Below are 453805 nucleotides of genomic sequence, written 5' to 3' on the forward strand. Positions count from 1 at the left end.
CGTAGCTTGCTACGGATACCGTCCCGTAGGTGTCAACCTATGCCAGGACGGGTCACGAACTCAAGAGAAGAAACGCTGGCTTCGACGACTGGACTGCATCGACAGCGAAGAGATGTTCCAGGCGTTCTTTGGCGCGCTACTTATGCAGAAAGTCACTCCGTAAATGGACCTGGACGCCAGGGAAGCGCCGCCAATGATCTCAACCTTGTCTGAGCCCCCGGTTGGCTATCTGTAGTACGCATAATGTGTATTATGTAAAGTACGATATTGGAGTTTTTCTTACACGACTCCCCTCGGCCGCCATGCCGCGCGCCCCATTGGTAGCCGCCACCGGCTCTTCTCCAATGATCTGAACATCCCCGCGCAACGATCCACTTGGTTAGTGCTCGTGCATTCGCGATGCCGTATTCAGTTCGGCCGTCGGATATCGCGAGCGACGCATAAAGCCAGGACACCGCAATCGAATCGCGTTGCCCTGGCACTGCCGCCGAGCGCGCCGCTCACGCTTTCGGCTCGCTCAGCATATCGATTCGCCGTTGATGGCGTCCGCCTTCGAATGCGGTATCCATGAATGCACGGACGCAGTCGCAGGCAACCTTGAAGCCGGTAACCCTGCTGCCCAGCGCCAAGACGTTCGCATCGTTGTGTTGACGGCTCAGGCGAGCCATGGCGGCGTCCGTGCACAGGCCTGCTCTGACGGCCGGGAAGCGATTTGCGGCAATTGAGATGCCAATGCCCGACCCGCAAATGACGATTCCTCGATGAGCCAGACCACTCGTAATTGCCTGACCCATGGAAAAGCCAAACTCCGGGTAGTCCACCGAATTTTCACCATCAGTGCCCAGATCGAGCCAATCGACAGCGGAAAACGCCTTTTTCAGCCGTTCCTTCAGGGCGTATCCCGCGTGGTCGGATGCAATAGCAATTCGCACGTTTCTTCCTTGCCGGTTCAGGGGGACTAAAGACTACCAGGCTGAAGCACCAGTCGGATCAAAGCGTGTCGATTGGAAGCCTTGAGCCGCCCTCCACTGCTAACCCGGTCATCTTTGCGACGGTCGCATATCCAAATGGAACTATTTTTCGGTAAATGTTACCGACACGTCGACATCCTGGCGGACATCCCGTCTGCCTCACAAGAGGTTGATATGCCCATTCTTTGCAACGCTCGTCGGGACTCTGCATTCTGCCAAGGCGCGCTTCCCTCGCTACGTCCTGTCGCTGCGGCGCTGGCTGCCTTGTTCGCATGCGCCGGCGCGCCCGCCCTGGCGGAAAACGCGGGCGGCGCGCCCAGCGGCGATGCTGGCCAAGGCGGCGCTGGCAGCTACATGTCGGGCAATGGGCAGAGTGGAGCGGCAGGCACCGCTGGCACCCCAGTCTCTGGCGGGATGTGGGGACGCGAGACCAGGCCGTTCGCATCTGGAGACCTGGGCGTCATTTCGATCAGCGGAGGAATCGGCGTCGATGGCAGTACAGGGGAATTGGGAGCGCGGGGCGCTGGCGGCGGCGGTGGTGGCGGTACGGGGTTGCGGGTCAGCGTTGACATCGACGGGTTGGAAAACTTCATCTCCCCGGCGGGCGGGAGCATCGTAGGCGGCCGTGGCGGAAATGGCGGCAGTAGTGATCCGAGCGCCATCGAGGCGACGACATTGGGAGCGGGCTCTGGCGGCGGCGGTGGCGGCGGGGATGCGATAGAACTTTTCTCCACCAGGAACTTCCTGTTTACGAACCATAGCGTTGTTGCCGGAGGACTGGGCGGCAACGGCGGCGGCTCTTCCGTGAACTTCAGTCGGGCGGGCGGCGGCGGTGCTGGCGGCATCGGGATCAACGCCCTTCTCGCGGCGCAGACCACGATCGAGAACCGAGGCTTCATCTACGGCGGCAAGGGCGGCGACAGCACGACGGGCGGTCCCCCCGTGTCCTCCGAGGCGCCGGCGGGGGCCGGGGGCGCAGGTGTGCTCCTGGGCGGCGGGACATTGAACAACCGGCCGGGCAGTGTCATTACGGGTGGGAATAGCGGCGTCTCAGGAAGGCTTGCCATCGACGCTATCATGAACGCCTCCGGCGGCGTCGGCGTCTCCATGACTGACGGGACCCTGACGAACGAAGGTCTCATTCGCGGCGGCGACGGCAAGTCGGCCGGTGCAGGCGTTTCCATGACTGGCGGAACACTGGTGAACACCGGGACCATCCGCGGAGGTGATAGCGCGGCCTACTCCGGTAGTTTGTTCGACGGTGTCGCCGTTGTGATGACCGGCCCTGGCTCCGTGATCACTTCCGGCGCGATCGCAGGCGGTACCACCGGCTATGGCTTGCCAGCGGATGCCGTGCTCATGTCCGGCGATGGCGGGCGTCTGGAGCTGCGGGACGGCTACAGCTTCCAGGGCACTGTTCGTAGTACCGGAAATGGCAATGTCCTTGCCCTGGGCGGGAATGCCGGCGGCAGCTTCGACGTGTCGCAATTGGGCATGCTGTACAGCGGCTTTTCCAATCTCGAAAAGACGGGAACCGGCGCCTGGGAACTTACGGGTGTGTCGGTTACGCAATCGAACTGGGCAGTGAAATCCGGTACGTTGAACTTTACGGATGGCATCCAGTTCGGCGGCGCGACAACCACGATCAAGCTGGGCGATGCCAAGCTTGCCTATACGACGCCCAATAGGTTGGCATCGATTAACGCGATCCTCTCGCTGACAGGCGCAGTCGGCACGATCGATGTCGCCAGCGGCAGCGAACTGTCGGTCGCCGCGGGCGTGGACGGTTCGACGCTCAGGAAAGAGGGTTCGGGCACCCTGCTTCTTAATGGCCCCTCCAACTTCAATACGCTGGAAGCGGCGGACGGCTGGGTCTTCCTGGGCTCTGCCGTGTGGCCGCAGACCATCAAGAGCAAGGCCAACGTGTTGATCCAGATATATAACGACATGACTCATGGTGGCAACTACCTGGCCCTGGAGAACCAGTACGGAGTTATGGCCAAAGACGGGAACGGCGTGTTGACCCTGACCGGCCGCAACGAACTGGCTTGGCAAATCCGTATGGGCGGGCTTGTCGCCTCGGCCGACCGCTTCCAGGGCGACGTGGAGACAACTACGCCCGTTTCTCGGTTTTTCCTTGACGCCTCGCAGCCCGGTCGCTACCTGGGAAAGATCAGCGGCGTGGGGTCGTTCACCAAGCGCGGCTCGGCCACGCTCGAACTCACGGGAGACAGCAGCGCATTCAGCGGTTCGACGTTCGTGCAGCAAGGCACCCTGAACCTGGCGTCCACCGCGAGTCTGGGCGGGAAAGTCACTGTAAATCCCGACGCGACGTTGGCCGGCAGCGGCACGGTAGGCGCGATGGAGGTGCAGCAGGGAGGCACTCTTGCATTAAGCGGCGGCATTTTCAAGGTAAGCGGCGACGCCAACCTCCAGTCGGGCTCCACCGTTGCGGTGCGCGCCGATCCGAACGGGACGCCCGGACGCCTGGTGGTGAACGGCACGGCATCCCTGCAAGGGGCCAATCTGCTCCACGTTGGCGTGGGCGATGGTTTCGCGCTCAACACCAAATACACGATCTTGTCGTCCGACAACCCCGTGCAGGGCCAGTTCACCAGCATCAGCTCCGAATACGCGTACTTGACCGCCAAGCTTGATTACAGCGACCCGAAGGCGGTGGATCTTGAACTGGTGCGGCGCGACATCACCCCGCCAGTGGTCAATCCGCCCGTAAATCCTCCGGTCAACCCCCCTGTCGATCCTCCGGTCACCCCTCCGCTCACGCCGCCGGGTGGAACCTCGCCTATCGTTGTCGCCCCTCCGTCCATTTCGCGGCCCATCCGCTTTGAAGATCTGGCCGAGACGCCGAATCAGCACGCTGTTGGCGTGGCGCTGGAGTCGCTGCCGGAAAACCATCCGATTTCCAAGATCGTGATCGGCCTGCCGGTTGGCGCTCCGCCGCAGGCGCTGACCATCCTGTCCGGCGAAGCGCATGCCAGCACGGCGGGCGCCCTGTCCGGTCTCGGGGCGAATGCCCGCGTGATTCCGCTTGCACAACTTCGGCGCGGCCTGGGCGGGACGCTCCAGCCTGGCGCGCCCACCGCCAGCGCGGGTATGAGCGATGCGCCCCTGTCCGCGTCCACCCTGCCCGGCTCCGACGCCCCTCCCGCCTGGGCCCAGGTCGTGGGCCAGTGGCAGCGCAGCGGCGGTGATGACGGCATCGCCCGCGTGCGCCAGCACACCGGCGGCGTCTACGCCGGCGCGGATCGCGCCGTTGGCAACGGCTGGCGCCTGGGCGGCGCGGTTGGCGTCACGAACAGCAAGCTCAAGGCGGACGACCTGAACAGCCAGAGCGACATCGACAGCTACAGCGCCACCGTGTACGGCGGGCGCCGCTTTGACGCCGGCCCGGGTCACATCAACCTGTTGCTGGGCGCCGCCTATACCTGGCACGACATTTCCAGCAAACGCACCGTGGCCTTTTCCGGCATCAACGAGAAGCTCACGGCCGATTACGGCGCCAGCACCGGCCAACTGTTCGGTGAAATCGGCTACGGGGTGCCGATGAGCGATCGCATTCTGCTGGAACCGTACGCCGGCGTGGCGTTCAACGACCAGCGCGTGCGCGGCTTCAGCGAGTCCGGCGGCGACGCGGCCCTGTCGGGGGACAGCCAGCACGACCAGACCACGACGACGACCCTGGGCCTGCGCGGCACGATGCAGTGGGACACCCTGGCGCTCACGGCGGGCGCCGGCTGGCGTCATGCCTTTGGCGACATCAATCCGGCGTCGACCCTGGCGTTCGCAGGCAGCGACGCATTTACGGTGGCAGGTGCGCCGATTGCCCGCAACGCCCTCGCCACGGAACTGGCGGGGCAATGGCGCGCGTCGCGCAAAGTCGCCTTCACCCTGTCGTACGACGGCGAATATGGCGGCGGCAATCAGCAGCACGCCGGGACGCTGCGGATGAACTGGCGGTTCTGAACGAGGGCCGGGCGGGAGCCTGGCAAAGCGCCACTCGCCATCCCGCCGAGCGCTCGTCTACGTCGTCTGCGACGATACGGTCGCCAAGCGCCTAAAGCGCGCCGAAGGCCATCCACGCAACATTCTGCAGATGATGGACGAGCATCGTTCCTGCCGTGAACTGGCCCAGCAGATCCAACCCGTCGAAATGGCGATCTCGCAGGCCAAGAAGATGTTGATCCAGGACCACATCGACTACTGCCTGCAAGACGCCGTGGGCGAGCTGGACGCGGACAGCCAGCGCACCATCGATGAGTTCAAATAAATCACCAAGTACCTGTAGGGTCCGTACCGATGCTGTCGTTTTCCGAGTTGCGCGCCCTGGGCGCTTCCCACGCCTGGCTGTTCATTCCCAGCACGCACCACCACCCCATGCACCCGTGCCATCACTGGTGATGCCCTGGCTCTGGGCCGCCGTGCGAGCCAGTGCCCGAGGTGGTGATCGCGGTGCTCGCCGGCAGGTCAATGGACACCGAGCCGCCGCTGCCCCAGACGGAGGTCCCGCCCGCGCAACTTAGCCCGATCCGGGAATAGTCGAACGCCACGCCCTGGCTGGCGCCGACCATACTGCCGCCTCCGCCTATGCTTTGCGCAAGAATTCCAAAAGCGCTATTGCCCAGGGTCGTGTTCCGTCCGGTAATGCCGCGCTGGAAGCCGGGTAGTGCCCCCATGGAAGCCTGCCGCGAGCCGGTCCAGGAAACCGGCGTTGCGGGCGCGGCTTTTCTCCCGATGCGTTGACGGTCTAGATTCTTTCCGGCACCCTAATCCGGCGTCTTATTCGATCGGACGTCTTTTTCGACGCGACGTCCTATTGGTTCCTGCGAAAGGCCCGGCCTTCTCCCTCCAGCGTGCCGCGCCCGTCTCCGCGCACCATTCGCGTTCCAGCACTTCGTTCCGCACATAAGTTGGATAACAGCAATTCTGGTGATCAGGCCGTAACCCTCGGCTGGTTTTTCATGTTTTTGCCTGGAGTCGACAGCATGATGCAAGTCGTTCGAGCCGTACCCTCCATCGCCAGTTTCTCGTTTCCCCGCCGGCGGCTGGCGCCCGTCTTGACGACGTTGGCCCTGGCCCTCGCGACGGCGCTGCCCGCGGGGGCGGCAGATGCTCCCAAACCCGCGGAGCCCGCCACGAAAGAGGCGAATGCGGCGCTGCTCAAGGCGTTGCCTTTCGCGGACAAGACATCGTTCGAACTTGCGCACAAGGGATTCATCGCCCCCCTGCCCTCCGAAATGATCAAGGGCGACCAGGGCAATCTGGTCTGGGATCCGACCAAGTACGACTTCATCAAGGAAGGGGCGCCCGCGCCCGACACCGTCAACCCCAGCCTGTGGCGTCAGTCGCAGCTGCTGAACATCTCCGGACTGTTTCAGGTTACGGACGGCATCTACCAAGTCCGCAACTACGACCTGTCCAACATGACGATCGTCGAAGGCAAGGAAGGCCTGACGATCATGGACCCGCTCATTTCGACGGAAACGGCCAAGGCCGCGCTGGATCTCTACTACCAGCACCGGCCGAAGAAGCCGGTGGTCGCCGTGATCTACACGCACAGCCACGTGGACCATTACGGCGGCGTGCGCGGCGTGGTGGACGAGGTGAACGTCAAGGCGGGCACGGTGAAGATCTACGCCCCGCTGGGTTTCCTGGAGCACGCCGTGGCGGAAAACGTCATGGCGGGCACCGCGATGAGCCGTCGCGCCAGCTACATGTACGGCAACCTGCTGCCGCCCAGCGCCACCGGACAGGTAGGCGCCGGCCTGGGCACGACCACGTCTGCCGGCACGGTCACGCTGATCCCGCCCACGGACATCATCGAAAAGACGGGCGAAACGCGTACGATCGACGGCCTGACCTATGAATTCCTTTACGCGCCGGGCAGCGAGGCGCCCGCCGAGATGCTGTACTACATCAAGGAGAAAAAGGCGCTGAACACGGCCGAGGACTCCACCCACACCCTGCACAACACCTATTCGCTGCGCGGCGCCAAGATCCGTGATCCCCTGGCCTGGTCCAAATACCTGAACGAAGCCCTGGCGCTGTGGGGCGACGACGTGGAAGTCATGTACGCGATGCACCATTGGCCGGTGTGGGGCAAGCAGCAGGTCCAGGAACAGCTGGGCCTGCAGCGGGACATGTACCGCTACATCAACGACGAGACCCTCCGGCTGGCCAACATGGGCTACAACAAGGAAGAGATCGCCGAACAGGTCAAGCTGCCCGAGGCCATCGCCACCAAGTTTTCGAACCGCGGCTACTACGGCTCCCTGAACCACAACGTGCGCGCGACGTATGTGCTTTATCTGGGATGGTTCAACGGCAATCCGGCGACGCTGCATACGCTGCCGATTCAAGAGGCGTCCAAGCGGTACGTGGACATGATGGGCGGGGTCGACGCCATTCTGGCCAAGGCCCGCGACTACTACAAGAAAGGCGACTACCGCTGGGTGGCTGAAGTCGTGAACTATGCGGTCTTTGCCGATCCCGACAACCTCGAGGCTCGGAATCTGCAGGCCGACGCGCTGGAACAGATGGGCTACCAGGCCGAAAGCGGACCATGGCGCAACTTCTACCTGACGGGCGCCAAGGAACTGCGCGAAGGCGTGCAGAAGCTGCCGGTGCCCGACACGGCCAGCCCCGACACCGTGCGCGCGATGACGCTCGACATGCTGTTCGATTACTTCGCGGTGCGCCTGAACCGCGAAAAGGCGGCTGGCAAGCACGTCGTGCTGAACCTGGACTTCACCGACACCGACCAGAAGTACACGCTGGAGATGGTGAACAGCGTCCTGAACCACACGGAGGGCAAACAGGCCAAGGAGCCCACGGCCAGCATGTCGCTCAGCCGCGAGACGCTCAACCGCATGATGCTCAAGGAACTCACCTTGAAAGACGCGCTCGCCCAGGGCGACGTCAAAGTCAGCGGAGACCAGCAAAAGATCACGGACATGTTCGCGTCGCTGGACAACTTCGAGTTCTGGTTCAACATCGTCACGCCGTAGCGAAACGGGGCCGGCTCAGGCCGGCCCCGTCGCGTCGCGGCTGCCAGATGGTATCGGCGTGGCCGCCAGGCGAAGACGCTACAGGGCCGCGGCGCGCGAAGCCAGTTGGCGGTTGCCCTCGCTGGTGGGCTTCAGGACCATGCGCTCGGCGGTAAGCACCTTGGCCAGGGCGCGGGCGCCGTCGCGCAGGGCCGCTTCCACCAGCGTCAACGCCAGCACGTCGCGCTGGGCATGGCTGCCGCCGAAGCGATGCGCAATCAGGCGCACATCGCGCAGCAGGCTGACGGCAAGCGCATAGTCTTCGCGGGCGAACGCCACCAGGGCGCGCGCCACTGGCAGCCCCACGTCTCGCGTCATCATGGCGTTGGTGCCGCCTTCCTGCGCGGCGTTTTCCATGTCGTCGATCAGTTGCTGCGCAGCGGCGTCGTCGCCGGCGCCCAGGTACGCCATCAGGGCGTGCACATCGTTGAAGGCGTAGTAGCCCTTGCCGCCGCGTTCCCGCCAGACATCAGCAAGCTGGCGCCAACGCGCACCGACGTCCACGCCGCGCAGCAGCAGGCGCCAGAGCATGGCCGACGCGTCGATCAGGTCCAGCACCTGGCCGGTGGAGGTTTCACGCAGCCGATCGTCGTACAGCGCCAGGACCTTGGCGATCTCGTCCCTGTCCAGGTGGAAAAGAGCCAGGTGCCACCAATTGTGGATTGACAGCATGTTGTCGGTGGACCAATCGCCCCGCCGGCCGTCGAGCCACGCGATGCCCTCCTCGACTCTTCCCTGCATTTCCAGCACGTGGGCCACCGCATGCACGGCCCAGGGGTCGCGGGGGTTCAGTTCCAGCGCGCGCCGCCCCTGGGCCTCGGCTTGCGCATACAGATTGGTTTCTTCCAGCCCAAAGGCATGCATGCCAAGCACATAGCCGAAGTGCGGCATCTGGCTGTTCCAGGCGGGCAGGACGCCGGCCACGCGGTCGCGCAGCATCGTCGAGCGGCCAAGCAGGAAGTCGCCGATGTGTCCAACCTGCAGGGCCAGCGTGTCGTGCGGGTAGTCGATCAGGATGTCGGCGTAGCGTCGCAAGGCAACGGAGAATTCGCCGTGCAGCCAGGCATGCGCGGCGGCGATATGGCGCCGTTCGCGCTCGTTGGCGATGTCGTACAGGCCCTCGGCCGCTTCGACGCTTTCGCGCAGCATCGGTTCTACGCACTTGTCGCTGGCCGTGATCAGCATCCCGGCGCGCAGGACGTGGCCCATCACGAAGACCGGGTCGTCGGCAAGCGCCCCATCGATGATCCCCAAGGGATCGCCGTAATAGCCGTGGAACAGGGTCTGGGCACGCTCGTAGGCGTCCAGCGAGCCCTGCTCATCCGTGGAAACGGGGTTGCCCCGCACATCGCTCAGCGCCATGGTTGCCTCCCTGGGTGCCGCCCCGCGACGGGCTTCGATGATATTAAGCACGGAAGTGGAACGGCGGCAAAGCGCAGTTGCGCTAGTACAGGCGCACCGGTGTCAGGCCCGCAAGGGCGTCACGGTTTGCCTGTCGGCCGGGCAGGGTCGGTCATCGATTCACGCTGAGATACCAGCAACGCATCGGTCTGGTCGATCCGGATCACGCCGATCCGGGGAAATTCAAAGTCGATGATGATGTACAAGGCCGCGGTCATCACCACCGCGTAGATGACCTGGTGCAGCAGGGTGTGCTGCTGCCGGGACGCGGCCAGGTTCACGCCCACCAGGCAGGCGCACACCAAGGCCAGGAAGCCCAGGAAGACGTAGGTCACGATGGGTGGATGCACCTTCTGGGCGGCGGATAGCGATGTGGCGGAGTCGAGCATGTCGTTGACGGCGCCGATGTACGAGGCGGCAAGCGCCGGCGGCACCCGGTTGCGCGCCGCCACGACAGATGCCTTCCAGATATCCTGCTGCATCTTTCCCGCCGTGGCCGCGATGCCCACGCGCGCGTCCAGGTCGGCCACGTGGCGCTCATACAGGATCCGCTGGTCCACATACCCGCGAAATTGATCCCGCAGCCGCGGCTGGTCCTCGGGTTCCAGCAGATCGATGCGCAGCCAGGCGGTGCCGATTGCATTGACCTCCTGGATCACAAGGTCGCGCCTTTCGGCCATGCGCTGCGCGGCGCCCGAAAAGGTAAAGGCCACCAGCAGGCCCAGCAGCGCAAACACCGAGGCCTCGATGGCGGCGACGCCTGCCCCGCCCTTCTCGTCCAGGCTTCTGCCCAACACCTTGCCGATCGCGATGGCCACAAACAATCCGACGAAGAAGACCAGCGCCAGACCCGCCAGGAGATACGAATAGTTCATGAGGACCTCGGATGTCCGCTCATCGAGAGGTTGAGCGTCCCGGTCTGGCCGCTCGGCGCCGCGAGCCGATGCAATGTCGCGCGGGCTGACGCAACGATACGTGCAACCTGCGGATGCTGGCAATGCGGGAGACATCGCGATATTCAGGCATTCGGGGCGGCGCCTGTCCGGCAGCCGCCCCGCCCTTTATCTACTGCAGGGCGCGCACCGCGTTCGCAATCCGTTCCATCGCCGTCTTCAATTGCGCCAGCGAGGTCGCATAGCTGATGCGGAAGTACGGCGCCAGGCCGAAGATGCTGCCGGGCACCACGGCCACGTCATGATGGTCGAGCAGATAGGCGCAGAAGTCGGCGTCCGTTTCCAGGCGCTTGCCTTGCGGCGTCTGCTTGCCCAGCACGCCCGCGCAATTGGCGAACGTGTAGAAGGCGCCTTCGGGACGACGGCAGCGGATGCCTTCAATGGCGTTCAAGGCGTCGACCACCAGGTCGCGCCGCTGCAGGAACGACGCGCGCCTGTCGGCCAGGACCTCTTGCGGGCCGTTCAAGGCCTCGATGGCGGCGGCCTGCGTCACGGAGCAGGGATTGGACGTGCTCTGGCTCTGCACCACGGCCATCGCCGCGATCAGTTCCCGGGGACCGCCCGCGTAGCCCAGGCGCCAGCCGGTCATGGCGTAGGCCTTGGACAGCCCGTTGACCGTCAGCGTGCGGTCGGCCAGGCGCGGTTCGACCTGCGCCATGGTCTTGAAGGCGAACCCGTCATAGACCAGGTGCTCGTAGATGTCGTCGGCCAGCAGCCACACGTGCGGATGGCGCAGCAGCACCTGGCCGATCGCCCGGAGCCGCGCCTCGTCGTAGGCGGCGCCCGACGGATTGGACGGCGAATTGAGCATCAGCCAGCGGGTGCGCGAGGTGATCGCGGCCTCCAGGTCGGCCGGATCCAGCAGAAAGCCGTTTTCCTCGCGGCCGGGCACCTGCACCGTCTTGCCGCCGGCGATGGTGATCATGTCGGCGTACGACGTCCAGTACGGCGTGACGACGATCACCTCGTCGCCCTCGTCTAGCGTGGCCATCAGCGCATTGTGGATCACCTGCTTGGCGCCGGCGCCGGCCGTGATCTGGTCCACGCCGTAGGTCAGGCCGTTCTCGCGCTGGAATTTGGCCGCGATGGCCTGTTTCAGGGCGATCGTGCCATCCAGCAGCGTGTACTTGGTTTCGCCGGCCTCGATGGCTCGCACGGCGGCGGCCTTGACGTTGTCTGGGGTGTCAAAGTCGGGCTCGCCCGCGCCCAGCACGATGACGTCGCGCCCTTCCCGCTTGAGCTGGGCCGCGCGCGCGCCGATGCGCAGGATCTCGGACACTTCGATGGCGGAGATGCGCCGGGCCCGGCGCAACGGCGCGGCGGGTTGAATTGCTTCGGTTTGGGACATGGGAACTGTTTCCTGCTGATGGGGGCGCTCAACGCGCCGCGGTGACCATGATCTCGACGAGGATGTCCGGCGCGGCCAGTTCCAGCGCGCCGCAACAGCGCGCGGGGGCCTGGCCCGGGACGATCCACGCATCATAGACCGCATTCATGCCCGCGAAATGCGCCATGTTGCTGAGCCAGATCGTCACGTTGAGCAGCTTGGACTTGTCCGTGCCCGACTCTGCCAGCATCTGGTCGATCGCGGCCAGCACCTGGCGGGTCTGGCCGCCGATGTCCTGGCTGCGGTCGGCCGCCGTATGGCCGGCCAGATAGACGGTATCCCCGTGGATCACCGCGCGCGAACGGCGCGCATTCTGGTCAAGCCGGGTGATGGGCTGGCTCATTGCTGCTTCCCCTGCCCCGACACGCGGCGGCAATGGTTCAGGGCGGCCTGGACCAGGTTGTCGCTGGCTTCCGGCGTGCGGAAGGCGGAATGGGCCGACAGCGTCACGTTGTCCAGTTCGTACAGCGGGTGCTGGGCCGGCATGGGTTCGACGTCGAACACGTCCAGGCCGGCATGGCCGAGCTTGCCGCTGCGCAGCGCGGCGATCATCGCGGCTTCGTCGACCAGGGCGCCGCGGGCGGTGTTGACGAGAATGGCGCCGTCACGCATGCCGGCGATGCGATCCGCCGAGATCATCCCGCGGGTGTCGTCATTCAGCAGCAGGTGCAGCGAAACGACGTGGCTCTGCGCCAGCAGCTCGTCCAGTTCGACGAACGTCACGCCCGCGTGCGATTTGGGGCTGCGATTCCAGGCCAGCACGTTCATGCCGGCGCCTTGCGCCAGCCGCGCCATCTCGGCGGCGATGCCGCCAAAGCCGACCAGGCCCAGCGTCTTGCCGGTAAGTTGCACGGCGTCGGTGCGCAGCCAATTGCCGCCGCGCATTCCGCGGTCCATCTTGGCGAAGCCCTTGGCCGCCGCCCACATCAGCGCGAACGCGCATTCGGCCACGGCGGTGTCGCCATAGCCCTTGATGATGTGGACCTCGATACCCAGTCCGGCAAGTTCCTCGGGGTTCATGTACGAGCGCGCGCCGGTGCCCAGGAAGACCACGTGCTTGAGCGCCGGGCATTGGCGGGCGATAGCCGTGGGCAGGTGGGTATGGTCGACGATGATGATTTCGGCATCGCCCAGCGCTGCCGGAATCTGCTCGGAGGTGATATCCGGCTGGCGGTTGATGCGCAGCGCGGGGTCGTCGTTCTGGTGGAGCCGTTCGGCGACGGCGGCGAGCGTGGGGTTGGCATCGATGAAGACAGCTTTCATGCGGATTTCCTGTTCATTTGGGTCGTCGGGGTCGCTGGCCACCTTCGGGAAAAGGCGCCGGCCTGAAAGGTTTTGGGGGTTCCGGCGGCGCCAAAACCCCAAGGTCGATTCACTGTATTGCTTGCTGTATACAGATGATGATGATTGTTGTGAATGCAGTCAAGTGTTATGCTTTTTTCGCCCGGTTCCTCCAATCGGACTTCCCAAAAAAATGTTTGCGGACGCATCGCCATCCGCGCCAACCACGAGACGCATATCCATGACCACCGCCCCCACCTCCTGGCCCGAACGCACCGGCGGCCAGGTGCTTATCGACCAGTTGCGCGCGCAAGGCGTCGAGCGCCTGACCTGCGTGCCGGGTGAAAGCTACCTGGCCGCGCTTGATGCGCTGTACGACAGCGGCGTCGAAGTCATCTCGTGCCGCAACGAGGGCGGCGCGGCGATCATGGCCGAGGCCTACGGCAAGCTCACCGGCCGCCCCGGCGTCTGCTTCGTCACGCGCGGCCCCGGCGCCACCAACGCGAGCCATGGCGTGCACATCGCCATGCAGGACTCCACGCCGATGATCCTCTTCATCGGCCAGGTGGACCGCGCCATGCGCGAGCGCGAAGCCTTCCAGGAGATCGACTACCGCTCCCTGTTTGGCGGCATCGCCAAATGGGTGGTTGAAATCGACAGCGCGGCCCGCGTGCCTGAACTGGTGGCGCGTGCCTTCCGCGTCGCCATGCAGGGCCGCCCCGGTCCGGTGGTGATCGCCCTGCCCGAGGACATGCTGGTCGAAACCTGCCGCGTCCCTGACGCGCCGCGCGTGGAACCCGCCGTCGCGTGGCCTGCCCCGGCAGACATGGACCGGCTGTCCGCGCTGCTGGCGGACGCCAAGCGGCCGCTGGCCATCCTGGGCGGATCGGGCTGGGACGAAGCCGCCTGCGCGGCGTTCGCACGCTTTGCCGAGCGCGCCCAACTGCCTGTCGCCACCTCGTTCCGCCGCGCGTCGCTGTTCGACGCCGACCACCCCAATTACGCGGGCGACGTGGGCATCGGCCCGGACGCCAAGCTCAAGGCCAGGGTTGAACAGGCGGACCTGATCCTGCTTGTGGGCGGCCGCCTGTCCGAAATGCCCTCGTCGTCCTATACCCTGCTGGACGTGCCCGTCCCGCGCCAGCGCCTTGTCCACGTGCATCCGGGCGCGGAAGAGCTGGGCCGCGTCTACCAGCCGGAACTCGCCATCCAGGCCAGCCCCAAGGCTTTCGCCGAAGCCCTGCAATCGCTGGCCGTGCCGGCTCGCCCCGCCTGGGAAGGCGAAGCCGCCGCCGCGCATGCCGACTACCGGGCCTGGACCGACGTCCCGCGCACCCTGCCGGGCGACTTCCAATACGGCCAGGCCGTAACCTGGCTGCGCGACCGCCTCCCGGCCGATGCCGTCATCTGCAATGGCGCCGGCAACTATGCCGGGTGGCTGCACCGCCACCACCGCTTCCATCGCTTCGGCACGCAATTGGCGCCCACCAGCGGCTCCATGGGATACGGCGTGCCGGCGGCGGTCATGGCCAAGCGCCAACTCCCCGACCGCGTGGTCGTGGCCTTCGCGGGTGACGGTTGCTTCCTCATGAACGGCCAGGAATTCGCCACCGCCGTGCAGTACGACGCGCCCATCATCGTGGTGGTGGTGGACAACGGCCAGTACGGCACGATCCGCATGCACCAGGAACGCGATTACCCCGGCCGGCAGGTCGCCACGCGCCTGGCCAATCCGGACTTCGCCGCGATGGCCGTGGCCTTCGGCGGTCATGGCGAACGCGTGGACACGACCGAGCAGTTCAGCGCCGCGTTCGAGCGCGCCCTGGCCAGCGGCACGCCGGCCATCCTGCACTGCCGCCTGGATCCACGCGCGCAATCCCACGCGCGCGACTACACCGGCCCGCTGCGTTAAGCCGTCATGGGGGTCTGGAATGTACTAACATGCGCCCCAACCCGGGCCCTTGCCCGGCCGCCTTGCAGGCGGCCACTGGGCAACCGGCGCATGACATTCCATGACCCCCTGGTTCCTCGCAGGCCTGCGCCTGCGAAAACTCGAATAGCGTTGGGGGCGGTCCGCCCCTCTTGCTTGCCCTTCGTTCCGGAGACCCCTTGAGCGCCGTCAGCGACAGCATTGTCGAAAAAGTCTATTTGCGCATTCGCGATATGGCGATCGACTTCGACTTCAAGCCCGGAGAGCGCCTGAACGAAGTGGCGCTGGCCAAAGAGCTTGGCGTTTCGCGCACCCCGCTGCGCGAGGCCCTCAACCGCCTCAGCATCGAGGGCCTGCTGCGCTTTCTTCCCGGCAAGGGGTTTTTCTGCCGTGATCTCGACGTCCAGGAGATCTTCGCGCTGTACGAATTGCGCAAGTCACTGGAGGTGGCGGCGCTGCGCCTGGCGATCCAGCGCGCCGCCGACACGGATATCGCGGACGCGCTGGCGTTTCTGGATACCACGGGCCCCGAGGCCGGCGAACGCACGGTGGCGGAACTGGTCGAACTCGACGAGGCCTTCCACGAACGCCTGGTGGCCATGTCGGGCAACGCCGAAATGCTGCGCGTGCTGAAGAACGTCAATGCCCGCATCCGGTTCGTGCGCTGGATAGACATGAATCGCGGCGATCGCCCCGCCAGCCAGCGCGAACACCATCGCCTGCTGGAAGCGCTGCAAGCGCGCAACGAGGCCGACTGCGTCGCCATCCTGGAACAGCACATCGACCGCCGCATGGACCAGATCACGTCGGCCATCCGCGAGGGCTACGCCCACATCTACATGCCCGAGGCCTCGCGGCGGGCTTGACCGCCCGGGGCCCCGCGCTACCGGCCGTGGCGTCCCGGCCGCCCTCCTGCATCACCCCAGTCAAGACCGCTCCATGCCTCATGCGCGATTCAGCTTCCAATTGATCACGATTCCCGCATTCGTGTGCCTGTACGGGGTCGCGTGGGCCAAATGGGCGGCGCCGGGTTTTGTGGGGCTGGCCTATCTGGCGCTCAGCGCCCTGACGCTTGGCGTCTACGCCGTCGATAAGTCAGCGGCCAAGGCCGGGCGGATGCGGATACGGGAAAGGACGTTGCACCTGCTGTCCATCGCCGGCGGATGGCCCGGCGCGCTGATCGGCCAGCAGTGGCTGCGGCACAAATCGGTGAAGGCGAGCTTTCGAAGGGTCTACTGGGTGACCGTGGTGCTGAATGTCGTCGCCTTTGCGCTGCTCTGCACCCCCGCCGCAACGACGCTCGCGGAGTTATAAGGAATCACCGGGGCAAAAAGGCGTCGTGCGGCCGACGGATGGACGAGGCCAAAGTCGTCCCTCAAGCTGGGCCATGCACGCGTGCCCAGCGGACGCGCACATCGCCGCCACAGGAGGTCCCATGTGGGAACCCAGCGACACCTATCCCGATCCTTCCATCGAAGTGCTGGATTCGCGATTCCAGAAATACCGCCTCAACAACGCCGGCATAGAGCTCCTAGCTACGGGTATCCGCTATGGCGAAGGGCCGGTCTGGTTCGGCGACGGCCGCTACCTGCTCTGGAGCGACATCCCGAACAACCGCATCATGCGCTGGGACGAGGAAACGGGCGCCGTGTCGGTCTTTCGCAAGCCGTCGGGATACGCCAACGGCAACACGCGAGACCGCCAGGGGCGCCTGGTCAGTTGCGAACACGGCGGGCGGCGGGTTGTGCGGACCGAGTACGGGGGAACGCTAACCGTGCTGGCGGACCGCTACGACGGCAAACGTCTGAATTCGCCGAACGACGTCATCGTGCGTCGCGACGGATCGGTCTGGTTCAGCGATCCTGATTTCGGCATCCAGAATGACTACGAGGGTTTCAAGTCCGAACCAGAATTGCCCACCCATGTGTACCGACTGGATCCCGCCACCGGCAGGCTGGACGCGGTTATCAAGGACATCCAGAACCCGAATGGCCTGTGCTTTTCCCCTGACGAGGCGCTGCTGTATGTCGTCGACAACGGGTCCAGGCCCAATCGCATCCTGGTGTACGAGGTCAACCGGGATGCAAGCCTGGGCCAGGGGCGCACGTTCGTCGATGCGGGCGACCTTGGCCTACCGGACGGCATCCGTTGCGACATGGACGGCAATGTCTGGGCCGGCTGGGGCAGCGGACCGGGCTTGAGCGGCGTCATGGTCTTTGCTCCGGACGGCGCGGCCATCGGTCGCATCGCGCTGCCGGACCGATGCGCCAACCTGTGTTTCGGCGGCCTGCGGCGCAACCGGCTGTTCATGGTGACGGGCCAATGCCTTTTCGGGCTGTTCGTGAACACCCAGGGTGTGGGCTGCCCTTGATGCCGCGCCCGCCGCTGCGCGGCCCCGCGGCCGCCTGCGGGCGGCCTACAGGAAACCGATCCAGCGCCCCGCGACCAGACAACCCAGCCATAGCAGCAGCGATGCACCGGCCTGCAGGCGAAGCCCGCCGGTCGGAAGGTCCCCGGCCACCACGCCGGCCCATGCCCTGCCCCGATGCACCCCCCACGCATTGAGCGCCCCCGCCAAGAGCAAGCCCATCTTCACGACAAACGCGGGATTTTGCAGGTATTCCAGCGGCCGCACCGAGAACAGCATGGCGCCGGTCAGCACCGCCAGCGCCAGTCCGACGGCGGCGGTGCGCGCCAGCACCGGCGCCAGAACCGCCAACGGCCCGGATTTGATGACGCCAAGCAGGCGCAGATCGAGCGGGACAATGGATCCGATCAGCAGCCCGATGGCTCCGATGTGCGCGGCGTTGACAAGCAGGTACAGCGTGCCGGACCGGCGCAACCATATTGCTGGCGGCAGGGCCTCAAGCTGTTCGAGAGCGAGCCGCAGCAGTTCGGGCATCGGGTAAGACGCCCTTGGCTCAAGGCTTCTTGATGCGGCTGGGGTAAATATTGTAGGTCTTGCCGCCCACCGTGACCTGGACAGCCTTCATCCGTTTGTTGGCAGCGTCCTGATCGCGGTTGCCTACGGCTGTGATGGCGTCACCGGGCTTGGCCGAACCTTCGATAAAGCCCGCTTCCTTCGTCTGGCTGGGATTGCCCAGTTCCACGGTCCACACGCCATCCTTGGCGCGAACCTTCAACGTCGGGTGTGGGGGCGCAATCTGCACCTGTTCGACCGTGCCCTGCAAAGTCATCTGCTCGGATTCGGCCCATGACCAACCATGGTGCGCCAGCGCCGGCGCGGCGCCCGCGGCCAACACAGAAAACGCCAATCCGGCGAGTACGCGTTTGGAAAGCTTCATGTCGATGCTCCTCGGGTGGCGGGCACATGTGGGCGAAGCGTGCGATGCCCGTTGAAGGAGCATAGCAGCGGACAAACCCCTGCTGCTATGTACGAGTTCGCAGCCAGCGGGGTCCTGGGTGGATGTCGCTTCATGGCGGAGCGGCCATGGTTGACGGCCAGCCGCTCTACCGGAAGTTCATCTTTTTGGGTCGATCCATACTTAATTTTTTACTTTAAGTTTGGGGCTGGTTTCTGAATTAAAGATGCCTATTATCAATAGGATGGGACACTATTCAATAAACAACATTAAGACTGGACTGCCAGCGTTCAGTCCGCGCCGCCTCCCACAAGATCGCCAGCCCCCAGGAAAACCCTGCGGAACTTTCCCGCTTTGGTAACGGTCGCTTTATGTTCAGGCAATTGTCAGCATATGCCGACATTTGCGCCTGAGCCTGCATCCGCGCGTCCAATCGGGAGACCTGCATGTCATTGCTCAGTTCGCGTCCCTTCGGGATCGTGCCCCCAGTCCACGCCGCGCGTCCCCCTCAACAGAAAACCTACCACGCTAGTCCCGCGCACAACCCGCAATGCCCCCGGCGCGCACGTCCATGAGCAGCGTTCCCGACACTTTGAACGAGCCCGCCGCCGCTGGCCTTTCCGTCATGGATGCGACCGTCGTGCTGGTCGGCGTGGTCATCGGCATCGGGATTTTCGGCTTCCCGCCCCTGGTGGCGCAGCACGCCGGTTCAGAGGCCGTATACATCGGCCTGTGGTGCGCCGGTGGGCTGGTCATGCTGGTCGGCGCGCTTTGCTATGCGGAGCTGGGCTCCGCATATCCGGGCGCCGGCGGCGAGTATCTGTACCTGACCCGCGCCTGGGGGGCGCGCGTCGGCCTGATGTTCGCCTGGGCCCGATGCTCCGTCATCCAGACAGGGGCCATCGCGGTGGTCGCGTTCATCTACGGCGACTATGCCCAACGATTGCTGCCCTTGGGCTCGCAAGGTCCAGCGGTGCATGCAGCCATCTCGGTCGTCGTCCTGACCGGGCTGAACATGATCGGCACCCGGTACTCCAAGCGCCTGCAATGGGTCTTTACCGTGCTGACTCTCGTTGCCCTGGGCGCGGTGCTGATCGCCTGCCTGTCCGCTTCCGGCGGCGAACCGATCAGCACGGTATCGGCGGCGCCGCTGTCGGGTAACACGGCAGGCCTGCTGGGGATGGGCATGGTGTTTGTGCTGCTGACCTATGGCGGCTGGAACGAAGCAGCCTACCTCAGCGGTGAATTGCGCGACCCCGGGCGCAACATGAGCCGGGTGCTGCTTATCGGCACCGCAGTGGTGACCGGCGCGTATGTGCTGACGAACCTGGCGCTGCTGGAAATATTTGGCCTGCAGGGCCTGCGCGACACGCCCGCGCTCGGCGCCGAGGTCATGCAGCTGGCCGCCGGTCCGTATGCGGCGGCCCTGCTCAGCCTGACGATTTGCGCCACCGCCCTCAGCACCATCAATGGAACCATCATCACCGGGGCACGCGTGTATTACGCGCTGGGACGCGACGTGCCGCGTCTGCACGCGCTGGCGGGATGGAGCCCGCGCAACGAGACGCCGGTCAGCGCCCTGCTCGTCCAGGGAGTGATCACGCTTGCGCTGGTGGGTCTGGGCGCGTTCAGCCAGAACAGCGTGCAGACCATGGTCGCCTATACCGCGCCCGTCTTCTGGATCTTCATGCTTCTGGTGGCGGCCTCCGTATGGCGCCTGCGCCGCCTTGATCCCGACCGCCCCCGTCCTTTCCGCGTTCCGCTCTTCCCCCTGCCGCCTTTGCTTCTTGCGCTGACCTGCGCCGGCCTGGTGGTCTCCAGCGCGATGTACGCCGGGGCGGGCGCCTTGATCGGCCTGGTGGTCCTGGCGGCCGGCATCCCGTTGATGCGCCTGCTGAAGCCGGCCCAGGCGTCCGGTTAGCGCTGGTTCTTCCCTCCTCCCCGTCCAAGGAACCCTCACCATGCAACGCTCCACCCTGTTTTCGAAGACTGCCCCGCTGGTGTCCGCCCCCCGCATCCGAACCGCGATGCTTGCGTCGGCGCTTGCGATCGCCCTGCTTCACGCGACTGACGCCATTGCCCAGACCGCCGCCGCAAAGCCTGCCCAGTCGGCTGAAAAAGGCGGCTACGTGCCCGACGTCGGCCAGGACGGTAAAGACGTGATCTGGGTGCCGACGCCTCAGTCGCTGGTCGACAAGATGCTCGACATGGCCAAGGTGACGCCCAAGGACCGGCTGATGGACCTGGGCTCGGGCGACGGCCGCACCGTCATCACGGCAGCCCAGCGCGGCCTGAAGGCCAAGGGCATCGAATACAACCCCGACCTCGTCGAACTGTCGCGCCAGAACGCCAAGCGCGCAGGCGTGGCGGACCGGGCGACGTTCGTTGCCGAAGACCTGTTCTCCACGGATCTGTCACAGGCGGACGTCATCACGATGTTCCTGCTGTCGACCATCAATGAAAAGCTGCGTCCGAAGATCCTGGAATTGCCGGCGGGCACACGCGTCGTGTCGAATACCTTCCGCATGGGCGATTGGGAGCCCGACGCGTCCGAGACGGTGACGGACAACTGCCAGACCTATTGCACGGCCCTGTTGTGGATCGTGCCGGCCAAGGTCCAGGGCAAGTGGGATCTGGGCGGCCAGACTTTGCAGCTGGACCAGCACTACCAGATGCTGTCGGGCAAGCTGGGCTCCAAGCCGATCTCCGATGCTCGCCTGGATGGATCGGCCATTGCATTCACCGCTGACGGCGTGCGCTACGCGGGTGTGGTGAATGGCCGCAGCATGAGCGGCAGCGCGGCTGGCCAGGGGGCGTGGCAGGCCAAGCGCAATTGATCATGCAGGGTTGCGGCATGCTCCGGGCTACACGCCCGGTTGCCGCCACGCCGACAGTGACGCTTCGACGTGCGAGATCTCGTCTTCGGTGATTCCCGCGACGTCGTAGTAGCGCCTTCGGTCGCGCACCACGTCCAGCACACGCTCCAGGACGGACTGGGCTGCCGCTTCGGACCGCAGTCCGAAACGCCGGTATTCCGTCAGGCAGTTGGCAAAGGTGCTGTCGCGCCCGGCAGCGCCGATGTGCAGGTAATGCCGGGCCGATCCTTCCTGCGTGACCACGTCAAACAGCGGCGCCAGCCGGTAGGTTTCCGACCCTTCGTCCTTGAGGAAACCCACGTTCTTCAAGTGATCGTCCGTGTTGTGGACGGCGACATTCAGGATCATGCGGGCATACAGCTCCAACAGATCCTTCACAGGGTTCGACGATATGCGGCGGGTGATGTCCGCCAGACGGGCATAGGAATACGTCGCCTTGCCGCGGGGACCGTCCAGTTCGCGCTTGCCGATCTGCACGGACGGACTGATCAGCGACGCGCCGCTAAGGAAATGGCGGCGCGCGATAACGGGATCGCTTCCCTCCGTCGTGCGCAACAGGTGGCGGTCGAAACGGTGCGTCAGCAGGACGGCGCCCAGATGCGTCTGCACCAAGTGGATTTCCGGGACGTTCAAGCCGATCGCCTTCGCCATCTGCAGGTTGGCGTATTCCACGCGTTGGCGGTCGTAGGACTCACCCGCGCGCGGAAACTTCGCGATCCACATCTCGCCTTTCGCGTCGCGCACGATCGTCTTGGGGCGCGCGCCGCCGATATCCCACGAACTGCCCAAAATGTCGCGGTACAGCCCCTTGGGCTTGATGCCCCGGTCGATGTCGGCCAGCAGGTCGGCCAGGGATTCCAGCTCGCTGACTTCCGGCAACCGGTAGGTCTTGCGCATGTTGGGCGTAAGTTGGCGGGCGCTGAAGAACAGCGCTCCGACACCCATCCCCCTGCCCTTCAGTAGCACTTCGTTTTCCGTCACGCGAGCCCCGGCGTTGTCGACGCGCATTACGTTGCGCCCCCAGGCGTCCGGCGCAGCGTCAAAGATCGCGCCCAGGGTTTCGTAGCGACTTTCGGTTCGGAATGTCGTCCTGGCGTCCGTCAACGGGAGGTTGATCGGGTCCAGCGAGAACGCCCGCCGGTCGTTCACGTACGACTGCACGTAGGTGAATTCGGCGTAAAAGTGGCTTTCGTCCGTGTCGTCCAGGGTCAGGAGGCCGGCCAGCACGGCCTCGCCCTGGATGTCCACGTAAACAAAAAGCTCGCTTTCGACGGTCTTGTGTTTTCTGGCAGGCACAATGGCTGGCTCCGGGCGCTACAGGCTGGAGGGATCGGTGCGATGCGAGTGCTGCGGTTTGGCGCTGCCCCGTGCGGGCCGGCGCATGGCGTCCAGCCGCTTGCCCACGCCATCCAGATCCGGATCCCCCAGGGCGAAGACCTGCTCGCCAAAGCCGTAAGCCAGCAGCGCTTCAAGGGCCAGCGCCAGCGAAACGCCGCCACCCCCGCGCTCCAGCCGGGTAACGGTGGCTCGCGAGACGCCCAGGCGGCTGGCCAGAATGGATTCGGTTTCGTTACGGCGCAACCGCGCGGTACGAATGTTGGCGCCGAGGCGGACCAGGGCTTCGGAGGCCTCGAAACTGGGCTCGATCTTTTTCTTCATGACTCAATAATAGCGCTGTAGATACGGAATTGCGCTATTAATGAGGCATCAATGGTTTACGAAGAGTGCGATTAATGATTCATAGCCTTGTTTTGTGCATCATTAATGAGGCAAGGAGGCTCCGCTGCGAGCGCGAGCTTGATCAACCTGCGCGCGTTGTGACCGGCTGATCCAGCCTCAATGCGGCCCGGCTGGTGTCCAGCGTGACCCTCGCCCCCAGCGGCAGGGTCAGGTTGGGATCGCCGTGCCCGCTGGGCCAACCGGCCAGAACCGGAATGCCGCGGGCGCCCAGGCGTTCCAGAACCAGGGGATACAGCAGGCTCTGAGCCTGCACGTCGTCCATGCGGGTGCCCAGAATCCGGGTGAAGCTGCCAACGACCACACCCTTCACGCCATCGAACTTGCCGGCCGCGGCCAACTGGCTCAACAGGCGGTCCACTCTGGGCAGCGCCTCGTTCACGTCTTCGAAAAACAGGATGCTGTCGCGCGTGTCGATGTCGTGCCGGGATCCGATCAGCGCGGCGATCAGCGCCAGATTGCCCCCCACCAGGCGCCCGCTGGCTGTTCCCGCCACCAGTTCCACTGGAAACGTGTCCGGCGGCGGCTGGATCCATGCCCCCTGCCCGATCTGACCGCTCATCATCGCCAGCGCATGCGACTCTGTCGGTTCGCGTTTGCCCGCCAGAAGATCCTGCGCCAGCATCGGGCCGTGAAACGTCACGAAGCCGGCATGGCGCTGCATGGCCAGGTGCAAGGCCGTGATGTCGCTATAGCCGATGAAGGGTTTGGGGTTTTGGCGCAGCAGCCCGAAATCCAGGCCGTCCAGCAGGCGCCAGGAGCCAAAGCCGCCTTGCAGGCACCACACTGCGCCCACGTCCGGCGCCGCGAATGCCGCGTGCAAGTCGTCCAGCCGCTGCGCGTCGGTGCCCGCCAGGTATTCGTAGGGGGCGTCCAGCCGGCTGCGCGAGGCCGGCATGACGACCGGCTGGAATCCGCGGTCTTCCAGCCATTGCGCGGCCTGGTCGCTGGCGTCAGGAGCCGCCGACGCAGGCGCCACAATGGCGATCTTGGCGCCCGGCCGAAGCGCCGGCACAGGCGCTGCCGCCGCGCCAGCATGGGAAGGCGGAGGCGCCGGCTTCGGAGAAGGCGCGGCCCCGCGCACGTGTTGTCGCCCGCCGGCGCAACCCGCGAGGGCCAGTCCTGACAGGCATAGCGCACCCGCGTTCAGCAGCTGGCGACGGCGTGCGTCGGCCGGATTCGCGGCGCGGCGGGCGGCGAACGTTGGCATTGATGACTCGGTTTCAGGGGCGTTGGCCAAGTAAGGGTTCCGTCCTGGCATCAGAATCGCTCATATTCCAGCCGATAGCGCCATTGCCCCTCGGCCAGGCCAGCCATCGGAAGCCGTCCGATACGCAGGCGACGCAGAGCCAGCAGCCGCAGCCCGACGGCATCGCACACCGTTTCGATAAATCCGGGCGCCGGTGTCTTCAGCGCAAAACGCAAGTGGGTTTCGTTTTGCCAGCTTACTTTCATGGGTGTGGCCGGGCGTCCTTCGTAGGCCATGCCACGTTGCAAACGCGCCAGGTCGCCTTCGCGCAACTGGCCTTCGACCCGGGCAACGTACTCCTGCTCGACATGGCGGCCTTCCTCGATCAGCTTTCGCGTCACCGGATACTCCTGCGTATAAACGACCAGCCCGCTCGCCGCGCGCTCCAACGGGGTGACCAGTTTCAGGCCGTTGAACATGCGCTTCAGATAACGCTGCCCCGACCGATCGCCCGGCATGAGATTTTCGGGAAGGATGAGATCGCGGGCAGAGCCCGGCTGATCGTCCGCATACATGCCGGCGGGCTTGTGGACCAGCACGGTCACAGGACGCCCATCTTCCAGGCGCGCGCCCGGTAGCAAGGTCACCGCCTGCGCTGGCGCGACGCGGAGCCCGGGTTCTTCCTGCACCGTGCCGTCCACGGCAACCCATCCGCCCTCTATGTAGCGTTCGGCGTCGCCCCGCGAGCACGAATGCTCGGCGGCCACGCGCTTGGCCAGTCGCACGGTGTCGCTCATCGCGCCACCTCGGTGCGGAACTGCATGAAAGCAAGGAAGAAAAGGTCGAAAGCGCCTCGCGGGCGCATAAGGAGATGCGTCATCTTGGTGTTGCCGGTGGTGCTGAAAGCGGGCCGCATGGCCCGCGCCTTGACACGGATGTTACGCCCTTTTCGCGGGCGGCCCACCCAGGCGGCCTCAGTCGGAAGCCGGCCTTTGCGGCTTCGCGTCCACGGGCGCAGGCACCTCGTCTATCCACGCTTTCAGCAAGGTGGACGTCACCGCCAGAATCACCGGACCGATGAAGAGACCCACGATGCCAAAGGCGAACATGCCGCCCAGGACACCGGACAGGATGAGCAGCATCGACAAGTTCACGCCGCGCTTGATCAGGAGCGGACGCAGCAGGTTGTCCATCGCGCCGACCAGGATTGCCCATACCAGGAGGACACCCGCGGCCAGCTTCATGTCGTTCTGGAACAGCCACGCCACGCCGCCCAACATGGGCAAAAACGGCCCGAGCTGGGCCAGGCAGAGCATCACCATCAGCGCGGTCAGGATGCCGGCCGCGGGCACGCCCGCGATCCAGAGGCCGATTCCCCCCAGCGCGGACTGCACCACCGCCGTCACCACGATCCCCAGCGCCACCGCCCGAATCGCAGACTGCGCCAGCATGATGGCGGCGACGCCGCGCGGTCCGGCAAGCCGGTTCGAAAACCGCCGCACAAAATCCGCGGCCGACTCCCCCTTGCTGTAAAGGATGCCGGCAATGATGAACGTCACCAGCATGTGGGCCACGAACACGCCAACGATGGCGGCATGGCTCAGCAGCCAGTGTGCGGCGGTGGTCAGGTACGGCTCAACCCGCGCCAGCAACCCGCCGGCGCCGGCGTCGGACAGCGTCTGCCACTCCTGGGCGATGCGGGGGCCAGCCAATGGAATATTGGCAATCCACGCCGGAGGGGCGAACAAGGCATAGTCCGGCAGGCTCTTCACCGCCGAAATGATGGCGCCGCCGTGTGTCGCCAGCGTGGAAATCGCCTGGTACAGCGGCAACACGATGACAAAGAGCAGGATGAGCAGCATGACGACGGTGGCGATCCACCGGCGGCCGCCGCAATGCCTTTGGATCCTCAGCAGCACCGGCCAGGTGGCCACGACGATCGTCGTCGCCCAGATGAGCCCGGGCAGAAATGGCTGAAGGATGTACAGACTGCCTATCATCAACGCCAGAAGCATGACGATGACAAGCATGACTCGGGCTATGTCGACTGATTGGCGTGGAATCACCCGCTGCTCCTGGCAGGGCTGCCGCCCCGGTTGCGGGGGGAAGAGGATCGACGGCGCCCGCCGCGCATGCCCCCGCGCTCTGTGGAATGTATCCGAAAACCGGTACTTCCAGAACGGGAACATGACTTGCTCCGCGATTTGGCTGCAGCTCGCCGGGTTTTCCGGCGTTCGCCCTGCATCTTTGGAGGTGTGCCATGAAAACCCTGACCGCTGCCGGCCTGCTGCTGGCTTTCTTGTTGGGCGGATGCGCCCCGATGGGTTCTTCGCGGTCCGAAAAGCCGCAGCAAAGCAGCTCGATGCATCCGGACCCGGCCAATTACCATCACACCAATTTCGGTGAACCGAACAACGAGCCGTTCCAGGGCAACTCCCCGGGGCACTAGACCGAACCGGCGCTGGCAGGCACGGGGCCTAGGCGCCTCGCACCAGGGCGTGGATCCGGCCCCGTATAGCCCCCGAGTAAGCCCAGCACCACACCGCAAGGGCCAGCATGGCCACCGTGAAATAGGCTCGTGCGCTCTCCGGGATGGGGTTCAGGGCGGACAGGGTCACGAACGGCTCGAAGGACAGAAAATCGGTCGCGGCCAGCGTACTGAACACCAAGGCCAATACCGGCCCGGTAAATCGCGGGCGTTCGCCCCGGGACGCCCGTTCTGCCAGAAAGCACCAATGCAGCCAACGCAACAGCTGTATGACCACGGCGAACAACGGAATGGCAAGCGCCAGCTGCAACACCAGCAGCGCCAAAATGACTTGAGTAGGAAGCATGCGCGGATTTTAATCGGATCCGCGCCCCGCTCACTTCCCCAATTGAAAGGCGCGCCAGTCAGCGCCAGCGACCATCAGCCAATCATGCATGTATTCCAGGCTCAGCGCGATGGACAGGACCTCGCTCTGGAACAGGACGTCGGGCTGCGCCCGAAGCCAGTCGAAGTCCTCGATGCTGCGGATGTCACAGGCCAGGACACGAAGCCCATGGCGTGATGCCTGCCCCAAGAGGCTGAAGAATCGCTCCTGCACCCCTCGCAGCCGATAGATGCCTTCCGGGATGGCCACCCGAATGCCGGTGGCGCGCAGGGTGCCGAATGGCATGGATTCCCCGCCCCGCGTGCAAGGCAGCAGGCGGACTCGCAGCGCCGGTCGGAACTCATGGTAAAGATGAAACAGGCTGGTGCCCTCGGCGAGCCGGTCGCTCAGCGGAACGTTGTAGGTGACCTTGGCGCACGGATAAATCGGCAGACTTTTGTCTTGTTCCTGCATGGTGTCGCGCAGCAGGTCGCCTGCGACCTCGCCAATGCCCAGATCCTGGCACAGCTGCTCCGGCAAATGGAGGTCGGAGTAGACGTTGAGCTGGTGGTCCATTGTTAATGGGGCCACGCACCGGGCAGCCCTCAAGACGCGCCCTGCCCTTCGCAAGGCATCGGCCGACGCCTGGTGGGTAAGGTGCGTTGGCGTACGGTTCATCCATCCGCCCACCAGCGCCAGTTCGCGCACAGCCCCCTTGGCGTCCAGCACTGGTTGAATTCTGAGCGGCTCGCTCAGGAGCGAGGCTGATTCGACCAAATTGAAAGCGTTCATATGACTTGTGTTGTGGGCTCGCGCAGGAAGACGAAGACCGGGGAGATGAAAGGGGGCGCGGCGCAGCGCAACGGTGCGTCTAGAAGCCTGGCGTGCGGGTTTTTTTCAGTTTATGAACAGCGATTTGGCCGTCCAATAATAAAAATCTGATTCGCGCGCCCGTCTGCGAGGGCCGCCGCGAGGTCCTCGCGGGGGCGCATCCTGGGCTTCGGATGATCGGATCTGCTTCCAGGCCAAAGCCTGCGCGGCGTTTGGGCCGGTGATCCGTCCACATTTCCGTGGCGTTATGCGCAGTGCGGGGGCCGCTTTTTCAAAATCTTCTTATATCCAGTGTTTGGGGCGCTCCCTACGATGAGCCCATGCCCGCCAAGGAATTCAAACCTCTCGTTCAAGACGTTCAGCCAGTCCCCCGGGCCCCGTCGGTACTCTTGCACCTGTTCGCTGCGGCACTCCTGGCGTGCATTGCCGCAGCCGCCGTTTTCTTCCTGTACTGGTCGTTCAGCAATACCGTTTCCGCCTACCGCCGGCAAATGAACGCGGCGGCCTACAACGCGCAGATCTTCTTTGACCAGCGCGAAAGCCTGTTGCGTTCCCTGGCGTCCTCGTCCGTTCAAAACACCGACGGCGCGCCCACGTCCGAGACCCCCCGCTATTTCGGCAACACCCAGCAAATCGAAGTATTCCCCCTGCTCGAAGGCAATGACGCGTACGACTGGGCCTTGATCCTCACTCCCCGCGACCTCAACGATATCGCTCTGGCGCGCACCCGGCTGCTGTTTAGTTCCGTCCGTCATGGCCAGACGTCATACATCGACCCTGGCGCCTCGGATGCTCCGGCCATCATGGCCCCGGCCCAGCAAGCCTGGATCACCCACACGCTCGCCTCCACTGATTCCATTCGTGCGCAGGCCGGGCACAGCCCGATCGTGTGGCTTAAGCCCCCCATGGATCCGGGCAATCCGCTGTACCTGCACACTCCCATTGACTCGGCCTCACCTCGCGCCGGATGGATCGGCCTGGAATTGGGCAATATCGATGCCGCCATCGACCTGTCCTCGCTGGCGGGCGGCAACTATGTTCTGTATGACCAGAACGACGTGCCCGTCCTTCACAGCCCCGCCGCGGCAGACTTGTTATCCGGCCTGGGGCGGTACGCCGGCCGCGAAGACTCCTTTGGTTGGTGGGGGCCGGGCCTATTGCCTCGCTACGTGGTGTTGAACAAATCGGTGGGCGAGGCAGGCTGGCGCCTGGTGTATTACACGCCGATAACCCGCATCCTCGGCGAAACCGCCTACGCGCTCCATGCGACGCTCGTAGCAACCGCACTGCTGTTCGCGGCGGTGCTGCTCGGCATTCGGCACATCAAAAGAAAGCTCGTCGCTCCGGCCTTGCGCCAATACGAAGCTTTGGCCGACAGCGTCGCGCTGAACCGCAAGCTCGTCGAAGTCGCGCCGGTGGGCCTGTGTCTGCTTCGCCGTGCAGACGGCATGCCGCTGCTTTCCAACGAACTGGCCAGGGAATGGCTGCTTGGCGATTCCGAACTCCTGTCGAGACTGCTCGCCGAGCAGGACTTTGCCGCTGGCCGCGAATACGTCCTGGCCGATGGGCGTTGCGTCTACCTTACCTTCGCGCCCGTTACCTACCACGCGGAAGAGGTCGTGCTTTGCGGCATCAATGACATCACCGCCTTCAAACGGGTCGAGCAATCCATCACCCAGGCCAAGCTGCACGCCGATGCCGCAAATCACGCCAAGACGGTATTTCTGACGACGATGAGCCACGAGATCCGGACGCCGTTGTTCGGCATCCTGGGTACGCTGGAAATGCTCAGCCTCACGTCCATGGACAGCCAGCAGCAGCAATACCTCGAGACCATGCAGCAGTCTTCCGCCACTCTGCTGCGCACCATCAACGACACCCTCGACTTGTCCCGAATCGAAGCCGGATACCTGACGCTTGAATCCTCGGTGTTTTCTCCCGCCGAAATGCTGGACGCCGTCGTGGGCAGCTACGCTGCGCGCGCCGAGGCCAAGGGTCTGCACATCTATGCGTTGGCAGACGTTTCGTCGCCGTCGGTCGTGTCGGGCGACGTTACGCGCGTGCGTCAGATTTTGAACAACCTGGTCAGCAACGCCATCAAGTTCACCAGTTCGGGCCAGGTGGTGCTGCGTCTGCGAACGCTGCACCAAGGGCCCCACTCTGCCACGCTGAAGTTCCAGGTCGCGGATACTGGCATGGGCATCTCCTCCGAATATCACGCCCAGCTGTTCGAACCTTACTTCCGCGCCGAAAGCGGCCAGTCGCGGATGGTTCCCGGGACGGGGCTCGGGCTGGCGATATGCCGACGGCTGTCCGAGATGATGGGCGGCACGCTCTCCGCCGTCAGCGAACCCGGCTTGGGCACCAGCATGGCGCTCGAACTGACCTTGCCGCTGGCAACCGCTGCACATCCTGAAATGGAAATACGGCTGGATCCGAAGCCGGTGTTCGTCCGCGGAGCCGTCAATGACGTGGTCAACAACCTGTGCCAATGGCTGCGCCGCTACGGCGCCATCGCGGTGCCCTACAAGGCGTCGCACGCGCGCCTCGACGGCGGCGTGCTGATCGAGGCATGGCCGCCTGATGCTGCGCCGGCAGCCTGGACCGGCGCCCGCGTCATTGCGCAACCGGCGGGGGGCAAACCCCGGGCTGACGGCGGGCGAAACAGCTGGATGGCCAATGCCAACAGCATGGCTAGCATCGTGGCCGCCGTGCGGTTGGCCCAAGATGGCGTGGCCGCCAAGATCACGCTGGAACACAAGTCGTCGCGGGACGCACTGGATCTGCATGTCCTGGTTGCGGAGGACAACCCGATCAGCCGCCAGATCCTTCGCGAACAGCTGGAACATCTGGGTTGCACGGTGGTGGCCGTCTCAAACGGCAAAGAGGCGCTGGATCAGCAGGATATCCCCGGCTTCGACGTCATCCTGACCGACCTCCAGATGCCAGAGATCGACGGCTGCGCGCTCGCACGCGCACTGCGCAATCGGGGGTACAAGCGACCGATCGTCGGAATTACCGCCAGCGCATTCACGGACGACGTGCGGCGCAGCACCAACGCCGGCATGACTAGCGTGCTGCTCAAACCGTTGCCCATTGCCGCGTTGCGCCAGGCACTACTTGCCCTTAAGGAAGTCATATTATGAAGAAGTTGTCCGACTACAGAATCCTGATCGTGGACGATCATCCATTCCAATGCGTCCACTTGGCGGATTTGCTCGAGTCGGCAGGTTTCGGATCGGCGGACGTTGCCTCGAGCGCGGAAGTCGCCCTGGACAAGATCGGGCTGCTGGCTTATCACCTGGTACTGATGGACCTCAATATGGCGGGCATGGACGGTGTGCAGTTCATCGACCGGCTGGCCAAACTGCATCACAACCCCATGCTGGCAATCGTGTCGGCCTGCCCGCGGCGCATCATGAACAGTGTCGCGTTGATGGCCAAGGAAAAGGGGCTGGCAGTGCTGGGCACTTTCTCAAAGCCCCTAACCATCGATAACGCGCGTCAACTCGCCAGCCAGCTGCGTGAAAGCCGCGCCGAACTCGCGAAGCCCCAACTCCGAACCGATGTCGGGACGGTATTTGATCGAGCATCCCTTGAACTCGCGCTTGACCAGGGGCATTTGCGGGCCTGGTTCCAGCCGAAAAAGGCGCTGGCAAGTGGTCGGATCGTCAGCGCCGAAGCGCTGGTCCGCTGGCAACACCCGGAATTTGGCTTCATGCTGCCCGGGTCATTTCTTTCCGCGGTGCATCGCCACGGACTGGACAAAGCGCTGCTACTTCGCATGCTCCAAGACGCGCTCCGCGCCCATCTGCATTGGCGCCAGCAGGGATACCGCATGCCCGTCTCGGTAAACCTTCCAACTCAGCTTCTGGATGACCCTGATCTCCCCGACGAACTGGAGCAGATGGTTGTTTCCAAGGGCGTGGCCGCCCAGGAAATATCCTTTGAATTACTGGAAGACGAGACAACGACCATACAAGGCCAATACTATATGGGGGCCAGCAGACTGCGATTGAAGGGTTTTGGGCTGGCGCAGGATGACTTTGGCAGAGGTTACAGCTCCATGTACAGCCTGATTTCCACGCCATTTACCGAACTGAAGATCGATCGCGCTTTCGTCAGCGGCGCATCCTGCGACGAGGGCCGCGCTGCAGCGCTGGTGTCATCCGTGCAACTCGGCCGCCAATTGGGCTTGCAAGTCACGGCTGAGGGCGTCGAAACCATCAAGGACCTCGAATTCCTGCGCCGAATCGGTTGCGACTGCGCCCAAGGGTTCCTCATTTCGGCCGCCGTGGACATTGACGGCTTCAGCCAGTTGCTTGCCTTGGAAAGGCTGGCCATGGATTCCTTGCCGTCCTAAATGTCCGCCATGCGCAAGCAGGACACTCCCTTCGCCCGGATCACCCGCACCTCGCGGTGGCTGAATTTCGCCCTGTTCGGCGCCCTGCCTTTTGCGCTGGTGCTGATCGGAGCCCTCTACTGGGGATTGAATCGCATTGTGGAGCAGGAGCGCGAGCGCCTGAACCTCGACTTCTCCATCCTTGCCGGGTACATCCACGCGCAGGAGCAGTTCCTAAGCAAGTGGCGCTCGCAGAGTGCTTCCCTGCCGGTGGAAAGCATGCATTCTCCGATCACCCTGCATTCTGCCGATGTGTCCGAACGCATCGGGATGCAGTTGTTCGAAGGGCGGCACACGGATGCGGAGATGGCGTTCTCGCTGGCTTGCGAGGATGCCGCGGACTGCCCGACCGGCGGGCGGCGCCTGGCGGACCTGGGTGGTTACCTGGCCGATTTTTATTCCAGCTTCTGGGCCGCTTCGTACTTTCCGGCTTCGACGGTCTTCCTGGTCAACCAGACCGACAGCATCAGTCTTAGCGTGCCTGCCGTGGGCGCGGCATCCGGCTACGAACGCCTGAGTTCCCGAGCCTTCCTCTCGGTTACCGATTCCGTGCGCACGGAATTGCGCCGTTTGCGGGCGGTGAAAGAACGCCTGATCGAGCTGGACGTTCCCGGCCGTTCAGAGCCCGGTAAATCCGGCCGTGTCCATTGGTTCAGGTCGGAAGCCTTGCCCGGCAGCATGCTGGGCCTGGTCTACGCGGACATGCCGCAGGCTGTCTGGACGACGCCGCTGGGCACGCCGTCCTCGGTTTACGCGGTCACTCAGTTCAACCACCAGCGGATCAACATCTTTGAAAAAACCATGCGCCGGCCACTCCATGGGGGATTCTGGTTGTTGCATCGTGACGAAGGCCTGCTGCTCGGCGACGGCCCCGTCCCGCTCGCGCGTCAAGACGGGCTGCACTATACCGCCGACGGCATCGTGCTTCGCATTACGGACACCTCGGGCGCGTGGACCGGCACTTATCGGGTCAGCTACGGAGCCTTTTTCCAGGACAATCTCTGGCTTCCCAGCATCGCGGGGATCCTGCTCCTGCTCAGCCTCGGAACCGGCATCGTCTCTACCCGTTGGTATAGCCGGCGCGTCATCGCGCCAGCGTTGGAAGCGCAGCGCGACATCATCGACAAAGAGGAATTCAGCCGGACGCTGATCGAAACCGCGCCTGTCGCCCTATGCGTTCTTGCAAGGCCGGCCGGCACGGTTGTCTTCGGCAATGGCTTGGCCCTGCAATGGCTGGACGCCGAAGCCGGCCGGGAACTGGATAACTCGCCGCAAACCAATCTGTTTCTCAGGCAGGTGCTGAGTGCGACTGGGCCCGGCACCATAGACAGTTTTCATGCCGCCGATGGCCGGCCGCTGTATGTGGCCTTTGCGCCCACCCGCTACAACCACCAGGACGTCGTGTTGTGCGCATTCGCCGATATCAGCGCCAGGGCCGTGGTCGAACAGACGCTGGCCGACGCCAAGCGAGAGGCCGACAAGGCCAGCGAGGCCAAGTCCACGTTCCTGGCCACGATGAGCCACGAGATCCGCACGCCGCTTTACGGGGTGCTGGGAACCCTGGAATTGATGAGCCTGACCAAGCTCGACACGGAACAGCGGCAACATGTCGAGCGCATGCAAAGCTCGTCGGCCATCCTGTTGCAGCTCATCAGCGACATCCTCGATATCACCAAGATCGAAACCGGGCAGCTGGTTCTGGAATTCACACGGTTCAACCCCCGCGAACTTGTGCAAAGCTGCACCAACTCGTATGCCGCCATGGCCGCACAGAAGGGGTTGCTCCTATTCTGTTGCGTCGACGTCGCCGTGCCGGAATGGACCACCGGCGATGCTGTGCGGATCCGCCAGATACTGAACAACCTCTTGAGCAACGCGATCAAGTTCAGCGAGTCCGGCCATGTGATCGTGCGCCTGACCGTAGCAAGCGAGATGGCGGAAAAGACGCACTTGATGCTTCAAGTGGTGGACACCGGTATTGGCATCGGCAAGGCCGAGCAGACTCAGCTGTTTGTTCCCTTCTACCAGATCAACAGCGGCTCTCATACCGTGCGCGGCACCGGCATCGGCTTGTCGATCTGCGCAAGGCTTGCCAAGTTGATGGGCAGCGACATTCGCGTCACCAGCGAACTGGGCCTGGGCAGCAGCTTCTCCCTGGAACTGCCGTTGCAGGTGACTTCAGGGCAGCGGGCCAGTCCGCCGGATCTAAGCAATATCTGCGTCTATGTCCGAAGCCCGCACCATGAACTGACCGAGAATATCTGCCTGTGGCTCAAGCGCTGGGGCGCGCAGGCCGAGGCGGCCCCCCATCCCCTGCCCTTGGGAATGCCGAATGATGTGCTGCTGGATGTGCTGTACAACGGAAACTTCGACGTCCTGGACTGGGCGGGCCACCACGTCCTTGCCAGCGCTGCGGACAAGGCGCCTTCCGCACGGACGCTTCAGGTCATCAACAGCGTCGAACACATTGCGGCGGGCATCCTGGCCGCCGTTCGCGGAGAGCGCGAGGTGGTGCCGGTGATCGACATCGGCGCATTGGCGCCGCTGGGATTGTCGATACTCGTCGCAGAAGACAACCCGATCAATCAGATCACCTTGCAGCAGCAACTTGAGCAACTTGGCTGCGAGGTCACCTTGTCCTCGGACGGCGCCGAGGCGCTGACGCTGTGGGGACTGTCGCAGTACGACGCGGTCCTGACAGACGTCAACATGCCGCGCATGAACGGCTACGACCTGGCGCGCGAGCTACGGGCCCGTGGTGAAACCGTTCCGATCATCGGGGTTACCGCCAACGCGATGCGCGAGGAAGAAGAGCGCTGCGTGGCCGCCGGTATGACATCGTGGCTTGTCAAACCTATCGGCCTGAGCACGTTGCGCCTTCATCTTCAGGGCAGCGGAAAACTTCGTGCCGGGGTGGCGACATCCGGGTCGGATTCAACGGCGCTGCCGGAATCTGCGCCGGAACAGACGCCGACACTGCACCCAGCTCCCGACTCGGCGCTGGAGCAAGTGCCTAATGTGCCCGCCAAATACCGAGCTTTGTTCGTCAGCACCATGGAGGCCGATGTGGCGGACATGGAACGCGCCCTCGAGGGGAATGATCAGCGGGCGCTCGGGCGCACGCTGCACCGAATGCGCGGGGCGCTGAGTGTCATGCAGATGACCGTTCTGACAGGACGGCTTGAAGCCCTGGAAGCCCGATTGCGCAGCGACGGCCTGGATGTTGGGACGATGTCAGAGGGACAAGCGGTTGTAAGGCTGCTTCGAGACACCCTGGCCGCCATTTGATCGGAAGCAATCCATTGCCAGAATCTGCGACTTTTGTTGCAGGACTTCGTCGGTTAACCCGCCCGCGTGACGTGCTTTCGAATTTTTTCTATTCCGCGGTGTGTGGAGCGGATTTAGATTCTGGCCGGTTCCCCTGCCCTGGCGGCCTCGTCGCGCCGGCACCCGCCCGGCCCGGCGCGTCTCCTTCTAGCCTAATCCGTAGAGTTTGGACATAAAATGGTCAACGCAGGAAGTATCGAGAACTCTGGCCTTCCCAACCCGGAAGCAGCAACCACGAACTTACTTCCCACCGCACCGGTAGTCCAGCAGCAAGATCCCGCAGGCCCGATTGAGTGCACAGGGGATGACCCGTCCATGAGCAAACCTTCGTCTGACCAAGATGTACGGATTATCGTGGCAGATGACCATCCGGTCATATCCTTGGCACTGGCAGATTCACTCAACGAAATTCCGGGGTTCACCGTAGTTGCCACGGCGCGCTCGGGGCTGGAACTGGTGGCTGCAGTGCAAGAGCACCCTTGCCATCTGATCGTCACCGATTTTTCCATGCGGTCCAGATCTGCCGACGAGGACGGGTTGCGCCTTATCGAGCGCTTGCAGCGCATGTTTCCCGACATACCCATCGTGGTGTTCACGATGCTGTCGAATAGCGGAATTCTTAGTCAGCTACGTCAGGTGGGCGTTGCCGGCATCGTAAGCAAAGAAGAGCCTCTTGACGAATTGGTTGCCATCTGCGTGCGTGCGCTGACGGAAAAAGGTCCGATTTTGTCGGAAACCGTCAGCCAGCGGCTTTGCCACAACGATGTGACAATGGGAAACGCCAGCAAGACTAAAGGTCTTTCTCCTAAAGAACTTGAAGTGGTGCGGATGTTCGCATCGGGCCTTTCCGTGACGGAAATCGCCCGCCGCCTTCACCGTTCTGTGGCCACCATTGGGACCCAGAAGCAGTCCGCGATGCGCAAATTGAACATTGAAACCAATGCCGAGTTGCTGCGATACGCGGACGAGCAAGGATTTTCCTGATCCGGCATTACCAGCGATAACTCAAGTTCAGCATGCCGCCGTAGCCATGCCGGTCGCCGCTGCCCGATTGGCCGACTACATAACCCGTGAGGTACGTGGATTTACCCAGCCTGCCCTCGGCTCCCAGCTTCAGTTCACCTGCATTTCGGGATGGCTCGGCGCCGATTTTCTCGGCGCCGGTGTCCGCCGTGGGATTGCCTGTGGCATGGAGCCAGTTGGCTTCGAGGAAGGGACGCACCGTGGCCGTCGCCAACGGCATGCCAAGCGGATAGATGCGCACGCCGGCGCGGGTGTTGACTTGGCCATCGTTGCCGCCCTTGTACGTGACGCCCGGCAAGGCGGCGTCTTTCGTGCTGAGTCGGGTGTACGCCACTTGGGCCTGCGGGATCACGACCATCGAGCCCAGCGCGGACTCGGGCGCAAATGGCGAAAATGCATAGCCGGTCTCGACAGACACCGTCCAGCTATGGGACCGGTAATTGGCGGCGCCCAGTTCGCTGCGGATCTGGTTGGAATAGCGTCCGTATTGCACCCAGGTATCGGCGTAGGCGCCCATGCGGGTATCACCGTTGGCGTACGCGGTGGCATACGCGCCTGCCGAGTACCCCTGGACCTTGCCGCGGGCGGTGGCGTCAACCGCCCTGTCCGCGCCGGGCAGCATCAGCCGGGACGTGGACCGCGCGCGGGCGTCGCCATAGCCTGCCATTACGCCGGCGACGACAAGCCCTTCGTTGCCCAGCGGCGCATGCAGCAGGTCTCCCCCGATCTGGACGACGCTGATGTCGGTATCGATGTCAACATCGCCTTGAGCCAGGCGTAAACCGTCCAGATGCGCGCCCTGCGCCCGGACCCAGACCTTGTCGCGTGGCTTGCTGTTGGCCTCATTGCTGGAAGACACATAAGTGACGTCACGATCGTGCAGACCGTGCATGAACATACGCGCCGCCGCAAGCTGGTTACCTAGGTAGGCGCCGCTTTCCGGCGAGACGTTCACAAACTGCGCGGAGTCGGGCGGCACGATGACCGGCGGCTTGACGGCATTTTCGGAATCCGGCGGCATGGTGGGCGGGGCTGGATCCGGGGTTGGGACGGTGCCGGGAATGTCCGGATCGACCGGCTGGACGGGGGCGACGGGGGTGTAGAGGGAAGTCAGGTACCAATCGTATGGAACTCCTTGGTTGCCCCCCCGCACCAGGCTGTAATCGTAGCCATTGAGGGCCAGCGTACCCGTGCTGGATCGAAAGCCCGTTGATCCCTCGTCGAGGCGGAAGGCATCCGGCGTCGTGGTGCCGCCGTTTATGGTTTCCACCAGTTTGATCCCCTCTTGTGTCTGTGCGCCAGCGCCGTCGGTATTCAGAATGCGCATGCCTGTGACGCCGGACGTTGTACCGCCGTCGATCACGAGCTTGTCGGTGGGCGAGTCATCGCCGCCCAGGCGCGTGTTCATGACCAGCGTGCCGCCTCCGGCGTAGTCGCGCACGGTGAGCGTTTTGAAAGCGGAAGCCCCGGTGGGCGGGGCGAACGCGACGGCGCCGGCATTGCTGAGCGTGCCCAGTGCCGAACTGGCGCGGATGTTCCATACGCTGGTGCCGTCGAGGGACAGGCTGTCGATGCGTCCGGAGCGCGGGAGCAATGCGCCTGTCAGCGTGCTGTTGTCGGATAACGCGATGTTGATGGCGCCGCTATTGGCTACGACGTCGCCGGCAAGGTCCGACCTGGCGGCGTCAAGATTCACCTGGCCAGTCTGGACCGCCGTGGTGACGCCGCCGCTCGTGACGTTGAGCGCGACGCTTTGCAAAAGCAAGCCGGTGCTGGCGTCGCCGGCCTTGCGGGCGGTGATGGAGGTGTCGCGAAGCGTGAGGTTGTGATCGCCGCCGGATACTATGAGCCCGACGCCATCCTGGGTGTCCACGAGGGCGCCGTTGGTCAGCAACAGATTGTTGGCGAAGTTTTCGGCGGTGACGTAGCTCCAGATGCCGTGGGCGTTTTCCCCGGAGGTGGACAAGCGGGAGCCATCGAGCGCGACCGACGCGAGGTTGCTCATGACTAGCCCAGAGGCGTCGGCGCCTCGGGTGGTGACGCGGGTGTCGGTGGCGATGAGCTCGGAGCCGTTTCCGCTGGCGTACAGGCCGTAGGCGGAGGCGCCCTGGGTGTCCACCGTGACGTTGGTGAGCCGGATGCTGGCCCCGGAGGCTCGCGCCAGGGCTCCTGCCGCGCCCGCGCCCGATGTGCTGATTCGGGTGCCTGTCGCGGTGATCGATGCCGTGGCGCCGTATTCTCGCGAGACATACAGGGCATGCGCGTTGTCTCCGTGGGTTTGGACCGATCCGTCCTGCAGCGTGACGCGCCCTGCCCGGTTGTCGATGCCGACCATCCAGGCGTCGATGTCGACGTTGCGGGCTACGAGCGACGTGTCGATGGACGGCAGCCAGACGCCGGTGCCGCGACTTCCCAGTGCGAAAATGGATACGTTGTCGAGAACGGCCGACGAGCGCTGGGCATTGATGTTGACGCCATAGCCGTTGGCGGCGCGCAGGGATGCATTGCGAATCGTGGCGGCGCCGCCGGCGCCGGCGCCGGACGCGGTCGTCAGCATGATGGCGTCGCCCGAGGACGCGACGGAGCCGCCCTGCATGAGCAGCGTTCCGTTGCGGACGTAGATGCCGGTTCCCGCCCTTGCCGTGACCGTGGTGTTGGTGAGGTCCACAAAAGAACCGGCGCCGTCGGCGGAGATTCCAGTGCCGTTGGTGGCATCCGCGTTGACGTCGACGAGTTGGACTCGTGCGCCGTTGTAGGCGCCGGCCGCGGCGCTGTTGACGCCCGTAGCGAGGATATCGAGCGATGTGGCGCTGATCTGCGAGCCGCTGCCTTCGGCGTATAGACCGTGGCTGACGTTGCCTGCGATGGAGACGGAGCCGCCGTCCAGGGTGATCTTGCCGCCGGATTGCGCGTAGGCCCCATGGGAATTGGGACCTGCCGTGCTGACCTGCAGGCCGCTTCCTGAAATGGCGCTGCCGGCGCCGGTGGCGTACAGGGCATGGGACTGCTGCTGGGTGCCGACGTTGTCGACGCTGCCGTTCGACAGTTCGACCGTGCCGCCGAGTTCGGCCATTACCCCGATGGCGCGCGTCGTGCCTACGCCGCCGGCGGTGACGCGGATGTCGTCGGCTGCCACTCGGTTGCCCGCCGTGGACACTTTGAGGGCGACGCCGGTGCCGGCATAGGTAACGGTGGAGCCGGTTTCCAGGGTGAGTTGGGTGTTGCCCAGGCGATCCGAGACGTCGACCTGACCGAGTTCGGCTGCGGCAGAGACCACGGGAACGGCGATGGGCAGAGCCGCGGCCAATACGCCGATCATGATCGGGCTGAGAGGGAAATGCATGACGAATTCCTAGGTGCATGCCAAGGTTCGCCCATGCACATCGCAATGCGGTGGCAATCAGATATTGCCTTGCGATAAACCAGCTACCCGGCACGAAGAATGAGACGATGAGCGGTCATTTTCGGCAGGGTGGAGTGCCCGGAAAATCATAGAATTTCTAATAAGCAGATGGGCGTCGGGTGGCGCTGGTAGTCCCCGGCGTGCGCGCCGGTCGCCCGTCTGCGGGACCGCTTAGGGGGTTGCGTCGTGATGCCGCGGTGGTGCCTGGTCGGCAAGCAGACGTTGCGCGAGGTCGTTGAACTGGGCGTCCTTTGACTTCAACTGCGCGAGGAGTTCATCGCATTGCGCCGACGACGCCGCCAGCCTGGCAGCCAGATCGGCTTCGCGCGACTGCGCGGCCTGGAGGGCCTGACCGTGGGCAGCGGCTTCGGTCTGGTGCTGGCGCGCGTCGGACAGGGCCTGCGCCCGAAGCAGCCGAGCGTCCTGCTCTGCCGCGCGCTGCTGTTCCTGCGCTGCGGCCAGGGCTAGTCGTTGCTGATCGGCTTGCTGCAGGCTGGTCGCCTGCAGGTCATCCAACCGCGCCTGTAGGCGCTTGACCGCGCTGCGTTCGGCATCAAGCTCGTTCAGCCAACGGCGTTCGTGCGCGGCGTGGCGAGCGTCCTGTGCGGTCAAGGCGTGCGTGTGCTTGTCCCGCGCCAGATCGGCTTCCGCGAGCAGCGCCTGGTTCGCGGCGCGCGCATCCGCAAGAGTGTCCTGGGCGGCTGCCAATGTCTTGTCGCGCTGGCGCAATTGTGCTTCGGCCGCCTGCAACCGCTCTTCAGCGGCTTGAAGCCGATCTTCGGCGGCGGCGAGTTGTGCGGTAGCGACCTTCAACCCCTCTTGCAGGTCCCGTTCGCGGTTGAGCAATTGCGCTTCGCGTTGCTCGAGCTGTTCGGCTTGAGAGGCAAAGCTCTCCCCTTCCTTGGCCAGTTCTTCCCAGCGTTGCTGGTATGCCTGCACCTGTTCCGACCGCGCCGCCGCCAGGGCGGCTTCCCAGAAGTGCGATGCAGCCTGGGCGATGGGATCCGGAATTTCCGGTGCGGCGGAAAAGGCGCCCGGATCCTTGATGCGGGCCCCCAGCGCGCGGAACCAGGTTTCCAGATGAGGGCTCACCGTATTGGGCGAACCCCGGCCGATTTTCTGGCGTACGCGTTCGATGGTGGGCCGCGCCCCTTCCAGCAGCAAGGCGTCGGCGGCGGCCCAGACGTCGGTTTCGGTGATGCCAGTGGCCATCGGGATTTTCCTTGCGAGAGTGGTGCTAATTAGTCACGATAATGGAACCTTATCGCGATCTAAATAAGCTTACTGTCCTACATCATACAGAATATGTATTAAATATAACACTCGGCGGGTTAGGCGCGATGGAATCGGGCGTTGAGCAAAATCCAATGCTTCGGCAAGGAGTCAGGCCGTGGCAGTCCAGGAATTGTCCGTGCGAAAACGCGGTCTCACGCTTAGGTGAGGCCCGCATGAGAGTCCGTTTACGTGCTTCGAGATCGCGAGGGAGCAAAAATGGGCGGTGAGAATTGCGACCGGAGCGCCAGTTGGGTCAGGTACGGACATCGGCGGTGTGGTCAAGAATGTGTACCTCGTCCACATGCACCGAAGGCGACCAGAACCAGGCCCAGAACCCGGCCCAGGCCCAGGCCCCAGCCCAGGCCCAACCCCAAGCGCATCTCCCCCGCCAAACAAACCTCACAACCGCAGATTCGTCCTGGCGAGTTCCACGACTTCGTCGCCTCGGCCGTTCAGAATGACCTTCAACATGTACAGGCCGAATCCTTTTGCCTGTTCAAGTCTGATCGTTGGCGGCACGATCAATTCCTGTGTCGCCGTGACGACGTCGACCAGTGCGGGGCCGGGATGCTGGAACGCTTCTTTGAGCGCGGCTTCGACGGATTCCGACGCTTCGACGCGGATTCCCTTTATTCCGATGGCTTCGGCCATGGCCGCGAAATTGGGGTTTTGCAGGTCGGTGCCCGTATCCAGGAATCCCCCGGCTTTCATCTCCATGGCCACAAAGCCGAGCACGCCATTGTTGAAGACGATGACCTTGACCGGCAATTTCAGTTGGGCCAGCGTCAGGAAGTCGCCCATCATCATCGTGAAGCCGCCGTCGCCGGACAACGAAATCACCTGCCTTCCCGGGGCGGCGGCCTGTGCGCCGATCGCCTGCAACATCGCGTTGGCCATGGACCCGTGGTTGAAGGATCCCAGCAGTCGACGCTTGCCGTTCATGGAGAGGTATCGCGCGGCCCAGACGGTGGGCGTTCCGACGTCCGCCGCGATGATCGCGTCTTCCGCGGCCTGTTCGTTGACGAGGCGGGCAAGGTACTGAGGATGGATGGGACGGCCCGCGGGGGTCGGCACTGCCAGGTTGTCCAGATCTTTTCGGGCGTGGCGATAGTGTTGCAGCGCTGCGTCCAGGAACGCGCGGTCATCGCGCTGGGTCAATTGCGGAAGCAGTGCCGAGATGGCGTCGCCTACGTCCGCGACGATCCCCAATGTGAGCGCCGTCCGACGGCCCAGCGCTGCGGGGTCGCGATCAATCTGCGCGATCTTTGCCTGCCTAGGATAAAACGCCCGATAAGGGAAGTCGGTGCCCAGCATGAGCAGGATGTCGGCGTTTTCCATGGCTTGGTAGCCGGATGAAAAGCCGATCAGGCCCGTCATTCCCACATCAAACGGGTTATCCCATTCCACATGCTCTTTTCCTCGCAGGGCATGAATGATGGGCGCCTTGAGCCGTTCCGCCAGCGCAATTACCGCGTCGCGGTGACCGGCGCAGCCGCTGCCGGCCAGTATGGACACCGATCCTCCGCCGTTCAGCAGGTCGGCCAGTTTTTTGACCTCTTCCGCCTGGGGGTGGATGTGCGGGAGCGCGGGAGGCGGCGCCCACACGTCGGGCGCGTCTTTGGGGGCCGCAGCCAGCGCGATATCGCCCGGAATCACGAGCACCGACACGCCGCGTCTGCCGACGGCCGTGTTGATGGCCCGGGTCAGCACTTGGGGCAGTTGTGCGGGGTTTGATACCAGCTCGGCGTATTCCGAGCATTCTTTGAAAAGGTCTTGGGGATGCGTTTCCTGGAAGTACCCCAGGCCGATCTCGGAAGACGGAATGTGGGCCGCTATGGCCAGGACGGGAACGTGATTGCGCTGGCAGTCGAACAGTCCGTTGATGAGGTGCAGGTTACCCGGACCGCAGCTTCCGGCGCAGACTGCCAGATTTCCCGTGATTGCCGCTTCCGCGCCGGCGGCGAAGGCCGCGGTCTCTTCATGGCGTGTATGCATCCAGTCGATCTGGCCCGACCTGCGGAGACTGTCGTTGATTCCGTTCAGGCTATCGCCCGTCACACCCCAGATTCGTCTTACACCCACTTGCGCAAGCACATGAACAAGATAGTCCGCGACGGTTTTGGCCATGAGATGCCCCTGGTTTGGAGTTCCGCGAGAAATATCCGGAGCCGTCTGGAGCATCCCGCGCATGGGAAGTTCACTGCCTCGCGGAATCGTAGCACCGGAAATTCCCCGCAGGCGCCGGTTTTGGCGGGCTGCGATCCCGCGGCGCATGTGGGCGATTCACCTTGCCCGGTACGTCATGCCTAGCGGCTAACATGACGGACTTGATGGAATCCACATGGAAGGGTGTTGGTTGTGAGGGCGCGGAAAGAAATGAGCGATTGGCCCGGCGTGCCGTTGGAAGTGTTGGCCGCCCTTCCCCCGCTGAATCCCGAGACACTCGACGCGCAGGCCGATGCCGCGGTGCGGGGGCTGCTGCGCGAAGGCAGTTCAGCGAACACGGCCGCCAGCTATCGCGCCGCCATCCGGTATTGGAGCGCGTGGTTCGAGCTGCGCTATGGCCGCCCTTTCGCCCTGCCGCTGCCCGAGGCCGCGGTAATCCAGTTCGTGGTGGATCATGCCCAGCGGTCCACGGATAGCGGCCTGAAATGGGAGCTGCCTTTGGCGCTTGACCAGGAACTGGTTCGCCTGAAGGCGAAAGGCCGGCTTGGCGCGCCCAGCCTGAACACACTGCTGCAGCGCCTGTCGGTGCTGTCGAAGGCGCACGAATTGCTGGGGCATCCCAATCCTTGTCACGGCGCCGCCGTCAGGGAGTTGGTGTCGCGGACCCGGCGCGCGTATGCACGGCGCGGTGTTTCGCCCGGCCGGAAAGAGGCGCTGACCCGTGAGCCTCTGCAGGCCATGCTGGACACTTGCGACGATACGCTGCGCGGCAAGCGCGACCGCGCCCTGCTGATGTTCGCCTGGGCCAGCGGCGGGCGCCGGCGGTCCGAGGTGGTGCGCGCCACGGTGGAAAACACGCAGCGCACGGCCGACGGCTATCTATATACGTTGGCGCACTCTAAGACCAACCAGTCGGGCGCCATCCGGGCCCAGGACCAAAAGCCGATTCTCGGCGCCGCGGCACAGGCCCTTGACGACTGGCTGGCCGCCAGCGGCATACGGCAAGGGCCGATTTTTCGCCGGGTGCGACGTGGGGATGTGATTGGCGAGCCGCTCGCGGCCGCCGCGGTGCGGGACATTGTGCTGGAACGCAGCCGTCTGGCGGGGCTGGAGGGCAATTTTTCGGCGCATAGCCTGAGGTCCGGTTTTGTAACAGAAGCGGGCCGGCGCAATGTCCCGCTGGGGGACACGATGGCGATGACGGGCCACGCCAGTGTCGCGACGGTGATGGGTTACTTCCGTGCGGGGGCTGCGGCGCAGTCGCCGGCTGCCCGCCTGCTGGACGATCCGCCCGAGGCGGGCCTACAGGATTCGCCGCCGCTGCCGTAATGATGGCGGTGACATTACAATCACCGCGCCCCGGCCGTTGCGCAGTCCACCCTAGCCCGAACTGCGCTGCCAGCCTCACGCGCCGGCTCGTCCCCTGCCCGTTCGAATCCCATGCAAATCAATCTTCGCGGGCTCGTGCTTGCGCTCACCGTCTTCAGCGCCATCGCCGCCACGGCCAACGCCCTGTATGCCAGCTATCGCGTGCAGCGCGAGCAATTGATTGCGAACACGCTCGAATCGAATCGCGTCTATGCCGTGAAGCTGGCCGAAAGCGCGGGCAGCTTCCTGCGGTCCGCGCAGCAGCAGCTGGGTTACAGCGCCCGGCACATGCCTGACCTGATTGGATCCCCGGAACGCATGGCCGCCGAGGTCATGCGGGTGCAGCAACAGACGGACAGCTTCAACTCGGTGGGCGTCATCGACGCCAACGGCACCATCGTGGCGGCCACGCAGACCTTCCGCAACTTCCTGGGCGCGCAGGTGGACAGCCCCGCCAGCCGTGCCGCGCGGCAGGCCCGGCAACCCATGATCAGCAAGCCCTACGTGTCGATCGCAGGCAATCTGCTGATCAATCTGTCGCATCCCATATTTTCGAATGACGGCGCCTACCTGGGCTATGTCGCCGGCACGATCTACCTGCGCAACGAGAGCGCGCTGAACGAGTTGCTGGGCAAGCACCATTACCACGACGGCTCTTATCTTTATGTCGTGGACAGCGACGGCCGGCTGATCTACCACACCGATGCCAAGCGCGTCGGTGAAACGGTGCTGTCCAACCCGGTGGTGACTTCTGTGATTGCCGGCAATGCGGGCGCCATGCGTGTGATCAACACCAAGGGCGTGGACATGCTGGCGGGCTATGCGCCGGTGTCGACAAGCGGTTGGGGCGTAGTGGCGCAGCGGCCGGCAAACGTGACGCTGGAACCCATCCATGACCTGATCTGGGCGCTGCTGGGTTACGCCGCCCCACTGGCGGCGGCGTTTCTGTTGGCGATCTGGTGGTGTGCCCGCATGATTTCGCTGCCCTTGTCGCAACTGGCCACCAACGTGGAGAACCAGGACGTCGGCGTGGCCATGCAGCGGGTGCAATCCGTGAAGGCGTGGTATTTCGAGGCCGAACGGCTGAAGCGCGCGGTGATCTCAAGCTTCACGAGTCTGCAGGAGAAGATCGGCAAGCTGAACCTGGCCAGCATCACGGACCCGTTGACCGGCCTGCGCAACCGGCGCGGCACCCAGGACGCGGTGGACCAGATGCAGGCAGGCAATACCCCGTTCTCGGTCGTGGCCCTGGACATTGATCACTTCAAGGTGATCAACGATACCTACGGGCACAACGTGGGTGACGAGGTGATTCGCGACATGGCGCAGATCATGCGGGAATGTTCGCGTCCGTCCGACGTCCTGTGCCGCAGCGGCGGCGAGGAATTCCTGATTCTCTTGCCCGGTGTCGGCGCCCGCGAGGCGACCAACGTGGCCGAGCGGCTGCGCAGGCACGTCGCCCAGTGGAAATCCCAGGGGGCCAGCCCCGTTACGGTGTCGGCCGGCGTCGCCCAGTGGCCGACTGGCGGACGTAACGTGGACGAAGTCTTCCGCGCCGCCGATGCGGCCCTTTACGCGGCCAAGGAGCGCGGACGCAACCGCGTGGTGATGCACGAAGCCTGAGCGTCGAACAGCTCGCACACGCAAGCTTTCGCAGAGAATTGCAATTAAGCGAATTGCTGCGACATAGTATTTCGGCAAAGCGTTGATATAAGCCCAATACTTCTAAAACGCCGTTTTTGGGCGCTGCAATTGCAGTATCCTGCGCAGCCTGGACTTCGCATGGACCTGCTTGCCGAGTATGTTGCGCCCCGCCGTCGCGCCGAAATCCCTGGAGCTTCATTTCATCGCGCTGGCTGCAGGAGTGCTGTTGCTGGTGGCGGTGCTGTCCGGCATTCTGCTCTTTCAGAGCTGGCGATCGTACGGTGCGGCATCGGAAGCCCGGCAGGCATTTGGTTCGGTCCGCGCCACGATCCGGGTGATGGAACTGGCATCCGCGGAACGCGGCCCCATGAATGCCGCCCTGGGGTCTGCCCTTCCCGTTCCCGAACCGGTGCTTGCGTCCTTGGACATCGCTCGGGCCCGCACTGACCGCATGATCGACGCGCTTTTGGCGCAGCATCCGCCGTCGTCGGATGCCGAAAACGACGCCAGGCACAACGAAATCCAGCGCATACGGCAGGCTTTGATCGCCGCGCGACGGGAAGTCGACGAGCGCGTTGCCACACCGCGCGAGCAGTTGTCCGGGCAGATGCTGTGGGACGCCGTCAGCGGTATGGTGCGCATCATTCCGCAGTGGCAAGCCAGCATGGCCGCCAACGCCGGCCTGGTGATGCGCAGCGAGGCGAATGCGCCGAGCCTGCTGTCGCTTGCGCTGCTGGCCAGCGAGCTGCGTGAACAGGCCGGCCTGCTGGGATCCACCTACACGCCCGCGCTGACGCGGCAACGCAAGCTGACGGCCGAAGAGCAGTTCCGCATCGAGCGTGTGCTGGGGCGGATTGACGAACTGCGCGCGCTGATCGAAGCGCGCATGAACACCCAGCCGGATGTGCGGGCCTCCGACGAATATGCGCGGATGGAGCGGCGCTATTTCGGAGACGGCCTGGCATACCTGGCTTGGGTGCGCGAACAGGCGTCCCGGCAGTCCGACGAGGCGTCCGTGTCCACCCGCGCGTTGGCTGCCGCATATGTGCCGCTGATGGGTTCGATCACCCAGTTCCGGGACGTGCTGCTGGACGAAATGGAGCGGCACATCACGGAGCACCGAGTGATCGCGGCGCGGCTGCTGTCCATCACGCTGGGCGCGACTGCCCTGCTGGTCGCGGCCTTGGCGGTCGCGCTGGTGCAGTTCCGTTCGCGGGTGATCCAACCGTTTGCCGTCGCCACGCGCATTATCGGGTCGATCGCCAACGGCGCGGCGCCGGCGCGCATCCCGGCCGGAAGACACCATGGCGAAGTGGAAGAGGTTTTCAATGCCCTGCGGGTGCTCAAGGAAAATTCCGCGGCGCAAAAGCGGCTGGAGGCGGAGCGAGACCGGCTGATCGCCGACCTGGCGCACACGGCTGAAACCGACTACCTGACCGGCCTTTTGAACCGGCGCGCATTCGAGAAACGGTTTGACGCGGCGCGGGCGGAATGGGACGAACACCAGCCGATGCTGGCGTTCATCCTGTTCGACATCGACCATTTCAAGAGCATCAACGACACGCACGGCCACGCCAGCGGCGACCTTGCCTTGAAGGCCGTGGCCGACCTGTGCCGCACGACATGGCGGCACGCGGATGTGGTGGCGCGTGTGGGGGGCGAGGAATTTGCCGTGCTATGCCGGACGCGCAACGCGCGCCAGGCGATCGACATGGCCGAACGCATGCGCGCGTGCATCTGCGCCTGTACGGTGACGGCGGAGACCGGAGCAACGTTCAGCCTGACCGCGAGTTTCGGCGTGGCTTGTGTGTCCTGGAGCCACGCAGAAGCCGCCAGCGTCCTGTTCAGGGCCGCTGACGAACTGCTTTATCTGGCGAAACTGAACGGTCGCAACCAGGTGCAGCAACGCACCCTGGGGTGACCGTTCAGGGGTTGCTTCAGGCTTCTTCGCGGGAGGCTTCCGCCTTCTTGGATGGCTCGGAGTCGGCGACGGCGGAGTCGCGGCGATCAGACTGCTTGTTGGTGTCGGGCGCCTTCCAGTTCAGAGGGGGGATCTCGAAGCTACCCTTCTTGGCGGTCAATTGATGAGACATATGCATGCTCCTGTGCAGGCGCATTGCTTCCCCCGCACGAGCGCAGCGCACACGATTCAAGCGTGCCATGAATGCCGTGGGGCGCGGGGAAGCATTCAAGAAAGGCAACGCCAGGAAGAAGGCTGTCAGCGTGTTTTTATAGTTTTGCTGATAGATGTCAGATTTTAGCACGATTTTGCCTGAAATAGCCAGCATGCGGCTTTTTGGGCCAGGGAGCGGCCTGTGAATCGTGTGCGTAAGGGGACTTTCGAGGCCCGCAAAATGGCTGCAAAAACGCACATGTCGCACTTATAATTAATATCCATTCTCATTATCCACACGCCTGCCATCGCCGACGCGCCATGATCGAATCCCCTCCTCCCCGTTCCGCGGATTCGATGACGGCCATGTATGCAAGCCACCACGGGTGGCTGCTGGGGTGGCTGCGCAAGCGTCTGGGCAGCGCCGCGGACGCCGCGGACCTGGCGCACGACACTTTCCTTCGCGTGTTGACGCAGGCGCGACCGGACATCCGGGAACCGCGCGCGTTCCTGTCGACGGTGGCTGGCGGCATCCTGGCCAACTTCTACCGCCGCCGTGATATCGAGCAGGCGTATCTGCGCAGCCTTGCGGAATTGCCCGAAGCGTCGGTGCCTTCGCCGGAGGTGCGGGCGATCGTGCTGGAAACCCTGGTGGAGATCGATCGGCGGCTTGGCGGGCTGCCCGCTCCGGTTCGGCGCGCCTTCCTGCTGGCGCAGGTGGACGGGATGAAGCAGTCCGACATCGCCGTGACGCTGGGCGTCTCGTTGCCTACGGTGCAGCGCTACGTTGCGCGGGCGCTGTTGCAGTGCTTCTTCTGAGCCCACCTTTGGAGTCCTTGCCGTGAGTGCCGCCGATCTTTCGCGTTTTGCCCCCGCCACGCCGATTGCCGATACGGTGGCGCGTCAGGCCGTCGACTGGTTCGTCCGGCTGCGGGCGGATTCGGTGGGTCCGGAGGTGCATCGGGCATGGAGCGCCTGGATGGCGGCGGACCCGGAGCACGCCCGCGCGTGGGGACACCTGCAGCATTGCGCCGGCGACGTGGCGGGACTGCCTTCGAGGCTGACGCACGCGACGCTTGCCTTGCCGGCTGGCGCCGGGCGGCGCCGGTTCATGAAGTCCGCCGCCGTGCTGGCGGCCAGCGCGGGCGCCGCCTGGTGGGGCGTGCGCACGGAACCCTGGCAACCGCTGCTGGCAGACGCCAGCACCCGGGTGGGCGAGCAGCGCCGCCTTGCGCTGCCCGACGGTTCCAGCGTCCTGCTCAACACCGATAGCGCCATCGATATTGGCGTGGGCGGCGCGCGCCGGATCCGCCTGGCGCGGGGAGAAATCCTGGTGGATGCGGCGCCCGCTCCCCTGCCGTTCATCGTGCAGACGCGGCATGGCGAAATCGAGACGCCGGGATCGCGGCTGGCCTTGCGGCTGGAGGCCTTGCGCAGCGTCGCCCATGCCGTGACCGGTTCCCTTTTGATTACGCCCGCGGACGCGCCGCAACGCCGCCGGGAACTGTTCGCTGGACAGCAGGCCGCCTTCACGGCCGACGCCGTGGACGCGCCGACGGCGGCCAGCCCCGGCGACCTGAGCTGGAGCGATGGCGTGCTGGCGGCGCACAACATGCGCCTGGACGAGTTCCTGGCGCAACTGGCGCGCTATCGCTCCGGGGTGATCCGGTGCGATTCGCGCGTGGCGGACCTGCGCGTGTCGGGCATTTATCCGTTGGCCAACACCGACAAGGTGCTGGACACGCTGGCCCTGACCTTGCCTGTGAACGTGCACTCGATGACCCGTTATTGGGTCTCTTTTGGCCCGCGGGAGCGCTCGGCTTGAGCGGGCCACGGGTATCTTCAAAAAATTTTCCAGAAAGTGTGATGGGTTTTCCGATCTCGCGGGGCATAGGAGCTGAAGTCCTATCGTCACTCACAACGAAATCGAGAACCCAATGAGTCATCCCGCTTTCACGAACCGACGCAACCCGCGTCCGGCGTTGCGCGCCCTGGCCCTGGCCCTGGCGCTGAGCATCGCCGGCGCCCTGCCCGCCACCCTGGTGTTCCCGGGCGCTGCGCACGCGCAATCGGCCACTGCCACCTATCGGATACCGGCGGGGCCGCTGACCGACGCCTTGCTGCGATTCGGCCGCGAGTCCGGCCTGATGCTGTCCTACACGGCGGCTGACGTCGAGGGCAGGCAAAGCCCGGGCGTCAACGGTTCCTATCGGGCCGAGGAAGCGCTTGCGGTGCTGCTGTCGGGCACGGGCCTGGCCGCGCAACGCCTGTCCAATGGAAGCTATGCGTTGCGTCCGGCCGGGCCGGCCGCGGTATCCACGCTTGCGCCTATCGAGGTCGCCGGCAATGCGCTGTCGCAGCGGGCCTGGGGCCCGGTGGACGGGTTTGTCGCGCGCTACAGCATGACCGGCACGAAGACGGACACGCCGTTGATCGAGACGCCGCAGTCGATTTCGGTGGTGACCCGCGACCAGATGACGTGGCAGGCCATCCAGAAGACCGAGCAGGCGTTGCGATACGAGGCCGGGGTGCGCGCGGAGACCGCCGACGACCTGCGCCACCAGAACATTTCCATTCGGGGGTTCAGCGTGGCCGCGTCCAACCAGGGCATCTACCTGGACGGCCTGGCGCTGGCGACGCGTTATTACGGATCGTATGACGTCAACCCGTATGCGCTGGAACGCGTGGAAGTGCTGCGCGGCCCCGCGTCGCTGCTCTATGGACAGAACCAGCCGGGCGGCGTGGTCAACCAGGTGAGCAAGCGGCCCACCGAAACGCCGCTGCGCGAAGTGGAGTTCACGACCGGCGACCCCGGCCGCGTGCAGCTTGGGTTTGACTTCAGCGGGCCGGTGACGGAAGACGGGCAATGGTTGTATCGCCTGACGGGCCAGGGCCGCAATGCCGACACGGAAGTGGACACGGTGCGCGACAAGCGCGCCTTCATCGCGCCGTCGTTTACGTGGCAGCCCAGCGCGGCGACGCATTTCACCGTGCTGACGAACTTCCAGCGCATCCGTGCGGGATCCACCGACCAGTGGCTGCCTTCGGTGGGCACGCTGACGCCCACGCCTTATGGCCGGATTTCCCGCAGCTTCTTTTCGGGCGAGCCGGATTTCGATCGCTACGACAAAGACCAGGCGATGCTGGGCTATCTGTTCGAGCACAAGTTCAACGATAGCTGGACGCTGCGGCAGAATGCCCGCTACAACCAGAACCGCACGCACTATCGCGCGCTGATCTCGGAACTGGGCTGGGGCACCCTGCCCGACGGAGAACCCGACTACCAATCCCTTCAACGCTACTCGTTCAGTTCGGACGAAAAGGCGCGCACCGCGGCGGTGGACACGCAGCTGCAGTATCAGGGCCGCACCGGCGAGTTCGCTCACACCGTGCTCCTGGGGCTGGACTACCAGCAGTCGTCCTTCGACACGCAGCTGGGATTCGGCATGGATGGCGTGCCGCCCATCAATCCGTTCGATCCGGTGTACGGCTACAAGATCGACGCCCCGCCCATCTACAACGACACCTTCCAGCGCATGCGCCAACTGGGCTTGTATGCCCAGGATCAGGTGAAGATCATGGACAAGGTCGTCGTGACGGCGGGCGGCCGCATGGACTGGACCGAGGCCAGCACACGCAACAACCTGACGGGCACCCGCACGCAGCAGAACGACAACGCCTTCACCGGCCGCATCGGCATGGTGTATCTGTCGGACACCGGACTGGCGCCGTACGTCAGCTACGCCACGTCGTTCCGGCCGCAGGCGGGCACGACGTTCGCGGGCACGCCATTCAAGCCGACCAAGGGCGAGCAGTACGAAGCGGGCGTCAAGTTCCAGCCGAAGGGTTACGACAGTTTCATCACCGCTTCCGTATTCCAGATCGAACAACGCAACGTGCTGACGCGGGATCCGGAACACGCGAATTCGCAGGTGCAGACGGGCAAGGTGCGTTCCGAAGGCTTCGAGCTGCAAGGCAAGGCGTCGCTGGACCGAAACCTGGACATCACTGCCGCCTATACGTACACCGACATCAAGACCGTTTCCAGCAACTATCCGGAACAGATCGGCAAGGTGCCCTTTGCCGGCGTGCCCAAGCACATGGCGTCGATGTGGGTGGATTACACCATCGACACCGGACCGCTGGCGGGCCTGGGCTTCGGCGCGGGCGCCCGGTACCTGGGCACCACGTTCAGCGACCTGGACAATGCGGTGAAAGTGCCGGCGGTGACGCTGGCCGATGCGGCGATCCGCTATGACCTGGGCCGCGCCAGTCCGGCGATGAAGGGCGCCACGCTTAGCCTGAATGCGTCGAACCTGTTCGACAAGGAATACGTGGCTTCTTGCAACAACGTCAATCTTTGCTTCTACGGACCCGGCCGAGTGGTGCTGGCCACGTTGCGCTATAACTGGTGATTGACGGCGGAGAATGATCGTTCTAGCATCTGCGCATTGCAGATAGAACGATCATTCTTCATGCCCGATTCAACACCTGAAACTTCTTTCGACGCGCAGGAAAAGCTGCTGCGCGCGACCGAACATCTAATCTACAGCGGCGGCATCAACGCCACCGGCATGGATCTGATCGTCAAGACGTCGGGCGTGGCGCGCAAGAGCATCTACAAACACTACGGCACGAAGGAAGGATTGGTGGCCGCGGCCTTGCAGGCGCGCGACGAGCGCTGGATGCAATGGTTTGTGGAAGCCACGTCGAACGCTCCGACGCCGCTTGCCCGCCTGATGTCGATGTTCGACGCGCTGCGCGATTGGTTCGCGTCGGACGGCTTTCGTGGCTGCGCATTCATCAACGCCGCCGGCGAGATCGGTGACTCGAACAGTCCCATCCGGGCCGTTTCAAGGCTGCACAAGGAACGGCTGCTTGCGCATGTGGAGTCACTGGTGCGCGCCGCCGGACTGCCCCAACCCGAGGAGCGCGCCCGCCAGCTGCTGGTGCTGATCGATGGCGCGATCGCCGTGGCCATGGTGACGGGCGACCTGTCCATCACGGACAGCGCCGAGCGCGCGGCCGCCATGCTGATCGCGGCTGACGCGGCCCCCGACGCCTGAGCTCATCGACCGATTTCGCTGCTTTCTTCCCCCCTGCCATGAGGTGCATGCCATGACGTCAGCCAATGAAACCCGCCCGCCCCTGCCCCCCTTCACGCACAAGAGCGCGGTCCAGAAAGTGCGTCTGGCCGAAGACGGCTGGAACACCCGCGACCCCGACAAGGTGGCGCTGGCCTACAGCCTGGATACCCGCTGGCGCAACCGCGCGGAGTTCATCCAGAGCCGTGACGAGGCCCGCGATTTCCTGGCCCGCAAATGGGCGCGGGAACTGGACTATCGGCTGATCAAGGAGCTGTGGGCGTTCACCGACAACCGCATCGCCGTGCGGTATGCGTACGAATGCCATGACGATTCCGGCAACTGGTTCCGTTCCTATGGCAACGAAAACTGGGAGTTCGGAGAAGACGGACTGATGGTCAGGCGTCATGCCAGCATCAACGACCTGCCCATCAAGGAAGCTGACCGCAAGTTCCGGTGGCCGCTGGGCCGTCGTCCGGACGATCATCCCGGCCTGTCCGAACTGGGTCTGTAGGACGCGTCGTCATGCATTGATCACGTGTGTGCGGCTGGCGTGCCCAACTGCACACTCGATCAAAATCGCCCTAGGGATTTCCCGCGATTTCCCGCCCAAACCTGTGCGCTCGCGCAACTTTCGCTTGCCTTGAAAGGTGAACGGAAGTTTGGATTTTTAGACTCCCGCATTCATTGCAATGTCAGCTTTTGTTCAGACGCAAGTCAGACAGGGGCACAACAACGGGAGGAAAAGACCATGCAATCGAAACGCAGCGCCGTCAGGCGCGAGGCGTGGGCCGCGGGCACGATGATCGTGCTGGGCCTGGGCGCCATCGCGCAGGCGTCCACATACACCTTGGGCAGCCTGGACCGCATGGGACCGGGCATGTTTCCCGCGATCCTGGGCGTGCTGCTGGTTCTGCTGGGGCTGATGATCGCGAAGATGGCGACATCGCCCGTCGTCGCCGAGGAAGACGCCGAAGAAGTGGCGCCGCCCGAATGGCGCGGCTGGGGCTGCATCATCGGCGGCCTGCTGTCCTTCATCCTGATCGGCAAGTTCGGCGGCCTGATACCCGCGACGTTCGTGCTGGTGTTCATTTCGGCCATGGGCGATCGCCAACACACCTGGCGCAGCGCCGCCCTGCTCGCGGCTGGCGTGACGGTGTTGGGCGTGGCCGTGTTCTCCTGGGCGCTGCAGCTGCAGTTTCCGCTGTTCCGCTGGGGCTGATCCATGGAAATCTTCAATAACCTGATGCATGGGTTTTCCGTCGCATTCGCGCTGGACAACCTGATGTGGGCCGTTTTCGGCGTCTTCATGGGCAACCTGATCGGCGTGCTGCCGGGCATGGGCGTGCTGGCCGCCATTTCCATCCTGCTTCCGCTGACCTACACCATGACGCCGACGGCGGCGCTGGTGATGCTGTCCGGCATCTACTACGGATCGCAGTACGGCGGCGGCATCACGTCGATCATGCTGAACCTGCCCGGCACGGCGTCGCACGCGGTGGCCTGCCTGGACGGCAACCCGCTGGCGCGCAACGGCAAGGCCGGTTCCGCGCTGTTCATGCTGATGTTCTCGTCGTTCTGCGGCGCGTCGGTGGGCATCCTGGCGATGATCCTGTTCTCGCCGATGCTGGTGGACGTGGCCTTCAAGTTCGGTCCCGCGGAGTACTTCTCCATGATGATGCTGGGCCTGCTTGCCGGCGCGACGCTGGCCAAGGGATCGGCCATCAAGGGCGTGGCGATGGTGGTGGTCGGCCTGCTGCTGGGCGTGGTGGGCACCGACGTCAACACGGGCACGATGCGCTTTCACTTCGGCATCCTGGAGCTGTCCGATGGCCTGCAGATCGTGGCGCTGGCCATGGGCCTGTTCGGCGTGGCGGACTTCCTGAAGAACATCAATCGAATTGGCGGCGACAGCAAGGTCACATCGTCGAAGGTCAGCATGAAGTCGATGCGTCCGGAGGCCGGCGACATCAAGCAATCGCGCGGCGCACTGGTGCGCGGCACGGCGATCGGCGCGGCGTTCGGCATTCTGCCGGGCACGGGCCCGACCATCGCGTCGTTCATTTCCTATGCGACGGAAAAGAAGGTTGCGCGCGAGCCGCGCCGTTTTGGACGCGGGGCCATCGAAGGCATCGCCGGGCCGGAAGCCGCGACCAGCGCATCCACGCAGACCAGCTTCATTCCGACCATGAGCCTGGGCATTCCCGGCGATCCGGTGATGGCGCTGATGTTGGGCGCGCTGATCATCCACGGCATCCAGCCGGGTCCGCAGATGATGGTGGAGCACGCCGACATGTTCTGGGGGCTGATCGCCAGCTTCTGGGTGGGCAACGTGCTGCTGCTGTTGTTGAACCTGCCGCTGATCGGCATGTGGGTTCGCCTTTTGAGCGTGCCGTTCCGCTACCTGTTCCCGGCCGCGCTGTTCTTTGTGTGCGTGGGCGTGTACAGCACGAACAACAACCTGTTCGACGTCGGTATGGTGACCTTGTTCGGCGCCGCGGGCTATGCGCTGATCCGCCTGCGGTTCGAACCGGCGCCATTGCTGTTGGGCTTCGTGCTGGGCCCCATGGTGGAAGAGAACTTCCGTCGCGCCCTGCTGCTGTCGCGTGGTGAGCTGTCGATCTTCGTTTCGCGGCCCATCAGCCTGGGCTTCATCCTCGCGTGCGTGGCGCTGATCGCGTTGCTGGTGGCGTCGGCCCTGCGCCAGCGCAAAGCGCGGGAGGCGCTCGCGCAGGCGGAGTCCGCCGCGTAGCGGCAAGAAAGAAATCGGGGTAGTGCTGCTTTGGCCGGTCTTGCAAGACCGGCCTTTTTTTTGCCTGCGCGGACGGTCAACGATCAGGCGCTGCGGCCGGACCCGCGCCGTGCGCATCGATGTGGCCCAGTGATCGTCCCGGGTCGAGCCGGTCTCGCACGCGCTGTTTCAGGACCTTGGCGTCGGGAAAGCCGCCGTCGCTTTTGCGGTCCCAGATGAGATCGCCGTTGTAGGTGATCTGGAAGATGCCGCCGGTGCCGGGCTGCAGCACCACTTCGCCCAGGTCGGTCGAAAACGTGGACAGCAGTTCCTGCGCCATCCAGGCGGCGCGCAGCAGCCACTGGCATTGGGTGCAATAAAGGATGACGATGCGAGGGCGCAGGGCGGGCGAGTTCATGGGAAAGGCATTCTACGTGAGCCCGGGCCGGCGATCATGGATAATGTCGGGTTTTCCCGGGTTCGCATGAGCCCAGAGCCTGCAATGAAGTCTGCCTTGACGCCCCGAGGCCAGCGCTGGCTGATCGGTCTTTTGATGGGACTGGTCACGCTCACGCCGATGGCCATCGACATCTACCTGCCCTCTTTGCCTGCCATGGCGCAGGTTTTCGGCGAGCCCATGGGCGCGCTGCAGGCCAGCATTACGCTGTTCATTTTTGCCGTGGGCCTGGGCCAGGTCCTGATCGGTCCGCTGGCCGACCGTTATGGCCGCCGGCCCGTGGCGCTGTGCGGCGCGCTGGCGTATCTGCTGGGGTCCGCGCTGGGCGCGGCCGCGACGTCGCTGGAGGTGTTTTATGTGGCGCGCGTGATCCAGGGGCTGGGCGCATGTTCCGCGTCGCTGGTGGCGTTTGCCGCGGTGCGCGACTGCTTCAGCCCGGCGGTGGGCGCCCGGGTGTACAGCTACCTGAACGGCGCCTTGTGCTCGGTGCCGGCGTTGGCGCCGATGCTGGGCGGCGTGCTTGCGCTGCATGCGGGATGGCGCAGCACCTTCGTCTTCATGGCCCTGTTTGCGCTGGCGTTGGCCGCGCTGCTGGCCGTGCGCTTCGAGGAAACGCGGGTGGCGCCCTCGCACCGCTCGGGCGCGCTCTACAGCCTGCCCCGATACGCGCCCGTCATCGCCAGCGGCCGGTTCCTCTACTTCACAATGTTCGGCATGGCCGGCATGGCGATGATCCTGGTGTTCGTGTCGGCCGCGCCGGTGGTCCTGGTGCAGCAACTGGGCTATTCGGAGCTGGGCTTTTCCGCCTGGTTCGGCGGCAACGCGGCGATCAACATCGCGGCGTTTTTCCTGGCGCCCGCCTTCATCGCCCGGTTTGGCCGCCACACCATGGTGCGCGTGGGCATGTGCGCGCTGCTATTGGCCTCGGCCATGCATTTTGGCGCGTGGTTGTGGGCGCCGATGTCGGCCTGGATCTTCATGCTGCCGGTGGCGGTGCTGACGGTGGGATTTTCGCTGGCGCTGGGCTCGGGCCTGAGCCTGGCGTTGGAACCCTTCGCCGACCGCGCGGGCACGGCTGCAGCGGTGTACGGGCTGTTCCAGATGAGCGGTTCGGCCGTCATCGCGACCGTGCTGCTGGACAGCGGCATGGCGCCGCAGGTTGCCATGGCGCTGATCGGCGCCGCGATCGTCGGCCCGCTGCTGCTGCTTTCGCGCGCGATGGGCAAACGCCTGGCGTCCGCATCCTGAACATCGTGCGCTAGTATCCAGGGACACCTTTTCCCTGGAGCCGACATGTCACTGGAACAACCGGCGGTCGAACCGCTGCTGTTGCGCAGCGCCCAAGGCGGCGTCGTCACGCTGCGGCTGAACCGGCCATCGCAGTTCAATGCGCTTTCGGAAGCGCTGCTGGCCGCCCTGCAACAAGACATCGACGCGCTGGCGCGCGATCCGGACGTGCGCTGCATCATTCTGGAGTCGGCGGGACGCGCGTTCTGCGCGGGGCACGACCTGCGCGAGATGCGCAGCCAGCCGGATCTGGACTACTACCGCCAGTTGTTCCGCAAATGCGCCGGCGTGATGCAGGGGCTGCAGGCGCTGCCCGTGCCCGTCATCGCCAAAGTCCAAGGCATCGCCACGGCGGCGGGCTGCCAGCTTGTGGCCAGCTGCGACCTGGCGGTGGCCGCGGATACCGCCAAGTTCGCCGTATCCGGCATCAACGTCGGCCTCTTCTGCGCCACGCCCGCCGTGGCGCTGACGCGCAACGTGTCAGCCAAGCGCGCGTTCGAAATGCTGATGACGGCGCGCTTCATCGACGCCGCGCAAGCAGCCGATTGGGGGCTGATCAACGACGCCGTGCCCGAAGCGGCGCTGGATGCACGCGTGCAAAGCCTGGCGGACGACATTCTGGCCAAGAGCCCGACCGCGGTGCGCTACGGCAAGCGCATGTTCTACAAGCAGCGGCAAATGGCGCTGGCCGACGCCTATGACTACGCCGGCGACGTGATGGCCAGGAACATGATGGAAGCGGACGCCTGCGAGGGCATCGACGCCTTTCTGCAAAAGCGCCCTGCCCGCTGGGGATCCTGATGCGTCGGGATGGCGGCGCGACTTACACCAGCCATCCCAACGTCCAGCCGCCCGCGGCGGCCAGGAGCACCACCCACAGCGGCGACCAGCGCGCATAGACCAGCAGCGCGAACAGCAGCAAGGCCAGGCCGAAGTCCGCCTGGCCTTTGATGGCGCTGGTCCAGACGGGGTCGTACAGGGCGCCCAGCAGGATGCCGACGACGCTGGCGTTCACGCCCGCAACCATATTGCGCACGCCGGGGCGCCGCCGCAGGCTTTCCCAAAACGGCAGCGCGGCGGCCAACAGCAACGCGCCGGGCAAAAAGATGACGCAAAGCAGCAGCATTCCGCCGGCCCAGCCGGACAAGGGGCCGGACGACAACGCGCCCAGGAACGCGGCAAAGGTGAATAGCGGCCCGGGCATGGCCTGCGCCGCCCCGTAGCCCGCCAGGAAATCCGCGCTGGACACCATGCCCGTGGAGACCGACGCCGTTTCCAGCAAGGGCAGCACCACATGGCCGCCGCCGAACACCAGGGCGCCCGCGCGGTAAAAGCCTGCAATCTGACTGGCCAGCGTGCCGTCCGTGAGCAAGGCCCAGAGCGGCAGTCCGACCATCAGGGCGACGAAGACGCCCAGCGACACCAGGCCCGCGACGCGCGGCACGCCGGGCGAGTTGGACGACAGAACGGGACGCGGCGGCAATTGCAGGAACGCCGCGCCTATGACGGCGCCCAGCACAACGGCGGCCATCTGGGCCAGCGCTGTCGGAAGCACGACCGTGATCAAGGCGGCGGCGACTGCCAGCGCGGCCCGGGATCGGTCCGGGCACAGCGAGCGCCCCATTCCCCAGACGGCCTGGGCGACGATTGCCACCGCCGCCACCTTCAGGCCATGGATAGCCGCGGAGCTGGATAGCCAGCCGTAATGGGCAAGCCCCAGCGCGAAACCGATCAGCGCAAGGGCGGACGGCAGCGTGAAGGCCACCCATGCCGCCAGCATGCCCGGCCAGCCGGCCCGCTGAAGCCCGATCGCCATGCCGACCTGGCTGCTGGCCGGACCGGGCAGGAATTGGCACAAGGCGACCAGGTCGGAAAACGCGTAGTCGTCCAGCCAGCGGCGGCGGTCGACGAATTCATTGCGGAAATAGCCCAGGTGCGCCACCGGGCCGCCGAAAGAAGTGAAGCCCAGCCGCAGGAACACCAGGAAGACTTCAAGACAGGAGCCTCGTCCGCCGTGGGCGAGTGTGCCGGTGGCCGGCTTGCTGTCGACGTGTTCGTCATGCGGGGATGGGTGCGGCATCGGCTTGGGCTTAATGGACAGGCGGGCGCTGATTTTCTGGCCCCAGCTCCAAGCTTATAGCCGGGCCACGCCGGGCTTTCAATCGGATTAATGACAAAAAGCGGCACGTCTGGCAGAGGCCTCTGCGTACATCATGGTCTATATGGAAATCGGATTTATGGCACTTCCAGCCTGGACCAACCGGCTGCACCATAGGTGGGTCGTTCTTCCAACCGCAACACAACTGAAAGGAATGCGCATGACGCAGCGATTGAACTACTTCCAGGTTTCGGAAGACCTGTCCAAGAAGTATCTGGATTTCAGCATGGCGCTGAAGAAAGTGCCCGTGATCCAGGAACTGGGCCAACTGGTCGACATTCGCGCGTCACAGATCAACGGCTGCGGATTCTGCCTGGACATGCACGTGAAAGAGGCCACGATCCGCGGCGAACGCGCCCTGCGATTGCACCACGTGGCCATCTGGCGCGAATCCCCCCTGTTTTCGGCGCGCGAACGCGCCGCGCTGGAGTGGACCGAGGCCCTGACCACCCTGCCCCCGCACGGCGTGCCCGACGGGATCTATGAATCGGTACGCGCACATCTGTCCGAAAGCGAGCTCTCCGACCTGACCTTCCTGGTCGTCGGCATCAACGGCTGGAACCGGCTGAACGTGGCCTTTCGCACGGCGCCCGGATCGGCGGACAAGGCTTATGGGCTGGACAAGGCCGGGCTGAGCTGAAGGCGGTTGGCGAGTGGCGACCGCCATTTGGCGCTCGCCACTCGTGCAGAACCTACATCAACTGAAGGATCCGCCCGGCGAGCTGTTCGGCCTGTTCGGCCGAGGCGATGTTCGTGAAGCTCATCAACAGGCCGGAACGGGCATCCGGCGCCGCGGACCAATGGGACAAGGCGTGGGCGTACAGGCCGTTTTCGACCATGCGCGCCGCCAGCGCGCGATCCGTCTGGTGTCCATCCAGGCGGGCGACCAGATGCATCCCGCCCGGTTGCGGGTCGATGTGCAGGCGCGTTCCCAGCACGGCGGACAAGCCCGCCGCGGTGGCGTGGCGACGTTCGCTGTACAAGCGCCGCATCCGCTGGATGTGGCGCCCGAAATGTCCTTCGTTGATGAACGAGGCCAGTATTCCCTGCGTGAGCGCCGGTGAGCCGCCCGCCAGCAGCAGGCAAAGGCGTTCGAAGCGCGGCGCCTGCTCTTCGGGCACGACCAGGTACGCCAGGCGCAGGCCGGGAAACAGCACCTTGCTGAACGTGCCGCAATACAGCACCCTTCCCTGGCGGTCCAGGCTTTTCAAGGCTGGCAGCGGACGGCCGACATAGCGGTATTCCCCGTCATAGTCGTCTTCGACGATCCATGCGCTGTTGCGCTCGGCCCAGTCCAGCAGCGCCTGTCGCCTAGGCAGGGACAGCGACAGGCAAAGCGGGCTTTGGTGCGCCGGCGTCACCACGGCGCCGCGGGCCCGCGGCTCGGCCGCGACGCCGGCATCCACCACCAGACCCTCGCCGTCGACCGCCACCGGCACGGATTGCATGCCGGCCTGCGCCAGCAGCGCCCGCGTGGGCGGATAACCCGGATCTTCCACCCAGACGGAGTCGCCCGGCTTGAACAGCGCCTGGAGGATGAGCTGCATCGTGTTGTTGTACCCGGAGGTGATGAACACCTGCGACGGCGTGCACTGGATACCGCGCGCCACCTGCAGGTAGGCAGCCGTGGCGGTCCGAAGCGACAGCAGCCCCGACGGGTCGGGATAGGCCAGCTCGGACGCGTGCGTGCCGCGCAAATGGCGCGCGCCCAGCCGCGCCCAGAGTTTGCGCGGGAACGCATCCAGCGCGGGCAATCCCATCTGGAAAGGCATGGGCGCGTCCGAACGCGGCCATTCGATGTCAGCCTTGCCCGCAGGCCGGGGCGCGGATGCCCGCGTGGCGCGTCCCGGCGCCTGGAGGTTCGGCGTGACGACAGTTCCGGCCTGGCCCCGCGCCTGGATGTATCCCTCGGCCGCAAGGATCGAATAAGCGACTTCGATGGTGCCGCGCGCCACGCCGATTTCCTTGGCGAGCGCGCGTGCCGAAGGGATGCGATCGCCGGGCTTGAGGGTGCCTTCAGCGATGGCGCTGCGAAAGCGCTCGTACACCTGCCGGTACAAGGGCGTGTCGGAGGATTGGGCGACAGTGGGCGGGATGCTGTGGGGGGCAATCATGGCATAGTCCAGAAGCGCATTTATGGCCCTTCAAATTATGGCATGTGTTTTCTAAGATGCGTACGCAACGAGGTTGAACTTCAACATCCTCGATTTTCAGGTACTGAGCCATGAACACATCCACCACGGAAGCCGCCATCCGGCACCTTGAGACGCCGGAAGAACTGACGGCCTGCCTGCCGCTGATGCGCGAGCTGCGGCCCCATTTGGGCGATGCGGACGACTTCCTTCAGCGCATCGGCCGCATGCGGCAGCAAAGCTATCGCCTTCTGGCGGCGATTCACGAGCGGCAAGCGGTGGCGCTGGCCGGTTACCGTTTCCAGGAAAACCTCATCTACGGCCGCTTCATGTATGTGGACGACCTGGTCGTCCAGGAATCGCAACGCGGCAGCCGCTGGGGAGCCAGGCTGATCAGCGCCCTGGATGACCTGGCGCGCGGCGCGGACTGCGACAAGTTTGTGCTGGACACGGGGCTGGGCAACGCCCTGGCGCAGCGCTTCTATTTCCGGCAGGGCCTTCTGACCAGCGCCATCCGATTCAGCAAGTTCTTGAAAGGTAGTCCCGCATGAGCATCCTGCGTATCTGCTGCAGCCCGCAAGGCCTGGCATCCGAAAGCTACCGCCTGTCGCAACGCATCGTCGAGAGGTTGGCGACTGCCGGTCCTTCCGACCGCATGGACATCGTGGAGTTCGACGCCACCACCCTCGCCCACGCGGACGGCCAGTATGCGGTTGCGCTGGCATCCCCTGTCGATCCCGAGGGCGGCGCAGGCGGGCGCGGTTCGTTGGGCATGTCCGACCAGCTCATCCGCATGCTGGAAGACGCCAGCCACATCGTGGTGGCCACGCCCATGCACAACTTCACCGTGCCGTCGTCGCTGAAAGCATGGCTGGATCATGTGGTGCGCGTGCGCAATACGTTCCACATCACCCCGCAGGGCAAGGTGGGGCTGCTCAAGGACCGTCCTGTGTATGTCGCAATCTCTTCCGGCGGCGCGTTCAGCGGTCCGGAAGCCCGCCAGCCTGACTTTCTGACGCCCTATCTTCGGCACGTGCTGGGGACGATCGGACTGACGCAGGTGACGTTCATTTCGGTAGAGAGCACGGCCCGGGGGCCCGAACTGCTGGAAGAGGCCCGGCAGCAGGCGGAGATTGCGCTGGACCGCATCGCGTTTGATCTTTTGCCTGAGGAAATGATCGGCTGATTGCGCGTTTTGCGCTTGCTGCGCAGTGTTGCTCGCGGGTCAGGCTATGCTTCGCTCGCCCGCGGACGCCGTCCGGCTGGTATCCGGATGGCGTCCGCATGTCGCCCTTTGTGGGGCGGCGCAGTGAATTCTGGCCATCCGATAGTGCCGCATTGACACTCACGATTTAGCCGCTCTACGCTAGGCCGCAAGTTGCGGTCCAACCCGGGCGACGTCCTGCCCCCCTTGTGCGGGAGCCGTGTCATGACCTTACGCAGGCCTGGTTTCGGTATATATGCATGCATGCTGCTGGTGGCGGGCCTTCTCTCGACAGGCTCGGCGCAGGCGGCATGCACCGACAAGGCCTTGCGCGGCATGGCGGACGCCGGCCGCAGCGTGTCGACGATATCCAAACGCTGTGGCATGACGGTCGCTGCGGTAAAGGAACGCCTGGACGCCGGCGCCCCGAAGCCTGGCGATGTCAAGTCCGGCGACGCAAAAAAATCCACCGAAACCCAAGAGGCTGACGACCTGGTCCCGGATGCCCGGACCGTCGACGGCAAAGCCGGCACCCCCAAGGGAACTCGCGCGCCCTCCGCATCCGCCGCGTCGTCGCCTTCCGCGGTCGACCCCGCGTCCAAGACGGGGGCAAAGGCCGCGGCCGAACCCCAGAAGCATCCGCCGGGCACCATCCTGGAGCTTTGCGGCTGCTATGGCAGCATGCCGTATGGCTTTACCGAACCGAACGCCGAATGTCTCAGCGGCAAGGCCGTCGCCACGCGGTGCCCGGGCTACTGCCCGGTGAACCGCTCGCCGTGGCGGCGCATCTGCAGTTGATGCCGGCGTCTTCCACCCTACTCGCGATCGCCGGCGTTTTAATCAGCGGCGGTAACTTCCGGCTGGCGGGGCCGCGCATGCACCTGGTCGATGCGCAAGCCGTCGCGTCGCGTTACTTCGAAGCCCCAGTCGCGCAGCAACACCGTGTCGCCGGGTTCGGGGATGCGCCCGCCGGCGCGCAACAGGCAGCCGGCCAGCGTCGCGTCGGGATAGTCATCCGCCAGGGCCGGCGCGTCCAGCAGGCGCGCAGCTTCATCCACCGACAGGCGGCCGCCGAGCAGCCACGATCCGTCGGACAACTGCAAGGCCTCGGGTTGGTCTTCGCGGTGTTCCGGCAGGTCGCCGGCCACCGCCATCAGCACGTCCATCGGCGTGACCAGGCCTTCGCAGACGCCATGCTCGTCCACGACGATCAGCATGTGATCGCGCGAGGCGCGCAGTTCGTCCAGCACCTTCAGCACGGGCGTGGTTTCCATGACATAGCGCGGCTCGCGCGCCAGTTCCACCAGGTCGATCGGGCCGGGAGTCTGCAGCCGCGCAAGCACGTCCTTGAAGTGCAGCACGCCCAGCACGTTGGCGGGGTCGCCGGCGCACAGCGGCAGGCGCGAATGGCCGGTGGCGAATTTGCGCACGATGACATCGGGCGTGTCCGATACGTCCAGCCAGGTCATGTCGCCACGCGGAACCATGATGGAACGCACGTCACGGCCGCCGATGGACAGCACGCGCTCGATCATCGAGCTTTCCTCGGGCGCGAAGGCGGGTTCGTCGCCCGCGCCGTCCACCAACGCCACGACATCGTCGACCTGCGTGCCGGGCTGGCCGGCACGCCCGCCGCGAAGCAGGCGCAGCACGGCCTGCGCCGTGCGCTGTCGGCGACCCAATGCGTGGGTGCCGCGGGCGCGGTTGCGGCGGGCAAGCTGGTTGCACAGCTCGATCAGGATCGAAAAGCCGATGGCGGCGTACAGATAACCCTTGGGCACGTGGAAGCCCAAGCCTTCGGCCACGAGGCTGAAACCGATCATCAGCAGCAGGCCCAGGCACAGGATCACCACGGTCGGGTGGCGGCCAACGAAAGCCATCAGCGGACGGCTGGCCAGCATCATGACGGCCATCGCCAACACCACCGCGATCATCATGATGCTCAGGTCCTGCACCATGCCGACGGCGGTAATGACCGAGTCCAGCGAAAACACGGCGTCCAGCACCACGATCTGCAGGATCACCTGCCAGAACACGGCGTGCTGCGGCTTTTGCCCCTGGTCATGGCTGACGCTGCCTTCGACGCGTTCGTGCAGCTCCATCGTGCCCTTGAAGAGCAGGAAGAGGCCGCCCAGGATCAGGATCAGGTCTCGTCCGGAAATCTCGGCGCCCAGCACGGTAAAGAGCGGCGCGGTCAACGTCACGACCCACGCAATGCTGGCCAGCAGGCCCAGGCGCATCACCAACGCCAGCGTCAGGCCGATCAGGCGCGCGCGGTTGCGCTGTTCGGGGGGCAGCTTGTCCGCCAGGATCGCGATGAACACCAGGTTGTCGATACCCAGCACAATCTCAAGCACGACCAGCGTCGCCAGGCCTAGCCAGGCGGTGGGGTCGGACATCCAATCGAAAATCATCAGGCTTCCAGGTAAAACGTGGCCGCGCGCGCAACATGCGCGCTTCGGCGGGAATGGGTGGGATCAAGAAGGCGCAACGGACGTTGCGCAGGCGCGCGGGCGCAGCCGGCGGCGCCAGGCGGAGCGCGGCCGCCAAGACGCGGCGTGGCCGCAATGGCGCTGGGGGTGGCGGCACGCAGGGAGACTTCCCTTGCCGCGGCAACAGGGGGAGATGGCATCGGGCGCCGGCGTATTTGCGGCGCCCTGCTAGAAGGAGGGTCTTCGGTCATAGGTGGCGGATGGCTCCGGCTGCCAAGGCAGCAAGGGTCGGAATATCCGCCGCGCTCTCTGTCTGACGGGAACCTGAATAATACCTGAACTCGCGATTCGTACCGGCGATCCCCGATCCCGTCTTGCCTATTGGCCGCGAGGATCAGCCGTGCCTCCGGACCCCGACGAGGCGCCCGACCCCGGCATGCCGCCATGGCCCGTCGATCCGGTGTTGCTGCCGGGTGTGCCCTTCGCGCCGCGCGTATCGGCGCCCGCATCGTCCTGGCGTGGACTGGATCCCGAGCGGGGTTCCTGCTGCTTGTCCTGCGCGTCCTTTTTTGCCGGCGCGGGCGCTTTCTGCTCGCCGGACTTGTGCGTCGGCGTCTGAGCGGGGGTGCGCGCATCCGAGCCGGACCCCGGCGTCTGCGCTTGCGCTACGAGCGTCTTGCCGACTGTCTGCGCGGAAACGTTGGCGGCAAGCGAACCGGCCAGCACGGTAGCGCAAAGATACAGAATTCGGTTTTTCATGGTTGCTCCCTGAAAGACAACGGTGACACACTGAGCCCCAGGCCAACGAGTTAGCGCGGGATCTCTTTTCACCCAGGGGCAAGTCGCGTGCCTGCCCCCCGATGGGAGCGATGCATGAACGACGAACCTGTAGCAGGCCGGCGCGGGCTGCTCAAAGCCCTGGCGGTCGGCGTCCCGGGCGCGGCCTGGGCGCCCCACGCGCTTGGCGCACCGAAGGACGCGGCCCCTCCCCCCCAACCCTCCGCCTCGGCGGCGAACGCTTCGGGCAACCGGACGCTGAAATTCTTCAACGCCCAGGAAGCGCGGACCATGGACGCGATCGCCGCGCGCCTGATCCCCGCCGACGAACTGGGCCCCGGCGCCAAGGAAGCGGGCGTGACCAACTTCCTGGATGGCCAATTGGCCGGCGCGTGGGGCGCGGGCAGCCAGCTTTACCGACAAGGCCCATTCGAGAAAGGCACTCCGGAACAGGGCTATCAGCTGTCGTTCACGCCGGCCGAGATGATCCGGCGCGGGCTGGCGTCGTTGGACGCCGCCGTGCGCAAGCAGGACGGCAAGCCTTTTGCGGAACTCGACGAAGCGCGCCAGGACGCCTGGCTGCGCGATCTGCAGGCTGGCAAGCCGGATTTTTCGCCGTTGCCCTCGGACGTGTTCTTCCAGGCATTGCTGGAAGCGACCATCGAAGGATTCTTTTCGGACCCGTTATACGGCGGCAACGCCGACATGGTGGGCTGGAAACTGGTGGGATTTCCCGGTGCGTTCGCGTCGTTCTCCAACGACATCGAACGCCATGGCGTGATCTGGGTGGGCCAGCCGGTGTCCATCGCCAACGCCGCCAGCCACAAGATGACGCCGGGAGGCAAACATGGCTAAAACCCTGCCTGCCGTGGACGTCGCCATCATTGGCGGCGGCTGGACCGGTTCGATCATCGGCAAGGAGCTGGCGGCCGCCAAGCAGCGCGTGGTCGTGCTGGAGCGCGGCGAAGCGCGCTGGCCGTCGCCCGACTTCCAGGGGCCGAACGTCCACGACGAACTCAAGTACACGCGCCGCCACGAATTGCACCAGGACGCCGCGACGGAGACCTTCACGTTCCGCAGCAACACGGACCAGAAGGCGCTGCCCATGCGGCGCTGGCAATTCGCCTATCCGGGCACGCACCTGGGCGGCGCCGGCAATCACTGGTCGGGCGCCTACTACCGGTTCGACCCCACCGACTTCGTCATGCGCAGCCACTACAACGAGCGCTATGGCAAGGACATCTTCGACAAAGAACTGACCTGTCAGGACTGGGGCGTCACGTATGACGAACTGGAGCCCTACTTCGATCGCTTCGACTACCTGATCGGCGCGTCCGGGCAGGCGGGCAACCTCAAGGGCGAAAAGCAGGAAGGCGGCAATCCTTTCGAGCCCTGGCGTTCGCGGCCCTACCCCAACCCGCCCATGAAGGTGCCGTATGCGCCGGCGCTGTTTGGCGAGGCCGCGCGCAAGCTGGGCTATCACCCTTACGTGCAACCGTCGGCGCTCTGTACGCGGCCCTACGTGAATTCCGAAGGCCTGCACATGAGCGCCTGCGTGTACTGCGGGTTCTGTTCCAACTTCGGGTGCGAGCACTTCGCCAAGGCATCGCCGCAGGTCTGCATCCTGCCCGTCGCCATGAAGATGGAGAACTTCGAGATCCGCACGGGCGCCCACGTGCTGCGCGTGGAGCTGACACCCGACAAGAAGCGCGCCCGGGGCGTCACCTACGTGGACGCGGCCGGCGAAGAAGTGTTCCAGCCGGCGGAGATCGTCTTCCTGTGCGCGTTCGGCATCAACAACGTGCGCCTGCTGCTGCTGTCCGGCATCGGCAAGCCCTATGACCCCGCGACGGACACCGGCGTCGTCGGCCGCAACTACACGCACCAGACCACCTCCGGCGTGAATCTGTTCTTCGACGAGTCCGTCAACATCAACCCATTCATGGGCGCCGGCGCGGTCGCGGTCACCATGGATGACTTCAGCGCCGACAACTTCGATCACGGGCCCGTGGGCTTCGTGGGCGGAGGCTACCTGCAGATCCAGGTGGTAAGCGGCGCGCCGATCGGCTTTCATCCCACGCCCAAAGGCACGCCCTCGTGGGGAGCGGAATGGAAAAAGGCCGTCAAGCGCTACTACAACCATGCCGCGAACATCACCATCACCGGCGCGGCGCAACCCTGGCGGGGCGGCTACCTGAGCCTGGACCCCACGTACAAGGACGCATGGGGCCTGCCCTTGCTGCGCGTCACTTACGACTTTCCCGACAACGACATCCGCATGTCGGCCTTTTTGACCGAAAAAGGCGACGAAATCGGGCGCGCGATGCGAGGCATCACCCGCACCGAGCCCGGCCCGCGGAAGCGGCCGTTTTCCGCAACGGCCTACCAATCCACCCATCTGACGGGTGGCGCGGCGATGGGCGCGGATCCGACGACCAGCGTCGTCAACCGCTATGGACAGGTGTGGGACGTGCCAAACGTGTTCGTTACCGGCGCGGCGCTGTTTCCGCAGAACTCGGGCTACAACCCGACTGGCACCGTGGGCGCCACCGCCTATTGGATCGTAGAGAAAATCAAGGCGGACTATCTGGGTTCGCCGGGCCCGCTGGTGTGATCATGATCGAACATCGCAAAGGCATCATCTTTACCGTCGCGTTGATGATCGCCGTGCCGGCCATCACGCTGATCGCCACGGTCCACCAGATGCTGGGCGCCGGCGGCGACGAGGCCATCCGGGCTTCCGCGGTGCCGCAGCCGCCCGCCCCGGCGGCGCCGCAAGCCGCCCCGGCAGCGGCTCCCGCAGCCCCCGCTGCCCCAGCTGCCGCTGGTGGCGCACCAGCCCCCGCCCCGGCCGCCGGCGCGAAACCGGCCGCCGCCGCGCTACAACCCGTGCCGGGACGCAGCGCCACGGATTTCAACGCCTCTCGGCCGGATTGGGAAAAATGGCTCCGGGATGCCGATCCCGAGGCCGGCAAGGCGCTGGCCGCGAACGGCAAGCCGGGCGCTGGCGTGCAGGCCTGTGTCGCATGCCACGGCCCTGCCGGCATCACGCCAACGGGTGGAATATTCCCCAATCTTGCGGGACTGCGCAGCGAATACCTGGCCAAGCAGCTTGCCGATTTCCGCGCCGGCACGCGTGTGCAGCCGCTGATGAACACCGTCGCGCGCGCCCTCACCGAAGAGGAGATCGGCCAGGTCGCCGCCTACTACGGCACGCTGGCCGGACCGCCCTTGCATGTGGGCGAATTCGGTGGCGAGGCGGCGCGCAAGCTGGACATCGAAGGCGACGGCACGCGCGCGCTGCCGGCTTGCGCCAATTGCCATGGACTGCGGGGAATGGGCGAAGGCGCCCTGCTGCCCAGGCTGGCCGGGCAGTCGCGGGAATACTTCACCGACCAGATAAACGCCTTTCGCACCGGCTCGCGCACCAACGACGACGTGGGCGTCATGCGGGCGTTCTCGCAACGCCTGACCGACAGCGAGATCGAGGCGTTGGCCCAGTACTACGCGGGCCCCGCGCCCGCGGCCCGCTGAAGCACGCTTCCAGAGGTACAATCGCGTCCGCCGCACCTGCAAGGGGTGCGCAGGCGCGACGCTGTCGCGCTCTTGGTGGACCCGGCTTGCCGGGTGGCTCGGCCGGGCGCCTATCCCTCGGACAACTTCAAGCTCAACGGGCGTTTCGCCCCGATCTGCCACGACACGCCGGCAGCGCGAGACACGCCCCGCTTGTTCAATTCAGCTTAGCCAATCAATGTCAGTTCTTTCCAAGCTTCGCCGCGACTGGATGTCGAATCCGCGCGCCGACATCCTTGCGGGCGTGCTCGTCGCGCTAGCCTTGATTCCGGAAGCCATCGGCTTTTCGATCATCGCCGGCGTGGACCCCAGCGTGGGCCTGTACGCCTCTTTCTCGATCGCTCTGATCATCGCGTTCACGGGCGGCCGGCCCGGCATGATTTCCGCGGCGACGGCGGCCGTGGCCGTCCTGGTCGCGCCGCTGGTGCGCGATCATGGCATCGCCTACCTGTTCGCCGCGTCCATTCTGATGGGCCTCATCCAGATCGTGGCCGGATTCTTGCGGCTGGACTTGCTGATGCAGTACGTGTCCCGCTCCGTCGTGACCGGCTTCGTCAATGCGCTCGCCATCCTTATCTTCATGGCGCAGCTTCCGCAGCTGATCGGCGTGACGTGGGTCACCTACGCGATGGTCGCCGCTGCGCTTGGCGTCATCTACCTGCTGCCTCGACTGACCACCGCCGTGCCGTCGCCGCTGGTGGCCATCATCGTGATGACGGCGGTGTCGATTTATGGCGGCCTGGACGTCAACACGGTGGGCGACATGGGCGCGCTGCCTTCCGCCCTGCCCTCGTTCATGATCCCCGACGTGCCCTTCACGCTGGAAACGCTGCGCATCATCCTTCCGTATTCGCTGACCATGGCGGCGGTCGGACTGCTGGAATCGATGATGACGGCGCAGATCGTGGACGACATGACCGACACGCCCAGCGACAAGCGCCGCGAATGCAAGGGCCAGGGCATCGCCAATATCGTCACGGGCTTTCTGGGCGGCATGGGCGGATGCGCCATGATCGGCCAATCCGTCATCAACGTCCGGTCCGGCGGCCGCACCCGGCTGTCGACGTGCGTGGCGGGGGTGTTCCTGCTGTTCCTGATCGTGGCGCTTGGTCCGCTGGTGGCGCGGATCCCCATGCCAGCGCTGGTGGCCGTGATGATCATGGTGTCGATCGGCACCTTCAGCTGGCGGTCCGTCCGGAACCTGGGTTCGCACCCGTGGCAGTCGTCAGTCGTCATGTTGTCGACCGTGGCCGTCGTGGTCTGGACGCACGATCTGGCGCGCGGCGTGCTGGTCGGCGTGGTGCTCAGCGGCCTGTTCTTTGCAGGCAAGGTGAAGCGCCTGCTCGATGTCAGCACGTCCCTGTCCGAAGACGGCCGCACGCGGACGTACCGCTACGCAGGCCAGATCTTCTTCGCGTCGGCGTCGCGTTTTTCGTCCGCCATCGACTTCCGCGAAGCCGTCGATCACGTGGTCATCGACCTGTTCGCCGCGCATTTCTGGGATATTTCGGCCGTCGGCGAGCTGGACAAAGTAATCGTCAAACTGCGCCGGGCCGGGCGCCAGGTCGAGATCGTGGGGCTGAACGAAGCCAGCGCGACGCTGGTCGGCCGTTATGCGCAGCCCGGCGCGCAGGCGGGCCACTAGGCCACGCCGGACCTACGGGGCGACGAAGGCGAGGATCAGTCCGCCGGTTTCGGCCGGCGGTACCACCACGCGCGACTTGTGGACCAGGTGCGCCACGCCCGCCCCTTCCAGCACGTTTTGAACGCGCGCCAACGCATCGGTGCGCAGCGTCAAGGCCGCGGCGCGTTCGCCTTTGGCCAGCAGCGGCGAGGCGTCCACGCCAAAGCGCGCCTGGATGCCGGCCGGCGTCAGGTACAGGATGGTGGATCGGCCGGCGGTCACCGCCACGCCGTCCTGCACCGCCTGCACCGCTTCCGGACCAAACGCCTGCTCAAGCAGCGCCGCCGACGCCTGCGGATCGGTGGTCACGTAGGCATACTCGGCGATGCCCAGCGCGCCGTTCGGATGCCGCTGCCACTCGGGGCGCCACACCAGTTCGGGCGTTTCGTGCTGGCAGAAGAAAACGCGGCCGTTGGGTATCAGGTCCGCCCGGATGCGCAGCGTGCGAAAGCGCGCATCACCCAGCGTCTGTCCGGCCGCCGACACGGGCCGGTGAAAGTCGCGCGGGCCGTCTCCTTCCAGCGGCACCTCGCGCCGCGCCAAGTCTGCCCAGGTCGCATCGGCGTTGCCGGTCTTGAAGACCAGGCCGGCCAGCCCCAGCGGATGTTCCCAGCGCGCGCCGGGAATGTCGGCCTTGGCGGGCTCGACGCCGATGAGCTCCAGATAATCGTCGCCGAAAACCGCCAGGTGATTGCTCGATCCGAGCGAATGATGGCCGCGATCGGTCAGTTGGAAGCCCAGGCGGCGGTAGCGCGCTTGGGCCTGGTCCAGATCCAGACCGGCCTGGATGACGACGTGGTCGATGCGTAGGGTCACACGAACTCCTTCAATTCAGTTGGCACTGGCAGGCGCGCCAGTCAGGCCGCCAGCCGCGTTGCAACGGCGGCCGGATCCCACCGCCGCCCGGGCACGGCGGCCAGCAAGGCCTGCGTATAGGGATGGGCCGGATTGCCGAACACCTCGGCGCATACGCCCTCTTCCACCACGCGTCCCGACTTCATGACCGCGATGTGGTCGCACACCTGCGCCGCAACGCGCAAATCGTGCGTGATGAAGACGATGGACAGGCCAAGCTGTTCGCGCAGGCGGGCCAGCAGCGCCAGCACCTGGGCCTGCACCGATACGTCCAGCGCGGACACGGGCTCGTCGGCAATCAGGACTTGCGGGCGCATCGCCAGGGCACGCGCCAGCCCAACGCGCTGGCGCTGGCCACCCGAAAATTCATGCGGATAGCGACGCACCGCGTCGGGCGACAGTCCCACCAGCTCGAACAGTTCCTGGGCGCGGGCCAGCGCCTCGCGCCGGGGCGTGCCGTGCACGATCGGACCCTGGGCCACGATCTCGCCCACGCGTTGGCGGGGATTGAGCGACCCGTACGGATCCTGGAACACCATCTGCACGCGTCGGGCGTGGGCGCGCCGTGCGGCCGCGCCTTTGAACGCCAGCGGCTGGCCGGCCAGCGTGATGTCGCCGCCATCCGGCGGCAACAGGCCCAGCAGCGTGCGCGCCAGGGTGGACTTGCCGGATCCGCTTTCGCCCACGATGCCCAGCGTTTCTCCTTCGCGCAAGGTCAGCGTCACGCCGTCCACCGCGTGAGTCACCCTGCCCGGGCGTCCAAACCAGCCACGCTTGCGATAGGTCTTGGACAGTTCCTGCGTCGTCAGGATGGCCGGAGCAAAGTCATCCTGGCCGGCTCGCGCCGGCGCGGGAGTCAGCGGCGGCACCGCGGCGATCAACGCTCGGGTGTACGGATGGCGCGGATGCTCCAGCACCTGATCCGCCGCGCCGCTTTCCACCAGCTCGCCGCGTTGCATGACGGCGACGCGATCGGCGATCTCCGCCACCACGCCGAAATCATGCGTGATGAAAAGCACGGCCGTGCCCTTGCGGCGCTGCAGGTCGTGGATCAGGTGCAGAATCTGCGCCTGCGTCGTGACGTCCAGCGCCGTGGTGGGTTCGTCGGCAATCAGCAGCGCGGGTTCCAGCGCCAGCGCCATGGCGATCATCGCGCGCTGGCGCTGGCCCCCCGACAATTCATGCGGATAGGCGCCCAACGCCTGGACCGGATCGGGGATGCGGACCGAATCCAGCAGGTCCAGCGTGCGCCGCCGGATCTCGGCGCGCGAAAGGCGTGTATGCGTGCGGAACACTTCCGCGATCTGGTCGCCGATGGTGCGCAAGGGATTCAGCGCGGTCATCGGCTCCTGGAAGATCATGCCGATCCGCTTTCCGCGAAGGCGCCGCAGTGCGTCGGGCGCCAGCTTCAGCAGGTCCTGCCCCTCCCACAGCACGCGCCCGGCGCTGGCGTGAACGCCCTGCGGCAGAAGGCCCAGGATCGTGCCGGCGGTCAGGGACTTGCCCGACCCGCTTTCGCCGACCACGCAGACGATCTCTCCGGGATTCACGGCCAGCGACAGGTCCTTCAGCGCATGGGGCCGGTCCGCGCCAGCCGGCAGGTCCACGGTAAGGTTTTCGATGCGTAGCAGTTCGGTCATGATCGTTTCAGCCTGGGATTGAGAGCGTCGTTCACCCCCTGCCCGACCAGCGATATCGCCAGGACGGTCAGCAGGATGGCAATGCCGGGTATGGCGGACACGTACCACTGCACCCGGATCACCCCGCGGCCGCCGCCGATGAGGTTGCCCCAGGACGGCACGTTCGGGTCCGATAGGTTCAGGAAGGCCAACGCGCTTTCAAGCAGGATGGCGGTGGCCATGATGACGCTGGCGTAGACGATCACGGGCGGCAAGGCGTTGGGCAGGATCTCGCGGAATATCAGCCGCAGGTCGCCCATGCCAAGCGCCTTGCCCGCCTGGACGAACTCGCGTGTCTTGAGCGTCAGGAATTCGGAGCGTGTCAGACGCGCGACCGGCGGCCAGGACACCAGGCCGATCGCCAGCACCACGGTGCGCAGGTCAGAGCCGAACACCGCCACCAGCACCAGCAGCAACAGGAAGTTGGGCAGGATCTGGAAGGCTTCGGTCACGCGCATCAGCAGGTCGTCGGCCAGGCCGCCGTAATAGCCGGCCACCGCGCCCAGCGATACGCCGATCAGCACCGACACCACCGTGGCGGCCAGCCCGATGGCAAGCGTCACCCGGGCTCCATGAAGAATCTGCGCGGCGATGTCGCGCCCGACCTGGTCGGTGCCCAGCAGGAAGCGGGCGTTGTCGCCCGGCCATTGCAGCGGCCGGCCCGCCAGGCTGAGCGGATTCTTGGGATACCAGAGCCCCGCGCCCAGCGCCGCTGCGCACACCGCTGCCAGAAGCACCAGGCCCAGCACGGCGACCGGACTGCGGAAGTATCGACGTAGCGTTTCCAAGGCCTAGCTCCGGACGATGCGCGGGTCGAGCCGCGCATACAGCAGGTCGACCACGAAGTTGATGACGATGACCAGCAGCGCCGACACGAACACGATGCCCAGCAAGGTGTTCAGGTCGCGCTGCACCACCGATTCGTAGGCCAGGCGCCCCAGGCCGGGCAAGGCGAAAACGCTTTCCACCACGACCGATCCGCCCAGCATGGTGCCGGCCTGCAGCCCCAGCAAGGTGACCATCGGCAGCAGCGCGTTGCGCAACATGTGCCGGGCCACCACCGCCGTCTCGCGCAGCCCCTTGGCGCGCGCGGTGCGAATGAAGTCGTGCGAGGCCACCTCCAGCATCGACGCCCGCATGATGCGCAGGTAGATCGCCAGGAAAATCAGCGCCAATGTCGCCGTGGGCAGCACCAGGTGCCACGCGATGTCCAGGACGCGAGCCAGGCCGGTGTAGCCGGACGCGATGGTCTCGAAGCCGCCGGCCGGCACCCAGTCCAGCCATACGGCGAAGACGAAAATGCCCATCAGGCCGAACCAGAATGACGGCGTGGCGCAGAAGACCAATCCCAACGTCGAAATGAGCCCATCGGCCCAGCCATTCACGCGGCGCGCCGCGATGACGCCCAGCGCCATCCCGCCTGCAAAGGCGAACGACAGCGCCGACCCCATCAGCAGCAACGTCGCCGGCAGCCGTTCCAGGATCACGGCGGCCACGGGCTTGCCGTAGATGGCGGAGTGGCCAAGGTCCAGGTGGGCCAGCCGCCACAGGTAGCTGCCCAGGCGCGAAGCGGCGGATTCGTCCAGTTGGTAATGCGAGCGCATCGCAGCGATGGTGGCGGGGTCGGCCCCGCCGATCTGCGCCACCAGCGCGTCCACGGTGTCGCCCGGCGCCAGTTGCAGCAGCAGGAACAGGCCTGCCAGGATGATCAGCAGCGCGGGCGCCGCGGCCATCAGCCGGCGCGCCGCGAGGTTCAGGAAACCCATCGCCAGGACCTACGCCGCCAGCCAGGCGTCATGCCAGTCGCTGGACGGCCAGCGCGCGTTGTTGTGGCCGTTCTGCAGCTTGCGGCTGGCGACGGAATAGAACTGCCTTTCCGTCGCCATCCAGATCGGCAGTTCTTCGTTGACGGCCTGCACCCAATCCGCGTACAGGGCGCGGCGCCGGGCCGGGTCGATCTCGGAGGCCGCATCGTCGATCAGCTTGTCCACCTTCTCGGACGTCCAGCCGTACTGGTTGGTCCAGGGCGCGCCTGCCGGGCTGCCCGACCGATACCAGACGGTCGTCGACACGGCGGGATCGCCGCGGTACTGGTGCCATCCGGTCGCGATATCGAAGCTGTGATCCTTGTAGACCGATGCCAGCGCGCCGGCGATGTCGTACTGCACGATCTCGACCTTGATGCCGACCGCCTCGAGCGACTGCTGAATGAAGGTCGCCAGGAGCGGCACGTCTTCGCCGTTCTGGATGGGCACCAGCTTCAGCGCAAAGCGCACGCCGCCGGCGCCGCGCTTGTAGCCGGCCTCATCCAGCAGCGCCTCCGAACGCTTGACGTCGAAGGGGTACGGCGGCTTGCTGCCGGCCGGGAAGAACGCCTGCGACGAAGAAGGAATGGGACCGGTGGCGGGCTTGCCCAGTCCGTACAGGAAGTTCTCGATGAAGAAGTCGATGTCGATGGCGTGCACGATGGCGCGGCGCACGCGCACGTCGGCCAGTTCCTTGCGGCGGAAATTGAACTCCAGCGTGTTGTTGAACACGTTCGCTTCCAGGCCCTTGCTGCGCACCTCGAATTGCGGGTTCTGCTTCAGCCGGTCCAGATCGGCCAGCGTAAGCTGGGAATACGCGCTGAGCTGGAGCTGTCCGGTCTCCAGCGCCGCCGTTGCCGCCGACTTGTCGGTGATGATGCGCCAGACGACTCGGTCCAGGTAGGGCTCGCCCTTGCGCCAGTAGTTCGGGTTGCGCTCCGCAATGATGAACTGCCCGCGCTCATACTGCACGAACTTGAACGGCCCCGTGCCCACCGGCGCCGTGTTGGCCGGGTTCTCGAGCACATTGGTGCCTTCGTAAAGGTGACGCGGCACCACGTATCCCAGGTCGGCCAGGGCGCGCAGCAGCAGGTCCAGAGGCATCGGCCGGCTGTAGCGGAACACCGCCGTGTGCGCGTCGGGCGTGTCGACGGCCTCCAGGTAGAGTTGCAGGGCCGTCCCGAAGTTCAGGTGCTTTTTCCAGAGTTCCAGCGCGTTGTATTGCACGTCCGCCGAAGTGAAGGGCTTGCCATCATGCCAGGCGACGCCTTCGCGCAGCTTGAACGTGATGGTCTTGCCGTCGGGATCCGCGGTCCAGGATGTGGCGAGTTGCCCCACGGGCTTGCCGCCGGCGTCCAGGTCCACCAGCGATTCGATGATCTTGCTGGTGACGATGTACACGCCCGTCGAGGCGCGCAGGGCCGGATTCAGGATCCGCTGTTCCGAGCCCAGATGCACGTTGAGCACGCCGCCATGGCGCGGCGCAACGGTCTGCGCGAAAAGCGACGTGGGAAAAGCCATCGAGGCGGCGAGCGCCCCGGAAGACAACAGGAATTCGCGGCGGCTGGTGCGCATCTTCGACTCGGATTCTGCAGGGTTGGAAGCAGCGGATGTTAGGCCTGCGCAGATGCGTTGAGAAATGCAGATTTCTCATTTGCTCATGCGTCCCCCTGCCCCTGCTCGCGGCCGGCAAGCGTTGCGCGGCGCCCGTACTGACATTTCGTAACGCGCTGGGCACGCCACTTGCTCGGACCGTCGGATCGTATCTGCCGGAGTTTTCATGCCAGCCTCGCATTACATCGACGCCACCCCGCTTACGGTGCTGACGGTGAATACCCACAAGGGCTTCACAAGCTTCAATCGCCGCTTCATGCTGCACGACCTGCGCGAAGCCTTGCGTACGGCGGCTCCCGACGTGGTCTTCCTGCAAGAGGTTCTGGGCGAGCACCAGTCCCATGCGGGACGGCATGAGTCCTGGCCTGCCCAATCGCAGTATGAGTTCCTGGCCGACACGCTGTGGACCGACTTTGCCTATGGCCGCAACGCCGTCTATCCCGAGGGCCACCATGGCAACGCCATCCTGTCCCGGTACCCGATCGAAAGCCACGAGAACCACGACGTGAGCGTCGACGGCCACGAGCGCCGCGGCATCCTGCACTGCGTGCTGCGCCCGCCGTCCCTGCCCGTCCCGGTGCATGCGGTGTGCGTCCACCTGGGGCTGTTGGAGCGCCATCGGGGCCAGCAGCTGCGCCGCCTGTGCGAACTGGTGACTCACGGCGTGCCTGCCAACGAGCCGCTGCTCATCGCGGGGGATTTCAACGACTGGCGCATGCGCGCGGACACCCTGATGCGTGACTGCGGAACCCAGGAGGTGTTCACGTCGCGGCTGGGGCGCCCCGCGCGCACCTTTCCCGCTCGATGGCCGCTGCTGCGGCTGGACCGCATCTATGTGCGCAGCGTGCGGGACTGGCAGCCCGTGCCGCTGGCGTCCCGCGTATGGTCGCGTCTGTCCGACCATGTGCCGATCTGCGCGGAGATTGCACTATGAACGTGGGCTGGCGAGAACATAACCGCTACACCTTGCTTGAGAACGGCACGGAATACTTTCCCGCCGTGGTCAAGGCCATCGACGCCGCCAGCAGCGAGGTCCTGGTGGAGACCTTCATCCTGTTTGACGACGTGGTCGGTCAGGACATCCAGCAAGCGCTGATCCGGGCGGCGCGCCGCGGCGTCAGCGTCGACCTGATGGTCGACGGCTACGGCTCCGACGAGCTCAGCGATGCCTTTATCGGCGCCATGACAGAAAGCGGCGTGCGCTTTCACGTGTTCGATCCGCGCCCGCGCTTTCTGGGCGTGCGCACGAACGTGTTCCGGCGCATGCATCGCAAGATCGTCGCCGTGGACCGCGAGCGCGCGTTCATTGGCGGCATCAATTTTTCGGCGGACCACCTCCCCGATTACGGCCCCGAGGCGAAGCAGGACTATGCCGTGCTGGTCGAAGGACCACTGGCGGCGGACCTCGCGGACTATGCGCGATCGGCGCTGGGCGGCGGCAAGCGGCGGCTGCGGCGGCGTCCCGCCAGGCTGGATCCCCTGCCGGCGGGAGATGGCGGCGGGCGCCTGGTGGTGCGGGACAACGTCAACCATCAAAGCGACATCGAACGCTACTACCGGGCAGGCGTGCGGTCGGCGCGTTCGGACGTGCTGATTGCGAACGCCTACTTCTTCCCGGGCTACCACCTGCTGCGCGACCTGGCCAACGCCGCCCGGCGCGGCGTGCGCGTGCGCTTGCTGTTGCAGGGAGAGCCCGACGTGCTGGTCGCCCGGCTGGCGGCCTCGATGCTGTACGACTATCTCATCGACGCCGGCGTGCAGATCCACGAATACTGCAAGCAGCCGCTGCACGGCAAGGTGGCGTGCGTGGACGACGACTGGTCGACGATCGGCTCGAGCAACCTCGATCCCTTGAGCCTGGCCCTGAACCTTGAAGCCAACGTGGTGGTGCGGGATGCGTCGCTGAACGCCGCGCTGCGCAAAAGCCTGGACCGGCTGATCGAAGAAGACTGCCGTCCGGTGGCCATGGCGAAGAACTCCAGCCGTCGTCTGCGGCGCCTGTGGCTGGGCGTCGTGGTGTTTCACTTCCTGCGCCGCTTTCCCGCCTGGGCGGGCAGTCTGCCCGCGCACAAGCCGCGCCTGCAATCGGTGACGCCGGAGACCGGCCGGGAGACCGCATGAACTTCCTGCATACCTCGCCGATGCGGGCGTTGCGCCGCCGCTGGCCCCGGATCAAGCGCGTGCTGCCCGTCCTGATCCTGATCGTCGTCGCCGGCCTGTTGTATTACTTCGGGCGTACCGTGGACTGGCCCAAGGTGTGGGTCGCCATGCGCGAGATTCCAGGCCGGAATATTGCGATCGCGGGTGGGCTGGTCGTGGTGGGTTACCTGGCGTACGGCAGCCTGGACCTGTTGGGCAAGAAGTACACGCGGCACAATCTGCCCGCACCCAAGGCCCTGGGTGTCGCGATGCTGAGCTACGCGCTGAACCTGAACCTGGGCGTGCTGGTGGGCGGGCTTGGCGCGCGGTTGCGCCTGTACACGCGGCTGGGCTGTCGCAAGTCTGTCGCAACCCGCGTGGCGCTGTTCGCCGCGGCGTCGAACTGGATCGGCTATGCCTGGCTTGCGGGCGTGCTGTTCGCCTTGGGCGTCGTGCCGGTGCCGGCTGGCTGGGAGATCGGATCGGGCATGCTGAGGCTGCTGGGCCTGGGATTGCTGGCGCTGGGTGTCGCCTATGTGACGACCTGCGCCCGGGCCAAGCGCCGCAGCGCCACCTGGATGGGGCATCACATCACCCTGCCGAGTGCGCGCATGGCGGTGGCGCAGTGCTGCGTCGCCGCGTTGTCGTGGTCGATCATGGGCGCCATTGCCTACGTGCTGTTGCAGGGCAAGGCCAGCTACCCGGCGGTGCTGGGCATTCTGTTGTGCACGAGCTTTGCGTCGGTCATCACCCGCGTCCCGGGCGGCCTGGGCACGACCGAGGCCATTTTCGTGGCCGCGCTGGGGTCGCAGATCCCCCCGACCGAAGTGCTCGGCGCGGCGCTGGCCTATCGCGCGGTCTATGCGTTGGCGCCATTGTGCCTGGCGCTGGCGGCCTATCCCCTGATCGAGTTGCGGCTTGGAATGCGGCGCGGCAAGGCGTCGGACGCTCCCCCAGGCCAGGCACGTCGCTTGCTATGAGGCCCCTATGACCCGTCCCCAACACAAGACATCCGACACTGTCGCCGCCTATCCCCGTCGCACCGGCGCATCCGAGCACGAAATCGCCTCGCAGGAAGCGCTGGCCCTGCGGCTGGCTGCCCTGCTGGGCCGACGCTTCGTCCCGGACTTCCGGCCGACCCGCAATCGCGGCGAGCCGCCGCCCTATTACGTTCCCGATCGCAGCATCACCAGCCTGGCCCGCGCCGAAAAGCTGGGCATCACCCGCGCGGCCGATCTGTTCGGCGGCGTGACGCCGCATGCTTTCGTCGCCACCAAGTCCGTCACCCACGGGGTCGTCGACGCCCAGGCCAAGGCGCCCCAGGGCTGGGTCCGGACATTGGCCGACGACCTGCGGGAGGTCGTGCTGCGTGGGTTTACCGCCTTCACGCTGGACGACGCCCATCGCGCCGGCGAGCGGCTGCTCAAGGACGGCGCGCTGCGCATCAAGCCAGCCGACGCCACGGCGGGGCGCGGCCAGATCGTTGCGCGCACACTGCAGGAGCTGCGCGCCGGCCTGGCGGAACAGGACGCCGGGGCCGTGCGGCGCCTGGGCCTGGTGCTGGAAGAAGACCTGGCCGAGATCGAGACCTACAGCGTGGGCTGGGTGCGGGTGGGCAAGCACGAAGCCTCCTATGTGGGCACTCAATGCCTGACCCCGGACAACAATGGCGTGCCGGTATATGGAGGGTCCGAACTCAGCTTTGCCCGCGGGGGCTTCGACCAGTTGCGCTCGCTGGATCTTTCCGACGACGAACGGCAGGCGGTGGACCTGGCGTGCCGCTACGACGCCGCCGTGTCCACGGCCTATCCCGACTTCTTCGCGTCGCGCCGCAACTACGACGTGGCGATCGGCCGCAACGCGCAGGGGGAGCCCCGCGCCGGCGTGCTGGAACAATCGTGGCGGGCGGGCGGCGCCAGCATCGCGGAACTGTCGGCGTTGCAGGCCTTCATGCTGTCGCCGTCGTTGAAGGAGGTGGCGGCTTTCACGCGCGAGCGCTACGGCAAGGACGAGCCGGCGCCCACCTCGCAACGCTATGTGTACCGCGGCGAAGACTCCACCGTGGGCATGATCACCAAATCGGGGGGAATCCTGGAGGAAGACGATGGCCGCATTTAGCGACCCCATTGAAATCGACGTAGCGGACCAGCAACTGGCCGGCACGTTCCTGACGCCGGAGAGCAAGGTCCCCGGCGTGCTTTTCATACACGGCTGGGGCGGCGACCAGCGCTTCGACCTGGCCCGCGCCAAGGGCATCGCCGCCCTGGGCTGCGTGTGCCTGACGTTTGACCTTCGCGGCCATGCCGCCACCCAGGCCCAGCAGATGCAGGTGTCGCGCGACGACAATCTGCGGGACGTGATGGCGGCTTACGACCGGCTGGCGGCCCACCCTTCGCTGGACAGCGGTTCCGTCGCGGTGGTGGGCAGCAGTTACGGCGGTTATCTGGCGGCGATTCTGACCGGCCTGCGGCGGGTGCGATGGCTGGGCCTGCACGTGCCCGCCCTGTACCGCGACGACGAATGGATGCTGCCCAAGAACCAGCTCAACCGCGAGACCTTGCGCGCCTATCGCAACAGCCACATCGAACCGGAAAGCAACCGCGCCCTGACGGCCTGCGCCGGCTTCTGCGGCGACGTGCTCATCGTCGAGGCCGAGCACGATGTCTACATCCCGCACTCGACGATCATGAACTACCGGTCGGCCTTCCGGCGCTCGCATTCGCTGACGCACCGGATCCTGGACGGAGCGGACCACGCGCTGACCGACAAAGCTTCGCAGCAGGCCTACACGTCCATCCTGGTGAACTGGGTGACGGAGATGGTCATGGGCGCGCGCGTCGGACGCCCGCGGCCAGCGCCCTGAACCCACGACATCCCATCAAGGTTTGGGACTGAGCAGATCCGACAGCGCGTTGCCCAGTTCCTTGACCGCGCCGGTGACGCCCTCGGCGGCGCCTTCCGCGCCCACGCCAATGGCATGCCCGAAGCCCTGCGCCACCTGGGCCGAGAAGCCTCGCGTGACGGAAAACTTCGGGTTGTCCAGCCGTCCCGCCAGCGCGAAATCGAACCGCACGGTGCCGCTTTTATCCTTCAGCGCCGCAAGGACCGCCTTGCGCGGCAGCGAAAAGAGGCTGCCGTCGCCGCCGAACTTGAGGTTATGCAGCGCCACGGCGCCCGAGGCCTTCAGTTCGCGCTTGACGATGACGGTCTTCATGTCCAGGTCCATCGAGCCGCCCGTCAGCGAGCCCGCGCCGTTTTCCGCAAGATACGGCGCGGCGTAGCGAACATCCATGTTGCGCGCGACGACCGTCATGTCGGCGTCCGTGCCGCCCACGACCACCTTGCCGTTCGCGCGCACCGTCGACTCGCCGTTGCGGTTGTCTTCGATCTTGCCGGTGAATTCCATGTCGCTGGGCGATCCGTCGCCGGGGATCGTGACCGGATGAAGACGCGCCGCCACCGCCGTGAACGGGATGCGGTGCGGCGGCTTGGACACCGCACCGTCCAGGTAGTCCAGCCGGCCATCGCGCAGGATCAGATCGGCGACGCGGATGGGGCCGGCGCGGCGCGCCTTGCTGTCGGCGCCCTCGCCTGCGCGCAACGCGGCCTGCAAGGCGGGGGAAATCTGCAGGCCGCCATCGGGGCTGCGCACCACCGCGAAGTCAAAGCCCTCGATCGTGATCCGCTTGAATACGGCCTCGTGCCGCAGGAAGGTCCACCATTCCGGTTCGAGCTCGACGCGGCGCGCTCGCGCGCCCGATTGCCCGGACGCGCCGGCGACGGACACATCCGTCAACACCACCTGCCTGATGCCAACCTGCACGTTGCCTACCTGGCCGCGCGGACCCAGCATGCTGGCGATGCGCTGTTCGGCCACGCGTGTGGCCGCCAGCGCCAACACGGCGAGCAGCGCTCCGATGAGAAGCAGGATGGCGACGACCGTGCCCCAGCGTGACCGGCCACGGGTAGCGGCGGCTTTCGAACTCATTGTGGTTTCCGTGGTTGTGCAAGACGGCGGCCAGGTCCGCGCCTTTTGCCGTTCACCATAGCGAGGCTCGGCGTCCGGCGCAACCCAAGCATCGTCCAGGATGAGCATTCATTCATCAATGGTCGAAAAGGATGAGGCGGGATGGGTCGATCATTTCCAGCGCGGCCCGTCAGGGGGATACGGCGTCCTGGCACGGGTGTCACGGATTTCGTTCCCGCCGCCACGACAGGCGCCAATAGCGTTCTGGCGGAGCATCGGGCTGAGTAGCGCGGACCCGCTCATCCAGCGTCGCCAGGCTGGAGCGTGCCTGGATCGCCCGTTGGCGGCTCAAGCCAGCGTCGGTCTCCGGCGGAATGCTCACAGGCGTGGCCAGGATCCGCCGGCGCAGCAATGCCGCCAGCCGCGTCTGGACGATCCCGGGCTCGTCCTCGCACATCTCTTCATAGGCCACCCAGTCCACCCGCTGAAACAGCGCGCGTATCGTGAGGCACGCGTCCGACACCCGGGTGCCGCCCGATATGCACAGGCCCAGCGGCATCAGGATGACGCGCGGACGCAGGGCGGAAAGCGCGGCGGCAAGCGCGCCGGTCAGGCGCCCTTCCTCGCCGCTCTGCAGGTACTGACCGTCCAGCAGATCCATCTGCGCGGCGCCGGCTCTCAGCAAGGCAAGCGCCCGCTCGCTGCCGGACTGGCGGGCGCGCACCGCGTCCCGCCCGTTATTGAAACCGGCGAGTCTGTCGCTCTCCGACAGGTCGCCGGCCCCAAGCGGCATGCCCGAAAAGACCGTCAATACGGTGCAGTCCGGGCGCGCCGCAAGCACACCCGCACAACTGACGACAGCGTCGTTGAAGTAAGGAGATACCGCGATCAATCTTCCTTCGCGTAGCATGCCGCGTCCGCTTGCGCGGCCTACCAATACGGAGGCTGGTTGTAGTACTGGTGGATGCCCCGCGCCCAAGTCTCATCCGCCATGCCCGGCCAGTTGTCCTTGTCAAAGCCCTCGGCGTTTTCGAGCACCTCCTTGTCCACGTTCAACACGAAACACTTGCGGTCGGTATCCAGCGTCAATGCACTCCACGGAATGGCGTACAACTTGTCGCCAATGCCCAGGATGCCGCCGCGCGACAGCACGGCGTATGCGATCCGGCCGTGAGGCACGTCCAGCATGATCTCCTGGATGCTTCCAAGCTCTTCACCAGCGGGGTTGTACACATCATTGCCTTCCAGCGTGCTGGCCGCCATGACCTGCGGGCCGGGCCCGCTGGGGTCTGCCTTCGGCCCGCCAACGATGTTGGTCTGGCCTTGCGCCTGCCCGGCGCCCGTCAATGGTTGGTTCATAGTGAGTCTCCATGGTTGTCATGTCGCGCGCGGCGATCCCGTCGCCCCGCTGCTAGTGACTCCGCAAGCCATGTGCCACAGGTCGCCGCAAGGGCCCGAAGCCGCCGCATGCGCCTGCGCGCGGCATTTTTTACATTCAGCTGCCAGAAAGCACGCGGGGCCGGTCCCGCAACTGCGGCCCGGCCCCGGTTGGCATGAACGGCTACAGCCGCGTCAACGCCGCCTTCCGTGGTCCGACATGATGCAGATGCCGGCAAGCAGTCCGATCAGCACGGCGCCCGCCACGCTTTTCCAGGCGTTCTCGTGCACGTATTCGTCGGTAGCCTGCGATACCTCGCGGGCGCGGCCCCACGCTGCACGTTCCCAGCCTACGGCCTGATCGCGGGCGGCGTTGAGTTGGCCCTTGAGCTTGTCCCGGGCCGCTTCGATTTCGGATCCGCCGTAGCTGGCGGTGCTTCGAAGCAGGTCTTCAGTGCCCGAAATCAGATCACGCAGAGTGCGTGACGACGAATCGGACGAATGAAACATATCGCGCAGCCTATCTCGCTTGTTCATGTGTTCTCCTTTAGAAAAACGTTGCGCCGTGCCCCGCGGCTTGGCGCCCGTGGGGACGGGTCCGCAAGGCGCGTGCCGGACTCCCGTTGTCCAGGCGGTCGATGCCCGGTGTTTGCTGAGGGTCCACGCCCGGCATGGGGTTGGGAATGCTGTCGGGCGGCCAGCGCTTTTGGTCCTTGCCCTTATGGGGCGGGTCCGGCTGGGGCTGTTCGGCCGGCGACTGATCCGGCACAGGCTTCCCACCCTGACCGGGTTGGGGCGAACTCGTCGTTCCTGCGTTTGCCATGATGTGCTCCTGACATAGAAAGACCCTGGGGCTCGCGGCTCAGCCAGCCCACCATTGCTTGAGCGTTGCGCGCAGCGCGGCGCCGCCGGCTGCTGCGTCTTCCTTGCGCATCGCTTTGAAGTATGCGCCGATCTGTTTGGCGGGAATATGGGGCGGCAGCGGCGGCACTTCCGGGTCGGTCACCATCTCCAGCACCACCGGCCGCCCGGCGGACAACGCGCGATCCCACGCGGGGCCGACGTCCTCCGGCCTGTCCACGCGGATGCCCTCCAGCCCCAGCAGCCGGCCATAGTCGGCGTACGAAAATTTAGGCAGCCACTGCGAATCCGCAAAGCGGGGGTCTCCACCCATCACGCGTTGTTCCCAGGTCACCAGGTTCAGATCGCCATTGTTCAGCACCATGACCACGAGCGTGGGATCGCTCCAATCTTTCCAGCGGTGCGCGATGGTGATGAGCTCGTTGATGCCCAGCATCTGCATGGCGCCGTCGCCCACCAGCGCGATCACCGGACGGTCCGGATACGCCAGCTTGGCCGCCACCGCGTAGGGCACGGCGCAGCCCATCGTGGCCAGCCCGCCCGACACCGAGCCCATCATGCCCTGCTGGATGTCGATGTCCCGCGCGTACCAGTTCGCGGCGGAACCGGAGTCGCAGGCAAGGATTGCGCGGGCCGGCAAGCGTTTGGAAAGCTCCAGGAAGGGGCGCTGCGGATTGACCGGGTTCGCATCCACCATGGCGCGTGCATGCACCGTGTCGCGCCAACCGACCACCTGCTTTTCAATGCGTTCGCGCCAGCGGCGCGCCTTCTTGTGTTCCAGCAACGGGATCAGCGCCTGCAGCGTCAATCGGCTATCGCCCACCAGCCCAAGTTCAACCGAGTAGCGCAGGCTGAGCTTGCGCCCGTCGCGGTCGATCTGCACCGCCCGCGCCTGCCCTTCCGCCGGCAGGAATTCCGCATACGGAAAAGACGTGCCCACCATCAGCAGCGTGTCGCACGCGTTCATCATGTCCCAGCTTGGCTGCGTGCCAAGCAGCCCGATCGTGCCGGTCACGTAAGGCAGGCTGTCCGGCAGCACGGCCTTGCCCAGCAGCGCTTTGGCGACGCCGGCGCCCAGCAGTTCGGCCACCTGGGCAAGTTCGTCGCCTGCTTCCAGCGCGCCGGCGCCCGCCAGGATGGCGACGCGCTCGCCGCGGTTGAGGATGTCGGCGGCGTTGCGCAGCGCGTCCGCGCCCGGCACGCCGGCATGCGACGTCACCCCGATTCCGGTGTGGACGGTTCCATGCTCGCGCGGCGGCGTCTCCACCGCGGGCAAGTCCTGCACGTCGTTGGGAAAGATGACGCAGGTGACGCTGCGACGCTCCATGGCGATCCGCATCGCGCGATCCACCATGTGGCGCGCCTGCTCCGCCGTGGTGGCCATCTGCACGTAGTCGTGCGCCACGTCCTTGAACAGGCTGATCAGATCGACCTCTTGCTGGTAATCGCCGCCGAGCGCGCTGCGCGCCTGCTGTCCGACCAGCGCCACCACCGGCTGGTGGTCCAGTTTCGCGTCGTACAGACCATTCAGCAGGTGGATGGCGCCGGGGCCGGACGTTGCAAGGCACACGCCAACCTGTCCGGTAAATTTGGCATGCGCGCACGCCATGAACGCCGCGCTTTCCTCGTGCCGGGCCTGTATGAACGTAAGGGGTTCGGTCGTTCTTCCGAAAGCGCCGACCAGTCCGTTGATGCCGTCGCCGGGATAACCGAACACGGTTCTGACGCCCCATTGCGATAGCCGCTTCAGTACGAAGTCCGACACTGTTTCCATATATATCTCCATGCGGTCGCCGTTGAAAGCGACTGGGGCCAGCAACCGCCGTTCCTGCCCTCGCCGGAAAATTGGACGCACGAGAGCGGATAAAAATTACAAACCGCCGCGACGGACACGCGTGGCAAGGCGCCGCATCGGCCATTTGGTTGACGGCGTGCCGTCATATTTCTGCTGCAACGCAAAATTTTTACGCTGCGCCAAGGTTTGGGCACACGGCTTGCGTATGGGGAGGCCTCGGCGCAGTCGCGATCGAAACGCACTATCGCGACTGACCTATCACCTGGAGCAAGCATGGGAAAGACGAGAACCCTGATCGTGGCGGGAGAAGCCTTCCCCCTGGCCAAAACGGGCGGGCTGGGGGATGCCATTACAGGCATGGCGCGCGCGTTGGCCGAGGCGCGAATGCCGCTGAATGTGTTGTTGCCTGCGTATCGGGGCGTGAGGGCCAAGCTCGGTCACGTTCGCACCGTCGCAACCCTGTCTGACTTGCCGGGTGGTCCCGCCACGTTGCTGGAGGGCAAATGCCCGCAGTCCGGCCTGGACTTCCTGGTGCTGGAGAACGACGCGCTGTACGACCGCGCCGGCATCTATTCCGATGAGGAAGGCCGGGAGCATCCCGACAGCGGTGTGCGCTATGCCGCATTGGCGCATGCTGCGGTTCGCATTGCGGCGGGTCTGCCCGGCCTGGCCCGCCCCAACCTGGTGCATGCACACGACTGGCACGCTGGACTGGTGCCGCTACTGTTGCGAGCCGCCGGGCTGGCGACGGTAAAAAGCGTCATGACGATCCATAACCTTGCGTTCCAGGGTTTGTTCCCCATGGCATGCGCGGATCAATTCGGCGTGCCGGAATGGGCCCGCAACGACGACGGCGCCCAGGCGTGGGGGCAGCTCAACTTCCTGAAGGCCGGCATCCGCTACGCCGACCGCGTCACGACGGTGAGCCACACCTACGCCCGCGAAATCATGACCCCGGCGTTCGGGTGCGGCTTGGATGAATTGCTCAGAAGCCGCGCCGGCGACCTGCTGCCGATTCCGAACGGCATCGACGATGTCCTGTGGAACCCCGCGCACGATCCGTACCTGCGCAGCCACCGCTACTCGGTCCGGGACTTGACCAACAAGATCCATTGCAAGCTGGCCCTGCAGCGTGAATTCGGATTGCGCCCGGACCCGAACGCCACCGTGCTCGGCATGGGCAACCGCCTGACCGAGCAGAAGATGGCGGACGTGGCTGTCCAGTCGCTCCCGCTGGCCCTTGAACGGCATCCGGGCCTGCAAATCGCGATCCTGGGCCAAGGCGACCACCGCCTGGAACAGGCCTTGCGCGACATGACAAGCCGCTATCCCGACCGCTGCGGCATCCACATCGGCTATGACGAAGGAATTGCCCATCGCCTGCATGCCGGCTCCGACGTGCTGCTGCATGCCAGCCGTTTCGAACCCTTCGGGCTGACTCCGCTTTACGCCATGCGCTACGGCACCCTGCCGATCGGCTCGCGGGTGGGCGGGATGGCCGACACGATCCAGGACCCGGGCTCCCACGCGCCGCTGTCCGCGATGGCTTCCGCGAACGGCCTGCTGTTTGAGGGCGACTCGCCACAGGCCATGACCGCCGCGATCGATCGCGCGATCGACTTGCGGGCGCACGGCATCCTCTGGCGATTGATGCAGCGCAACGCGATGAACTCCGATTACGGATGGCGCTCCGCAGTCAGCCTGTACGCCAGCCTGTATCGGTCGCTCGTGGAACCCGAATACCGCGACGCCGCGCCCGCCCCGGCCGTGCAGCCGGCCCTGCAACCGGCCAACGCCCCAGCGATCGGCAGGCGCCAGCGCAACGGCGGCGGCGCGCTGCCGGCGGCTATCTAAGGAGAACGTCCGGTGTCCAACCCCGCCGCCCCAGATCACACATTCAGTCCCCTGCGCCTATACCACGCCCGCGCCGGCCTGGAGGGCGGCGGCGCCGCCATCGAAGAACTTGCGAAGCGCCTGGCGCAGCGCGGATTCAACGCCGTGCTGGTGCCCGCGCCGTGGCTGAGGGGCCCAGAACCAGGTTCGCAAGCGCCGTTGGACGCGGATACCGCAATCCTTGACGGCATGCAGGTGCCCATCAGCCACTGGATCACGCAAACGGCTGAGCAACTGTCCGCGCACGGACTGCGCCTGCTGATCGACGTGGTGCTTGACCGCAGCGCGCGCAACGCGGTGGAGACGACCGCGGCGGCAGGCTGGTACCGCTCGCTGCACGAAGATCCGGCGCGCGATCCGCGTTTGTCCGCGGAGGAGCGCGGCGTGCTGCACCTGCCCGACGGCCCGCCGCCGCCCGGCTTTCTGCGCGCCTGGACCGAGCGCCTGCGGGAATGGGTGCGCTGCGGTGTGAAAGGCCTGGTCTTCCAGGCGCCGCACCGCCTGCCGGCGCCGGCCTGGCGTGAACTGGGCGCCGCGCTGCGCGCGCAAAGCCCGGATGTGCAGCTTTTGGCGTGGACGCCCGGCCTGCCCGCGCAGAGCCTGGCAGGCCTGCGCGACGCCGGCTTCGACGCCACGTTCTCTTCCCTGCCCTGGTGGGATTTCAAGTCAACGTGGCTGGCCGACGAAGACGCCCGTCTGCGAGCCATCGGCGCAGTGATCGCCGCGCCGCCGCAGTCTGGCGCCGCCAGGCCGGCCCAGGACGGCAAACGCGCTTTATGGTCCGCCGCCTTCACGGGCGACGGCCTGATGCTCAACGACGAGGATGAACGCCGGCTGCGCGACGTCGACGTGGTCAATCGTTGGTTTGCCGCGTCCCGGCTACATGGTCCGCTGTGCCTGTTGGGCGGGCGTGACGACGGCTGCACGGCGCTATTGCGCGACGCTCGCCAAGGCGCTACGGCGGCCCTGGCGATCAACCCGTCGGATACCCGCGACGCCGTGCTGGATTGGGATGCCCTGGCATCCCTGCTGCCGCCCGCCGACGTGGCGCCGTTCACGCCGCCTGACGGCTTGCAGGCGCGGGCCGATGCGCTGGCGCCTGGCGACTGCGCCATGCTGATGCTGGAGCCCACGCATCCGGTGCGCGATGCCGTGCGGCACCACCGCACGCGGGCGGACGACCTGGCGAACCAGCGCATCGTGTTGGAGAACATCGGTCCCGCCGTCGACGGCGGCGCCTATCCGGTCAAGACGATTCCGCACGCGCGGCTTGTCGTGCAGGCGGACATTTTCATGGACGGCCATGATCAGCTTGCCGCGGAACTGCGCTGGCGCGCCAAGGACGAGACGCGGTGGCACACGGCGCCCATGACGCGCGGCTTGAACGACCGCTGGGAGGCTGCCTTCCGGCCCCGCCGCGTCGGCGCGCACGAATTCGTCGTGGCGGCGTGGTTCGACGCGTGGCACACTTTCCGCCATGACATCGAAGTGAAGCACCAGGCCGGCCGCGACCTGAGCCTGGAAGTGCACGAAGGCCTTGCGCTGCTGCGCGACGCCCTTGCCCGCGCGCAGGCCGGCCCGGCCGACAGCGCCGACATCGAAGCCGTGCGGAACGCTCTGTCGGCCTTCGCCAACGCCGATCTCGCCGCCCCTGTTCCCCCCACGCTGGAGCAAGTGGCCACCTTGCTGGAAACCGCGCTGGCCGAGGCGATGCACAGGCTGGACGACCATCCCTTCGAGGCCGTGAGCGCGGTCGCCTATCCCGTCTGGGTGGACCGCAGCCAGGCCTGCCATTCAAGCTGGTACGAACTGTTCCCCCGCTCGCAGGCCGTCGAACCCGGCCGGCACGGCACCTTTGATGATGTCATCGCTCGGCTGCCGGACGTGCGCGAGATGGGCTTTGATGTGCTGTACCTGCCGCCCATCCATCCGATCGGGCAGCGCAACCGCAAAGGCCGCAACAACAGCCTGCGCGCCGAGCCGGGCGACGTGGGCAGCCCGTATGCGATCGGCGCGGCGAGCGGCGGGCATGACGCCATCGAGCCGCAACTGGGTTCCCTGGACGATTTCCTCAGGCTGGTCGACGCGGCCGCCGCGCACGGCATGGAGCTCGCGCTGGATTTCGCGATCCAGTGCTCGCCCGACCATCCCTGGCTGGCGCAACATCCGGACTGGTTCTCGTGGCGGCCCGACGGGTCGCTGCGCTATGCCGAGAACCCGCCCAAGAAATACGAAGACATCGTGAACGTCGCCTTCTACGGGGGGCCTAGTCGCCGTGGCCGCAAGCTGGGCTTGTGGCGCGCCCTGCGCGACATCGTGTTGTTCTGGGTCAGCAAGGGCGTGCGCATCTTCCGGGTGGACAATCCGCACACCAAGCCCTTGCCCTTCTGGCAATGGATGATCGGCGAAGTGCACGCGCAGCATCCGGACGTCATCTTTTTGTCCGAGGCCTTTACGCGCCCCAAGATGATGTATCGGCTGGCCAAGATCGGCTTCACGCAGTCGTACACCTACTTCACGTGGCGCAACGAAAAGGCGGAGCTGGAAGCCTACCTGGAAGAAGTCTCGTCGCCGCCGGCGGCCGACTTCTTCCGGCCGCATTTCTTCGTCAACACCCCCGACATCAATCCTTTCTTCCTGCAGACATCGGGGCGGCCGGGCTTTCTGATTCGCGCTGCATTGGCTGCGCTGGGCTCCGGGCTGTGGGGCGTATACAGCGGCTTCGAACTGTGCGAAGGCGCGCCCCTGCCGGGCAAGGAAGAGTACCTGGATTCCGAGAAGTACGAACTGCGCCAGCGCGACTGGCACGCGCCCGGCAACATCCGCGCCGAGATCACCCGCCTGAACCAGATCCGGCGCGCCAACCCCGCCCTGCAGACCCATCGGGGCCTGACGCTCGCCGCCAGCGGCAACGACCGCGTGCTGGCCTTCTACAAGTCCACGCCCGGGCATGGCAACGTGGTGCTCACCGCGATCAGCCTTGACCCCTTTCAGCCTCAGACCATCCGGCTGGAGGCGCCGTTCTGGTTGTTCGGCCAGGCCGACGCGGGGCAACTGGCGGCCGAAGACCTTCTGACGGAAAGCCGCGAAACGTGGCATGACAAGTATCGCGTGCTGACGCTGTCGCCCGATCAACCCTATCGCGTATGGCGGCTTTCGCTGCATGGATGACGCCCGCGCCCAAGGCCATGATGAGTAAAACCCAACCTACGCAGGATGATCCGCTCTGGTACAAGGATGCCGTCATTTACCAGTTGCACGTAAAGTCCTTCTTCGACTCGAACGGCGATGGCGTCGGCGACTTGCCGGGGTTGATTTCCAAGCTGGACTACATCGCCAGCCTGGGCGTCAACACCATCTGGCTGCTGCCCTTCTACCCGTCGCCAAGACGCGACGACGGCTATGACATCGCGGACTACCGCGGCGTGCATCCCGACTACGGCACCATCGCAGACGTACGCAAGCTGATCCGCGCCGCGCACGCCCGCGGGTTGCGCATCATCACCGAGCTGGTGGTCAACCATACGTCCGACCAGCACCCCTGGTTCCTGCGTGCCCGCGCCGCCAAACCCGGATCCGCCGCGCGCAATTTCTACGTCTGGTCGGACAACGACAAGGCCTATGCCGGCACACGCATCATCTTCTGCGACACGGAAAAGTCGAACTGGACCTGGGACCCGGTGGCCAATGCCTATTTCTGGCACCGCTTCTATTCGCACCAGCCCGACCTGAACTACGACAATCCCCAGGTGCTGAAGGAAGTGCTGTCCGTGATGCGCTACTGGCTGGACATGGGCGTGGACGGGCTGCGGCTGGATGCCGTGCCTTACCTGGTGGAACGCGAGGGCACCAACAACGAGAACCTGCCCGAGACGCACCAGGTGTTGAAGCAGATTCGCGCCGTGATCGAATCGGAATATCCGGGCCGCCTGCTGCTGGCCGAGGCCAACCAGTGGCCCGAGGACGCGCAGGAATACTTCGGCGCGGGCGACGAATGCCACATGTCCTTCCATTTTCCGCTGATGCCGCGCATGTACATGGCCATCGCGCAGGAGGACCGTTTCCCCATCACCGACATCATCCGCCAGACGCCCGACATCCCGCCCACCTGCCAGTGGGCCATTTTCCTGCGCAATCACGACGAACTGACGCTGGAAATGGTGACCAGCCGCGAACGCGACTACCTGTGGAACGTCTATGCGGCCGAGCCGCGCGCCCGCATCAACCTGGGCATCCGCCGTCGCCTGGCGCCGCTGCTTGAGCGCGACCGCCGACGGGTCGAATTGATGAACAGCCTGCTGCTGTCGATGCCGGGCACCCCGGTGCTGTACTACGGCGACGAGCTGGGCATGGGCGACAACGTACATCTGGGCGACCGCGACGGCGTGCGTACGCCCATGCAGTGGTCGCCCGACCGCAACGGCGGCTTTTCGCGCGCCGACCCGGAGCGGCTGCCGCTGCCCGTCCTGATGGGACCGCTGTACGGCTACGAGGCGGTCAACGTCGAGGCTCAGCAGCGCGACCCCCATTCTCTGATGAACTGGACGCGCCGCCTGCTGGCCCAGCGCGGGCAGAGCCACGCCTTCGGCCGCGGCGCGCTGCGCTTCATCTTTGCCGGCAACCGCAAGATCCTGGCTTACCTGCGCCAATGGGAAGACACCACGATCCTGTGCGTCGCAAATCTCTCCAACGCCGCTCAGCCCGTGGAACTGCACATGCAGGAATTCGCCGGCCGCGTTCCGGTCGAAATGCTGGGCGGGACGCCATTTCCAGCCATCGGCGAACTGCCCTATCTGCTGACGCTGCCGCCGTATGCCTTCTACTGGATGGACCTGAGCCAGGATGCCGCTCCGCCCGGGTGGCACGCCACTGCGCCTGAACAGATGCCTGAACTGATCACCTTGGTGTTGAAGAACCGCGGGGGGGCCGCGTTGACCGATGCGTCGCGCGCCACCCTGGAGCGGGAAATCCTGCCGCAGTACCTGGCGCGCCAACGGTGGTATCCGGGTTCGCAGCCGCCGCAGCGTGCGAGGCTGGCGTATGCCACACCCTTCTCGTCCGCGGATGGTGAATTTTATTGGGCCGAGATCGAGCCCCAAGATGGCGTCGCCGGCATGCGGGCGCAGGCGCCCTTCGTGCTGGTCTGGGACGAAACCGCGACCATCCAGTATGCGATCGCGCGGGTGCGGCGCGGCGCGGAAGTCGGCGTTCTGGCGGACGCGTTCCTTCAGGCGGGCTTCGTGCGCAGCACGCTGAAGGCGATGCAGGCCGGCGCGGAGCTGGACGGGCGCACGGCCGGCAAGCCGGGCGACAAACCCGGCGTCATCCGCTTCCTGCCCGAGGCCGGGCTGAAGGAATTGGACCTGGACGGCGATATCGCGATGCAGTGGCTCACGGGCGAACAGTCCAACAGTTCCGTGATCGTCGGCAACGAGGTCATCCTCAAGCTGATACGCAGCGTGCAACCCGGCGTATCGCCCGAGGCGGAGATGACGCGCTACCTGACACGCGCGGGCTACGGAAACATCCCGCCCCTGCTTGGCGAAGTGCAGCGCGTGGACGCCGATGGCGTCGTGCATACCCTGGCCGTCGCGCATGGCTATGTGCCAAACGAAGGCGACGCCTGGAGCTGGACGCTGGATTACCTGAAGCGCACCTTGGCCAATGCGCTGCTGGTGGGCAGCACACCCGAGGAATTCGAAGAAAGCCTGCAAGGCTATGCGGTCATGGCCGCCACCATCGGCGAACGCCTGGGTCAGATGCACGCAGTACTGGCGGCGCCCACCGAGGACTCCGACTTCCAGTCCCGACCCGCCAGCGACGCGGACGCCAAGGCCCGCGCCGAGCAGATCGGCGCCCTGCTGGACCGCGCAGAGGCGAACCTGCGCGCCAATCTGGACAAGCTGGAAGAGCCCTCGCACGCATGCGCAGAATGGCTCTTCGAGCATCACGGGCGTCTGGTCGAACGGGTCGCGGCGATGGCGCAGGCCGAGGCGGGATCGCCCTGGCTCCGTATCCACGGCGACTTCCACCTGGGGCAGGTGCTGGTCGCGCAGACCGACGCCTACCTCATCGACTTCGAAGGCGAGCCCATCAGGAGCCTCGAAGCGCGGCGGTCGCTGGCCTCTCCCTACAAGGACGTGGCGGGCATGCTGCGGTCGTTCGACTATGCCGCTGCCTCCATCGCGCGCACCGATCTGATCGGCGGCGCCCATCTGGATGCGAACGCGGGCGCGGACGAGTCGCCGACCGCGTCCGTCGCGCCCGCCGAGCAGCGTGACGCGTTGCTGGCGCGCTTCCGCCAGCAGGCGTCGGCCGCCTTCCTGCAGGGCTACCGCAGCGCCCGCCAGGGTGAACCCGCCGCGGCCAACAGCCAGGAATCCACCCTGCTTGCGCTGGCCCAACTGGAAAAGGCGGCCTATGAAGTCAGCTACGAGGCCGCACACCGGCCCGACTGGATTTCGATTCCGCTATGCGCCCTGACTGAACTGGCACGCAGCGTCCTGCTGTCGGCCGCCATCGACGCCGAAGGAAAAACGCCATGAGCGGAGCCATCGCCAGTCCCGCAACCGCCGCCGCGCAAGGGGGGCACATCGACCCCCAGGCGTTGACGGCCCTGGCCCACGGGCTGCACGACAACCCCTTCGCGGTGCTGGGGCCGCACGACGGCTGGGTCCGCGTCTTCGTTCCCGGGGCCGATGCCGTGGAAGTGCTGGACCAGCAAGGCGACCGCACGCCGCTGCACGAACAGGCGCAGGGCCTGTACGTCGGCCAGGTTCCCTACGCCCAGCCCGGCGATGGCGCCTCGTACCGCCTGGCGATCCGCTGGCCCGCCGCCGAACAGGTCACCGCCGACCCCTACGCGTTCGGGGCCCTGCTCGACGAGCACACCTTGCAGCATCTGGCGCAGGGGTCGTGGCGCGAGGCCGGCGAAGCGCTGGGCGCCCACCTGACGGAGGTGGACGGCGTAGCCGGGCTGCGATGCGCCGTCTGGGCGCCCAACGCCCGACGCGTCGCCGTAGCGGGCGACTTCAATGGCTGGGACGCGCGCCGCCACGGCATGCGTCTGCGCCATGCGGCGGGCGTGTGGGAAATCTTCATACCGGGCATCCGCCCTGGCGACCGCTACAAGTTCGCGATCACGGACGGGTCCGGCCGCCAGTTCATGAAGGCCGATCCCATGGCGCGCCGCAGCGAAGCGGCCCCGGCGACGGCGTCGGTCGTGGACGATCCCGCGCCGTATGCGTGGACCGACGACGCCTGGATGACGGAGCGCGGGCCGCGCCAGTCCCCCGCCGCGCCGCTGTCGATCTACGAGGTCCATGCCGGATCCTGGGCGGCGCCCGAGTCGCAAGCCTGCCTTTGGGACCAACTGGCCGACAAGCTGCCGGCCTATGCGCTTTCCATGGGATTCACCCATCTGGAACTCATGCCCATCATGGAGCATCCGTTTGGGGGCTCCTGGGGATACCAGCCGCTGGGCATGTTCGCGCCGACCGCCCGTTACGGCCCGCCCGCCGCCTTCGCGCGCTTCATCGACCGCTGCCACGCCGCGGGCATCGGCGTGATCCTGGACTGGGTGCCCGCGCACTTTCCCGACGACCCGCACGGCCTTGCCGCGTTCGACGGCACATCGCTGTATGAGTATGAGGATCCTCGCGAAGGCTATCACCCGGACTGGCACACCATGGTCTACAACCTGGGCCGCAACGAGGTGAAGGCGTTCATGATCGCCAGCGCGATCCACTGGCTGCGCAGGTTCCACATCGACGGCCTGCGCGTGGACGCAGTGGCCTCGATGCTGTATCGCGACTACAGCCGCGCGCCTGGAGAATGGATTCCCAACCGTTATGGCGGTCGCGAAAACCTGGAGGCCGTGCAGTTCCTTCAGGATCTGAACAACACCGTGCGCGCCGAAGTGCCGGACGCCATCATGGTGGCCGAGGAGTCCACCGCGTGGCCTGGCGTCACGGCGCCGGTGTCCGAGGGCGGGCTGGGGTTTCACTACAAATGGAACATGGGGTGGATGCACGACACGCTGCGCTACCTGGAGCAGGACCCCATCCACCGCCGCTACCACCATCACGACATCACCTTCGGCATGGTGTACGCCTATAGCGAACGCTTCATCCTGCCGCTTTCGCACGACGAGGTCGTGCACGGCAAGGGCTCGCTGCTGGGCAAGATGCCGGGCGATTCGCAAGCCAGGCTGGCGAATTTGCGCGCGTATTTCGGGTTCATGTGGGCGCACCCGGGCAAGAAGCTGCTGTTCATGGGCGGCGAACTGGCCCAACCCACGGAATGGAACCACGACGCCACCCTGAACTGGGGCCTGCTGGATCAGCCGGGCCATCTGGGCATGCAGCGTCTGGTCGCGGACCTGAACCGGCTGTATCGCCAGACGCCGGCCCTGCACGCGCGGGACGCGGATCCGTCCGGCTTCGCCTGGACGATCCTGGACGACCAGGACAACAGCGTCGTCGCGTTCATCCGGACCGACGGCGAACGGCATCTGCTGGCCGTATCGAACTTCACGCCCGTCGCGCGCCACGGCTACCGCATCGGCGTCCCCAGAGGCGGGCGCTGGGCGGAACTGCTGAACACCGACGCGTCCCATTACGGTGGCTCCGGCCAGGGGAACCAGGGCGGAGCCAACACCGGCGACATGGCTGCCCATGGGCAGCCCCAGGCCCTGTCGCTGACCTTGCCGCCGCTATCGACCCTATTCCTGATCCACGAAGGCTGACTCCATGGACCCGTCCCAACTGACCCGAATCACCGGCGGCCAGCCCCATCCGCTGGGCGCCACCAGCGATGGCCTGGGCGTGAACTTCGCCGTGTTCTCCGCCAACGCCACGCGTATCGAGCTATGCCTGTTCGATCCCAAGGGGCGCAAGGAACTGCGCCGTTTTGACATGCCCGAATGCACGGACGAGATCTGGCATGGGTATCTGCCCGACGCGCAACCCGGCCTTGTCTATGGCTACCGCGCGCACGGCCCCTACGATCCGCAGAACGGGCATCGCTTCAATCCCCACAAGCTTCTTCTGGACCCCTACGCGCGCCAATTGAACGGCCCCCTGCACTGGAGCCCCGCGCTGTTCGGCTATCGGATGAACCATTCGCGGCTGGACCTGAGCTTCGACCGCCGCGACAGCGCTCCGGCCATGCCCAAGGCCATCGTCGCCGACGAGATTCCGTTCAATTGGGGCAACAGCGAGCCGCCGGGGACGAGCTGGAACGACACCACGATCTACGAAGTGCACGTGCGCGGCGCCTCGATGCAGCGCGAAGACCTGCGCCAGCCGTTGCGCGGCACCTGCGCCGCGCTGGCCGATCCGCGCTTCATCGAGCATCTGCAGCGGCTGGGCGTCACGGCGGTGGAACTGCTGCCGGTGTACGCGTACCTGCAGGACCACTTCCTGACCGAACGCGGACTGCGAAATTACTGGGGCTACAGCACGCTGTCGTATTTCGCGCCCGAGCCTTCTTACCTGATGCAGCACCCGAACGAGCTGCGCCTGGCCATCCGCCGCCTGCACGCGGCGGGCATCGAGGTCATCCTGGACGTGGTCTACAACCACACCTGCGAAGGCAACGAAATGGGGCCGACGCTGTCCTGGCGGGGGCTGGACAACGCCAGCTACTACCGCCTGATGCCGGGCGAGGAGCGCTACTACATCAACGACACCGGCTGCGGCAACACGGTCAACATGTCGCACCCGCGCGTGCTGCAGATGGTGACCGATTCCTTGCGCTACTGGGCCACGTCGTACGGCGTCGACGGCTTCCGCTTCGATCTGGGCGTGACGCTGGGACGCGAAGGCAACGGCTACGACCCGGGCTCGGGCTTTTTCGACGTCATCCTGCAGGACCCCGTGCTTTCCCGGCTGAAGCTCATTTCCGAACCCTGGGACATCGGCCCGGACGGCTACCAGCTGGGCAACCATCCACCCGGGTTCGCGGAATGGAACGACAAATACCGCGACACCACCCGCCGCTTCTGGCGCGGCGATGAAGGCATGCGCGGCGACATGGCGGCGCGGCTTTGCGGGTCGCGCGACATCTTCGACCGCCGTCATCGCCGACCGTGGTCCAGCATCAACTACGTCGCTTCGCATGACGGCTTCACGCTGGCCGACATCGTCAGCTACGACGGTAGCCACAACGAGGCCAACGGCGAAGGCGGCAACGACGGCCACTCCGAGAACTACAGCCACAACTGGGGCGAAGAAGGTCCGACCGAAGATCCGCAGATCCTGGAGACCCGAGGACGCATGCAGCGCGCGCTGCTCGGATCCGTGCTGCTGTCGGACGGCACGCCGATGGTGCTTGCCGGCGACGAGTTCGGCAACAGCCAGGACGGCAACAACAACGCCTACTGCCAGGACAACCCGATCTCCTGGCTGGACTGGACGCAGGCGCAAAGCGACGAGGGCCGAGCGCTGAGCCGCTATGTAGGCCGCGTGACTGCCCTGCGCCGCGCCCATCCCAGCGTGCGCACGGCGCGATATGGAGACGCGGGCCAGGAGATCCTGCCGGGCATCCCCGCCATCTCGTGGTTCGACGCCTCGGGCGCCCCGCTCGAAGGGGCCGCGTGGGAAGCGGAACAGGAACGCGTGATGGGCCTGCGGCGGGCCGCCGCCGGGCTGGATGGCCGCGTCGACGTGACCCTGCTCCTGATGAATCCCACCCCCGAGCCGGTGTCATTCACCCTGCCCGAACCGGCGATTTCCTGGAGCCTGGAATTGGACTCCGACAAGCCCGCGGCGCCTGCGCCGTGGGACGAGCCGGCAGTGACGATTGCGCCGCACAGCCTGGTCCTGATGGCCCAGCGCCAGGATTCCGGAGACGCGCCATGACGCACGCCTATTCCTATGGCGCGGTGCCGCTGGACAGCGGCGTCACGCGGTTCCGCCTTTGGGCGCCCAGCGCGCCTTCGGGTCTGGCGCTGGAGGTCGAGGGCCATCCGCCCATCCCCCTGCGCCCCGGTGCGGACGGCTACACCCAGGTGGACGTGGACTGCCCGCCGGGCTCGCGCTACCACTACCGGCTGGACGCGAACACCGTGATCCCGGATCCCGCTTCGCGTTTGCAGGAGGGCGACGTCCACGGCGACAGCATCGTCGTCGCGCCGGGCGCCTACCGCTGGCGCCACCCGGACTGGACGGGCCGCCCGTGGGAAGAAACCGTGATCTACGAAGTCCATGCCGGCTTGGCGGGCGGCTATGCGGGCTTGATCGGCCGGCTGCCGGAACTGGCGGCGACGGGCATCACCATGCTGGAATTGATGCCCATCGCCGACTTTCCGGGCGAACGCAACTGGGGCTACGACGGGGTGCTGCCTTATGCCCCCGATACCGCCTACGGCAAGCCCGAAGATCTGAAGCGTTTGATCGACACCGCGCACGGGCTGGGCATGGGGGTCATGCTGGACGTGGTTTACAACCACTTCGGGCCCGACGGTAATTTTCTGTCGCAATACGCCGCGCCGTTCTTTCGCGACGATATCGACACGCCGTGGGGCGCGGCGATCGACTTCCGGGAGCCGGCAGTCAGCGCATTCTTCAAGGAGAACGCGCTGTACTGGTTGACTGAGTACCGCTTCGACGGCCTGCGCCTGGACGCGGTCCACGCGATCGCCGGCCACGAATGGCTGCACGAACTGGCGCATTTCGTGCGGGACGGCGTGTCGGCCGAACGCAACGTGCACCTGGTGGTGGAAAACGACGACAACCGCGCCAGCCTGCTGCGTGGTGATTTCGAAGCGCAATGGAACGACGACGCCCATCACGTGCTGCACCATCTGCTGACCGGCGAGGATCGCGGCTATTACGCGGACTATTCCGTAGAACCCGCGCAGGCGCTGGCGCGCTGCCTGTCCGAAGGCTGGCTCTACCAGGGGCAGCCGTCGGCCTACCGGGGCGGCCAGCCTCGGGGCGAACCCAGCGCGGACCTGCCGCCCACGGCCTTCGTGCTGTTCCTGCAGAACCACGACCAGACCGGCAACCGCGCTCGCGGCGAGCGCCTGACCGCCCTGGTGGACAGCCCCCAACGGCTGCGCGCCGCCGTGGCGCTGCAACTCCTTTCGCCGCAGATCCCGTTGATCTTCATGGGCGAGGAACGCGGCGCCCGCGCGCCCTTCCTGTACTTCACCAGCCACACCAACGCGGCGCTGGCCCAGGCCGTGCGCGACGGCAGGCAACGCGAGTTCGCGGCATTCCCGGAGTTCTCGGGAGATACGCCCGCAACGCAGGTGCCGGATCCGAACGACCCCGCCACGTATCAAGCCAGCGCCCCGTGGCGCGACGATCCGGACTCGGCCGAATGGCTGCGCGACTACACCGCACTGTTGCAGTTGCGCGCACGGCTGATCGCGCCCAGGCTGGCGGGCGCCGTCAGCCTGGGCGCCGCGGCCGTCGGCGACCGCAGCGTGTTTGCGCGGTGGGAATTGGCTGACGGCGCGCGCCTCACTGTCTATACCAATCTGGGGCCCAGGCTCCAGACGGTGCCCGAATCGCTGAAGCCCGGTCCGGACGTCTACGCGACGCTGCTGTACGAATCGCCGGCTGGCGGCCGCGATCGGCTGGAACACGGCGAGCTGTGTCCCGACTGCACCGTGTGGCTGCTTGAGGAGCCCGCATGACTCGCGCCAGCACCCAAGAAGATGGCTTATCCGCGCTGGCGGCGGACGCCGGCATCGCGGAGCATTGGACGGACGCCCGCCAGCGCCCGCAGCGCGTCGAGGCGGACACCCTGCGCGCGCTGCTGAAGGCGATGGAGTTGCCCGCCGATTCCGCGCACGACATTGCCGATAGCCGCCGCCGTCTTGCGGCCCAGTCCGCCGACGCGCTGCCGCCGATGATCGTCACGCGTTGCAATGCCAAAACCCCCTTGCCGCGAACCGCGCGCGGCTCCTATCGCATCCTCTGCGAGTCCGGCCGTATCGTGGACGGGCAGATCCAGGCGGGCACTACGCCGTACCTGGTGGCGCCTGACGAGCCCGGCTACCACCGGCTGCTGCTGGTGTCAGCCGAATCGACGCTGGCGGTCGCTCCGGAACGTGCGCCCAGCCTTGCCGACCTGACCGGCGCCAGCCGGCCGCGCTGCTGGGGTCTGGCGGCGCAGGTTTACAGCCTGCGCCAGGATGCGCGCGCGGACGTGCCGCGCACGCATGGTTTCGGCGACTTCGGCGCGCTGCGCGAGCTTGCCGTCGCCGCGGGCGAGCAAGGCGCGGACATGCTGGCAATCAGCCCCGTCCATGCGATGTACGCCGCCCAGCCCGAGCGCAGCAGCCCCTATTCCCCTTCCAACCGACTGTTCCTGAATGTGCTGTACGCCTCGCCCGAGTCGGTGTTGGGCCGGGATGCGATGATGCGCGCGCTGTCGGGCATCACGCCCGCCGATCTCAGCGCGCTGGACGGGCTGGACCTCGTCGACTGGCCCGCGGCCGGCGCGGTTCGGATGCAGGCGCTGCGTGCGCTGCATGCGCAGTTCGCCGGCAACGGCCCCGCCGGACTGCGCGCGCGCTACACGCAGTTCTGCTCCGCGCGGGGACAGGCGCTGCGCGACCATGCGGTGTTCGAATCGCTGCACGCGACGCGTCGGGCGCCGGACGGAACCGTGCCGCCTTGGCAGGCATGGCCAGCCGCGTTGCGCGATCCGGCTTCGGCGGAAGTCCGACGCTTTGCGCAAGACCATCCGCTGGAGGTCGACTTCCATCAATTCGCCCAGTGGCTGGCCGCCGAAAACCTGGCGGCTGCCCACAAAGCCGGTCGCGAGGCCGGGATGCGGCTGGGCTTGCTGGCTGACTTGGCGGTGGGCGGCAGCCCCGATGGCAGCCATGCCTGGAGCCGGCAGGCCGACCTGATGGGAGGAATGTCCATCGGCGCGCCGCCCGACATCTACAACCCGCTGGGCCAGAACTGGGGGCTGACCGCCCTCTCGCCACGCGCGCTGCAGTCCAACGGCTATTCCGCCTTCATCGAGATGCTGCGCGCCGTGCTGGCCCATACCGGCGGCGTGCGCATCGACCACATACTGGGCATGGCGCGGCTGTGGCTGGTGCCGGAAGGCTCCGCGCCCTCGGGCGGCGCCTATCTGCGCTACCCGCTGGACGCCCTGCTCGCGCTGATTGCCCTGGAGGCGTGGCGTCACCGCGCCTGCGCCGTCGGCGAAAACCTGGGCACCGTGCCCGAGGGCTTTGACGACCGTCTGAAGGACAACGGCCTGCTGGGCATGAACGTGCTGTGGTTCATGCGCCAGGCGCCAGACGCCCAGCCCACCGCGGACACCCCGGCCGGCTTCACGGCCCCTGCGGAATGGCCGCCGGATGCGGCCGCCATGACCACGACGCACGACTTGCCCACGCTGCGCGGCTGGTGGGAAGAGCGCGATATCGACTGGCGCGTCAAGCTGGATCTATTGGGCGCGGACGACGACGAGGAAAGCCTGCGCGCGGGCCGCGCGCTGGACCGCGAACTGCTGGCGCGCGCCTTGGATCCCGATGCGAAGGCTCCGCCCGCCCAGGCGCCGATCCCGGAACTGCTGCGCTTCGTGTCGTCCTGCCGCTGTCCGTTGCTGCTGGTGCCTATGGAAGACATAGCCGGCGTGCTGGACCAGCCGAACCTGCCCGGCACCATCGACACCCATCCCAATTGGCGCCAACGGTTGCCGCTGAGCATACGCGCCACCTTTGCAGACCCCGCCGCGCAGGAACGCCTGGATGCCGCGCGCGCCGGAAGGAGACAGTCTTGACCACTCCGCAAGCCACCGCCCGGTTGCAGCTTCATGCAGGCTACACGCTGGACGACGCGTGCGCCCAGGTGGACTACTACGCGGACCTGGGCGTCAGCCATCTTTACCTGTCGCCCATCACGCGCGCCCGGGCCGGGTCCACGCACGGCTACGACGTCATTGATCACGCCATCGTGAATCCGGAACTGGGCGGCGAGTCCGCCCTGCTCCGGCTGGCCGCCGCCGCGCGGGCGCGCGGGCTGGGCCTGATCGCCGACATCGTGCCCAACCACATGGCGGCGCACCCGTCCAACGCGTGGTGGCGCGACGTCCTTGCCAACGGCGAGGCAAGCGCCTGGTCCAACTGCTTCGACATCGACTGGAACCCGCCGTCGCCGGCGCTGCACGGCAAGGTGCTGCTGCCCGTGCTGGGCGACCCCTACGGCGTGTCGCTCGAGCGCGGCGCCTTGACGCTGCAATGGGACGACGGCGCGGCCGAGCCCGAACTGGACGTGACGGGGCAGCGCTACCCGATCGCGCCGTCAACCGTACCGGCCGGCGTCGATCCGCAGGAATGGCTGCGCGACCACGATCCCGCGCAGCCCGAAGGACGTAAGCGCCTGCACGCGCTGCTGGAACGCCAGCACTACCGCCTGGCCTGGTGGCGCACGGCGCCGGACATCATCAACTGGCGGCGATTCTTCGAAATCAGCGAGCTGGTCGGTGTCCGGGTGGAAGACGAATCCGTGTTCGATGCCGTGCACACGCTGGTCCTGCGCCTTTATGCGCAGGGCGTTCTGGAGGGGCTTCGCATCGACCACATCGACGGCCTGGCCTCGCCCGGCGGTTACCTGCGCCGTCTATCGGCGCGCCTGGCCCAGGCCGGCGCTGACCGCCCCGCCCCGCTGCGCCAGGCGCAACCGTATCTGGTGGTGGAAAAGATCCTGGCGCACGGCGAAGTGCTCGATCCGCGTTGGCAAACGGACGGCACGACGGGCTATGACTTCATGGACCAGGTCGGCGCGCTGCTGCACGCCCCGCAAGCCGAACGTGCGCTGCGCGCCTTCTGGATCGCGCTGACCGAAGACGACCGCGAGCCCGGAGAGCAGCTGCGCGCCGCGCGCGTCCGGATGCTTGCCCGTCACTTTCCCGCCGAGCGCCAGGCGCTGGTGCGGGAGCTTGAACGCATTGCAGCTCAGGATGCAAGGACGCGCGACTGGACCTCGACGGCCATCGATCGGGCGCTGAGCGCCCTGCTGGCCGCCTTTCCGGTCTATCGCACCTATGCTGAAGACGAAGGCAGCAACCCCGCGGACGCCCGCTGGCTCGCGACCGCGCTGGCAGGCGCCGACACGGCCCTGGCCGCGCGCGAAGGTTCCGCCGACGCCACGCTGCTCGCCCAGATCGCGCAGTGGCTGGACGGCGATCCGCAACACCAGACGGCGCTGCGCCGCTTCCAGCAACTGACGCCGCCGCTGGCGGCCAAGGCGCTGGAAGACACGCTCTTCTATCGCCACGGGCCGCTGCTGTCCCGCAACGAAGTGGGAGCCTCTCCGAATCAGTTCAGCCTGTCCGCGGATGACTTCTACGACGTGTGCGCCACCCGCGCCCGCACGCATCCTAACGCCATGCTGGCCACCGCCACGCATGACCACAAGCGCGGCGAAGACACCCGGGCCCGCCTTGCCGTGCTGAGCGAAATGCCGGACCGCTGGCGGCAGCTGGCCAGCGCCTGGATCAACGCGTTGCCGGCCGGCATGGCGCCCGCCGATCGCTACATGCTGCTCCAGACGTTGGTCGGCGCCTGGTCGCCCGATTGGGACGCGGACCCCTCGGCGCACGATGCCGACGCGCTGAATGGTTGGCTGGAGCGCATCGGTCAATGGCAGACCAAGGCGCTTCGCGAAGCCAAACTGCACACAAGCTGGACCGATCCGGACCCTGCATATGAAGCGGCCGCGCAGGAATGCCTGGACTATCTGGGCAACGACGCGCGCGGCCGCGAGCTGCTGGGCGAGATCGCGGCGTTCGCGTTGGAGCTGGCCCCGGCAGGCATGATCAACAGCTTCACGCAGACGGTGCTGCGCAACACCTTGCCGGGTGTGCCGGACCTGTATCAGGGAACCGATCTGTGGGATTTCAGCCTGGTGGATCCGGACAACCGGCGCCCGGTCGATTACGCGTCGCGCGCCGCCCTGCTGGCGGAAGCCTCTCGCGAAGTGGCCATGGATCTGTCCGTCTCGGCGTGGCGTTCGGGTTCGGTCAAGCAGGCGCTGATCCACCGGCTGTTGCTTGCGCGCCAACGGGTGAACGCCCCTTTCCAGGGCGGCGATTTTTACCGGGTGCGGGTGGACGGAAGCCAGGCCGGTCACGTGGTGGCATTCTTGCGCCAGCACGAAGGTCAGACCGCATTGATCGTCGGCGCGCACCTCTGCGCGCTGGAGCTGGCATGTTATGCCCGGGGCGATGCCGAGCAGGCGCGCGCGTTCTGGGGGGACACTGAACTGCGCCTTCCTAGTGGCACGCCGCGCGTTTCGCTGCACGACGCCTTGACGGGCCGCCGCTTGCGGGCAGGCGCGATCGACCGGCTGCTGGTGGCCGACATACTGCGCGACGGCCCTGCGGCGCTATGCCTGGCGGCCTAGGGCCCCTTGGAACTCAGAGTAAAAGCAAAAGGCCCCGGCCGCGCCACGGAGAAGGCGCGGCCGGGGCCGTCACGGCTGCGCAGAATCTCGCAAACTGCACGCGAGTTCCGCGCAGGCAGCTCGCTTAGCGCTGCGTCCGATTTTGGTCCGACGACTGGCCCTGCTGATTGCGATCCTTCTCCATTTGCTGGCCAGATTGTCCGGGTTGCTGGCCCGGCGACTGGTTACGGTCCTTCGGGTTCTCCTGGGACTGTTGCTTTTGCGGCTGCTTCTGCTGGTCGGGTTGGTTCTGGTTGGCCATTACACGTCTCCTAGTAAGCGGAGATATTCCGCGCCTACAAGGGAGCAACTGCCGTGCCTGCAAGATTTTCAGCCAGGGCGTGTTGACGGGCACGCAGAAGTCGCGCGCCCGGGGTGCGGGCGGGCAAGTACTACCGGGATCGTGTTTGTGGGGACGGACCGCACGGATGCAAATTGCGGTCAGTCGGTAAAAACTGCCCTGGCGCTATAGCGTGGCCGGGTGACGCAGCGGGCGGCCGGGTTCGACGTCCTGCCCGGGGCCGTCAAAGGCTTCCAGCCATGACGACGCATAGGTGGCCGGCGCCGCCAGGGGTTCGCCGCCGTCGCGCTGCGTGCGCAGGCGCAGGATCAGTTCATCCAGCGGCATCGGACGACCCAGCGAAAAGCCCTGTCCATAACGGCAGCCCGCAGCCCGCAACGCAGGAATATCCGCCACGTTTTCAACGCCTTCCGCCACCACGCGCCAGCCCAGTCGCGTCGCCAGCTCGGCGGCGGCGCGCAGGACTTCGAAGGCCACGGCGCTGCGCCGCATACGCGTGACGAAGTACTGGTCGATCTTGACCTCGGAAAGAGGGATCGCCGACAACAGCTTCAACGAGGCATGTCCGGTGCCGAAATCGTCCAGACTGACCTCGCAGCCGGCCTCTTCCAGCCGCAGCAGCGACGCCCGCAGCACGTCCAGGTCGCGGATGGGCTGGTCTTCGGTAAGTTCCACGCGCACCAGCGACGGCGGCAGTTCCGCCACGCGGATGCGGTCCAGCAGGAATTCCACCGACCGCGCCTCCGACAGCGTCGTGGCCGGTGCGTTGATTGCCAAGGGAACGGCAACGCCCGCGCGTCGCAGGGTTTTCAGCGCGTCGATCACCCGCACGCATACGCGCTCGAAAAGAACGGGATCCAGTCCAAGCCGGTTCACCGCGGGAATGAAATCCGCCGGCATCACGATACCGAGCTCGGGATGCTGCCATCGGGCCAGGGCTTCGGCGGAGACGATGCGGCCGGTCAGCAGGTCGACCTGCGGCTGCAAGAGCACGCGCAGACCGTCCCGGCCGTTGATCATGGCGGCGATTTCCGCGTCGCTCACCACGGGGTTTTGGCAAGACTCTGTGTTCATCATGGCTTGCTCCAGGCGCGCGTCGATGTCGGTTCCGCACTGTCCGGGCACGGGTCGACGCGCATTCAATCCGTGCATTCTGCGCCCAGTCGTCGGCAAAGTCACACAGATGTAACCATCGGTGTTAAGGTGCGCAAATTCATGTTTGGCGCGGCTCTCCGGCGATTCATGCCGCACGTCCACTGACGTCTTGTCGACATGGTAGGGTTTGCGTCTTCCGGCCTTGCCGGCCTTGACCTCGCTGCAATTTCTCCGCGTGACAAAACTGCTCTCCCGTTGGCGCGCATCCCTGCGCAATGTGCTGTGGCTCGATGCCCTGCAAGCCGCCGCCATCAGCGCGGCACCCGTCATCCTCGCCGTGCTGGCGCACGAACCCCGCCTGGGCTGGACCGCCATCGCGGCGTTCTGGGCCTGCTTCGGCGACCCCGGCGGGCCTTTGCGCAGACGGGCGGGCTCCATGCTGGCGCTGGGCCTCATTGGCGCCCTCTTCTGCCTCCTGGCCAGCGTCAGCGCGCCCCATCTATGGCTGTTGCTGCCGCTGACTTTCGTCTGCTGCACTTTCGGCGGGTTGCTGCGCGTGCTGGGTCCTGCAGCCGCCATCGTCGGCACGTTGCTGTCGGCCGGCTTCGTGGTGGCGGCGGAACTGCCGGCGCCCACGCTGGCCGAGAGCCTGTCCTACACGATGTTCTTCCTGGCCGGCGCGGTGTGGGCGATCCTCATGACGGCGCTGGTCTGGCGCCGCCGCCCCTGGAAGGACGCCACCCATGCCGTCGCCCATTGCTACCGCGGGCTGGCGGACTTCGCCGACGCGTTGGCCCGCATGTATTCCGGATTGGCTCCCGCCGGCGGGCCGCAGGCCTGGAGCGCCGTCACCCGGCCGCAGCGCAGCGCCCAGCGCGCGGCACTGGAAGCCGCTCGCGTCCGCATCCGTGAAGTGCTGGACGCCCGCCCGTCACGCCGCACCCGCGCGCATCAATTGCTGTACCTGCTGGACAGCGCGGAAGACAGCTTCATCGCCCTGGTCGCCGCCGCCGACCTGCTCGAAACCCATGCGCCCCGCTGGCTGGGCCGAAGCGCCGGCGCGCATCTGTCGCATGCGCTGCATCGTTACGCCAGTGTCTGCAACGCCATCGCCAGCACGTCCGACGTCAGCGACGCCAAGCAGGCCGAATGCCTGCGCGAGCGCCTGGCGCACTACAACGCCGGCCTGCGCGACCTGCGCGGCGGCGCCATGGCCTACGCCCCGGATCTTTCCATGGTGGTGCCCGTGCTGGATCGGTTGCTGCACAACGCCCAGGCGGTCTCGCAATCCCTCTTCGACCAGGGCGCGACGCCGGCGGCGCCGGCGCGCAGCGCGCAGGATGCGAGCGGCGCGCGCCAGGCGTGGCGCACCCTGCGCCAGAACCTGCGGTTCGAATCCGATGCCTTCCGCCATGCCTTCCGGGTGGGCGTGGGCGCCACCATCGCGGTCGCGCTCTCGAAGACATTCGCGGTCAATCACGGCTACTGGATGTCGCTGACGCTCGTCTTCATCCTGCAACCGTACTTCGCCACCACCTGGCAGCGCACGGTCGAACGCGTCATCGGCAGTGTGGCGGGCGCCATCGGCGCATCGCTGCTGGGCCTGCTGCTGAGCACGCCTCTGTCGGTGGCCCTGGCCGTGCTGCCGATCGCACTGGGCACCTTCGCGGCCCGCACCGTTCATTACGCCCTCTTCACCTTCTTCCTGACCTCGCAATTCGTATTGGTCAGCCACATTCAGCAGCCCGAGATCTACGAGCCGATGCTGGCGGCCCTGCGCGCCTTCAACAGTGTGCTGGGCGGCATCCTGGCGCTGCTTGTCGGCTTTCTGGTCTGGCCGGAAAAGGAGCCTCGGCAATTGGCGGGCGCCCTGACGCTGGCACTGCAGCGCCATGCCGATTACGCGCTGGCGCTGACGCAGGATAAAGGCGGCGACGACACGGCGCGCGATATCGTCGGATTGCGCAGGCTAGCGTGCCTGTCCGCGGACAACGCCGAAGCCGCTTTGCAGCGGCTGCAGCAAAACCCGGTGCATCGCGACCGGAACGTGGATACCGCCGTGAACCTGCTCAATGCCATGCGCCGCATCACCGCGGCGGGCACCGTGCTGGAAATCCAGCCGTCCCTGGCCGCCGACTCGTCCGCGGCGTCGGCCCTGCGTGACTACGGACCGGCGCTGGCGCACGTGCTGCATCCGGTTGGTCCCGCGCCCACGCCCGGCGCCCGGACGCTCGCGGTGCCGGGCGCCATCGCCGCGGCCGACCCCGCGCTGGCCGCCCCGCTGGAACGCATCGCTCAGCAGGCGCGGCAGATCAGGCAGGTGCGCGACCGCGTGCAGCGCGAACAGCCACAAGCTTGAGCGCCGGCTCGCAACGCGGCTATCCGACGCATTGCGGCCTGCCCTTGGGCCGCCTTGCGCCGCCTTCGTGAAACGCCAGCACGCTTGACGCGCATCAATGGGCCGCCCTTGGTTAACGGCAACCATACGGACATGGAACGCTTTTAACCAAGGAGGCCCTCCATGTATCGCCGCATTTCCGTCCACCTGGACCACGGATTCGACTGCGCACGACGCACTGCATTGGCGCTTGGGCTGGCCAAGCGCCACAAAGCCGAACTGTTGGGCGTATACGCCAGTTCCGCGCCACCCCAGTACTACTACGGCGAGTCCGTCATGATGTCCCGCACGCTGAATGTCATAAAGGACATGCAGGCGCAAAATCGCGGTGCGGTGCAGAACGCTTTTCTCGATGCCGCGGCGGCCGCTGACGTGCCGGCAATCGTCCGGGCCGGCGACTCCTCGCCCAGCGCCACCGTCGCCCGGCTCGGCCGCGCCAGCGACCTGATCATCGTCAGCCAGCAGAATCGCGACGACGTCGAGGCCGCACACGAAAACGAATTTGTCGAGCAGACCCTGCTGTCGGCGGGCCGCCCCGTCCTGGTGCTGCCTTCCAGCGGCCAGTTTCCCGTCGTCGGAGACCGGGTCATGCTGTGCTGGGATGGCAGCCGCGAAGCCGCGCGCGCGCTTGCCGACGCCGCGCCTCTCTTGCGTGGAGCTGCGCACGTGGTCGTGCTGACCATGGACGAAGGCGTCTCAACCCGCAACATCGACGCCATTCCCTTCGAAGACCTGGCCACGTACTGCGTCGCGCACGGCATTCCCGCGCCGGACCACGTGCGCCGCGACATCAAGGGTGTCGGCGTCGGTAGCACCATCCTCAATGCCGCCGCCGACTACAGCGCCGACCTGATCGTCATGGGCGCATACGGCCACAGCAAGTTCCGTGAATGGGCAATGGGCGGCGCCACGGCTTCCATCCTGAAAAGCATGACCGTCCCCATCATGTTCTCGCACTGACGCGCGGCGCTTGACCGGGCAGCGCGCCCGCTTGGCGCGCCCGGGTCGAGCGCTACGCGGCCTATCGCGGCCCGGCCTGTTGCGGCCCGGCCGATCGCGGCCCGGCCGATCGCGGCCCGGCCCAAACACTTCACGCCGCTTCGGGCTGCGCGTCGCGGACCGGCGTCAACACAGGCTTGCCCGCGAAATGCGCCGAGGCGTTGTCCAGGAACAGTGCGACCGTGGCAGCCACTGCCTCGGGTGAGCGGCCGGCGCTGTGCGGGGTGAGCACCACGTTGTCCAATTCCTTCAGTGCATCCGGCACCGACGGCTCGCCTTCCACCACATCCAGTCCCGCGCCCGCAATGCGTCGTTCGGCCAGCGCCGAGATCAGGGCCTGCGTATCCACGACGCTGCCGCGCGCGATATTGATCAGGTAGCCGTCCGGACCCAGCGCGTCCAGCACTTCCGCGTCAACCAGGTTGCGCGTCGCCGGGCCGCCAGGAGTGGCCACCACCAGGAAATCGGACGCGGCGGCCAGCGCGCGCGGGGTGTCGAAATACGCATAGCCCGATTCGGGGCGCGCCCGCCGGTTGTAGTACCCGACGCTCATCCCGAAACCGTTCGCGCCGCGTCGCGCGATTTCCATGCCGATCGTGCCCAGTCCCATGATGCCCAGGCGCTTGCCGCTGACCTGCGGACCCATGTAGCCGCTCCAATGGCCCTTGCGCACCCAGGCATCGGCCTGCGGCAGGCGGCGCGCGGCGCCCAGCAAAAGCGCCATTGCGTGGTCCGCGACGGAGACGGCGTTCGCGCCGGGCCCGTTGGTCACGACGATGCCGCGGTCCTGCGCGGCGGCAAGATCGATGTTTTCATAGCCCACGCCCAGCGAGCACACAATGCTCAAGCGGGGCATTGCAGCCATTTCATCCGCGTGCAATCCCGTCGCGCCGCGCGTCAGGACGGCGCGGATGTCGGCGCCGTACTCGGCGATGGCCTGGGCGCGGGATGCGTCGGTGGGAGCAAGAATCGGGCGAAAGCCCCGGGCTTCGATGGCGGGCAGGTAGTCCTGAACGCTGTCGATCAGGATCAGTAAGGGAATGCTCATGACAGGCTGCGGGTAAGAGTGAGGGCTACGAAAAAACCCGCAGATATTACGCCTCGCGGCCAGCACGCGCCATCGTTGCGGCCACGGCCCGGTCAACAGGTCGACGCCTCGCTGCGCCGGACCCGCCAAGTTTGAATGCAATAAGGGCCGCCCTGACACGGGCAGCCCTGTAGAGGCATCCCGCGCCAGGGCGGGCCTGACGAAGACGCCGATCGCCGCACGGACCACCACGCGACTTGCGCAAGGCGGCCCGCGCAAGGCCGACTCGCGCACTGCGGCAGTCAGGTCGCTATATGCGTCCCATGAGAAGCAGCACGATCAGCACGATCACGACGATGCCCAGCAGGCCGCTCGGGTAATAGCCCCAGCTGCGGCTGTGCGGCCACGCGGGCACGGCGCCGATGAGCAACAGGATCAGGATGATAAGCAGGATGGTCGACATGGTGACTCCTCGTCGTTATTGATTCGAATTGTTCGGCGGCATGCATCCGTCAGGTTTCTTTCGGCGGCACGATTTCCTTGACCGGCGGCGACAAGGGCGGCAGGTCCACGTCCGGCTCATCCGTATCCGGGTCGACGGGAAGGTCTCCCGGCGGCGAGCCGGGTGGTATCGGATCCGGCTTGGGCGGCACATGTAATTGCAGGACGGTTTGCATTGCACTCTCCTCAGAGGATTCTTCGAGGGCGGCGCCGCCAGCACGGCGGGCGTCTGGGCGGCACTGTTGCCGACCACGTCATCAGCAAGCTGCGTGCCCAGACCGGAATCTCGCCCGGGAATCCGTGGGCGGGAACGCGGCATGCTGTACGCCCGCGCCGCCCGCGCACACGGAGATCGAATGAGCACCCGCACGCACCCCGAAACGGCGCCGACTGCCCGCGACGAGGTCTCGCTGACTTATGTGGACGACACGCAAGCCGGTTACACCCGCGTTCGCGTCAATGGACACACTTTCCATTACCTGGACCTGCAGGGCAGACGTATCTCGGACGAAGCGGAGATCCTGCGTATCAACGCCCTTGCGATTCCGCCCGCGTACCAGGAGGTGTGGATATGCCCTTCCCCGAACGGCCATCTGCAAGCCACGGGCCGTGATGCGCGGGGCCGCAAGCAGTACCGCTACCACGCCGCGTGGACGGCGGTACGGGACGCCACGAAATACCAGAACCTGCTGTCCTTCGGCCTGGCGCTGCCGCGCATCCGGCGCCAGGTGGCGCGCGACATGAAGATCCCGGGCCTGACGCAGGACAAGGTGATCGCCGTACTGGTGCGTCTGCTGGAGATCACCCTCATCCGCATCGGCGGTCGTGAATATGCCCGCGCCAACAAATCGTATGGACTGACGACGCTAAAGCGTCGTCACACGACGGTTGCCGGCAGCCGCTTCCGCTTTCAGTTCCAGGGAAAAAGCGGCGTTCCCCATGACGTCACGGTCAACGACCGGCGCGTGGCCAGGGTCATCCGTCGGTGCCTGGACATTCCCGGTCAGCAGCTTTTCCAGTATCTGGATGCGGATGGCGAACGGCATCCGGTCGACTCCGGCGCCGTGAACGCCTATCTGCGGCAAGCCGGTGGCGGCGAATACACGGCCAAGCATTACCGAACCTGGTCGGGGTCGGTGTTGGCGTACGCCGCGTTGCAGGCGCGCCCCTTCGTGGATGAACGCCAGGCCAGGCAGGAAGCCGTGGACGTCATCAAGCAGGTGTCCAAACGCCTGGCCAACACGCCAGCGGTTTGCCGCGCGTGCTATGTGCATCCCGCCATCCTGGAGTCCTATCTGTCTGGGACGCTGCCTGCGCGCACGGCAGCCCCTGCCGGACCGCGCGGGCTGGACGCCGACGAGCGGCGCCTGCTGGCCTTTCTGCAACAACGGAGCGCGGATGATGCGTGATCACAAAATCGAAGAGCGCGCGTTCTTTGCCCGCGGTTGCGGCGCGGAGCCGTCGGCCCAGTTCGATTCGGTCTTGTTGTCCACCACCGCCCGCTTGTCGCGGCCCGCTTCGTCGGGCGTGCGGGCGTCGGGTTTCTCCGGTTGTTTCGGCACATCGACGGGACCGCTCGGCGGCAGTATCTTAGCGTTGTCCTCCGCCGGTTTTTCCGAGCGCGCGGACGTTGCGGACTTGGTTGCGGATGTGGGTTTCATCGGTATCTCCTGCCAGATTCGAACCTTCATCCTACGGCTGCAAGCCTGCGCGGAACACTGTCAAGACCTTCAAATTGCAAGCGGATGTGCCGACCGGCCCGCCACGGCTGTCGGGCCGGGTGGCTGCGGCCGTTCACAAGGAGATGCAATGCGAGACTCAAACTTCGAGCAATGTGTGCAAGCCTGCTATGAATGCGCCGTGGCGTGTGACCAGTGCGCCGCCGCTTGCCTGGAGGAAAACGCGACGCGCATGAAGCACTGCATCAGCCTGTGCACCGACTGCGCCGACGTGTGCCGCCTTTGCGCAGCGATGCTCGCCAGGGATGGCGAATTCGCCACCGCGTCATGCACGTTGTGCGCGTTGGTATGCGATGCCTGCGCGAGGTTGTGCTCCACGCACGAGGCCGAGCATTGCCAGGTCTGCGCGGGCGCTTGCCTGGCATGCACGCTGGCTTGCAGGGACATGGTCGAGGCGTGAAACCTCGTCCCGCCGCGCGGCCGCCCGGGCCGGTCGCGATGGCGCATTTTCCGCCCGACAGTCAGGAGCTTTCGATGGCCACGACGAATACCCCCATGCCTTCCGACTTCCCCGAGAACGGCCCCGACGATCGTGGCGCCTACAGGCGCTCGCGGCATCCCGAAAGCTGGATCGATGAACTGGAAGCCACGCTAAGCGACAGCTCCACCGACCTGGAGGCTTTGAAAGCGCGATTGTCCGATCAGCTTCAAGCCACGCGCAGGAGCCTGCGGGATGCCTCGGACAATGCTCACGACCTGATGCGTGAAACCCTGGACTGCACCGAAGAGTACATCCATGCCCGTCCCTGGCAGGCAATTGGCCTGGCGGCCGGCGCGGCTTTTCTCCTGGGTGTCATCGTGGGTCGCCAATAGGCTCCGGCGGGCCGCCGGGAACGGCGTTTGCTCGACTCCCAGGCTCAAGGCGCATCCCGCGCCTCCCCATGGGAGATACGCATGAGCAAACCCAAGAGCGCCCAAACCGGCGACCGCCCGCACCCCACCCCGCCCATGCCGGGCCAGCATCTGGATGAAAATCCGGGCGTCGAAGCCGACATGGTGCTCAAGCCCCAGTACAAAGCGCCAGGCTACAAGGGCAGCGGCAAACTCAAGGACAGGGTCGCCATTGTCACGGGCGGCGATTCCGGCATTGGGCGCGCGGTTAGCGTATTGTTCGCTCGCGAAGGCGCGGACGTGGCCGTGGTGTACCTGGACGAACACGAAGACGCCAAGGAAACCAGCCGCGCCGTTCAGGCCGAGGGCCGGCAGTGCCTGCTGATCCCCGGCGACGTGCAGGACGCTGCCTTCTGCAAGGAAGCCGTGGCGCAGGTGGTCAAACATTTTGGCAAGCTGAATGTGCTGGTGAACAATGCGGCCTATCAGCAGCACACCGACACCTTGCCGGAAATCAGCGATGAAAAGTGGGACAAGACGCTGCGCACCAACATCACCGCCTATTTCTACATGGCGCGCGCGGCGCTGGAGCACCTCAAGGAAGGCGACTCCATCATCAACACTGGCTCGGTGACGGGGCTGAGGGGCAGCGCCAAGCTTCTGGACTACTCGTCGACGAAGGGCGCCATCCACGCCTTCACCCGATCGCTGGCAGGCAACCTGGCCAAACAGGGCATACGGGTCAATGCCGTGGCGCCTGGCCCGGTGTGGACGCCGCTGAATCCGGCTGACCAGAGCGCCGAGGCAATCAAGGCCTTCGGTGAAAAGACCGATCTGGGCCGACCGGCGCAGCCCGAGGAAATATCGCCGGCCTACGTATTCCTGGCTTCGCCGGAATGCTCGAGCTACATCACGGGCATTGTGTTGCCCATTACAGGCGACGCCGGCGACTGACGCCGTCCGACATCCTGGGCGCCCTCGCGTCGGTGACCTTACTTTTCCGGCACGACGGATGCGGGCGCCTTGCGCGACGCCGGCGATACGGGTGGGGCCTCGCCCTTGGTGGCGGGCTGTATCTTGTCGCCGTTCATCACAGGCTCCTGTTTGAGGGCGCGGCTCATCGAGTAATGGTCCGCCAGCATCGGCAGTGTGCGCACGGCGAAGTCCCGGACCTGCGCGTCTTCCGACTCCTTGGCCGCCGTCTCGAACAAGCGGTTCGCCGTTGCGTGCGCATCCACCGCCGCCTTTTCGATATAGAGCTGGTCAAACGCTGCGCCCGTCTTCGATTGCAGCTGCTCCAGCGTGGCGCGGTCCGGTTCGCTTGGCTGACCAGGCAGCGACACATTCCTGGCGGTGGCCAGCGCCTTCAGTTCCTTGTTGACGGCGCCGTGCTGGCTCAGCATCTTGGCCGCAAACGCCTTCACCTGCGCGTCCTGCGCCCGCTTGGCCGCCAGTTCCGCGGCCTGCACTTCGAACATGCCCGCGCCCGATGCAGCCTGCAGGAAGCGCGCGTCCGACGCGGCCAGCTCAGCGGCATGCGACAAGCTCGCTGCGCCCGCCATCAAGGCTGCCGCGGCCCACCGCGCCAGCAGGGTTCCTGGTTTCTTTTTCATTGTTCTTCACTCCTGGTGTCGCCCGGACTCGACCGGGTCAGCATTGATCGCTCAGTTGGCGGTCGACGGCGCTTCGACGCGGCGCGGCGGCTCCAGCGGATCGAAGTCCTGCCACTTGCCGTCCTGCCAACGCCCGTTTGCCCGCTCGATGTCGGTGCCTCCGGCAGCGCGCAGGATCTGCCTTGCCTGCCCTTCCCTTGCCGCATCCACGTGCAGGGCCAGCATCACGCCGGCCTGGCGCACGGGCGGATGCGTCTTAACGGGCTCGCCTGCCGCGACCTGCGCCCGTTTTTTGCGTCCGATCACCCTCAATGCGCCCACCAGCGCGCCGATGTAAGCGCCGACGCCCGCCGCCGCGATGGTGATGAATATGGAAGATGACAGGCGCGACGCAATCAGGCCGCCCAGCAGGGCAAAGACCAGCCCCAGCAAGGCGGCGCCCGCCACGGCGCCAAAGTGTCCGCCTTTGGAGTCCGGGTCGGCCAGGCGGTCGCCTCCCAGCGGAAAGTGGCCGTGCTCGCCCGCGATGCTGACGTAGAAAGTATGGATGTCGTCCTCGGTGTAGCCCTCGGAAAACAGCCTTTGGGCCGCCAGCGAGGCTTCGTCGAACGTCTGGAACCGTGCAGCGACAATCAAGGACATGGCAGTCTCCGGGTTGAGATTGGGCTGCTCACAGCAACTTCCATACCCGGGTGATCGCGGCACGGCGCTTGCTGTGAAAGCATCGCAACGCAACGTCGCGTTGCAAAACTTCACTGCCCCAGGCTTCGGAGACCACCATGCCCCGCCTACCCGATCCAGACATCTCCCCGCCCGACGAAAGCGGCCGCCCGGACCTCGGCCCCAGCGATTCCTCGGATTCCGCCAGCGACCTGCCGCCCGGCCGCGCCCACACCGACAGCGACTCTCAGGCAACGGGAGAACGCGAAAGCGTGGAGCCGGACGCTCCTGAAGACGACGGCGCCGATGTCGCGCCTGACCGCATCACCGATGCCGACGAAGCCGGCATCTCGCGCGATGCCCCCGATCCCGTACGCAATGGCGGCTGACGGGCAGTGATTGCGCCGCCACGGCCGGCCACGGGCGCAGCGCGCCCGCCACCAAGGACACACCATGGATATATCGCGCGATGAGGCTCCCTACGAGACGAGCGCCGTCCCGGACGACGACGAACCCGCATCCGTGCTGGATGCCGGCAGACGGCCGCTGTCCGTCCTGGACTGGGCGGCGTTGATCGCCGTCGTCGCGGGCGGCCTGAACTGCGGCCTGATCGCCGCGGTCGACCTGGACGTCTTTGCCAAGATCCTTCCCTACGCGGCGTCACGCGCCATTTACGGACTGATCGGTCTGGCCGCGCTGTATTGCGTGGTGCTGCTGTTCCGCCTGGGCGAAGAAGGCGCCGACGTGCCCCAGTAGCGCAGACTGCGCCGCCCATGTGGATACACGCGCCGGGCGCACGCCTGCGTTGCTCGACACTGCCGTCTATTCAGTTCCCGGGCGCTTGCCGGGATACTGCCCGCCTTCTTCGAACTCCGGCCCTTGGCTATTCGGCTTTTTGTCCGAATGCCGCTTGGCGGCCGGCTTGTCATCCCCGGGCTTGTCCGCGCCGAATTGCCCGCTCTGGCGAGCTGCCTCGGTGTCGTCCTTGGGCGTGTTGGCCTTGGACTCCGCAGGTTTCTGTTCGCTTTTGCTCGTCATTTGCACTCTCCTTGTTGCTCGACCGGTCCGCCGTCGAGACCGGTCCGCCACACCTTGCGCAAGCGCCATGCCTGAAAAATCCAGGCACGGCGCTTGCTCTGGTGAACGTGGGTCCGAACCAATCCGGACCGTTTACGAAAAGGAGTCTGTCATGAAGCTGTCCAAAACGATTTGCCCCATCATTGCCCTGGGTCTGTCCGCCCTGGCGTTCCAGGCTTCCGCGCAAACCGGCGCCGCCGGCATGCGCACCGACGACCAGATCGACAATCAGTACAAGATGGACAAGAAGCAGTGCGACGGGATGAAGGGCAACGCCAAGGATGTGTGCCAACAGCAGGCCGAAGCCACGCGCGACAAGGCCAAGGCGGACTCCAAGGCCGCCAAGGAGAAGGCCGAAAGCTCGCATGACGCGGCGAAGACGCGCAACGAAGCCGACTACAAGGTCGGCAAGGAAAAATGCGATGCGCTGTCGGGCAATGCCAAGGATACGTGCATGGCCGAGCTCAAGACCCGCTACGGCAAGTAAGCCAGGCGGCTATACCGAACCCCGGGTCGACGTGCCGGCCTGGGGGTTCTCGCCAGGTAGCACGTACCCCGCCGCGGCATATTCTTCAAGACGGTTGTAAAGCGTCTTGGGGCTGATGCCCAAGACCGCCGCCGTCTGCTTCTTCACGCCGTTGCACCGCTCCAGCGTGGCCAGGATCAGACGGCGATCCGCTTCCGCCAGCGTTTCGCCCACGGGCACGCTGACTTGCCCGCCTGTCGCCTCGCCTGCGGGCGAGACGTGCGGCGCCAGCATTTCCAGATCCAGCACGTCGCCGTCCGCCATGATGAAAGCGCGCCGGACAAAGTTCTTGAGTTCGCGCACGTTGCCCGGCCACTCGTACTGGTCGAGCGCCGCGGCTGCTTCCGGAGAGAAATCCTTCTTCTTGCCAGATTCTTCGTTCAACGTCTGCAGGAAGCGCTGAGCCAGGAACAGAATGTCGCTGCCGCGGTCGCGCAACGCCGGCAGCTCGATGGGAAACACGCTCAACCGGTAATACAGGTCTTCGCGCAGCCTGCCCTCTTGCACCGCCTGCTCGGGATTGCGGTTGGTGGCCGCCACCACGCGAATGTCGCAGGCGATCTCGCGGTTGGTGCCCACGCGCATGAACTGTCCGGTCTCCAGCACCCGCAGCAGTTTCACCTGCAGGTCCAGCGGCATTTCCGTGACTTCATCCAGAAACAGCGTTCCGCCATCGGCGCGCTCGAAGTAACCCTTGTGCTGGCGGTCGGCGCCGGTGAAGCTGCCGCGCTCGTGGCCGAACATCTCGCTTTCGATCAGGTTGGGCGAAATGGCGCCGCAGTTCACGGCAATGAATGGCCGCTGCCGGCGCGGGCTGAGTTCATGGATGGCGTGCGCAGCCAGTTCCTTGCCCGTGCCGCTTTCGCCGATCAGCAACGTCGTGACGTTGGTAGGCGCCACCCGGCCGATCTGGCGATACAGCTCGAGCATACGTTCGGACTTTCCGTACAGCTTGCCGAAGCGCCCAGGTTCTTCAAAAGGCGTGCCGGGCATTTCGCCGCCGGCGTTCGTCATGATGCGCTTCAGGATCTCGGCCAGGCGCTCCATGCAGATGGGCTTGACCAGGTAGTCGGTGGCGCCAAGGCGCAGCGCCTCTACCGCGTTGTCGACCGTGCCATGGCCGGTCATCACCACGACCTCGGCGCTGCTGACAGCGACGTTCTTGAAAATGTCCATGCCGCTGCCCCCGGGCAGGCGGACGTCCGTCAGCACCAGGTCCGGCGCCTGTCGTTCAAGCTGGATCAGGGCGTCCTTGACGCTTGCCGCCAGAGCCACCGAAAACCCGCTGTCGCGGCCGATTTCGGCCAATGTCTCTCGAATCGCATCGTCGTCATCGACGATTAGCAGGTGAGGCATGCTATCTCCGTATCTCCGTATGCCGTCTTGACCATCAGGTTAATCACTATGGAGGCGGTCGGCGCAAATATTTGATAACTTCCATCAAAGTTTTCCATTGCTTGCAACTCGTCGCATTCAGACAGCTGGCGGCCTTCTACGATTACCCCATTACAGTCCAGTTCGGAGGCAGGAACCCGCATGGCCACTCGCAATACCGGGACGCGCGCCAGCGCACCGCCGCCCGCCTCCGTCTTCGCTGACACAAGCGGCTTGTCACCGCAAATGCGCAAGCTGGGCAACCAGATCGCCTTGGCTGCGGCCACCGACGCAAGCGTGTTCATTATCGGCGAAAGCGGCGCAGGCAAGGAGATCGTTGCCCGCGCCATCCACGATGCCAGCGAACGCCGCAATCAGCCGTTCGTCGCCGTCAACTGCGGCGCGATCAGCGGCACGCTAGCGCATGCCGAACTCTTTGGCCATGAAAAAGGCAGCTTTACCGGGGCCGTATCGCAGAACGCCGGCTATTTCGAATACGCCAGCGGCGGCACCCTGTTCCTGGACGAAGTGACCGAAATGCCGCCGGACATGCAGGTGCATTTTCTGCGTGTGCTCGAAGTCGGCACCTACCAGCGCGTCGGCGGCACCGATCTCCTGCGCGCCAATGTCCGGGTTATCTGTGCCAGCAACCGCGACCCGGCCGCGTCGGTCGCCGACGGGCGGCTTCGGCAGGACTTCCTGCACCGGCTGCTCGTCATCCCGTTGCGTGTTCCGCCCCTGCGCGAGCGCGGCGACGACGTCCTGGTGCTGGCTAACCAGTTCCTGGATACGCTCAATGCCCAGCACGGCACCCAGAAGACGTTCTCGCCGCACATGCTCGAAGCGATCCAGCATCATGACTGGCCTGGCAACGTGCGCGAATTGCGCAACGTCGTCCAGCGCGCCTACATCATGGCCGACACGCAGCTTGACACCGATCTGCTGACGCGCACCCGCAGCGCCAACCAGGCCCAACTGCGGGACGGCGCGCTGAACTTTCCGGTGGGCATGCCGCTGGGCCGGGCGCAACGTGAATTCATCCTTGCCACCCTGGCCCATCATGCCGGCGACAAGCGCCTGGCGGCCGATACGCTGGGCGTCAGCCTGAAGACTCTGTACAACCGGTTGGACGTTTACGAAAAAGACGAACCGGAACCCGACGCGTAAGCCAGGGCAGTTCTTACCTGACCTTGTAATACTGGCTTCGCGCACCGCCCGCCCAGCGCCTTCCCAGCCCGCAATCGCAGTTGGCATGAATCTTGCATCTATGAAGGGATGAGCCGCCTTCTTTTCTTTTTATGGCGGCCGCCCTCCAGGAGACTTCGATTGGGCCACCCGATGCAAGAACTTCGTCTGCGCCAGCAAATGACGCTGGCGCCGCGCCTGCAGCAATCCGTCAAGCTGCTTCAGATGTCGGCGTTGGAGTTCACCACTGCGGTGCAACACGCGCTAGCCAACAATCCTTTTCTTGAGGACCCGGAAGAAGCCGATGCCGAGACCGTGGCGGCCGCGCCCGGCTTGCGCGGCGAGGCCGGCGGAGTTCTGGAAACTGAACCCCTGCCCGAGCCGACCGCCGCAAGCGAGAGCGCGGAACCCGAAGAGTCTCCGCCCGATGCTCCCGCGTATTCGGGCGACTATCCCACGCACTCAACAAGCGGCGGTGACAACGATCTGGGTCAGTGGGCCTGCGCCAGCGTGTCGATGCGCGAGCGCCTGTCGTCGGAACTGGGCAACTATCATCTTGAGCCGCGCGACCGCCTGCTGGCCGAGTTCATCATCGACGCGTTGGATGACGACGGATACCTGCGGGTGCCTTTGACCAACCTGTGCAATACCGTGGACGCGGACATCAGCCCTACTCCAGAAGAAGGCGAATGGCTCGCGGCGCTGCGACTGGTGCAGCAGCTCGACGTCCCGGGCCTGGCGGCGCGCGACCTTCGCGAATGCCTGTCCCTCCAGCTTGCCGCCTTGCACGACGAGGACGAAGGCACGCGAGCGCTTGCCCTGCGCATCGTGCAGGAACACCTGGATCGCCTGGCCAAGAACGACTGCGTCGGTTTACGCCGCTTGCTGAACTGTTCCGACGACGCGGTGCGCGACGCTTGCGCGCTGATCCGGCACCTGGATCCCAAACCGGGCAGTCGCTACAGCGGCGAGGCGCCCGTGTACGTGGTGCCTGACGTCTTCGTCGACAAATGGCAGGGGCGCTGGCGCGTGCTGCCCAACCGCAGCGCCATGCCCCGCGCGCGGCTGCATAGCGCCTACGCTGACTTGTTCCGCCGCGCCCGGCTGGACGACCGCAGCCCCATGGCGCAGGAGCTGCAGGAAGCGCGCTGGCTGGTGCGCAATGTTGAGCAGCGCTACACCACCATCCAGCGCGTCGCCGAGGCGATCGTCAAGCGCCAGCAGATGTTCTTCGAGTATGGCGAGGTTGCGCTGCGGCCCCTGATGCTGCGTGAAGTGGCGGACGACTTGAACATGCACGAATCCACGGTCTCGCGTGCGACGGTCAGCAAGTACATGACCACCCCGCGCGGCGTCTTCGAATTCCGTCATTTCTTCTCGCGCGAACTGGCGACCGAGTCCGGCGGTTCATGCTCGGCGGCTGCGGTGCGCGCGCTGATCAAGGAAATGGTCGAGGCCGAAGATCCGGCCATGCCGCTGTCCGACGTGGCGCTGACGCAGCAGCTTGCTTCCAATGGCATTCTTCTCGCTCGACGCACGGTGTCGAAGTATCGCGGCCAATTGCGGGTGCCGCCGGCCGAACTGCGGCGGCAGCACTAGCGCCGCCCTGGCTGCGAACAGAAAAAAGGCTTCCCGCGGGAAGCCTTTTCAGTGGACGGCTGACTGCTTACTTGCTGCCGCCCGTGTTGGGATACCCCGGAGGAGGCGCAGCGCCAGCTGCCGGCGTCTTGGGCACGTTGTCGTTCGCCTCGCGCTTACGATTGGGCATCTCGGACTGGTGCGTTCCCGATTTCATATGACCGCTCTTGTCGACGTTGGGAGGCGTGGTGGCCGTATTGGGTGCAGCATTCGGAGCGGGCGGAATCTGGCCCGGGGGCACCTTCGTGTTCGGCGGCACCGCCGTACCTTCGTTCGGCGTGTTCGAAGGGGAAGTGGGAGGCGAGCTGCGCCCCGTCGACTGGGCCAAAGCCCCGCCGGCGGACGCCAGGCCGGCAATCAGTACGAACGCGCAAGTCATGGCACGATGTTTCATATCGAAGCTCCTAGGTTGAAATGCATCAGCCTTATCGCAAGCCTCGTGCCTGACGCAGCCAGCCCCCTGCCCGGGGGGCCGCATGTGCCAGCGCGGAATTTTTTACCGCCCTTTGCAACAGTTGAACCTACTGCGCTGGCTGCGGCCGGATGTTGGCCTGCAGCATGAGTTTCACCCGCGCGTCCAGCGCATCCAGGGAGAAAGGCTTAACGATCAACTCCATGCCCTCTTCCAGGAACCCGCCCGCGCTCGCCGCGCTTTCGGCATAGCCCGTCATCAGCAGCACGCGCAGGCCCGGATGCGACGCACGCGCTGCATCCGCCAACTGTCGCCCGTTCAGGTTGGGCAGGCCCACATCCGTCACCAGCAGGCTCATGTTGCGCGTGGACGTGACCAGTTCAAGTCCGGCCTCGCCATCCGCCGCGGTGAGCACGTGCAATCCCATTTCCATCAGGCATTCGCGCACCATCTCGCGCACATTCGTGTCGTCTTCCACGACGATGACGACAGACTGATCGGGCGCCGCGATCTGCAACCCCGCCTCGGGACCGGGCACGGCGGCGGGCTCGGGCGCGCCTTCGTGCCGCGGCAGGTACAGCTTGACCGAGGTCCCCACGCCGACCGCGCTTTCCAGCGTCGCGCTGCCGCCCGCCTGCTTGGCGAAACCGTAGGTCATGGACAACCCCAGACCCGTGCCTTCGCCCAAGGGCTTGGTCGTATAGAACGGATCGAACGCATGCGCCAGCACGTCCGGCGACATGCCGCAGCCCATGTCCGAGACCGTCACTTCCACGAAGGAGCCGGGATTGATGCCGGGATTCTGCCGAAGCGACGCGGCGTCCACCCGCGTGTTTGCCGCCGCAATGGTCAGGACGCCGCCATTGGGCATCGAATCGCACGCGTTGATCACCAGGTTGAGCATGGCGTTTTCAAACTGGTTCTTGTCGCAATTCACCGGCCACAGACCGGCCTCCAGGTCGAAGACCAGCGTGACGCGCTCGCCCGTATACCGATGGAACAAGTCGGTCATGGACTGCAGCGCAGCCTGGACCCCAAACGGCTTGGGGTCGATTGGCTGGCGCCGCGAAAACGTCAGCAGGCGCTGCGTCAGGTGCGCCGCGCGGTTTGCCGAGTCCATGGCCACGGTGATGAAACGCTGCGCCTGCTCGGGCACGCCCGCGGCCAGTTTGCGCTGGACCAGGTAAAGGGCGCCGGTGATCCCCTGCAGCATGTTGTTGAAGTCATGCGCGATGCCGCCGGTCAGGCGCCCCACGGCTTCCATCTTCTGCGCCTGGCGCAACGCGTTTTCCGTGTCCGCAAGCGCCTCGGCCTGCGTTTTCAGGTCGGAGTCGTCACGGCCCGCAAGGTACAGGTTGTCCTGCGACCACGACATGCTCCATGTGATCCAGCTATAGCCGCCTTCGCGCTTCTGCACGCGGTTTTCAAGGTGCCGTACTCCGTGCACGGCCCCCGGCTGCACGCCGGCGGACCACGCCGCGCGGGTCTTTTCAAGATCTTCGGGATGGATAAGTTCGGCCAGCCCCATGGACAGGAATTGATCGAGGCTCCAGCCCAGGATGGGCTGCACGGCCGGGTTCACGCTGACAAACCGTCCGTTGGCGTCAATCACGGCCAGCAGCTCCGGCGACATGCGCCAGATGCGGTCGCGCTCGGCGATCGCCTGCTCGACGCGCTGCTCCAGCATGCGCGAATACTGCGAGCGTTCGACGGCGTCGCACATCCGTTCGGCGACTTCCTCGATGAACGCCAGATCACCGGGCCGCAGCCGGCTGTCGGATAGCGGCCGGACCACCAGCGCACCGCCCTGCCGGGCCCACCGGCGCATCGGCACGACGATGGCCGACGGGCGGACGTCGCCGCCCTCTTGCGCAAGCAAGGGCTGCAAATAGGCCGTCCGCCCTTTGCGCAGCGCCTCGTAAAAATCCTCGCCAAAACGGTCGGACGCCAGCCCGTATGCATCCGCCAGGTCCGCCTCGGACCGCCAGCACGTCGAGACCGTGGGCTTCGCGCCCTCTCCGGCCCAATCCAGCACGGCCACCAATCCCAACGACAGATGCTGCCCCAACCCTTCGCAAGCCGTATGCTCGATGGCCGACTGCAGATGCAGTTCACGCAAGCGATCGCCAAGCGCAAGCAGGAAGTTCTTGCGATGCTGGCCTTCCCACAGCTCGGTCTCGGCCGCCTTGCGCGCGGTGACATCCAGGAATAGCGCCATGATGCGGTCGTCGCCTTCCTTGCGAGCACGCGCCTCGAACCACGCATCGTTCGGCGCCGGCACGGCAAACTCGAATTGCGCCGGCTCACCCGTTTGCGCCACCTGCGCGAATGTCTCCATGATCTGGCTCGGAACGCCAGGGATCATTTCGCGCAGCGTGTGGCCCAGCGTGTCGCCTTCCTTCATGCCGCTTTGCCGCTCGAAGGCCGGATTGACCTCCAGGAAGCGGAAGTCGACGATGCGCCCGTCGGCGTCGCGCAGGGCCTCGGCCAGGAAGAACGCTTCCTGCATGCCATCGAACATGGCGCGCCAGCGGTCGCCGCTGCGTCGCAGCGCGGCGTCCAGCAGGTGCCGTTCAATCGCCAGCGCAGCGCTGCGCGTGACCAGCGCGATGGCATCGATATCGTGCGCGCTAGGCAGCCGAGCGGACTCGTAGTAATTGGAAAAGACCCCCAGCAACCGCCCGTCCGGCGCCTTGATCGGGGTGGACCAACAGGCGCGCAGGCCCTCGGCCAGAGCCAGGTCGCGCCATGCCTCCCAGCGGGGATCCGTCGCGATGTCCTTCACATATACCGGGCTGCCCGAGTGGGCGGCCGCGCCCCACGAAGCGGTGTGCGGGCTGATCGGCACCCGATTCACGGCGGCATTGAAGGCATCCGGGAGGCTGGGCGCCGCGCCATGCCGTAAAACGGTTCCGGTTTCGTCCACCAGGGCGATGGCCGCGCGCAGCTTGACGCTGGACTGCGCCTCGATCGCATGCAGGACGTGTTCCAACACCTCCGGCAACGGCACGCCGGCGGCGATCCGTTCCAGCATGATGCGTTCGTCTTCCAGACGGGCAAGCGTGTCAGTCCATGGGAGGGACACGCGGTCTTGCTTGGTGAGCATGGTTTCCCCTATCGCAATACGGAATGTATCGCGAAGGCGCAACGGATGCCGAAACCCTCCGTAACGCGACGCTCCCTGCGCCGCGTCGACCTGGCCTTGGGACAATCGCGCCGAACAAGCGCTTTACGCGCTGCCGGCCGCTCCGGCCGCATGGTGTCGTCGCCCGGTGCGCCACGCCAGGCCCGCGCTGACCGACAACGCAACCACCAACAGGCCGCCAGCCAGGGCTGCCACCCCGTGCCAGCCCGACGCGGTCCAGAAGTGGCCGCCCAGCGCGCCAAGCACGCTGGACCCCACGTAATAGACCAGCAGATAGAACGACGCAGCCAACGCCTTGTAGCCGCGAGCCATCTGCCCTACCCAACCGCTGGCCACGGCGTGCGCAGCGAAGAAGCCGAACGTGAACACCACGATGCCCGCGATCAGGACCGGCAGCGAATCCGACAGGGTCAACAGCAGGCCCGCAAGGGCGAGGCCCGTGGCCGCCGACAACATTGCCCCGCGCCCGTGCCGATCTGCAAGCCGGCCGAAGAATGTCGACGCAAAAATGCCGACCAGATACACGACAAAAATGAAGCCGATGAAGGTCTGGCTAAGGGAAAACGGCGGCAGCAGCAGCCGGAACCCCACGTAGTTGTAGACGGCGACAAACGCGCCCATGAGCAGGCCTGCCATCGCAAACAATCCGCAAAGAGGCCCGTTCTTCAGATGCGCTGCAGCGCCGGCGCGCACGTCGCCCCAAACGCCTGCCCAGCCCTGGCCCCGGCGCGGCTTGAAGCGGCGCGAGGCCGGCAACAGCCACATGAACAAAACGGCGGCCACGATGCCCAGAATGCCCAGCGTGCCCATCGCGGCACGCCACCCGAAGTGATCGGACACCAGTCCCGTAATGACACGTCCGGACAACCCGCCGAAGGCGCTTCCGCTGATATACAACCCCATCGCAAGGCCCAGCGTGCCGGGCTCCACCTCTTCGGCAAGGTAGGCCATCGCGACGGCGGGCACCCCGCCCATCGCAACGCCCTGCAAGGCCCGCAAGGCGAGCAGGCTTTGCCAGTCAGGCGCGACGGCCGCAATGGTGCCAAGAATGGCCGATGCGAACAGCGACGCGGCCATGATGCGCTTGCGCGGCAGCGCTTGCGAGAACAGGCCGACGAAAAAGATGGCGACAGCCAGCAGTCCGGTGCACAGCGACAGCACCAGGCTGCTTTGCGCCGGCGACACGTTGAACGCGTGAGTGAACAGCGGCATCAGCGGCTGCACGCAATACAGCAGGGAAAAGGTGGAAAAGCCGGCGGCGAACAGGGCCCACTGGGCGCGGCGCAGACCAGGCGTGCCGCGTTCCAGATAGTCGGACGGCGCGGCAGGCGCGGCGTCGCGGTCTGTGGCGGGGCTTGCAGAATGGGTGGACATCAGGATTCTCGAAAAACAACGGGCGCTGAGCCCGTAGCCACAAAGTAGACTTTTCCCCTGCATATGTCCAATATATGCAACTGCACCCAGTCATATGTAAAACCGATGGAACTGCGCCACCTGCGTTACTTCACCGCCGTTGCCGAAGAACTTCACTTCACCCGGGCGGCCGCCCGCCTGGGCATCGGCCAGCCGCCGCTAAGCCAACAGATCCAGCAGCTGGAGCGCGAAATCGGCACGCCGCTGTTTCTGCGCCTGCCCCGCGGCATCGCCTTGACGGAGGCCGGCGCGCAGTTCCTTGACGACGCGCGCGCCATCCTGGCCAGCGCCGACCGCGCGGTCGATCTTGCCCGGCGCCTGGGCCGCGGCGAACGGGGCGCGATCACCGTGGGCTTTACGGCGTCGGCCGTGTTTCATCCCTACCTGCCCAGCGCCATCCGCGCCTACCGCGATCGCTATCCGCACGTGCGCATCACCCTGACCGAAAGCAACACCGTATCGCTGCTGCGCGGCTTGCGCGCGGGCGAGGTGGATGTGGCGTTCGTCCGTCCGCCGTACGTGCTGGACGCGGAATTCGAGGCGGAACGCGTCCTGGACGAACCGATGCTGGTCGCCCTGCCCCCGGACCACCCGCTCAGCCGCAGGCGCGCCGTCCCCATCGTGGCGCTGGCGGACGAGGACTTCGTGCTGTACCCGCGCCCCATCGGGGCGGGCCTGTACGATGCGATCCAGTCCGCCTGCCAGCGCGCGGGCTTTGCGCCCCGGGTCATCCAGGAGGCGCCCCAGATGGCCTCGATCGTGAGCCTGGTGGCGGCCGGCGTAGGCATTTCCATCGTGCCCGCCGCCATGCGGCACATGGGCGCGCAGGGTATCGAATACCGTCCCATCAAGGGCGATGCGCCGCATGCCCTGCTGGATATCGCCTATCGCCGGCACGACCGGTCGGCCGCGGCGGAAAATGCCGTCGACATGTTCCGACGGCTGGCCCATCCGGAAAACGGCTGACGACGAAATCCTCCGTGGCGGTATCCCACTGTCGCGTTTGTCATCTTCTGTAAACCGTCGGCTTTCGGCGGGGGCTAGACTCTCGCGCTTCCGGCGATGCGTCCCCCCAACAGGGATCCCACCCCGGCGCTCTCAACCCTTTACGAGGTGCTCCCCTTGAGACGTACTCTCCTGGCCCTGGCTCTTGCAACGCTTCCCGGTCTTGGCGCCGCCGCCGGACTTAATTCCTCAATTGGCGCCGTGACGGTCTACCAGGACCGCGCCGTCGTCACCCGCAACGCGGGCAGCGACCTTGCCGCGGGCGAGCACGAACTGGTGCTGGAGAATCTACCCGCCACGCTGCAAGAGAATTCCTTGCAGGTGTCCGCCAAAAGCACCGGACAAGCCACGCTGCTGGACGTGAGGGTCCGGGATTCCGTGCGCGCGGACATCGCCAATGATCGCGTGCGCCAGATCGAAGCGCAGATCGACACGCTGCAGGCCCGGCAGGCCGCGCTGGACGATGAAGCGGCCGTGCTCGACAACCAGCGCGAGCTGGTGCTCATGATGCAGCGGGGCGCAACGGAACCCTCCAAGGACGGCGCGCGCATCACGCTCGACGAATTGAAGGCGATCCAGGCCGTCAGCGCCGACAGCCTGGCCAGGACGCTGGCGGGCCTGCGCCGCGTGGCCGAACAGAAAACCGCGCTGGACCGTGAGATCGGCGTGCTGCAGGGTCAGCTCGGCCAGGTGCGGGGCGAACAGGGGCGGCGCGGCAAGACCATCACGTTGCGCGTCAACCTGGCCCGGGCGGGCAAGCTGGATCTGGCCGTTTCCTACGCGGTCGCGGGCGCCCGCTGGACGCCTTCATACGACGCGCGCCTGCGCCCGGCGGACCGCAACGTCGACCTGGGCTACTTCGGCGTCATCCGCCAGAACACCGGCGAAGACTGGAAGAACGTGAAGCTGACGCTGTCCACGGCCAGGCCGTCGCTGGGCGGGGCGGCGCCCACGCTGCAACCGTGGATCGTCGACGTGGCGGCACCGCCGCCGCCTCCGCACGCCCTCCCCGCGCCTGCTCCGGCCGTCCGGGCCGAAATGCAGGCCAAGCGCGCGCCGCGCGCCGCCGCCATGGAGGACGCAGGCGCGCCCGAACCGGCGCTGGAAGCTGTGGACGTGGCCACCACTCAGATCCAGAATGCCGCCACGAGCGCGTCCTTCCAGATTTCGAGCCCGGCGACCCTGCTGTCCGACAACACTGCCCAGCGCGTCGCCATCGCCACCGCCAAGCTGCCGGCCACGCTGCAATACCAGGCCACGCCGGCCTTGCGGGAAGCCGTGTTCCTGACCGCCGAGGCCAGCAACAACACGGACTTTCCGTTCCTGGCCGGCCCGCTGAACACCTTCCTGGATGATGCCTTCGTCGCCTCCAGCGCCATGAAGGCGGTGATGCCCGGCGAAAAGCTGGAGCTTGCGCTGGGCGCCGACGACGGGATTTCGATCAAGCGCCAACTGGTGAACCGCTACACCGAAAGCACCGGCTTTTCGGGCAGCGGCAAGCGCGTCACCTACGAATACAAGATCACGGTCAAGAACAACAAGGCCACCAAGGAACAGGTGACGTTCAAGGATCGCTTGCCGGTGTCGCGCAACGAAAAGATCGTGGTCAAACTGTTGTCTCCCTCGGACCGCGACATCAAGCGGGAAGAAGACGGCAAGCTGGCCTGGGAATGGCAGATGGAACCGGGCAAGTCGCGCGAGACCGTCCTGAAGTTCTCGGTCGACTATCCCGGCGATATCGACGTAGCCGGCCTGTAAGGCGGCTAGCGCATCTGGAAGGCCTCTTGATGAAACAGATGGCGCACCGGCATGCCGAGCCGGTGCAAGCCGTCTTTCAGCGCGTCGGCAAAGCCTGTCGGGCCGCAGAACCACACGCTGGGCCACGGTTGATTCTCCCGCCCTTGCTGCACCAGGTCGGCGGCGGTCAGCGGCCGTTGCCTGTCGCTATAGCGCACCTGCAGCGTGACGTTTGGCACTTGCGCGCATAGTTCCTGCAGCCGATCGGCGAAAGGCGCGTCTTCCGCGTTGCGCGCGCAGTAGTACAGCGTCGCCCGCGGCGCGATGCCGGGCTGAGCCTGCAAGGATTCCAGCCACGATATGAACGGCGTGACGCCGATGCCGGCGCCCACCCAAACTTGAGGCCGGCCATCGTCCCGCTGAAAGTCGAAACAACCGTAGGGTCCTTCAACAGTCACGGCCTGTCCGGCCGTCAGCGACTTTTGCAGGCGGCGCGTGTAATCCCCGAGCGCCTTGATGGAAAACTGGACTCTGCCGGCGCCGTCGTCCGCGCCCGAGACCGTGAACGGATGGGCTCCTTCCCGACGATCTACGGTCAGGAAGGCGAACTGACCGGCGCGATGACTCCAGTTCCCTTCCACCTTGCAGGTCACGGACAAGATGTCTTCGGAGAGGCGCCGCACGACCAGCACCCTGCCACGGTAGCGGCGAGCTCGTCCGATATTGCCCGTCAGCGCCAGCACGGCGCAGATTGTGCCGACCGCGGTCGCCACACCCACCAGCCACCCGGCGGGCTGCCACCACCATGCGGCGGGCGTCAGGACCACGCCGTGGAACGCCACCACCAGGAAGATGACCGCGGCAATGCGATGCACCTGCCGCCACACGTGATAGGGAAACCGCCGCCAGAGCGTGAGCGCCATCATGGCCAGCAGGATCCATACGGCCCATTCCCCCAAATCCTTGGCCGAGCCCCGGAACAAGTCCAACATGGCGGCTGCGCGGGGCGTCTTGGCCACCGGGTCGAACACAACCAACAGGAGGGGTTTGGCCAGCTTGACAAGGTAGTGCGCCGCCGCCAGCGCGGTGGCCAGAATGCCGCTCCACTTGTGCAGCCGGTACATCTTGTCCAGGCCGCCCAGCCTGCTCTCCAGCCACTTGGGCCTGACCGAAAGCAGCATGATCAAAGCCATCAGGACATACGCGGACAGCCCGGTCAGCAGGATAAGCTGGTCGCGCGCCGTCCAGATGTTCAGCGCCGCGGGAGGCTCCAGCCAACAAGCGCCCGCCCACGCCAGAACCGAGGCAAGAAGAACAGCGGTGAGTAGTCGTCGCATCGGCATTCGCTCCATTGAAGATCGCGAGCTGCGATGCGCTTTTGCGGCCCGCCTGTTGCAATGGTAGTCCCGCCGCGAGACGACATTTTCCGGCGCGCCGGCGCCGCTTGATCCGAGTCAAGCGTGGCCGGGCAAAAAATAAGGGTTCAATGCGCGCGGCAGAACGTGATGAAGGCGTCCGCCTCGAGCGGCACCGAAATCCCGTAGCCCTGCGCGACGTCGCAGCCCAGCTCGCGCAGCAGTTGCACGTCGCGCTCCTGTTCGACGCCCTCGGCCACCACTCGACGCCCCAGCACCCGGCCCATTTCAATCGCGGCGGCCACGACGGCGCGTGAGGCGGGCTCGCGGTGCATATGGACGATGAAGTCGCGGTCGATCTTCAATTCGGTGAACGGCATGGCGGAGAACAAACGCATCGACGCAATGCCCGCGCCGAAGTCGTCCATCGCCAGCTCGAAGCCCCTGACGCGTAGAAGATTCAACGTCGACGACAGCGCCAGCCAGTCGGTGACCGGTTCGTCCTCGGTGAGCTCCACCTTGATCAGACGGGCCGGCAACCCTGCCTGCCCGACGCGTTGTTCCAGCAGGCCCGGCAGGTCGCGCGAACACAAGGTGGATGCGGACGCATTGATGGCCACGGGCACGGCGATGTCCTCGTCCTGCATGCGGCGCAATACTTCCAGCACCCTGTCCGTGACGCGGCTGAACAGCATGCGGTCCATGCCCAGGCGATGCGCCGCCGGCACGAAGTCGGCCGCGGATATCGCGCCCAGGTCGGGATGCACCCAGCGCGACAACGCCTCGGCCGCCACCACTCGGCCCGTCGACAGGCTGATCTGCGGCTGCAGCACCACGCTCATTCCCTTTCCCGACGTCAGCGCCTGGCCCAGCGCCGCTTCCATGACTTCGCGCCGTACCGACTTGGGCTGGTGGGGCGAAGCCGATTCGTCGTCGATGCTGTGCAGGGCATTCTTGATGGCCTGATGCATGGCGGATCGCGACACCGGCTTGGACAGGGCCTGCGCGGACGGACAGCCCGCCTGCAAGGCCAGCCGCACGTGCGACTGCAGCAACTCGTCGCTCAGGCTGCTTATCCAGATGATGGGCGGCATGCTCTTCAGGCGTCCCGAATCCACCAGGCGGCGCAGATCATTGGGCAGGCGCGTGCCATCGCCCTCGCCCATCACGATGTCGCTAATCAGCACGTCATGGTATTGGCGCGTCATGGCGCCCACGGCCTCGATGCTGCTTCCCAGGCCGGCGACACGGTGATAACCCAACGCCAGCAGCATGTTCTGCAGGTAGGCCCGCTCGACGGGATGGTCTTCCACGAGAAGGATCCGTCGGACCGCACCGGCATCGGATTTAGGCATTGCTGACCATCCTCGGACCTGTTCACTGTGGAGAAGGCTGGGCGATAGGCCCCGCTTTTTGCATAGGGCGCGCCTTCGAGGGCGGCCGGCCGGATAACCTGGATCAATGCTACGGCATCCGCGCGCGGCATGTCTTTATCGATAACGGGTTAATTCACCGCGTCGCCGATAGACGTAGGCGTCGACGTATCCGCCATATGTCCGCAATCCTCGGGCCCGGCATGGGCGGCAAAGGGTGGCGCCTGCGCTGCGCATTGCGGCGCGATGGCAGCCTCATGCGGCGCTCCAGCGGCCGTTTTCCCGCATCGCCGGACCGCGGGCCGCGCCGAAATGCCGCGGGTGCGATAATGGCGGTCTTTCCGCATTTACGGCACGGAGCCTCCCTTGACCCGCATTGATGATCCCCTGCACGACCGCGAGGTCGGCGCGGCCGACGCCACCCAGGACAACACGCGCACCGACGACACGCGCATCAGCGCGGTGCGTCCGCTGATTTCCCCCGCCCTGCTGCAGGACGAACTGCCCGTATCGGCCGACATCCAGAATCTGGTCGAGACCAGCCGCGCCCAGATCGCCGACGTGCTCCATGGCCGCAACGACCGGCTGGTGCTGGTTGTGGGCCCGTGCTCCATCCACGACCACGGCCAGGCGATGGAATACGCGCGCAAACTGCGCGTCGCCGCCGACCAGCACAAGAACGATCTGCTGATCGTCATGCGCGTGTACTTCGAGAAGCCGCGCACCACGGTCGGCTGGAAGGGCTACATCAATGACCCGCGCCTGGATGGCAGCTTCCGCATCAACGAAGGACTGCGCCGCGCCCGCGAACTGCTGCTGGACATCGGCGGCCTTGGCCTGCCCATCGCCACCGAATTCCTGGATCTGCTCAGCCCGCAATACATCGCAGACCTGATCGCCTGGGGCGCAATCGGCGCGCGCACCACCGAAAGCCCGTCCCACCGCCAGCTCAGCTCTGGCCTGAGCTGCCCGCTGGGCTTCAAGAACGGCACCGACGGCGGCGTGCAGATCGCGGCCGACGCCATGGTCGCGGCCAGCGCCAAGCACGCCTTCATGGGCATGACCAAGATGGGCATGGCGGCCATTTTCGAAACGCGCGGCAACCAGGACACGCATGTGATCCTGCGCGGCGGCAAGCAAGGCCCCAACTACGACGCCGCCAGCGTCGACGCCTGTTGCGCCGCGCTGCGCGCCGCGGGCCAGCGTGAACAGGTCATGATCGACTGCTCTCACGCCAACTCGAACAAGTCGCACCTGCGCCAGGTCGACGTGGCCAATGACATCGCCGCGCAGCTCGCCCAGGGCGACAGCCGCATCACGGGCGTCATGATCGAGAGCCATCTCGAGGAAGGCCGGCAAGACCTGAAGCCGGGTCAGCCGCTGCGCCACGGCGTGTCCATCACGGACGCCTGCCTGGGCTGGACGCAGACCGAACCGGTGCTGGCCGCCCTGGCCCTGGCCGTGCGCCAGCGTCGCGAAAAACTGGCTGCCCGCGGCTGATTCCGGTCAGCGCCCCAGGCGGTACGGCGTCGGATCGAATTCCGGCGCCTGGCCGGTGATCATCGCGGCCAGGAGCTTGCCGGTCACCGGCCCCAGCGTGAAGCCATGATGCGCATGGCCGAACGCCATCCATAGCCCTCGATGACGCGGCGCCGGTCCGATGACCGGCCGCATGTCCGGCATGCAGGGCCGGCATCCCATCCAGGGTTCGCGCTCCACGGCGGCCCCCAGCGGCAGCAACTCGCCGGCCAGCTTGCGGGTCCGCGCGATCTGCACGGGGGACGGCGGGGCGTCGCGCGGCGCGAATTCCGCGCCCGTCGTCAACCGCACGCCCAGCGTCATCGGCGTCACCACGAAACCACTTTCGATGTCGGCGACGGGATGCGACAGGCTTGCGCCGTTCTCCAGCGCGAAGTGCTGGTGATAGCCGCGTTTGACGGCCATCGGGATGCGGTAGCCCAGTGGCCGCAGCACGTCCGGGGACCACGGCCCCAAAGCCACCACCACGTCGGCCGCGTCGACGGGACCGTCTTCGGCCTGCACGCGCCAGCCGCCGCCCGAAGCCTGAAGGCTGCGCGCGTCGCCCCGCGCCATTCTTCCGCCCCGCCGCTCGAACAGCGCGGCATAGCCCCGCGTCACGGCGCCCGGGTCGGACACGTTCACCGGATCCAGCCAATGCACCGCGCCGGCCAGGCGTGGCGATAGCGAAGGCTCCAGCGCCGCCAGCGCGGCGCGGTCCAGTACTCGGTAGGCCAGGTCGTAAGGCGCCAGCGCTTCGGCATCGGCAACCGCCTGGGCAAGCCCCGCCTGTGTGCGCACTCCGTCGATCCAGCCGTTGCGACGAAAGAAACCCGATATTCCGGCTTCTTCCTGCAAGGCGTCATGCTCGGCCACGCTGCGCTCGATAAGCGGCAGCATCGCCTGCGCGGCGCGCTCCAGCCGTTGGGGGGCCGAATGCCACCAGTAGCGCATCAGCCACGGAGCGATGCGCGGCAGGAAGCGCGTGTGGTAGCTGACGTCGGGCGTGTTGTTGCGCGCATAGCGCCAGAGGCTGCGCCAGTCGCGCGGAAAGGCATACGGGATGACGCTGGCGCGCTCGATCAGGCCGGCATTGCCGTAGCTCGTTTCTTCGCCCGGCCCGCGCCGGTCAAGCAGAACCACCGAGCGGCCACGGGCCGCCAGATGCAACGCTACGCTGACGCCGACGATGCCCGCGCCAAGGACCACCACGTCTGTTTTCATGGGCCGCATTCTGCGCCCGCGGCAGGTGTTCGGCAAGAAGGCCGCGGCGTAGAATCCCAGCCAACCGCCGATCAAGGATCCCGCCATGGTTCAGCCCGCTCTGCAGCCCGTCATCCTTGTCGGCGACATCATTCGCCTGAAGCCCTTGACCTCCGATCATGCCGGCGAGTTAGCGCGCATCGGGCTGCACCCGGATCTGTGGCGCCTGCAGCCCGAGCCCGTCGCCACCGCCGAGGACATGCGTCGCTACGTCGATCGCGCCCTGGAGAGCCAGCGCGAAGGCACGTGCCTGCCCTTTGTCATCGTGTTGCAAAGCACGGGCCAGATCATCGGGTCCACGCGTTATATGGACATTGCGCTTGCGCATCGGCGGCTCGAGATCGGCGCTACGTGGCTCACCCCGGCCAGTCAACGGTCGGGCGCCAATACCGAAGCCAAATTCCTGTTGTTACAGCACGCCTTTGAAACAATTGGTATCATGCGCGTCGTGTTCAAGACGGAGTTGAGCAACACGCAGTCGCGTCAGGCCATACTCCGCATCGGCGGCGTCGAAGAAGGTGTGTTTCGCAAGCATCTGATCGCGCAGTCGGGACGCGCACGCGACATGGTCTATTTCGCCATCCTCGACGAGGACTGGCCCAAGGTGAAAGCGCGCCTCCAGGCGCGTTTGCATCCCGCCGGATAGGCCCCGCCGCTTCGCTCTTTCCGCAGTCCCCGGGCCTTGCGCCCCTTCCGCAATTTTCCAGTCAGGTATGGATCGTTCTCGCCTCGTACCGGCCGCGCCGGCCCAATCGGCCCGCGTGCGCCACAGCATTTTCATTTACACCGAAGAACAACGCGGCAACCAGTTGGTCGAATCGCGCGTGCTCGGCATGCTGTCCGATATTTCCGGTTCGGATAAGCTCATCGTCATCCAGGACCCTTTCAGCGGCTTCAAGTTCGTCTACCGCGTCGACCATGAAAGCAGCAACCTGGACGCCGCGGCGATCACCGAACAGGACGAGTCCGTGTTCAATGGCAAAAGCTCGATCGAGATCAACGCCATGTCCTACCGCCTGGGCACGCCTGAGAACGCCATGAAGCTCCTGCGCGGCAAGACGCACTGGATCCAGGACAAGGGGTCGGTGCTGTCAGTGCTGCTGCAGAATGCTGCTGCGCGCAAGACGCGCTTTGCGCCGGGACGGATCGAACGCGATCGGATGCGCAAAGTGCCCGATGGCGTGCCGGTTGAACTGCTTCCTACATAAAACGGACGGTATCCACCGTCGTTTTTCTTATCCACAGAAATTGTGGATAAGAAAAACCCAAACGCCCGGCTGATGTCCTTTCGGGCGATGCAGAACGGCCTGCTCAATTTTTGACCAGCACTTTTTTGTGCCGGATCCGGATGCCATCCGGGTTCCCTGCCGCGCCGCCGCAACGGGCGATGATGATATTCTGCGCAGGAAACCGGGATACGAAACGTATCGCATCCGGCCGACCGCGCGCCCGCGCCGTCGTGCTCCCCTAAAAGTAGAACCCGTAGCATGACAACAGCAGACATGTACGCCCAAGGCGCGCGGGAGCGCGCAGCGCCGTGACGATCATCGTCGTCGACGACCACGGAGACTGGCGCGATTCCATCGCCGAGTACATCCAGGACCTCGGACTGGACAAGGCCATCCTCACCGCTGGCTCGCTGGCCGAGCTGGATAAACTGCTGCTGACCGTCACGCCGGCCATCCTCGTTCTGGACGCCATGCTTCCAGACGGCGACGGGCTGGCGCGCGTGTCGCATCTGCGCACGACCTACCCTTCCATGGGCATCATCATGCTCACGGGGCGCCTGCTCAGCGAAGACAAGGTGTCCGGACTCAGCCTGGGTGCGGACCACTACCTCACCAAGCCCGTCAACCTGGCGGAACTGGGCGCCACCCTGGTCGCGCTGTCGCGCCGCCTGCGAGTTGTGCCGGCGTTGGACGTGGGCGATGCCGACTCCGATGCATGGCGATTCGACCCGGCGCGCCGCACCCTGACCTCGCCCGGCCAGGTCTGCGTGGACATCACGGATACCGAGAGCCGCCTGATCGGCGCGCTGATCCAGGCCGCGCCGCTGCCGCTGTCGCGCGCGCGGCTGGTCGAAGCCCTGGGCGCCAGCGCCGAGGCCTACGACACGCATCGCCTGGACGCCCACATGCACCGGCTGCGCCGGAAGCTGCGCGCGCAGGCGGGCGGCGACCTCGGCATCCGCACGGTTTATGGCGTGGGCTACGTCTGCACCACGCCCGTCACCGTCATCGGCAGCCTTCCCAAACTTTGAAACTGCAACCATGAACGCCGTCATCCGCCCTCGCCGTTCCGTCCTGTACATGCCCGGCGCCAATGCGCGCGCGCTCGCCAAGGCGCGCACCTTGGATGCCGACGCGCTGATCCTGGACCTTGAAGACGCCGTCGCTCCCGACGCCAAGGGCCTCGCCCGCGAACAGGTAGCCGCCGCCTTGCGCGACGGCGGCTATGGACGGCGCGAGTGCATTGTGCGCGTCAACGCGCTGGACACGCCGTGGGGGCTGGACGACGTGCGCGCCGTGGCCCAGGCAGGCGCCCATGCGGTGCTGTTGCCCAAGGTCGAATCGCCTGCCCAACTGGCCGCGCTGGCCCAGGCGCTGGATGCGGCGGGCGCCCCGGCGGACCTGCCGCTGTGGGCCATGGCCGAAACGCCCCTGGGGTTCCTGCGCCTGGACGCCATTGCGGGAGGCCACCCGCGGCTGGCGGCCATCGTCGTCGGCACCTCCGACCTGGTCAAGGACCTGCACGCCCGCCATACGCCCTCGCGCGACGAAACCCTGCTGGCCCGATCGCTGGCCGTCATGGCGGCGCGCGCGCACGGACTTGCCGTGCTGGACGGCGTGCATCTGGATTTGAACGACGACGCCGGCCTGGCGGACGCCTGCCGTCAGGGACGCGATCAGGGCTTTGACGGCAAGACCCTGATCCACCCCGGCCAGATCGCGGCCGCCAACGCCGCGTTTGCGCCCACCGCCGACGAACTTGCCAGTGCGCGCAAGCGCCTGGACGCCTGGCAGGCCGCGCAGGCCGCGGGCATGGGCGTGGCCGTGGTCGATGGCGCGTTGGTGGAAAACCTGCACGCGCAAGAGGCCGAACGCGTGCTGGCGTTGGCAGCCGCCATCGCCGCGGAGTAAGCCGCGTGGCCTGAAGTAAGCCGCGTGGCCTGAACAAGACCGAGGGCCGATACGGCGGTTGGCTCACGGGCCAGCGCAGCCCGCCGGAAGACGTATTTGCCCGTCTCGAACCGACCCGCCGCGTCGCCCGGTACAATGTCGGCCGCATCAGCTTTGGCCCAACCCTCCTCTCGCTCCGTCTTTCGCGCCCCGCGCTTGCCGCGCGTGCGATACAACCCCGGTTCCCTTTTCTGCGCCGCGCCTTGTGGCGGGAACCTTGCCGCGCCTGCGCGCCTTCCTGCCCCTAGATTCATGATCCGCTTCCAACAAGTTTCCCTCATGCGCGGCGTCAAGCCCTTGCTCGACAAGGTCGACCTGCTTCTGAACCCCGGCGACAAGATCGGCCTCATTGGCGCGAACGGCGCAGGCAAGTCCAGCCTGTTCGGTCTGCTGCGCGGCACGCTGCACGCCGACCAGGGCGACCTCGACTACCCGTCGTCGTGGCGCGTTGCCCACGTGGCGCAAGAGACGCCGGCCCTGGACCGGCCCGCCATCGAATACGCCATCGACGGCGACGTCGCGTTGCGCAAACTGGAAGCCGAGCTCGCCGCGCTGGAAGCGGAACCGGAAAGCCCCGAGAACGGCCTGCGGATGGGCGACATCTACGCGGCGCTGGCCGATGCCGACGCCTACACGGTCCATTCCCGCGCCGAACAGCTCTTGACCGGCCTGGGTTTCACGCAGGCCCAGATGCAGTTGCCGCTTACCAGTTTTTCGGGCGGCTGGCGCATGCGCCTGAACCTGGCGCAGGCGCTGATGTGCCCGTCCGACCTGCTGCTGCTGGACGAGCCCACCAACCACCTGGACCTCGACGCGATCATCTGGCTGGAAGACTGGCTCAAGCGCTACCCCGGCACGCTGATCGTCATCTCGCATGACCGCGACTTCCTGGACGGCGTGGTGAACGTGATCGTCCACATCGACGATCGCAAGCTCAAGCGCTATTCCGGACATTACTCGTCGTTCGAGCGTCAGCGCGCCGCACAGCTGGAACTGGCGCAGGGCATGATGGAAAAGCAGATGCGCCAGCGCTCGCACCTGCAATCGTTCATCGACCGCTTCAAGGCGCAGGCCAGCAAGGCGCGCCAGGCGCAAAGCCGGATCAAGGCGCTGGCCCGCATGGAAGAGGTGGCCCCGCTGCGCGCGGCCGCCGAATTCTCGTTCGAGTTCCGCGAGCCGCTGCGCGCGCCCAATCCGCTTCTGACCATGGACAAGGTCAGCGCGGGCTATCGCATCGAGGACGAAGCCACCGAAGCCGTGTCCGACAAGATCATCGTGTCCGGCGTCAACTTTTCGCTGCAGGCGGGTCAGCGCATCGGCCTGCTGGGTATCAACGGCGCAGGCAAATCGACCTTCATCAAGACCATCGCGGGGGAACTCGGCTCGCTGGCCGGCGAGACCCAGTTCAACAAGGGCCTGTCGATCGGCTACTTCGCGCAGCATCAGGTCGAAATGCTGCGCCACGACGAGTCGCCGCTGTGGCACATGACCAAGATTGCGCCCACGGTCCGCGAGCAAGAGCTGCGCAACTTCCTTGGCAGCTTCAATTTCAACGGCAACATGGCGACGAGCTCCATCGCGCCATTCTCGGGCGGTGAAAAGGCCCGTCTGGCGCTGGCGCTGATCGTGTGGCAACGCCCCAACCTGCTGTTGCTGGACGAACCCACCAACCACCTGGACCTGGAAACTCGGGAAGCGCTGACGACCGCCCTGGCGCAGTTCGAGGGCACGCTGGTGCTGGTGTCGCATGACCGCCATCTGCTGCGCGCCACCACCGACCAGTTCATCATCGTGGCCGACGGCAAGGTCAGCCCGTTCGACGGCGACCTGGACGACTACAAGGATTGGCTCTACAAGACCAAGCTGTCGGCCAAGGCCGCCTGAGCGCTACGATCTGCCCGCACGGCGCGGGACGCGTTACAATCCCGCGAATTGCCCGCGTCCGGTTTCATCCGGGCGCCTGCGGCAACCTTCAACCACGTCCCGCTGCATGCGGGACGCGTTTTTTAGCGCTCGTAGATGCCGATCAAAGACCAACTATTTCTTGCCAGCCAGTATCTTGCGCCCCACCACCTGGTGTCGCGATTCTTCGGATACGCGTCCGACTGCCGCGAGCCCGCGGTCAAGAACTGGATGATCTCGCGCTTCGTCCGCAAGTATGGCGTCGACATGCGCGAGGCCCTGCAGGAAGATCCGCTGTCCTACGACTGCTTCAACGACTTCTTCACGCGCGCCTTGAAGCCCGATGCGCGTCCGCTGGATGACGAACCCGGCTCGGTGCTGTGCCCCGCGGACGGCGCCATCAGCCAGATGGGCGCGATCGAACAGGGCCGCATCTTCCAGGCGAAGGGCCACAGCTACGGCCTGGCGGATCTGCTGGGAGGCGACTCTGAGCGCGCCGCACCCTTTCAGGGCGGGCAGTTCGCCACCATCTACCTGTCGCCCAAGGACTACCACCGCGTCCACATGCCCGTCGCGGGCACACTGCGCGAAATGATCCACGTGCCCGGCCGCCTGTTCTCGGTCAATCCGCTCACCGCGCGCAACGTGCCGCGCTTGTTCGCCCGCAACGAGCGTGTCGTCTGCATTTTCGATACGGAACACGGTCCCATGGCGGTCGTGCTGGTCGGCGCGATGATCGTGGCGTCCATCGAGACCGTGTGGGCCGGCCTGGTCACGCCCCACAAGCGCCGCGTCAAGTCGGTGCGCTACGACCCCGCCGCTCGCGCGCCCATCCACCTTGAGAAAGGCGCGGAAATGGGCCGCTTCAAGCTGGGCTCCACCGCCATCGTCCTGTTCGGACCGAACAAGATCCGTTGGGCCGACACGCCATCGGTGCTGGGTCCGGTGCGCATGGGCGAACTGCTGGCGCTGCCCGTTACGGCTTAAGCATCGCGGGGAGCCGCGTGGCAAGACGCTGCGCGGCATTCTGGATCGGCCTTGGGCAGCCGCCCTTGTCATGCGCCCGACGGTCCGTCCCATTGCCCCTTCTTTACTGAAATCGAAGAAGCGCTTCCGCATTTATTCGCTTTATGCGATGGAACGGCGTTGCTAGATTACGGGCTTTTGCCGGCCCGCCATGACTTCCACCGCCCTACCCGCCGCAAACGTCCGCGCGGCCGTCCGCCCCCTGCCTCGCGCGCTGGGACGCATGCTATCGCTGGACGACTTCGAACTCGCCGCAAAACGGCGCCTGCCACGCCCTATCTTCGGCTACATCGCCGGCGCTGCAGAGGACAACCAGTCCTTGCGCAACAACCGCGACGCCTTCGCCCGGTATGCGTTCACGCCCCGCGTTCTCGTCGACGTGTCGGCGCGCACGCAGCAGACCGAACTCTTCGGCCGCACCTATGCATCGCCCTTCGGCATCGCGCCGATGGGCATCAGCGCCCTGTCGGCCTACCGCGGCGATATCGTGCTGGCCCGCGCCGCGCGCGAACAGAACGTCCCGGCAATTCTCAGCGGCACGTCGCTGATCCCGCTCGAAGCCGTCATTGAAGAGGCTCCCGGCACGTGGTTCCAGGCCTATCTTCCCGGCGATCCCGCAAAGATCGACGCGCTCATCGAACGGGCGCGGCGCGCCGGCTACGAGACGCTGGTGCTGACCGTCGACATCCCCGTGTCCGCCAATCGCGAAAACAATGTGCGCACCGGCTTTTCCACGCCGCTCAAGCCCAGCCTGCGGCTGGCCCTGGACGGCATCACCCGGCCGCGCTGGCTGGCCGGCACGTTCCTGCGCACGCTGCTCGCCCACGGCATGCCCCACTTCGAGAATTCCTTCGCCACGCGCGGCGCGCCCATCGTGTCGTCGACGGTGCTGCGCGACTTCACGGCGCGCGACCATCTGAATTGGGAGCACGTGGCGCGCATCCGCCGCCAGTGGCCCGGCGCCCTCATCATCAAGGGGATCCTGCATCCGCGCGACGCGGCAATGGCGCGCCAGCATGGCGCCGACGGCATCATCGTTTCCAACCACGGGGCGCGCCAGCTCGACGGCGCCATCTCGCCGCTGCTCGCCCTGCCCGGCGTCGTCGCCCAGGCCGGCGCGATGACGGTGATGATGGACAGCGGCGTGCGGCGCGGCGGCGATGTGCTGAAGGCGCTGGCGCTGGGCGCGCGCTGTGTCTTCGTGGGGCGGCCCTTCAATTACGCCGCGACCGTGGGCGGCCAGGCGGGCGTGGAGCACGCCATCGGGCTGCTGCGCGCCGAAGTGGACCGCAACATGGCGATGCTGGGCATCAACCGGCTGCGCGAGATGGATGCCAGCCTCATCTGCCGCGAAGGCGAGCTGCCGTCCTGACGTGGGGGGGGCTCCGACCCCGCGCAGCGGGCGCGGCGGGCATAGAATGGCGATTCCCTTGCTACCCGCGCGCCGGCCCGATTGGCTGGCGCGTCCCGTACCTCCGTGTCCTTACGCCAATCCTCATTCTTCCTGCGCTTCCTGACCCTGGGCGCATTGGCCCACGTCTACGTCGGCGCCCGACTCATTCCCGACCTGCTGCTTGGCGGCGAAGGCGCCGCCGCCGCGATTCTTTTCCTGGTGGCTTCCTGCGTGCTCATCCCCCTGGGCATGCTGGCGCGATCGTCCATCCACCCGCCCTGGGGAGACCGCATCGCCTGGGTCGGCCTGCTGGCGATGGGCCTGTTTTCTTCCCTGTTCGTGCTGACCGTGTTGCGCGATGCCTTGCTGCTGGCGCTGTGGCTGGCGAACGTGGCCATTAACGCCGACCTGCCCTGGGTAACGCTGCGAAGAGCAAGCGCGTGGGCGGTTGCCGGGCTTGCCATGGCGGGCACGCTGGCCGGGCTCTACAACGCCAGGCGCCGAGCGCGCGTCATCGACGTGGATGTGCCGATTTCGGGCCTGCCGCAGGACCTGGACGGCTTCACCATTGTGCAGATCAGCGACATCCACGTCGGTCCCACGATCAAACGGCGCTACGTGCAAGCCATCGTCGATGCGGTCAACGCGCAGTTGCCGGACGTGGTCGCCATCACCGGCGACGTGGTCGACGGCAGCGTCGAGCAACTGGCCGCACAGGCCAGCCCGCTGGGCCAGTTGCGCGCGACCTACGGCGTGTATCTGGTCACCGGCAACCATGAATACTATTCGGGCGCCGGGCCGTGGATCGCCGAGTTCCGGCGCATGGGGCTGCGCGTGTTGATGAACGAGCATGTCGTCATCCACCCGTCGGGCCTGCCGATGGTGGTGGCTGGCGTGACGGACTACAGCGCAGGCGCGTTCGACCCCCAACATCGCAGCAATCCGCGGGCGGCGCTGGCGAGCGCTCCTGCCGACGCGTTTCCCCGCATCCTGCTTGCGCACCAACCCCGCAGCGCGGCCGCCGCGGAGCCGGTGGGCTACACCCTGCAGCTCTCCGGCCACACGCATGGCGGGCAGTTCTTTCCGTGGGGGTTTTTCGTGCGCTTCCAGCAGCCCTTCACCGCGGGCTTGCACCGTTTGGGGCGCATGTGGGTCTATACCAGCCGCGGCACCGGATACTGGGGCCCCCCGAAGCGGCTATGGGCCCCTTCGGAAATCACGCGTCTGCGGCTTCGATCCGCGCCAGCGCGCTGACCGCGCAGCAGGCGGGTCAGCTGTCTTCGGGCAGCGGACCGCGTTCCAGGTAGCTCGTCAGGGCGATGTCACTGGTGGTGTTGGTGATGCCCTCGATTTTGTGGATGCGCGCCAGCAGCAGCTCCAGCGCCTGCGTGTCGCGCACGCGCACCTTGAGCAGCATGGCGCTCTTGCCCGTGATGGTGTGGATTTCCTCGACCTCGGTCAGCTCGGCAAGCCCAAGCACCTGCTGGGTGATGCTCCAGTTGTTCGTGTCCACGTGCACGAAGGCCAACAGCGGCCGCCCCATCTTCGCGCCGTCGAGTTTGGCGGCGATGGCCTTGATCTGGCCATCGCGCTTGAGGCGTTTGACCCGTTCGTGCACCGCCGGCGCCGACAGGTTCAGGAGTTTCCCCAGTTCCGCGTAGCTGGGCGAGGCATCGTCAGCCAGCAGGGTCAGTAATTTACGGTCGCGGTCGTCTAGGTCTGACATTGGAATCGCGTTCCGCCAAGTGGCGGAGGCACTTTGATGAAATAAGGGTTTATCGGTGTAAACCCTTATTTTATTCCAATGTCCGGGCGCGCGGCGCCGCAGGCCGTCCTACCAGGGGAAAGAAATGAGGTCGCCGTACAGCCGCTTCAGCGTGCTCTTCACCTCGGGCGAATTCTGGTAGATGGAGATGAACTTGAGCAGACGGGGATCCTGCGCCTTTTCCGGCGTGGCCACCCAGCGGATGGCGTAGCGCCGGATGCTGTCCGGATCGGTATTGTCGAACGCCAGGCCATCCTTTTCGTTCAGGCCCGCCTGCTTGGCGAAGGTCGTGTAAGTGACAGACGCCGTCACGTCGTCGAACGTGCGCGCCGATTGCGAACCCTCGATCTGCACGAACTTGAGCTTCTTCGGGTTGGACACCACGTCCTGCAGGGTGGCCTGATGCGCCACGCCCGGCTTGAGCGTGATAAGCCCCATCGACTGCAGAAGCAGCAAGGCGCGGCCGGTGTTGACCGGATCATTCGGCACTGCGATGGTTGCGCCATCCGGCACTGCGTCGCCCTTTTTCAGCTTTTTGGAGAACAAGCCGATCGTGGTCGAATAGCCGTAGGCGATCGGTTGCAGGTTCGCGCCGCGCCGCTGGTTGAAGAGTTCCAGGAAAGGCGCGTGCTGGAAGAAGTTGGCGTCCACCGAGCCATCAGCCACCGCGATGTTGGGCAGCACCCAGTCATTGAATTCCACGAGCTTGACGTCCAGCCCTTCCTTTTTGGCCTGGGCGATCGCCAGCTCGGTGGCCTCGTTGGCCACGCTGGCGATCACGCCGATCCGCAGCGGCTGCTCTTGTGCCGTCGCGGGCGCGCAGATCGCCAGCCCCAACGCGGCCACGGCCGCGCCGCGCGTCAGTTTCAAAAGCAATTGGTGCACAAGCATGTAGGCCATCCAGGTAGTCCGAACGCCGAACGACGGTCCGGCACAGGCGCTATTGTGCAGCACCGGGCGCCGGCGGCCTCCAAAGGCCTTTGTCACGCAATGGCAATGTCAGGCCGGCCCGGCGGCGCTAACATGGCTTTCAGTACGCCCTTGGGAGATGCTCATGAGCGCGGTTCCGACCCCCCAGCCCGGCCAGCAGTCCGCTGCCAGCCGTCGTGACCTCATCGAAGACCAGCTAGGCGCGCACAACTATCATCCGCTCGACGTGGTCATCGCGCGGGGCAGCGGCGTCTGGCTCTATGACGTGGACGGACGCCGCTACCTTGATTGTCTGTCCGCATACTCCGCGGTCAACCAGGGCCACTGCCACCCGCGCATCCTGGCCGCCATGACCGAACAGGCCCAGAAGCTGACCCTCACGTCGCGCGCGTTCCGCCATGACCAGATGGCGGGCTTTTACGAAGACCTGGCGCGCCTTACGGGCGCCCACAAGATCCTGCCCATGAACAGCGGCGCCGAGGCCGTGGAAACCGCCATCAAGGCGGTGCGCAAATGGGGCTACGAGGTGCGCGGCGTGCCTGAAGACCAGGCCGAGATCATCGTCTGCGCCAACAATTTCCATGGGCGCACGCTGGGTATCGTCGGGTTTTCGACGGACCCCGACGCCTACGGCCACTACGGACCGTTCGCGCCGGGATTCAAGATCGTGCCCTTTGGCGACTACGACGCCTTCGACGCGGCCATCACCGACCGCACGGTCGCGTTTCTGGTCGAACCGATCCAGGGCGAGGCCGGCGTCGTCATTCCCCCGCCGGGGTACTTCACCCGGGTGCGCCAGCGCTGCACGGAACGGAACATCACCCTGATCCTGGATGAAATCCAGACAGGCCTGGGGCGCACGGGCAAGCTGCTTGCCGAAGAACACGAAGGCATCGAAGCCGACGTCACCCTCATTGGCAAGGCGCTGTCTGGCGGCTTCTACCCCGTGTCCGCAGTCCTGTCGAATGCCGACGTGCTGGGCGTGTTCCAGCCCGGGCAGCACGGCAGCACCTTCGGCGGCAACCCGCTGGCGTGCGCCATCGCCCGCGCCGCGCTGCGCGTCCTGATCGACGAAGGCATGATCGAAAACGCGGCAACGCTCGGCGCGCACTGTCTTGACCGCCTGCGCGCGCTGCCCGGTCCTGTGCGCCAGGTGCGAGGCCGTGGGCTGATGCTGGCCGTCGAGCTTGAGCCGGACGCGGGCGGCGCCCGGCGCTGGTGCGAACGTCTCCAGGCGCGGGGCTTGCTGGTCAAGGACACCCACGTCCATACCCTTCGGCTGTCGCCGCCCCTGGTCATCACGCGCGACGAGGTCGATTGGGCCTGCGATCAATTGGCGGCGGTGCTGTCCGAAGCTTGACCGCGGGCCGCATGATCGGCCCCGCGACACACTGAACCGCCACAACGGAGCACTTCAATTGCAGAACACGCCCACCCTGCCCGAGCACGTCACCCTGATCGGCGCCCCCACGGATATCGGCGCCGGCGCGCGCGGCGCGTCGATGGGGCCGGAAGCCCTGCGCGTCGCGAATCTGGGGCCCGTCATTCAAGCACAGGGGTTCCAGGTCGAAGACCGCGGCAACCTGTATGGCCCGGCCAACCCCTGGCTGCCGCCGGTGGACGGCTACCGCCATCTGCAGGAAGTGACGTCGTGGAACCAGGCGGTGCACGACGCGGTGCACGCGGAACTGGCCCGGGGCCGACTGCCGGTGCTGCTGGGTGGCGACCATAGCCTGGGCATCGGATCCGTCAGCGCCGTCGCCCGCCATTGCCGCAGCGCCGGCAAGAAGCTGCGCGTGCTCTGGCTGGACGCCCATGCCGACTTCAATACCAACACGCTGACGCCGACGGGAAACATCCACGGGATGCCGGTCGCCTGCCTGTGCGGCAACGGCCCGGCGCCCCTGATCGGCATGTCGGGCGCATGCCCCGACATCGAGCCGCCGTGCATGCGGCAGATCGGCATCCGCAGCGTGGATCCCGGCGAAAAGCGCCTGCTCCACGACGCGGGGCTCGACGTCTTCGACATGCGCTACCTGGACGAGATGGGGATGCGGGCCACCATGCAGGCCGCCCTGGCCGATCTGGACGCCGACACCCATCTGCACGTGAGCTTCGACGTCGACTTCCTGGATCCCGAGATCGCGCCGGGCGTCGGCACCACGGTGCGAGGCGGCCCCACGTATCGAGAGGCCCAGCTTTGCATGGAGATGATCGCCGACACCGGCCTCATGCGCTCGCTCGACGTGGTCGAGCTGAATCCCGCCCTGGATGTGCGCAACCGCACGGCCGAACTCGCCGTGGATCTGATCGAAAGCCTGTTCGGCAAGTCGACGCTGGTGCGTCGCGGCGCGTAGCCGCCGCCCCGTTCTATCCCTCGCGGTCGCGCCGGATCGCGTCGGCCGCGTCGCGCAGGTGAACCAGGTTCGCGTCGCGCTGATCCCACACACGGGGCGTCGGCCCCGCCAGGCATAGCGCATACCATTCGCCGCCCAGGTCCAGCGCCACGGCCAGGCCCGTCAGATCGATGACGCTTTCCCCCACGTTCGACGCCCATCCGCGCTCGGCGGCAAGATCGACGTCGGCCAGCAGCGATTCGCGCGTCGTCAACGTGTGGTCCGTGTAGCGCGTGTATTGCGCGGCCGCAAGGACGTTTTCGCGTTCGGTGGCAGGCAGCCGCGCGAGGATCGCCTTGGCCACCGAGCTGGTATGCAGGGGCCGGCGCTCGCCCGGCCGGGCGGCGTAATGCACGGGCTGCAGCGCCTCAACCACGTCCAGGAACAGCACGGCTCCGTCCTGGATCTTGCCCAGCATCACGGTCTCGTCCACCGCATCACGCAGCGCCTGCAGGCGCGGCCGAACCAGTTCGAGCCAGGGGTCGCCGGCAAGGATCTGCCCGCTAAGGCTGTACAGCCGCGCCGTCGGGTAGTAGCCGCCGCGCCGCCTTACCTCATACAGATAGCCCCGGGCCACCAATGTGCGCACCAGCGCCAGGCAACTGGACATGGGCGCGCCCAGGCCTTGGGCCAGCTCGGTCAGCGGCATGGGCCGCCGCGCCTCTGCAAACAGTTCGATCAGATCCAGCGTGCGAGCGACCAACTTCACTTCCACGGCGATCCTCCTTTTTGTCGTTCCGCGCCTGGCCTAGGTAGTCCACCCGGTTGACTTTTCATAGGCGGGTACATAAATTCTTGCACAGGAATTTACATTCACCAATAAGAAATAAATTTCAGCCGGCTGGAGCACCGGCGCCGCCTTCCCGAGTTACCGCGTCATCAATAACGTTCAATAATCGGCCCGCCCACGGGCCGGGGAGACAGAAAGATGCGTATCAAACCCGTGTTGGCGGCCCTGGCCGCCGCCTTGGCCGCCAGTACTGCCCATGCCCAGTCCGACGTCGTCCGGCTGGGCGTGTCCAATGACCGATCCGGCATCTATTCCGACCTGGGCGGCCTGGGCTCGGAAATGTCCGTGCGCATGGCCGTGGAGGACTTCGGCGGCAAAGTGGCAGGCAAGACGGTCGAAGTCATTGGAGCGGACAACCAGAACAAGGCCGACGTGGCGTCTGCGCTGGTCCGGCGGTGGTTCGACACCCAGAATCTGGTCGCAGTGGTGGATGGCGGCGCCAGTTCGGCGGGCCTGGCCGCGCAGGGCGTCGCGCGCGAAAAAGGCGGCACCGCCCTTATCAGCGGCGGCTTCGCGGGCGATTTCAGCGGCAAGCAATGCAGCAACCTCAGCACGCAATGGGCGCCGGATACCTATGCGCTGGCCAACGCGGTCGTGAAGAGCGTCGTGGAAGGCGGCGGCAAGACCTGGTACTTCATCACCACCGACTACGTGTTCGGCAAATCCCTGGAAAGCAACGCGACGCGCTTCGTCCAGGGCGCCGGCGGCAAGGTGGTGGGCAGCACCCGCCACCCGCTGGGCGCGCTGGACTTCGCGTCGTTCCTGGTCCAGGCGCAATCGTCCAAGTCCGACGTGGTGGGCCTTGCCAGCGCCGGCGGAGACCTGGTCAACCTGATCAAGCAGGCGCAGGAGTTCGGCCTGGCGGGCGGCAAGCAACGCATGCTGACCTTCCTGACCTTCATCAACGACGTGCAGGCGATGGGCCTGCCCGTGGCCCAGGGCCTGACCTTCCCCACGGGCTTTTACTGGGACGCCGACGAAGACACGCGCGCCTGGACGCAGCGCTGGCAAAAGAAGATGGGCGTCACGCGCGCGCCATCGATCGTGCAGGCATTGAGCTACGTGGCCACCACGCATTACCTGCAGGCGGCGCAGGCGGCCGGCACGTTCGAGGCGGCCGCGGTCAACCAGAAGATGCGCGAATTGCCCATCACGACCAAGTTGATCAAGAATGCCCGGGTGCGCCCTGAAGACGGACGCGTCATCATGGACCTGTATCTGGTGGAAGTGAAAAAGCCCGCTGAATCCAAGTACGCCGGGGACTTCTACCGCATCCTGTCCACGGTGCCGGGCGATAAGGTCTTCGTGTCGCTGGCCGACAGCGAATGCCCTCTCGTCAAAAAGTAGATGCCGCCTGCGGCGCCGGCGTCACGTCCGGCGGCAAGGTGAAGCGAAACATAAAGGAGACAACCCATGAAGTGCTTTTGCGTCGTCAATTTCCGCGAACCCCTGCAGGAAATGGACCAGCCCACGCCCACTCCCCAAGGGTCGCAGGTGCTGCTGAAAGTTCGCGCGGCCGGCGTCTGCCACAGCGATATCCACTTGTGGGAGGGGGGCTACGATCTGGGCCAGGGCCGAACGCTGTCCCTGAAGGATCGCGGCGTCTCGCTGCCGCTGACCATGGGCCATGAAACGGTGGGCGCCGTGGTCGCGGCCGGGCCCGATGCGCAAGGGCTGGCCACCGACCGCAACTATCTGGTCTACCCATGGATCGGCTGCGGCAAGTGCCCGTCGTGCGTCGCCGGGATGGAAAACCATTGCACGGCGCCCGCCTGCCTGGGCGTGCATCGCGCGGGCGGCTACGCCGATCACATTTTGGTGCCGCACCCGCGCTACCTCATCGACATCGGCGACCTGGACCCGGCGCAGATCGCGCCCTATGCGTGCTCGGGCCTGACCACCTACTCCGCGCTCAAGAAGATCGGCGCGGATATCTACCGCGATCATCCGGTGGTGATCTTCGGCGCCGGCGGCCTGGGCCTCATGAGCCTGACCCTGATCAAGGCGCTGGGCGGCGCGGGCGCCATCGTCGTCGACATCGACCCCGCCAAGCGCCAGGCCGCCCTGGACGCCGGCGCCATCGCCGCGATCGACGGCGCCGCGCCCGACGCCGCGCAGCAGATCATCAAGGCAGCCGGCGGCAAGCCGGTGCAGGCAGCCATCGACCTGGTCGGCGCCCCGGCCACCACGTCCCTGGCGTTCGACTTCCTGACCAAGGGCGGCAAGCTGATCATCGTCGGCCTGTTCGGCGGCGGATCGTCGTGGCCGATCGCGCTGATCCCGATGAAGGCGCTGTCCATCATCGGCAGCTATGTGGGCAACCTTGCCGAACTGAAGGAACTGATGGAACTGGTGCGGGCCGGCAAGGTGCCGCCGATGCCTGTGCATCGCCACGCGCTGGCGGAAGCCGACAGCGTGCTGGCGGCGCTGCGCGCCGGCAAGGTGGTCGGACGGGCCGTGCTCACGGTGGACTGACGTAAACTGGCCGGCGGCGGGCTGCGCCCCGCTTCCGGCCGGGCGCCCGGCGCACCACTTTCGGATCCGCATGTTCCAGTTACGGCACTTGAAGACCTTTCTCGCGGCTGCCGAGACCTTGAGCTTCACCAAGGCCGCCGCGCAGGTGCATCTGTCCCAGCCCACCGTCACCGAACAAGTGCAGGCGCTTGAACACAGCCTCGGACAAGCGCTGTTCGTGCGCAGCAATAACCGGCTTGCGCTGACCGCCGCGGGCGAGCGGCTGGCGGTGCGGGCCCGTGAACTCCTCACGCTGGCCGACGATGCCCTACGCGCGATCCGCGACAACGTCGGCGAATCTCCGGGTTCGATCCGCGTCGCGGCGCCGCAGACGCTTTGCGCCTGCCTCCTTACACCGATGCTGCTGCAATTTGCGCAGCGATATCCTTCGGCCCAGGTCGCCATCCAGGAAAGAAACTCCGCCGACACGGTGCAAGCCGTGCTCGACGGCACGGCTGACGTGGGCCTGATTCACGGCTGGCCGGCCAGCGACGCCAAGCTACGGGCGAGTCTCATCGCGCGCGACATGCCGGTCGTCGTGATGCCCGCCGGCCATGAGCTTGCCGCCGCAGAAGCCGTGGCCCCCGACGCGCTGGCGGCCTTCCCCCTTATCGCGACCATGCCCGGTTGCCGCTACCGGCAGTACCTGGACGTGCTGGTGCAGCAAGCGCCCGTGCGTCCCCGCATCAGGGCCGAAGCCGACAGCGTACCGGCCCTGATGCAGATGGTGTCGGCAGGCATGGGCGTGGCGGTGCTGCCTCGCCTGGCCGTGGACACCGCGCCGCTTTCGGCGCGCGTCGAAACCCGGCCCCTGTCCAGCGCTGGCGAAGGTCTTCCGATCTGCCTGCTGTCGCCAGAGCGCACGCCCGCACCGCACGTGTCGGCGTTCATCAAGCTGCTGGAGGCGGCCGTGGCGTATTCAGACGAGCCGGTGTCCGCCCTCGACATGGAGCACCGTGCCGGTCGTATAGCCGTTACCTAGCAGGAACAGGATGGCGTCGGCAACGTCGTCGGGCGTGCCGACCCGTCCCACCGGCAACTGCTCCGCCATCGACGCCAGCAGCCTTTCGCTATCGGCCCCCGCGACATCGTTCCAGATGGGGGTGCGCACCCAACCGGGCGACACCGCATTGACCCGCAGCGGCGCCAGCTCGACGGCCATGGCGCGCACGACGCCTTCCAACGCGGCGTTGATCGCCGCCACCGCAACGCCCTTGGGACGGGGCCGATACGCCGCGATGCCGGACGTCAGCGTGATCGAGCCGCGCGCCGTCATGCGCGCCGCGCCATGCTTGGCCAGCAGGATCGGCGCGACGACCTTGGAACGGATTGCACGGTCCAACGCGTCCAGCGCAAGATCCGGCAGCAGCTCATAGGCGCCGCGGATGTCGGCGGCGGTACAGACCAGGTGGTCCACGCGACCCGTTTCCTCGAACAGCCGGCGCACCTCGTCTTCACGCGTCACATCGGCCGGGTGCAGCTGCGGCTCGCCGGACGCGCGCAGCGACTCCCGCGCGGCTTCCAGCTTTTCCCGCGAACGCCCCACGATCACGACCTCGGCCCCCAAACGCATCAGCCGTCCGCAGAAGGCGAGCCCCATGCCCGACCCGCCCCCGACCACCACGATCCGCTGCCCATCCATACGATTGTTCATACTCACCTCTTCTTTGAAGTGAGGGCATGGTGGCGCGGGCCGCCCACACGCGCCAGAAGGAAGGTTCGATCGCCGCATCGGGATTTCCGATGCGCAGGGTGTGGCGCTGGATCGCGTGCCAGCGATCAAGACCGCTTGCGCACTACGCCGGCCGCAGCCGCGGATCGTAGATAAAGCGCTCCCGCCGCACGACGACGATGTGCTCGGCGTCGGGATGCGCGGGATTGATCAGGAAGTTGCAGTCCGGCACGCCGCGATACGGCACGATGGCGCTGGGCAGCGCCAGCAGCGCCGACACGCCCGACGCCACCCAGTTGTCGCCGACCGCCTGCGATGCTTCGGCAAAGGGCACGGCTTCCCAGAACGGGTAGTCTTCCTGCAACTGCCTCAAGGACAAGGTCTGGCGCGCTTCGAAGATGGCATTGGGCACGGCCAGTTCGATCAGATAGCGGTTGGCTTGCTCGGACGCGCGGGCAGCAAAGTGCACCACCGTTTCGAGCACGGCGAGCGCCACGCTGGAAGAGGCATAGACCACCGGCGTGCCGGGGCTGTTGTAGCGTCCGCCCACGGCCGCCGCCCCGGCGCCGCTGAGATCGTCCGCCCGGTACTTGCCCGCCGTGGTGCCGATGCGCCACAGGGAAACGAAGTCCGCCATGTCCGTCATGCGTAGACGCCGGCGGCGGCCCGCGCCAGTGTGTCTTCCACGATGCGGCTGCTGGCGTCGGAGGTAAGCAGGGACAAAGGCTTGACGTTGCCCAGCGCGGGGACGGGCGTATTAAGCCACAGCACCGCTTCCTCGTCGCTGCCCAGCACTTGCCGCGCCACGCGCGCCACGCGGGCGACGCGCGCCAGGCGGTCCGATTCGCCCAACGGCAGCGCCTGGCCCTCCCGCGTCCAACGCGACAGCGAGGCCGCCTTGACCTCGGTGATGGCCATGATCTCGGCCTTGGGCACTTGCAGGAAGTCGGCAGCGTCATCCACCATCTGGGCGGGCAGGCCCCGCCGCACGTCGCGGGCGATGTCCGTCAACGGGCTGTCCACCAGCCCGCGGAACAGCTGCTTGGCGTGGGACGCGGCGTGGCGCGGCGGACGCTTGGCGCTTGCGCCGCGCTTTGCGGGGGACTTGTCGGCAAGGGCGATGGTCATGGCTGGCTCCGGGCGCCGTGGCAGTGGCGCTGCAATCAGGGCGTTGCATTCACGATGTTGCAATACGGCCGCTGCGCTCGGTGTATTGCAACCCCTTTCGCGCGCGGCTGGAAGTACCAAATTGAATTTATAATATCCCAAATGGAAACCGCGGGGCAAGGCACCCTGCCCAAGCTCGCACCGCCGCCTTTCCCCCATCGGGCAGATATCATAGGCGGCGGCAATTTCCCCAAGGCTCATACAAGGACTAGCAATGACGGACAGGCAGCTCACGATACTCGCGGCGTTGAACCTCATGGTGGCGGTGGGCGCAGGCGCGTTCGGCGCGCACGGCCTGAAGCGCATGCTGACGCCCGAACTCCTGGCCGTCTGGCAGACCGGCGTGATGTATCACCTGGTCCACGCGCTGGGTATTTTCATCATCGCCCTGCTGGGCGCCCGTTTCGGCTCGCCGTTGCTGTCCGCGGCCGGCGTCGTCATGTTCGTGGGCATCGTGCTGTTTTCCGGCAGCCTGTACGTCCTGTCGCTCACTGGCACCCACTGGCTGGGCGCCGTCACGCCCTTTGGCGGCACTGCCTTCCTGGCCGCGTGGGCGATGGTCGCGCTCGCCGCCTGGCGCGCCCAAGGCTGAACGCAATATTTCCCCCCACCCCACGGCGGATGGAACCGCCGCCCTTGCAGGCTTCAGATGTCCCCCTCGACAGTATTACCGGCCGCTCGTGAACACTCCGCCGCCGCAGGCATCGCCTGCGTGGCGGGCGGCATTTTCTTTTTGACGCTCAGCGACGCCAACGCCAAATGGCTCGGCGCAAACTACAACCCGCTGCAGATCCTCTTCCTGCGCGCGCTGATCGCGCTGCCATTCGTCACGGCGCTGGCGCTGTGGCTGGGCGGACGCCGCGTATTGCGCACGACGCACCCAGGCCTGCACCTGACTCGCGGCGCCATCAATGTGGTGTCCGCCTGTTGCTTCTACCTGGGATTGCGGGCGCTGCCGCTGGCCGAAGCTACCGCCATCGCCTTCGCCGCGCCGCTCTTCGTCACGGCCCTGTCGGTCCTGATCCTGAAGGAACGCGTGGATGCCAAGCGCTGGCTGGCGGTGCTGGCGGGGTTTGCCGGCGTGCTCATCGTGGTTCGTCCCGGAACGCAGGCTTTCCAGATGGCCACCCTGTTGCCGCTGACGACCGCCCTGCTCTACGCGGTCATGATGATCACCGCGCGCGGCATCAACCGCGCCGAAGGCATGCTGACCACCACGTTCTACATCGTGTTCGGCCAACTGGTTTGCAGCGCCGTGGGCCTGCCGTGGGTGTGGCGCGCGCCAGCCATCGAAGACCTGCCGTATTTCGGCGCGGTGGCCTTGTTCAGCACGCTGGGTCTGGCGTTGATCACCCAGGGCTTTCGCATCGGGCCCGCTTCCGTCGTGGCGCCTTTCGACTACACGGGGCTGGTCTGGGCGACCATCCTGGGCTGGATATTCTGGCGCGAAGCGCCGGATGCGTACGCCTACCTGGGCGCGGTCTTCATCGCCGGCAGCGGCGTCTACATCGCCGTGCGCGAAGCGCGGGGCAAGTCGCGGCGCCGCGCGGCGACCTAGCGCAGCCGCTTTACCCGGCAGCGTTACCTGGCCGCGTTACCCCGCCGCGTCACTCGGTAGGCGGCGGGAAATGCCGCTGCAGCACGCGCGCCACGTTCGGCTCCAGCGCCGCCTCGCGAGCCACCGCAGTCAGCGCCGGGCACATCGCGCTGAACCAGGACGGCCCCGGCCGCCAATGCGTCATGACAGTCACATACAGGTCCAACGCCGAAAAGCGCCGGCCCAGCATGTGCGGCGCGCCGGCCTGACGGTCGAGTTCCTGCCAGAGCTCGGCGCGACGCGTATGCACGCGTTCGCGCAGCAGGTCGGCGGCGGGACCGGGCATCGTCCACTGGGGCGGATCGTCGCCATAGGTGAAGGTCGGATACACCGCCGCCACCACGCGCACCAGCAAATTGAGAAAACGCGCCCGTTCCGGCTTGTCCGCTGCCGGCGCCAGGCCCGCCTGGGGCGCGACGTCGTTCAGGTGCAGGATCATCGCGGCGCTTTCCGTCATGACCTCGCCGTCAGGCATGACCAGGGTGGGCACCTGCCCCAGCGGGTTCAGGTGCAGCAGCCGGTCGCGTGCCGGACCGGGCTTCAGGTAAGGCACGTCGGTCAGCGTATGCGGCACATTGGCCAGCACCAGGGCCATCTCGATGATGGCGGATCCGCAACCCGCGGACCCGATGAGTTCGTAGGATTTCATGGCGATCACCCTCCCGATTCAGCCGGCGCCAGCCGCAGCAGTTCGCCCGGCGAGGCATCCGTCAGCACATACACATAGCCGTCCGGCCCTTGACGCACATCGCGTATCCGGCGGTTGCGATCAACGAGCAGCCTTTCCTGTTCCACCACACGATGGCCGTCCACGGTCAGGCGGATCAGATTCTCGTTGCGCAACGCCCCGATAAACAGCGAATTTTTCCAGGCGGGGAAACGGTCCGCGTCGTAGAACGCCATGCCGCTGATGGCCGGCGATTTCGGCCACCAGTACAGCGGTGGCTCCATGCCCGGCAAGGTTTCGCCCTTGGCCTCGGGTATCGCCAGGCCCGAATAGTTGATGCCATACGTCGCCAGCGGCCAGCCGTAGTTCTTGCCGGGCTGGACCAGATTGATTTCATCGCCGCCGCGCGGTCCGTGCTCGTTTTCCCAGAGTTCGCCCGACCAGGGATTGAGCGCCATGCCTTGCGGATTGCGATGGCCATACGACCAGATCTCGGGCCGCGCGCCCTGCTTGCCCACGAAAGGATTGTCGTCGGGCACGGAGCCGTCGGTCTTCAGCCGCACCACCTTGCCCTGCAGCTTGTCCAGGTCCTGCGCCGTGGGGCGCTGATTGTTCTCGCCAAGGCCGATGAACAGATACCCCATGCCGTCGAACACCAGTCGCACGCCGAAGTGCTGGCCGGAAGACAGTTTGGGCTGCTGGCGGAACAGCACGCGGAAGTCCTCGAGCCCGCTGGCGTCCTCCGACAGGCGTCCGCGACCCACTGCCGTACCGCTCTTGGATCCGTCGGACTCGGCGTAGGCCAGGTATACGTAGCGGTCTTTCGCGAAGTCCGGCGACAGCGCCACATCGAGCAGGCCGCCCTGGCCCCGCGCCTCGACCTTGGGCACCCCGGCGAGCGGCTTGGACAGTCCGCCCGGCGTGCGCAGCAGCCGCAGATTGCCGGGACGTTCAGTGATCAGGATTCCGCCGTCAGGCAGGAAAGCCATCGACCACGGATGATCCAGCCCGCCGACGACGGGCGTGACCCGCGCGGCGACCGAAGGGGGCTCCTGCGATGCGCGCGCAATGTCGGGCGCGACGGCGCAGGCCAGGGTCAGGGACAACAGCAAGGGAATCGCGCGCATGCTCGCGGCGGTGCGTGACTGCATGGACATCTCCGGCGGCGACGAGTTGGTATGCGGGCGCTGAAGGCATGATAGGGACACGCAGTGCGTGCCGCGGATGGCGTACCCGATTGGCGTACCATAGCGCCCAGGGACGGGAGGGTCTCCCGTCCTACCTCTCGGGAGTCTCCATCACATGAAACTGTACTACATGCCCGGCGCGTGCTCGCTCGCTTCACACATCGTTCTGGAGTGGATCGGCAAGCCCTACGAAACGCACAAGCTCAGCCGCGAAGCCCTCAAGGGGCCTGAGTTTCTGCAGATCAATCCGCTGGGCGCGGTGCCTGCCCTGACCGATGGCGACTGGACCCTGACGCAGAATGTGTCCATCCTGGAACACCTGGCCGAACAGGCGCCGCAACTCCCCCTGCTGGGCGACGGCACCGCGCGTTCGCGTGCCGAAGTGCGTCGCTGGGTCGGCTTCATCAACTCCGACATCCACAAGACGTTCTCGATGATCTTCGGCGCGCAGCGATTCCTGAAGGACGAAGGCGCGCAACAGGAATTGGCCGCGTCCGCCTCCGGGTTGCTGACGAAGCTGTTCGCGCAGCTCGACGCGCAACTGGACGGCAAGTCCTACCTGGCGGGCAGCGCCCCGTCGATCGCCGACGCCTACCTTTACGTGGTGCTGCGCTGGGCGCGCGCCAAGGAAGTCAACCTGGCAGGCCTCGACAACCTGTCCGCCTTCTTCCAGCGCATGGAAGCTGACGCTGGCGTGCAATCGGCCCTGAAGGCCGAAGGCCTGTAACGACGAGAAAACGGCGCGCCTCCTGTCAGCCGCGCCCGCGGGGCCTCAGGCGCCCCGCCCCATCGCGCCGCCCGGATTCATGCCGCAGGCATGACGCCTGCCAGGGTCTCCCCCTCCAGCGTCTTCTTCACCGCCGCCAGAAAACGCCGCGCCAGCAAGGGCGGCGCGCTCAGATTGGAATGCGTGGCCCAGATTTCCACGCTGGCTTCGGGCTCGATCGGGCGCACCGCCATGTGCGCCGCCTGGTCCGGCGTGACGCACCACGCGTCCACCAATGCCGGACCCAGCCCCTGCTGCACGAACGAACAGGCCGTCACCGGGGAATGCACCTCCACCGCCGCCGCGCAGCGCGGCCCTTCGCCGAAGAACGCTTTCAGCGACCGCCCGAGCGGCGTATCGCGCGGGTAGCCGATCCACGCCGCCGACGAAAAATCGTCGGGCAGCACCACCTCATGGCTGGCCAGCGGATGCTCGGGCGGCAGCACGCAGATCACCGGCACCCGCGCCAGCCGGACCGACGTCAGGTTGGGATGATCGGGCGGCTGCATGGAAATGCCGATGTCGGCCTGCCCCGACAGGAAGTACGCCGCCAGTTCATCGAACGTCACGCTCCGGTAATCGACGCGCGCGTCCGCGTTGCGGCTGCGAAAGCGCTCGAGCGCCTTGGGAATCAGGCGCTGGCCAAAGCTGGCGCTGGCCACGATCTTCAGCATCCCGGCGCCCGACTGGCCCAGGCTGGCGGCCAGGTCGTTCACGCGCTGGATCCCGCCATAGACCTGCTCGACTTCAGCGTACAGGCGCCGGGCTTCGTCCGTGGGGGACAGCCGGCTCTTGACGCGATCGAACAGGCGATATCCCAGCCGGCTTTCCGTCAGGGCCAGCACCCGGCTGACCGCGGGCTGCGACACGTGCAGCATGCGCCCGGCGGAGCTGATCGAGCCGGCCACCATGATGGCCCGGAATACTTCGATCTGACGCAGGTTCAACGGCCGCCCGGCGCTCGGCCCGACCTCGTCCTCATAAGCATCCGCTTCCATTTTTTTCCCCTTTCCAATAACGGGGGATTATAGGTTTGACATATTTTTCGATGACGCAGTGCCGCAAAACCGGGTGTAACCTGCCCGCTCGATACAAAAAATCCAGGGGAAATCCACCATGCGCAGCAAATTCATCCGCAGCTTTTCCGTGGCGGCGCTCAGCGTCGCCCTGCTCGGCACGGCTTCGGCCGCCGGCTATCCCGACAAGCCCGTCACCTTCGTGGTGCCGTCCGCCGCGGGCGGCTCGCCCGACGTGCTGTCGCGCCTGATCACGACGCAGATCGCGCGCGACACCGGCGCCACGATGGTCATCGAAAACCGCCCGGGCGCAGCCGGCAACATCGGCATCGCGCTGATCAAGCGCGCGGCCCCCGACGGCTACACCGTGGGCTACGGCAACATCAACACGCTGGCCGTGAACCGCTCGCTGTTCAAGCGCCTGCCCTACGACGTGGACAAGGACCTGACGCCGGTCGCCCACATGTTCGACCTGTACAACGCCCTGATCGTGCCGGCCGACTCCCCCGTCAAGAGCGTGCAGGAACTGATCGACCGCGCCCGCAAAGAGCCCGGCCGCCTGTCGTATGGCGCATCCGGCGTGGGCACCACGGGCCACATGGGCGGCGAGCTCTTCAAGAGCATGGCCAAGCTGGACGTGATGTTCATTCCCTACAACGGCGGCCCCGCCGCCATCCAGGACCTGCTGGGCGGCCGCCTGGACTACCTGTTCGTCAACACGTCCGAAGCCGCTCCGCTGGTCAAAAGCGGCAAGGTCCGCGCCATCGGCGTCAGCAGCCTGAAGCGCCTGCCGATGATGCCCGACGTGCCGACGCTGGACGAAGCCGGCCTGAAGGGCTACGAAACGGTGGCCTGGGGCGGCGTCGTCGCGCCCAAGGGCACGCCGGATGACGTTGTCGCCACCCTGAATGCCGCGATCCAGAAGGCATTGCAGGCGCCCGAGGTGCGGCAGGGCCTGGCCACTCTGGGCGCCGAGCCCGCCAGCGGCTCGCCGGCCGAATTCAAGCAGCTGATCGATCGTGAAACCGCCAAGTGGCAGCAGATCATCGACAACGCCGGCATCGAGAAACTGGACTGAGCGCCCCATGACCGCAGACACCTTGCAGGCGGACTTCATCGTCGCGGGCGCCACGCTCATCGACGGGTCGGGCGGGCCGGCCCGCCAGGGCGACCTGGCGGTGCTGGGCGAACGCATCATGGCGGTGGGCGATTTCGCGCATCCCGCCGGGGTGCCCGTCATCGATGGCCGGGGCCAGGTGCTTGCGCCCGGCTTCATCGATTCGCACACGCACGACGACGGCTACCTGCTGGCGCATCCGGACATGCTGCCCAAGGTGTCTCAAGGCATCACCACGGTCGTTACCGGCAACTGCGGGATCAGCCTGGCGCCTCTTTCGCGCACGCAGATCCCGCAACCGCTGGACCTGCTGGGACCGGCCGAGCTGTTCCGCTTCGACACATTCCGCGCCTGGATGGACGCCCTGCGTTCCACGCCCGCCGCCGTCAACGTGATTCCGCTGGTGGGCCACACCACGCTGCGCGTGGCCGTGATGGACGACACGTCGCGCGCGGCCGACGAACCGGAACGCGCCGCCATGCGCGAACTGATGCAGGAAGCGCTGGATGCCGGCGCCTTCGGCGTGTCCACCGGCACCTTCTACCCGCCCGCCAGCGCGGCGCCCACCGACGAGATCATCGACGTCTGCCAGCCGCTGCGCGGCCGGTCCGGCATCTACGCCACCCATCTGCGCGACGAGGCCGACCACATCGTGCCGGCCATGGAAGAAGCGCTGCTGATCGGCCGGGAGCTCGATTGCCGTGTGGTGTTCTCGCACCACAAGCTGGCCGGTGAACGCAACCACGGCCGCACCCGCGAGACGCTGGACATGATCAGCCGCGCCGCCGCCACGCAGCCCGTCTGCCTGGATTGCCACCCCTACCCCGCGACCTCGACCATGCTGCGGCTGGACCGCGCGCGCCTCGCCAGCCGCACGATGATTACCTGGTCCAAGGGCTATCCCGACGCCACGGGCCGCGACTTCAGCGATGTCATGGCCGAACTGGGCCTGGACGACGAGGCCGCCGTGGCGCGCCTGGCGCCGGCGGGCGCCATCTATTTCCTGATGGATCCCGAGGACGTCAAACGCATCTTCGCGCATCCGTTGACCATGGTCGGTTCGGACGGCCTGCCCTTCGATCCCCATCCGCACCCCCGCCAGTGGGGCACGTTCACGAACGTGTTGCGCACGATGGTGCGCGAACAGAATCTGCTGTCGCTGGAGACCGCCATCCACAAAATGACCGGTCTGGCGGCCGACCAGTACGGCGTCTCAGGGCGGGGACTGCTTCGCGAGGGGTATCATGCTGACCTGGTGCTGTTCGATCCCGCCACCGTCACCGACGCGGCCACTTTTTCAGCTCCCATTCAGGCAAGCCAGGGCATCCACGCGGTGTGGGTCAATGGCAGGCAGGTCTGGGACGGGGAACGAACCGGCTCCGAACGCCCGGGCCACGTCCTGACGCCCGGTGATGCATGACCATGGAGTTCATAAAGTGAAGACGTTTTCCCAGGGATGCTACCTGGGTGTATTGGGCGGAATGGGGCCCATGGCCGGCGCGGCCTTTGCCCTCCGCCTGGCGGCGCTGACGCCCGCCTCGATCGACCAGCAGCACATCCCCACGCTGCTGCGCAATGATCCCCGCATCCCCGACCGCTCCAGCGCCTACATGGCCGGCGGCGAGAATCCCCTGCCCCACATGGTCGACGGTGTGCGCTTCCTGGAACAGGCCGGCGCCGAGCTCATCGCCATCCCCTGCAACACGGCCCACCTGTGGTTCGACGAGATCGCAGCGTCCACGCGCCTGCCGGTCCTGCACATCATTCAGGCCGTGATCGAAGACCTGCGCCGCCTGGGTCTGCCCAGCGGCCGCATTGGCCTGATGGGCACTGCCGCCACGCTCAAGCTGGGCCTCTATAAGCGGCATCTCGAAGCCCAGGGCTACGAGTGCATCGTGCCCGACGACGACGAAGTCGAACGCTACTGCATGGGCTCGATCCGCGCCGTCAAGGGCAACCAGCTGGAAGACGCCTTCGCGCCTGCCGCCGAGTGCATCGCCCGCCTGAAGGCCCGCGGCGCCGACGCCGTCGTGCTGGGCTGCACGGAACTGCCCTTGGCCGTGCCGCATGCTTTGCGCCCCAGCCTGGGCGTGACCCTCACGGATTCGATCGACGCGCTGGCCCGCGCGGCGATTGCGCACTACCAAGCCGACCAGCCGGAACAGTTGATCGCGGCGTAAGGTTGCCCCCCACGCCGCACTCGCTACGCTCGCTTGCTGCCCCCGAGGGGGCTGCCCCGCCTTGGGGCGGCCCGGCGGCGGGGCGGCCCCTCACCGCACGTAAGGTTGGCCCCCACGCTGCACTCGCTTCGCTCGCTTGCTGCCCCCCGAGGGGGCTGCCCCGCCTTGGGGCGGCCCGGCGGCGGGGCGGCTCCCTCGCTGCACTCGAATGAACAAAAAAAGGCGCATCCCCGGATGCGCCTTCTTCTTTCCCGGGAAGGAAATCACCCTCCCAGGTACGCCTTGCGGACCTTGTCGTTGACCAGCAGGTTGGCGCCCGTATCCTGCAGCACCACGCGGCCGTTTTCCAGCACGTAGCCGCGGTCGGCGACGCCCAGCGCCTTGTTCGCGTTCTGCTCGACCAGGAACACGGTCACGCCCTGTTCGCGGATCTCACGGATGATGTCGAAGATCTGCGCAATGACCAGCGGGGCAAGGCCCAGTGTGGGTTCGTCCAGCAGCAACAGGCGCGGACGCGTCATCAATGCGCGGCCGATCGCCAGCATCTGCTGCTCGCCGCCCGACATCAAGCCCGCGCGCTGGCTTGCGCGTTCCTTCAGGCGCGGAAACAGGCCATAGACGTGGTCGATGCCGGCCTGGATCTCTTCGCGCTTGGAAAAGAAGCCGCCCATCATCAAGTTCTCGGCGACCGTCAGGTCCTTGAACACACGCCGACCTTCCGGCGAAATGGCGATGCCATTGCGCATGATGTGGTGCGTGTCCTTGTGCGTGATGTCCTCGCCCTCGAACGTGATCTTGCCTGCGCGCGCCCGGGGATTGCCGCAGACCGTCATCAGCAGCGTCGTCTTGCCGGCGCCGTTGGCGCCAATCAGCGTGACGATCTCGCCCTTGTTGACTTCGACCGACACGCCGTTCAACGCCTGGATGGCGCCGTAGTAGGTGTGTATGTTTTCCAGCTTCAGCATCATTCCTCCCCCAGGTACGCCTTGATGACGCGCTCGTCGTTGCGCACCTGCTCGGGGGTGCCCGTCGTGATGGGCTTGCCGTGCTCCATGACGAGAATGCGGTCCGAAATGCCCATGATCAGGCTCATGTCGTGCTCGATCAGCAGCACCGCGACGCCGAATTCGCGCCGCAGCTGGTCGATCAGCGATTGCAGGTCCCGCTTTTCCTGGGGATTCAGGCCCGCCGCCGGTTCGTCCAGCATCAGCAGGCGCGGCTTGGTGATCATGCAGCGCGCGATCTCCAGGCGGCGCTGGTGGCCATAGGCCAGGTTGCCGGCTTCACGGTTGGCGAACTCACGCAGACCCATGAAATCCAGCCATTGCGCGGCGCGCGACAGCGCGTCGGCCTCGGACTGGCGATAGCTCTTCAGCTTGAGCAGGCCCGGCAGCAACCGCGCCTCGACCTGCGTATGCTGCGCCACCAGCAGGTTTTCCAGCACGGTCAGCTGCTTGAACAGACGCACGTTCTGGAACGTGCGCACCAGGCCGTGGCGCGCCACCTTGTGGCTCGGCAGGCCGGTGATCGACTTGCCGTCCATGACGATGTCGCCTGCGGTGGGCGCATAGAAGCCGCCCACGCAGTTGAACACGGTGGTCTTGCCCGCGCCGTTGGGGCCGATGATGGCGAACACTTCGTCGGACTTGACCTCAAAGGCCACGCTGTCGACGGCCAGCAGGCCGCCAAAGCGCATGGTCAGTCCGGATACCTTCAGCAATGCCTCGCTCATTTAGACAGCTCCACGTGGGGACGCTTCATGGGCAACAACCCCTGCGGACGCCACATCATCATCAACACCATCACCAGACCAAACATCAGCATCCGGTATTCGGCGAATTCGCGCGCCAGCTCGGGCAGGACGGTCAGCAGGATGGCGGCGAGAATAACGCCCACCTGCGAGCCCATGCCGCCCAGCACCACGATCGCCAGGATCAGTGCGGATTCGATGAAGGTGAAGGATTCCGGGTTCACCATGCCCTGCCGCGCGGCAAAGAACGCGCCGCCGAAGCCGGCGAACATGGCGCCCAGCGTGAAGGCGGAAAGCTTGATGCGGGTGGGGTTCAAGCCCAGGGACCGGCACGCGATTTCGTCTTCGCGCAGCGCTTCCCACGCGCGGCCGACCGGCATGCGGATCAGGCGCGTGGACACGAACAGCGTCACCAGAGCCAGCAGCAGCGCCATCATGTACAGGTAGATGACCATGTCCTGGTTCTGGAACGTCAGCCCGAAGAACTCATGGAACGTCGTGCCGCCTTCCGTGCTGGGACGGCGCGTCATTTCCAGGCCAAAGAACGTAGGCTTGGGGATGCCCGAAATGCCATCCGGACCGCCCGTCAGCGTATTCAGGTTGATCAGCAGCAGGCGGATCATTTCGCCGAAGCCCAGCGTCACGATGGCCAGGTAGTCGCCCCGCAGCCGCAACACCGGGAAACCCAGGACGAACCCGAACAGCGCGGCCATTGCGCCCGAGAACGGCAAGGCTTCCCAGAAGCTCCAGCCGCCCCAGTGGTACAGCAAGGCGTAGGTATAGGCGCCCACCGCGTAAAAGCCCACGAAGCCCAGGTCCAGCAGCCCCGCAAAGCCCACCACGATGTTCAGGCCGAGGCCCAGCATCACGTAGATCAGCACCAGCGTCGCGATGTCCACCGAACTGCGGCCCGCGAAAAATGGCCAGACCACCGCGATGGCCAGTACCAGCAGCATCAGCGCCTTGTTGTTCTTGGCCGGCGCGGACGGCAAGGTGGGCAGGCTGGTCTTGAGCTTCTTGAACGGGATCGCGATCCAGGGCCGCAGCAGCTGGAAGAAGAACACCACCGCGGCGGCGATAGCCACCAGCGACCAGTTCGACTCCATCGACGTGCGGGCGCCCTGGCGGATCAGCTGCAGGCCGAAGACCGGGGTGACGATGACCGCCGTCAGCACGGCCGCCATGGTGGCGTTTTTAAGGTTGTTGTTCGACATCAGACTTTTTCCACCTCAGGTTTGCCCAGCAGCCCGGTGGGACGGAACAGCAGAATCAGGACCAGCAGCGAGAAAGCCACGATGTCCTTGTACTGTGACGATATATAGGCGGCCGCGAAGGTCTCGGCCAGCCCCAGCAGCACGCCGCCCAGCATGGCGCCGGGAATGCTGCCGATACCGCCCAGCACCGCCGCCGTGAAGGCCTTGATGCCGGCCAGGAAGCCGATGAAGGGATTGAGCTTGCCGATGGTGATGGCGATCAGCACACCGCCCACCGCCGCCAGGATCGCGCCCATCACGAACGTGAACGAGATCACGCGGTTGGTGTCGATGCCCAGCAGGTTGGCCATGTGCATGTCTTGCGAGCACGCCCGCGACGCGCGGCCCATGCGCGAATATTTGATGAACAGCGTCAGCGCCACCATCAGCACCACGGTCACCACGATGATCATGATGCGCGAGTACGGCACGGTCACGTCGAAGTCGGAGCCCATGTGGAACTGAACGGCGCCCGACACCAAAGACGGCACGGCCATGTCGCGCGCGCCCTGCCCGAGCGCGACCCAGTTCTGCAGGAAGATGGACATCCCGATGGCGGAAATCAGCGCAACCAGGCGGGGACTGCCTCGCACGGGGCGGTAGGCGACGCGTTCGACGGAAAAACCGTAGATGCCGGTAACGGCGATGGCCACGAGCAGCATGGTGGCGATGATGAACGGCATGGGCAATCCGCTGCCGGTGCCGATGGCCGTCAAGGTGACCAGGCCCACGTAGGCGCCGATCATATAGATTTCGCCGTGGGCGAAGTTGATCATACCGATGATGCCGTAGACCATTGTGTAGCCGATGGCGATCAGCGCATAGATCGCTCCCAGGGACAATCCGTTGAAGAATTGCTGGGTAAGTTGGGGTATGAGGTCAGACATGATTCTCTTGCTCCAAATGGTTCCGGCCCCGGTGGTAAGACCCGGAGCCGGAAACCTGGGCGTATTTCATAAGGGCCTGTGATCACCGCCTGCCGGCCGCACAGCGCTTTTGGCGCATCGCTACGCGGATTACGGCAGAACAGAGACGACAGGCCCTACACGCCGGCGGCATGCCGGCGGGATCGCGAGTTTACAGCTGGGTCTTCTTTCCGTCCTTGTCCCACTTATAAACGGCGAACTCGAAGTCCTTCAGATCGCCCTTGGCATCGTATTCGACCTTGCCGATGCCGGTGTTGAACGTGGTCTTGTGCATGTAGTCGGCGACCTTGGCGGGGTCTTCGCCCACCGCGTTGATGCTATCCGCCAGGATCTGCACCGCGGCGTAGGCCGGCATCTGGAAGGCGCCGTCCGGATCGCGCTTGGCGTCCTTGAACGCCTTGACGATGCTTTCGTTGCCCGGCAGCTTGGTGAAGTCGGCCGGCAGCGTGACCAGCAGGCCGTCGATGGCCGGACCGGCAATGGCGACCAGATCCTGGTTGGCGGTGCCTTCCGGACCCATGAACTGAACCTTCAGGCCCTGTTCACGCGATTGGCGCAGCAGCAGGCCCAGTTCGGGGTGGTAGCCTCCGAAGTAAACCAGGTCCACGCCCGCGGACTTCAGCTTGGTGATGATGGCCGAGTAGTCGCTGTCGCCGACGTTGATGCCTTCGAACAGCGCGACGTTGACGTTTTTCTTGGCCAGGGCATCCTTGACCTGCGTGGCCACGCCCGAGCCGTAGGTCTGCTTGTCATGCAGGACCGCAACCTTCTTGGGCTTCAGGGTCTTGGCGATGTAGCCAGCGGCGTACGGACCTTGCTGGTCGTCGCGGCCGATGGTGCGGAAGAAGAAATGCGGCTTGATCGTGTCGGTGACCAGCGGCGACGTGGCGCCGGGAGTGATGCCCACGATGCCCTCTTCTTCGTAGACCTTCACGGCAGCGACCGTCACGCCCGAGCAAGCGTGGGCCACGGCGAACTTGGCGCCGGAATTGACCACGCGGTTGGCGGCGGGAACGGCCTGCTTGGGTTCGCAGCCGTCGTCGATCAGGATCGGTTCGAGCTTCTTGCCCTTGACGCCGCCCTTGGCGTTGATGGTTTCGATGGCGGTCAGCGCGCCGGCCTGGATTTGGTCGCCATATTGCGTGTTGGGACCGGTCATGGGCTGGGGAATGCCGATCTTGATCGTGTCGGCGGCGTGCGCGGCGCCAGCCAAAGCAAGTGCCCCAAGCGCCATGGCTACCGGGGTAAGGCGATTCAGAAACTTCATGCGGAGTTCTCCAGCGAGGTTTTGAGCGGCTCTGTCCAACGCGGGTTATCGGGAGAGTACCCCTTGGTCCGCATTGCCCGTCGCCGGCTTCTTGGGCAAAAACACGGTGTGGGCGGTATTCTGAAAGCAAGCCGTCATACTGTCACTGCGTGTAATCCCCAATATTTTGAAATCGCCTTTTAATCGTGACGGATAGCCGCTGCAAGTCCGCGAAATCGTTGGATAAAACTCAAAAATAACTCGATGGAAAGCTGGCGCTCCGTTCGTATTTATGCTGAGTCATTTATATGAAAACGGATTAATACGGCGTTTTAACTCGCATTTAAATACAGTACTTACGCCGGACTTACTGGACGCCTTTCGATAATGCCTGGCGCATTAACAAAAACGCGCGCCGCGGCATCAATGATGGCCGGGGCGCGCGGGTTATCGCGCAATGATGGATCGCAGGTCAGGCGTTCGCGGGCCGCGCCAGATTCCACATCAGCGCACGGAATGGCGCCAGCATGCTGACGTTGACCACCAGCTTGATCGCCAGGTCACCCAGCATCCACGTCACCCAGGGCGCGCCACTGGCGGCAAAAGCCACGCTGAAGAACACCGCCGTGTCCAGGATCGCGCCCAGGACGCCGGACGCGAGCGGCGCACGCCACCAGCGCTGATCCCGCAGACGATCGAACACCTGGATGTCGACGAGCTGCGCACATATATAGGCCAGCCCCGAGGCCAGCGCGATGCGCGGCGACGCCACCCAGACCGAAACGGCCAGCGCGGCGGCAAAACCGAACCACACGACGCGGCGGGCGGCGGCCGGACCAAACCGGCGGTTCAGCACGTCGGTGACCAGGAACGCCACGGGGTACGACAGCCCGCCCCAGGTCAACCAATCGTTCAGCGGCACCTGGACCAGAATATTCGAACCCACCACTACAGCCAGCATGCACAGCACGGCAATGCCGAACTGCATGCGAGTCATGATGGGAAAGCGTGCGGCGGACGACGTCATTCGTGAAACTCCCAGGCCAATCCGCGCGAAAAGCCAACGCCCGCCCCCATGGCGTCATGCAGCCATTGACGTGTCGATGCCGCAACACCCTCGATGTTCCGTGGCGCGCCCGCGAACACCCCTGCGCCGCAACGTTCCAGGACCGCGCCGGGGGTCGCGGCCGTCGTCATTCCGGGGGCCATCCAGCGGGCTCGGGCATCCTGGTTTATGTCAATGACATGTATGTGCCGGGCGGCGCATACTTTGCCGGCCAGGCCCGACGCCAGCGCAGCCGCCCTATTGCAGCCACCGATGAACGCAATCGAAAGTTCGTTTTTCATAGGCGGTGATTGTAAACGGTCGGAGTTCCCCCGGAAGGAAGCAGCAAATGTTCGTTCGCGCCTGAAACGCGCAATTTGACAGGCGTTTGCAGTGATGTGAAAGTCACGGTTTTGTCACAAACAATTCATAAGGTGTCGTGTTTCATGCGACCGGACAACCCGGCGCAACACGCCCAACTGGAGAACCTTTATGCGATCCCACCGTATTGCTCTGACCTTTGCCGCCATCATGACGGCTTTCGCCGGCGCTTCCGCGCAAGCAGCCACCGAAATCCAGTTCTGGCATTCGATGGAAGGCGCCCTGGGCGACCGCGTCAACGGCCTGGTCGAGGAATTCAACAAGAAGAACCCCGACTACCAGGTCAAGGCCGTCTACAAGGGCAACTACGGTGAATCCATGAACGCCGGCATCGCCGCGTTCCGCGCCGGCAACGCGCCGGACATTCTCCAGGTATTTGAAGTCGGCACCGCCACCATGATGTACGCCAAGGGCGCCATCAAGCCGGTGCAGCAGATGTCCGAAGAAGCCGGCAACCCGATCGATCCCAAGGAATTCATCGGCGCCGTCGCTGGCTACTACTCATCGCCGGACGGCAAGCTGGTGTCGATGCCCTTCAACAGCTCGACCGTGGTGTTCTACTACAACAAGGACGCCTTCAAGAAGGCCGGCCTGGACGCCGACAATCCCCCCAAGACGTGGGAAGAACTGGCCGCCGCCGGCCAGAAGCTGAAGGCCGCCGGCCAGGAATGCGGCTACACCACGTCGTGGCCGTCCTGGACGCAGCTTGAGACCTTCTCGGCCTGGCACAACGTGCCGTACGCCACCAAGGACAACGGTTTCGGCGGCCTGGATGCGCGCATCGCCATCAACACCCCGCTGCACGTGCGCCACCTCGAGAACCTGGCCAAGCTCGGCAAGGAAGGCATCTTCATGTACGGCGGCCGCGGCGACGAGCCCAACTCGCTGTTCATCAGCGGCAAGTGCGCCATGATCACCGGCTCGTCCGGCCTGCGCGCCAACATCGCCAAGAACGCCAAGTTCGAATTCGGCACCTCCACGCTGCCCTACTACGCTGACGTCAAGGGCGCGCCGCAGAACACCATCATCGGCGGCGCCTCGCTGTGGGTCTTCGCCAACAAGAAGCCCGAAACCTACAAGGGCGTGACCGAGTTCTTCAAGTTCCTGGCCAGCCCGGAAATCGCCGCCCGCTGGCACCAGCAGACCGGCTACGTGCCCGTCACCAAGGCTGCGTACGAGCTCACCAAGAAGGAAGGTTTCTACGACAAGAACCCGGGCACGGAAGTCGGCGTGAAGCAGCTCAACGTCGAGACCACCGCGCAATCGCGCGGCCTGCGCCTGGGCTTCCTGCCGCAGATCCGTGAAATCGAGGACGCCGAAATCGAACGCATCGTTTCGGGCAAGGTGTCGGCCAAGGACGGCGCCGAGAACATCGTCAAGCGCGGCAACGAGCTGCTGGAAAAATTCGAGAAGAGTGTAAAGTAACGCCCTTTCCGGCGACTGACCGCCACCTTGTCAATTGGCATTTTCCATGTCGCGACAAGGACTTATGAGGCTTAAAGCCCTGGTTTTTTTAGGGCTTTAAGCCTATCGTCTTTTTATGAGTACCGGTGCTTTCGGGCTCCGGGCGCCGCGCGCGGCATGCGCGACGGCGGTTTCAAGCGGCGGTTATTCCAACCGCCGCTTTTCTGTACCTTGGGTTCCCCCTATGGAAAAACGCGTTGTATTCGGGCACAAGACCTTGCCCTATCTGCTGCTACTGCCGCAGCTGATCATTACCGTGGTGTTCTTCTTCCTGCCCGCCGGACAAGCCATGTGGCAGTCCATGCGCCTCGAAGATCCCTTCGGACTGTCCTCCCAGTTCGTCGGCCTGGACAACTTCGTCGAACTGTTTTCACAACAGGCCTACCTGGATTCCTTCCGCGTCACCGCCGTCTTTTCGGTGCTGGTGGCCGGCGTTGGTCTTGGCGTTTCTCTGGTGCTGGCCGTCATGGCCGACCGCGTCATCCGCGGCGCCGGGCTGTACAAGACGCTCCTCATCTGGCCGTACGCCGTGGCGCCCGCCGTGGTCGGCGTGCTGTGGCTCTTCCTGTTCTCGCCTTCGGTCGGCATCCTGGCCGTGGCCCTGCGCAAATCCGGCGTCGACTGGAACCCGCGCCTTGACGGCAACCAGGCCATGATCCTCGTGATCGTCGCCGCCGTCTGGAAGCAGGTCTCGTACAACTTCCTGTTCTTCCTGGCTGGCCTGCAATCGATTCCGCGCTCGCTGATCGAAGCCGCCGCCATCGACGGCGCCAGCCCCGCTCGCCGCTTCTGGACCATCGTCTTCCCGCTGCTGTCGCCCACCACGTTCTTCCTGCTGGTGGTCAACATCATCTACGCGTTCTTCGACACCTTCGCGGTGATCGACACGACGACCCAGGGCGGTCCTGGCACGGCGACGTCGATCCTGGTCTACAAGGTGTACAGCGACGGCTTCCGCGGCCTGGACCTCGGTTCGTCCGCCGCCCAGTCCGTCGTTTTGATGTTCATTGTGGTTGCCTTGACGGTCGCGCAGTTCCGCTATGTCGACCGCAAAGTGCAGTACTGATTTTGTTCGAGGCTGATAACAATGGTTGAACGCCGTCCCTGGCTGGATATTCTGGCCCACGTCATTCTGCTCTGCGGCGTGGCGATGGTGGCATTTCCGCTCTACGTCACTTTCGTCGCGTCTACCCAGACCGCGCAGGAAGTGGCGCAGGCGCCGATGTCGCTGATTCCCGGTCCGCACTTCGTGGACAACTACATGCAAGCCCTGTTCGGCGGATCGTCCGGTGGCTCCTCGGGCGCGCCCGTGGGCCGCATGATGTACGTGAGCCTGATCATGGCGCTGGCGATCTCGATCGGCAAGATCTCGATCTCGCTGCTGTCCGCGTTCGCGGTCGTGTACTTCCGCTTCCCCGGCCGCATGTTCTTTTTCTGGATGATCTTCGTCACGCTCATGCTGCCCGTCGAAGTCCGGATCGCGCCCACCTACAAGGTCGTGGCCGATCTCGGGCTGCTCAACAGCTACGCCGGCCTGACGTTGCCGCTGATCGCGTCCGCCACGGCGACCTTCCTGTTCCGGCAGTTCTTCCTGACCGTCCCTGACGAACTCATCGAAGCCGCGCGGATCGACGGCGCCGGTCCGGTGCGGTTCTTCCGCGACGTGCTGCTGCCCCTGTCCAAGACCAGCATCGCCGCCCTGTTCGTGATCCAGTTCATCTACGGCTGGAACCAATACCTGTGGCCCCTGCTGGTCACCACGAAGGAAGACATGTACCCCGTCGTCATCGGCATCAAGCGGATGATCAGCGGCGGCGACAGCGTGACCGAATGGAACATCACCATGGCCACCGCCATGCTCGCCATGATCCCGCCGGCGCTGGTCGTCATCCTGATGCAGAAATGGTTCGTCAAGGGCCTGGTCGACGCTGAAAAATGACACTTACGCGGCGCCTTTGGCTTGGAGCCCCCCAGGGGGGCGCTTTCATCTTGAGACGGCTCGACGCTGCAAAGTGATCGCGATCCGCCCTCGCCCACCAGAACCCGTCTCCGAATACGAATAACTCATGGCTACTCTCAGCTTCCGCAACGTCAAGAAAACCTACGCCGGCAACGTGCCGGTCATCCATGGCATCGACATGGACGTCAAGGACGGTGAATTCATCGTCATCGTCGGCCCGTCGGGCTGCGGCAAGTCCACGCTGATGCGCATGGTCGCCGGCCTGGAAACCGTCACCAGCGGCGACATCGTGATCGACGACAAGGTCGTCAACACCCTGGAACCCGCCGAGCGCGATATCGCGATGGTGTTCCAGAACTACGCGCTCTACCCGCACATGACCGTGTTCGAAAACATGGCCTACGGCTTGAAGATCCGCAAGTTCTCCAAGGAAGAAATCAGGAAGCGCGTCGACGCCGCCGCGCAGATCCTCGAACTGGGCCACCTGCTGGAGCGCCGCCCGCGCGCCCTGTCGGGCGGCCAGCGCCAGCGCGTCGCCATGGGCCGCGCCATCGTGCGTGAGCCCAAGGTGTTCCTGTTCGACGAACCCCTGTCGAACCTGGACGCCAAGCTGCGCGTGGCGATGCGCCTGGAAATCATGAAGCTGCACCGCCGCCTGGGCACGACCAGCCTGTACGTGACGCACGACCAGGTCGAAGCCATGACGCTGGCCCACCGCATGATCGTCATGTACCAGGGCGTTCCCGAGCAGATCGGCACCCCGATGGAAGTCTTCGAAAAGCCCGCATCCACCTTCGTGGCCGGCTTCATCGGCTCGCCCCCGATGAACCTGATGGAAGTCGAAGTGGCCGGCGACGGCACGGTCCAGACCGCCGACGGCAATCAGCTCGACATCTCGCCGCTGCAGGTGCCCTCGCAAGTGCGCGGCCGCAAGGTCATCATGGGCATGCGCCCCGAGCACATGCTGCTCAATACTCAAGGCATTCCGGCCGAAGTGGAAATGGTCGAAACCCTGGGCTCCGAGCAACTGGTTCACTGCCGCTGCGGCAAGAGCACGCTGGTCGTGCGTTGCACGACGCGCCAGTTGTCCGAGTCGTCCGCCAAGGTCGGCGCGCGCGTCAACGTGGGCCCGGACGGCCGCCATGCCCTGCACTGGTTCGAGGCCGACACGGGCCGCCGCGTCCAGGGTCTGTAATCCGCTGATTCGACGCTGCAAGAACAATCGGGCCGCAAGCATTACGCTTGCGGCCCGATTTTTTTGGGGCGGCGGGTGTGCCGGCCCTGCATGGATCGGGCCAAAGGCCCGCCCCGCGCCTTACTTGTAGACGGTCTTGGAGCCGTCCTTGTGCCAGGTGAACACGTCGAACTGGAAGTTCGTCAGGTCGCCCTGCTTGTTCCATGCCACCTTGCCGATGGGAGTATCGAAGGAGTTGGCGTGCAGGTACTTCGCGACCTTGGTGGGATCGTCGCTGCCGGCGCCCTTGATGCCGTCGGCGATGACCTGGGTTGCCGCGTAGGCCGTCATCTGGAACGCGCCGCTGGGGTTGCGCTTCTTGGCTTCGAAGGCCTTCACGATATCGGCGTTGGCGGCGTTCTGGGTGAAGTCGGCCGGCAGCGTCAGCAGCATGCCTTCGACCGCGTCGCCCGCGATCGCGTTAATGTCAGGGTTGCCCGTGCCTTCCGGACCCATCCACTTGGCCTTCACGCCCTGTTCGGCCGCCTGGCGCAGCAACAGGCCCATTTCGGGGTGGTAGCCGCCGTAATAGACGAAGTCCACGCCCTGGCTCTTGAGCTTGGTGATCACCGCGGAGTAGTCGCTGTCGCCGGCGTTGATGCCTTCAAAGATGGCGACGGTGACGCCGCCCTTTTCCAGGTCGTTCTTGACGGCGGTGGCGATGCCCTGGCCGTACGACTGCTTGTCGTGCAGCACGGCGACCTTCTTGGGCTTGATCTTTTCAAGGATGAACCTGGCGGCCGCAGGGCCTTGCTGATCGTCGCGGCCGATCGTGCGGAAGATGAACTCGTAGTTCTTGCCGTCGGTCAGGGCCGGCGACGTCGCCGACGGCGTGACCATGACCACGCCTTCGTTGTTGTAGACGTCGGCGGCGGCGATGGTGGCGCCCGAGCATACGTGGCCCACCACAAAACCGATCTTGCTGTTGACCACGCGGTTGGCCGCGACGGGACCTTGCTTGGGTTCGCAGCCGTCGTCGATCACGACGGTTTCCAACTTCTTGCCGTTGATGCCGCCGGCTGCGTTGATGCGCTCGACTGCGGTATCGACGCCTTCGCGGACCATATCGCCATACTGCGTGACCGCGCCGGTGGTGGGGCCTACGACGCCGATCTTGATGGTCTGGGCGTGCGCAGACGCGCCAAACGCCAGACCAGCGGCGACGCCCAGGGCTGCGATGACCGGGGTCAGACGGAATACTGGCTTCATGAGTGGACTCCTCGAATGACTTCTAATCGTTGATTCGTCAACCGGGCGGACGGCCGGATATGTTGAGTGTCCCGCCCCGTTGCGGTGCATTTGCACGGCAAGCATACACTGAAATATCTCGAATTTTGGGCGGTTTGCGGCCGGTTTTGGCGCGGTTTCGTATTGCACTGCGGCATGCTCGAAAGGGCCCGGCTTTATTCCAAACGCCGTATATGCAAAAGACGATTAATTCGTTTGAGTTACTAGAGCCCGGCGGCATCATGTGCCGCATGAGACTCCAACCGATAATCGTCCCGGGCTGGAAAAACTCCGGCCCCGATCACTGGCAATCCCGCTGGCAAGCCATGCTGCCCAATGCCCGGCGCATCGAGCAGCACGACTGGGAGAACCCGAGTTCGACCGACTGGGTCGCCCGGCTGGCTGCGGACGTCGATGAAGCCCGCAGCCCTGTCCTGCTGATCGCGCACAGCCTGGGATGCCTGATCAGCGCCGCCCTGCCCGTGCCGTTGCGGGCCAAGGTCGCCGGCGCACTGTTGGTGGCGCCCGCCGACGTCGAACGACCCGACGTACCCGAATGCCTGCGCGGCTTTGCGCCGATCGCGCGCCATCCACTGCCCTTTCAAAGCGTGGTGGTGGCGAGCGACGACGATCCCTATTGCGCGCTGGAACGCGCCCGCGCGTTCGCGGCGGACTGGGGCAGCCGCATCGTGGTCCTATCCGGCGCGGGCCATATCAACGCCGACAGCGGGCTCGCCGACTGGCCGCAGGGCCTGAAACTGCTGGGCGCCCTGCGCCGCCGGGCCTCCTGGCGCATCCCCACGCCCGCCAAGCGCATCCCGCCCATCCCGCTGTACGACGTGTCGTAGCACCGCACTCGCGCCACAAGCCCTATCAATTGCGGACGAGGCACGCTTTCGGCGGCCACGTTCGGAACCCAAAAAAAAGGCCGTCGACCCAGGGGGTGGACGGCCTTCTATCGCACGCACGATGCGAATCGCGATTACTGCAGCAGACTGCGCAGCATCCACGCGTTCTTTTCGTGCACGTCCAGGCGCTGCGTCAGCAGGTCAGCCGTGGGCTGGTCGTTGGCGGCATCGGCCTTCTCGAAAGCAGCGCGCGCGGTCTTGGCGACGGATTCATTGCCGTCCACCAACAGGCGCACCATTTCCAGCGCGTCCGGCACCGAATCCGGCTCGGCGATGGACGACAGCTTGGCGTATTCGCGGTAGGTGCCCGGCGCGTAGTGGCCCAGGGCGCGGATGCGCTCGGCAACGCTGTCCAGCGCGTTCCATTCTTCGGTGTACTGCGTCATGAACATCTGATGCAGCGTGTTGAACATGGGCCCCGTGACGTTCCAGTGGAAGTTGTGCGTCATCAGGTACAGCGTGTACGAATCGGCCAGCAGCTTGGACAGTTCGCCGGCGACCGCAGCGCGGTCCTTGTCCGAAATACCGATGTTGATGCGCGGAACGCTCGAGGTCTTCTTGGTGGACTTGGCCATTGCTAGCTCCTATGGAAAAAGGGACGAAATAAGAATACCACTGCAAACCTGACAAACATGGTGGCCCGGCGTGGCCGTTTCAATATGGCCTGCGACCTTTTTTGACGCGGCTCAAGCCCCGTCGAGCGAGCCATGTCGAGGACGGCGAAGTCAATCCTGGACAGCCGCGACTTCACCCGCGAGCATCTTCACGCCCGGCAGTTCGCACTCGTACACCGCCTGGGCAAGCGCCTCGATGGCGGCAAGGCGCGGAAAACTGCGGCGCCACGCCAGCACGACGCGACGTTCCGGCACATATCCATCGAAAGGCAGATAGCGCAGCAGGCTGTTGGCCGGCGGATGCTCGGGCACAGCAGTGACGGGCAGCACCGTGACGCCAATGCCCGCCGCCACCATGTGCCGAATGGTTTCCAGCGACGAGCCTTCGAAGGTGCGCTGGATGCCGTCGCTGGCGGCCGAAAACCGCGACAGCTCGGGACAGACTTCCAGCACCTGGTCGCGGAAACAATGGCCGCTGCCCAACAGCAGCATGGTCTGCTGCTTGAGGTCCTGCGCGTCGATGGCCTTGCGCTGCGCAAGCTCGTGATCGTTCGGCACCGCCACTACGAACGGCTCGTCGTACAGCGGCTGCATGACCAGGCCGGCCTCGGGCAGGGGCAAAGCCATGATGGCGCAGTCGATCTCGCCCTGGCGCAGCAGCTCCACCAGGCGGACCGTGAAGTTTTCCTGCAGCAGCAGCGGCATCTGCGGCGTGCGCCCGATCTGCACGGGCACCAGCTTCGGCAACAGGTACGGGCCGATAGTGTGGATGACGCCCACGCGCAAGGGTCCGGCAAGCGGGTCGTGCCCCTGCCTGGCAATTTCCTTGATGCTGGCGCTTTCTTCCAAGACCTTTTGCGCCTGCGCGACGATGCGCTGGCCGATGGGCGTCACGCCCACCTCGGCGCCGCCGCGTTCGAACAGCGTCACGCCCAGTTCGTCTTCGAGCTTGCGTATGGCGACCGACAGAGTCGGCTGGCTCACGAAACAGGCCTCGGCCGCGCGGCCGAAGTGCCGCTCTCGCGCAACCGCGACGATGTATTTCAGTTCAGTGAGAGTCATGGTGGACTAAGCCCCCGGGGTTATGCGCAAGGCCGCGTGGCCCGCGCTGAGAGAATTGAGGTTCGCGCCGGACCGCATGGTCAAGTCCGCAGGAAGTCTTCACGGCCGCGCATCCAGCGCGCCAGATGCGCATCGACGGCAGCCGGATGTTCGGCGCGCAGCCACACGGCGGCGTCGCGCGCGTCCTCGGCAATCGCCGCGTCGGTTTCCAGGTCGGCGAAGCGCAGCAGCGCCATGCCCGACTGGCGCGTGCCCAGGAATTCGCCCGGGCCGCGCTGTTCCAGGTCGCGCCGGGCGATCTCAAAGCCATCCGACGTTTCGAACATGGCGCGCAGGCGTTCCCGCGCCACCTGCGACAGCGGCGTCTGGTACAGCAACACGCAAACGGATTCGGCGGTGCCCCGCCCTACCCGCCCGCGCAGCTGATGCAGCTGGGCCAGGCCGAAGCGTTCCGCGTGCTCGATCACCATGAGCGAAGCGTTCGGCACGTCCACGCCGACTTCGATGACCGTCGTGGCCACCAGCAGATCGACCTCGCCATCGCGAAAGGCCTGCATCACCGCCGCTTTCTCGGCCTGAGGCAGGCGACCGTGCACCAGCCCGATGCGCAGGTCAGGCAAGTCGACCCGCATGCCCTCGTAGGTGTCTACGGCGGTCTGCAATTCCAGCGCCTCGCTTTCCTCGACCAACGGACAGACCCAGTACGCTTGCTGCCCGCCGCGGGCGGCCTGGGCGATATGCGCGATCACTTCCTCGCGCCGCGCATCCGACACCAGCTTGGTCACCACGGGGCTGCGCCCGGGCGGCAGTTCATCGATGACCGATACGTCCAGATCGGCAAAAAAGGTCATGGCCAACGTGCGGGGGATGGGCGTGGCGCTCATGTTGAGCTGATGCGGCACGATGCGGCCGCGCACGGTTTCGCCCTTGCGCGTCAGCGCCAGGCGTTGCCCCACGCCAAAGCGATGCTGCTCGTCAACGATGGACAGGCCAAGCCGATGGAATTCAACGTGGTCCTGGATAATCGCCTGCGTGCCCACCACCAATTGAACGCTGCCGTCCGCGGCCGCGGCGGCGGCTTCGCGCCTGGCCTTGGCGGTCAGGCTGCCGCTGAGCCACGCGACGTTGACGCCCAGCGGCTGCAGCCACGACACCAGTTTGCGGAAGTGCTGCTCCGCCAGGATTTCGGTGGGCGCCATCAACGCGACCTGCGCTCCCCCGGCAATGGCCTGCGCGGCGGCGATCGCCGCCACGACGGTCTTGCCGCTGCCCACGTCGCCCTGCAGCAGGCGATGCATGGGATATGGCTTGGCCAGGTCGGCGGAGATTTCCTGGACGACCCGCTCTTGCGCGGCGGTCAGCTTGAACGGCAGCCCTTCGTACAGCTTGGCGACAAGCCCGCCAGGGCGTGTCTGGACAGGCAGGGACTCTGCTTCCTTGATGCGGCGGGCGGCGCGGGCCGCCGCCAGCGACAGCTGCTGCGCCAGCAGCTCATCGAATTTGATGCGGCGCCATGCCGGGTGCACGCGATCCAGCAAGGCCTGCTCGGATTCGCCTTGCGCAGGCGTGTGCAACGCACGGATGGCAGGTTCAAACGGCGGCAGGCCGTAGCGCGCACGCGCCTCGTCGGGCAGTGTGTCGGACAGGTCCGCGCGATCGAGCGCCTGCGCAATCGCGCGGCGCAGCGTCAGCTGCGGCAGACCTTCGGTGGTTGGATAGACGGGTGTCAGCGCGGTTGGCAAGGGAGCGTCGGCGTTGGTCAGGCGCGGATGCACCATCTCGCGGCCGAAGAGGCCGCCGCGCACTTCCCCGCGGGCGCGCAACCGCTTGCCCACGGTGACCTGTTTCTGTTGGCTGGGATAGAAATTCAGCCAGCGCAGCTGCAATTCGCCGCTTTCGTCGGCCAACGTGGCGGTGAGCTGGCGCCGAGGCCTGTACAGGACCTCGGACTTGGTGATTTCGCCCTCGACCTGGCCGGCAAAGCCGGGCCGCAGCGAACTGATCGGGATGACGCGGGTTTCGTCCTCGTAGCGCAGCGGCAGGTGCAGCACGAAGTCCTCGGGCAGCACCAAGCCCAGGTTACGAAGCTTGCGCTCCGTATCCGTCATCGGTTTGCCGGCGCCGTTCTTGTCGGCGCCGGTTCGCTTGGAGGCCACGGCTGCGGCCGGCATGAAGGAACGAACCCCTGGAATGAAACGTCCGGGCGTGCGTTACAGGACCAGGATGGCTTCGACTTCGAACTGCGCGCCCTTGGGCAGGCTGGCCACGCCGATGGTGGAGCGCGCCGGGAACGGCTGGGGAATGATCTCGGCCATGATCGCGTTGGCCGCCGTGAACTTGCCCAGGTCGGTCAGGAACAGCGTGAGCTTGACCACGTTGTCCAGCGTGCCGCCGGCCGCCTTGATGACTTCCTGCATGTTGGCGAAAGCCTGACGCACCTGTGCGTCGAAGTTCTCGGATACCAGGTCGCCGGTGCCCGGCTCCAGGCCGATCTGGCCCGAGAGATAGACAGTCTTGGTGCCGCTGACGGCAACCGCTTGCGAGTAAGGGCCGACGGCGGCGGGCGCGGCGTCGGTATGAATGATTTGCTTGCTCATGGGCGGAATCCTTCTGGTGACGGATAGAAGCTACAACTATCGAAGTTTAAACAGCAATAGACATTTGCGAAAGTGGCGGTTTGCCGTAAAGATGGCCTAGGGCCGTTCCTCGTCTTCCGCCTGATGGCCTGCGCCGCCGATGTCGCCACGATGCGCGATCAGCAATTCGACCAGTGCCTGCGCGGCCACCGACAGGCCGCGGCCCTTGCGCCGGACCAGGTACAAGGGCCGTGTCAGGGCGCGCCCCGCAAGCGGCACGACCCGCAGGTCGTCGCTGCGGAAATGAAATAGCGTCATGGCGGGCACCACGGATACGCCAAGGCCGGCGCGCACCAGTCCCGTTACGGTCGCCAGATGCTCGACCTCGAAGACGGGCGGCGGCGCCTCGGCGCCCAAGGCCTCGTCCAGATGTTTGCGCACACTGCTGCCGCGCGCAAGCTGAATGATGGGATGCCGCAGGACATCGCGCAGCCGCACCCGCGACTGGCTGGCCAGGGGATGATCGGGCCGGCACACCAGGAAGTAGCGGTCTGCATGCAGGAAATCGCTATCCAGGTCGGTCATGTCCGGCCGGCGCGAGGCGACCGCAAAGTCAACCACCCCGCTTTGCACCATGTCCAGGCACGGATCAAGCAAGGCATCCCGCAGATCCAGCACGATGCCGGGATGATCCTGGCGAAAGCGCGCCAGCAGCCCGGGCAGCCAGCCCGCGGCCAACGACGGCAGCGCGGCCAGCGTCACCCTGCCCCGGCGCCGCGCCGCAAGGTCCCGCAGGTCGCCCATGGCCAGGTCCATGTCCGCCAGCAGCCGCCGTGCGGACGCGTCCAGCACTTTTCCTTCCGCGGTGAGTTCGACGTGGCGCGTGTTGCGGTTGAAAAGGCGAAGTCCCGCGCTGTCTTCCAGCGACCGGATCAACGCGCTGAACGCCGGCTGCGTCAGGTGGCAGCGCTGCGCGGCGCGCGTAAAGTGCTTTTCGTCGGCGAGCGCCACGAAGGCGCGCAATTGGCGTGAGGAAAGATTCATGGCTTTCTTGGATTAATCGATCCGATCTTTCTATTTTACGGATGACGGCCGCTTCCCTATAGTCATTGGCATCCTTGAACGCGCCTGGACCGCTCATGCCTCAAACTCCCCTGCTCATCGGTTGCGCATCCGGATTCTCCGGCGACCGCACGGACGGCGCCGCGGCCGTCGTGCGCACCCTTGCCGCCCGGGGCGGCGGCACATTGATATTTGAAACGCTGGCCGAACGCACGCTGGCGCTGGCGCAACTGGCCCGCAATGACGACCCAACCCGCGGCTATGAACCGCTGCTGGACGAGCTGGTCAGCCCGATACTGGCCGACTGCCTGCGACACGGCATCAACATCGTCAGCAATTTCGGCGCGGCCAACCCGCCCGCCGCTGCGCGACGCATCGCCGAACTCGCGCGCCAACAAGGCCTGCCCACGCCGCGTATCGCCGTCGTGCATGGGGATGCCCTGAACACGCCTGCCCATCGCAGCCTGTTGACGCAGCGTCTGGGCGCCGCGCTCGAAGGCCTGGACATCGTCAGCGCTACCGCCTATCTCGGCGCCACCGAGATCGCCCAGGCGCTTGCCGCTGGCGCGCAGATCGTGGTGGCCGGGCGCGTCGCGGATCCTTCGCTGACCCTGGGCCCGGCCTTGGCGCATTTTGGCTGGGACGCGTCGGACTGGCCGCGACTGGGACGCGCCACCATGGCAGGCCACATGCTGGAATGCGGCCTGCAGGTCACCGGCGGCTATTTCTGCGTGCCCGGGCTGAAGGAAGTGCCGGACGTGCATGCCGCGGGCTTTCCCATCGCCGAGATCCAGGCGGATGGCGAGTTCGTGATCGGCAAGGCCGACGGCACGGGCGGCGCCGTCGACGCGCGCACGGTGAAGGAACAGTTGCTGTACGAGGTCCATGACCCGGCGCGCTACCTTACGCCGGACGTGGTGGCCGACCTGAGCCAGGCCCGCGTCGTCGAACTGGGCGCCAACCGGGTCGCGGTCCAGGGCATCACCGGCCATGCGCGTCCCGACGAACTGAAGGTAAACGTCTGCTATCGCGGCGGCTGGCTGGCAGAAGCCGAAATCTCCTATGCCGGCGTTCAGGCCGAGGCGCGCGCGCGACTGGCCGCGGACATCGTGCAAAAGCGCCTGGGCGACGCATTCAAGCTGCGCGCGGACCTGATCGGAGCCATCAGCATCCTGGGCGATGACGCCGGCCGGATGCGAGGCGCCTTGCCCGACGGGCACGCGCGCGACGTCCGGCTGCGGCTGGCCACGGAGAACGCGGATCGCGCCCAGGCCGAACGTGTGCTGCGCGAAGTGACTGCGCTATACACCTGCGGACCCGCGGGTGGCGGCGGTGTGCGCACGGCCCTGCGTCCCCGCCTGAACATGATGTCCTGCACCATCCCCCGCGACGCCGTAGACAGCGGCTGGAACTTCCTGGAGGAAATCTCGCCATGACCCAGACTCCCGCCCTGCTTGCCGTGCCGCTGTATCGGCTGGCCCACAGCCGCTCCGGGGACAAGGGCGACATCTCGAACCTGAGTCTCATCGCCTGGGACCCGGAATGCTATGACGTCCTGGCCTCGCAGGTCACCGAAACTCGCGTTGCAGAGTGGTTCGCCTACCGCCATCCCAAACGTGTCACGCGTTACGCGCTACCCATGCTCAATGCCATGAACTTCGTGCTCGAAGGCGTGCTGGATGGCGGCGTCAACGATGCGCTCAACCTGGACACGCACGGCAAGAGCCTGTCCTTCCGATTGCTGGACATGACGGTGGAGGTCAGCCCCGAGCTGGCGCGCCGGCTGCCAGACATACCTGGCGACCGTCCCCCGGCCGCCTGACTTCCGTTCCCATAAGAAAACACCACAGGAGACACATATGCGCATCGCTACCAAAGGCCGGCTGGCCCTGCTGCTGGCCGCAGCCCTGCCGCTGACGGCCATGGCCCAATTTCCCACCAAGCCCATCACCTTCATCGTGCCGTTTGCGGCCGGCAGCGCCACCGACCAGATCGGCCGGGCCATCGGCCAGGGCGTATCGGAACAGACCGGTCAGGCCGTCGTCATCGAAAACAAGCCGGGCGCCAGCGCGATGATCGGCGCCGCAGCCGGCGCGCGAGCCGCCCCGGACGGCTACACCGTGCTGATCACCACCAACACCACGCACGCCGCCAACGAACATCTGTACAAGTCCTTGACCTACGATCCGGTCAAGGACTACGCGCCGCTGACGCTGCTGGGCAAGGGCGGGCAAATCATGGTGGTGAATCCCAACTCGCCGGCCAAGACGGTGGGCGACTTCCTGGCGCAGGCCAAGCAGTCGCCCGGCAAGCTGAGCTTTGGCAGCGGCAGCTCCAGCAGCCGCATCGCGGGCGAGTTGCTGCAGCAGATGGCGAACGTGCAGCTGCTGCACGTGCCCTACAAGAGCAACCCGCTGGCGGTCACCGACCTGCTCGGTGGACAGATCGACATGATGATCACGGACACCGCTACCGGCCTGCCGCAGGTCAAGTCGGGCAAGCTGCGCGCACTGGGTGTCACGGGCCAGGCGCGCTCACCGTTGGCGCCTGACGTGCCCACCATTTCGGAAGCCGGCGTGCCCGGCTACGAGATGGGCTATTGGTTCGCGGCCTATGCTCCGGCCGGTACGCCCGCCGACGTGGTCAAGCGCCTGAACGAGTTGCTGGTCAATGCCACCAAGGCCAAGGCCGCCCAGCAGTTCTACGCGCAGACCGGCACCGACGTGGCCACGTCCACGCCCGATGAACTGGCCAAATTCCAGCAGGCCGAATCCAAGAAGTGGGGCGACATCATCAAGAAGGCCGGCATCCAGCCCGAGTAACGCCACTGCTCCACGCGTTCCAAAGCAAAAAACCCATCGCAGCTGCGATGGGTTTTTTATTGGCCTGAAGATGCCAGCGGGATTATTTGTCGACGAACGCGCGTTCGACCACGTAGTCGCCCGGCTGACCCACGCCCGGCGACACCGCGAAGCCGCGGCTGTCGAGCATGGCGCTGATGTCGGCCAGCATATGCGGGCTGCCGCAAATCATGGCGCGGTCGGTTTCGGGGTTGATCTGCGGAATACCGATATCCGCGCACAGCTTGCCGTTTTCAAGCAGTTCGGTGATGCGGCCTTGGTTGCGGAAAGGCTCGCGCGTCACCGTGGGGTAGTACACGAGCTTGTCGCGCACGATGTCGCCGAAGAATTCGTTGTTCGGCAACTCGTTTTCGATGAAGTCGGCGTAGGCCAGTTCACTGACCCAGCGCACACCGTGCACCAGGATGACCTTGTCGAAGCGTTCGTAGACGTCGGGGTCTTTGATGATGCTCATGAAGGGAGCCAGGCCCGTGCCCGTTCCGAACAGGAACAGGTGCTTGCCGGGTTTCAGGTCGTCGACGACCAGCGTGCCCACCGGCTTGCGGCTGACAAGGATGGTGTCGCCTTCTTTCAAATGCTGCAGGCGCGACGTGAGCGGCCCGTTCTGCACCTTGATGCTGAGGAATTCGAGGTTTTCTTCGTAGTTGGCGCTGGCGATGCTGTAGGCCCGCAGCAGCGGCTTGCCTTCAACCTCGAGGCCGATCATCACGAAGTGGCCGTTGTGGAACCGCAAGGCCGCGTCACGCGTCGTGGTGAAGGAAAACAGGGTGTCGTTCCAGTGGTGCACGCTTAGTACGCGCTCAGTGTTGAAAGCAGCCATGTCGTATTGAGTAAGGGCGGGCAGTGATCGGGCGAGGCCCGGCTTAGCCGCGGGAGCGTTCCCGGCCGCATAAAGGGCGCAGCCGGCATTAGGGTTGACCCTATTCTACAGGGTCTTGATGATAACTGCTCTCATTATTCCGTAATACCCTTATGCCTTCTTGATAGGGATCAAGGACTTGAACCCCTGGCTTACGAGTAGTTGAACGGTGATGTGCTTCCTGTTATTGTCGCATTCTCACTTGATAATCATTTTCGTTAGCAGACCGGTTTTAGCGGCGTGACACCCTGCGCGCCGCAGCTTCGTTCGTCTCAGACCTAGCTGGAGTTCCTTCATGACCAAGCGTCCCCAACTGAATTCGCTGCTGCGCGCCCTGGCGCTGGCCGGCGCCGCCGCCTTCACCGTGTCGGCCAATGCCGCAGAGGAAGTCAGCCTCTACACCACCCGGGAACCCAAGCTTATCCAGCCGCTGCTGGATGCGTTCACCAAGGAAAGCGGCATCAAGGTCAACACGGTGTTCGTCAAGGACGGCCTGCTCGAGCGCGTCAAGGCCGAAGGCGCCAAGTCGCCCGCCGACGTGCTGATGACCGTCGACATCGGCAACCTGCTGGACCTGGTGGACGGCGGCGTGACGCAGTCCGTCAAGTCTGAAACGCTGGAATCGGTCATCCCCGCCAACCTGCGCGGCGCCGACGGCAAGTGGTATGCGCTTTCGCTGCGCGACCGCGTGCTGTACGTGGAAAAAGACCTGAAGCTGGAATCCTTCCGCTACGAAGATTTGGCCGATCCCAAGTGGAAGGGCAAGGTCTGCATCCGTTCCGGCCAGCACCCGTACAACACCGCCTTGGTCGCGTCGATGATCGCGCACGACGGCGCCGAAGCCACCGAAAAATGGCTGCGTGGCGTCAAGGCCAACCTGGCCCGCAAGGCCGCCGGCGGCGACCGCGACGTGGCGCGTGACATCCTGGGCGGCATCTGCGACATCGGTCTGGCCAACGCCTATTACGTCGGCCACATGAAGAACGCCGAAGCCGGCACCGACGCCCGCAAGTGGGGCGACGCCATCAAGGTCATCCGCCCGACCTTCGCCAACGCCAAGAGCGGCGGCACGCACGTGAACGTCAGCGGCGCCGCCGTTGCCGCGCATGCGCCGAACAAGGCCAATGCAGTCAAGCTGCTGGACTTCCTGGTTTCCGAGCCCGCCCAGGCGCTGTACGCCCAGGCCAACTACGAATACCCCGTCCGCAAGGGCGTGAAGCTGGACCCGGTGATTGCCAGCTTTGGCGAGCTGAAGGTCGATCCCCTGCCCCTCACCGAGATCGCCAAGCATCGCAAACAAGCCAGCGAACTGGTGGACAAGGTCGGCTTCGACAACTGATAAACCGCGGGAAGGCCATGCCCACGGGCGTGGCGCGACCTTCGCGGCACTGACACGCGCGTCCCGCCACCGGCGCCGCGCGTAGGGCCTGTTCCCCCTTTTTGGGGGGAACAGGCCTTGCCTTTGATGCCATCGACTTTGAAGCATGCATATAGATTCCTTGCCCCGGCCGCTGCGTCTGCGCTGGGCTGAACGCGGCACCGGCTGGCTGGCCGGCGCCGTCCTGATCGCGCTGGCCGTGCTGGCGCCGATATTGACGCTGGGCTGGTGGGCGCTGGGCGGCAGCCTGGCGCACTGGCAGCACCTGGCCAGCTACGTGCTGCCGCAAGCACTGACGAACACCGCCATCCTGCTGGCTGGCGTCGGCGTCCTGGTGACGCTGCTCGGCACCGGCGCCGCATGGCTGGTGACGGCGTACGAATTTCCCTCGCGGCGCATCCTGACCTGGGCCCTGCTGCTGCCCCTGGCCGTTCCCACCTACATCATTGCCTTCGCGTACCTGGACCTGCTGCATCCCATCGGACCCATCCAGTCGGCCATCCGGACGCTGCTGGGCTATGACAGCCCTCGGCAGTTTCGCCTGCCCGACCTGCGCTCGATCTACGGCGCGATCTTCGTGCTGGGCTTCGTGCTGTATCCGTATGTCTACCTGAGCACGCGCGTCATGTTCATGACGCAGGCCGCCAGCCTCCTCGAAGCCGCCCGCACCCTGGGCGCGGGACGCGTGGCGGTGTTCTGTCGGGTCGCCCTGCCCCTGGCTCGACCTGCCATCGTCGTCGGCGTGAGCCTGGCCCTGCTGGAAACGCTGAATGACATCGGGGCATCCGAGTTCCTGGGTGTGCAGACGTTGACCGTCTCCGTGTACACCACCTGGGTCACGCGTTCCGATCTGGCGGGCGCGGCGCAGATCGCGCTGACCATGCTGGCTATCGTCATCGGACTTATCCTGCTGGAACGTCATGGCCGCAAGCGCCAACGGTATGCCAACACCCAACGTATGCGCCCGATGCAGCCGCGCCGGCTGCGCGGGGCAGCAGCCGCCGCCGCGGTCGCGCTCGGCTGGATTCCCGTTCTGATCGGCTTTGCGGCGCCCGCGCTGTATCTGGTCGTGGAAACCTACAAGCGCCTGCATCTGGTGGGCGGCGTATCGGACCAGTTGATCCACGGCCTCAGCAATACCGTGATCGTGGCCTCGTGCGCCACCGTCGTCACGCTGCTTTGCGGTCTGGTCGTCGCCTGGGCCGGCCGCAGCCTGCGCGAGAGCGCCAGCTTCAACCCGGGGCGCGCGTGCGCGCGAATCGCCAGCCTGGGCTACGCCGTGCCCGGAACCGTGCTGGCCATCGGGCTGCTGACGCCCTTCGTCTGGATCGACACCGCCGTCGCGCGGGTGTTCGGTGGCGCCGGCCTGTTCATGATGGGATCGATGGGCGCGCTGGTGTGCGCCTACGCCATCCGCTTCATGGCAATTTCGACCGGCGCGCTGGAGGCCGGCCTGGCGCGGATTCCTCCGTCGCTGGAACAGGCCTCGCGCCTGCTGGGCGAAACGTCTGCCGGCACGCTGCGCCGCGTCCACCTGCCCCTGCTGCGCCCGGCGCTGGCCGCCAGCGCGTTGCTCGTGTTCGTGGATGCCATGAAAGAACTGCCCGCGACGCTGCTGCTGCGACCCATGAACTTCGACACCCTGGCCACGTGGCTCTACGCGGAGGCCGCGCGCGGCACGTACGAGGAAGGGGCCGTGGCCGCGCTGGCCATCGTGCTGGCCGGCCTGCTGCCCGTTATCCTGCTGGCGCGCACCAATCTGAAAATGGGACATTGATCATCGTGCCCGATCTGCTTGAAATCGACCATATCTCTCTCGCCTACGACACCCCTGCCGGCCTGAAGCCGATCGTGCAGGATCTGTCGCTGGGCTTGCCCACGGGCCACATCGGCTGCCTGCTGGGCGAGTCCGGCTGCGGCAAGACCACGGTGCTGCGCGCCATCGCCGGCTTCGAGCCGGTGCGCGCGGGCCGCATTTTGCTGGACGGCGCCGTCATCTCTTCGCCAACCGAACAGGTTGCGCCAGAGTTGCGGCGCGTCGGCATGATGTTCCAGGACTATGCGCTGTTTCCGCATCTGACGGTCGCGCTGAACGTGGCCTTCGGCCTGCGCAAGATGCCGCGTCCCGAACGCGCGCGCCGGGTTGAGGAAATGCTGGAACTGGTTGGCCTGGCGCATGCGGCCAACAGCTACCCGCACGAAATTTCCGGCGGCCAGCAACAGCGAGTGGCGCTGGCGCGCGCGCTCGCGCCGTCGCCCGATCTGCTGCTGCTGGACGAACCATTCTCGAACCTGGACGTGGACACGCGCGAACGGCTTGCCTTCGAGGTGCGCGAAATCCTGAAGACCACGGGGCATACCGCCATCCTGGTCACGCACAATCAAGCAGAAGCGTTCGCCATTGCCGACCGCATCGGCGTGATGTCCAAGGGCAGGATCGCGCAGTGGGACAGTCCGTACAACCTGCACCACAATCCGGCCGATGCCTTCGTGCGGGATTTCATCCGCCGCGAGGCGCTTGAAGAGCAGCGCGAGCAGGCGCTGGCGCGCGGCCGCTAGCTGCGATGATCGAAGGGCCGCCAGCCAGGCTGCTGGCGGAACCCCGCCGCGCGGATCAGTCTGCCGACAGCTTGACCTTCTGGGACAGCGCCTTGAAGGCCTCGTGCTGGCTTTGGGTCAGACGTTCGACTTCCTGCGGCGTGGACCCATAAGGCATGAAGCCGGCCTTTTCCAGCTTGTCCTTCACGTCAGGCATGGCCAACGCGGACTGAAAGGCTTCGCTCAGGATGCGAGTCACCTCGGGCGACATCCCGGCCGGCCCATACACCGCGAACCAGGGATCCACGACGGCGCCCGCGTAGCCCAATTCAGCCAGCGTGGGCACATCCGGCAGGGCCGGCGCGCGCTTGCTGCCCGTGACCGCAAGGGCGCGGACCTTGCCCGCATTGATGTGCGGCAACGAGGCGGGTAGATTGTCGAACATCACCGGCAGGTGTCCGCCCAGGAGGTCGTTCAGGCCCTGAGCGCTCCCCTTGTAGGGCACGTGTTGCATGCCGGCTCCGGTCAACTGGTCGAACATCACCCCCGCGAGGTGCATCGACGTGCCCGCGCCGGGCGTCCCGAATGAAGTGCCGGGATGCGTCTTGGCGTATGCGACCAGATCCTTGACGCTGTCCACCTTCAGAGCCGGTCCAACCTCGAGGACCACGGAAGACGCCCCCAGCATGCTCACGCCGGTGAAATCCTTGGTCGGGTCGAATGGCATCTTCGGATACACGAAGGGATTAAGCGCATTCGTGGATATCGCACCAAATCCGATGACGTAGCCGTCCGGCGCCGCTTTGGCGACGGCGTCCATGCCGATGTTGCCGCCTGCGCCAGGACGGTTCTCGACAATGACGGCCTGTCCCAGCTTCTCTGCCACTTTCTGGCCCGCCGTGCGCGCCACCAGATCGGTGGTTCCGCCGGCGGTGTACGGCACGATAAAGGTGATAGGTTTGGTTGGGTAATCTGCGGCGTGCGCGAGTGCGGCGCTTTGGACCAACGCCAGAGCGGCCAGGCCGCGCAGCGAACGCGAAGTGTGGCGATGCATAGTGTCTCCATCCCGTTTGTTGTTAGGCACGGGTAGCGCATCTTATCGCTGCGCAGGCTCACCGCCCAGTGCTGGCCGCCGCTTGTTCCTCCACGTATCAATTCATGTTCCTCCGCGGGCGTTTATCGCCCGCGGGCCAGCTCCTATAGTTCTCCTCACTGTCTGAGCGCGCAGGCACCCTCAAATGCCAGAACCGGAGAATTGAAAATGTCCAACAAGACTGTAGTGATCACGGGCGCGTCCAGCGGTATCGGATTCGCCCTGGCGCAGGCCTACCTGCGCCGCGGTGACAACGTGGTGGGCAATGCCCGCAGCAAGGAAGGCCTGGAGGCCGCGGCGCAACGCCTTGGTGACCTTGCCGCGGGCCGGCCCGCGACCTTTCTTCCTGTCGCCGGCGACATTGCGCTGGCCAGCACGGCGCGAGACATCGTGCGCCAGGCCATCGAGCGCTTCGGCAAGATCGACGTGCTGGTCAACAACGCCGGCATCTTCATCCCCAAACCGCTGGGCGAATACACCGACGAAGACCTGGACCGCATCATCGACACCAACCTGAAAGGCTTCTTCCACATCACCCAGCAGGCCGTCGCCCACATGGCGGAAAACCGCGATGGCCATATCGTCAACATCACGGCCAGCATCGCCATGCAACCCAGCACCCGGGTGCCGGCGCTGTTGCCCGTGCTGATCAAGGGTGGCTTGAATCACGCCACCCGCGGGCTGGCGATTGAACTTGCCGACAAGAACATCCGCGTGAACGCGGTGGCGCCGGGCATCATCGAAACACCGATGCACGACCCGGGCAGTTTCCACTTCCTGAAGTCGCTGCAGCCCGCGGGCCATCTCGGCAAGGTGGACGACATTGTCGGCGCGGTCACGTATCTGACCGACTCCGCCTTCACCACCGGCGCCATTCTCCCTGTCGATGGCGGCGCTGCCGCTGGCCATTGGTAGCATTCACCCGTGCCGCCCTCGGGAATCCCGCGGGCGGCACACCTACAGCGAGCCTTGCCATGTCCGTTGAATCCAGATTGGCCGAACTTGGCCTCAGCCTCCCCCCTGCCCCGCAGCCGCTGGGCCAATACACCGCCGTCAGCCAGGCCGGCGACCTGCTGTTCATCTCCGGCCAATTGCCGCTGCGCGACGGCCGCGTCGTATGGCAGGGACGGGTCGGCGCGGAACTGACGCTTGAAGAGGGGCGACGAGCCGCGGAACTGGCGGCCTTGAATGTGCTGGCGCAGATCCGCGAGCACGCCGGCAGCTTCGACGCGCTGGACCACATTGTCCGCGTCGAAGGCTACGTCGCCAGCGCGCCGGGCTTCCTGGACCAGCCCAAGGTAATAGACGGCGCATCGGGTCTTTTCGCGCGAGTGCTGGGCGACAAGGCGGGCCATGCTCGCACGGCGAATTCCGTCTCGCAGCAGCCGGGCAACGTCGCCGTGATCCTGGTGGTGATCGCCCAGCTTGCCCGCGCCGAAAACCGCGCTTAACGCGCCAGCCGGTCGACCAGGAAATCGACGAATGCGCGCACCCGGCGCGGCACATGCCTCGCGTGGGGATACAGCAATACGAAAGGCCGGGTGCTGCCGCCATACTGGCCAAGCACCTCGACCAGCCTGCCCTGCCGCAGGTCTTCTTCCACCACGAACCGATAGGTCTGGAACAGACCTGCCCCGGCTCTGGCCAGCGTCACGCCGCCCAAGACGTCTTCGGCCGTGCCATAGGGGCCGTCCGTCTGGACGTCGTCGTGCTCTTCGTCCCGCAGAAATGTCCAAGGAATCCGTCGGCCGCTGCTGGGTCGATCGAACTGAATGCAGTCATGCGCGCCAAGGTCGTCGAGCTCCTTCGGGGTGCCGCGCCGGCGCAGGTAGTCCGGAGATCCCACCACGACCAGTTCGGCGTCCTCCAGCTTGCGTGCGATCAACGCGGAATCGTCCGGCGCCCGCCCGCGCACGGACAAGTCATAGCCGTCGTCAGCAAAATCGACATTGCGGTTGCTGATATGGATGTGCACATCGACATTGGGGTGTAGCTCGCGGAATGCAGGCAATAGCGGCAGGACCCGGTAGTGGGCATACGGGGTCGGCAGGCTGATGCGCAATCTGCCCGCCGCCTCCTGGCCGCCCACCTGCCGCTCTGCGTCGACGAGCTGCGCGATCGCGGGGCGCACCTGCTCGAAGTACGCCCGCCCTTCGTCGCTCAGGCGGATGTGCCGGGTGCTGCGCACGAACAGGCGTATGCCCAGCCGCGCCTCCAGCCGCGACACGCTGCGGCTGACGGCGGCCGGCGTCACGCCGGCGGCGTTCGCCGCGGCGGTGAAGCTGCTGAGTTCCGCGGCCAGGCAGAAGATTTCGATACTGCCCAGCTGCAGGTCGTCAAAGTGGCGGGTCATGGAGGCTCCAGCGAAACGGATGGCGCGGCGGCCGTAAACCGCCCCCCGCACCCCTAGCGGCCGAGCACGTCGATGATGCGCTGGCCGATGTACTGGCCGTGAGTTTCCAGCGCGAAGTGACCGGTGTCCAGCAACTCAACGACCGCATCCGGATTGTCGCGCCGGTAGGCTTCGGCGCCGGGCGGAATGAAGAACGGGTCGTTGCGCCCCCAGATCGCCAGCGTCGGCAGCCGCGACTGACGGAAAAACTGCTGGAACGCCGGGTACAGCGTCAAGTTGTTCGCATAGTCCAGGAACAGGTCGAGCTGGATGTCCTTGTTGCCCGGACGTTCAAGCAGGGCCGCATCGAGCGTGTAGCCTTCCGGCGCGACGCTGTCGGGGTCGGCGACGCCATGCACGTACTGCCATTTCGTGCCTTCGAAATTTAGGATCGCATCATGGATGGTCTGCCGGTTCTGCGGCGAAGGATCCGCCCAATAGGCGCGGATCGGAGCCCAGGCGTCGCCCAGCCCGTCGAGATAGGCGTTGCCGTTCTGGGACACCAGGCCCGTAACGCGCTCCGGATGGGCCAAAGCCAGGCGCAGCCCGGTCGGGGCGCCATAGTCGAAAAAGAACAGGGCGTAGCGATCCAGGCGCAGCTCATCCACGAACGCTTCGAGCGACTTGGCCAGGTTGTCGAACGTGTAGCGATAGCCCCGCTCGGCCGGGACTTCCGTGAAGCCGAAACCGGGCAGATCGGGCGCGATGACCCGGAAATGGCTGGCAAGCTGCGGAATCAGATTGCGGAACTGGTGTGATGAGGTGGGAAAGCCGTGCAGCAGCAAGAGCACGGGCGCCTGCGGATTTCCGGCTTCACGGTAGAAGAAGCGCAGGCCGTCGGCCTTTGCGTGACGGTAGCGGACGGTGTTATCGGCTTGGGCGTTCATTTGGGTCTCCGGGCATGAGAAGGGAATACGGCGGATCGGGAAGCTTCACGACACAGTCTACGCACTTCGAGTAACCTGTCAATAGAATTTATACCGGTTACCGTACAGACCCGTTTATCTTTCCTGCTCACCTCGCTCCCGCCGGCCCGGGCTTGGCGCCCATAAAAAAGCCCGGCAGGCGCCGGGCGAAATATGGGTCTTGCGGATCACCGCGTCCTGGTGGCGGCGTCGTCGGATTCCCGCTTGCGAAAGGCCGCCACCTTATGGCGGTTGCCGCACAGCGCCATGCTGCACCAACGCCGCTTGTGGGATCGTGTGCGGTCGTAGAACCAAAGCGAGCAGGCGTCGCTTTCGCACTTGCGAACCAGGTCGAAATCGCCATGCACCAGCAGATCAGCGGCTGCCTCGGCAACGGGCAGGAGCCATTCCGCAGCTGTCCGCGAAGGATAGCGGCGCGCCAGCGACAAGCTGCTTCCGTCCTGCACGGCCAGCTCAAGATGGCTTCCGCCAGCCGCCAAGGCCCGATTCAGGGCGGAAAGCTCCAGGGGCGCGCCCGCCTTGCGCTGCGACACCAACAGACGGACGGCCTCACGCAGTTTGCGCGCGCCGTCCAGCAGCCCCGTCGGGGCCGCCTTCTGATCTGGCGCCATGCCCACCGACGCCAGCCAGGCGTTGACGTCCGAGTCGGACTGCCAGCGGTCCAACGGACCTGCGGCGCTTTGTTCGACGGTGTTGATCATGTCCAGGGCAACGTGGTCGCCCAATTCCCTGAAGTCAGGTGCTTGCGTCATGTTCATGGTGGCCTCCGGCGCCAGTGTAACCCTCAAAAATTAACAATAAAAGTTACACAAGCACTGGCCGACCACGCGTGATGATCATGCGCGCGGTTCGGGCAGCGGAATGTATTCCGTTTCGTCCCCGGGCACGATCTGATCGAAGCGGGTACGTTGCCACTCCTCTTTGGCCTGCTCGATGCGATCCTTGCTGCTGGAAACGAAGTTCCACCAGACAAAGCGCGGGCCATCCAGCGGCTCTCCGCCCAGCACGGCAAAGCGCGCCGCGGTCTTGGCGCGGACCTGGACGGGCTTGCCCGGGGCAAACACGACCAGGCGTCCGCTTTCGTAGGTCTGGCCGTCGATCTCAACGGTGCCTTGGGCCAGGTAGGCTGCGCGCTCCTCGTGCTCGGCCGGAAGCACCGTCACGGCGCCAGCCTGCAATTGAAGATCGCCGTAAAACAGCGGCGACAGCGTCTTGACCGACGAGGTCTTGCCGAACAGCGAACCCGCAACCACCTGGGCGCGCACGCCCTCGCCTTCGACGACGGGCTGGGCATCCAGACCGTAATGCGTGAAACCGGGGTCGGTTTCCTCGTGCGCCTTCGGGAGGCCAACCCAGATCTGCAGGCCACAGAGGCGTTGTGCAGCCAGCCGGCTTTCCGGCGACGAGCGTTCGGAGTGAACGATCCCGCGGCCGGCGGTCATCCAGTTCACTTCGCCAGGCAGAATCGTCTGGGTATGACCCGCGCCGTCGCGGTGAACCATGGAGCCTTCGTACAGATACGTGACTGTCGACAGCCCGATATGCGGATGTGGCCGCACGTCGATGCCGCTGCCCACGTCGAAGTCAGCCGGGCCCATGTGGTCCAGGAAGACGAACGGGCCCACGGTGCGGCGCTGCGCCGACGGGATGGCTCGGCGAACGGAAAATCCGCCCAGGTCGCTGGTGCGCGGCACCACAACGGTTTCGATCTGGCTTTCGCCTGCTTGGGACAAGGTCGACATGATGCAACGCTCCGCGTGAATAGGCCTCTGGCCATCTTAATGGCCTTGCGGCCGATAAAGTGTGAAACCGGGCGGATATCCAGATCCGCCCGGCGGTTGGCCTCAGGCCAGGTCGAACACCAGCACTTCGGCGTTCTTGCCGCCCGACAGCTCGACACGGTCGGCGTCCGTGATGGCCACCGCGTCACCCGCAGACAGCTCGACGCCGTTCACGATCACGCTGCCGCGAGCCACATGGACCCAGGAGCGCCGGCCGGCAGCCAGCGCCAGCGAAGCCGATTCATCGCCGTCGAACAAGCCGGCGTACAGGCGGGCGTCCTGATGGATCTTCATCGATCCGTCGGCGCCGTCCGCAGTGACCAGGGCTTGCAGGCGGCCACGCTTTTGCTCATCGCTGAACGCGCGTTCTTCGTACTCGGGCGCAATACCGGTCACGTCGGGCTCGATCCAGATCTGCAGCATGTGCGTTTCCGTATCGGGCAGCGGGTTGAACTCGGAGTGCATCACGCCGCGGCCCGCGCTCATGCGCTGCACGTTGCCGGGCTGGATGGTCGAGCCGCTGCCCATGCTGTCCTTGTGTGCAATGGCGCCATCAAGCACGTAGGTGATGATTTCCATGTCCCGGTGGCCGTGGGTGCCGAAGCCGCGTCCGGCGCCGATGCGGTCGTCGTTGATCACACGCAGCGAGCCGAAGCCCATGTGAGCCGGGTCGTAGTAGTTGGCGAAGGAGAAGGTGTGGAACGAATCGAGCCAGCCATGGTTGGCGTGACCCCGTTCGGCAGCGCGGCGGATCGTAAGCATCTTGAACTCCTGTTTCAATAATATGAATGATTGGGGCTGCATCGTGGCTGGGCTTCCTGCCTTGCCGTTTGTCTGCAACCCCGGCATGAGTGGTATTCTGCGCGTGCCGAAGCGCCGTTTTGGCGCGATATTTTGATGACTTCGTTCAAATTATTTGAATGCCCTTCCTACGCCCCATTTCCACGCAGCCCATCACCCCGGAACTCCTGGTTCTGGTCGACGCCATCGCACGCCACGGCAGCTTCGCCAAGGCGGCGCGGGAACTGGGCAAAGTCCCGTCTGCGGTGACCTACTCCATCCGCAAGCTGGAAGACGGGTTGGATGTGCTGCTGTTTGACCGCTCCGGACATCGGGCGCTGCTGACGCCTGCCGGCGAGGCCCTGCTCAAGGATGGGCGCCATCTGCTGCAATCGCTGGACGACCTGGCCAGTCGGGTCAAGCGCATCGCCACAGGATGGGAAGTGCAATTGCGCATCGCCGTCAGCGCGGTGCTGCCGTGGCGGCCTATCTACGATCTGATCGACGAGTTCCACGCCGTGGGCAGCGCTACGACGCTGCGCTTTTCCAGCGAGGTGCTGAGCGGAAACTGGGATGCGCTGACGTCGGGCCGCGCGGATCTGGTCATCGGTGCAGGAGCGACAGGCGAACCCACGGGACCCTACCGATCGCAGGCCATCGGCGTGATGCAGTTCGGCTTCTGCGTGGCGGCGAACCACCCGTTGGCGCTGCTGCCGCAGCCGTTGAGCCGCGCTGACGTCACACGTTATTGCGCCGTCGTCGTCGCGGACACCTCACGCAACCTGCCCGCCCAATCGCGGGGCATCCTGTCCGAGCAGCCCACGCTGGTCATGCCCACGATGCAGGCCAAGATCGAGGCCCAGGTGCGCGGTTTGGGCTGCGGCTACCTGCCGCTGACCCTGGCCGCGCCCTATCTGGCCGACGGGTCGCTGGTGGTGTGCGAAACGGATGAAGGAATGTCCCTGACGGAACACGTGGCTTACGCCTGGCGGGCCGAGCCGCCGGGCGAAGCGATGAAGTGGTGGTTGCAGAAGCTGAAGTCGCCGCGGCTGTGCGAGAGCCTGCTGGGGCTGTGACGCGGCGCGATGGCAAGGCCGGACACGCGCCCGGCCCGCCGTCACTCGTCTTCGATGCCCAGTTCACGCAACTTGCGCGTGATGGTGTTGCGGCCAATACCCAAACGCGAAGCCGCTTCCACGCGGCGGCCGCGGCTGGCGTCCAGCGCGCTTTGCAGCAGGATCTTTTCGAACTGGCGCGTAAGCGTCGCCATCACCGCGGGCTCGCCGCGTTCCAATCGGTACTGCGCGTCTCGCAGCAGCGAATCCTGCCAGTTACGGGGATCCGAATCGTCAACGGACACGGCGGCCGATGCCGCGGCCTGCACGACGGTGCCCATGCCGGCCATCGGCGCGGCGGGACGTAGCGACGCGCTGCCTGCCGGCGGCTGATGCTCCATGGCGCGGATTTCGGGCGGCAGATCGGCTCGCTCCACCGTCTGGCCTGGCGCCATCACCGTCAGCCAGTGGCAGAAGTTCTCCAACTGGCGAACGTTCCCGGGGAAGTCGAACTTGGTCAGCACGGCCAGCGCCTCGGGCGTCAGCCGTTTGACCGGCACGCCCAGCGTGCGCGCGCTGGCAGTCAGGAAGTGCTGGGCCAGCGCCGGGATGTCCTCGACCCGTTCCCGCAGCGGAGGCAGGCGCAGGCGGATCACGTTCAGGCGATGGAACAGGTCTTCGCGGAACAGGCCCTGTTCCACGCGCTGCTCCAGCGGCTGGTGGGTGGCCGCCACGATGCGCACATCCACGCGCACCGGCTGCGCGCCGCCGACCCGGTAGAAGCTGCCTTCGGCCAGCACACGCAACAGGCGGGTCTGCAGCTCGATCGGCATATCGCCGATTTCGTCCAGGAACAAGGTGCCGCCATGAGCTTCCTCGAAGCGGCCGCGGCGCAGGTTGTTCGCGCCGGTGAAGGCGCCTCGTTCGTGGCCGAAGAGTTCCGCTTCCAGCAGGTCGCGCGGAATGGCCGCGGCGTTCAACGCCACGAAGGGACCGCTTGCGCGCACCCCATGGCCGTGCAGCGCACGGGCCACCAATTCCTTGCCCGTGCCCGATTCGCCCGTGATCAGGACGGTGACCTTGGATTGCGCCAGCCGGCCGATGGCGCGAAAGACTTCCTGCATGGCGGTGGATGACGATTGGGTCATCATCCAGCGCTCGTTGTTCTGCGCGGCGTCGCCCTGCCCTTCGGGCGTCTCGGGCTGCGTGGACTCCTGCATGGCGCGCTGGATCAGCGCAACCGCTTCGTTCACGTCGAACGGCTTGGCAAGGTAATCGAACGCGCCGCCCTGGAAGGCGGACACGGTGCTGTCCAGGTCGGCGAAGGCGGTCATCACGATGACCGGCAGGCCAGGATGCCGCTCCTTGAGCTGGCGCAGCAGCTCAAGGCCGTTGCCGCCCGGCATGCGGATATCGGACACCAGCGCCACCGGCGCTTCGCGTGTCAATGCTTCCAGCACGTCGGCCGATTGCGAGAAGCTGCGGGTTGGGACGCCAGCGCGCGCCAGGGCTTTTTCGAGGACCCAGCGGATGGCCTGGTCGTCGTCGACGATCCATACGGGTTTCATCAGTTTGCGGGCTCCATCGGGAGGACCAGGCGAAACTCGGTGCGCCCTGGCCGGGATTCAAATTCGATGATGCCGCCGTGCTGCTGCACGAAGTCCTGCGCCAGGCTCAGGCCCAGGCCGGTCCCGCCAGCCCGCGCTGTGACCAGCGGGTGGAAGATGCGGTCACGGATGTGGTCCGGCACGCCCGGACCGTTGTCGATGATGGATAGCACCAGCGCCAGCCGGTGTTGCCGGTGCGCAAGCATGACCTGACGCGCGACGCGGGTGCGCAAGGTGACGACGCCAGGCTCGGTCTGCGGACCCTGAGGCCGGGCCACCAGCTCCTGCGCGGCGTTGCGCGCCACGTTCAAGACGGCCTGCATCAGGCGGGCGGCGTCGCCCTTCAGGTCAGGCACCGACGCGTCATAGTCCCGCTGGATGGTGACGTCGTTGCGGAATTCGGCCTGGATCAACGCGCAGACGCGCTCGCAGATTTCGTGGATGTTCACCGGACGCGCGTTCAGCGGCACACGTTGCGGACCGCTCAGGCGGTCCACCAGCGCCTGCAGGCGGTCGGCTTCGGAAATGATGACCTGGGTGTACTCGGCCAGCGCCGCGCTGGGCAGCTCGGCCTCCAGCAATTGGGCCGCACCGCGCAGCCCGCCCAGGGGATTCTTCACTTCATGCGCAAGGTTGCGCAGCAATTCGCGATGGGCTTCGATCTCGTCGACCAGCCGATGGTTGCGGTCGGCGAGGACGCGCTGCTCGATCTCGCGCGTTTCGATCAGCACCGGCCAGCGCTGGCCGGTCAGCCCTACGGTAGTCACGGCGACCTCGACGGATTCGGCGGCGCGGCGCAGCGAGGCCAACTGCCTCACATCGGCGTACCGTCCACCGGCGGCGCGGTCGATCGATGACTGGATATTCTCGGGATTGTCGAACAGAGTGGCGGCGGATTGCCCCCCCAGTTGCTTGCGCGAGCGGCCGAACAGGTCCTCGGCGGCTGCGTTGGCGTATTCGATGTGGCCGCGCTCGTTGACCAGGAAAACGGACGTGGCTAGCAGATCGAGAGCTTCTACATTCATTTTTCAACGTACCCGAATGAACTGGGGGAAAGCGGAACGCGTCCGCATACGCCGCGCCGGCCCGGCGCCCTGCGCGCCGGGCTTTTCGGCCCGGCGGCAATTCGTGGGACAGCGACCTGGCGGTGCGCGTGGTGTGGGCCCTGGTTTCTGCCTACCTCATCGCGCTCCCCCAGCTACGGCCTCAAACCATCAGAGGCTGTAGTACATGTCGAATTCGACCGGGTGCGTCGTCATGCGCAGGCGCGTCACGTCGGCCATCTTCAGGTCGATGTAGGCGTTGAGCATGTCGTTGCTGAACACGCCGCCACGGGTCAGGAATTCGCGATCCTTGTCCAGGTGCTCCAGCGCTTCTTCGAGCGAGGCGCAGACGGTCGGGATCTTCGCGTCTTCTTCCGGCGGCAGGTCGTACAGGTTCTTGTCGGCCGGATCGCCGGGGTGGATCTTGTTCTGGACGCCGTCCAGGCCGGCCATCATCAGCGCCGAGAAAGCCAGGTACGGGTTGGCCAGGGGGTCCGGGAAGCGCGCTTCGACGCGGCGGCCCTTCGGGTTGCCCACGTAGGGGATGCGGATCGAGGCCGAGCGGTTGCGGGCCGAGTAAGCCAGCTTCACGGGCGCTTCGAAGTGCGGGACCAGGCGCTTGTACGAGTTCGTGCCCGGGTTGGTGATGGCGTTCAGGGCACGCGCGTGCTTGATGATGCCGCCGATGTAATACAGGGCGAACTCGGACAGGCCGGCGTAGCCGTTGCCTGCGAACAGGTTCTGGCCGTCCTTCCAGATGGACTGGTGGACGTGCATGCCGGAACCGTTGTCGCCGACGATGGGCTTGGGCATGAACGTGGCGGTCTTGCCGTAGGCGTGGGCCACGTTGTGCACGATGTACTTGACGATCTGCGTCCAGTCGGCGCGCTGGACCAGCGTGCTGAACTTGGTGCCGATTTCGAGCTGGCCGGGAGCAGCCACTTCGTGGTGGTGCACTTCAACCGGCACGCCCATCTGTTCCATCAGCAGGCACATTTCCGAACGCATGTCCTGGAAGGAATCGACCGGCGGAACGGGGAAGTAGCCGCCCTTCACGCCCGGACGATGACCGGTGTTGCCGCCTTCGAATTCCAGGCCGGTGGACCAGGGAGCTTCTTCGGACTTGATCTTGACGAACGTGCCCGACATGTCGGTGTTCCAGGTCACGCCGTCGAACACGAAGAATTCAGGTTCCGGACCGAAGTAGGCGGTGTCGCCCAGGCCGGAGGACTTCAGGTAGGCTTCAGCGCGCTTGGCCAGCGAACGCGGGTCACGGTCGTAACCCTTCAGGTCCGACGGTTCGACCACGTCGCACGAAAGGATCAGGGTCGGCTCTTCGCGGAACGGGTCCAGGTTGGCCGTGGAGCAGTCGGGGATGAGCAGCATGTCGGACGCTTCAATACCCTTCCAGCCCGGGATCGACGAACCGTCGAAAGCCTGCCCGCTTTCCAGCTTGTCTTCATCGATAGCGGTGGTGGGCACGGAAACGTGGTGCTCACGGCCAACCGTATCGGTAAAGCGGAAATCCACGAATTTCACTTCGTTATCGGCGATCTGTTTCAGGACGTCTTTCGGGCTTGCCATGTCATCTCCATTAGATAAAAGGGTCGAGGGCTTTGCCCGTCGACTGGCACAGGGATAAAAGCAATAAGCGTGCCAGGTTATTCCCCGGGGATTCCCCGGGGAAGGCTGCACGGTCATGGTAAAATGTAGCACCAATATGGTGCAAAAGATGGAGCATGATTGCCCCATCTTGGTGCCCGAACGCTACAGGAACATTTCCTGCAGGTCGTTGAGGAATCTCCATCCCAGGGGCGTCGCCCGCAGGCGGGTGGGATCGGCATCCAGGAGGCCCCGTTTTGAGGCTGCCTCCAGTTGGTGCGCAATGGCGGCCAGCGACAGGCCGGTGCGTTCATTGAAGCTTGCCGCGGACACGCCGTCTTTCAGGCGCAGCGCATTGAGCATGAATTCGAACGGCAGTTCGTCCGGGCCAACCTGGCGGCTTTCGGCCAGATGGCTGCCGTCACGCGCCATGGCGGCCTGCATCCAGGAATCCGGGCTGCGCAGACGGGCCTCGCGCACGATTTTGTCGTGGAACGACAGCTTGCCGTGCGCCCCCGGCCCGATGCCCAGGTAGTCGCCGAATTCCCAATAATTCATGTTGTGGCGGGAGCGGGCGCCCGCCTTGGCGTACGCCGACACTTCGTAGCGCGACAGCCCCGCCGCGGCCAGTTCGGATTCCACGGCATCCTGCATCGCCGCGCTGGTGTCGTCGTCCGGCAGGTCTTCGGGCGGAAACTTCGCGAAGACTGTGTTCGGCTCCATGGTCAGGTGATACAGCGACAGGTGTTCGGTGCCAAACGACACCGCCTGCCGCAAATCGGCCATACAGGCTTCCAGCGTCTGCCCCGGCAATGCGAACATCATGTCCAGGTTGACGCGCGTCACGGCGCGCTGCGCCATGTCGATGGCGGCGCGCGCCTGCGCGGCGTCATGGATGCGGCCCAGCTTCTTCAACTGGGCGTCGTCAAAGCTTTGGATGCCCAGCGAAAATCGCGTGACCCCGCTTGCAGCGTAGTCGCGGAACCGGCTGGCCTCGGCGGTGCCGGGGTTTGCCTCCATGGTGATTTCGGCGTCCGGCCAGACATTCAGGTAAGCCCGCAGCATGGCCAGCATTTCGTCCAGGCCTGCGGCAGACAGCAGGCTCGGGGTGCCTCCGCCAATGAAAACGGAGATAACCTGCCGGCCCCAGATGGAGGGCAGCGCCTGTTCAAGGTCGCTGCGCAACGCGTCAAGGTACGCGCGCTCCGGGATCTCGCCGGGCGCGGCGTGCGAATTGAAGTCGCAATATGGACACTTGCGCACGCACCAGGGCACGTGGACATAGACGGACAGCGGCGGCAGGCTGGTGAGCGTGGCGCCCGCCGGCGTGACCAGGCGCGATGGCTTCGCGCCCATCTCGTTGCGTATGGGTATGGTGATGGACATGCGGAATTCCTGGCGCCGCGCGGGCGCCCTCTTCAAGCCTGGCCGAGCTTGCTCAGCAGTTCGCGCAGCGCGCGGGCCCGATGGCTGACCCGATTCTTTTCGTCGGGATCCAGCGAGGCTGCGGTCAGCGCCATGTCGGGCAGGTAGAAATGCGGATCGTAGCCAAAGCCGTTGGCGCCTTCGGGCGCATCGATGATCTCGCCATGCCACAGGCCTTCGCCGATGAGCGGACGCGGATCGTTTTCTGAGCGCACCAGCGCCAGCACGGCCACGTACCAGGCGCTGCGGTCAGCCATCGCGGCCAGGTTGCGCACCAGCAGCGCATTGTTGGCGGCGTCGGATTTTTCGCCCCCATGCATCTTTGCGTAGCGGGCCGAATACACGCCGGGCGCACCGTCCAGGGCAGCAACGCACAGTCCGGAGTCGTCCGCCAGGGCCGGCAGGCCGGTCAGGCGGCTGGCGTGGCGCGCCTTGGCCAGCGCATTTTCGACGAAAGTGACATGCGGCTCTTCGGCTTCGGGCACGCCCAGTTCGCCCTGGGGCACGAGTTCGATGCCCAACGGCGCGAACAACGCGGAAAACTCGCGCAGCTTGCCGGCGTTGTTGGACGCGAGGACGACGCGGCGCAGGGAGTCGGGAATTTTGGGGGAAGTCATAGCGCGAATTGTATAGGGCGAGGGCCTATCCGGGCCTCCAAGCCACATTGTTGGCGCGGGTACCACGAACGCATTAAATGCTTGTTGACACTTTTGTAACAGCGACTGAAGATTGCAAATCACGATTCGGCGCAACACCGCAGACATATTTTGTTGTCAATATGACCTATCTTGTCACTGATCGTATCTGAATGCCCTGGCGATGAACTTAATTCACGCTTTGCCCCGGCAGGCTGCGGCCCGCGCTCCCCACATATCCATGGACGGGGCGCCGGCCCATGCCAGCTTGGCTGGCATCCTGCGCGAAAGACTGCTGCGGCCTCGTTTCCAGCCGGTAGTCGACTTGTCCCACAGCCGCATCTTTGGCCATGAAAGCCTGATTCGCGGCCCCGCCGACACTCCCCTGCACTACCCCGACGCGCTGTTCGCTGAAGCCCGTCGCCAGGGGCTGCACCCACAACTTGAACTGGCCAGTTTCCGCGCCGGCGCCCGCGGCTTTGAACAGAACGACGCTGCCGGCAAGCTGTTCCTGAACCTCTCGGGATCCGCCCTGCTCCACTACTGGACTTTGTGGGGCGACGAAATGCCGGTGCGCCTGCTCAAGGATTGCGCCCTCGAACCTGCGAACATCGTGGTGGAGCTCACCGAGCAGGATCCCCTGTCGGACCGCATGACCGAACTGCACGACGCTTTCGCCTGTCTGCGCGAAGCGGGCATGCGCATCGCGCTGGACGACTACGGCGTCGGCAATTCGAATCTTCAGCTTTGGGCCGAAACGCAGCCTGAACTCGTCAAGATCGACCGCTATTTCTTCGACGGCATCGGCCACGACGAGCGCAAGCAAAACATGGTGCGAGCCATCCTGAAGGTGGCGCAGCATCTCGGCACGTCCGTCGTGGCAGAGGGCATCGAAACCGCGGAAGACCTGGCCGTGGTGCGCGAACTGGATATCCGCTATGCCCAGGGCTGGTTCCTGGGCATGCCCGACGAAACCTTGCTTACGGAACTGACGCCGCCCCTGCGCGATTCGCTGCGGATACGCACGTCCGCCCCCCTGTCGCAACGGTCGGCGGGCGGCACGGCAGCCAGCCTGAGGGTCGAAGCCCCGGCGGCCTTGTTGACCAAGCACACGAACGACGACGTCCACCGGCTGTTCCTGGAACACAAGAGCCTGCATGCCATGGCGGTGGTCGACGGCGACAACCGCCCGGTCGGCATCATCAACCGCCGGGACTTTTCCGAGCACTACGCCCAACGCTACACGCGCGAACTTTTCGGCCGCGACGCCTGCTCTACCTTCATGAACGCCGAACCGGTGCTGGTGGACCTGAACGTCTCCATCGACCAGTTGAGCCATGTGCTGATTTCCGAAGATCAGCGCTACCTGATGGACGGCCTGATCATCACTCGCGACGGCCGCTACGACGGCCTGGCCACCGGCGAAACCCTGGTGCGCTCCGTGACCGAAATGCGGATCGAGGCCGCGCGCTACGCCAATCCGCTGACCTCGCTGCCGGGCAATATCCCCATCAGCCGCCACATCGCCACCCTGCTCGAAGACGCCGCGGACTTCACCATCTGCTATGGGGACTTGAACAACTTCAAGCCCTTCAACGACGTCTACGGTTATTGGCGCGGCGACGACATGATCATGCTCACCGCCGACGTCATCAAGCGCCACTGCGATCCGCAACGCGACTTCGTGGGGCACGTGGGCGGCGACGATTTCGTGGTGCTGCTTCGCAGCCCGGACTGGAAGGCCCGCATCGAGCGCGTCATCGCCGAGTTCAACGAAGCCGCCGTGGCCCTGTACGACGAACAGGGCCGCCGCAACGGCGGTATCGAGGCCGAGGACCGTTACGGCGTGCCGCGCTTCTTCCCTTTCGTGACGCTGGGCGTGGGCGCGGTGACTGTCACGCCGTCGTTATGCGAGCGCATCCGCCCCGAGGACATCGCGTCGGCGGCTGCCCATGTCAAGCACAAGGTCAAGCACGGGAACCTGTCGCTCGTGACCGAGCGCTATAGCGGCGCCGTCCTGCCGCAGCTCGCTGGCTGAAGCCTGCGCGCCCTTCGATATCTGGAACACTGAAACGGCCCGGCGCAGTCCTTGGGCCTGCGTCTCCAGCGCGGCCGCCGCTGCCGCGGTCTGCTCGACCATGGCGGCGGTTTCCTGCGTGGAGCGCTCGATATCCGCCACCGCATCGTTCACCGACGCGATGCCCGCCGCCTGCTCGGCCGTGGCGCTGGAGATCTCGGCCACGATCTGGGTTACGCGGTCGACGGAGTCCACCATATCGCGCATGGTGTCGCCCGCCAGGTTGACGTGACGCACGCCGGCGTCCACGCGTTGGGCGGAGTCTTCAATCAACCCCTTGATCTCCCGGGCCGCCTGGGCGCTGCGCTGGGCGAGCGAACGCACCTCGCCCGCCACCACCGCAAAACCCTTGCCTTGTTCCCCGGCGCGTGCAGCTTCCACCGCCGCGTTCAGCGCAAGAATGTTGGTCTGGAACGCAATGCTGTCCACGACCCCCACGATCTCGCCGATTCGGCGCGCGCTGTCCGCGATGCCCTGCATGCTGTGCACCACTTCCTCGACGGCCTGGCCGCCCCGCTGCGCCAGTTGCGTCGCGCTCAGGGCCTGGCGGCTGGCCAGATCGGCGTTTCCTGCGGTCAGCTGCACGGTATGCGCCAGCTGCGTCATGTTGGCCGCGGCCTCCTGCAGCGAACCGGCCTGCCGGGCCGTGCGGTCGGACATGTCCGCGCCGCCCGCCGCGATCTCGCCAGCGCCCGTGTGGATTTCCTCGACGCCATGGCGTACCGACGCCACGGCAGCCGACAGCCCCGTCTGCATGCGGCGCATGGCTGAATACAGGACGCCGATTTCGTTGTCGCCGCGCAGGGCGATTGCGCCCGTCAGGTCGCCGTCGGCGATGCGGTCGAAGTGCGCGCCCGCCTCGATCAGCGGCCGCAGGATGCCGCGACGGAACGCCAGCCGGATCACGACGGCCACGAGCAGGACGAATCCCAACACGCCCGCCGCCACCATGATGACCCATTCAAGCGTTCGGCTGGCCCCCGTGACGGCGGTCTGGCCGTGTTCACGGGCATAGGCCTGGTAGGCGTCCACCTGCTTGACGTACGCCGCGCCGCTGGCGGGCAACGCCTTGTCCGCCAGCTTGTTCACCTCGATGCCGTTCCAGCCCTGTATTGCCTTGCTCATGGGCAACAGGGTCTGGTCGGCGAATGCCGTGTATGCCGTCAGCACCTGGCCAAACAAGGGTCCGCCCTGTTCGCTCTCGTCCGGGTTCGCGAGCAGCCGGGCCTGGCTGGCGGCGGCCTGCTTGAGCAGCGCATCCGCCTGGCCAAGCGATTCATTGCGCGCTTCTTCGAGCCCGCCTTCCATGGCGGTCTTGGCGTCCGTCAGCGCGGCACGCGCCTGGAACAGCCGGCTGGTCATGTCGGCAAGGTCGCTGGCCCGTTCGATGCTGCCTCGCCCCAGGGCTTCGATGTCTGCGCGGTTGTCGCGCAGCACGGTGATACCCGCCGCCGCGGCGACGGCGAACAGCACCACAAACAAAGAGAGAATGGCCGACAACGCTGTCGTGACCCTCAGATTTTTCCGCATATCCGTCCGTGTGTAGCTTCGCCGCCTGTGCGGCAGTGACCCGGATTATGGACACCCAGTTTGGCAATTTCTTGACACAACCTCGGATGCGCCTGACGCACTGCCGTCATGAAACCGCGCTTTTGCGAACAGGAACCCCGTATTAATCATTTGTGAATTGGCACGTGCGCGGCCTTGCGGCACATTCGACCCTGTACCGAACCATTTCCCTCAATCAGAACAGTAGCCTTATGCCCCACGCCTCCCACGCCTACCAGGACATCCGCGAAGCCGTGCGCGACCTCTGCGCCCAGTTCCCCTCCGAATATTTCCGCAAGGTCGACGAAGAACGCGGCTATCCCGAGGACTTCGTCCGCGCGCTTACCGAAGCCGGCTGGCTGGCCGCGCTGATCCCGCAGGAATATGGCGGCTCGGGCCTGGGCCTGACCGAAGCCTCGGTCATCATGGAAGAGATCAACCGCAGCGGCGGCAATTCCGGCGCCTGCCACGGCCAGATGTACAACATGGGCACGCTGCTGCGCCACGGTTCCGAGGCCCAGAAGCGCGAATACCTGCCGCGCATCGCCGCCGGCGAACTGCGCCTGCAATCCATGGGCGTGACCGAACCCACCACCGGCACCGACACCACCAAGATCAAGACCACCGCCGTCAAGCGCGGCGACCGCTACGTCATCAACGGCCAGAAGGTCTGGATTTCGCGGGTGCAGCATTCGGACCTGATGATCCTGCTGGCGCGCACCACGCCGCTGGACCAGGTCACGCGCAAGTCCGAAGGGATGTCCATCTTCCTGGTGGACCTGCACCACGCGGTCAAGCATGGCATGTCCATCCGTCCGATTCCCAACATGGTCAACCACGAGACCAACGAGCTGTTCTTCGACAACCTGGAAATCCCCGAAGAGAACCTCATCGGCGAAGAAGGCAAAGGCTTCAAGTACATCCTGGACGGCCTGAACGCCGAGCGCACGCTGATTGCCGCCGAGTGCATCGGCGACGGCTACTGGTTCGTGGACAAGGTCACGGCCTACGCCAAGGAACGCATGGTGTTCGGCCGCCCGATCGGCCAGAACCAGGGCGTGCAGTTCCCCATTGCCCGCGCCCACATCAACGTGGAAGCGGCCAGCCTGATGCGCTACGAGGCCTGCCGCCTGTTCGACGCCCACGAGCCCTGCGGCGCCCAGGCCAACATGGCCAAGCTGCTGGCCGCGGATGCCTCCTGGGAGGCCGCCAACGCCTGCCTGCAGTTCCATGGCGGGTTCGGCTTCGCCACCGAATACGACGTCGAACGCAAGTTCCGTGAAACCCGCCTGTACCAGGTGGCGCCCATTTCCACCAACCTGATCCTGTCGTACGTCGCCGAACACATCCTGGGCCTGCCCCGTTCCTTCTGAACCGCCACCATCCGACATGACCGCACAACACGACACCCCGCATCTGAGCGCCGAACTGGCGGCCTTTGCCGCCAATCTGCGCTACGAAGACATCCCCGCCCCGGTGCTGCGCCGCGCCGAAGATCTGCTCCTCGACTGCCTGGCCTCCATCCTGGCCGGCGCATCGGCGCGCGCGGTGCAGGCCATCGACCGCTATGCCGCCGCGATGGGCCCCACCGACGGCCCCAGCGAAGTCCTGATCAATCGCCGCCGCACCACCCCGCTGTTTGCCGCGATGGTCAACGCGGCCGCCGCGCACGTGGTCGAACAGGACGACGTGCACAACGGTTCCGTCTTCCATCCCGCCGCCGTCGTGTTTCCGCCGGCCCTGGCCGTCGCGCAGGCGCTGGGCAGCTCGGGCCGCGACCTGCTGACCGCCGCCGTGGCGGGCTACGAAGTCGGCATTCGCGTAGGCGAATTCCTCGGCCGCTCGCACTACAAGATTTTCCATACGACGGGCACGGCAGGCACGCTGGCGGCCGCCGTCACCACGGGCCGGCTTCTGGGCCTGTCGCCCGAACAGATGCTGCATGCGCTGGGTTCGGCCGGCACCCAGGCAGCCGGCCTGTGGGAATTCCTGCGCGATGCCGCCGATTCCAAGCAGTTGCACACCGCGAAGGCGGCTGCCGACGGCATCACCGCCGCCTACCTCGCGCGCGAGGGCTTCACCGGCGCCCGCCATATCCTGGAAGGCCCGCAAGGCATGGCCGCGGGCATGTCGACGGACGCCGATCCCAGCCGCCTGTGCGACCGCCTGGGCCAGCGCTGGGCATTGGCCGAGACTTCGTTCAAGTTCCATGCCTCCTGCCGCCACACGCATCCCGCAGCCGACGCGCTGCAACAGGCGCTGCGCGCCAACAACCTGACTGAAGCCGACGTGGAGCGCGTCGTGGCGCATGTCCATCAAGGCGCCATCGACGTGCTGGGACCCGTCGTCAATCCGCAGACCGTGCATCAGTCCAAGTTCTCGATGGGAACGGTGCTGGCGCTGATTGCACGCCAGGGCCGCGCCGGCCTGGCCGAATTCGACGCCGGCCTGGACGACCCGGGCGTCGCGGCTTTCCGTGGCAAGGTGGAAATGCAGCTGGACCCCGAAGTCGACGGCGCCTACCCGCAGCGCTGGATCGGCAAGGTCACGGTGCATACCCGCGACGGGCGCACCCTGCACGGCCGTGTCGACGAGCCCAAGGGCGACCCCGGCAACACCCTGAGCCGCCCCGAGATCGAAGACAAGACGCTCATCCTGGGCCGCTACGCCGATGCCGCGTCGGAACAGGAACTGCGCGGGTTGATCGCCACGATCTGGGGTCTGGAAAGCGTGGGCAAAGTGCAGACGCTCCTGCCGCGATAACTTGGCGATCTGGCACGAAAGCCGCACGTGAAAAAGGCCGCGGACTCAGTGCGGGCATACAGCGCCGCCACGGCCGGCATCAGGCCAGCGCGGCCCGCTGCTCGCGCACCAGGTTGGCGATGCCGCCTTCGGCCAGCATCAGCATGGTGTCCAGCTCCGCACGGGTGAAGGTCGCGCCCTCGCCTGTGCCCTGCACTTCCACGAACGCGCCGCTGCCGGTCATGATCACGTTCACGTCCGCGTCGCAGGCCGAATCCTCCTGGTAGTCCAGGTCCAGCACAGCCCGTCCCTGCACCAGCCCCACGGAGACCGCGGCCACGGCATCGCGAATCGGATTGGACGTCAGGTCGCCGCGCTTCATCAGCAGCGCGACCGCATCCGCAGCAGCGACCCAGGCGCCGGTGATGCTTGCGCAGCGGGTGCCGCCGTCGGCCTGCAGCACGTCGCAGTCCAGATGCAGCGTGCGTTCGCCCAGCACTTTCATGTCGAACACGGCGCGCAGGCTGCGGCCGATCAGGCGCTGGATCTCCTGCGTGCGGCCGCTCTGCTTGCCGCGCGCGGCCTCGCGGTCACCGCGCGTATGCGTGGCCCGCGGCAACATGCCGTATTCAGCGGTTACCCAGCCTTCGCCCTTGCCCTTGAGAAAAGGCGGTACCTTTTCCAGGACGCTGGCCGTGCACAGCACGTGGGTATCGCCGGCCTTCACCAGCACCGAACCTTCGGCGTAACGCGTGTAGCCGCGTTCCAGGCTGAACGGACGCAGTTGGTCGGTGGATCGGCCCGACGGGCGGGCAATGGCGGGGGTAGTGGTCACGACGGGCTCCAGACTTGGCTTCGAATCGCGGCATTGTACGGTCAGCAGCCCCGGGAAAATCGCGCTTGGAGTATCCTGCCGCGATGTATCCGGTTGAAAACACAGACCCGCGCTCCGTTCACCCGGCGCCGCGGGCCCCGGCGCAACCGGCTCCAATTCCAAGAATCACCAGGACATCGACATCATGATCCGCAGCATGACCGCCTTCGGCAACGCCCGAGCAGACTTAGAACAAGGCACGCTTGCCATAGAACTGCGCAGCGTCAACAGCCGTTTCCTTGACCTGTATTTCCGCCTGCCCGATGAATTGCGGCATGTCGAGACGCCGCTGCGCGAACTGCTGACCGCCAACCTGGCGCGCGGCAAGGTCGAGATCCGCGTTTCCTTTACGCGCGCCGCCAGCACCGAACTGTCCAAGCTGGACCCCGCGTGGCTTGAAGGCCTGGCCGAGCAGCTTCAGGCGGCCCGCCGCATCATTCCCGACATCGCGTCCCCGCGGCTGGCGGAGTTGTTTAACTGGCCCGGCCAGCGCGGCAACGACGCGCTCGATCCGCAGATCTGGGGCGCCGCCTGCCTGCAGGCCGCCCAGCAGGCGCTCACGCAATTGCAGGAAGGCCGCGGGCGAGAAGGCGAACGCCTGGCCGGCATGATGCGCGAATGCGCGGACGGCGTTGCGCGCGTGGTCGATATTGTCCAGGCGCATCTGCCCCAACTGCTGGCGGACCACCGCGACAAGCAGGCCGCCAAGCTGCGCGAAAGCGTGGAATCCGCGTTCCCCGGCGGCTTCGCTCATATCTCCGGCGCCGAACTGTCCGAGCGCCTGTCGCAGGAAGCCAACCTGTTTGCGCTGCGCATCGACGTCGCGGAAGAACTGTCGCGCCTGCGCTCGCACCTGGAAGAACTGCGCCACCTGCTGACCGACGGCGGCGGCAAGTCGTCAGGCGGCAAGAAGAACGCCGGCAGCGCCGGCAAGCGCCTGGACTTCCTGTTCCAGGAAATGAACCGAGAAGCCAACACGCTGGGCTCCAAGGCTGGCAGCATGGAAGTCACGCGTGCCGCGATGGACCTGAAGCTCCTGATCGAACAGATGCGCGAACAGGCTCAGAACATCGAGTAAGAACAAGGGGCCTCGCGGCCCCTTTTCTTTGCCTACCGGATTTCGCCGATGGCCGGTTCGCCCCGCAGGGCCGAGTCCAGGTACTGGCTGCGGGCTCGAGCGTCCGGGAAACGCATGTCGCGGTAATTGACGAAGCGCGAGCCGCGCGCCAGCCGATAACCCGCCCAGATCAGCAGGAACAGCGGAATGCCGATATAAGTGGCGACGACGCCGCCCCAGTCGATCTTGTCCTGCAGGAACGCCTGGTAATTCTGGCCCAACGTGATGATCAGGCACAGGACGAACGCGAAGATCGGACCGAACGGAAAGAACGGGGACACATACGGCAGATCGGCCAGGTTGTTGCCCTGCTTCACATAGCCCCGGCGGAATCGGTAATGGCTGATGGCGATGCCCAGCCACGCGATGAAGCCGGTCATCCCTGACGTATTCAGCAGCCAGATATAGACCGCGTTCGGGCTGAAGATGAACGTAAAGAAGCACAACGCCGCCACGACGGTGGTGGCCAGCAGCGCCCACAGCGGCACGCCGTTACGTGAAATCCGCCCGAACACGCGCGGCGCCTTGCCTTCGCGCGCCAGGCTGTACAGCATCCGCGTGGCCGCATACATGCCGGAATTGCCGGCCGACAGCACGGATGTCAGCACCACGGCATTCATGACCGAGGCGGCTCCCAGCAGCCCTGCCCGCTCGAAGATCAGCGCGAAGGGGCTGACGCTGATGTCCTCGACGTCGTTGCGCAGCAGGTGGGGGTCGGTATAGGGAATCAACAGGCCGATGACCAGGATGGCGGCCACGTAGAACAGCAGGATGCGCCAGAAGACCTGGCGCACGGCGCGCGGCAGATTGCGGGCAGGATCCTTGGATTCGCCCGCGGCGATGCCGATCAGTTCGGTTCCCTGGAACGAAAAGCCCACCACCATCGCCACGCCGATCAGCGCCGCAAAGCCGCCCGCGAAAGGCGCGTCGCCGACAGTCCAGTTGGCCACGCCGCCGGTTTCACCACCGCGAATGATGCCCAGCAGCATCAGCACGCCCATGGTCACGAATCCCAGCACGGCCAGGACCTTGATCAACGCGAACCAGAATTCCGCCTCGCCGAATCCCCGGGCGGACATGGCGTTCAAGCCGAAGGTGATGGCCAGGAACAATGCGCTCCAGTAAAAGCCGGGCACGTCGGGGAACCAGTACGCCATGACGAGCTGCGCGGCCACCAGGTCGACCGCGACGGTGACGGCCCAGTTGTACCAATAGTTCCAGCCGAGCGCGAAGCCGAAGCCGTCCTCGACATAGCGGGCGCCATAGGTCGAGAACGAACCGGACACCGGCATGGCGGCCGCCAGTTCACCCAGGCTGGTCATCAGGAAATAAACCATGATGCCGATGAGCACGTAGCCCAGCAGCGCGCCGCCGGGGCCGGCCTTGGCGATGGTCGCGCCCGAAGCCACGAACAGCCCCGTGCCGATCGACCCGCCCACCGCAATCATGGTCAGGTGGCGCGCGGACAGCGTGCGTCGCAATTCAGAGGGCTTTTCCGCCTCTGAATTGCGCGTGCCGCCTGAGCGGCGGTCATCGTGTTCCGATGGTGCCAAAATGCATTCCTTCACGTCGTGAAGGCACCCGCGCGATGCGCCCCGGGTGCCCTGAGATTTCCGAGCAACGGGCGAGAATAGCGCAATCGGCCCCGACATGAAAAATGACGGGAAGCGAGGGACGGATCATGCGATCCGGGCGCCCCGCCGCCGCCAAATTATTGAAACGCTGTTTCCATGAAGGTGCGCAGCTTGCGCGAATGCAGGCGTTCCGGCGGCATGTCGCGCAGGCGCTCCAATGCACGGATGCCGATTTCCAGATGCTGGTTCACCTGGCGGCGGTAGAACGCACTGGCCATGCCCGGCAGCTTCAGTTCGCCGTGCAGCGGCTTGTCCGACACGCACAGCAAGGTGCCGTACGGCACCCTGAAACGGAAGCCGTTCGCCGCGATGGTGGCCGACTCCATATCCAGGGCGATCGCCCGCGACTGCGCAAAGCGCTCCACCAGATCGACATGGTCCCGCAACTCCCAGTTGCGGTTGTCGATCGTCGCCACGGTGCCGGTGCGCATGATGCGCTTCAAGTCCCAGCCGGACAGCCCGGCCACCTCTTCCACCGCCTGTTCCAGCGCCACCTGCACTTCGGCCAGCGCCGGTACGGGCACCCACGTGGGCAGGTCATCGTCCAGCACGTGATCCTCGCGCACGTAGCCATGCGCCAGGACATAGTCGCCCAGGCGCTGCGAATCCCGCAGGCCGGCGCAATGGCCCAGCATCAGCCACGCGTGCGGGCGCAGGACGGCGATGTGGTCGGTAATGGTCTTGGCGTTTGACGGCCCCACGCCAATGTTCACCAAGGTGATGCCGGAATGATCGCCGCGCACCAGGTGGTACGCCGGCATCTGCGGCAGGCGCACGGCCTGCGCCTCGTCGCCCGGCCCGCTTTCGCCGCGGCGAGTGATGCGGTTGCCCGGCTCGACCAGCATCTCGTAGTCTTCATTGCCGCTGGCCATGAGCGCGCGCGCCCGCGCGCAGAACTCGTCCACGTAGAACTGGTAGTTGGTGAACAGCACGAAATTCTGGAAATGCGTCGGCGCGGTGGAAGTGTAGTGCTGCAGGCGATGCAGCGAATAGTCCACGCGCTGCGCCGTGAACGGCGCCAGCGGCCGAGGCTCGCCTTCCTTGCCGCGCCAGGACCCATTGACGATGGCATCGTCGGTCACCGCCAGATCGGGCACGTCGAACAGGTCGCGCAACGGCCGCTTCAGCGCCTCCAGGTGTTCGCCTTCGACATAGGCGCCCTCGGGAAAGGCAAAATGCAACGGGATCGGCGAATCGGACTCTCCGACTTCGACCGCTACCCGGTGGTTCTGCAACAACTGCCCGACCTGCTCGATCAGGTAGTCGCGGAACAGCGCCGGCTGCGTGACAGTCGTCTGGTAAATGCCGGGCTCGGCCACGTGGCCATAGGAAAGCCGGGTATCGATGGGATCGTAGGTTTCCACGACGATGCGAATGGCCGGGTAGTAAGCCCTCGCCCGTCCGACGCCGGTGTCGGCGCCCTTCAGGACCTCGCGGAAGACGGTCCGCAGAAAGGCCGTGTTGCGCGCATAGATCTCGGCCAGCCGGTCCACCGCGGACACCGCGTCCTGGAAGGGTTCGAAGGGCAAAGCTTCGGGCCGGGTCATGGACGACAAGGGGTGTACTGCGTTCATCATTGAGCTTCACTCCGCCTTCTTATCTGTCTTCTCTTGCATCGTCAGCCGCGAATGTCGCCAACGTCGCAAGCCGATGCAGTCGATTATGCCCGAGGCAATGGAACATGAAGTGTCATATGGGAAGTGCTCGCTCGCGCCGCCGTGTCGAGCGCGAATTGGCCGCTGCGGCGCAAGAAGCGGTAATCCAGTTACGCCCCTTCCCCGTAAAGCCGTAACAGGCGTCTGGAGATAATGCTGCATTGCACTACAAATGTAATGAAACTTTATTACACTATAATCGTGAAGCATTCCAGGTGTTCCGCCTGCGAACCGCCCCCCTTTCCGCCGGCTTGCCTGTCCAGGCAAAGCCATGCCGCCCACTCCGATTTTTGAAGTGACGTAATGACTCCGCCCACGCGAAAAGTTCGCTTTGCCCGTTTCCGCACGCCCGCATTTCTGACTGCCCCCCTGCTAGCCCTGACCCTCTCCTGGATTCCCGGCGCCGCACACGCCACCCGGGCCTCCGAACAAGCCCGTCCGTCCCTGAGCGGCCTGCGCCTGGCGCAAGAGCCCACCGTTCCCACGCTGCGCGACCGCGTCGTCCAGGCCGGCCTTGAGGCCATCGGCACTCCCTACAGCTGGGGCGGCGATGACGCCGAAGGGTTCGATTGCAGCGGGCTTGTCCTGTATGTATTCCGCGAAATCGCCGGACTCGAATTGCCCCGTACCGCGCGCGCACAGCGCAGCGAGGGACAGACTGTGTCCGCCAAGAAGGAACTCCGTCCCGGCGATCTGGTGTTCTTCGCCACGCGCGGACGCGGCGTGACCTCGCACGTCGGCATCTACATTGGCCAGAACAAATTCGTCCATGCACCGCGCCGAGGCACCAAAGTGCGGGTGGACGACATGAAGACCGCCTATTGGTCCAAGCGCTTCGTCGGCGCGCGCGCTTACCTGGATACGCCCCCCAAACAGATGCTTGCCCAGGCTACGCGCTGAGCGCAACGCCGGCGGACGGCGCCCGGCGGGCGCCATGGGGTGTGATTGCAGGGATGCCGGCACGTCTGTGCCGGCCGTTTTGCGTCCAGCCGGAATGATTCAGCCCCGGCCGACAAACGGCATATTGGTCGCCATGATGGTCATGAACTGCACGTTGGCGTCCAGCGGCAGGCGCGCCATGGCGGCCACGGCCTGGGCCACGTGGGCGACATCCATGCGGGGTTCGACCTTGGTGCTGCCATCGGCTTGCAGGATGCCCGCGGCCATGCGTTCGGTCATGTCCGTCGCCGCGTTGCCAATGTCGATCTGGCCGCAGGCGATGTTGTAAGGCCGGCAATCCAGCGAAATCGATTTGGTCAGACCTGTCACCGCATGCTTGGTGGCGGTATAGGCAATGGAAAACGGCCGCGGCGCATGCGACGAGATCGAGCCGTTGTTGATGATGCGTCCGCCGCGCGGGGTCTGCGCCTTCATGACGCGGATGGCTGCCTGGGCGCACAGGAACATGCCGGTTAGATTCGTGTCGACGACTTCGCGCCAGACCGAAACGGGCAGTTCCTCGATGGGCACGGCCGGCGCTCCGCGCCCGGCGTTATTGAAAAGCACGTCCAGCCGGCCATATTCGCGCTGGGTGGTATCGAAGAGATCCCGCACCGCCTGTTCATCGGAGACGTCCGTGGGGACGACCAGCGCCCGCAAGCCGTCCTCACCCGCCGCCGTGCGTGTTGCTTCCAGGGGTTCGCGCCGGCGTCCGGCCAGCACCACCCGGTATCCCTGCGCCAGGAATTCCAGGGCAACGGCGCGGCCTATGCCGGTGCCGGCGCCGGTTACCAGCGCGACGCGCGGCGGATCGATCTCGTTCGTGTTCATCGAATTCTCCTTCTTATGGATGCGCGAAATGCTACCCGAATCATTCTGCGGATGCTGCAAGCGAAGGTTCCAAGCGAAACACAGTTTCAGCGCGGCCGACCGCGCGATTTGCTATTCTTCGAGTCTCAGCATTACACGCCGGTCACATTCATTCATGCACGCCACTCCCGGAAACGTCTTCATGGTCGTCGCACCCAGCGGCGCCGGCAAGTCCAGCCTCGTCAAGGCGCTGCTTGCCCAAGACCCCTCCATCCTGCTTTCCATTTCTTGCACGACGCGCGCGCCCCGGCCCGGCGAAGAAGATGGCCGCGAATATCGTTTCGTATCCGTCGACGAATTCAAGCGCATGCGGGAAGCGCAGAACCTGTTGGAATGGGCGGAAGTGCATGGCAATTTCTACGGCACTCCGCGCGACCGCATCGACGAGGCCACCAGCCAGGGGCACGACGTGCTGCTGGAGATCGACTGGCAAGGCGCGCGGCAGGTGAAGCAGCGCTTCCCCCGCGCCATCGGGATTTTCGTGCTGCCGCCGTCCATCGATGAACTCGAAAGCCGGCTCAAGGCGCGCGGCCAGGACGAGCCGCAAGTCATCGCCCGCAGGCTGATGGCCGCAGGCGGCGAAATCGCCCACGCGCCGGAATGCGAATATGTTATTATTAATCAAGAATTTAGCGTGGCCCTGTCGGAACTGACCCAAATTGTCAGCGCCGCTCGGCTGCGTTTTTCGTCTCAGGCCGCCCGCCACGCCGAGTTGTTTGCGCAACTTGGCATCCCGGCCGAACACTGAGCCGAACGCATTCTCCCCATCATCCATCAGCACCAGGTGTCCTAATGGCTCGCATTACCGTCGAAGACTGTCTGAACCAAATCCCCAATCGTTTCAAGCTCACGCTGGCCGCGACGTATCGCGCCCGTGAATTGGCGCAAGGCCACGCCCCGCGCCTGGACAGCAAAGACAAGCCCACGGTCACGGCACTGCGCGAAATCGCGGGCGGACTCACCGGCGTGGAAATGCTGCGCAAAGTTCCCACCTGATACTCTCCGGGGGGCTGCAAGCATGGCTTTTCCCGGGCTGAAGTACGCTTCATCTGGTCTTCTTGCCGCACTGCGTGCCGGTTCCCGTCTTGGGCGCCGCACGGGCAAGAAAGACAAAAACTCCCCTACGCCGCCGTCCGTCGCCGCACAAGAAGCGGCGGACGCGACCGCATCTCCGGTCGCTTCCCTGGCGCCGCTGACCGAAATCATCGGCAGCTATCTCGACAAGAAAGACGTGGAACGCGTGCGCGAAGCCTACCGCTTCGCGGACCAGGCGCACCTGGGCCAGTTCCGCGCCAGCGGTTCGCCCTACATCTCGCACCCCATCGCCGTCACGGAAATCTGCGCGGGCTGGAAACTCGACGTCAACGCGCTGTCCGCCGCGCTGCTGCACGACGTGATGGAAGACCAGGGCATCGCCAAGCACGAGCTCGCCGAAAAATTCGGCCCTGAAGTCGCGGAACTGGTGGATGGCCTGTCCAAGCTGGACCGCCTGGATTTCGCCACCAAGGCCGAGCAGCAGGCCGAGAGCTTTCGCAAGATGCTCCTGGCGATGGCGCGCGACGTACGCGTCATCCTCATCAAGCTGGCCGACCGCCTGCACAACATGCGCACGCTGGACGCGGTCAATCCTGAAAAGCGCCGCCGCATCGCCCGCGAGACTCTGGAAATCTATGCGCCCATCGCGCATCGGCTGGGTCTGAACCTGCTGTTCCGGGAATTGCAGGATCTCTGTTTCGCGGCAATGCACCCAAACCGCTATCAGGTGCTGTACAAGGCGGTTCTGGCCGCCCGCGGCAACCGCCGCGAAGTCATCACCAAGATCGCCGATTCCGTGCGCGCGGCGTTGCCCGCAGCCGGCATCGAGGCCGAAGTCAGCGGCCGCGAAAAAACCCTGTTCGGCATCTATCGCAAGATGGTCGACCAGAAGAAGTCGTTCTCGGACGTGCTGGACATCTACGGCTTTCGCGTCGTGGTGCATACGCTGCCCGAGTGCTATCTGGCGCTGGGCACCCTGCACCAGCTCTACCGGCCGGTCCCGGGCAAGTTCAAGGACTACATCGCCATCCCCAAGGTGAACGGCTACCAGTCCCTGCACACGACGTTGGTCGGCCCGTACGGCACGCCCGTGGAGTTCCAGTTCCGCACGCGCGACATGCACCACGTCGCCGAAGAAGGCGTGGCCTCGCACTGGTTGTACAAGGGCGCCGACCTTACGCTCAACGATCTGCAAAAGCGCACGCACCAATGGCTGCAGTCGCTGCTGGACATCCAGAGCCAGACCGGCGATTCCGGCGAGTTCCTCGAACACGTCAAGGTCGACCTGTTCCCCGATGCGGTCTATGTGTTCACGCCGCGCGGCAAGATCATTTCGCTGCCCCGAGGCGCCACGCCAGTCGATTTCGCCTATGCCATCCACACGGATATCGGCAACCAGGCGGTGGCCGCCAAGGTCAACGGCGAATTCGTGCCGCTTCGCACCGAGCTGAACAGCGGCGACACGGTCGAGATCGTTACCTCGCCCGCGTCGAGGCCCAACGCGCAATGGCTCAACTACGTGCGCACGGGCCGGGCCCGCTCTGAAATCCGCCACTACCTGCGCACGGTCAAGTACGAAGAATCGGTCGCCTTTGGCGAACGGCTGCTGGGTCAGGCCATGCAAGAGCTGCACATGCCCTTGCCCGCCACCGACGACCCCGCCTGGCAGAAACTGGCGCGCAGCACCGGCGCCAGTTCGCGCGAGGAAATCCTGGCCGACATCGGCCTGGGCAAGCGCCTGGCCGCGGTGGTCGCGCGCCGCTTCGCGCCAGAACATCAGCTTGTCGCCACCACGGCCGCCGCGGTGGACGAGCTGACCTCGGCCCGCAGCGCGCCCATCCTGATCCAGGGCAATGAAGGCCAGGCGGTGCAGCTGGCGCCGTGCTGCGGCCCGTTGCCGGGCGACCCCATCGTTGCAGGCATGCGCATGGGCCATGGGCTGGTGGTGCATACCGCGGATTGCCCGGTGGCCTTGCGCCAGCGCCTGCGCGAACCCGAACGCTGGATCAACGTAGGCTGGGACGCGCACACCGCCAAGCACCTGGCTACACGGCTGGACATCGTCACGCGCAACGAACGTGGCGTGCTGGGCCGGCTGGCTGCGGAAGTCACGGCGGCGGACGCCAACATCGTGCATGTCACGATGCACGACGACGCCGTGTCCACCGTTTCGCTGCACCTAACCATCCAGGTCGATAGCCGCAAGCACCTGGCGCAGGTCATCCGCGCCATCCGCCACGTGCCGCAGGTGCAGAAGATCGTCCGCGTGAAGGGCTAGCGCCTTTCCAGCGTGAAAGACCAGGCGTCCGGCAACTTGCCGGACGCTTTTTTTTCAGGCCACGTGCTGCAGGAAATCCTTCAGGCGCTGGCTGGGCGGATTGCTGAGTAGTTCCTCGGGCGGTCCGTCATGCGCGATCTTGCCCGCGTCGATGAAGATCAGGCGGCTGCCGACCTTGCGCGCGAATTCCATCTCGTGCGTGACGACCACCATCGTCATGCCCTCCTCGGCCAGGTCGCGCATCACCTTGAGCACTTCGTGCCGCAGTTCGGGATCCAGGGCGGACGTGGGCTCGTCGAACAGCATCAGCTTGGGCTTGATCGCCAGCGCGCGGGCAATCGCCACGCGTTGCTGCTGGCCCCCGGACAGCTCCGACGGATAGTGCTTCATGCGCTCGGCCAGGCCAACCTTGGCCAGCAGCGCCTCGGCCACTTCGCGGGCCTCGGCGCGCGTCTGGCCACGCGTATGCACGGGTCCGAACATGACGTTTTCAAGCGCGGTCATCTGCGGAAACAGATTGAACTGCTGGAAGACCATACCGGCCTCCCGCCGGATCTCGCGCACTTGCGCCGGATCGCCCTTGACGCTCAGGCCATCGACCAGCAGATCGCCATCGTTGATGGTCTCGAGCACATTGATGCAGCGCAGGAACGTGGATTTGCCCGACCCCGACGGGCCGACCACCACCACGACCTCGCCCGCGTCGATGTTGAGCGATATCCCGTTGAGCACCATGGATTCGCCGAAGCTCTTCGTGACGTTGTGAAATTCGACCATGCTCATATGATGCGCATCCTCTTTTCCACCAGGTGCAGGCTCAACGCCATCAAACCGGTGAGGATCAGGTAGATGATCGCAACCGCCGACCAGATTTCGACGGCGCGGAAGTTGCTTGCCATGATTTCCTGCCCCTGCCGCGTCAGTTCGGCCACGCCGATCACGATGAAAAGCGAGGAATCCTTCAGGCTGATGATGCACTGGTTCCCCAGCGGGGGAATCATCCGCCTGAATGCGACAGGCCCGATGATGTGGAAAAGGATCTTGTGAAAAGGCAGGCCCATCGCCTGCCCCGCTTCCTTGAGCCCCTTGTGCACCGACAGCAGCGCCCCGCGCACGATCTCCGAGATGTACGCCCCGGAATTGATGATGAGCGTGGCGATGGCCGCCCATTCCGCATCAACCCGGATATCCGCCAGCAAAGGCAAGGCGAAATAGATGAACATGACCTGCACGACGATGGGCGTGCCGCGGATGACCGCGACATAGACCTGCGCAATGCCCGAAAGAATCACGTTGCCGTAGGCACGCGTCACACCCGAGAGCGCGCCCAGCAGGAAACCGCCCGCCAGGCCCCAGAATGTGATCTTGATGGTCATGAGCGTGCCCTCGAGCAGATTGGGCAACGCGCCTTCGATTACCGACCAGTCAAACTCCACGATCTTCCCCCTTCGGCGCGCTGGCGCGCCGCATCATGGCGGACGCGCCGCGGGTGGGTTGCGGTCATGGCTGCCGCCGCCGCTGAAGTCCGGCGCCGCCGCCGGACCCTGCCCTTACCGCTGCCTAGCCGGCGCGCCCCTGAAAAGTGCCGCCCGCCCGAATGATCAGGGCTTCTTGCCGAACCACTTGGTGTAGATCGCGTCGTATTCGCCGCTGGCCTTGAGCGCTGCGAGCGCCTTGTTCACCTGCGGAACGAGATCGCTGCCCTTGGGGAAGGCGATGCCGTAGAAGTCGCCGCTCTTGACCGAGCCGACCACTTTCACGCGGCCTTTGCCCGCCGTGTTGGCGTAATACTGCACATTGGGCGTGTCATGCACGGCCGCGTCGACACGGCCGGTGGCCAGTTCGAGGTAGGCGTTATCGATGTTGGGGAACAGCTTGAGCTTGGCGTCCGGCACCTGAGCCTTCAGGAAGTCCACGGTGGCGGTGCCGGTCTTGACAGCCACGGTTTTGCCGGCCAGCGACTTGGCGTCGGTGATGTCAGTGTTCTTTTCGCCCACCAGGATGGCCAGGCCGCTTTCATAGTACGGGTCGGAGAAATCGATGACCTTCTTGCGGTCGTCCCGGATGGTGATGCCCGCCAGCGCGGCGTCGATGTTCTTGGTCTGCAGGCCGGGGATGATGCCTGCGAAATCCATGGGCTGGAGCTTGTACTTGAGGTTGAGTTGCTTGGCGATGGCTGCCCACAGATCCACGTCGAAGCCCGTATAGGTATTACCCTGCTTGAACTCGAACGGCACGAAAGCGGTATCGGTGGCGACCACCAATTCCTTGCCCTGGGCCTGCGCGGCCGAGACGGCGCCAAACATCGCCACGGACAGGCCGACCAGTGCGGCGGCAACTTTACGTTTGATCATGAAACTCTCCTCGTGGGGAGCGCCAGGCACCCCGGGGTTGTTGTAAGGGCATGATTCCTGGGCCACGCCGGATTTCCCCGCCGCAACTTATCGATGATCTTAACGCATCCGTCCCCACCCGGCGGAGCCCGAAAAATTTACAATCCGCGAGACACGCGGAGGATTCCCATGGCCTACAAATACGTACGCATCGCCGGAAACCGCCGTCAGGTCGGCGTGGCGCTGGGCAAGCTGGCGCGCCCGATCATGACGGGCTATCTCGATCAAAGCGACACATGGGACGCCTTGCGGCCGTGGCGCGGCCATGCGTACGTCGATGAACTGGCGCAGCAGGCAGAGGCCGCCCTGCCCCAGATCTGGGAAGAATTGGAAGGAATGGCCGAAGGGCTGCGCATGCCGGTCAAGGACGTGCTGCTATGGCACTGCCGCGGCGATCTGCTGCACAGCACCACCGACGGGTGCACATCCGTCGCCCTGAAGGCCGCGGACGGCTCGCGCTGGATCGGCCATAACGAAGACGGCGATCCCTATCTTTATGGCCGATGCCACCTGGTGGATGTCGCCCTGGACGATGCCCCGGGCTACTTGAGCTTCTACTATCCGGGCTCGCTGCCGGGCCATACTTTTGGCGCCAACCGCGCCGGGCTGGTGCAAACCATCAACAATCTGCGCACCCGGCAGCGCCACGCCGGCGTGCCCCGCATGTTCCTGGCGCGCGCGGTGCTTGACTGCGCCACACTGGACGACGCGCTGCAACTGCTGAAGGGCCTGCTGCATTCCGGCGGTTTCCACCACACCCTGGCGGCCGCCTCCGACCCGCGCATCATCAGCGCGGAAGTGATACCGGGCTCGGTTTCCTTCCTGGAAATCGGCAAGCGTTACGGGCATGCCAACCACATGGTGCATGCCGACACCCGCGGACAGATGCAGATCATCACCGATTCGTCGCGCGCGCGTCAGAACCGGATCGAAGGATTGGTGGATGGATGGTCCGCGGACTCGGGCAGCGCCGACATGCTTGCCGCCCTGCTGGACGCCCACGGCAAGCTGCCGATCCTGCGCACCGCCCGGGACGACCCCGATGGAGAAAATACCCTGGCCACCGCGATCTTCGAGATACGCGACAGCGAGGTCGTCCTGCGCGTGCACGACCGCAAGACGCGGGCGGACATCGCGCTGGACGTGATGTCCGATCCCGACTGAGCGGAACCGGACACCCCTCGCGCCGATCAGGCTGCGCCGTAGCCGCCGCCTCCGGGCGTTTCCACCACGAAGACGTCGCCAGGGCGCAGTTGCGCGCTGTCTTGCGGCCCAAGCTCCTGGATGGTGCCGTCCACGCGCTCGACCGTGTTGCGGCCCATCGCGCCCGGCTGCCCGCCCGCCAAGCCGAACGGCGCAAAGCGGCGGTTGTTCGACAGGATGGCCGCGGTCATGTCTTCCAGGAAGCGGATACGCCGCACGCCGCCGTCGCCGCCCGGATAACGGCCCGCGCCGCCCGAGCCCTTGCGGATCTCGTACGATTCCAGCCGGACCGGGAAGCGGAACTCCAGCACTTCGGGATCCGTTAGACGCGAGTTGGTCATGTGCGCCTGCACGACGGACGTGCCCGCGAAGCCTTCGTCCTGCGGACCGGCCGCGTCGATGCGCACCGGGCCCGCGCCCGTGCCGCCCGAGATGGTCTCGTAGTACTGGTGGCGCGCGTTGCCGAACGTGAAGTTGTTCATCGTGCCCTGGCTGGCCGCCAGCACGCCCAGCGCGCCGTACAGCGCGTTGACGATGCACATGGACGTTTCCACGTTGCCCGCCACCACCGACGCCGGCGGGTTGGGACGCAGCATCGAGCCTTCCGGCACGATGATGGACAGCGGCACCAGACAACCGTCGTTCAGCGGGATGTCGTCATTGACCATCGTGCGGAACACGTACAGCACCGCCGCCACGGCGATTGCGCCCGGCGCGTTGAAGTTGTTGTCCAACTGGGCCGACGTGCCCGTGAAATCGACCACTGCGGTGCGCTCTTCGGTGTCCACGCGTACGGCCACGCGAATCACCGCGCCGTTATCCAGCGGGTATTCGTAGCTGCCGTCCTTGAGCACCGAAATCACACGGCGCACCGCCTCTTCGGCGTTGTCCTGCACGTGGCCCATGTAGGCGCGAACCACATCCAGGCCGAAGTGATCGCACATGCGCAGCAGTTCCTGCACGCCCTTTTCGTTGGCGGCGATCTGTGCATGCATGTCGGCGATGTTCTGGTCGGGATTGCGCGCCGGCCAGCGGCCCGAACCCAGGATCTCGCGCGCGGCCTCTTCCCGGAACTCGCCGTTCTTGACGAGCTGGAAGTTCGTGAACAACACGCCTTCGTCCTCGACCGTCTTGGAATCCGGCGGCATCGAACCCGGCGTGGTGCCGCCGATATCCGCATGGTGCCCGCGCGAGCCCACATAGAACAGGATCTCGCGGCCGGCCTTGTCGAACACGGGGGTGATGACCGTCACGTCAGGCAAGTGCGTGCCGCCATGGTAGGGATCGTTCACGACATACGCATCGCCCGGCATCATGCGGCCGGCGTTCGCGTTCATCACGGTGCGAACCGATTCGCCCATCGAGCCCAGGTGCACGGGCATGTGGGGCGCGTTGGCGATCAGGCGCGCCTGCGCATCGAAGATCGCGCAGGAGAAGTCCAGGCGCTCCTTGATGTTGACCGAATACGCCGTGTTCTGCAGGCGGTAGCCCATCTGCTCGGCGATCGACATGAAGAGGTTGTTGAAGACCTCGAGCATGACCGGATCGGCCTGCGTGCCGACCTTGCGGCGTTCAGGGCGCGCTTCCACGCGGCGGATCACGAAGTGGTCCTGCGCGGTCAGTTCGGCCTGCCAGCCGGGCTCGACGACGGTGGTCTGGTTCGGTTCGGAAATGATGGCGGGACCCGGCACCACGTCGCCGCCGGCCATGTCTTCGCGCACGTACAAGGGCGTGTCGCGCCAGGCGCCCGCGCTGTACATGCTGACCACGCGGCGGGAGGCCAACTCGCCGTCACGGCTGCGCGCGGTCGCGGCTTCGCCGACGCGCTCGCCGCCGCCCGTGGCTTCGACCGAAATGGTCTCGACAACGAGTTCGCGATTGGGCATCAGGAAGGAATAACGCTGACGGTAGGCGGCCTCGAAATCGCGGCGGGCCTGCTCCAGGTCGGAAAAAGCCACTTCCAGCGCGGTGTCGGTGCCGCGGTACTTCAGGTGCAGGCGGCGCTGCACGTTGATGTCCGTTTCGGCCACGTGCTGGCGGCGCAGTTCGCCAACCGCCTGGCCGGCCAGGACGTCGAGTTCGTCCTTCAGCTCGCCCATCAGCGCGGCGTCCAGCACCTTTTCGACCGTCTTCTGGCGCATATCCGTCTGGTCCGCCAGGCCCATGCCGTAAGCCGACAGCACGCCGCCCAGCGGATGGGCGAATACCGTGGTCATGCCCAGCGCGTCGGCCACCAGGCACGCGTGCTGGCCGCCGGCGCCGCCGAATACGGTCAAAGCGTACTCGGTCACGTCATGGCCGCGCTGGACCGAAATGCGCTTGATCGCCTCGGCCATGTTGCCCACGGCGATTTCAAGAAAGCCCTCGGCCAGCTGTTCCGGCGACATCTCGCGGCCCGTCGCGGCGCGAACTTCGTCGGCCATGGCGGCAAAGCGTTCGACCACGGCTTCCCGGTCCAGGGCTTCGTTGGCGTCCGGGCCGAATACCTTGGGAAAGAAGTCCGGCTGGATCTTGCCGAGCAGCACGTTGCAGTCCGTGACCGCCAGCGGGCCGCCGCGGCGGTAGCACGCCGGTCCCGGATTCGCGCCGGCGGAATCCGGTCCGACCCGCAGGCGCGCGCCGTCGAAATGCAGGATGGAGCCGCCGCCGGCCGCGACCGTATGGATGCTCATCATGGGCGCGCGCATGCGCACGCCCGCCACCTGGGTTTCGAACTCGCGTTCGAACTCGCCCGCATAGTGCGAAACATCCGTCGACGTTCCGCCCATGTCGAAACCGATGACCTTTGGAAAGCCGGCGATTTCGCTGGTCCGCACCATGCCGACGATCCCGCCGGCCGGCCCCGACAGGATCGCGTCCTTGCCGCGGAATCGGTGCGCATCGGTCAGGCCGCCGCTGGACTGCATGAACATCAGGCGGATGCCGGGCAGTTCGCCGGCGACCTGGTCCACGTAGCGCTTCAGGATGGGCGACAGGTAGGCATCCACCACGGTGGTGTCGCCGCGCGACACGAACTTGATCAGCGGGCTGACCTCGTGCGACACGGACACCTGGGTGAAGCCGATCTCGGCGGCGATCCGGGCGGCGGCGCTTTCGTGATCGGGCGCATGCCAGGCGTGCATGAAAACGATGGCGACTGCGCGGATGCCGCTGTCGTAGGCGGCCTGCATGTCCTTGCGCAGGCCGGCTTCGTCCAGTGCGCGGATCACTTCGCCGTCGGTCGCCACTCGCTCGTCCGCCTCGACGACGGATTCGTACAGCATTTCCGGCAGCAGCACGTTGCGATCGAAGAGCCGCGGACGATTCTGATAAGCAATGCGCAGCGCATCGCGGAACCCGCGCGTCGTCACGAGCAAGGTGCGCTCGCCCTTGCGCTCGAGCAGCGCATTGGTGGCCACCGTGGTGCCCATCTTCACGCACTCGACCTGATCGGCCGGCACCGGTTGCCCGGGCGCGATGCCCAGCAGCTTGCGGATTCCGGCCACCGCCGCATCGCGATACTGCTCGGGGTTTTCGGACAGCATCTTCGCCGTGGTGGTGCTGCCATCGGGACGGCGCGCCACGATGTCGGTAAAGGTGCCCCCACGGTCGATCCAGAATTGCCACTTCATACTAGGTATCCTCGAGAACAAGAGGTCGCCGCGGCGCGTATGGCCGCGGTCGGGTTGCTGGTGTCGGGGCTTGCCCCGCGTGTTTGGTTCAAAGAGAGGTGGCGGCCCGGGCCGCCTGGTCGTACAGGCCGGACAGCGCGCGCAGCGTGTGCGCCAATTGCCGGCTGAATTCAAGGCCGCCTCCGCCAGGCGCATCCAGGCCGGCGGTCAGGCATTGTTCGCGGATTTCGCCATAGCGCTTCAGGATTGCCGTCCCTTCGGGCGTGACGCTGTAGAAAACTTCCTTGCTGCTGCGCTCTCCGCGCACGACGCCAAGGCGATCGAGCTTCTTGAGCGCATAACTGACGATGTGGGTGTCTTCGACGTTCAGCGTGAAGCAGATGTCGGCCAGCTTCTTGGGACGCTGGCGGTGATAGACATGGTGAAACACCATCACATCGGTGGGTGTCAGGTCCGGAAGGCCCGCAGCCGCCATGCAACGCACCGTCCAACGGTCGAAGGCGTGGCTGGCGATCATCAGGCCGAATTCCACTTCGGAAAGATCGGGCGCGCTGCCGCCCGCCAGATGGGCCGACGATGCAATCAAAGTGGGGGTCATAAGAGCCGGAGGCGGAATTTATCTGGATGAAATACTAATAATTTATCTATATTTCATCAATAAAAAACCACTAGCGACACGCAGAATTCCCTCGATTCGAGGGAATACCCCTACGCTTGTTCTTCAGTGACGGTTCAGGGCGCTTCCCAGCCCATGGGCAGGTTGGCGCGGATCAGCCACCCGGCGATCGAAATGCGGGCGGCGATGACAGGCATGGGATCGCCCGGGCCGAACCAGCGTGCGTCGGCGATTTCGTCTTCCTGGATGCGGATGTCGCCGGACACGTAGTCCGCCGTGAACGCCACCATTAGCGAATGTGGAAACGGCCAGGGCTGGCTGCCGAAGTACTGCAGATTGCCGACCTTCAGCCCCACCTCTTCGTAGATCTCGCGGTGGACGGTCTGCTCGATGCTTTCGCCCGGCTCGACGAAACCGGCCAACGCCGTGTAGCGGGCCGCGGCCCCATTGTTGTGACGCGCCAGCAGGATGCTGTCCCCTTTGCGGATCAACACCATCATGGCCGGTGAAATGCGTGGATACGCCGATAGCCCGCAGGCGGGGCAACGCAGGCAGAATTCGTGCGTCAAGCGTTCGGCCGGCGTGCCACAGGCGCCGCAGAACCGGTGCGTGCGGGCCCACTCGGCGATCTGATACGCGCGGCCGGCCAGCGCCATGCCCTCGTCGTCGAACACGCCGAACAACGAACGCAGCTTCTTGAAGGCGTAGCCCTCCGGGGCTTCGATGGCCGGTTCGACGCACACGGTGCGATACGGCGAGCCTGCCTGCATCCAGACCGGCTGCAACACCGCGGCGGACAGCCCGATGCGTTCGCACAACGCCGTATCCGGCAACACGCTGGACGAGACTTCGACCAGCAATTCATCACGGCGAAAAACGAAATTCACACGACCCTCGGCGCAGCGTATCCAATTGCGCAATCTTAGAAGAAAAACCTGACAACTGAGCGTATCCCGGCATCGCTGACGGCAAACATTGAACCTTCAACCAATGAGCAACAGCGAACCCTAGGAATAACCCGTAAAACGTCGAATTCCCGCGCTTTGTTACCGCACAGCAACATAGAATGGCACGGCGCTCAGGCGGCGCGAAGCCGCGCCGCGCAATCTTTTTTCGCAATGCCTATCGGGCCAGACCCGTCATCACCATTCGCAAAGAAGGACCATTCATGTACAAGAAAATCTCGCTGCTGACCGGCAGCATCGTCCTGGCTTTCAGCGCGGGCGCACAGGCCCAGACCAAGTGGGACCTCCCCAGCGCCTATCCGGCAAGCAACTTCCACGTCGAGAACCTGACGACCTTCATCAAGGACGTCGACTCGCTGTCGCAAGGCAAGCTGAAGATCACGCTGCACAACAATGCATCGCTGTACAAGGCGCCTGAAATCAAGCGCGCGGTGCAAGGCAACCAGGCACAGATCGGCGAGATCCTGCTGACCAACTTCGCCAATGAAGACCCGATTTACGAACTGGACGGCCTGCCCTTCCTGGCCACCGGGTACGACGCGTCGTTCAAGCTGTATCAGGCGCAGAAGCCGTTCCTGGAAAAGAAGCTGGCCGCGCAAGGCATGACGCTGCTGTATGCGGTGGCATGGCCGCCCCAGGGCATTTTCGCCAACCGCGACATCAAGCAGATCAATGACATGAAGGGCCTGAAGTGGCGCGCCTATAGCCCGGTCACGGCGAAGATCGCCGAACTGGTCGGCGCCCAACCCGTGACGGTGCAGCAGGCCGAACTGGCCCAGGCGCTGGCCACCGGCGTGATCGACTCGTACATGTCGTCCGCATCCACCGGCTACGACACCAAGACCTACGAGTACATCAAGAAGTTCTACGACACCCAGGCCTGGCTGCCCAAGAACGCCATCATCGTCAACAAGAAGGCGTTCGACGCGCTGGACCCCGCCACGCAGGAAGCCCTGAAGAAGGCCGGCGCGCAGGCCGAGGAACGCGGCTGGAAGCTGTCGCAGGAAAAGAACAAGTGGTACCAGGCAGAACTGGCCAAGAACGGCATGGAAACCATCCAGCCCACGGTTGAGCTCAAGGAAGGCCTGAGCGTCATCGGCAAGCGGATGCTGGACGACTGGCTGAAAAAGGCCGGCGCGGACGGCCAGGCCATGATCGACGCCTACAGGAAGCAGTGATATTCCTATGCGCCGCTTTCTGGATGGTCTTTACGGCGCGGCCGGCCTGCTGGCCGGCCTGTGCACGATAGGCGTACTCGTGTCGGTGCTGGCGGCGATCATCGCCCGCCAGCTCAGCTTCAACATCCCCGGCACTGACGCCTACGCGGGGTACTTCATGGCTGCGGCCGGGTTCCTGGCGCTTGCCAGCACGTTCAAGCATGGCGAGCACATCCGCGTGACGCTGCTGCTGAATTCGCTGGCTCCCGCAGGAAGCCGCCGGCTGGACATTTTCGCCCTGGCCGTCGGCTGCCTGCTGGCCGCCGCCTTCGCGTTCTTCAGTGTCAAGCTGACCTACGACTCGTGGACGTTCAACGACATATCAACGTCCAACGACGCCACGCCGCTCTGGATTCCGCAGACAACCATGGCCGTGGGCACGATCCTGTTCTTCGTCGCTCTCGTTGACGAACTGATCCGCCGTTCGCGCGGCCTCGCCGCCGCCACCTCGCAGCAAACCCATGAATGAACTCCTCGTCATTACCTTATTGGTCGTCTCGATCTTCGTCCTGCTCGGCTGCGGCGTCTGGGTCGGCCTGACGCTGGCGGGCACGGCCTGGATCGGCATGGAGATCTTCTCCAGCCGCCCGGCCGGCGACGCCATGGCCGTCACGATCTGGGGCGCATCGTCAAGCTGGACGCTGACCGCCCTGCCCCTCTTCCTGTGGATGGGCGAGATACTGTTCCGCACCCGGCTGTCGGAAGACCTGTTCAAAGGTCTTGCGCCCTGGCTCAACCGGCTGCCAGGACGGCTGCTGCACACGAACGTGATTGGCTGCGCGATCTTCGCTGCCGTGTCGGGCTCGTCGGCGGCCACCTGCGCCACGGTCGGCAAGATGACCATTCCCGAGCTGACACGCCGCGGCTACCCCGAGGAAAAGATCCTGGGCACGCTGTCCGGCGCCGGCACCCTGGGCCTGCTCATCCCGCCCTCGATCATCATGATCGTGTACGGGGTGGCGGCGGACGTATCCATCGCCAAGCTGTTCATTGCGGGCATCGTGCCGGGTATTTTGCTGGCGCTGCTGTTCAGCGGGTACATCGCGTGGTGGGCCATACGAAACCCCGACCAGGTTCCGGCCGCGGATCCCGGCTTGTCGTTCATGCAAAAGCTGTCGCGTTCGCGTCACCTGATTCCCGTGATGTTGCTGATCGGCGCCGTGCTCGGGTCCATCTACACCGGCATCGCCACGGCAACCGAAGCGGCGGCCGTGGGCGTGGTGGGCGCGCTGATCCTGTCGGCGCTGCAAGGATCCCTGACCCGGTCCACCTTCATGCAATCCTTGCTGGGCGCTACCCGGCTTTACTGCATGATCGCGCTCATCCTGGCAGGTGCGCAGTTCCTTACCCTGGCGATGGGGTACATCGGTCTGCCGCGCGCGCTGGCGGAATGGATCGGGGGCCTTGGGCTTTCGCAGTTTGGCCTGATCATGGCGCTGATGGTGTTTTTCATCGTCCTGGGCTGCTTCCTGGACGGCATTTCGATCGTGGTCCTGACCATGGGCGTGCTGCTTCCGACGGTACAGGCGGCAGGCATCGACCTGATCTGGTTCGGCATTTTCATCGTGTTCGTGGTGGAAATGGCACAGATCACGCCGCCAGTCGGCTTCAACCTGTTCGTGCTGTCGGGCATGAGCGGGCGGGAACTGCCCTACATCGCGCGGGCGTCGCTGCCGATGTTCTTCCTGATGATCCTTGCCGTGCTGCTTCTCTATGCCCTTCCCGGCATCGCGACCTGGCTGCCGCTGCACATGACGCTGTAGGCCGACGCCATGCAGCCCGAAAGACCCCGTTCCATGAACGGGGTTTTTTTTCGCCTCATGCGATTCTTGGCCGTTTGGAGGGTTTACCGCGCTGTAAACCCGGGAAAACGCCGAACGATTTTGGTTTTCCACCCTCTTCAACTTTCTTAGAATCCCCTGGCGTCCGTGCGCAGCACTGCGACGGAGCACTCTTGCAGGATGGCCTATGTTCCGGAACCGCGCTTATCCGAAGCGTCGGTGCAAAGGCCAGGCGCCCGACGAACCGCCGGGCGACGCAGAACCGCGCCACAAGCGCGGCGCAACCATAAATCAGCTACACCAGGAGGAGTTCAAAGTGAAACGCATCACCCTAACGCTGGCCGCGGCCGGCATTGGCCTGGCCGCCGGCGCGGCAAGCGCCGAAACCAGCGTCACCCTGTACGGCATCGCCGACGTCAGCATCCGGTACCTCAGCACCAGCTCCGGCAGCGTCGGAGAAGATGGCAGCCGCATCTCGATGGAAAACGGCGCCATCTCCAACAGCCGCTGGGGCCTGCGCGGGTCCGAAGACCTGGGCAACGGCAACCGCGCCTTCTTCCGACTCGAGAACGGCATCAACCTGCAGAACGGCAAGGGGTCGGACACCACCAAGGCATTCAGCCGGCTCGCCTACGTGGGCCTGGACGGCGGCGGCATCGGCGCCCTGACGCTGGGCCTGCAGAACACGCCGATGTTCGACCTGCTGGCCGACTACTTCGACCCCCTGACGGTTGGGAACTACGAGCAGAACTCCTGGCTGCCCGCCGCCATGTCGCGCGTGCGCACCAACAACATGACCAAGTACGCCAACACGTTCGGCAACCTGTCGGTCGTGGCGTCCTGGGCCAATGGCGACGACTGGGACGACCGCAAGGCCGGCGAGCAGTACGGCGCCAGCCTGCGCTACACGATCGGCCAACTGGGCCTGGGCGCCGCCTGGCAGAAGACCTACGCCGCCACCGATTCGGACCAGCGCCAGCAGGCATGGAACCTGAACGCGTCCTACCAGTTCGATTCGGCCAAGGTGTTCGCGGGCTACTACAACGGCCGCGACGAAACCGGCTGGGTCAATGGCGTCATGGGCGGCACCACCACCGCCAGCCTGGACCGCAAGGACAACGGCTACTTCGCCGGCGTGACCTGGCAGGCCACGCCGCGCTGGGCCATCACGGGCGCTGCGTACTATGACCGCAGCGAGAACGTGGTCGAGGAAGGCGACAAGGGCAAGCGCTATGCGCTCGTGGCCGTAGCCGAATACTCGCTGTCCAAGCGCTCGCAACTGTATGGCACGGTGGACTGGAACAAGGTCAGCGACGCCGCCAGCGGCGAAATCGCGGGCAAGAGCAGCCAGCTCGGCGCCGCCGTGGGTTTCCGCCACATTTTCTGACCCTGCCGGCGTGTCGGACACCTTGGGTGTCTGACACTTGATCCCCGCCGGGACCACGGCGACAATCCACGCGTGCCTAGTTGTTTTCCCAAACACGAACCCGGCCCGTCGCATGTTTTTTTTCGATGCCTGCGTGCTTGCCTCGTCCGCCCGCCTGCTGCGCGCGGCACGGGCGGCCCTGGCGGCGGCGTCCGTGGCACTTTTGGCTGCATGCTCGTCGCCCGTGCAACTGATGCCCACGCCGGTCAAGTTCACGACGGGCTACGTCGATCCTTTCGAGCACAAGCAAGCCCTGGGCGCCAGCACGTCGATCCCCCTTTTGTACGCCACCAACCGCGCCGTCTTCATCGAATCGCGCCAGCCCTTCTATTCCATATTTCCCAGCGACACGCTGCGCATGGGCGCGGCGCAGGTGCAGATCGGCGATGGCTCGCTCGACTGGGAGCAGTTGCGCAGGCTGTCCACGTCGGTCAGCGAACGCGGACGCCCGGTGCTCAGCCTGGAACGCATGGAAGAGTTCGTCGCGCTTACGCCGCAAAGCGACGCGGAGACCTCGCCCGAGGCCCAAGCCTACTTTGCCCTTATCAATGACGCGCTGGCCGCCAGCCGGCACCGGGACCTGATCGTCTACGTGCACGGCTTCAACAACGCGGTATGGCGCGGCACCGCGCAAGCCGCGCAATTCCACCACTTCACGGGCCGCCAGGCCGTCGTCCTGGTCTTTCTGTGGCCCTCGGCCGGAAGCCTGCTGTCCTATGCGACGGACGTCCGCGCGGCGCGCGCGTCAGTGCCTGCGTTTGCCCGTCTGATCGAGCTGCTGTCGCGCAATACGAATGCGGAGCACATCAACATACTTGCCTTCAGCGCGGGCGCGCGAATCGCCAGCGAAGGGCTCGCGACGCTGGCCCGGCCCAACGAGGGCGAGACGCGCGAGGCGCTGCGCGCTCGCCTGCGGCTGGGCCAGGTCTATTTCGCGGCGCCCGACGAAGACACGTACCGCTTCGTGACGGACCTGCGCCAGTACATCGACCTGACCGAACGAGTGAGCCTGGGCGCCAACCTGGGCGACCGGGCCCTGCGCTTCGCGGCGCGCCACCAGCGCGCCTCCCGCGCGGGCCGTCCGAGTGCGGACGACCTCACGGACGAACAGATCGCGTTCGTGAATGCTGCCTCGCAGCAGTTGAACTTCGACATGATCCGTGTGGATCCCCGCGACATTCCCGGGCTGGGACGCCGCGCGCACAGTTTCTGGTTCAGCAACGCCTGGGTGAGCAGCGACGTGCTGATGCAATTTCTGTGGCACAAGGCTCCAGCCGATCGTGGATTGCAGGAGTCCCACACCCCGAATGGCTTGCGCTTCTGGACATTTCCCCCGGACTACGATCAGCGCGTCGAGGGCCTGATGCGCGGCCGCAACCCCGCCGAGCTCTGAATGACCTGGCCGGGTGTGCGCGTCGACCGCTTTGCCACCCGACCGGCGCAACACCCTGCAGACAGACCCTACAGCACCGCCATGCGGCTGTTGATCAAGTCGGTGACGAGCATGTGGCCCGGCGCATGCGTGATGCAGAAATCGGGACGCACGGCCGCCACCACGGACTGCGGCGTGACGCCGCAAGCCCAGAACACCGGCATCTCGCCCGGGCGGATCTCCACGGCGTCGCCGTAATCGGGACGGTCGATGTCGGCGATGCCGATGAGGGCCGGGTCTCCGATGTGCACGGGCGCGCCATGCACCGACGGAAAGCGCGAGGTGACCTGGATGGCCCGGATGGCGTCCGCGGCTTTCAACGGCCGCATGGACACGACCAGCGGCCCGCCGAACACGCCCGCGGGCTGCGTCGGGATGCTTGTCCGATACATCGGCACATTCCGGCCCTGTTCGATGTGGCGCACCGGCAGGCCATTGTCCAGCATCGCCTCTTCGAATGAAAAAGAACATCCGATCAGGAAAGACACGAGATCGTCGCGCCAGATGTCGCGCACGTCGGTGGGCTCGGCCACCAGCTCGCCTTTCTCCCAGACCCGGTAGCGCGGGATGTCGGTGCGGATGTCGATATCCACCCCCAGTTCCGGCAACGACGGGTCGCCCGGTTCGGACATGGCCAGCAACGGACAAGGTTTGGGATTGCGCTGGCAGAAGTGCAGGAAATCCGCCGCCAGCGCGCGCGGCAGGATCGCCAGGTTGGCCTGCACATGCCCGGGGGCCAGGTTGGCCGTGGGTCCGGTCAGGCGCCCTGCTCGCGCATCGAGCCGCGCCTGGCGGGCCAATGCGACGCTGCTTCCAGCTTTATCGGCGTGAACCATGAGAATTCTCTTGTTGCGGGTGTCTCGAAACGCGATCAGCGGCCGGCGAACAGATCTTCGACGGCCAGGCCAATGCCCAGGATGCGGCGGTCCGTGCCGTTGCTGCCCGCGATCATCAGGCCGACAGGCGCCGAGCCGTCCGCATGGCAGGGCAGCGAAAGTGCGCAGCCATCCAGGAAGTTGATCAGCGTGGGATTGCGCAGGATCAGCCCGTTGGCGGCGTAGTAGGCCTCGTCGGAAGCCTGCAGGTCGGCCACCGCGGGCGCCACGATGGGCGTGGTGGGCATGATCAGGGCGTCGTAGCCCGCGATACGGTGATCCACCGCAGCGACCCATGCTTCGCGGGCGTCCAGCAGGTCCAGGTAATCCGCAGCGGACATATCCTGGCCGCGCATGATGCGCGACACGACCCGAGGATCGTAGCGTTTGCCCGCGCGCGCGATCAGGTCGCGGTGCCAGGCCCAGGCCTCGGCGGCGGTGAATCCGCCCTTGCTGTTGATGGCGGCCAGTTCGGCGAATTCGGGAATCTCGATCCTGTCGACCAGCGCGCCCGCGTCCTGCAGGCGCTGCACGGCCGCCGAGAAGGTGTCGGAAACGTGCTTGTCCATGGCGTCAAGCGCAAGCGTGGTGGGGATTGCCAGACGCAGGCCGCGCACGGGCAGCGCCTGCGGCACCGGACCGCCGTCGCCCGACAGAATCGCGTCCAGCTCCGCGCAGCAGCGCACGCTGGCCGCGATGGGGCCGATGGAATCCAGGTTGGCCGACAGCGGCAACACGCCCTTCATGGACACGCGCCAGGCGCTGGGCTTGAAGCCGGTGAGGCCGCACAACGCGGCCGGGATACGGACGGAGCCGCCCGTGTCGGAACCGATGCCGGCAACCGCCATGCCGTCCGCGACCGACACCGCGGCGCCCGACGACGAACCGCCCGGGATGCGGCCGGTGGCGCGGTCATAGGGGTTCAAGGGAGTGCCGTAATGCGGGTTGATGCCCAGGCCCGAATAGGCGAATTCGGTCATGTTGGTGCGGCCGATGATGACGGCGCCCGCGGCGATCAGACGCTGCACGACCTCGGCGTTCTCCTCGGCCACGGGTTCGCCTTCGCGCGCCACCGATCCGCCCATCGTGGTTTCGCCCTCGATGTCGAACAGGTCCTTGATGCTGATCGGCAGGCCTTCCACGGCGGAACGGACGATGCCCGCCGCGCGCAGCGTATCGGAGGCGCGCGCCTGGGCGAGCGCCGATTCGGCATACAGTTTGGTGAACACCCGGGCGCCCTCGCCCGCCTCGTCCTGGGCGCGCGCCAGGGCGGATTCGGTCAACTCGACGGAGGTGCTGCGGCCCTCGCTCAGGGCCAGGGTCAGATCATTCAAGGTCGAAACCATCATTGTCCTAGTGCCGCCTGGCGGCATGGGTATGCGAACAGGCGCTCCCGCAGGGGATGCGCCCGGGGGATCAATACAGGGCGTGGCCGCGGTCAGGCCACCACGGGCAGCGACTCGACATGATAGCTGTGGCGCAGGGTGCGCTGCAGGCGCGGATCGAACAGCTCCATCGTGAAATCCGCCGCGGCGCGGATGCCGCCGATGGCGCCCACGGTGCCGCAGGTCATGCCCGCGCCCTGCGGCAGCAGGGCTGCTCCGCCGGTGTAGCCGGCGATCAGGTCCTGCGGGGTGCGCAGCGTGGACAACGGGCCCTCCTGATACAACACCTTTTCGCCGTTCTCGACGATGTAGGAACGGATGATCAGTTCATCCCAATGGGCCGCCACGTCGGCCAGTCGCCAGGCCTCGGTCGCAACGGGCTTGACGCACACCTGCTTGGACATGGCCACGCTGACCGTCTCCAGCTTGCGGTCGGTATGGTCCGACGCGATGCTCACGTACATCTCGCCGTCCACGGCGAAGACGAATGTCTCGACCTCGCCGGAAGACTCCACGCCCAGCGCCTGCACGTTGGTTGCCTGGGTAAGCTGGTTTTCGGCGATGCGGTAATAGAGCGGCACGCTGCTCGGACGCGGCACGCCGATGGCGGCCAATTCCTCGATGTGGTGCTCGATGGCGGCCATGTCGCGACCGGCCCAGCCAGCCACGATCACGGAGTTGAAGTCCACTTCCACCTGGCGGGGATTGGCGTCGTCGATCTTGAATACGGCTTTCATATCAGTCCTGCGGAAAGTTGGGTGAGGAGCGGCGCGGCTTGGCGCCGCGCCGGAATCGGAAGAAGGAATGGATCAGCCGAAGACGCGCGGCAGCCACAGAGCGAAGTCGGGCCAGAACGCCAGCAGCGCCAGCATCACGAACATGGCTGCCACGAACGGCAGGCTGCCGACGATGACTGCGCTCATGGATCCGCTCTTGCGCAGGCTCTGCACCACGAAGAGATTCAATCCGACAGGCGGCGTGATCAGCGCGGCCTCGACCAGCACGATGATGACGATGCCCAGCCAGATGGGGTCATAGCCCAGGCCGATCATGATGGGAGCCACGATGGGGATGGTCGTGATCATCATGGACAGGGTCTCCATGAAGCAGCCCAGCACCAGGTAGAAGATCACCACGATCAGCAGCATCCAGCCGGGAGACAGGCCCAGGCCCGTGATCGACTGCGTCAGCGCATCGGTCAGGCCGGTCGCGGACATGACGAAGTTGAGGAAACTCGCCGCGATGACGATCAGCATGATCATGGCGGTGGAGCGCATCGTGCCTTCCATCACCTCACGCAGCATCGACCACGTCAGGCGGCGGAACCAGGCCGCCAGGATGAATGCGCCCAGCACGCCCAGCGCCGCGGCTTCCGTCGGCGTCGCCAGACCCGCGTAGATCGAACCCACCACCAGGAAGAAAATGCCCAGCGGCGGCGCCAGGTGCACCAGGCTTGCGAAGCGCTGGCCCCAGGTCGCGGTGATCTTCTTGCCGCCCCACGAAGGCTTGGCCACGCAGGCGACAACCACGGTCAGCATGAACAGCGCCGCCATTGCGAAGCCGGGGATGATGCCCGCCAGATACAGCTTGGGCACCGACGAATTCGTCAGCACGCCGTAGATGACCAGGTTGATCGACGGCGGAATCAGGATGCCGAGGGTTCCGCCGGCCGCCAGGCTGCCCAGGAACAGCGGTTCGTTGTAGCCATACTTGCGGATCTGCGGAATGGCGACGGTGCCGACGGTCGCGGCCGTGGCAACGCTGGAGCCCGATGTCGCGGAGAACAGCGTCGACGCTCCGATGTTGGCGTGCATCAGCCCGCCCGGAAGCCACGACAGCCACAGGCTCATTGCGCTGTACATGCGCTCGGCAAAGCCGGCGCGAAGCAACACCTCGCCCAGCATGATGAACAGCGGAATTGCAACCAGCAGGAACTCGTTGTTGGAGCTCCAGGAAATCTCGCCAATGGCGCGAGAAAGCGGCAGCATCGAGAACATCGGATCCAGGATCAGGCCCAACACGCCCAGCGCCGCGCCCACGGGTATCGACAGCCCGATGAGCACCAACAACAGTGTCAAAGCAGTGGCGATCATGCGGATTCTCCCTTTACCATGCGCTCGCCCGCGGCGGCTTCTTCGTCAGCCTCTTCCTGGGCGGAGCGCACGCCGCAGATCTGCTTGACCAGTTCGATGTCGCCCGTCACCAGCGCCGCGGAAGCGCGCGCCAGCATCAGTGCGACGGTGATGCACATCCATCCCAGTCCCAGCATCCAGAGCCCTTGAGGAATCCACAGGGGCGTGGCCAGCGGCGTGTTCGCGGCCGACTTCTGAGTCCAGGAGGTCACCACCACGTCGTAGGCGTAGTAGGTCAGGAACACCATGAAGACGGCCATCGCCACCATGGAAACCCAGTCCAGCACGGCCGACAGGCGCACCGGAAGATATTGGTAGAGCACGTCAACGCGCACGTTGGCGCGCTGCAGCGTGGCAAAGGCCAACGCCCAGGACGTGCTGATCGCAAAAGCGTAGCTGGACAGTTCGTCCGCGCCGCCCGTCGTGAATCCCAGGAATTTGCGCGCCAGCACATCGAAGGAGATGAGCAGCACGCTGGCCACGGTCAGGGCGCCCCCGGCCCATACGGCCGCGCGGGAAAAGCTCTCCGCCCGCCGCAACAGGCCGCCAAGCAGGCGAAAATGTTCAGTTTGAGTCATGAATGAAACCTCTGGTGGCACCGCCGGGCAACGCAGGCCGGTGTCGCGGGCCCGCGTCGCGGCGCCCGCAAGACTGGCCGACGCCGCCGACCGAAACATGCGCCGGCGTGCAAGACCGGCGCATCCTGTCGCTTACTTGCTGGCGGTGAGGTTCAGCGTCTTGCCAACGGTGGCGTTCCAGTCCTTGACGCACTGAGCCGAGCAGCGGGCGGCCCACTTGGGCAGCACAGCCTCTTGCGCGACCTTTTTCAGCAAAGCCTTGTCGGCATCGCTAGGCTGCACGAGGACCATCTTGCCCTTGACGGGGAACGGGCACGAGGCCGCGCCCGTGTTGCAGTCGTAGCCTTCCTGCGTCTGGCGCGCAGCGGCATCCCAGATGTTGTCGACGAGTGTCTTGACGTTGGTCTGAAGGAAATCGCGCACCTTCGGATCCAGCTTGTCCCAGGCCTTCTGGTTGACGGCGTGGATCTGCTGGTTCCAGTTGATCGGCAGCGCGACCAGGTGGGTGGAGACCTCATACCACTTGGCCGAATAGCCGGACAACGAACCCGTGATGGCGCAATCGACCACCTTGTTCTGCAACGCCGGCACCACTTCGCCAAACGCCATCGTCACGCTCGAACCACCAAGCGCCTCGACGAATTCGGCCGTGGTGCGGCTGCTGGTACGGACCTTCTTGCCCTTGATGTCGGCCAGGCCTTTGATATCGGCGTTGCAGAACAGCACCTGCGCCGGATAGGTCGAAATGCCCAGCAGCTTGACGTTGTTGCCCTCGCCGTAGAGCTTGGCGTAGACGGGCTCGAACGCCTGGGTGACTGCGCGCGCGGTCTTGACGTCCGGCGCCAGGCCGGCCAGGTCGATCGCTTCGTTGATCGGGTTGTCGCTGGCGAAGTACGACAACGTGGCGGTGCCGAATTCAATGACCCCCTGGGACATCAGTCGCAGAAGCTCCGGCCCCTTCAACCCCATTTCGTTGAAGCCTTTGATTTCCGCCGTGACCTGGCCCTTGGACAGCTCAGGAATGGTCTTGGTCCAGAACGGCTTTTCGTAGTCGTTGTAAGCAGTCAGGTTGGACAGGCCGCCCACGACCTTCAACTGAGTCTTGGGCAGGTCTTGGGCCTGGACCGCGCCTGCCAACAGGCTGGCGGCGACGGCGGCGAATGCAAGAGACTTCTTCATGGACAAAACTCCTGGCTGGCGGGATGGTCTGTCGCGCGCGGGATCCCGTTATCCTGATCGCGCGCCGTTGGAGATCGAAAGATCAGGGACGAAGCGCAAAAACAGGGAAAGCGCCCACGGCGCTGGCTCGACTGCCGCCGCGACGAGACACGGCACGCTGCCGCATCGGCGCCCTTCTCGGACTGACCCGCAATGGATGCCTATTCATGATTTTCCCCCGCGCCGTGTATCCAGGCGCTACCTTTTTCTGTAGCGCCATTGCATCGCCCGGCGCCATGACCGTCCAATCGTAAGTTGCGATGTGGGGGTATAAATAATTTTTGGGTCTCGCCGGCGTCACCCGGCTCCATTTCCGCAAACCCAGGAATGGCGCGGCTCTGCGGGCGATTCGCACCGGCCCCGAGCTTGCGCGCCGGCACGCCGGGCGAGCATGGCCCGGGCCGATTGCTGGGGAAAACACCTAGGGAAAATTACCGCCTCAAGCCTTTGCGGCAACCTTCTGCGCCATCTGCGCGATGGTGCGCACGGCGTGGCTGTCGGGGCCCTGCACCCAGGTTGCGGTAAAGCTCAGTTCGGGCAACGGATCGGCCTCGACCTGCAGAATCCGCAGTTCGCCGCGGGCAAGCTCTTTCCCCAGGAAGACCGGCGCGATCACGCTCGTGCCGATGGCGTCCTGCGTCATCCGCACGACCATGGACATCGAAGCGCTGCCATACATGCGAGGAGACGTGACGCCGGCCCGGGTGAGCATGTCGCGCACCACGCGATATGGAGAGCTGTTCGAGGGATACGTGATGATCGGCAGCCTGCCTATCGTCGCCAGCGTAAGGGGCTCCGGCCCAAGGTCCAGCATCGGGCTCGCCACCCACGCCAGTGGGTAAGTGCACAAAGGCAGGTTCTCGACGCGCGCCTCCAGCACCGGTCCCATCAGGAACGCCAGGTCGATCTGCCGCGACATCAGGTGCGAGCGCAGGACATGCGTGGTGTCCACTTCAATTTCGAGCACCAGCGCCGGATACGTCGCGTGTATCAGTTCGATAAGCGCGGGCAACCAGGTCTGTACGATGGTTTCGGCCACGCCGATCCGCACCGTGCCGGACATGACGTTCTGCTCGCGCGCGGCCTCGAACATGTCGCGTCGCACTTGCAGCATGCGCTCCGCGTGCGAAAGCAGTTCGTGCCCTTTGGCCGTCAGCTTGACGCCACGCGCATCGCGCTCGAACAGCTTGACGCCCAGGTCTGACTCCAGCGAGGCGATGCGCTGCGAGACGGCTGGCTGTGTAGTGTTGAGCTTGTCCGACGCTGCGCGGAAGCTGCCCAGCGTGGCGACCCAGAAAAAAGTTTCGACGTTGCGTAGTTCTATCATTGGCCTGTTCCCCCGGCGGGATGAGCGTATTATGTCAGCCGCCCATCGCCTTGAACGGCGCCATGGCCAATTCATGCTGAAAGGAGCCCCGTCCATGACCCCGGCCGATAACGGTCGCTTGCGCGCCAGCGCACCTGCCGCGCGCGGCCCGATGATCGGCGTGCTGCTGCTGGTGCTATCGATGTGGACGTTGTCCTGTCTGGACGCCAGCGGCAAGTGGGTGATGAACGCGGGGGTGCCGCTGCTGGTGCTGTCCTGGTTCCGCTATACCGTGCATCTGGTGCTGGTGCTGGCCTTGGTGCTGCCCGCGCGCGGCTTGCGCGTGCTGCGCAGCAACAAGCCGCGCGAACAGCTCATCCGCGGCGGCTCGATGTTCCTGGCCACGCTCATGTTCTTCACCACCCTGAGCTACATCCCGCAGGCCGAGGCCACGGCAATCAATTTCCTGGCCCCACTGCTGGTGCTGTCGCTGGCGCCCTGGATCCTCAAGGAACCCGCCCGCCTGTCGCGCTTCGTCGCGGCCGGCATCGCATTCATCGGCGTGGTCATCGTCATCCGTCCGGGCGGCGGGCTGCACCCCGTCGGCACGATCTTCGGCCTGTTGACGGCATGCTGCTTCGCGGCACAGTTCATCGCCACCCGCCGCGTGGCGGGCGACGACCCTTTCACCTCGCTGATCTGGAGCGGCGCCGTCGGCACGGCCTGCCTCACGCTCACCCTTCCCTTCATCCTGCCGCCCGCCCTGCCGGTTCTGCAGAGCCTGTCGGCACTGGACTGGACCCTGCTGATATCCACCGGCATCACGGGCGGCGTGGGCCATCTGTTCCAGATCGCCGCCTACCGCCGCGCGCCCGCCTCCACGCTGGCGCCGTTCATCTACCTGCAGATCATCAGCGCCACGTCGGTGGGCTGGCTTGTCTGGGGCCACTTCCCGGACCCGCTGACCTGGCTGGGCATTGCGATCATCTGCGCCAGCGGCGTGGGCATCGGCCTCGTCGAATGGCGCCGGGGCGGCCCCAAGCCAGGGGTTGCTTCCGGACCTGCCTCTGGCGGGGCCACCCGCGGCTAGGCGCAGGCCTTCCGCCCGACGCCACGGGCTTGCGGCCTCCCGTACAATGCGGATCGCCTTTTGCCCTTTCCCGCAATGGGCCTGTGGCGATTTCCGAATAAGAGGCCTTCATGATCATCAAGCCCCGCGTGCGCGGTTTCATCTGCGTCACCACCCATCCCGCCGGCTGCGAGGCCAACGTCAAAAACCAGATCGACTACGTCAAGGCGCAAGGCCCCATGACGGGCGGCCCCAAGCGCGTGCTGGTGCTGGGCGCCTCCACTGGATATGGCCTGGCCGCGCGTATCAGCGCCGCGTTCGCCTGTGGCGCGCAGACCCTGGGCGTGTTCTTCGAACGTTCCGGCGAGCCGGGCAAGGCGGGCACGCCCGGCTGGTACAACAGCGCCGCATTCCACAAGTTTGCCGAGGCCGAAGGCCTCTACGCGAAGAGCATTAACGGCGACGCGTTCTCTGACGAAATCAAGCAGAAGACCATCGCCGCCATCAAGGAAGACCTGGGCCAGGTCGACCAGGTCATCTACAGCCTGGCCGCCCCTCGCCGCACGCATCCGAAGACCGGACAGGTGTTCAACTCCACCCTCAAGCCCATCGGCAAGGCGGTGACCCTGCGCGGCCTGGACACCGACAAGGAAGTCATCAAGGACGGCGTGCTGGAACCCGCCACGCAGGCCGAGATCGACGCCACCGTTGCCGTGATGGGCGGCGAAGACTGGCAGATGTGGATCGACGCGTTGCTGGAGGCCGGCGTGCTGGCGGAAGGCGCCACCACCACGGCCTTCACCTACCTGGGCGAAAAGATCACGCACGACATCTACTGGAACGGGTCCATCGGCGCGGCCAAGAAAGACCTGGACCAGAAGGTGCTGGACATCCGCGCCAAGCTTGCGTCTCGTGGCGGAGACGCCCGCGTCTCGGTTCTCAAGGCCGTGGTGACGCAGGCAAGTTCGGCCATTCCAATGATGCCGCTGTACCTGTCGCTGCTGTTCAAGGTCATGAAAGAAGATGGAACCCACGAAGGCTGCATCGAACAGGTGTATGGCCTGTATCGGGACAGCCTGTGCGGCGACACGCCGATCATGGACGAAGATGGCAGGCTGCGCGCCGACTACAAGGAACTCGACCCTGCCGTGCAGGCGCGGGTCCAGGCGTTGTGGAATCAGGTCGACACCGCCAGCATCGACACGCTGACCGATTTCGCCGGCTACAAACGTGAATTCCTGCGCCTCTTCGGCTTCGAGATCGAGGGGGTGGACTACGAAGCGGACGTCGATCCGGTGGTGGAATTCCGCGGCTTGATCTGACTGCGCGGCGGGAGGCCCGCCGCGCGCTGCTGCGTGCCCCGGCTTGCCGGGGCCGCTTTGTTCAGTGGTAATCCAGCATGACCAGATAGCGCTTGGGACCTGAAGCCGCGGCTTGGCCGGCGTCGGGCGCAATCAGTCGCACACTGGTCTGGACGCGGGAAGCCGGGTCATATGTCTGCTTGCCAGCGACCGGAGCGCAAGAAACCTGCGGAAGCGCCTGGGGTCCGGCCTGCGTCACGCGGGGCATGCACTGGCCGGGTTCAACGATGGATCCAACGAATCGGATGACTCCGCCATCCGCGCTGGCCATCGCGGGGGCCAGCAAAGCGACAAACAAGGAAGCACGCACTGACGAGCGGATAGACATGGCAACTCCTTGACGTAGGCATGAACAAGAACGGCACTGCATTCTTCATTCCTATTACGGCACTTCGGCGCAAAAGCTAAGGCCTCGCCACGTCCACCGTCCCACCGCATGGTTGCCTTTGCATCCGCGCTGGTAATCTTCGCCAACTTCGCTTTGCCAACTTCGTCGTTCGATCAGCCTACTCGGGTTGTTTTTCCGCAGCAATCTTATTTTTAGTGTTTTGTCGATTGACTACGACACCAGCTCGAGAAGTCGATCCAGACCGCCATCGTCGATTGCAATCCTGGCTACTTCCCGCACTGCTGGCTTGGCGCGATAGCCCACTGACAGACCCGCGGCGCGCATCATGGGCAAGTCGTTCGCGCCATCACCCACCGCAATGGCGCGGTCCAGTCCCACACCCAACCGCGCGCACACCTCGGCCAGCTTGCCGCGCTTGGCGTCACCGTCGCAGATATCGCCCCAGGCTTGCGGCAGCAGGCGCCCCGTCAGTTTTCCGTCCCGCACTTCCAGCACGTTGGCGCGCACATCGTCCAGTCCAAGGCGCACGCGCAGCCGATCGGTAAAGTGCGTGAAACCGCCGGTGACCAGCACACATGTCAGTCCAGCCGCCTTGCACGCCGCGATGAGCGTCTGGGCGCCGGGAGTAATCCGCAGGCGTTGTTCGTAGACCTCGTCGAGCGCCGCTTCCGGCATGCCGGCAAGCAGCGCCACGCGGTCCCGCAGGCTCTTCTTGTAGTCCGTGATTTCGCCGCGCATGGCGGCCTCGGTCAGCGCCGCCACCTCGGCCTTCTTGCCCATCAGATCCGCCATCTCGTCCAGCGTCTCGATGGAGATCAGCGTGGAGTCCATATCGAAGCCGATGACTTTGTAGTCGCGTAAGGCCAGCGGAGGAACGATGCCGCGCCAGTGCAGGCCCGGGGAAGTGGATTCGTCAACCATGGAATGTCCTTGTCTATTCGGGGTGGGAAAGCCCGTGTTGTTGCGTGCACAGCCACTGGATGAACAACTGCGCCTGGGCCGCGGCCGGCCCGTCCTGGCGATACAGCGCATGGACGCCGTCATTGGGCAGCCGGCGCCCGGCAAACAGCGGACGCAGGCGGTCGGCGCGAATGTCGTCTTCCAGCAGGCACCAGGGCGCAAGCGCGATGCCCAGGTCGTTCATCGCGGCCTGCATGCACAGGAACTGGTGGTCGAAGACCGGGCCGGGAAGCTGCGCCGGCACGTCGACCTTCGCCAACGCGAACCAACGGGGCCAGTGGTCCATGCCGCCCGAGATCTTCAAAAGTGGATGGCCCAGGCAGTCCGCGGGCGCGGACAGGCGATTGCGCTCGATGAACCTGGGCGACGCGACGGGCACATGGAAGTCGTCCAGGCAATGCACGCAGGCCAGGTCGGATTGCGCCATGTAGCCATGCCGGATCAGCACGTCGCTGCCGGCGTCGCCGCCGCGGTCCAGGAATGGACGGCCTTGCGTGCTGAGCTGCACATCGATGCCCGGGTGCAGCGCCTGGAAGGTGGACAGGCGCGGGATCAGCCACTTCATGGTCAATGACGGCGTGGCGCAGACGCGCAGTGCGCCGGCATAGGCCGGCGAGCGAAGCTTGGCCGTCGCGGCGGCGATGCGTTCCAGACTGGCCTGGACCTCGGGGAAATACGCCTGAGCGCAGGGCAGCAACGCAACGCCGCGCGCCTCGCGGGCAAAGAGGGGTTGGCCCGCATACTCTTCAAGGATGCGGATCTGCTGGCTGACGGCACTGTGCGTGATGCTCAATTCTTCGGCGGCCGCGGTGAAACTGCGCAGTCGCGCCGCCGCCTCGAACACCCGCAATGCCTTCAACGGCGGCAGGCTGTGGCCCGCCATCTCAAGCGACGCCCGCCCGGGCGCCGTCCAGGCGCCGTGTTGTGCTGCTCTTTCCCACTATTGCCCTTGTCGTCTATTTATTGTCGGCTGGCGGTCTTTGATCGCCGCGCGCCCTATCCTGCCGCATTCTAGGGGATAGCGGCCCCGCCGACCTCTTAGAAAATCTAACGGCATGCCTTAAAAAACACTGCTGGTCGCAGAGCCGCCCGGTTCCTATGATGCGGTCAATCTCAGGCAGGAACCCACATGGCATCGATCACGGTAGACGGCATCGTCAAGACTTTCGGCGGACAGCAGGTGTTGCGCGATCTGTCTCTGCACATACCCGACGGGGCGTTCTACACGCTGCTGGGGCCCAGCGGCTGCGGCAAGACGACATTGCTGCGCTGCATCGCCGGCTTCTATGCGCCGGACGGCGGACGGCTGCTGTTCGACCAGGACGACGTGACCCATGTGTCGGCCCACCGCCGCGACATCGGCATGGTGTTCCAGGATTACGCGCTGTTTCCCGACAAGACCGCCTTCGACAACGTGGCCTACGGCCTGCGCGCCCGCGGCGTAGCGCGCGCCGAGATCACGCGGCGCGCCAACGAGGCGCTGGACAAGGTCGGCCTGCTTGCCCTGGCCAGCCGTTACCCGGCCCAGATGAGCGGCGGACAGCGCCAGCGCGTGGCCCTGGCGCGCGCGCTCGTCATCCGCCCGCGCGTGCTGCTGATGGACGAACCGCTGTCCAACCTGGATGCCAAGATGCGCTTGCAGATGCGCGACGTGATCCTGGACCTGGTGCGCGAGGCCGGCATCACCACGGTGTTCGTCACGCACGACCAGGAAGAGGCGCTGGCGATGTCGGATCGCATCGCCATCATGGACCACGGCAACATCGCGCAACTGGGCACGCCCGAAGAGCTGTACGGCACGCCGGTCAACGCCTACGTCGCCGACTTCATCGGGTCGGCCAACGTGATTGCCGTGCCCGCCCGCAGCGGACTGCAAGGCGCGCCGGACGGGCATGTGCGCTATGAGTTGTGTGGCCTGGAGTTCGATGGCATGCAGGGCAGCGCCGGCCTGGACGCCCAGGGCGTGCTGATCGCGCGACCGGAGGAACTAGCCTTGATGGCCCCTGCCCCTTACGTGCCGAACACCTTGCCGGGCAAGGTCCTGCGGCGGCAGTACCTGGGGTTCAAGACGGCCTATCGCATTGCCCTGGAGAACGGGTCGGAAATCCGGGTCGAACTTCACGCCGGCAACATGGTGGCGCAGTTCCAGCCGGGGGAATCCGTGCAGGTGCTGATCCCGGCCGACAGCCGCGTCGTGAACGCCTGAGGACGCACCCGCCATGAAAATCAAATGGTGGCCCTGGGGCATCCTGACCGCAATCAGCCTCGTCCTGCTGCTGTTCTTCGTGCTGTACCCGCTGGGCGTCCTTTTCGGAAACAGCATTACGGGCCAGGACGGCGGCTTTTCGCTGGAAGGATTCAAGGCGCTGGTGGCCGACAGCCAGTACCTGGAGGCCTTTCGCAACACGCTGATCCTTGGCCTGGCCGTCACCACGTGCACGGTGCTGGTGGGCGTGCCCTTTGCGTACATGGTGGCCCGCTACGACTTTCCGCTGAAAAACCTGGTGGCCATCCTGCCGGTGCTGACCATCGTGATTCCGGAAATCATCGTGGGCCAGTCCTGGCTGCTGATCCTGGGCAACAACGGCATCCTGACCAACCTGCTGGGTGACGCGGGCATATCGCTGCCCTCGTTCTATGGCTGGACGGGCATGGTCTTTTCCATGACGCTCGTCTACTACACCTACATCTATCTGGGCGTACTGGCCGCGCTGCGCGGTTTCGACGGGCAACTCGAAGAGGCGGGCCTCAGCCTGGGCACGCCGCCGTTCCTGACCAAGCTGCGCGTGCTGGTGCCGGTGCTGCTGCCCGCCGTGCTCGTGAATGCGCTGGTGGTGTTCACGCTGGTGGTGGGCAATTTCGCGCTGGCGATGCTGCTGGGCAGCCGCGTGCCGCTCCTGTCCGTCATGACGTACAACACCTTCGTCAGCGAAATGGGCGGCAGCCCCACGCTGCAAAGCGCGATGTCGGTGGTGTCCATCGCCATCGTGGCCATCGTGCTGTTCTTCCAGAAGCGGGTGGTGGAACGCAAGGTCTACACCATGACCCAGGGCCGCGCGCCCGCCGCCGTGCGCGTGCGGTCGTGGACGGCGCTGCTCTACACCAGCGGCGTGGGCCTCATCATCCTGGTTTCCCTGTTGCCGCTCGTCATCGTCTTCATCGCGGCGTTCACCAAGACCAGCGGGCCGGTCATGCAATGGGGACAATGGTCGCTCGCCAGCATCCAGCGCGCCCTGCACGGCGCGCCCGAGCCTATCCTGAATTCCCTGAAATTCGCGTCGCTGGCGACGCTGCTGGGCGTCGCCTTCGCGGTCCTGGTCAGTTACCTGACGATCAAGAAGCGCACCGCCTTTACCCAGGTGCTGGACTACATCGTCGTGCTGCCACTGACGATCTCGGGCACCGTACTGGGCATTGCGCTGGTGCAGACCTTCAATACCGGCTGGCTGGTGCTGGCGGGCACGTCGGGAATCATGGTGCTGTGCTACACCGTGCGCCGCCTGCCGTTCGCCGTGCGCAATGCGTCGTCCGTGCTGTTCAACATCCCCGAGTCGATCGAGGAAGCCTCGATCAGCCTGGGCGTGTCGCCGCTCATGACGTTCTTCAAGGTGATCCTGCCGGCGATGAAGGCGTCGATCATTTCGGCCGCGATCCTGATGTGGCTCACCACGATTTCCGAACTGTCGGCGTCCATCGTGGCCTACAGCGGCGGCCTGGAAACCATGCCCATCGCCATCTTCCGGCAGGTCGACGGCGGCAGGCTGGGCATGGCGTCCGCGTACGGCGCGGCGCTGGTCACGGTCATCGTCCTGCCCATCATCGTGTCCGTCAAGGCTTTCCGCATCAAGCTGTTCTCCGGCAAATAACCCACCCGCACAGAGGCTACCCATGCAACTCAAGCACTTTCTCAAGTACAGCGTCCTGGCCGCGGCCCTGGCAACGGGCGCCGCGCACGCGCAGAACGTCGTGCTCTACTCGTCCAACAACACCGAGACCATCGAGACCGCGCTGGATGCGGTGAAGAAGAAGTCGCCCAAGCTCAATGTGCAGCCCGTCACCGGCGGCACGGGCACCATGATGAAACGCATCGAGGCCGAATCCCAGAATCCGCGCGGCGACCTCTTCTGGAGCGGCGGCTTCGGCACGCTGGGCGCCTATCGCCAGCACCTGCAGCCCTACCGCCCGGCCGACCTGGACCAGATTCCGGCGGAATTCCGCGGCCCGGACGACCTGTGGGTGGGCACCAATGTGCACGTCATGGTCATGATGGTGAACGAGCGCCAGCTCAAGGGCCTGCCGGCGCCGGCGACCTGGTCCGACCTGATGCAGCCGCAATGGAAGGGCAAGTTCGCCATCACGGATCCGTCCAAGAGCGGCACGGCCTACATGCTGGTGTATGGGCTGTTCAAGCAGTTTGGCCAGGAGGGCCTGGACAAGATCGCGGCCAACGCAGTCGTCACGGCGTCGTCGGGCACTACCTACAAGGGCGTGGCTGCGGGCGAATATGCCGTGGGCATGACGCTGGAATACGCCGCGCAGGAATACGTGGCCGGCGGCCAGAAGGAAATCAAGCTGGTGTATCCGTCCGAGGGCAGCTACCTGGCGCCCGAGGGCATGTTCATCATCAAGGGCGCCAAGAACCTGGACGCCGCCAAGGCGCTGTACGACGGCCTGCTGAGCAAGGAGTCGCAGGAGGCGCAGCTGGTGAAGAACTTCCGCCGTCCCACCCGCACGGACGTTGCGGTCGCCAGCCTGACCACGCTGCCCGACCTGAAGACCGTCAAGATCTTCCCGGTCAGCCAGGAAGCCGCTGCATCCGACTATGAGGCCGTGGTGGCCGCCTGGAACCAGGCCGTCGCGAAGTCGAAGTAAAGGGGATGTGTCCGACGGCGCCTTCAGGCGCCGTCGACCATGCGGCCCGCGGCCAGCACCAGTTGCCGCCCGCAGCGGGCCGCCAATTGCGGATTATGGGTCACCAGCACCAGCGTGGTGCCGTGTTCCCGATGCAGGTCGAACATCAGGTCGATGACCGTCACGCCCGTGGCGGCATCCAGGCTGCCGGTGGGTTCGTCGGCAAACAGCAGGTCTGGCTGCACGACGAAGGCCCGGGCCAGCGAAACGCGTTGCTGCTCACCGCCGGACAGGGTGCGCGGATAGTGATGCAGGCGCGCCCCCAGCCCCACCCTTTCCAGCATGGCCTGCGCCGCGTCGCGCGCCGACTGGCCCGCCAGTTCCAGCGGCAGCATCACGTTTTCCAGCGCGGTAAGGTTGGGCAGAAGCTGGAAGGACTGGAACACGAATCCCACGTGATTGGCCCGCAGGCGCGCCCGGCCGTCCTCGTCCAGGGCAAACAGGTCCTGTCCCGCCAGGTGTACGCTACCCACGCTGGGAACATCCAGCCCCGCCAGGAGTCCCAGCAAGGTGGACTTGCCGGAACCCGAACTGCCCGTGATGGCGACGGCGCTGCCGGCAGCGACCGTAAAATCTATGCCTTCCAGGATAGACAGCGTCCCGCCGGCATCGGCCACCCGCTTGCCCAGCCCTTTCACCACGATCGAATTATTGCTATCCATGCGCCTCTTTTCCCGTCTGCTACTTGTGTCCGCCCTGGCGACCGCCCTGGTGGCGCCCGCCTCCGCTCAGACCGCCGCGGCGGCCCAGGGTTCCGCCCCCCGCACCGTGCTGGTGGTTGGCGACAGCCTGTCCGCCGAATACGGCATCAAGCGCGGCACGGGCTGGGTGCCCCTGCTGTCCGCCAGAATCTCCGAACAATACCCGAAGTTCCAGGTCGTCAACGCCAGCATCAGCGGCGACACGACCAGCGGCGGCGTCGCCCGACTGCCCGCTTTGCTGCGCCAGCATGCGCCCGCCGTGGTGGTCCTGGAACTGGGCGCCAATGACGCGTTGCGCGGCCTGCCTCTGAACATGACCGAACAGAACCTGCGCGTCATGGCGCAGGCGGCCCGCAAGGCCGATGCTGACGTCCTGATCGTGGGCATGCAGATACCGCCCAACTATGGCCGGGACTACGCCCAGCGCTTCGCGGCGGTGTTTCCCAAGGTGGCCAAAGACGAAAACGCCCGGCTCGTGCCCTTCCTGATGGAAGGTATTGCAACGAACCGGGCGATGTTCCAGGCTGACGGCATCCATCCGAACGAGGATGCCCAGCCGCAACTGCTGGACAACGTGTGGCCGACGCTGCGGCCACTGCTGAACTAAGGCTTGTTTACCACCAGGCTCAGCCGGCGGCTTGAGCCTGGTCTCCACGAATGACGTCGGCCGCGGCCGGCAGCACGTTGACCTTGTACTCTTCGCGCAGCATGCGGATCATTGCTTCGTTTTCGGCCTGACCCCAAGCGCCAGACAGCTGCTGTGCAAGGCGTTCCTTGTCGGCCGCTTCGGTCTTGCCGGCTTCGACCTTCTCGAGGCGCACCAGGGTGTAATCCACGCCCGACTGCACGCCGACATAGGCGGGCAGCGCGGACGACGGCAGGCGCATCACGGCATCCAGTTCGGCGCGCGACAGTTCCTTGGGGTCCTGGCGCGAAACCGTCATGGCGGGACCAAAGCCTTCGGACGCAGCGCCCGGATTGGCCTTGTCGGCCGCCAGGGCCGCTTCGCCGGCCTTCTTGGCGGCTTCGGCGGAACGTTCGTCCAGCAGCTTGCCGCGGATGAGTTCGCTGACCTTGTCGAGCGGCGGCACATGGGCGGGCTCGACGGCGGCCACGCGTACGGCCAGCATGGTGTCGGGCGCCAGTTCGATCACGCCGGAATTCTGCTTTTCACGCAGCACGTCTGACGAGAACAGCACCTGGCGCACGCGCGGGTTGTCCAGCAACGCGGCATCGGGGCTGTCGGCGGCCGAACCCGGACCAGCCTTGTCGGCGGGCAGCAGGCCCTCGCGGGTCACGCCCGAGGCGGTGCGCAGCTTGAGGCCAACGGCGTCGGCGGCGGGCTGCAGGCTGTCGCGCTGGTCGTAGACCTGCTTGTTCAGCTGGCTGGCCATTTCGGAAAAACGCTCGGCAGCGATCTGCTTGCGGACTTCCGCGGTGATCTGGTCCTTGACCTCGGCCAGCGGCTTGATGGCGGCGGGAGAGATTTCGGTGACCTTGACGATGTGCAGGCCGAACGGGCTTTCGACCACGCCCGACACCTGGTTCTGGGCAAGGCCGAAGATGGCCTTGTCCAGCGCGCCAGGCTGCGCGCCCGGGGCGATCCAGCCCAGGTCGCCGCCCTTGGAAGCCGAACCCGCGTCCTGCGAATTCTTGCCGGCCAGTTCAGCGAACTTGGAGGGATCGGCGGCGGCCTGCTTGGCCAGGTCTTCGGCCTTGGCGCGCGCGGCTTTGCGCGCGTCTTCCGACGCGCTGGGCGCCAGTTCGACGAAGATATGGCTGGCGCGGCGGCGCTCGGGCTGGCCGAAACGGCTCTTGTTCTGTTCGTAGTACGACGCCAGGTCTTCGTCCTTGACCTGCACGCCTTGCGTGGCGGCGGCCTCGTCCAGCACCAGATACTGAACCTGAACCTGCTCAGGCACCTGCAGCTGTTGCTTGTTGGCGTCGTACCAGGCCTGGATGTCGGCGGGAGCGACCGTGACTTGCGAGCGGTAATCCGCAGCGTCAAATTTGCGCAGTTGCACCGTGCGCGTCTGCGTCAGCGCCGACTCCAGCGAAGCCACGACTTCGGCGGGCGCGCGGGCCGACTGGCCCACGGGCTCGAGCACGCGGGCGACGGCCAGGTCGCGGCGCAGGCCGGCTTCGAACGACGTGGGCGACATGCCCTGCGCGGCCAGCACCTGGCGATAGCGCTCGGGCGAGAAGCGGCCGTTGTCCTGGACTTCCGGAATCGCGGCGATCGTGTTGCGCAGCGTTTCGTCGGATACCGAGAAACGGTTGTCGGCGGCGACGTTGGCCAGGAGGCGCTGGTTGATGAGCTGGTTCAGCAGCCCTTCGCGCATGGCCGGCGTGTCGATCACGGCCGGGTCGAACTGCGCGCCCAGGCGCTGGCGGAACTGCTCCAGCTGGTTGCGGTGCGCCTGGTCAAACTCGGCGCGTGAAATCGGCTGGCCGGCGACCGTGGCCAGCTCAGGCTCCTGACGCATGAAGCTGTCATAGCCTTGAATCCCGACCAGGAAGAAGGACGGCACAATCAGAAGCAGCAGGATGAACTGCATCCAGCGCCGATGGCTGCGAATAAATTCGAACATGGAATCCCTGTTGCCGCGCTCCGGGGTAAACGCCCGGGGCCGCACGAAAACGCATAAAAAAAGGCGAACTCGATTCGCCCTATTCCCATACCGGTCATGAACCGGATCAGCGGGCGGATTTTACCATTTCTCATTCATATAGGAGCCTTGCGCGCGCTCGGGGCCGGCTGGATGCGGCGGCGGGCGGTCCGACGACACGGACTGACGCGCCCGTCAACCCGGGAAATCACCATTTCCGCACTGCCCCGCCCCCCTTATCGTGGGCCTCAGGGTTAGCCCGCAGTCCGTGCGCGCCGCCCGATGGCCGGCAACTGGCCGGCTCCCTCTTCCTCGCGTAGAAAGGTACTCCACGATGCCCCAAATGCCCTGCCGCCTGCCCATCCTGAAAACCTGCATCGCCCTGGCATTCCTGGGCGGCGCCCAACTGGCGCTGGCCGCTCCCGTGGCGCAAGTGCACGACGCGGCGAAAAACCAGCAGCAGGGCATGCTGGACACGATGCGCGACCTGGTGAACATCGAATCCGGCAGCAAGGACGTCGAAGGGGTCGAACGCATCGCCGAGCTGATCCGGGATCGCCTGAAGGCGCTGGGCGGCAATGTGGAGATCATCGCGCCCACGGACGTCTTCCGACTGGACGACACGCCGGACAAAGTCGGCCCGATGGTCCACGCCGAATTCAAGGGCAGCGGCAGCAAGAAGATCATGCTGATCGCTCATATGGACACCGTTTATCGCAACGGCATGCTGAAAGACCAGCCGTTCCGCGTGGACGGGGACAAAGCCTATGGCCTGGGCATCGCCGACGACAAGCACGGCGTGGCGACGATCCTGCATACGCTGGCCTTGCTGAAGCAGCTGGGATTCGATGGTTACGGCACCGTTACCGTGCTGATCAACGGCGACGAAGAAATCAGCTCGCCGGGCGCGCGCAGCACCATCACACGGCTGGGCGCCGACCAGGACGCCGTTTTCTCGTTCGAGGGCGGCGGCATGGAGCCGCGCCTGACGCTGGCCACCAGCGGCATCGGCGCGGCGTACCTGACCGTGCAGGGCAAGACCTCGCACGCTGGCGCCCGTCCGGAAGGCGGCGTCAACGCGCTGTACGAGTTGTCGCACCAGTTGCTCCAGCTGGACGATCTGTCCAAGCCCGACGAGGGCCTGAAGCTGAACTGGACCGTCGCGCAGGCCGGCACCAACCGCAACGTCATCCCGGGCCTGGCCACGGCCCAGGGAGACGCCCGGGCCCTGCGCGTATCCGACTTCGATGCCCTGTCGCGAGCCTTGGATGAACGCATTCAGAAGAAGCTGCTGCCGGACTCGAAGGTAAGCGTCAAATTCGAGGTGCGGCGCCCTCCGCTGGAAGCCACGGCGGCCTCGCGCGCACTGGCCCAGCACGGCGTGAAGATCTATCAGGAGCTCGATCTGCCGATGAAAGTCGTGGATCGCGCCAGCGGAGGCGGCACGGACGCGGCCTTCGCCGCCCTGAAGGCCCGCGGCCCGGTCATCGAAGGCATGGGCCTCTCCGGGTTCGGCGCGCACTCGAACGACGCGGAGTACATCCAGATCAACAGCATCGTTCCGCGCCTGTATCTGGCGACGCGAATGATCATGGACGTGTCCCAGGACAAGGCGCCGCTGAAGTAGCTTGCCGGAGTGCGGGCGGGAAACGCCCGCGAAGACAAGGTATCCTTGCAACCTGTCTCAAAAGAACCCCATAGCAGCAGCGAAATGACCGCAAACCTTCCCTCCTGGCCCTACTCGCGTCACATCGCGCACCGCGGCGGCGGCCGCCTGGCGCCGGAGAACACCCTGGCCGCCATGCGCGTTGGCGCCGCAAACGGTTTCACGATGTTCGAGTACGACGTGAAACTCAGCAGCGACAACGTGCTGGTGCTGATGCACGACGACGACGTCGACCGCACTTCCAACGGAAAGGGCCCGGCCGCGGCAAAAACCTACGCCGAACTGGCCCAACTGGACTTCGGCGGCTGGCACTCGGCCGCCTACGCGGGCGAACCGCTGCCCACCTTCGCGGCCGTGGCCCGTTACACGGTGGCCAACGGCATCGCCAGCAACGTCGAAATCAAGCCCTGCCCCGGCCGCGAGGCCGAAACCGGCCGGGCCGTCGCTCTGGCCGCACGCCAGTTGTGGCAAGGCGCCGCCACCGCCCCGCTGCTGTCCTCGTTCGCTGAAGAAGCGCTGCAGGCTGCGCGCGAAGCGGCCCCCGAACTGCCTCGCGCCCTGCTGGTGGAAAAGGTGCCTGCCGACTGGCGCGAGCGCCTGGCCAAGTACGACTGCGTGGCCCTGAATATCAATCAGAAGGACGCCACCCGCGAACTGATCGACGCCGTGCACGACGCCGGCTACCGGATCGCGGCCTGGACCGTCAACGACCCCGAACGCGCCCGTCTGCTGCTCGACTGGGGCATTGACGGCATTTTCACCGACGAGCTGGCCGCCATCCGGCCCGCCGCCTGAGGCAGGACGCCCGTGTTCAGCTATCGCCACGCCTTTCACGCCGGCAATCACGCCGACGTGCTCAAGCACGCCATCCTGGTTCACACCCTGGATTACTTCAACAAGAAAGACGCGCCTTACTGGGTCATCGACACCCATGCGGGCGCCGGCCTTTACAGCCTGGACAGCGACTGGGCGGCCAAGACGTCCGAGTTCGCCGACGGCATCGGCCGCCTGTGGGAAGCGCAGGACCTGCCGCCCCTTCTGGCGGACTACGTGGCCCGCATTCGCGACTACAACACCAATGGCCGGCTGCGGCGCTATCCCGGATCGCCCTGGCTGACGCTGGACGCGCTGCGTCCGTCCGACCGCCTGCGCCTGTTCGAGATGCATCCCACCGAAATCGACACGCTGGTCGGCAACCTGGAACACCAGGGCCGCGCGGCGCAGCGCCAGACCACCATCTACGGCGATGACGGTTTCGAAGGCATCAAGGCGCTGCTGCCCCCGCCCACGCGGCGCGGCATGGTGCTGATCGATCCGTCGTACGAAGACAAGCACGACTACCGCCGCACACTGCTGACCGTCAAAGAGTGCATCAAGCGCTTCGCCACGGGCACGTATGCCATCTGGTATCCGCTGGTCCAGCGCCGCGAGGCCAGTGAAATGGCGCGCCATTTCGAGAACCTGAAGGTCAAGAGCTGGCTGCACGCCACCCTGACCGTCAAGAAGGCCACGATAGACGGCTATGGCCTGCACGGCAGCGGCATGTTCCTCATCAACCCGCCCTGGACGCTGCACGACGCCCTGAAGCAGGCCATGCCCTACCTGGCGCGCAAGCTCGCGCAGGACGAGCGGGCCGGCTACACGCTGCAGTACCGCGAGAATCCGTTCCCCGTCGCCAAAAAGCATTCGGACGACTGAACGCCGCGCCGCCTGCGGCACGTAGACGACAAAAGGCCGCGCCTGCCAGGCGCGGCCTTTTTGCTTCCCTGCCCTTACACCGTTTCGGCGTCGGCCTGGCGCAGGGCTTCCTGCGCCAGAGACAGCTTGGACGCCGCGTCGCGCAGCGCGGTGCGCAGCCCCTCTTCGATCACGGGGTGGTAGAACGGCATCTCCAGCATGCGCGCCACCGTGAGTTCCTGCTGCACGGCCCAGGCCAGCAGATGGCCGATGTGTTCGGCGCTGGGGCCGATCATTTCGGCGCCCATGAACCGGCCCGTCTCGATGTCGGCATAGACGTGCAGCATCCCGCGGTTCTTCAGCATGACGCGCGAACGCCCCTGATCGCTGAAGTCCACGGCGCCGGTCACGAACGTACCCGGCACCAGGCGTGCATGTCCCGCCCCCACCAGGGCGATCTGCGGATCCGAAAACACCACACCCAGCGGCGCGCGGCGCAGACCCTGACGCACCTCCGGGAAACGCGCGGCATTCTCGCCCGCGATACGGCCTTCGTCGGCGGCCTCGTGCAACAGCGGCGCATCGGCATTGGCGTCGCCCGCGATGAAGATGGGCGAGCCGCCGGCCTGCATCGTCAGCCGGTCGAACACCGGCACGCCCTGGGCATTCAGTTCCAAAGACGTGTTCTCCAGTCCCAGGCTGTCGACATTGGGACGGCGGCCGGTGGCGACCAGCGCGTAATCGAAGCGCTCCGTGCGTTCGCTGTTGTCCAGTGCGATGTAGCGCACTTCGACCTCATCGCCGACACGCGTCGTTTCCAGCACACGGGCGTCCGTGTCCAGATAGAACTCGCGCTGGAAAATCCTGCGCGCGGTCTGGCGCACCTGCGGATCGCTGATGCCGCCCAGGCTTCCGCTCATGCCGAAAACGCGGACTTCGACGCCCAGGCGAGCCAACGCCTGGCCCAGTTCCAGTCCGATGACGCCGGGGCCGAACACCGCGACGCGATTGGGCAGGCCGTCCCAGGCGAATACGTCATCGTTCACGACAAGGCGATCGCCCAGCGCGCGCAAGGGCGGCGGCACCGACGGACGCGAGCCGGTGGCGATCACCACCCGGGACGCATGAATCTCGGTGTGGTCGTCCACACGAAGCACCGTGTCGGAGACGAACTTGGCATAGCCCCGCAGCTTGTCTTCGGCCGGAATGTTTTCCACGCCTTCAAGCACGAATCCCACGAAGCGGTCGCGTTCACGCTTCACACGGTCCATCACCTCGACGCCGTCGACGGAAATTTCCCCGCCCACGTGCACGCCGAACGCTTCGGTGTGCGCGGCGGCGTGGGCGGCCTCCGCCGCCGCGATAAGCAGCTTCGACGGCATGCAGCCAACGCGCGCGCACGTCGTGCCATAGGGACCGCCTTCGATGAGCAGCGCGCGCTTGCCAGCCGCCTTCGCGGCGCGATAGGCAGCCAGGCCCGCGGTGCCTGCGCCGATGACGGCGATATCGGTTTGCAAAGTTTTCATGTCTGGGGATCCCCCGGTGTTGCGTGATGAACAGGATTCAAGGCGAGTTCCGCCTTGTTGCACGCCCTCGGGACGAACGCTGTCCGGCCCCTCGGCAACGAGGTGCGCGGCGTCGCAAGGACGGGTAAGAAGGGAAACTCGGGGCTGACCGGAACAGGCCGCGGCCTGGAGGCCGCGCGTTCCGGCATGCCGGAAGGGAAACCTCCCTTCCGGCATCGGGATGACTGCTTAGGCGAAGTGCGCCTTCAGGTCTTCCAGGCCGCCGATGAGGGCGCCATTGATGAACACCTGCGGAGCCGTGCCCTTGCCCGACACCGCGCCGATCACGCGGCCACGGACCTTGTTCTCGAGCGGAATCTCGATCGACGAGTAGCCCTTGCTGTCCAGGAGCGCCTTGGCTTCCACGCAGAACGGGCAGCCCGGCTTGGAGAACACGACCACCTGGTCGGGCTTCTTGGCCGACGGGGCGAAGTGAGCCAGCATGGTGTCGGCGTCCGACACTTCAAACGGGTCGCCTTCCTTTTCCGGCTCGATGAACATCTTCTGGACGACGCCGTCCTTGACCAGCATGGAATAGCGCCAGCTGCGCTTGCCGAAGCCCAGGTCGCTCTTGTCGACCAGCATGCCCATGCCTTCGGTGAAGGCGCCGTTGCCGTCGGGCAGCAGCGTGATATTGGCCGATTCCTGGTCCTTGGCCCATTCGTTCATGACGAAGGTGTCGTTGACCGACACGCAGACGATGCTGTCCACGCCGGCGTCGAAGAACGCGGGAGCCAGTTCGTTGTAGCGCGGCAGGTGGGTCGACGAGCAGGTCGGCGTGAAAGCGCCGGGAAGCGAGAAGACCACGACCGTCTTGTTCTTGAACAGGTCGTCGGTCGTGACCTTCTTCCACGTGTTGTCCTCGCGGACGGGGAACGTTACGTTCGGAACACGTTGGCCTTCGCGGTTTTGCAGCATTCGAATCTCTCCTTGGGGTAGCGGGGTTTGGTTAACCACCATGAAAAGAATCATAAATCTCAGCTATCGATTTATCCAATTTAATTAATTTAATTGATTGATAGCCGTAGGCAATTAGGAAATAACCAGAAAAAGGCTGGGCCTATCATAACCCAGCCCGTGCCCTGCTCTTCAGACCCGCGAGGGCTCGTACCCGGCGTCACGGATGGCGGCTTCGATCTTGTCGGCCTGGTCCGTGCCGGTCACCGTTACGCGATGACTCGGGAGGTCGATGGCGACGGCAGCGCCAGGAGCTGCCTGATTGACGGCGCCGGTGATGGTCTTGACGCAATGGCCGCAGGTCATGTCGGGCACTTGGAATTCGATGCTCATTGATTTCTCCAGAGAGATTGGGAGGGGGTGGCCCCGGATGCGACCACTTTGACGGCAGGTTAATCCTTCCCATTATGGAAAGGTCAAGCGTAGAATTGGCCTTGACCTTCCCATAATGGGAAGGATGAAACTGGGTGCTCCCATCCAGACAGAGACTGCCATGAGCGTTGCTCGCCCATCATCATTTTCCGAATTGGAACTTGCCATCGAAGGCATGACCTGCGCATCTTGCGTGAAGCGCGTGGAGAAAGCCCTGACCAATGTGCCCGGCGTTGCGCTGGCGCAAGTCAACCTGGCCACCGAACGCGCCCTGGTGTCGTTCGACCCCGCGGCCGCGCAGCCGCAGGCGCTGGTGGCCGCCGTTGGCAAAATGGGCTACGAGGCGCGGCCCATCGCTGCGCAGGACGACCATGCCGAACGGCAATCGCAGGCGCGCGACGCCGAAGCGCACCGGCTGCAGCGGGCCTTCATCGCGGCGCTGGTGCTGACGCTGCCCGTTTTCGCGCTGGAAATGGGTTCGCACCTGATTCCCGCCATGCATCACTGGGTATTGGCCACTGTCGGCCAACAGAACAACTGGCTGTTGCAGTTTGTGCTGACGACGGCCGTGCTGTCGTGGCCGGGCCGGCAGTTCTTCACCAAGGGGCTGGTGGCGCTGTGGCGCCGCGCGCCCGAAATGAATTCGTTGGTGGCGCTTGGCGCGGGCGCTGCGTGGGGCTATTCGGTGGTGGCGACGTTCGCGCCCGGCTGGCTGCCGGACTCCGCGCGCAACGTCTATTTTGAAGCCGCCGCCGTGATCGTCACGCTGATCCTGCTGGGCCGCATGCTGGAAGCGCGCGCCAAGGGCAAGACCGGCGCGGCCATCAAGCGCCTGATCGGCCTGCAACCGCGCACCGCCCGCGTCATGCGCGACGGCCAGGCGCTGGATGTGGAGATCGAGCGCGTGCGCACCGGCGACGTCGTCATGGTGCGTCCGGGCGAAAAAGTCCCCCTTGACGGCGAGATCATCGAGGGCAGCTCCTACGTCGACGAATCCATGCTCACCGGTGAACCCGTTCCGGTCGAAAAGCAGCCCGGCATGCAGGCAACCGGCGGCACGTTGAATACATCGGGCAGTTTCACCCTGCGCGTCACCCACACGGGCGCGGACACCATGCTGGCCCGCATCATCCGCATGGTGGAAGCCGCACAAGGAGCGCGCCTGCCCATCCAGGCCCTGGTCGACCAGGTGACAGCCTGGTTCGTTCCCGCCGTCATGGCAGCCGCCCTGCTCACCTTCCTGGCGTGGTTCTTCCTGGGTCCGGAGCCCGCGCTGTCGCATGCCCTGGTCAACGCGGTCGCCGTGCTGATCATCGCCTGCCCGTGCGCGATGGGCCTGGCTACGCCCACGTCCATCATGGTGGGCACGGGACGCGCGGCCGAAATGGGCGTGCTGTTCCGCCAGGGCGACGCCTTGCAGACCCTGCGCGACGTGAACGTCGTCGCGTTCGACAAGACCGGCACGCTGACGCTGGGCAAACCAACCCTGACCGAGCTGGAACCCGCGGCAGGCCACGACGCGCAGCAGGTGCTGCAATGGGTGGCCTCGGTACAGGCGCGCTCCGAACATCCCATCGCCCTGGCGATCGTGGCCGCCGCCGCGGACCGCAATATCGGGCTGCTGGCTGCCGAAGGCTTCGCCGCGATTACGGGCGCCGGGGTCGAGGCCGCGGTGGAAGGCAGGAAGGTGCTGGCGGGCGCGGCGCGCCTGATGGCCGAACGTGGCGTGGACGTCAGCGCCTTTGGCGAGCGCGCCGCCGATTGGGGCAATGAAGGCAAGACGCCGATCTATGTCGCGGTCGACGGCCAGGCTGCCGCCATGATGGCCGTGACGGACCCGGTCAAGCCTTCGGCCGTGTCCGCGATCGCCGCGCTGCATGCGCAGGGCCTCAAGACCGCCATGATCACCGGAGACAATCGCCATACCGCGCAGGCCGTGGCGCGCCAACTGGGCATCGACGAAGTGCGCGCCGAAGTGCTGCCGGACGGCAAGGTGCAGGCCATCGCCACGCTGCGCGAAGGCGGCCGCAAGGTGGCCTTCGTGGGCGACGGCATCAACGACGCCCCTGCCCTTGCCGCCGCTGATACGGGCATTGCCATCGGCACGGGCACGGACGTGGCGATCGAGGCGGCTTCCGTCGTCCTGATGGCGGACGATCTGCACGGCGTGTCCAACGCCATCGCGCTCAGCCGCGCGACGCTGGCCAACATCCGGCAGAACCTGTTCTGGGCGTTCGCCTACAACGCGGCGTTGATTCCGCTGGCCGCGGGCGCGCTGTACCCGGCCTTTGGCCTGTCGCTGTCGCCGATCTTCGCCGCCGGCGCCATGGCCCTGTCGAGCGTCTTCGTATTGGGCAATGCGCTGCGCTTGAAGGCTTTCCGCCCGCAGCACGGGAGTCACGCATGAACATCGGACAAGCCGCAAAGAGTTCGGGCATTTCCGCCAAGATGATCCGCTACTACGAAAGCATCGGCCTCATCGGCCCGGCGGTGCGCACGGACTCGGGCTACCGGGTCTATACCGAGCAGGACCTGCACACGCTGCGCTTCGTGCGACGCGCGCGTGACCTGGGCTTTTCGGTGGAACAGATGAACGAACTGCTGGCGCTATGGAAGGACCGCAGCCGCGCCAGCGCGGACGTCAAGCGCATTGCGTTGGAGCACGTGCAGGAACTGGAGCGCAAGGCCGAGGCCCTGCGCGACATGGCCGCCACGCTCAAGCATCTGGCGCAGCACTGCCATGGCGACGACCGGCCCGACTGCCCGATTCTGGAAAACCTGGGCTGTTCCCATTGAGCCGCCGCGCTCCGAAAAGGACGCGTTGATCGCGGCCGCCAGCGCGCCTTGCTGCCAAGGCGCCCTGCCCGGCCGCTTCGCTTAATGCCCCGCCTGCGCCTCGGCGGCGACGCGGGCCTCGTAGGCTTCGGTGGCGGCCTGCTTGGCGGCGGCTTTCTCAGCCGCCGCGGCAAGCTTTGCCTCTTCAGCAGCCAAGGCATCCGCGGCTGCCTGGATGGCGCGCTCGCGGGCGCGTTCCTTCACCTGCAGCACGCCTTCCGCATCCAGCGACTCGAACACGGCGATGGATTCCACATGGCCCGTATGCGGGAACATGTTGATCACGCCCGCGCTCTTCAAGACGTAGCCGCCTTCGTGCACCAGGATGGATGCGTCGCGCGCCAGGGTGGCGGGATTACAGGACACGTAGACGATGCGGCGCGGGCGCTCTTCGTACGTCAGTTCGGACAGCGCCTGCGATACCGCATGGGCGCCTTCACGCGGCGGATCGATCAGCATGCGGTCGAAGTAACCCAGGCTGCGCAGCCAGGTCGCGTCGACCTCGAACAGGTTCAGGGTGGCGAAGCTGGTGCAGTCGCCCAGCCCGTGGCGCGACGCGGCGTCGAAAGCGCGGTCGGTCAGCGCCTTGCTTCCTTCCACGCCGACGGCCTCGCGCCCTTGGGTGGCCAGCGGCAAGGTGAAGTTGCCCAGGCCGCAGAACAGGTCGGCCACGCGGTCGGTCGGCTGCACATCCAGCAACTTGAGCGCGCGCGACACCATCGCGCGGTTGATGGCGTGGTTCACCTGCGTGAAGTCGGTGGGACGGTACGGCATGCGCAGGCCGAATTCCGGCATGGTGTAGGCCAGCGCGTCATTGTGCTCGCGCTCCAGGGCGTGCACCGTCTCCGGGCCCTTGGACTGCAGCCACCACTGCACGTTGTGCTGGGCGGCAAAGGCACGCAGGATGGCGATGTCGCCGTCGGTCAGCGGCAGCAGGTGGCGCAGCACCAGCGCGGTCACGCCTTCGCCCAGGGCCACTTCGATCTGCGGCATGCGATCGGGCGCCGACATGGACGCAATCATTTCGCGCAGCGGGATCAGCAGGTCGCTGACGTGCCGCGGCAAGACATGGCATTCGCGCATGTCGGCCACGAAGCTGCTCTTGCGTTCATGGAATCCGACCAGCACCCCGCCCTTCTTGGGCACAACGCGAACGGAAAGGCGCGCACGGTAGCGGTAGCCCCAGGTCGGGCCCTGCAGCGGCGGCAGGATCAGCGCCGGGCGCAGCTTGCCCACATGCCAGAAGGTGTCTTCCAGCGCGCGCTGCTTGATGGCCACCTGGGTGGTGGGCTCAAGATGCTGCATGGCACAGCCGCCACAGACGCCGAAGTGCGGGCAGCGCGGCTGCACGCGTTGCGACGAGGGGCGCAGCACTTCGTCCACGCGGGCGGTTTCGTAAGAAGGCTTGCGACGCAACGTGACCGCGGTGACGCGCTCGCCGGGCAAGGCCCCTTCCACGAAAATGACTTTCCCGTCGCGGCGGGCGATCCCCCTGGCTTCCAGGTCCAGGGATTCGATACTCAAAACGTCAGACATCTCACGCAGTCCAGAATTTGCACGCAACCTATGATTGTAGAAGGAGTTCGGGCAATCCCGGAAATCGGTTTGATGGGGCCGGAGCAGCGCCTTAGGCGGAACCTGCGCCGAGTGCGGGCGGACAGGCATAAAAAAGGGGTTTGCCGGAAGCAGCCTGGTCGGACGGCCTCCTGCAAACCCCAAAGGCCGGCGCTTTTCAGGCGCCGCCACGGATATCAGAAAGAGCGGGCCACCGAGAAGACCGCCCCGATGCGACCCGACGGATGTCCATACTTGGTGGGTAGCCAGTTGTCCTTGGACGCGCCAACCGCGGCCAAGCCGAGGATCCATCCCTTCAAATCCTTGGTCACGCCGACCTTGTAATCGACGTAGTGACCGATGGAATCCCCATCCATGTTGGTCTGGTTCTTGAGCTTTTGGTATCCCAAATGGCCAAGCAGCCCCCAGCCGTCACCCAGGTCGAACGTCGCCGTGCCGTCCAGGTACCACGTGCCCTTGCTGTCGGGCGTGCTGAAGAAATCGCTGGGCGTGTATGAATATTTGAGGCTGTAGTTGCCGTAGGAAGCGCCCAGGTAAATGTCCGTGTTGTTGTAATTGCCGCCCTTGGGAGAACTGGAACCCGGATAGTAGTAATGCAGGACACCGGCATCCAGTGAGAAGCCGCCCCCGACGTCGCCCTTCCAGCCTCCGTAGAAATCCATCTCGAGGTTGCCGTCCGTGAACACGAAACTGGATACGTTGGAGTTCCAGTTGCCCAGGTAGAAGCCTGAGCTGTGCGTCAGATCGAAACCCAGTTGCGCGGCGGGACGGAAGTCGGTCTGCGAATAGCCGCGGAAACGGTAGTCGCTGACGATGGTTGCGTTACCGCTGAGCGAGAATCCGCCCCCCAGATCGGTGGGTTCGGCCTGCGCCGATCCCGCGAAACTAGCGGCAACCGCGATGGGCAAAGCTAGCAACGTCTTCTTCATGGTGCGAAAGTCCTGATCGGATTTACGAGGAAGCGGAAGGCGCGCGGCGCATCCGGCTGGCCGGCATTGCTGCGGGGACTACCGGCTCAAGATCTTTCAAGCAATGTCCGTGCCAGGTTGCGGCCGCGCACAAATAAGTCCGCAGGCCACCCGGGCGACACAGCGACGCACCGGTTTGGTGCCCCGCTTTGGGGCGCGGGGCTCGCGGATGCGTCAAAGCGGGGATTCCGGGGCGCGCGCTTCAAGGGCCGCCGCTGTCCGACCAAAAGAAAGCCCCGGCACGCATCAGCGCCCGGGGCGTGGCGGAGCGGATCAACCGCTCCGATTGCACGTCGGGAAGAGAGACTTAGTTGGCCTTCGGAGGCGGAGGCACGTCGCCGGTGGCGGGCGGAGGCGGCGGCATGCCGGCGCGGCCCTTGCCATGACGGCCTTCCATCTTGGCGTGACGTTCGGCCATGCGGGCTTCGCGTTCCTTGACGATCTTGGTCACCTGGCCACGCTGCGTTTCGTTCAGGCTGTCCCAGACGGCCAGCCACTGGTCACGCACCTGCTTGGCCTGTGCGCCGAATTCGTCGCGTCGCTTTTCGGATTGTTCGATCAGCGCGCGCGGATCCAGCTTGCCGCTGTCCAGCTGCGCCTTGAGCAGGTCGTGGCGCTTGCCGCCGGAGGCGCGCATCGCTTCGTGCAGGCTGCGCTGGCTTTCCTGGGCGGTCTTGAACAGGGCTTCCTGCTTGGCGTCGAGCTTCAGTTCGGCGACTTGCGCCTTGGACACGGGGCCCAGGCCCGGGATGAGCAGGCCGTCGCGCATGCCCTTGTGGAAGCCACCACCGCGGTGGCCTTCGTGCATGGCCGCGGGGCCGCCGTCGGCGGCAGGAGGAGGCGCAGCCATTACGGTGCCGGCCGCAAAGCCGCTGGACGCGGCGACAAAAGCAAGGGCGGCCAAATTGGAGCGGATAGCGAATCGGGACATGTATGTCTCCTGAAAGTGAAGAAAGCGAGGCCATTGTGCGATCTCGCTGGTTTCATCCAGGTTTCGTCCGCGGCGTCCATGTTTCAGTCGATTGCTTGCCCGCCAGACGCGAGTACGGGGCCATGCAGGCCCCGTATCGTCAATTTCACCCGAGGCCTCTTGGCGCCCGGATGTGCGGCAGCGTCCACGGGCGCCAGGCGCCCATGGGCCAGGCCGCGCCTAGTTCGCGTCCCAGGCGGCCATGTATTCCTTCCAGTGCGGCGCGTCGCTGGCGCTGAGCGTGTCGCGGACCAGCGCGACCTCGGTCTCGTAGGCGGTGCGGTCCAGTTCGCCCCGAAGGAAGCGGAAGCGGCAATACACCAGCCACGTGTTGACCACGTCGGTTTCGCAATAGGCGCGCACTTCGTCGGCGCGGCCGCTGCTCCAGGCCTCCCAGACCTTGCTGCCGTCCATGCCCAGCTTGCCCGGAAAGCCGCACAGCTTGGCCAGTTCGTCCAGCGGCGCATTGGCGCGGCCGTTGTACTTGGCCAGCACGTCCATCAGGTCGACGTGGCGCGTGTGGTAGCGGGAGATGTAGTTGTTGAACTTGAAGTCGCGGTCTTCTTCGCCCATGTCCCAGTAGCGCGGCGCAGGCACGCCCTGGATCAGGCTGCGGTAATGCAGCACGGGCAGGTCGAAACCCGATCCGTTCCAGCTGACGAGCTTGGGCGTATAGCGTTCGATGGTCTTGAAGAAGCCCGCCAGCAAGGCGGCTTCAGGATCATCGGGCTGGCCCAGCGTCTTGACGCGGAAGCCCTGGTCATCGCGAAAGACGCAGCCCACGACCGCTACCTTGTGCAGATGCAGCGGCAGGAAGTCGTGGCCCACGGCCTCGCGCCGCGCCGTCAACGCGCGCTCGACCACTTCGTGGTCGGGCACGTCGGCGCCCCAGCCATTGAGCTTGCGTAGCCCGTCGGCGTCGGGGATGGTTTCGAGGTCGAATACCAGGGTGGGCGTCATTTGGGCGGCAGGTACTGCATCGGGTCGACAGGCGTGCCCTGGCGGCGGATCTCGAAGTGCAGACGCGGCGACGTGGTGTCACTTTGACCCAGTTCGGCGATCTTGGCGCCGCGCTTGACCGTCTGGCCCGTCTTCACGAGCAAGGCGCGGTTATGCGCATAAGCGGTGATGAAACCGTTCTGGTGCTCGACGATGATGAGATTGCCCAGGCCGCGCACGCCGTTGCCGCTGTACTTGACCAGGCCATCGGCGGCAGCGGTGATCGGATCGCCGAGCGCGCCGGAGATGTCGATGCCCTTGCTGCTGGAATTGAAGCCCTGCACGATCGGGCCGCTGGCAGGCCAGGCCCAGTTGATGACGCCGGCATCGGCGGCACGCGTGGCCGGCTTGGTGTCGACCGGCGCGGGAGCCGGCGTAGGCGTGGCGTCCGGCGCGGGCGTGCTTGCGGTGGACGTGTCAGGCTGGTCCAGCGGACGCGGCTGCGGCTTGGTGCCTGCGACCGGCGCGCTTTGCGCACCCCCGCCAGCACTGCCGGACATCTTCAGCACCTGTCCCACCGAGATCTGGTTGGGATCGCTGATGTTGTTCCAGCGCTTGATGTTTTCGATGTCGACGTTGTTGGCGCGAGCGATCTTGTAGAGAGTGTCTCCCGGCTTGACCACATAGCTGCCGGACGTGACGGCCGGCGCGGGTTGCCCGCCGGTCATGTCGACCACCGGGGCACGAGTACCTTTGGATGCGCAGCCGGCCAGGATGGCGAGGCTGAGGACCCCCACTGCGAAGAGCGGGCGGCGCAGGCGCGTCATGGACGCGCCCAAATTCATATCGGTCAGTTGCAACTGCCCGTTGAGCATACGTTTCTCCTGTCGCTCAAGATTGTATTCCGGACCGTAGCGGCACAAAGCGCACGGCCTCTAGTTCAGTACGTTTCCAGCTGGCCGCGCCCGTGCGTTCGATCAGAACGAGGCGCTGGTTCGAGCCCCCTTCGGGAGCGATCAGGCGGCCACCCGGCGCAAGCTGCGTAAGCAGCGCCTGCGGGATGGCCAGGCCAGCGGCAGCCACAACGATAGCATCGAACGGAGCCACGCCGGGCAGCCCCAACGTGCCATCGCCATAGATCAAGCGGATACGCGTGGTGAGGCGCAACGCGCGCAAATGATCGCGCGCCAGTTCGTAGAGTCCACGTATGCGTTCAATCGTGTGGACGTCGCGCACGAACTGGGCGAGCACCGCGGCCTGGTATCCGCAACCGGCGCCGACTTCAAGCACACGCGTGGGCGTGCGGTCTTCGCAGGCAGCCGCGATCATACGCGCCACGACCCACGGCTGTGAAATGGTTTGCGAGTGTCCGATGGGCAACGCCGCATCTTCATAGGCGCGGCTGGCCAGGGCTTCGTCCACGAAAAGATGGCGCGGCACCGCGGCCATGGCGTTCAGTACGCGCTCGTCGGTGATGCCCTGCGTTCTGAGACGCTGGACCATGGCCTGGCGCAGGCGTTCGGAATTGAGGCCAAGATTGCTGCCCGACGCCGGCTGCGGCGCCTGTGCCTGCTTTTGCAACGTGGCCGCGGAAATGCGGGTGTTGCTATTGGCGGGCGTGTAGCCCGGCCCCAGACGGCCGGAGTCGTGGCGGACCTGGCTGGGACGCCCCGAGGCGCCGTGCGTCAGGTCCGGCTGGCTTATCCGTTTGCGCATAGCGGCTCCGCCCAGGTGCGGATCTCGTCCAGCTGGCTGTGCTGAGTCAGATCCAGCCGCAACGGCGTGACGGACACGATGCCCTGCTCGACCGCGTGAAAGTCCGTGCCCGGCGTGGCGTCCGCGGCCAGACCGACCGGCCCGATCCAATACACCGTGTCGCCGTACGGAGTGGTGGTGCGCACCACCGGCTGCGAGGGGTGCCGCTTGCCCAGCCGGGTAACGGCGAATCCGTGCATGTCCTCGAACCGGCGGTTGGGTATGTTGACGTTGAGCAGCACCGGCGCCGCCAGGGGATCAGCAAGATGGCGCTCTACCACCAGCCGCGCCGCGCGCGCCGCGGACTCGATGTGCTCCCAGCCTTTCTCGGCGAGCGAGAACGCGATGGCGGGAATGCCGAAGAGATAGCCTTCGCTGGCGGCGGCGACCGTGCCGGAATAGAGGGTGTCGTCGCCCATGTTGGCACCGTTGTTGATGCCGGACACGACCAGGTCGGGACGCGCATCCATCAAACCTGTGAGGGCGACGTGCACGCAATCCGACGGGGTGCCATTGACGGCAATGAACCCGTTCGACGCGGTGCGCACCGACAACGGCCGATTCAATGTCAGTGAGTTGGAGGCGCCGCTGTGGTTGGTCTCGGGGGCGACGACAGTAAGTTCCCCCAGGCCTTCCAGCGCCGCTACCAGCGCCTCAAGCCCCGGGGCTGAGTAACCATCGTCGTTCGAAACCAGAATTCGCATTGTGCATCCGAAAGAAAATAAAACGCGGGTGGACGTTGCGGATTGTACCGTCCGCAGCCCTGCCGCGTCTGTCCGATCGCGTCACCGTGTCATCCGGCCGACGCTCGATAACCCGAACCCCGACCCGGTCCGGGCGCGGTAGAATCCGCAGCCATTACTACAACAAACTACAACAACGGACTCCCTTTCCATGGCGATAACCGAACCCTCCCTGGCGTTTACCGTGGCGCTCGTCGTGCTGGCCTACCTGATCGGCTCCGTGCCGTTCGCGGTGGTGGTCAGCAAGCTCATGGGGCTGCAGGACCCCCGCAGCTATGGGTCGAAGAACCCCGGCGCGACCAATGTGCTTCGCACCGGCAACAAGACCGCCGCCGCGCTGACGCTGTTGGGCGACGCGGCCAAGGGCTGGTTCGCGATCTGGCTGGCGGAAAAGCTGGCGCCGGGCATCAGCCCCGTCGGGCTCGCCCTGGTGGCGCTGGCCGCGTTCATCGGCCACCTGTATCCGGTCTTCCTGGGCTTCAAGGGCGGCAAGGGTGTCGCAACCGCCCTGGGCGTCCTGGTGGCCATCCAGCCCTGGCTGGCCGTCGCCACCGCCGCCACCTGGCTGATCATCGCCGTATTCTTCCGTTACTCGTCGCTGGCCTCGCTGGTGGCCGCGTTCTTCGCCCCGGTGTATTACGTGTTTGGATCCGGCCTGGCCTGGCAGGCGCAGCCCGCCTTGGGGGTCGCGCTGGCCGTCATCGGCGTGCTGCTGTTCTACCGGCATCGCGCCAACATCGCCCGCCTGATCCAGGGCACCGAAAGCCGCATCGGCAGCAAAAAGAAGTAAACCTCACCGATCGCGGGCGGCCCAAGGGCCGCCCGCGACGTTTCAAGCGATATCGGCAAGGTCCCACCGTGGTTTCACCGTGAAACTGTGCGCGCTGGCGTCCAGCGTGGCCAGCCCGGCCTTGACCCGTTCCGCCGCCGCGAAGGCGATCATCGCGCCGTTGTCGGTGCACAGTTCCAGGGGCGGAAAGTACGCGCGAGCCCGCAGCGGCTTGAGCGCGGCGTCCAGCTTGGCCCGCAGCAGCTGGTTCGCCCCTACCCCGCCCGCAACCACCAGCCGGCGCAGCCCTGTCTGCTTCAGGGCGCGGATGGCCTTGGCCGCCAGCACTTCCACGATGGCGGCCTGCGTGGCGGCAGCCAGATCCGCGCGGGCCTGATCGTCCAGGCCGCCCTGCTGCTCGGCAGCCTTGACGCGGGTCAGCACGGCCGTTTTCAAGCCGCTGAAACTAAAATCAAGGTCACCGCTGTGCAACATGGGCCGCGGCAGGTCGAAGCGCGAAGCGTCCCCGCTGCCCGCCAGCTTGGCCAGCGCCGGTCCGCCCGGATAACCCAGTCCCATCAGTTTGGCGGATTTGTCGAAGGCTTCGCCCGCGGCGTCGTCCAGCGTTTCGCCCAGCAATTCGTAGCGGCCCACGCCGTCCACGCGCATCAGCTGCGTATGCCCGCCGGACACCAGCAGCGCAATAAAGGGAAAGTCCGGCCGAGGATCGGCCAGCATCGGGGACAGCAGATGCCCCTCGAGATGGTGGATGCCGATGGCCGGCAGGCCGCGCGACCACGCAAAGGACTGCGCCACGCTGGCGCCCACCAGCAAGGCGCCTGCCAGACCCGGGCCAGCCGTATAGGCGACCGCGCCGATATCGGACATCTGGAGCCCGGCGTCGTCGAGCACCTGGCGTGTCAGGGGCACCACGCGGCGGATGTGGTCGCGCGAGGCGAGTTCGGGCACCACGCCACCATATTCCTGGTGCATGGCGATCTGGGTATGCAGCGCGTGCGCGAGCAGGCCGCGTTCCGTGCAGACGGCGGCGACGCCGGTCTCGTCGCAGGAGCTTTCAAAGCCGAGAATAATCATGGCGGCAGAGTTTACAACTGATGCGAAAATACGCCTGTTTCTAAATCGGGAAGGGCTGTCCGGCCCCTTCCTCACAACCTGCAAAGCTTGCAAAAACCCTGGGGACTCGAATGCTGGAGAAGCTATTCAAGCTGCGTGAACACGGAACGACAGCCAGAACGGAAGTCGTGGCGGGCCTGACGACATTCCTGACGATGTCGTACATCATCTTCGTCAATCCGGACATTCTGTCGTCGACGGGCATGGACCGCGACGCCGTCTTCGTGGCCACGTGCCTGGCCGCCGCGCTGGGCTCGCTGGTGATGGCGCTGATCGCCAACTGGCCGATCGGCATGGCGCCCGGCATGGGACTGAACGCCTTTTTCGCGTTTACCGTGGTCAAGACCATGGGCTACACCTGGGAGCAGGCGCTGGGCGCGGTGTTCATATCGGGCGTCATCTTCCTGTTCCTGACGATTTCCGGCATCCGTGTCTGGCTGGTCAAAGGCATTCCGCATTCGCTGCGCAGCGCCATCGCGGCCGGCATCGGCCTGTTCCTGGCCATTATCGCGCTATCCAGCGCCGGCATCGTGGTTGCGCACCCCGCCACCAAGGTCACGCTGGGCAACCTGACTTCGCACGGCCCGCTGTTCGCGATCCTGGGTTTTTTCATCATCGCCTCGCTGGATGCGCTGCGCGTCCGCGGCGCCATCCTGATCGGCATCATCGTTGTCACGGTGTTGTCGATGGTGCTGGGCTACAACGAGTTCAAGGGCATCTTCTCGGTCCCCCCCAGCCTCTCGCCCACGCTGTTCAAGCTGGACATCATGGGCGCGTTGCATAGCGGCTTTGTGCACGTGATCCTGGTGTTCGTGCTGGTCGAGGTGTTCGACGCCACGGGCACCCTCGTGGGCGTGGCCAAGCGTGCCGGCCTGGTGCCTGAAGACCGCCCCAACCGCCTGGGACGCGCGCTGTTCGCCGACAGCACCGCCATCGTCGCGGGTTCCATGCTGGGCACCAGCAGCACCACCGCCTACGTCGAAAGCGCATCGGGCGTGCAGGCCGGCGGCCGCACGGGCATGACCGCGCTGGTCGTCGGCCTGCTGTTCCTGGCGGCGCTGTTCATTTCGCCGCTGGCGGGCGCCGTGCCGGCCTACGCCACCGCACCCGCCCTGCTCTACGTGGCCGGCCTGATGATGCGCGAACTGATCGACATCGACTGGAACGACGTCTGCGAAGCCACGCCCGCGGCGCTGACCGCACTCGTCATGCCCTTCACGTATTCGATCGCCAACGGCATTGCGTTCGGCTTCATCAGCTACGTGGTGCTCAAGACGGCCACGGGCAAGATCCGCGACGTGCACCCCGCCACGTGGCTGGTGGCCGTGCTGTTCGTCATCCGGTACGCCTTCTTCCCTGAATAGGCGACACGTCCTGCAGACGTGTACATCAGCCGCCACGGCATCGTGCCCGTGGCGGCTTTTTCATTTCATCGTCCACACCGCCAGTTCGTAGCCGTCCAGGTCGGTGAACTGAAACCGGCTTCCGCCCGGGAAGGAAAATTCCTCGCGGGTGATGCGTCCGCCTGCGGCGGTCACACGCCGCTGGGCCGCGGCCAGGTCGTCGCCGTACAGGATGACGAGCGGCCCGCCCGGGCGCACCGGCGCGCCTGTCGTGAAGCCGCCCGTCAATCGGCCATCGGTGAATTCGCAGTAAGTCGGACCGTAGTCCGTGAAGGTCCAGCCGAAGACGTCGCCGTAGAAGCGTTTGCTGCGCGCGATATCCGTCACGTTGAACTCGATGTTGTCTATCTGGTTGTTCCGGCCTTGTGTGCCCATGCTCTTCTCCTGTCGCGGCTACTGGCGGCGGCCGCCGGCATGGCGTCCACGTCCTGGCCTATTGTAGGGATCGAAAAAATCAATCAACCCGGCGGACCGCATGGTTGCTGGCTGGCGCGGTTGAAATCGCCGATACACTCCCCATGTATATCAGCATATGGAGTACATCTTGCGCCTTTCCCGTCTGAATCCCGCGCTGCCCGTCTGTGCCGCCGCCCCGAAGGCCCAGGCATGAGCGCATTAGCGAACATCCCCTTTTCCGTGCTCGACCTGGCCCCGATTGTGCAGGGCCGCGATGCCGCGGACGCCTTCCGCAACACGGTCTCGTTGGCGCAACACGTCGAACGGCTGGGCTACAACCGCTTCTGGCTGGCGGAACACCACAACATCAATGGCGTGGCCAGCAGCGCCACTGCCGTGCTGATCGGCCACGTGGCGGGTCACACGAAGACGCTGCGCGTGGGTTCGGGCGGCGTCATGCTGCCCAACCATGCTCCGCTCATCATCGCTGAACAATTCGGCACGCTCGAGACCCTGTACCCCGGCCGCATCGACCTGGGCCTGGGCCGCGCGCCGGGCAGCGATGGGGCCACACAGCAGGCGTTGCGCCGCAGCCCGCGCAGCGGCTTGGAGTTCCCGGCCCTGGTGGAAGAACTGCGCGCCTTCCTGGCGCCCTCGCGCTCCGGGCAGCCCGTGCGCGCCATTCCCGGCGAAGGACTGGACATCCCGATCTGGTTGCTGGGATCCAGCGACTTCAGCGCGCGCATGGCGGCGGAACTGGGCCTGCCCTTCTCGTTCGCCGGCCATTTCTCGCCTGAAGGCATGGCGGCGATGCGCCTGTACCGTCACTTGTTCAAGCCGTCGGCGACACTCTCGCGCCCCTACTCCATGATCGGCGTGCCGGTCATTGCCGCTGAATCCGATGAGGCGGCCCGATTCCAATCCACCACGCAGCAACTGAAGTTTCTGTCTCTGGTGCGCGGCCATCGCCTGCAATTGCAGCCGCCCGTCGAAAGCATGGACGGCGTCTGGAACGAATGGGAGCGCGAAGCGGTGAATCAAAGACTGGGCGCCTCCATCGTCGGCGGGCCCGATACTGTCAAGCGTGAACTCGAAGCGCTTGTCGCTGAAACGCAGGCCGACGAAGTCATGATCGTGTCGGACTTTTACGATATCGCGGACCGCCTGCGTTCGTTCGAGATCGTCGCTTCGCTGAAAAACGGCGCCGGTGTTTCCACCCGCGCGGCCGTTCAGGCGCCTTAAAGGCACCAATAGAAGCGAGAACCATTGCGACGCAGCGGGAACCCGCTCTACTATTGCCTAACAGGCACCAGGCGAACACTCATCGCCGCAACACGTCCGGGGCCGGCCCGGACGCCTTTGCCATTGCTTTTCGCCGCTTGCGCGGCAAGGATTCCAAATGAGTATTGTTGAACTCACCAAAGACAGCTTCCAGGACGCCATCACGCCTGACGGCACCCTGATCGTCGACTTCTGGGCGCCCTGGTGCGGCCCGTGCCGCGGCTTTGCGCCCGTGTTCGAGCAGGCCGCCACCGAACATCCCGATGTCACGTTCGCCAAGGTGAACACCGACGTCGAGCAGGAACTCGCCGGCGCCCTGGGCATCCGTTCGATTCCCACGCTGATGGTCTTCCGCGAGAAAGTCCTGCTGTTCTCGCAACCGGGCGCCTTGTCTGGCGGACAGCTGAACGAGCTGCTCGCGAAGATCAAGGAAGTGGACATGGAAAAGGTCCACAAGGAAATCGCCGCGGCGCAAGACAGCCAGGACGCATGAACCAACAAGGGCCCCATCAGCGGGCCCCTTTCTTTTGTACCGGGGCGACTGATCCGCCAGCCCGGCCGGACCGCGTCGCCTGGCGGTCGCCACTGGTCTTGCTGAACCCTGTCTAGGAAATCAGCTCCCACGCGGAGCGCCCGCGCGTGATGTTTGCGACGGTGACCTCGAGGTCGGCCAGGACCGAGCGCGGAGCGGTAAAGCTGAGCGCCACGCCGTCTTGATTGAAGTCTTCATGCTGGATTGCCGCCCCAGCCTGCGCCAGACGCGACTTCAACAACGCAAGCTCGGCAAATCCGCAAACGCAGTGCACGGTCGCGAGATCCACGATTTCGGTGCGTTCGGCCAGCCGCAGGCAGTTGGCCGCGCAACCGCCGTAGGCCCTTACCAGTCCGCCTGCGCCCAGCTTGATGCCCCCGTACCAGCGCACCACCAGCACGGCCACGCGATCCATGTCCTGCCCTTCGATGGCCTGCAGGATCGGCCTTCCGGCCGTGCCGCCGGGTTCGCCGTCATCGTTGAAGCGGTATTCCTGGCCGATGCGGTAGGCCCAGCAATTGTGGGTGGCCTCAAAGTCGCTGTGCTCGGCGAAGAATCGCATGGCGTCTTCGACCGTGGCCACTGGCGCGGCATACGCGGCAAAGCGGCTTTTCTTGATGTCTTCCTGGTACGTGCAGGGACCGGTCAGCGTGTGCGTCATGCCCGGCATTGTAAGTGTGTCCACCGAGCAACCGCGCCTTATCGCGGGTTATGCCGTTAGCCGTGGCAGTCGGGGACTTCCTGGTCCAGGTAGACGTCGAAGGCCACGTCACGCGCCCACTTCGATGTCATGGCTTTCCAGGCGCCGGCGCGATCCCAGGCGCGCATTTCCTGGTCCAGCCAGGTTCGCGATGCCTGGTCGCTGGCGGCCACCAACCAGACGCGCTCCTGGCGCGCGCCGTCGGCGGCCAGGGTTGAAGAGAACTTCTTCCATTCCGGGAATCGCACCAGCGGCTCCCACACGGCGTCGTCGACCAGCCCGATGTCGCACGTGCCTTCACGTACCGCCACCAGCGCATCGGACGGCACGCGATACGTACGCACGGCCGCGCCCCAGCCCTCGGCCAGCGCCTTCGCCTGCGTGGCGGCTTCCGCCATGCAGACTGTGCGTCCGCGCACGTCGGCCGGCTTGCGCAGGCGTGTATCGCTGCGGATCACCGCCTTGGGGCGCGCCGCGTAGCCCGTTGCCTGCATCGCGACGGTGTCCGGCTGGCTTTGCGGGCTGTCGGCAAGCACCAGATCGACCTGACCGGAAGCCAGCGCCGTGGCGGCCTGCGCGACCGGCAACTGCACAAGGCGCACCGGCAGGTTCAGGCTGGCGCCCAGCTTTTCCGTCATCGCCGCGTCGAGGCCCTCCGGCGTGCGGATCTTGGCCCCGGCCGCGGGCGGCGGCGCCAGGTATGGAACCCCCACGACCAGTTCGCCCCGCGCCCGCGCAGCGGGGAAAGTCTGCGGCTGCGCCATCGCGTAGCCCGCCAACGCCACGCTGGCGGCAAGGACGAAGAGGCGCATCCGGGACATCATGGCGAGCTCCGACGGCTTAGACGTATTGATAACGCAGCAGCCGATGCTTGAGGTTTTCAAGCACGAACTGGTCGATCAGCGCGGCCAGCACGGCAATGACCAGGATGTTGGTCATGACGCCCGTCATGTCGGCGATTTCGCCCGAGTACGCCAGCGAACGACCCAGGCCCTTGCCGAAGCCGATCAGCATTTCCGCCGAGATCAGCGCCCGCCAGGCATTGCCGAACGCAAGCTGCGCGCCGGTGATGAGTTCGGGCATGACCGCGGGCAGGTACACCCGCTTGACCAGGCCCCAGCGCGTCGCGCCCATGACGCGCGCCGCCGACACGTGCACACGCTGCACGGATTCGGTGGCGTTCATCACGCTCAGCGCGGCCGGGAAGAAGGCGGACAGCGCCACGACCACGATGATCGGGGTGTTGCCGAAGCCCATCACGATGAGAAACAGAGGCACCCAGGCGATGGACGGGATCGATTGCAGGATGACGATCGCGCTGCGCAGCACTTCGCGGAAGAAGAACAGCACGGCGGCCACCAGCCCGAAGCCGACGCCGGCGGCTAGCGCCAGCCCGTAGCCTGCGCCAAGCCGGCCCAACGTGCCCAACAGGCTCTGGTGGAAAGACTGCTTGCCCAGGTCTTCGAACAGGCGCTCGACCACGGCGGGCACGCCCGGCATCAGGAAGTCGGGCAGCACGAACGCCGCCAATTGCCACAGCGCAAGGATGAACACGACGCCCAGAACGCCCGCAATGTGCTTGCGGGCGCCGGTCACACGGGTAGAGGAGCTCAAAGCTTGCGAGCCTCTTGCCAGGACAGGTCGACGATGCTGGAGACGTCGTAGCGCTTGCCATCACGCGTCTTCAGCGAACCCTGGGCCTGCAGGATGTCAGCGATCTCCTGCATGCGGGCCGTGTCCTTTTCCGTCAGCTTGGGCGTGAACACCTGCGTGCTGATGGCTTCGGCGATGACCGTTTCACGCGGGAGTTCACCGCGGCTCAGGGTCTTGAGCGTGGGCTCGGCGATGAAGTACGACGCGATCAGCTTGGAAGCCTGCGCCGGCTCTTTCTGCAGCAGCGTGATGGCCTGGTTCTGGGCGTCCAGCGCCTTCCAGACGTCATCCTTGCGCTTGGCCAGCGTTTCGCCCGAGGTGATCACGACCATGCAGGGGAACGGCCAGGCCTGGCCCACTTCATAGATCTGCTTGACCGGCGCGACCAGTTGCGCGATGCGATCATAGGGTTCGAACAGGAAGGCGGCGTCCACGCGCTTGCCCACCAGCGACTGCACGGCCACCGCCGGGCTCACGCCCATCACGTTGACGTCGTCCGCCGCGAGGTTGCCCTGCTTGAGCACCACGCCCTTCAGGACCACGTCCGCGGTGCTGCCTTCGGCCTGCGAAGCCAGCGTCTTGCCCTTCAGGCCGGCGATGTCCTTGATGCCGGAGTCGTCGCGCACGATCAGCGAGTGGTACCCCTGCTGCGCGCCGCCCACCACCTTCAGGTCAGCGCCCTTGGAAGCCCAGGCCACGGCGTTGGTGAAACCCAGCACGCCAATGTCCAACTGGCCGCCGACGATCGCCTTGATCAGGTCGGTGCCCGACTTGAATTCGATCAGTTCGGAATCCAGCCCGGCCTTTTTGTAGTAGCCGCCCTCTTGCGCGACGATCGCTTGCGCATCGTCCATCACGCGCAGGTAGCCCACGCGGAATTTTTCGGCGGCCATCGCGGGGGCAGCCGCCAGCAGCGCCGCGGCCAGCGGCAGGGACAGCCATTGCTTCAATTTCATCAGGAGCTCCAGGGAATCAGGAATCGCCCGCGCCAGAGCGCGGAGGGGTAATCAGAAAATGGAATCAGGCGGCCAACGCCATGTCGGCGTGCGTATCCGACCCGCCGACACCGATGCCCAACAGGCGCAGGATCTCGCGCTTTTCGGTGGCCAGGTCGGCCAGGTCGTGGGTCTTCACGCGATGGGCCAGATTGAATTCGCGCAGCACGCGCGCGGGTCGCGGGCTGAAGACGACGATGCGATCGGCCAGGAACAGGGCCTCGTCCACGTCGTGGGTGACGAGCAGCACGGTGGGCTTTTCCTGGGCGATGAGCTGGCGCAGCACGTCTTGCAGGCTCAGGCGAGTCAGCGCATCTAGGGCGCCAAAGGGCTCGTCCATCAGCATGGTCTGGGGCTGCGCAATGAAGGCGCGGGCCAATGCGGCGCGCTGGCGCATGCCGCCGGACACCTGATGGGGATAGTACTTTTCGAACCCGCCCAGGCTGACGCGGTTCAGCCATTCGCGAGCGGCTTCGCGGGCGCGCTTCTTGGGCGTGTTCTGGAACTCCAGCGCCAGCGCCACGTTGTCCTCGAGCGTCAGCCACGGATAGAGCGCGTGTTCCTGGAACACCAGCGTGCGGCTGGGATGCGGCCCGGCGATCTTGTTGCCGTCGGCAAGCACGCTGCCCTGCGTGGGCATTTCCAAACCCGCCGCCAGGTGCAGCAAAGTGGATTTGCCGCAGCCGGACGGGCCCACCAGCGCGACCAGCTCTCCGGTCTTGAATTCACTGGTAAAGCCGTCCACGACGGGCAGGTCGCCAAAGTGCTTGTGGACGTGGTCGAAAGTCAGGTTCATAGAGCGAATCGTGGGCGCGCGTGAAAACGAGCCTCAAATCTAACAATTCGTTATATGAATCCAAACAATCAATATCGAATGTCTTTACTTCTTCCAGTAATAACGATCATGCGGGAGTCGATGCCGCGCGCTGCCTGACTGCGGCGCGCTGCAGCCCGAACGCAATGACGAAGCCCACGGTCACGGACAGCGATGCCGCCAGGAAGATAGAGGGATAGCCGAACTTGCTGGAGATATAGCCGGCGATCGGGCCGGTCACGCCAAGCGCCAGGTCCAGGAAGGCCGAATACGCGCCCAGGGCGGCCCCACGGCTGCCCGCCGGCACGCGTGCAACGGCTTCGACGCCGATGGCTGGAAACACCAGCGCAAAGCCGCAGCCTGTCAGGGCGGCGCCCAACAGGGCCATCCCGGGATTGGGCGCCAGCCACAACAGCAGCAGCCCTGCGGCCTCGACCAGGAACGACACCTGGGCCACCCGGAATCCGCCGTAGCGCGTGATGGTGCCGGCGAACAGCAGGCGCACGCCAATGAACGCGCCGCCGAACGCGCTGAGCGCGTGGGCCGCGCCATCCCACGACAAGCTGGCGTAGTACAGCGCGACGAAGGCGGCCAGCGTGCCGAAGCCCACCGAGCCAAGGCCCAGCGCCATCCCGTGCGGAAATACGCGCAGCACGACACTCTTGAATGCCATCCGATGCCCGCCGACGATGGCGACGGCCGCGCGAGACATCGCCAGGCCCAATCCCGCCAACCCCAGCAATAGCACCGCGCCACCCAGCGCGCCCATGCTCCACTGGGTTTCCAGGTGCACCCCGAGCGGCGCGCCCAGGGCCAATCCGCCGTAGGTGCAGATTCCATTCCAGGAGATCACGCGCGCCGTGTGCAGCGGCCCTACCCTGGCGATCGCCCACGTGGCCGAACCGGTTCCGACCCAGCTTTCGCCGAAGCCCAGCGCCAGGCGGCTGATGATGATGGCCGACAGGCTAAGCCAGGCGCTGCGTTCGAACGCATAGGCCAGCAGCAGGAAAACCCCGCTGGCCGCGCAGGCCGCCATGCCGATGACCACGGTCTGTTTCGGACCGACGGTGTCGGCCATGCGGCCGGCGTGCGACCGGCTCAGCAACGTGGCCAGATACTGCACGCTGATCGCCAGGCCGGCCAGCACCGAGCCGTAGCCGAGTTTGTCGTGGACATAGCCGGGCAGCACCGCAAGCGGCAGGCCGATGGCCAGATAACAGATGAAGGTAAAGAAGGCGATGGCAACGATGCGGGCCGTCAACGTGAACGTGCCGATCTGCGCGCCATCGGGCGCGTCATGCAAAGAGGGAGACATTTGGGGGCAAAAAAGAGGCCTGGCCGGACAACCGCCATGGACGGGCACGATGATAGCGCAGCCACATTGCGGCAGGCTGAATGCGGCGGCGGGCGACCGGCGGCGGGCGAACCGCTCCCCCGACTGCGCGAACTCCAAAAAACAAAGCGGCGCGCGTTGCGGCGCGCCGCTGATGCAGAGCCGGGAAGATCAGGCCTCGATGCCGCGCGAGGACAGGTAGTCTTCGTAGTTGCCGCGATAGTCGACGATCTCGCCGGTCGGCAGGATTTCGATCACGCGCGTGGCCAGGCCGGACACGAACTCGCGGTCATGCGACACGAATACCAGCGTGCCTTCGTACTTTTCCAGCGCGAACTGCAGCGACTCGATCGATTCCATGTCCAAATGGTTGGTGGGTTCGTCGAGCAGCATGACGTTGTGCCGGCCCAGCATCAAGCGGCCGAAGGTCATGCGGTTCTTTTCGCCACCGGACAGCACCTTGGGCGCCTTGGGCAGGTCATCCGCCGAGAACAGCAGGCGGCCCAGCACGGAACGGATGGACTGGTCGTCGTCGCCCGGCTGACGGTGGTCGCCCATCCAGTCCAGCAGGTTGATGTCGGTTTGTTGGAACTGGTCCGAAACGTCCTGAGCCATATAGCCCAGGTCGGCATTATCAGACCACTTCACCGAGCCGGAATCGGGCTGAAGATCCAGGGCCAACAGGCGCAGCAGCGTCGTCTTGCCCACGCCGTTGGCGCCGATGATGGCGATCTTTTCGCCGGCGTCGACCATGGCCGAGAACTTCGTGATGACCGGCGCGTCGTAGGCCTTGGTCAGGTTTTCGACGGTGACGGCCAGGCGGTGCATGACCTTGTTCTGCTCGAACCGGATGTACGGGTTCTGGCGCGACGACGGCTTGACCACGACCTGGTCGGCCTTGATGCGGTCGATCTGCTTCAGGCGCGAGGTGGCCTGGCGCGACTTGGACTTGTTGGCCGCGAAACGGCGCACGAAGTCCTGCAGTTCGGCAACGCGTTCCTTGGCCTTGGCGTTGTTGGCCACCAGGCGCTCGCGGGCCTGGGTGGAGGCCAGCATGTAGTCGTCGTAGTTGCCGGCGTAGATGCGGATCTCGCCGTAGTCCACGTCGGCCATGTGCGTGCACACCTGGTTCAGGAAGTGGCGATCGTGGCTGATGATGATCATCGTGCTCTGATAGCCGTTGAGCACGTTTTCCAGCCAGCGGATCGTGTTGATGTCCAGGTTGTTGGTGGGTTCGTCCAGCAGCAGGACATCGGGATTCGAGAACAGCGCCTGCGCCAGCAGCACGCGCAGCTTCCAGCCCGGCGCAACTTCGCGCATGGGCAGGTTGTGCTGGTCCACGCCGATTTCCAGGCCCAGGAGCAGTTCGCCGGCGCGTGCTTCGGCCGTGTAGCCGTCGTACTCGGCGAACTTGGCTTCCAGGTCCGCGGCGCGCATGTAGTCGTCTTCGGAAGCCTCGGGACTGGCGTAGATGGCGTCGCGCTCGGACATGGCGGCCCACATTTCGGTGTGGCCCATCATCACGACGTCCAGCACGCGCAGGTCTTCAAACGCGAACTGGTCCTGGCGCAGTTTGCCCAGGCGCACGCCGGGCTCGAGCGAGACGTTGCCGCCGGACGGTTCCAGGTCGCCGCCAATGATCTTCATGAACGTAGACTTGCCGGACCCATTGGCCCCGATCAGCCCGTACCGGTTGCCTTCCCCGAACTTGACACTGACGTTCTCGAAAAGGGGCTTGGGACCGAACTGGATGGTGAGATTGGCTGTGGATATCACGGTGTATGTACGTTTGAAGGCGCCCTAAGGCGCATGCGAGGAAACCCGATAGTGTAGCAAAGGGCATGCGCCCCCAATTCCATCATCGTGGCGCCCGCCCTCGTCCGACGCCGGCCACGCATGAACGCGAGACCGGGCTTGGCGCGGATCAATGGTGGTGTTCGTCCAGCACCAGGTGCGCAAGGCCCCTTTCCGTGGCGATGCCTACCTTTTGCCCGATGGGCAGCGTGGCCTTCGTGGCCACATGGCCATACGGCAGGCCGGTGATCACCGGCACCTTGACCGTCTTGCGCAGCCAGGCCACCACCTCGTGCAGGTCGTAGCCCTTGTCGTGGGGGGCCAGCTTGTAATCCGTGAAGCGGCCCAGCACGATCGCCTTCTGCTTGGCGAGAATGCCCGCCTGCCAAAGTTGGATCAGCATGCGCTCGATCCGGTAAGGATGTTCGGCCACGTCTTCGAGGAACAAAATGCCGCCGCGAATCTTCGGCATGTAGGGGGTGCCCAGCAAGGACGTCACCATGGCCAGGTTGCCGCCCCACAGAATGCCGCGCGCGTCCACGGGGTCGGCGTCCAGGGTTTCGAAGCTGAGGATCTCGAGTTCGCCTCGCATCACTTCGCCGAACAGCGCTTCGGTCAGGTCGTCGACCTTCTTGCCGCCGAAATCCTGCACCGCGGTCGCGCCGGTATAGCTGACCGCCCCGGTCTGCGCCAGCAGGCCCAGGTTGAAGGCCGTGAAATCGCTCATGCCGACAAAGCGCTTGCCGCTGTCGGCCATGGCCTTCCAGTCGATGGCGTGCAGCAGCCGGCCCAGGCCATAGCCGCCGCGCGTCACCATGACGATCGGGAGTTTCTGCTTGGCCGCGCGCGTCAGGCTGGCCAGTCGCTGTGCATCCGTGCCGGCAAACCGCTGGTGTTCGGCCAGGGCCGTGCGGTCGAGCGCCGTCTTGAATCCCTGCTGCGTCAGACGTTCGCGCGCCAGTTCCACCGTGGCCGGATCGCGCACCGCGGATGACGGCGAGATCAGGTAGATGCCGCGCGCGTCGGGACGCGGGCCGTGATCGTGGTCATGGCTGTGGTCATGGTCGCAGTGGTCTGCACAATCCGGGCCGTGATCGTGGTCGTGATCGTGGTTGTGGTCATGCGCCGGGGTGGCGTCAGCCTTGGCGCGGCGCGCCTTGGCGGCGGGCCGGGCGGCTTTGGGGGTGCTCATGCGATGGATTCCTTGGCGCGGCGTTCGCGGAAGAACCGGCGCAGCAGGTCGCCGCAAGGTTCCGCCAGCACGCCGCCGGTGACTGAAGTGTGATGATTGAGCTTGGGGACGGACCCGACGTCCAGCACGCTGCCACATGCGCCCGTCTTGGGATCGTAGGCGCCGAACACCACGCGCGCGAGCCGCGCGTGCAGCATGGCGCCAATGCACATCACGCAGGGCTCAAGCGTGACGTACACGGTGATGCCGGGCAGACGGTAGTTCTCAAGCTGGCGCGCGGCGCCGCGCAGCGCCACGATTTCCGCATGCGCGGTCGGATCGTGGTCGATGATCGTGCGGTTGAATCCGCGTCCGAGGATATCGCCCTGGGCCGACACCACCAGCGCGCCCACGGGGACTTCGCCGATGTCGTACGCGGCCTGCGCCTCTTCGAGCGCCAGGGTCATGAATCGGGCGTCCTGTTCGGTCCAGGGCGGAACCGCCGCCATGGGAGTCGGATCAACCACGGTACACCCGGGACTTCAAGGCAATTCGGCCCGCCAGGCTGGTGACGGCCTCTTCGAGCCATTGATAGAGTTCGGCGTCTTCGCCGTAGCGCGCCTGGTTCAGGTTGGACACCCGGCCCTCTTCAATGAAGCCCCAGGCGCGGCTGCGCTTGTCGCGGTGCTTGGGATCCCAGACGCCGAAGGCGAATCCGCCGGCCCGGCGGATCAGCGAAAAGCAAGGAATGTCGGTGTAGCCGTCGCCAACGAACACCATCTGGTCGAACGGCACCCGCAGCCGGTCTTCGGGCACCTTGCGGTTGACCTCGAAAGGCTTGTTGCGGAAATCCCGTCCGATGATGCCCTTCTGGATATGGAACAGGTAGCGAGTCTTGTCCGTGAAGCTGACGATGCGGCGCGGGAACGCGATGCCGCCATCTTCGCCATAGACGAATTCCGATGCCCAGATCTCGGTGAATTCATGCGCAATGGGCGTGGACCGGACGACGTCGCCAATGCCGCTGGAAATCAGGTAGAACTCGAGCTGCACTTGCGGCTGCTCGGCGCGCACGGCGGCGCGCAGCCGCTGGAACAAGGTGGGCACGCCGTCGTGCAGGTCCAGGCGCGAGCCCCAGTCTTTCAGGCGCTGCTGGGTGATCAGTCCGTGCTTGCCGGACTGCGACAACTGGATCATGCGGTACAGATAGGCCGGCACGGGATCCCAGTCCTGCTGGGAAAGCAGCGGATCGACCTGGTCCTTCCAGAAGGACGCCGTGTCCACGCCGATGCTTTCCAGGAAGCCGGACGTGCTGTCCGAGGCCAGCGTGTCGTCGAAGTCGAAAATCAGGGCGATGACGTCGGACATGAATATGCGTGAGTAAGGCGACAGCCGCCATTTTGCCTGAATGCGGCCGCGGCTGCGCCTCCGCGCACTGCCCTACTGGCGGATCGGAGCAGACATCGTGCCCGTGCCCGGCGCCGGCGCCATGCCCGGAGCGGGCGCCATACCTGGAGCGGGCGCCATGCCAGGCGCGTTTCCAGCCGGCGGCGCCATGCTGTCCGCGGGAACCTGGATCACCGTTTCGCGCAGCACGCCACCACCTTGGACGCTGCCCCGCACGTTCGAGGGCGAGGTCATTTGCGTCACGCAGTTCTGCCGTTGCGGTTCCGGCAAGCGACTGCAGCGGGCCAGAATGTTCTGCTGAAGCTGGTCAGGCGATTTTTCGGTGAGATTCTGGCGAGACCGCTCTTGTCGTGCAGCGCCGGCTTCGCGCAGGCAGGTCTCGAGCGGCTGTCCGGACGCGCCGCTTTTGCAGGTGGCGACGTCCTGCTGGTATTGGGATTGTGCCGAGCGCGCGTTGGTGGTGTTGTCCGCCGCGTGGACCGCGCCGGCGACCAGCATCAGGCCGGCCGTGCAGAGGGTCGCGGCAATGCGCTTCGTGGGCATGGGTGCAGTAATCATGGTCAGCTCCTTTGAGAGAGATTGAACCGGGACGGCGAAGCGTTGAGCTTCGCCGCCAGCTGATACAACTATCCCATGATGCCGCGACGGGGGACATGTCCAGCGACGTGAATTCGTAAGGTTACGTTTCAGCGCTGGATAAGGCCCGGATGCTCGAAAGGCCTTTCAGCGGGCGTCCTTGTCCGCCTCGGCCTTGGTGAGCCGGTTGCGGTAAGTCGCGGCACGCATCAACAGCATGGCGGTAACGGGTGACGAAACGACGAGCAGCAGCGTGATGATGACTTCGTGGAAGACCGGCCGCGCCGAAAGCGCCGAAAACACCAGGATGGACGAGGCCAGCACGCAACCGCAACCCATGGTGTTGCCCAGGGTAGGCGCATGGATGCGCGCCTGGAACGTGCGAAAGCGCAGCAGCCCGGCGGAGCCCGTCACGGCAAGCAGGCCGCCCAGCACCAGCAGGATGCTGGCGGGGATGCTGGCCCACAGCGGAATGTCGGCGGATATCATGGCTCGATCACCTCTCCGCGCAGCAGGAACCGCGCCATTGCCGTGGACCCGACAAAGCCGAACAACGCGATCAGCAGCGCAATGTCGAAGTACACGGACGAGCCCGAGCGGATGCCGAACACCAGCATCGTGAGCATTCCATTGATATACAGCGTGTCCAGGGCCAGGACGCGGTCCTGGGCGGTGGGGCCTCGCAAAAGGCGCACGGTGGCGAACACCATGCCCAGCGCGAAGCAAAGCAAGGCAAAGGACGCCGCCCAATACAGTACGGAATTCATTCGAACATCTCCATCAACGGGCGCTCATAGCGCTCCTGCACCAGCTTGATCCACTCGTCTTCGTTCTGGAGATCCAGCACGTGCAGCTTCAGGCTGTGGTCGTCGGTCAGGTCTACCCAGACCGTGCCGGGCGTGTAGGTGACGATGCACGCGAGCATCGCCAGGCCATGGGGATCGCGCATGGTCAGCGGGATCATGATGAACCCGGGTGAAAAGTCATTGCGGCGGGGGTTCAGGATCAGTCGCGCCACCGCGACGTTGGACTTGATGATGTCCACCGTGACGTGCAGGAACAGCGGCACCACCTTCCAGAGGTGGCGCGGCCGCGCGTGCAGCGGGCGCAGCCGTGAGGCCGCCCAGGTGAACCAGAGCGCCAGCGCGATGCCCAGGGCGATCTGCCCGGCGGACAGGCTTTCGTTCAGCACCAGCCACAGGACGAACAGCAGCGTGGGCAGGATCAGGAAGTAGAGACGACGCATCAGCTTCCTCCGTTGGCGCCGCGCACGGTCTGCGCGGACATGACGGCGTCGATATACGACGCGGGCTGGTCCAGCGACCGGGCGGCATCGTCCAGGTAGGCCGACACCGGCCCTGCCCCGGCAGCCAGGCCCACGCACAGCAACAGCAGGACGGCAACCGGACCGGCCTCGATGACGCGCAGGCGGGGGGTGCTGCGATCGTCGCTGGCCCAGAACACGCGGATGCCCGTGCGGCCCAGCCCGATCAGGCCAGCCAGGCCGGACACCAGCACGGCGGCAACGAGCAGCCATGCGTCCATCGGCGGCGCCGACTCGGTCGCGGCGGATACCGCGGCCGACAGCAACGAGAACTTCGCGACGAAGCCGGACAGCGGCGGCAATCCCGTCACCAGCAGCGCGCAGCAAATGAAGGCCAGGCCCAGGAACGCCATCGCGGCGGGAATGGCCACGCCGACCACGTCGTCGGAACGGTTGACCGACGCGGGGTCATCCAGGTCGAAGGCATCCAGCGTGACCGCCAGCACGTTCGCGCCGAAACTGCGCGTCCGTTCGATGAGTTCGGCCAAGAGGAAGAAGGCGCCCGTGGTCAGCACTGAGCTGATCAGGTAGAACAGCGCCGGGCCCGTCAGCGTGACGCCGGGCATGCCCAGCGCCGTCAACAGCGTGCCTGCCGAGACGATCACGCAGTAGCCGACCATCTTTTCAAGCTGCTGGGTCGCAAGCAGGCCCAGGCCGCCGAACAGCAGCGTCGCCAGCCCCGCGGCGAACATCCAGTCCAGACTGAAGGCGGCGGGCGCGCCCGTCGGCAGCAGCAGCGAACCGATGCGCAGCAGCGCATAGATGCCCACCTTGGTCATGATCGAGAACATGGCAGCGACCGGCGCGCCGGCCGATCCATATCCCTTGACCAGCCAGAAATTCAGTGGCCAGGCGCCCGCCTTGACCAGGAAAGCCACGCCGAGGATGGCGGCGCCTGCCTCGAACAGCATGCGGTCCGCGCCGGCCAGGTTGCCCGCGCGCTGGGCCAGGTCCGCCATGTTCAAGGTGCCCGTGACGCCGTAGATCAGCGCGATGCTGATCAGCAGCAGGAAGGACGCCACCAGGTTGACGGCGATGTATTGCAGGCCCGCGCTGACGCGAGCCACGCCCGACCCGTGCAGGAGCAAGCCGTAGGACGCCGCCAGCAAGACTTCGAAGAACACGAACAGGTTGAAGAGGTCTCCCGTGAGGAAGGCGCCGTTCAAGCCCATCAGCAGGAACTGAAACAGCGAATGGAAGTGCACGCCCGCGCGGTCCCAGCGGGCCAGCGCGTAGACCAGCGTGGCCAGCCCCAGCACCGAGGTCAGCGTGAGCATCACGGCGGCCAGGCGGTCGACCACCAGCACGATGCCGAAAGGCGCGGGCCAGTCGCCGACCAGATAGACCCCTACCCCTTGCGGCCAGACGCCCGGAATGCCGCCGCCGGCGACGACCAGCAAGGCAATGGCGGCGGCAAGCTGGGCGATTGTGGACACCAGCGCGATACCGCCGCGCGCGTAGCGGCTGGTGTCGGCCAGCAGCAGCATGGCCGCCCCCGCGACCAGCGGAGTGACAATGGGCAGGACAGGAAGATGTTGAAGCCAGAAACTCAAGATTGGGACTCCCGTCCATCAACGTGGTCGGTACCCGTGAGGCCACGCGAGGCCAGCAGCACAACCAGGAACAGCGCGGTGGTGGCGAAGCCGATGACGATGGCCGTCAGCACCAGCGCTTGCGGCAGCGGATCCGCATACCAGGAAGGATCATGCGCCATGGCGGGATCCACGACCGGCGGGCGGCCGGAAGTGAGCCGGCCCATGCCGAAGATGAAGAGGTTCACCGCATAGGAAACCAGGGACAGCCCCATGATGAACTGGAACGTGCGGGGCCGCAGCAGCAGCCAGACGCCAGAGCCCGCCAGGACGCCGATCGCGGCGGCGTATATCAATTCCATCACGCTTCTCCTGTTTGAGCGGCGGCCGCCTGGAGTTCGGCGGCGGCCTTGCGCTGCGCGCGCAGCGATTGGTGGGCAAGCGCCACCAGCACCAGCACGGTGGACCCCACGACCAGCATGTAGACGCCCAGGTCGAAGAGCAGGACGCTGGACACGTGCACGTGTCCGATGACCGGCAACGCGACATCCCAGGCCAGCGCGGCCAGGAACGGCTTGTAGGCCAGCCACGCGGTGATCGCCGCGGCGCCGGCGAACAGCAGGCCGATGCCGATCCAGTTCTGCGGGTTCAGGCGGCTGCGGGATTCCACCCAGTACACGCCGCCCACCATGTATTGCAGGATGACGGACGTGGCGAAGATGAGGCCGCCGACGAAACCGCCGCCCGGCTGGTTATGGCCGCGCAGCAGGAAATACACGGAGATCAGCGCGGCGATGGGCAGCAGCAGGCGCACGAGCACGGCAGGAACCATCTTCGACCCCTGCGGGACTGGCGATTTGATGTCCGGCGCATCCGGAATGCCGCCGTCCTGCTCTTTCTGCTGACGGGGCAGATCCGCGCTTTCGGCGGCGGGACGGAAGCGGCGCAGCAACGCGTAGACCGTCAGCGCCACGATACCCAGCACGGTGATTTCACCGAAGGTATCGAAGCCGCGGAAATCCACCAGGATCACGTTGACGACGTTGGTGCCGCCGCCGTCCGGCAGGGCGCGGTCAACGAAGTAAGACGAAATGGTATTGCCTTGCGGCCGCGCCAGCACGGCATAGGCCAGCGCCGACATGCCGCCGCCAGCGGCCACGGCGAGAAGCAGGTCGCGCAGGCGGCGTCCACGGGCCTGCAGCGTCGCTTTCAGGCTTTCCTCGTCGTCCTGTTCGATCCGCCGCGGCAGCCAGCGCAGCCCCAGGAGCAAAAGCACCAGGGTAACGACTTCGACCGAGAGCTGCGTCAAGGCCAGGTCGGGCGCGGAGAACCACACGAAGGTCAGGCAGGTGATCAGCCCTGCCCCGCCGGCGAGAGCCAGGGACGCAAGACGGTGATACTTGGCCTGGAACGCGGCGGCCAGGGCGCAGGTGCCGCCAACCAACCACAGCAAGGCGAACACCGGGTCGACCGGCGTGATGCGGTTCGCGCCGTCCAGCCAGCCGCCCGCCCGCAGCGGCAGCCAGGCGACAAACAGCGTGCCCAGCACGATCAGCACCATCTGCACCTGCAGGCGCGTGGACGACACCCAGCGCAGCAGCCAGGCGGCCGCCACGCTGGACCCGTCGAGCAGCGCCTCGAAGGTGCGACGCCCGTCCAGCCGGTAGATGAATGGCACGCGCCCGGGATTGGCGCGCTGGTGGGCCCGCAACGCCAGGTACAGCAGGACGCCCGCCGTGGTGGCCACCAGGCTCATCACCAGCGGCAGATTCACGCCGTGCCAGACGGCCAGGCTGTACTCGGGCATGTTTTCGCCCAGGATGCTCTGCGCCGCGGTGGCCAGGAAGGGCCCGACGGTCAGGCTGGGCACCACGCCCACCAGCAGGCACATGAACACCAGCAGCGCGCTGGGCAACAGCATCCAGCGCGGCGGTTCGTGCGGGGCGCGCGGCAGGTCGGTGGCGGGCGGGCCGAAAAAGACCTGCAGAATAAAGCGCAGCGAATACGCCACCGAGAAGGCGCCCGCGATGGTCGCCAGTAGCGGCAGGCCGATCTGCACGTAGCGGTCGCCGCTGACAAAGGTGGTTTCCGCGAAGAACATTTCCTTGGACAGGAAGCCATTCAGCAGCGGCACGCCCGCCATCGACGCCGCGGCCACCATGGCCAGCGTGGCGGTGATCGGCATGGCCTTATAAAGGCCCGAAAGCCGGCTGAGGTCCCGCGTGCCGGTTTCGTGGTCGACCACGCCCGCCGCCATGAAGAGCGAGGCCTTGAACGTAGCGTGGTTCATCATGTGGAAGATGGCCGCCACCAGGGCCAGCGTGCTGTTCAGGCCCAGCAGCAGCGTGATCAGGCCCAGATGGCTGATCGTGGAATAGGCCAGCACGCCTTTCATGTCCTGCTGGAAGATGGCCGCGTAGGCGCCCAGCACCAGAGTGATCAATCCCAGTCCGCCGATGATCCAGAACCATTCGTCGGTGCCGGACAGCACGGGCCAGAAGCGCGCCAGGAGGAAGACGCCCGCCTTCACCATGGTGGCGGAGTGCAGGTAGGCCGACACCGGCGTGGGCGCGGCCATGGCGTTGGGCAGCCAGAAATGGAAGGGAAACTGCGCGCTTTTGGTCAGCGCGCCCAGGGCGACCAGCACCAGCACGGCCGGGTACCAGGGGTCGGCGCGCACGAGATCGCCCGACGCCAGCACACGGTCCATGTCGTAGCTGCCGACGATATGACCCAGGATCAGCACGCCTGCCAGGAGGCACAATCCGCCCGCCCCCGTGACGGTCAGCGCCATGCGGGCGCCCCGCCGCGCGTCCAGGCGATGATGCCAATACGCGATCAGCATGAACGAAGCCAGGCTGGTCATTTCCCAGAAGAGGACAAGCTGGATCAGGTTGCCGGAAAGCACCACGCCCAGCATGGCGGCCATGAACGCCTGGAAGAACGAGAAAAAGCGGGGAACCGGGTCTTCCGGCGACATGTAATAGCGCGCATACAGGACCACCAGCGCGCCCATGCCGGAGACGATCAGGGCGAACAGCCAGGCGTAGCCGTCCATGCGCAGGGTGAACTGGAGGCCCAGTGCAGGCGCCCAGGGCATGTCGGCCCGGATCACGCCGCCGTTGGCAACGTCAGGATACAGACTGGCGACGAGAACCACGCAGGCAAGGGCGATGAGGCCGGCCAACCAGGCCTCGGCGTTGCGGGCGTTGGAAGGCAGCAGCGCGGCGCACAGGCTGCCGGCAAACGGCAGAGCGAGGATCAGGATCAGCGACATGGCGTTCCGAGAATGTCCGGGCCCCCTCCCGCCAGCGCAAGGCAGCGAAAGACGAAACAGACCGGGGATTGAAAAACGGACGGAACCCTGGCCCGGTGCGTCGCTGCACTACACGTTGCCCCGCGGGGACATCAACCAACGCCAATTGAACGGCGCAGACAGAAACAAACGCAATAGCTTTCTTGCAAGACCGGCCAAGAATCTCATCCGAAAAATATCAGATTCTTGTAAGTTATGCAGAGATTTATGCATTTACCCAGCTAATGACAGCAAGATGACTGCGCAATGATTGCGCATCGAAAGCGGCGAGATATGCGTTCAACTAGCTGTCAGGCTCACTTTTTCGCCGAAAATGCAACATTTCCGGCGAACTCCTGCGCCGAAAAAATTTTTGAGTTTCATCATGGCAGGGAGAATCCCGAGTTGACCGTGGGGGCATACCTGTGTGGAATTGCAACCACGAAGCGTTGGCCTGCCGGCACCCCGGCACTGCGCGCTTCACCGAAGCCGGCCCAAGAAGCCGGCCGGCTCGGAACAACAATATGGAGAAGACTCTTGAACGTGTTGTCACATGCCAAGGCCGTCCTGGCCGTCGCCATCGCCGGCGTATGTATCAGCTCCGCCGCCCAAGCCGCCGACCCCTACCCCAATAAGCCGATCCGGCTGATCGTGCCCTTTGCCGCTGGCGGCACCACCGATATCGTCGCGCGCGTCGTCGCCGAAGGCCTGGGCCGCGAACTCGGCCAGCCCGTCGTCGTGGAAAACCGCGGCGGCGGCGGCGGCTCGATCGGCGCCGACGCGCTGGTGCGTTCCGCCCCCGACGGCTACACGCTGGGCGTGGCCACCGTGAGCACGATGGCGACCAACCCGGCCACCAACCCCAAGAACCCCTACAACCCGCTCAAGGACTTTGCGCCGATCACCAATATGGTGAACGTCCCCAACGTGATGACGGTGAACCCGGCCGTGCCCGCCAAGACGCTGGCCGAATTCATCAAGCTGCTCAAGGACAATCCTGGCAAGTACAGCTATGCATCCTCCGGCGCGGGCGGCATCAGCCACCTGGACGGCGAGCTGTTCAAGTCCTTGACCAAGACGGACATGGTGCACGTGCCCTACCGCGGGTCGGGCCCGGCGCTCAATGACGTGATCGCCGGCCAGGTCAACGTCCAGTTCGACAACCTGCCCTCTTCCATGCCTCACATCCAGGCTGGCAAGTTGCGGGCCCTGGCCGTGGCCGCGCCGAAGCGCATCCCGACCTTGCCGGACGTGCCGACCTTCGCCGAAGGCGGCTTGCCCGAGATGGACAACATGGCCTGGTATGGGCTGGTGGCGCCCGCCGGCACCCCCCAAGCCGTGATTGACCGGGTCCAGGCCGCCACGGTCAAGGCCCTGAAGGATCCCAAGATCGCCCAGCGCCTGGCCGACGGCGGTTCGCTGGTGGACGGCAACACGCCCGCCGAGTATGCCGCGCAGATCAAGCGCGAACTGGAGCTGCGCCAGCGCATCGCGAAGGATCGCAATATCGTCCTGACCAACAACTGACGCCAGCCGGCCGCCGCACGCTTGCCCAGCGCAAGCGCTGCGGCGGCCGCTCCGTCCCTGCGGCTTGCCCGCTTGACTGCAATTGCCCGGGTGGTAGCATCTGCCACCGTGCGATCCGACATTTCCCCCCTTCCCTGCGCCACTTGCGCTCTCCGCGCCCTGCGCTCAACGCTGTTGAGCTCGCAGGAAGTCGCCGCGCGTTCCGCCTACGCGCGGTCCAAGCCCGGCTAATCGCCCCCTTCCCCCTTCGCTGACTCATTGCTCCGGCCCGTTGCCGGCTGCTTGCGCACAAGCTCGCGCAGCGCAGTCCGATACCGGCCGGCGGACGCACTGCCGCGTGGCAGGCGTTCGCGCCCCTTTTCGCTTCCGCACGCCGCCTGGGCCTGCGGGCGGCCACGCACCGATTCGATCCAAGCACCATGCAACTCACCAAGAAATTCGTCAAAGCCAAGAACCCCTGCGCGGGCGGCTACAAATGGTTCCTGCGCGACCACAACGGCCAGGGGGACTACCAGGCCGTGCTCGACGCCCTGGTCGCCGACGGCCGCGTCGGCGACGCCTGCTGGCTGCTGGATCAGTTCGGCCCCACCGACGCCGTGCTCCGGCTGGACAGCCTGGACGCGAATGCGATCGTGTTCGCGGGCACGCTGGAGGTCCGCATGGGCATCAACGTGGACACCGTCGTGCGGGCGGGCCGCAGCATTGTCACCGGCGGGGGTATCCGGGCCGGCGAAACCGTCATGGCCGGCGAGAACATCACCGCGGGCGCAAGCATCACCAGCGGCGGCAACCTGCGCGCCGGCGGCGACGTGACGGCCGACTGGGGCATCGAGACGGCGACCCGCCTGGAGTGCGCAGGCAACGTCCGCGCCAAATGGGATATTTGCGCGGGCCAGGACCTGGCCGTGACGGGTCATCTGCATGCCGGTCAGGAGGTCAGCGCACAGGGCGCCATCAAATGCGGGCAAGGCATCAAGGCCGGCGGCGACGTGCGGGCGGAAAAGGAAATCAATGCCGGCTGCGGGATACAGGCCGGCGGCTCGATCCAGAGTGGCGAACACCTGGCCTGCGGCTGGGGGCTGATTGCGGGTGAAGACATACGCGCGGAAGGCGCGATCCGGGCGGGCGAAGGCGCGCATGCCGCCGGCGTGATCGAGGCCGGCGCGGGCCATGGCGTCTACGCCGGCCTGAGCGTGCGGCTGGACGCCTGGGATGTGTGCGCGCGCGTGGTCGCGCAGGAGCGCCCCGCCCAGCTGGTCAGCGGATACTGGGCGGGGTCGGAGGGCGCGGAACCGGAGCACCCCGGAACGGCGGTGAACCCGCCCTGGAGCGGCTGGCGGGAATCAGGCGCCGCAGCAGGCGCCGCTGATCGGCCCCGTTTGGCGAACTGACGTCGCCCGCGAGGCGGCGATGGCCGAACGGGCTGCATCGGCTTGGCTTGCGCCGGGCGACAGTTGCGTGGACGGCCTCTCGTCTTTCCAACTCAAGGCCGCCGCCACGCTAAGTGGCCGCGCTACCCGATCCTGCGCTGCTCAACCCCCATGTCGCGCCAGGCCTCGCCGTGGCAGGTGAACATCAGGATCTGATGACGGGTCGCGGCGTCGAACAGCGCGCGCTTCATGAAGTCGCGGCGCGCGTCGTCCGTGTGGACCAATGCATCATCCAGCACCAGCAACGTGGGCCGGCCCGCCTCGCGCAGCAGGTCCGCGTACGCAAAACGCGCCAGGATGCCCAGTTGTTCGCGCGTGCCGAAGCTCAGCGCTTCCAGCAGGTCTTCGCCGTCGCCGCGGCGCAAAGCCGTGGGCAGAAGCGCGTCGTCCAGGCGTAGCGCGGCGTCGGGAAACAGGAGCGCCAGATAGTGGTTGAGGCGCCGGGCCAGCGGCGCCTGCAGCCGTTGCGTGGCAGCGGCGCGCTTGTCGGCCAGCAGCTTTTGCAGGAGTTCCAGCGCGGCGGCGCGACGGGCGAATTCGTCTCGCCGACGCGCCAGGCGCTCGCACGCGGCCTGTGCTTCGGACAGGCGTTCGCCCAGGCCCTGCGCGCCGGCCTGATCCAGCTTGCCCTGCAATTGCAGGATGTCGCCGTGGCACTTGTGCTGTGCGTCGCGTTCGATCGAGGCCGATTTTTCGAACCGCTGCACGTCCTGCTCCAGCAGTTCCGGGCGGTGCTCCGCCAACGCTGCCTGCGCCTCGCGCACCCGCAGCGCCAGTTGATCGTGGCCGCTGCGGACCTCGACGAGACGCCCGGCGCGGGCTTGCCGTTGGGCTTCGCGCTCGGGCGACTGGACCTCGGCGGCACGGGCCGCCGCCTGCCCTTCAAGGAGTTGCGCGCGGGCCGTGTCGGCATCCAGCGCGCGCTGGGTCTCGGCGAGCGCCTTTTCCGCCTGGGCGGCAGTGGCCTCGGCTTCACGCAGCGCCTGGACTGCTGGAGCGAGGTCGTCGTCATCAGATCTGGCTTCAGCGGACTGGCCGCCGCCGGGCTGATCCGAAGCGCCGAACAGGCTGCCCGCCTCTTGGTCTGGCGCGACGGGCAGCTTGGCAAGGCGCTCTTTCAACTGGGCCTGGCGCGCCAGCGCCTCGTCGCGCTGCGTACGCAAGGCATCCACGCCCCGGGGCGCATGGATGCTCAGCGCCTTGCGCATCCCATCGAGTTCCCGCAGCAGCCCGCCGTAGCGCGCATGGCGCTGTTCCGCCTGCGCCAGCGTCTCGACGCCGGCGCGTTTCAGCAACGCGGCGAAGTTCGTTTCGGCCCGCGACAGGTCGCGCTGCAAAGCGGGCAGGTCCTGTCCGCCGGGTTCAATCTGGAAGCGGCCCACGCCGGGCAGGTCCAGTTCGGCCGCGGCGGTCAGCAGGACCTCGCCCATCCCGGTGTACGGCTTGCCATCCAGCAGCGCCTGCTTGTCGGCGTCCAACTGATAGCGCAGACGCGTGGCGACCGTCTGCTGCTGCAATTGCAGGTTGCCGACTTCGCGCCCTGCCTTGCGCAACGCCTCGATCTCCGCGTCGGAAATCTCCAGCCTCACGGTCTCGGCCTTCAGGGCGGAACCCTGTTCGATCAGCTGCGCGACCTCTTTCAAGGCCCCGTCCAGGCGTTCGATCTCGGGGCCGACCTGGGCAAGCTGACGGTTCAAATCGCGTCGGTCGGCCTGCGATTGCAACCGCGTCACGCGTTGGCGCGCCGATTCGACGGCGGCGGCATGCGCCTGCCGCTGCTGCTGCGCCCGCGCCAGCGGTTCCTGCGCAGCCTGCACGTGCGCCAGCGCGTTGCGGGCGTCCCGCAACAGCGCCTGGAGTTCGGATTCGTCCTGCTGGTCGCGCCGCACCTGGTCTTGCAGCAGCGCCAGCGTCTGCGCGGCCTGCGATTGTTCGCGCTGCAGGCTTTCGTATGCCTCGCGCTCCTTGGCCAACGCGGCGAGCTGCGTGCGCGCCTGCGCCGCCTTGGCCTCGAAGTCCTTCCAGGGCTGTGTGGCCTGGGCGCGTTCGTGCTCGCGCCGCAATTCGGCCAGTCGATCCACGTCCGCGTTGAGCTGGGCCATGGCGGCCTGGCATTCGTCGCGATCGGCGATGGCGCGGACCAGTGTGTCCTCGGCGTCTTTGTAGCTGCCCTTCGGACGGCCGTTGCGCGCATCCAGCAGCGCGGCGCGCTCCGCAGACACGCGGTCGAACAGCCGGTCGCCCTCGCCTGAGGCCAGTTCACCAGATAGCTGCATGAGCGCATCGCGCAGGTGCGTTCCGGCGTAGCCGGCGGCTTCCTGCAGGTTCTGGCCGTCGCCCTGCCGGATCCACAAGAGGCCCGGCACGCCGGCCAGGTCGGGCTTGCTCTGGCCCCGCCCGGGCAACTCAAACCCCAGCAAAGCGGCCAGCGCGTTCTCGGCCTCTTCGCCGTCCAGACGCTCGGCGCCGTCATCGATCAGCAATTCGCAGCGTGCGCGCGACAAAAACTGCTTCTTCAGTACATAGGAACGATCCGCGTGGGTGAAGGCCAGCTCGACGCTGGGGCGTGCGCCCGATTCGCCTCGCGGCGCCAGGTCCGCCACCTTGCTGGTGCTGTAGCGTTCCAGGAACGCGGCCCGGATGGCGGCGGCCACCGTGCTCTTGCCGGCCTCGTTGGGCCCGACGAAAAGGTTCAGGCCGTCCTGCAATCCGTCCAGCGCAACGGGTTGGCGGAACTTGCGGAATTCTTCCAGGGCAATGCGGGAGATCTTCATTTGGCGACTCCCGGGGCAATGCTTTCGCGCTGGAACCGCAACAGCAGCCGCAGCGCTTCGCCTGCCACCGCGGACTCCGCGGGGTCGGCCTGCATGGCTTGCAACTGGGCCGCGACCTCGCCCACGTAGCCGCTGGCCCGCAGTTCGGCAAGGTCCGCTTCGTCGGGCTCGAGCCGCAGCTCGGACAGGTCTGGCAGCAGCGCCCGCACCTGCGCGGCAGCCAGATCGACCGCCCGCTGCAGCGCGTCCCAGGTTTCCATGTTGACGTGGCCCTTCACGTCCAGCCGCAGGACGTCTTCGGCGCGCAGCGCCGCCATGCGTTCAGCCAGCGCCTGGGCATCGGAAGGCAGGCTCACCTCTTCGACCCAGGCAGACCAGCGGAATTTGCCCGTGGCGATGCGTTCGACCTCGGGCGTCGCACCGGGCGCGGCAATGCGCACATCCAGCACGTAACCGGGTTCGTTGCCCCGAAAGCGGTCCTGCTCTGGCGTGCCGGCATACCAGGTGCGCTCGTCGATGGACAGGCATCCGTGCCAGTCGCCCAGCGCCAGGTAATCCAGGCGAGCGCGCGCCGCGCGATCGGGCGCGATGGGGTTGGTGGCGTCGATGGTATCGGGCAGGCGGCCGGCGACGCTGCCATGCGCCAGCCCAACCCGCACGCGGCCAGCGTCAGACTCCAGGTCATCGAAGGCCTGGGTGACGTCATCGTACGTATGGCGCTGCGTCAGCGGCGCGGCAAGCACGGCGAGGTTGGCCGCCGCCAGATCCACGACCCCGGTCGTCAGCGGCACATGCACGTTGGCGGGAATGCAGCCCAGCTGCATGGCGCGGCTCCAGACGCTGTCGGCCAGCGCGGCATCGTGATTGCCGGCGATCATCACCCACGGCCCCGTGTAACCCGCCATGGCGGCGAACAGCCGGCGGATGCTGCGGTCGGACACGCCTTGCGTATCGAACACGTCGCCGGCCACGAGCACCGCATCCACGCTGCGCTCGGCGGCCAGCGCGGCGATGCGCGCCACGACCTCGAAGCGCGCTTCGGCCAGCATGGCCGCATCATCGGTTTCAAACTGGCCGTATTGGCGGCCGATCTGCCAGTCGGCAGTGTGCAGGAAATGGGTCATCCGGCGATTTTGGCACAAAGGCGGGGACGATCCCGTTCATGCCGCGCGCAGATTCATGCACAGGCAGGATGCGCGCAAAAGCAACGGGCCGCTTGAGTGCGGCCCGTTGGCGTGCGTCCTTATCGTCGAAAGGCGCGGCCGCTCTTGCGACCGTAGTTCCCAACGTATCTGGGCGATATTCCCGAACGTATTTCGACCGTACTACGGCCGTAGTCCTGCGCTCATGCCCCCTTGCCGCCCAGCACCAGGGGCTGGCTGGAGGCGGTGCTGCGGTCGTAACGCGAAAGGCCGAGGCCGTCGGTGCTGATGGCGGGACGCTGGCCCATGACCAGGTCAGCGACGAGCTTGCCCGAGCCGCAGGCCATGGTCCAGCCCAGCGTGCCGTGACCGGTGTTCAGGTAAAGATTGCTGTAGCGGGTGGGGCCGACAATGGGCGTGCTGTCCGGCGTCATGGGACGCAGGCCGGTCCAGAACTCGGCCTGGGCCACATGGCCGCTGCCGGGGAACAGGTCGTTCACGACGAGTTCCAGCGTCTTGCGGCGCGCATCCTTCAGGCGCAGGTCGAAGCCCGACAGCTCCGCCATGCCGCCCACGCGGATGCGCTTGTCGAACCGGGTGACCGCGATCTTGTAGGTTTCGTCCAGGATGGTCGACACCGGCGCGGCCGCTTCGTCCTTCATGGGGATGGTGAGCGAGTAGCCCTTGACCGGATAGACCGGCAGGTCCAGGCCCAACGGTTCCAAGAAGCCGCGCGTGTAGCTGCCGAAGGCGGCGACGTAACGGTCGGCGGTGAGCACGTCGTTGCCGACGCGGACACCGGCGATCTGGCCGGCCGCGGCGTCCAGGCGGGTGACCGACTGGCCGTAGCGGAATTCCACGCCCAGCTCGGCGGCCATTTCGGCCAGCCGGCGCGTGAACAGGTGGCAGTCGCCGGTTTCATCGTTGGGCAGGCGCAGGCCGCCCGACAGCTTGTGCGCCGAATTCGCCAGGGCGGGTTCGGCCGTGACGAGGCGGTGGCGGTCGAGAAGTTCGTACGGCACGCCCACTTCTTCGAGCACGGCCATGTCGCGGCGCGCCGCTTCCAGCTGGGCATCGGTGCGGAACAGCTGCAGGGTGCCGCGGGTGCGCTCTTCGTAGTGGATGCCAGTGGATGCGCGCAGTTCGCGCAGGCAGTCGCGGCTGTATTCAGCCAGGCGCAGCATGCGTTCCTTGTTGACGGCGTAGCGTTCCGACGAGCAGTTGGCCAGCATGGCGGCCATCCATTTCAGCTGGAACAGACTGCCGTCCAGGCGGATCGCCAGCGGCGCATGCTTCTGGAAGAGCCACTTGATGGCTTTGAGCGGAATGCCGGGCGCGGCCCAGGGCGTGGAATAACCGGGCGACACCTGGCCGGCGTTGGCATAGCTGGTTTCCTGGGCGGCCACCGGCTGGCGGTCCAGCACGGTCACTTTGGCGCCCTGGCGGGTCAGATAGTAGGCGGTGGTGGTGCCGATAACGCCGCTGCCGAGGACGATGACATGCATGATTCTTTCCAGTGTTTGGTTTTGTACAGGAATTTCGGTAGTCTATGGCTCCGTGTGCAGTGAAAAGCACTGAAGATTCTGATTTGCCAGTGCTTTTTCCCGGACTGGCGTTCTTTTTTGATCGGCAGAAGTGAAATGCGCGACCTTGACCGAATCGACCTGAAAATCCTGGATATCCTGCAGCGCGAAGGCCGCATTTCGGTCACCGAACTAGCCGAACGCGTCAGCCTTTCCGCCACTCCCTGCTCCGACCGCGTCAAACGCATGGAACGGGAAGGCGTGATCACGGGTTACCATGCGCGCGTCAATCCGGCGGCGCTGGGCAAGAACCTGCTTGTCTTCCTGGAGATCAAGCTGTCGGCAAAGTCGGGCGACGTCTTCGACAAGGTCAAGAAAGAACTGTTGTACGTGCCCGAAGTCATGGAATGCCACCTGGTGTCGGGCGATTTCGACTATCTGGTCAAGGCGCGCCTGACCGAAATGAATGAATACCGCCGCCTCCTGGGCGAAATCCTCAAACGCCTGCCCGCGTCCGCCGAATCGCGCAGCTACGTGGTCATGGAGGAGATCAAGGAGACGCTGTTCCTGCCGGTGGACCGCTAGGGCCGGTTCACACTAAAAGAAGGTATGCGCGCTGCGTGGGCGGCGCGCCAGCCCGGTTTGTTACCAGAAATCCCTTTGACGGCTGCTATGCTGCGGCCCTCCGGCGAGCCATTGCCTTCGTCCGACCCCATTTTTGCCATTGCCTATGACCCGTCTCTATAAATACTTCTTTCGCGGCCTGATCACCGTCCTGCCGCTTGCCCTGACCATCTACCTGCTTTATCTCTTCCTGGCCTGGACGGAAGGCGTGGCGCTGACCTTCCTGCGCCCCTTCATCGGCGGCTTTTACGTGCCTGGCATGGGCCTGGCGCTGGGCATTCTGGGCATTCTCGCCATCGGCTACCTGGTGTCCAAGGAACGCGTGCAGCGCTTCCTGACGCTGATCGAAATGCCCTTCACCAACCTGCCGGTGGTCAAGAGCATCTATTCGTCGCTGAAGAGCTTTGCCGACTATTTCTCGCCCAGCTCCAAGAACACCGCCCAGCAAGTCGTCATCCTGCGCGTGCCGGGACAGCAGCTTGAGTTGGTGGGCCTGGTCACCCGGCGCGGCACGGATGGCCTGCCCGAAGGCTTCACGCAGGGCGACCGCGTGGCCGTCTACCTGCCCATGGGCTACATGATCGGCGGCTACACGGTTTTCGTGCCGCAAGAGTGGGTCCAGCCCATCCAGATGTCGGTCGAGGAAGCCATGCGTTCGTCGCTGATCGCCTGGATGGCCCGCGCCGAAAACAACAACAACAATCGACCGGCTCCGCCCGCGGACCCGCAGGCGCCTGCCGACCAGCCCGCAGCGCCGGGCAACCCGGGCAGCGGCCCGACCTGATCGACGACGAATCCCATCATCATGCCCATCATCGAATTCACGCTTGCCGAAGGCAGCCCCTATATTGAAGTCAACCAGCTGCTGAAGGCCACCGGCGTCTGCGACAGCGGCGGCGCAGGCAAGATGCTTGTCGCCGAAGGCCATGTCAGCGTCGGCGGCGTGGTTGAAACCCGCAAGACCGCCAAGATCCGCGGCGGTCAGATCGTGACCTGCGGCGACGTGCGCATCGTCGTGCGCGCCTTTGACGGCGCGGACGATCAAGCCTGACGCCCTTTTCCCTACACTGCCACGCCGCGTACCGCCATGAAATTCAAGATGTCCCAGAACTCCATCTTCGCCGTGCTGTTGCGCTCGCCGTGGTGGATGAGCGCCGCGGTGGCGCTGTTGCTGTGCGTCGGCGGCTTTGCCGCCCTACCGCTGGAGTATGCCGCGATGGGCGTGTTTGCCGCGGTGCCGTTTGCCGTGATTTCCATCATGGCGGCCTACAAGCAGCTGCGCGCGCCGTCCGGCGCCCGTGTGCAGGCCGTGACGCAAGCCGCTGCCGCGATGTCCTGGGCGGACTTCTCGCGCACCGTCGAAGCCGGTTTCCGGCGCGACGGCTGCCAGGTGGAACGCATCCAGGCGCCGGGCGCGGATTTCGCCCTCAGCAAGGATGGCCACGTGGCCATCGTCAGCGCCAAGCGCTGGAAAGCCGCCAGGAATGGCGTTGAGCCGCTGCGCGAACTGCAGGCGGTGCGCGAAAAGCGCGGCGCTCGCGAAGCCATCTACATCGCGCTGGGCGACGTGTCGGACAACGCGCTGCAATATGCAAAGGCACAGGGCGTGTCGCTGATGACCGCCCCCGAACTGACCAAGCTGCTGCGGGACCTGAAGGTCTGAGCGTTTCCCTGCGGTCTAGATCACCATGACCGAGCTGGCCGCAATCACGCGCCAGTTATCAGTGGCCGCGTCGCGCGCCCAGGTCCGCATGAAGCGGAAGGTGCCGTTGGCGGGCACGCCGTTGTAGCTACCTGAAATTCGGGCAAGCACCGACACGACGGCGCAATCGCCCTGCGGCAGGACGTTTTGCTCGGACAGATCCAGCGCATGGATCTTCAGCAGCCCCGAACGATGCGCGTCCAGGTCATCCTCGCGCGTGACCGACCATCCCATGTGATTGACGAAGAGCAGGCTGGGATCCAGCAGAATTTCCAGCGCCGCGATGTCGGAAGCCAGCATGGCCTGGCGCAGCCGTTCCTCGGCTTGCTGTATCCCTGCGATGATCGAATCGTGCATGGCATGTATTCCGGGAGTATCTTGGTTTGAAGGAAGGCCCGCATTCTATTCGGACATCAAGCGTCTTGCTTTGTTGCCATTGGGCCGCGCGCCGCGCGAGCACTTGCGATTAAATGCGCATCCCGCCCGAGTTAAGGGCGAACCGATACTGAAAGCATAAATCCGATGACCTACCGCATCCTCGCCGACCTGGTGCTTATTGCGCACGGCCTGTTCGTGGCGTTCGTGATGTTTGGCGGCCTGCTGGCGCTGTGGAAGCCTCGCGCCGCCTATTGGCATCTGCCGGCGCTGGCCTGGGGCGCGATGGTGATCGGCATGGGGTGGATCTGCCCGCTGACCCCGCTGGAAGTGTCGCTGCGCGAACGCGCCGGCCAGGAAGGCTATGCCGGCGGGTTCATCGAACACTATGTGCTGGGCCTGATCTACCCCGAAGGCATCACGCGGACCACTCAAGTGCTGCTGGCGGCGCTGCTGATCGTCGGCAATGTCGTGGTGTACGCGATCTGGGCGCGGAGGCGCGCGCGCGGCCGGGCTTGCGCCGCGGCGGCGGACAAGTAACGGCGCCCTGCCCGCTGCGCCGTGTGGCTACAGGTTGCGCGCGATCACCAGGCGCTGGATGTCGCTGGTGCCTTCGTAGATCTGGCAGACCCGCACGTCCCGGTAGATGCGCTCGACCGGAAAATCCTTCAGGTAGCCATAGCCACCCAGGGTCTGGATGGCGGCCGAACACACCTTTTCGGCCATCTCGGAAGCGAAGAGCTTCGCCATGGACGCTTCCGTCAGCGCCGGCCGGCCGGCCTCGCGCAACGCGGCGGCGTGCAGGACCATCTGGCGCGCGGCGTGGATCTGCGTGGCCATGTCCGCCAGCCTGAACGACACGGCCTGGTGTTCGATGATGGGTTTGCCGAAGGCCTGGCGGTCGCGCGCGTAGTCGCGCGCGCATTCGAAGGCGGCGCGCGCCATGCCCACCGATTGTGAAGCGATGCCGATGCGTCCGCCCTCCAGGTTGGACAGGGCGATCTTGTAGCCTTCGCCTTCTTCGCCCAGCCTCCAGGCGGCGGGAATGCGCATGTCCTCGAACGCGATCTGGCAGGTGTCCGAGGCGTGCTGGCCCAGCTTGTCCTCCACGCGCAGCACCTTGTAGCCCGGGGTGTCGGTGGGCACGATGAACGCGGAGATGCCGCGCTTGCCGGCATCGGGGTCCGTCACGGCAAAGACGATCACCGTCTGGCCGTTCTGCCCCGACGTGATGAACTGCTTGGCGCCGTTCAGGATGTAGTCGTCGCCGTCGCGCCGGGCGCGCGTGTGCAGGCTGCTGGCGTCGGATCCCGCCTGCGGTTCGGTCAGTGCGAAGGCGCCGATGTGCTCGCCCCGGGCCAGGGGCCGCAGGAACCGCTCTTTCTGGTCGTCGTTGCCGAACTTCAGGATGGGCATGCAGCCCACCGAGTTGTGCACGCTCATGATGGTGGAGCATGCGCCGCTGCCCGCGGCGATTTCCTCGAGAGCCACCGCATACGCGAGATACCCGCTGTCGTTGCCGTCCCAGGCTTCGGGCACCAGCATGCCGAAGAACCCCAGTTGCGCCATCTCGGCGATGGCGTCGGTCGGATAGTGGTGTTCGCGGTCCCAGCGTTCGGCGTTGGGCGCCAGGCGCTCCTGCGCAAACCGCCGCGCCATTTCCTGGACGCTTTGCTGTTCGTCGGTCAATAGCATGCTTGTGTCTCCTGGTGCGGCGTCCGGCGGCTGGCCTTTTCGCACGCTTTTTTATGGTGTGTGTGGCGGGCGCCTGCCGCGAGGCGCCGCATGATTGCGAGAATACACCGGCGTGGGAGCGTGCGGCCGGCGAGGCGCGGCCGGCGAGGTGCGGCCGGCGAGGTCTGGCCGGCGAGGTGCAGGCCGGCCAGCTGCAGGCCAGCGGGAAGCGGACCGAGCAGCCGCAACCACCGCTTACGAGCGCGGCGCCTCCTGTTCGGCGCGCTGCTGGGCGGGGCCCATGGCGCGGCTCAGGTTGTAGGCGGTGTTCACCAGGCCGATGTGGGAAAAGCCTTGCGGGAAATTGCCGATCAGCCGATGACGCACGACATCGTATTCCTCGGACAGCAGGCCCAGGTCGTTGCGCAGGGACAGCAACCGGTCGAACAGGCGTTCCGCGTCGCCCAGGCGGCCCAGCATCACATAGGCATCCGCCAGCCAGAAGCTGCAGGCCAGGAACACGCCCTCCTCGCCCTCCAGCCCGTCGTCGGTGTGTTCGGTCGAATAGCGCCGCAGCAGCCCGCCATGCAGCAGTTCGCGCTCGATCGCGTGGACGGTGCCCGCGACGCGCGGATCGTTGGGCGGCAGGAAACCCACCTGCGGAATCAGCAGCAGGCTGGCGTCCAGGGCTGGCGATCCGTAGCTCTGCACGAAACAGCCTCGCGTGGAATCGTAGCCCCGCTCACAGATGTCCTTGCGGATGCGCTCGCGCAGACGCCGCCAGGTCTCCACCGGGCCCTTCAGCCCCCAGTGTTCGCACGCCTTGACCGCGCGATCGAACGCCACCCAGCACATCAGCCGCGAATGCGTGAACGCCCGCCGTTCGCCGCGCACTTCCCAGATGCCGTGATCCAGTTCCTGCCACCGCTGTTCCAGCGGTTTCAGCAGCACGTTCTGCAGACGCCAGGCCTCGGCCAGGGGCGCCAGGTCCGCGACCCGCGCGGCGTACAGGGTGTCGATGAGTTCGCCGTAGATATCGAGCTGCTTTTGGCCCGCCGCGCCGTTGCCGCGGCGCACCGGCGCACTGCCCTCGTAGCCCGGCAGCCACGGGATCTCGAGTTCCGGCAGCCAGCGCTCTCCGGCGACGCCGTACATGATCTGCAACTGGTCCGGGTGCCCCGCCACCGCCCGCAGCAGCCACTGGCGCCACGCCTCGGCCTCTTCGCGATAGCCTGCGTTCAACAAGGCGTACAGCGTCAGGGCCGAGTCCCGCAGCCAGCAATGGCGGTAATCCCAGTTGCGGCTGCCGCCCAGCAGCTCGGGCAACGACGTCGTCGGCGCGGCGATGATGCCCCCGGTGGGCTGGAAGGTCAGCAGCTTCAGGGTGATGAGCGAGCGCACGACAGCTTCGCGCCGCTCGTCCGCGGGCCCTTCCCAATGGACGCGCTTGGCCCATTCCTGCCACCAGGAGACCGTGCGGTCCATGCTTTCGACGCGGTCCGGCACGAAGTGCGGCGTGCGGTGCGAGCGGTGATACGACAGCGTGAACGGCACGACGCTCCCGGGATGCAGGGCGAAGCGCGCCGTCGTCTTCATGTCGTGGCCCTCGAGCTCGACGGGCGTGTGCAATTCGATCGCGTCCGGGCCGGCAATCGCATTGAGGCCGTAGTCGCGCCGGCGCACCCAGGGCACGCTCTGGCCATAGTTGAATCGCAGGACCAGATCCATGTCCATCTGCACGTGGCCGGACTCGCCGCGCACGATGCGCACCACGTCCGCCCGCTCGTCGTCATCGCTCAGCGGCATGAAATCTTGCAGCAGCGCGGTGCCGGTGCGGGTTTCGAACCGGGTCTCGAGCACGGCGGTGTCGGGCAGGTAGCGGCGCGAGGTCGCCTTGATCTTGCCGCGGGGCGCAATGCGCCAGCGGCCGTGCGTTTCGTCGCCCAGCAACGCGGCGAAGCACGCCGGGGAATCGAAGTGCGGCAGGCAGAGCCAGTCGATCGATCCGTCGCGCGCCACCAGCGCGGCGGAAAGCATGTTGCCGATGAGCCCGTAGTCTTCCAGGGGTTTCGACATACCGGCCTCAGCCCGCGCCGCGGAATTCGGGGTACAGCGTCATACCCCCGTCCACGAACAAGGTCGTGCCGGTGACGTAGTCGGAGTCATCGCCCGCCAGCCAGACCGCGGCGCGCGCCACGTCCTCGGGTTCGCCGATGCGGCCGTACGGAATCAGCGCCAGCAGCTTGGCCAGGCTTTCCGGCGTGTCCCACGCGGGCTGGTTGATGGCCGTGCGGATGGCGCCCGGCGCGATCGCGTTGACCCGGATGCGTTCGGGCGCCAGCTCTTGCGCCAGCGACTTCATCAGCATCGAGATTCCGCCCTTGGACGCGGCGTAGTTCACCTGGAATGCCCAGGGAATGACCTCGTGGACGGAACTGATGAAGAGGATGTTGCCGACGGACAGGTTCTGCCGGCCGGGATCCGGAGGCTGCGCCCTGAACGCCCGCGCCGCCGCCCGCGCACACAGGAAATGTCCGGTCAGGTTCACGTCGATCACCCGCTGCCAGTCGGCCAGCGACATGTCGGCGATGGGCGACGGCTGCTCGATGCCGGCATTGTTGACCAGGATGTCCACGCGGCCGAAGTGCTGCGCCGTCTGTTCAAACAGGTGGTCGACGTCGGCCTCGCGGCTGATGTCGGCCGCGGCAGCCACCGCCGTGCCGCCGTTGCGCTGGATCGTTTCGACCACCGCCGAGCCCTTGGCCTGGGAATCTCCGCCCGTGCGGTGATTCACCACCACCTTTGCCCCCGACGCCGCCAGGGCGATCGCCGTGGCCCGGCCGATCCCTGACGAAGCGCCGGTCACCACGGCCACGCGGCCGCGAAGTTCAGTCGTGTGCTGCATGCCAGTCTCCTTGGCGGCCGGCGCGCTGCGGGCGGCCCCCGTTGTAGAGGATTCCAGGGTAGTCCCGCGACGGGGACGCGCGCAACCCGGCGGTGGCGCCCCCGGACCCGAGCAAGCGGCGTTCCACTGCGCGCGGATCCCTGCGCGGTGCTGGCGGCGCGGGCGCGGACGTGCATAATGGCGCATGGCCGGCCCGCTCTCCTTCTGGAGCACGGGCCGGATGTCCATCCGACCATGCATCCAGGAGAAGCCGTGCTGGATCCCATACTTGCCGAACTGTCCACCACCCTGCCCGCCGCCAAGTCCGTCGAACAACTGACGCGCCCGCTGCTCGACATGCTGGGCGCCGTCACCGGACTTGAATCGACCTATCTCACGTCGATCGACCTGAAGGCCGATCTCCAGCGCATCCTCTACGCGCGCAATGCCGGCGACATGCAGATCCCGGAAGGACTATCGGTGCCTTGGGACGACACGCTCTGCAAGCGCGCCCTGGACGAAGGGCGCATGTGCACCAGCGACGTTTCGCAATGCTGGCCGGATTCCGACGCCGCGCGGCAACTGGGCATACAGACCTACGTCAGCGCGCCGGTGCGCACCGACGACGGCGTCCTGTTCGGCACCCTGTGCGCCGCCAGCGCCAGCCGGCACGAGATCTCGCCGCAGGCGGAATCCGTGCTCAAACTCTTTTCCAGCGTGATTGCAGGTTTTCTTCAACGCGAAATGCTGATGGAGCAGCTGCACGCCGCGAACGTCCAGCTCATGTCGGTCGCCCTGACCGACGTGCTGACCGGCCTGCCCAACCGCCGCGCGCTCTTCGAAGCGCTGGACCGACTGTTGGCGCGGGCTTCGCGCGAAAACAGCACCGTGCTGGTCGGTGTGATCGACCTGGACGGGTTCAAGGGCATCAATGACACCCATGGCCACCAGGCCGGCGACGCTTTCCTGCAAGAAGTATCGCGCCGGATCGCGGCGGCGCTGCGTTCGTCCGACATGCTGGGGCGACTGGGTGGCGACGAGTTCGTGCTGATCGGCCCCGGCCCGGCGCTTTCCAGGAAGCGTTCCGGTTCGGGCGGCCTGGTGCAGCAAACGGAAGCCGAGGACGCCGCGCGCGCCATGGAAGAGCGCGTCCTGGCGGCCACCGTCGGCAAGTATCAGCTTGGCGATGCCGCCATCGCCTACGAAGGCGCAAGCGTCGGCGTGGTGCCGCTGGACCCGGCGGGCCTGGACGCCGAGGCTGCCGTCCGCTTGGCCGACGTGCGCATGTATGAGATCAAGCGCGCCCGAAAATCGTCCCGCACGATCCATTAGCGCGCCATTGGCCGGCTACCAGCGGGCCGGCGGCGCGTCATTTCCGCGCGCCGCCGCCCACCTTGCTAACCCGGTTACGGCAACTGCGCCTTGAAGTACTCGACCACGCGGGCGTTCATGTCCCGATGGAGGGCGGACCGGTCAAAGCCGGGCTCGTCGCCGCAGATCGCGGGTTGGGACTCGGCCTGGCCGGCCGCACAAGGCGCCAGAAAGGCAAAATGGCCGGCGCCCGCGGCAACCCGGTAGTCCGGCGTTGCGCCCAGTGCCTGGCGTACCGCGTCCACGCTGGCCGGGCTGACGCCATCGCCGCCCTTTTCCGACGCCCAAAGCTGAATCGGGATCGCCACCTGCTTCAGGGCGTCGCCGGGAAACGCATTGAGCGGGTCGGCGATCACTGCCGCCTTGATGCGCGTGTCCCGGGGATACGGTTGCGTGGGCACCTTTCCTGCCGCAATGTCGCGGCACATCGGCAGCGCCGGCTGATCCTGGCAGACCGCCAATCCGGCACGGAAGTCCGGCGCCGCGCCCGCCAGCACAAGACCGGTATACCCCCCGCGCGAGAAGCCGAAGAAGCCGATTCGTTCCGCATCGACCCTGGACTTCTCCGGCCATGCGCCCGTCATGTAGTCGATCAGCCGCCGCATTTCCCGGGGCCGGGTCGAAAAGATCGACAGATATCCCTGGCGCGATCGATCCCGGGCGTTGTCGCCCACGTGGCTGATCGCCGCCACGACGAATCCCGCATCGGCCAGCGCAGCGGCGGTGTCATGGTGACTGAGATAGGCGCCGCCCGACCCGTGCGACATGACGATGAGCGGATACCGGCCATCGGGAATCTTGCAGTCCCGCGTGCCGGCGATGGACACCGCCCCCACCTTAATCTCGGCCGACGGTTCCGCGCATGGGGTCCAGACCGCGCCCTGCAAGGCCGGGCCATTCTGGTCCATGGGCAGGTCTAGACGCTGGAAACCGGCCGCATGCGACACAGTGGCGGACAGCGCCAGGGCGGAAAACAGGCAAAGCGAAAGCTTGGAGGCGACGGTCATGCTGGGGATTGGGTAAGCCGGACGGCTGTGACAGGGCGCCGTGATTGTGACATGCGGCGCCAAGAAAAAACGCCACATGCATGCATGTGGCGCTTGCTGCGACGATATGACGCTTACCTCACCTTGCCCTCCTTCCAGGCCGACAGCAGCTTCTCGTAGGGGATCGTTTCGCCCTTGGGCTTTTCGTTGGCCAGCTTCTTCCACGGCGCGTGCTGGTCGGACAGCCACTTGCTGGGGTCGCTCTTCGGATTGAGCTTGGGCGCGCATTGCGCCATGCCTGCCCGTTCCAGCCGCGCCATCACCTGGTCCATCTCGTTGGCCAGGTTGTCCATGGCCTGCTGCGGGGTCTTTTCGCCCGTGACGGCGGTGGCCACGTTCTTCCACCACAACTGCGCCAGCTTCGGATAATCCGGCACGTTGGTGCCGGTGGGCGTCCACGCCACGCGTGCAGGGCTGCGGTAGAACTCGATCAGGCCGCCGTAGTTGGCCGCGTTCTTGGTGAAGAACTCGCTGTTGATGTCGCTATCCCGGATGAACGTCAGGCCGGTGATGGACTTCTTGAGCGACACGGACTTGGAAGTGACGAACTGCGCATACAGCCACGCGGCCGCCATCTTGTCCGGGTTGGTGGACTTGAAGAAGGTCCACGACCCGACGTCCTGGTAGCCGTTCTGCATGCCTTCCTTCCAGTACGGGCCATAGGGCGACGGCGCCATGCGCCACTTGGGCGTGCCATCGTCGTTCACGACCGGCAATCCCTTCTTGGTCATGTCGGCGGTGAACGCCGTGTACCAGAAGATCTGCTGGGCGATCTGGCCTTGCGCGGGCACCGGACCGGCTTCCGAGAAGGTCATCCCCATGGCCTGCTGCGGCGAATACTTCTTCATCCAGTCCACGTACTTGGTCAGCGCGTAGACCGCAGCCGGGCTGTTGGTGGCGCCGCCGCGCGACACCGAGGCGCCGACCGGCGTGCATTTGTCGTCGGCGACCCGAATGCCCCACTCGTCCACCGGCATGCCGTTGGGCAGGCCCTTGTCGGCCGCGCCGGCCATGGACAGCCACGCGTCCGTGAAGCGCCAGCCCAGCGACGGGTCCTTCTTGCCGTAGTCCATGTGCCCATAGACCCGCTTGCCGTCGATCTCCTTGACGTCGTTGGAGAAGAACGCGGCGATGTCCTCGTAGGCCGACCAGTTGGTGGGCACGCCCAGGTCATAGCCATACTTGGCCTTGAACTTGTCCTTCAGATCCTGGCGAGCGAACCAGTCAGCCCGGAACCAGTAGACGTTGGCGAACTGCTGGTCGGGCAGCTGATACAGCTTGCCGTCGGGAGCCGTCGTGAACTTGGTGCCGATGAAATCCTTCAGGTCCAGGTTGGGGTTGGTCCATTCCTTGCCCGCCCCGGACATGTAGTCCGACAGCGGCAGGATGGCGCCATAGCGGTAGTGGGTGCCGATCAGGTCGGAATCGGAGATCCAGCCGTCATAGATGGATTTGCCGGACTGCATGGACGTCTGCAGTTTTTCGACGACGTCCCCTTCCTGGATCAGGTCGTGATTGACCTTGATGCCGGTGATCTCGGCAAAGGCCTTGGCCAGCACCTTGGATTCGTACTCGTGCGTGGTGATGGTCTCGGACACCACGCTGACTTCGTTGACGCCCTTGGCCTTGAGCTTGGCCGCGGCGTCGATGAACCATTTCATCTCGTCCATCTGCTGGTCCTTGGACAGCGACGATGGCTGGAATTCCGAATCGACCCACTTCTTTGCTTCCGGCTCGCCGGCCCACGCCCCTGATGTTCCGATCAGGGCGATAGCGGCCGCCATGGCGTGCATGCGCAATTTCATGACCTGTCTCCTCGATAAGCCTTCCCCTATCGTGCTGCGGACCGCTGGCCGGGGAAGACACTGGCCGATAGTCCTTCCTGACTGCCCGAAATGCAATGAAGGGTCTGACGCCCTTCTCTCAGCCTTTTTTCATGATGAACGCCAGCAGCAGCATGGACAGCACGAAGCTGATCCAGACCGACGGCGGCTGATCCAGCGAAAACCAGTCGGCCGCCTTCTGCCCGAAACCCAGGAACGCCAGGTTGAGCCAGGCGGCGGCCATCAGGCCGATGAACAGTCGGTCGCCCCGCGTGGTGGGCAAAGGCAGAAAGCCCTTGCGTTCCTGCGTTGGCGACTTCAGCTCCCATATCGTCATGCCGATCAGCATCAGGATGATGCAGCTGAAAAACACGGCGACCGGGGTGGTCCATACCATCCAGCTGAACATGTCCGTGCCCTCCTGTATTCCGTTTCCTACACGCGGCCCATCGCGAAGCCCTTCGCGATGTAGTGGCGCACGAACCAGATGACGATGCCGCCCGGCACGATGGTCACTACCCCCGCCGCCGCCAGCACGCCCCAGTCCATGCCCGACGCCGACACGGTGCGCGTCATGGTGGCGACGATGGGTTTGGCGTTGACCGACGTCAGGGTGCGCGCCAGCAGCAGCTCGACCCAGCTGAACATGAAGCAGAAGAACGCGGCCACGCCCACGCCCGACTTGATCAGCGGAAGAAAGATCGTCAGGAAGAAGCGCGGGAACGAATAGCCGTCCACATAGGCGGTTTCATCGATCTCGCGCGGCACGCCCGACATGAAGCCTTCCAGGATCCACACCGCCAATGGCACGTTGAACACCAGGTGCGCCAGCGCCACGGCCAGGTGGGTGTCCATCAGCCCGAACGAACTGTAGAGCTGGAAGAATGGCAGCAGGAATACCGCGGGCGGCGTCATGCGGTTGGTCAGCAGCCAGAAGAACACGTGCTTGTCGCCGATGAAGCGGTAGCGCGAGAACGCGTAGGCGGCCGGCAGCGCCACCGCCAGCGACACCACCGTGTTGATCACCACGTAGATCAGCGAATTGATATAGCCCGAATACCAGGCCGGGTCGGTGAATATGGTGCGGTAATGCTCGAACGTGAAGTCGCGCGGCCAGAGGGTCAGCGTGCTGACGATCTCGGTGTTGGACTTGAACGACATGTTCAGCATCCAGTACAGCGGCAGGATGGCGAACACCAGGTACAGGGTCAGGAAGGCGCCGCGCCACCAGGTGGATTTCTCACGCATTTGCGCGCTCCTCGTCAAAGCCGCCGGTGGTGCCCGCGCGCTGCATCCAGTTATAGAGGATGAAGCACAGCAGCAGGATGATCAGGAAATAGATGATCGAAAACGCCGCCGCCGGGCCCAGATCGAACTGCCCCACCGCCTTTTGCGTCAGGTACTGGGACAGGAACGTGGTCGCGTTGCCCGGCCCGCCCCCGGTCAGCACGAAGGGCTCGGTGTAGATCATGAAGCTGTCCATGAAGCGCAGCAGCACCGCGATCATCAGCACGCCGCGCATCTTGGGAAGCTGGATATAGCGGAAGACGGCGAAGCGCGACGCGCCGTCGATGCGGGCGGCCTGGTAGTAGGCATCGGGAATGGCGCGCAGGCCCGCATAACACAGCAGCGCCACCAGCGGCGTCCAGTGCCAGACATCCATGATCAGCACGGTGACCCAGGCGTCGAAGTCGTTGCCGGTGTAGTTGTAGTCCACGCCCAGCCAGGACAGCGTGGCGCCCAGCAGACCGATGTCGGTGCGGCCGAACACCTGCCAGATCGTGCCCACGACGTTCCAGGGAATCAAGAGCGACAGCGCGATGATCACCAGCACGGCGGATGCGCGCCAGCCGCTGGCCGGCATGGACAGCGCCAGCAGGATGCCCAGCGGAATCTGGATGAGCAGCACGGCAAACGAGAATCCGATCTGCCGGAACAAGGCGCCGTGCAGCTCTTCGTCCTGCAGCACGGCGGCGAACCATTCCGTGCCGACGAACACGCGGCGTTCCGGCGAGATGATGTCCTGCACGGAGTAGTTGACGATCGTCATCAGCGGCAGGATGGCCGAAAACGCCACGCACAGCACGACTGGCATGACCAGGAACCAGGCCCGGTGGTCGGTGGGTTTCATCGGATCAGCACCTCGTCGCGATAGAAGCAGGTATGCGGATTCAGCACGGACAGCCAGACGGTGCTGCCCGGACCGCCGGGCACGACGTTGCTGCCCAGCCGGGCCCGCACCGGCGTGCCCTCGAAGTCGGCCACCAGCAACGTGTAGGTGCCCACGTCCTGCACCCGGTCCACGCGCATGGGCACGGCGCCTGGGGCGCCGGCGTCGGTCACCTTCAGGTATTCGGGGCGCACGCCCAGCTTGACGGGGCCCGCGCCGTCCAGTTTGGCGGCCAGTTCGGCCGGCAGTCCGTCCAGGCGCCGCTGCCCCAGCGTCAGGGCGCCGTCGCGCCAGTGCGCGGGCAGGAAGTTCATGCCGGGCGAACCGATGAAATGGCCCACGAACGTGTGCTCGGGGCGCTGGAACAGGTCGTCCGCGGTGCCCACCTGCACGGCGCGGCCCCGAGCCATCACCATGATCTGGTCGGCAAAGGTCAGCGCCTCGGTCTGGTCGTGCGTTACGTAGATCAGCGTCAGCTTGAACTCGTGGTGGATCTCCTTGAGCTTGCGCCGAAGCTCCCACTTGAGCTGCGGGTCGATCACCGTGAGCGGTTCGTCGAACAGGATGGCCGACACGTCGCTGCGCACGAGGCCTCGGCCCAGCGAGATCTTCTGCTTGGCGTCCGCGGTCAGTCCGCTGGCGCGGCGATCCAGCACATGGGACATTTCCAGCATCTCCGCGATGCGGCCGACGCGTTCGCGGATGCGGTCGGGCGGAACGCCCCGGTTGCGCAGTGGAAACGCCAGGTTCTGCGCCACCGTCATGGTGTCGTACACCACGGGAAACTGGAACACCTGCGCGATGTTGCGCGCCTGCGGCGTTTTGTCGGTGACGTCCTTTCCGTCGAACAGGATGCGCCCGTGCGACGGCCGCAACAGACCCGACACGCAATTGAGCAGCGTCGTCTTGCCGCAACCCGACGGCCCCAGCAAGGCGTAGGCGCCGCCGTCGCGGAACGTGAACCGCAGCGGCAGCAGCGCATAGTCGTCATCCGACTGGGGATCGGCTACGTAGGAATGGGAGAGGTCCAACTCGATCTGCGCCATCAGGCCGCCTCCCCCGCGCCCGCCGGCTGCCGGGGCGCGGCCAGCAGCGCGCCGTCGGCGCCGAATGCGTAGGTCTGCGCCGGGTCGAAAAACAGCTCCACGCGCTGGTCCAGCGTGTAGCGATGCACGCCGGGCAGTTGCGCCACCACGTCGCCCGCGGCGGTTTCCGCATGCACGAAGGTGTCCGATCCGGAGATCTCGGCCAGTTTCACTCGACCCGGCAGCGGGATGTGCCCCGGGCGCGGCTCCACGTCCAACGCGCCCGCCCGCAGGCCGGCCGTGATGGCTGCGTCCCCACCCGCGGGCAGCGTGCGCGCCACGGCCACGTCGCCCTGCAGCACGAAGCCGCCATCCTGGCGCCGGGCGGCGAACAGATTCATGGGCGGGTCGCTGAAGGCCCGCGCCACACGAATGGAATTGGGCCGGTGAAAGACCTCGGCCGTGGGGCCGTATTGCAGGAGTTCGCCCGCGTCGAGCACCGCCGTGTGGCCTCCCAGCAACAGGGCCTCGCCGGGTTCGGTGGTGGCATACACCACGGTGGACCGCCCCTCGGCGAACAGTTCGGACAGTTCGTCGCGCAGTTCCTCGCGCAGCTTGTAGTCCAGGTTGACCAGGGGCTCGTCCAGCAGGATCAGCGGCGCGTCCTTGGCCAGGGCCCGGGCCAGCGCCACGCGCTGCTGCTGACCGCCCGACAGCTCGGACGGATAGCGCGCCAGCAAGTGATCGATGTGCAGACGCGCGGCCATGGCCTGCACTTTTTCGCGCGTGTCCGACGCGCCGCGCAGCTTCAGCGGCGAGGCGATGTTGTCGTAGACCGACATGGACGGGTAGTTGATGAACTGCTGGTAGACCATCGCCACGTTGCGCTGGCGCACGGGCACGCCCGTGACGTCTGCGCCATCGACGCGTACGCGACCTTCGGTGGGCCGGTCCAGCCCGGCCATGATGCGCATCAGCGAGGTTTTGCCCGCCAGGGTGGCCCCCAGCAGCACCGTCATGGCGCCCGGAACCGGGGCCAGGCTCATGGGATAGAGGTGCGTCTGCGAGCCGGCCCGCAAACTTATCCCGTCCAAGGTCAGCTGCATCTAGTCTCCTCTACCTACTTATACGTCCCCTGTTTTGCTACGGACTTCGGTATTCGGCACAGCGTCCCACTCTGTGCGGCCAGCGCACAGGGATGAGCATACTCTTTCACATGGCTTTCGTTTTTTTTGCGTTTTACCCAAGAAGCGAACAAAAAACAATCTTGCGGTGCGTCATTATTTTTCGCTTTTGTTGTTTTATCATGCGAACATGACACTGAATCCACGACAGAGCGCGTTGATCGAAATGGTGCGGGCCCAGGGCTCCGCGTCGATCGAAGAACTCGCCAAACGCTTCGACGTCACGCTGCAGACCGTGCGGCGGGACGTCAACATCCTTTCCGAAGCCGGCTTGCTGTCGCGCTTTCATGGTGGCGTTCGCATCGAAGCCTCCACCATCGAGAACATCGCCTATCGCAAGCGCCAGGGGCTGCACGCCGCCGGCAAGCAGCGCATCGCCGAGGCCGTGGCCCGCGCCGTCCCCGACGGCTGTTCGCTGATCCTGAACATCGGCACGACCACCGAAGCCATCGCGCGCGCGCTGCTGCGGCATCGTGGGCTGCGCGTCATCACGAACAACCTGCACGTGGCGGACATCCTGTCCGACAACCCCGATTGCGAAGTGATCGTGGCGGGCGGCGTGGTGCGTTCGCGCGACCGCGGCATCGTGGGTGAAGCCACCATGGACTTCATCCGCCAGTTCAAGGTCGACATCGGCCTGATCGGCATTTCGGGCATCGAGGCCGACGGCACCCTGCGCGATTACGACTTCCGCGAAGTGCGCGTGGCCCGGACCATCATCGAGCAATCGCGCGAAGTCTGGCTGGCCGCGGACAGCAGCAAGTTCAAGCGCCAGGCCATGGTGGAACTGGCGCATATCTCGCAGATAGACCGGTTCTTCACCGACGCGCATCCGCAGGAGCCGCTGGCGCAAGTGCTGCTGGACGCCGGCGTGCGCTGCGACGTCGCCGCCGCGCCGCACGCCCCGAAACCCACACCCTGACCTTCGCGCCAGGCTGGGCGACCCGCCCGCCTCCGCCCGTCGACAAGAACACCGAAGCATTCACCACGCGGCCACGCCGCCACCAAGAACATGAACCAACCGCTCGCATCAGTTAACCCGCCCGACCGCAACCGCCTCCTGAACACGCTGGACAACACGCACTGCTGGGACGTGATCGTCATCGGCGGCGGCGCGACCGGCCTGGGCACCGCGGTCGACGCGGCCTCGCGCGGCTACCAGACGCTGCTGATCGAAGGCGCGGACTTCGCGAAAGGCACGTCCAGTAAAGCCACCAAGCTCGTCCACGGCGGCGTGCGTTATCTGGCGCAAGGCAACGTCAGTCTGGTGCGCGAAGCGTTGCACGAACGCGGCCTGCTCAACCGCAATGCGCCGCACCTGGTGTGGCCGCTGGGCTTCGTGGTGCCGGCGTACAGCATGCTGGACCAGCCGTTCTACGGCATCGGCCTGAAGATGTACGACATGCTGGCGGGCAAGCTGAACCTGGCGCCCAGCCGCTGGCTGTCGCGCCGCGAAACGCTGGCCAATGCGCCGACGCTGGCCGAAAACGTGAACGGCCGGGGCCTGAAAGGCGGCGTGCTGTATTACGACGGCCAGTTCGACGACGCGCGCCTGGCCATCAGCCTGATGCGCACGCTGTTCGACCTGGGCGGAACCGCGGTGAATTACATGCGCGCCACCGGCCTGACCACCACCGGCGGCAAGGTGGATGGCGTAACCGCGCAGGACGTGATCGGGGGGTCCACCTTCACCCTGCGCGCGCGCTGCGTCGTCAACGCAACCGGCGTCTGGGTGGACGCGGTGCGCCGCATGGAAGACAAGAACGCGCAAACCATGGTGGCGCCCAGCCAGGGCGTGCACCTGACACTGCCGCAGGACTTCCTGCCCGGCAAGCGCGCCGTGCTGATCCCCAAGACCGACGACGGACGTGTGCTGTTCGTGGTGCCATGGAATGGCCACACCATCGTGGGCACCACCGACACGCCGCGCCAGGATCTGCCGCTGGATCCGCAGGCAGGCGAGCAGGATGTCGACTTCATCCTGAGCACCGCGGCGCGCTACCTCAGCCGCAAACCCACGCGCGATGACGTCACCAGCGTGTGGGCGGGCTTGCGTCCGCTGGTCAAGGCGACGGGCGAAGCCGCGACCAAGAAGTTGTCGCGCGAGCACACGATCCTGGTGTCCAAGGCTGGCCTGGTGACCGTGACCGGCGGCAAATGGACGACCTATCGCCGCATGGCGCAGGACGTGGTGGACACCGCGATCCAACATCAGCTGCTGACGCAGGCCTCGTGCCGCACCGAGTCCCTGCCGCTGCACGGCGCCAACGGGCTGGCCCCTTCGCAGGAACACGCCGGCACGCCGGACAGCTACTACGGCGGCGACCTGGCGACGTTGAAGGCGCTGCCCGGCGCGGAGCGCATGCTCGTCAAGGCCAGCGGGCTGTCGGAAGCGCACGTGCGTTTCGCGGCCCGCTTTGAACTGGCGCGCAGCGCCGAGGACGTGCTGGCGCGCCGCAACCGCGCGCTGTTCCTGGACAGCGAAGCCGCGATGCTTGCCGCCCCCGAAGTGGCCCGCATCCTGGCCGAGGAACTGGGCTACGACGCGGCCTGGCAGCAGCGCACGCTGCAGGACCTGGCCGCGGTCGCCGCAAATTACCGCCTGAAGTAAGCCTTGCTGCCGGCCGTGCCTGCGGCGCAATGCTCCGCTAGGGCACGCGCAGCCGGCTTTGCTGGATCATCGTTTCGAACACGCGCAGCAGGTCGGGATCACACTTCGATCCCGCTTCCTGGTGCAGGATCCGCATGATCTGCGCGTGCGTGCGCGCCGGATGGTAGGGCCGCGCATCGCCCAGGGCATCGTAGGAATCCGCCACCGAAATGATGCGGGCATGCAGCGGAATCGCGTGCCCCGACAACCCGTCCGGGTAGCCCGAGCCGTCGAAGTGTTCGTGGTGGTGCCGCACCGCCAGCGCGATGGCCTCGCGCCCCGCCATGGCGGTCTGCAGGATGATGGCCGCGCCGACCGCGGCGTGCGCCTTCATGATTTCCCAGTCGTCCTTTTCCAGGCGGTGCGGGCTGTGCAGCACGCGATCGGGCGTGCCGATCTTGCCCACGTCGTGCAGCCTGGCTGCCGCGGCGACGACCTTTATCTCTTCTTCGATCAGTCCGCAGGCCTGGGCCAATGCAACGCTCAACGCGACGACTCTGTTGCAGTGCCGGCCCGTGGCCGGATCGCGCGCCTGCATGGCGGCGAACAGCGCCGCTTCGTAGGATCCTGCGGGTAATTCGGGTACGTCGGAAGGCATCGGAGGCAATACGCGCCGCAACAGCAAGAAGGCGCGCCTAGATCGGAAAGGCGGGATTCTGACACAACGCGCGGCCGCGCCCGATCGGGGAAAGGATGCCGTGCGGACGACCGCCGAGCGCCCGCCCGAAAAGCCATGTCCGATTCAGGCTTCGTTCAGCCCTTCAGCCGTTGCAGCAGCGCCTCCGCCACGCCCACCGACGACCCCGGGTTCTGGCCCGTGATCAGCAGTCCGTCGCTGACCACATGCGATTGCCAGTCCGCGCCGCTGCTGTACAGGCCGCCCAGCTTCTTCAGTTCGTCCTCGACCAGGAACGGCACGACGTCCGTCAATTGCACCGCAGCTTCTTCCGCGTTGGAAAAACCCGTGACCTGCCTGCCTTGCACCAGCGGCTTGCCGTCCGCCGTTTTTGCATGGCGCAGCACGCCAGGCGCGTGGCACACGGCCGCCACGGGCTTGCCAGCCGCCAGCATGGTCTCGATCAGCGCGACCGATTTCGCGTCTTCGGCCAGATCCCACAGCGGGCCGTGGCCGCCGGGATAGAACACGGCGTCGTAGTCGGCGGGCTGCACTTCGGACAGACGATGCGTAGAGGCCAGGATGCGCTGCGCCTCGGCATCCTTCTGGAAGCGGCGCGTGTCGTCCGTCTGCGCATCCGGGTCGTCGCTTTTGGGATCCAGCGGCGGTTGGCCGCCTTGCGGCGAGGCCAGCGTTATCCGGGTGCCCGCGTCCAGGAAGGCGTAGTACGGCGCCGCGAATTCCTCGAGCCAGAAGCCCGTCTTGCGGCCCGTGTCGCCCAGGGTGTCGTGGGAAGTCAGCACGATCAGGATGTTCATGTAGCGCTCCATTCGTCAGGGCCGACCCGCACGATGCGTTTGCCGGCATTTTCGCCCTTGAGCAGCCCGATCAGCCCGCGCGGGGCGTTTTCCAGGCCGTCGACCACGTCTTCACGATACTGGATGCGGCCTTGCTTGATGAGGTCTTGCATGGCCTCGCGGAATTCGCCGTAGCGGTGCGCGTATTCGTTGAAGATGATGAAGCCCTGCATCTTGAGCCGCTTGGTCAGGATGGTGCGCATCAGCAGCGCCAGCCGGTCGGGCCCTTCGGGCTGGCTGGTGGCGTTGTAGGCGGAGATCAGCCCGCAAACCGGCACGCGGGCGCGCGCGTTCAACAGCGGCAGCACGGCGTCGAAGACCGCGCCGCCAACGTTCTCGAAGTACACGTCGATGCCTTGCGGCACGGCGCGGGCCAGCCGGCCCGGCAGGTCGGGCTCGCGGTGGTCCAGGCATTCGTCGAAGCCCAGTTCGTCGACCACGTAGCGGCACTTGTCCGGCCCGCCAGCGATGCCGACCACCTTGCAGCCGTGGATCTTTGCGATCTGGCCCACCACCGCGCCCACCGCCCCGCTGGCCGCGGCCACCACCACGGTTTCGCCGGCCTTGGGCTGGCCGATGTCCAGAAGCCCCATGTAGCCGGTGAAGCCGGGCATGCCCAGGACGCCCAGCGACCACGACGGATTTTCGGGGTTCGCGCCCAGCCGCAAGAGGCCGGTTCCGTCGGACACGGCGTAGTCTTGCCAGCCCGTCTGCGCCAGCACCCATTCGCCGGGTTTGTATTGAGGATGATTGGACGCCTGCACGCGCGTGACCGTGCCGCCGACCATGACATCGCCAAGCTGGACCGGGTCTGCATAGGACGCCGCGTCGCTCATGCGGCCGCGCATATAGGGGTCGAGCGACAGATAGACCGTGCGCAGCAGCACCTGCCCCGGGCCGGGTTGCGGCACGTCGCCGGTTTCCAGGCGGAAGTCGCCGTCGGTGGGCTCGCCATGCGGACGGGCGGCGAGCACGATGCGGCGGTTGATCGAAGAGGATTGCGACATAACGTGCGGACTCCTTCAGGAAGCCGCCCGGGCCTTGCGGGCAATACCCGGATGGCGTTTAGGGGGGAACCGGGCCATTACACCATCGGCGCCGCGCTGCCCGGGTTGTAACCATGACGATCGCGCCCCTTTTAATTAATTAAATCCTTAATTAGAATCGCCGGCATGTGTTCCGCCCCTGCCACGCCCCCTCGCCGTCCCGGACGTCCGCCCCGCCCGGACAATGCCGCCGCCCGCGCCAATCTGCTGGACTTGGCGACGCGGCTGTTCGCCGCCCAAGGCGTCGCCGCCACCACCATCGCCAACATCGCGCAGCGCGCCGGAGTCACGCCGGCGATGCTGCATTACTACTTCAAAAGCCGCGATCAACTGATCGACGCCGTGGTCCTGGAGCGGATCGTGCCGGTGATCGGCTTCGTGTGGGCCCCGGTTCCCCTGGTGGCCCCTCTGGCCCCCGATGCGGCGCCGGACCCGGCCGCCGCCGCGCGCGGCTTCATCACCGAGATCGTCGGCCGCGTCGTGCAAAGCGCCACCGAGAAGCCCTGGCTGCCCTCGTTGTGGATGCATGAAGTCGTCAATGAAGGCGGGCAGCTGCGCGAACGCGTGCTGCGCCATCTTCCGTCCGACCGCCTGCAGGCCTTTGCCGGCCTGATCGCCGAATGCCAGCGCCGCGGCGCCATCACGCCCGGCGTCGAACCGCGGCTGGTGTTTCTTTCCATTCTGGGCCTGACGCTCCTGCCGCTGGCTACGTCGAACCTGTGGCGCCGCATCTGGCAGGACGACCCCGCGGCGCTTTCCATCGACAACGACGCCATTGCGGCTCACGCCATCGCCATGCTGACCGGCGGCCTGTTCGCGCCGCCCGGCCCGCCCAAAGCCCTGTCCCCCGCCCCGCCCTCCGGAAGCTGACCATGCGCACTCCACACCCCCTGCCCGCCGCCCTGGCCATGCTCGTCCTGGCAGGCTGCGGCAACAACGATTCTGCGTTCTACCAGGGCTATGTGGAGGGCGACTACGTATACGTAGCTTCGTCCGAGGCCGGCCGCCTGGATACGCTGGCGGTGCGGCGCGGCCAGCAGGTCGACGCGGCGTCGCCCCTGTACACGCTGGACGCCACCAAGGAAACCGCCGCGCGCGACCAGGCCCGCGCGGACCTGGCTGCCGCCCGCGCCCAGCTTGAAGACATCGCCACCGGCAAGCGCCCGCCGGAAGTCGACGTCAGTCTCGCGCAGCTGGCGCAGGCCCAGGCGGCCAGCCGCAGGTCCGCCGCACAACTGCAACGCGACAACGCGCAATTTCGTATCGGCGGCATTTCCAAGTCGCAACTGGACGACAGTCGCGAGCAGGCGCAGTCCGATGCCGCGCGCGTTCGCGAGCTGGCGGCGCAAGTCGAGGTAACGCGGCTTCCGGGCCGCGACGAACAGCGGCGCGCGCAGGCGGCCCAGGTTGAAGCCGCCAACGCGTCGCTGGCGCAGGCGGAATGGACGCTGGGCCAGAAGCAGCTGGCCGCGCCGGCCGCCGGGCGGGTGTTCGACACGATGTATCGCGTGGGCGAATGGGTGCCTGCCGGCAGCCCTGTCGTCAGCCTGCTGCCGCCAGGCAACATCAAAGTGCGGTTCTTTGTGCCGGAAACGGTGGTGGGCTCGCTGAAGATCGGGCAGCAGGCGCTGCTGCGCTGCGACAGCTGCGGCGACCCCATCCCCGTGCGCATCGACTATGTGTCGGACCAGGCCGAATACACCCCGCCGGTGATCTACAGCCGCGAGAGCCGCAGCAAGCTGGTCTACATGGTCGAGGCCCGCCCCGCTCCCGACGCCGCGACGCGGCTGCATCCCGGCCAGCCGGTGGAGGCCACGCTGCAATGAACGCGCCCGCGCCCGCTTCCGGCGGCAACGTCATCGACGTCCGTGGACTGAACAAGCATTTTGGCGACAAGCATGTCGTGAACGATGTGTCGCTGCAGGTGCGCGAAGGCGAGATCTTCGGGTTCCTGGGCCCCAACGGCAGCGGCAAGACCACCTGCATCCGCCTGATGTGCGGGCTGCTGACGCCGGACTCCGGCAGCGGCACCTGCCTGGGCTACGACATCGTGCGCGACAGCGCGCAGATCAAGCGCAACGTGGGATACATGACGCAGAAGTTCTCGTACTGGGATGACCTGACCATCCGCGAGAACCTGGACTTCGTGGCGCGCATGTATGGCATGCCGCAGCGCAAGGAAACCGTGGACCGCGCGCTGGAAGACCTGGGGCTGCAAACCCGCGCCGGCCAATTGACCGGTTCGTTGTCCGGCGGCTGGAAACAGCGGCTGGCGCTGGCCGCCTGCCTGCTGCACCAACCCCGGCTGCTGCTGCTGGACGAGCCCACGGCCGGCGTCGATCCCACGGCGCGGCGCGACTTCTGGGAACAATTGCACGAGCTGGCCGCGCGCGGGATCTCCGTGCTGGTCAGCACGCATTACATGGACGAGGCCGAACGCTGCCACAAGCTGGCCTACATCTCCTACGGCAAGCTCTTGACCCAGGGCACCGCCGACGAGGTCATCGCCGAACAGGGCCTGACCACCTGGGCCATCCATGGCAGCAACCTGGTGCCGCTGGGCCAGCGGCTGCGCAGCGCGCCCGGGGTGGACCAGACGGTGGCCTTCGGATCGGCGCTGCACGTCAGCGGGCAGGACGCCCCGTTGCTGGAACGCACGCTGCGCAGCGCCATCGAAGGCCAGGACCTTCGGCTTGAGCGCATCGACACCAGTCTGGAGGATGTCTTCATCTACCTGATGAAGCAGTCCACCGACAACTTTGCGAGCCGGCCATGAACGCCCGCGCGAACGGATTTTCCTGGGCGCGCTGGTGGAGCATGGTGCTGAAGGAATTCCTGCAATTGCGCCGCGACCGCATCACCTTCGGGATGATCGTGGGGCTGCCCATCATGCAGCTGGCGCTGTTCGGCTACGCCATCAACACCGATCCGCGCCAGATGCCCACCGCGGTCATCGCGGCCGATCACAGCCCCTTCACGCGCAGCTTCATCGCGGCGATGCGGTCGTCGGACTACTTCCACATCATCGAGGAACTGGACACCGAGGAAGCCGGTCGCGCGGCGCTGGCCCAGGGCCGCGTGCTGTTCGTGGTGACGATACCGCCGGACTTCACACGCAGCCTGTTGCGCGGCGACCGCCCCGCCCTGCTGATCGAGGCCGACGCGACCGACCCCATGGCCACCGGCATGGCGCTGGGCGCGGCCACGCAACTGACGCAGGCCGTCGCGACGAAGGACCTGACAGGACCGCTGGCCAACCTGGCGGGCGGCCAGCCGCCGTTCGAGGTGCGCGTGCACCAGCTCTACAACGAAGAGCAGATTTCGCAATACAACACTGTGCCCGGCCTGATGGGCGTGATCCTGACAATGACGCTGGTGATGATGACCGGTCTCGCGATGACCCGCGAACGCGAGCGGGGCACCATGGAAAACCTGCTGGCGATGCCGGTGCGGCCCATCGAAGTGATGACCGGCAAGATCGTGCCCTACATCGCGATCGGGCTGATCCAGGCCAGCATCATCCTGGCGGCGGCGCATTTCGTGTTCCACGTGCCCATCATGGGGAGCCTGCTGTCCGTGTACCTGGCCGCGCTGCTGTTCGTGGCCGCGAACCTGACGGTGGGCATCACGCTGTCTTCGCTGGCGCAGAACCAGTTGCAGGCCATGCAGCTGACGATGTTCTATTTCCTGCCCAACATGCTGCTGTCGGGATTCATGTTCCCGTTCCAGGGCATGCCGATCTGGGCGCAGCATCTGGGCAACCTGCTGCCGCTGACCTATTTCAACCGGCTGATCCGGGGCATCCTGCTTAAAGGCAACGGCTGGTGGGACCTGTGGCCCAGCATCTGGCCGTTGATGCTGTTCACCGCCGTCGTCATGACCGCCGCCGTGAAGTTCTACCGTCGCACCCTGGACTGACCCGCCATGCCACGCCTTCCCCGCTCCTTGCCCCTGGCCTCCGCCGCGCTGTGCACATTGCTGTCGGCCTGCGCGGTCGGCCCCGACTTCGAACGGCCCGCGGCGCCGGACGTGGCGTCCTACACCCCGGCGCAGGACGCGCAGCCCGCGGGCGCCCAGCAGTTTCAAGCGGGCGCGGACATCCCCGCGCAATGGTGGCGATTGTTCCGATCCGACGAGCTGGACCGGCTGGTGCGCCAGGCGCTGGACGCCAGTCCCACGCTGGAAGAAGCCCGTGCGCGGCTGCGCCAGGCGCAGGAAGACCTGTCCGCCGAGACCGGCGGGCGCATGTTTCCGTCGGTGGACGGCAATCTTTCCGTGGCGCGGCAGAAGGTCGATCCCGCCGCCTTCGGCATCCCCGTGGCGGAGCCCCCGCCGCCCTTCACGCTGTACAACGCATCGATTGATGTTTCCTACACGCTGGACGTATTCGGGGCCAATCGGCGGGCGCTGGAAGGACTGGCCGCGCAGATGGACTATCAGGCCCATGAACTGCAAGCGGCGCGCATGTCGCTGGCGGCCAATGTGGTCACCGCGGCCATCCGCCAGGCCGATCTCTCCGAGCGGCTGACCGCGACCCGGGAGCTGCTGGCGGCCCAGACCCGCCAGCAGGACATCATGCGGCAGCGCCTGGATGCCGGCGGCGTCGCGCTGGCCGACCTGCGCAACCAGGAGCTGCTGGTCGCGCAGACGCGCGCCACCGTGCCGCCGCTGGAATACCAGCTGTCGCAGGTGACCCACCAACTGGCCACCTACCTGGGCGTGGCGCCCGCGGCCCTGCAATCGCCGCCGCTGCGGCTGGCTGACCTGACCCTGCCGCCGGACGTGCCCACGGGCGTGCCCTCGGCGCTGACGCGCCAACGACCCGACATCCTGGCCGCCGAGGCCCTGTGGCACAAGGCGTCCGCCGACGTCGGGGTGGCCACCGCCAATCTGTATCCGCAATTCACGCTGACCGCCAGCTTTGGGTCGCAGCGCACGCGGGCGGGAGAGTTGGCGGACGGCGTGAACGTCTGGAGCCTGGGCCTTGGGCTGGTCCAGCCTTTGTTCCACGGCGGAGAGCTGCGGGCCCGCAAGCGCTCGTCCGAAGCCGCCTACGACGCGGCTGCCGCCGCCTATCGCCAGACGGTGCTGGACGGATTCCGGCAGGTCGCCGACGCGCTGCGCGCCGTGCAGACGGACAACGATGCATTTGCCGCCTACGACGACGCCTGGCGACGCGCCGACGAAGCCGGCCGCATCGCCGCGGGCCGCTACCAGGCCGGCGGCATCAGCCATCTCAGCCTGCTGGACAGCCAGCGCCAGGTGTTGCAGACGCAAATTTCCCGCATTCAGGCGGACGCGGCACGCTACACCGACACCGCCGCTTTGTTACAAGCGTTGGGCGGGGGATGGTGGAATGAGGCCGTCGCATCCGTCCCCTGATCCGTCAAAACGCCCGCCGCGCGGCCATCTCCGAGAATTCGGGTAGGAAAGTGTCGTTGTGCGCGTTTTGGGAAACCGTTGTATTCGATGCATCATGCAAGAGCTCAAGCTGCATGATGTTTACAACGATTCATGAATGACCTATTAGACCTGATCGTCTTCGCTCCCGACGCGGATCAACGCGTGCGCCGCAGCGACGAACTGGCCGAAATGGGGTTCTCGCCGCGTCCGTGCGAAGACTCCAACGGACTGTTCCGCCTGTTCCAGGCGCGCCGCACCCCTCTTCTCGTGATGCAAGCCGAATTTTCCGATCTCTGCATGGCCGTCGCGGGTCTACGCGCCATGGACACCACCGCCGGCATCGTCGCCATTTCCGCCTTCGACACCCCCGAAAACCGCATCCTGGGCCTGCACTGCGGGGCGGATGCCTGCTTTTCCCCCGACGTGGCCACCTCGGAAATCGCGGCCGCGCTCCAGGCGCTGGTGCGCCGCGTGCCCACGGCAGTCGGACGCCGCCCCCCCGAACCTGATTCGAGGGGGGCGGCGCCCGCAGCCGCCGAGCCCACCGGCAAATGGCAATTCCTGGACGCAGCCTGGACGCTGCTCAGTCCGCAAGGCACGCGCCTGTCGCTGACCCAGGCCGAGCGTGAGTTCCTGTTGAAGCTGACGGCGTCGCCCGACAAGCGGATGCCCCGCAGCGATCCGCCGGGCATCGACCCCAATTCCGGGCGCGAGTCCGTGCGCCGGACCGACGTGGTCGTCAGCCGGCTGCGGCGCAAGGCGCAGGACGTCAATGTCGAGCTGCCCATACGCACCGTTTGGGGCTGGGGCTACGCTTTCACGGGCGAAATCTAGCGGCCAGGCCGGCGTATCATTCCGCGTACAGGGCCGATCCCCGGCCTGCCATTACCCGCGCCCATGGAAGTCTTCGAACGCCTGCAAGCATTACTCGTCCAGAACCAGGCCCGCTACCGCCTGATGGAGCACCCCGCGGCCGGCAAGTCCGTCGAGGTCGCGGCCATACGCGGCACCGAAGTGAGCCAGGGCGCCAAGGCGCTGGTCTGCCGCGTAAAGATCTCTTCGAACCAGCGCAGGAACGTGCTGGCCGTGTTTCCCGCCGACAAACAGGCGGACCTGGACGCGATAGCGCGCGCAGCCGGCGGCAAGAAGGCTTCGCTGGCGTCACAGGACCTGGCGCGGGAACTCACCGGGTGCGAGATCGGCGCCATCCCGCCCTTCAGCTTCAACCCGGACCTGGCGCTGCTGGTGGATCCCAGCCTGCGCGAACGCCACGACGAAATCGTGTTCAATGCCGGGCGCCTGGACGCGTCCATCCTGCTGAACACCGAAGACTACTTCCGCCTGGCCGCGCCCGAAGAGGCGCCGCTGATCAAGGCCTGAACGCCGCCGCCCCTTGAGGCCACCGTGTCCCGCCCACCCCTGCGCCGCGGCGCGCTCGCCTCCAACATGCGCTGGCTGATGAGCCTGGCGCACATGGAGCCGTCGCCCGTGAATCCCTGGGTGATGCTGCGGGCGGCGCTGGCCATCGGCCTGCCGTCCGCGGTGGGACTGGCCCTGGACCAGAGCGCCGCGGCTGCGCTGGTGGCGCTGGGCGCGCTGCCCGCCATCACGGGGGACAACGGCGGGCCCTACCGCAACCGCGCGCTGTCGATCGGATCCACCGTATTTGGCGGCGCGCTGGGTTACCTGCTGGGCAACCTGGTGGCGGGGCATGGCCTGTGGACGTCGGCCGCGATGATGCTGATGGTGCTGACGGCCAGCCTGATCGGCACCTTTAACAATATCGCCGCGGTGGCGACCCTGCAGTTCGCGACTTACGTGATCGTCGGCTCCAGCCTGACGTCGTCCCTGCCGACGTGGCTGCCGCCGGTGCTGGTGGGCGCGGGCGGGCTGTTCGGCCTGGCCCTCACTCTGTCCGGATGGGTCGTCAATCCCATTGCGCCGGAGCGCGCCGCGGTGGCCCAGGCGTATCGCAAGCTTGCGGCCATGTTCGCGGCGACCGGCACGTCGCGCGTCATGAGCGCGCGGCGCGACATGGAAGCCGCCATGACCGCCGCCTACGACGCCGTCCTGGCCGCCCGCGGCCGCGCAGCCGGCCCGTCGCCCCGGCTGGCGCGCCTGGCCGCGCAATTGCAGGCCTGCACGCCGCTGACCAACGCCGCGTTGACGCTGGCCCGCGCCGGGCGCGTGCTGCCCGCCGAATGCGCCCGCGTCATGAATCACCTGGCCGACCGCGTCGAGAACGACGCCAGGCCGGGCGCGCGCGATGACATCGCCGCCCTGCGCCGGGCCGGCATGCCCCAGCTTGCCGACGCGCTGGAGCAGGCGCAACCGCTGCTGGACGGCGCCAGGCCGTCCGAGGCCGAGGCGTTCGCCGGCCTGCAGCCCGCGCCCCCGCGCACACCATGGCGCGTGCTGGCCCGCACCTACCGCCCGGGACCCACCACCGTGCGTTACCTGGTTCGGCTTGGGCTGTGCCTGATCGCCGCAGAGGTCGTGGCCCTGGCGGCGTCCCTGCCGCGATCCTACTGGGTGCCGCTGATCGTCGTGGTCATCTTCAAGCCCAACTTCGGTTCGGTCTTCGCCCGCGCGCTGCAAAGCTGCGCGGGCAGCGTGGTGGGTGTGGCGATCAGCGCCACCGTGCTGGCGCTGGACCGCGGCGGGCTGGCCAGCCTGCTGACGGTGGCGGTGCTGGCTGCGCTGCTGCCGTGGTCGATACGGCGCAACTACGGCCTGTTCTCGGCCATCCTGCTGCCCATCCTGATGCTGCTGATCGGCACGCTGCAGCCCGGCAGCTGGCCCATCGCGCTGGCGCGGCTGCTGGATGTGGGCGTCGCGGCGGCCATCGTGCTGCTGGTGGGCTACCTGCCCTGGATCCGCATCGAACGCAACAACCTGGACCATGCCGTTTCCGCCGCCATGTCGACGCTGGCGGCCTACCTGAACACCGTCTTCCAGGCCGATCCCGCCAACCGGCACGATTTGCGCGCCCGCGCCTACGCGCGCCTTTCCGACTTGCGCGTTGCCCTGCAGCGCGGCCTGTCCGAACCCCGGTTGGTCAGCCGACGGGCGCTGGCCTGGTGGCCCGTCGAAGTCGCGCTGGAGCGCGTGGCCAACGCCATTTCCGACACGGCGTGGTCCCTGCCGCCCGGCCAGGACGCGCCCGCCGCCGCACAGGTCGCGCTGTTGGCCGCCGCCCTGGGCGGCATCGCGTCGGCAGTCGAACAAGGCAAGCCGGTTCCAGGGGAACCCGTAGTCGCGCCTTCGCCGGCGCTGCGGGACGTTGCCGCCGAGATCGAAGCCTTGCGCGCCACACTGGCCGGGCCCGACTTCGCCGCCGAGCCCGGCCGCCCCGCTTCTCCTTCCACTCTTCACCAGGTCTGAACCATGTGTCTTGCCGTACTGGCCCTGCATACCTTGCCGGGCATCCCCGTGCTGATCGCCGCCAACCGCGACGAGTTCCACGCGCGCGCCACCCTGCCCGCGGCCCAGTGGCCGGACGCGCCCGGCGTGTACGGCGGGCGCGACGGCCTGGCCGGCGGCACCTGGATGGGTGCGACCTCGCTGGGGCGCTATGCGCTGGTGACCAACTTCCGCGAACCCGGCCGGATGCTGGCCAACGCGCCATCGCGCGGCGCGCTTGTGGAAGACTTCCTGCGCGGCGCCATGACGCCGCAGGCATATCTGGCAGACCTGCATCGGCATGACCAGGAGTACAACGGCTTCAACCTTATCGTGGGCGACGCCCGGCAGGCCTGGTACCTGAGCAACCGCGACGGCGGGCCGCGCGCGCTGGCGCCCGGTGTGTACGCGGTGTCGAACCACCTGCTGGACACGCCCTGGCCCAAGCTGGCGCGCACCAAGGCCGCGTTCGCCGCGGTGCTGCAAGCCCATGCGCAACCCGACCTGCCCGCGCTGTTTGCGGCGCTGGCCGATCCGCATCCCGCGGACGACGCCGACCTGCCCGCCACCGGCCTGCCGCTGGATCGCGAACGGCTGCTGAGCAGCCCGTTCATCGTCAGTCCCGAGTACGGCACGCGCAGTTCCAGTGTGATGGCGCTGCATGCGGATGGCGCGGCCGAACTGCACGAAAGGCGCTTTGCGCCCGACGGCACGGTCAGCGGCGAAAGCCGGCTGACGTTTTCATGGCAGTCGGATGCCAGCGGCGAAACCCCGCGGCAGGCGCCTGAAACAACCGGTTGATTTCCGAGGCGTCTGGACGCGAACTCGATATTGGCGGGCGGGTCGAATGAGTTACCGTGGTCCTCGGCAATGAGGCGGCAGGTCCGCGACCTCAATCGTCCTGTAAGGAGAATTCCATGAACAAGCGAATCGAACGCTGCACCATGGCCGCCGCCATGGCGCTGGGCAGCATGGCCATTGCGGGCGTGTTGTCCACCGCGCAGGCCGGCCTGCCCGCGGTGAAGCACCAGGGATCGGTGGAGTACGTCAGCGGCGGAATCGGCATCGACGAGTCCGAAGCCTTGAAGGCCGCCGCCAGCAACTACCCGCTGGCGCTTACGTTTGCGGCGCAGCGTGGCGGCGGCAAGGCGGATTATGTGGCGGACGTCACTGTCGCCATCCGCGACGCGCAGGGCGGCAATGTCCTGCAGGCAACCTCCGAAGGGCCTTACATGCTGGTCCGGCTGCCGGCGGGCAAGTACCGGATCTCGGCCACCTTCAATGGCCAGCCGCAAGAGCGCGAAGTCACCGTGCAGAACACGGGCACGACGCGCGCGATGTTCGAATGGAAGTGATGCGGGCTGCGCGGGTCGACGGCTTTTGCAACTGAAGCCCGCCCGCGTTGGTTACTGCGGCGCGTTCATCACACGCCCGTAAACAGGATCGCGATCACGAACCCCATGCTGGCGGTCCAGACCAGCGACCGCAACGCGCCCCAGTTGGCCAGGTACATGGCCAGATACCCCAGGCGAGTTCCCAGCCAGCAGGCCATAAGCGTGGCCACGTGCGCGGCGGACGCCTGGTTGTAAAGGGCGAACAGCACGGCGGCAAAGAAGAACGGCAACGCTTCGAACGTATTGGCCTGGGCCGCGTTGGCGCGCGCCCGCCAGCCCTCCTGACGCGCCAGCCATCCCCTCGGGTTGTTGTTGTCGAACTTGCTGCCCCCTGCCTTGGCCACGATCGTGGACACGAACGGCAGCAGCGCCGCGGCCAACATCAGCCACGCAATTGTCTTCATTCCTGACTCCTGTGCTGGCGGGCTCCTGCCCGCCGGATGGGCGGCGCATGCGCGGCCGCTGCCGCATGGTCGCCTGAAATCCCCGGCAAGGCAAAATCCCGCGACGCTGCGTCGTCGGGACGCCGGCGCTTACACTCGCCCCTTTGCCGTTCTTCACAGACGATGCCGCACTTCATGCCCTGGTCCGCCTTGTTCCTGGCCGCCGCCATGCTGTGGCCGCCGGCCACCCGCCGCTGGTCGCTTGTTCCCTTGGCGGCCGCATGGGCATGGGCGCTGGTCGATGGCGTAGCCGACCCCGTGGCGCTCGCCGCGCCCGCGCTGCTTGGACTGGCCGCAGTCCTGGTGCTTCGTTCCCATGGCAAGGCTGCACACGCGGCCGGGCATGCGCTGTTCCTGGTCCTGGCTATGCTCCTGTTCCTGCATTGGCTGCCCGGATTCCACAACCTTCAGGTGATTGCGCCGGCGCCCATGAGCCCCGGCGCGGCGCCTTTCGGCATGTACCTGAACCTGGACAAACCGCTGGTGGCCTTCTGGGTAGTGCTGGCGCTGGCGCCTCCCATGGCCGCGGCCAATGCGCGGCTGACGCTGCAGGCCGCGCTTCTGGCGTGCGCGGCGGCGGTGGCGGCGTGCATGGGACTGGCCCTGGCGCTGGACGTGGTGGAATGGGCGCCGAAGTGGCCGGCAAGCGGCTGGATCTGGCTGATCAACAACGCCCTGCTCGTCACGCTGGCGGAAGAGGCGCTGTTTCGGGGATATGTGCAGCAGCGCCTTGCGGCATGCTGGCGCGGACGCGCGTGGGGCGGATGGGCGGCGCTGGCCGTTGCGGCGGCGCTGTTTGGTCTTGCCCACTACGCCGGCGGCTGGCAATGGATGCTGCTGGCCGGCGTGGCGGGCGCCGCCTATGGCGTCGCCTACCGGTACGGGGGGCTGGCGGCCGCGGTGCTGGCGCACCTGGGCCTGAACGCGGCGCACTTCGGATTGTTCACCTATCCGATGCGCGCCGCGCTATGACGCCGGTCGGGGCTCGGGCTTAGGCCTCAGGCCGGCAGCGCGGGATAATCCGTGTAGCCTTCAGCGCCCGAGGCGTAGAACGTAGCCGGGTTCGGCGTGTTCAGCGGCGCGTTGCGCTGCAGGCGTTCAGCCAGGTCGGGCGTGGCGATATACGGCACGCCGAAGGCCACGGCGTCAGCCTTGCCGGCGGCCACCGCGGCCTGCGCGGATTCCCCGGTATAGCCTTCGTTGGCGATGTACACGCCGCCGAACTCGGCCTTCAGGACCGGGCCCAGGCTGTCGTCGGCTTCGTGCTCGCGTACGCACAGGAAGGCGATGCCGCGCTTGCCGAGCTCGCGCGCCACGTAGCTGAACGTTCCGGCCAGATCCGAATCGCCCATCGTATGGATGTCGCCGCGCGGCGACAGGTGCACGCCCACACGGCCCGCGCCCCAGACCGACACGCACGCATCCACCACTTCCAGCAGCAGGCGCGCCCGGTTCTCGAGCGAACCGCCGTACTGGTCGGTGCGCTGGTTGGTGCTGTCCTGCAGGAACTGATCCAGCAGATAACCGTTGGCGGCATGCACTTCCACGCCGTCAAAGCCCGCTTCCATCGCCATCTTCGCGCCGTGCAGGTAGGCCTGGACCACACCCGGGATTTCGGCCGTGTCCAGCGCGCGGGGCGTCACGTAGCCGCGCTTGGGACGCACGTGGCTGACGTGGCCCTCGGCGGCAATCGCGCTGGGCGCGACAGGCAGTTCGCCGTCCAGGAAGATCGGGTCCGAAATGCGGCCGACGTGCCACAACTGAGCCACGATCAGGCTGCCCTTGTCGTGCACGGCGGACGTGATCTTGCGCCAGCCCTTCACCTGTTCCGGCGACCACAGGCCCGGGGTATCGGCATACCCCACGCCCTGCGGCGTGACCGACGTGGCTTCGGTAAGAATCATTCCCGCGCCCGCGCGCTGGGTGTAGTACTCGACCATCAGATCATTGGGCACGCGGCCGGCGCTGGCGCGCTGGCGAGTCAGCGGCGCCATGACGACGCGGTTTCGCAGGGTCAGGTCGCCGACGCGCAGCGGTTCAAACAGGGGGTTCATGCAAAGTCCTTTCGTCCCGGGCAATGGGGCGCTTGGCGGGTATGGCAGCCGGGCTACATATCCTGGTTCAACTGCCGCAAAAACGCGGCAATCACGGGTTCATTGCGACGGAAAAAGACCCACTGCCCCACCTTCGTGGCCGAAATCAGGCCCGCGCGCTGCAGCACGGCCAGGTGCGAGGACACCGTCGACTGCGACAGGCCGCAGCGATTGTCGATGTGGCCCGCGCACACCCCGTGTTCAAAGGTGTGGCCCGGGCTTTCCTCGAAGTACGCCTGGGGCGTCTTCAGCCACGCCAGGATGTCACGCCGCACGGGATTGGCCAGCGCCTTCAGGATGGCGTCGGCGTCGATCGCAGGCTGCGTGTTCTGATCGAAGGTAGGAGAAGTTGCGGTCATATTGGTATATCGCAATTTATCGAATCATATATCGGAACTATCCGATATACCGTTATGCCCCCGTGGGACGTGGGGCTATAGGCCCCGCTGCGCCCGGTCTGGCTTCAGGCTGTCTGTCCAGTCGCGAGCCAGATCCCGCCGGGCCTTGCGGTTGACCAACGCGGTAATGGCCATGGCGATCACGGCGCCCAGCGCGGCCAATGCCATGTCCTTCTGTGCATCCCAGATGTCGCCCTGCGTGCCCAGATAGGCGGCACCCAGGTCTCCGCCAAACAACTCCGCGGCGCCCCACTCCATCAGCTCGTACAGCGCGGACGTCGACAAGGTCACGTCCATGGGAAGGAAATACGCCCAGAAACCGCGCACTTCGGCCACGCGCAGGAAGATCTCGCGGATGGGATAGGCAAGCAGCAGGCCGTAGGAAAAATGCACCAGCCTGTCGAAATTGTTGCGCTCCCATCCCAGCATGCTGTTCAGGCTGCGCCCCGTCAGGGCGCGCCACCAGTCGTCATACGGTACGAGCGAATAGGTGTAGTGCGCGCCAACGGTGTGCAGGCACAGGAAAATGAAGATCAGCGTGTACGACGCGCGCGAAAACACGAACCAGCGCCGGGTGAAGAACAGCACGCCGCCCAAAGCGAGCACCAGCGCGTTCTCCAACGCCCACGCCGCGCGGTCGTGCGGATTGAAGGCCAGCGCCAGCCAGATGACGGCGAACAGCCCGGCAAGCGTGGCCAGATGGCGGCGGCGCGCGTCTGCCATGGCCTAGTCGCCCTGCACCCGGCCCCGCAGGCGCTTGACTTCGCCGTGCAGCACCTTGCGCTGGACGCGGCGGCGCTGCGACGAGCGGGTAGGCTTGGTGGCGCGACGCGGCTTGTCGACGCGGATGGCGGACTGGACCATGGCCACCAGGCGCTCGATGGCTTCGGCGCGGTTTTTCTCCTGGCTGCGGAACGACTGCGCCTTGATGACGATCACGCCTTCCTTGGAGATGCGGTGATCGCTGACGGCGCACAGCGCATCCTGCACTTCCACGGGCAGGCGCGACGCGCGGACATCGAAGCGCAGATGGACGGCGCTGGAGACCTTGTTGACGTTCTGCCCGCCCGCGCCCTGTGCGCGGATCATGGTGAACACCAGGTCGCGCTCGTCGATGTAAAGAGAGTCTTGGACGTGAAACATAGGCGGCAAGTCTACAGGGCCGCCGTGCTTCCTGCACCCGGTCGTCCGCGGCGCGTCGCCCGCCTGGACACATGGCCTTCTTGTGCCGCGGCGCCTGCCTGCCGGCACACGCGCCGGGCCCCAACCTCCGGCCGGCAGGGTCTTTTCGGCGCACATCCGCCACGCCAAGTAAAATAGGCCGCTTTTGCTCGAATCCCCAGGCGCCCCGCCGCCCGCTTTTCTATGACCTACTCCGCCAAAGAAATCTTCAAGACCCTGCAAGGCGAAGGCGCCCACGCAGGCCGCGCGGCGGTATTTTGCCGGTTTGCCGGCTGCAATCTGTGGTCCGGCCGCGAAAGCGACCGCGCCAGCGCCGCCTGTACGTTCTGCGACACCGACTTCATCGGCACCGACGGCGACGGCGGGGGCAAGTTCGCGTCCGCCGACCTGCTGGCCGACGCCATCGCCGCGGCCTGGGGCCCGAACCCGGACAATCGCTACGTGGTCTTCACCGGCGGCGAACCCCTGCTGCAACTGGACGCGCCGCTCCTGGACGCCATCCACGCGCGCGGCTTTACCGTGGCCATCGAAACCAACGGCACCATCAAGCCGCCCGCGGGCATCGACTGGATCTGCGTCAGCCCCAAGGGCACGGCGCCCGTGGTGATCGAGCGCGGCAACGAGCTCAAGCTGGTCTACCCCCAGTTGAACGCCCTGCCCGAAACCTACGCGCACCTGGATTTCGAGCACTTCTTCCTGCAACCCATGGACGGGCCGACGCGCGTGGCCAACACCGAACAGGCCGTCCAGTACTGCATGCAGCATCCGCAATGGCGGCTCAGCCTGCAAACCCACAAATACATAGGCATTCCATGATTCACCCCCACGCCTTGCGGAGCGCGCGATGATTTCCGTGACCCGCAGGCTCGAGTTCGACGCCGGCCACCGCATTCCCGACCACCGCAGCCAATGCCGCAACCTGCACGGCCACCGCTACGTGCTGGAAATCACGCTGACGGGCGACATCGTGCAGGCCCCGGGCGAGTCCGACAACGGCATGCTGATGGACTTTTCCGAGATCAAGCACATCGCCAAGACCCACATCGTGGACGTCTGGGACCACGCGTTCCTGGTCTATGAAGGCGACGCCGCCGTGCGCGGTTTCCTGGACAGCCTGCCCGACCACAAGACCGTGGTGCTGGATCGCATTCCCACCGCGGAAAACCTGGCCACCATCGTCTTCGAAACGCTGGCGCCGCATTACCACGGCCATTACGGCGCGGAACTGCGCCTGACGCGCGTTCGCCTGTACGAAACGCCGAATTGCTGGGCTGACTGCAACGGTTAAGCCCAAGACGGGGCAAGACGGGCACGCGCGTCACTTGAAGCGCGACCCCGCGGCCGCGTTCCCGTCCCGCTGATCTCCTCCCCTTACGGTTTTGGCCCCGGTTTTCCACCCATGGAAAACCGGCGTCCTATTTTCCCAATTGAAAGAATCTATGGAGATAGTCGCCATTTTCAATCATTAGTAAGCTAATAGATAGGATACAATCTAATTCATGAACATTCCTACCGACTCCCAGCTCATGGCCACCACCGCCAATCTGATGGTCCTGTCGCGCGCCTATCGCGGCGCCGCCGACAAGGCGCTTGCCGACTACGGCCTGTCGCAGGCCACGGCGTGGCCCGTCATCCTGGCCGGCCGGCTGGGAGACGGCGTGCGCCAGGGCGCGCTGGCAGAGGCGCTGGGCGTCGAAGGCCCTTCCCTCGTGCGCGTGCTGGATCAACTGGTCGCCGCGGGCCTGATGGAACGCCGTGAAGATCCCCACGACCGCCGCGCCAGAACCCTGCACCTGACCGAAGCCGGCCACGCGCTGCGCGCGCAGGTCGAGGATGTGCTGGTCGAACTGCGCCGCCGCATCTTCCAGGGCGTCAGCGAATCCGACCTTGAAGCCTGCCTGCGGGTGTTCGAATCGCTGAAGGTGTCGCTGGGCCGCAGCAATGCCGGCGCCCAAGAGGACGCGCGGCCATGAAACTGCCGAACGTCCGCGAGACCATTTTTTCGCTCAAGAGCTATCTGAGCGCCATCATGGCGCTCTACCTGGCCTACAGCATCGGTTTGCCGCGTCCGTTCTGGGCCATGACCACCGCCTACGTCGTGGCCCAGCCCTGGTCGGGCGCGGTGCGATCCAAGGCGCTGTACCGCCTGGTCGGCACGTTCGTCGGCTCGGCCGCCACCGTTTACATGGTGCCCCGGTTGTCGAATTCGCCGGTCGTCATGACCGGCGCCATGGTGCTGTGGGTGGGCGCCTGCCTGTACATGTCCGTGCTGGACCGCACCCCGCGGTCGTACCTGTTCATGCTTGCCGGCTATACCGCCGCGATGATCGGGTTTCCCAGCGTTACCAACCCGTCGCTGGTGTTTGACACGGCGCTTGCCCGCGTCGAGGAAATCAGCCTGGGCATCGTGTGCGCCACGCTGATCCACAGCATCGTGCTTCCGCGCGGTCTGGCGCCGGCGTTGACGCTGCAGCTGGACAACGCGGTGCGCGATGCCCGCAACTGGATGCGCGACACGCTCAGCGGCAAGAACGCAGAACAGCGCGACAAAGACCGCCGCGTGCTGGCCAACGACATCACGCAATTGCGCCTGCTTTCCACCCACGTACCTTTCGACACCAGCAATCTGCGCTGGACCGCGGGCGCCGTGCGCGCCATGCAGGATCAGATCTCGGCATTGACGCCGGCTGTGTCGGCTGTGGAAGACCGGATGCGCGCCTTGCAGGCCAACGGCCAGCAACTGCCCGACACCGTGCAGTCCCTGCTTTCCGACATTTCCGAATGGATCAACGCCGGCGCGCAGGCCTCGCATGAAACCGCCGTGCGCCTGCGCGCCGCCGTGACGCGCCTTACGCCCCGCATCGACAGCCGATCGACGTGGCGCGACGCGCTGCTGGCCAGCCTGATGGCGCGCCTGCGCGAACTGATCGACACCTACGACGAATGCCTGGCCCTGCGCCGCGACATCCGCGCGGGCCTGCAAGGCGCGCCGGTGCGCACCGCCAAGCCGGCCCGCGATTCCAATGCCGCGCTGCACCGCGACCACGGCATGGCGCTGCTTTCCGCGCTGGCCGCAGGCGTCGCCATTTCGGTCTGCTGCGCGTTCTGGATCGGCACCGCCTGGAGCAACGGCGCCACCGCCGCGATGATGGCCGCCATTTTCAGCTGCTTCTTCGCGTCGCAGGACAATCCCGTGCCGGGCATCATGCAGTTCCTGACCTACACGGTGTATTCGATTCCGCTGTCGGCGCTGTACCTGCTGGGCATCATGCCGGCCCTCCATTCATTCGAAATGCTGGCGCTGTCCATGCTGCCCACGGCCTTCGTGCTGGGCATATTCATTGCCCGGCCGGCCAGCACCGGCAAGGGCATGGCCATGCTGTTCGGATTCCTGGGCACCATGGCGCTGCAGGACACCAACACCGCCGACGTCGTGTCGTTCATCGACTCGCAGGTGGCCCAGTGCATGGGCGTGGCCACGGCCGCGATCATCGCCGCCATCTTCCGCACCGTCAGCGCCGACTGGAGCGCGCGCCGCATCCAGGCCGCCAACTGGAAAGAACTGGCAACCCTGGCCAGCTCGCCGCGCGCGCCATCGCGCCACACGTATACCGCCCGCATGCTGGACCGCATCGGCCTGTTGCAGCCGCGCCTGGCGCTGGCCAAGCGGCCTGACGACCTGGTCGCCGCCGATGCATTGAAAGACTTGCGCGTGGGCCGCGACATCACCGAACTGCAGCGCGCCCGCCGCCATCTGCCGATGGCCGAATCCACGATCCAGCCGGTGCTGAACAGCCTGGCGCAGTTCTTCCGGGTCCGTTCGACCGGGCGCACGCTGGACAAGACACCGGAGTTCCTGGCGCAGATCGATCGCGCGCTGTTCAGCGTGGCCGGCACGCCGCAAGGCCCGAGCGCGCGAGACCGCGCCGTCGTGGCGCTGGTGGGCATCCGCCGCGCGTTCTTCCCCGAGGCCCCCGACTATCAACCTGCCCATCCAACGCTGGAGGGCCAAGCATCATGATCGGCGAATTCAATCTGTACGGCATTTACTTCCCCTGGCTGCTGGTGCTGGGCGTCGTCACCCTGGGCGTGGCCTGGGCCGTGCGGCGCGTGCTGGCCCGCGCCGGGCTTTACCGCCTGGTGTGGCACCCCGCGCTGTTCGACCTGGCGCTCTTCGTGGTGCTGCTGTACGGCGTATCCCTCATTTCCCCTTATTTTCTCCAGAGATAGGTATGAAACTCCCCAATGCCCTTCGCCCTGCTGCCCTCGGCAAGTTCGCGGTGACGGCCGTCGTCGTCGCCGCCGCCGCCTACGCCGGCTGGCAGCTCTGGGACCACTATGAAGTCGAACCCTGGACGCGCGACGGCCGCGTCAAAGCCTATGTCGTGCAGGTTGCGCCCGACGTCTCCGGCCTGGTCACGAGCGTGCCCGTGCACGACAACCAGGACGTGAAGGCCGGCGACCTGCTGTTCGAGATCGACCGCGCGCGCTTCCAGCTTGCCTTCGACCAGGCCCAGGCCTCGGTGCGGTCGCAGCAGGTGGCCCATGACCAGGCGCTGCGCGACGCCAAGCGCAACCGTTCGCTGGGCCAGCTTGTGGCGGCCGAGGCCGTCGAGCAAAGCCAGACCAAGGTCCAGCAGACCGAGGCCGCGCTTGCCCAGGCGCAGGTGCAATTGAATACCGCGCGGCTGAACCTGGAACGCAGCCGCGTCGTCGCCGCGAGCGACGGCCGCATCACCAACCTGGACCTGCGCGCCGGCTCTTATGCCACCGCCGGCCGCGGCGTGATGGCCCTGGTCGATGCGGGTTCGTTCTACGTCGAAGGCTACTTCGAGGAAACGAAGCTGCCCGGCATCCACGAAGGCGATCCCGTGACCGTGACGCTGATGGGCGAACCGCGCCACATTCGCGGCCACGTCGAAAGCATCGCGATGGGCATCGCCGACCGCGACCGCAGCACCGGGGCCAACCTGCTGCCGAACGTGAATCCCACCTTCAACTGGGTTCGCCTGGCGCAGCGCATCCCCGTGCGCGTGAAGATCGACGACGTGCCCGAAGGCGTGCGCCTGGTGGCCGGCCAGACCGCCACCGTCTCGGTGGACGACCGCGCCGCCGCATCGGCCGCCACGGCGCCCCACGCGTCCTGACGCGGACGCCGGACACGCCGTTTTTTCAACCCTTTCACCTTTATCGACGCCAAGCCGTAGCTGCCATGAATACCAAACACCTCCTTCCGCTGATGCTGGCCCTTGCGCTGGCAGGATGCGCCTCCGTGGGCCCCGACTACCAGGTGCCGGCGCAGGCCGTTTCCCAGCGGCCGTCCGCGCAATCGTCCTTCGTGCAAGCGCAGGCCGGCGTGTACCGGCAGGAAGCGGTGCCCGGGCACTGGTGGCGGCTGTACAACGACGCCGTGCTGGACGGCCTGGTGGAAAAGGCCCTGGCCGCCAACACGGACCTGCGCGTCGCCAGCGCGAACCTGGAGCGCGCGCAGGCCGCCGTGCAAGAGACGCAGGCGCAGCAGCAACCCACCATCGGGGTCAATGCCTCGCCGACCTTCGGCCACGTGTCCGGCCTGCAGGAATTGCAGCCTGGCATCGATCCTCCCAACCGCTGGTCGTACTCCACGGGCGCCAGCGTGTCGTACCAACTGGACCTTTTCGGCCAGATCCGGCGCGCCGTCGAGGCCTCCAAGGACGATGCGCAGGCCGCGCAGGCCGCCTATGACGCCACCCGCGTCACGGTGGCGGCCGAAACCGCGCGGGCCTACGCCAACATGTGCTCGGCCGGCATGCAGCTGGCATCGGCGCAGCATTCGGTGCAGGTGCAGAAGGAATCCGTGGACGCGGTCAGCCGGCTGCAACGCGCCGGCCGCGGCACGACGCTGGACGTGACGCGCGCCCGCAGCCAGCTTGAACAGCTTCAGGCCAACCTGCCGCCATTCCAGGCGCAGCAGCGCACCGCGCTGTACCGCCTGGCCGCCCTGACGGGTCAGACGCCCGCCGAAATCTCGCCCGCGCTGCTGCAATGCGCCGCCGCGCCCAGGCTGACCGAGACCATCCCCGTCGGCGACGGCGCCGAACTGCTGCGCCGCCGGCCGGACATCCGCCAGGCCGAACGCACGTTGGCCGCATCCACCGCCCGCATCGGCGTGGCCACGGCCGATCTCTATCCCAAGATCACGCTGGGCCTGTCGACCGCATCCGGCGGCCCCGCCTCCATGTTCGGCGACCGTGGCACCTTCAGCTGGAGCGTGGGTCCGCTGATCTCGTGGACCATCCCGAACACGGGCGCCGCCCAGGCCCGCATCGCCGAAGCCGAAGCCAGCACCAAGGCCGCCGCGGCGCGCTTCGATGCGACGGTGCTCAATGCCTTGCGCGAAACGGAAAGCGCCCTGGTCGTCTATGCCCGCCAACTGGACCGCGACACCGCCCTGCGCGCCGCGCGCGACCAGAGCGCCGAAGCCGCGTCGCAGGCGCGCCGGCTGTTCCAATATGGCAAGACCGACTACCTGACCGTCCTGGACGCGGAACGCACCCTGGCCACCAACGAAAGCGCGCTGGCGGCGTCGCAGGCCGACTTGAGCAGCGACCAGATTGCGCTGTTCCTCGCGCTGGGCGGCGGCTGGGAGAAGTAAGCCCGCCAGGGCGTTGCCCACTTCGCCTCAGTCACGGGGCGCGCAGCTACGCTGGATGCGAGCTTCGGACGCTGCTCAGGGAAGGCGCCGCAGGGCCGGAAGCCACACCGTCCGGCACGGAACAGGCGCTGCCATCAATGCACCGTCGTGCCATCCGGCGGCGTCTGGTTCAAGCCCAGCGCGGCTTCCCAGCTGCGCAGCGGCACGCAGGTCTGAAGGCGCACGACGGCGCGCTGGATCAGGGCCGGGTGCAGTTCGTGGCCGACGTGGGTGGCGATGTCGATGGTGGAATCGCCATGCAGTTCGGCCAGGCGCGTCTGGGCGGCCTGGGCGTTGGCCACGTTCATGATGGGGTCGTCGGCCCCATGCAGCAGATGGATGGTGGTGTATTGCGGGGCGGTCTTGGGCAGTTGCGCGTAGCGGCCCGAAAACGCGATGACGCGTCCGGCCATGCCGTCGTGGGCCTGCACCAGTTCCAGCGCCATGATGGCGCCTTGTGAGAATCCGGCCACCGCGGTATCCGATTGCAGCAGCCCGAAGCGGGCCTGCGCGTCGCGCACATAGGCTTCCAGGCGCGGCATGGCCTGGGCCACGCGTTCGGCGCGGTTTTCGTCAGTGACGCCGCGCACGGAGAACCACTGCCGGCCCGAGCCGCCCCCATCGTAGGGATCGAAGCCTTCGGGGATCAGCACGGCCGCCATCGGGAAGGCCGCGCGCAGGGCTTCGGCCAGGGGCTGCAGCCCGTCGGGGGAACCGCCCACGCCGTGCAGCAGGATGAAGAGCTGGCGCACGTCGACGCCCGGCTCGGGAAGGAATTCGATAGAACTGGAAGACGCCATGAAACCGCTCCGTGCTGGCCTGGGGCCGTTGGAAAGCGCCCCGATGGCTGCATTGTAAAATGCGCGGCGCCTGGCATCTTCATATGGATATCCGGGATTTCCTGCACGCCGTCCTGCGCGCACGGCTTTGCGGCTGAACGCCGGAAGCCGGCGATGTCCGGCGACGCGCCCCCTGTGTCCGACACGGTTGCAACACCAGCGCGGACGGCCCGCCCCTGCCGCGCAAGCGCCAGCAGCCGGCACGCGGCGCTTCCGGACATCAGCGCACTTTCCGCCGCGGCGGCCACCTTACACCCCGTATGCAAACACCCCACACCGACTCGGGCGCCGCTGCGCCCGCCAGCAAGAATCAATTGCAACGCGTGCTCAAGGCGCGCCACCTCACGATGATCGCGCTGGGAGGCGCGATCGGCACCGGCCTCTTCGTCGCCTCGGGCGCGGCCATCGCGCAGGCGGGCCCCGGCGGCGCGCTGCTGGTGTATCTGCTGATCGGCCTGATGGTGTACTTCATCATGACCAGCCTGGGAGAATTGGCGACCTTCATGCCGGTGTCCGGGTCGTTCTGCACGTACGCCTCGCGCTATGTGGACCCCGGCTTCGGTTTCGCGCTGGGCTGGAATTTCTGGGTCAGCTGGGCGACGGTCGTGGCCGTTGACGTCGTGGCGGCGCAGCTTGTCATGGCCTACTGGCTGCCGGACACGCCCGGATGGATATGGAGCGTGGCCTTCCTGGCGCTGACCTTCGGGCTGAACGCATTTTCGGCGCGCAGCTTCGGCGAGGCGGAATACTGGTTCGCCATCATCAAGGTCGTGGCCGTGCTGTGCTTCATCGTGGTGGGCGTGGCGATGCTGGCCGGCATCATCCACGGCGGCGGTCCGGTAGGGCTGGAAAACTGGAAGGTGGGCGACGCGCCGTTCGTCGGCAACGTGGCGACGTGGGTCGGCGTGGCGATGGTGGTGGCATATTCGTTCCAGGGCACCGAGCTGGTCGGCGTGGCGGCGGGCGAATCCGAAAACCCCCGGCGCAACGTGCCGCGCGCCATCAACAGCGTGTTCTGGCGCATCCTGCTGTTCTACGTGCTGGCCATTTTGATCATCGGCCTGCTGCTGCCCTATACCGACCCGCAGTTGCTGCGCAACGAAGTCGAAGACATCGCCGTCAGCCCGTTCACGCTGGTGTTCCAGCATGCGGGGCTGCTGTCGGCGGCCACGGTGATGAACGCGGTGATCCTGACCTCGGTGCTGTCGGCCGGCAATTCGGGCATGTACGCGGCGACGCGGATGCTGTTCAACATGGCGGCCGAGGGCCAGGCCCCCGCCCTGTTCAAGCGCCTGACGCCCCGGGGCGTGCCGCTGTATGCCTTGCTGGCCACCACGCTGCTGGCCTGCCTGTGCCTCTTCAGCGTGGTGTACAGCCCGAAGGCGGTGTACATCTGGCTGCTCAACTTCGCGGGCATGACGGAATTCATCGTGTGGCTGAGCATCGCGATGAGCCACTACCGGTTCCGCCAGGGCTATGTAAAGCATGGCCACGACACCGCCGACCTGCCCTACAAGGCCGGCCTGTTCCCGTTCGGGCCGTTGTTCGCTTTTGTGCTGTGCCTGCTGGTGACGCTGGGCCAGAACTACCAGGCGTTCCTGGAAGACCGCATCGACTGGATCGGCGTGATTTCGACGTACCTGGCCATTCCGCTGTTCCTGGGGTTGTGGCTGGGCCACCGGTTGCTGCGCGGATCGCGCTGGGTGCGGTACGCGGACATGCGCTTCTATGGGCTGGAGGCCGACGACGCCGCCGTTGCGTCCCCGGAAACGCACCGCCAGGCTCGCGCCGCGCCCGGTTGAGTCCGACGCAGCCCTGCCTGCCGCAAGGCCACTTTTCGATACTTCCGGCGGCCTGAAAGCCCGGTACAATACTGTATATTCATACAGCCTATTGAGCACCGGGCGTTCACGCCATGCAGTCCCCCGAACGTATCCATCCCGCGTTGTGGCGCGCCACGCAGTTGGCACAAGGCGTCGCACGCACCCTGCCTACCGGGCATGCGGCGCTCTCGGCCGAGCTGCCCGATGGCGGCTGGCCGCTGGGATCGTTGGTGGAACTGCTGACGCCCCATCCCGGCATCGGCGAAATGCGCCTGCTGCGCCCGGCGCTGGCCCAGCTGGAAACGCGGCGCCCCATTGCCCTGGTGCAGCCGCCGCATATCCCGCACATCGCCAGTTGGATGAGCTGGCGGCTGGATCCCCGGCAACTGCTGTGGGTGGCGCCCGAAAAACCGGTCGACGCCTTGTGGGCCACCGAACAAATCCTGAAGAACGCCAGTTGCGGGGCGCTGATCTGCTGGCTGCCGCATGTGCGCCCCGAATCCCTGCGCCGCCTGCATTTGGCCGCGCAAGCCAGCGACCTGCTCTTCATCGCCGTGCGGCCGTCCCGCGCCGCGCAAAGCGCCACCCCCGCCGCTCTGCGGCTGGCGCTTGCGCCCGCGCCGGGCGGCTTGTCCGTACACATCCTCAAGCGCCGGGGGCCCGTCTGCGACACGCCGTTGTACGTAGGCCTGGAGCCCGGCGCCCTTACTCCCTCTTCACCCCGCCATGCGCCTCTGGATCGCCGCCTACCTGCGCTGCCTGCCGCTGGACGCCATACGCCCGCACTGGCCGCATGAACAGGAGGCGTTCGCCGTCCTGGACCAGGAACGCGTCGCCGCCCTGACCCCCGCCGCCCGCCAGGCCGGCGTGACGCCCGGCATGCGCCGCGCGGGCGCCGCCGCCATCGCTCCCGGCGTCGAACTGCTGCCCCGCAATGCGCTGGCCGAAGCCGAAGCCCTGCAAGGCGCGGCGCTGGCGTTGCTGCAGTACACGCCCGAGATCGCCCTGGCCGACGGCGACACCGTGCTCTTGAACGTGGGCGCCAGCCTGATGTTCTTCCGGGGCCCGCGCGCGCTCAGCCAGCGCGTGGCCGCCACGCTGCGCGCGCTGGACTTGCGGGTGACGCTGGGCATGGCGCCCACCGCCGCCGGCGCCTGGCTGCTGGCGCGCCGCGCCGGCCGACGCGTGCCCCGGCGCACGCTGAAACTGTCCACGCTGGCGCGCCGGCTGGATGCCCTGCCCCTGTCCCTGCTGCCCCAGGCGCAGGAACGGCGCAACTGGCTGGACGACATCGGCTGCCACACGCTGGCGCACCTGCGCGCCCTGCCGCGCGCGGGCCTGCAGCGGCGCAGCGCGCCCGAACTGCTGCAGGCCCTGGACGTCGCCTACGGCCAGGCGCCCGAACTCCACCGCTGGATCGAACCGCCCGCGCAGTTTTCGCGGCGCATCGAACTGATGGACTACGTGGAACACACCGACGCGGTGCTGGCCGTGGCGCGCCGCCTGGCCGAGCAGCTCGGCGGCTGGCTGACCGCCCGGCAACTGGCCGTGCGCCGCGTGGTGCTCAGCATGGATCACGAACGCGGCCGCCACGCCCGGCCACCCACCGAACTGGAACTTGCCCTGGCCCAGCCCGTCTGGCAGGCGCCTCAGCTCTTGCACCTGCTGCGCGAAAAACTGAATCACTTCACGCTGGAGGCCCCCGTCATCGCCGTGACGCTGCACGCGCCCGAAACCGTCGAACAGCCGGCCGCCAGCACCACTCTTTTCCCCGAGCCGGGCGGCACCGCCGCCGATCACGCGCGGCTGCTGGATCTTCTGGTGGCGCGGCTGGGCCGCGACCAGGTGCGCCATGCCCATCCCGTGCCGGACCACCGCCCCGAGGCCGCCAATGCCTGGGGCGACGCGCTGGCCGCTCCCGAACGTCCCGACCCGCTGCCGCCTTTGCTCGACCGCCCCTTCTGGCTGCTGGAAACGCCGCAGCCCCTGAAGCTGTCCGGCCATCGTCCCCAGTACGGCGGCCAGGCGCTGCGCCTGATGCGCGGCCCCGAACGCATCGAAAGCGGCTGGTGGGACCCGGCCCTGACCGTGCGCGATTATTTCGTGGCCGAAGACGCGGCCGGCGCGCGCTACTGGATCTACCGCGAGCGCGACGCCGAGCACGCCCGCTGGTTCCTGCACGGGCTGTACGCCTGACATGCGCATGGACGACGACACCCCCGATCCCCTGGACCCGGCCGACGCCCTGGTGCAGTTGCCCGGCTATGCCGAGCTGCAATGCCAGTCCAATTTTTCCTTCCTGCAAGGCGCCTCGCACCCCGAGGAACTGGCCACGCGCGCCGCCGAACTGGGCTACGCCGCCCTCGCCCTGACCGACGAATGCTCGCTGGCCGGCGTGGTGCGCGCCCACACCGAGGCCAAGACGCTCAAGCTGCCGCTGATCATCGGCGCCACCTTCCAATTGCGGGCCGCGCCCGACGCCGCGCCGCTGGGCCTGACCCTGCTTGCGCAGACCCGCGAAGGCTACGGCAACCTGTCCGAACTGATCACGCTGGGGCGCACCCGGGCGCCCAAGGGCGAATACCGCCTGTCCCCGCAAGACCTGGCCGACCCGCCCGACGGCTACGCGCACCTGCGCAATCTTCCAGAATGTCTGGCCATCCTGACGCCCGCCTACGGCACCGACGCCGACCGCATGGCCGATCAGGCGCGCTGGCTGGCGCGTGCCTTTCCCGGCCGCGCGTGGGTGGGCCTGACCCTGCTGCATCAGTCGCGCGACGACCTGCATCGCGCCGCCGTCGAACACGCGGCGCGCACATCGCAATTGCCCATCGTGGCGGTGGGCCAGGTCCAGATGCACGTCCGGTCGCGCAAGCCGCTGCACGACACGCTGACCGGCATCCGCACCCGCCAGCCGGTGTCGCAATGCGGCTATGAACTGTCCGGCAATGCCGAACAGCATCTGCGCAGCCGCATGCGCCTGGCCAGCCTGTATCCGCCGGACGCCCTTGCGCAGACGCTGGCGGTGGCGCGCCGCTGCACGTTTTCGCTGGACGAGCTGCGCTACGAATATCCCGACGAGATCGTCCCGGCGGGCCACACGCCGGCCAGCTACCTGCGCCAGGAGGCGCTGGCCGGCGCCCTGCGGCGCTTTCCGGCCGGCGTTCCCGACATCGTGTCCGCGCAGATCGACAAGGAACTCGAGCTGATCGCTGACCTGGGCTACGAAGCCTATTTCCTGACCGTCTACGACATCGTCCAGTACGCCCGCAGCATCGGCATCCTGTGCCAGGGGCGAGGCTCGGCCGCCAACTCGGCGGTGTGCTATTGCCTGGGCATCACCGCGGTGGATCCGGCGCGCGGCAACAACCTCTTCGAACGCTTCATCAGCAAGGAACGCAACGAGCCGCCCGACATCGACGTGGACTTCGAGCACCAGCGCCGCGAAGAAGTCATCCAGTACATCTACGGCAAATACGGCCGCCAGCGCGCGGCCCTGACCGCCGTGGTGATCTCATACCGCCCGCGCAGCGTGCTGCGCGATACAGGCCGCGCCCTGGGCGTGGACCCGGGCGTCATCGATGCCGTGGCCCGCGCCCACCAGTGGTGGGACGGCAAGAAGGAAATGCTGCGCACGCTGGGCGCCTGCGGGCTGGACCCGGAATCCCAGGTGGCGCGCCAATGGGCGTCGCTGGCGCAGACCATGATGGGCTTTCCGCGCCACCTGTCCCAGCATCCCGGCGGCTTCGTGATCTCGCGCGGCAAGCTGTCGCGCCTGGTGCCCATCGAAAACGCCGCCATGGAAGACCGCAGCGTCGTGCAATGGGACAAGGACGATCTGGACGCCCTGAAGCTCTTGAAGGTGGACGTGCTGGCGCTGGGCATGCTGTCGGCCCTGCGCCGCACGCTGGAACTGGCCAGCCAGCGTCGCGGGCAGCCTCTGACCCTGCAGGACATCCCCGAAGGCGACGCCCCCACCTACGACATGATCTGCAATGCGGACACCATCGGCGTGTTCCAGATCGAATCCCGCGCGCAGATGACGATGCTGCCGCGCCTGCGGCCGCGCGAATACTATGACCTGGTGGTGCAGGTGGCCATCGTGCGGCCTGGCCCGATCCAGGGCGGCATGGTCCATCCCTACCTGCGCCGCCGCCAGGGCAAGGAAGACGAAACCTATCCCAGCGAAAAAGTGCGCGGCGTGCTCAGCCGCACCATGGGCGTGCCCATCTTCCAGGAACAGGTCATGCAGATCGCCGTGGTTGCCGCGGGGTTCTCGCCCGGCGAAGCCGACCAGTTGCGCCGGTCCATGGCCGCCTGGCGGCGCAAGGGCGGCGTGGACAAATTCCGCGTCAAGCTGGTGGGCGGGCTGCTGGCGCACGGCTATACCGTGGATTTCGCCGAAGCGCTGTTTCGCCAGGTGGAAGGGTTTGGCGAATACGGCTTCCCCGAAAGCCACGCCGCCAGCTTCGCGCTGCTGGCGTATGCCAGTTCCTGGCTCAAGCGCCACGAACCGGAAGCCTTCCTGGCGGCCCTGCTCAATTCCCAGCCCATGGGTTTCTACGCGCCCGCGCAACTGGTGCAGGATGCCCGCCGCCACGGCGTCTGCGTGCTGCCGGCCGACGTCACCGTAAGCCGTTGGGATTCCGTTTTGGAACCCCTGCCCGCCGACCATCCCGGCGCGCGGCGACGCGCGCACGCCCACGCGCCGCCGGCCGATACGCCCCGTCCCGCCGTGCGTCTGGGCTTGAGCCTGATCCAGGGCATGCGCGTGGACGCCGCCCAACGCATCGAAGCCGCGCGCGCCGACGCCCCGTTTGCAAACACCGCCGACCTGGCCCGCCGCGCCGGGCTCAATCGCCACGACCTGAACGCCCTGGCTGCCGGCGACGCCCTGCGCACCCTGGCCGGCCACCGGCGCCAGGCAAGCTGGGAAGCCGCCGCCAGCGTGCAAAGCCGCGATCTGCTGCGCGACGCCGACATCGTGGACGTCCAGGCCCCGCAGTTGTCCGCGCCATCCGAAAGCCAGACCGTGGCCGCCGATTACCGCAGCGTGGGCCTGACGCTGCACACCCATCCCGTGGCGCTGCTGCGCCCGCAACTGGCGGCGCGCAATTTCCAGCCCGCCTCGGTGCTGAACGACTACCCCAACAAGCGGGTGGCGCGCGCCTGCGGCATCGTCACCGTGCGCCAGCGTCCGCAAACGTCCAAGGGCGTGATCTTCGTGACGCTGGAAGACGAAACCGGTCCCGTCAACGTGGTGGTGCGCCCCGAACTGATCGAACGCCAGCGCCGTGAACTGCTGGGCGCCACACTCCTGGGCGTGTACGGATCCTGGCAAAGCGTGGACGGCGTGCGGCATCTGGTCGCCCAGCGGCTGGTGGACATGTCCGACCTCCTGGGCGGACTGGCCACGCACAGCCGCAACTTTCATTAAGCCGCGGCCGGCGCGCCTAGCGCCCGAACAACGTCGCATCGTCCAGCGCCTGCGCCATCGCCTGATAGCCGGCGTCGCCCGGATGCAGGTGATCACCCGAATCGTAGACGGGCAGCATACGGGCAGGATGAGACGGATCGCGCAGCGCGACGTCGAAATCCGCCACTGCATCGAACACGCCGCTGTCCCGGATCCAGTGGTTCACCTCAAGGCGCAGCGCATTCTTGGCCGGGTTGTAATGGCCGGCCAGCGGCGTTCCGTGCAACGAGCCTTCGAAGGGCGGCAGCGTCGCGCCCACGACCCGCAGGCCGCGCAACCTGGCCGCCTGCGCCAGTTGACGGTAGCCTTCAGTCAGCTTGGCCGCCGTCATGGGCGCATCGTGCGGCGCGAAGCCGCTGTCCGGCCAGCCGATGTCGTTGATGCCGATCGCGATCACCACCGTGCGCACGCCCGGCTGCGACAGGACATCGGCCTCGAAGCGCGCCATGGCGTTCTGCCCCATCTTGTCGCCCCACACACGCGCGCCCGAAATCCCCGCGTTCACCACGCCGATCCCCTGCGGCGCCAACCGGGTCGCCAGCACATCAGGCCAGCGGCGGTTGGCGCCGGGCGTCGAGCCGTTGCCGTCGGTCAAAGAATCCCCGAAGGCCGCGACGACGGGCGCCCTTGGCGGCCCTTCCACCCAGATCCCGGCCAGGAAGGCGCGGCCGTCCAATCGGCGGGCTCCCGGCAATTCGCGCTGGCCGGTGGCGTCGCCTTCCGCAATCAAGGCCGTCTGCTGCGCGCCCCAATGGAACGTCGTCACCGGCGTGACCTGCGGGAAATAGGTGCTGACCACCAGTTCGCCCAATGCCGGCACGGGCAGGTCCACGGGATCGCTGACGGCCTGCGCGCCCGGTGCGATCGTCACGCCGGGCTGGCCGCCAAAGCGCAAGGCGCGGTCCGACGACGGCGAAGGCGCTTTTTCGAAACTCGCCCGCGCCACATGCACCGCGCCGATCACCAGGGGCTCGACGCCGTAGCGGTTGGACAGCACCACGCGCAACCGCTTGCCGCCGACGCTGATCCTGGCCGTTTCCCGCACCGTCTGGTTGCGCAGCGAATCGGGCATCCCCGTGGGCAAAACGAACGACGCGTCCCACAGCGGTTGCGGACTGGCCGTCCAGGTGGCGGCCCACGCGTTGGCCGGCTCGGCGGCGGTCCAGGCGGGGCTGGCCTCGACGGAGCCGGGTTCGCCGATTACGCCAAAGGGGCCGCTGGCGGATGAGCCGACAGCCGGTGCTGCGGCAGCCGATGCTGCGACAGCCGGCGCTGCGGCTACCGCCGCACCGGCCGCAAGAACCGACAAGCCTCCGGCGAGCGTTGCGAACACATTCGGAAAACGGGCATGGGCAAAGCGTTTCATGGCATTCCTTTGGAAGACGCCGGCCAACGCGGCCGACTACGCTCCGGTCAAGATAGGTTCTTCCAGAAACGCCGGGTAGCCCCGTAAACTGCATACCGCTTCTTCCAAAAAGGAATGACCAAGATGGACACCATGCGCGCCATGCAGGCTTTCGTCCGGGCCGTCGAGCTGGGCACCTTGTCCGCCGCCGCACGTGAACAGGGGCTGAGCCAGCCGGCGCTGAGCAAGACCGTGGCGGCGCTGGAACGAGAGATGAACGTGCGCCTGCTGGAACGCAGCACGACCCGCGTCGTGCCCACTGAACAAGGCAGACGGTTCTACGAACGCGCCACGCGTGTGCTGGAGGAATACGCCGAAGCCGTCTCCGACGCGCGCGGCCACACCGAGACGCCGTCCGGCCTGTTGCGCGTGAACGCGCCGGTCGCGCTGGGACAGTTCCGGTTGAACGCCCTGATCCTGCAGTTCCTGAACACCCATCCAGGCATCCAGATCGAACTCATCCTGAACGACAGGTATGTCGACCTGGTGGAGGAAGGCGTGGACGTGGCCTTGCGGCTGGGCGGCAATCTGCCGCCGAATGCCGTAGCCCGCAAGGCGGCCATATCGCCGCGCTGCCTTGTGGCCGCGCCCGCCTATCTGGAAGCGCGCGGCCAACCCGAAGCGCCCGATGACCTGGCCGCCCACGATTACGTCCGGTTCGCCTGGTCGGCGGCAGGCGACACCCTGGAACTTCGGCGCGAGTCCGCCAGCGCCGTTGTCCGCACCCAGGGCCGCTACCGGGTGAACAACGCCCTGGCCATCCGCGAAGCGCTGGTCATGGGTGCGGGCATCGGCCTGTGTCCGGATTGGCTGGTCGAAGACCTGCTTGCCAGCGGCGAACTACAGCGTGTCCTGCCCGCATGGAACGCGTCGCCGCAGGAAGCCTTCCTGGTCTATCCGTCGCGCCGCTACCAGCCGCTACGGGCGCGGCTGCTCATCCAGTTCCTGGCCGAACGGCTGGCCGACCTGCCGGGCATGCACGCGCCCTCCGCGCCTTGAGCACAGCGTCTCGCCGCTGGTCTATCATGGCTTTTTGTCCGCTCGTTGCAAGGAGTCCTACATGATCCGCAAGCTGATCCCCTTCCTGCTGGTTGCCAGCCTGGCCGCGTGCGCCAATACCGGTGGTTCGCGCACGTCCAGTGCGCCGGCCTCCAGCTCCTCGAGCGCGTCCTCCTCCTCGAGCAGCAGTTCCGGTTCGTCCTACGGATCGTCATCGGCCATGCCGGGCGCCAGCACCGGCAAGACTTGCGATGCCGGCCCGCTGCAATCGCAGCTTGGCCAGAAAGCCACTCCCTCGGTCATGGAAGATCTGCGCTCGCGCAGCGGCAGCGCCACTGCCCGCATGCTGCGTCCGGGCCAAGTGGTCACCATGGAATACAACAACACCCGCCTCAACCTCATCGTGGACGACAAGGACGTGATGACGGCCATCCGCTGCGGCTGACGCGGCTGCCCCTTTTCTGCGACGCGCGCGGTCCCGGTCCGACGGACTGGACCGCGGCTATGGCTCGGGCGACCGGGCCGCGGGGGGCACATGAGGCAGGAACGCCCCCGCCACCTCGAACGCGCATTCTTCGCGCGCAATGTCGATCACCCGGGACACCACCGGATTAACGATGTTCTTCTTATGCACCGCGTAGTAATTGATGGTGGGCAGGTCCGGCTGCACGTTCAGCTGGCATAGCGCCCCGCGCGCCACCAGCGGCGCGAAATAGGCGCCCGGCAGATAGCTGATGCCCAGGCCAAGCATGGTCAGCTGCGCCATCATCCCCAGGCTGTTGCAGGTCAGCACCCGCTTGACCGGCATCCCCTGTTCCGCGAACCAGGCGTCGTACAGATGCGACAGCGCCGAGTTCGTGGGTTGGGAAATCACCGGATACGGCGCCAGGTCCTGCGGCGTCAGGCTGGCCGCAAAGTCGATGTCCAGCGCCGGACTGGCCATCCAGACATTGGTGACGGCGCCCAGGTGCGTGCAATCGTACTGGTACCCCCAGAACGGCCCCGGCATGATGGCCAGGTCCAGCTCGTCCTGTTCCAGCCGTTCGTAGAGCGTGATGCCGCCGTCGATCTCGGGCATCAGTTGCACGCGCGGATAGCGCTGGCTGATCCGCTTGATCAGCCCCGCCAGCCACGTCATGCCCACCAGTTCCGTCACGCCCAGCCGCACCACGCCTTCGAAACTGGCGGGATCGGCCATGTTCTGCACGATACGGCTGTTCAGTTCCAGCATCTGGCTGGCCAGCTCGAACAGCTTGCGGCCCTGCGGCGTCAACAGGAGTTTCTTGGCCCGCCGTTCAAACAGGGGGGAACCGGCGAAGGCCTCGAGTTCCCCCACCCGCTTGGCCACGGCCGATTGGGTGGTGTGCAGCTTGCGCGAAGACGCGCTGAAGCTGCCCAGTTCGGAACTCCAGTAAAAGGCCTCTAGCTGCTTGAGGGTGTACATCGCTGCGGTCGACGCGAATCGCATGGAAACCCTCACGTTAACATCGCGGCCGCCGGCCCCCGGCTCAGCCGCGCGGATGCAGGATGTCGGCCAGGAAGCGCTGCGCGCGCGGATGGGCGGGCGCGCTGAAGAAGCGCTCCGGCGTATCCATTTCCAGGATCTCGCCCGCGTCCATGAAGACGACGCGGTCGCACACGTCGCGCGCGAAGCCCATTTCGTGGGTCACGCACACCATCGTCATGCCGTCCTTGGCCAGACCCTTCATCACCTGCAGCACCTCGCCCACCATTTCGGGATCCAGCGCGCTGGTCGGCTCGTCGAACAGCATCACGGGCGGTTGCAGCGCCAGCGCGCGCGCGATCGCCACGCGCTGCTGCTGGCCGCCCGACAGCGAACCCGGATAGGCGTCGATCTTGTGCGCCAGCCCCACCCGGTCGAGCAGTCCGCGCGCCAGTTCCACCGCCTGCTTGCGCGGCTGCTTGCGGATGTTCACGGGCGCGAAGATCACGTTCTCCAGCACGTTCATGTGGGGGAACAGGTTGAACTGCTGGAACACGAAGCCGATCTTCTGGCGCAGCGCGTTCAGGTTGGCGCCCTTCTCATAGATATCGGCGCCGTCGATCAGGATGCGGCCCTTTTCGATGGGCTCCAGCCGGTTGATCGTGCGGATCATGGTGGACTTGCCGGACCCCGACGGGCCGCACACCACCAGCACTTCGCCGCGCGCCACCGACAGGTCGACGTCCTTGAGCACATGATGCTCGCCGTACCACTTGTTCACTTTCTCGAGTTTGATCATGTTTTGTTCCGTTAAGCCATGGCGCGCGAGCGGCGGATACGCAGGTCCAGCCAGCTCAAGCCGCGGCTCAGGCTGAAGCACACCACGAAGTAGATGATGGCCAGGATGCCGAACACCTGCAGCGGCTGGGTCAGCACCAGGTTGTTGACCTGGTTGGCCGCGAAGGTCAGTTCGTTCACGCTGATGACATAGCCCAGCGAGGTTTCCTTGATGGTGGAGACGAATTGGCTGGTCATGCTGGGCAGCACGTTGAACAGCGCCTGCGGCAGCACCACCTTGCGCATCGTGGTCCAGTAGCCCACGCCCAGCGATCGCGACGCCTCGATCTGCCCGCGCGGCACTGCCTCGATGCCCGAGCGGATCACCTCCGACAGATAGGCGCTTTCATAGACCACCAGCGCGAAGATCAGCGTCCAGAAGCCGCTGACGACCTGGCCGGTCAGCTTGGGCACCACGAAGTACGCCCAGAAGATCAGCATCAGCAGCGGCATGCCGCGCACGACGTTGACCAGCGCCTTGCTGGCCGTGCGCAGCCAGCCGTACGGGCTGACGCGCGCCAGCGCGATCAGCAGCGCCAGCGGCAGGGACATCGCCAGGCCGCAGGCGGCGAGGATCAGCGTCAGCGCCAGTCCGCCCAGCGGGCCGTTCGGGTATTGGCCGACGAGCAGCGTGGGCCAGTATTGCAACAGGAGATCAAGCACCATGGCCTCCGCGATTCAGACGATAACGGGCGTAGATGCGCGATCCGAAGGCCATGATCAGGAACGATCCCAGCAGGTACATGATCGTCGCGGCGCCGAAGGTGGCGAAGGTGCGGTAGGTCTCGTTTTCGATTTCACGCGCCTGGTAGGTCAGTTCCATCACGCCGATGGCCATGGCCACGCTGGTGTTCTTGAACAGCAGCAGCGCGCGGCCGACCAGCGGCGGAATGGAAATGCGCACCGCCTGCGGCACGATCACGAAGCGCATGCACTGCAGATAGCTGGCGCCCAGCGCCCGGGCCGCTTCGAACTGCGTGCCCGGAATGGCCCTCAGGCCGCTGCGGATGTCTTCGGCGATATAGGCGGCCGACCCCAGCGCCAGCGCGATCGCGGCCAGCGACATCTCGGCGTTGTGCGCGTACAGCCACATGCGGAACCCTTCCGGCAGCAGTTCGGGCATGCCGAAGTACCAGAACAGCACCTGCACCAGCAGCGGCACGTTGCGGTGGTATTCCACGTAGGCGTCGACCAGCCAGCGGCATGGCGCAAGATTGGTGGCGCGCACGACCACCAGCGTCACCGCGATGGAGAACGCCATTACCCATGCGACCAGGAACAGCTGCACGGTGACCGCCATGCCGCTGAGCAGCAGCTGGTATTGGGAAGCGTCAAGTAAGCTCATAAATCAATCAATCTCCTGCTAGCGCGCTGTCAACGCCAAGCGTCACGGCTTCCGGCGCGCCGTCTTGCGAGACGCGGGAAGCCGTGACGGGATCAAACGGAAAACAGCGCCGTGGTCCGCGCCCTCAGCCGGCGATCGGGCCGATCTTGAAGCCGCGCTCCAGCTTGTACGGCGTTTCCGGACCAAACCACTTGTCGAACAGCTTGGCGGCCGCGCCCGAGGCCTCGGCTTCGTCCAGCGCCTGGTTCACCGTTTCCAGGAAACGCGGCTCGGACTTGCGCACGCCCAGGCCCCAGGGCTCGTCGAACACGGCCTTGGCGATGACGCTGACCGGCGCCGTCGGCGGGCTTTGCAGCACCAGGCGCACCAGCACCAGCTCAGATGCGAACTGCGCGTCCACCTTCTTTTGCTGCAGGGCCAGATAGGTGGCCGAGCTGTCGCCATAGCCGATGACCTGCGACTTGTCGAGGATGCGCTTGATCTCGCGTTCCGAGCTGGAACCCTTCGTTGCGCCCACGCGGCGGCCGTTCAGGGCTTCGATGGTGTCCAGGCCCGAGTCCTTGCGCACCATCAGCTTTTGCGGGCTGACGTAGTACGCATGGCTGAAGGAGATCTGCTGGGCGCGGTCGGGCGAATAGCCCAGGTTGGCGGCCAGGATGTCCACGCGCCCTTCGTTCAGTTCCGGCACGCGCGCCGCCACCGACAGCAGCTTGTAGTTGACCTTCACGCCCAGCTTGTCGGCGACCAGCTTGCAGACGTCGACGTCGTAGCCCACCAGTTGGCGCGTCGCGCCGTCCTGGAAGCTGAACGGCTGCGAAGTGCCCAGCGTGCCGCAGACCAGCTCGCCGCGCGCCTTGATGTCGTCCAGCTGATCGGCATGGGCGGCGCCGCCCAGGGCCAGCGAGGCCAGGCCCAGGCAGGCGGCAAAGAGAGTGTGGCGCTTCATGTTGATTCCCCTTGAATGGTTGTGTGATGAACAGGCTTGAAACTGCGCTGCGCGGAGCGACCGACCCCGGCCTCAGGCCAGCTTGGCGCAGGCTTCGCGGATGGCGGAACATCCCTGCCGGATATCGTCCAGCGATGCCGCGAACGACAGGCGGAACGTGCCCGGCGCGCCGTACGCATGGCCGTCGATGACGGCCACGCCGGCTTCGCGCAGCAGGTAGTGCGTCAGGTCGGTGTCCGTGGCGATCACGTCGCCGAACGGCGTCTTCTTGCCCAGCAGACCCGAGCAATCCGGGAACACGTAGAACGCGCCCTGCGGGACGACGATGTCCAGGCCCGGCGCGCCGGACAATTCGGCGATCGCCAGGTCGCGGCGTTCGCGGAACACCTTGGCGAACTCGACCACGCAGTCCTGCGGACCGGTCAGCGCTTCCAGCGCCGCGGCCTGGCTGACGGACGACGCACCCGACGTGCTTTGGGACTGCAGGATGGCCATGGCCTTGATCAGTTCGTCGGGACCCGCGCCATAGCCGATGCGCCAGCCCGTCATGGCGTAGGCCTTGGACACGCCGTTGACCACCAGCGTGCGCGCGGCCAGCTCGGGGGCCACCTGCAGCGGATGCACCGTCGCCTCGCCCGTGAAGTTCAGGCGCGCGTAGATGTCGTCGGTCATCAGCCAGACGTGCGGATGGCGCTTGAGCACCTCGGCCAGGCCGCGCAGTTCGTCGGCGGTGTAGACCGAGCCCGTGGGGTTGCTGGGCGCGTTCATCATCAGCCACTTGGTGCGGGGCGTGATGGCGCGTTCCAGGGCCTCGGGCGTCACCTTGTAACCCGTGCCCGGAGACGTTTCCACCGCCACCGGCACGCCGCCGTTGACCAGCACCATGTCCGGATACGACACCCAGAACGGCGCCGGGATCAGCACTTCGTCGCCGTCGTTCAGCGTGGCGGCCAGGCCGTTGAAGATCACCTGCTTGGCGCCCGTGCTGACGATGATGCGCGAGGCCGGGTATTCGACACCGGTCGCTTCCAGCAGATGCGCGCTGGCGGCCTTGCGCAAGGCCACCGTGCCCTGGGCGGGCGGATACTTGGTTTCGCCGCGGTTCATGGCGGCGGTGGCCGCCAGTCGGATATGTTCAGGCGTGGAGAAATCCGGCTCGCCGATCGTCAGGTCGATGATGCGACGGCCCTGCTCGCGCAGTTCGGCGATGATCGCGCGCGCGGCCACGCTGGGCGACAGCTTGATGCGCTTGATGCGTTCGGCGACGATGCTCATATGGCGGCCCCCGTCTTTTCGGCAAGGGTCTTTTCCAGCCACGGCTTGGTGTACGTGCCCGCGCGCAGTTTTTCCTTGGCCACGGCTTCGTCGGCTTCTTTCTTCAGCGCCAGCGCCAGCACGGCGGCGGCGTGTTCGGCCGGGATCACGACCACGCCATCGGCGTCGCCCACCACCACGTCGCCCGGGTTGACCACCTGGCCGCCCACGGACACGGGCACGTTGATCTCGCCGGGGCCGTCTTTGTACGGACCCTTGTGCGACACGGCCCGCGCGAAGCAGCCGAACTCGCCCTGGGCAAAGACGTCCAGGTCGCGCACGGCGCCGTCGATCACGAAGCCTTCGATGCCGCGCGACTGCGCGTCCATCATCATCAACTCACCGACCAGCGCGTTGCTGGTGTCGCCCGCGCCGTCGACGACGATCACGTCGCCCGCGCCGCCCAGCGAAATCGCCTTGTGGATCATCAGGTTATCGCCCGGACGGGTCTTGACGGTAAGCGCCAGGCCGACCGTGCGGCGCGTGCCGGCGTGCAGCGGGCGCAGGCCCGACACGCCGTACAGGCGATTCATGCAGTCGCTGATCTGGGCCGTGCCGATGCTGGCGAAGCCCGCCAGCACGTCGGCGGCGACGGCCTGCTCGGGCCGGGAAAGTATGCGATATCCGATGGGATTCATAAGGAAAGTCAGGTGTGAATGCATGTAGCGATTAAGCGAACATGCATTACAAAGCCGCACGCACCTTTCCTCAAAACGATATAAATTCCCATCTATCCACGAATTTTTTTCGTAGATAACACGTCGTAAGGGTTATCCCTTATTCGTACATCCGCCTTCAGTCATCGCCGCCGCCATTCGCGCTGCGCGCCTCGGACAGCGCCACCGTCAGGTGCATGACCTTCTTCTTCAGCTGGTCGCGCTCGTCCGTCAGCTTGGCCAGCAATTGGCGCAGCCGCGTGATTTCCGCGGGCAGATCCTGGAGGTTTTCGATCGGTACCTCGGGCAGCGTCTCGCGGGGCGGCGGCGCCTTGGCCTGGCGCACTTCGCGGGCGGCCTGCTGCAGTTCCTTTTTGCCCCCGGCCACGGCCGCCGCCTGTCGTTCGGCGGGCAGCGACGACACCGCCGCCGCCGCGTTGATCGAAATGGCGCCTTCTTTCACCGCGCGCACCAGTTCCGGCGCCGCGGCCTTCTGGATTTTCTCGATCTGGTTCAGGGTGTTGCTGCTGATCCGCGCGGCGCGCGCAAGCGCCTGCCGGCTGGGAACGGCGGGCTTCCAGGTCGAGTTGACGACAGGTTCGCGCGGCGCGGCGCCTTCGGCGGCGGGCGCGTCTTCGTCCCAGGGCGGCGAATCGTCATCGGGGGGCGTCCGCGACAGCAGGATTTCCTTCTTGCGCAAGGCAAGGACCCCGCGCTGGAAGTCCGACACGCTGCGCCGGCCCAGGTGGTTTTCGATCATCCACAGATGCACGTCCTCGATGGACTTGAAATGCGGGTTCTGGATGGTCTGGAAAGGAATGTTGTGCTTGACGCAGAGCGCATGGCGGTTGTGCCCGTCCACCAGCAGGTCGCCCCACAGCACCAGGGCGTCGCGGCATCCTTCGGCCAGCAGGCTGCGCTCCAGCGCGGCGTGCTCGTCTTCGGTCAGAGGGTCAATATAGGCACGCAGGCCTTCGTCTATCCTGATATCCATGGTGTCCAAAAAAGTCGGGCCCCTACGCCAGCCCCTGGCCGCGCAGCACGTCCTGGATCGACGCCAGGCGGGCAACGGGATCGGTCAGCGCCAGCAGCGTCGCCTTGTCGTCCGGCGGCAGCGGCAGCAGCTCGCACCAGCGATTTGCCACCCAACCACAGTCGTCCAGCCTGAATGGCGGCGCCAGCGGCATTCTTTCAGGCGGCACGCCGTCTTGCTGCCATTGGGCCACCAGGCGGCCCAGCGCGTCGGCGCTGGCCTGCATGGCTGCCGGCACGGGCGCGGGCGGGTCGTCGGCGATGGGTTCGGCCTCGCCGATCCAAAGGCCGTATTTTGCCACCTCGCAGGAAAGCAGCCGGAATCGGGTGGTGCCCGTGCAGCGAATTTCCAGCAGCGCGGGCATGGGCGCCTCCCAGGCGTCGACACGGGCCATGGTGCCCACGGGCGACAACGTTTCCTGGCCTTCCGGCGAACGCACCTCGCTGCCCGCCAGAAGGCCGACGATGCCGAATTCGGTTCCTTCCGCGATGCTGCGGCGGATCATGTCCAGGTAACGCACCTCGAATATCCGCAGGTGGACCACGCCGGCGGGAAACAGCGCATTCGATAACGGGAACAAAGGAATCTGCGACATGGCCGCCTCCTGTTCATTTCACGAGGAAGGCCTCGTCCACCGGCACTTGCAGCGCCGTCGCCAGCGCGTTCGTCTGCGACGCCATGGCGATCACGGCCAGCAGTTCGGCGTGCTGGCCGTCGGTCATGCCCTTGGCGCGGGCCGACGCGGTGTGGGAATGCACGCAATACGAGCATCCATTGGCCGTGGACACGGCGATGTAGATCATCTCTCGGACCAGCGGCGGCAATTCGCCGTCGGCCATCATGACCTGCTTCAGTTGCTGCCAGACGCTGCGCATCCGCGGCGGGTCGTTGGCCAGCGCGCGCCAGAAGTTGTTGACGAAGTCCGACTTGCGCGTGGCCCGGATGTCCTGGAACACCTCCCAGGCCTCGGCGTTGCCCCGGATTTCGTCGTCGGTCAGCAGCCTTACCGTACTCATTGTCCTGCTCCTTGGTGATAAAAACACGTTACCCGGGCGTCATTCCCGGATAGCGGCGGTTGACCTATCATGGGGCGCATCCCGCCCCCAGGCGCGTCCACCTCTCAGGCGTTGCGGCCGTCGTACGGAATGCGAGTCAGGGCGTTCAGGTCCAGGTTTTCCAGGCAGCGCACGTTCACGGCCGCGGTTTCCTCGCCCTTGGCTCCCACGCCAAAGCCAAACGGCGCGCAGCCGCAGTTGGCGCAGAAATGGTGGGAGATCACGTGCTTGTTGAACTTGTAGGTGGACATGCCGTGCGTCGGGGTCGTGATGCGCAGATTGGCGCGGGGCACGAACCACAGCAGATAGCCCTTGCGGCTACAGTGCGAGCAGTTGCATTCCAATACCTGCGACACGTCGCCGTCGACTTCGAATGCGATCTGCCCGCAGTGGCAGCTTCCTTTTTGCATGGTCTGGCTCCTGGCGTTTACCGGATCAGACTCCAATCATAGGCCCGCGCCGCCCGCCTTGGCCATGCGGTCGATCCGGGCGCCATCCCGCACAGAGGCAACATGCCCCAGTTATCCGCTTACCTGAGTTTCGACGGCGATTGCGCAGACGCCATGCGCTTCTACGAACGCGTGCTGGGCGGCCGGGTGGACGCGCTGGTGCGCTACGCCGATGCGCCCGCGGACGCCGCGCTGCCCGCGTTGTCCGACGAAGACGCCGGGCGCGTCATGTACGCCCGGCTGCCCCTGGACGAACAGACGCTGATGGCCAGCGACGCCACCACCGGCCACCCCTACGCCGGCAAACAGGGCGTGGCGCTGTCCTTGGCCTACCCCACCGTGTCGGACGCGCACCGCGTCTTTGAACATCTGGCCGAAGGCGGCAGCGTGACCCTGCCCATGCAGAAGACATTCTGGGCCGAATCCTACGGCACGCTGATCGACCGCTACGGCACCCGCTGGATGGTCAGCGGGGGACGCATGCACCAATAGGAGATGTCTCGCGCGTTCAAGGCCTGGTCGGCAATGGCCCGCGCTTCAACCGCCCGGCCGGTGCGCCGCCAGCACCTCGTGCAGCGATTGCGCGGCGCCTTGCAGCACAGGCACCGCCCGCAGCAGGTCGTCCAGCATCACCCGGGCTGTCGGCGCATGGCACGCCACGGCCGCCACGACCCGGTCCTCGCCGTCGCGCACCGGGACCGCCACGGCGCTCATGCCGCGCACGAACTCCTCGTTGTCGATGCCAATGCCGCGCGCGGCCAGGCGGTCGAGTTCCGCCTCGAGCTTGGCCGGATCGGTCAGCGTGCGCGGCGTATTGCGCGTGAGCGGCAGGCGCGCCAGGACCCGGCTGCGTTCCAGCCGGTTCATCGACGCCAGGAACAGTTTGCCGCTGGCGGTGCAATGCATGGGCACGTGACTGCCCACCGCGAAGAACAGCCGTAGCGGCTCCGAGGTTTCCACGCGTTCCATATAGACCACCCGGTCGCCATCCGGCGCGGTCAGGTTGCAGGTCTCGCCCAGCGTGCCCACCAGCTTGGTCAGCACCGCGCGGCACGCGCGCGTGAAGGCGCAGGCGCGCAAGGTGGCCAGGGCCAGCGACGTGGCCTGCGGTCCGGGCACAAAGCCGTTCTCCGTCGGCGTGGCCGCCACGAAACCGGCGCGCTGCATCGCCGCCAGCAGGCGCATCAGCGTCGTTTTCGGCATGTCGAGCCGCTGCGCCAACTGCGCCAGCGTGGGCGGATGCTGGGCCCGCGCCAGGTGATCCAGCACCAGCAGCGCCCGCAGCGAACGCGCGGCCTCCTGCTGCTGGCCCTGCGCATCCGGCCCTTCGTCAAGGTCATGGGCCGATGCTGCACTGCGATTTTGAAACTGAAGCTGCATGTTCTGTTCCATTTGTCCGCCCCTGCGCGTGTTGTGCTTTGTTCTGCGCGCGCGCTTCCTAGAATCGCTCCAGATGCTGGCCTGGTCCGCATGAAGAAACGGCCACCGGCGCCTGCCCGACAAATATAAGGGAGACCGCGCGGAAATGTCCGATACCGTCGATTACATCGTGGTGGGCGCCGGCTCGGCCGGATGCGTGATGGCGAACCGGTTGAGTGCGGATGGCGCGCACTCCGTCTGCCTGCTGGAAGCCGGTCCCAAGGACAGCTATCCCTGGATCCACATCCCGATCGGCTACGGCAAGACGATGTTCCACAAGGTGGTGAACTGGGGCTACTACACGGATCCCGACCCCAACATGCTGGACCGCCGGATCTACTGGCCGCGCGGACGCACGCTGGGCGGCTCCAGTTCCATCAACGGCCTGATCTACATCCGCGGCCAGCGCGACGACTACGACGCCTGGCGGGATGCCGGCAACCCGGGCTGGGGCTGGGACGACTGCCTGCCCTACTTCCGCAAGCTGGAAAACAACGACCTGGGGCCCGGCCCTACCCGCGGCACCCAAGGGCCGCTCAACGCCACGTCCATCAAGACGCCGCATCCCCTCGTGGAAGCCCTGATCGCGGCCGCCGGCAAGCTGGGCGTGCCGCACCTGCAGGACTTCAACACCGGCGACCAGGAAGGCGTGGGGTATTACCAGCTCACGACCCGCAACGGGCGCCGCTGCTCCACGGCCGTGGCCTATCTGCGCCCCGCGCAGGACCGGCCGAACCTGCGCATCGAGACGGACGCGCACGCCATGGCCGTGCTGTTCGAAGGCAGCCGCGCCTGCGGCGTGCGCTACCGGCGCGACGGCCAGGTCCGCACGCTGCGCGCGCGGCGCGAGGTCGTGCTGTGCGCGGGCGCCCTGCAGTCGCCGCAGCTCCTGCAATTGTCCGGCGTAGGCCCGGCCAGCCTCTTGCGCGAATTCGGCATCGGCGTCGTGCGCGACCTGCCGGGCGTGGGCGAGAACCTGCAGGACCACCTGCAGATCCGGCTGATCTACGAGACCACCCGCCCCATCACCACCAACGACCAGTTGCGCACGCTGACCGGGCGCATGCGCATGGGACTGCAATGGCTGCTGCTGCGCAGCGGCCCGCTGGCCGTGGGCATCAATCAGGGCGGACTGTTCTGCCGGGTGGACCCGGAAAGCGCCACGCCCGACACCCAGTTCCATTTCGCGACGTTGTCGGCCGACATGGCGGGCGGCAAGGTGCATCCATTCTCGGGCTGCACCTATTCGGTCTGCCAGCTGCGCCCGAGTTCGCGCGGGCGGGTGCGCCTGCGCAGCGCCGACCCGTTCGAGCCGCCTTCCATGCTGCCGAACTACCTGTCCACCGACCTGGACCGCCACATGGCCGTGGCGGCCGTGAAGTACGCGCGCCGGGTCGCGGCCACGGAACCGCTGGCCGGCCTGATGAAGCGTGAGTTCCGGCCCGGCGCCGACGTGCGCACCGACGACGAGATCCTGCACTTCTGCCGGGAATACGGCGCCACGATCTTTCACCCGTCGGGCACCGCCAAGATGGGACCGCGCAGCGACCCCATGGCCGTCGTGGACGAGCGCCTGCGGGTGCATGGCGTGTCCGGCCTGCGGGTGGTGGATTGCTCGATCATGCCCACGCTCGTGTCTGGCAACACGAATGCCCCCGTGGTGATGCTGGCCGAGCGGGCGGCCGATTTCATGTTGCAGGACATCAGGCAGGCGCGCGCGCAGACCGTGCGCACGCCGGCCAGGATGGAGATGACCGATCCCGGATAGACCCGTCGCATATCGCAGATAGATCCGGCTCGCGGCAACGCAGATTGCCCGGCCGACCCACCAAAGGAGACTAGACATGGCCAAGCAAAACGAAGCCGCGGTGCGAAAAGTCGTCACCGCTTCGCTCATCGGCGCCACCATCGAGTGGTACGACTTTTTCCTGTATGGCGTCGTCGCGGGCATCGTGTTCAACAAGCTGTACTTCCCGGCCGGCGATCCGCTGGTTTCGACCATGCTGGCCTATACGACCTTCGCCGTCGGCTTCGTCACCCGGCCGCTGGGCGGGCTGATCTTCGGCCACTTCGGCGACCGGATCGGCCGCAAGAGCATGCTGGTGATGACGCTGATGATCATGGGCGTGGCGACCTTCCTGATCGGCCTGGTGCCCACCTACGAGACCATCGGCATCTGGGCGCCCATACTGCTTCTGTTGCTGCGCGTGTTCCAGGGCATCGGCCTGGGCGGCGAATGGGGCGGCGCGGTGCTCATGGCGTATGAGTACGCGCCACCGGAGAAAAAGGGCTTCTACGCATCGCTGCCGCAGGTTGGCCTGGCGATCGGATTGTGCCTGGCCTCCGGCACGGTGGCGTTGCTGTCCGTGCTGCTGACCGACGAACAGTTCATGTCCTGGGGCTGGCGCATCGCGTTCCTGATATCGGCCGTGATGGTCGCCGTGGGCATGTACATCCGGCTGAACATCAAGGAAACGCCGGAGTTCACGGCGGTCAAGGCGCAGAACGCCGAAAGCCGCATCCCCTTCATGGACATGATCCGGCGCTATCCCGGCAACGTCGTCAAGGGCATGGGCGCGCGCTACATCGACGGCGTGTTCTTCAACGTGTTCGGCGTGTTCTCGATCTCGTTCCTGACGCAGTCGGTGAAGATCACGCGCACCGAGGCGCTGATCGGGGTGATGGCCGCGGCGCTGGTGATGTGCTTCTTCATCCCCTTCTTCGGCCGCCTGTCCGACCGCATCGGCCGCACGCGCGTCTACTTCTGGGGATCGTTGATCACCGCCGCCGCATCCTTCCCGGGCTTCTGGCTGATGATGAACAGCGGCGGCAACGTGATGCTGATCTGGCTCGCCATCATCGTTCCGTTCGGCATCCTCTACGCCGCGGTGTACGGCCCCGAGGCTGCGCTGTTCTGCGAGCTGTTCGACGCCAAGGTTCGCTACACCGGCATTTCGTTCGTCTACCAGTTCTCCGGCATCTTCGCGTCAGGCATCACGCCGATCATCGCCACCGCCCTGCTCAAGACGGGCGGCGGCGAGCCTTGGCTGATCTGCCTGTACGTGATGTTCGCGGGCGTGGTGTCGGCCCTGTGCGCGTGGCTGATCGGACGCGGCCGGCAGCCGGCCGAACTGGACGGCGCGGCCCAGCCGGCCATGCCGCCCGCCGGGCTGCGCAAGGCCTAGGCGGAGACGAAGCGGCGCGTCAGTCCAGCGCCGCCTGCGGCGGCTCCGCCACGCGCCAGCCGCCGCCCAGCGCCTTGAACAGGGTCGCCAGCGCGGCCTGGCGCTGGGCGCTGACATCGATGTAGGCGATCTGGTCGGTGTAGGCGCTGCGCTGCGCATCCAGGTAGCGCAGGTGGCTGTCGACGCCGCCGCGGTAGCGCGCCTCGGACAGGCGCATGGCTTCCTGGCTGGACTGCGCCAGCGCGCGCCGCGAGGCCTCTTCGCGGCGCAGCGTGTCGGTGGCCGCCAGGGCGTCCGACACTTCCTTGAAGGCCGTCTGGATCGTCTTTTCGTACTGCGCCACCGCAATATCCTTGCGCACGGTCGCCAGGTCCAGGTTCGCCACGTTGCGCCCGCCGGCAAAGATCGGCAGCGTGATCTGCGGCGTGAACGACCAGGCCCGCTGGCCCGCATCGAACAGGCCGGACAGGTCGGCGCTGGAACTGCCGAACAGGCCGGTCAGCGAAATGCTTGGGAAGAACGCAGCCCTGGCGGCGCCGATGCTGGCGTTGCGCGACTGAAGCTCGCGCTCGGCCGCCAGGATGTCCGGCCGGTTCTCCAGCAGTTCGGACGGCACGCCCGCCGCCAGCTCCTGCACCAGCATGGGCGCGTCGATCGTGCGCGGCGGCAGATATGGCGACAGGTCGCTGATGCCCACCAGCAGGCCCAGCGCGTTGCCTGCCTGGCGGACTTCGCGGTCCATGCGTTCCAGCTCCGCGCGCGACTGTTCCGTCAGTCCCAGGGCCTCCTGATAGTCCAGCGCCGTGGCCGTCCCCGCCTGCCGGCGCTTGACGATCAGTTCCAGCGACGCTTCGCGGCTGGCGAGCGTCTGGCGCGTGACGTCCAGGCGCCGCTGGGCGCTGTCGCGCGCCAGATAGGCCTGGATCACTTCCGCCACCAGGCTGATCTGCGCGCCATGCGCCGTCGCCTCGGTCGCCAGGTATTCCTGCAGCGCGGCGTCCGACAGGCTGCGCACCCGGCCGAACAGGTCGATCTCGAACGCGGTAAGGCCGATGCCCGCCTGATAGGTGCTCTGCACACCGGACGTGCCGGTGCTGTTCAGGTCTCCGGGAACACGCTGGCGCGTTCCCGTGCCCTGCGCATTGATGCCGGGCAGCTGATCCGCGCGCTGGATCCGGTACTGCGCGCGGGCGGCTTCGATGTTCAGCAGCGACTGGCGCAGGTCGCGGTTGTTCGCCAGCGCCAGTTCCACCAGCTTGCGCAGGCCGTCGTCGGTCACGAAGGACTTCCAGTCCAGCGTCGCCGCCGAGGACGGCTGGGCGGCCGTCTGCGCCTGGCTCCACTGGTTGCCCACCGGCGAAGCGGGCCGTTCATAGACGGGCGCCAGCGAGCATCCGGCCAGCGCCGCGGTCAGGATCAGCGCGGATACGCGCAAGGGAAAGAACGTCTGCATCATCGAATCACTCCTGGGCCGTGCTCGGCGCGGCAGCCGCCGCGGACGAAGACTTGCCCCGCGCGCGCTGCACCAGCGACAGCACCCACACGAAAAACACCGGCACGAAAATCACGCCAAGCAGCGTGGCGGTCAGCATGCCGCCGATCACGCCCACGCCCAGCGCGCGCTGGCTGGCCGCCCCCGCGCCCGTGGCCAGCGCCAGCGGCACCACGCCCAGGATGAACGCCAGCGACGTCATGACGATGGGGCGGAAGCGCAGCTTGGCCGCCTGGATGGCCGCGTCGGCCAGCGTATGGCCCTGCTCGCGCAGGCTCTTGGCGAACTCCACGATCAGGATGGCGTTCTTGGCCGCCAGGCCGATGATCGTGATGAGGCCCACCTTGAAATACACGTCGTTGGACATGCCCAGCAGCGTCACTGCCAGCACCGAACCCAGCGCGCCGATCGGCACGATCAGCATGACGGACGCCGGAATCGCCCAGCTTTCGTACAGCGCGACCATCAGCAGGAACACCACCAGGAAGGCCAGCGCGAACAGCATGGGCGCCTGCGACCCGGCGAACTTCTCCTGGTACGACAGGCCGGTCCACTCGTAGCCGATGCCGTCCGGCAGGCCCGCCACGATCCGCTCGATCTCCGCCATCGCCTCGCCGGTGCTGTGGCCAGGCATCGCGTCGCCGGCGATCTTGAACGAGGGATAGCCGTTGTAGCGCGAGATCTGCACGGGGCCGTTCTCCCAGTCCGTCTTCACGAACGCGCTCAGCGGAACCATGCCGCCCGACTTGTTCGGCACGTTCAACTGCAGGATGCTCTCCGGCGTCATGCGGTCGCGCACGTCGGCCTGCACCACCACGCGCTGCAGGCGTCCGGCGTTGGCGAAATCGTTGACCGTGGCCGACCCGTAGGCCGACGAGATCGCCGTGCTGATCACGTCGAAACCCACGCCCAGCGCCTCGGCCTTCTCGCGGTCGATGTCCAGCCGCAGTTGCGGCGCATCGGCCAGGCCTTCCATCATGGCGTAGGCGATCACGGGCGATCCGTTGGCCTGGCCCAGCAACTGGTCGCGCGCTTGGGTCAGCGCCGCGCGGCCCACGCCGCCACGGTCTTGCAGGCGCAGCGCGAAACCGCCCGAGTTGCCCAGCCCGTCGATGGGCGGCGGGTTGACGGCCATGATGGCGCCGTCGTCGATCGCCGCGAAACGCGCGTTCACGCTGTCGGCCACGTCGGCGGCCGATTCGCCCTTGCCGCGATCGGACCAATCCTTGAGCGTCGGGAACGCAATGCCTGCGTTCTGGCCGGTGCCGGAAAAGCTGAAGCCCATCACGGTAAAGGCGTCGCCCATGGCGTCCAGCGACAGCAGATGCTGCTCGACGTCGGCCACGACCTTGTCCGTGCGCAGGTGCGTCGCGCCCGGCGGCAGTTGCACGTCGACGATGACGTAACCCTGGTCTTCCGGCGGCACGAAGGATTCCGGCACGCGCACGTACAGCACGGCCAGCACCGCGACGATGGCCACGTAGATGACCATGTAGCGGCCCGTGCGCCGCACCAGACGCGAGTTCAGGGCCTCGAAGCGGCCGGTCAGGCGGTTGAAGTAGCGGTTGAAGGCGCCGAAGAAGCCGCGCTTTTCCTCGTGGTGGCCCTTGGGAATCGGCTTGAGGAAGGTGGCGCACAGCGCCGGCGTGAACGTCAGCGCCAGGAAACCCGAGAACAGGATCGATACCGCCAGCGACAGCGAGAACTGCTGGTAGATCACGCCCACCGAACCGCTCATGAACGCCAGCGGCAGGAACACCGCCGACAACACCAGCGTGATGCCGACGATGGCGCCCGACACCTGTTCCATGGCCTTGACCGTGGCCTCGCGCGGCGACAGCCCTTCTTCGGCCATGATGCGCTCGACGTTCTCGACCACCACGATGGCGTCGTCCACCAGGATGCCGATCGCCAGCACCATGCCGAACATCGTCATCATGTTCACCGAGAAGCCCAGCACCGACATGACGGCGAAGGTGCCCAACAGGCACACCGGCACCACGATGGTGGGAATCAGCGTGTAGCGGAAGTTCTGCAGGAACAGGAACATCACCAGGAAGACCAGCACCATGGCTTCCAGCAGCGTGTGCACCACCTTCGTGATGGCCACGCTGACGAACTTGGAGGTGTCGAACGGCACCGAGTACGCCACGTCTTCGGGGAACGCGGCCGACAGCTCCTGCAGCCGCGCCTTGACGGCCTTGACCGTGTCGATGGCGTTGGCGCCCGGCGCAAGCTGCACCGCCGCACCCACCGACTTCTTGCCATTCAGGCGCGTTTCGAAGTCATAGCTCTGGCGGCCCACTTCCAGCCGCGCCACGTCGGCCAGGCGCACCGACGAGCCGTCCGCATTGGCGCGCAGCACGATCCGGCCGAATTCAGCCGGGTCGTCCAGCGTGCCCTTCACGGCCAGCGTCGCGGTCAGTTCCTGTTCGGGGGATCCGGGGCGGCTGCCGAAGCTGCCGGCCGGCACCTGCACGTTCTGCGCGGCGATGGCCGCGTTGACGTCGGCCACCGACAGGCCCAGCCCCAGCAGCTTCTGCGGATCGATCCAGACGCGCATCGCGGCTTCGGCGCCGAAGAACTGCACCTTGCCCACGCCGTTGACCCGGCGGATCTCGTTGTTGATGTGGCGGGCGGCGTAGTCGGACAGGCCGACCACGTCCTTGTGCGCGTCTTCGCCCTTGTAGGTCAGGGCGTAGATCATCAGGAAGTTGGAGCTGGCCTGCTCCACTTGCAGGCCTTGCTGCGTCACGGCCGTGGGCAGGCGCGCCTCGGCCTTCTTGATGCGGTTCTGCACGTCCACCTGCGCCAGGTCGGGATCGGTGCCCGGCTGGAACGTGACCGTGATTTCCGCGCTGCCGCTGGAACTGCTGGACGACTCGTAGTACAGCATGTTCTTCGCGCCGTTCAGCTCCTCTTCGATGACGCTGGTCACCGAATCGACGAGCACGGTCGCGGACGCCCCCGGATAGGTGGCGGCGATCGTCACCTGCGGCGGCGCGACCACCGGAAACTGCGACACCGGCAGCGACGGAATCGCCAAAAGGCCGGCGAGCGAAATGAAGATGGCCACCACCCACGCGAAATTGGGGCGGCCAATGAAAAACTTGGACATGGTCTAACCTCGGACAGGCGCTTGGTGCATCAAGGGCCGATCAATTCGTTGCAGGTGCGGCGGCATCGCGGGCGGACGCCAGCTTCGCCTGGTCCACGGGCGTCACGCTGACCTTCTGGCCAGGCACCGCCGCGCTCACGCCGCCGACGATGACGCGGTCGCCCGCCGCCAGCCCCTCGGTGATGTGCCAGTCGCCGCCACGCATCGTGCCGGTCTGCACGGCGCGGCTTTCCACGACGTCGTCAGCGCCCACCACCAGCACCTGCGGCTTGCCATCGGTGCTGCGCGTCACGGCGCGCTGGGGCACCAGAATGGCTTCCGCATCCACGCCCTCGTCCGTGCGCACCCGCACATACATGCCGGGCAGCAGCAGGACGTCCGGATTGGCGAATTCGCCGCGCAGGGCCACCTGGCCCGTGCTGCGGTCCACGGCGATATCCGAGAACAGCAGGCGACCGTCGCGACGCTGGTCGGTGCCGTCGATGGTGATGGAAATACGCCCGCCCTCGTCCGCCCCCAGTCTGCCGTCCTGCATGGCCGCGCGCATGCGCAGCATGTCGCCGACAGGCTGGTTGAAGTCCACATATACCGGGTCGAGCTGCTGGATCTTGGCCATCACCGTGGCTTCGTTCTGGCCCACGAGCGCGCCTTCGGTCACCTGGGCGCGCCCGATGCGGCCCGATATTGGCGCCTTGACGGTGGCGTAATCCAGGTTCAGCTGGGCGGTCTCGACGTCGGCCTGGGCCGAGCGGCGCGCAGCCTGGGCGCTCTTGAGCGTGGTGTTCGCGGTGTCGAAATCCTGCTGGCTGACGGCTTCGATCTTGACCAGGGGCGCGTAACGCCGCACGACCGCCTGGGCGTCGGACACAGCCGCGTCTGCCTTGGCCAGTTCGCCCTGCGCCCGCGACAACGCCGTCTTGAACGGCGCCGGGTCGATGCGGAACAGCACGTCGCCCGCCTTCACGTCGGCGCCTTCCTCGAAATCGCGGCTGAGCACGATGCCCGCCACGCGAGCGCGCACCTCGGCCACGCGCATGGGTTCCACGCGCCCGGGCAATTCGTTCGACAGCACAAATCGCTGCGGCTGGACGACCACTGCCTGGACCGGCCGCGGGCCGGCTGCTTGCGGCGCCGCGTCGCCGGACGGGCCGCAGCCCGCCAGCAATATCGCGCTCGCCAACACCGCCAGGGGCATCCACCTTGCTTTACTCAACATCATTACTACCCCCGCCCGCGGCGTCTTGAATTGAAAGAGACGCTGATGCTACCCGAAAGAGCAATTTGAATCAATAATGATTCATTTAGTCCAATGAAGACTATTTTTGCCGATTAACAAGTCTTTACTTGAAAAATCGGCGAAAGTTTGTACAAAGTGAATCTCGCATGATCCAATGGCGGCCTGGAAAGCCACAGAACATGACAGGGAGGAGGCGATGTCCGAAGATGCGGGGCACGAGCGGCTATTGGTTGCGCTGGCATTGGCAATGGTGGACCAGCCGCGGGCAACCTTGCAGGAACTGGCCAAGGCCGTTGGCGTCAGCAAGGCGACGCTGTATCGCTTCTGTAAAACACGGGACCAGCTGGTGCTGCGTCTGATGACGCATTGCGCGCAGGTCATGAAGCAGGCGCTGGCGGACTCGCACCTGGACACCGCGCCTCCGCGCACGGCGCTGCGCAGCCTGATCGAACAGCATCTGGCGCACAAGGAACTGACGGCCTTCCTGATCTACAACTGGAAGCCCGACACCGAGCTGGAACCGGACATCATGAATAGCTGGTCGGGCTACCAGGAAACGCTGGACGCGTTTTTCCTGCGGGGGCAGCGCGAAGGCGTCTTTCGCGTGGACATCACGGCGGCCGCGCTAAGTGAACTGCTGATCGCCGTCATCACCAGCATGGTGGACGCCGAGCGCCGCGGACGCATCGCCCGGATGGGCATTGCGCAGGTGGCCGAACAGATGATGCTGCACGGCATCTCGGCCGACCCTGCCGGCGCGAGGGACTAGCGCGTCCCTGCGCCGAAGCCGGCGCGCCACGGATCGACGCGGCGCGCGGCAACCACGTTTCAGGCGGCCGTCACCGGGCGGCCATAGAACGGATAGTTCGGATCGTTGTAGCCATGGGCCGACGCGTGGCCCGGCGTGACCCAGTCGTTCACCACGGCTTCGTCCTCGGGTGTGATCGTCACGTCCAGCGCGGCATAGTAATCGTCCATCTGCGCCAGCGTGCGCGGGCCGGCGATGACAGCAGTGACCACGGGGTTGGCCAGCACCCAGGCGGTGGCGAAATGGCCCGGCAGCACGCCGCGCGCGGCGCTGTGCTGCACCAGTTTCTGTGCGATCTGCAGGGATTCCTCGCGGAACTCGGTGGCCAGGATGCGGCTGTCGCCGCGGCCGGCGCGCGTATCCGCCGCCGGCGCCTGGCCCGGCAGGTATTTGCCCGTCAACACGCCGCGCGCGATGGGGCTGTACGGCACCACGCCCAGGCCGTAATGCTTGCACGCAGGCAGGATCTCGACTTCCGGCCCCCGATTCAGCATGTTGTAGTACGGCTGGCATACGACCGGCTGCGGCACGCCCAGCTTTTCGCACAGGCGCATCACTTCGGCGATGCGCCAGCCGCGGAAATTGGACAGCCCGAAACTGCGCAGCTTGCCCGCGCGGATCAGGTCGCCCAGCGCCCACAGCGCTTCCTCAAGATTCTCTTCGTGATAGTCGCGGTGCAGGTACAGGATGTCCATGAAATCCGTCCCCAGGCGCGACAGGCTCTGCTCCACGCCGCGCATGAGCCATTGGCGCGAGTAATGCGCCAGGTTCGGCCCCTTGCCTACCGGGTTGCCGATCTTGCTGGCCAGCACCCAGTCGTGGCGCTGCCCTTTCAGCAGCTTGCCCACGACTTCCTCCGACCGGCCTTGGTTATAGACGTCGGCGGTGTCGATGAAATTGACGCCGTGGTCGCGCGCGGACGCGACGATGCGCGCGGCCTCGTCATCGGGCGTCTGCTCTCCGAACATCATGGTGCCCAGGCATAGCGGCGATACCCGGAGATTGCTGTTTCCCAGTCGGCGGTAGTTCATGGCGTGATTTCCAGTTCGAACGATGAGCCCTGGATGTTACCCCTGGGAAACGCGGCATGGCGGATCGGCGACGCAAAGTGTCCGGCGCAGGCCTGCCGGCGGGAACGCGGCGGCCAACCGCGGCATCAAATGGTCAGGCACGCGCAAAAGCCGAGCGCACGACGTTCATCGTTGCGGCGATGCCCGGTTTCTTCGGAGAAAACCCATGCTCACCTATGCCATCGTGGTCTTTGCGGTCGCCGCCGTCGGCGGCCTGGTGCTTGCCGCGCACGTGCTGCGCAACAAGTTTGCTCCCTGGGCGGTATCGGTGCTGCATGCGCTGCTTGGCGCGGCCGGGCTGATCCTGCTGATCACCCTGATCGTCCAGGGCAACGCGCCGCAGCAGGCGGTGATCGGCTTCGCGCTGTTGCTGCTCGCGGCCTTGGGGGGATTCTTCCTGGCCTCGTTCCATGCGCGCAGGAAGCTCCCGCCCAAGGCGATCGTGGTCATCCACGCGGGCGTCGCCGTCGTGGGATTCCTGACCCTTGCAAGCGTGCTGCTGTGATCCCGCGCCATCCCCTGCATCCCGCGCTGGTGCACTTCCCGGTCGCCTGCTGGTCGTTGGCGGTGGCGGCGGATTTCGCCGGGCTGTGGTTCGGCGAAGCCGCCTGGCGCTGGTCGGGCGGACTGCTGGCGGTGGGATGCGGCATGGCCGTGCTGGCGATGCTTGCCGGCATGCTGGAGCTGTCCCGGATACCCGACGGCCCGGCGTTGCGAGTAGCCTATTGGCACATGGGCGTCATGCTTGTGGCGGCCACGCTGTTCACCTTGCGCCTGGTGCTGCGATTGGAGCAATGGCGGCCGCTCGAGCCCGACGCGGTGTCCCTGATGCTGGATGCGGCAGGCTTCGTCTGTCTGGCGGCGGGCGGCTGGCTGGGCGGCGCCCTGGTCTACCGGTACGGCGTCGGACGCTCTAGCGAATAGCTCGGCCAAGGTCCCGGAGGCCCTATGCCACATGCACTCCACCAGCCGCGCGTGCCGGCTGCCACCCCGGCCACCGAGGCCGACCTCATCGCCCGCGCGGCGGCCGGGGACGAAGCCGCCTTCGAAGCGATCATGCGGCGCAACAACCGGCTGCTGTTCCGCACGGCCCGCAGCATCCTGAAAAGCGACAGTGACGCCGAAGACGCGCTGCAGGATGCCTACCTGTGCGCCTGGCGCGCCCTGGGCGATTTCCGGTCGGACGCCCGCCTGTCGACCTGGCTGGTGCGGATCGTCGTCAACGCGGCGCTCAGGCGCCTGAAACGACGCCACGCCCAGGTCATTCCCCTGGATGCCGCCATGAACGCCATCGACCCCGACATCCAAGCCTCGTTGTCCGACGATCCCGATAGCCGGCCCGAATCTTCCGCCATGCGCGCCCAGATGCGAAAGCTGATGGAAGACCGCATCGATCTGCTGCCCGAGGACTTCCGCACCGTGTTCATGTTGCGGGCCGTGGAAGAAATGAGCGTGCAGGAGGTTGCGCAGGCGCTGGACATTCCCGAGGCCACGGTCCGGACGCGTTACTTCCGCGCCCGCGCGCTGCTGCGCGAAGGACTGGCAAGCCAGATCGATGTCGCCCTGAACGACGCGTTCTCGTTTGACGGCGCGCGGTGCGACCGCATTGTTGCGGGCGTGCTGGACGAGGTCCGCAAGGGATCCGATCCAGCGGACGGAGGCAAGGCGGCGGATCGCCGCCCCTGAATCCCGCCCGCCGCTGCCGCGCCTTGCCGGCTGGCGCGGCGGTCAGGCGCGGCGGTCAGGCGTGCGGGTGGGGCGCGCAGGTGCGGCGCGCCGGTGGGGCATGCCGGTGCAGCGCGCCGGTTCAGCGCGTCAGGCCTCGCCAGCGTCCACCGCGGCAAGAATCTTGCCGAACAGTTCATCCGCATGGGCGGAATTGAGCCAGCGCACGATCACCACCATCTTGCGTTCCGGTTCCACCCAGGTGAACGAGCTGCCCGCCCCCACTCCGAAGAAGCTGGACGACGGCACGCTGGGGAATACCTTGCCTTCGTGGTTCAGCCAGATCAGGTAGCCGTAGTACGGCGCGATCTCGCAAGGCGTGCGCATGGCCTGCAGCCATTCGCGCGACAGGATTTGTTGGCCGTTGGCCTGGCCGTCGTTCAGCAGCATCTGGCCGATCAGCGCCTGGTCGTTGGCGCTGATTGACATGCCGCCGCCCCAATGCGAACCGCCCGGAACCGAAGGCATGCGCTGGCCGTCGATCTCGACCCAGGCTTCGTCATAGCCCACCCATTGCCAGTCTTCGCTGCATCCGATGGGCCGCGTGACGGCCTCGCGGAACACGTCCGGCAGCGGTTTGCGGAACAGATGCAGCAGCGCATACGAAAGCTGATTGATGCGCACGTCGTTGTATTCCCAGTACGTGCCGGGCTGCTGCAAGGGCCGCGCATCGCCCTTCTTGCCGTCGGGCGGCACGCCGAACGTGACGGCGCGGTAGCGGTCCGCCTGGTCCGACACGCCGAAGCGCTCGCCTTCCCACTCGCTGGTCTGTTGCAGCAGGTGGCGCCACGTGATGGACGCGTTGTTGCCTTCGTCAAAGCCGATGCCCGGCACGCGCTTGCCCACGGGTTCGTCCACATCGGGCAGCAGGCCGCGATCATGCGCCACGCCCGCCAGGATGGCCAGGTACAGCTTGGCGACGCTGAAGGTCAGGTCGGCGCGGTCGGGCTCGCCCCACGAGGCCACGGTCTTGCCGTCCACCACGACCACGCCGGACACCGGCCCGCGATCGTGGATGGGACCGAGCAGGCGGTTCCAGGGCGGCGGATCGTTCAGGTGCACGCCGAAGTTGCCCTTGACGCTGCGGTCCCAGGCGGATTCGTGGTCGTTGGCGAACTGGATCGCCTGCTGCATGAGCGTATTCATGGGTTCCCTCGTCATTGTGTGTGGTTCATTCGCCCGCGCCTTCCGGCGCGCGCGTCAGGTATTCCATCGCCGCCTGCAGCCCGCCCGACTGGTGCGGAACGCCTGCGGCTGCCAGGCCCATTTCGACGCCGGCCAGCGTGCCGCATAGCGTCAGGTCGTTGAAATGGCCCAGATGGCCGATACGGAAAATGCGGTCGGAAAGCTTGCCCAGCCCCTGTCCCAGCGACATGTCGAAGCGGTCCAGGATGACCTTGCGCAGCGCGTCGGCGCCATGGCCTTCCGGCATCAGCACGGCGGTCAGCGCAGGGCTGTGCGCGGCGGGGTCGAGGCTGAGCAGTTCAAGCCCCCAGCCGGCCACCGCAAGCCGGGTGGCGCGGGCATGGCGTTTGTGGCGCGCGAATACGCGCGGCAGGCCCTCGGCCTGCAGCATGGCCAGCGCTTCATGCAGGCCATAAAGCAGATTCGTTGAAGGCGTATACGGAAAATAGCCCTTGGCGTTCGGCCCCAGCATCTCGCGCCAGTCCCAGTACGACCGGGGCAGCCGCGCGGTCTCGGCCGCCGCCAGCGCGCGCGGTCCGACCGCGTTGAAGGACAGGCCGGGCGGCAGCATCAGCCCTTTCTGCGAACCCGCCACCGTGACGTCCACGCCCCATTCGTCGTGGCGGTAGTCGATGGAGCCCAGCGACGAAATCGTGTCGACCATCAGCAGCGCCGGATGGCGCGCCGCGTCAATGGCCGCGCGCACGGCGGCGATGTCGCTGGTCACGCCGGTGGAAGTCTCGTTGTGCACCACGCACACCGCCTTGATGCTGTGCTCGGCGTCGGCGGCCAGGCGCGCGCCGATCACGTCGGCATCCACGGGATGGCGCCAGTCGCCCTCGATGTAGTCCACCTCCAGATTCAACCGGCCGGCCAGCTTGCGCCAAAGGCTGGCGAAGTGGCCGGTTTCCACCATCAGCACCCGGTCGCCCGGCGACAGCGTGTTGACCAGCGCGGCTTCCCACGCGCCCGTGCCGGAGGCCGGATAGATCACCACCGGCGCCTTGGTCTGGAAGACGTGCTTGACGCCAGCCAGCACCGACAGGCCCAGTTCGCCGAACTCGGGCCCGCGATGATCGATGGTGGGCTGGTCGATGGCGCGCAGCACCCGGTCGGGCACGTTCGTGGGCCCCGGAATCTGCAGGAAATGCCGGCCGGAAAGGTGTTTGTTCAGGGAAATCATGCGTCGCCCCCAACGTGAAGGGTTTGTATACCAACCAGGAACTGCGCGGCGGACGGACGAGGCTCGACGCGCAGGCGGACTTGCGGCATGCGCCACTCTATCCCATTGTTTTTACGTCGATAACCTAGGGTATTCACCATCAGATTGAAACGAAAGACAGGTTTATAGTCTGCGAAAACAAGGGAAATTTTTGTATACCAATGAGCAGCGATCCTAGCCTGTTGCCGGATCCCGCCGCGGCCGTCGCCGCGTCCGATCCCGCGCCGCAGCCGCCGGCCCGTGCCGCCGGCGACGGCCGCACGCTTGCGGCCACGGCGGCAGGACAACTGCGCGAACGCATCATCCAGGGCGAATTCCCGCCCGGCGCCCGGCTGAACGAACGCGCGTTGTGCGACCTGCTGGGCGTGTCGCGCACCCCGCTGCGCGAAGCCTTTCGCCTCTTGGCCGCCGACGGTCTGGTGCAGATCGAACCCAATCGCGGCGCGCAGGTGGTGGCGCTGTCGGAAGCGAACATCCGCGAGGCCTTCGAAGTCATCGGCGGGCTGGAAGCCATGTCGTGCCGGATGGCGTGCGAACGCGCCACGGACACTGAGATCGCCGAGATCCGCGCGCTGACCTACGAAATGATGGCCAGCCACGCGCGCCACGACCTGCCGACGTACTTCCGCACCAACCGCGAAATCCACGAACGCATCAGCCTGGCCGCGCACAACAGCCTGCTGAAACAGCTTTACGACGCGCAGAACGCGCGGATCCAGAATCTGCGCTTCGTGTCGAACGAGAACCGCCAGAAGTGGGATCTGGCGATGCGAGAACACATAGAAATGGCGGAGGCCCTGGACGCGCGCGACGCGGAGCGGCTGGCAGCCATCATGCGGCAGCACCTGCAGCGCAAATGCGACGCGGCGCTGAAAAGCCGAAGCGAGACGACCGATACGCAACACATGTAGTGCTTTCAAGAGGAGCCTTCACCATGGCTGATTGTCGCTTCACACCCGCTACACCTGCGCTGTCCTCCCGCCGCACCCCTGCCCTGAAGGTGCTTGCCGCCGCCGTCATGGCCTGCGCCGCATTGGCCGTCCAGCCGGCGCTTGCCGGCAAGAAAGACGACACCTTGCGCATGGCCTATGACCAGGCGCCGGAAAGCGTCGATCCCTACTTCAACAATGTCCGCATTGGCGTCATCATCGCCGCCAACGTGTGGGACACCCTGCTCTACCGCGACCCGGTCACGAACGAGTACAAGGGCCAGCTGGCCAAAAGCTGGAAGCAGGTCGACGACAAGACCATGGAATTCGAGCTGCGCGAAGGCGTCAAATTCCACAACGGCGAAGAGTTCGACGCCGACTCCGTGGTCTACACGCTGAACTTCGTGGCCGATCCGAAGAACAAGGCCGTCACGCAGCAGAACGTGTCGTGGATCGACAAAGTCGAGAAGATCGACAAATACAAGGTGCGCCTGACCACCAAGGAGCCCTTCCCCGGCGCCAAGGAATACCTGTCCACCACCGCGGCCATCCACCCCGCCAAGTACTACCAGGAAGTCGGCCCCAAGGGCATGAACGCCAAGCCGGTGGGATCCGGTCCATACAAGGTCGTGGACTACCAGCCCGGCAAGTCCATCACGCTGGAGCGCAATGCCGACTACTTCAAGGACTCGCCCAAGGCGCAGCCCAAGATCGGCAAGGTGGTCATCCGCTTCATCCCGGACCGCCAGACGCAGATGGCCGAAGTGATCTCGGGCGGCGAAGACCTGATCATGAGCGTGCCCAAGGACCAGGCCGAACAGCTGGGCGGCATGCCCAACCTGCAGATGGTCACCGGCAACACCATGCGCATCGTGTTCATGCAGATGAACATCCTGGAAGGCACGCCCGCGCCCCAACTGAAGGACGAACGCGTGCGCCGCGCCATCGTTCACGCCATCGACCGCAACGCGATGCTCAAGAACATCGTGGGCGAAGGCGGCGGGCTCATCAACACCATCTGCACCCCGTCGCAGGTGGGCTGCACGCAGGACGGCGCGCCGACCTACAAGTACGACCCGGCGCAGGCCAAGAAGCTGCTGGCCGAAGCGGGCTTTCCCAACGGCTTCGACATCGACATCGTGGCCTACCGCGAACGCAACCAGACCGAAGCCATCATCAATTACCTGCAGGCCGTGGGCATCCGGGCCAAGCTGAACTTCCTGCAGTACGCCGCCATGCGCGACATGATCCGCGCCAACAAGGCGTCGCTCACGCACCAGACCTGGGGCTCCAACCTGGTCAACGACGTGTCGGCGTCCACGCCGGTGTACTTCGCCTTCGGCAACGACGACATCACGCGCGATCCGAAGGTGCGTGACCTGCTGAACAAGGGCGATCACACGATCGACAGCGGCCCGCGCAACGCGGCCTACAAAGAGGCGCTGGACATCATCGCGGAGAAGGCCTACGCCGTGCCGCTGTGGACACTGCCCGCCTACTACGTCGCCACCAAGGACGTGAACTTCAAGCCCTACTCGGACGAGCTGGTGCGCTTCTGGGACATGAGCTGGAAGTAAGGCGCGGTTCGCGCCGGGCCGCCTTCCCCGCTGCCCGGCGCTGCTGAACAGATAGCAGAAAGGAAGTCGCATGCTTCAATTCACGATCAGGCGCCTGGGCCTGGCTGCGCTGGTGGCGCTGACCGTTTCCGTCCTGGCGTTCCTGCTGCTGCACCTGTCGGGCGACCCGGCGCTGGCGCTGGCCGGCGAAGGCGCGCGGCAAGCCGACATCGACATGATCCGCAAGACCTACGGCCTGGACCGTCCGCTGGCCGTCCAGTACGCCGACTGGCTGTGGCACATCCTGCAGGGCGACTTCGGCACGTCGGTCTACTTCAAGACCGAAGCCGGGCCGCTGATCCTGTCCAAGCTTGCCACCACGCTGAAGCTGGGCATGGCCGCGCTGGCGTTCGCCTTGTTCATTTCGATTCCGCTGGGCGTGCTGGCCGCCATCTACAAGGGCAGCCTGATCGACCGCATCTGCCTGGCGATCGCCGTGCTGGGCCAGGCGCTGCCCAACTTCTTCTTCGCGCTGATCCTGATCATGCTGTTCTCGATCTCGCTGCGCATCCTGCCGGTGTCGGGCAGCGGCACCTGGCAGCATTTCGTCATGCCCGCCATCGCCCTGGGCTACTACGTGGCGCCCGCCTTCATGCGGCTGATCCGCGCGGGCATGATCGAGGTGCTGGGGGCCGACTACATCCGGACCGCCCGAGCCAAGGGGCTGCCGGCGCGCAAGATCATCTTCAAGCACGCCCTGCGCAACGCCATCGTTCCCGTCGTTGCGCTGGCCGCGGTGCAGTTGGGCTACCTGCTGGGCGGCTCGGTCGTCATCGAGACCATCTTCGCGCTGGACGGCCTGGGGTACCTGGCCTACCAGAGCATCACCTACAAGGACTACCCGGTAATGCAGCTCATCGTGCTGCTGCTGTCGGTGCTGTATGTCCTTCTGACGCTGGCGGCCGACGTCGCCAACGCGTGGCTCGATCCGCGCATCCGGGTGTCCTGACATGAACACGCCTATCCTCACCCCCTCCGCGCCCGGCGCCCCCGCTCCGGCGCCGCTGGAACTGTCCGCGTCCGCCCTGCGCTGGCGCCGCTTGCGCCGCAACAAGGCGCTGCTGGCCGGCGGCGGCATCCTGCTGCTCATCGTGCTGATCGCCTTGCTGGCCCCGTGGATCTCGCCGCACGATCCCTATTTCCAGGACCTCGCCTACCGCACGGCGCCGCCCGTCTGGTATGAAAAAGGCACCTGGCTGCACCCGCTGGGCACCGACCAGCTCGGCCGCGACTACATGTCCCGCCTGTTCTACGGCGCGCGCATCTCGCTGCTGATAGGCATCAGCGTCGCCCTGATCTCCGGCCTGATCGGCACGGCGATGGGCATGGCGGCCGGCTATTTCGCGGGCAAGGTCGACATGGCCGTGTCGTTCCTCATCACCACGCGGCTGTCGATGCCCGTCATCCTGGTCGCGCTGGCCACCGTGGCGATCGTGGGCGGATCGCTGTGGGTGGTGATCCTGGTGCTGGGCCTCTTGAAGTGGGACCGCTACGCAGTGGTGATGCGCAGCGCCACGCAACAGGTGCGCTCGCTGGAATACGTGGCCGCGGCGCAGGCCGCCGGCGCCAGCACCTGGCGCATCGTATGGGGCGAAGTGCTGCCCAACGTGGTGCCGCAGCTCATCGTCATCGCCACGCTGGAAGCCGCCAGCGCCATCCTGCTGGAAGCCTCGCTGTCTTTCCTGGGCCTGGGCGTGCAGCCGCCGCTGCCGTCGTGGGGCCTGATGATCTCGGAGGCCAAGGCCTACATGTTCTTCTCGTTCTGGCTGATCGCCATTCCCGGCTCGGCGCTGGCGCTGCTGATCTTCGCGATCAACCTGGCCGGCGACGGACTGCACCAACTCCTGACGCCTGAAGAGAGGGCCTGAGCATGAACGACACGGATATCGTCCTGGACGTGCAGGGCCTGACGGTCGACATCGCCACGCCGCGCGGCCCGCTGCACGCCGTGCGCGACGTGTCCTTCCAGGTCAGGCGCGGTGAAACGCTGTGTCTGGTGGGGGAATCGGGCTGCGGAAAGTCCATGACGTCGCTGGCCATCATGGGCCTGTTGCCCAAGGCCGCCCGGCGCACCACGCGGCGGCTGGCGGTGCTGGGCGAAGACCTGTCCAAGGCGCGCGGACGGCGCATCAACGCGCTGCGCGGCAGCAAGATGGCCATGATCTTCCAGGAACCGATGACGGCGCTGAATCCCGCCTACGCCATCGGCGAACAACTGACCGAGCATTACATCCACCATCGCAAGGCCACCAGCCAGCAGGCGCGGGACCGCGCGGTGGAGCTGCTGGAAAAGGTCGGCATCGCATCCGCCGGCCAACGGCTGGCGCAGTATCCGCACCAGTTGTCCGGCGGACTGCGCCAGCGCGTGATGATCGCGATGGCGCTGATGTGCGGCCCCGAGCTGCTGATCGCCGACGAGCCCAGCACGGCGCTGGACGTCACCATCCAGGCGCAGATCCTGCGGCTGCTGGCCGACCTGCAGGCCGAGCTGGGCATCGCCATGGTGTTGATCACGCATGACCTGGGCGTGGTGGCGCGCATCGCGCGGCAAGTCGCGGTGATGTACGCGGGCCAGATCGTGGAAGAAGGCCCGGTGGCCGACATCTTCGCCACGCCGCGCCATCCCTATACGCAGGGTCTGCTGGGCTGTATTCCCGTGCCCGGCCGCACGGCGCCCGGCCAGGCGCTGGGCACCATACCCGGCGTGGTCCCGTCGCTGGTGGGCGAGCTGCGCGGCTGCGCCTTCGCCGACCGCTGTCCCTACGCGCAGGCGCAATGCCGCCAGGCCGTTCCCGTCCACGGCCAGCCGTCCGGTCAGCAATGGCGCTGCGTGCTGGCCGCCGAAGGAGTGCCGGCATGAGCGCGCTGCTGCAAGCCGAAGCCGTCAGCCGGCAGTTCACCGTGCGCGCCGGCATGTTCCGCCCGCGCGCCACCTTGCACGCGGTCAATGGCGTGGACCTGTCGGTGGGCCGGGGCTCGGTGCTGGGCATCGTGGGCGAATCCGGCTGCGGCAAGTCGACGCTGGCGCGCATGCTGCTGGGCCTGACGCCGCCCACCGAGGGCGCCATCCGCCTGGAGGGGCAGGACATCCGCCAGATGGACCGGCGCGCGCTGGCGCGGCGTGTCCAGCCCATTTTCCAGGATCCGTATTCGTCGCTGAATCCGCGCCGTTCCATCGCGTCCATCGTGTCGCTGCCGCTGGAAGTGCATGGCATCCCCAACCCGAAGCTGCACAAGGCCATCGAAATGCTGGAACGCGTGGGCCTGCCGCCCCGGCTGGCCCACAACACGCCCGGGCAGCTCTCCGGCGGGCAGCGGCAGCGGGTCGCCATCGCGCGAGCGCTGGTGATGCAGCCCGAGATCGTGATCTGCGACGAACCGACGTCCGCGCTGGACGTGTCGGTGCAGGCGCAGATCATGAACCTGCTGATGGATCTGCGGCGCGACTTCAACCTGACCTATGTGTTCATCAGCCACAACCTGGCCGTGGTGGAACACATCGCCACGCACGTGGCCGTGATGTACCTGGGCCGCGTGGTCGAATCGGCGCCCACCGCCCGCCTCTTTCACGATCCGCGCCATCCTTATACGCAAGCGCTGCTGGCGTCGGTGCTGACGCCCGAGCCCGGACTGGGCATACCGGACATGGGCCTGGGGCTGTCGTTCCCCGACCCGCTGCATCCGCCGTCCGGCTGCCCGTTCCACCCGCGCTGCCAGCACGCCATGCCCCAGTGCAAGACCGATAGACCCGCGCTGGCCGTGCGCGAACACGCCCTGGTGGCCTGCCACCTCTACCCTTCCGTACCCACCCCACCCGACGGAGCCCGACAGCCATGACCCGCGCACAAGCCATCGCCCAGGCCGAAGAGTGCTTTGATTCCGGCGCCTTCCGCGCCCTGCTGGCGCGCCGCCTGGCGCTGCCCACGGAAAGCCAGAACCCCGATCGCGCCGCCGTGCTGGCCGATTACCTGGAAGCCGAGATCCGCCCGGCCTTCGAGGCCATGGGTTTCACCTGCCGCACGCTCACGCATCCCAAGGCGCTGGCGCCATTCCTCTATGCCGAGCGCATCGAGGATCCCGCCCTGCCCACGGTGCTGGGCTATGGCCACGGCGACGTCATCCGCGGCCTGGAACGCGAGTGGAAGGAAGGCCTGTCGCCCTGGGCGCTGACGGAATCCGAAGGCCGCTGGTACGGCCGCGGCATCGCCGACAACAAGGGCCAGCACAGCACCAACATGGAAGCGCTGCGGATGGTGCTGGAGACTCGGGGCAAGCTGGGCTTCAACGCCAAATACCTGATCGAGATGGGCGAGGAAACCGGTTCGATGGGCCTGCGCGAACTATGCGAGGAACATCGCGACCTCCTGGCGGCCGACCTGCTGATCGCCTCGGACGGACCCCGGCTGAGCGCCAGCCGCCCCACCATCTTCCTGGGCGCACGCGGCAGCCTGAACGTCGACCTGACCATCGAAGCGCGCGCCGGCGGTCATCATTCGGGCAACTGGGGCGGCTTGATCTCCAATCCCGGCCTGCAGCTTGCACATGCGATCGCCAGCATTGCGTCGCCCACCGGCCAGATCCGGATTCCGGAATGGGTGCCCAAAGAACTGCCAGACTCCGTGCGGCGCGCGCTGGCCGACTGCGAAGTCGACGGCGGCGCGGATGGCCCGGAGATCGAACCGGATTGGGGCGAGCCGGGGCTATCGCCCGCCGAACGCGTATTCGGCTGGTGCTCGTTCGAGGTGCTGGCCTACAAGACCGGCAATCCGGACACGCCCGTCAACGCCATTCCGCCGCGGGCCTGGGCCCGCTGCCAGCTGCGCTTCGTCGTCGGAGTGGATCCCGACGACCTGATCCCCGCCCTGCGCCGCCACCTGGACAGCAACGGATTTTCGATGGTCAAGATCTCGCTGACCCGCGAATCCATGTTCCGCGCCACCCGCATCGATCCCGACGATCCCTGGGTGCGCTGGGCCGTAGACTCGCTGGAACGCACGTCGGGCGAAAAGACCGCGCTCCTGCCCAACCTGGGCGGCTCGCTGCCCAACGACATCTTCACCGACGTCCTGGGCCTGCGCACGATCTGGGTGCCGCACTCGTACCCCGGATGCTCCCAGCATGCGCCCAACGAGCACCTGCCGCCGGAACTGCTGCGGCAGGGGCTGTGCCTGATGACGGGGCTGTACTGGGATCTTGGCGCGGGCGGCACGCCGGCCATCAGTAATCCCAGATAACCGGAACCCAGCGGAACGCATCGCCCTCCACCGCCACCCGGCCGACGGACGGGAACGGCAGGTGGGCGGCCACCAGCAGGCCGCGGTTTTCGGCCAGTTCACGGAACAGGCCGACGCGCACACGCTCCGATTCCTCGGGGTCGTGTTCGAAGCCGTTATGCCATTCGGGATGGTCGAACGCCACCGGAAACATCGCGTCGCCGGCAAAGGTCAGGCGTTCGCCGCCCGAGACCAGGTCGACCACGCTATGCCCCGGCGTGTGGCCGCCGGTCAGCCGGACGATCACGCCCGGCGCCACCTCATGCCGGTCTTCAAAGATGTGCAGCCGGTCACGGTAGATCTCGTAAAATCTCTTGGCCGTGGAACGCAGCACGTTCGGCACCGGCTTGGGCATGACGGTCTGCGTGAAGTCGGGCGACGTCCAGAACGCGACCTCCGTGGCCGACACGTGGATGCGCACGTTGGGGCTCAGGCGCTCCCTCACGCCGTCGACCAGCAGCCCGCCCACGTGGTCCATGTGCATGTGCGTGATGATCACGTCCGTCACGGACTCGAGCGGGATGCCCGCCGCCTGCAGCCGCTGCGGAAACTGCCCGGCGCGCGGAAAGCCCGGGAACTGGCCGCCCAGCCCCGCGTCGATCAGGATGGTCTGGGCGCCGCTCTTGGCCACCATCACGTTCAGCGGCCAGTCGAAGGCGTCGGGCGGCATGTACATGCGGTCCAGCCAGTTGGCCAGGTCCGCCGGATCGGCATTGGTGGCCATCGTTGACGTGGGCAGCGGCAGCACGCCGTCGCTGACCACCAGCGCCTCAATGTCGCCGACCTGCACCGCGTAACGGGAAGGCACCAGGTCAATGGGCGCCTGGACGGCGGCGGGCGGAGCGTTTTCTACGATAAACATGGCGAATCTCCTGAAGGGGTGGCCCGGGCCGACGGAATCGGCCTGGCCCAGGTCTGAATGAATCGACGAGCCGTCAGCCGCGCAGGAAGGCGAGCAGATCGGCGTTGATGCGGTCCTGCATCGTGGCGGTCAGGCCGTGCGGCGCGCCCGGGTAATAGATCGCCTGCGCGTTCTTCACCAGGCGCACGGCCTTCTTCGCGGAATCGTGGATCGGCACGATCTGGTCGTCTTCGCCGTGCATGAACAGCGTGGGCACGTCGATCTTCTTCAGGTCCTCGGTGAAATCGGTCTCCGAGAACGCCTTGACGCATTCGTAGGCATTCTTCTGCCCGCTCTGCATACTCCACAGCCAGAACTGGTCGAGCTGGCCTTGCGACACCTTGGAATCGGGCCGGTTGGCGCCGTAGAACGGCACGGCCAGGTCCTTGTAGAACTGCGACCGGTCGCCGGCCACGCCATCGCGAATGCCATTGAAGACCTCGATCGGCAGGCCTTCGGGATTGGCCGCGGACTTCAGCATCACCGGCGGCACCGCGCCGATGAGCACGGCGCGGGCGACGCGCTTGTTGCCATGGCGGCCGATGTACCGCGCCACTTCGCCGCCGCCGGTGGAGTGGCCCACCATCGCGATGTTCTTGACGTCCAGCGCCTCGATGAGTTGGGCCAGGTCATCGGCGTACGTGTCCATGTCGTTGCCGGACGACGGCTGCGACGAGCGGCCGTGGCCGCGGCGGTCGTGCGCAATGACCCGGAAGCCGTTCTGGGCAAGGAAGTGCAACTGCCCGTCCCAGGCGTCCGCATTGAGCGGCCAGCCATGCGAGAAAGTGACGACCGGGCCTGCGCCCCAGTCCTTGTAATACAGCTGCGTGCCGTCCTTCGTGACGAAAGTATTGCTGTCCATGGAAGTGCTCCGTTTGGGTTGGGGGGTGGGCTGCGGGGCTGCTTCGGCGCCGATGACGAAGGCGCCGCTCGCCAGGACGGCGCTGCCGACGAGCATGCTGCGGCGGGCCGGGTTGTACGAGTCGTTCATTTGGATTCCTCGGGTCGGTGAGAGACAGTGAGGCCATCGTAGGACCGGGGCCCTGCACGCGGTAGACCCGGCGCGGGAAGCACGATGTTGTGCGTAGCGCACCAATGCGCAGCGGGATGCGCGCACGCACTCGGCGCCGCGCGGCCGCACGCCCCCGAGTCGCGATACGCGGCCGACGCAGCCCCCGCGACGCGATATCTCGGTTACCCTTCTCGCCCTTTCAATCCTGTTCGAGCCTTCATGAAGTCGATTCCCCTCGCGCTGGCAGCCGCCGCCACCGCCTTGCTCCCCACGCTCGCCAGCGCTGCGTATACGCCCACCGCCATCGAGCGCGCCGTCCTTGAATATGGCATCCGCGAAGAGCACGATGCCTTGCTGCGGGTCAGCCCGCGCATGTTGGGCCGGCAGATGGACGCAGCCCTCGCGGACCCCGCGGAAGTCTCGAACATGTATGCCAATGGGCCGACGGCCGAGGCGCCGGCCGTGCTCGAAGAACTGTTCGTGCTGAAGGCGAATATCGACGGCGCGGCGGCGAAGGCCGGCGTGGTCACGTTCCCCGGCACCTCCGCCGCCACGGTGCGCGCAACGTTGCCCGCCGGGACCCGGCCCGCCGAAGGCCTGATGCTGTTGTGCGGCAAGACGGCGTGGGCCGACGGCGTGGTCACGTTCTCGCAATGCCAGGACTGGACGCCGGTCGTCGAAAAGACGACCGCGAAGTTTCGCGCCGACATCGCCGGATTCCTGCAAGGCAAGCCCACCGAAAAACGCGTGGCGAAGTTCGTGATCGACTACTTCGTGGTGGCGGGAGACATGCCCGGCAAGGCGGGATGCCCCGACGACCGCGCGGCGTGCGACAAGGCCATCCGCAAGACCAATATGACGCGCGCCGGCTACAACGCGGTCGAGGAACGCTTGCGCAACGCAGGCGTGCAGCCGCAGCGCTGAGGTCTGTCGCCGGCGTGGGCGCCGGCCGCGAGCCTCGGCCGCATCCGGCCGGGTTCAGGCTGCGACCGCCGCGGGAAACGGAGCGGGCGCCAGCGCGTCCATGAGTTTTTCCCATTCCCGCGGACTCATGTGCGGCTGCACCGCCCCCAGCACGGCCTCGAAGACAGGCGCCGGGGCGCCGGCCCGCAGGCCGGCCAGCAGCCCCGCACGCTCATCCGGCGTCATGGCCGGAATCATCCACCGCAGGACGCACAGGTTCTCGGCCGGCGGCAGCGACGCCACGATGGCCCCTTCCAAGGCGCGCAACTCGTCGTCGCTATAGCAGGCCCACAGCACCTGGTTGTGATGCGACTCCTCGATGTGCATGTGGGCGAAGTTCTCGCCAACGAAGAGCGCCAGCGCGCGATACAGGCGCAGCGCCGCGTCTGTCTTTGCGGCAGCGCCGCGCGCCGCGTTCAGGCGGGACACGCCATCGCGCAGCGTCTGGATGGCGGCCAGGTGCTCGACATGCTCGGCGGCGATGCGTCCGCTGGAGCCGGGACGGCGCGCTTCCATCGCGGGATGCACGAAGTCGTTCTCGTGCGCAAGGTGGCTCGCGCATAGGCCGGCCAGATCGAGCACGCGCTCGCAGACCGCCCGCGAGGCGGCCGGATCGTGGACGTCGATGCAGCCCACGGCCTGCAGCGTGTCCAGCATCATGGCGCGCAGCGCCTTGTGGATGCCGACGTAGATGTCCATGCGCGGCGCCGCGCCGGCGCTGGACGAGGGAAAGGACAGGACTTCGGTCTTGCAGTTCATGTGCGTGCCTCGAAAGCAATGGAATGGCGGTGCCCGCCGAACGCCCGATGCGTGTTGCGTGTTGCGTGTTGCGTGTTGCGTGTTGCGTGTTGCGTGTTGCCGCCGCATCGGAAACCGGCTGGACAAAGTGTAGGAACGCCGCCTCCTCCCGTTTGCTAAGAGTTTGTTAAGTCGCGGTTAAAAAATCGCTAATCGGCATGCGGCTACGGCCGGGAGCGGTGGGTTATGATTTTCCGCACCGCCCGCGCCGCACTTTCCGAAGGTGACCGCCGTGCCGAGACTGCCCGCCGAATGGAGCAACAGCCTGCCCATGCTGCCGTCGCTGCGGCTGGGCGCCTGCGATCATGTTGGCGTCCCCCGCGTATGCCGGGCGCTGGCCGCCGACGCACTGCCCGACGGCCGCATGATGGCGCTGCTGGCCGAACGCGCCGCGCCCCTTGTGGTGGCCGCCTTGCGCGAAACCGGCCAGATAGCCATGCTCGCCACCTCGCCTCGCACCAACCGCACGCTGCACCTCAAGGGCCGCGACGCGCGCGTGCAGCCCGCCCTGCCGTCCCACGCCGCGCTCCTTGCGCTGCGGCGCGACACGCTATCCCAGGAACTCGCCGACGTCGATGGCTTTGCCGGCGCCCCCTTCCTGGCGCACTGGTACGACGTGCAGGTCGGGGACCTGGTGGCCGTCTATTTCAGCGTGACCGGCGCCTGGAACCAGACGCCGGGCCCCCATGCCGGCCAGCCCATCGACCTGGAGGCCGGCCCATGAGCGCGCTGACCCTGCACGCCGTGCGCCGCATCCTGGACGGCGGCATCCCGCCCACCCTGTGCAGCGTGTCGGAAGACGGCGTTCCCCACGTCAACCTGCTGTCGCACGTGGAATACGTGGACCCCGAGCACGTCGCCCTGACCTTCCAGTTCTTCAACCACAGCCGCCAGAACATTCTTGCCACCGGCCGCGCCAGCCTGATGGTCGAGGACCCGAGCACCGGCGGCGGCCTGGCGCTGCAACTGCGCTATCTGCGCACCGAAACCGAAGGGCCGGTCTTCGAACGCCTGCGCGCCAAGCTGGCGGGCATCGCCGCGCATACCGGCATGGAAGACGTCTTCCGCCTGCGCGGCGCCGACATCTACCGGGTGCAGGACATCGCGCCGTTGCATGAGGGCGCGCCGCTGGCCACGTTAAAACCCCGTTGCGACCTGGCCGCGGGCGCGCGCGCGGTGTCGGCCCGGCTTGCCGATTGCAGCGACCTGGCCCTGCTGCCCCAGGTGGCGCTGGACGGCCTGCGCCAGGACCTGGCGGTGCGCCATGCAATTCTCTGGCTGCTGGATTCGCACCGCCAGAGCCTGTATGCCCTGGCCAGCATGGGCTACGCCCAGCCGGGAATCGGCGCCGAACTTCCGCTGGCCGAGGCCGGACTGGCCGGCGTGGCCGTGCGCGAGGGCGTCGCGCTGCGCATCGGCCATATGGCGCGCATGTACCGCTACGGCCGCACGTTGCACCAGATCGCCGTAGACCAGGGCGGCATCGACGGCCAGCCCATCGCGCTGCCGGGCCTGCCCACTCCGTGCAGCCAACTTGCCGTGCCGCTGCGCGCGCAGGGCCGCACAGTGGGCGCGCTACTGGTGGAAAGCGAGAGCGATCAGTTTTTCGGCTACGACGACGAGGACGCCCTGGCCGTCCTGGGCGCCCAGCTGGCGCAGGCGCTGGTGGCGCTGCAACGCGCCGAGCTGGATGCCACGGCGCCAACACACCAGGATGCGCATGCGGCGCCATCCACGGTGCAAGGTTCGACCTTGCACCTGCGCTACTTCCCCCGGGACGGCACGGTGTTCATCGACGGCCAATATCTCATCAAGGGGGTCGCGGGCGCCATCCTCTGGAAGATCGCCAGCGATGCGCAACGCAGCGGCCGATGGGATTTTTCAACGCGGGAGCTACGGCTGGCGGGAAGCGCGCTGGGCCTGCCCGACGTGCAGGACAACCTGGGGGTGCGACTGCTGCTGTTGCAGCGCCGCCTTGCCGACTGGGGCGGACCGCTCCAGATACACAAGCTGCGGCGCGGCTGCTATGCGCTTGCGGCGGGACGCGCATTGCAGCTGGAATCTGGGGAAGGCTGACCGCCCTGACCGAAGCCCGGGCGGTTTTCCCGCCGCGGCGCGCTACGTCCGCGGTGCGTCCGCCTCGGCTTCTTCCCGCGCCTCCAGTTCGTTGCCCAGCACCTCGGCCGAATCCTGGCCCCTTGCTTCGGGCATCAACGGGCGCCGCGTATGGCCCGCCGCGCGCGCATTGTCGCCTTCGTCCAGGCGTTCGGTCTGCACGGCCACATTGGCCGGCGGCGCATAGCCCCGCTTGTCCTGCCCGAAATACACGACCGTGTGCGGATACGGCAGCTCGATGCCTGCGGCGTCGAAATGCTTCTTCAAGAGGCGGTTGTAGCCGCGCTGCACCGCCCACTGCATCCCCGGCGTGGTCTTGATCAGGATCCGGATCGTCACGCCCTTGTCGTTGACCGCCGTGACGCCGGCGACCGTCATCTCTTCCAGGATTTCCGGGCCCAGCACCGAATCGGTCATGAGCTCGGCGAACGCCGCGCGCATGTGCTCGACCGCGTCATCCACGCTCTCACGGTGGGCAATGGTGTATTCACCCAGGTGATACGAGAAATCACGCATGTGATTGGCAACGACATCCACCGACGAGAACGGCACCAGGTGATAACCGCCGTCCAGCGTCCGGATCCCCACCGACCGGATCGTCATCTTCTCGACGGTGCCGAACACGCCCGCCACCTGCACCACGTCGTTCTCGTTCATCCCGTTTTCAAGCTGGATGAAGACGCCGGTGATGATGTCCTGCACCAGCTTCTGCGCGCCAAAGCCGATGGCCAGGCCGACCACGCCGGCGCCGGCGATCAGCGGCCCCACGTCGATGCCGATCTGCGACAGCAGCACCATCACGGTCATCGTCACGATGACGATCAACGACGCGTTGCGGAACAGGGCCAGCAGGGTGCGCTCGCGCGCGCTGGGCATGCCGCGTTCCTCGCTCTGGCTGAGGCGATGTTCGATGATGCTGGCGATCACGGTCCAGGCCAGCATCGCGATCAGCAGCACGATGACGATGTTCAGCACCACCTTGATCGCCGCAGCGCCAGCAGACGAGGCCAGCCAGCGCGACAGGTCGAAGGCGCGCCACGCATCCAGGATCAGCAGCAGGATGACGATGCGGATGATCCAGCCCACCACCTTCAGGGTGGCCGGCACGTAGGCATTGACGCGCGCTTCCAGCAGCGGCAGCCGCCGCCGCAGGTCGTCCGACAGGCGGACGGGCTTGGCCAGCACCGCGTTCAGCAGCAGGATCAGCAGGCTGCCCACGCCGATGACCAGCAGCGTCTGCGCCGTGGCGCGGGCCATGAACGGCAGCGCGTTCGTCGGGTCGACCTGGCTGACGATCAGCAGGATCGTGAAGTACACGATGCCCAGCACGTGCCACACACGCGACAGGAAGCGCAGCCGCGAGCCCATGAACGTGGCCGCGCCCGCGGCGCGTCGGTCCAGGCGTTCGCGCACCGACTGCCGGTTCTGCCAGATGACGCGCACGGCATAGACGTACACCGCCAGCATGATGAGCATGCTGGCCAGCCGACCCAGCGCGGGCGACAGCGCCGCCGCCATCACCGGACCCACCAGCAGCGTGCCGTAGCCGGCCGCCGCCACGACGCGCACCAGCCACCCGTTCCAGTACTTGGCAAGCTCGTCCGACATCGGCAACAGGCGAAGATGCGGATGCCGCACCGCGAAGACCGTGCGGATCAGCACCTTCACGATCTCCACCGCCACGAATGCTTTCAGAAACACCGCCGCCAGCACATCCAGCGTGCCGCGTCCCGGCGTGGTCCACAGCGCCGCGGCGCCGCCGGCCATCGCGGCCAGCAGCACGACGCCCACGTCGATGGCCAGCGCGCCCACGATGGCGCCCGCGCGGCGATACAGCACCCGCATCGTGGCGGGCCCGGTGCGTTTGGCCGGGGATTGCAGGTCGCCGCCCTGCTCCGCCACCCAATGATCGATCCGCGTGTAGATCCGCATGGCGATCATCCGCAGCAGGATGAACGCGATGATCGTGGCCACGGCGGCCAGCGCCAGCGGCAGCAAGGCATTGCCCGCCGTGCCGCTGTCCATCCGCAGGCTGCGTCCGGAGGCCAGCGCGCGCATATCGTCCACGCCCTGCCCCATGTCGGCAGCCACGCCGGTCAGAAAGCGCTGCACGCCATCGGCCATGCGCTCCTGCAGGGTCGGCTCCGCCGCTTCGGCGGGCGTCTGCTTCGCGGGCGGCGCCTTGGCCGGCGCAGCGCCGGCCGCTCCAGGCTTGGTTCCGGCCGCCTGCGAGCGCAATTGGTCGATCAGCGCCTGGCGGGCTTCGGGATTGTCCAGCAGGTCGGCCAGCGCGGCCGGCGTCAACGCCGGGGAGGCGGCCGCCGGCTCCTGCGCCTGCGCCTGCGGCAGCAATGGAAACGCGGCCTGGGCCGGGGCATGCCACAAGAGAGACAGGCAACTCAGCATCGCCGCCAGCAGCATGGCCGCCAGCCAGGGCCTTTCCCGTCTGCGCCGCCAGAAATGGGCGGCCTGTAGTCGGGGCGGGAAGGAAATGGATGCTGTCGTCGCGGGTCTAACCACTAATAAATCTCCTGTGCGATCGGGGCGCGGCCTTGAAGGTGAAACGCAAGATAAAAACGGGGCGCATGACGCCGGTCACGGCGCAGTCACCGCCCACATGATAAAGCCCATGGGGCGGCGGTCCTGCGCAAGGGGCGGCCGCCACTTCGCGTGGGCCGGGCGGCACCGCGCCCGGAGAGCATGGGGACGGAACGTATCAATGGCTGCCGGATCGCCGGCGCAACGGCGACCGAGCGCCGCTATATCGCCGCAAGAAATAAACAAGCGCCAATTAATTCGTTGGCGTACGGGACGCGAGTCATTAGAGTCCAACGCCGCCATGCCCGCACTGCATCCCGCAGCCGCGCCATCACCACGAGTCCGCTTCATGTCTACCCGATTCCAAGCTGCACGCCGCAATACCTTGCTCGCCCTTGCTCTGGCCGTCGCCGGCATGGGCGCAGCCCACGCCGAACAACGCGTCATCCGCATCGTGGTGCCCTATGGCACCGGCGCGGTCCAGGACACGATCGCCCGCGCGATCAGCGATGAACTGGGCAAGGCGCTGGACGCCTCCATCGTCGTCGAAAACCGAGCCGGCGCGGGCGGCACCGTCGGCACGGCCCAGGTGGCCCGGGCCAAGCCGGACGGCAACACGCTGGTGCTGGCCGCCGCCAGCCACAACATCGCCGGGTATCTGTACAAGAACCTGAGCTACGACGCCTACAAGGACTTCACCGGCGTGGCCTACATTGGCAACACCGGCTACATCATCCTGGCGGCCGCCTCGCTGAACGCCAAGAACACGGCCGACTTCATCCAGGCGGTCAAGGCCAAGCCCGGCGGCTACGACTACGCGTCGGCCGGCAACGGCAGCGCCTCGCACCTGGGCATGGCGTCTTTCCTGACCGCCGCCGGCGCCCAGATGCAGCACATCCCCATGAAATCCACGGGCGACGCCGTGACCGAGCTGCTGGCCGGCCGCGTCCAGGCCGTCACCGCCGCCACCATCGGCGTCACCGCCTACCGCAACGACCCGCGCGTGACCTTCCTGGCCTACACCGGCAAGACCCGCTCGCGCTTCGCGCCCGACCTGCCCACCGTCGCCGAAAGCGGCCTGCCGGGCTACGCGTTCGATTCCTGGCTGGGCCTCCTGGCGCCCGCCGGCATTTCCGCCGCCGACCGCGACCAGATCAATGCCGCGGTCAACAAAGTGCTGGCCGATCCCAAGGTGCAGGCGCGCCTGGCGTCGCTGGGCGTCGAAGCCGAAGCCAGGTCGGCCGCGCAGTTCCAGGATTTGCTGAAGGCGGATTTCGAGGCCGCGGGCAAGGTGGTCGAGGCGTCCGGGGCGCGCGTGGAATAACGCCGGCCAGCAATAAAAAAAGGCCCCGTCAGGGGCCTTGTCGCTTCCGCATCCCGTCCAGCATCAGGTCTGTTATGAACTCCGCCAATGCCTGCTGCCTGGCGGCGTCCGGTGTCTGGCGCGTGAAGCGTTCGATGATGCCCATGAGCGACTCGGCGATCCAATCCGCGCTGAGCGCGGGTCGGAACAGCCCGGCCTGCTGCTCCGCGCGGACGTTGTCGGCGATCATCGCAACCAGTTCGTCCTTCAGGGCTTGCGCCTCGTCGGCCTGGTAGAACCCGATGCGCGTCAGGTTGGGATCTTCCTGCAGGATGGCCAGCAGGCGGCCTACCCCTTGCCGGATACGGGCCGCGAGTTCAGCCCCTTTCAGGTCGCCCGGCAGCCGCGCCTGCGTGATGGCCAGGCGCAGGCGCTGGGCGAACATGCCGACCAGTTCGTCATACGCGGCCTGCTTGCTGGCGAAGTACTGGTAGAAGACGGGCTGGGTGACGCCGGCCCGGGCGACGATGTCGCTGATGCGCGTGTGCTGGAAACCGCGTTCGGCGAACTCCGCTGCGGCGACCTCCAATAGCTGTAACCGCGTGCGTTCGCCTTTGGTAAGACGCGCGTCTTGCGATGCCGAAGAAGGTAGTGCTGTAACCATCGCGAGAAATTACTCCGCATCCCGGCTTTTTGCCACCGTTTCCGCGCGTTTTTGCCACGGTATGGAAACTTGCCGCGAAGGCTCCCGTCCGGGCCAGACCGGCTGTCACAGGACTGAAATCACTTGAAATCCCCGTATCCGTTGAGACAAGCACTTGGAGGGTCGGAGCAGTAAAGTAAGGCCATCGCTCCGGGGATTGGCGCTGTGCCGCCTCTGGAACGACTCAGGAGCAAGATCATGAAGCGGTTTACAGGCCGGTTGGCCATTGCGGCATTGGCGCTGGCGGTTGCCGGCGCGCCGGCGGTGGCGGGCGGGCGTGGCGGGTATTGGGGCGGCGGGCACGGAGGCGGCTATCACCACCATCACGGTGGTGGTTCCAGCAGTTCGGATGGATGGTGGATCGGTGGCGCTTTCGCGCTGGCCACGGTCGGGCTGCTGCTGGCGGCGAACTCCGGCCCTTCGTATGTGCAGACCGGCGTCTATTCGTCCGGCGTGGGTTACACCAGCCCGCCCCTGTACGCAGCGCCCGTGTATGGCGCCTCCGTCTACAGCGCGCCAGTCTATGAAGCGCCCCCTGTGTACGAGGCCCCCGTTGCTTATTCCGCACCCGCGCCGCAGTACGCGCCCGTGCAGTACGAACCCGCGCCTCGCGTCGATTCCGCCCAGGCAAACGCCACCTATGATTGCCAGCGCTGGGCCATGAACCAGAGCGGCTACGACCCCGCCACCATCTCGCAGTGGACCACCCAGGTCATGGTGGACAGCTATAACCGGTCGCTGGATTCCTGCATGACCAGCCGCGGCTACCGCGCCCACTGACGCCCGATCCGGGTATACCCGGTTGTCCATCCGCGCCGGCCTGCACACACTGCTTGCCGGCGCGGCGCATTTGGCCGCCGCGAACGACACCGGCCAACGTGCCGCGCATACAGGGGAAGTCATGTTGTATTTCAAGCGGATCGCAAGCGTCTGCGCACTGGGCGCGGCATGCGCATTTTCCACGGCCGTCCCGGCCCAGACCGACGCCAAGGCGCAGGCCATGACCATCGTCGTGCCTTACGGGGCGGGCGGCATCGTCGACAACACGGCGCGCGCGTTCGCGCAGAAGCTGGCGGTGGAACTGGGGCGGCCGGTTGTCGTGGAAAACCGGGGCGGCGCCGGCGGCATGATCGGCATGAACACCGTTGCCCGCGCTCACGATGAAAACACCTTGGGCTTCACCGCCGTCAGCCCGGTCACCCTGTCGCCCCATGTCATGAAGACGCTCTACGACCCGCTGAAAGACCTGGCGCCGATGGCGTCGGTCATGTATTCGCCGGTGTATCTGGTGGGCGGACCGAAGTTCACGGGCAAGACCTTCAAAGACATGCTGGATCAGGCCAAGGCCGATCCGGGCGGCCTGTCGCTGGCGACGGCCGGCGTGGGGTCGCTGGGCCACCTGATGCTGGAACAGATCAACGGGCAGGCCGCCGTGCGCATCACGCACGTGCCGTACAAGGGCATGGCGCAGATGGTGCCGGACGCGCTGGGCGGCCAGTTCACCCTGATGCTGGTCAATGCGTCGGGGCCGGTCAACGCGCTGATCGACGAAGGCAAGCTGAAGCTGCTGGCGGTGGGCTCACCGGCCCGTCTGCCCGGCCGGCCCGACGCCCCGACGCTGGCCGAACTGGGTTATCCCATGGCGAACATGACGTCCACCTTCGGCTTTTTTGCGCCCGCCAGCACCAGCCCGGCGTTCCGCGCGCGCATGAACGCCCTGATCAACAAAGTGGCTGCAATGCCCGACATCAGCAAGCCGCTGACCGACGCGCTGAACATCATGTCGCCCGCCACGGTGGAGCAGTTCACGGCGCAGGTGCAAAAGGAATACGAGGACAACGGCAGGATCGTGAAGCAGGCAAACATCCGCAGCGAATAGCCTTCCGGCGCGGCGGCCCGGCGGACCGATCAGCGCCGCCAGCCGCGCCAGGCGCACAGCAGGCCTGCAGCCAGCAGCGCACCCGCCGGCAGCACCCAGACGAATCCGGCGTCCGTATACACCACCTGGTCGACCGGATCGTAATAGCGGCCGAGCTCGTTGAAGTCCCAGCGCAGGTACTGCGCGTACCAGGCATAGAAGAAGAATCCCGACAGCGCCAGGCACCCGATGGCCGCCACGCGCGCCAGCCATCGGACGCGGCCGGTGCGGGCCACGGCCTTCCAGGCGAGCGCCGCGCATCCGGCCGCACCCAGCAAGATCAGCCAGGTAGCCACGTCAGCGCGCATCGTCCGCGTCCAACGCGTCCAGGCATGCGCGGGCCTCTGCCCATTGATGCTCGCTGAAGACCTGCAGGCCGGCGCTGCGCAGGAGCTGCGCGGTCACGCCCGCGCCGGGCAGCCGCTGGCCCGCAAAATGGCCGTCGTAGACGTAGTTGCCGCCACAGGACGGGCTGCCCTCTTTCAATACGGCCACGCGGATGCCGCGTTCCCGCGCCGTGGCAAGCGCCTCGCGGGCGCCGCGCACGAAGGGAGCCGTGACGTCGTCCCCCGTCACCGCCATGACGCGGGCCAGGCCCGCCAGCACGGCATCGGCGACCCTGCCCGGCTCGATCTCGGCGGGCGGCCGGGGCACGGGCAGGCCGCCCGCCATCTCCGGACAGACCGCGACGACGCGGCCTTCCTCCAGCCAGCGAGACAGCACGGCGTCGCCCCGGGGCACGGCGCGCCCGTCATAGCGCACGGGGTTGCCCAGGAGGCATGAACTGACCAGAACGAATTGCATGGTGTCAGAGGGACGAGAGCGCAGAGCGCCCTCAACCATTCAGGATTCGTCAGCGGCCGGCTTCGGCTTGCGCGCAGCCGTCTTGCGGGCGGTCTTGCGCGCCGGCTTGGCGGGCGTCTCGGCGTCGGCCGGCGCCGCGGCAGGCTCGGGCACGGCCGTCTTCGCGGCGGACCGACCCGACGCGGCGCGGGGCGACTTCCCTGATCCGCCTTCCGCCGGCTTGGCCGCGGCCGTCTTGCTCGCGGCGCGCCCGCGTTTCGGGCCGGGCGCCGCCGGCGCCGGTTCGGCGGGTTGGGAGGGCGCGGCGGCGCCGGCGAAAGGATCGGAAGGCTTGGCCGGCCGGTCGTTGGCACGTTCCGCCGGCGGGACGACGAACGTCCATTCGGCAACGTTCACCTTCGGCGGAGGTCCCGAAACCAGGGCCGATTGCGGCGGCGGCGGGACCGGCTTGGAAACGGCCGCCGGCTTGGCAACCGCCGGCGCGGCGGCAGCAGCCGCCTGCTCGCGTCCGCCCGCCGGCGCCGGGACTTCCGGTTGCTTCGGCGCGTCGGTTTGCTGGGGCGCGTCGACGGGTTTCCAGGCCTCCGGCTGCGCTGCCCGGTCGGAAGGCGCTGCGACAACCGTGTCCGATGCGCCCTCTGCGGCGGCGTCCGAAGAAGGCCCGTTGTCGTCCCGCATGGAACCGTCGGCGTGCTGCCCGGCGCCCCGGCCCGACGTCTTGCGGCCGCCGCGGGACTTGCGCGTGCCACGACCGCTACCTTCCCGCGCCGCGCCAGACTGCGTTTCCGCTGCCTCGGCCGCCGGCTGGCGTGCGGAGGCCGCTTGGGCCACGTCGCCGCGCGCGGCGGGCGCATCGTCCGTGCTGTCGCGGTAGACGTAAGTGCCGGACTTTTCCTCGCGCCCCACATCCATGAAGCCGCGCGACTGCGCCTCTTCCAGCAGATTGCCGAACGCGCGGAAGCCATAGTAGGACTCGTTGAAGTCGGGCTTGCGCCGCTTCAGGGCATCCTTCAGGGCGGAAGCCCAGATCTTGCCGCTGTCGCCACGTTCGGCCATCAGCGCCTCGAAGGTCTCGACCACCATCTCCACGGCCTGGGTCTTGCGCGCCTCCAGCTCTTCCTTGCGGCGGCGTTCTTCGTCGGGCGAGCGGCGCTGGGCCGCCGCGCCGCCGCGATTGTCGCGCCGCGCGTCGGCGCTGCGCTGGCCTTCGCGCGCCAGGTCGTCATAGAAAATGAATTCGTCGCAGTTGGCGATCAGCAGGTCCGACGTGGATTGCTTGACGCCCACGCCGATGACCTTCTTGTTGTTCTCGCGAAGCTTGGACACAAGGGGCGAAAAATCCGAATCGCCGCTGATGATGACGAAGGTGTTGACGTGGGACTTGGTGTAGCAGAAGTCCAGCGCGTCGACGACCAGGCGGATGTCCGCCGAGTTCTTGCCGGACAGGCGCACGTGGGGAATTTCGATCAGTTCGAAATTGGCCTCGTGCATCGGCGCCTTGAATTCCTTGTAGCGTTCCCAATCGCAATAGGCCTTCTTCACGACGATGCTGCCCTTGAGCAGCAGCCGCTCCAGTACGGGCCGGATGTCGAACTTCTGGTACTTGGTGTCGCGCACACCCAGCGCCACGTTCTCGAAGTCGCAGAAAAGCGCCATGCTGACGTTTTCGTTGGGATTGTTCATGTTCTCTCCAATGCCGCGGCCACCGCCGTTCTGCCGCGGACCGCCTGAATCCGCCCATGATATACATATCCGGTCCATCACCCCGGCCCTGGCCACATCCGACATGCCCGACGCCCTGCCGCCTCCCGAACTGACCACCGCGCGCCTGATCCTCCGCCCCTTGCGCCTGGACGACGCGGACGCCATCCAGCGCCTCTTCGCCCAATGGGAAGTCGTGCGCTATCTGGCCGACCGGGTGCCGTGGCCGTATCCCCCGAATGGCGCGCGGGATTATGTCGAACACATCGCCCTGCCCGCCGTGCGCCGCGGCAGGCAATGGCACTGGTCGATCCGCACGCTGGCGGAACCGGAACGCCTGATCGGCATGATCAGCCTGATGGACGACGAGCCCGGCAACAACCGCGGTTTCTGGCTGGACCCGGCCTGCCAGGGCCGGGGCTACATGACCGAAGCCAGCGCAGCTGTCACGGCGTACTGGTTCGGGGTGCTGGACAAACCCGTTCTGCGGGCGCCGAAAGCCGCAGCCAACACGGCATCCCGCAGGATCTCGGAGCGCAGCGGCATGCGCATGATCGCCACCGAGGAACGCGGTTACGTCAGCGGCCGCCACATGAGCGAAGTGTGGGAGATAACGCGCGAGGAATGGCTGGCCCGTCGACCGGCCACTTAGGTGCAAGTGCGTCCCTCATTGTTTGCCCCGCGCATCGCGCTGACAGCCGGATTAAGCGCAAGCTTACGGCCCTTTTCGCCCCGCTTTCCGGCCAATTGACCATGGCTCCGGCTGGCTAGAATTCCCGAAAATCCGGCATTCCGCGCACGGGATGCCCCTGTTATCGGGCAAGATCCATGAATCCGTCTACCGTCATCGGCGCCGTTGTCGGCCTGCTTACCCTCATCATCGTCGTGGCGCTGTCCGCCAACGACGCCAGCCTGTACTTCAACCTGCCGGGCCTGGCCATCGTGCTGGGCGGCACCTGCGCCGCGCTGTTCATCGCCTACCCGCTGCAGGAAGTGGTGCGCGTCTTCAAGCTGGTGCGCACGGTATTCCGCAACGACCAGCACGACCAGCAACGCGACATCGAAGAGCTGGTGTCGATGGCGCAGCTCTGGATGAACGCCGACGTCCACAAGGTCGAGCACGAGCTCAAGAAGGTCTCGAACCCGTTCCTGCGCACGGGCGTGCAGCTCATCATCGACAACACGCCGGAAGAGCAGATCATCGAACTGCTGAAGTGGCGCGTGGCGCGCCTGCGCGCCCGCGAGCAAGCCGAGGCCCAGATGTTCCGCGTCATGGCCACGTTCGCGCCCGCCTTCGGGATGCTGGGCACGCTGGTCGGCCTGATCAACCTGATGTCCGTGCTGGGCGACGGCAGCATGCAGACCATCGGCCAACAGCTGGCCATCGGCCTGATGACCACCTTCTACGGCATCCTGCTGGCCAACCTGATCTGCAAGCCCATCGCGCTGAAGCTGGAACGCCGCACCGCGCGTCGCGTGGAATCGATGAACATGGTGCTGCAAGGCATCTCGATGATGTGCGAAAAGCGTGGCCCCGCCATGGTGCGCGAGACCCTGAATTCCTTCGTCATGCACGTCGAAGACGAGATCTATGACGGCGGCGCCGCCGCCAAGCCCAAGACCAAGACGGAAGGCCAGGTGAAGCCGGCCGCCGCCGCACCGGCAGGCTCGACTGCCGGCGCGCCCGTCTCCATCGCCCGTCCGGCCGCCGCGCGTCAATGAGCCTGATTTCCCCTTCCCTGGCGCAGCGGATCGAGCAGGCCCGCCAGGCGCAACTGCGCAAGCAGAAAGCCGCCGCCAACAGCGGCTGGCGGCCTAGCGAAAGCGACCGCCAGGACCGCTACGCGCGCTGGCACGTCGAAGAAGCCGTCGAGCAGGATTCCGAAAACTGGCTGCTGAGCTACCTGGACCTCATCACCCTGCTGCTGGCCATGCTGGTCGTCATGCTGGCCGTTGCCCGGCTGCATGGCGGCGGTTACGCCAAGTCCGATGAGCCCGTGGAGCTGGTGGGCACGCTGGCCACCAGCGGCCTGCCGAAGTACGACGGCGAGTATTCCGAGTTCGACGCCACCCCGATCCCCGCCAGCTGGGCCGAAGCGCCCGCGACGGTTGCCGCCGCGCCGGCCGCATCCGAAGCGGCCACCGACGAGGTGGTGGTGGCCGAAGCCGCCAAGCCGCTGACCGCGCCGTCCAAGGAATCGCTGGGGCTGGCCGATCTGGGCAAATCGGTGGACGTGATCATCAACGAACAATCCGTGAGTTTCCGGATCAGCAACGAACTGCTGTTCGCCTCGGGCCAGGCCACGCTCAGCACCGAGGGCCTAGACGTCATCAAGCGTCTGGCCGGCATCCTCAACAAGAACGAATACCAGGTGTCCGTGGAAGGTCACAGCGACCCCGTGCCGATCCTGACCAAGCAGTTCGCGTCGAACTGGGAGCTGTCCAGCAGCCGCGCCACCAGCGTGCTGCGCGAACTGGTGCGCGACGGCGTGGCGCCGCAGCGGCTGCGCGCCGTGGGCTACGCGGAAACGCGTCCCATCGAGTCCAACGACACGCCGGCCGGCCGCGCCGCCAATCGCCGCGTGGAACTGATCATGGACATCGCGCCGCAGAAGGCTGCGCAGGCCGCCGCTCCCGCTGCAAAGGGTGTCCAGGCTGCCGCTCCCGCCAAGTCCTGAACCGTAAAGTCTCTCCTCGAAAACCGGCGCAAGCCGGTTTTTTATTGGCGTCTCTTCGCTGCTGATGTAAAGGATGCTTGACACTCGCCGACGCAGCCGCCAGAATGTCAAGGACGCTTTACACACACGGGCATCGATATGAATCAAAACCAGGCCAAGCGCCGCTATTTCAAGGAACTGGGCGTCGCCATGGCGCTCTACGCCATTCTGCTTGCGGGCGCGCTGCGACTGAGCCTGGATTTGCAGCCTGGCGCCCTGCGCACCGTCGTCCTGCTCAGTCCCATGCTGGCGTTCCTGCTGGCGCTGCGCGCCGTCGTGCGCGCCATCCGCGGTTCCGACGAATTCATCCGCAAGACCACGCTTGAACATCTGGCCATCGCCGCGGCGGTCACCGCGGGCGTGACATTTACGTACGGCTTCCTGGAAATCGCGGGCTTTCCCAAGCTCAGCATGTTCGTGGTCTGGCCGTTGATGGGCGCGGTCTGGGCGTGCACGACCATCGTCGACACCCTGCGCCATCGATGAAAAACTGCATCCGGGAATTGCGCGCCGAACGCGGCTGGAGCCAGGCGGCGCTGGCCGAACAATTGGACGTGTCGCGCCAGACGGTCAACGCCATCGAAACGGGCCGTTACGATCCGAGCCTTCCGCTGGCCTTCGCCATCGCCCGCCTGTTCGGAACATCGATCGAATCGATCTTCCAGGAAGACTGAAGCCGCGCGGCGTCCGCGGGGCATGGCGCGGGCGCCGGGATCGGCGTTAACCTAGCGGACCCCGCCCTTCGCGGCGTCTGAAGTCCGCACTGGGAGTCCCCATGTCTTACCTGCTGTTTATCGTAGAACCGGTGGGCCAGCGCGCCCAGCGCACTCCCGAAGAGGGACGCGAGGCCTACGCGCAGATGACGCGCTACGCCGAGTCCTTGCAGTCGCGCGGATTGCTTGCCCGGGCCGAATCCCTGAAATCCGATGCCGAAGGCGTGCGTCTGCGCATCCGCGACGGGGAACGTCAACTGGTGGACGGCCCCTATGCCGAGGCCAAGGAAATGATCGGCGGTTTCTTTCTGTTGACCTGCGAGTCGCGCGAAGAGGCGTTGGCCCTGGCGGCCGAATGCCCGGCGGCCCAATGGGCGACGGTCGAGGTCCGCGAGCTTGGCCCCTGCTTCATGTAGGACGACGCCGGCCCGGCGAAGCCGCACGGGCCGGCCGCCCCCCCTTAGCAGTTGCCTTTCTTGGCCTGACCCGGCGGACAGAAACCGCCACGTCCGCCGCCATCGTGCGGGTCGACGACGACAGACCCTTGTGGCGTATACACGGCACAGCCGGACAGCAAAGACGCGATCAGGGCAAGGCTACACAGGACTTTCATATCGTTGCTTCAAAGGTTGAGGTCGCCGCGAGTGTATGGGATGGGCCTGCAACCGGGGTTGGCCCTTCGTAACAAGGCGATAGGGATGCCGACGCGCTCGACTCGGTATAAACCCTAGTGCCGTCAATCGCTTGTCGATTCCGGGCATCGCCGTTCGTCGTACCTGTACAAGCCCCACCCGGGCCTTGATTTCCGATCCAGGAGACCTCCAGATGCGATTCATGATCATCGTGCGGGCCACGCCCGACAGCGAAGCCGGCAAGATGCCGGACGACAGCCTGCTTGCCTCGATGGCGACTTACCACGAAGCCTTGGTCAAGGCCGGCGTGCTGCTGGACGCCAACGGCCTGCATCCCACGTCCAAGGGCTGGCGCGTCCGCTACGATGCCGTCGGCGAGCGCAAGCTTATCGACGGGCCGTTCGCCGACACCAAGGAACTGATCGCCGGCTACACCATGATCCAGGTGCGCTCGCGCGAAGAGGCCATGCAATGGGCGATGCGCTTTCCGACGCCCTTCCCCGGCCAGGCCTGCGAAGTCGAGGTGCGCCAGGTGTTCGAACTGGACGACTTCGAACCCAGCAAGGAAGTCGAACGCTTCCGCCAGATGCCCACGCCGAATCAATAAGCACCGGCCTATCGTCACAACCACATCGAGACACGCCATGCACAAACAGATCTTCGTCAATCTCCCCATCGCCGACATGCAGAAGTCCCAGGCATTCTTCAAGAAGCTCGGCTACACGTTCAATCCCGACTTCACCAACGACCAGGGCGCCTGCATGGTCGTCGGCGAGAACCTCTACGTCATGCTGCTGGTGAAGGACTTCTTCAAAGGCTTTACCGGCAAACCGATTGCCGACGCCACCCAGACCACGGAAGTCCTGGTCTGCCTGTCCTGCGAAAGCCGCGCCGAGGTCGACGACCTGGTCGCGCGCGCCGTGGCGGCGGGCGGTTCGACGCCGCGCCCGCCGCAGGACCACGGCTTCATGTACGGCCATGGCTTCGAAGACCTGGACGGCCACATCTGGGAACTGGCCTACATGGAACCAGGCCAAACGCCGAACGCATGACACAGGCGGCCACGCATCGCGCCATCGAGGCGGTCTGGCGGATGGAAGCCGCCAGCGTCATCGCGGGCGTTGCGCGCCTGGTGCGCGACGTCGGCCTGGCCGAAGAGCTGGCGCAGGACGCCCTCGTCGCCGCGCTGGAGCGCTGGCCGGACACGGGCGTCCCGGACAATCCCGGAGCATGGCTCATGACAACCGCGAAGAATCGCGCGCGAGACCGCCTGCGGCTGGATGCCCTGCATACCCGCAAACACGATCAGATCGGACACGAACTGGAGGCCCTGCAAGCCGACGTCGAGCCCGATTTCGTCGACGCGCTGGATGCGGCGCGCCAGGACGACATCGGCGACGATCTGCTGCGGCTGGTGTTCACCGCCTGCCATCCGCTGCTGTCCACCGAGGCGCGCGTGGCCCTGACGCTGCGGCTTCTGGGCGGGCTGACCACGGCCGAAATCGCGCGTGCCTTCCTGGCGTCGGAATCCACCATCGCGCAGCGCATCGTGCGCGCCAAGCGCAGCCTGTCGGCCGCGAAGGTTCCGTTCGAGGTGCCCTCGGCCGCCGACCGCCCCCCGCGGCTGGCGTCGGTGCTGGAAGTCATCTACCTGATCTTCAACGAGGGCTACTCCGCGACGTCGGGCGATGACTGGATGCGACCGGCGCTGTGCGACGAAGCGCTGCGCCTGGGCCGCATTCTGGCCGAACTGACGCCGACGGAAGCCGAAGCGCATGGCCTCGTCGCCTTGATGGAACTCCAGGCCTCGCGCCTGCATGCGCGCACGGATGCGCAGGGACGGCCGGTCCTGCTGATGGACCAGGACCGCCGCCGCTGGGATCCCCTGCTGATCCGGCGGGGACTGGCGGCGCTGGACCGCGCGCACGCGCTGGAAGGCGCTTCGGGCCCTTATGTACTGCAAGCCGAGCTGGCCGCCTGCCATGCCCGGGCGAATACGCCCGACGCCACCGACTGGCGCCGCATCGTCACGCTGTACGACGCGCTGGCGCAGGCATTGCCGTCGCCAGTGGTGGAACTGAACCGCGCCGTCGCCGTCGGCATGGCATTCGGCCCGCAGGCCGGGCTGGATCTGGCCGACCAGCTGGCGGCGGAGCCTGCGCTGGCGAATTACCACTGGCTGCCGAGCGTGCGCGCGGATCTCTTGGCTAAATTGGGCCGCAAGGCGGAAGCCCAGAAGGAATTCGAACGCGCGGCGGGCATGACGCGTAATGGGCGGGAGCGGGAGTTTTTGATGGCGAGGGCAAGGGAAATGGTGGCAATGAGGAGTGACTGCGGTGGGTGATTGGTGAGTGTTGGAGTTCGTTGGAGGTGGGAATGCGACGCCGTCCGCGCATTCATCACGTCTCAAGGGTTCTCCGTCTCCAGGCAAATTGCTTACGTTGCTGACGGCAGCAGCGAAGCACAAGCCGTCGGCAATTGACGGCTTCCGGCCGGTCGGAAGCGAACGGCCACGAAGGTCTGCGCTCGGTTGAGAGCCGCCGCGCTATCGCAGGCTTGCTGCGCCGCAAAGGGATTTTCCTTATCAACGCGGGTGTCTGACACCGCGGCGAAGTACATCGCCCCACCCGCCATGCTTAAATCCCAAGCATGCCCCACCCCCACCCCGCCTCGAACTCCCCCACCCCGCCCGCCATCACCGGCGTGCCGGAGGCGTTCGATCATCCCGATGACCGGGCGCAGTTCCGGCGTGTGGCGCATCAGCCCGGCGTGGAGCTGTACCGGGCCCACATCATCCGGCACGCATTCGAGCCCCACACCCATGAAGCCTTCGGGTTGGGCGCCATCGAATCCGGCGTGGAGCGCTTTCGCTACCGGGGCGCCGACCACTTGGCGCCGCCCGGGTCGCTGGTGCTGATGAATCCCGATGAGCTGCACACCGGTCGAGCGGAGACGGAAGGCGGCTGGCGTTATCGGATGGCGTATATCGATCCGGACGTTGCCGCGCGCGTGACCGGCGAGCGGGGCTGGTGGTTCGGGGCCGCCGTCGGCCACGATGACGCGACCGCGCATCGTGTCACGGCGCTGCTGGACGCGCTGTGGAATGCGCCGGAACCGCTGGCTTTTGACAGCGCTCTGTACTCCTTGCTGGGCGAGTTCCGCCGTCATGCCCGCGTGGAGCGCCCCGTGGCGCTTGAAGGCGCGCCGCGCTTTGCGCCCGTCATCGACTACCTGCGGGCCAATCTGTCGCGACGGCTGACCCTGGACGAGCTGGCCGCGGTAGCTGGTTTGAGTCCGTTTCACTTCCTGCGCAGTTTCCAGGCCCATTACCATGCCACGCCGCAGCAGATGCTGATGGCGCTGCGGCTGTTCGAGGCCAAGCGGCTGCTTGCCGCCGGACAGGCTCCCGCCCAGGTGGCGCTGGCTGCGGGGCTGACGGACCAGGCCCATCTGACGCGCGCGTTTTCGCGACGGTATGGGGTGACGCCGGCGCGCTACCAGAAGCAGGTACGCGGCTAGCCTGGCCGGCCCGGGCACCGCAATCTGGTACAAGATCCGCCCCGCGCTCCCTGGGTAGACTGCCGTCATTCGCCATCTGGAGCAATGTATGTGGGCTGGAACTCTTTACGCCCTGGCCGCCGGCCTGATGTGGGGGCTGGTGTTCGTGGGGCCCCTGCTGCTGCCTGAGTATCCAGCGGCGCTGCAATCGGTGGCGCGCTACCTGGCGTTCGGACTGATCGCGCTGCCGCTGGCCTGGCTGGATCGCCGCAATTTGCGCCTCTTGACCCGCGCCGACTGGATCGACGCCCTGAAGCTGGCCGCCATCGGCAACCTGCTGTATTACCTGTGCCTGGCCAGCGCCATCCAGCGCGCGGGCGGGCCGGTGCCGACGATGATCATCGGCACCCTGCCCGTGGTGATCGCCGTCTGCGCCAACCTGCGCAATGCGAAGCGCGACGGCAGGCTGCCGTGGAAGCGGTTGGCGCCGTCGCTGGCGCTCATCGCGCTGGGCATTGGGTGCGTAAACCAGGTGGAATTGCAGGCGCTGCGCCAGGAGGCGGACGCCGACATGTCGCGCTATGCCATCGGCGCGCTGCTGGCGCTGGGCGCCGTGGCGTGCTGGACCTGGTATCCGCTGCGCAACGCCGACTGGCTGCGCGACCATCCCGGACGCAGCCCGCGAACCTGGGCCACGGCCCAGGGTGTGGCCACCCTGCCGCTGGCGCTAGTTGGCTATGGACTGGTGTGGATCGGCCTGGCCGCCACCGGCAGTCCGTTCGACATGCCGCTGGGCCCGCGGCCGGAGGTCTTCCTGGGGCTGATGATCATCATCGGCCTGTTCGCGTCCTGGCTGGGAACGCTGTGCTGGAACGAAGCCAGCCAACGCCTGCCCACCGCGCTGGCGGGCCAGTTGATCGTGTTCGAAACGCTGGCGGCGCTGGCCTATGCCTTCATCCTGCGCGGCACGATGCCGGAACCGCTGACGCTGGTCGGCATCGCGTGCCTGGTCGTGGGCGTGCTGCGGGCGGTGCGGGTCAAGCCACAAGCCATGCCGGCTGCGGCAGGCGTGTGAAGTGAAGGAATTCAGATGACATCCGGCAGCCGGGCCAGATCGTCGATGACCTCAAAGGCCCCCTCGTCCAGCAGCCGCTGACGTTGATCCGGGCCGTTGTGCGAAGCGCCCACGAAGCCCACGGCCCGCATGCGCGCGGCGCGGGCGGCGCGCACGCCGGGGACGCTGTCCTCGACCACGACGCAGTCCAGCACCGCCGCGCGCATCTGCCGCGCCGCAAACAGGAACACGTCGGGCGCCGGTTTGCCCTTGGCCACCTGCGCGGTGCTGAAGACGTTGGGCGCGAATTCCTCCCACAGCCCGACCAGCTTCAGCGCGGCCTCCAGCTTGGGCGGCGTGCTGCTGGACGCGACGCATAGCTCCAGACCACGTTCGCGTAATGTCTTCAAGGTCTCGTGCACATGAGGCAGCGCCCGCAGTTCCGTGCGGAAGGTAGTTTCCAGGCGGTCGGCGTATTGGCGCGCGAATTCGTCGGGCAGTGAGCAGGCGTTTTCCGCCTGCAACGTGCGCCACATGTCCGCGTCGGGAATCCCCGCGAACCGGAATGCGGCCTCTTCGGGCGTGATGGCGATGCCGTGTTCAGCCAAGGCGCTGGATTGGGCGCGGGCGGCGATGACTTCGCTGTCGATCAGAACGCCGTCGCAATCGAAGATGACCAGGCGTGGGGCGGGCGTGTGCATGAGTTCTCCAACGTGTCGTCCGCTCCATGATAGGCCAGCTTGATGACCGCGCCGCTTGATGCCGATGACGGATGCCGATGACCGATGCCGATGACTGATGCGCCGCCCCACCGCCCCTGCGCCCCACCGCGCTACAGACTTGCCGCCCTGACCCGCGCAAGACGCCACGCGATGACCAGGCCCGCCACGCCCGCCGCGGCAACGATGAAAGACGCCGATCCCCAGCCGTAGCGGTCGATGGCGCTGCCCACCGCCACGGGTCCGATCACCTGCCCCAGGTTGCTGCCCTGCATCACCAGCCCGACCGACGCGGCGGCCAGGGCCGGACGCGGCGCCACCAGCGGCGCGGTGCCCAGCAAGGTGGCCGGGATCAGCCCGCCCACCGCCGAAAACAGGACGCACAGCAGGAAGGTCGCCATGGCCGGCAGCGCGGAACCGAAGATCGGCAGCGCGATCGCGGCCATGGCGGCGCTGGCGCACGCGATCAACGTGGACCGCCTCCAGCCGCGCGCCAGCAGCACGCCCGCGCCCAGATTGCCCACGACGTTGGCCGCGCTGGCGATGGCGCTGTACAGCCCGGCCGTGGCCAGTGGCAGTCCCAGCCGTTCGGTCAGCAGCACGGGCAGGAACGTGAACAGCGCGAAGAACATCAGGCTGTAGAGCGTGAAGGACAAGGCCAGCAGCACGGGACCGGCCGCCCCCAGCGTATCGACGGTGTCCTGCCGCAGGCCGCGCCAGGACAGGCTCGCGCCGCGCGGCGACGCAGGCGCCAGCAGTGCCACGCTGACCAGCGACACGCCGGCCGCCACGCCCGCGCACCACCAGTAGGCGTGCCAATCGGCAAACGCCTGCGAGGCCAGCATGGCCACCGCCATCCCCGCCGGCATATAGCAGCTCCACAGCGCAAAGGCGAAATCGCGGCTTTTGCCCGTGACGATGCGCTGCAGCGCGGCGGGACCGGCGACCGTGATCATCAGAAAGCCCAGTCCCTCGATCACCCTTGACGCCAGCAGTACGCCGTATCCCGGCGCGAGCACGCCGGCCACCGTGCCCAGCGCCGTCACGGCCAATCCCAGCATCAGCATGCGCCGGGCGCCGAACCGCGCGATCACGCCGCCCGCCGCGATCCCGCCCACCATGCCCAGCACCGAAAACACGGCGGTCAGCGTGCCGATGGACGCCAGATCCAGCCCCATGTCCTTGCGCAGCAAGGGGGCCGCGATGATGACCTTGCCCACCTGCAGCGCCGCCACGATGCCGGCGCCGACGATCGCCAGCACGGCGCCCCAGCTTGTGTCCGCCACCGGGCCCCTGGCTCCCGACTCGTCAATCCTGTCCATCCCGCCCTCGACCTGTCTGCAATCCCGGCATGATGCCCGCCGCCGGCGATCTTGCTAAGTGATAATCTTTCGAAGCTCTTGATCGAACAAATAGATCACTCGCCCGATGATAGATGCCCTGACTTTGGACCAGCTTCGCGTGTTCGCCGCCGTGGCGGACACCGGCAGTTTCCGCGCGGCGGCGCGCCGCCTGTCGCGCGTGCAGTCCGCCGTCAGCCACGCCATCGCCAACATGGAGGCGCAACTGGGCGTGCCGCTCTTCGACCGCAGCGGCCACCGTCCCGTCATGACGCCTCAAGGCCAGGCGCTGCTGTCCAACGCCCGCGACATCCTCTTGCGCGTCGACGCGTTGCGGGCCCGCGCGCAGGGTTTGGGCGAAGGCGTGGAACTGGAACTGTCGCTGGCCGTGGACACGCTCTTCCCGATCGCGCACGCGGGCGCGGCGTTGAAGCGGATGCGGGCCGCATATCCCTCCGTCGCGATCCGCGTGTCGACGCTGCCGCTGGGCGGTCCGGTCCAGGCGCTGCTGGCCGGCACCCACACCCTGGGCATTCTGGCGGGCGAACATTTCCGGCATCCGCGCATTGCCGTAGAGGCGCTGGGCGCGGTGCAGATGGTGGCGGTGGTCGGCGCCGGGCATCCCTTGGCGGATGCGGCGCGAACAAGCGGCGCGCTGGCGGAGCCGGACCTGGCCGACCACCTGCAGATCGTGCAATCCGATCCGTCGCCCCTGTCCGAAGGCCGCGACTTCGCCGTGCTGTCGCCGCAGACCTGCCGCGTCAGCGGCCAGGACACCAAGCACGCGCTGATTCTGGCGGGCCTGGGCTGGGGCCGGCTGCCGCTTTGGCAGGTCGAGCGCGACCTGGCCGAAGGCCGCCTGCTGCGCGTGCCCGTCGCCAGCCTGGGCCGAGACAGCCAGATCGCCACGGAAACCTATCTGGCGCATCGCATCGACCAACCGCTGGGCCCGGCGGCGCGGGCGCTTGCCGCGGCCCTGCGCGACACGGCTCAACCCTGAGCCTTGGGCGATTGCGCGTAGCTCACGCCCATGCCCGCGCGCACGTCATTCTGAATGCCATAGGGGGCAATGGGATAGCGCAAGCCGTTGGCGGACAGCGCCTTCATGCCCTCGATGGCGATGGGCAGGTAGCGCGGCGGCAACGCCATCAGCATTTCTTCATCCGGCACGCCGCCATAGCGGCGTTCTGCAAAACAGGGCAACGACAGGCTGGGTTCGCCCGTGGCCAGCGCCCTGCCCCAGGAATCCGCACAGGCCGTCTCGCCCACCACGCTCCAGTCGAAGCGCCGGTAGTTCTTCCATTGCAGGCCGTTGATCAGGATGATCATCTGCCCGGGCGTCGCGTACACCAGGCAGATGTCGGGCGGATCCAGGCGGCCGGACGCCAGCGGCGACACCACCATCGCGCGGTACTTGCCCGCCGGCACACAGGACAGGGCCTCCTGCCGCGCCCGCGCGTCCGCTTCGGTGGCATGCCACACGCCCACATAATCCTTGCCGCTCTTCCAGGCCTCGTCCTGCGGCCCCAGCCCGATCACGGCGCGGCACTGCGCGCCCACCAGGTCGTCGCCCGTAATGCCCACCGTCCAGCCCAACCGCGCCGCCATGCCCACGATCTGATCTGTCGTATGCGTGGCCGTCGGCCGCCGCAGCCCTTTCACGCCGGCCATGTCGGCCTCGTTCTCGTAGAGCTTCATGCCGATGACCGTGGTCTTCAGGCGCAGCAGCCGGTTCAGGTCGTCGACCAGCGACGCCCAGTCCAGCGGGGTTTCCCGTGTTGTCTCTTCCATGATCCGTCCTTTGGACTGTTGTGTGCGGTCGGGCCGGCTTCAGGCTGGCATTGCCGCAAGCGGATAAGACTACAACGAATGGGCCCCGTCCTTGCGCAGCATCGCAAACAGCGCCTGGACCGGCGCGCTATCGATCGCCGCAGTCGACGCGGCAAGGCCAAACGACCGGTGCAGGGGCTCGGCAAGGCTTGCGACGCGCAGGCCTTGCCGGTTGTCCGGCAGGGTCAGCGCGGGCACCAGCGTCACGCCCAGTCCTTCCCGCACCAGCGCGAATGCGCTCGCCCAATCGCGCACGCTGGCTCGCAGATCTGTCAGGACCAGTCCCGCATCCTGGGCCAGGCTTTCCGCGTTGACGCGGCACCCGCCCGTCGCAAGGATGAAAGACTGCGCCACCAGATCCGCAAGCGCCACGCTGCCGCCCGCGCGCGCCAAAGGATGCGCCGACGGCAACACCGCCATCCATTCGTCCTCGCCCAGCGGACACGCCTGCCGCTCCGGCGCGGCATTCAGCACGACGCCGACGTCCACGGTGCCGTCGGCCAGCAGCGCTTCGACCTCGTCGTCGCTCGCTTCGAGGGGAATCACATCGATGGCCGGATGCAATTGCCGGAAGCGCCGAAGCACCGGCGGCAGCACCGTCGCGAACACCATGGGAAAGCTGGCCAGCCGCAACGTCTGCCGCGTCAGTCCCCCCGTCTCTTGCGACAGGACCTGGATGCGTTGCAAGGCGTCGAGCATGACGCGCGCCTCGTCCGCCACCTTCAACCCCAACGCGGTCGGCACCGTCCGCCGCCGCTCACGCGTGAACAGCGGCGCGCCCAGCGTGTCCTCAAGCTGGGCGATCGCCTGGCTGGCGCCGGATTGCGTCATGCCGACCCGCGAGGCTGCGTGGGTGATGTTCCCGGCGTCCATCACGGCCACCACCAACCGCCAGTGCATCAGGTTCATCATGGCATCAGCCCTGCTTATGTCATTTTTCTGAAAAAGTAATTTTACGCATGGCTGCGGCAGCGCCATCCTGGAACCCTCACTTTCGAGGATCCATGCATGAAGCTGTACCACGCCCCCGACACCTGTTCCCTGTCGCCGCACATCGTGTTGCGCGAACTTGGCCTGCCGTTCACTCTGGTCCTGGTTGACAACCAGTCCAAGCGCACCGCCGACGGCGCCGACTTCCTGGCGATCAATCCCAAGGGTTATGTCGCCGCGCTGGAATGCGAGGACGGTCAGGTGCTGACGGAAGGGCCTGCCATCGTCCAGTACCTTGCCGATCTGAAGCCGGAGGCCGGGTTGGCGCCGCCTAACGGAAGCTGGCAGCGCAGCCGCCTGCAGGAATGGCTGAATTTCATCAGCACGGAAATCCATGGCGGCTTCGGGCCGCTGTTCAACCGACAGCTTCCCGACGCGGCGCGGGACTGGTGGCAGACGCGACTCGAGAAGCGGCTGGGGTACGTGAATGACGCGCTGCGCGCTCGATCCCACCTGCTTGAAGGGGGCTTCAGCGTGGCGGACGCCTATCTGTACAGCGTGTTGCGCTGGGCTGTTTTTTTTGACATTGACCTGCAGCGCTGGCCGGCCATCCCGCCTTACATGGACCGGATCGCCCAGCGACCAGCGGTTAGTGCCGCACTGGCGGCTGAAGCCGCCGCCAGTGCTCGACGCCCGGTGGCCAACGCTACCTGAACCCGTCGACGCCTCGCATCAGCGCGGCCGCCATTTGGGGTTGGCGCAGTCGTTCCAGCCACCACTGCAACGCGCGCCCCTCGTGGTCTCCGCGCCACGCCAGGTACAACAGGTTCGGCTCGCGCGGCGTCTCCGTGGCCTTTTCGACGAGTTCCCCGCGAGCCAGCAATGACGCGGCGCGGTATCGAGGCACCCATCCGACGCCCAGGCCATCGCGCTGCGCCAGGATCTTGGCCCGCATGCTGGGCACCGCCAGCGTGGCCTGGCCGCCCACCCGGCCATAGCCCCGCGCGCCGGCGGCGCGCGCGGTGTCCGCCACCACCACGGCGCGATGCTGCTGGATCTGGTCCTGTCGCAGGGGTGTCTTCATCTTGGCCAGCGGATGGTTCGGGGATACTGCGAACAGCCATTCCATGGCGCCCAGTTCCGCCCATTGCAGGTTCGGCATGGTCTGCGGCTCATTCGTCGCGCCCACGATCAGGTCCGCCCGGCCTTCGCGCAGGGCCTCCCACGTGCCGCCCAGCACCTCGTGGGTAAACCGCAGGGCCACGCCCGAGTCCAGCTTGTCGAAGGCCTGGATCAAGGGCGCCATCAGTTCGAATTCCAGGATTTCGTCGCTGACGATGTGCAGGCGGTCTTCCCAGCCGCTGGCCACCTGCTGCACACGCTGCGTCAGCCGGTTGACGTCCTGCATCAGCCGACCGGCCTCGTCGGCCAGCAGTTGTCCGGCCGGCGTCAGTTGCAAGCGGTAGCGGCGGCGGTCGAACAGCAGCGCGTCGAAGCGTTCCTCAAGCTGCCGGGCGGCGTGCGACACGGACGACGGCGCCTTGCCCAACCTGGCCGCCGCCCGGGACAGGCTGCCGCTGTCGCGGATCGCTTCCAGCAGGGCCAGTTCATTCGGGCTCAACATGTGCAATTCCTTCGAACATCTTTGTGCGAATGATCGTACGACAAAGCGGACGGCAAGGCGCACCATGGCTACACCTCATCCCCTTCCAAAGGAATCACCATGAACCGTTTCGAAAACAAGACCGTCCTCGTCACCGGAGGCACCAGCGGCATCGGCCTGGCCGCTGCCCAGGCTTTCGCTGCTGAAGGCGCCCGGGTCGTCATCACCGGACGCGACGCCACCGCCTTGGAAAAAACCCGCGCCGTCTTGGGCGCCAACGCCCTGGCCATTCAGAACGTCGCCGGCGCCCCGGGCGCGGCCGCCGCTCTGGCCGGCGCGTTGAAGTCCGCCGGCGTGCGCCTGGACGCCGTCTTCGTGAACGCGGGCGTCGCCAAGTTCGCCACGCTGGCCGACGCCACCGAAGCCCTGTGGGACCAGACCTTCGACACCAACATCAAGGGCGTGTTCTTCCAGCTTCAGGCGCTGGACCCATTGCTGAACTCCGGCGCGTCCATCGTGCTGAACGGTTCCATCAACGCCCGCATCGGCATGCCCGCGTCGTCCATCTACGCCGCAAGCAAGGCCGCGCTGATCTCGCTGGCCAAGACCCTGTCGGCCGAACTGCTGCCGCGCGGGATCCGCGTCAACGTCGTCAGCCCGGGGCCCGTCGCCACGCCCATCTACGACAAGCTGGGACTGGACGCCGCCGCGCTGGAAAAGACCGCCGCCAGCATCCGCGCGCAAGTCCCCCTGGGACGCTTCGGCACGCCGCAAGAGATCGCCGCGACGGTGCTGCACCTGGCCGCCCCGGAATCCGCGTTCATCGTGGGCACGGAAATCATTGCGGACGGCGGCATGAGCCAGCTTTGACCCGCAGCAGAAGCGCGCGGCGAGGCAGTGATAGGATGCGCGGATGACTTCCATCCTGCATGCCCATCCCATCGATCCCGCTGTCCGCGAACGCGTCATGTCGACCCTGCAGGACATCGAGCGCCGCCACGACGTTCGCGTCCTGCTGGCCTGCGAATCCGGCAGCCGCGGCTGGGGTTTCGCGTCGCCCGACAGCGATTACGACGTGCGCTTCCTGTACGTGCACAAGCTGGACTGGTACTTGCGCGTGGCGCCGCAGCGCGACGTGATCGAGCTGCCCATCGACGACGAACTGGACGTGTCGGGCTGGGAATTGCGCAAATCGCTGCAGCTCCTGCGGGGCTCCAACCCCATCCTGTTCGAATGGCTGGACTCGCCCATCATCTACTGCCAGGACGAGGCCGTCAGCGCGTGGCTGCGGCACTTTCGGAGCGCGTACTTTTCCAGCACCAAGGGCCGCTGGCACTACGTGGCCATGGCCGGGCGCAACTTCCGCGAATCGCTGCAGGGCGACACCGTGCGCTTGAAGAAGTATCTGTACGTGCTGCGCCCCGTGCTGGCGGCGCAATGGATCGACAGCGGGCGCGGCGTGCCACCCATGCGCTTTGCCGACCTGGCCGACGTCATGATCACCGACGACGCTCTGCGCAACGAGGTCAACCAACTGCTGGCCGTGAAAATGGCGGAAGGCGAAGCCGAGCACGGCCCGCGCTTCCCGCTGATCCACGCGTATCTGGAATCCACCCTGGCCGAACTGGAAAAAGCGCCCTACTTCGACCGGCCCGACGGCCAGACGGAAAGGCTGGATCGCTTCCTGTACGAAGTCGTGACGGGTGCGCCGCTGACGTATGACGCCTAATTACCTGGCGCAATTGGGAACAGGTGAGCGCGTATGATCAAAGCCCCTTGCGCTGAGTATCCTTCTCCCATGTCCGCCCCCACCCCGCGCGTCACCCTGCGCCGCCTGCAGATCGCCGACGTGCCCATGATGCTTGCCATGGAATCCGATCCCGTGGTCATGCGCTACAGCACCGGCGTCAAGCCCGCGGATGAGGCGCGCCGGCGGGAACTGTTGTCGTGGCTGAATGAGCCGGTCACGGACATTGGCCACTGGGCCGTCGAGGCAGACGGCAAAGCAGTCGGCTGGATCAGCCTGACGCCGCTCGAGGACACGGGCCGGACCCAGCTTGCCTACCGCCTGTCCCGGGACGCCTGGGGCCTGGGCTGCGCAACGCAAGCCGGCGCGCAGCTCTGCCGCTATGCATGGCGAACGCTGGATATCCAGGCGTTGTTCGCCGTGGTCTGGCCGGGCAATACGGCTTCCATGCGTGTGCTGGAAAAACTTGGGTTCACTCGCATCGGTGCGGAACGGCACTACGGCCGCGACACGGAAGTCTACGTGTTGTCGAGGTTCATTGAAGCCGAAAAGGCCAGCGGCGAGTGACGCTCAAAGAAGGCTGACGCCCGCCTACTCGGTGGCGTGCGACAGTTCATGCACCAGGCCCGCCTCGAGCTGCCGCGCTACGCGTCCCAGGCCGCGGTTCAGCGGCCATACGATGTCGAGGTCCAGACCGCCTTCCACATCGACGGGCACGACACTGAGCCCATGACGACGCGCATACAGGCCGCTCATGCTATCGAGGATGGCCACGCCCAGGCCACGTTCCGCAAAGGCGCAGGCGGCCGAGTACTGATTCACCTCGATCACGGGCAGAAACGGCAAGCGCTCCTTTTCGAACTGCCGCGCCGTGAGCGCCCCCACCTGCAAGTGACGACTGAGCGAGATGTAGGGGATGCCCACCAGGTCGGTCAATGCAAGGTGCTGGCGATGCGCCAGCGCGTGGCCAGCCGGCATCACAGCCTGCAGGCTCAGCCGCGCCAGCGTGCGCTGGCCCACGTTCGGCAGCGCGGCCGAGCCGATCACTATGCCGATATCAATGCGCTGATCGGCCGCCAGCCCCGCCACGCCTAGCGTCATGTCGGTACGCACGCTGACGCGCACGCCGGGCTCGCGGGCCTGCAGCCAGGCCATCGCACCGGGCAGGATGCTGGCGCCCACGGCCGCCACCGCCCCCACGTCAAGCCGCGCCTGCGCCCCGCCCCGCATGCTGGCCGCCACACGTTCGGCGTTGTCCATCGCAGCCAGCGCATGCACGATCTCCGGCAGCAGCATGCGAGCATCGGCCGTGAGCGCCAACCGGCGCTTTTCGCGGTTGAACAGCGCGAAGCCCAGCTTGTCTTCCAACGACTTCAGCATCGCGCTTGCCGCGGGCTGCGACATCCCGGTGGCGGCCGCCGCCAATGTCACGGATCCGGTGCGCCCCACGGCTTCAAACAGCGCCATCTCGCGCTTATTCATTGCGAACCTCGCTATTCATACATATATATGTATGAAATGACTCAACATATATATTTGACCATATCAACCTGCATGCCGGACACTCGCTCACATCACAACAGCCGGCGCGGCTTCGACGCGGCGCACGGCAATACCGCAAGGAGACACCGATGCGAACGAAACCTGGCGTATACGCGCGCAGACTTCTGGCCAGAATGCTCGCCCCGCTGCTCGGCAGCGCGTTGCTGGCTTGGGGAACGCCCGCGCTGTCCGACACCTCGGCCGGGGGCACGATCCGGATCGTCGTCGGTGCGCCGCCCGGTGGCGCACCTGACACCGTGGCCCGCATCGTGGCGCAGCACATGCAGGTGGGCGGGCGCGCCGTAATGGTCGAGAACAAGAACGGCGCCGCCTCGATGATCGCGGCCGCCTATGTGGCCCGCGCGCGGCCCGATGGCAACACCTTGCTGCTCGCCAGCCAGACGACGGTCGCTGTCGCGCCCACGCTGCAGAACGTGACGACGTTCGACCCTCTCAAGGACTTCACTGGCGTGGCCCTGGTGGGCAGCGCGCCCCAAGTGCTGCTGGCCGGCCCGAAGCTGCGCGCCAATTCCGTCCAGGAGCTCATCACGCAGGCCAAGGCCGCGCCGGGCGAGATCGATTTCTGCTCGGGAGGCATCGGCACCTCGCCCTATATGGCGGCCGTGCTGTTCGCCCAGACGGCAGGCATCGAGTTGCACAGCATCCCGTTTGCCGGCGAACAGGCCTGCATCACCGAAATGCTGGCGGGCCGCCTGCCGTTCATGTTCGCCAACGCCTCGACGGCCCTGCCTTACATGAAGGACCAGCGCCTGCGCGCTCTGGCCGTGACGAGCAAAGAGCGCGTCAGTTTCGCGCCGCAGTTGCCCACCACGGCCGAGGCCGGCCTCAAGGACTACGAGGTCGCGACCTGGCTCGGCCTGCTTGCACCCGCCGCCACGCCGCCCGACGTCGTCAACGCGCTGAACGCTGAAGTGCGTCGCGTGCTGCGCCTGCCGGATGTGCGCGAAAAGCTGGAGGCGCAAGGGTACGCGCTGTCCGATGACAGCCCGGCGGCCTTCACCCGCTACTACCTGGCCGATCGCGAAAAATGGGTGCGGCTGATCCAGACCGCCGGCATCAAGCAGAACCCCTGAACGCGGCCACTTGCCCGCCCTTCCCCACCCTCATCATCCCGAGCCTCCCATGCGCCGTACGCAGCCCGCCTCTTCCTCCGACGATCCGCGCACCGTGCTGGGCATCCGTCACGGCCCTGTCACCGGCACGATTCCGCCAGGCGCCTGCGATTGCCATGTGCACATCTTCGGTCCGTTCGACCGCTATCCGCTTGCCGAAAACCGCGTGTTCATGCCGGGGCTCGCCTCGACCGATGATCTGCTGGCGCTGCACGCCGCGCTCGGCGTGGACCGGGCGGTGGTCGTGCAGGCCAGCCCGCAAGGCACCGACAACCGCTGCATGACCGATGCCCTCGCCACGCTGAACGCCGCGGGCCATGCGTCGCGCGGGGTCGCGGTACTGGCCCCGGATATCTCGCGCGACGGCCTGCGTGCGCTGCATGCGGCGGGCGTCAGAGGCGCCCGCGTCAACCTGCAGTCGTTTGGCCAGCAGGATCCGGCCATCGCGCGCGATGCGCTGGCGCGCACCGCCGAGCAGGTGGCCGACCTGGGTTGGCACGTGCAGATCTACACCACGCTGCCGGTCGTGACCGCGCTCGCTCCCGCGCTGCGCGATTGCCCGGTGCCCGTCGTGGTCGATCATTTCGCACTGGCGAGCGCCGTGGCCGGCACGGGCCAGCCCGGCTTTGATGAGCTGCTGGAGATCGTGGCGACGGGCAATGTGTACGTGAAGCTCTCCGCGCCGTATCGCCTTACGGTCTGGCAGGATGGCCGCCCGCCCATCGAGGCGCGCGAGATTGCACGTGCCCTGATCGATACGCGGCTTGACCGCATGCTGTGGGGCACAGACTGGCCCCATTCTGGGGCCTGGCCCGGCGTGGCGCGCACGCGTGATCGCAGCGAACCGCTGCATCCCATCGACGATGGCGAGCAACTCTCGGCCTTCTGCGCGTGGGTGAGCGAGACTGAAAAGCAGGCGATCATGGTGGAGAACGCCGCGCGGCTTTACGACTTCTGAGGGCGGCACAAGGGCGATGATCCGAGGCAAGCGCGACCCGAGACCCAAACTGGCCTATCATCCTGACCCTTCCCCACTCATGGAACCACGCAGCATGTCCGACACTTCCCAGCCCTTCGACGTCCAAGCCTTCATCGCCCAGAGCATGGAAGGCATGCAGGCCGCCACCACCGCGCACTGCGCCACGTGGCATCTGGACGACGCCGAGCAATGGTCCGTGGACATGGACAGCGGCCTGATCGTCTTCCAGCTTCCGGGCGGCATCGTGGCCACGGCGCCGGTGCAGATCATCGGCACGTCCAACAGCGAAGACGGCAGTTTCCTGTGGGGCTGGGACCATCCGTCCGTGCCGGCCGAACTGTCCGAGCACGCCCAGCTCGCCCAGGCCTTCGGGCGCGCGCATGGCCTGTCGGCCTACTCCACGCGCAAGGTCGCCTGCGACGACGCGCAGGCCTGGGAGTTCGCCGCGGTGGCGATGCGCCTGGGCGAAGCCAGCGGCACGTATCGCGCGCAGGCGTCCGACACGGCGCATGTGTGGATGACGTTCGGCCAGGTGACGTTGTCGTCCACGGCGGCGCAGTGATCGTGCCGGCCGGAGCAATCGGCCTGTTGCTGGCCGTTGCCCTGTGCGCGCTGGCGCATGTGTCGGCCATGGCCTTGGCCGGACGCGCGCTTGGGGTAGCGCTTGAGGAAATGTCGTTCGGGCTTGGACCGCGCCTGCTGCGAGTGGGCAAGCTCAGCATCAGGCTGTTGCCCCTGGGCGGCGCGGTCCGCTTCCAGACCGCCGCCGACGCAATGCCAGAGTGGGAAGAGGACGATGACGACGCGCATCCCGCGTCTGCCGATCATCTGCACGATGCGCGGGGTCGCGCGACGCAGGACCTCGAGACCTTGAATGACCCGGTCCTGAGTCGCCAGCCCATGGACGGCGTACCGCTGGACCGCCAGCCGCTGGATCGCCAGCCGCTCGCTGCGCAATTGCTCATCGGTGCATCCGGCTGCCTTGTCCTGATCGCACTCGCCTGCGCGCTGCTGGGCGGCGCCGCGGGATTCCAAGCCCTGGCCGATGGATTCGCGCACATCGTTGGCGGCGCGCTGTCGCCCCTGCACACCGCGCAGGATCTGTTGGCCCGCGTGGACGCGGCCGCGCATGGCCTGCCGTTCGTCACTCTGCTGGGCCTGGCCGCCGCCACCACCGCGGCGTTCAACCTGCTGCCCTTGCCCGGCGCGAATGGCGGATATCTGCTGGGCGCGCTGGGCCAGCGCCTGGGCCTGGCCGCGCGCTGGCCGGCCTCCTGGACACAGGCCCTGCTGCTGGCCTATCTGGCACTGGCCGCGTCCTGGCTCTTCGCGGCCGCGATGTACCTGGCTCGTTGAATCATGCCCCGGCCATTGGCCGGGGCGCCCCTTTCATCGGTACAGCACCGTCGGCAGCCACATTCCGATCTCGGGGAACACATACAGCAGGAAGATCGCCACCACCTGGATGCCCATGAACGGCATCATGCCCAGGAAGATCTGGTTCAGCGTCACGTGCGGCGGCGACACGCCCTTCAGGTAGAAGGCCGACATGGCCACCGGCGGCGACAGGAAGGCCGTTTGCAGGTTCAGCGCCACCAGCAGTCCGAAGAACAGCGGATCGATGCCGAACGTATTGAGCAGCGGCACGAAGATCGGCATGAAGATCACGATGATCTCGGTCCATTCCAGCGGCCAGCCCAGCAGGAAGATGATGATCTGCGCCAGCAGCAGGAACTGGATCGGCGTCAGGCCCAGCGACAGCACCCATTCCTCGATGATGCGCTGGCCGCCCAGCAGCGCGAAGGCCGCCGAGAAGATCGAAGACCCCACGAACAGCCAGCACACCATGGCGCTGGTCTTCGCCGTGAGGAATACCGATTCCCGCAGCACGGGCAGGTTCAGCCGCCGATACGCCAGGGCAAGCAGTGCGCCGCCCATGGCGCCCATGGCGGCGGCCTCGCTGGGCGTGGCCAGGCCGAAGCCGATCGATCCGAGGACGGCGGCGATCATCACAGCCAGCGGAAAGAAAGACCCCATGAGCATCTTGAAGATTTCCAGGCGCGCCCAGGTCAGCACCGCATAGAACACCGCCAGCATCGCCACGCACACGGCCGCGAAGATCCAGAATCCGGTCGGCGCGGCAATGCGATCGTCGGCGGCCGCCGGCGCCTGCGCCTGTGCCGCCGGCGCCGCGGCATTGGGGGGGGGCTGCGCCGCCGGGGTGCCCGGCGGTTCGGCCAGGCCAGTGCCCGCGACTGAGCTGGCGGACGGCGGCTCGGCCAGTTCGCTTGACGGCGGCTCCGCCAATCCATCGCCGGGCGGCTCGCTCAGGCCGGAGTCGAAGTCGGTGGAACCCAGCTGCAGCTCCGCCGGAATTTCATATTCCACGGCCGGCCGCGTCAGCGCATGATGCACCACCGCCAGCATCAGCACCGTGACCGCCAGCGGCGCCAGCGCCGTGGCCATGTTGCGCGTCAGATACCCGAACGACACCCCGCTGTTGCGTTTGCCCTTGAACATGGCGGCCAGCATGCCCGAGACCGCGCGCGTGTATCCACCCGCCGCCATCGCCGTGGACTCGCGAGACAGCGGCACACCCCGCTCCTCTTTTGGCAGCGGCGGCGCCATGTCGGGCCGCAGCTTGGCCACGATGATCACGTAGACCATGTACAGAATCGCCAGCATGATCCCCGGAAACAGCGCGCCGGCATAAAGCTGCACGACCGACACACCGGTGGTGGCGCCATACACGATCAGCATCACCGACGGCGGCAGCAGGATGCCCAGGCACCCGCCCGCCGTAATCGAGCCGGCCGTCAGGCGCACGCTGTAGCCAGCCTTCAGCATGGCCGGCATCGCCAGCAGGCCCATCAGCGTGACCACGGCGCCGACGATCCCCGTGGCCGTCGCGAAGATGGCGCAGGTTGCCAGCGTGGCCACCGCCAGCGCGCCCGGCAGGCGGGCCAGCGCCAGATGCATCGACCTGAAGAGCTTTTCGATCAGATTGGCGCGTTCGACCAGATAACCCATGAACACGAAGAGCGGAATCGAGATCAGCGAATCGTTGGTCATGGTGGCGTACGTGCGCTGCACCATCAGGTCCAGCGTCTGCCCGAGCGAGCGCCCCGGGTCCGAACTCTGCATGTAATAGGCCAGGAACGTGAACAGCACGCCCATGCCCATCAACGTGAAAGCCGTCGGAAACCCCAGCATGATGGCCACGACGATCAGCGCCAGCATCAGCAGGCCGATGTGGCCCGTGGTGAGGTTGTCCCACGGCGTCAGGAACGCGATCATCAACAGCACCAGCGCAATGCACGACAGGCCGAACCACAATGCCTTGTGGATTTTCATCGCTGGGACTCCCCGGAATTGACGTAGCGGTCGAGCTTGGCGATGTCTTCGTCCTTCACATGCACCATCTCCTTCAGCTTATCGACGTCCACTTCCTCGACGTCCTCTTCGCGCGACGGCCATGCGCCCTGCTTCAGGCACAGGATGCAGCGCATCACCTCGGCCACGCCCTGCAGCAGCAGGACCGCGCCGGCGGCCGGAATGAAGGCCTTGAATGGATAGATGGGCGGCCCGTTCGCCATCAGCGACGAGTGCTCGCGGATGGCGATGGAGTATCCGGCGTAATACCAGCCGGCCCACACCAGCGCGATCACGCCCGGGAAAAAGAAGACGATGAAGAGCAGCAGGTCGAGCGCGCCTTGCACGCGCGGCGGCAGGAATCCGTAAAGGATGTCGCCGCGCACGTGCCCGTTCTTGGCCAGCGTGTAGGCGCCCGCCATCATGAACAGGATGCCGTAATACATCATCTGAAGGTCGAACGCCCAGGCGCTGGGCTGGTTCAGGATGTAGCGCGCCGCGACCTCCCAGCACACGTGCAACGTCAACACTACGATCAGCCAGGCGAAGGTCTTGCCGACAAAGGTGGAGATGCGGTCTATGAAGCGTACGATTCGGATCATCGAAGGTCCTGGTTCGGCCCCGCCCACCCCGCAACAAGCGTGTCTGCGGCGTGAACGGACCCTGGACGCATGGCGAGGCGCCGCGCGCCGTCTTGGCGGCGCGCGGGTACGGCGTAGTACCGCGTCAGGCCTGCTTGGTGGTGCGCGAGAAGTAGTGGTTGTAGGCCATGCGGAAATTGACCGTCGTGTCGCCGTGCCAGCGCCCCACCCGCTCCGCGAAGGCGCGCTGCGAATCCAGCACCTTCTTGAAAAGCGGATTCTCGGCCGACCGCTTGGCGATCATCTCGTCCCAGATCTTCAGCTGCTGCTGCAGGATGGCGTCAGGCGTCTTGTAGAACTTGACGTTGTGGTCCTTCTGCAGCTTGATGTAGTCCTTCGAATAGCGGTCGGAGGCCTTCCAGGACATGTCCGCGCTGGACGCCTGGGCCGCATAGCTCAGGATGTGCTTCAGGTGCACGGGCAAGGCGTCGTACTTCGCCTTGTTGAACAGCACTTCGAACTGTTCCGCGCTCTGGTGGAAGCTTTGCAGCATGCAGATCTTGGACACGTCCTGGAAGCCCAGTGCAAGGTCCGACGACGCGTTGTTGAATTCCGCGCCATCCAGCAGGCCCCGGTCAAGCGCCGGCACGATTTCGCCGCCCGGCAACGCGTTCACCGCCGCGCCCATCGCCGTGTACATGTCGATGGCCAGGCCCACGGTCCGGAACTTCACGCCCTTGACGTCCTCGACCTTCGTGACGGGCCGCTTGAACCAGCCGAACGGCTGCGTGGGCATCGGGCCGTACATCAGCGATTGCACGTTCACGCCCATGGCTTTCTGGATCTCGACCAGCAGCTCTTTGCCGCCGCCGTACTCGTGCCACGCCAGCAGCATGTTGGCGTCCATGCCGAACGAAGGCCCCGAGCCCCACAACGCCACCGCGGTGTTCTTGCCGTACCAATAGGCCACCACGCCGTGGCCGCCATCCAGCGTTCCCGCGGACACGGCGTCCAGCAGGTCGAAGGCCTTGACCACCGCGCCGGCCGGCAGCACTTCGATCTTCAACTGGCCACCGGCCATCTCGTTGACCTTGTTGGCGTAATCGCGGGCGAACTCGTGGAAGATGTCGTTGGCGGGCCAGGTGCTCTGGAACCGGAATGAAATGGGCGCGTTCTGGGCTTTGGTTACCGCGGGAAATCCCAGCGCCGCGGCGCCCGCGGCGGCTGCGCCGGAGATGAACTTGCGGCGACGGGGCTTTGTAACGTGTTGCATGGCTTGTTGTCTCCTGGGGTGGACTACATGGACCAGCGTGTAGTTACTACTCCTGCGAGGTGCGGGATGGAAACGCCTGCTGCGGGCATCAGCCCGGATTCCGGGCGATGCGCCTGATGCGTCTGATGCGCAACTTTGGAGTGATTAAACCTTTCTGACAAACGACTGACAATCAGCTTTTAGTCAGGAATTACCCTAGAAAAAGGACTAGGCCTTCTGTTCGAAAGGTATCGAAGGGGATGGAGGCGCATTGGGAATAACCAATATCGATTATTTACCCCCTCTGGCTCGGCAGCTAAACAGACACAACCGGTCCGCATCGATGCAACCGACGATAAGCCACGGCCTCCACTTGCCGTCTAGCTCGAATCGTCTCAGCATGCGCACGCCCTCCACTCTTGCGAACCGCACGCCTTAAGGAAATCGAAATGGCCGGGGACAAATTTGATGGAAAGGTGATCAAGGTTGGCGAAGCTGATTCCGAGTTAATCAAGAAAATTGCGCCGCAACCATCCTCCGCTCCGTCTCCTCTGATGCTCCAGGCACTCGGCGAAAGCTGAACGACAGGACGCTAAGGGGGTTTGTCGACTACGCGCGTTGTTAAGTCCCAGGTACACGACAGGAGCATTGTGATGACTCGACAACCTGTGGATCCCCAGCAGCCGTGGAGCGTTAAGGAGCATTGCGACCGTCGCAGAATGGAGCATCCAGATAGATCGGACTTCGATCCTCGGCCCTGGGGCATTGCCTTATCCGGAGGGGGAATCCGAAGCGCGACATTCTGCTTTGGACTGATCAAAGCGCTCGCGAAGCAGGACATCTTCCGCCGATTCGATCTGATGTCGACCGTGTCTGGGGGCGGCTACATAGGATCGACTATCGGAAAGCTATATCAAGCGGAGGGAGCCAACCCCGCCAAGGTACAGGAGGCTCTCGCCGACGCGGATGGCAGGCAATACGGGGCGTGGCTGCGGGTAAACGGCCGATACCTTATCCCGGGTGGATTCAAGGATGCGCTTTTTGCCGCCGCAAATTTCGGTCGGAACCTTCTCGGGATACACGTCGAGCTTGCCCTGTTGTCCATCATGATCGGAACCATCCTTCTCAGCATCGATCTTCTGGTATGGCAATGGGCCGACTGCGTGTACAGGTCTCTCGGATGCCGGTCGCCTTCGTGGCTGACGATCGAAGTTCTGCAATATTTGGCCGGTCCTCCCCCCGTATGGCTTGTTCTGCCAGTTTTTGCGTGGGTTGGCGTTGCCTTGGCTTATGCGTACTGGGTATTGCCTACGCAGTTTGACGAGCGATGGAAGTCGCGCCTCTCCAAACAAGCAATTTTTGCCTTGATCGCCATTGCACTGGTCATTGTGAACTCCGAGATCGGCTTCGGGTCTCTTCCCCGTCTGAAAACCAAGCTCCAATTTCCTCCAGTCTTCTCTGTTATCGCAATCGCGACTATGTTGGCGTGGCTGGCCGGCATTTTCATTGCGGCTCTGTTACGCCGGAGTGCGAAAGAGCCTGGACTGATACGAAACCGGCTCACATCCGCGCTGTCGGCGACGCTGCTATGTGCGATCGTCTTTTTTACCTTGGGCGCGGCCGACTACTTAGCGTGGTCGATGGCCCACTTCGACGGCGAAAATCAAAGCGTTTTTGGCATGGTGCTAGCCGTGATGACCGTCGCGCTACGCGTAGCATTGCCCAAGATCTCGGATTTGCCCAAGAGTCTCGCACCTTGGGCGCGACATACCGTTCTCGGACTACTGAACGTCGTCGGCATTGCCGTTCTGCTATTCGTAGTGATCTTTTGGATGAGCTGGGTTCACAAGATCGTCTCTGACCTTTTGTTCTTTCGAACCGCCCCATTTGACCTACGCTTCGGCATGGCTTACGAAGCCATCCTCTGGATGCTTTTTCCAGCTGCAGCATTGGTGCTCCTGTCAGCCCGAAATCAAGACTTCCTGAACCGCTCTTCTTTGTTTTTTTTCTACCGGGCGCGGATTGTTCGGAGTTACCTTGGCGCCGCGAACCCTGACCGCTTTCGCGGCGCCGCCGACAACAGCAGCCCGTTTGCGATCAGGACGCCGTCCTCGCACTCCACGGGCCGCGTGGCGGATGTCCACCCCGCCGATGACGTGCCGATGAAGGATTACGCACCCAATCTTCACGGAGGGCCGGCACACCTGATCAACGTCTGCATCAATCAGACTCGCGACCCCGATGGCGGCTTGTTTAACCGGGACCGCAAGGGACTATTGCTGACCATCGGTCCAAATGGACAGATGTGTGTAGCATCCAGGTCTTGGAACAGTCCCGACGAAATCGCCAGTCTCTCGCTGGGGTCGTGGATAGCCATATCGGGCGCAGCTATCGCCCCGGGACTAGGCGCCTCTACGAGGATGGGAGTTTCCGCCTTGTTGATGCTGTCAGGAGTGAGACTGGGATACTGGTGGGATAGCCGCTACCAAGCGCCTGCGCAAAATTCCAAGCTATCGCAGCGATTGTGCAAGTATGGCCAATTTTTCAACGAACTGTCCGGACGGTTTGACGGCATCGGACGTCGGGACTGGTTTCTCAGTGACGGCGGCCATTTCGAAAACACCGCAGCCTATGCGTTGTTGAGAGAGGAATGCAGCGTCATTGTCGTCGCTGATTGCGGCGCCGATCCGAGATATTCGTTTGGCGATCTCGAGAACCTGGTCCGCAAGGCGCGGATAGATTTACAGGCCGACATTACATTCTTGCGACCACGATCAGACAAGGAAATTCAAAACTCGTCGCGGGTCGGGAGTCCGCACGCGGACACCGGAGTGGCCGACTTCGGTTCCTTGAACGAACTCGCGTCAGCTGATAGCCATGCTTGTCTCGCGCTTGCACGCATAAACTATCTCTCGTCGGGGAAGATTGGCTACATGGTGATCGTGAAGCCGAATATGTGCCAAGGCGCCGCCGTGGACCTGGTCAATTTCAAAGCCGACAATCCGCTGTTTCCGCAGGAGCCCACTACCGACCAGTTCTTTAGCGAGGCCCAATGGGAAAGCTATTTCCTGCTTGGGCAAGCGTTGGGCAGGAAAGTTCGCCTCGCGCAATTGCTTGATCTGCCATCCTTTGCGTTGGAAAATTTCGTGGATGATGATGGTGCGGTGCTGGAGTCCGACGAAACAGGCGGCCGCGTCCTGAAACCATCACCAAAGCGGCTCTCTTCTCGCATTGCATCGACCGGCGCAGTGTCCGCATCCTTGAGCATCGGGGCGATCGCAAGCATCGGCCTTGCCACATGGGAATTAGTCAGCAAGGAATGGGATGCAATGGCGCGCGCATCCCGGATCGAGCCAGCGATGTACAAAGAACTGACCGACATCTTTGGAAAGCTTGGCGACCCTACGTCGGATTCCACACTGCCAAACAACCGAGTAGGCGAAATGGCCACGGCGCTACTTCGGGTCGGGGATGTCGTATGCACCAACAAGAACCTTGCTGCCTTCAAGCAGTCGGAGGTTTTGTGGCTCATGCTGTCGCAGACCAAAAAAGCATGTGCCAGTCTTACCGTCCCCCATCCGTCGTGTTCCGTACTGACCAATAACGAAAAAGTACCGAATTGCCTGCAAAACGAACCATCGCCTTCGTGCGTTCCGACATATTGGATACGGGATTACAACAATCTCGCCGACTTCAAAAATTGCTTGCTGCTGCCGAAAATATCAGCTTCGAGACTTCCACCACCACGCCCCCCGGAGGAGGCAGTCTCCAGCGATCCAGCAGCCTCCCAAACAGCAGATAATTCAAACGTTTCGGAGGTCAAAGAAGTCAAAAAATCAGCGTGCAGCGGCAAGACTATATATGTCCAGATCTACAGCCCCGCTTCGCGTGACATGGTCAACGTTTTGCGCGAAACCTGGCAAGCGCTGGGCGCAACAGTTCCTAGAGTGGAAGACGTTAACGACAGCGCCAGGCGTTCAGGACAACGTCCGCCAAGACCTTTCTCCGTACCGACTGTCCTCTATCACAGTAAGACTTCCGAGGACTGTGCCGAAACGCTTCGACCCTTGGGCTCCAACCCTGCCTGGGCAGTGCGCCCCTTGCCCGCAAATTTCAAAGGGAGGAACGACGTCATCGAGGTATGGATACCTCCAGGCTCATTGCAAAGTGACTGACTGGCCAGCGCCGAACGGCGCCCTTTTTTGCTACACCGCCGACACCGCTTCTCCTTGCCCGCCGCCCTGCAACAGCGGCGGCGTCGTCACGATTGAGGTCAACGCCGGCTCCGCCGCGCGCAAATTCGCCAGATCCGGGCGCGGGCGGTCCAGGGCCTCGATGCCGGCGAATGCCTGTTCCATCGCCTGCGCCGCTCGCAGCACCTCGCGGTCGCCACGGAAGCGGCCCACGATCTGCAGGCCGAAGGGCATGCCCTGCGCGTCACGTCCGCAGGGCAGCGTCAGCGCGGGATGGGTCGTCAGGGTGACGACGTAGGTCAAGGCCAGCCAGCGGTAGTAGTTCTCCTGCGCAACGCCGTTGATCTTGTCCGCGTAAAGCTGCGTCCACGGGAACGGAGACACGGGCGTCGTGGGCGAAAGGATGAGGTCGTAGTCGTCGTAGGCGCGCTGGAACCGCTTGATCAGGCGCGTCTGCTCCGCCTGCGCCCATGCGCAATCCATCAGGCTCATCGCCGCGCCCATTTCGAAGTTGGCGCGGGTATTGGGGCCCAGGCTGGAGGGATCTTTCTCGTAGGCGTCTCGCATGCCGGCCACGAAGGCCTCGGCGCGCAGCACGTCAAAGCAGCGGTGGGCCTCGCCCAGATCCAGGTCGATGGGATCGCAGGCGGCGAACAGATGCCGCATGGCGGCGATCTTTTCGCGGAACGCGGCGCGGATGCCGTTGTCCACGTCGCAGATGCCGAAGTCTTCGGTGTAGGCCACCCGCAGCGAACCCAGATCCGCCACGCCAGGTGTCAGGAATTGCAATGGGTCCAGCGGATAGCTGAGCGGGTCGCCGGCGTTCGGGCCGGCCGACGCCGCCATCTGCAGGCAGGCATCCGCCACGGTGCGGCCCATCGGGCCGACCACGGAGATCGGGGTCCAGCCCAGCAGCTTGCGTACGCTGGGCACAACGCCGGGCGACGGGCGAAAGCCCACCACCCCGCATTTGGACGCGGGGATGCGCAGGGAGCCGCCGGTGTCCGACCCCGTGCACACCGGCAACATGTCGCAGGCCAGCGCGGCGGCGGATCCGCCCGACGAGCCGCCCGCGTTCAGATTGGGATTGAACGGATTGCCGGTCGCCCCCCAGACGGTGTTGCGCGAGTTGGCGCCGGCGCCCATCTCCGGCACGTTCGTCTTGGCGGCGACGATCGCCCCCGCGCGGCGCAGACGGGCCACCAGTTCGACGTCCTCGTCAGGCACGTGGCCGCGGTACAACGCCGAGCCGTAAGTCGTCAGCACGCCGGCCGTGGGCTCCAGGTCCTTTACGCCCATCGGCAGGCCGTGCAGCAGGCCCAGCGGCTCGCCCGCCATCACGGCGCGTTCGGCGGCGCGCGCTTCCGCTCTTGCCCGTTCGTAGGCGGTGGCGGTGACGGCGTTCACGTACGGATTGACGGCCTGGATGCGCGCAATGCAGGCCTCCAGCAATTCCACGGGTGAAAGCTGACGCGCGCCGATCATGCGCCGCAGCTCCACGGCCGTCAGGGATACCAGGGTGTCGTCCAATGCCATGGTCGTCTTCCTTCAATCGATCTTGATGTTGGCGCGCTGCGCGACTTCACGCATCACAGGCAGTTCCTGCTGGATCAGCGCCTCGCCTTCGGCCGCGCTGGAGAACTCGGCTTCGAAGCCCTGGGCTTCAAGGCTCTTCTTCACCTCGGGCGATTCCACCGTGGCCTTCAGCGCCTGCTCCAGCCGGCTCTTCACGTTGGCCGGCAGGCCGCGCGGCGCGGCCACCATCAGCCACGTATCCATCGCCACCGACGGATAGCCCTGTTCCGCGAAGGTGGGCACGTCGGGCAGGAAGGCGGAGCGCTTGGGGCTGGACACCGCCAGCACGCGCACCTTGCCCTGCTTGCTTTGCGGCAGCGCCGCCGCCACCGTGTCGACGGAAAACGGGATCTGGCCGCCGATCAGGTCCGTCATCGCGGGCGAGCTGCCCTTGTAGGGCACGTGCGTCATCTTCAGCTTCGCCGCCGACATGAACGCTTCGCCCACGAAATGCGCGGTGGTGCCCGTGCCGAACGAGCCGTAGGGAAGCTGTTCGTGCGAAGGGTCCTTCACGTAGGCGACGAACTCCTTCAGGTCCTTGACCGGCACCTTGGGGTTGGCCAGCAGCGCCAGGCCCGTGCGGCCGACGATGCCGATGGGCTCGAAGCTCTTGACCGGGTCGTACGGCAGGTTTTTCTGGATGGCCGGATTGACCGTGAACGTCGTGCCCGAACTGACCAGCAGCGTATAGCCGTCCGGCGCGGCCTTGGCCACGAAGCTGGCCCCGATCACGGTGCCCGCGCCCGCGCGGTTCTCCACCACGACGGTGCGGCCCAGCTCCTGTCCCAACTTCTGCGCCACCACGCGGCCCAGCACGTCGGTGGCGCCCCCGGGCGGAAAGGGCACGACCAGCGTCAAGGGGCGGCTGGGATAGGCGTCCTGCGCCACGGCGGGCGCAACGGCGCCCATGGCGCTGGCAATGGCGAGACTGACTGCAAGAAACGAGGTTTTCATGGCGGTGCTCGATGGGAGGTGGTGGAAAACGGGCGCGTCTGGCGGCGCCTAGGAACCGGCCGCGAGCGAACGCCCGCGACTCAGGAATCGGTCATATTCTTCGTCGGGCACGAACAATCCGCCCGTGGTCCAGACCAGGTGCGTGGCGCGGGGCATGTGCGGCGCCAGGCCACGCGCCTGCAGCCACGCCTGGCCGGCGTCGCTGTGCAGGAGCTGGCGCGGCCCGCTGAAACCGGCCGCGGCCGAGGGCTCGATGCGCAGCCCTTCGGTATCGCGCAATCGCGCCAGATCAGCGTACAGCGTGTCGTCTTCGACCGTATACACGCCGCGCAACTGTGCGCCCACCGCCGCATAGGCAAGCTCGGACGCGGTGGGCACCGCCAGCCCGTCGGCCTCGGTCACGTTGGTCAGGCCAACGTCGTACACCGATGCCGCCGCCGGCGCGCCGGGCAATTCGCCGCAGCCGGCCATCATGCGGACCAGAAAGCAAGGCGATTGCACCGGCTCGGCAAAGAAGCAGTGGACGTGAGGACCATAAAGTTGCGACAGGCCGAACGCGATGCCGCCCGGCGCCCCGCCCACGCCGCAAGGCAGGTACACGAACAAGGGATGCTCGGCGTCGACGCGCACGCCTGCCTGCACAAGCTGGGTGCGCAGATGCAGCGCGGCCGCCGCATAGCCCAGGAACAACGAGGCCGAGCGCTCGTCGTCGACGAAGTACCCGCAAGGATCCGCCTCGACCTGGGCGCGCCCCGCCGCGACCGCTTTTTCGTAATCGCCCGCGTGTTCCACCACTTCAACCCCGCGTGCCCGTAGCCGCGCTTTTTTCCATTCCTTGGCGTCGGCCGACATGTGAACCGCGGACCGGAACCCCAGCGCCGTCGCGATGACGCCGATGGACAGGCCCAGGTTTCCGGTGGAACCCACGGCGACTTGGTATTGGCCGAAGAAGGCTCGCGCCTCGGGGCTGGCCAGTTTACGGTAGTCGTCCCCCGCGCGCACCAGCCCTGCGCCCAGCGCCAGCGATTCCGCGAATTCCAGCACCTCGTGGATGCCGCCCCGCGCCTTGATCGAGCCGGCCACCGGCAGCGCGTGGTCGGCCTTGATCCACAAACGCCCCGTCCCCGGCGCCATGCCGATGGCGGTTTCCATTGCGGCGGCCGGCAGCAGGGGCGATTCGATCACGCCTTCCGTGGCCGCCAGTTCGGGAAACAGTTCCGCCAGCAACGGCGCGAATCGGGCAAAACGCTCTTGCGCGGACAGCACCTGGTCCATCAGAAACCGGGCGCCCGGCGCCACCGCCGAAGACTGGCAGGCGGGCCGCGTCCACAGGACCGGCCGCGCCAGGCGCACAGATTGCAGGACCGAGGTTTGGGACGAATCGACGGATTGAAACATTGCTGTGATACCAGAAGGTCGGCAAGGAAATGACACATCCTAGAGGCCGACATAGCCTTGCAGCAATATCAATGGTTAGAATTCTTCTTTGCGCTTTCCGCAAACCTCGGATCCAGCCATGAACCCCCGCGTCCTGCAGGAAATTTCCCTACGGTATTTTTTGGAAGTGGTGCGCACCGGCTCGGTCAGCGAGGCCGCGGGGCGGCTTGATGTCGCGCCGTCCGCCGTCAGCCGCCAGATTGCCCGCATGGAGCGCGAACTGGGCACGCTGCTGTTCGAGCGCCGCGCCCGCGGCATGACGCCGAACGCCGCCGGCGAACTGCTGGCCGCCCACGCCAAGCGCATGCAGCAGGACGTGGAACGTGTAGCCGGAGACATCCTGGCGCTGCGCGGATTGCGCCAGGGGCATGTGCGCGTGGTCAGCACGGAAGGCTACGCGTCCGAATTCGTGCCCGCGGCGATCGCCGCCTTCCGGCAACGCTATTCAGGCATCCGATTTTCGCTGGACGTCTGTTCGCAGCAAGAGATTCCACAGCGCATCCGCGACGGCTCGGCCGACATCGGCGTCACTCTCAGCCTGACCTCGCAACGGGACATCCAGGTGGAACTGCGTGTGCCCGCGCCGGTGCGGGCGATCGTCGCGGCGGACCACCCGCTGGCCGGCCGGCGCGATCTGGCCCTGGCGCAGCTCGTGGCCTATCCTCTTGCGCTGCCGACTCCCGACTCCACGCTGCGCCAACTGATCGACATCAGCTTCAGCCGCCAGCAATTGCACTGCGAGCCCGCCTTCACCAGCCGCAGCATCGATGCGCTGGTCGGCTTCGCCAGCGCCGGCGGCGGCGTGGCGTTCTGCGGCGAACTGGCCATCCGCAACCGGCTGCAATGGGGCGGGATCGTCGCCGTGCCGCTGCGCGACCGCGAAATGAACGAGCGCCACTTCGAGGTCCAGACGCTGGCGGGCCGCATCATGCCGCAGGCCGCCAATGCTTTCATCGCCAGCATCGCGGACGCGGCGCGGGCGCAGTCGGCGCCCGGCCCGGACGCGCCCGCATGAAGCCGCTCAGTACTGATAACGCATCGTCAGCATCGCGCTGCGGCCCGCCGCCCACGCGCCCTGGCTGTAGAAGCCGATCTGGCTGTAGTACTTGCGGTCGAACACGTTGTTGACGTTCAACTGCGCCGACAGGTTGCGGTTGAAGCGGTAGCGGGCCATCAGGTTGGTGATGGCGTAGCTGCCCTGCCCCACGCGCTCGTCGCCGTTCGGGCCGCTGGCGATGGTGTAGACATGGCTCTGCCAGTTGACGCCGCCGCCCACGGTCAGGCGATGCCACTCGCCGGGCAGCTGGTAGGTCGTGAACACGCGCACCAGGCTGCGCGGCTGGTCCGTCTGGATAGCGTTGCCGTCGCCGTCGCTGGCCGTCCAATGCGACCATCCGGCCGCCAGGTTCCAGCCTGACGTGACCTCGCCCGACACTTCCAGGTCGAAACCGCGGCTGCGCGTTCCCTGCGCGGCGGTGTAGGCCTGGTTGGTCGTGCCGGGCACCATCTGGCCCGGGTCGACCTGGGCGACGTTGTCCTGGTCGATCTGGAAGATGGCGGCCCCACGAACTGCCCTGCGGGTCGTTGTCCTGGTAGTTGTAGCCCACGCTCAGGGTCGTGCGCGAGGTCAGGTCGGCGTCCACCACGCCGTAAAAGACCTTCTTCTGGTTCTGATAGAAGTCCAGGTACGAATGATTGTCCTGGTAGGCGGACACGATGCGGCCGCGCACGCTGCCCTCGGAATTGAGCTGCGTGGACAGGTCGGCGGTGACGCGATAGGTGTCCCAGTTGCCCACCCCCGCGCTCAGATCCGCCTTGAACTCGCGGCTGTCGGCGTGCTTGCGCACCAGATTGATCGACTACTGTTGTATTTTCCCATTATTGGGGTCGGCGCTGTTTACAGCCGCAAATTGTCCGTGTTGGCGGCCTGCGCGCTCCGTCGGCGGGGATGGCCGCGCGTGCATGCGGCCCGTTTGCGCTTGATTCGCGCCTAGCTGTTGGCCTTGGCCGGGCGCTGCACCGCGCGGATCTTCCCGCTTTCGCCGCCGCCGCAAAAGAATTTCGCGCCCCCGTCCGACTCCAGCCCCGACACGCCGACGCCCGCCGGCATCCCCACCGATTCCAGCACTTCGCCGGTGCGCGGCTCCAGTCGCCGCAGCTCGCTTTCGTCGTTCTCCCAGGTGCCGTGCCACAGTTCGCCATCGACCCAGGTCACGCCCGTCACGTAGCGGTTGGATTCGATCGTGCGCAGCACCTTCCCGGTGGCCGGGTCCACCTGATGGATCTTGCGGTCTTTATAGGCGCCCACCCACAGGCTGCCTTCGGCCCAGGCCAGGCCGGACGTGCGCTCGCCGCCGGGCGCGGGGATGCTGGACAGGACGTCGCCGGTGTTCGGATCGACCTTCTGTATGTTGCCGTCGGCGATCTGGTACAGGTGCGTTCCGTCAAAGGCGGTGCCGGCGTTGGCGGTCATGTCGAGCTTGCGTGAGGTGGCGCCGCTGGCGGGGTCCAGGGCGACAAGGCTGGTGCCCGTGGCAAACCAGACCTGCTCACCGTCGTAGGTCAGGCCGTGCACGGCGTCGACTCCCGGGAATGGGCCGTATTCGCGGAGTATCGTGGCTTGCGTTCGTTTCATGGTGGCTTCCTTGTGATGGTGTCCGTCCATGCTAGTGGCCCGGAAGGATCACCGGGAGTAACAAGCTTGTCGTGAAACCGGGGACCGGCGGCAGCATCCAGCGGCGGGCGCGTCCCTGTCCGTAAGACTGCGCTTTGCCAGCTTCGGCCAACGCTTCCAGCGCCCGCTGCACGGTGCGCTGACTGGCCCCCAGCACCATCGCCAGCGCCGAACTGGACCAGGCCTGGCCGTCCGCCAGGAAAGCAAGCAGCGCGCCCTGCTCCGGATCCACATCGCCCGCGGCAGGCGCCAACAAGGCGACGTCGCGTCCGGCGACCGGCTTCAGCACATAGCCGTGGCTTGTCGCACTGATGCCGGCCAGCTTGCGAATCGCCGCGCGCAGGCGGCCGATCTCGACGCGCAGACGCGCGCGATGCGTTTCGTCGAAGTATCGGGTGCGGAACGCATCCGCGATAAGCGCATCGCGGCTCGCATCTCCGGGCCACGCCTGCGCCAGCGTCCGCACTATCGCAAACAGCACCGGACGGCCGGCAAGGGAGATCGATTCGTCCACGCCGCGCATCGCGTGCCGGCACGCATCCACGACCAGCGTGTCGGATGCAAGCAAGGCTTCCACCTCATCCAGCAGCACGGGTCGATCGCCGTCTTGCCCCACCAGCCGCGCCGCCGGCGCGTCCAACGCCTCGGACGCGCCCCGCACTTCGGCCATCAACGCGGGGATGCCGGCGCGCGTGGCCGCTGCTTCAGCGCGCGCCAGCGCGATCCGGGCGGCTTGCGCGTGCTGACGGCGCATGGCGATGCCCGCCAGGATCAGGTCCTGAATGGCCCGAGACGCCCACGGCAGGGATTCCGGCGCCATGCCGGCCAGCGTGCGTTCAGCGTCGTCCAGCCGTCCCATCAGCAAGTGCCTGCGCGCCGCCAGATGCCCCGCATGCGCCGCGTTGACGATGTCGCCGTGGGCCTGCAAGGTGGCGCGGGCTGCATCCAGGGCCTTGTCCGCGCCCCCCAGTTCACGCGACGCCAGCGAGATTTCCGCTTCGGCGACCACGCAACGGGCGCGCGCCACGGCCTGCCGGGGGCCGAAGGCACGCGCTGCGCCCCGAAGCAGCGCCCGCGCGCGAGGCAGGTCGCCCAGTTGCGCCATGGCGATGCCGCGCAAGGCAAGCGCGGCGGCATCGTTGCGCAGGGCCACGTGATTCAGCGCGCCCAATGGATCGCCCGCCGCCAGCGCGCGCGCCGCGGATTCGATCAGAACGTCCATGATTTCACCCGCCACCGCCCGTCTCCTTGCCCCGACCAGGAGGTCAATCTACACCAAGCGGCCCATGGGCAGGACGAAGCGAGGCCAGCGGGGCCGCGTAGTGATTCCCGCCGGGCCACGCAGGAATTCAGTGCGCGGGAAACGTGACGGTAAGCGAAACGCCAGCACCGCCCAGGCCGTCGCCGACCGTCACGGTGGCGCCATGCTGGCGCGCAATCTGCGCCACCAGCGACAGGCCGATGCCACTGCCGCCTACGGGCGCTCCGGGCGCGCGATAGAAGCGGTCAAACACGCGCTGGCGTTCCTGCAGCGCGATGCCCGGCCCGTCGTCGGCCACGCGCAGGAACACGCCGCCGTCTGCCGCGGGGCCGCAGGACACCGATATCAGGCCCCCGCGCGGCGTGTAGCGCACCGCGTTGTCCAGCAGATTGCCCAGCAGCACGCCCAGCGCATCCAGGCTGCCCATGACGGCACAAGGCTTCAAATCCTGCGCCAGGCTCTGCTGCTCGCGGGCAGCGCAGACTTCCCAGTCGCGCGCCAGCAAGACCACCAGCCCGTCCAGCGCCACCTTTTCCGGGCCCTGCGCGCTGTCGACCAGCGCGTCCATGCGAGCCTGGTCCAGCAATTGCTCGGCAATGCGGGTCGTGCGCTGCGCGACGAGCCGCAGTTTCTCCGCGGCCTGCGCGGATTCCGCCGAGCTGGCGCTGCCCGCCACCAGTTCGGCGTGCGCACTCAAGGCCGCCAGCGGCGTGCGCAATTCGTGCGCGGCGTTTTCCAGGAAACGGCGCTCGCGGTCCAGCGCGCCCTTGACGCGCAGGAGCAACTGGTTGATCGACCGGATGAAGGGACGCAGCTCGCCCGGCATGCCCGCCTGCGGCAGCGCGGCCAGGTCGAACGGCCCGCGCCTTTCGATGGCCGCGCCCGCGCGGTCCACCTTGCGGAAAGCCCGCCCGATCACCACGCACGTCACCGCCGCCAGCAGCAGGAACAGAATGGAAACGATGGCAAGGCCACGCTTTGCGTTATGCAGCATTTTTGCCCGCAGGTCGCTTTGCGAATACGCGAGCTGAACCTGCACCTGGCCGGTCGCGTCGGTAACTGAATACACGCGCCAATTCGTGCCGCCGGCCGCGCTGTCCGCGTAGCCGTCGCGGAACGACGGATTCAACGGCTGCGCGGGTGATTCCTTCGACTGCAGCAGCGGCCGCCGGTCCGCCAGCGACCACACCTGGAAGCTGGCGCGGTCGCCGTTGAACGCTACGGAAGGCGGCAGCGCAAAGCGTTCCGCCGGCGCCACATTGCCCAGCAGACTGACCGGCATGGCCGTCAGGATCTGGTTCGCGCCATCGTAGAGGCCCTGGTCCTGCAAGCCCGTCTGCGCGCGCCGCGTTTCGAATTGCTGGAAGGCGAACACGGCAATCCATGCCAGCAACAACGTCAGCAGCAGCGTCACCGTCAATTGCCTGCGCAGATTCTTCATTCGCCGGCCTCGATGCGGTAGCCCATGCCGTGCACCGTCGTGATCAGCTTGTCTCCCAGCTTGCGACGCAGCTGGTGGATGTAGACGGCCACGGTGTTGCTTTCCAGCGCGGCGCCGTCTCCGTAGACGGCGGCTTCCAGCTGCTCGCGGTTGACGGTGTGGCCGATGCGTTCCATCAGCGCCAGTAGCGTGCGGTATTCGTGCGCGCTCAGGCTCACCTCGACGCCGCCGCGCGTGACGCAGCGCCGGGCGGGTTCAAGCGCGATGTCGCGGCATCGCAGCGCCGACACGACTGTGTTGCTGCTGCGCCTGACCACCGCGCGCAGCCGCGCGTGCAGCTCGTCCAGCTGGAACGGCTTGACGATGTAATCGTCGGCGCCGGCGTCCAGGCCCTGGACCCGTTCGCTCAGGCGGTCGCGCGCGGTGATGATCAGGACCGGCGTGGCGTCATAGCGCGACCGCAGCTGCTTCAAGACAGCCAGTCCGCTGCCGTCGGGCAGCCCCAGATCCAGCAGCACGGCGCTGAAACCATGCTCCACCAAGGCCAGGCGCGCTTCGGACACGCTGCGGACCCAGTGCGCGTCGACGCCCGATTGGCAGAGGCTGGTGTGCAAGGCGTCGCCCAGCATGGCGTCGTCTTCAACTAGCAGGACACGCAAGACAGCTCCAGAAAAACATAACGGCGCAAGCATGCCTGCGCCGCTTTAAAAACTTTTTAAAACCCGGCGGCCACAATGCGCACCGTTGGCGGCAGGCATCACGCCTGCACGCATCCCTGTAGAAAGGAATGGAATGAAGCTGGGTATCTTAACAAGGGCGCCGCTAGTCGCTGCCGCCTTGCTGGCCGCGACGGCGGGCAGCGCGCGCGCCGAGGAAGGCGGTAACAACTTCATCGGGCTGGGCGTCGCCGCCCTGCCCGTCTATGAAGGTTCGCGCGAATACCGCGCGCTGCCGGTGCCTTTGATCAACTACCAATCGGGCAATTTCTTCATCTCGCCCCGCGCGGGGCTGCCCGCGCTGGGGCTGAAGACGGATCTGGCCCCGGATTGGAACGCCGGCGTGTTCCTGGGCATGGCGCTGGGACGCGACTCCTCGGATTCCGATCGGACGCGCGGATTGGACGACATCGACTTCCACGGCGCCTATGGGGCCTTCGTGGAATGGGCGCCGGGGCCCTATTCGCTGATGGCCGCGTACCGCCAGGCGGCGCGCAGCGGCTATGGCGGAACTCTGGAACTGCGCGCCACCTACGCGGCCTGGCACGATTCGAACAACCGCGTTTCCGTGGGCGCCAGCACGCAATGGGCCAATCACGACGCCATGCAGACCTGGTTCGGCGTCACGCCTTCCCAGGCGGCGCGCAGCCGCGAAGGGCTGGATGCGTACTCGCCGTCCGCCGGCTTCAAGTCCGTCGCGCTCTTCGGCACCTGGGCGCACCGTTTCGACGCAAGCTGGAGCGCCGTGACCACGCTGGGCGTCAACACGCTCGTGGGCGACGCCCGCGACAGCCCGCTCACCGAAAAGAAGACGAACGTGTTTGCCAACGTGGGCGTGGTCTACGCCTTCTGACGTCGGGGCCTGGCCGGCCCAAGCTTGGGAGAGCCTGTATGAAGCGCCTTCATGGGATGGAATTGTTTGCCGAGGTGGCCAAGGCGCACAGCTTCAGCCGCGCTGCGGCGGCGCTGGGCGTGCCCGCCTCGACGGTATCGCGCCACGTCGCCGAGCTGGAGCGGTCCGTCGGCCTGCGGTTGCTGAATCGCACCACGCGCCGGGTCGAACTGACGGAGGCGGGACGCCTGTACTTCGAGCGCTGCCGCCGCATCGTGGCCGAGGCGGAGGTCGCGCACGAAGAATTGCGCGGCCAGCTCGAGGTGCCCAGCGGTCCGCTGCGCATCCAGGTAAGCACCGCCTACGCCATGGACGCCCTGCTGCCCGCCCTGGCGGCCTTCGGCAAACGCTATCCCGGCGTGCGCTTCCACATGGGCCTTGCAGGCGGACCGGGCGGCATCCGCGCGCCTGAAGCGTGGGACGTTTCGGTCCGCTTCGGCGAACTGCCCGATTCGTCCCTCGTGGCGCGGCGGCTGGGCGCGATAAGCGCTCGTCTGTACGCCAGTCCGGACTACCTGGCGGCACGCGCCGCGCCTGCCAGCCCCGCGGATCTGCCGGATCACGACTGTATCGGACTGCGCACCGGTGGCGGGCACGCGGCGCCCTGGCAGCTGCTGCAACACGCGGAACGGTTCGTGGTGGACTCGCCGCCCCGATATTGCGTCGACGACGCCGGGACGGCAGAACGCCTGGCGGTCCTGGGCGCGGGGGTCGCCGCGCTGGGTGGCGACATGAGCTTGCGGCTGCGGTCGGGCGAGCTTGCCCGCGTGCTGCCGCGGTGGTCCTTGCAGCCCATGGACGTCCACGCCGTGACCGATACCCGCCTTCTGCCCGCCAAGACGCGCCGGTTCATCGATTTCTTGAGCGATTATCTGGACGGGCTGTCCAGGCTGGCCGGGTCCGCCCGGTCGGCCACCGGGCGGGAAGCGCTTGCGGATGACCCGGATGCAGTCGGCGCCGGTTCTGTCGGCGCGGGCGCGGTCAGCAATGGATAGGGATTGAGCGCCCCGCCCGTGGCATAGATCCCATAGTGCAGGTGCGGCGGCGTGCCCTTGGCGTTGCCCGTGTTGCCGACAAACCCCAGCACGTCGCCCGGGGCGACCAACTGGCCGCGACGAATGTCCGCGTAACCATCCAGGTGCGCGTAATAGTGCATCTGACGGCCGGGCCCCATTACCCAGACCACCTGCCCGCCCAGTTCGTTCGTGCCGACGCGCGTGACCACCCCCTCGGTGGCGGACAGCACCGGCGTGCCGCGCCTGGCGAAAATATCGATGCCCTGATGGGTGCGGCCGCCGGCGCGGGCCGCCCCCCAGGTGTCCGCCAGCCTGCGCGCCGCGACACCCTGTACCGGCACTGGCAACGACACCGGCGCGTCCAGCCAGGCCATCCGCGCCATGTGCCACGGGGCCCGGGCGGCGTGGGGCAGGCGCGGCCAGGCCCAAGCCGCCAGTGCAGCCAGGGCGGCCAGAATGAACAGTCGTCGCGCCAGGCGCATCGGGGTGCGGGCATCCATGAAAGGTTCGACGCGAGGGCAACCGCAGGGTTCCCCCCGCCACGGCGATGGGTCACACCGCTGCACCGGCATTCGATGCGGCCCCATTTATCCCCCAAAGCCGTCCGCCGATCCCCTGGGCAGGCCCTCCGGGCCCGCCGCAGCGTGTAAACTCCCCCCTTTTTGACTCTGGTGGTATGTTGCAAGCCCCCCAGCGCACAGGTTTAAGCGGCCCGACGCTCATTCGCTTGCTGACTCGCCTGACGGACGCCGATGTCCAGCAGTCCAGGCAGTCGCTATCCGACCATCTGAGCCAATGGCTTGGGTGGACGGATGCGATCGCCCTGTCGGCGGCGTTGAATACGAAACCCCCGGTCATTGCGCCCGGCGCCCGCCAGTTCGGCAGCGCCGAGGAGCGCGAGTGCGTGCGCGTGCGCAATACCCTGGCGGACGCCATCGCCAGCGATACGGCGGCAACCGCGGCCAAGCGGCTCGCGCCCGGGCAGGCGCCGGCCAAAAAGAAGTTGGCGGCCCTGGCCGAAGCCGATTTCGATTACTCGAGTTTTCGCCAGCGGTATCTGTCGTTGCAGCACACGATGGAGACCAGTATTGGCAATCTGCGCAGCCGGCTGCGCGGGATGGTGGCCGCCCGGAATGGCGAATGGACCCGCCTGGCCGTAGTGGACGCCATCATGGACCGGGCGCTGCTGCCCAAGGAGCGCGCCCTGCTGGGTGCGATCCCGAAACTGCTGCAGGGTCATTTCGACCGCCTGCGGCAGGCCGAGGAAGCCGCGCTGGCGCAGGCGGCGGCGGATGCCGGCGCCGAGGTGGACGCGCAGGCAAGCGCGGACGCGCCATCCGGCGACGGAACGCAAGCCCGGCCCGATGCCGCCGCAACCGCTGCCCCGGCGGCAGCACCCGGCGCCTGGCTGGACACGTTCCGCGCCGACATGCGCAGCGTCCTGCTTGCCGAATTGGAAGTTCGTTTACAACCGGTCGAAGGGCTGCTCGCCGCCCTTCGCGCCAGCTAATTAGGACACTATGTCCAAGAATCTGATCAATATCGTGGTTTTCCTGGCCGGTCTGGCCGTCGTGGGCTGGATCGGCGCCGGGTATGCGGGCACCAACCCGCTGGCGCTGGCCGTGACGCTGCTGATCGGCGTGTGCTATCTGGCCGGCGCGCTTGAACTGTTGCGCTATCAGCAGGCGACCTCTTCAATGGCCAAGGCGGTAGCCGGCCTGGCCGAAGCGCCGGGCAACCTGGGCACCTGGCTGGACCAGGTGCCTGCGGGCCTGCGCAATGCCGTGCGCCTTCGCGTCGAAGGCGAACGCGTGGGCCTGCCCGGCCCGTCGCTCACGCCTTACCTCGTCGGCCTGCTGGTGCTGCTGGGCATGCTCGGCACGTTCCTGGGCATGGTCGTGACGCTGCGCGGCACCGGCCTGGCGCTGGAAAGCTCGACCGATCTGGCCGCCATCCGCGCGTCCCTGGCCGCGCCCGTGAAGGGCCTGGGCTTTGCATTCGGCACGTCCATCGCCGGCGTCGCCACTTCCGCCATGCTGGGCCTGCTTGCCGCAATGTGCCGGCGCGAACGCGTCCACGCGGCGCAACTGCTGGACACCAAGGCCGCCACGACGCTGCGTGTCTATTCGCAAAGCTACCAGCGCGATGAATCATTCAAGCTGCTCCAGCGCCAGGCGGAAGCCATGCAACAGCAGGCCGAAGCCATCCCCGCGCTGACCGGACAGCTGCAGGCCATGATCAAGAGCATGGAAGCGCAGAGCCAGGCGCTCAACGACCGCCAGATGGCCAGCCAGGACGCATTCCAAGGCAAGGCCGAGGCCGCGTACGCCCGTCTCGCGTCCGTCATGGAAGCGTCCATGAAGGACAGCGTGGCGCAAAGCGCGCGCTCGGCTGGCGAAGCCCTGCAACCCGTCGTGCAGGCCACGATGGACAGCCTGTCGCGGGAAACCGCCAGCCTGCAGGACACCGTGGCTCAGGCCGTGCAGCGCCAGCTCGAAGGCCTGACCGCCGGCCTGCAATCGGCGACCTCGGACGTGGCGAGCATCTGGGGCGAGGCCGTCGCCGGACAACAGCGCGCCAGCGAGGCGATGGCCCAAGACCTGCGCGCGTCCCTCGACCGCTTCGCGCAAACCTTCGAACAACGTTCCGCCGACCTGCTGGAAGGCGTGTCCGCTCGCCTGGAGGCATCGTCGGGCAACCTGTCGCAAGCCTGGACCGACGCGCTGTCGCACCAGCAACAAGCCGGCGAGAAGCTGGCGGGCGACAACCTGCAGGCCCTCACCGCCGCCGCCGCCAGCTTCGAGCAGCACTCCGCCTCGCTGCTGCGCACCCTGAACCAATCGCACACCGCGCTGCAGACCGAACTGGCGTCTCGCGACCAGCAGCGGCTGGCCGCCTGGACGGAAACGCTGGGCGCCATGGGCGCCACGCTGCGCCAGGAATGGGAACAATCCGGCTCGCAGGCCGCCGCCCGCCAACAGGAAGTCAATGACGCCCTGGCCCGGACGGCGCGCGACGTCGCTACGCAGGCCGCAGCCCAGGCCTCGCTGCTGGAAGGCGTGTCCGCGCGCATGGAAGCCGCTGCCAACGGCGTGTCGGAACAATGGACCCGCGCGCTCGTCCGCCAGGAAGAAGCCGGCGAAAAACTGGCCGCCGGCAACCAGGCCGCGCTCGAGACCGCCACCGCCGCCTTCGGACAGCAAGCCGCGGCGCTGCTGCGCGCGCTGGACCAGTCGCACACCGAATTGCAGTCCGCATTTGCGTCGCGCGACCAGGAACGCCTGGCCGCCTGGAGCGGCGCACTGACGGCGATGACCGCCAAGCTGGGCCAGGAATGGGAACAGGCAGGCGCCAACACCGTGGCGCGCCAGCAGGAAATCAGCGACACCCTGGCCCGCACCGCCCTCGGCATTGCCCAGCAGACCGAAGCGCAGGCCAGCCTGCTGCAGAACGTGTCCGCCCGGATCGAAACCGCCGCGGCCGGCGTCACGCAGGCCTGGACCGACGCGCAATCGCGCCAGCAGGACGCCAACGAAAAGCTGGCCGGCGACAACCAGCGGGCCCTGGAAACGGCCGCCGCCGCGTTCGGGCAGCATGCCGAAGCGCTGCTGCGCACGCTGGACGCCTCGCATGCCGAACTGCAGGCCGCGCTGGCCTCGCGCGACCAGGAACGACTGGCCGCCTGGACCGGCTCGCTGACGGCCATGGCCGCCAAGCTGGGCGAAGAATGGGAACAGGCCGGCACGCAGGCCGCCCTGCGCCAGATCGAGGTCAGCGACGCGCTGGCCCAGACCGCGCGCGACATCTCCGCACAAACCCAGACGCAGGCCGGCCTGCTGGAAAGCGTGTCCACCCGCCTGGAAACGGCGGCGGGCAGCGTCACCCAGGCCTGGACCGACGCGCAATCGCGCCAGCAGGACGCCAACGAAAAGCTCGCCGGCGACAACCAACGGGCCCTGGAAACGGCCGCCGCTGCGTTCGGCCAACATGCCGAAGCGCTGCTGCGCACGCTGGACGCCTCGCATGCCGAACTGCAGGCCGCGCTGGCCTCGCGCGACCAGGAACGTCTGGCCGCCTGGACCGGCTCGCTGACGGCCATGGCCGCCAAGCTGGGCGAGGAATGGGAACAGGCCGGCACGCAGGCCGCCCTGCGTCAGATCGAAGTCAGCGACGCGCTGGCCCAGACCGCCCGCGATATCACCGCACAAACCCAGACGCAGGCCGGCCTGCTGGAAGACGTGTCCACCCGCCTGGAAACGGCGGCGGGCAGCGTCACCCAGGCCTGGACCAACGCCCAGGCCCGCCAGGAAGCGGTCGGCAAGCAACTGGCGGACGAGAACCGGCAGGCGCTGGAAACCGCGTCGGCCGCCTTTGGCCAGCACTCGATCGAATTGCTGCAGGCGCTGGACCAATCGCACGCCGCCTTGCAGGCAGCGCTGGCGGCCAACGACGAAGAGCGCCTTACGGCCTGGACCGACAAGCTGTCCGCCATGGCCGACGCACTGCGCGCGGAATGGGAACAGGCCGGCGCGCAGGCCGCCAGCCTGCAGCAGCAGATCTGCGACACGCTCAGCCTGACCGCGCAGGACATCACGGCCCAGACACAGGCGCATGCCGGCGAGACCATCGCCGAAATCGAGCGCCTGGTGCATGCGGCCTCCGAAGCGCCGCGCGCCGCGGCCGAGGTCATCGGCGAACTGCGCCAGAAGCTGTCCGACAGCATGGTGCGCGACAACGACATGCTGCAGGAGCGCAACCGTCTGCTGGAAACGCTGGGCACCCTGCTGGACGCCGTCAACCACACCGCCGCCGAACAGCGCACGGCCGTGGACGCGTTGGTCGCGTCGTCGGCCGACATGCTGGAGCGCGTGGGCGCGCAATTCACCGACAAGGTCGACGCCGAAACCGGCAAGCTTGCCGAGGTGGCGTCGCTGGTCACCGGCAGCGCCGTCGAAATGGCCAGCCTGGGCGAATCGTTCGGCGTGGCGGTGCAATCGTTCGGCGAATCCAACGACAAGCTGATGGCACACCTGCAACGGATCGAGGCCGCGCTGGACAAGTCCATCGCGCGTGGCGACGAACAGCTTGCCTACTACGTGGCGCAGGCGCGTGAGGTCGTCGACCTGAGCCTGATGTCGCAAAAGCAGATCATCGAAAACCTGCAGACGCTGGCCAGCCAGCGCGCCACGGCCGGAGCTGAAACCGCATGAGCGAGGATATCGACGGCGGCGTGGAGGCTTCGTCGCCGGCCTGGGCCGTCTTCGGCGACCTGATGTCGGTGCTGCTGGGCGCATTCGTTCTGATCCTGGTCAGCGTGGTGGCGGTGCAGTTGCAGCTGTCGACGCAACTGGAGGAAGAGGTCAAGCAACGCCAGGCCGAAACGCAGCGTCGCGAAACGCTGGAGCAGGCGCTGGCCGGCCCCCTGGCCGCCGGTCGCGTGACGCTGATCAACGGTCGCATCGGCATCAGCGGCAGCGTGCTGTTCGCGCTGAATTCCGACCAGTTGCAGCCCGAGGGCCGCGAAGTCCTGAAGAGCCTGATCGAACCCCTGTCGGCGTACCTGAAGAGCCACAACGAAATCCTGATGGTCAGCGGCTACACCGACGACCAGCAGGTGCGCGAGGGCAACCGGCGCTTCGCGGACAACTGGGACCTCTCGGCCCAACGCGCGCTGACCGTGACCCGCGCCCTGATCAACGAGGGCGTCCCGTCCTCGACGGTGTTCGCCGCGGCCTTCGGCGCCGAGCAGCCCGTGGCCTCGAACGCCGACGAGGAAGGCCGCGCGAAGAACCGCCGCGTCGAAATCACGCCCATCCCGAAACCGTCGAACGAAACGGGCAAGTCCGGTGAGCAGTGACGGCGGCAGCGGGAAGATCCTGAACGCTCGCGCAAGGCTGGACGCCTGGCGCGAACTTGGGGCCGACCGCAATGATCCGGTGCGCTTCCATTTGCTGGATGCGCTGGACCGGCGCGCGGCGGCCTACGCGGGCCCCGCGCGGGAACGGCTGGACCAGCGCCTGGCCGAGCTGTTGCTGGCCTACGAGGCAGGGCTGGACCAGACCGCTGCGCAAGATTCAAAGCCGGATGTGTTGGCCGATCCGGTCAACGCGAACCTGGATGGCGCGGTCGACGCAGCGGATCCGGACCTGCTGGGACCGGATGCGCCAGGCCGTCCGGACTCGGCCGAACCCGCCCTTCTCTCCGTGGCCTCTGGCGCGTCCGCGGCCAGCCCGCTGGCGCAGCTGATCCGCTACATGGCGCACCCTGCGGCGGAAGGCGACGAAGCCGTTCGCGACGGCCTGGGCCTGCGCGCCGCCTATCCGGAAATGCCTCTGCTCGACGATTTCCGGGCAATCTGGGCCGGCGTCAGCGCCGACCGCCAGGTGCGTCAATCGCAGGAACAGGTCCACAAGAACGCCGGTCCGCTCAATTCCAATCAGCTCGTGCACCGCGCGCTGTCCCTGATGCGCGAGATGTCTCCCGGGTATCTGCAGCAGTTCCTGTCCTACACCGACGCGCTGATGTGGATGGAGCAGATGACTGCGGCGGCCGCTCCCGCAGCCAAGGAAACGCCGCGCGCCGGGGCGGCGAAAAAGTCCACGCGGGGCAAGGCCCGCAAGGAAAGCAAGGACAGCGCTGGCGGGTAAGCGCGCTGTGGCGGCGGCATCCGGGTGTCCGACACTGCGCGAGACAATCTCACCCGGCCGTCAGACAAGCACCTGGCACCTCGCGATTTGCGCCCGCCCCATACCTCGCAGTACCATACGTTCCATATACAAAACATATACGGAACATCCACTATGGGCATCGTCAAGATCTCCGAGCAAATGCACGAAAACCTGCGCGTCGCCAGCGGCGCGCTCAGCCGGTCCATCAATTCCCAGGCGGAACACTGGATGCGCATCGGCATGCTGTCCGAGCTCTACCCCGAACTGCGCCACGCCGACATCTGCCAGCTGCTGATCCGCATCGATCAGGCCGAAGGCTTCACCATCGCGTCCCTGTCCCAAGGCTTGCCGCAGCCTGCCCAGCAGGAGGCCGCATAAATGGCCAAGAAGGTTTCCATCAAGTCCGCCGCCGACATCGAAATGGCCCGCAAGGCGGGCGCCATGGCGGCCGAAGTGCTGCACATGATCGGCGAGCACGTCCGTCCCGGCGTCACCACCGATGAAATTGACCGCATCTGCCACGACTACATCGTCAATGTGCTGAAGGCGATTCCGGCGAACGTCGGCTACCACGGCTTTCCCAAGACGATCTGCGCGTCGGTCAACCATGTGATCTGCCACGGCATTCCGTCGTCCAAGGTCCTGAAGAACGGCGACATCCTGAACATCGACGTGGCCGTCATCAAGGACGGCTGGTTCGGCGACACCAGCCGCATGTACTACGTCGGCCAGCCCAGCCCGCTGGCGCGCCGCCTGGTCAACACCACCTACGAAGCCATGCGCGCGGGCATCATGGCCGTCAAGCCGGGCGCAACGCTGGGCGACATCGGCCACGCGATCCAGACCGTGGCCCATCGCGAGCACTTCAGCATCGTGCGCGAATACTGCGGCCACGGCATCGGCCAGATCTACCACGACGATCCGCAGGTGCTGCATTACGGCAGGCCCGGAGAAGGCATGGTGCTGCAGCCCGGCATGATGTTCACGATCGAACCCATGATCAACGCCGGCAAGCCGCAGACCAAGCAACTGCCGGACGGCTGGACCGTCGTCACCAAAGACCGTTCGCTGTCGGCGCAGTGGGAACACATGGTGGTCGTGACCGAAACCGGCTACGACGTGCTGACGACCTGGCCGGACGGCTTCGGCGACTATCCGCCCATTCCTTGACCGGACGGCCCCTTGCCCTGGCGCAAGGGCCGGCCTCGCATAGCGCAAGGACCGGAGTGCGGCACGACAAGGGCACGACTATGATCGTGCCCTTGTCGTTTGCGCGGCGTCCCCGCCCCTTGCCATGACCGCCCTGCCCTCTGCCTTCCGGCGCCTGGCCGCCTCGAACCTCGCCGCGCAGTTTTCCGAACAGATCGCGCTGGCCGCCGCGCCCCTCTTCGCCGTGCTGGCGCTGGGCGCCACCGCGGCCCAGACGGGGTATCTGCAAACCGCCCAGACCCTGCCGTTCCTGCTGCTGTCCCTGCCCGCCGGCGTGCTGGCCGACCGCATGTCGCGTCGCGCCCTGATGACCGCTGCCGAGATCGTGCGCGCCGCGAGTCTGCTGGGCCTGCTGGCGCTGCTGTGGACCGGCGGACTCAGTCTGGAATGGCTGGCGGCCTTGGGGTTCCTGGGCGCGGTGGGCACCGTGGCCTACAACGTCGCGGCGCCGGCTCTGGTCCCCCGGCTTG

General features: G+C 66.2%; 412 protein-coding genes, 2 pseudogenes and 1 other annotated feature (1 of these 415 cut by a window edge). Of the genes and pseudogenes, 209 read left to right on the forward strand and 205 right to left on the reverse strand.

The genetic code is table 11. The annotated features are described in order from the left end of the window. Positions 1-500 precede the first annotated feature (500 nt). Positions 501-932 (reverse strand): ribose 5-phosphate isomerase B, encoded by a 432-nt coding sequence (rpiB, locus tag RT614_RS07985; protein ID WP_313621574.1) that lies wholly within the window; start codon positions 930-932, stop codon positions 501-503. A gap of 135 nt (positions 933-1067) precedes the next feature. Here rpiB and RT614_RS07990 point away from each other — a divergent pair, with 135 nt between their 5' ends. Next, entirely contained in the window at positions 1068-4955 is a 3888-nt protein-coding gene (locus RT614_RS07990) for an autotransporter domain-containing protein (protein ID WP_313621575.1), read from the forward strand. Positions 4956-4974: 19 nt separating this feature from the next. Continuing rightward, positions 4975-5259 (forward strand): metal-sensing transcriptional repressor, encoded by a 285-nt coding sequence (locus RT614_RS07995; RefSeq protein ID WP_313622037.1) that lies wholly within the window; start codon positions 4975-4977, stop codon positions 5257-5259. Between the two features lie 121 nt (positions 5260-5380). Here RT614_RS07995 and RT614_RS08000 read toward each other — a convergent pair whose 3' ends face one another. Next, positions 5381-5665 carry a hypothetical protein gene (locus tag RT614_RS08000; RefSeq protein WP_313621576.1) on the reverse strand — a complete coding sequence of 95 codons (285 nt, stop codon included), beginning with the start codon at positions 5663-5665 and terminating at the stop codon, positions 5381-5383. A 309-nt stretch (positions 5666-5974) separates the two neighbouring features. On the opposite strand from RT614_RS08000, the gene RT614_RS08005 reads away from it, so the two are divergent. After that, on the forward strand, positions 5975-7996 hold the full coding sequence (locus RT614_RS08005; RefSeq protein WP_313621577.1) for an alkyl/aryl-sulfatase: 2022 nt from the start codon (positions 5975-5977) through the stop codon (positions 7994-7996). A gap of 78 nt (positions 7997-8074) precedes the next feature. On the opposite strand, the gene RT614_RS08010 is transcribed toward RT614_RS08005, so the two are convergent. The 5 genes from RT614_RS08010 to RT614_RS08030 all read right to left on the reverse strand — a co-directional run bounded on the left by RT614_RS08010 (position 8075) and on the right by RT614_RS08030 (position 13039). Further along, positions 8075-9397 (reverse strand): tetratricopeptide repeat protein, encoded by a 1323-nt coding sequence (locus tag RT614_RS08010; RefSeq protein ID WP_313621578.1) that lies wholly within the window; start codon positions 9395-9397, stop codon positions 8075-8077. A 119-nt stretch (positions 9398-9516) separates the two neighbouring features. Next, the gene (locus RT614_RS08015) at positions 9517-10311 is read right to left on the reverse strand and encodes a hypothetical protein (protein ID WP_313621579.1); all 795 of its coding nucleotides are present in this window, start codon (positions 10309-10311) and stop codon (positions 9517-9519) included. 190 nt (positions 10312-10501) lie between these two features. Beyond that, complete coding sequence (locus RT614_RS08020) at positions 10502-11737, reverse strand: pyridoxal phosphate-dependent aminotransferase (protein ID WP_313621580.1); 1236 nt, start codon at positions 11735-11737, stop codon at positions 10502-10504. 28 nt (positions 11738-11765) lie between these two features. Beyond that, positions 11766-12119, reverse strand: coding sequence for a RidA family protein (locus tag RT614_RS08025; protein ID WP_313621581.1), 354 nt, complete (start codon positions 12117-12119; stop codon positions 11766-11768). Beyond that, positions 12116-13039: an NAD(P)-dependent oxidoreductase gene (locus tag RT614_RS08030; protein ID WP_313621582.1), complete on the reverse strand. Its 924-nt coding sequence runs from the start codon at positions 13037-13039 to the stop codon at positions 12116-12118. The genes RT614_RS08025 and RT614_RS08030 overlap by 4 nt, the downstream gene beginning before the upstream one ends. Positions 13040-13298: 259 nt before the next feature. Between RT614_RS08030 and RT614_RS08035 the strand changes: the two genes are divergently transcribed. The 4 genes from RT614_RS08035 to RT614_RS08050 all read left to right on the forward strand — a co-directional run bounded on the left by RT614_RS08035 (position 13299) and on the right by RT614_RS08050 (position 17358). Further along, a complete protein-coding gene (locus RT614_RS08035) occupies positions 13299-14969 on the forward strand; it encodes a thiamine pyrophosphate-binding protein (protein ID WP_313621583.1) in 1671 nt (556 codons plus the stop codon). A 197-nt stretch (positions 14970-15166) separates the two neighbouring features. Continuing rightward, on the forward strand, positions 15167-15853 hold the full coding sequence (locus RT614_RS08040; RefSeq protein ID WP_313621584.1) for a GntR family transcriptional regulator: 687 nt from the start codon (positions 15167-15169) through the stop codon (positions 15851-15853). 100 nt (positions 15854-15953) lie between these two features. Further along, positions 15954-16301: a DUF1294 domain-containing protein gene (locus tag RT614_RS08045; RefSeq protein WP_313621585.1), complete on the forward strand. Its 348-nt coding sequence runs from the start codon at positions 15954-15956 to the stop codon at positions 16299-16301. Between the two features lie 121 nt (positions 16302-16422). Continuing rightward, the gene (locus RT614_RS08050; protein WP_313621586.1) at positions 16423-17358 is read left to right on the forward strand and encodes an SMP-30/gluconolactonase/LRE family protein; all 936 of its coding nucleotides are present in this window, start codon (positions 16423-16425) and stop codon (positions 17356-17358) included. Between the two features lie 45 nt (positions 17359-17403). On the opposite strand, the gene RT614_RS08055 is transcribed toward RT614_RS08050, so the two are convergent. Both RT614_RS08055 and RT614_RS08060 read right to left on the reverse strand, forming a co-directional pair. Then, positions 17404-17889, reverse strand: a complete 486-nt coding sequence (locus RT614_RS08055) for a DUF6644 family protein (RefSeq protein WP_313621587.1) — start codon at positions 17887-17889, stop codon at positions 17404-17406. A gap of 19 nt (positions 17890-17908) precedes the next feature. Further along, complete coding sequence (locus tag RT614_RS08060; protein ID WP_313621588.1) at positions 17909-18292, reverse strand: DUF6152 family protein; 384 nt, start codon at positions 18290-18292, stop codon at positions 17909-17911. 589 nt (positions 18293-18881) lie between these two features. Here RT614_RS08060 and RT614_RS08065 point away from each other — a divergent pair. Together RT614_RS08065 and RT614_RS08070 are read left to right on the forward strand one after the other, a co-directional pair. Beyond that, positions 18882-20231 carry an APC family permease gene (locus RT614_RS08065; RefSeq protein WP_313621589.1) on the forward strand — a complete coding sequence of 450 codons (1350 nt, stop codon included), beginning with the start codon at positions 18882-18884 and terminating at the stop codon, positions 20229-20231. A gap of 40 nt (positions 20232-20271) precedes the next feature. Continuing rightward, on the forward strand, positions 20272-21147 hold the full coding sequence (locus tag RT614_RS08070; RefSeq protein WP_313621590.1) for a methyltransferase domain-containing protein: 876 nt from the start codon (positions 20272-20274) through the stop codon (positions 21145-21147). A 27-nt stretch (positions 21148-21174) separates the two neighbouring features. Here RT614_RS08070 and RT614_RS08075 read toward each other — a convergent pair whose 3' ends face one another. From RT614_RS08075 to ydiK, 5 genes are all read right to left on the reverse strand, one after another. Continuing rightward, entirely contained in the window at positions 21175-22482 is a 1308-nt protein-coding gene (locus tag RT614_RS08075) for a HipA domain-containing protein (RefSeq protein WP_313621591.1), read from the reverse strand. 18 nt (positions 22483-22500) lie between these two features. After that, a complete protein-coding gene (locus RT614_RS08080) occupies positions 22501-22845 on the reverse strand; it encodes a helix-turn-helix transcriptional regulator (RefSeq protein WP_313621592.1) in 345 nt (114 codons plus the stop codon). 142 nt (positions 22846-22987) lie between these two features. Next, positions 22988-23938 (reverse strand): LD-carboxypeptidase, encoded by a 951-nt coding sequence (locus RT614_RS08085; RefSeq protein ID WP_313621593.1) that lies wholly within the window; start codon positions 23936-23938, stop codon positions 22988-22990. A gap of 245 nt (positions 23939-24183) precedes the next feature. Next, positions 24184-24909 (reverse strand): RNA pseudouridine synthase, encoded by a 726-nt coding sequence (locus RT614_RS08090; RefSeq protein WP_313621594.1) that lies wholly within the window; start codon positions 24907-24909, stop codon positions 24184-24186. A 177-nt stretch (positions 24910-25086) separates the two neighbouring features. Continuing rightward, the gene (ydiK, locus tag RT614_RS08095) at positions 25087-26178 is read right to left on the reverse strand and encodes an AI-2E family transporter YdiK (RefSeq protein WP_409558437.1); all 1092 of its coding nucleotides are present in this window, start codon (positions 26176-26178) and stop codon (positions 25087-25089) included. A 194-nt stretch (positions 26179-26372) separates the two neighbouring features. Between ydiK and RT614_RS08100 the strand changes: the two genes are divergently transcribed. Then, complete coding sequence (locus tag RT614_RS08100; protein ID WP_313621596.1) at positions 26373-26561, forward strand: hypothetical protein; 189 nt, start codon at positions 26373-26375, stop codon at positions 26559-26561. Between the two features lie 28 nt (positions 26562-26589). Here the strand turns inward: RT614_RS08100 and RT614_RS08105 are convergent, their stop codons facing one another. Beyond that, positions 26590-26946 (reverse strand): hypothetical protein, encoded by a 357-nt coding sequence (locus RT614_RS08105; protein WP_313621597.1) that lies wholly within the window; start codon positions 26944-26946, stop codon positions 26590-26592. 30 nt (positions 26947-26976) lie between these two features. Further along, positions 26977-27756 (reverse strand): hypothetical protein, encoded by a 780-nt coding sequence (locus tag RT614_RS08110; protein ID WP_313621598.1) that lies wholly within the window; start codon positions 27754-27756, stop codon positions 26977-26979. 359 nt (positions 27757-28115) lie between these two features. Between RT614_RS08110 and RT614_RS08115 the strand changes: the two genes are divergently transcribed. The 4 genes from RT614_RS08115 to RT614_RS08130 all read left to right on the forward strand — a co-directional run bounded on the left by RT614_RS08115 (position 28116) and on the right by RT614_RS08130 (position 36508). Beyond that, the gene (locus RT614_RS08115; protein WP_313621599.1) at positions 28116-30941 is read left to right on the forward strand and encodes an ATP-binding protein; all 2826 of its coding nucleotides are present in this window, start codon (positions 28116-28118) and stop codon (positions 30939-30941) included. Continuing rightward, complete coding sequence (locus RT614_RS08120; protein WP_313621600.1) at positions 30938-32158, forward strand: EAL domain-containing response regulator; 1221 nt, start codon at positions 30938-30940, stop codon at positions 32156-32158. Before RT614_RS08115 ends, RT614_RS08120 begins: the two co-directional genes overlap by 4 nt. After that, positions 32159-35485, forward strand: a complete 3327-nt coding sequence (locus RT614_RS08125; RefSeq protein ID WP_313621601.1) for a response regulator — start codon at positions 32159-32161, stop codon at positions 35483-35485. It abuts the gene before it with no gap. Between the two features lie 354 nt (positions 35486-35839). Continuing rightward, the gene (locus RT614_RS08130) at positions 35840-36508 is read left to right on the forward strand and encodes a response regulator transcription factor (protein WP_313621602.1); all 669 of its coding nucleotides are present in this window, start codon (positions 35840-35842) and stop codon (positions 36506-36508) included. 7 nt (positions 36509-36515) lie between these two features. On the opposite strand, the gene RT614_RS08135 is transcribed toward RT614_RS08130, so the two are convergent. The 3 genes from RT614_RS08135 to poxB all read right to left on the reverse strand — a co-directional run bounded on the left by RT614_RS08135 (position 36516) and on the right by poxB (position 43352). Further along, entirely contained in the window at positions 36516-39890 is a 3375-nt protein-coding gene (locus RT614_RS08135; RefSeq protein WP_313621603.1) for an autotransporter outer membrane beta-barrel domain-containing protein, read from the reverse strand. Positions 39891-40121: 231 nt separating this feature from the next. Then, positions 40122-41162 (reverse strand): DNA-binding protein, encoded by a 1041-nt coding sequence (locus tag RT614_RS08140; protein WP_313621604.1) that lies wholly within the window; start codon positions 41160-41162, stop codon positions 40122-40124. 462 nt (positions 41163-41624) lie between these two features. Next, positions 41625-43352: a ubiquinone-dependent pyruvate dehydrogenase gene (poxB, locus tag RT614_RS08145; protein WP_313622038.1), complete on the reverse strand. Its 1728-nt coding sequence runs from the start codon at positions 43350-43352 to the stop codon at positions 41625-41627. Positions 43353-43619: 267 nt separating this feature from the next. Between poxB and RT614_RS08150 the strand changes: the two genes are divergently transcribed. The 3 genes from RT614_RS08150 (at position 43620) to RT614_RS08160 (ending at position 48324) form a co-directional block, all read left to right on the forward strand. Then, positions 43620-44720 (forward strand): site-specific integrase, encoded by a 1101-nt coding sequence (locus RT614_RS08150; protein ID WP_313621605.1) that lies wholly within the window; start codon positions 43620-43622, stop codon positions 44718-44720. Positions 44721-44831: 111 nt separating this feature from the next. Further along, the gene (locus RT614_RS08155) at positions 44832-46382 is read left to right on the forward strand and encodes a sensor domain-containing diguanylate cyclase (protein ID WP_313621606.1); all 1551 of its coding nucleotides are present in this window, start codon (positions 44832-44834) and stop codon (positions 46380-46382) included. 178 nt (positions 46383-46560) lie between these two features. Continuing rightward, a complete protein-coding gene (locus RT614_RS08160) occupies positions 46561-48324 on the forward strand; it encodes a GGDEF domain-containing protein (protein WP_313621607.1) in 1764 nt (587 codons plus the stop codon). Between the two features lie 16 nt (positions 48325-48340). Here RT614_RS08160 and RT614_RS08165 read toward each other — a convergent pair whose 3' ends face one another. Continuing rightward, on the reverse strand, positions 48341-48691 hold the full coding sequence (locus tag RT614_RS08165) for a hypothetical protein (RefSeq protein ID WP_313621608.1): 351 nt from the start codon (positions 48689-48691) through the stop codon (positions 48341-48343). Positions 48692-48837: 146 nt separating this feature from the next. On the opposite strand from RT614_RS08165, the gene RT614_RS08170 reads away from it, so the two are divergent. The 7 genes from RT614_RS08170 (at position 48838) to RT614_RS08200 (ending at position 56352) form a co-directional block, all read left to right on the forward strand. Further along, complete coding sequence (locus tag RT614_RS08170) at positions 48838-49335, forward strand: sigma-70 family RNA polymerase sigma factor (RefSeq protein WP_313621609.1); 498 nt, start codon at positions 48838-48840, stop codon at positions 49333-49335. Between the two features lie 22 nt (positions 49336-49357). Further along, positions 49358-50341, forward strand: a complete 984-nt coding sequence (locus RT614_RS08175) for a DUF4880 domain-containing protein (protein WP_313621610.1) — start codon at positions 49358-49360, stop codon at positions 50339-50341. 112 nt (positions 50342-50453) lie between these two features. Further along, positions 50454-52931 carry a TonB-dependent siderophore receptor gene (locus RT614_RS08180; protein ID WP_313621611.1) on the forward strand — a complete coding sequence of 826 codons (2478 nt, stop codon included), beginning with the start codon at positions 50454-50456 and terminating at the stop codon, positions 52929-52931. 60 nt (positions 52932-52991) lie between these two features. Beyond that, positions 52992-53582, forward strand: coding sequence for a TetR/AcrR family transcriptional regulator (locus RT614_RS08185; RefSeq protein WP_313621612.1), 591 nt, complete (start codon positions 52992-52994; stop codon positions 53580-53582). A 52-nt stretch (positions 53583-53634) separates the two neighbouring features. Next, positions 53635-54114, forward strand: coding sequence for a nuclear transport factor 2 family protein (locus RT614_RS08190; RefSeq protein WP_313621613.1), 480 nt, complete (start codon positions 53635-53637; stop codon positions 54112-54114). Positions 54115-54351: 237 nt separating this feature from the next. Beyond that, positions 54352-54822 (forward strand): tripartite tricarboxylate transporter TctB family protein, encoded by a 471-nt coding sequence (locus tag RT614_RS08195; RefSeq protein ID WP_313621614.1) that lies wholly within the window; start codon positions 54352-54354, stop codon positions 54820-54822. Between the two features lie 3 nt (positions 54823-54825). Next, positions 54826-56352 carry a tripartite tricarboxylate transporter permease gene (locus RT614_RS08200; RefSeq protein WP_313621615.1) on the forward strand — a complete coding sequence of 509 codons (1527 nt, stop codon included), beginning with the start codon at positions 54826-54828 and terminating at the stop codon, positions 56350-56352. 76 nt (positions 56353-56428) lie between these two features. On the opposite strand, the gene RT614_RS08205 is transcribed toward RT614_RS08200, so the two are convergent. Further along, positions 56429-56749, reverse strand: coding sequence for a SelT/SelW/SelH family protein (locus tag RT614_RS08205; RefSeq protein WP_313621616.1), 321 nt, complete (start codon positions 56747-56749; stop codon positions 56429-56431). 84 nt (positions 56750-56833) lie between these two features. Between RT614_RS08205 and RT614_RS08210 the strand changes: the two genes are divergently transcribed. Further along, on the forward strand, positions 56834-58036 hold the full coding sequence (locus tag RT614_RS08210) for a multidrug effflux MFS transporter (protein ID WP_313621617.1): 1203 nt from the start codon (positions 56834-56836) through the stop codon (positions 58034-58036). A gap of 45 nt (positions 58037-58081) precedes the next feature. Next, entirely contained in the window at positions 58082-58876 is a 795-nt protein-coding gene (locus tag RT614_RS08215) for an enoyl-CoA hydratase (protein ID WP_313621618.1), read from the forward strand. A gap of 22 nt (positions 58877-58898) precedes the next feature. On the opposite strand, the gene chrA is transcribed toward RT614_RS08215, so the two are convergent. Next, entirely contained in the window at positions 58899-60155 is a 1257-nt protein-coding gene (gene chrA, locus RT614_RS08220) for a chromate efflux transporter (protein WP_313621619.1), read from the reverse strand. A 238-nt stretch (positions 60156-60393) separates the two neighbouring features. Between chrA and RT614_RS08225 the strand changes: the two genes are divergently transcribed. Next, positions 60394-60873, forward strand: coding sequence for a carboxymuconolactone decarboxylase family protein (locus RT614_RS08225; RefSeq protein ID WP_313621620.1), 480 nt, complete (start codon positions 60394-60396; stop codon positions 60871-60873). 52 nt (positions 60874-60925) lie between these two features. On the opposite strand, the gene RT614_RS08230 is transcribed toward RT614_RS08225, so the two are convergent. After that, positions 60926-62347 (reverse strand): PLP-dependent aminotransferase family protein, encoded by a 1422-nt coding sequence (locus RT614_RS08230; protein WP_313621621.1) that lies wholly within the window; start codon positions 62345-62347, stop codon positions 60926-60928. Positions 62348-62457: 110 nt separating this feature from the next. Here RT614_RS08230 and RT614_RS08235 point away from each other — a divergent pair, with 110 nt between their 5' ends. The 3 genes from RT614_RS08235 (at position 62458) to RT614_RS08245 (ending at position 64367) form a co-directional block, all read left to right on the forward strand. Then, positions 62458-62916, forward strand: a complete 459-nt coding sequence (locus RT614_RS08235; RefSeq protein WP_313621622.1) for a GNAT family N-acetyltransferase — start codon at positions 62458-62460, stop codon at positions 62914-62916. Next, positions 62913-63551, forward strand: coding sequence for an FMN-dependent NADH-azoreductase (locus RT614_RS08240; protein ID WP_313621623.1), 639 nt, complete (start codon positions 62913-62915; stop codon positions 63549-63551). Before RT614_RS08235 ends, RT614_RS08240 begins: the two co-directional genes overlap by 4 nt. A gap of 243 nt (positions 63552-63794) precedes the next feature. Continuing rightward, positions 63795-64367, forward strand: a complete 573-nt coding sequence (locus RT614_RS08245) for a hypothetical protein (RefSeq protein WP_313621624.1) — start codon at positions 63795-63797, stop codon at positions 64365-64367. A 38-nt stretch (positions 64368-64405) separates the two neighbouring features. On the opposite strand, the gene RT614_RS08250 is transcribed toward RT614_RS08245, so the two are convergent. Together RT614_RS08250 and RT614_RS08255 are read right to left on the reverse strand one after the other, a co-directional pair. Beyond that, entirely contained in the window at positions 64406-65983 is a 1578-nt protein-coding gene (locus RT614_RS08250) for a TerC family protein (protein WP_313621625.1), read from the reverse strand. 396 nt (positions 65984-66379) lie between these two features. Continuing rightward, a complete protein-coding gene (locus RT614_RS08255; protein WP_313621626.1) occupies positions 66380-66760 on the reverse strand; it encodes a hypothetical protein in 381 nt (126 codons plus the stop codon). 114 nt (positions 66761-66874) lie between these two features. Between RT614_RS08255 and RT614_RS08260 the strand changes: the two genes are divergently transcribed. The 4 genes from RT614_RS08260 (at position 66875) to RT614_RS08275 (ending at position 71996) form a co-directional block, all read left to right on the forward strand. Continuing rightward, a complete protein-coding gene (locus tag RT614_RS08260) occupies positions 66875-67633 on the forward strand; it encodes a gluconate 2-dehydrogenase subunit 3 family protein (protein ID WP_313621627.1) in 759 nt (252 codons plus the stop codon). Further along, a complete protein-coding gene (locus tag RT614_RS08265; RefSeq protein ID WP_313621628.1) occupies positions 67626-69392 on the forward strand; it encodes a GMC family oxidoreductase in 1767 nt (588 codons plus the stop codon). Before RT614_RS08260 ends, RT614_RS08265 begins: the two co-directional genes overlap by 8 nt. A gap of 2 nt (positions 69393-69394) precedes the next feature. Beyond that, on the forward strand, positions 69395-70312 hold the full coding sequence (locus tag RT614_RS08270) for a c-type cytochrome (protein ID WP_313621629.1): 918 nt from the start codon (positions 69395-69397) through the stop codon (positions 70310-70312). Positions 70313-70386: 74 nt separating this feature from the next. Further along, positions 70387-70439 (forward strand) — a sequence feature (sul1 is cis-regulatory element that is thought to sense ions involved in sulfur or methionine metabolism; They are found in Alphaproteobacteria). A 90-nt stretch (positions 70440-70529) separates the two neighbouring features. Further along, positions 70530-71996, forward strand: a complete 1467-nt coding sequence (locus RT614_RS08275) for a SulP family inorganic anion transporter (protein ID WP_313621630.1) — start codon at positions 70530-70532, stop codon at positions 71994-71996. A gap of 12 nt (positions 71997-72008) precedes the next feature. Here the strand turns inward: RT614_RS08275 and RT614_RS08280 are convergent, their stop codons facing one another. From RT614_RS08280 to RT614_RS08300, 5 genes are read right to left on the reverse strand one after another with little or no spacing between them, the layout of a single operon-like run. Further along, on the reverse strand, positions 72009-72851 hold the full coding sequence (locus tag RT614_RS08280; protein WP_313621631.1) for a VOC family protein: 843 nt from the start codon (positions 72849-72851) through the stop codon (positions 72009-72011). Between the two features lie 41 nt (positions 72852-72892). Further along, positions 72893-74530, reverse strand: a complete 1638-nt coding sequence (locus RT614_RS08285) for an ABC transporter ATP-binding protein (RefSeq protein ID WP_313621632.1) — start codon at positions 74528-74530, stop codon at positions 72893-72895. Continuing rightward, positions 74527-75357 (reverse strand): ABC transporter permease, encoded by an 831-nt coding sequence (locus RT614_RS08290; RefSeq protein ID WP_313621633.1) that lies wholly within the window; start codon positions 75355-75357, stop codon positions 74527-74529. Before RT614_RS08290 ends, RT614_RS08285 begins: the two co-directional genes overlap by 4 nt. Before the next feature lie 3 nt (positions 75358-75360). Then, the gene (locus tag RT614_RS08295) at positions 75361-76335 is read right to left on the reverse strand and encodes an ABC transporter permease (protein WP_313621634.1); all 975 of its coding nucleotides are present in this window, start codon (positions 76333-76335) and stop codon (positions 75361-75363) included. A gap of 9 nt (positions 76336-76344) precedes the next feature. Beyond that, positions 76345-77949 carry an ABC transporter substrate-binding protein gene (locus RT614_RS08300; protein ID WP_313621635.1) on the reverse strand — a complete coding sequence of 535 codons (1605 nt, stop codon included), beginning with the start codon at positions 77947-77949 and terminating at the stop codon, positions 76345-76347. Positions 77950-78154: 205 nt separating this feature from the next. Between RT614_RS08300 and RT614_RS08305 the strand changes: the two genes are divergently transcribed. The 5 genes from RT614_RS08305 to RT614_RS08325 are packed head-to-tail and all read left to right on the forward strand — an operon-like array spanning position 78155 to position 82990. Next, positions 78155-78922 (forward strand): endonuclease/exonuclease/phosphatase family protein, encoded by a 768-nt coding sequence (locus RT614_RS08305; protein ID WP_313621636.1) that lies wholly within the window; start codon positions 78155-78157, stop codon positions 78920-78922. Next, complete coding sequence (clsB, locus tag RT614_RS08310; RefSeq protein WP_313621637.1) at positions 78919-80109, forward strand: cardiolipin synthase ClsB; 1191 nt, start codon at positions 78919-78921, stop codon at positions 80107-80109. Before RT614_RS08305 ends, clsB begins: the two co-directional genes overlap by 4 nt. Further along, positions 80106-81107: a lysylphosphatidylglycerol synthase domain-containing protein gene (locus tag RT614_RS08315; protein ID WP_313621638.1), complete on the forward strand. Its 1002-nt coding sequence runs from the start codon at positions 80106-80108 to the stop codon at positions 81105-81107. The genes clsB and RT614_RS08315 overlap by 4 nt, the downstream gene beginning before the upstream one ends. Before the next feature lie 7 nt (positions 81108-81114). Continuing rightward, on the forward strand, positions 81115-82245 hold the full coding sequence (locus RT614_RS08320; protein WP_313621639.1) for a DUF3182 family protein: 1131 nt from the start codon (positions 81115-81117) through the stop codon (positions 82243-82245). After that, positions 82232-82990, forward strand: coding sequence for an alpha/beta fold hydrolase (locus RT614_RS08325; protein ID WP_313621640.1), 759 nt, complete (start codon positions 82232-82234; stop codon positions 82988-82990). The genes RT614_RS08320 and RT614_RS08325 overlap by 14 nt, the downstream gene beginning before the upstream one ends. A 15-nt stretch (positions 82991-83005) precedes the next feature. Here the strand turns inward: RT614_RS08325 and RT614_RS08330 are convergent, their stop codons facing one another. The 5 genes from RT614_RS08330 to RT614_RS08350 form a co-directional block, all read right to left on the reverse strand. Continuing rightward, positions 83006-84115, reverse strand: a complete 1110-nt coding sequence (locus tag RT614_RS08330) for a DUF748 domain-containing protein (protein WP_313621641.1) — start codon at positions 84113-84115, stop codon at positions 83006-83008. A 199-nt stretch (positions 84116-84314) separates the two neighbouring features. Next, positions 84315-85004 (reverse strand): PIG-L family deacetylase, encoded by a 690-nt coding sequence (locus RT614_RS08335; protein ID WP_313621642.1) that lies wholly within the window; start codon positions 85002-85004, stop codon positions 84315-84317. A gap of 20 nt (positions 85005-85024) precedes the next feature. Continuing rightward, positions 85025-85453: a PRC-barrel domain-containing protein gene (locus RT614_RS08340; RefSeq protein ID WP_313621643.1), complete on the reverse strand. Its 429-nt coding sequence runs from the start codon at positions 85451-85453 to the stop codon at positions 85025-85027. Between the two features lie 213 nt (positions 85454-85666). After that, positions 85667-86008 (reverse strand): YqjD family protein, encoded by a 342-nt coding sequence (locus RT614_RS08345; protein WP_313621644.1) that lies wholly within the window; start codon positions 86006-86008, stop codon positions 85667-85669. Positions 86009-86333: 325 nt separating this feature from the next. Continuing rightward, the gene (locus RT614_RS08350; protein WP_313621645.1) at positions 86334-88106 is read right to left on the reverse strand and encodes a thiamine pyrophosphate-requiring protein; all 1773 of its coding nucleotides are present in this window, start codon (positions 88104-88106) and stop codon (positions 86334-86336) included. A 294-nt stretch (positions 88107-88400) separates the two neighbouring features. Here RT614_RS08350 and glgA point away from each other — a divergent pair, with 294 nt between their 5' ends. Genes glgA through treY form a run of 8 tightly spaced genes read left to right on the forward strand, consistent with a single transcriptional unit; the run spans position 88401 to position 107401 of the window. Continuing rightward, entirely contained in the window at positions 88401-89981 is a 1581-nt protein-coding gene (gene glgA, locus RT614_RS08355) for a glycogen synthase GlgA (RefSeq protein WP_313621646.1), read from the forward strand. Positions 89982-89993: 12 nt separating this feature from the next. After that, positions 89994-93191 carry an alpha-1,4-glucan--maltose-1-phosphate maltosyltransferase gene (locus RT614_RS08360; RefSeq protein WP_313621647.1) on the forward strand — a complete coding sequence of 1066 codons (3198 nt, stop codon included), beginning with the start codon at positions 89994-89996 and terminating at the stop codon, positions 93189-93191. Between the two features lie 20 nt (positions 93192-93211). Then, positions 93212-96565: a maltose alpha-D-glucosyltransferase gene (treS, locus tag RT614_RS08365; RefSeq protein WP_409558444.1), complete on the forward strand. Its 3354-nt coding sequence runs from the start codon at positions 93212-93214 to the stop codon at positions 96563-96565. Continuing rightward, the gene (gene glgB / locus RT614_RS08370) at positions 96562-98766 is read left to right on the forward strand and encodes a 1,4-alpha-glucan branching protein GlgB (RefSeq protein WP_313621649.1); all 2205 of its coding nucleotides are present in this window, start codon (positions 96562-96564) and stop codon (positions 98764-98766) included. The genes treS and glgB overlap by 4 nt, the downstream gene beginning before the upstream one ends. Positions 98767-98770: 4 nt before the next feature. Beyond that, complete coding sequence (gene glgX / locus RT614_RS08375; RefSeq protein ID WP_313621650.1) at positions 98771-100882, forward strand: glycogen debranching protein GlgX; 2112 nt, start codon at positions 98771-98773, stop codon at positions 100880-100882. Beyond that, entirely contained in the window at positions 100879-102666 is a 1788-nt protein-coding gene (treZ, locus tag RT614_RS08380) for a malto-oligosyltrehalose trehalohydrolase (RefSeq protein WP_313621651.1), read from the forward strand. The genes glgX and treZ overlap by 4 nt, the downstream gene beginning before the upstream one ends. After that, complete coding sequence (gene malQ, locus RT614_RS08385) at positions 102663-104777, forward strand: 4-alpha-glucanotransferase (RefSeq protein ID WP_313621652.1); 2115 nt, start codon at positions 102663-102665, stop codon at positions 104775-104777. Before treZ ends, malQ begins: the two co-directional genes overlap by 4 nt. Continuing rightward, positions 104774-107401, forward strand: coding sequence for a malto-oligosyltrehalose synthase (treY, locus tag RT614_RS08390; protein WP_313621653.1), 2628 nt, complete (start codon positions 104774-104776; stop codon positions 107399-107401). The genes malQ and treY overlap by 4 nt, the downstream gene beginning before the upstream one ends. A 124-nt stretch (positions 107402-107525) precedes the next feature. Here the strand turns inward: treY and RT614_RS08395 are convergent, their stop codons facing one another. Then, entirely contained in the window at positions 107526-107702 is a 177-nt protein-coding gene (locus tag RT614_RS08395) for a hypothetical protein (RefSeq protein WP_313621654.1), read from the reverse strand. Positions 107703-107906: 204 nt separating this feature from the next. Further along, a complete protein-coding gene (locus RT614_RS08400) occupies positions 107907-108818 on the reverse strand; it encodes an EAL domain-containing protein (RefSeq protein ID WP_313621655.1) in 912 nt (303 codons plus the stop codon). Positions 108819-109071: 253 nt separating this feature from the next. Between RT614_RS08400 and RT614_RS08405 the strand changes: the two genes are divergently transcribed. Together RT614_RS08405 and RT614_RS08410 are read left to right on the forward strand one after the other, a co-directional pair. Beyond that, entirely contained in the window at positions 109072-111195 is a 2124-nt protein-coding gene (locus tag RT614_RS08405; RefSeq protein WP_313621656.1) for an FUSC family protein, read from the forward strand. A gap of 162 nt (positions 111196-111357) precedes the next feature. Then, positions 111358-112194, forward strand: a complete 837-nt coding sequence (locus RT614_RS08410) for a universal stress protein (RefSeq protein WP_313621657.1) — start codon at positions 111358-111360, stop codon at positions 112192-112194. Positions 112195-112324: 130 nt separating this feature from the next. Here RT614_RS08410 and RT614_RS08415 read toward each other — a convergent pair whose 3' ends face one another. The 3 genes from RT614_RS08415 to RT614_RS08425 form a co-directional block, all read right to left on the reverse strand. After that, entirely contained in the window at positions 112325-113281 is a 957-nt protein-coding gene (locus tag RT614_RS08415; RefSeq protein WP_313621658.1) for a 2-hydroxyacid dehydrogenase, read from the reverse strand. 289 nt (positions 113282-113570) lie between these two features. Then, positions 113571-113723, reverse strand: a complete 153-nt coding sequence (locus RT614_RS08420; protein ID WP_076520934.1) for a DUF3309 family protein — start codon at positions 113721-113723, stop codon at positions 113571-113573. Between the two features lie 49 nt (positions 113724-113772). After that, positions 113773-113937 (reverse strand): hypothetical protein, encoded by a 165-nt coding sequence (locus RT614_RS08425; RefSeq protein WP_313621659.1) that lies wholly within the window; start codon positions 113935-113937, stop codon positions 113773-113775. A gap of 180 nt (positions 113938-114117) precedes the next feature. Between RT614_RS08425 and RT614_RS08430 the strand changes: the two genes are divergently transcribed. After that, a complete protein-coding gene (locus tag RT614_RS08430; protein WP_313621660.1) occupies positions 114118-115170 on the forward strand; it encodes a DNA topoisomerase IB in 1053 nt (350 codons plus the stop codon). On the opposite strand, the gene RT614_RS08435 is transcribed toward RT614_RS08430, so the two are convergent. After that, positions 115171-115422, reverse strand: coding sequence for a hypothetical protein (locus RT614_RS08435; RefSeq protein WP_313621661.1), 252 nt, complete (start codon positions 115420-115422; stop codon positions 115171-115173). It lies immediately after the preceding gene. Positions 115423-115570: 148 nt separating this feature from the next. Between RT614_RS08435 and RT614_RS08440 the strand changes: the two genes are divergently transcribed. From RT614_RS08440 to RT614_RS08450, 3 genes are all read left to right on the forward strand, one after another. Further along, a complete protein-coding gene (locus RT614_RS08440; protein ID WP_313621662.1) occupies positions 115571-115900 on the forward strand; it encodes a four-helix bundle copper-binding protein in 330 nt (109 codons plus the stop codon). A gap of 74 nt (positions 115901-115974) precedes the next feature. Continuing rightward, positions 115975-116313, forward strand: a complete 339-nt coding sequence (locus RT614_RS08445) for a glycine zipper domain-containing protein (RefSeq protein ID WP_313621663.1) — start codon at positions 115975-115977, stop codon at positions 116311-116313. Between the two features lie 81 nt (positions 116314-116394). Further along, a complete protein-coding gene (locus tag RT614_RS08450) occupies positions 116395-117285 on the forward strand; it encodes an SDR family oxidoreductase (RefSeq protein ID WP_313621664.1) in 891 nt (296 codons plus the stop codon). 38 nt (positions 117286-117323) lie between these two features. Here the strand turns inward: RT614_RS08450 and RT614_RS08455 are convergent, their stop codons facing one another. Further along, entirely contained in the window at positions 117324-117944 is a 621-nt protein-coding gene (locus tag RT614_RS08455) for a DUF4142 domain-containing protein (RefSeq protein ID WP_313621665.1), read from the reverse strand. A gap of 51 nt (positions 117945-117995) precedes the next feature. Further along, entirely contained in the window at positions 117996-118586 is a 591-nt protein-coding gene (locus RT614_RS08460; RefSeq protein ID WP_313621666.1) for a hypothetical protein, read from the reverse strand. Between the two features lie 137 nt (positions 118587-118723). Between RT614_RS08460 and RT614_RS08465 the strand changes: the two genes are divergently transcribed. After that, positions 118724-118993 carry a hypothetical protein gene (locus RT614_RS08465; protein ID WP_313621667.1) on the forward strand — a complete coding sequence of 90 codons (270 nt, stop codon included), beginning with the start codon at positions 118724-118726 and terminating at the stop codon, positions 118991-118993. A gap of 64 nt (positions 118994-119057) precedes the next feature. Beyond that, on the forward strand, positions 119058-119360 hold the full coding sequence (locus RT614_RS08470; RefSeq protein WP_313621668.1) for a DUF378 domain-containing protein: 303 nt from the start codon (positions 119058-119060) through the stop codon (positions 119358-119360). 66 nt (positions 119361-119426) lie between these two features. On the opposite strand, the gene RT614_RS08475 is transcribed toward RT614_RS08470, so the two are convergent. Then, positions 119427-119642, reverse strand: a complete 216-nt coding sequence (locus RT614_RS08475; protein ID WP_313621669.1) for a hypothetical protein — start codon at positions 119640-119642, stop codon at positions 119427-119429. Positions 119643-119793: 151 nt separating this feature from the next. On the opposite strand from RT614_RS08475, the gene RT614_RS08480 reads away from it, so the two are divergent. Further along, the gene (locus tag RT614_RS08480) at positions 119794-120168 is read left to right on the forward strand and encodes a hypothetical protein (protein WP_313621670.1); all 375 of its coding nucleotides are present in this window, start codon (positions 119794-119796) and stop codon (positions 120166-120168) included. A 9-nt stretch (positions 120169-120177) separates the two neighbouring features. Here RT614_RS08480 and RT614_RS08485 read toward each other — a convergent pair whose 3' ends face one another. After that, positions 120178-121563, reverse strand: a complete 1386-nt coding sequence (locus RT614_RS08485; RefSeq protein WP_313621671.1) for a sigma-54 dependent transcriptional regulator — start codon at positions 121561-121563, stop codon at positions 120178-120180. A 180-nt stretch (positions 121564-121743) separates the two neighbouring features. Between RT614_RS08485 and RT614_RS08490 the strand changes: the two genes are divergently transcribed. Together RT614_RS08490 and RT614_RS08495 are read left to right on the forward strand one after the other, a co-directional pair. Further along, a complete protein-coding gene (locus RT614_RS08490; protein ID WP_313621672.1) occupies positions 121744-122748 on the forward strand; it encodes a sigma-54 dependent transcriptional regulator in 1005 nt (334 codons plus the stop codon). 171 nt (positions 122749-122919) lie between these two features. Next, positions 122920-124365, forward strand: coding sequence for an RNA polymerase factor sigma-54 (locus RT614_RS08495; RefSeq protein ID WP_313621673.1), 1446 nt, complete (start codon positions 122920-122922; stop codon positions 124363-124365). A gap of 67 nt (positions 124366-124432) precedes the next feature. On the opposite strand, the gene RT614_RS08500 is transcribed toward RT614_RS08495, so the two are convergent. From RT614_RS08500 to RT614_RS08510, 3 genes are all read right to left on the reverse strand, one after another. Then, a complete protein-coding gene (locus RT614_RS08500) occupies positions 124433-124798 on the reverse strand; it encodes a hypothetical protein (protein ID WP_313621674.1) in 366 nt (121 codons plus the stop codon). A gap of 127 nt (positions 124799-124925) precedes the next feature. Further along, positions 124926-127922, reverse strand: a complete 2997-nt coding sequence (locus tag RT614_RS08505) for a PAS domain S-box protein (RefSeq protein WP_313621675.1) — start codon at positions 127920-127922, stop codon at positions 124926-124928. Between the two features lie 123 nt (positions 127923-128045). After that, positions 128046-129335: an MFS transporter gene (locus tag RT614_RS08510; protein ID WP_313621676.1), complete on the reverse strand. Its 1290-nt coding sequence runs from the start codon at positions 129333-129335 to the stop codon at positions 128046-128048. 105 nt (positions 129336-129440) lie between these two features. Here RT614_RS08510 and RT614_RS08515 point away from each other — a divergent pair, with 105 nt between their 5' ends. Both RT614_RS08515 and RT614_RS08520 read left to right on the forward strand, forming a co-directional pair. Continuing rightward, positions 129441-130340 (forward strand): LysR family transcriptional regulator, encoded by a 900-nt coding sequence (locus RT614_RS08515; protein ID WP_313621677.1) that lies wholly within the window; start codon positions 129441-129443, stop codon positions 130338-130340. 156 nt (positions 130341-130496) lie between these two features. After that, positions 130497-132137: a mucoidy inhibitor MuiA family protein gene (locus RT614_RS08520; RefSeq protein WP_409558438.1), complete on the forward strand. Its 1641-nt coding sequence runs from the start codon at positions 130497-130499 to the stop codon at positions 132135-132137. Positions 132138-132142: 5 nt separating this feature from the next. Here RT614_RS08520 and RT614_RS08525 read toward each other — a convergent pair whose 3' ends face one another. Together RT614_RS08525 and RT614_RS08530 are read right to left on the reverse strand one after the other, a co-directional pair. Then, positions 132143-133453: a ferric reductase-like transmembrane domain-containing protein gene (locus tag RT614_RS08525; protein ID WP_313621678.1), complete on the reverse strand. Its 1311-nt coding sequence runs from the start codon at positions 133451-133453 to the stop codon at positions 132143-132145. A 146-nt stretch (positions 133454-133599) separates the two neighbouring features. After that, positions 133600-134826 carry an EAL domain-containing response regulator gene (locus RT614_RS08530; protein WP_313621679.1) on the reverse strand — a complete coding sequence of 409 codons (1227 nt, stop codon included), beginning with the start codon at positions 134824-134826 and terminating at the stop codon, positions 133600-133602. A 384-nt stretch (positions 134827-135210) separates the two neighbouring features. Between RT614_RS08530 and RT614_RS08535 the strand changes: the two genes are divergently transcribed. Continuing rightward, a complete protein-coding gene (locus RT614_RS08535; RefSeq protein ID WP_313621680.1) occupies positions 135211-136344 on the forward strand; it encodes a 3-deoxy-7-phosphoheptulonate synthase in 1134 nt (377 codons plus the stop codon). Positions 136345-136350: 6 nt separating this feature from the next. On the opposite strand, the gene RT614_RS08540 is transcribed toward RT614_RS08535, so the two are convergent. Continuing rightward, positions 136351-137586 carry an FAD-binding oxidoreductase gene (locus RT614_RS08540; protein ID WP_313621681.1) on the reverse strand — a complete coding sequence of 412 codons (1236 nt, stop codon included), beginning with the start codon at positions 137584-137586 and terminating at the stop codon, positions 136351-136353. An 85-nt stretch (positions 137587-137671) separates the two neighbouring features. On the opposite strand from RT614_RS08540, the gene RT614_RS08545 reads away from it, so the two are divergent. From RT614_RS08545 to RT614_RS08580, 8 genes are all read left to right on the forward strand, one after another. Further along, positions 137672-138271 carry a GNAT family protein gene (locus RT614_RS08545; RefSeq protein ID WP_313621682.1) on the forward strand — a complete coding sequence of 200 codons (600 nt, stop codon included), beginning with the start codon at positions 137672-137674 and terminating at the stop codon, positions 138269-138271. A 67-nt stretch (positions 138272-138338) separates the two neighbouring features. Beyond that, entirely contained in the window at positions 138339-138833 is a 495-nt protein-coding gene (locus RT614_RS08550) for a hypothetical protein (protein ID WP_313621683.1), read from the forward strand. A gap of 329 nt (positions 138834-139162) precedes the next feature. After that, positions 139163-139885, forward strand: a complete 723-nt coding sequence (locus RT614_RS08555) for a response regulator transcription factor (RefSeq protein WP_313621684.1) — start codon at positions 139163-139165, stop codon at positions 139883-139885. Between the two features lie 10 nt (positions 139886-139895). Further along, positions 139896-140765 carry a CoA ester lyase gene (locus RT614_RS08560; protein ID WP_313621685.1) on the forward strand — a complete coding sequence of 290 codons (870 nt, stop codon included), beginning with the start codon at positions 139896-139898 and terminating at the stop codon, positions 140763-140765. 291 nt (positions 140766-141056) lie between these two features. Then, on the forward strand, positions 141057-142688 hold the full coding sequence (locus RT614_RS08565) for an ATP-binding cassette domain-containing protein (protein WP_313621686.1): 1632 nt from the start codon (positions 141057-141059) through the stop codon (positions 142686-142688). A gap of 135 nt (positions 142689-142823) precedes the next feature. Further along, positions 142824-143693: an archaetidylserine decarboxylase gene (asd, locus tag RT614_RS08570; protein ID WP_313621687.1), complete on the forward strand. Its 870-nt coding sequence runs from the start codon at positions 142824-142826 to the stop codon at positions 143691-143693. A 190-nt stretch (positions 143694-143883) separates the two neighbouring features. Next, a complete protein-coding gene (locus RT614_RS08575; RefSeq protein WP_313621688.1) occupies positions 143884-145104 on the forward strand; it encodes an alpha-hydroxy acid oxidase in 1221 nt (406 codons plus the stop codon). Positions 145105-145209: 105 nt separating this feature from the next. Continuing rightward, a complete protein-coding gene (locus RT614_RS08580) occupies positions 145210-146379 on the forward strand; it encodes a metallophosphoesterase (RefSeq protein ID WP_313621689.1) in 1170 nt (389 codons plus the stop codon). 16 nt (positions 146380-146395) lie between these two features. Here RT614_RS08580 and RT614_RS08585 read toward each other — a convergent pair whose 3' ends face one another. Both RT614_RS08585 and RT614_RS08590 read right to left on the reverse strand, forming a co-directional pair. After that, complete coding sequence (locus RT614_RS08585) at positions 146396-146851, reverse strand: Lrp/AsnC family transcriptional regulator (protein ID WP_313621690.1); 456 nt, start codon at positions 146849-146851, stop codon at positions 146396-146398. A gap of 108 nt (positions 146852-146959) precedes the next feature. Next, complete coding sequence (locus RT614_RS08590; RefSeq protein WP_313622040.1) at positions 146960-147781, reverse strand: MetQ/NlpA family ABC transporter substrate-binding protein; 822 nt, start codon at positions 147779-147781, stop codon at positions 146960-146962. A gap of 163 nt (positions 147782-147944) precedes the next feature. Here RT614_RS08590 and rocD point away from each other — a divergent pair, with 163 nt between their 5' ends. Together rocD and rocF are read left to right on the forward strand one after the other, a co-directional pair. Next, positions 147945-149180 carry an ornithine--oxo-acid transaminase gene (gene rocD, locus RT614_RS08595; protein WP_313621691.1) on the forward strand — a complete coding sequence of 412 codons (1236 nt, stop codon included), beginning with the start codon at positions 147945-147947 and terminating at the stop codon, positions 149178-149180. A gap of 58 nt (positions 149181-149238) precedes the next feature. Further along, positions 149239-150177: an arginase gene (gene rocF / locus RT614_RS08600; protein ID WP_313621692.1), complete on the forward strand. Its 939-nt coding sequence runs from the start codon at positions 149239-149241 to the stop codon at positions 150175-150177. Between the two features lie 13 nt (positions 150178-150190). Here rocF and RT614_RS08605 read toward each other — a convergent pair whose 3' ends face one another. After that, entirely contained in the window at positions 150191-150931 is a 741-nt protein-coding gene (locus RT614_RS08605; protein WP_313621693.1) for an IclR family transcriptional regulator, read from the reverse strand. 213 nt (positions 150932-151144) lie between these two features. On the opposite strand from RT614_RS08605, the gene RT614_RS08610 reads away from it, so the two are divergent. The 3 genes from RT614_RS08610 to RT614_RS08620 all read left to right on the forward strand — a co-directional run bounded on the left by RT614_RS08610 (position 151145) and on the right by RT614_RS08620 (position 154502). Then, positions 151145-152353, forward strand: a complete 1209-nt coding sequence (locus RT614_RS08610; RefSeq protein ID WP_313621694.1) for an ABC transporter substrate-binding protein — start codon at positions 151145-151147, stop codon at positions 152351-152353. 66 nt (positions 152354-152419) lie between these two features. After that, positions 152420-153481 (forward strand): alcohol dehydrogenase, encoded by a 1062-nt coding sequence (locus tag RT614_RS08615; protein ID WP_313621695.1) that lies wholly within the window; start codon positions 152420-152422, stop codon positions 153479-153481. A 70-nt stretch (positions 153482-153551) separates the two neighbouring features. Further along, the gene (locus tag RT614_RS08620) at positions 153552-154502 is read left to right on the forward strand and encodes a LysR family transcriptional regulator (RefSeq protein WP_313621696.1); all 951 of its coding nucleotides are present in this window, start codon (positions 153552-153554) and stop codon (positions 154500-154502) included. Here RT614_RS08620 and RT614_RS08625 read toward each other — a convergent pair. The 3 genes from RT614_RS08625 to RT614_RS08635 form a co-directional block, all read right to left on the reverse strand. Next, positions 154440-155174 (reverse strand): SDR family oxidoreductase, encoded by a 735-nt coding sequence (locus RT614_RS08625; RefSeq protein WP_313621697.1) that lies wholly within the window; start codon positions 155172-155174, stop codon positions 154440-154442. The two genes, RT614_RS08620 and RT614_RS08625, sit on opposite strands and share 63 nt — an antisense overlap. Positions 155175-155316: 142 nt before the next feature. Next, positions 155317-155829 carry an RES family NAD+ phosphorylase gene (locus RT614_RS08630; protein ID WP_313622041.1) on the reverse strand — a complete coding sequence of 171 codons (513 nt, stop codon included), beginning with the start codon at positions 155827-155829 and terminating at the stop codon, positions 155317-155319. 5 nt (positions 155830-155834) lie between these two features. Beyond that, positions 155835-156320 (reverse strand): antitoxin Xre/MbcA/ParS toxin-binding domain-containing protein, encoded by a 486-nt coding sequence (locus RT614_RS08635; RefSeq protein WP_313621698.1) that lies wholly within the window; start codon positions 156318-156320, stop codon positions 155835-155837. Between the two features lie 253 nt (positions 156321-156573). Here RT614_RS08635 and RT614_RS08640 point away from each other — a divergent pair, with 253 nt between their 5' ends. Together RT614_RS08640 and RT614_RS08645 are read left to right on the forward strand one after the other, a co-directional pair. Continuing rightward, the gene (locus tag RT614_RS08640; protein WP_313621699.1) at positions 156574-156951 is read left to right on the forward strand and encodes a DUF423 domain-containing protein; all 378 of its coding nucleotides are present in this window, start codon (positions 156574-156576) and stop codon (positions 156949-156951) included. A gap of 57 nt (positions 156952-157008) precedes the next feature. Then, entirely contained in the window at positions 157009-157917 is a 909-nt protein-coding gene (locus RT614_RS08645) for a DMT family transporter (RefSeq protein ID WP_313621700.1), read from the forward strand. Positions 157918-157966: 49 nt separating this feature from the next. Here the strand turns inward: RT614_RS08645 and RT614_RS08650 are convergent, their stop codons facing one another. Both RT614_RS08650 and RT614_RS08655 read right to left on the reverse strand, forming a co-directional pair. Further along, complete coding sequence (locus RT614_RS08650) at positions 157967-158605, reverse strand: glutathione S-transferase (protein WP_313621701.1); 639 nt, start codon at positions 158603-158605, stop codon at positions 157967-157969. Positions 158606-158610: 5 nt separating this feature from the next. Then, positions 158611-159774 (reverse strand): PQQ-dependent sugar dehydrogenase, encoded by a 1164-nt coding sequence (locus tag RT614_RS08655; protein WP_313621702.1) that lies wholly within the window; start codon positions 159772-159774, stop codon positions 158611-158613. Positions 159775-159925: 151 nt separating this feature from the next. Here RT614_RS08655 and RT614_RS08660 point away from each other — a divergent pair, with 151 nt between their 5' ends. Next, complete coding sequence (locus tag RT614_RS08660; RefSeq protein WP_313621703.1) at positions 159926-160537, forward strand: glutathione S-transferase family protein; 612 nt, start codon at positions 159926-159928, stop codon at positions 160535-160537. A 77-nt stretch (positions 160538-160614) separates the two neighbouring features. Here RT614_RS08660 and RT614_RS08665 read toward each other — a convergent pair whose 3' ends face one another. Continuing rightward, the gene (locus tag RT614_RS08665) at positions 160615-161574 is read right to left on the reverse strand and encodes a LysR family transcriptional regulator (RefSeq protein WP_313621704.1); all 960 of its coding nucleotides are present in this window, start codon (positions 161572-161574) and stop codon (positions 160615-160617) included. 118 nt (positions 161575-161692) lie between these two features. On the opposite strand from RT614_RS08665, the gene RT614_RS08670 reads away from it, so the two are divergent. From RT614_RS08670 to RT614_RS08680, 3 genes are read left to right on the forward strand one after another with little or no spacing between them, the layout of a single operon-like run. Continuing rightward, the gene (locus RT614_RS08670; RefSeq protein ID WP_313621705.1) at positions 161693-162670 is read left to right on the forward strand and encodes a tripartite tricarboxylate transporter substrate binding protein; all 978 of its coding nucleotides are present in this window, start codon (positions 161693-161695) and stop codon (positions 162668-162670) included. 7 nt (positions 162671-162677) lie between these two features. Further along, complete coding sequence (locus RT614_RS08675) at positions 162678-164129, forward strand: D-aminoacylase (protein WP_313621706.1); 1452 nt, start codon at positions 162678-162680, stop codon at positions 164127-164129. Between the two features lie 16 nt (positions 164130-164145). Further along, the gene (locus RT614_RS08680; RefSeq protein WP_313621707.1) at positions 164146-164889 is read left to right on the forward strand and encodes an amino acid racemase; all 744 of its coding nucleotides are present in this window, start codon (positions 164146-164148) and stop codon (positions 164887-164889) included. Positions 164890-165152: 263 nt separating this feature from the next. Here RT614_RS08680 and RT614_RS08685 read toward each other — a convergent pair whose 3' ends face one another. The 7 genes from RT614_RS08685 to RT614_RS08715 all read right to left on the reverse strand — a co-directional run bounded on the left by RT614_RS08685 (position 165153) and on the right by RT614_RS08715 (position 171411). Next, positions 165153-165854, reverse strand: a complete 702-nt coding sequence (locus tag RT614_RS08685) for an ABC transporter ATP-binding protein (RefSeq protein WP_313622042.1) — start codon at positions 165852-165854, stop codon at positions 165153-165155. Continuing rightward, positions 165854-166621, reverse strand: coding sequence for a high-affinity branched-chain amino acid ABC transporter ATP-binding protein LivG (livG, locus tag RT614_RS08690; RefSeq protein ID WP_057284092.1), 768 nt, complete (start codon positions 166619-166621; stop codon positions 165854-165856). The genes RT614_RS08685 and livG overlap by 1 nt, the downstream gene beginning before the upstream one ends. Continuing rightward, on the reverse strand, positions 166618-167853 hold the full coding sequence (locus RT614_RS08695; RefSeq protein ID WP_313621708.1) for a high-affinity branched-chain amino acid ABC transporter permease LivM: 1236 nt from the start codon (positions 167851-167853) through the stop codon (positions 166618-166620). The genes livG and RT614_RS08695 overlap by 4 nt, the downstream gene beginning before the upstream one ends. Further along, positions 167853-168779 (reverse strand): high-affinity branched-chain amino acid ABC transporter permease LivH, encoded by a 927-nt coding sequence (gene livH, locus RT614_RS08700; protein ID WP_313621709.1) that lies wholly within the window; start codon positions 168777-168779, stop codon positions 167853-167855. Before livH ends, RT614_RS08695 begins: the two co-directional genes overlap by 1 nt. Before the next feature lie 190 nt (positions 168780-168969). After that, on the reverse strand, positions 168970-170085 hold the full coding sequence (locus RT614_RS08705; protein ID WP_313621710.1) for a high-affinity branched-chain amino acid ABC transporter substrate-binding protein: 1116 nt from the start codon (positions 170083-170085) through the stop codon (positions 168970-168972). A gap of 451 nt (positions 170086-170536) precedes the next feature. After that, positions 170537-171091, reverse strand: coding sequence for a queuosine precursor transporter (locus RT614_RS08710; RefSeq protein WP_313621711.1), 555 nt, complete (start codon positions 171089-171091; stop codon positions 170537-170539). Beyond that, a complete protein-coding gene (locus RT614_RS08715; protein WP_409558439.1) occupies positions 171088-171411 on the reverse strand; it encodes a hypothetical protein in 324 nt (107 codons plus the stop codon). Before RT614_RS08715 ends, RT614_RS08710 begins: the two co-directional genes overlap by 4 nt. 190 nt (positions 171412-171601) lie before the next feature. Here RT614_RS08715 and ugpB point away from each other — a divergent pair, with 190 nt between their 5' ends. The 4 genes from ugpB to RT614_RS08735 all read left to right on the forward strand — a co-directional run bounded on the left by ugpB (position 171602) and on the right by RT614_RS08735 (position 176109). Then, positions 171602-172915, forward strand: coding sequence for a sn-glycerol-3-phosphate ABC transporter substrate-binding protein UgpB (ugpB, locus tag RT614_RS08720; RefSeq protein ID WP_313621712.1), 1314 nt, complete (start codon positions 171602-171604; stop codon positions 172913-172915). Positions 172916-173138: 223 nt separating this feature from the next. Then, complete coding sequence (ugpA, locus tag RT614_RS08725; protein WP_313621713.1) at positions 173139-174020, forward strand: sn-glycerol-3-phosphate ABC transporter permease UgpA; 882 nt, start codon at positions 173139-173141, stop codon at positions 174018-174020. A 21-nt stretch (positions 174021-174041) separates the two neighbouring features. Then, complete coding sequence (ugpE, locus tag RT614_RS08730) at positions 174042-174893, forward strand: sn-glycerol-3-phosphate ABC transporter permease UgpE (RefSeq protein WP_313621714.1); 852 nt, start codon at positions 174042-174044, stop codon at positions 174891-174893. Between the two features lie 127 nt (positions 174894-175020). After that, a complete protein-coding gene (locus tag RT614_RS08735) occupies positions 175021-176109 on the forward strand; it encodes a sn-glycerol-3-phosphate import ATP-binding protein UgpC (protein ID WP_313621715.1) in 1089 nt (362 codons plus the stop codon). Between the two features lie 120 nt (positions 176110-176229). On the opposite strand, the gene RT614_RS08740 is transcribed toward RT614_RS08735, so the two are convergent. Further along, positions 176230-177357: a branched-chain amino acid ABC transporter substrate-binding protein gene (locus RT614_RS08740; protein ID WP_313621716.1), complete on the reverse strand. Its 1128-nt coding sequence runs from the start codon at positions 177355-177357 to the stop codon at positions 176230-176232. A 269-nt stretch (positions 177358-177626) separates the two neighbouring features. Here RT614_RS08740 and RT614_RS08745 point away from each other — a divergent pair, with 269 nt between their 5' ends. Next, positions 177627-178223 (forward strand): alpha/beta hydrolase, encoded by a 597-nt coding sequence (locus RT614_RS08745; RefSeq protein WP_313621717.1) that lies wholly within the window; start codon positions 177627-177629, stop codon positions 178221-178223. Between the two features lie 134 nt (positions 178224-178357). On the opposite strand, the gene RT614_RS08750 is transcribed toward RT614_RS08745, so the two are convergent. The 5 genes from RT614_RS08750 to RT614_RS08770 form a co-directional block, all read right to left on the reverse strand. Next, a complete protein-coding gene (locus tag RT614_RS08750) occupies positions 178358-178858 on the reverse strand; it encodes a Dps family protein (RefSeq protein WP_313621718.1) in 501 nt (166 codons plus the stop codon). A 150-nt stretch (positions 178859-179008) separates the two neighbouring features. Beyond that, complete coding sequence (locus tag RT614_RS08755; RefSeq protein ID WP_313621719.1) at positions 179009-179959, reverse strand: LysR substrate-binding domain-containing protein; 951 nt, start codon at positions 179957-179959, stop codon at positions 179009-179011. A gap of 80 nt (positions 179960-180039) precedes the next feature. Continuing rightward, the gene (recG, locus tag RT614_RS08760; RefSeq protein ID WP_313621720.1) at positions 180040-182130 is read right to left on the reverse strand and encodes an ATP-dependent DNA helicase RecG; all 2091 of its coding nucleotides are present in this window, start codon (positions 182128-182130) and stop codon (positions 180040-180042) included. Between the two features lie 39 nt (positions 182131-182169). Then, positions 182170-182556, reverse strand: a complete 387-nt coding sequence (locus RT614_RS08765) for a Rid family detoxifying hydrolase (protein WP_313621721.1) — start codon at positions 182554-182556, stop codon at positions 182170-182172. Positions 182557-182652: 96 nt separating this feature from the next. After that, the gene (locus tag RT614_RS08770; RefSeq protein ID WP_313621722.1) at positions 182653-183579 is read right to left on the reverse strand and encodes a LysR family transcriptional regulator; all 927 of its coding nucleotides are present in this window, start codon (positions 183577-183579) and stop codon (positions 182653-182655) included. A 95-nt stretch (positions 183580-183674) separates the two neighbouring features. On the opposite strand from RT614_RS08770, the gene RT614_RS08775 reads away from it, so the two are divergent. From RT614_RS08775 to RT614_RS08785, 3 genes are read left to right on the forward strand one after another with little or no spacing between them, the layout of a single operon-like run. Further along, a complete protein-coding gene (locus tag RT614_RS08775; RefSeq protein WP_313621723.1) occupies positions 183675-185033 on the forward strand; it encodes an acyclic terpene utilization AtuA family protein in 1359 nt (452 codons plus the stop codon). Then, positions 185030-185419: a hypothetical protein gene (locus RT614_RS08780; protein ID WP_313621724.1), complete on the forward strand. Its 390-nt coding sequence runs from the start codon at positions 185030-185032 to the stop codon at positions 185417-185419. The genes RT614_RS08775 and RT614_RS08780 overlap by 4 nt, the downstream gene beginning before the upstream one ends. 37 nt (positions 185420-185456) lie before the next feature. Beyond that, positions 185457-186419, forward strand: coding sequence for a tripartite tricarboxylate transporter substrate binding protein (locus RT614_RS08785; RefSeq protein ID WP_313621725.1), 963 nt, complete (start codon positions 185457-185459; stop codon positions 186417-186419). A gap of 82 nt (positions 186420-186501) precedes the next feature. Here RT614_RS08785 and RT614_RS08790 read toward each other — a convergent pair whose 3' ends face one another. Next, positions 186502-187278: a ferredoxin--NADP reductase gene (locus tag RT614_RS08790; RefSeq protein ID WP_313621726.1), complete on the reverse strand. Its 777-nt coding sequence runs from the start codon at positions 187276-187278 to the stop codon at positions 186502-186504. 334 nt (positions 187279-187612) lie between these two features. Here RT614_RS08790 and RT614_RS08795 point away from each other — a divergent pair, with 334 nt between their 5' ends. The 3 genes from RT614_RS08795 to RT614_RS08805 all read left to right on the forward strand — a co-directional run bounded on the left by RT614_RS08795 (position 187613) and on the right by RT614_RS08805 (position 191254). Continuing rightward, positions 187613-188656 (forward strand): Fe(3+) ABC transporter substrate-binding protein, encoded by a 1044-nt coding sequence (locus tag RT614_RS08795; RefSeq protein ID WP_313621727.1) that lies wholly within the window; start codon positions 187613-187615, stop codon positions 188654-188656. A 145-nt stretch (positions 188657-188801) separates the two neighbouring features. Further along, positions 188802-190472 (forward strand): iron ABC transporter permease, encoded by a 1671-nt coding sequence (locus tag RT614_RS08800; protein WP_313621728.1) that lies wholly within the window; start codon positions 188802-188804, stop codon positions 190470-190472. A gap of 5 nt (positions 190473-190477) precedes the next feature. Then, positions 190478-191254 (forward strand): ABC transporter ATP-binding protein, encoded by a 777-nt coding sequence (locus RT614_RS08805; RefSeq protein ID WP_313621729.1) that lies wholly within the window; start codon positions 190478-190480, stop codon positions 191252-191254. Between the two features lie 55 nt (positions 191255-191309). On the opposite strand, the gene RT614_RS08810 is transcribed toward RT614_RS08805, so the two are convergent. Then, positions 191310-192287, reverse strand: coding sequence for a tripartite tricarboxylate transporter substrate binding protein (locus RT614_RS08810; RefSeq protein ID WP_313621730.1), 978 nt, complete (start codon positions 192285-192287; stop codon positions 191310-191312). Positions 192288-192494: 207 nt separating this feature from the next. On the opposite strand from RT614_RS08810, the gene RT614_RS08815 reads away from it, so the two are divergent. Further along, positions 192495-193241: an SDR family oxidoreductase gene (locus RT614_RS08815; protein ID WP_313621731.1), complete on the forward strand. Its 747-nt coding sequence runs from the start codon at positions 192495-192497 to the stop codon at positions 193239-193241. A gap of 59 nt (positions 193242-193300) precedes the next feature. Next, positions 193301-193777, forward strand: a complete 477-nt coding sequence (locus RT614_RS08820; RefSeq protein WP_313621732.1) for a RidA family protein — start codon at positions 193301-193303, stop codon at positions 193775-193777. On the opposite strand, the gene RT614_RS08825 is transcribed toward RT614_RS08820, so the two are convergent. The 5 genes from RT614_RS08825 to RT614_RS08845 all read right to left on the reverse strand — a co-directional run bounded on the left by RT614_RS08825 (position 193774) and on the right by RT614_RS08845 (position 198187). After that, positions 193774-194679 (reverse strand): LysR family transcriptional regulator, encoded by a 906-nt coding sequence (locus RT614_RS08825; RefSeq protein WP_313621733.1) that lies wholly within the window; start codon positions 194677-194679, stop codon positions 193774-193776. The genes RT614_RS08820 and RT614_RS08825 overlap by 4 nt on opposite strands. A gap of 53 nt (positions 194680-194732) precedes the next feature. Next, the gene (locus RT614_RS08830) at positions 194733-195605 is read right to left on the reverse strand and encodes an alpha/beta hydrolase (RefSeq protein ID WP_313621734.1); all 873 of its coding nucleotides are present in this window, start codon (positions 195603-195605) and stop codon (positions 194733-194735) included. Between the two features lie 206 nt (positions 195606-195811). Next, on the reverse strand, positions 195812-196402 hold the full coding sequence (locus RT614_RS08835) for a CGNR zinc finger domain-containing protein (RefSeq protein WP_313621735.1): 591 nt from the start codon (positions 196400-196402) through the stop codon (positions 195812-195814). A 78-nt stretch (positions 196403-196480) separates the two neighbouring features. Continuing rightward, a complete protein-coding gene (locus tag RT614_RS08840; protein ID WP_313621736.1) occupies positions 196481-197386 on the reverse strand; it encodes a pirin family protein in 906 nt (301 codons plus the stop codon). A gap of 102 nt (positions 197387-197488) precedes the next feature. Further along, entirely contained in the window at positions 197489-198187 is a 699-nt protein-coding gene (locus RT614_RS08845; RefSeq protein ID WP_313621737.1) for a pirin family protein, read from the reverse strand. A 158-nt stretch (positions 198188-198345) separates the two neighbouring features. Between RT614_RS08845 and RT614_RS08850 the strand changes: the two genes are divergently transcribed. Then, positions 198346-199281, forward strand: a complete 936-nt coding sequence (locus tag RT614_RS08850) for a LysR family transcriptional regulator (RefSeq protein WP_313621738.1) — start codon at positions 198346-198348, stop codon at positions 199279-199281. Positions 199282-199322: 41 nt separating this feature from the next. Here the strand turns inward: RT614_RS08850 and ntrC are convergent, their stop codons facing one another. From ntrC to rdgB, 5 genes are all read right to left on the reverse strand, one after another. Further along, positions 199323-200828: a nitrogen regulation protein NR(I) gene (gene ntrC, locus RT614_RS08855; protein ID WP_313621739.1), complete on the reverse strand. Its 1506-nt coding sequence runs from the start codon at positions 200826-200828 to the stop codon at positions 199323-199325. After that, positions 200828-201892 carry a nitrogen regulation protein NR(II) gene (gene glnL, locus RT614_RS08860; RefSeq protein ID WP_076521019.1) on the reverse strand — a complete coding sequence of 355 codons (1065 nt, stop codon included), beginning with the start codon at positions 201890-201892 and terminating at the stop codon, positions 200828-200830. Before glnL ends, ntrC begins: the two co-directional genes overlap by 1 nt. A gap of 189 nt (positions 201893-202081) precedes the next feature. Beyond that, positions 202082-203494 carry a type I glutamate--ammonia ligase gene (gene glnA / locus RT614_RS08865; protein WP_313621740.1) on the reverse strand — a complete coding sequence of 471 codons (1413 nt, stop codon included), beginning with the start codon at positions 203492-203494 and terminating at the stop codon, positions 202082-202084. Positions 203495-203677: 183 nt separating this feature from the next. Next, positions 203678-204898: a radical SAM family heme chaperone HemW gene (gene hemW / locus RT614_RS08870; protein ID WP_313621741.1), complete on the reverse strand. Its 1221-nt coding sequence runs from the start codon at positions 204896-204898 to the stop codon at positions 203678-203680. A 32-nt stretch (positions 204899-204930) separates the two neighbouring features. Then, positions 204931-205554: an RdgB/HAM1 family non-canonical purine NTP pyrophosphatase gene (rdgB, locus tag RT614_RS08875; RefSeq protein WP_313621742.1), complete on the reverse strand. Its 624-nt coding sequence runs from the start codon at positions 205552-205554 to the stop codon at positions 204931-204933. A 259-nt stretch (positions 205555-205813) separates the two neighbouring features. Between rdgB and RT614_RS08880 the strand changes: the two genes are divergently transcribed. Continuing rightward, on the forward strand, positions 205814-207610 hold the full coding sequence (locus tag RT614_RS08880) for an EAL domain-containing protein (protein WP_313621743.1): 1797 nt from the start codon (positions 205814-205816) through the stop codon (positions 207608-207610). A 135-nt stretch (positions 207611-207745) separates the two neighbouring features. On the opposite strand, the pseudogene RT614_RS08885 reads toward RT614_RS08880, so the two are convergent. Continuing rightward, positions 207746-209179: pseudogene (locus tag RT614_RS08885) on the reverse strand (methyl-accepting chemotaxis protein); the annotation flags it as partial. A 230-nt stretch (positions 209180-209409) separates the two neighbouring features. Here RT614_RS08885 and RT614_RS08890 point away from each other — a divergent pair. After that, positions 209410-210570 carry an acyl-CoA dehydrogenase family protein gene (locus tag RT614_RS08890; protein ID WP_008165724.1) on the forward strand — a complete coding sequence of 387 codons (1161 nt, stop codon included), beginning with the start codon at positions 209410-209412 and terminating at the stop codon, positions 210568-210570. A gap of 16 nt (positions 210571-210586) precedes the next feature. Then, positions 210587-211960, forward strand: a complete 1374-nt coding sequence (locus RT614_RS08895) for an MmgE/PrpD family protein (RefSeq protein WP_313621744.1) — start codon at positions 210587-210589, stop codon at positions 211958-211960. Between the two features lie 79 nt (positions 211961-212039). Here the strand turns inward: RT614_RS08895 and rph are convergent, their stop codons facing one another. Continuing rightward, positions 212040-212774, reverse strand: a complete 735-nt coding sequence (rph, locus tag RT614_RS08900; protein WP_313621745.1) for a ribonuclease PH — start codon at positions 212772-212774, stop codon at positions 212040-212042. Positions 212775-212958: 184 nt separating this feature from the next. On the opposite strand from rph, the gene RT614_RS08905 reads away from it, so the two are divergent. Further along, positions 212959-213891 (forward strand): YicC/YloC family endoribonuclease, encoded by a 933-nt coding sequence (locus RT614_RS08905; protein WP_313621746.1) that lies wholly within the window; start codon positions 212959-212961, stop codon positions 213889-213891. 32 nt (positions 213892-213923) lie between these two features. Here the strand turns inward: RT614_RS08905 and RT614_RS08910 are convergent, their stop codons facing one another. Together RT614_RS08910 and RT614_RS08915 are read right to left on the reverse strand one after the other, a co-directional pair. Further along, entirely contained in the window at positions 213924-215411 is a 1488-nt protein-coding gene (locus RT614_RS08910) for an amino acid permease (protein ID WP_409558445.1), read from the reverse strand. Between the two features lie 230 nt (positions 215412-215641). Continuing rightward, positions 215642-217141, reverse strand: a complete 1500-nt coding sequence (locus tag RT614_RS08915) for an AMP nucleosidase (protein ID WP_409558440.1) — start codon at positions 217139-217141, stop codon at positions 215642-215644. A gap of 381 nt (positions 217142-217522) precedes the next feature. On the opposite strand from RT614_RS08915, the gene RT614_RS08920 reads away from it, so the two are divergent. Then, entirely contained in the window at positions 217523-218119 is a 597-nt protein-coding gene (locus RT614_RS08920; RefSeq protein WP_313621748.1) for a C40 family peptidase, read from the forward strand. Positions 218120-218218: 99 nt separating this feature from the next. Here the strand turns inward: RT614_RS08920 and RT614_RS08925 are convergent, their stop codons facing one another. Further along, complete coding sequence (locus tag RT614_RS08925; protein WP_313621749.1) at positions 218219-218989, reverse strand: SDR family oxidoreductase; 771 nt, start codon at positions 218987-218989, stop codon at positions 218219-218221. Between the two features lie 154 nt (positions 218990-219143). On the opposite strand from RT614_RS08925, the gene gmk reads away from it, so the two are divergent. From gmk to RT614_RS08940, 3 genes are read left to right on the forward strand one after another with little or no spacing between them, the layout of a single operon-like run. Beyond that, a complete protein-coding gene (gene gmk / locus RT614_RS08930) occupies positions 219144-219776 on the forward strand; it encodes a guanylate kinase (protein ID WP_313622044.1) in 633 nt (210 codons plus the stop codon). Between the two features lie 44 nt (positions 219777-219820). Continuing rightward, positions 219821-220024 (forward strand): DNA-directed RNA polymerase subunit omega, encoded by a 204-nt coding sequence (gene rpoZ / locus RT614_RS08935; protein WP_006219679.1) that lies wholly within the window; start codon positions 219821-219823, stop codon positions 220022-220024. A gap of 22 nt (positions 220025-220046) precedes the next feature. Continuing rightward, positions 220047-222341 (forward strand): bifunctional (p)ppGpp synthetase/guanosine-3',5'-bis(diphosphate) 3'-pyrophosphohydrolase, encoded by a 2295-nt coding sequence (locus tag RT614_RS08940; RefSeq protein WP_313621750.1) that lies wholly within the window; start codon positions 220047-220049, stop codon positions 222339-222341. Positions 222342-222395: 54 nt separating this feature from the next. Here the strand turns inward: RT614_RS08940 and glnQ are convergent, their stop codons facing one another. The 3 genes from glnQ to glnH form a co-directional block, all read right to left on the reverse strand. Then, positions 222396-223124, reverse strand: a complete 729-nt coding sequence (glnQ, locus tag RT614_RS08945; RefSeq protein ID WP_313621751.1) for a glutamine ABC transporter ATP-binding protein GlnQ — start codon at positions 223122-223124, stop codon at positions 222396-222398. After that, positions 223121-223777 carry a glutamine ABC transporter permease GlnP gene (gene glnP / locus RT614_RS08950; RefSeq protein WP_313621752.1) on the reverse strand — a complete coding sequence of 219 codons (657 nt, stop codon included), beginning with the start codon at positions 223775-223777 and terminating at the stop codon, positions 223121-223123. Before glnP ends, glnQ begins: the two co-directional genes overlap by 4 nt. Before the next feature lie 165 nt (positions 223778-223942). Further along, positions 223943-224695 (reverse strand): glutamine ABC transporter substrate-binding protein GlnH, encoded by a 753-nt coding sequence (gene glnH, locus RT614_RS08955; RefSeq protein ID WP_313621753.1) that lies wholly within the window; start codon positions 224693-224695, stop codon positions 223943-223945. A 168-nt stretch (positions 224696-224863) separates the two neighbouring features. On the opposite strand from glnH, the gene RT614_RS08960 reads away from it, so the two are divergent. Next, the gene (locus RT614_RS08960; protein WP_313621754.1) at positions 224864-225898 is read left to right on the forward strand and encodes a C45 family peptidase; all 1035 of its coding nucleotides are present in this window, start codon (positions 224864-224866) and stop codon (positions 225896-225898) included. Positions 225899-225924: 26 nt separating this feature from the next. Here RT614_RS08960 and RT614_RS08965 read toward each other — a convergent pair whose 3' ends face one another. The 3 genes from RT614_RS08965 to nudC form a co-directional block, all read right to left on the reverse strand. Then, complete coding sequence (locus tag RT614_RS08965; RefSeq protein WP_313621755.1) at positions 225925-229548, reverse strand: hydantoinase B/oxoprolinase family protein; 3624 nt, start codon at positions 229546-229548, stop codon at positions 225925-225927. An 88-nt stretch (positions 229549-229636) separates the two neighbouring features. Then, on the reverse strand, positions 229637-230146 hold the full coding sequence (locus tag RT614_RS08970; protein WP_313621756.1) for a winged helix DNA-binding protein: 510 nt from the start codon (positions 230144-230146) through the stop codon (positions 229637-229639). 134 nt (positions 230147-230280) lie between these two features. Beyond that, the gene (gene nudC, locus RT614_RS08975; RefSeq protein WP_313621757.1) at positions 230281-231051 is read right to left on the reverse strand and encodes an NAD(+) diphosphatase; all 771 of its coding nucleotides are present in this window, start codon (positions 231049-231051) and stop codon (positions 230281-230283) included. 281 nt (positions 231052-231332) lie between these two features. Between nudC and RT614_RS08980 the strand changes: the two genes are divergently transcribed. From RT614_RS08980 to RT614_RS09000, 5 genes are all read left to right on the forward strand, one after another. Beyond that, a complete protein-coding gene (locus RT614_RS08980) occupies positions 231333-232307 on the forward strand; it encodes a TRAP transporter substrate-binding protein (protein WP_313621758.1) in 975 nt (324 codons plus the stop codon). A gap of 7 nt (positions 232308-232314) precedes the next feature. Then, positions 232315-232815: a TRAP transporter small permease gene (locus RT614_RS08985; RefSeq protein WP_313621759.1), complete on the forward strand. Its 501-nt coding sequence runs from the start codon at positions 232315-232317 to the stop codon at positions 232813-232815. After that, on the forward strand, positions 232808-234109 hold the full coding sequence (locus RT614_RS08990; RefSeq protein WP_313621760.1) for a TRAP transporter large permease subunit: 1302 nt from the start codon (positions 232808-232810) through the stop codon (positions 234107-234109). The genes RT614_RS08985 and RT614_RS08990 overlap by 8 nt, the downstream gene beginning before the upstream one ends. Positions 234110-234443: 334 nt before the next feature. After that, positions 234444-235514 carry a porin gene (locus RT614_RS08995; protein ID WP_313621761.1) on the forward strand — a complete coding sequence of 357 codons (1071 nt, stop codon included), beginning with the start codon at positions 234444-234446 and terminating at the stop codon, positions 235512-235514. A gap of 112 nt (positions 235515-235626) precedes the next feature. Further along, complete coding sequence (locus tag RT614_RS09000) at positions 235627-236946, forward strand: alpha/beta hydrolase (RefSeq protein ID WP_313621762.1); 1320 nt, start codon at positions 235627-235629, stop codon at positions 236944-236946. 68 nt (positions 236947-237014) lie between these two features. On the opposite strand, the gene RT614_RS09005 is transcribed toward RT614_RS09000, so the two are convergent. The 7 genes from RT614_RS09005 to RT614_RS09035 all read right to left on the reverse strand — a co-directional run bounded on the left by RT614_RS09005 (position 237015) and on the right by RT614_RS09035 (position 244500). Further along, positions 237015-237821, reverse strand: coding sequence for a putative hydro-lyase (locus tag RT614_RS09005; RefSeq protein ID WP_313621763.1), 807 nt, complete (start codon positions 237819-237821; stop codon positions 237015-237017). 35 nt (positions 237822-237856) lie between these two features. Continuing rightward, entirely contained in the window at positions 237857-239206 is a 1350-nt protein-coding gene (locus tag RT614_RS09010; protein ID WP_313622045.1) for an amidase, read from the reverse strand. Positions 239207-239298: 92 nt separating this feature from the next. Then, positions 239299-239982 carry a DUF2848 domain-containing protein gene (locus tag RT614_RS09015; protein ID WP_313621764.1) on the reverse strand — a complete coding sequence of 228 codons (684 nt, stop codon included), beginning with the start codon at positions 239980-239982 and terminating at the stop codon, positions 239299-239301. A gap of 72 nt (positions 239983-240054) precedes the next feature. Next, a complete protein-coding gene (locus RT614_RS09020; RefSeq protein WP_313621765.1) occupies positions 240055-241338 on the reverse strand; it encodes a TRAP transporter large permease in 1284 nt (427 codons plus the stop codon). After that, positions 241335-241955, reverse strand: a complete 621-nt coding sequence (locus tag RT614_RS09025; protein ID WP_313621766.1) for a TRAP transporter small permease — start codon at positions 241953-241955, stop codon at positions 241335-241337. Before RT614_RS09025 ends, RT614_RS09020 begins: the two co-directional genes overlap by 4 nt. 132 nt (positions 241956-242087) lie before the next feature. Next, positions 242088-243134 (reverse strand): TRAP transporter substrate-binding protein, encoded by a 1047-nt coding sequence (locus RT614_RS09030; RefSeq protein WP_313621767.1) that lies wholly within the window; start codon positions 243132-243134, stop codon positions 242088-242090. A gap of 478 nt (positions 243135-243612) precedes the next feature. After that, positions 243613-244500, reverse strand: a complete 888-nt coding sequence (locus RT614_RS09035; protein ID WP_313621768.1) for a LysR family transcriptional regulator — start codon at positions 244498-244500, stop codon at positions 243613-243615. 94 nt (positions 244501-244594) lie between these two features. Between RT614_RS09035 and RT614_RS09040 the strand changes: the two genes are divergently transcribed. Further along, positions 244595-245569, forward strand: coding sequence for a DMT family transporter (locus tag RT614_RS09040; RefSeq protein ID WP_313621769.1), 975 nt, complete (start codon positions 244595-244597; stop codon positions 245567-245569). 110 nt (positions 245570-245679) lie between these two features. Then, positions 245680-246870, forward strand: a complete 1191-nt coding sequence (fabV, locus tag RT614_RS09045) for an enoyl-ACP reductase FabV (protein ID WP_313621770.1) — start codon at positions 245680-245682, stop codon at positions 246868-246870. Positions 246871-246931: 61 nt separating this feature from the next. On the opposite strand, the gene RT614_RS09050 is transcribed toward fabV, so the two are convergent. The 3 genes from RT614_RS09050 to RT614_RS09060 form a co-directional block, all read right to left on the reverse strand. Further along, positions 246932-247237 carry a hypothetical protein gene (locus tag RT614_RS09050; RefSeq protein WP_313621771.1) on the reverse strand — a complete coding sequence of 102 codons (306 nt, stop codon included), beginning with the start codon at positions 247235-247237 and terminating at the stop codon, positions 246932-246934. 231 nt (positions 247238-247468) lie between these two features. Then, on the reverse strand, positions 247469-248179 hold the full coding sequence (serB, locus tag RT614_RS09055) for a phosphoserine phosphatase SerB (RefSeq protein WP_313621772.1): 711 nt from the start codon (positions 248177-248179) through the stop codon (positions 247469-247471). Between the two features lie 13 nt (positions 248180-248192). Then, entirely contained in the window at positions 248193-249101 is a 909-nt protein-coding gene (locus RT614_RS09060) for a LysR substrate-binding domain-containing protein (RefSeq protein ID WP_313621773.1), read from the reverse strand. 246 nt (positions 249102-249347) lie between these two features. Here RT614_RS09060 and RT614_RS09065 point away from each other — a divergent pair, with 246 nt between their 5' ends. From RT614_RS09065 to RT614_RS09075, 3 genes are read left to right on the forward strand one after another with little or no spacing between them, the layout of a single operon-like run. Continuing rightward, positions 249348-250424: an ABC transporter ATP-binding protein gene (locus RT614_RS09065; RefSeq protein WP_313621774.1), complete on the forward strand. Its 1077-nt coding sequence runs from the start codon at positions 249348-249350 to the stop codon at positions 250422-250424. Between the two features lie 13 nt (positions 250425-250437). Continuing rightward, on the forward strand, positions 250438-252084 hold the full coding sequence (locus RT614_RS09070; protein WP_313621775.1) for an iron ABC transporter permease: 1647 nt from the start codon (positions 250438-250440) through the stop codon (positions 252082-252084). Positions 252085-252106: 22 nt separating this feature from the next. Beyond that, positions 252107-253090: an ABC transporter substrate-binding protein gene (locus RT614_RS09075; protein WP_313621776.1), complete on the forward strand. Its 984-nt coding sequence runs from the start codon at positions 252107-252109 to the stop codon at positions 253088-253090. A gap of 23 nt (positions 253091-253113) precedes the next feature. Here the strand turns inward: RT614_RS09075 and RT614_RS09080 are convergent, their stop codons facing one another. After that, on the reverse strand, positions 253114-253791 hold the full coding sequence (locus RT614_RS09080) for an ABC transporter ATP-binding protein (RefSeq protein ID WP_313621777.1): 678 nt from the start codon (positions 253789-253791) through the stop codon (positions 253114-253116). Between RT614_RS09080 and RT614_RS09085 the strand changes: the two genes are divergently transcribed. Further along, positions 253790-254437: an arylesterase gene (locus RT614_RS09085; protein WP_313621778.1), complete on the forward strand. Its 648-nt coding sequence runs from the start codon at positions 253790-253792 to the stop codon at positions 254435-254437. The genes RT614_RS09080 and RT614_RS09085 overlap by 2 nt on opposite strands. Positions 254438-254456: 19 nt before the next feature. On the opposite strand, the gene RT614_RS09090 is transcribed toward RT614_RS09085, so the two are convergent. Then, positions 254457-256421 (reverse strand): SurA N-terminal domain-containing protein, encoded by a 1965-nt coding sequence (locus RT614_RS09090; protein ID WP_313621779.1) that lies wholly within the window; start codon positions 256419-256421, stop codon positions 254457-254459. A 352-nt stretch (positions 256422-256773) separates the two neighbouring features. Here RT614_RS09090 and RT614_RS09095 point away from each other — a divergent pair, with 352 nt between their 5' ends. From RT614_RS09095 to RT614_RS09105, 3 genes are all read left to right on the forward strand, one after another. Then, positions 256774-258066 (forward strand): M20/M25/M40 family metallo-hydrolase, encoded by a 1293-nt coding sequence (locus RT614_RS09095; protein WP_313621780.1) that lies wholly within the window; start codon positions 256774-256776, stop codon positions 258064-258066. 84 nt (positions 258067-258150) lie between these two features. Then, positions 258151-258900, forward strand: a complete 750-nt coding sequence (ugpQ, locus tag RT614_RS09100) for a glycerophosphodiester phosphodiesterase (protein ID WP_313621781.1) — start codon at positions 258151-258153, stop codon at positions 258898-258900. A 12-nt stretch (positions 258901-258912) separates the two neighbouring features. Continuing rightward, positions 258913-259803 carry a 23S rRNA (adenine(2030)-N(6))-methyltransferase RlmJ gene (locus RT614_RS09105; protein WP_313621782.1) on the forward strand — a complete coding sequence of 297 codons (891 nt, stop codon included), beginning with the start codon at positions 258913-258915 and terminating at the stop codon, positions 259801-259803. A gap of 74 nt (positions 259804-259877) precedes the next feature. Here RT614_RS09105 and RT614_RS09110 read toward each other — a convergent pair whose 3' ends face one another. The 3 genes from RT614_RS09110 to RT614_RS09120 form a co-directional block, all read right to left on the reverse strand. Then, positions 259878-261308 (reverse strand): dihydrolipoyl dehydrogenase, encoded by a 1431-nt coding sequence (locus RT614_RS09110; protein WP_313621783.1) that lies wholly within the window; start codon positions 261306-261308, stop codon positions 259878-259880. A gap of 228 nt (positions 261309-261536) precedes the next feature. After that, positions 261537-262265: a glutathione peroxidase gene (locus RT614_RS09115; protein WP_313621784.1), complete on the reverse strand. Its 729-nt coding sequence runs from the start codon at positions 262263-262265 to the stop codon at positions 261537-261539. Positions 262266-262436: 171 nt separating this feature from the next. After that, positions 262437-262637: a heavy-metal-associated domain-containing protein gene (locus RT614_RS09120; protein WP_313621785.1), complete on the reverse strand. Its 201-nt coding sequence runs from the start codon at positions 262635-262637 to the stop codon at positions 262437-262439. 160 nt (positions 262638-262797) lie between these two features. Between RT614_RS09120 and RT614_RS09125 the strand changes: the two genes are divergently transcribed. Both RT614_RS09125 and cueR read left to right on the forward strand, forming a co-directional pair. Continuing rightward, positions 262798-265083: a heavy metal translocating P-type ATPase gene (locus RT614_RS09125; protein WP_313621786.1), complete on the forward strand. Its 2286-nt coding sequence runs from the start codon at positions 262798-262800 to the stop codon at positions 265081-265083. Further along, positions 265080-265472, forward strand: coding sequence for a Cu(I)-responsive transcriptional regulator (gene cueR / locus RT614_RS09130; RefSeq protein WP_313621787.1), 393 nt, complete (start codon positions 265080-265082; stop codon positions 265470-265472). The genes RT614_RS09125 and cueR overlap by 4 nt, the downstream gene beginning before the upstream one ends. A gap of 81 nt (positions 265473-265553) precedes the next feature. Here the strand turns inward: cueR and rlmD are convergent, their stop codons facing one another. The 7 genes from rlmD to surE all read right to left on the reverse strand — a co-directional run bounded on the left by rlmD (position 265554) and on the right by surE (position 272422). Next, entirely contained in the window at positions 265554-267047 is a 1494-nt protein-coding gene (gene rlmD / locus RT614_RS09135; protein WP_313621788.1) for a 23S rRNA (uracil(1939)-C(5))-methyltransferase RlmD, read from the reverse strand. Positions 267048-267262: 215 nt separating this feature from the next. Then, positions 267263-268015, reverse strand: coding sequence for a TorF family putative porin (locus RT614_RS09140; RefSeq protein WP_313621789.1), 753 nt, complete (start codon positions 268013-268015; stop codon positions 267263-267265). 346 nt (positions 268016-268361) lie between these two features. After that, on the reverse strand, positions 268362-268985 hold the full coding sequence (locus tag RT614_RS09145) for a hypothetical protein (RefSeq protein ID WP_313621790.1): 624 nt from the start codon (positions 268983-268985) through the stop codon (positions 268362-268364). Positions 268986-269204: 219 nt separating this feature from the next. Further along, entirely contained in the window at positions 269205-269984 is a 780-nt protein-coding gene (locus RT614_RS09150) for a 3'-5' exonuclease (RefSeq protein ID WP_313621791.1), read from the reverse strand. Continuing rightward, positions 269981-270838, reverse strand: coding sequence for a peptidoglycan DD-metalloendopeptidase family protein (locus RT614_RS09155; protein WP_313621792.1), 858 nt, complete (start codon positions 270836-270838; stop codon positions 269981-269983). Before RT614_RS09155 ends, RT614_RS09150 begins: the two co-directional genes overlap by 4 nt. A gap of 16 nt (positions 270839-270854) precedes the next feature. Further along, complete coding sequence (locus RT614_RS09160) at positions 270855-271679, reverse strand: protein-L-isoaspartate(D-aspartate) O-methyltransferase (RefSeq protein ID WP_313621793.1); 825 nt, start codon at positions 271677-271679, stop codon at positions 270855-270857. Then, positions 271664-272422 (reverse strand): 5'/3'-nucleotidase SurE, encoded by a 759-nt coding sequence (gene surE / locus RT614_RS09165; protein ID WP_313621794.1) that lies wholly within the window; start codon positions 272420-272422, stop codon positions 271664-271666. The genes RT614_RS09160 and surE overlap by 16 nt, the downstream gene beginning before the upstream one ends. 190 nt (positions 272423-272612) lie before the next feature. On the opposite strand from surE, the gene plsY reads away from it, so the two are divergent. Continuing rightward, a complete protein-coding gene (gene plsY / locus RT614_RS09170; protein ID WP_313621795.1) occupies positions 272613-273251 on the forward strand; it encodes a glycerol-3-phosphate 1-O-acyltransferase PlsY in 639 nt (212 codons plus the stop codon). Between the two features lie 42 nt (positions 273252-273293). Here plsY and tsaD read toward each other — a convergent pair whose 3' ends face one another. Further along, positions 273294-274325 carry a tRNA (adenosine(37)-N6)-threonylcarbamoyltransferase complex transferase subunit TsaD gene (tsaD, locus tag RT614_RS09175; RefSeq protein WP_313621796.1) on the reverse strand — a complete coding sequence of 344 codons (1032 nt, stop codon included), beginning with the start codon at positions 274323-274325 and terminating at the stop codon, positions 273294-273296. Between the two features lie 110 nt (positions 274326-274435). On the opposite strand from tsaD, the gene RT614_RS09180 reads away from it, so the two are divergent. Next, positions 274436-275728, forward strand: a complete 1293-nt coding sequence (locus tag RT614_RS09180; RefSeq protein ID WP_313621797.1) for an NCS2 family permease — start codon at positions 274436-274438, stop codon at positions 275726-275728. Between the two features lie 60 nt (positions 275729-275788). Here the strand turns inward: RT614_RS09180 and RT614_RS09185 are convergent, their stop codons facing one another. After that, positions 275789-276142 carry a VOC family protein gene (locus RT614_RS09185; RefSeq protein WP_313621798.1) on the reverse strand — a complete coding sequence of 118 codons (354 nt, stop codon included), beginning with the start codon at positions 276140-276142 and terminating at the stop codon, positions 275789-275791. A gap of 231 nt (positions 276143-276373) precedes the next feature. On the opposite strand from RT614_RS09185, the gene RT614_RS09190 reads away from it, so the two are divergent. Both RT614_RS09190 and RT614_RS09195 read left to right on the forward strand, forming a co-directional pair. Continuing rightward, complete coding sequence (locus tag RT614_RS09190) at positions 276374-277405, forward strand: LLM class flavin-dependent oxidoreductase (protein WP_313621799.1); 1032 nt, start codon at positions 276374-276376, stop codon at positions 277403-277405. Between the two features lie 157 nt (positions 277406-277562). Beyond that, entirely contained in the window at positions 277563-277937 is a 375-nt protein-coding gene (locus tag RT614_RS09195) for a thioredoxin family protein (protein ID WP_313621800.1), read from the forward strand. A gap of 112 nt (positions 277938-278049) precedes the next feature. Here RT614_RS09195 and RT614_RS09200 read toward each other — a convergent pair whose 3' ends face one another. The 17 genes from RT614_RS09200 to RT614_RS09280 all read right to left on the reverse strand — a co-directional run bounded on the left by RT614_RS09200 (position 278050) and on the right by RT614_RS09280 (position 294552). Beyond that, complete coding sequence (locus RT614_RS09200; protein WP_313622046.1) at positions 278050-278637, reverse strand: YigZ family protein; 588 nt, start codon at positions 278635-278637, stop codon at positions 278050-278052. Between the two features lie 56 nt (positions 278638-278693). After that, positions 278694-279500, reverse strand: coding sequence for a transporter substrate-binding domain-containing protein (locus RT614_RS09205; RefSeq protein ID WP_313621801.1), 807 nt, complete (start codon positions 279498-279500; stop codon positions 278694-278696). A 16-nt stretch (positions 279501-279516) separates the two neighbouring features. Then, positions 279517-280290: an ABC transporter permease gene (locus tag RT614_RS09210; RefSeq protein WP_313621802.1), complete on the reverse strand. Its 774-nt coding sequence runs from the start codon at positions 280288-280290 to the stop codon at positions 279517-279519. Continuing rightward, positions 280287-281285, reverse strand: a complete 999-nt coding sequence (locus tag RT614_RS09215; RefSeq protein ID WP_313621803.1) for an ABC transporter substrate-binding protein — start codon at positions 281283-281285, stop codon at positions 280287-280289. The genes RT614_RS09210 and RT614_RS09215 overlap by 4 nt, the downstream gene beginning before the upstream one ends. Before the next feature lie 64 nt (positions 281286-281349). Further along, positions 281350-282120 (reverse strand): ABC transporter ATP-binding protein, encoded by a 771-nt coding sequence (locus tag RT614_RS09220; RefSeq protein ID WP_313621804.1) that lies wholly within the window; start codon positions 282118-282120, stop codon positions 281350-281352. A gap of 106 nt (positions 282121-282226) precedes the next feature. Then, the gene (locus RT614_RS09225) at positions 282227-283453 is read right to left on the reverse strand and encodes an MFS transporter (RefSeq protein ID WP_313621805.1); all 1227 of its coding nucleotides are present in this window, start codon (positions 283451-283453) and stop codon (positions 282227-282229) included. Between the two features lie 189 nt (positions 283454-283642). Then, on the reverse strand, positions 283643-285247 hold the full coding sequence (locus tag RT614_RS09230; protein ID WP_313621806.1) for an ABC-F family ATPase: 1605 nt from the start codon (positions 285245-285247) through the stop codon (positions 283643-283645). 148 nt (positions 285248-285395) lie between these two features. Continuing rightward, positions 285396-286457 (reverse strand): LD-carboxypeptidase, encoded by a 1062-nt coding sequence (locus tag RT614_RS09235; RefSeq protein WP_313621807.1) that lies wholly within the window; start codon positions 286455-286457, stop codon positions 285396-285398. Beyond that, positions 286454-286945, reverse strand: coding sequence for a tRNA adenosine(34) deaminase TadA (gene tadA, locus RT614_RS09240; protein WP_313622047.1), 492 nt, complete (start codon positions 286943-286945; stop codon positions 286454-286456). The genes RT614_RS09235 and tadA overlap by 4 nt, the downstream gene beginning before the upstream one ends. Positions 286946-286955: 10 nt before the next feature. After that, positions 286956-287804, reverse strand: a complete 849-nt coding sequence (locus RT614_RS09245) for an HAD family hydrolase (RefSeq protein WP_313621808.1) — start codon at positions 287802-287804, stop codon at positions 286956-286958. A 72-nt stretch (positions 287805-287876) separates the two neighbouring features. Beyond that, complete coding sequence (locus RT614_RS09250) at positions 287877-288401, reverse strand: hypothetical protein (protein ID WP_313621809.1); 525 nt, start codon at positions 288399-288401, stop codon at positions 287877-287879. Positions 288402-288566: 165 nt separating this feature from the next. Then, positions 288567-288908 carry a monovalent cation/H(+) antiporter subunit G gene (gene mnhG, locus RT614_RS09255; RefSeq protein WP_313621810.1) on the reverse strand — a complete coding sequence of 114 codons (342 nt, stop codon included), beginning with the start codon at positions 288906-288908 and terminating at the stop codon, positions 288567-288569. Continuing rightward, positions 288905-289186 carry a K+/H+ antiporter subunit F gene (locus tag RT614_RS09260; protein ID WP_313621811.1) on the reverse strand — a complete coding sequence of 94 codons (282 nt, stop codon included), beginning with the start codon at positions 289184-289186 and terminating at the stop codon, positions 288905-288907. The genes mnhG and RT614_RS09260 overlap by 4 nt, the downstream gene beginning before the upstream one ends. Then, positions 289183-289665, reverse strand: a complete 483-nt coding sequence (locus tag RT614_RS09265) for a Na+/H+ antiporter subunit E (RefSeq protein ID WP_313621812.1) — start codon at positions 289663-289665, stop codon at positions 289183-289185. Before RT614_RS09265 ends, RT614_RS09260 begins: the two co-directional genes overlap by 4 nt. Next, positions 289665-291296: a monovalent cation/H+ antiporter subunit D gene (locus RT614_RS09270; RefSeq protein ID WP_313621813.1), complete on the reverse strand. Its 1632-nt coding sequence runs from the start codon at positions 291294-291296 to the stop codon at positions 289665-289667. The genes RT614_RS09265 and RT614_RS09270 overlap by 1 nt, the downstream gene beginning before the upstream one ends. Beyond that, the gene (locus tag RT614_RS09275; RefSeq protein ID WP_105238739.1) at positions 291293-291637 is read right to left on the reverse strand and encodes a Na+/H+ antiporter subunit C; all 345 of its coding nucleotides are present in this window, start codon (positions 291635-291637) and stop codon (positions 291293-291295) included. The genes RT614_RS09270 and RT614_RS09275 overlap by 4 nt, the downstream gene beginning before the upstream one ends. Beyond that, on the reverse strand, positions 291637-294552 hold the full coding sequence (locus tag RT614_RS09280) for a monovalent cation/H+ antiporter subunit A (protein ID WP_313621814.1): 2916 nt from the start codon (positions 294550-294552) through the stop codon (positions 291637-291639). Before RT614_RS09280 ends, RT614_RS09275 begins: the two co-directional genes overlap by 1 nt. Positions 294553-295107: 555 nt before the next feature. Here RT614_RS09280 and RT614_RS09285 point away from each other — a divergent pair. Continuing rightward, entirely contained in the window at positions 295108-296097 is a 990-nt protein-coding gene (locus RT614_RS09285) for a tripartite tricarboxylate transporter substrate binding protein BugE (RefSeq protein ID WP_313621815.1), read from the forward strand. 419 nt (positions 296098-296516) lie between these two features. Further along, complete coding sequence (locus tag RT614_RS09290) at positions 296517-297488, forward strand: hypothetical protein (protein ID WP_313621816.1); 972 nt, start codon at positions 296517-296519, stop codon at positions 297486-297488. 122 nt (positions 297489-297610) lie between these two features. Here RT614_RS09290 and RT614_RS09295 read toward each other — a convergent pair whose 3' ends face one another. The 3 genes from RT614_RS09295 to RT614_RS09305 all read right to left on the reverse strand — a co-directional run bounded on the left by RT614_RS09295 (position 297611) and on the right by RT614_RS09305 (position 302948). Continuing rightward, positions 297611-300301 (reverse strand): AAA family ATPase, encoded by a 2691-nt coding sequence (locus tag RT614_RS09295; protein ID WP_313621817.1) that lies wholly within the window; start codon positions 300299-300301, stop codon positions 297611-297613. After that, positions 300298-301425, reverse strand: a complete 1128-nt coding sequence (locus RT614_RS09300) for a DNA repair exonuclease (protein WP_313621818.1) — start codon at positions 301423-301425, stop codon at positions 300298-300300. Before RT614_RS09300 ends, RT614_RS09295 begins: the two co-directional genes overlap by 4 nt. A gap of 221 nt (positions 301426-301646) precedes the next feature. Next, positions 301647-302948: a D-amino acid dehydrogenase gene (locus tag RT614_RS09305; protein WP_313621819.1), complete on the reverse strand. Its 1302-nt coding sequence runs from the start codon at positions 302946-302948 to the stop codon at positions 301647-301649. Positions 302949-303083: 135 nt separating this feature from the next. Between RT614_RS09305 and RT614_RS09310 the strand changes: the two genes are divergently transcribed. The 4 genes from RT614_RS09310 to RT614_RS09325 all read left to right on the forward strand — a co-directional run bounded on the left by RT614_RS09310 (position 303084) and on the right by RT614_RS09325 (position 305253). Then, positions 303084-303551 (forward strand): winged helix-turn-helix transcriptional regulator, encoded by a 468-nt coding sequence (locus RT614_RS09310; protein WP_313621820.1) that lies wholly within the window; start codon positions 303084-303086, stop codon positions 303549-303551. A gap of 145 nt (positions 303552-303696) precedes the next feature. Continuing rightward, positions 303697-304374, forward strand: a complete 678-nt coding sequence (locus RT614_RS09315; RefSeq protein WP_313621821.1) for a DUF502 domain-containing protein — start codon at positions 303697-303699, stop codon at positions 304372-304374. 21 nt (positions 304375-304395) lie between these two features. Beyond that, complete coding sequence (locus RT614_RS09320; RefSeq protein WP_313621822.1) at positions 304396-304641, forward strand: RNA-binding S4 domain-containing protein; 246 nt, start codon at positions 304396-304398, stop codon at positions 304639-304641. Between the two features lie 36 nt (positions 304642-304677). Further along, the gene (locus tag RT614_RS09325; RefSeq protein ID WP_313621823.1) at positions 304678-305253 is read left to right on the forward strand and encodes a restriction endonuclease; all 576 of its coding nucleotides are present in this window, start codon (positions 304678-304680) and stop codon (positions 305251-305253) included. A gap of 15 nt (positions 305254-305268) precedes the next feature. Here RT614_RS09325 and RT614_RS09330 read toward each other — a convergent pair whose 3' ends face one another. Next, entirely contained in the window at positions 305269-305649 is a 381-nt protein-coding gene (locus RT614_RS09330; RefSeq protein WP_313621824.1) for a nuclear transport factor 2 family protein, read from the reverse strand. Positions 305650-305814: 165 nt separating this feature from the next. Between RT614_RS09330 and RT614_RS09335 the strand changes: the two genes are divergently transcribed. Then, the gene (locus RT614_RS09335) at positions 305815-306207 is read left to right on the forward strand and encodes a DUF2784 domain-containing protein (protein ID WP_313621825.1); all 393 of its coding nucleotides are present in this window, start codon (positions 305815-305817) and stop codon (positions 306205-306207) included. Between the two features lie 27 nt (positions 306208-306234). On the opposite strand, the gene RT614_RS09340 is transcribed toward RT614_RS09335, so the two are convergent. The 3 genes from RT614_RS09340 to RT614_RS09350 form a co-directional block, all read right to left on the reverse strand. Continuing rightward, the gene (locus RT614_RS09340) at positions 306235-307362 is read right to left on the reverse strand and encodes an acyl-CoA dehydrogenase family protein (RefSeq protein ID WP_313621826.1); all 1128 of its coding nucleotides are present in this window, start codon (positions 307360-307362) and stop codon (positions 306235-306237) included. A gap of 234 nt (positions 307363-307596) precedes the next feature. Further along, positions 307597-309417 carry a glycoside hydrolase family 15 protein gene (locus RT614_RS09345; protein ID WP_313621827.1) on the reverse strand — a complete coding sequence of 607 codons (1821 nt, stop codon included), beginning with the start codon at positions 309415-309417 and terminating at the stop codon, positions 307597-307599. 7 nt (positions 309418-309424) lie between these two features. After that, on the reverse strand, positions 309425-310246 hold the full coding sequence (locus tag RT614_RS09350) for a glucose 1-dehydrogenase (protein ID WP_313621828.1): 822 nt from the start codon (positions 310244-310246) through the stop codon (positions 309425-309427). A 255-nt stretch (positions 310247-310501) separates the two neighbouring features. Between RT614_RS09350 and RT614_RS09355 the strand changes: the two genes are divergently transcribed. Next, positions 310502-311557, forward strand: coding sequence for a sensor domain-containing diguanylate cyclase (locus RT614_RS09355; RefSeq protein ID WP_313622048.1), 1056 nt, complete (start codon positions 310502-310504; stop codon positions 311555-311557). Positions 311558-311631: 74 nt separating this feature from the next. Here the strand turns inward: RT614_RS09355 and RT614_RS09360 are convergent, their stop codons facing one another. The 7 genes from RT614_RS09360 to RT614_RS09390 all read right to left on the reverse strand — a co-directional run bounded on the left by RT614_RS09360 (position 311632) and on the right by RT614_RS09390 (position 318766). Next, positions 311632-312603, reverse strand: coding sequence for an alpha/beta hydrolase family protein (locus RT614_RS09360; protein WP_313621829.1), 972 nt, complete (start codon positions 312601-312603; stop codon positions 311632-311634). A 113-nt stretch (positions 312604-312716) separates the two neighbouring features. Then, the gene (locus tag RT614_RS09365) at positions 312717-314447 is read right to left on the reverse strand and encodes an ABC transporter substrate-binding protein (RefSeq protein WP_313621830.1); all 1731 of its coding nucleotides are present in this window, start codon (positions 314445-314447) and stop codon (positions 312717-312719) included. 118 nt (positions 314448-314565) lie between these two features. After that, complete coding sequence (locus RT614_RS09370) at positions 314566-314874, reverse strand: DUF2160 domain-containing protein (RefSeq protein WP_313621831.1); 309 nt, start codon at positions 314872-314874, stop codon at positions 314566-314568. Positions 314875-314900: 26 nt separating this feature from the next. Beyond that, the gene (locus RT614_RS09375; protein ID WP_313621832.1) at positions 314901-315713 is read right to left on the reverse strand and encodes a carbohydrate ABC transporter permease; all 813 of its coding nucleotides are present in this window, start codon (positions 315711-315713) and stop codon (positions 314901-314903) included. Next, complete coding sequence (locus RT614_RS09380) at positions 315706-316596, reverse strand: sugar ABC transporter permease (RefSeq protein ID WP_313621833.1); 891 nt, start codon at positions 316594-316596, stop codon at positions 315706-315708. The genes RT614_RS09375 and RT614_RS09380 overlap by 8 nt, the downstream gene beginning before the upstream one ends. Further along, the gene (locus RT614_RS09385; RefSeq protein WP_313621834.1) at positions 316593-317681 is read right to left on the reverse strand and encodes an ABC transporter ATP-binding protein; all 1089 of its coding nucleotides are present in this window, start codon (positions 317679-317681) and stop codon (positions 316593-316595) included. Before RT614_RS09385 ends, RT614_RS09380 begins: the two co-directional genes overlap by 4 nt. Beyond that, positions 317681-318766, reverse strand: coding sequence for an ABC transporter ATP-binding protein (locus RT614_RS09390; RefSeq protein ID WP_313621835.1), 1086 nt, complete (start codon positions 318764-318766; stop codon positions 317681-317683). Before RT614_RS09390 ends, RT614_RS09385 begins: the two co-directional genes overlap by 1 nt. Before the next feature lie 208 nt (positions 318767-318974). Between RT614_RS09390 and RT614_RS09395 the strand changes: the two genes are divergently transcribed. Both RT614_RS09395 and RT614_RS09400 read left to right on the forward strand, forming a co-directional pair. Beyond that, positions 318975-319766 carry a DeoR/GlpR family DNA-binding transcription regulator gene (locus tag RT614_RS09395; protein ID WP_313621836.1) on the forward strand — a complete coding sequence of 264 codons (792 nt, stop codon included), beginning with the start codon at positions 318975-318977 and terminating at the stop codon, positions 319764-319766. 90 nt (positions 319767-319856) lie between these two features. Next, complete coding sequence (locus tag RT614_RS09400; RefSeq protein ID WP_313621837.1) at positions 319857-321455, forward strand: glycerol-3-phosphate dehydrogenase/oxidase; 1599 nt, start codon at positions 319857-319859, stop codon at positions 321453-321455. Between the two features lie 37 nt (positions 321456-321492). Here the strand turns inward: RT614_RS09400 and RT614_RS09405 are convergent, their stop codons facing one another. From RT614_RS09405 to RT614_RS09415, 3 genes are all read right to left on the reverse strand, one after another. Further along, positions 321493-322092, reverse strand: a complete 600-nt coding sequence (locus tag RT614_RS09405; protein WP_313621838.1) for an HD-GYP domain-containing protein — start codon at positions 322090-322092, stop codon at positions 321493-321495. Between the two features lie 155 nt (positions 322093-322247). After that, on the reverse strand, positions 322248-322928 hold the full coding sequence (locus tag RT614_RS09410) for a type 1 glutamine amidotransferase domain-containing protein (RefSeq protein ID WP_313621839.1): 681 nt from the start codon (positions 322926-322928) through the stop codon (positions 322248-322250). Further along, positions 322925-323974 (reverse strand): NADP-dependent oxidoreductase, encoded by a 1050-nt coding sequence (locus RT614_RS09415; RefSeq protein ID WP_313621840.1) that lies wholly within the window; start codon positions 323972-323974, stop codon positions 322925-322927. Before RT614_RS09415 ends, RT614_RS09410 begins: the two co-directional genes overlap by 4 nt. Before the next feature lie 165 nt (positions 323975-324139). On the opposite strand from RT614_RS09415, the gene RT614_RS09420 reads away from it, so the two are divergent. The 10 genes from RT614_RS09420 to RT614_RS09465 all read left to right on the forward strand — a co-directional run bounded on the left by RT614_RS09420 (position 324140) and on the right by RT614_RS09465 (position 334173). Continuing rightward, positions 324140-324883, forward strand: a complete 744-nt coding sequence (locus RT614_RS09420) for a TetR family transcriptional regulator (RefSeq protein WP_313621841.1) — start codon at positions 324140-324142, stop codon at positions 324881-324883. A 2-nt stretch (positions 324884-324885) separates the two neighbouring features. Beyond that, positions 324886-325839 (forward strand): HlyD family secretion protein, encoded by a 954-nt coding sequence (locus RT614_RS09425; RefSeq protein ID WP_313621842.1) that lies wholly within the window; start codon positions 324886-324888, stop codon positions 325837-325839. Continuing rightward, positions 325836-326789 carry an ABC transporter ATP-binding protein gene (locus RT614_RS09430; RefSeq protein ID WP_313621843.1) on the forward strand — a complete coding sequence of 318 codons (954 nt, stop codon included), beginning with the start codon at positions 325836-325838 and terminating at the stop codon, positions 326787-326789. Before RT614_RS09425 ends, RT614_RS09430 begins: the two co-directional genes overlap by 4 nt. Further along, entirely contained in the window at positions 326786-327931 is a 1146-nt protein-coding gene (locus tag RT614_RS09435; RefSeq protein WP_313621844.1) for an ABC transporter permease, read from the forward strand. The genes RT614_RS09430 and RT614_RS09435 overlap by 4 nt, the downstream gene beginning before the upstream one ends. 6 nt (positions 327932-327937) lie before the next feature. Next, positions 327938-329395 (forward strand): efflux transporter outer membrane subunit, encoded by a 1458-nt coding sequence (locus RT614_RS09440; RefSeq protein WP_313621845.1) that lies wholly within the window; start codon positions 327938-327940, stop codon positions 329393-329395. A gap of 132 nt (positions 329396-329527) precedes the next feature. Next, positions 329528-330250 (forward strand): DNA-binding response regulator, encoded by a 723-nt coding sequence (locus tag RT614_RS09445; protein WP_313621846.1) that lies wholly within the window; start codon positions 329528-329530, stop codon positions 330248-330250. 63 nt (positions 330251-330313) lie between these two features. Next, positions 330314-330796 (forward strand): YbaK/prolyl-tRNA synthetase associated domain-containing protein, encoded by a 483-nt coding sequence (locus tag RT614_RS09450; protein WP_313621847.1) that lies wholly within the window; start codon positions 330314-330316, stop codon positions 330794-330796. 24 nt (positions 330797-330820) lie between these two features. Beyond that, the gene (locus RT614_RS09455) at positions 330821-332800 is read left to right on the forward strand and encodes an FUSC family protein (protein ID WP_313621848.1); all 1980 of its coding nucleotides are present in this window, start codon (positions 330821-330823) and stop codon (positions 332798-332800) included. Positions 332801-332803: 3 nt separating this feature from the next. Continuing rightward, positions 332804-333619, forward strand: a complete 816-nt coding sequence (locus RT614_RS09460) for an NRDE family protein (protein WP_313621849.1) — start codon at positions 332804-332806, stop codon at positions 333617-333619. 116 nt (positions 333620-333735) lie between these two features. Then, a complete protein-coding gene (locus RT614_RS09465; protein ID WP_313621850.1) occupies positions 333736-334173 on the forward strand; it encodes a carboxypeptidase-like regulatory domain-containing protein in 438 nt (145 codons plus the stop codon). A gap of 68 nt (positions 334174-334241) precedes the next feature. Here the strand turns inward: RT614_RS09465 and RT614_RS09470 are convergent, their stop codons facing one another. Beyond that, positions 334242-334616 (reverse strand): MAPEG family protein, encoded by a 375-nt coding sequence (locus tag RT614_RS09470; RefSeq protein ID WP_313621851.1) that lies wholly within the window; start codon positions 334614-334616, stop codon positions 334242-334244. A 162-nt stretch (positions 334617-334778) separates the two neighbouring features. Between RT614_RS09470 and RT614_RS09475 the strand changes: the two genes are divergently transcribed. Continuing rightward, on the forward strand, positions 334779-335627 hold the full coding sequence (locus tag RT614_RS09475; RefSeq protein WP_313621852.1) for a CPBP family intramembrane glutamic endopeptidase: 849 nt from the start codon (positions 334779-334781) through the stop codon (positions 335625-335627). A 26-nt stretch (positions 335628-335653) separates the two neighbouring features. On the opposite strand, the gene RT614_RS09480 is transcribed toward RT614_RS09475, so the two are convergent. From RT614_RS09480 to arfB, 4 genes are all read right to left on the reverse strand, one after another. Beyond that, a complete protein-coding gene (locus tag RT614_RS09480) occupies positions 335654-336709 on the reverse strand; it encodes an alkene reductase (protein ID WP_313621853.1) in 1056 nt (351 codons plus the stop codon). 53 nt (positions 336710-336762) lie between these two features. Next, positions 336763-337107 carry a metalloregulator ArsR/SmtB family transcription factor gene (locus tag RT614_RS09485; protein WP_313621854.1) on the reverse strand — a complete coding sequence of 115 codons (345 nt, stop codon included), beginning with the start codon at positions 337105-337107 and terminating at the stop codon, positions 336763-336765. A gap of 75 nt (positions 337108-337182) precedes the next feature. Next, complete coding sequence (locus RT614_RS09490) at positions 337183-337869, reverse strand: DUF2238 domain-containing protein (protein ID WP_313621855.1); 687 nt, start codon at positions 337867-337869, stop codon at positions 337183-337185. 3 nt (positions 337870-337872) lie between these two features. Next, positions 337873-338289, reverse strand: coding sequence for an alternative ribosome rescue aminoacyl-tRNA hydrolase ArfB (gene arfB / locus RT614_RS09495; protein WP_313621856.1), 417 nt, complete (start codon positions 338287-338289; stop codon positions 337873-337875). Positions 338290-338511: 222 nt separating this feature from the next. On the opposite strand from arfB, the gene queE reads away from it, so the two are divergent. The 7 genes from queE to RT614_RS09530 all read left to right on the forward strand — a co-directional run bounded on the left by queE (position 338512) and on the right by RT614_RS09530 (position 344962). Then, positions 338512-339144 carry a 7-carboxy-7-deazaguanine synthase gene (gene queE, locus RT614_RS09500; protein WP_313621857.1) on the forward strand — a complete coding sequence of 211 codons (633 nt, stop codon included), beginning with the start codon at positions 338512-338514 and terminating at the stop codon, positions 339142-339144. 28 nt (positions 339145-339172) lie between these two features. Continuing rightward, positions 339173-339616 (forward strand): 6-carboxytetrahydropterin synthase QueD, encoded by a 444-nt coding sequence (gene queD / locus RT614_RS09505; protein ID WP_313621858.1) that lies wholly within the window; start codon positions 339173-339175, stop codon positions 339614-339616. Positions 339617-339827: 211 nt separating this feature from the next. Beyond that, on the forward strand, positions 339828-340301 hold the full coding sequence (locus tag RT614_RS09510) for a MarR family winged helix-turn-helix transcriptional regulator (protein ID WP_313621859.1): 474 nt from the start codon (positions 339828-339830) through the stop codon (positions 340299-340301). After that, complete coding sequence (locus RT614_RS09515) at positions 340298-342349, forward strand: FUSC family protein (protein ID WP_313621860.1); 2052 nt, start codon at positions 340298-340300, stop codon at positions 342347-342349. Before RT614_RS09510 ends, RT614_RS09515 begins: the two co-directional genes overlap by 4 nt. After that, positions 342346-342558, forward strand: a complete 213-nt coding sequence (locus tag RT614_RS09520) for a DUF1656 domain-containing protein (RefSeq protein ID WP_025140452.1) — start codon at positions 342346-342348, stop codon at positions 342556-342558. Before RT614_RS09515 ends, RT614_RS09520 begins: the two co-directional genes overlap by 4 nt. Positions 342559-342560: 2 nt before the next feature. After that, complete coding sequence (locus tag RT614_RS09525) at positions 342561-343475, forward strand: HlyD family secretion protein (protein ID WP_313621861.1); 915 nt, start codon at positions 342561-342563, stop codon at positions 343473-343475. A 65-nt stretch (positions 343476-343540) separates the two neighbouring features. Further along, complete coding sequence (locus tag RT614_RS09530; RefSeq protein ID WP_313621862.1) at positions 343541-344962, forward strand: efflux transporter outer membrane subunit; 1422 nt, start codon at positions 343541-343543, stop codon at positions 344960-344962. A gap of 134 nt (positions 344963-345096) precedes the next feature. On the opposite strand, the gene ypfH is transcribed toward RT614_RS09530, so the two are convergent. Beyond that, positions 345097-345801 (reverse strand): esterase, encoded by a 705-nt coding sequence (ypfH, locus tag RT614_RS09535; protein WP_313621863.1) that lies wholly within the window; start codon positions 345799-345801, stop codon positions 345097-345099. Between the two features lie 299 nt (positions 345802-346100). Between ypfH and RT614_RS09540 the strand changes: the two genes are divergently transcribed. The 4 genes from RT614_RS09540 (at position 346101) to RT614_RS09555 (ending at position 353100) form a co-directional block, all read left to right on the forward strand. After that, the gene (locus tag RT614_RS09540; protein ID WP_313621864.1) at positions 346101-347642 is read left to right on the forward strand and encodes an amino acid permease; all 1542 of its coding nucleotides are present in this window, start codon (positions 346101-346103) and stop codon (positions 347640-347642) included. 113 nt (positions 347643-347755) lie between these two features. Continuing rightward, positions 347756-348460 (forward strand): translesion DNA synthesis-associated protein ImuA, encoded by a 705-nt coding sequence (imuA, locus tag RT614_RS09545; protein WP_313621865.1) that lies wholly within the window; start codon positions 347756-347758, stop codon positions 348458-348460. Beyond that, positions 348390-349859, forward strand: coding sequence for a DNA polymerase Y family protein (locus tag RT614_RS09550; protein WP_313621866.1), 1470 nt, complete (start codon positions 348390-348392; stop codon positions 349857-349859). The genes imuA and RT614_RS09550 overlap by 71 nt, the downstream gene beginning before the upstream one ends. Position 349860: 1 nt before the next feature. Next, entirely contained in the window at positions 349861-353100 is a 3240-nt protein-coding gene (locus RT614_RS09555) for an error-prone DNA polymerase (RefSeq protein ID WP_313621867.1), read from the forward strand. 16 nt (positions 353101-353116) lie between these two features. Here RT614_RS09555 and RT614_RS09560 read toward each other — a convergent pair whose 3' ends face one another. Continuing rightward, positions 353117-354505 (reverse strand): SGNH/GDSL hydrolase family protein, encoded by a 1389-nt coding sequence (locus RT614_RS09560; RefSeq protein ID WP_313621868.1) that lies wholly within the window; start codon positions 354503-354505, stop codon positions 353117-353119. Between the two features lie 123 nt (positions 354506-354628). Between RT614_RS09560 and RT614_RS09565 the strand changes: the two genes are divergently transcribed. Together RT614_RS09565 and RT614_RS09570 are read left to right on the forward strand one after the other, a co-directional pair. After that, complete coding sequence (locus tag RT614_RS09565) at positions 354629-355543, forward strand: LysR family transcriptional regulator (RefSeq protein WP_313621869.1); 915 nt, start codon at positions 354629-354631, stop codon at positions 355541-355543. A gap of 61 nt (positions 355544-355604) precedes the next feature. Next, positions 355605-355988, forward strand: a complete 384-nt coding sequence (locus tag RT614_RS09570) for an I78 family peptidase inhibitor (RefSeq protein ID WP_313621870.1) — start codon at positions 355605-355607, stop codon at positions 355986-355988. A 57-nt stretch (positions 355989-356045) separates the two neighbouring features. Here the strand turns inward: RT614_RS09570 and RT614_RS09575 are convergent, their stop codons facing one another. From RT614_RS09575 to RT614_RS09625, 11 genes are all read right to left on the reverse strand, one after another. After that, positions 356046-357011, reverse strand: a complete 966-nt coding sequence (locus RT614_RS09575; RefSeq protein ID WP_409558441.1) for a LysR family transcriptional regulator — start codon at positions 357009-357011, stop codon at positions 356046-356048. 40 nt (positions 357012-357051) lie between these two features. Next, complete coding sequence (locus RT614_RS09580; RefSeq protein WP_313621871.1) at positions 357052-357786, reverse strand: amino acid ABC transporter ATP-binding protein; 735 nt, start codon at positions 357784-357786, stop codon at positions 357052-357054. Between the two features lie 11 nt (positions 357787-357797). Next, positions 357798-358487 (reverse strand): amino acid ABC transporter permease, encoded by a 690-nt coding sequence (locus RT614_RS09585; protein ID WP_313622050.1) that lies wholly within the window; start codon positions 358485-358487, stop codon positions 357798-357800. Continuing rightward, the gene (locus RT614_RS09590) at positions 358480-359169 is read right to left on the reverse strand and encodes an amino acid ABC transporter permease (protein ID WP_008166108.1); all 690 of its coding nucleotides are present in this window, start codon (positions 359167-359169) and stop codon (positions 358480-358482) included. Before RT614_RS09590 ends, RT614_RS09585 begins: the two co-directional genes overlap by 8 nt. Before the next feature lie 124 nt (positions 359170-359293). Then, complete coding sequence (locus tag RT614_RS09595; protein ID WP_313621872.1) at positions 359294-360115, reverse strand: ABC transporter substrate-binding protein; 822 nt, start codon at positions 360113-360115, stop codon at positions 359294-359296. A gap of 72 nt (positions 360116-360187) precedes the next feature. After that, complete coding sequence (locus RT614_RS09600; protein ID WP_313621873.1) at positions 360188-361390, reverse strand: aminotransferase class I/II-fold pyridoxal phosphate-dependent enzyme; 1203 nt, start codon at positions 361388-361390, stop codon at positions 360188-360190. Beyond that, positions 361387-362067 (reverse strand): RraA family protein, encoded by a 681-nt coding sequence (locus RT614_RS09605; RefSeq protein WP_313621874.1) that lies wholly within the window; start codon positions 362065-362067, stop codon positions 361387-361389. The genes RT614_RS09600 and RT614_RS09605 overlap by 4 nt, the downstream gene beginning before the upstream one ends. 157 nt (positions 362068-362224) lie before the next feature. Then, positions 362225-363079, reverse strand: coding sequence for a hypothetical protein (locus RT614_RS09610; RefSeq protein WP_313621875.1), 855 nt, complete (start codon positions 363077-363079; stop codon positions 362225-362227). Between the two features lie 22 nt (positions 363080-363101). Further along, complete coding sequence (locus RT614_RS09615; protein ID WP_313621876.1) at positions 363102-363713, reverse strand: LON peptidase substrate-binding domain-containing protein; 612 nt, start codon at positions 363711-363713, stop codon at positions 363102-363104. Positions 363714-363726: 13 nt separating this feature from the next. After that, the gene (locus RT614_RS09620) at positions 363727-364134 is read right to left on the reverse strand and encodes a carboxymuconolactone decarboxylase family protein (protein WP_313621877.1); all 408 of its coding nucleotides are present in this window, start codon (positions 364132-364134) and stop codon (positions 363727-363729) included. Between the two features lie 104 nt (positions 364135-364238). Further along, positions 364239-364583: a GFA family protein gene (locus RT614_RS09625; RefSeq protein WP_313621878.1), complete on the reverse strand. Its 345-nt coding sequence runs from the start codon at positions 364581-364583 to the stop codon at positions 364239-364241. A 102-nt stretch (positions 364584-364685) separates the two neighbouring features. On the opposite strand from RT614_RS09625, the gene RT614_RS09630 reads away from it, so the two are divergent. After that, on the forward strand, positions 364686-365114 hold the full coding sequence (locus RT614_RS09630) for a VOC family protein (RefSeq protein ID WP_313621879.1): 429 nt from the start codon (positions 364686-364688) through the stop codon (positions 365112-365114). A gap of 45 nt (positions 365115-365159) precedes the next feature. Here the strand turns inward: RT614_RS09630 and RT614_RS09635 are convergent, their stop codons facing one another. Then, complete coding sequence (locus RT614_RS09635) at positions 365160-366014, reverse strand: IclR family transcriptional regulator (protein ID WP_313621880.1); 855 nt, start codon at positions 366012-366014, stop codon at positions 365160-365162. A 133-nt stretch (positions 366015-366147) separates the two neighbouring features. Between RT614_RS09635 and RT614_RS09640 the strand changes: the two genes are divergently transcribed. Continuing rightward, positions 366148-367809 carry a choline dehydrogenase gene (locus RT614_RS09640; RefSeq protein WP_313621881.1) on the forward strand — a complete coding sequence of 554 codons (1662 nt, stop codon included), beginning with the start codon at positions 366148-366150 and terminating at the stop codon, positions 367807-367809. A gap of 76 nt (positions 367810-367885) precedes the next feature. Further along, positions 367886-369226, forward strand: coding sequence for an MFS transporter (locus RT614_RS09645; RefSeq protein WP_313621882.1), 1341 nt, complete (start codon positions 367886-367888; stop codon positions 369224-369226). A gap of 19 nt (positions 369227-369245) precedes the next feature. On the opposite strand, the gene RT614_RS09650 is transcribed toward RT614_RS09645, so the two are convergent. From RT614_RS09650 to RT614_RS09660, 3 genes are read right to left on the reverse strand one after another with little or no spacing between them, the layout of a single operon-like run. Further along, complete coding sequence (locus RT614_RS09650) at positions 369246-370682, reverse strand: efflux transporter outer membrane subunit (protein WP_313621883.1); 1437 nt, start codon at positions 370680-370682, stop codon at positions 369246-369248. Positions 370683-370686: 4 nt separating this feature from the next. Further along, complete coding sequence (locus RT614_RS09655; protein WP_313621884.1) at positions 370687-373836, reverse strand: efflux RND transporter permease subunit; 3150 nt, start codon at positions 373834-373836, stop codon at positions 370687-370689. 40 nt (positions 373837-373876) lie between these two features. Next, entirely contained in the window at positions 373877-375055 is a 1179-nt protein-coding gene (locus RT614_RS09660; protein ID WP_409558442.1) for an efflux RND transporter periplasmic adaptor subunit, read from the reverse strand. 214 nt (positions 375056-375269) lie between these two features. Here RT614_RS09660 and RT614_RS09665 point away from each other — a divergent pair, with 214 nt between their 5' ends. After that, the gene (locus tag RT614_RS09665) at positions 375270-375842 is read left to right on the forward strand and encodes a TetR/AcrR family transcriptional regulator (RefSeq protein WP_313621885.1); all 573 of its coding nucleotides are present in this window, start codon (positions 375270-375272) and stop codon (positions 375840-375842) included. 59 nt (positions 375843-375901) lie between these two features. Here RT614_RS09665 and RT614_RS09670 read toward each other — a convergent pair whose 3' ends face one another. Beyond that, complete coding sequence (locus RT614_RS09670) at positions 375902-376912, reverse strand: aldo/keto reductase (protein WP_313621886.1); 1011 nt, start codon at positions 376910-376912, stop codon at positions 375902-375904. A 205-nt stretch (positions 376913-377117) separates the two neighbouring features. Here RT614_RS09670 and RT614_RS09675 point away from each other — a divergent pair, with 205 nt between their 5' ends. From RT614_RS09675 to RT614_RS09685, 3 genes are read left to right on the forward strand one after another with little or no spacing between them, the layout of a single operon-like run. Beyond that, entirely contained in the window at positions 377118-377456 is a 339-nt protein-coding gene (locus RT614_RS09675) for a hypothetical protein (protein ID WP_313621887.1), read from the forward strand. Then, positions 377453-377875: a DUF2231 domain-containing protein gene (locus RT614_RS09680; RefSeq protein WP_313621888.1), complete on the forward strand. Its 423-nt coding sequence runs from the start codon at positions 377453-377455 to the stop codon at positions 377873-377875. Before RT614_RS09675 ends, RT614_RS09680 begins: the two co-directional genes overlap by 4 nt. A gap of 24 nt (positions 377876-377899) precedes the next feature. Next, the gene (locus tag RT614_RS09685) at positions 377900-378637 is read left to right on the forward strand and encodes an RNA polymerase sigma factor (protein WP_313621889.1); all 738 of its coding nucleotides are present in this window, start codon (positions 377900-377902) and stop codon (positions 378635-378637) included. 129 nt (positions 378638-378766) lie between these two features. On the opposite strand, the gene RT614_RS09690 is transcribed toward RT614_RS09685, so the two are convergent. Both RT614_RS09690 and RT614_RS09695 read right to left on the reverse strand, forming a co-directional pair. Next, complete coding sequence (locus RT614_RS09690) at positions 378767-379837, reverse strand: serine hydrolase (RefSeq protein WP_313621890.1); 1071 nt, start codon at positions 379835-379837, stop codon at positions 378767-378769. A 10-nt stretch (positions 379838-379847) separates the two neighbouring features. Then, positions 379848-381044: an aminotransferase class V-fold PLP-dependent enzyme gene (locus RT614_RS09695; RefSeq protein ID WP_313621891.1), complete on the reverse strand. Its 1197-nt coding sequence runs from the start codon at positions 381042-381044 to the stop codon at positions 379848-379850. Positions 381045-381244: 200 nt separating this feature from the next. Here RT614_RS09695 and RT614_RS09700 point away from each other — a divergent pair, with 200 nt between their 5' ends. The 7 genes from RT614_RS09700 to RT614_RS09730 all read left to right on the forward strand — a co-directional run bounded on the left by RT614_RS09700 (position 381245) and on the right by RT614_RS09730 (position 388862). Further along, on the forward strand, positions 381245-381994 hold the full coding sequence (locus RT614_RS09700) for a GntR family transcriptional regulator (RefSeq protein WP_313621892.1): 750 nt from the start codon (positions 381245-381247) through the stop codon (positions 381992-381994). Between the two features lie 23 nt (positions 381995-382017). Further along, positions 382018-383589 carry an ABC transporter substrate-binding protein gene (locus tag RT614_RS09705; protein WP_313621893.1) on the forward strand — a complete coding sequence of 524 codons (1572 nt, stop codon included), beginning with the start codon at positions 382018-382020 and terminating at the stop codon, positions 383587-383589. Between the two features lie 70 nt (positions 383590-383659). Continuing rightward, positions 383660-384577, forward strand: coding sequence for an ABC transporter permease (locus tag RT614_RS09710; RefSeq protein WP_313621894.1), 918 nt, complete (start codon positions 383660-383662; stop codon positions 384575-384577). 1 nt (position 384578) lies between these two features. Beyond that, positions 384579-385496, forward strand: coding sequence for an ABC transporter permease (locus tag RT614_RS09715; RefSeq protein WP_313621895.1), 918 nt, complete (start codon positions 384579-384581; stop codon positions 385494-385496). 2 nt (positions 385497-385498) lie between these two features. Next, positions 385499-386488 (forward strand): ABC transporter ATP-binding protein, encoded by a 990-nt coding sequence (locus RT614_RS09720; RefSeq protein WP_313621896.1) that lies wholly within the window; start codon positions 385499-385501, stop codon positions 386486-386488. Further along, positions 386485-387465 (forward strand): oligopeptide/dipeptide ABC transporter ATP-binding protein, encoded by a 981-nt coding sequence (locus RT614_RS09725; protein WP_313621897.1) that lies wholly within the window; start codon positions 386485-386487, stop codon positions 387463-387465. Before RT614_RS09720 ends, RT614_RS09725 begins: the two co-directional genes overlap by 4 nt. Then, a complete protein-coding gene (locus RT614_RS09730) occupies positions 387462-388862 on the forward strand; it encodes a M20 family metallopeptidase (RefSeq protein WP_313621898.1) in 1401 nt (466 codons plus the stop codon). The genes RT614_RS09725 and RT614_RS09730 overlap by 4 nt, the downstream gene beginning before the upstream one ends. Here the strand turns inward: RT614_RS09730 and RT614_RS09735 are convergent. Then, complete coding sequence (locus RT614_RS09735; RefSeq protein ID WP_313621899.1) at positions 388846-389763, reverse strand: MBL fold metallo-hydrolase; 918 nt, start codon at positions 389761-389763, stop codon at positions 388846-388848. The genes RT614_RS09730 and RT614_RS09735 overlap by 17 nt on opposite strands. Before the next feature lie 73 nt (positions 389764-389836). Beyond that, positions 389837-390664 carry an alpha/beta hydrolase gene (locus RT614_RS09740; protein WP_313622052.1) on the reverse strand — a complete coding sequence of 276 codons (828 nt, stop codon included), beginning with the start codon at positions 390662-390664 and terminating at the stop codon, positions 389837-389839. A gap of 369 nt (positions 390665-391033) precedes the next feature. Here RT614_RS09740 and RT614_RS09745 point away from each other — a divergent pair, with 369 nt between their 5' ends. Continuing rightward, positions 391034-391738, forward strand: coding sequence for a hypothetical protein (locus RT614_RS09745; RefSeq protein WP_313621900.1), 705 nt, complete (start codon positions 391034-391036; stop codon positions 391736-391738). A gap of 54 nt (positions 391739-391792) precedes the next feature. Here RT614_RS09745 and RT614_RS09750 read toward each other — a convergent pair whose 3' ends face one another. After that, the gene (locus RT614_RS09750; protein ID WP_313621901.1) at positions 391793-392536 is read right to left on the reverse strand and encodes a hemerythrin domain-containing protein; all 744 of its coding nucleotides are present in this window, start codon (positions 392534-392536) and stop codon (positions 391793-391795) included. A 271-nt stretch (positions 392537-392807) separates the two neighbouring features. Between RT614_RS09750 and RT614_RS09755 the strand changes: the two genes are divergently transcribed. Together RT614_RS09755 and RT614_RS09760 are read left to right on the forward strand one after the other, a co-directional pair. After that, the gene (locus RT614_RS09755) at positions 392808-393299 is read left to right on the forward strand and encodes a hypothetical protein (protein WP_313621902.1); all 492 of its coding nucleotides are present in this window, start codon (positions 392808-392810) and stop codon (positions 393297-393299) included. After that, a complete protein-coding gene (locus RT614_RS09760; protein ID WP_313621903.1) occupies positions 393296-394651 on the forward strand; it encodes a GAF domain-containing protein in 1356 nt (451 codons plus the stop codon). The genes RT614_RS09755 and RT614_RS09760 overlap by 4 nt, the downstream gene beginning before the upstream one ends. Positions 394652-394693: 42 nt before the next feature. Here RT614_RS09760 and RT614_RS09765 read toward each other — a convergent pair whose 3' ends face one another. Continuing rightward, entirely contained in the window at positions 394694-397111 is a 2418-nt protein-coding gene (locus RT614_RS09765; RefSeq protein ID WP_313621904.1) for a mechanosensitive ion channel domain-containing protein, read from the reverse strand. Between the two features lie 466 nt (positions 397112-397577). Here RT614_RS09765 and RT614_RS09770 point away from each other — a divergent pair, with 466 nt between their 5' ends. After that, positions 397578-398552 (forward strand): tripartite tricarboxylate transporter substrate-binding protein, encoded by a 975-nt coding sequence (locus RT614_RS09770; RefSeq protein WP_313621905.1) that lies wholly within the window; start codon positions 397578-397580, stop codon positions 398550-398552. 28 nt (positions 398553-398580) lie between these two features. Here the strand turns inward: RT614_RS09770 and RT614_RS09775 are convergent, their stop codons facing one another. Further along, the gene (locus RT614_RS09775; protein WP_313621906.1) at positions 398581-399195 is read right to left on the reverse strand and encodes a TetR family transcriptional regulator; all 615 of its coding nucleotides are present in this window, start codon (positions 399193-399195) and stop codon (positions 398581-398583) included. Positions 399196-399432: 237 nt separating this feature from the next. Between RT614_RS09775 and RT614_RS09780 the strand changes: the two genes are divergently transcribed. Continuing rightward, positions 399433-400014, forward strand: coding sequence for a hypothetical protein (locus RT614_RS09780; protein ID WP_313621907.1), 582 nt, complete (start codon positions 399433-399435; stop codon positions 400012-400014). Between the two features lie 121 nt (positions 400015-400135). After that, positions 400136-401113, forward strand: coding sequence for a tripartite tricarboxylate transporter substrate binding protein (locus tag RT614_RS09785; protein WP_313621908.1), 978 nt, complete (start codon positions 400136-400138; stop codon positions 401111-401113). Between the two features lie 29 nt (positions 401114-401142). Here the strand turns inward: RT614_RS09785 and RT614_RS09790 are convergent, their stop codons facing one another. Genes RT614_RS09790 through RT614_RS09800 form a run of 3 tightly spaced genes read right to left on the reverse strand, consistent with a single transcriptional unit; the run spans position 401143 to position 403639 of the window. Further along, positions 401143-401460, reverse strand: a complete 318-nt coding sequence (locus RT614_RS09790; protein ID WP_313621909.1) for a hypothetical protein — start codon at positions 401458-401460, stop codon at positions 401143-401145. Next, positions 401450-401956, reverse strand: coding sequence for a DUF523 domain-containing protein (locus RT614_RS09795; RefSeq protein ID WP_313621910.1), 507 nt, complete (start codon positions 401954-401956; stop codon positions 401450-401452). Before RT614_RS09795 ends, RT614_RS09790 begins: the two co-directional genes overlap by 11 nt. Positions 401957-401995: 39 nt before the next feature. Next, positions 401996-403639 carry an NYN domain-containing protein gene (locus RT614_RS09800; protein WP_313621911.1) on the reverse strand — a complete coding sequence of 548 codons (1644 nt, stop codon included), beginning with the start codon at positions 403637-403639 and terminating at the stop codon, positions 401996-401998. A 103-nt stretch (positions 403640-403742) separates the two neighbouring features. Between RT614_RS09800 and RT614_RS09805 the strand changes: the two genes are divergently transcribed. The 11 genes from RT614_RS09805 to RT614_RS09855 all read left to right on the forward strand — a co-directional run bounded on the left by RT614_RS09805 (position 403743) and on the right by RT614_RS09855 (position 412292). Further along, positions 403743-404309 carry a GNAT family N-acetyltransferase gene (locus tag RT614_RS09805; protein WP_313621912.1) on the forward strand — a complete coding sequence of 189 codons (567 nt, stop codon included), beginning with the start codon at positions 403743-403745 and terminating at the stop codon, positions 404307-404309. A gap of 176 nt (positions 404310-404485) precedes the next feature. Further along, positions 404486-405379, forward strand: a complete 894-nt coding sequence (locus tag RT614_RS09810) for a motility protein A (protein ID WP_313621913.1) — start codon at positions 404486-404488, stop codon at positions 405377-405379. Then, complete coding sequence (locus RT614_RS09815) at positions 405376-406335, forward strand: flagellar motor protein MotB (RefSeq protein WP_313621914.1); 960 nt, start codon at positions 405376-405378, stop codon at positions 406333-406335. Before RT614_RS09810 ends, RT614_RS09815 begins: the two co-directional genes overlap by 4 nt. 138 nt (positions 406336-406473) lie before the next feature. Further along, the gene (locus RT614_RS09820) at positions 406474-406860 is read left to right on the forward strand and encodes a hypothetical protein (protein ID WP_313621915.1); all 387 of its coding nucleotides are present in this window, start codon (positions 406474-406476) and stop codon (positions 406858-406860) included. Next, positions 406857-407048 (forward strand): helix-turn-helix transcriptional regulator, encoded by a 192-nt coding sequence (locus tag RT614_RS09825; protein ID WP_313621916.1) that lies wholly within the window; start codon positions 406857-406859, stop codon positions 407046-407048. Before RT614_RS09820 ends, RT614_RS09825 begins: the two co-directional genes overlap by 4 nt. Before the next feature lie 101 nt (positions 407049-407149). Beyond that, complete coding sequence (locus RT614_RS09830; RefSeq protein ID WP_313621917.1) at positions 407150-407503, forward strand: YciI family protein; 354 nt, start codon at positions 407150-407152, stop codon at positions 407501-407503. 409 nt (positions 407504-407912) lie between these two features. After that, entirely contained in the window at positions 407913-408326 is a 414-nt protein-coding gene (locus RT614_RS09835; protein WP_313621918.1) for a YciI family protein, read from the forward strand. A 37-nt stretch (positions 408327-408363) separates the two neighbouring features. Continuing rightward, positions 408364-408771: a VOC family protein gene (locus RT614_RS09840; RefSeq protein WP_313621919.1), complete on the forward strand. Its 408-nt coding sequence runs from the start codon at positions 408364-408366 to the stop codon at positions 408769-408771. Beyond that, entirely contained in the window at positions 408768-410063 is a 1296-nt protein-coding gene (locus tag RT614_RS09845) for an RNA polymerase sigma factor (RefSeq protein ID WP_313621920.1), read from the forward strand. The genes RT614_RS09840 and RT614_RS09845 overlap by 4 nt, the downstream gene beginning before the upstream one ends. 305 nt (positions 410064-410368) lie before the next feature. Next, a complete protein-coding gene (locus RT614_RS09850) occupies positions 410369-411238 on the forward strand; it encodes an AraC family transcriptional regulator (protein ID WP_313621921.1) in 870 nt (289 codons plus the stop codon). Between the two features lie 88 nt (positions 411239-411326). Beyond that, positions 411327-412292 (forward strand): DMT family transporter, encoded by a 966-nt coding sequence (locus tag RT614_RS09855; protein ID WP_313621922.1) that lies wholly within the window; start codon positions 411327-411329, stop codon positions 412290-412292. Between the two features lie 11 nt (positions 412293-412303). Here the strand turns inward: RT614_RS09855 and RT614_RS09860 are convergent, their stop codons facing one another. Next, positions 412304-412972 carry an HAD family phosphatase gene (locus RT614_RS09860; RefSeq protein WP_313621923.1) on the reverse strand — a complete coding sequence of 223 codons (669 nt, stop codon included), beginning with the start codon at positions 412970-412972 and terminating at the stop codon, positions 412304-412306. Positions 412973-413103: 131 nt separating this feature from the next. Then, entirely contained in the window at positions 413104-414312 is a 1209-nt protein-coding gene (locus tag RT614_RS09865) for an MFS transporter (RefSeq protein ID WP_313621924.1), read from the reverse strand. A gap of 106 nt (positions 414313-414418) precedes the next feature. Here RT614_RS09865 and RT614_RS09870 point away from each other — a divergent pair, with 106 nt between their 5' ends. Next, on the forward strand, positions 414419-415330 hold the full coding sequence (locus RT614_RS09870; protein ID WP_313621925.1) for a LysR family transcriptional regulator: 912 nt from the start codon (positions 414419-414421) through the stop codon (positions 415328-415330). Here RT614_RS09870 and RT614_RS09875 read toward each other — a convergent pair. Continuing rightward, positions 415321-416121, reverse strand: coding sequence for a DUF169 domain-containing protein (locus tag RT614_RS09875; RefSeq protein ID WP_313621926.1), 801 nt, complete (start codon positions 416119-416121; stop codon positions 415321-415323). The two genes, RT614_RS09870 and RT614_RS09875, sit on opposite strands and share 10 nt — an antisense overlap. 69 nt (positions 416122-416190) lie before the next feature. Further along, the gene (locus tag RT614_RS09880; protein ID WP_313621927.1) at positions 416191-417072 is read right to left on the reverse strand and encodes a LysR family transcriptional regulator; all 882 of its coding nucleotides are present in this window, start codon (positions 417070-417072) and stop codon (positions 416191-416193) included. A gap of 96 nt (positions 417073-417168) precedes the next feature. Between RT614_RS09880 and gstA the strand changes: the two genes are divergently transcribed. Beyond that, on the forward strand, positions 417169-417804 hold the full coding sequence (gene gstA / locus RT614_RS09885) for a glutathione transferase GstA (protein ID WP_313621928.1): 636 nt from the start codon (positions 417169-417171) through the stop codon (positions 417802-417804). Here gstA and RT614_RS09890 read toward each other — a convergent pair. Beyond that, on the reverse strand, positions 417797-418714 hold the full coding sequence (locus tag RT614_RS09890) for a LysR substrate-binding domain-containing protein (RefSeq protein ID WP_313621929.1): 918 nt from the start codon (positions 418712-418714) through the stop codon (positions 417797-417799). The genes gstA and RT614_RS09890 overlap by 8 nt on opposite strands. 99 nt (positions 418715-418813) lie before the next feature. Between RT614_RS09890 and RT614_RS09895 the strand changes: the two genes are divergently transcribed. The 3 genes from RT614_RS09895 to RT614_RS09905 all read left to right on the forward strand — a co-directional run bounded on the left by RT614_RS09895 (position 418814) and on the right by RT614_RS09905 (position 421007). Next, entirely contained in the window at positions 418814-419563 is a 750-nt protein-coding gene (locus RT614_RS09895) for an SDR family oxidoreductase (protein ID WP_313621930.1), read from the forward strand. Between the two features lie 43 nt (positions 419564-419606). Continuing rightward, positions 419607-420422, forward strand: coding sequence for a nucleotidyltransferase domain-containing protein (locus RT614_RS09900; RefSeq protein WP_313621931.1), 816 nt, complete (start codon positions 419607-419609; stop codon positions 420420-420422). Positions 420423-420491: 69 nt separating this feature from the next. Continuing rightward, positions 420492-421007, forward strand: coding sequence for a GNAT family N-acetyltransferase (locus RT614_RS09905; RefSeq protein ID WP_313621932.1), 516 nt, complete (start codon positions 420492-420494; stop codon positions 421005-421007). Between the two features lie 24 nt (positions 421008-421031). Here RT614_RS09905 and RT614_RS09910 read toward each other — a convergent pair whose 3' ends face one another. Further along, complete coding sequence (locus RT614_RS09910) at positions 421032-421922, reverse strand: LysR family transcriptional regulator (protein WP_313621933.1); 891 nt, start codon at positions 421920-421922, stop codon at positions 421032-421034. A gap of 149 nt (positions 421923-422071) precedes the next feature. Between RT614_RS09910 and RT614_RS09915 the strand changes: the two genes are divergently transcribed. The 4 genes from RT614_RS09915 (at position 422072) to RT614_RS09930 (ending at position 425450) form a co-directional block, all read left to right on the forward strand. Further along, complete coding sequence (locus RT614_RS09915) at positions 422072-423076, forward strand: tripartite tricarboxylate transporter substrate-binding protein (protein WP_313621934.1); 1005 nt, start codon at positions 422072-422074, stop codon at positions 423074-423076. Between the two features lie 49 nt (positions 423077-423125). Further along, positions 423126-424073, forward strand: coding sequence for an amidohydrolase family protein (locus tag RT614_RS09920; RefSeq protein WP_313621935.1), 948 nt, complete (start codon positions 423126-423128; stop codon positions 424071-424073). 94 nt (positions 424074-424167) lie between these two features. Further along, positions 424168-424656 (forward strand): DUF6882 domain-containing protein, encoded by a 489-nt coding sequence (locus tag RT614_RS09925; RefSeq protein ID WP_313621936.1) that lies wholly within the window; start codon positions 424168-424170, stop codon positions 424654-424656. A 2-nt stretch (positions 424657-424658) separates the two neighbouring features. Then, positions 424659-425450 (forward strand): site-2 protease family protein, encoded by a 792-nt coding sequence (locus RT614_RS09930; protein ID WP_313621937.1) that lies wholly within the window; start codon positions 424659-424661, stop codon positions 425448-425450. Positions 425451-425483: 33 nt separating this feature from the next. Here the strand turns inward: RT614_RS09930 and RT614_RS09935 are convergent, their stop codons facing one another. The 3 genes from RT614_RS09935 to RT614_RS09945 form a co-directional block, all read right to left on the reverse strand. Continuing rightward, positions 425484-427448: a TRAP transporter large permease subunit gene (locus tag RT614_RS09935; protein WP_313621938.1), complete on the reverse strand. Its 1965-nt coding sequence runs from the start codon at positions 427446-427448 to the stop codon at positions 425484-425486. Continuing rightward, positions 427445-428068 carry a TRAP transporter small permease subunit gene (locus RT614_RS09940; RefSeq protein WP_313621939.1) on the reverse strand — a complete coding sequence of 208 codons (624 nt, stop codon included), beginning with the start codon at positions 428066-428068 and terminating at the stop codon, positions 427445-427447. Before RT614_RS09940 ends, RT614_RS09935 begins: the two co-directional genes overlap by 4 nt. 124 nt (positions 428069-428192) lie before the next feature. Continuing rightward, positions 428193-429320 carry a TRAP transporter substrate-binding protein gene (locus RT614_RS09945; protein WP_313621940.1) on the reverse strand — a complete coding sequence of 376 codons (1128 nt, stop codon included), beginning with the start codon at positions 429318-429320 and terminating at the stop codon, positions 428193-428195. A gap of 428 nt (positions 429321-429748) precedes the next feature. On the opposite strand from RT614_RS09945, the gene RT614_RS09950 reads away from it, so the two are divergent. Then, the gene (locus RT614_RS09950) at positions 429749-429880 is read left to right on the forward strand and encodes a hypothetical protein (protein ID WP_313621941.1); all 132 of its coding nucleotides are present in this window, start codon (positions 429749-429751) and stop codon (positions 429878-429880) included. Between the two features lie 72 nt (positions 429881-429952). Further along, positions 429953-433474: a patatin-like phospholipase family protein gene (locus RT614_RS09955; RefSeq protein WP_313621942.1), complete on the forward strand. Its 3522-nt coding sequence runs from the start codon at positions 429953-429955 to the stop codon at positions 433472-433474. Between the two features lie 30 nt (positions 433475-433504). On the opposite strand, the gene RT614_RS09960 is transcribed toward RT614_RS09955, so the two are convergent. The 3 genes from RT614_RS09960 to RT614_RS09970 are packed head-to-tail and all read right to left on the reverse strand — an operon-like array spanning position 433505 to position 437419. Then, positions 433505-435028, reverse strand: coding sequence for an amidase (locus tag RT614_RS09960; protein ID WP_313621943.1), 1524 nt, complete (start codon positions 435026-435028; stop codon positions 433505-433507). A gap of 12 nt (positions 435029-435040) precedes the next feature. Next, entirely contained in the window at positions 435041-436021 is a 981-nt protein-coding gene (locus RT614_RS09965; RefSeq protein ID WP_313621944.1) for a tripartite tricarboxylate transporter substrate binding protein, read from the reverse strand. Between the two features lie 48 nt (positions 436022-436069). Then, entirely contained in the window at positions 436070-437419 is a 1350-nt protein-coding gene (locus RT614_RS09970; RefSeq protein ID WP_313621945.1) for a D-serine ammonia-lyase, read from the reverse strand. Between the two features lie 118 nt (positions 437420-437537). Between RT614_RS09970 and RT614_RS09975 the strand changes: the two genes are divergently transcribed. Further along, positions 437538-438473, forward strand: coding sequence for a LysR family transcriptional regulator (locus RT614_RS09975; protein ID WP_313621946.1), 936 nt, complete (start codon positions 437538-437540; stop codon positions 438471-438473). 6 nt (positions 438474-438479) lie between these two features. Here the strand turns inward: RT614_RS09975 and RT614_RS09980 are convergent, their stop codons facing one another. From RT614_RS09980 to RT614_RS10000, 5 genes are all read right to left on the reverse strand, one after another. Continuing rightward, the gene (locus tag RT614_RS09980) at positions 438480-438965 is read right to left on the reverse strand and encodes a TonB-dependent receptor domain-containing protein (protein ID WP_313621947.1); all 486 of its coding nucleotides are present in this window, start codon (positions 438963-438965) and stop codon (positions 438480-438482) included. Positions 438966-439448: 483 nt separating this feature from the next. Next, positions 439449-440093, reverse strand: coding sequence for a DUF6923 family protein (locus tag RT614_RS09985; RefSeq protein WP_313621948.1), 645 nt, complete (start codon positions 440091-440093; stop codon positions 439449-439451). A gap of 31 nt (positions 440094-440124) precedes the next feature. Next, the gene (locus tag RT614_RS09990; RefSeq protein WP_313621949.1) at positions 440125-441354 is read right to left on the reverse strand and encodes a helix-turn-helix domain-containing protein; all 1230 of its coding nucleotides are present in this window, start codon (positions 441352-441354) and stop codon (positions 440125-440127) included. A gap of 127 nt (positions 441355-441481) precedes the next feature. Then, on the reverse strand, positions 441482-442834 hold the full coding sequence (locus RT614_RS09995; RefSeq protein WP_313621950.1) for an ATP-binding protein: 1353 nt from the start codon (positions 442832-442834) through the stop codon (positions 441482-441484). Next, complete coding sequence (locus RT614_RS10000) at positions 442831-443493, reverse strand: response regulator transcription factor (RefSeq protein WP_313621951.1); 663 nt, start codon at positions 443491-443493, stop codon at positions 442831-442833. Before RT614_RS10000 ends, RT614_RS09995 begins: the two co-directional genes overlap by 4 nt. Before the next feature lie 133 nt (positions 443494-443626). Here RT614_RS10000 and RT614_RS10005 point away from each other — a divergent pair, with 133 nt between their 5' ends. Together RT614_RS10005 and RT614_RS10010 are read left to right on the forward strand one after the other, a co-directional pair. Beyond that, complete coding sequence (locus RT614_RS10005; RefSeq protein ID WP_313621952.1) at positions 443627-444403, forward strand: MipA/OmpV family protein; 777 nt, start codon at positions 443627-443629, stop codon at positions 444401-444403. 38 nt (positions 444404-444441) lie between these two features. After that, a complete protein-coding gene (locus tag RT614_RS10010; protein WP_313621953.1) occupies positions 444442-445437 on the forward strand; it encodes a LysR family transcriptional regulator in 996 nt (331 codons plus the stop codon). Between the two features lie 11 nt (positions 445438-445448). On the opposite strand, the pseudogene RT614_RS10015 reads toward RT614_RS10010, so the two are convergent. Beyond that, positions 445449-446045: pseudogene (locus RT614_RS10015) on the reverse strand (M23 family metallopeptidase); the annotation flags it as partial. A gap of 89 nt (positions 446046-446134) precedes the next feature. Here RT614_RS10015 and RT614_RS10020 point away from each other — a divergent pair. From RT614_RS10020 to RT614_RS10050, 7 genes are all read left to right on the forward strand, one after another. Next, complete coding sequence (locus tag RT614_RS10020; protein ID WP_313621954.1) at positions 446135-446968, forward strand: DUF3348 domain-containing protein; 834 nt, start codon at positions 446135-446137, stop codon at positions 446966-446968. A gap of 10 nt (positions 446969-446978) precedes the next feature. Further along, a complete protein-coding gene (locus tag RT614_RS10025) occupies positions 446979-450668 on the forward strand; it encodes a DUF802 domain-containing protein (RefSeq protein WP_313621955.1) in 3690 nt (1229 codons plus the stop codon). Next, positions 450665-451315 carry an OmpA family protein gene (locus tag RT614_RS10030; RefSeq protein ID WP_313621956.1) on the forward strand — a complete coding sequence of 217 codons (651 nt, stop codon included), beginning with the start codon at positions 450665-450667 and terminating at the stop codon, positions 451313-451315. The genes RT614_RS10025 and RT614_RS10030 overlap by 4 nt, the downstream gene beginning before the upstream one ends. Further along, entirely contained in the window at positions 451305-452105 is an 801-nt protein-coding gene (locus tag RT614_RS10035; protein ID WP_313621957.1) for a DUF2894 domain-containing protein, read from the forward strand. Before RT614_RS10030 ends, RT614_RS10035 begins: the two co-directional genes overlap by 11 nt. Before the next feature lie 153 nt (positions 452106-452258). Then, entirely contained in the window at positions 452259-452504 is a 246-nt protein-coding gene (locus RT614_RS10040) for a ParD-like family protein (protein ID WP_056318213.1), read from the forward strand. After that, on the forward strand, positions 452505-453296 hold the full coding sequence (map, locus tag RT614_RS10045; RefSeq protein ID WP_008158531.1) for a type I methionyl aminopeptidase: 792 nt from the start codon (positions 452505-452507) through the stop codon (positions 453294-453296). A gap of 124 nt (positions 453297-453420) precedes the next feature. Next, positions 453421-453805, forward strand: the 5' portion of a protein-coding gene (locus RT614_RS10050) for an MFS transporter (protein ID WP_313621958.1). The gene runs 836 nt beyond the window's last position; the window shows 385 of its 1221 coding nt (coding positions 1-385); it begins with the start codon at positions 453421-453423; its stop codon lies off the right edge, out of view.

This window comes from Achromobacter sp. (assembly GCF_032102605.1).
GTDB lineage: Bacteria > Pseudomonadota > Gammaproteobacteria > Burkholderiales > Burkholderiaceae_B > Achromobacter.

Excerpts from the sequence above, each read along its gene's own strand:
- RT614_RS07990 (WP_313621575.1), top strand. The coding sequence starts at position 1,068 with ATGGAACTATTTTTCGGTAAATGTTACCGACACGTCGACATCCTGGCG.
- RT614_RS08000 (WP_313621576.1), bottom strand. The coding sequence starts at position 5,665 with ATGGGGGCACTACCCGGCTTCCAGCGCGGCATTACCGGACGGAACACG.
- RT614_RS08005 (WP_313621577.1), top strand. The coding sequence starts at position 5,975 with ATGATGCAAGTCGTTCGAGCCGTACCCTCCATCGCCAGTTTCTCGTTT.
- RT614_RS08010 (WP_313621578.1), bottom strand. The coding sequence starts at position 9,397 with ATGGCGCTGAGCGATGTGCGGGGCAACCCCGTTTCCACGGATGAGCAG.
- RT614_RS08015 (WP_313621579.1), bottom strand. The coding sequence starts at position 10,311 with ATGAACTATTCGTATCTCCTGGCGGGTCTGGCGCTGGTCTTCTTCGTC.
- RT614_RS08020 (WP_313621580.1), bottom strand. The coding sequence starts at position 11,737 with ATGTCCCAAACCGAAGCAATTCAACCCGCCGCGCCGTTGCGCCGGGCC.
- RT614_RS08025 (WP_313621581.1), bottom strand. The coding sequence starts at position 12,119 with ATGAGCCAGCCCATCACCCGGCTTGACCAGAATGCGCGCCGTTCGCGC.
- RT614_RS08030 (WP_313621582.1), bottom strand. The coding sequence starts at position 13,039 with ATGAAAGCTGTCTTCATCGATGCCAACCCCACGCTCGCCGCCGTCGCC.
- RT614_RS08035 (WP_313621583.1), top strand. The coding sequence starts at position 13,299 with ATGACCACCGCCCCCACCTCCTGGCCCGAACGCACCGGCGGCCAGGTG.
- RT614_RS08050 (WP_313621586.1), top strand. The coding sequence starts at position 16,423 with ATGTGGGAACCCAGCGACACCTATCCCGATCCTTCCATCGAAGTGCTG.
- RT614_RS08055 (WP_313621587.1), bottom strand. The coding sequence starts at position 17,889 with ATGCCCGAACTGCTGCGGCTCGCTCTCGAACAGCTTGAGGCCCTGCCG.
- RT614_RS08060 (WP_313621588.1), bottom strand. The coding sequence starts at position 18,292 with ATGAAGCTTTCCAAACGCGTACTCGCCGGATTGGCGTTTTCTGTGTTG.
- RT614_RS08065 (WP_313621589.1), top strand. The coding sequence starts at position 18,882 with ATGAGCAGCGTTCCCGACACTTTGAACGAGCCCGCCGCCGCTGGCCTT.
- RT614_RS08070 (WP_313621590.1), top strand. The coding sequence starts at position 20,272 with ATGCAACGCTCCACCCTGTTTTCGAAGACTGCCCCGCTGGTGTCCGCC.
- RT614_RS08080 (WP_313621592.1), bottom strand. The coding sequence starts at position 22,845 with ATGAAGAAAAAGATCGAGCCCAGTTTCGAGGCCTCCGAAGCCCTGGTC.
- RT614_RS08090 (WP_313621594.1), bottom strand. The coding sequence starts at position 24,909 with ATGAGCGACACCGTGCGACTGGCCAAGCGCGTGGCCGCCGAGCATTCG.
- RT614_RS08100 (WP_313621596.1), top strand. The coding sequence starts at position 26,373 with ATGAAAACCCTGACCGCTGCCGGCCTGCTGCTGGCTTTCTTGTTGGGC.
- RT614_RS08105 (WP_313621597.1), bottom strand. The coding sequence starts at position 26,946 with ATGCTTCCTACTCAAGTCATTTTGGCGCTGCTGGTGTTGCAGCTGGCG.
- RT614_RS08110 (WP_313621598.1), bottom strand. The coding sequence starts at position 27,756 with ATGAACGCTTTCAATTTGGTCGAATCAGCCTCGCTCCTGAGCGAGCCG.
- RT614_RS08115 (WP_313621599.1), top strand. The coding sequence starts at position 28,116 with ATGCCCGCCAAGGAATTCAAACCTCTCGTTCAAGACGTTCAGCCAGTC.
- RT614_RS08120 (WP_313621600.1), top strand. The coding sequence starts at position 30,938 with ATGAAGAAGTTGTCCGACTACAGAATCCTGATCGTGGACGATCATCCA.
- RT614_RS08125 (WP_313621601.1), top strand. The coding sequence starts at position 32,159 with ATGTCCGCCATGCGCAAGCAGGACACTCCCTTCGCCCGGATCACCCGC.
- RT614_RS08130 (WP_313621602.1), top strand. The coding sequence starts at position 35,840 with ATGAGCAAACCTTCGTCTGACCAAGATGTACGGATTATCGTGGCAGAT.
- RT614_RS08135 (WP_313621603.1), bottom strand. The coding sequence starts at position 39,890 with ATGCATTTCCCTCTCAGCCCGATCATGATCGGCGTATTGGCCGCGGCT.
- RT614_RS08140 (WP_313621604.1), bottom strand. The coding sequence starts at position 41,162 with ATGGCCACTGGCATCACCGAAACCGACGTCTGGGCCGCCGCCGACGCC.
- poxB (WP_313622038.1), bottom strand. The coding sequence starts at position 43,352 with ATGGCCAAAACCGTCGCGGACTATCTTGTTCATGTGCTTGCGCAAGTG.
- RT614_RS08155 (WP_313621606.1), top strand. The coding sequence starts at position 44,832 with ATGCAAATCAATCTTCGCGGGCTCGTGCTTGCGCTCACCGTCTTCAGC.
- RT614_RS08160 (WP_313621607.1), top strand. The coding sequence starts at position 46,561 with ATGTTGCGCCCCGCCGTCGCGCCGAAATCCCTGGAGCTTCATTTCATC.
- RT614_RS08165 (WP_313621608.1), bottom strand. The coding sequence starts at position 48,691 with ATGCTGGCTATTTCAGGCAAAATCGTGCTAAAATCTGACATCTATCAG.
- RT614_RS08170 (WP_313621609.1), top strand. The coding sequence starts at position 48,838 with ATGATCGAATCCCCTCCTCCCCGTTCCGCGGATTCGATGACGGCCATG.
- RT614_RS08180 (WP_313621611.1), top strand. The coding sequence starts at position 50,454 with ATGAGTCATCCCGCTTTCACGAACCGACGCAACCCGCGTCCGGCGTTG.
- RT614_RS08185 (WP_313621612.1), top strand. The coding sequence starts at position 52,992 with ATGCCCGATTCAACACCTGAAACTTCTTTCGACGCGCAGGAAAAGCTG.
- RT614_RS08190 (WP_313621613.1), top strand. The coding sequence starts at position 53,635 with ATGACGTCAGCCAATGAAACCCGCCCGCCCCTGCCCCCCTTCACGCAC.
- RT614_RS08195 (WP_313621614.1), top strand. The coding sequence starts at position 54,352 with ATGCAATCGAAACGCAGCGCCGTCAGGCGCGAGGCGTGGGCCGCGGGC.
- RT614_RS08200 (WP_313621615.1), top strand. The coding sequence starts at position 54,826 with ATGGAAATCTTCAATAACCTGATGCATGGGTTTTCCGTCGCATTCGCG.
- RT614_RS08205 (WP_313621616.1), bottom strand. The coding sequence starts at position 56,749 with ATGAACTCGCCCGCCCTGCGCCCTCGCATCGTCATCCTTTATTGCACC.
- RT614_RS08210 (WP_313621617.1), top strand. The coding sequence starts at position 56,834 with ATGAAGTCTGCCTTGACGCCCCGAGGCCAGCGCTGGCTGATCGGTCTT.
- RT614_RS08215 (WP_313621618.1), top strand. The coding sequence starts at position 58,082 with ATGTCACTGGAACAACCGGCGGTCGAACCGCTGCTGTTGCGCAGCGCC.
- chrA (WP_313621619.1), bottom strand. The coding sequence starts at position 60,155 with ATGCCGCACCCATCCCCGCATGACGAACACGTCGACAGCAAGCCGGCC.
- RT614_RS08225 (WP_313621620.1), top strand. The coding sequence starts at position 60,394 with ATGACGCAGCGATTGAACTACTTCCAGGTTTCGGAAGACCTGTCCAAG.
- RT614_RS08230 (WP_313621621.1), bottom strand. The coding sequence starts at position 62,347 with ATGATTGCCCCCCACAGCATCCCGCCCACTGTCGCCCAATCCTCCGAC.
- RT614_RS08235 (WP_313621622.1), top strand. The coding sequence starts at position 62,458 with ATGAACACATCCACCACGGAAGCCGCCATCCGGCACCTTGAGACGCCG.
- RT614_RS08240 (WP_313621623.1), top strand. The coding sequence starts at position 62,913 with ATGAGCATCCTGCGTATCTGCTGCAGCCCGCAAGGCCTGGCATCCGAA.
- RT614_RS08245 (WP_313621624.1), top strand. The coding sequence starts at position 63,795 with ATGACCTTACGCAGGCCTGGTTTCGGTATATATGCATGCATGCTGCTG.
- RT614_RS08250 (WP_313621625.1), bottom strand. The coding sequence starts at position 65,983 with ATGATTTTCGATTGGATGTCCGACCCCACCGCCTGGCTAGGCCTGGCG.
- RT614_RS08255 (WP_313621626.1), bottom strand. The coding sequence starts at position 66,760 with ATGAAAAACCGAATTCTGTATCTTTGCGCTACCGTGCTGGCCGGTTCG.
- RT614_RS08260 (WP_313621627.1), top strand. The coding sequence starts at position 66,875 with ATGAACGACGAACCTGTAGCAGGCCGGCGCGGGCTGCTCAAAGCCCTG.
- RT614_RS08265 (WP_313621628.1), top strand. The coding sequence starts at position 67,626 with ATGGCTAAAACCCTGCCTGCCGTGGACGTCGCCATCATTGGCGGCGGC.
- RT614_RS08270 (WP_313621629.1), top strand. The coding sequence starts at position 69,395 with ATGATCGAACATCGCAAAGGCATCATCTTTACCGTCGCGTTGATGATC.
- RT614_RS08275 (WP_313621630.1), top strand. The coding sequence starts at position 70,530 with ATGTCAGTTCTTTCCAAGCTTCGCCGCGACTGGATGTCGAATCCGCGC.
- RT614_RS08285 (WP_313621632.1), bottom strand. The coding sequence starts at position 74,530 with ATGACCGAACTGCTACGCATCGAAAACCTTACCGTGGACCTGCCGGCT.
- RT614_RS08295 (WP_313621634.1), bottom strand. The coding sequence starts at position 76,335 with ATGGGTTTCCTGAACCTCGCGGCGCGCCGGCTGATGGCCGCGGCGCCC.
- RT614_RS08300 (WP_313621635.1), bottom strand. The coding sequence starts at position 77,949 with ATGCGCACCAGCCGCCGCGAATTCCTGTTGTCTTCCGGGGCGCTCGCC.
- RT614_RS08305 (WP_313621636.1), top strand. The coding sequence starts at position 78,155 with ATGCCAGCCTCGCATTACATCGACGCCACCCCGCTTACGGTGCTGACG.
- clsB (WP_313621637.1), top strand. The coding sequence starts at position 78,919 with ATGAACGTGGGCTGGCGAGAACATAACCGCTACACCTTGCTTGAGAAC.
- RT614_RS08315 (WP_313621638.1), top strand. The coding sequence starts at position 80,106 with ATGAACTTCCTGCATACCTCGCCGATGCGGGCGTTGCGCCGCCGCTGG.
- RT614_RS08320 (WP_313621639.1), top strand. The coding sequence starts at position 81,115 with ATGACCCGTCCCCAACACAAGACATCCGACACTGTCGCCGCCTATCCC.
- RT614_RS08325 (WP_313621640.1), top strand. The coding sequence starts at position 82,232 with ATGGCCGCATTTAGCGACCCCATTGAAATCGACGTAGCGGACCAGCAA.
- RT614_RS08330 (WP_313621641.1), bottom strand. The coding sequence starts at position 84,115 with ATGAGTTCGAAAGCCGCCGCTACCCGTGGCCGGTCACGCTGGGGCACG.
- RT614_RS08335 (WP_313621642.1), bottom strand. The coding sequence starts at position 85,004 with ATGCTACGCGAAGGAAGATTGATCGCGGTATCTCCTTACTTCAACGAC.
- RT614_RS08340 (WP_313621643.1), bottom strand. The coding sequence starts at position 85,453 with ATGAACCAACCATTGACGGGCGCCGGGCAGGCGCAAGGCCAGACCAAC.
- RT614_RS08345 (WP_313621644.1), bottom strand. The coding sequence starts at position 86,008 with ATGAACAAGCGAGATAGGCTGCGCGATATGTTTCATTCGTCCGATTCG.
- RT614_RS08350 (WP_313621645.1), bottom strand. The coding sequence starts at position 88,106 with ATGGAAACAGTGTCGGACTTCGTACTGAAGCGGCTATCGCAATGGGGC.
- glgA (WP_313621646.1), top strand. The coding sequence starts at position 88,401 with ATGGGAAAGACGAGAACCCTGATCGTGGCGGGAGAAGCCTTCCCCCTG.
- treS (WP_409558444.1), top strand. The coding sequence starts at position 93,212 with ATGAGTAAAACCCAACCTACGCAGGATGATCCGCTCTGGTACAAGGAT.
- glgB (WP_313621649.1), top strand. The coding sequence starts at position 96,562 with ATGAGCGGAGCCATCGCCAGTCCCGCAACCGCCGCCGCGCAAGGGGGG.
- glgX (WP_313621650.1), top strand. The coding sequence starts at position 98,771 with ATGGACCCGTCCCAACTGACCCGAATCACCGGCGGCCAGCCCCATCCG.
- treZ (WP_313621651.1), top strand. The coding sequence starts at position 100,879 with ATGACGCACGCCTATTCCTATGGCGCGGTGCCGCTGGACAGCGGCGTC.
- malQ (WP_313621652.1), top strand. The coding sequence starts at position 102,663 with ATGACTCGCGCCAGCACCCAAGAAGATGGCTTATCCGCGCTGGCGGCG.
- RT614_RS08395 (WP_313621654.1), bottom strand. The coding sequence starts at position 107,702 with ATGGCCAACCAGAACCAACCCGACCAGCAGAAGCAGCCGCAAAAGCAA.
- RT614_RS08400 (WP_313621655.1), bottom strand. The coding sequence starts at position 108,818 with ATGATGAACACAGAGTCTTGCCAAAACCCCGTGGTGAGCGACGCGGAA.
- RT614_RS08410 (WP_313621657.1), top strand. The coding sequence starts at position 111,358 with ATGTATCGCCGCATTTCCGTCCACCTGGACCACGGATTCGACTGCGCA.
- RT614_RS08415 (WP_313621658.1), bottom strand. The coding sequence starts at position 113,281 with ATGAGCATTCCCTTACTGATCCTGATCGACAGCGTTCAGGACTACCTG.
- RT614_RS08420 (WP_076520934.1), bottom strand. The coding sequence starts at position 113,723 with ATGTCGACCATCCTGCTTATCATCCTGATCCTGTTGCTCATCGGCGCC.
- RT614_RS08425 (WP_313621659.1), bottom strand. The coding sequence starts at position 113,937 with ATGCAAACCGTCCTGCAATTACATGTGCCGCCCAAGCCGGATCCGATA.
- RT614_RS08430 (WP_313621660.1), top strand. The coding sequence starts at position 114,118 with ATGAGCACCCGCACGCACCCCGAAACGGCGCCGACTGCCCGCGACGAG.
- RT614_RS08435 (WP_313621661.1), bottom strand. The coding sequence starts at position 115,422 with ATGAAACCCACATCCGCAACCAAGTCCGCAACGTCCGCGCGCTCGGAA.
- RT614_RS08440 (WP_313621662.1), top strand. The coding sequence starts at position 115,571 with ATGCGAGACTCAAACTTCGAGCAATGTGTGCAAGCCTGCTATGAATGC.
- RT614_RS08445 (WP_313621663.1), top strand. The coding sequence starts at position 115,975 with ATGGCCACGACGAATACCCCCATGCCTTCCGACTTCCCCGAGAACGGC.
- RT614_RS08450 (WP_313621664.1), top strand. The coding sequence starts at position 116,395 with ATGAGCAAACCCAAGAGCGCCCAAACCGGCGACCGCCCGCACCCCACC.
- RT614_RS08455 (WP_313621665.1), bottom strand. The coding sequence starts at position 117,944 with ATGAAAAAGAAACCAGGAACCCTGCTGGCGCGGTGGGCCGCGGCAGCC.
- RT614_RS08460 (WP_313621666.1), bottom strand. The coding sequence starts at position 118,586 with ATGTCCTTGATTGTCGCTGCACGGTTCCAGACGTTCGACGAAGCCTCG.
- RT614_RS08465 (WP_313621667.1), top strand. The coding sequence starts at position 118,724 with ATGCCCCGCCTACCCGATCCAGACATCTCCCCGCCCGACGAAAGCGGC.
- RT614_RS08470 (WP_313621668.1), top strand. The coding sequence starts at position 119,058 with ATGGATATATCGCGCGATGAGGCTCCCTACGAGACGAGCGCCGTCCCG.
- RT614_RS08475 (WP_313621669.1), bottom strand. The coding sequence starts at position 119,642 with ATGACGAGCAAAAGCGAACAGAAACCTGCGGAGTCCAAGGCCAACACG.
- RT614_RS08480 (WP_313621670.1), top strand. The coding sequence starts at position 119,794 with ATGAAGCTGTCCAAAACGATTTGCCCCATCATTGCCCTGGGTCTGTCC.
- RT614_RS08485 (WP_313621671.1), bottom strand. The coding sequence starts at position 121,563 with ATGCCTCACCTGCTAATCGTCGATGACGACGATGCGATTCGAGAGACA.
- RT614_RS08490 (WP_313621672.1), top strand. The coding sequence starts at position 121,744 with ATGGCCACTCGCAATACCGGGACGCGCGCCAGCGCACCGCCGCCCGCC.
- RT614_RS08495 (WP_313621673.1), top strand. The coding sequence starts at position 122,920 with ATGCAAGAACTTCGTCTGCGCCAGCAAATGACGCTGGCGCCGCGCCTG.
- RT614_RS08500 (WP_313621674.1), bottom strand. The coding sequence starts at position 124,798 with ATGAAACATCGTGCCATGACTTGCGCGTTCGTACTGATTGCCGGCCTG.
- RT614_RS08505 (WP_313621675.1), bottom strand. The coding sequence starts at position 127,922 with ATGCTCACCAAGCAAGACCGCGTGTCCCTCCCATGGACTGACACGCTT.
- RT614_RS08510 (WP_313621676.1), bottom strand. The coding sequence starts at position 129,335 with ATGTCCACCCATTCTGCAAGCCCCGCCACAGACCGCGACGCCGCGCCT.
- RT614_RS08515 (WP_313621677.1), top strand. The coding sequence starts at position 129,441 with ATGGAACTGCGCCACCTGCGTTACTTCACCGCCGTTGCCGAAGAACTT.
- RT614_RS08525 (WP_313621678.1), bottom strand. The coding sequence starts at position 133,453 with ATGCGACGACTACTCACCGCTGTTCTTCTTGCCTCGGTTCTGGCGTGG.
- RT614_RS08530 (WP_313621679.1), bottom strand. The coding sequence starts at position 134,826 with ATGCCTAAATCCGATGCCGGTGCGGTCCGACGGATCCTTCTCGTGGAA.
- RT614_RS08540 (WP_313621681.1), bottom strand. The coding sequence starts at position 137,586 with ATGAAAACAGACGTGGTGGTCCTTGGCGCGGGCATCGTCGGCGTCAGC.
- RT614_RS08545 (WP_313621682.1), top strand. The coding sequence starts at position 137,672 with ATGGTTCAGCCCGCTCTGCAGCCCGTCATCCTTGTCGGCGACATCATT.
- RT614_RS08550 (WP_313621683.1), top strand. The coding sequence starts at position 138,339 with ATGGATCGTTCTCGCCTCGTACCGGCCGCGCCGGCCCAATCGGCCCGC.
- RT614_RS08560 (WP_313621685.1), top strand. The coding sequence starts at position 139,896 with ATGAACGCCGTCATCCGCCCTCGCCGTTCCGTCCTGTACATGCCCGGC.
- RT614_RS08565 (WP_313621686.1), top strand. The coding sequence starts at position 141,057 with ATGATCCGCTTCCAACAAGTTTCCCTCATGCGCGGCGTCAAGCCCTTG.
- asd (WP_313621687.1), top strand. The coding sequence starts at position 142,824 with ATGCCGATCAAAGACCAACTATTTCTTGCCAGCCAGTATCTTGCGCCC.
- RT614_RS08575 (WP_313621688.1), top strand. The coding sequence starts at position 143,884 with ATGACTTCCACCGCCCTACCCGCCGCAAACGTCCGCGCGGCCGTCCGC.
- RT614_RS08585 (WP_313621690.1), bottom strand. The coding sequence starts at position 146,851 with ATGTCAGACCTAGACGACCGCGACCGTAAATTACTGACCCTGCTGGCT.
- RT614_RS08590 (WP_313622040.1), bottom strand. The coding sequence starts at position 147,781 with ATGCTTGTGCACCAATTGCTTTTGAAACTGACGCGCGGCGCGGCCGTG.
- rocD (WP_313621691.1), top strand. The coding sequence starts at position 147,945 with ATGAGCGCGGTTCCGACCCCCCAGCCCGGCCAGCAGTCCGCTGCCAGC.
- RT614_RS08610 (WP_313621694.1), top strand. The coding sequence starts at position 151,145 with ATGCGTATCAAACCCGTGTTGGCGGCCCTGGCCGCCGCCTTGGCCGCC.
- RT614_RS08615 (WP_313621695.1), top strand. The coding sequence starts at position 152,420 with ATGAAGTGCTTTTGCGTCGTCAATTTCCGCGAACCCCTGCAGGAAATG.
- RT614_RS08620 (WP_313621696.1), top strand. The coding sequence starts at position 153,552 with ATGTTCCAGTTACGGCACTTGAAGACCTTTCTCGCGGCTGCCGAGACC.
- RT614_RS08625 (WP_313621697.1), bottom strand. The coding sequence starts at position 155,174 with ATGAACAATCGTATGGATGGGCAGCGGATCGTGGTGGTCGGGGGCGGG.
- RT614_RS08630 (WP_313622041.1), bottom strand. The coding sequence starts at position 155,829 with ATGGCGGACTTCGTTTCCCTGTGGCGCATCGGCACCACGGCGGGCAAG.
- RT614_RS08635 (WP_313621698.1), bottom strand. The coding sequence starts at position 156,320 with ATGACCATCGCCCTTGCCGACAAGTCCCCCGCAAAGCGCGGCGCAAGC.
- RT614_RS08640 (WP_313621699.1), top strand. The coding sequence starts at position 156,574 with ATGACGGACAGGCAGCTCACGATACTCGCGGCGTTGAACCTCATGGTG.
- RT614_RS08645 (WP_313621700.1), top strand. The coding sequence starts at position 157,009 with ATGTCCCCCTCGACAGTATTACCGGCCGCTCGTGAACACTCCGCCGCC.
- RT614_RS08650 (WP_313621701.1), bottom strand. The coding sequence starts at position 158,605 with ATGAAATCCTACGAACTCATCGGGTCCGCGGGTTGCGGATCCGCCATC.
- RT614_RS08655 (WP_313621702.1), bottom strand. The coding sequence starts at position 159,774 with ATGCAGTCACGCACCGCCGCGAGCATGCGCGCGATTCCCTTGCTGTTG.
- RT614_RS08660 (WP_313621703.1), top strand. The coding sequence starts at position 159,926 with ATGAAACTGTACTACATGCCCGGCGCGTGCTCGCTCGCTTCACACATC.
- RT614_RS08665 (WP_313621704.1), bottom strand. The coding sequence starts at position 161,574 with ATGGAAGCGGATGCTTATGAGGACGAGGTCGGGCCGAGCGCCGGGCGG.
- RT614_RS08670 (WP_313621705.1), top strand. The coding sequence starts at position 161,693 with ATGCGCAGCAAATTCATCCGCAGCTTTTCCGTGGCGGCGCTCAGCGTC.
- RT614_RS08675 (WP_313621706.1), top strand. The coding sequence starts at position 162,678 with ATGACCGCAGACACCTTGCAGGCGGACTTCATCGTCGCGGGCGCCACG.
- RT614_RS08685 (WP_313622042.1), bottom strand. The coding sequence starts at position 165,854 with ATGCTGAAGCTGGAAAACATACACACCTACTACGGCGCCATCCAGGCG.
- livG (WP_057284092.1), bottom strand. The coding sequence starts at position 166,621 with ATGAGCGAGGCATTGCTGAAGGTATCCGGACTGACCATGCGCTTTGGC.
- RT614_RS08695 (WP_313621708.1), bottom strand. The coding sequence starts at position 167,853 with ATGTCGAACAACAACCTTAAAAACGCCACCATGGCGGCCGTGCTGACG.
- livH (WP_313621709.1), bottom strand. The coding sequence starts at position 168,779 with ATGTCTGACCTCATACCCCAACTTACCCAGCAATTCTTCAACGGATTG.
- RT614_RS08705 (WP_313621710.1), bottom strand. The coding sequence starts at position 170,085 with ATGAAGTTTCTGAATCGCCTTACCCCGGTAGCCATGGCGCTTGGGGCA.
- RT614_RS08710 (WP_313621711.1), bottom strand. The coding sequence starts at position 171,091 with ATGACGTCGTCCGCCGCACGCTTTCCCATCATGACTCGCATGCAGTTC.
- RT614_RS08715 (WP_409558439.1), bottom strand. The coding sequence starts at position 171,411 with ATGAAAAACGAACTTTCGATTGCGTTCATCGGTGGCTGCAATAGGGCG.
- ugpB (WP_313621712.1), top strand. The coding sequence starts at position 171,602 with ATGCGATCCCACCGTATTGCTCTGACCTTTGCCGCCATCATGACGGCT.
- ugpA (WP_313621713.1), top strand. The coding sequence starts at position 173,139 with ATGGAAAAACGCGTTGTATTCGGGCACAAGACCTTGCCCTATCTGCTG.
- ugpE (WP_313621714.1), top strand. The coding sequence starts at position 174,042 with ATGGTTGAACGCCGTCCCTGGCTGGATATTCTGGCCCACGTCATTCTG.
- RT614_RS08735 (WP_313621715.1), top strand. The coding sequence starts at position 175,021 with ATGGCTACTCTCAGCTTCCGCAACGTCAAGAAAACCTACGCCGGCAAC.
- RT614_RS08740 (WP_313621716.1), bottom strand. The coding sequence starts at position 177,357 with ATGAAGCCAGTATTCCGTCTGACCCCGGTCATCGCAGCCCTGGGCGTC.
- RT614_RS08745 (WP_313621717.1), top strand. The coding sequence starts at position 177,627 with ATGAGACTCCAACCGATAATCGTCCCGGGCTGGAAAAACTCCGGCCCC.
- RT614_RS08750 (WP_313621718.1), bottom strand. The coding sequence starts at position 178,858 with ATGGCCAAGTCCACCAAGAAGACCTCGAGCGTTCCGCGCATCAACATC.
- RT614_RS08755 (WP_313621719.1), bottom strand. The coding sequence starts at position 179,959 with ATGACTCTCACTGAACTGAAATACATCGTCGCGGTTGCGCGAGAGCGG.
- recG (WP_313621720.1), bottom strand. The coding sequence starts at position 182,130 with ATGCCGGCCGCAGCCGTGGCCTCCAAGCGAACCGGCGCCGACAAGAAC.
- RT614_RS08765 (WP_313621721.1), bottom strand. The coding sequence starts at position 182,556 with ATGAGCAAGCAAATCATTCATACCGACGCCGCGCCCGCCGCCGTCGGC.
- RT614_RS08770 (WP_313621722.1), bottom strand. The coding sequence starts at position 183,579 with ATGAATCTTTCCTCACGCCAATTGCGCGCCTTCGTGGCGCTCGCCGAC.
- RT614_RS08775 (WP_313621723.1), top strand. The coding sequence starts at position 183,675 with ATGCCTCAAACTCCCCTGCTCATCGGTTGCGCATCCGGATTCTCCGGC.
- RT614_RS08780 (WP_313621724.1), top strand. The coding sequence starts at position 185,030 with ATGACCCAGACTCCCGCCCTGCTTGCCGTGCCGCTGTATCGGCTGGCC.
- RT614_RS08785 (WP_313621725.1), top strand. The coding sequence starts at position 185,457 with ATGCGCATCGCTACCAAAGGCCGGCTGGCCCTGCTGCTGGCCGCAGCC.
- RT614_RS08790 (WP_313621726.1), bottom strand. The coding sequence starts at position 187,278 with ATGGCTGCTTTCAACACTGAGCGCGTACTAAGCGTGCACCACTGGAAC.
- RT614_RS08795 (WP_313621727.1), top strand. The coding sequence starts at position 187,613 with ATGACCAAGCGTCCCCAACTGAATTCGCTGCTGCGCGCCCTGGCGCTG.
- RT614_RS08800 (WP_313621728.1), top strand. The coding sequence starts at position 188,802 with ATGCATATAGATTCCTTGCCCCGGCCGCTGCGTCTGCGCTGGGCTGAA.
- RT614_RS08810 (WP_313621730.1), bottom strand. The coding sequence starts at position 192,287 with ATGCATCGCCACACTTCGCGTTCGCTGCGCGGCCTGGCCGCTCTGGCG.
- RT614_RS08815 (WP_313621731.1), top strand. The coding sequence starts at position 192,495 with ATGTCCAACAAGACTGTAGTGATCACGGGCGCGTCCAGCGGTATCGGA.
- RT614_RS08820 (WP_313621732.1), top strand. The coding sequence starts at position 193,301 with ATGTCCGTTGAATCCAGATTGGCCGAACTTGGCCTCAGCCTCCCCCCT.
- RT614_RS08825 (WP_313621733.1), bottom strand. The coding sequence starts at position 194,679 with ATGACCCGCCACTTTGACGACCTGCAGCTGGGCAGTATCGAAATCTTC.
- RT614_RS08830 (WP_313621734.1), bottom strand. The coding sequence starts at position 195,605 with ATGAACGCCCAAGCCGATAACACCGTCCGCTACCGTCACGCAAAGGCC.
- RT614_RS08835 (WP_313621735.1), bottom strand. The coding sequence starts at position 196,402 with ATGAACATGACGCAAGCACCTGACTTCAGGGAATTGGGCGACCACGTT.
- RT614_RS08840 (WP_313621736.1), bottom strand. The coding sequence starts at position 197,386 with ATGTCGACCTTGTCCCAAGCAGGCGAAAGCCAGATCGAAACCGTTGTG.
- RT614_RS08845 (WP_313621737.1), bottom strand. The coding sequence starts at position 198,187 with ATGCTTACGATCCGCCGCGCTGCCGAACGGGGTCACGCCAACCATGGC.
- RT614_RS08850 (WP_313621738.1), top strand. The coding sequence starts at position 198,346 with ATGCCCTTCCTACGCCCCATTTCCACGCAGCCCATCACCCCGGAACTC.
- ntrC (WP_313621739.1), bottom strand. The coding sequence starts at position 200,828 with ATGAAACCCGTATGGATCGTCGACGACGACCAGGCCATCCGCTGGGTC.
- glnL (WP_076521019.1), bottom strand. The coding sequence starts at position 201,892 with ATGAATGTAGAAGCTCTCGATCTGCTAGCCACGTCCGTTTTCCTGGTC.
- glnA (WP_313621740.1), bottom strand. The coding sequence starts at position 203,494 with ATGGCAAGCCCGAAAGACGTCCTGAAACAGATCGCCGATAACGAAGTG.
- hemW (WP_313621741.1), bottom strand. The coding sequence starts at position 204,898 with ATGTCCATCACCATACCCATACGCAACGAGATGGGCGCGAAGCCATCG.
- rdgB (WP_313621742.1), bottom strand. The coding sequence starts at position 205,554 with ATGACTTCCCCCAAAATTCCCGACTCCCTGCGCCGCGTCGTCCTCGCG.
- RT614_RS08880 (WP_313621743.1), top strand. The coding sequence starts at position 205,814 with ATGGACGGGGCGCCGGCCCATGCCAGCTTGGCTGGCATCCTGCGCGAA.
- RT614_RS08890 (WP_008165724.1), top strand. The coding sequence starts at position 209,410 with ATGCCCCACGCCTCCCACGCCTACCAGGACATCCGCGAAGCCGTGCGC.
- RT614_RS08895 (WP_313621744.1), top strand. The coding sequence starts at position 210,587 with ATGACCGCACAACACGACACCCCGCATCTGAGCGCCGAACTGGCGGCC.
- RT614_RS08905 (WP_313621746.1), top strand. The coding sequence starts at position 212,959 with ATGATCCGCAGCATGACCGCCTTCGGCAACGCCCGAGCAGACTTAGAA.
- RT614_RS08915 (WP_409558440.1), bottom strand. The coding sequence starts at position 217,141 with ATGATGAACGCAGTACACCCCTTGTCGTCCATGACCCGGCCCGAAGCT.
- RT614_RS08920 (WP_313621748.1), top strand. The coding sequence starts at position 217,523 with ATGACTCCGCCCACGCGAAAAGTTCGCTTTGCCCGTTTCCGCACGCCC.
- RT614_RS08925 (WP_313621749.1), bottom strand. The coding sequence starts at position 218,989 with ATGAACACGAACGAGATCGATCCGCCGCGCGTCGCGCTGGTAACCGGC.
- gmk (WP_313622044.1), top strand. The coding sequence starts at position 219,144 with ATGCACGCCACTCCCGGAAACGTCTTCATGGTCGTCGCACCCAGCGGC.
- rpoZ (WP_006219679.1), top strand. The coding sequence starts at position 219,821 with ATGGCTCGCATTACCGTCGAAGACTGTCTGAACCAAATCCCCAATCGT.
- RT614_RS08940 (WP_313621750.1), top strand. The coding sequence starts at position 220,047 with ATGGCTTTTCCCGGGCTGAAGTACGCTTCATCTGGTCTTCTTGCCGCA.
- glnQ (WP_313621751.1), bottom strand. The coding sequence starts at position 223,124 with ATGAGCATGGTCGAATTTCACAACGTCACGAAGAGCTTCGGCGAATCC.
- glnH (WP_313621753.1), bottom strand. The coding sequence starts at position 224,695 with ATGATCAAACGTAAAGTTGCCGCCGCACTGGTCGGCCTGTCCGTGGCG.
- RT614_RS08960 (WP_313621754.1), top strand. The coding sequence starts at position 224,864 with ATGGCCTACAAATACGTACGCATCGCCGGAAACCGCCGTCAGGTCGGC.
- RT614_RS08965 (WP_313621755.1), bottom strand. The coding sequence starts at position 229,548 with ATGAAGTGGCAATTCTGGATCGACCGTGGGGGCACCTTTACCGACATC.
- RT614_RS08970 (WP_313621756.1), bottom strand. The coding sequence starts at position 230,146 with ATGACCCCCACTTTGATTGCATCGTCGGCCCATCTGGCGGGCGGCAGC.
- RT614_RS08980 (WP_313621758.1), top strand. The coding sequence starts at position 231,333 with ATGTACAAGAAAATCTCGCTGCTGACCGGCAGCATCGTCCTGGCTTTC.
- RT614_RS08985 (WP_313621759.1), top strand. The coding sequence starts at position 232,315 with ATGCGCCGCTTTCTGGATGGTCTTTACGGCGCGGCCGGCCTGCTGGCC.
- RT614_RS08990 (WP_313621760.1), top strand. The coding sequence starts at position 232,808 with ATGAATGAACTCCTCGTCATTACCTTATTGGTCGTCTCGATCTTCGTC.
- RT614_RS09000 (WP_313621762.1), top strand. The coding sequence starts at position 235,627 with ATGTTTTTTTTCGATGCCTGCGTGCTTGCCTCGTCCGCCCGCCTGCTG.
- RT614_RS09005 (WP_313621763.1), bottom strand. The coding sequence starts at position 237,821 with ATGGTTCACGCCGATAAAGCTGGAAGCAGCGTCGCATTGGCCCGCCAG.
- RT614_RS09010 (WP_313622045.1), bottom strand. The coding sequence starts at position 239,206 with ATGGTTTCGACCTTGAATGATCTGACCCTGGCCCTGAGCGAGGGCCGC.
- RT614_RS09015 (WP_313621764.1), bottom strand. The coding sequence starts at position 239,982 with ATGAAAGCCGTATTCAAGATCGACGACGCCAATCCCCGCCAGGTGGAA.
- RT614_RS09020 (WP_313621765.1), bottom strand. The coding sequence starts at position 241,338 with ATGATCGCCACTGCTTTGACACTGTTGTTGGTGCTCATCGGGCTGTCG.
- RT614_RS09025 (WP_313621766.1), bottom strand. The coding sequence starts at position 241,955 with ATGACTCAAACTGAACATTTTCGCCTGCTTGGCGGCCTGTTGCGGCGG.
- RT614_RS09030 (WP_313621767.1), bottom strand. The coding sequence starts at position 243,134 with ATGAAGAAGTCTCTTGCATTCGCCGCCGTCGCCGCCAGCCTGTTGGCA.
- RT614_RS09035 (WP_313621768.1), bottom strand. The coding sequence starts at position 244,500 with ATGATAGAACTACGCAACGTCGAAACTTTTTTCTGGGTCGCCACGCTG.
- RT614_RS09040 (WP_313621769.1), top strand. The coding sequence starts at position 244,595 with ATGACCCCGGCCGATAACGGTCGCTTGCGCGCCAGCGCACCTGCCGCG.
- fabV (WP_313621770.1), top strand. The coding sequence starts at position 245,680 with ATGATCATCAAGCCCCGCGTGCGCGGTTTCATCTGCGTCACCACCCAT.
- RT614_RS09050 (WP_313621771.1), bottom strand. The coding sequence starts at position 247,237 with ATGTCTATCCGCTCGTCAGTGCGTGCTTCCTTGTTTGTCGCTTTGCTG.
- serB (WP_313621772.1), bottom strand. The coding sequence starts at position 248,179 with ATGGTTGACGAATCCACTTCCCCGGGCCTGCACTGGCGCGGCATCGTT.
- RT614_RS09060 (WP_313621773.1), bottom strand. The coding sequence starts at position 249,101 with ATGGCGGGCCACAGCCTGCCGCCGTTGAAGGCATTGCGGGTGTTCGAG.
- RT614_RS09065 (WP_313621774.1), top strand. The coding sequence starts at position 249,348 with ATGGCATCGATCACGGTAGACGGCATCGTCAAGACTTTCGGCGGACAG.
- RT614_RS09070 (WP_313621775.1), top strand. The coding sequence starts at position 250,438 with ATGAAAATCAAATGGTGGCCCTGGGGCATCCTGACCGCAATCAGCCTC.
- RT614_RS09075 (WP_313621776.1), top strand. The coding sequence starts at position 252,107 with ATGCAACTCAAGCACTTTCTCAAGTACAGCGTCCTGGCCGCGGCCCTG.
- RT614_RS09085 (WP_313621778.1), top strand. The coding sequence starts at position 253,790 with ATGCGCCTCTTTTCCCGTCTGCTACTTGTGTCCGCCCTGGCGACCGCC.
- RT614_RS09080 (WP_313621777.1), bottom strand. The coding sequence starts at position 253,791 with ATGGATAGCAATAATTCGATCGTGGTGAAAGGGCTGGGCAAGCGGGTG.
- RT614_RS09090 (WP_313621779.1), bottom strand. The coding sequence starts at position 256,421 with ATGTTCGAATTTATTCGCAGCCATCGGCGCTGGATGCAGTTCATCCTG.
- RT614_RS09095 (WP_313621780.1), top strand. The coding sequence starts at position 256,774 with ATGCCCCAAATGCCCTGCCGCCTGCCCATCCTGAAAACCTGCATCGCC.
- ugpQ (WP_313621781.1), top strand. The coding sequence starts at position 258,151 with ATGACCGCAAACCTTCCCTCCTGGCCCTACTCGCGTCACATCGCGCAC.
- RT614_RS09110 (WP_313621783.1), bottom strand. The coding sequence starts at position 261,308 with ATGAAAACTTTGCAAACCGATATCGCCGTCATCGGCGCAGGCACCGCG.
- RT614_RS09115 (WP_313621784.1), bottom strand. The coding sequence starts at position 262,265 with ATGCTGCAAAACCGCGAAGGCCAACGTGTTCCGAACGTAACGTTCCCC.
- RT614_RS09120 (WP_313621785.1), bottom strand. The coding sequence starts at position 262,637 with ATGAGCATCGAATTCCAAGTGCCCGACATGACCTGCGGCCATTGCGTC.
- RT614_RS09125 (WP_313621786.1), top strand. The coding sequence starts at position 262,798 with ATGAGCGTTGCTCGCCCATCATCATTTTCCGAATTGGAACTTGCCATC.
- cueR (WP_313621787.1), top strand. The coding sequence starts at position 265,080 with ATGAACATCGGACAAGCCGCAAAGAGTTCGGGCATTTCCGCCAAGATG.
- rlmD (WP_313621788.1), bottom strand. The coding sequence starts at position 267,047 with ATGTCTGACGTTTTGAGTATCGAATCCCTGGACCTGGAAGCCAGGGGG.
- RT614_RS09140 (WP_313621789.1), bottom strand. The coding sequence starts at position 268,015 with ATGAAGAAGACGTTGCTAGCTTTGCCCATCGCGGTTGCCGCTAGTTTC.
- RT614_RS09145 (WP_313621790.1), bottom strand. The coding sequence starts at position 268,985 with ATGTCCCGATTCGCTATCCGCTCCAATTTGGCCGCCCTTGCTTTTGTC.
- RT614_RS09150 (WP_313621791.1), bottom strand. The coding sequence starts at position 269,984 with ATGACGCCCACCCTGGTATTCGACCTCGAAACCATCCCCGACGCCGAC.
- RT614_RS09155 (WP_313621792.1), bottom strand. The coding sequence starts at position 270,838 with ATGCTCAACGGGCAGTTGCAACTGACCGATATGAATTTGGGCGCGTCC.
- RT614_RS09160 (WP_313621793.1), bottom strand. The coding sequence starts at position 271,679 with ATGCGCAAACGGATAAGCCAGCCGGACCTGACGCACGGCGCCTCGGGG.
- surE (WP_313621794.1), bottom strand. The coding sequence starts at position 272,422 with ATGCGAATTCTGGTTTCGAACGACGATGGTTACTCAGCCCCGGGGCTT.
- plsY (WP_313621795.1), top strand. The coding sequence starts at position 272,613 with ATGGCGATAACCGAACCCTCCCTGGCGTTTACCGTGGCGCTCGTCGTG.
- tsaD (WP_313621796.1), bottom strand. The coding sequence starts at position 274,325 with ATGATTATTCTCGGCTTTGAAAGCTCCTGCGACGAGACCGGCGTCGCC.
- RT614_RS09180 (WP_313621797.1), top strand. The coding sequence starts at position 274,436 with ATGCTGGAGAAGCTATTCAAGCTGCGTGAACACGGAACGACAGCCAGA.
- RT614_RS09185 (WP_313621798.1), bottom strand. The coding sequence starts at position 276,142 with ATGGGCACACAAGGCCGGAACAACCAGATAGACAACATCGAGTTCAAC.
- RT614_RS09190 (WP_313621799.1), top strand. The coding sequence starts at position 276,374 with ATGAGCGCATTAGCGAACATCCCCTTTTCCGTGCTCGACCTGGCCCCG.
- RT614_RS09195 (WP_313621800.1), top strand. The coding sequence starts at position 277,563 with ATGAGTATTGTTGAACTCACCAAAGACAGCTTCCAGGACGCCATCACG.
- RT614_RS09200 (WP_313622046.1), bottom strand. The coding sequence starts at position 278,637 with ATGACGCACACGCTGACCGGTCCCTGCACGTACCAGGAAGACATCAAG.
- RT614_RS09205 (WP_313621801.1), bottom strand. The coding sequence starts at position 279,500 with ATGATGTCCCGGATGCGCCTCTTCGTCCTTGCCGCCAGCGTGGCGTTG.
- RT614_RS09215 (WP_313621803.1), bottom strand. The coding sequence starts at position 281,285 with ATGAAATTGAAGCAATGGCTGTCCCTGCCGCTGGCCGCGGCGCTGCTG.
- RT614_RS09220 (WP_313621804.1), bottom strand. The coding sequence starts at position 282,120 with ATGAACCTGACTTTCGACCACGTCCACAAGCACTTTGGCGACCTGCCC.
- RT614_RS09225 (WP_313621805.1), bottom strand. The coding sequence starts at position 283,453 with ATGTCTCCCTCTTTGCATGACGCGCCCGATGGCGCGCAGATCGGCACG.
- RT614_RS09235 (WP_313621807.1), bottom strand. The coding sequence starts at position 286,457 with ATGAGCACCCCCAAAGCCGCCCGGCCCGCCGCCAAGGCGCGCCGCGCC.
- tadA (WP_313622047.1), bottom strand. The coding sequence starts at position 286,945 with ATGGCGGCGGTTCCGCCCTGGACCGAACAGGACGCCCGATTCATGACC.
- RT614_RS09245 (WP_313621808.1), bottom strand. The coding sequence starts at position 287,804 with ATGTCCGACGTCATCGCCCTGATTTTCGACTTCGACGACACGCTGGCC.
- RT614_RS09250 (WP_313621809.1), bottom strand. The coding sequence starts at position 288,401 with ATGATTACTGCACCCATGCCCACGAAGCGCATTGCCGCGACCCTCTGC.
- mnhG (WP_313621810.1), bottom strand. The coding sequence starts at position 288,908 with ATGATATCCGCCGACATTCCGCTGTGGGCCAGCATCCCCGCCAGCATC.
- RT614_RS09260 (WP_313621811.1), bottom strand. The coding sequence starts at position 289,186 with ATGAATTCCGTACTGTATTGGGCGGCGTCCTTTGCCTTGCTTTGCTTC.
- RT614_RS09265 (WP_313621812.1), bottom strand. The coding sequence starts at position 289,665 with ATGCGTCGTCTCTACTTCCTGATCCTGCCCACGCTGCTGTTCGTCCTG.
- RT614_RS09275 (WP_105238739.1), bottom strand. The coding sequence starts at position 291,637 with ATGGAATTGATATACGCCGCCGCGATCGGCGTCCTGGCGGGCTCTGGC.
- RT614_RS09280 (WP_313621814.1), bottom strand. The coding sequence starts at position 294,552 with ATGTCGCTGATCCTGATCCTCGCTCTGCCGTTTGCCGGCAGCCTGTGC.
- RT614_RS09290 (WP_313621816.1), top strand. The coding sequence starts at position 296,517 with ATGCAACTCACCAAGAAATTCGTCAAAGCCAAGAACCCCTGCGCGGGC.
- RT614_RS09295 (WP_313621817.1), bottom strand. The coding sequence starts at position 300,301 with ATGAAGATCTCCCGCATTGCCCTGGAAGAATTCCGCAAGTTCCGCCAA.
- RT614_RS09300 (WP_313621818.1), bottom strand. The coding sequence starts at position 301,425 with ATGACCCATTTCCTGCACACTGCCGACTGGCAGATCGGCCGCCAATAC.
- RT614_RS09305 (WP_313621819.1), bottom strand. The coding sequence starts at position 302,948 with ATGCATGTCATCGTCCTCGGCAGCGGCGTTATCGGCACCACCACCGCC.
- RT614_RS09310 (WP_313621820.1), top strand. The coding sequence starts at position 303,084 with ATGCGCGACCTTGACCGAATCGACCTGAAAATCCTGGATATCCTGCAG.
- RT614_RS09315 (WP_313621821.1), top strand. The coding sequence starts at position 303,697 with ATGACCCGTCTCTATAAATACTTCTTTCGCGGCCTGATCACCGTCCTG.
- RT614_RS09320 (WP_313621822.1), top strand. The coding sequence starts at position 304,396 with ATGCCCATCATCGAATTCACGCTTGCCGAAGGCAGCCCCTATATTGAA.
- RT614_RS09325 (WP_313621823.1), top strand. The coding sequence starts at position 304,678 with ATGAAATTCAAGATGTCCCAGAACTCCATCTTCGCCGTGCTGTTGCGC.
- RT614_RS09330 (WP_313621824.1), bottom strand. The coding sequence starts at position 305,649 with ATGCACGATTCGATCATCGCAGGGATACAGCAAGCCGAGGAACGGCTG.
- RT614_RS09335 (WP_313621825.1), top strand. The coding sequence starts at position 305,815 with ATGACCTACCGCATCCTCGCCGACCTGGTGCTTATTGCGCACGGCCTG.
- RT614_RS09340 (WP_313621826.1), bottom strand. The coding sequence starts at position 307,362 with ATGCTATTGACCGACGAACAGCAAAGCGTCCAGGAAATGGCGCGGCGG.
- RT614_RS09345 (WP_313621827.1), bottom strand. The coding sequence starts at position 309,417 with ATGTCGAAACCCCTGGAAGACTACGGGCTCATCGGCAACATGCTTTCC.
- RT614_RS09350 (WP_313621828.1), bottom strand. The coding sequence starts at position 310,246 with ATGCAGCACACGACTGAACTTCGCGGCCGCGTGGCCGTGGTGACCGGC.
- RT614_RS09360 (WP_313621829.1), bottom strand. The coding sequence starts at position 312,603 with ATGACCGTCGCCTCCAAGCTTTCGCTTTGCCTGTTTTCCGCCCTGGCG.
- RT614_RS09365 (WP_313621830.1), bottom strand. The coding sequence starts at position 314,447 with ATGAAATTGCGCATGCACGCCATGGCGGCCGCTATCGCCCTGATCGGA.
- RT614_RS09370 (WP_313621831.1), bottom strand. The coding sequence starts at position 314,874 with ATGTTCAGCTGGATGGTATGGACCACCCCGGTCGCCGTGTTTTTCAGC.
- RT614_RS09375 (WP_313621832.1), bottom strand. The coding sequence starts at position 315,713 with ATGCGTGAGAAATCCACCTGGTGGCGCGGCGCCTTCCTGACCCTGTAC.
- RT614_RS09380 (WP_313621833.1), bottom strand. The coding sequence starts at position 316,596 with ATGAAACCCACCGACCACCGGGCCTGGTTCCTGGTCATGCCAGTCGTG.
- RT614_RS09385 (WP_313621834.1), bottom strand. The coding sequence starts at position 317,681 with ATGGCGCAGATCGAGTTGGACCTCTCCCATTCCTACGTAGCCGATCCC.
- RT614_RS09390 (WP_313621835.1), bottom strand. The coding sequence starts at position 318,766 with ATGCAGCTGACCTTGGACGGGATAAGTTTGCGGGCCGGCTCGCAGACG.
- RT614_RS09395 (WP_313621836.1), top strand. The coding sequence starts at position 318,975 with ATGACACTGAATCCACGACAGAGCGCGTTGATCGAAATGGTGCGGGCC.
- RT614_RS09400 (WP_313621837.1), top strand. The coding sequence starts at position 319,857 with ATGAACCAACCGCTCGCATCAGTTAACCCGCCCGACCGCAACCGCCTC.
- RT614_RS09405 (WP_313621838.1), bottom strand. The coding sequence starts at position 322,092 with ATGCCTTCCGACGTACCCGAATTACCCGCAGGATCCTACGAAGCGGCG.
- RT614_RS09410 (WP_313621839.1), bottom strand. The coding sequence starts at position 322,928 with ATGAACATCCTGATCGTGCTGACTTCCCACGACACCCTGGGCGACACG.
- RT614_RS09415 (WP_313621840.1), bottom strand. The coding sequence starts at position 323,974 with ATGTCGCAATCCTCTTCGATCAACCGCCGCATCGTGCTCGCCGCCCGT.
- RT614_RS09420 (WP_313621841.1), top strand. The coding sequence starts at position 324,140 with ATGTGTTCCGCCCCTGCCACGCCCCCTCGCCGTCCCGGACGTCCGCCC.
- RT614_RS09425 (WP_313621842.1), top strand. The coding sequence starts at position 324,886 with ATGCGCACTCCACACCCCCTGCCCGCCGCCCTGGCCATGCTCGTCCTG.
- RT614_RS09430 (WP_313621843.1), top strand. The coding sequence starts at position 325,836 with ATGAACGCGCCCGCGCCCGCTTCCGGCGGCAACGTCATCGACGTCCGT.
- RT614_RS09435 (WP_313621844.1), top strand. The coding sequence starts at position 326,786 with ATGAACGCCCGCGCGAACGGATTTTCCTGGGCGCGCTGGTGGAGCATG.
- RT614_RS09440 (WP_313621845.1), top strand. The coding sequence starts at position 327,938 with ATGCCACGCCTTCCCCGCTCCTTGCCCCTGGCCTCCGCCGCGCTGTGC.
- RT614_RS09445 (WP_313621846.1), top strand. The coding sequence starts at position 329,528 with ATGAATGACCTATTAGACCTGATCGTCTTCGCTCCCGACGCGGATCAA.
- RT614_RS09450 (WP_313621847.1), top strand. The coding sequence starts at position 330,314 with ATGGAAGTCTTCGAACGCCTGCAAGCATTACTCGTCCAGAACCAGGCC.
- RT614_RS09460 (WP_313621849.1), top strand. The coding sequence starts at position 332,804 with ATGTGTCTTGCCGTACTGGCCCTGCATACCTTGCCGGGCATCCCCGTG.
- RT614_RS09465 (WP_313621850.1), top strand. The coding sequence starts at position 333,736 with ATGAACAAGCGAATCGAACGCTGCACCATGGCCGCCGCCATGGCGCTG.
- RT614_RS09470 (WP_313621851.1), bottom strand. The coding sequence starts at position 334,616 with ATGAAGACAATTGCGTGGCTGATGTTGGCCGCGGCGCTGCTGCCGTTC.
- RT614_RS09475 (WP_313621852.1), top strand. The coding sequence starts at position 334,779 with ATGCCGCACTTCATGCCCTGGTCCGCCTTGTTCCTGGCCGCCGCCATG.
- RT614_RS09480 (WP_313621853.1), bottom strand. The coding sequence starts at position 336,709 with ATGAACCCCCTGTTTGAACCGCTGCGCGTCGGCGACCTGACCCTGCGA.
- RT614_RS09485 (WP_313621854.1), bottom strand. The coding sequence starts at position 337,107 with ATGACCGCAACTTCTCCTACCTTCGATCAGAACACGCAGCCTGCGATC.
- RT614_RS09490 (WP_313621855.1), bottom strand. The coding sequence starts at position 337,869 with ATGGCAGACGCGCGCCGCCGCCATCTGGCCACGCTTGCCGGGCTGTTC.
- arfB (WP_313621856.1), bottom strand. The coding sequence starts at position 338,289 with ATGTTTCACGTCCAAGACTCTCTTTACATCGACGAGCGCGACCTGGTG.
- queE (WP_313621857.1), top strand. The coding sequence starts at position 338,512 with ATGACCTACTCCGCCAAAGAAATCTTCAAGACCCTGCAAGGCGAAGGC.
- queD (WP_313621858.1), top strand. The coding sequence starts at position 339,173 with ATGATTTCCGTGACCCGCAGGCTCGAGTTCGACGCCGGCCACCGCATT.
- RT614_RS09510 (WP_313621859.1), top strand. The coding sequence starts at position 339,828 with ATGAACATTCCTACCGACTCCCAGCTCATGGCCACCACCGCCAATCTG.
- RT614_RS09515 (WP_313621860.1), top strand. The coding sequence starts at position 340,298 with ATGAAACTGCCGAACGTCCGCGAGACCATTTTTTCGCTCAAGAGCTAT.
- RT614_RS09520 (WP_025140452.1), top strand. The coding sequence starts at position 342,346 with ATGATCGGCGAATTCAATCTGTACGGCATTTACTTCCCCTGGCTGCTG.
- RT614_RS09525 (WP_313621861.1), top strand. The coding sequence starts at position 342,561 with ATGAAACTCCCCAATGCCCTTCGCCCTGCTGCCCTCGGCAAGTTCGCG.
- RT614_RS09530 (WP_313621862.1), top strand. The coding sequence starts at position 343,541 with ATGAATACCAAACACCTCCTTCCGCTGATGCTGGCCCTTGCGCTGGCA.
- ypfH (WP_313621863.1), bottom strand. The coding sequence starts at position 345,801 with ATGGCGTCTTCCAGTTCTATCGAATTCCTTCCCGAGCCGGGCGTCGAC.
- RT614_RS09540 (WP_313621864.1), top strand. The coding sequence starts at position 346,101 with ATGCAAACACCCCACACCGACTCGGGCGCCGCTGCGCCCGCCAGCAAG.
- imuA (WP_313621865.1), top strand. The coding sequence starts at position 347,756 with ATGCAGTCCCCCGAACGTATCCATCCCGCGTTGTGGCGCGCCACGCAG.
- RT614_RS09550 (WP_313621866.1), top strand. The coding sequence starts at position 348,390 with ATGCGCCTCTGGATCGCCGCCTACCTGCGCTGCCTGCCGCTGGACGCC.
- RT614_RS09555 (WP_313621867.1), top strand. The coding sequence starts at position 349,861 with ATGCGCATGGACGACGACACCCCCGATCCCCTGGACCCGGCCGACGCC.
- RT614_RS09560 (WP_313621868.1), bottom strand. The coding sequence starts at position 354,505 with ATGAAACGCTTTGCCCATGCCCGTTTTCCGAATGTGTTCGCAACGCTC.
- RT614_RS09565 (WP_313621869.1), top strand. The coding sequence starts at position 354,629 with ATGGACACCATGCGCGCCATGCAGGCTTTCGTCCGGGCCGTCGAGCTG.
- RT614_RS09570 (WP_313621870.1), top strand. The coding sequence starts at position 355,605 with ATGATCCGCAAGCTGATCCCCTTCCTGCTGGTTGCCAGCCTGGCCGCG.
- RT614_RS09575 (WP_409558441.1), bottom strand. The coding sequence starts at position 357,011 with ATGCGATTCGCGTCGACCGCAGCGATGTACACCCTCAAGCAGCTAGAG.
- RT614_RS09580 (WP_313621871.1), bottom strand. The coding sequence starts at position 357,786 with ATGATCAAACTCGAGAAAGTGAACAAGTGGTACGGCGAGCATCATGTG.
- RT614_RS09590 (WP_008166108.1), bottom strand. The coding sequence starts at position 359,169 with ATGAGCTTACTTGACGCTTCCCAATACCAGCTGCTGCTCAGCGGCATG.
- RT614_RS09595 (WP_313621872.1), bottom strand. The coding sequence starts at position 360,115 with ATGAAGCGCCACACTCTCTTTGCCGCCTGCCTGGGCCTGGCCTCGCTG.
- RT614_RS09600 (WP_313621873.1), bottom strand. The coding sequence starts at position 361,390 with ATGAGCATCGTCGCCGAACGCATCAAGCGCATCAAGCTGTCGCCCAGC.
- RT614_RS09605 (WP_313621874.1), bottom strand. The coding sequence starts at position 362,067 with ATGAATCCCATCGGATATCGCATACTTTCCCGGCCCGAGCAGGCCGTC.
- RT614_RS09610 (WP_313621875.1), bottom strand. The coding sequence starts at position 363,079 with ATGGATATCAGGATAGACGAAGGCCTGCGTGCCTATATTGACCCTCTG.
- RT614_RS09615 (WP_313621876.1), bottom strand. The coding sequence starts at position 363,713 with ATGTCGCAGATTCCTTTGTTCCCGTTATCGAATGCGCTGTTTCCCGCC.
- RT614_RS09620 (WP_313621877.1), bottom strand. The coding sequence starts at position 364,134 with ATGAGTACGGTAAGGCTGCTGACCGACGACGAAATCCGGGGCAACGCC.
- RT614_RS09625 (WP_313621878.1), bottom strand. The coding sequence starts at position 364,583 with ATGCAAAAAGGAAGCTGCCACTGCGGGCAGATCGCATTCGAAGTCGAC.
- RT614_RS09630 (WP_313621879.1), top strand. The coding sequence starts at position 364,686 with ATGCCCCAGTTATCCGCTTACCTGAGTTTCGACGGCGATTGCGCAGAC.
- RT614_RS09635 (WP_313621880.1), bottom strand. The coding sequence starts at position 366,014 with ATGGAACAGAACATGCAGCTTCAGTTTCAAAATCGCAGTGCAGCATCG.
- RT614_RS09640 (WP_313621881.1), top strand. The coding sequence starts at position 366,148 with ATGTCCGATACCGTCGATTACATCGTGGTGGGCGCCGGCTCGGCCGGA.
- RT614_RS09645 (WP_313621882.1), top strand. The coding sequence starts at position 367,886 with ATGGCCAAGCAAAACGAAGCCGCGGTGCGAAAAGTCGTCACCGCTTCG.
- RT614_RS09650 (WP_313621883.1), bottom strand. The coding sequence starts at position 370,682 with ATGATGCAGACGTTCTTTCCCTTGCGCGTATCCGCGCTGATCCTGACC.
- RT614_RS09655 (WP_313621884.1), bottom strand. The coding sequence starts at position 373,836 with ATGTCCAAGTTTTTCATTGGCCGCCCCAATTTCGCGTGGGTGGTGGCC.
- RT614_RS09660 (WP_409558442.1), bottom strand. The coding sequence starts at position 375,055 with ATGATGTTGAGTAAAGCAAGGTGGATGCCCCTGGCGGTGTTGGCGAGC.
- RT614_RS09665 (WP_313621885.1), top strand. The coding sequence starts at position 375,270 with ATGTCCGAAGATGCGGGGCACGAGCGGCTATTGGTTGCGCTGGCATTG.
- RT614_RS09670 (WP_313621886.1), bottom strand. The coding sequence starts at position 376,912 with ATGAACTACCGCCGACTGGGAAACAGCAATCTCCGGGTATCGCCGCTA.
- RT614_RS09675 (WP_313621887.1), top strand. The coding sequence starts at position 377,118 with ATGCTCACCTATGCCATCGTGGTCTTTGCGGTCGCCGCCGTCGGCGGC.
- RT614_RS09685 (WP_313621889.1), top strand. The coding sequence starts at position 377,900 with ATGCCACATGCACTCCACCAGCCGCGCGTGCCGGCTGCCACCCCGGCC.
- RT614_RS09690 (WP_313621890.1), bottom strand. The coding sequence starts at position 379,837 with ATGACGAGGGAACCCATGAATACGCTCATGCAGCAGGCGATCCAGTTC.
- RT614_RS09695 (WP_313621891.1), bottom strand. The coding sequence starts at position 381,044 with ATGATTTCCCTGAACAAACACCTTTCCGGCCGGCATTTCCTGCAGATT.
- RT614_RS09700 (WP_313621892.1), top strand. The coding sequence starts at position 381,245 with ATGAGCAGCGATCCTAGCCTGTTGCCGGATCCCGCCGCGGCCGTCGCC.
- RT614_RS09705 (WP_313621893.1), top strand. The coding sequence starts at position 382,018 with ATGGCTGATTGTCGCTTCACACCCGCTACACCTGCGCTGTCCTCCCGC.
- RT614_RS09710 (WP_313621894.1), top strand. The coding sequence starts at position 383,660 with ATGCTTCAATTCACGATCAGGCGCCTGGGCCTGGCTGCGCTGGTGGCG.
- RT614_RS09715 (WP_313621895.1), top strand. The coding sequence starts at position 384,579 with ATGAACACGCCTATCCTCACCCCCTCCGCGCCCGGCGCCCCCGCTCCG.
- RT614_RS09720 (WP_313621896.1), top strand. The coding sequence starts at position 385,499 with ATGAACGACACGGATATCGTCCTGGACGTGCAGGGCCTGACGGTCGAC.
- RT614_RS09725 (WP_313621897.1), top strand. The coding sequence starts at position 386,485 with ATGAGCGCGCTGCTGCAAGCCGAAGCCGTCAGCCGGCAGTTCACCGTG.
- RT614_RS09730 (WP_313621898.1), top strand. The coding sequence starts at position 387,462 with ATGACCCGCGCACAAGCCATCGCCCAGGCCGAAGAGTGCTTTGATTCC.
- RT614_RS09735 (WP_313621899.1), bottom strand. The coding sequence starts at position 389,763 with ATGTTTATCGTAGAAAACGCTCCGCCCGCCGCCGTCCAGGCGCCCATT.
- RT614_RS09740 (WP_313622052.1), bottom strand. The coding sequence starts at position 390,664 with ATGGACAGCAATACTTTCGTCACGAAGGACGGCACGCAGCTGTATTAC.
- RT614_RS09745 (WP_313621900.1), top strand. The coding sequence starts at position 391,034 with ATGAAGTCGATTCCCCTCGCGCTGGCAGCCGCCGCCACCGCCTTGCTC.
- RT614_RS09750 (WP_313621901.1), bottom strand. The coding sequence starts at position 392,536 with ATGAACTGCAAGACCGAAGTCCTGTCCTTTCCCTCGTCCAGCGCCGGC.
- RT614_RS09760 (WP_313621903.1), top strand. The coding sequence starts at position 393,296 with ATGAGCGCGCTGACCCTGCACGCCGTGCGCCGCATCCTGGACGGCGGC.
- RT614_RS09765 (WP_313621904.1), bottom strand. The coding sequence starts at position 397,111 with ATGCTGCTGGCGGCGATGCTGAGTTGCCTGTCTCTCTTGTGGCATGCC.
- RT614_RS09770 (WP_313621905.1), top strand. The coding sequence starts at position 397,578 with ATGTCTACCCGATTCCAAGCTGCACGCCGCAATACCTTGCTCGCCCTT.
- RT614_RS09775 (WP_313621906.1), bottom strand. The coding sequence starts at position 399,195 with ATGGTTACAGCACTACCTTCTTCGGCATCGCAAGACGCGCGTCTTACC.
- RT614_RS09780 (WP_313621907.1), top strand. The coding sequence starts at position 399,433 with ATGAAGCGGTTTACAGGCCGGTTGGCCATTGCGGCATTGGCGCTGGCG.
- RT614_RS09785 (WP_313621908.1), top strand. The coding sequence starts at position 400,136 with ATGTTGTATTTCAAGCGGATCGCAAGCGTCTGCGCACTGGGCGCGGCA.
- RT614_RS09790 (WP_313621909.1), bottom strand. The coding sequence starts at position 401,460 with ATGCGCGCTGACGTGGCTACCTGGCTGATCTTGCTGGGTGCGGCCGGA.
- RT614_RS09795 (WP_313621910.1), bottom strand. The coding sequence starts at position 401,956 with ATGCAATTCGTTCTGGTCAGTTCATGCCTCCTGGGCAACCCCGTGCGC.
- RT614_RS09800 (WP_313621911.1), bottom strand. The coding sequence starts at position 403,639 with ATGAACAATCCCAACGAAAACGTCAGCATGGCGCTTTTCTGCGACTTC.
- RT614_RS09805 (WP_313621912.1), top strand. The coding sequence starts at position 403,743 with ATGCCCGACGCCCTGCCGCCTCCCGAACTGACCACCGCGCGCCTGATC.
- RT614_RS09810 (WP_313621913.1), top strand. The coding sequence starts at position 404,486 with ATGAATCCGTCTACCGTCATCGGCGCCGTTGTCGGCCTGCTTACCCTC.
- RT614_RS09815 (WP_313621914.1), top strand. The coding sequence starts at position 405,376 with ATGAGCCTGATTTCCCCTTCCCTGGCGCAGCGGATCGAGCAGGCCCGC.
- RT614_RS09820 (WP_313621915.1), top strand. The coding sequence starts at position 406,474 with ATGAATCAAAACCAGGCCAAGCGCCGCTATTTCAAGGAACTGGGCGTC.
- RT614_RS09825 (WP_313621916.1), top strand. The coding sequence starts at position 406,857 with ATGAAAAACTGCATCCGGGAATTGCGCGCCGAACGCGGCTGGAGCCAG.
- RT614_RS09830 (WP_313621917.1), top strand. The coding sequence starts at position 407,150 with ATGTCTTACCTGCTGTTTATCGTAGAACCGGTGGGCCAGCGCGCCCAG.
- RT614_RS09835 (WP_313621918.1), top strand. The coding sequence starts at position 407,913 with ATGCGATTCATGATCATCGTGCGGGCCACGCCCGACAGCGAAGCCGGC.
- RT614_RS09840 (WP_313621919.1), top strand. The coding sequence starts at position 408,364 with ATGCACAAACAGATCTTCGTCAATCTCCCCATCGCCGACATGCAGAAG.
- RT614_RS09845 (WP_313621920.1), top strand. The coding sequence starts at position 408,768 with ATGACACAGGCGGCCACGCATCGCGCCATCGAGGCGGTCTGGCGGATG.
- RT614_RS09850 (WP_313621921.1), top strand. The coding sequence starts at position 410,369 with ATGCCCCACCCCCACCCCGCCTCGAACTCCCCCACCCCGCCCGCCATC.
- RT614_RS09855 (WP_313621922.1), top strand. The coding sequence starts at position 411,327 with ATGTGGGCTGGAACTCTTTACGCCCTGGCCGCCGGCCTGATGTGGGGG.
- RT614_RS09860 (WP_313621923.1), bottom strand. The coding sequence starts at position 412,972 with ATGCACACGCCCGCCCCACGCCTGGTCATCTTCGATTGCGACGGCGTT.
- RT614_RS09865 (WP_313621924.1), bottom strand. The coding sequence starts at position 414,312 with ATGGACAGGATTGACGAGTCGGGAGCCAGGGGCCCGGTGGCGGACACA.
- RT614_RS09870 (WP_313621925.1), top strand. The coding sequence starts at position 414,419 with ATGATAGATGCCCTGACTTTGGACCAGCTTCGCGTGTTCGCCGCCGTG.
- RT614_RS09875 (WP_313621926.1), bottom strand. The coding sequence starts at position 416,121 with ATGGAAGAGACAACACGGGAAACCCCGCTGGACTGGGCGTCGCTGGTC.
- RT614_RS09880 (WP_313621927.1), bottom strand. The coding sequence starts at position 417,072 with ATGATGAACCTGATGCACTGGCGGTTGGTGGTGGCCGTGATGGACGCC.
- gstA (WP_313621928.1), top strand. The coding sequence starts at position 417,169 with ATGAAGCTGTACCACGCCCCCGACACCTGTTCCCTGTCGCCGCACATC.
- RT614_RS09890 (WP_313621929.1), bottom strand. The coding sequence starts at position 418,714 with ATGTTGAGCCCGAATGAACTGGCCCTGCTGGAAGCGATCCGCGACAGC.
- RT614_RS09895 (WP_313621930.1), top strand. The coding sequence starts at position 418,814 with ATGAACCGTTTCGAAAACAAGACCGTCCTCGTCACCGGAGGCACCAGC.
- RT614_RS09900 (WP_313621931.1), top strand. The coding sequence starts at position 419,607 with ATGACTTCCATCCTGCATGCCCATCCCATCGATCCCGCTGTCCGCGAA.
- RT614_RS09905 (WP_313621932.1), top strand. The coding sequence starts at position 420,492 with ATGTCCGCCCCCACCCCGCGCGTCACCCTGCGCCGCCTGCAGATCGCC.
- RT614_RS09910 (WP_313621933.1), bottom strand. The coding sequence starts at position 421,922 with ATGAATAAGCGCGAGATGGCGCTGTTTGAAGCCGTGGGGCGCACCGGA.
- RT614_RS09915 (WP_313621934.1), top strand. The coding sequence starts at position 422,072 with ATGCGAACGAAACCTGGCGTATACGCGCGCAGACTTCTGGCCAGAATG.
- RT614_RS09920 (WP_313621935.1), top strand. The coding sequence starts at position 423,126 with ATGCGCCGTACGCAGCCCGCCTCTTCCTCCGACGATCCGCGCACCGTG.
- RT614_RS09925 (WP_313621936.1), top strand. The coding sequence starts at position 424,168 with ATGTCCGACACTTCCCAGCCCTTCGACGTCCAAGCCTTCATCGCCCAG.
- RT614_RS09935 (WP_313621938.1), bottom strand. The coding sequence starts at position 427,448 with ATGAAAATCCACAAGGCATTGTGGTTCGGCCTGTCGTGCATTGCGCTG.
- RT614_RS09940 (WP_313621939.1), bottom strand. The coding sequence starts at position 428,068 with ATGATCCGAATCGTACGCTTCATAGACCGCATCTCCACCTTTGTCGGC.
- RT614_RS09945 (WP_313621940.1), bottom strand. The coding sequence starts at position 429,320 with ATGCAACACGTTACAAAGCCCCGTCGCCGCAAGTTCATCTCCGGCGCA.
- RT614_RS09950 (WP_313621941.1), top strand. The coding sequence starts at position 429,749 with ATGGCCGGGGACAAATTTGATGGAAAGGTGATCAAGGTTGGCGAAGCT.
- RT614_RS09955 (WP_313621942.1), top strand. The coding sequence starts at position 429,953 with ATGACTCGACAACCTGTGGATCCCCAGCAGCCGTGGAGCGTTAAGGAG.
- RT614_RS09960 (WP_313621943.1), bottom strand. The coding sequence starts at position 435,028 with ATGGCATTGGACGACACCCTGGTATCCCTGACGGCCGTGGAGCTGCGG.
- RT614_RS09965 (WP_313621944.1), bottom strand. The coding sequence starts at position 436,021 with ATGAAAACCTCGTTTCTTGCAGTCAGTCTCGCCATTGCCAGCGCCATG.
- RT614_RS09970 (WP_313621945.1), bottom strand. The coding sequence starts at position 437,419 with ATGTTTCAATCCGTCGATTCGTCCCAAACCTCGGTCCTGCAATCTGTG.
- RT614_RS09975 (WP_313621946.1), top strand. The coding sequence starts at position 437,538 with ATGAACCCCCGCGTCCTGCAGGAAATTTCCCTACGGTATTTTTTGGAA.
- RT614_RS09980 (WP_313621947.1), bottom strand. The coding sequence starts at position 438,965 with ATGGTGCCCGGCACGACCAACCAGGCCTACACCGCCGCGCAGGGAACG.
- RT614_RS09985 (WP_313621948.1), bottom strand. The coding sequence starts at position 440,093 with ATGAAACGAACGCAAGCCACGATACTCCGCGAATACGGCCCATTCCCG.
- RT614_RS09990 (WP_313621949.1), bottom strand. The coding sequence starts at position 441,354 with ATGGACGTTCTGATCGAATCCGCGGCGCGCGCGCTGGCGGCGGGCGAT.
- RT614_RS09995 (WP_313621950.1), bottom strand. The coding sequence starts at position 442,834 with ATGAAGAATCTGCGCAGGCAATTGACGGTGACGCTGCTGCTGACGTTG.
- RT614_RS10005 (WP_313621952.1), top strand. The coding sequence starts at position 443,627 with ATGAAGCTGGGTATCTTAACAAGGGCGCCGCTAGTCGCTGCCGCCTTG.
- RT614_RS10010 (WP_313621953.1), top strand. The coding sequence starts at position 444,442 with ATGAAGCGCCTTCATGGGATGGAATTGTTTGCCGAGGTGGCCAAGGCG.
- RT614_RS10020 (WP_313621954.1), top strand. The coding sequence starts at position 446,135 with ATGTTGCAAGCCCCCCAGCGCACAGGTTTAAGCGGCCCGACGCTCATT.
- RT614_RS10025 (WP_313621955.1), top strand. The coding sequence starts at position 446,979 with ATGTCCAAGAATCTGATCAATATCGTGGTTTTCCTGGCCGGTCTGGCC.
- RT614_RS10030 (WP_313621956.1), top strand. The coding sequence starts at position 450,665 with ATGAGCGAGGATATCGACGGCGGCGTGGAGGCTTCGTCGCCGGCCTGG.
- RT614_RS10040 (WP_056318213.1), top strand. The coding sequence starts at position 452,259 with ATGGGCATCGTCAAGATCTCCGAGCAAATGCACGAAAACCTGCGCGTC.
- map (WP_008158531.1), top strand. The coding sequence starts at position 452,505 with ATGGCCAAGAAGGTTTCCATCAAGTCCGCCGCCGACATCGAAATGGCC.